The following is a 459,116-nucleotide window of genomic DNA, read 5'->3' as shown; positions in this document are numbered from 1 at the left end:
CTGGCCTGCGGACAGGGTGGAATCACGAATTCGGTCATGGTGTGATGGAATCGAGAGAGAAGCGTAGGGTTCGGCGGGGGCGTCGACAGCGGCGGGATCCGCGCGAAGCCAGGCCGATTGTACTGAGCAGGACTCGCGATATGAAACGAATGATTTTGGCGCTGAGCATCAAAAACTCCGATCGATGATTCGCCGGCGCGATCCGCCCAGACCAAAATAATTTTTTGGTTAATCGGTGCGGCAACCGCTTCTTCCGCGCGCCGCCCGTCTCCACACTTGCCGTCACGGCGCCCCGTGCCTCGATCCGTTCCCACGCGAGGCCCGAGGGCAGCGCCGACGACAACGAGATCCAGGAGACCCCATGACCACCAAGCCGATCCCCTCATTCCAGCGATGCCGCCGGAGCTGGCTGCGCGCCGGCCTGCTCGCCTTGTCCGCGCCGCTATGGGCCGCGCTCGCGCCCGCCGCCCTGGCCGCGTACCCGGACAAGCCGGTGCGCCTGGTGATTCCCTATCCCCCGGGCGGCGCCACCGACGTGATCGGCCGCATCGTCGCCGCCCGGCTCGGCGAGTCGCTGGGGCAGCAGGTCGTGGTCGAGAACCGCGGCGGCGCCGGCGGCAATATCGGGGCCGAGGCGGTCGCGAAGAGCGCGCCGGACGGCTACACGCTGCTGATGGGCGCGCTGACCTCGCATTCGACGATGGCGACGCTGGAGAAGGGGCGGCTGCGCTACGATCTGCTGAAGGACTTCGTGCCGGTGATGGTGGTCGGCTCGGTGCCGCTGGTCGTGGTGGTCAATCCGCAGTTGCCGGTCACCACGCTGCAGCAGCTGATCCAGTACGGCAAGGCCAATCCCGGCAAGCTGAACTATGCGAGTTCGGGTGCCGGCGCGCCGCAGCGGATGGCGGCCGAGATCTTCCGCAAGGAGGCCGGCATCGACATGGTGCACGTGCCGTACAAGGGCAGCGGCCCGGCGATGACCGACCTGGTCGCGGGGCAGGTCAACATGATGGTCGAGACCGTGCCCGCGGCGCAGCCCTTCATCAAGAGCGGCCAGTTGCGGCCGGTCGCGGTGGCGGCGTCGAAACGGATCTCGATGCTGCCCGATGTGCCCGCGGCCGGCGAGAGCGGCATGCCGGCGCTCGATGTCAGTTCGACCTTCGGCGTGCTGGCGCCGGCCGCCACGCCGGCGCCGGTGGTGCAGCGCCTGAACGCCGCGCTGGCGAAGATGCTGGAGATGCCCGCGGTCAAGGCGCAGTTGCTGCAGCAGGGCGTCTACGCGTTGCCCGCCACCACGCCGGACAAGGCCGCCGAGCGCCTGCGCGACGAGGTGAGCCGCTGGCAGAAGGTGATCACCGACGCCGGCATCGAGTCGGACAGCTGAACACACGGCCGACGAGCTTTCCACGGCCGTCCCCTCGTTCCCGCGAGCGCGGGGCCCGGCGTCCTGCAAACGCCGCTGGGTCCCCGCCTGCGCGCGGACGGCAAGCTTCGTCAGACCATTGAAGAACCCCATTTTCCGCGCTGACCATGAGCAACAATTCGAGCACACCGAACCCATCCGGCGACGACAACGAACGCGATCACCAAAGCGATACCCGGGCCGACACCGGCCTGCGCCAGGGCCTGACCAACTACGGCGACCAGGGCTTCTCGCTGTTCCTGCGCAAGGCCTTCATCAAGGGCTCGGGCTATACCGATGCCGCGCTCGAGCGGCCGGTGATCGGCATCGCCGATACCGGCAGCGCCTTCAACCCCTGCCACGGCAACATGCCGCAGCTGGTCGAGGCCGTCAAACGCGGCATCCTGCTGGCCGGCGGGCTGCCGATGCCGTTCCCGACGATCTCGATCCACGAGAGCTTCGCCGCGCCGACCAGCATGGTGCTGCGCAACCTGATGTCGATCGATACCGAGGAGATGATCCGCGCGCAGCCGATGGACGCGGTGGTGCTGATCGGCGGCTGCGACAAGACCGTGCCGGCGCAGCTGATGGGTGCCGCCTCGGCGGGCGTGCCGGCGATCCAGCTGGTGACCGGCGCGATGCTGACCGGCTCGCATCGCGGCGAGCGGGTCGGTGCCTGTACCGATTGCCGCCGCTACTGGGGCAAGTTCCGCGCGGGCGAGATCGACGCGCACGAGACCGCGCAGGTCAACGACCAGCTGGTCGCCAGCGTCGGCACCTGTTCGGTGATGGGCACCGCCAGCACGATGGCCTGCCTGACCGAGGCGATGGGCATGAGCCTGCCCGGCGCGGCGACGCCGCCGGCAGTCACCGCCGACCGCATCCGCATCGCCGAGCTGACCGGCACGCGCGCGGTGGCGATGGCGCGCGAGCGGCTGACCATCCACCAGGTGCTGACGCCGGCCGCGTTCGAGAATGCGATGCGCGTGCTGCTGGCCATCGGCGGCTCGACCAACGGCATCGTGCATCTGGCCGCGATCGCGGGCCGCATGGGGCTGGACATCGACATGCAGGCGCTGGACCGCATGGGCCGCGAGACGCCGGTACTGCTGGACCTGAAGCCCAGCGGCCAGCACTACATGGAAGACTTCCACAAGGCCGGCGGCATGGCCACGCTGCTGCGCGAGCTGCGGCCGCTGCTGCGGCTCGAGGCGCTGACCGTGACGGGACGCACGCTGGGCGAGGAGCTCGACGCGGCCGGAGCGGGCTTTGCGCAGGACGTCGTGCGGCCGATCGCCGATCCGATCTATCCGCAGGGCGGCATCGCCGTGCTCGGCGGCAATCTGGCGCCGGGCGGCGCGATCATCAAGCAGTCCGCCGCCGACGCCGCGCTGATGGAGCACGAGGGCCGCGCGGTGGTGTTCGAGAACGCGCAGGACCTGGTCGCGCGCATCGACAGCGACGACCTCGACGTCAACGCCGACGATGTGCTGGTGCTGAAGAACATCGGCCCCAAGGGCGCGCCCGGCATGCCCGAGGCCGGCTATATCCCGATCCCGCGCAAGCTGGCGCGCGCCGGCGTCAAGGACATGGTGCGGATCTCGGACGGGCGCATGAGCGGCACCGCGTTCGGCACCGTGGTGCTGCATGTCACGCCGGAAGCCGCGGTCGGCGGACCGCTTGCCCTGGTGCGCACCGGCGACCGGATTCGCCTGAGCGTCAGCCGGCGCGAGCTCAGCCTGCTGGTGGCGGACGACGAGCTCGAGCGGCGCCGTGCGGCCGACCCGGTGCGCGAGCCCAGCGCGCCGCGCGGCTACCTGAAGCTGTTCCTGCAGACGGTGACCCAGGCGGACCGGGGCGTCGACTTCGACTTCCTGCGCGCGCCGCAAACGCGCGGCAAGACGCCCGGCGCGCCCCGGTAAGCGGCCATCCCGACGGCGGGACAGCGCGGCAGCGCGGCCAGGGGCGGGCTACCGCTGCCCGGTCGCGCTCGCCGCATGCTCGAGCAGCGTGCGCGACAGCGCGCCATGCGCGGCGTGCGGCGACCACAGCAGGCCGACCTGCCGCACCGGCGCGCGGCCCGGCAGCGCAATGCGGGCGACGCGAATCCCTTCGGGCCAGGGCGGCGTCCAGTCCGGCACCAGCGACACGCCGATGCCCTGGTGCACCATCGTCGCGATCGCGTTCAGCGCATCGATCTCGAGCCGCTCGTGCGGCACGATATTGTGCTCGTGCAGATAGCGGTCGGCGACCATGCCGCCCCACATGCCGCGGTCGTAGCGGATGAAGGGCTCGGTGGCCAGCAGCTCGTGCGCGCCGCGCCCGGCCATCGATTCGGGCGCCAGCACGATGAACGGCTCGCGCACCAGCACGTGCCACTCGAATGCCTTCGGGATGGCGAACTGCGGCGCGACGATGATGCCGGCATCGAGATCGCCGCCGACGATGCGGCGATACAGGTGCGACGACGAACCGGGTTCGACGAAGATCTTCAACCGCGGATGCGCCGCATAGACGCGCTTGAGAATCGGCGGCAGCAAGCCCGTCAGCGCCGAGGTCGACACGCCCAGCCGCAGTTCGCCCAGCAGGCTGTCGTCGTGGGCGACCGCGTTCAGGTCCCGCACATCGCGCACCACCGCACGCGCCTTCGGCAGGATCCGCAGCCCGCCCTGGGTCGGCACCACGGTGCGGCCCGCGCGCTGCACCAGCGCCGTATCCAGCGATTCTTCCAGCGCCTTGACGCGCGCCGCGATGGCGGCCGGCGTCAGGCCCAGGCGTCGCGCCGCTTCGGCGAACGAGCCGTGCTCGACCACGGCGACGAAACTCTGCAGGTAGCGAATGTCCATGGCGGGGAGGGCTCCTTGTCTCTCGTTGTTGTCGTCGTGGTAGGGCCGCGGCGAATCTTAGCAAAGGCCGACCGCGGCCTCGATCCGGCGTGAACCCAAAAAACTTTATCGTCTGAAGCAGCCGTTCGATGCTGTTTCCATCGGTTGGCGGTTCCTAGAATGGGCTCCATTCGTTGACACCGTCCTTGATGCCACTGGTCGAGCCCAATCGATTGGGCCAGCCGGCCAGGCGCCCATCCCCGGAGACAGCCATGATCCAGTCCGCCCGCCCGCGCGGCGTCTTTTCCCCCGTGTTGACGCCGTTCACCGCCGGCTACGCGCCCGACGCGCAGCGGTTCGTGCGGCATTGCCGCTGGCTGATCGAGCAGGGCGTTGGACTGGCCGTATTCGGCACCAATTCCGAGGCCAATTCGTTGTCGCTGGACGAGAAGCGCGCGCTGCTGGATCGTCTGCTCGACGCCGGCATTCCGCCGGACCGCCTGATGCCCGGCACCGGCGCCTGCGCGCTGCCGGACGCCATCGCGCTGACGCGCCACGCGGTCGCCGCGGGCTGTGCCGGCGTGCTGATGCTGCCGCCGTTCTACTACAAGGGTGTCAGCGACGATGGCCTGTTCCGCGCGTTTGCGCAGGTCATCGAGGCGGTTGGCGAGGGGAGCGGCAACGAGCGGCTGCGCGTCTACCTGTATCACATCCCCGCGGTCAGCCAGGTGCCGCTCGGCCTGGACCTGATCGACCGGCTGCTGACTGCCTACCCGGGCATCGTCGCCGGCATCAAGGACAGCTCCGGCGACCTCGCCAACACGCGCGCGATGATCGAGCGCTTCGGCGCGCGCGGCTTCGATGTGTTCGCCGGTAGCGAGGCGATCCTGCTGGAGACGATGCGCGCGGGCGGGGCGGGTTGCATCACGGCGACCGGCAACGTCAATCCCGGGCCGATCGTCGACCTGTACGCGAACTGGCAGGCGCCCGATGCCGATGCGCGGCAGGCCGCGCTGAACCGCACGCGCGCGGCCTTCCAGCAGTTCCCGATGATCGCCGCGATGAAGGAGGCGATCGCGGTGCAGAGCGCGGACGGCGGCTGGCGCACCGTGCGGCCGCCTCTGACCGAGCTGCAGCAAGGCCAGCGCGCGCTGCTGGGCCGGGCGCTCGATGCGCTGGGCTTCGCGATGCCCGGCGCGGAGCGGCTCGCGGTCTGACGGCATCGCGGCCGCAACGCCGCTACCCGCACGACGAGATAGACGACAGCGAATACGACAACAAATACGACAACAAATACGACAACACCCAAGGAGACAACCATGACCTTCGCCATCCCACCAAGCCGGCGTCGCGCCGGCCTTCGCCTCGCGCTGTGCGTGTCCGTGGCCGTGGCCGGATTGACCATGGCGGCGTTGACGGCGGTCCCCGCGGCGGCCGCGACCGACGCCTTTCCCAGCAAGCCGATCCGCGTGGTGGTCGGCTTTGCGCCCGGCGGCGGCGCGGACATCGTCGCGCGCCAGCTCGGCGCGCAGCTGTCGAAACAGATGGGCCAATCGATCGTGGTCGAGAACCGGCCCGGCGCGACCGGCACCATCGCGGCATCGAACGTGGCGCAGTCGCCGGCGGACGGCTATTCGATGATGCTGGCCTCGCAATCGACCATGGTGATCGCGCCCAGCATGTACGCGAAGCTGCCATTCGATCCGCTGAAGGACTTCATGCCGGTGACGCAGGTGGTGTCGATGCCGCTGGTGATGGTGGTCAATCCGTCGGTGCCGGCCAGCACAATCAAGGAGGTCGCCGACCTGGTGCGTGCCGGCAAGCTGACGAGCTACGCGTCGTCCGGGCCCGGCGGTCCGCAGCACATCGCCGGCGAACTGTTCAACACGATGAGCGGCATCAAGCTGACGCACGTGCCGTACAAGGGCGAGTCCTCGGCGCTGACCGATGTGATCGCCGGCAATGTGCCGGTGATGTTCGCCAACGTGCCGGTCGCCGCGCCGTTCATCCAGTCCGGCAAGCTGAAGGCGGTCGCGGTTTCGAGCCTGACGCGCGCGCCGGGCCTGCCACAGGTGCCGACCGTCGCCGAGGCCGGCCTGAAGGACTTCGAGGTGCTGACCTGGTATGGCCTGTTCCTGCCCGCCAGCACGCCGCGCCCGATCGCCGCGCGCATCAGCGACGAGGTGGCCAAGGCGCTGAAGGAGCCGGGCCTGCGTGCCAAATTCGCCGAGCAGGGCCTGAACGTCCTCGGCACCAATCCCGAGCAGTTCGGCAAGTTCATGACCGGAGAAGTCCCGAAATGGGCCGCGGTCGTCAAGGCGTCGAATATCCGGCCGGAATAAGCGTATCCGAGCAGAACGCTGAGCCAACGTTGTCGTCCCCGCGCACGCGGGGACCCAGGGGTCTTTGAAGGACGCTGGATTCCCGCGTGCGCGCGAACGACAGGATGGTTGTTCTCGATCTGCGTTCCCCTCCACCAAACCAGCCAATCACCGCCGTATGGAAGTTCGCCCTCCCGTCAGCCACGACAAGACCCTGCTGGGCCCCTGCATCCGCCTGCATCCCGCCGACAATGTGCTGGTCGCGCGCATGGATGTCGGCATCGGCACGCAGGTGCCGGGCCAGCCCTGGACCACGCGCGGCCAGGTGCCGGCCGGCCACAAGATCGCCGCGCGCGCCATCCGCGCCGGCGAGCCGATCGTCAAGTACAACGTCTGCATCGGCTTCGCCGCGACCGACATCGCGGCGGGCAGCTACGTGCATTCGCACAACGTCAGCTTCCAGGAGTATGAGCGCGACTACGCCTACGGCCGCGACTATGTGCCGGTGCAGCGCGTGCCGGCGTCGCGCCAGGCGATGTTCGACGGCATCGTGCGCTCCGATGGCCGCGTGGGAACGCGCAACTATGTCGGCATCCTGTCGACTGTCAATTGCTCGGCGACCGTGGTGCGCAAGATCGCCGAGTGGTTCACGCCCGAGCGGCTGGCCGATTATCCGAACGTCGACGGCGTGGTGGCCTTCAGTCATTCGCTGGGCTGCGGCATGGAGATGACCGGCGAGCCGATGGACCTGCTGCGGCGGACCATGGCCGGCTACGCGCGGCACGCCAATCTGGGCGGCGCGCTGATCGTCGGGCTGGGCTGCGAGCGCAACCAGCTCAAGGGCCTGCTGCAGGCGCAGTCGCTGCGGGACGGTCCCATGCTGCGGACCTTCGTGATGCAGGACAGCGGCGGCACGCGCAAGACCATCGAGGCCGGCATCGCCGCGGTGATGGCGATGCTGCCCGAGGCCAACCGCGTCGAACGCCGGCCGGTGCCGGCCAGCCATCTGACGGTCGGCCTGCAGTGCGGCGGCTCGGACGGCTTTTCGTCGATCACCGCCAATCCGGCGCTCGGTGCCGCCGTCGATCTGCTGGTGCGCCACGGCGGCACTGCGATCCTGTCGGAGACGCCGGAGATCTATGGCGTCGAGCACACGCTGACGCGGCGCGCGGCCAGCCGCGAAGTCGGCGAGAAGCTGGTCGAGCGGATCCGCTGGTGGAAGGACGAGTATTCGGTCGGGCGCGACGTGCAGATCAACGGGCAGGTCAGCCCCGGCAACCAGATGGGCGGGCTGGCGAACATCTTCGAGAAGTCGCTGGGCTCGTCGATGAAGGGCGGCACCGGGCCGCTGATGGCGGTCTACCGCTATGCCGAGCCGGTGACCGAGCACGGCCTGGTCTTCATGGATACGCCGGGCTACGACCCGGTGTCGGCCACCGGCCAGATCGCCGGCGGCGCCAACCTGATCGCGTTCACCACCGGGCGCGGCTCGATGTTCGGCGCCAAGCCGGTGCCCAGCGTCAAGCTGGCGACCAACTCGCCGATGTACCGCCGGCTCGAGGAGGACATGGACCTGAACTGCGGCACCATCCTCGATGGCGACAAGACCATCGAGCAGGTGGGCGAGGAGATCTTCGCGCTGATGCTGCGCACCGCGTCGGGGCAGCGCTCGAAGAGCGAGCTGCTGGGGCTGGGCGACAACGAGTTCGTGCCCTGGCACATCGGCATCATGAGCTGATGCCGGCGGCCGGATGGCAGGGTACTGCCGCCGTCAGGCGTCGCGCGCGGCCAGCAGCGCGTCGACCATCTCGGCGAAGCCTTCGCCGCCGGCGGCCTCGGTCACATAGGCCGGCGGCACCGGCAGCAGCGGCAGGATCTCGCGCACATTGGCCACGCCGACCGACAGCGGGAAGTGGGCGAACATCGACGCATCGTTGGCCGAATCGCCGATGAACACCCATTCGTCGCGCTGGGCGTCGAGGTCCGCGCCGAGCAGCTCGGCCGCGCACAGGCGGCTGGTGCTCAGCTTGTCGTGCCGGCCGAACCAGCCGTTGACATGGATCGAACTGACGGTGGCCGCCATGCCGGCCTGCTGCATCAGCGCGACGATGCGGTCGACGGCCTGCGGCGGCAGCGGCGCGACATCCTCCGCGTGGTCGATCGCCAGGTCCGCCGCGTGCCAGTGCTGGTCGGACGCCAGCGCGCAGCCGGGCACCTCCCGCAGGATCCGCTGCGCCAGTTCGTCGATGCGCCGCAGGTTGCGCGCGCGCGTCTCGGCGTCGTCGATGAAGCGCGTCACCAGGCGCCCGTCGCGCAGATGCGAATAGAAGGCGCCGTTCTCGCCGATGATCGCGTCGACCGGCCACAGCCGCGTCAGGATCTCGGCCCAGGCGATGCAGCGCCCGGTCACCGGAATCACCTGCAGCCCCGCGTGCCGCAGGCGCTCGATGGCCAGGTAGGTGGTGGCCGGCAGGCGGCCGGCGGTCGTCAGCGTGCCGTCGATATCGGTCAGCACGCCGCGCACGCGGCGCAGCGCCGCCGCGGGCAGCGCGGCCGGAAAGACGGGGAGGGCGGGGAGCGCGGGGGGCATTTGCGGGGTCGGCATGGCGGCGCATTGTACCTCGCATATCGCGTCGCCTAAGCTATGTCACGGCGCTGTCATGTTGCCTCCGCCCCGGGCCGATCCGGCCCGAACCCGCGTGGACATTGGTAGAAACGCTCGGTTTCTCGGCGCGCGCTGCCGGAGTAACATCCGCTTGTCACAAAAAATGCATACATTCGGCCGGTTTCCGACTGGATGACGCAATAAACGAGGAGAGCCGTCGATGACCATCCCCCGCACCATCACCATCAAGCTTGCCGCCGCGGCTGCTGCCGTGGCCGCGCTGTCCACCACCGGCGCCGCGCATGCCGCCGTCGAAGTCCAGTGGTGGCATGCGATGCAGGGCGCGTTGAACGACAAGGTCAACGAGGTGGCCAGCAAGTTCAACGCCAGCCAGACCGAGTACAAGATCGTGCCCGTCAACAAGGGCAACTACGACGAGACGCTGGCGGCGGGCATCGCCGCCTTCCGCGCCGGCGGCGCCCCGGCGATCCTGCAGGTATTCGAGGTCGGCACCGCGACCATGATGAGCGCCAAGGGCGCGATCAAGCCGGTCTCGACCGTGATGAAGGAAGCCGGCGAAAAGTTCGACCAGAAGGTCTACATCCCCGCGGTGGCGGGCTACTACACGTCCGCCAAGGGCGAGATGCTGTCGTTCCCGTTCAACAGCTCGACCACGGTCTTCTACTACAACAAGGACGCCTTCAAGAAGGCCGGCCTCGATCCCGAGAAGCCGCCCAGGACCTGGCCGGAGGTGATGCAGTACTCGGCCAAGATCAAGGCCTCGGGTGGCAACTGCGCCTACACCACCGACTGGCAGGGCTGGGTCCACCTCGAGAGCTTCTCGGCCTGGCACAACACGCTGTATGCCACCAAGAACAACGGCTTCGGCGGCACCGATACGCGCCTGGTGTTCAACAGCCCGCTGCACGTCAAGCACATCTCGAACCTGCAGGACATGGTCAAGAAGGGCTACTTCAGCTACGGCGGCCGCAAGGCGGAGTCGGGCGCCAAGTTCTTCAACGGCGAATGCGCGATGTTCACCGGCTCGTCGGCGACGCTGGCCAACGTGCGCAAGAACGCCAAGTTCGCCTTCGGCGTGTCGCAGCTGCCGTACTACCCGGACGTGCCGGGCGCTCCGCAGAACACCATCATCGGCGGCGCCTCGCTGTGGGTGATGGCCGGCCGCAAGCCCGAGGAATACAAGGGCGTGGCCAAGTTCTTCACGTTCCTGTCGCGCCCGGAAGTCCAGGCCGACTGGCACCAGGCGACCGGCTATCTGCCGGTCACGATGGCGGCCTACGAGCTGACCAGGAAGTCCGGCTTCTACGAGAAGAATCCGGGCGCCGACGTGTCGGTGCAGCAGATGGTCGTCAAGACCACCGACAAGTCGCGCGGCGTGCGGCTGGGCAATATGGTCCAGGTGCGCACCGTGGTCGACGAGGAACTGGAAGCGGTGTGGGCCGGCAAGAAGGAGCCCAAGGAAGCGCTCGATACCGCGGTCAAGCGCGGCAACGAGCTGCTCGAACGCTTCCAGCGCACCGCCAAGGAATAAGGGCGGCCGGCGGCGGGCCGTGCCGGTCCGCCGCCTTCGACTGGTTCCGGCTTCCGCCGCCGCGCTCGAGGCGCGCACGGCGGGTCCAATTTCCCCCTGGGGCGCCGCGACGGCGCTCCTTTGCCATCGCCACGCATGGAAAAACGCGTCGTCTTCCGTTCGCCCTGGCTGCCGTATCTGCTGGTGCTGCCGCAGATCGCGATCACGCTGATCTTCTTCTTCTGGCCGGCGGGCCAGGCGCTGTACCAGTCGGTGCTGCAGCAGGACGCCTTCGGCATCAGCCTCGAATATGTCGGCGCCGCCAACTTCATGACGCTGTGGAACGACCCGAACTACGTCGAGTCGTTCCGCGTGACCGCGATCTTCGCGGTCGGGGTGGCGCTGCTCGGCATGTCGTTCGCGCTGCTGCTGGCCTATTTCGCCGATCGCGCGCTGCGCGGCGCGGTCGCCTACAAGACGCTGCTGATCTGGCCGTATGCGGTGGCGCCGGCGGTGGCCGGCGTGCTGTGGATGTTCCTGTTCAATCCGACGCTGGGCATCGTCTCGTACGTGCTGCGCCAGATGGGCGTGGACTGGAACTTCCTGCTCAACGGCGACCAGGCGATGCTGCTGGTGATCATCGCCGCGGCGTGGAAGCAGGTCAGCTACAACTTCCTGTTCTTCCTGGCCGGTCTGCAGAGCATCCCGCGCTCGCTGATCGAGGCCGCGGCGATCGATGGCGCCGGACCGTGGCGACGCTTCTGGTCGATCGTGTTCCCGCTGCTGTCGCCGACCACGTTCTTCCTGATGGTGATCAACGTGGTGTACGCGTTCTTCGACACCTTCGCCATCATCGACGCGGTCACGCATGGCGGGCCGTTCAATTCGACCAACACGCTGGTCTACAAGGTCTATCACGACGGCTTCCGCGGCATGGACATCGGCGGCTCGGCGGCGCAGTCGGTGGTGCTGATGGCGATCGTGATCGCGCTGACCGTGGTCCAGTTCCGCTACGTCGAGCGGCGCGTCCAGTATTGAACGGCGGCCGATGAACACCGCAATGAAGACCGCAGACAGGTATCCCTCATGGTAGAACGGCGACCCTTCCTCGATTTCCTGACCCACGTGGTGCTGATCGTCGGCATCCTGATCGTGGCCTTTCCGGTCTATGTGACCTTCGTCGCGTCGACGCTGACCGCGGAGGAGGTGCTGGACGCGCCGATGACGCTGATCCCCGGCCCGCATCTGCTGGAGAACTACCGCACGGTGCTGTTCGAGGGCGTCGGCGTGGCCGCGGCCCCGGTGTCGACCATGCTGATGAACAGCATGATCATGGCGCTGGGCATTTCGCTGGGCAAGATCGCGATCTCGATCATCTCGGCCTTCGCGGTGGTGTACTTCAAGTTCCCGCTGCGCAAGACCTTCTTCTGGATGATCTTCATCACGCTGATGCTGCCGGTGGAAGTGCGCATCCTGCCGACCTATGAAGTGGTGTCGGACCTGGGCATGCTCGACAGCTACGTCGGCCTGACGGTGCCGCTGATCGCGTCGGCCACCGCGACCTTCCTGTTCCGGCAGTTCTTCCTGACCGTGCCCGACGAGCTGGCCGAGGCCGCGCGCATCGACGGCGCCGGGCCGATGCGGTTCTTCCTCGACGTGCTGCTGCCGCTGTCCAAGACCAGCATCGCGGCACTGTTCGTGATCCAGTTCATCTACGGCTGGAACCAGTACCTGTGGCCGCTGTTGATCACCACGCAGAAGTCGATGACGCCGGTGGTCGTCGGCGTCACCCAGATGATTTCGCGCTCCGGCGATGCCGCCACCGAGTGGAACCTGGTGATGGCGACCGTGCTGCTGGCGATGATCCCGCCCGCGGTGGTGGTGATCCTGATGCAGAAGTGGTTCGTCAAGGGATTGGTGGAGACAGAGAAGTAGCGCTCGCGCGCGCGGCGGTTTTCTCCGCTCTCCCGCCTGCGGGAGAGGGGACCCAGACAACGCAGCCAGTCGGCGAAATCGATCGATATCGAACAGAACAACAGAAACACATGGCAAAACTGTCGCTCCGAAACGTACAGAAGACCTACGCCGGCAATGTCACGGCCGTGCATGGCATCGACATGGAGATCGACGATGGCGAGTTCATCGTGATCGTCGGCCCGTCGGGCTGCGGCAAGTCGACGCTGCTGCGGATGGTCGCGGGGCTCGAGACCATCACCGGCGGCGAGGTCCATATCGGCGATCGCGTCGTCAATCGGCTGGAGCCGGCCGAGCGCGATATCGCGATGGTGTTCCAGAACTACGCGCTGTATCCGCACATGACCGTCTACGACAACATGGCGTACGGCCTGAAGATCCGCGGCATGCCGAAGGCCGAGATCGAACAGCGCGTGCGCCATGCGGCCGGCATTCTCGAGCTGGCGCCGCTGCTCGAGCGCAAGCCGCGCCAGCTGTCGGGCGGCCAGCGCCAGCGGGTGGCGATGGGGCGGGCGATCGTGCGCGAGCCGGCGGTATTCCTGTTCGACGAGCCGCTGTCCAACCTGGACGCCAAGCTGCGCGTGCAGATGCGGCTGGAACTGAAGGAGCTGCATCGGCGGCTGCGCACCACCAGCCTCTATGTCACGCACGACCAGGTCGAGGCGATGACGCTGGCGGACCGGATGATGGTGCTCAACGGCGGGCGTGTCGAGCAGATCGGCACGCCGCTCGAGGTCTATGCGCGGCCCGCCAGCATCTTCGTCGCCGGCTTCATCGGTTCGCCGCCGATGAACCTGATTCCGGTGGCGCGCAACGAGGCGGGGCAGGGCGCGGTGCCTTCGGGTGTGCCATCGGACGCGCAGATGCGCGTGCTCGGCGCGGACGGCAAGCCGTCGGAGGCCACGCTGGGCCATCTGCCGATGGGGCTGCATCTGCCGCAGCAGGCGCTGCTGGGTCTGCGGCCCGAGCATCTGGAACCGTGCGCCGCCCACGACGCCATCGCGCAGATCGACGTGCGCGTGGTCGAGGCGCTGGGTGCGGACTCGTTCGCCTACGGCACGCTCGGCGGCCAGCAGGTGGTGGTCCGGCTCGACAGCCATATGCACGTGCGCGCGGGCGAGAAGCTGCCGGTGACGGCCTCGGCCGAGCACCTGCATTTCTTCGACCATGCCAGCGGCAAGCGGATCGAGGCCTGAGATGACGACCGCGCTGCCCCGCTGGCCCTATCCGCGCACGATCGCCCATCGCGGCGCCGGCAAGCTGGCGCCCGAGAACACGCTGGCGGCGTTTCGCCACGGCGCCTCGTTCGGCTATCGGATGTTCGAGTTCGACGTCAAGCTGTCGGCCGACGGCAAGCCGGTGCTGCTGCACGACGCGACGCTGGAGCGCACCACCAGCGGCCGCGGCCGCGCCGACGCGCTGACGCTGGGCGAACTGGCCCAGCTCGACGCCGGCAGCTGGCACAGCCCGGCCTATGCCGGCGAGCCGATCCCGACGCTGGCGGCGGTCGCCGCCTACACGCGGGCCAACGGCCTGCACGTCAATATCGAGATCAAACCGGTGCCCGGCACCGAGGCGCGCACCGGCGCCGCGGTGGCGCTCGACGCGTTGGCGCTGTGGGCCGGCGCGGCGGTGCCGCCGCTGCTGTCGTCGTTCTCCGAAGCGGCGCTGGAGGCCGCGCGCCGGGTCGCGCCGGACCTGCCGCGCGCGCTGCTGCTGGACAAGCTGCCGGCCGACTGGCTGGACTGGCTGGCGCGGCTGGGCTGCGTCGCGCTGGACGCCAACCATCGGGAACTCGACCGGAATGTGATCGAGGCAGCTCATCGCGCCGGATATCGCGTGGCCTGCTATACCGTCAACGATCCAGACCGTGCGGCGGCGCTGCTGGAGTGGGGCGTCGATGCGGTGATTACCGACGCGGTCGACCTGATTGCGCCGCAACATGGCGGTGAAAGCGGGGTGATCGGCAAATGAAAGCCGGCTGAAAGAAAGCGACGGCATTTCGCAACAGCCATTCCCTGTTCCGGACGCGGTTTTCGGCCGCGAAAACCGGCAGGGCGCGCAATACCGCGGGAAAACGTCGGATCGGTGTTGCACTACAGGAAAAGAGCGGTGGACGTTTGCGCAAACGTGCTATTCTTACGCGCAGTGAAGACTTAGGTCCTTCCCCGCACAACTTGCCCTTCCGGGCTTCTGCGCGCCGGCACCCCAGTGGTGCCGTTTGCTTAGGGGCCTTCAAGAGTTGTTTGCAATCCGCTAACCGGTCAAGCCGTGTCGCGGAAGGTTGATAAACCCGCTTAACTTCGGCATACCCGAAGAATAGTGAGCGCCCCATGATGCAGCAGTATCAGAGCAATTCGTACCTCTTCGGCGGCAACGCGCCGTACGTGGAAGAGCTGTACGAAGCCTACCTCCAGAATCCCGCCTCCGTCCCCGACAACTGGCGCGCGTACTTCGACGCGATGCAGAACGTGCCGGCCGCGAACGGCACCGCCTCCCGAGACATTCCCCACGCCCCGATCGTCGCCTCGTTCGCCGAGCGCGCCAAGCAAGGCCCGATTCGCACCATTGTCGCCTCGGCCGATGCCGACATGGGCCGCAAGCGCGTCGCCGCGACCCAGCTGATCGCCGCCTACCGCAACATCGGTTCGCACTGGGCCGACCTCGATCCGCTCAAGCGCCAGGAGCGTCCGCCCCTGCCGGATCTGGATCCCGCCTTCTACGGCTTCTCCGAGGCCGACCTCGACATCGTCTTCAATGCCAGCAATACCTATTTCGGCAAGGAGTCGATGAGCCTGCGCGAGCTGTTGCAGAACCTGCGCGAGACGTATTGCAGCAGCATCGGCGCCGAATTCATGTACATCAGCGACCAGGCGCAGAAGCGCTGGTGGCAGGAGCGCCTCGAATCGACGCGCGCCCGTCCGGTGTTCACGGCCGAGAAGAAGAAGCACATCCTCGAGCGCCTGACCGCCGCCGAAGGCCTGGAGCGCTTCCTGCATACCAAGTACGTCGGCCAGAAGCGCTTCTCGCTGGAAGGCGGCGAGAGCTTCATTGCCGCGATGGACGAGCTGATCCAGCGCGCCGGCAAGCAGGGCGTGCAGGAAATCGTCATCGGCATGGCCCACCGCGGCCGCCTGAACGTGCTGGTCAACACGCTGGGCAAGATGCCCGCCGACCTGTTCGCCGAATTCGAAGGCAAGCACGTCGACGATCTGCCGGCAGGCGACGTCAAGTACCACAAGGGCTTCTCCAGCGATGTGTCGACCGAAGGCGGCCCGGTCCACCTGTCGCTCGCGTTCAACCCGTCGCACCTGGAAATCGTCAACCCGGTGGTCGAGGGCTCGGCCAAGGCGCGCCAGGAGCGCCGCGGCGAAGCCGGCCATCGCGAGGTGCTGCCGGTGCAGGTGCACGGCGACGCGGCCTTCGCCGGCCAGGGCGTCGTGATGGAAACGCTGAACCTGGCCCAGACCCGCGGCTACGGTACCGGCGGCACGATGCACATCGTGATCAACAACCAGATCGGCTTCACCACCTCGGACCCGCGCGACGCCCGCTCGACGCTGTACTGTACCGACGTGGTCAAGATGATCGAAGCGCCGGTGCTGCACGTGAACGGCGACGATCCCGAGGCCGTCGTGTTCGCGATGCAGCTGGCGGTGGACTACCGCATGGAGTTCAAGAAGGATGTCGTCGTCGACATCATCTGCTTCCGCAAGCTGGGCCACAACGAGCAGGACACCCCGGCGGTCACGCAGCCGCTGATGTACAAGAAGATCTCGCAGCATCCGGGCACGCGCAAGGTCTACGCCGACAAGCTGGCCACGCAGAACGTGGTGCCGGCCGATTTCGGCGACGAGCTGGTCAAGGCCTACCGCGCCGCGATGGACGCGGGCAAGCACACGGTCGATCCGGTGCTGTCGAACTTCAAGAACAAGTTCGCCGTCGACTGGATGCCGTTCCTGAACCGCAAGTGGACCGACGCCGCCGACACCGCCGTGCCGGTGACCGAACTGAAGCGCCTGGCCGAACGGATCACCACGATCCCGGAACAGTTCAAGCTGCATCCGCTGGTCGAGAAGGTCATCAAGGACCGCGCCAACATGGGCCGCGGCGACCAGCCGCTGGACTGGGGCATGGGCGAGCATCTGGCCTTCGCCTCGCTGGTGGCCTCGGGCTATCCGGTGCGCATCACCGGCCAGGACGCCGGCCGCGGCACCTTCACGCACCGCCACGCCGTGCTGCATGACCAGAACCGCGAGCGCTGGGATGCCGGCACGTACGTGCCGCTGCAGAACGTGTCGGAAGGGCAGGCCCCGTTCACCGTGATCGACTCGGTGCTGTCCGAGGAAGCGGTGCTCGGCTTCGAATACGGCTACTCGACCGCCGAGCCGAACGCGCTGGTGATCTGGGAAGCCCAGTTCGGCGACTTCGTCAACGGCGCGCAGGTCGTGATCGACCAGTTCATCTCGTCGGGCGAAGTCAAGTGGGGCCGCGCCTCGGGCCTGACGCTGATGCTGCCGCACGGCTACGAAGGCCAGGGTCCGGAACACAGCTCGGCGCGCATCGAGCGCTTCCTGCAGCTGTGCGCGGACCACAACATGCAGGTCTGCCAGCCGACCACGCCGGCGCAGATCTTCCACCTGCTGCGCCGCCAGATGATCCGGCTGTTCCGCAAGCCGCTGGTCATCATGACGCCGAAGTCGCTGCTGCGTAACAAGGACGCGGTGTCGCCGCTGTCGGATCTGGCCAAGGGCCATTTCGAGACCGTGATCGGCGAGCAGGAAGAACTGAACGCCAGCAAGGTCAAGCGCGTGATCATGTGCTCGGGCAAGGTCTATTACGACCTGGTCGCGACGCGCAAGGAGCGGGGCGCCAGCGATGTCGCCGTCATCCGCCTCGAGCAGCTCTATCCGTTCCCGCACAAGGCGGTGGCCGCCGAACTGAAGAAGTATCCGAACGCCACCGAGATCGTGTGGTGCCAGGACGAGCCGCAGAACCAGGGCGCCTGGTTCTTCGTCCAGCACTACATCATGGAGAACATGACGGAAGGGCAGAAGCTCGGCTACGCCGGCCGTCCGGCGTCGGCTTCGCCGGCCGTGGGCTACTACGCCAAGCACAACGAGCAACAGAAGGCGCTGCTGGACGCGGCGTTCTCCAAGCTCAAGGGCTTCGTGCTGAGCAAGTAAGCGCCAGTGCGGGCAGGGCGCGCCGGTTGGCGGGCCCTGCCGCGCTGCGCTTGCCGCTGTGCTTGCACTTGCGCCCCTGCAATCCCCGACGCATCGCATCGAACGCATCGAATCGCGCGCCAGTCGCCCGCATCCGCCACGACTGCGCCGGTTCGCCCCGAATACCGCTGAATACACGCATCTAGCGAGGAAACTCCCACCATGGCCATTGTTGACGTCAAGGTCCCGCAACTGTCCGAATCCGTCGCCGAGGCGACCCTGCTGAACTGGAAGAAGAAGCCCGGTGAAGCGGTCGCGCAGGACGAAATCCTGATCGAAATCGAGACCGACAAGGTCGTGCTCGAAGTGCCGGCACCCTCCGCGGGCGTGCTGTCGCAGATCGTCAAGAACGACGGCGACACCGTGACGGCCGATGAAGTCATCGCCAAGATCGATACCGAGGCCACCGCCGGCGCCGCCGCTCCGGCCGCCGCCGCGCCGGCACCGGCACCGGCAGCGGCTGCGCCCGCACCGGCCGCGGCCGCACCGGCTGCCGCCGCGCCCGCCGCCGCCGGCGCCGTGGCGATGCCCTCGGCCGCCAAGCTGATGGCCGAGCAAGGCCTGTCGGCCGGCCAGGTTGCCGGCACCGGCAAGGATGGCCGCATCACCAAGGGCGACGTGCTCGCCGCCGGTTCGGCCCCCGCCGCCAAGGCGGCCCCGGCTCCGGCTGCCAAGCCGGCGCTGCAGCAGGTCTCCGCACCGGTCGACTTCGCCGCGCTGGGCGATCGTCCGGAAGAGCGCGTGCCGATGAGCCGCCTGCGCGCCCGTATCGCCGAGCGTCTGCTGCAATCGCAACAGACCAACGCGATCCTCACCACCTTCAACGAAGTCAACATGAAGCCGGTGATGGACCTGCGCAACAAGTACAAGGACCGCTTCGAGAAGGAACACGGCGTCAAGCTGGGCTTCATGTCCTTCTTCGTCAAGGCGGCCGTGCACGCGCTGAAGAAGTACCCGATCATCAACGCCTCGGTCGACGGCAACGACATCATCTACCACGGCTACTTCGACATCGGCATCGCGGTCGGTTCGCCGCGCGGCCTGGTGGTGCCGATCCTGCGCAACGCCGACCAGATGAGCCTGGCCGACATCGAGAAGAAGATCGCCGAGTTCGGCGCCAAGGCCCGTGACGGCAAGCTGTCGCTGGACGAGCTGTCGGGCGGTACCTTCTCGATCTCGAACGGCGGCGTGTTCGGCTCGATGCTGTCGACCCCGATCATCAACCCGCCGCAGTCGGCGATCCTGGGCGTGCACGCCACCAAGGACCGCGCCGTGGTCGAGGACGGCCAGATCGTGATCCGTCCGATGAACTACCTGGCGATGTCCTACGACCACCGCATCATCGACGGCCGCGAAGCCGTGCTGGGCCTGGTGGCGATGAAGGAAGCGCTGGAAGACCCGGCCCGCCTGCTGCTGGACCTGTAATCGCAGCATCCGCCGCGGTCTCCCGATCGGGGACCGCGCGCCGCCCGGGCGCAGGCCCGGCGGCCAACCGAATGCAACACCATGCCGCGCGCCGGCTCCGACCCTGGTCGGGCAAGGCGCGCCGACGCAACGAGGAATTCCCATGAGCAAACAATTCGACGTGCTGGTGATCGGCGCGGGCCCCGGCGGCTATATCGCCGCGATCCGCGCGGGCCAGCTTGGCCTGAACGTCGCCTGCTGCGAAGGCAATCCGTACGACGATCCGAAGGGCGAGGCCCGCCTGGGCGGCACCTGCCTGAACGTCGGCTGCATCCCGTCGAAGGCGATGCTGGCTTCGTCCGAGGAATACGAGAACGTGCAGCACCACCTGGCCGACCACGGCATCACCGTGGGCGACGTCAAGGTCGATATCGCCAAGATGCTCAAGCGCAAGGACGATATCGTCGGCAAGATGACCAAGGGCATCGAGTTCCTGTTCCGCAAGAACAAGGTCACGCTGTTCAAGGGCTTCGGCAAGTTCGTCGGCAAGAACGCCGACGGCTTCCAGGTCGAGATCGCCGGCAAGGCCGGCACCGAGACCATCACCGCGAAGCAGGTGATCATCGCCACCGGTTCGAAGGCCCGCCATCTGCCCGGCATCCCGGTCGACAACAAGCTGGTCAACGATAACGAGGGCGCGCTGAAGTTCGCCGAGGTGCCGAAGAAGCTGGGCGTGATCGGCGCCGGCGTGATCGGCCTGGAGCTGGGCTCGGTGTGGCGCCGTCTCGGTGCCGACGTGACCGTGCTCGAGGCGCTGCCGGCGTTCCTGGGCGCCGCCGACGAAGGCGTCGCCAAGGAAGCGCAGAAGCTGCTGACCAAGCAGGGCCTGAAGTTCAGCCTGGGCGTCAAGGTCAATGAGGTCAAGACCGGCGACAACAACGTCACCGTCAGCTACACCGACAAGGACGGCAACGCGCAGACGCTGGAAGTCGATCGCCTGATCGTGTCGGTCGGCCGCGTGCCGAACACCGACAACCTGGGTCTGGACGCCGTCGGTCTGGGTACCGACGAGCGCGGCTTCATTCCGGTCGACGACCACTGCGCGACCTCGGTGCCGGGCCTGTGGGCGATCGGCGACGTGGTGCGCGGCCCGATGCTGGCGCACAAGGCCGAGGACGAAGGCGTGGCCGTGGCCGAGCGCATCGCGGGCCAGAAGCCGCACATCGACTACAACTGCATTCCGTGGGTGATCTACACCTACCCGGAAATCGCCTGGGTCGGCAAGACCGAGCAGCAGCTCAAGGCCGAGGGCCGCGAGTACAAGTCGGGCCAGTTCCCGTTCGTGGCCAACGGCCGCGCGCTGGGCATGGGCGCCTCGGACGGCTTCGTCAAGATGCTGGCCGATGCGAAGACCGACGAGATCCTGGGCGTGCATGTGGTCGCGGCCAATGCTTCGGACCTGATCGCCGAAGCCGTGGTGGCGATGGAGTTCAAGGCCGCCAGCGAGGATATCGGCCGCGTGTGCCACCCGCACCCGTCGATGTCCGAGGTGATGCGCGAAGCCGCGCTCGCGGTGGACAAGCGTCAGCTCAATATGTAAGGCGCAGGCACGGCTTGCGACGCGCAGCCGTGCTCCCTCTCCCGCTTGCGGGAGAGGGTTGGGGAGAGGGCAGGGGCGCTTGCAAGGGCGCTGCCGGTCGATCGGCCGCTGCTTTCCCTCTCCCCCGGCCCCTCTCCCGCAAGCGGGAGAGGGGAGTATCGCGGTGCCATCCCGCTCGCCTGGGACCAGGGCGCTGCCGCACACTTTCCCTTCCCCCGATGAACGTCACCGAGTACTACCACCACGAACTGCAGCAGCGCGGCTATCGGTCCGACGAGGCGCAGTTGCGCGCGGTGGCGCGGCTGCAGCAGTGCTACGACGAATGGGTCGCCTACAAGCAGCGGCGCAACAATGCGCTGAAGAAGCTGCTGATCCGGCCCGAGGTGCCCAAGGGCGTCTATCTGTGGGGCGGAGTAGGGCGCGGCAAGTCGTTCCTGATGGACAGCTTCTACCACTGCGTGCCGGTGGTCAGGAAGACCCGCCTGCATTTCCACGAGTTCATGCGCGAGGTGCACCGCCAGCTCGAGGAACTGCGCGGCCGGCCCGATCCGCTGGACGAGCTGGCCAAACGGATCGCCCGCAAGTACCGGCTGATCTGTTTCGATGAATTCCATGTCAGCGATGTCGCCGACGCGATGATCCTGCATCGGCTGCTGGAGCAGATGTTCGAGAACGGCGTGCAGTTCGTGATGACGTCGAACTACCGCCCGGACCTGCTGTATCCGGACGGCCTGCATCGCGACCGCATCCTGCCGGCCATTGCGCTGCTCGAACGCAAGCTGGACGTGCTGAACGTCGATGCCGGCATCGACTACCGCAAGCGCACGCTGGAGCAGGTGCAGGCCTATTACACGCCGCTGGACGCCAAGGCCAGCGCGGCGCTGCGCGACGCCTTCGCGGCGCTGGCCGGCATCGCCGACGAATCGCCGATCCTGCATATCGAAAAGCGCGAGCTGCACGCGCTGCGCAAGGCCAATGGCGTCGTCTGGTTCGACTTCGCGACGCTGTGCGGCGGCCCGCGCTCGCAGAACGACTATCTGGAGCTGGCCGAGCGCTTTCACACGGTGATCCTGTCGGACGTGCCGAAGATGACGCCGCGGATGTCGTCGGAGGCGCGCCGCTTCACCTGGCTGGTCGATGTGTTCTACGACCACAAGGTCAAGCTGCTGATGTCGGCCGAGGTGCCGCCCGACGAGCTCTACGTCGAAGGCCAGATGGCCAACGAATTCCATCGCACGGTGTCGCGCATCATCGAGATGCAATCGCGCGAATATCTCGAGGCGCCGAGGCGCACCGGCGCCACCGAGCTGGCCTGAGCGGCCGCCTGCCCGGGGGCGGCCCTCCGGCGCGCAACGTGTCGCGGGCCAGGGGCGCCGTTTGCGTATGCCTTGACCGGGATCAAACCGCCGCCCGGCGGCGGTCCCTAGAATCGATCGGACATCCAGGACTACGATGCCGATCGCCTTCGCCCCTTCCTCCCACGCCGGACCAGCCGGCTCCGCCATGCCCGCGGACGCCGCCACGGACGCTGCCTCGGACGCCGCCTCGTGCTTCCACTGCGGGTTGCCGACGGGCGCCGCGCCCGATGTGCTGCGCGCGCAGGTCGGGGGGATGGCGCGCCGCTTCTGCTGCGCCGGCTGCCTGGCGCTGGCGCAGGCGCTGGACCAGGCCGGCTTCGCCCATCTCTATGGCGGCGAGTTCCGCTTCGGCCGTCCGCTCGACGGGGCGGCACGGGCTCGGCTCGAGCCGGTCTGGCAGGCCTACGACACCGAGGAGCTGCGCGCGCGCTTCGTGCGGCGGCTCGACGGCGCTGGGCAACGGGAAGGACCGCGCGAAGCGGCGCAGGACCGCTTCGAAATCACGCTGGCGCCCGAGAATATCCGCTGTGCTGCCTGCGCCTGGCTGATCGAGCAGAAGCTGGCGCAGCTGCCCGGCGTCGAGTCCGCGGTCGCCAATCTGGCCACGCGCCGTGTGCTGGTGCGCTGGCGCGGCGGCGCGCTGACCGTCGCGGGGCTGCTCGGCGCGCTTGCCGATATCGGTTACACCGCGTGGCCGTTCGAGTTCTCCGCGGCGGACCGCCGGGACAGCGCGGCCCGGCGCGGCCTGCTGATGCGGCTGGCGGTGGCCATGCTCGGCATGATGCAGGTGATGATGTACGCGTGGCCCGTCTATACGCACGAGGGCACGATCGCCGCGGCGCACCTGCGGCTGCTGCAATGGGCGAGCCTCGCGCTGACGCTGCCGGTGATCGTCTACAGCGCGGCGCCGATCTTCGCGGGTGCCTGGCGCAGCCTGCGCCAGCGCCATGTCGGCATGGACGTGCCGGTGGCGCTGGGGCTGGCGGCGGCCTTTGGCGCCAGCCTGCTTGCCACCGTGCGCGGCAGCGGCGAGGTCTACTACGACTCGGTGACGATGTTCGTCGCCTTGCTGCTGCTGGCGCGCTATCTCGAACTGCGCGTGCGGCAGGCCTCGCGCAGCGGCGCCGAGATGCTGGCGCGGCAGCTGCCGGCCACCTGCGAGCAGTGCTTTCCCGACGGCACGGTGCGGCGCGTGCCGGTCGCGCGGCTGGCGCCGGGAGACCGCGTGCGCGTGCGCGCCGGCGAGATCGTGCCGGCCGATGGCGAGATCGTCGAGGGCACCAGCGATCTGGACGAATCGATGCTCAGCGGCGAAAGCCGGCCGGTGCCGCGTGGGCCGGGGCAAGCGGTGCTGGCGGGCTGCTACAACGCCAGCAGTGCGCTGGTGATCGAAGTGCGCCGCGTCGGGGCCGGCACGCGGCTGGCCGAAATCGTCGCGCTGCTCGAACGCGCGCTGACCGACAAGCCGCGCCTCGCGGTGGTCGCCGATCGCGTGGCGGCATGGTTCGTGGCGGCGCTGCTGGCCATTGCGGTGGCCGTGGGCCTGCTGTGGTGGGCCATCGCCCCGGAGCGCGCGCTGATGGTGACCGTCGCCGTGCTGGTGGTCAGCTGCCCCTGCGCGCTGTCGCTGGCGACGCCCGCGGCCCTGGCGGCCGCCGGCGCGGCGTTGTCGCGGCGCGGCGTGCTGCTGACGCGCGGCCATGCGCTGGAAACGCTTGCCGGTGTCACCGATGTCGTGCTGGACAAGACCGGCACGCTGACCGAAGGGCGCTTCGCCGTTGCCAACGTCATTGCGCTGGGCGCCCTGGCGCAGTCCGACTGCCTTGCGCTGGCCGGTGCGCTGTGCCGCGGCGGCGAGCATCCGGTGGCGAGGGCGTTGGTGGCCGCGGCCGAACATGCGGCGAGCGCGAGCGATGTCGTTGGCCGCGCCACCGTGCAGACGAGCGGCGAACAACAACTGACGCCATCGCGCAATCGTCCGGGGCAGGGCGTGGAGGCGCGGCTCGACGGCCGCCTGATACGGATCGGCCGCCGCGACTTCGTCGACGCACTGTCGCGGTCCGCGGGTTCTCTGGATGACGCCGCCGGCGACGAGGCGGCCCTCGACGCGTTGCGCCGCCATCTGCACGACGGCGCCTCGCCGGTGTGGCTCGGCGACGAGGGCGGACTGCTTGCGGTGTTCGTGCTGTCGGACACCGAACGCCCGCAGGCCGCCGATCTGCGGGCACGCCTGCGGGCGTTGGGGCTGCGCTGCCATCTGGTTTCCGGAGACAGCCAGCCGACAGTGCGCTGGTGGGCCCGCCATTTCGGCATCGAGGCCGCGCACGGGCGCGTCAGTCCCGAAGGCAAGCGCGACTACGTGAGCGCCCTGCAGCGCGATGGCGCGGTGGTGCTGGCCATCGGCGACGGCATCAACGATGCGCCGGTGCTGGCGCAGGCGCAGGTGTCGATCGCGCTGGGCAGCGGCGCGCCGCTGGCGCAGGTCGGCGCCGACGCGGTGCTGACCCACGACGGCATCGCCGACGTCGCCACCGCGCTGGCGATCGCGCGCCGCACGCGGGCGGTGATCCGGCAGAACCTCGGCTGGGCCTTCGCCTACAACGTGGTGGCCATTCCGCTGGCCGCCAGCGGGCATGTCACCGCATGGATGGCGGGGCTCGGCATGTCGCTGTCCTCGCTGCTGGTGGTCGCCAATGCCTGGCGCCTGCTGCGCGTGCCCAGGGGGCGCTAGCGATGGACACGCGGTGATGGATACGCTGTTCCTGCTGGTGCCGATGAGCCTCGCGCTGGTCCTGCTGATCGCTGCCGCGTTGTGGTGGGCGCTGCGCGCCGGCCAATACGACGATCTCGAGCGGCCCGGGCAGGCGATCCTGCTCGACAACGATCGTCCTGATGCGCGGGCGGGCGCCGCGCCGCGGCCGCACCGCCGCGCTGGCCGTTGCGTGAATCCCCGCTGAGGTTCCCCGCGGCGCGGTGCATCTGCACGGCGCTTGATCCGGATCAAGGGCGCGCCGCACGAGCCGCTCTACATTGACCCCATCGATTTCAAATTCCATATCCATCCTTGGGGGTCTGAATGGACGTCACCGCCGCCGGCCTGACCGGCACGGCCACGCGCACGCGCGCCGCCGACACCTTCAACTATCACGTCGTGAGGCAATTCGCCGTCATGACCGTGGTATGGGGCATCGTCGGCATGGCGGTCGGCGTGCTGCTCGCCGCGCAACTGATCTGGCCCGAACTCAATTTCGACACGCCGTGGCTGTCGTTCGGACGGCTGCGCCCGCTGCATACCAATGCGGTGATCTTCGCCTTCGGCGGCAGCGCGCTGTTCGCCACGTCGTATTACGTGGTGCAGCGCACCTGCCAGACGCGGCTGTTTGCCGGGCCGCTGGCGGCCTTTACCTTCTGGGGGTGGCAGGTCGTGATCGTGGCCGCCGCGATCACGCTGCCGCTGGGCATCACGACGTCGAAGGAATACGCCGAGCTGGAATGGCCGATCGACCTGCTGATCGCGGCGGTATGGGTCGCCTACGCGATCGTGTTCTTCGGCACTATCGTCCGGCGCAAGACCCGCCACATCTACGTGGCCAACTGGTTCTTCGGCGCCTACATCCTGACGATCGCGATCCTGCATATCGTCAACAACATCGAGCTGCCGGCATCGCTGTGGAAGTCGTATTCCGCCTATGCCGGCGTGCAGGATGCGATGGTGCAGTGGTGGTACGGCCATAACGCGGTCGGCTTCTTCCTGACCACCAGCTTCCTCGGCATGATGTACTACTTCATTCCGAAGCAGGCCGAGCGCCCGATCTATTCGTACCGGCTGTCGATCGTCCATTTCTGGGCGCTGAACTTCACCTATATGTGGGCCGGTCCGCATCATCTGCAATACACCGCGCTGCCCGACTGGGCGCAGTCGCTCGGCATGGTGTTCTCGCTGATCCTGCTGGCGCCGTCGTGGGGCGGCATGATCAACGGGATCATGACGATGTCCGGGGCCTGGCACAAGCTGCGTACCGATCCGATCCTGAAGTTCCTGGTGGTGGCGCTGTCCTTCTACGGCATGGCGACCTTCGAGGGCTCGATGATGTCGATCAAGACGGTCAACGCGCTGTCGCACTACACCGACTGGACCATCGGCCACGTGCATTCGGGCGCGCTGGGCTGGGTCGCGATGATCACGATCGGCTCGCTGTACTACCTGGTGCCGCGCCTGTTCGGCCAGCAGAAGATGTACAGCACGCGCCTGATCGAATGGCACTTCTGGATCGCGACCATCGGCGTGGTGCTCTATATCGCCTCGATGTGGATCGCCGGCGTGATGGAAGGGCTGATGTGGCGTGCCACGCAGCCGGACGGCGCGCTGACCTATGCATTCGTCGAAGCGGTCAAGGCCAAGACGCCGTTCTACCTGATCCGTCTGCTGGGCGGCCTGTGCTTCCTCGCCGGCATGCTGCTGATGGCGTGGAACGTCGCGCGCACCATCGCCGGCCGCCGCGCCTTCGATGCGGTGATTCCGGCGAGCGCCAGTGCCGCGGCCGCCGTGACCGCGACCGCCCCCGCAGCCTGAACGTCATCCGGATTCCATCATGTCCCAACAACGACGCTTCCTTTCGCACGAGACGCTGGAGAAGAACATCGGCTGGCTGATCGTCTGCACCATCGTGGTGGTCAGCATCGCCGGCTTCGTGCAGATCCTGCCGCTGTTCTTCCAGCATTCGACTACGCAGCCCGATCCGGGCATCGTCCCTTACTCGCCGCTGCGCCTGATGGGGCGCGACATCTATATCCGCGAGGGCTGCGTCGGCTGCCATTCGCAGCAGGTGCGCACGCTGCAGGCCGAGGTCGAGCGCTACGGCCCTTACTCGACCGCCGGCGAGTCGGTCTACGACCATCCGTTCCTGTGGGGCTCCAAGCGGACTGGCCCCGACCTGGCGCGCGTCGGTGGGCGCTACTCGGACGACTGGCAGCGCATCCATCTGCGCAATCCGCGCGACGTCGTGCCCGAGTCGGTGATGCCTTCGTATCCGTGGCTGGCCAGGACCGCGCTGCCGACCGACGACATTGGCCAGCGCATGCGGACGCTGCGCACGCTCGGCGTGCCATACAGCGAGGCCGATATCGACGGCGCGCCCGACGCGCTGAAGGGCAAGACCGAGGAGGACGCGCTGGTGGCGTATCTGCAGGGCCTTGGCACCAATCGGCGCGCCGTCGGCATCGATGTCGCCGGCGCGGACCGCAAGACGGACGGCAGCGCGGCCCCCCGCATGGCAGCGGGCGCGCGCAGCGGGAGCCAGTGACCATGGCGACCTTGACCGCGTTTTCCACGCTGATCTTCCTCGTCGTCTTTGTCGGCATCGTCTGCTGGGCTTGGTCCGGCGGCCGGCGCCATGCCAATCGGGAAGCCGCCTGGCTGCCGTTCGCGCTGCCCGACGAGGGCGGCGGCGAGAACACCATCGGCGGCACCATCGGCGACAACATCGACGGCAGCAGGGCCGTGCCGCGCGACGCCGCGCGCGCGCACGCCATCGAGCAGGGACATTGATGTCATGAGCGACTTTATTTCCGATTTCTGGGGCTACTACATCGGCGCGATTGCGCTGGGCGGCATCGTCTGGTGCGTCTGGCTGCTGTTCTCGCAGACGCGCGTCGCCAAGGGCGCCACCACAACGAGCCCTGCTGCCGGTGCGCCGGCGCAGGATACCGGCCATGTCTGGGACGACGATCTGCGCGAACTGAACAACCCGCTGCCGCGCTGGTGGATGTGGATGTTCCTGCTGAGCTGCGTGTTCGCGCTCGGCTATCTGGTGCTCTATCCGGGCCTCGGCGCGTATCGCGGCGTGCTCGGCTTCACCAGCCAGGGCGAGCTGGCGGAACAGCGACAGGCCGCGCTGCGTGGCCAGCAGGCGGTGTACGGCAAGTACATGGACCTGAAGATCGAACAGGTGGCCGCCGATCCCGAGGCGCGCGAGATCGGCCAGCGGCTGTTCCTGAACTACTGCGCGCAGTGCCATGGGTCCGATGCACGCGGCAGCCGCGGCTTTCCCGACCTGACCGACCGCGACTGGCTCCATGGCGGCGATCCGGCCACGATCATGCAGAGCATCGCCAAGGGGCGCCATGGCGTGATGCCGTCGTTCGCCGCCGTCATCGACGAGAAGGGCGCCGGCGATGTCGCGCAATACGTGCGATCGCTGTCGGGGCTGGCGTTCAACCCGATCCGCGCGGCGCGCGGCGAACCGGTCTTCAAGTCGACCTGCGTCGCCTGCCACGGCGGCACGGGCAAGGGCAACCAGGCGCTCGGCGCGCCCGACCTGACCGACAAGGTGTGGCTGCACGGCAGCGCCGAGGCGAATATCGTCAAGGCGATCCTGCAGGGCCACGACAACCGGATGCCGGCGCACGAGGACATCCTGACGCCCGAGCGCATCCGCATGCTGACCGCGTATGTGTGGGGATTGTCGGCGGACAGCGGCACGATGGCGGCCGCGGGGCAGTGATGGACATCGCTCGCGGCAACCGGTTTCGCATGCGGACTGTGCAGGGGCAGCCATGAACGCGCCAGGCATCGACCCGACCGAGGCCTCGCTGTACGAGGTTCGGCGCAAGATCTATCCGCGCGCCGTGACCGGCGCGTTCGCCAGCTGGCGCATCGCCATGGTGCTGGCCACGCAGCTGGTGTTCTACGGTACGCCGTGGCTGCAATGGAACGGCCGCCAGGCGGTGCTGTTCGACCTGGGCGCACGCAAGTTCTATCTGTTCGGCCTGGTGCTGTGGCCGCAGGACGTGATCTATCTGGCCGTGCTGCTGGTGATCTCGGCGCTGTCGCTGTTCCTGTTCACCGCGATCGCCGGACGGCTGTTCTGCGGCTATGCCTGTCCGCAGACCGTCTACACCGAGATCTTCCTGTGGATCGAGCGCAAGGTCGAGGGCGACCGCATCGCCCGCATCCGGCTCGACGGCGAACGCTGGGGCCCGCGCAAGCTGCGCCTGAAGGCGACCAAGCATCTGCTGTGGATCGCGATCGCCCTGTGGACCGGCTTTACCTTCGTCGGCTATTTCTCGCCGATCGATGCGCTGGGCCGGGCGGTGCTGAACCTGTCCACCGGGCCGTGGGAAACGTTCTGGATCGGCTTCTACGCGTTCGCCACCTGGGGCAATGCCGGCTTCATGCGCGAGCAGGTCTGCAAGTACATGTGCCCGTATGCGCGGTTCCAGAGCGTGATGGTCGACAAGGACACCTATGTGGTCACCTACGACACGCGGCGCGGCGAGCCGCGCGGCTCGCGCTCGCGCAAGGCCGACCCGCGCGCGCTCGGCATCGGCGACTGCGTGGACTGCAGCATCTGCGTGCAGGTCTGCCCGACCGGCATCGACATCCGCGACGGGCTGCAGTACGAGTGCATCGGCTGCGGGGCCTGCATCGATGCCTGCAATCAGGTCATGGACAAGATGCGTTATCCGCGCGGGCTGATTCGCTACACCTCCGAGAACGCGATGCGGCGCGCGCTGTCCGCGGCCAATGCGCGCCGCCGCGTGGTCCGCCCGCGCATCGTGTTGTATGCGGTGCTGTGGCTGGCGCTGGCCGGCGGCTTCGTCTGGTCGGTGGCCGTGCGCACGCCGCTGAAGGTGGACATCATCCGCGACCGGCAGGCGCTGGCGCGCGAAGTCGACGGGCGCTGGATCGAAAACGTCTACCGGCTGCAGCTGATCAATACCACCGAGGGCGAGATGGATGTCGCCATCGCGGCGGAAAGCCCCGGTCTGCCGGGCCTGTCCGTCGAATACGAGCGCGGTGCCGGCCACCTCGCGCCCACATCGAACCGGCTGCTGCCGCTGCGGCTGCGCGTGCCGCTGGAGCAGGCCGCGTCGGGCACCCATGTGGTCGATATCGTGGTCAGCGGCTCGCCCGCAGAGTCCGGGGCCGGGCTTGCAGCCGACCGTGTGCAAGTGCGGCAGTCCACCCGCTTTTTCGTTCCCGACCAACCGTAACGAGGCATCGACATGTCCCAATGCAAACCATGGTGGAAGGAGCCGTGGCCGTGGCTGCTGATCAGTGGCCCGGCGCTGGCGATGATCGGCTGTGCGGTGACGATCTGGGTCGCGATGCAGCACGCGGACCGGCCGATCGTCGACGGCGTGGTGCGTCAGGGGCTGCTGGTCCGGCAGGCGGCGACGCCGGCGGCGGTGGCGGCTTCGGCTGCCACGCAGGACTCGCGCGACGCGGTCGATCCCCGATCGGTGGCACGGCCATGAAGGCGCGCTGGCTGATCTGGGTGCTGTGGCCCGCCTTCGTCGGCGCGGCCATGGCCTTCGTGCTGGTGTTCTCGCTGATCGATCCGCGCGATCTGCGGATCTTCGGCCGGCCACTCGAGCTGTCGCACGGCGCGGTCTATACGCTCGGCTTCGGCCTGGCGTGGGCGGTGTGCGCGCTGTCCAGCGCACTGACGGTGTGCATGCTGCCGGCGTCGATGCTGGCGCCGATGTCGTCGCCGATGTCGGCGGCCGACGAACTGGAGTAGCGCGGTGGCAATGCGGGGAACGGCTGCCGCGGGCGCCACCGCGGCCACCGCCGGGCCGGGATCAGCAGGCGGTCTTGCCCAGCAGCTGACGGATGCCGTCCATGTCGACCAGCTTCACATGGCGCTGGCGGATCTGGATCAGGCCCGCTTCGGCGAAGCGCGAGAACAGCCGGCTGACGGTCTCGAGCTTCAGGCCCAGATAGCTGCCGATTTCCTCGCGGCTCATCCGCAGCACGAACTCGGACGGCGAATAGCCGCGTGCCGACAGGCGTTCGGACAGGCTGATCAGAAAGCCGGCGAGCCGCTCCTCGGCGCGCATCGAGCCCAGCGTGATCAGCATCATCTGGTCCTGCGTGATTTCGCGGCTCATCAGCCGCATGAACTGGTGCTGCAGCGAAGGCAGCGAGGCCGACAGCGTCTGGATCTCGTTGTAGCGGACCACGCAGACCTCGGTGTCTTCGAGCGCGGTCGCGTCCGACGCATGCCGCATCTCGGTCAGTCCATCGAAACCGACCACTTCGCCGGGCAGGTGAAAGCCCGTGATCTGCGCGCGGCCGTCTTCCATCGTCACGTGCGTCTTCAGCGTGCCGAAGCGGATCGCATAGACCGCGTCCAGTGGATCGCCGAGGCGATACAGCGATTCGCCCTTGCGCACGCGCACGCGCTCCTGCACCAGCGTGTCCATCTTTTCGACGTCCTGCGCCGACATGCCGACCGGCAGGCACAGCTGTCCCAGCGAGCAGGTGGAGCAGCGGGTCGATTGGTCGTTCAGGGGAATGGCGTTCAGCAATTGGAATCCGCGCGAAGGGAGGGAGTTGCCATCGGCATGGCGATGGACGTGAAGCGTCCGGGCATTCTACCGTGCGGCATCCCGTCGAGGGGAGCGTGAGATGGCGATCGGCGTACTGGCAAGCGTGTTTCTGCTGGCACTGTTGGGCGGCGTCCACTGTGCGGCGATGTGCGGCGGCATTGCGCTGGTACTCGAGGGCAACGATGCGAGGCAAGCCGCGCCGGTGGCGCTGTACCGCAGCCGCGCGGCGTGGGTCCGCGAACTGCTGGTCCTGCATGCCGGCCGCCTGAGCGCCTATGCGGTGCTCGGCGCCTTGCTCGGCGCGGCCGGCGCGGCCGCGTGGAAGGTGCAGTATCTGCCGGTGCAGCGCGCGCTGTTCGCGGCCGGCAGCGCGAGCCTGCTGCTGGCCGGGCTGTGGGCGTTGGGCGGCGCGCGGCTGGCCGGACGCGTTCCCGGCGTCGAGGCCCTGGCACGGCGGCTTGCGGCAAGCTGGGCGCGCTGGGGCGGAAGAACCATCGCACGCAAGGAAGCCGGCGCGGCCCCGCGCGGCGCCCGGCGCCTGCTGCGCCGCTACGCCGCCGGACTGGCCTGGGGGCTGGTGCCGTGCGGCATGGTCTACGCCGCGCTCGCGCTGGCCTTGCTGGCGGGCAGCGCCGCGTCGGGCGCGCTGGTGATGCTGGCCTTCGGCCTGGGCACGCTGCCCAATCTGCTGATGCTGTCCAGCCTGTCGGCCGGCTTGCGCGTGCTGGCGCGCCGGCCGTGGGTCCGCCGCGGCATCGGCGCGGCGGTCGCACTGTTCGGTGCGGCCGGTCTCGCGCGGGCCGCGATGCTGCCCGAAACGCTGGCCGCGCACGGCTTCTGCCTGACCTTGTGACGGCGGGCCGCCGCGCGGCTGCCAAGCCCGCGGTTGCAGGCCGGCGCGGGAATGCCATACAATCGCGGGAAGCCACCGCGACCGGGCCGCTTTCGCGCAGGTGTCGTGGTCGCCCGGTCGCGCTTGATCCAGGCGTCTGTCAAGGCACTCATGGGTATCCATACCCATCTCCCTCCCCGCACTGTCCGGCTAGAACATCCGATGTCGACATCGGCCAAGAATACCGGCCAGCGGCGTGGCAGCGAGGGGCCCGACAGGCTGCACGCCAGGCCATGACCAAGTTGTCTCGCATTCCGGACGGTCGCGGCTGTCCGGGCGTGTCGGCCGCAACAGGGGAGACGGCGCGACACGCTGGTCCTTCCGCCGACCGATATCGGGAGACGGGCGGACGATCTTCTGCCGGAACGGACCGGCAATCGATGCACCGATGAGAAGCGCGCGGACCCGATGCGGCAAGCATCCCGGTCGGCTGCGCGATGAATGGCGGCAGGCGTCCCTGAAGCGGAACGCGCGCCGCTGAATCGACCAATCTCCAGCGCGTCCGGGTGTCACGGACGCAGATGCAAAGACAGGCCGCACACCACAACATGAATACCCAAGAGGCGAAAATCGTCCTCGAGACGGCGCTGATCTGCGCGCAGGAGCCGCTGCGCGTCGCCGATCTGCGCCGCTTGTTCGCCGACGACGTCGGCGCCGACACGATCCGTGTTCTGCTGGAGGAGCTGCGCAAGGACTGGGAGCCGCGCGGGGTCGAACTGGTGGCGCTGGCGAGCGGCTGGCGCTTCCAGAGCCGTCCGGCGATGCGCGAATACCTGGACCGGCTCAATCCCGAGAAGCCGCCCAAATATTCGCGCGCGGTGATGGAAACGCTGGCCATCATCGCCTATCGCCAGCCGGTCACACGCGGCGATATCGAGGAAATCCGCGGCGTCACGGTCAGCACCGAGGTCATCAAGAAGCTCGAGGATCGCAGCTGGATCGAGGTGATCGGCCATCGCGACGTGCCCGGCAAGCCGGCGCTGTACGCGACCACCAAGACGTTCCTCGACGACCTCGGGCTGCGTACGCTGGATGAATTGCCGCCGCTGGAGGATCCGCAGGCGCAGGTCCAGGAAGCGCTGCTGAATCAGGGCGCGATCGACTTCGACGAGGTCGCCACGGCGGCCGGCGCCGATGAGGAAACCTTCGCCGCGGCGCCGGAAGGGGTGGCACAGGCGGATGGCGTCGATGCTGCCGCGGCCGCTGCGGTAGATGAGGTCGATGTTGCGGAACAGGCAGACGAGATGCCGCCGCAGGCCGATACCGACGAACCGGCCGAACCGGAAATACCTGCCGAATCCGCGGAGATGCGCGCCGCGGCGGCCGCCGAAGATACCGGCGACGCTGCCGCGGAAGCCGCCGACGCTGCTGACGCTGCCGGCGAGACAGCCGACCAGGCCGACGCCGACGCGCCCCAACTCGATGAACGCGATGCCGACGAGCAAGGCGCACGCGTCCCGAACTAACACCAGATGCAACAAGCGAGTGTGAATACTTTGTCCGACTCTATCGATCAAGACGTGCGCGAGGCCGAGACGCCTGCCGAGGGCGCCGCGCCGCGCCGCAAGGGCCTGCGCCGCGGGCTGCGCAATCTGGTGGCCTCGCGCCGCCAGGCCGCGCAGGATCGCGATGCCGCCGACGCCGTGGCAGGCGAAGCCGGCGCGGCGGCGCCCGAGGGTGGCGCCACGGCTGCGCCCGCGCCCGGATCGCGGGGCGGACGCAGCCGCCGCGCCAAGCCCACTGAAGGCGAGGCGCCGCGCGAGAATGCCGGCAAGCGCCGCGGCCGCGGCAACGCCGCCCAGGGCGGCGGCCAGAATGCCGGTCAGCAAGCCGGCGCGAGGGCAGAAGGCGCGCGCCCGGAAGGCGAGGGCGGCAATAACGGCCAGCCCCGTCCGGCCGGCAAGCGCAAGGGCGGCAAGAGCGCGGCCCGGCCGGCCAAGGGCGCCGGCAAGCCGGCCGCGCCGGCGGCGGAAAAGGGCGGTGCCAGGCCGGCCGCGAAGGGCGACAAGAGCGCCGCGGCCGAGGACCTGTTCCGCTTCGTGATCTCGGGCCAGTACGACGCCGACGGCGGCGCCGCGGGCCCGGCGCGCAAGGCCAAGCCGGTGCGCGAGCTGTCCGCCGAGGACGACGCGCCGAAGCTGCACAAGGTGCTGGCCGAAGGCGGCCTTGGGTCGCGCCGCGAAATGGAAGAGCTGATCCTGCAGGGCCGGGTGTCGGTCAACGGCCTGCCCGCGCATATCGGGCAGCGCATCCTGCCGACCGACCAGGTCCGCGTCAACGGCAAGCTGATCCATCGCCGTGTGACCACCAAGCCCCCGCGCGTGCTGCTGTATCACAAGCCGGCCGGCGAGATCGTCAGCCAGTCGGATCCGGAAGGCCGTCCGACCGTGTTCGACAGCCTGCCGCGCCTGAAGACCGCCAAATGGGTCGCCGTGGGCCGGCTGGACTTCAATACCGAAGGGCTGCTGATCTTCACGACGTCCGGCGACATCGCCAACCGCTTCATGCATCCGCGTTACGGCGTCGAGCGCGAATACGCGGTGCGCACGCTGGGCGAACTGGCCGAAGCGGATCGTCAGCGTTTGCTGCACGGCATCCAGCTCGACGATGGCCAGGCCAACTTCCTGCGCATCGTCGACGGTGGCGGGGAGGGCGTCAACCACTGGTACCACGTGGCGCTGACCGAAGGCCGCAACCGCGAGGTGCGCCGCATGTTCGAGGCGGTCGGCCTGACCGTGTCGCGGCTGATCCGCACCCGCTATGGCCAGTTCCTGCTGCCGCGCGGCCTGAAACGCGGCCGCTGGCAGGAGCTCGAGCCCGAGGAGGTGCGCGCGATGATGGCCGCGATCGGCCTGAAGGCGCCGGCCAAGCAGGCCGGCGCGCCGAAGGGGGCGACCAAGGTCGGCGGCCGCAAGCAGCGCGAGCAGGCCGCGATCGAGGGCCGTCCGATGGCGACCGGCATGGACGGCCTGCCGCGCTTCAACAAGGAAGGCGGCCGCGGCGGCGCCAATCGCGGCCAGCCCGATCCGATGCAGACGTCGATGGGCTATATCACCGCGCCGACGCTGCTGACCTCGCACACCGGCAGGTTCGCGGCCGGCGTCAGCATGCCGCAGCAACCCGGCATGCGCGGCCCGGCCGGCAGCGGCCGCGGCGGTCCGCGTGGCGGCGCGCGCGGCGCGCAGGGACAGGGCGGCCAGGGCCAGGGACGGGCGCAGCGGCGCGGCGGCGAACCCAACGGCAATGTGATGCCCAAGGCTGGCAAGCCGAGCGGTCCCGGCCGCGGACGCCCGCGCGGCGGCAAACGCTGAGGCGCAGGCGCGCCCGGCCGCGAGGCGCAACGGGGCGAGGGCGGGCACATTCCGTGCCCACTTCGCTCGGCTTTGCCTTTTGTGGCCCTAGCGCGTATAATGCGAGTCTATTCAAAAAGTCATCCTCCAAGGGGATGGGCGAATGATGGGCGTTCCGCCCATTTTTTTTTGGTTCGTCCGATCGTCCGAACACGCGGAAAATCGCGATGTGGGGCTCCGCCGGAGATGACGGCAGGCAGCCGGCCATTCGCCGCGGCCTCGCCCGGTAGTTTGATGGCCATTTTTCGGAACGACAGTGCATCTGGCAGATTTGATCGAAACCACATTGACCGGCATGGGGTATGAGCTGGTCGAACTCGAACGCGCCCCAGGCGGGTTGCTGCGCGTCTATATCGATCAGCCTGACACCGGCATTGCCATCGAGGATTGCGAGAAGGTCAGCCGCCAGCTGACTCATGTGCTGACCGTCGAGAACGTCGATTACGAACGGCTCGAGGTCTCCTCTCCGGGACTGGACCGTCCGCTGAAAAAACTGGCCGACTATGTTCGCTTTGCCGGCGAGGAGGCGCGCGTGACGCTGCGCCTGCCGATCGACGGCCGCAAGAACTTCGTCGGCATCCTGCAGCCGCCCACCGGCGAGCCCGGCGCCGAGAAGATCGGCCTGGAATTCGAGGGCAAGGATGGCCCGGCGCTGCTGGAATTTACCGTATCCGATGTCGACAAGGCGCGCCTGGTGCCGGTAATCGACTTCAAAGGAAATCAGAGAAAAGGGAACAAGCAATGAGCCGCGAAGTTCTGTTGCTCGTCGATGCGCTTGCGCGCGAGAAGAACGTCGACAAGGATGTGGTATTCGGTGCGCTCGAAGCGGCTCTCGCTTCGGCCACCAAGAAGCGTTTCGAGGAAGACGTCGATATCCGTGTGCACATCGATCGGGAATCCGGCGAGCACGAGACTTTCCGCCGCTGGCTGGTGGTGCCCGACGAGCAGGGCCTGCAGGAGCCGGACAAGCAGATCTTGCTGTTCGAAGCCCGTGAGCAGGATGCCAATATCGAACTGGGCGAATTCGTCGAGGAGCAGATCGAATCGGTCGAATTCGGCCGCATCGGCGCGCAGGCCGCCAAGCAGGTGATCCTGCAGAAGATCCGCGACGCCGAGCGCGAGCAGATCCTCAACGATTACCTGGAGCGTGGCGAGAAGATCATGACCGGCACGGTCAAGCGCGCCGACAAGAAGGGCCTGATCGTCGAGTCCGGCCGTGTCGAGGCGTTGCTGGCGCGCGATCAGATCATTCCGAAGGAAAATCTGCGTACCGGCGATCGCGTTCGAGCGTATATCCTGAATGTGGACCGCACCGCGCGTGGCCCGCAGATCGAGCTGTCGCGCACCTCGCCGCAGTTCCTGATCAAGCTGTTCGAGAACGAAGTGCCCGAGATGGAGCAGGGCCTGCTGGAGATCAAGGCCGCCGCCCGCGACCCGGGCGTGCGCGCGAAGATCGCGGTGGTGGCGCACGACAAGCGCATCGATCCGATCGGCACCTGCGTCGGCGTGCGCGGCACCCGCGTCACCGCGGTGCGCAACGAGATCGGCGGCGAAGCGGTCGACATCGTGCTGTGGTCGGAAGATCCGGCGCAGTTCGTGATCGGCGCGCTGGCGCCGGCGCAAGTGCAGTCGATCGTCGTCGATGAAGAGAAGCACAGCATGGATGTCGTGGTCGACGAGGAAAACCTCGCCGTCGCGATCGGCCGCAGCGGACAGAACGTGCGCCTGGCGTCCGAGCTGACCGGCTGGCAGATCAACATCATGACGCAGGAAGAATCGGCGCAGAAGCAGGCCGAGGAAAGCGAAGTGGTGCGGCGCCTGTTCATGTCCAAGCTGGACGTGGACCAGGAAGTGGCCGACATCCTGATCGAGGAAGGCTTCTCCTCGCTCGAGGAAGTCGCCTACGTGCCGATCAGCGAGATGATGGAGATCGAGGCCTTCGACGAGGACACCGTCAACGAGCTGCGCAATCGCGCCCGCGATGCGCTGCTGACGATGGAGCTGGCCCGCGAAGAGAAGGTCGAGTCGGTGTCGCAGGATCTGCGCTCGCTGGACGGCCTGACGCCGGAGCTGATCGGCAAGCTCGCCGAGGGCGACATCCACACGCGTGACGACCTCGCCGAACTGGCGGTCGACGAACTGGTCGAGATGACCGGGGTCAGCGAAGAAGAAGCCAAGGCGCTGATCATGAAAGCACGGGAACACTGGTTCAACTGAGGGACACGTTCGCATAGAGCGCGCTTTCCGCACAAGACTGTCCCGACGTAGAAACCGAGCATTGAAAGGGTTTGAATGGCAAGCACAACAGTTGCCCAACTGGCCGCAGAACTGAGTCGCAGCGCAGCTGCCCTGCTGGAACAATTGCAGGCAGCTGGGGTGGGCAAGTCCAAGCCTGAGGACGTGGTCACCGAGACCGACAAGGCCAGGTTGCTGGACTACCTGAAGCGTTCGCACGGTCAGGCCGATGACGGCTCGCGCAAGAAGATCACGCTGACCAAGCGCGAAACCTCGGAGATCCGCCAGGCGGATGCGACCGGGAAGACGCGCACGGTGCAGGTCGAGGTGCGCAAGAAGCGCGTGCTGATCAAGCGCGACGAGACGCCCGCCGATGGCGCGGCCGACGGCCAGGAAGTGTCCGAGCCGGTGGTCGACCAGGCCGAGCTGGCGCGCCGCGCCGAAGAGGAACGCCGCCAGGCCGAATTGCTGGCGCGCCAGGAAGCCGAGCTGAAGGCCCGCCAGGAGGCGGCCGAACGCGAGGAAGCCGAGCGCCGCGCACGCCAGGAAGCGCTGGAGGCGGAAGAGCGCCGCCAGGCCGAGCTGGCCGCCCGCAAGGCCGAGGAAGAGGCCGCGGCGACGCGCGCCGCGAGCGAGGCCAACGAGGACGCGGACCGCAAGAAGGCCGAGGACGACAAGACGCGTCTGGCGGCCGAACGCGCCGCCGCGCAGAAGGCCGCCGACGATGCCAAGGCCGCCGCCGACAAGGTGCGCGCCGAGCAGGACGCGGCCCGCAAGCGCCGCGAGGCCGCCGAGGCCGAGGCCCGCGCGATCCAGCAGATGCTCAATGCGCCGGCGCGCGTGCTGAAGGCACCGTCCGAGCGCAAGGCCGAGGAAAAGAAGGCCGAGCAGAGCGGCACGCTGCACAAGCCGGTCAAGCCGGCCGGCACGGTCGAGGCCAAGAAGGACGACAAGAAGCCCGCGGTGGCTGCCACGACGGTCGACAAGAAGACCGGCAAGGTGGTCAAGGGCTCGTCGACCTGGCAGGACGAGGGTTCGCGCAAGAAGGGCGGTGGCCTGAAGACCCGCGGCGATTCGTCGGGCGGTGTCGGCGGCTGGCGCGGCGGCCCGCGCGGCCGTGGCGGCAAGCATCAGCAGGACGACCGCAGCGGCTTCCAGGCACCGGTCGAGCCGGTGGTGCGCGAGGTCCATGTGCCCGAGACCATCTCGGTTGCGGACCTGGCCCACAAGATGGCCGTCAAGGCCTCCGAGGTCATCAAGCAGATGATGAAGCTCGGCCAGATGGTCACCATCAACCAGGTGCTGGACCAGGAGACCGCGATGATCGTGGTCGAGGAAATGGGCCACAAGGCGCTGGCGGCCAAGCTGGACGATCCGGAAGCGCTGCTGATCGAAGGCGGCGAGGACCAGTCGGACGCCGAGCAGCTGCCGCGTCCGCCGGTCGTCACCGTGATGGGTCACGTCGACCACGGCAAGACCTCGCTGCTGGACTACATCCGCCGCACCAAGGTCGCGGCCGGCGAAGCGGGCGGCATTACGCAGCATATCGGTGCCTACCATGTGGAAACCGATCGCGGCGTGATCACCTTCCTCGATACGCCGGGCCACGAGGCCTTCACCGCGATGCGTGCGCGCGGCGCCAAGGCGACCGATATCGTGATCCTGGTGGTGGCCGCCGATGACGGCGTGATGCCGCAGACCAAGGAGGCGATCGCCCACGCCAAGGCGGCCGGTGTGCCGATCGTGGTGGCGATCAACAAGATCGACAAGCCCGAAGCCAACCCGGACCGCGTCAAGCAGGAACTGGTGGCCGAGCAGGTCGTGCCGGAAGAGTACGGCGGCGATTCGCCGTTCGTGCCGGTGTCGGCCAAGACCGGCGCGGGCGTCGAAGAACTGCTGGAGCAGGTGTCGCTGCAGGCTGAAATCCTGGAGCTGAAGGCGCCGGTCGACGCGCCGGCCAAGGGCCTGGTCGTCGAAGCGCAGCTGGACAAGGGCAAGGGCCCGGTGGCAACCGTGCTGGTCAACAGCGGGACGCTCAAGCGTGGCGACGTCGTGCTGGCAGGCAGCGCCTACGGCCGCGTCCGGGCGATGCTCGACGAGAACGGCAAGCCGACCAAGGAGGCCGGCCCGTCGATTCCGGTCGAGATCCAGGGCCTGTCCGAGGTGCCGGCGGCCGGCGAGGAAGTGCTGGTGCTGCCCGACGAGCGCAAGGCGCGCGAAATCGCGCTGTTCCGTCAGGGCAAGTTCCGCGACGTCAAGCTGGCCAAGCAGCAGGCGGCCAAGCTCGAGACCATGCTGGAGCAGATGACCGAGGGCGAAGTGCAGACGCTGCCGTTGATCGTCAAGGCCGACGTGCAGGGTTCGCAGGAAGCGCTGGTGCAGTCGCTGCAGAAACTGTCGACCGACGAAGTGCGCGTGCAGATCGTGCACGGCGCGGTGGGCGGCATCACCGAATCGGACGTCAACCTGGCGACGGCATCGAAGGCGGTCATCATCGGCTTCAACGTGCGTGCCGACGCCGGCGCGCGCAAGCTGGCCGAGAGCAACGGCATCGACATCCGCTACTACAACATCATTTACGATGCGGTAGACGAGATCAAGGCGGCGATGTCGGGCATGCTGGCGCCGGAGAAGCGCGAAGTGACGATCGGCCAGGTCGAGGTGCGCCAGGTGTTCCGCGTGCCGAAGATCGGTGCGGTGGCCGGCTGTATGGTCACCGACGGTCTGGTCAAGCGTGGCGCCTTCGTGCGCGTGCTGCGCAACAACGTCGTGGTGTTCTCGGGCGAGCTCGATTCGCTCAAGCGCTTCAAGGACGATGTCAAGGAAGTCAAGCAGGGCTTCGAGTGCGGTCTGTCGATCAAGAACTTCAACGACGTTCAGGAAGGCGACCAGCTCGAAGTGTATGAAATCACCGAGGTCGCGCGCACGCTGTAAGGCGGCGCGCCGCGGCGGCGGGCCTTCACCGGTCCGCCGCCGCCGGCCCATCCACGCCGTCGGTCCCATCGCCTTCGCCGGCGACGCCGCTGGCAAAGTCGTATCGCATGGCCAAGAAAGGCAATATTTCCTCCCGTAACCTGCGCCTGTCCGATCAGATCCAGAAGGATCTGGCCGAGATGATCCAGCGCGAACTGCGCGACCCGCGCCTGGGCCTGGTCACGCTGCAATCGGTGTCGCTGACGCCCGACTACGCGCACGCCAAGGTCCACTTCACGGTGCTGGGCGCCGAACCGGCCGACGCCGAGGCGATCCTCAACGAGAAGGCCGGCTACCTGCATTCGCTGCTGTTCAAGCGGCTGCATATCCATACCGTGCCGACGCTTCGCTTCGTCCACGATACCTCGGTCGAACACGCGATCGAGATGTCGAAGCTGATCGACCAGGCCAACGCCACGCGCGCCAAGGACGAGTAAGTCCGCGGCGCCGGCGCGTCCTGCGTCGTCGTCGTTCTCCCGAGCAAGGCACCGCTCCCCGCCGTTTCCTCTTCCATGACCGATTCCAACGCTCCACGTCCGCCCCGGCTGTCGCGCCGCGACGTGCATGGCGTGCTGCTGCTCGACAAGCCGCTCGGGTTGTCGTCGAACGATGCGCTGATCCGCGCCAAGCGGCTGCTGCGCGCCAACAAGGCGGGCCACACCGGCACGCTGGACCCGCTGGCGACCGGGCTGCTGCCGCTGTGTTTCGGCGAGGCGACCAAGTTCTCACAGGATCTGCTCGATGCCGACAAGACCTATGAGGCGACGGTGCGGTTGGGGCAGCGGACCTCGACCGGCGATGCGGAAGGCGAGGTGATCGCCGAACGCCCGGTCGGCAGCGATGCCGCGGCGCTGAACGAAGCGCTGGCGCGTTTCGTCGGTGCGATCGAGCAGGTGCCGCCGATGCATTCGGCGCTGAAGAAGGACGGCCGGCCGCTGTACGAGTACGCGCGCGCCGGGCAGACCGTCGAGCGCGCGGCGCGCCGCGTGACGATCCATGACATCGCATTGCTCGGCTGCGAGCTGCCCGCCGCGCCGGTGTTCGCGATGCGCGTGACGTGCAGCAAGGGTACCTATATCCGGACGCTTGCCGAGGACATCGGCGAGGCGCTCGGCTGCGGCGCGCATCTGACCGCGCTGCGGCGCACCGCGGTCGGCGATCTGACGCTGGACGGCGCGGTCACGCTGGAACAGCTGGGCGAGCACGACGACGCGGCACGGCCGGCCTTGCTGGCGCCGGTCGACGCGCTGCTGCAGCGCTGCGTGCCGGTGACGCTCGACGCCGCCGCGACGCAGCGTTTTCTGCAGGGACAACGGATCGCCGGGCGCGATCTGCCGGCACAGGCGTTCGAAGGTCTGGGATCGCAGCAAGACACGCTGGCGCGCGTCTATGGCGGCGAACCGCCGCGGCTGCTGGGCGTGGCCAGATGGCGCGAGGGCGCGCTGCGGCCGGAGCGGTTGGTCAGATTGGGCGCGGACTGATCCGGTCGGAGCCCGCTCTCCCCGGCCCCTGTCCCGCATGCGGGACAGGGGCCGGGGAGAGGGCAAGCGGCGTGCGCAGGACCGGGAGCCTCAATGCGCCCCCATCGCATCCGCCGACCCGCCTCCGCCACTCTTCGGCCTGGTCAGCCAGACGAACACGATCAACGCGAAGAACATCACCCCCGAGATCCAGAAGATATCGTTGGCGCCCAGCATCGACGCCTGTTGGGAGATGGTGCGCTCGATCATGCCGACCGCCTGCTGATGGCTCATGCCCTGCTGCATCAGGTGTTCGACCTGGGCGTTGTAGATCGGGTTGTACGGATTGGCCTGTTCGACCAGGTGCGCATGGTGCATCGCCGAGCGGTTCTCCCACACGGTGGTCGACACCGAGGCGCCGATCGCGCCGAACGTGATCCGCACGAAGTTCGACAGGCCCGAGGCCGCCGGAATCTTGTCGGGCGGCTGTCCCGACAGGATGATCGACGTCAGCGGGATGAAGAACATCGCCATCGCCGCGCCCTGGATCAGCGTCGGAATCATCAGCGTGGTGGTGTCCACGTCGATCGTGAACCGCGAACGCATCAGGCTGACGATGCCGAACGTGACGAAGGCCGCGGTGGCGACCCAGCGCGGGTCCATCTTCGGCAGATTGCGCCCGATCACCGGGGACAGCAGGATCGCGAAGATGCCCACCGGCGCCATCACGATGCCGGCATCGGTCGCGGTATAGCCGACGATGGTCTGCAGCCACAGCGGCAGGATCACCAGATTGCCGAAGAACAGCCCGTAGGCGACCGAGATCGCGACCACGCCCGCGCTGAAGTTGCGGCCGTTGAACAGGCTGATATCGACGATCGGATGCTTCTCGTAGCGCTCCCACGCGAGGAAGAACAGGAAGCCGACCACCGCCACCACCGTCAGCGTGACGATCTCGGTCGAATGGAACCAGTCGAGCTCCTTGCCCTTGTCCAGCATCAGCTGCATCGCGCCGACCCAGATCACCAGCAGCGCCAGCCCGATGGTATCGATCGGCAGCACGCGCTTGGGCGTCTCGCGGTCGCGATAGATGACCCAGGTCGCGTACGCCGCCAGGATGCCGACCGGGATATTGATGTAGAAGATCCACGGCCACGTCATGTTGTCCGAGATCCAGCCGCCCAGCAGCGGCCCCATGATCGGCGCGACGAGCGTGGTCATGCCCCATAGCGCCAGCGCCATCGTGCTCTTGTGCGGCGGATAGCTCGACAGCAGCAGCGATTGCGACAGCGGAATCATCGGCCCGGCGACCGCACCCTGCAGGATCCGCGCGGCCAGCAGCACTTCCAGGTTCGGCGCGACGCCGCACAGCCACGACGACAGCACGAACAGCAGGATCGACGTGACAAACAGCCGCACCGCGCCGAAGCGCGTGGTCAGCCAGCCGGTCAGCGGCACCGAGATCGCGTTGGCGACCGCGAACGACGTGATGACCCAGGTGCCCTGGTTCGGCGACACGCCGAGGTCGCCCGAGATCGCGGGAATCGACACGTTGGCGATCGACGAGTCGAGCACGTTCATGAACGTGGCCAGCGACAGCGCGATCGTGCCGACGATCAGCTTGCCGCCCGTCAGCGGTTCCTGGTGCGCGGGGCGGGCCGGGGCCGCGGGCCGCGGTGCCGGCGCGGGTTCGGCGCCCTCGCGGGCGGTCAGCGTATCGGCCATGATCAGGCGTGCGTGGTTGCTTTCACAGTCGCTTTCGCGGTGGCGGCGGGCTTGGCAGTCGATGCCCGGGCCGCGGATGCCGGCGCGGACACCGCCGGCTCGGCGCCCTGGCGGCCGCTGTTGGTCGCGATGATGCGCGCGATCAGCGCATCGGCATCGTGGCCGACCTTGTCATAGACATCGGTCTGCATCGGCTTGCTGGCGGTCGTCGTCGTCATCGCCGCGCCCTCGGTCTTGCGCACGTCGACGGTGACGTTCATCGACAGGCCGATGCGCAGCGGATGGTCCTTCAGCTGCTGCGGATCGAGCGCGATGCGCACCGGCAGCCGCTGCACCACCTTGATCCAGTTGCCGGTGGCGTTCTGCGCCGGCAGCAGCGAGAACGCCGAGCCGGTGCCGGCCGAGAAGCCGGCCACCTTGCCGTGGTATTCGACGTCGGAACCGTAGACGTCCGCATGCAGCGTGACCGGCTGGCCGATCCGCATATGCGTGATCTGGACCTCCTTGAAGTTCGCGTCGACCCAGACCTGATCGAGCGGCACCACCGCCATCAGCGGCGCGCCGGCGTTGACGCGCTGGCCCACCTGCACCGAGCGCTTGGCGACATAGCCGGTCACCGGTGCCGGCAGCTGCGAGCGCGCATAGCTCAGATAGGCGGCGCGCACGTTGGCGGCGGCGCGCTGCACGTTCGGATGCTTTTCGACGGTGGTCTGGTCGGTCAGCGCCTTGTTCGACGCGAGCTGTTCGCGCGCGGCCTGCAGCGCCGACTCGGCCGCCTGCAGCGTGGTGCGCGCATGTGCGAGTTCTTCCGACGAGACCGCGCCCGAGCCGGCGATCGCCTGGCGGCGCTTCAGGTCTTCGCGGGCGCGCGCGACATCGGCCTGGCGCAGCGCCACGTTGGCCGCCAGCGAGCCGTTGTTGACGTACAGCGTGCGCACCTCGCGCACCGCCTGTGCCAGCTGGGCCTCGGCCTGGGCCAGCGCGACCTCGCTGTCGGCGCGGTCGAGCTGGATCAGCGGCTGGCCGGCGTTGACCAGCTGCGTATCGTCGGCGCCGATCGCCACCACCGTGCCGGGCACCAGCGGGGTCACCTGGACCACGTTGCCCGCGACGTAGGCGTCGTCGGTGCTCTCGAAATGCCGCGCGTACAGGGCCCAGTAGCCGCCGTAGGCCAGCCCCGCGACCACCACGGCGGCGGTCAGCGAGAGCAGCAGGCGCTTGCGCTTGCCGTTGTTGTTGTCGGAGGGTTGCGTGCGGGTCGCCGCGTTCTGTTGTTGGTCGCTCATGATGTCGGTCGCTAAAAACGGTTCGGACGTTGTCGTTGTTCTTCGATGTCGGGTGGTTGGTGCTCGGGCGCCTCAGCCGTGCGCCGCGGCACGAGTCGCGGCGGAGGAGGGCGCCGGCGCCGCGGCCCCCCCGGCCTGTGCCGGCCCGGAATCGCCCGGCTCGCCGGCTTGCCGATAGCCGCCGCCGAGCGCCTTGACCAGCGCCATCTGCAGATCCAGTCGCCGCGCCTGCAGATCGGTGGCCAGGCGCCGCTGCTGCAGCACATTGCTTTCGGCGTTCAGCACGGTCAGCTGCGTGCCCAGGCCCGCCTTGTAGCGGGTGGTGGCCAGCGCATAGGCGTGCTCGGCCAGCTCCAGTGCCTCGCGCTGCGTCTGGATCTGCTGATCGACGCTGCGGATGCTGGTCACCGTATCGGCGGTCTCGCGCAGCGCATTGACCAGCGTCTGGTTGTAGTTGGCCACCGCCAGGTCGTATTGCGCATGCTTGCCCTTCAGGTTCGCGCGCAGCCGCCCGCCCTCGAAGATCGGCAGGCGCACCGCCGGCCCGAAGCCGAACTGGCGGCTGATGCCGAGCAGCAGGTTGGACGGATCGAGCGAGGCGAGGCCCGCGAAGGCGCTCAGCGTGACATTGGGCAGGAACTCGGCGCGCGCGACGTCGATGTCCTTGGACGAAGCCTCGACGCGCCAGCGCGCCGCCACCAGGTCGGGCCGGCGGCCGAGCAGGTCGATCGCCAGGTTGTCCGGCAGCGTTGGGGTCGCATGCGCCAGCAGCGTCGGCCGCTGGATGGCCAGGCCACGGTCCGGACCCTTGCCCAGCAGCGCGGCGATCTGGTTGCGGGCCAGCGCGATCTCTTCGTCGATCCGCTGCAGATCGGTGCGGGCCGAGGCCACCGTCGCGCGCGCCTGTGTGGTTTCGACCTGGGTGTCGAGACCGGCCGACAGGCGCTGGCGCGACAGCTCGGTCAGGTCGCCGCGCTGGGCGATCGCGCGCTCGGCCACATCGCGCTGCGCGAACAGCGCGGCCAGCCGCGCGTAGTTGCGCGCCACCGCGGTGGTCAGCAGCAGCCGCGAGGCCTGGCTTTCGGCTTCGGCGGCGCGGTCGTCGGACAGCGCCGCTTCCAGCGCCGAGCGGTTCCTGCCCCAGAAATCGAGGTCCCAGGACAGGCCGGCCTGCATCCGCGACAGGTTCTGCCACGAGCCGGCGCGCGGCGTGCCCTCATACAGATCGGTCTCCGAGAAGCGCTGACGCGTCAGCGACGCATCGAAGTCGATATGCGGATACAGCGAGCTGCGGGTGGCATCGGCCATCGCACGCGAGGCCTGCACGCGCGCCAGCGCCGCCTGCAGATTCGGACTGCTCTGCACGGCCTCGTCGACCAGTGCGCGCAGTTGCGGATCGCCGAACTGGTCGACCCAGTCCTGCGACGGCCATTGGCCATGCTGGCCGGGCAGCGTCTGCGCGGTGGCGAGCTGTGCGGGTTCGGTCATGACCTGGGTGGTGTGCGAGTTGCCGAAGGCGGCGCAGCCGGCCAGCGCGGCGGCGGCCAGCGCGCTCAGCGCGAAGGTGCCGAGGCGGCGGGCCGGTTGCCGTGCCACGGCGCGGCGGGAAGTCGAAAGTTGGTGGTTCATGGGTTGGCGACAACGAAAGACGGATGCCGCGGTCCGGTGCCGCAGGGCACGGGCCGCCGATGGATCGGGGACGATTGGAGTGCGGGGGCGCCGCTATCCGGAGTTGTTGGCGATCACCCGTTGCAGCATGTCGCGGAACTGGGCGATCTCCGCCTCCGAGAAGCCGCGAAAGCGCCGGTTCAGCACCCGGCAGAAGATCGTGGGCAACTGCTCGACCAGCGCCAGGCCGGCCGGCGTGACACGCAGATCGACGATGCGCCGGTCGGCGTCGCTGCGTTGGCGCTCGACCAGCCCGCGCTTCTCCATGCGGCTGATCAGGCGTGTGACCGAGCCGATATCGGTATTCAGTTCGCGGCCCAGGTCGGTCACCGTACGGGCGCGGTCGTGAGCCAGCATCACGAGGCACGAGGCCTGGGCGTGCGTGATATCGAGCGCGCCGACCTCCTGCTCGACGTCGCGCGACACCTCGCCCTTGGCCCGCGCCATCAGATAGCCGACGCTGTCGCAAATCCGATAGGAGGCGGGATCGAAGGGCAAGGTATCGCCGGTGCCGGTGCTGTTCATCATTTGCCTATGCAATCTTTGTCGTGGCAAATATATGCGGCGATTGAGAGAACAGCAAGAACGTCAATTCGTCATTTCTGATTTCGAAATAGTGCGCCGCAAGGCCTTGCAGCAAGGCGAAAGACAGTCCGAGCCGTGCTCCGCTGTTTTGCGTCGCAACATGCTAGAATGGCGGGTTGAATTTTTGATGCCCAGCTGCAAGCGAGAGCCGCAATGACCCGCGCAATCCGCAATATCGCCATCATCGCCCACGTCGATCATGGCAAGACCACCCTGGTGGACCAACTCCTGCGCCAGGCAGGCACCTTCCGTGAGAACCAGCAGGTTGCGGAGCGGGTGATGGACTCGAACGACCTGGAAAAGGAACGCGGGATCACCATCCTGGCGAAGAACTGTGCGGTCGAGTACAACGGCACCCATATCAATATCGTCGACACCCCGGGCCACGCCGACTTCGGCGGCGAGGTCGAGCGCGTGCTGTCGATGGTCGACGGCGTGCTGCTGCTGGTCGATGCTGTCGAAGGCCCGATGCCGCAGACCCGCTTCGTCACGCGCAAGGCGCTGGCGCTGGGCCTGAAGCCGATCGTCGTGATCAACAAGATCGACCGCCCGGGCGCCCGTCCGGACTGGGTGATCAACCAGACCTTCGACCTGTTCGACAAGCTGGGCGCGACCGATGAGCAGCTCGACTTCCCGGTGATCTACGCCTCGGGCCTGAACGGCTACGCCGGCCTGACCGAGGACGTGCGCGACGGCGACATGAAGCCGCTGTTCGAGACTGTGCTCGACAAGGTGCCGGTCCGTAACGACGACCCGGACGGTCCGCTGCAGCTGCAGATCATCTCGCTGGACTACTCGAGCTACGTCGGCAAGATCGGCGTCGGCCGTATTTCCCGCGGCCGCGCGCGTCCGCTGCAGGACGTGGTCGTCAAGTTCGGTCCCGAGGGCAACCCGATCAAGGGCCGCATCAACCAGGTGCTGAAGTTCCGCGGCCTGGAGCGCGAGATCGTGCCCGAGGCCGAGGCTGGCGACATCGTGCTGATCAACGGCATCGAGGAGCTCGGTATCGGCTGCACCGTCTGCGCGCCCGACGCGCAGGACGCGCTGCCGATGCTCAAGGTCGACGAGCCGACGCTGACGATGAACTTCTGCGTCAACACCTCGCCGTTGGCCGGTCGCGAAGGCAAGTTCGTCACCAGCCGCCAGCTGCGCGAGCGCCTGGACCGCGAACTGAAGTCCAACGTCGCGCTGCGCGTGGCCGAAACCGGCGATGACACGGTGTTCGAAGTGTCGGGCCGCGGCGAACTGCATCTGACGATCCTGCTGGAAAACATGCGCCGCGAAGGCTACGAGCTGGCCGTGTCGCGCCCGCGCGTGGTGTTCAAGGAAATCGACGGCGTCAAGCACGAGCCGTACGAGCTGCTGACCGTGGACGTCGAGGACGGCCACCAGGGCGCCGTGATGGAAGAGCTGGGCCGCCGCAAGGGCGAACTGCTCGACATGGCGTCGGACGGCAAGGGCCGCACCCGCCTGGAATACCGCATTCCGGCGCGCGGCCTGATCGGCTTCCAGGGCGAGTTCCTGACGCTGACGCGCGGCACCGGCCTGATCTCGCACATCTTTGACGACTACGCGCCGGTGCGCGAGGGCGGCCTGGGCGAGCGCCACAACGGTGTGCTGATCTCGCAGGACGACGGCGAGGCCGTGGCCTACGCGCTGTGGAAGCTGCAGGATCGCGGCCGCATGTTCGTCAAGCCGGGCGACCCGCTGTACGAGGGCATGATCATCGGCATCCACAGCCGCGACAACGACCTGGTCGTCAATCCGATCAAGGGCAAGCAGCTGACCAACGTACGCGCCTCCGGCACCGACGAAGCGGTACGCCTGGTACCGCCGATCCAGATGACGCTCGAATACGCGGTGGAATTCATCGCCGACGACGAACTGGTCGAAATCACGCCGAAGAGCATCCGCCTGCGCAAGCGCTTCCTGAAGGAACACGAGCGCAAGCGCGCGGCACGCGAAGGCGCGTAAGCGTCAGCGATACGCTGCCCCGGGAGGGGGAAGGGCCGAGTCCTGTGGTGAACGGGGCTCGGCCTTTTCATTGGTGGACGCCGGCGAGCGAAACATCGGCTCAATCGTGCACGCCGAGTCGTTCGTAGAGGGAGATCTGGTGGAGCCCGATGCCGAGATGCCGCGGATCTTCGGATATTCCCAATTGCGAAGGCGAACAAGGCTTGTGAATCTGGAAATCGATCACGAGCGCGTTTACCCGGCAAAACTGAATCGGCACCGTGAATTCGAAGATGTCGGCGTCCGACTTGGGCCCGCTGAACGCGAACGCCAGATTGCCGACCTCGATGCCATTGACGGAGACCGTGGCCTCGGTTTCGGGATGATGCGCGTGGACAAAGCCGTGCGCCTCGATGACGAGGAGCAGATCGTTGTCTGGGGGATCCGGCAGGGTCAGGCGCAGGGACGAATGCCAGCCATCGGTCCAATATCCCCACGGTTCGGGGCTCGAGAATCCCTGTAGAAGCGTAAGAGCCGGCGCGGCCGCAATCGTCAGTGATTGGGACGTGATCAAGGAATACCCATCGGGCCTCGTCCTGTCTTGGGGGCGAAGGCGGGAGAGAAAGGCGTCCTCCTTTTCCCGCGGCACCATGAAGTAATCCCAGTAGATACTGTCGACGGCAGCGTTCCAGGCCTGTCGCGAGGCAAGACGGTTCAGAAACATGTCGTACAGCACGTAGTCGTGTGCGCGGCAAAACTCGAACAGTGTCCACCTGGTGTTGCCATAGACGCTATAACCCTGCATGCCGTATTCGACGCTGATCAAGGGCCGGTACTTGTCGAGAACGGCCCGTGCGCCCTGCAGGCAATCGATTTCGGCGCCTTCAATGTCGATCTTGATGAAGCTCAACCCTTCCAGTTGGTCCGCGAAGGTATCGAGCCTTTCGACCGCAACGACGATCGTGCGTGGGCGTGCCGATTCCGGATCGTTGTAGATCCGCTGGCGCAGACCGCTTTCCTGCGGCGAGCCTTCCGCGTATGTGAATTCCGCCGTGCCCGAGCAGTTCGATAGCGCCATATTGTGCAGCTTGGCGTTATCGACATCGAATCGTTTGGCCAGGCTTGCGTATTGATCCGGCAGCGGCTCGAAGCCGAACACGCGGCCCGTATTGGCGACCGAAGTCAGGAAGTGCCGCAGGTGCCGGCCACTATGGGCCCCGATATCGACCACCACGTCGCCGGGACGCAGCCATTTCTTGTAGTGGGATTCCAGCAGCTTCTCGTAATCGATCGTCACGATGCCGGAAGCGATCAGCTGTCCCAGCGTGGAATACGGTAAGGCGTTGGGCACGGTTGACGTCTCCTTTCATATTGTTTCAATACAAAGGTCGGGCGTTGACGCGTGCACGGTTCTACCGCCGACTACCGCCCATAGATCTCCATCGAATCGACATTCAGTGCCAGTACACGCGTATCGCCGCTGATACCGAGCTCGGCCGGCGCGCGCGCGTCGGGGAACTCGAGTCTGACATCGAGGCATCCCCGTGCGGACGTCAGCAGCGAGGCCGGTACGCGGAACTCGCGTGTCTCGACCTGTTCCCTTGTGAGCCGCCAGCGCTGGATCTCTTTCCCGGCGACAACGACGATGACTTGTTGCTGTTCCTGCCCCGGCTTGATGAACGGAACAAAACGCAGGCGGACCGAGAGTTCCTGCGCGGATTCGCTCCCCAGCGGAATCGACAGCGCTGCTTCGTGCCCATCGGTCCAGCGGCCGCCTTCGCCGGCCGTCGTCGACCAGCCTCGCTTCAGATAGCGCTCGCTGGCGGTGTCCCTGAAATCGATACGGGCAATTTCGGAGCGGAACGCGCATGTCTGCGTACACCCGCGCCATGCGGGCGCCAGCACGCGAAACCCGTCCACATACCCCGCGAAGCCCTTGCCCCCAAGGTTGCCGCGCGCCTTGTCCCAGTGCGTTTCCTTGTTGAAGATATAGAGCGTGTCCTCCCTGAAATTGCCGGTCTCAATGGCGGCAAGCAGTTCGTCTTCCACCGCTTTCAGCTTGTCGAAGTCGACGCGGGCGAAATACCCGCCATTGATGCTCATTCGCGCATTGGAGGCCAGGAACGCAATGGGAGCGTATCGCTCGCCGCCGTCCAGCGGAAGCACGAATGCAATGCGTTTGTACTGCTTCGGGACATCGTTCCAGAACGCCGACTTCAGCGGATTGTCCCAACGCTGCGCCCATCGGGCCCGGAAAAAGGCGGACGCATTCAACAGGTCGGTGGCCTGGAAAAGCAGGATCACGGCGAGCGCCGGCACCAGCAGCCGTTTCGGCGACAGCCGCAGCAGGAGCACCAGCAAGAGTATCTCCACGGCATAGACGACCGGCCAGATGAATCTGCCAGTGGAGCGGAACGTCGATACGACCTTCTCGAAAATGGCCGGTACCTGAAACTGGATCAGTTCGTGTCCGCCAAACGCTATGCGATTGGAGAGCGCATAGACATAGAAGATCGCACAGACTGCGATAAGCGGGAACGCCGGGCGCCACGCGAACTCGACATGCCGCCATCGGAAAGCCAGCAGGGCCGCCACCAGCAGAGCAAGGACAAACATGCCCGCGCCCGGGTAGCTGAAGCCTTCGTAATTGCCGCCGACATATGGCGTTTGCCGCCAGATGGACCAGATGTCCAGCGGATGCAGGGGCGACGTGATGTTGAAGCGGTAGTACCCGTATCCCTCCGACCCGACCCCCCGCACCGCAAAATAGCCCACCGAAATCGCGGTGCCGGCCAGCAACAGGAACGCAAGACCGATTTCCATCGTCAGCGATGTCGCGGTCACTTCCCGCGCCTGCCAGGCGCGCCACCGATCCGCGGTCCAGAGGCCCAGGCTCATGGCCAGCAAATAGGGGTGGACCAGCGCCGCCACGCACAGCAGCACAATCCACTGGAAGGGCGTGGCAAGGCCTCGCAGATACAGGTAGAGACCCGCCAGCAGGATCCAGTGCCCGATCAGTGCCTCGTGCCCCAGCAGCCGCCACAGCATTGGCGGAGATAGTGTCAGCAGTGCGGCACCGATGGCGCGTACGAGCATGCCCTCGGAAAACAGTGACAGGATGCGCCAGGCAAAAAAGGCCTGAAGTGCGAAACACAGGGCGATCCAGATGCCGAAATATTGAAACTGCGGCGTCAGCAGGGCGCGGAGATACTTGAACGGGATCGCCAGCAACGGGATCGAGTCGGAAAATACGATGGAACTGCCGATGGTTTCGCCGTATTTGGTGTTCAACCCGATCGGGAATTGCAATAAATCGCCGTGACGGAAGAAATTCCAGCCGATGTAGTGCTGAATCGGGTCGCCGCCGCTTGCCATGATCCAGTCGACATTGGCCGGATTGACGATTTTTCCGCCGCTGAATGCGAAAAAGATCGTCAGGCCGATCAGTACGGCAATCCATGAATCTCCCGTTCTTGGTAGCTTAGCCATGTCTTTTTTCTTTGAACGTCCAGGCGGAGTTGACGGCGAAGGTAAACAACAGCGTCACGGCAGTGGCGATCAACTGGTTGACGATATAGAGCCAGCTTGTCAGATGCGTCAGTATCGCCATGACGACACCGTTGAGCACTACGCCCGCTCCTGCAATGAGGAGGAATTTGGGAAGCGTGGACCGGTGGCTGCTCGTGGCTTGAAAGGTGAACCTGTAATTGAGGAAGTAGTTGATGAGCGCGCCGACCACTGCGCCAACCGAAGAGGCCACGACGGGGCTGGCCAGCAGGCTGGATTCGATCAGCCCGATCAGAACGACATAGTGGGCGGCGGTGCCGGCAGCGCCGATGATCGTGTACTTGACCAGCCGTTGCAGCGTCGCACTACCGGGCATGCTTGACCTTTCTGCCGTACTGCGCCCGGATCAGGTACAGCGGGCGCCGTTTCGATTCCATGTAGATGCGCCCGATGTATTCGCCGAGGATGCCGATGCCGATCAGCTGTATGCCGCTGAAAAACAGGATCGAAACGAAGATCGAAGCGTAGCCGGGTACATCGATGCCATGCACGAGGGTGCGGACCACAAGGTATGCCGCATACAGGAAGGACAATGCCGAAACAAGCAGGCCGAAGTAGGTCCAGATACGCAACGGGAGACTGCTGAAGCTGGTGATGCCTTCCAGTGCGAAGTTCCATAGCTTCCAGCCCGAAAACTTGGTCGTGCCGGCCACCCTGCGGTCGCGCGAGTACGGGATCACCGCAGTCCGGAATCCGACCCACGCGAACAGGCCTTTCATGAAACGGCGCGATTCCGGAAGGGAATTGACCGCATCGGTGACCTCGCGCGTCATCAAGCGGAAATCGCCGACGTTGTCGGGGATCTTGACATCGGCAAGCTTGTTGTGAAGCCGATAGAAGTTCGAGGCCGAGAAACGCTTGAGGAAGGTATCGGTCGTACGGTCCACCAGTCGGGCCAGTACCACGTCATATCCCTCCCGCCATTTGGCCACCAGCTGGCCAATGACTTCCGGCGGATCCTGCAGGTCGGCGTCGAACGGTACGACGATGTCGCCTTGCGCTTCGGCCAGCCCGGCGGACATGGCCGCCTCCTTGCCGAAATTTCGCGACAAGTCGATGACCCGCACGCGCTCGTCGGTATCTGCGGCAGAAATCAGGCGCTCGAGCGTGCGATCGGTGCTTCCGTCATTGATGCACACAATTTCAAAGTCGATACTGTCGAGCGCTTCCAGGCACGGAATGACACGCCGAAAGAATTCGGGAATTGCTTCTTCCTCGTTAAAGAATGGCACTACCAAAGACAATAAAGGGATCGACATATTCCGAGAATTGACTATTGCGTTGTGCACACTCGCGAGTCGCGAGGCCATCTTGCTGCAGTGGATGCTTGCCGACGAACGGACACTGCTGTCCCTATGCCAGACGTTGTTCGCGCCACGGCAGGGATCTGAATTGTTTTTTGGCCAACCCGACTGCCAATTGGCATATCCGGCTTGTTTGCCCCTGTTTGTATCAGGCCGTGTCCGATCGGGCGGATTTTCTCGTGGTGTCCGGATCGTAGCAGAGGAAAAATGACCGTCGATTTACCGACTGGCAGAAAAAAGAGAATTGTGCTTCTTTGTTGGCACCGGTCAACCTACGGCGGTAGGCCATCGCTTTAATTGTGATGTACAAGACATTCAATGTGGCAGAGCACGCGAACGGAGTATCATGTCGTCTACTCAAGACCAGGCCCAGGCATGACCGGCATTGACCTCCAGAACGACGGACAAGGCAACAGCATTGAGCATCCTGACGACGCCATCCTTGATAACGTAAAAATCACATTCGTCGGCAATGGAAACACCGTTCGAATGGGGCGTTCCTGCCTGAGCAATGTCGTCATCGAGATCCACGGCGACGACAATGTGATCGAGTTCGACGAAGATTGCTGTGTAACGAACGCCATCATCAAGGCCTGGGTGGATCGCGCCGGCCGCAATGCGGTGAAGCTGACGCGAACGCGTATCGGACGGGGCGTTCAATACTCCCAGGGACAGATCATTCTCGGTGGCGACTGCGTCTCGGTGGAAATCGGCGAAGGGACAAACATCATTGAAGCGAAGCTGTTCGCCGTCGAACGACACAGTCGCATCGAAATCGGGCCGTAGTGCCTGTTCTCGTGGAACATCGAAATCCGCACCAGCGACTGGCATCCGATCTTCGATATCGAAAGCGGGCGGCGGATCAATATGCCGGCACCGGTCAGGCTTGCCGAAAAGGTGTGGGTCGGCTCCGACGTTCGTATTCTCAAAGGCGTGACCATTGGGGAAGGCAGCGTGATCGGCGTGGGTTCGATCGTCACGCGCGATATCCCCGCATCGTGCGTAGCGGTTGGCAACCCGGCACGCGTTGTCAGGACCGGCATCTCCTGGTCCGTCGATGCCTTGTCGCACCTGGACCAGGAACCCGTGATCGCGCCGTAGTCCCGTGGCGCGGGCCCTTACCTGGCGTCTGCGAACGTTGCCTGGAACGCCGTGGCCCGAGCCGTTTCCGCGTCGAGCGCACAGGTAAACGTGAAATTACGCCAGCCCTTGCGGCCGCGGGCCTGGCCCTTTCCTTCCAGCACGGTATTGCCTTTCAGCGTCAGGCTTTGCGGCGTGTCGTCGCCGAGGAAGACGCGGTCGATCCTGGCGTCGGTGCGCTTGAGTTCCTGCAGCGCCAGCGGGCGACACATCACCTCGGCGACTTTCTTGGCGTCGCTCCATTGGCTCGCGACGTTGCGGTCGGCGGGCGTGCGCAGGGTGCCGATGGCGCGGTCGAGTGCCTGACGTTGGGAGTCGGTCAGCGGGCTGTTGTCCTGCGCGATGGCGGCGCAGGCCGCGGTCGCGAACAGGGCGGCGAGCAGGGCGCGATGCGGTCGGATCAAGCGTGCCATACGAAGTCCCGTCGGGTTGGAATATCGGCGATTCTACGGCGACGCCGGCGGGGCGGCCTCGGTGCCGGAGCGCGGCACGTCCAGCACCAGCCGCATCGCGCAGCGCAGATGCACCGGCAAACCGAGTTCGCGTTCGTGCTGAAGTACCGCGGTAAGCCGTTCGTCCAGTGCATCGCCTTCTATCGCGTCGAATCCCAGCCGGCGGTAGAAGGGCTCGTTCCAGGGCAGGTCGCGGAAGGTTGTCAGCGTGACGGCGGACAGCCGTTGCCGCCGGGCATGTTCGATCGCCTGCGAGACCAGCGCGCGGCCGCAGCCCTGGCCCTGCCAATCGCGATGGACGGCGAGCTCCCAGATATGCAGCGCCTGGCCGAAGCGCTCGGCGCTGAGGAAGCCCCGCACCTTGCCGGTGTTGTCGACGGCGACCCAGGCCGTTCCCGCGGCAATGAAGCGCAGGTGGACTTCGGGGGCCAGCACGTCGTCGTCTGCGATCCACGCCAATGCCGGCACGCTGCGGAACAGCTCGGCGGCGGAGCGTTCGATGTCCGGCAGCGATGCGGCGTCGCTGCGGTCTGCGAGCCGGATCAGCGCCGCCATTGCCGGTACATGCCGGGAGCGCGCGAGCGCATCATGCGTCGGCGCCATCGTCCGGTGTCTGCGCGATCTCGCGAATCACACGCGCCGGATTGCCTGCCGCGACCACATTCGGCGGAATATCGCGCGTGACGACCGCGCCGGCACCGATCACGCTGTTCTCGCCGATCGTGACGCCCGCCAGCACGATGGCGCCGCCGCCGAGCCAGACGTTGTTGCCGATGACGATGGGCTTGGCGGCTTCGTATTTCTGCCGCCGCAGCTCCGGATCGATCGGATGAGTCGGCGTCAGCAATTGGACGTTGGGCCCGATCTGCACGTCTTCGCCGATCGTGATCGGCGCGACGTCGAGCGCCATCAATCCGTAGTTGACGAAGGTCCGCGCGCCGACCGTGATGTACTTGCCGTAGTCGACGTAAAGCGGTGGCTTGATATTGACGTCCGGTCCGACGGCGCCAAGCATTTGATGCAGGACCTGCTGCGCGCTGTCGAGATCGACGGCATAGCGCGTCTCGTATTCGCGAGACAGGCGATACGCGCGGCGCGATGCGGCCTGCAATTCGCGGTCTTCGGCGATATAGAGATCGCCGGCAAGCATTCTTTCCTTCTGGCTGCGATGGTCTATCTTATCGGAGTCGGCGTCGGTTTCGGTGTCGGTACTCGACATGGGGATGCTGATGGTTCGTTGTCGCGCGGCCGATCATATCAGGACGTCGGTTGCCGACTCTGCCGGCTTTGCCGAGCAGCAAGCGAGTCAATCGCCGCCGTCCCCACCGCCGCCGTCCCCACCGCCACCGTCCCCACCGCCACCATCACCGCTGCCGTCCCCCGCATCGCCATCATGGCCGTGGCCATCGCCACGGTCATGGCGCGTGCGCTGCTGGACCTGCCCATCCGGGCCGTGAATCACCAGTTCGACCTGGTCCTTGCTGGCCTTTTCGCGTCCGGCCGCGACGGCTTCTTCCTGTGAAGGGTAGTGCGAGGTGGCGCCGTCGGTGTCTTCGACGGTCACCGCCCAGCCGCGGTCGGAGGGCAGCACGTGGACGGTACGGTTCATGGTCGTCTTCCATTGCGGCAGCGGCCGGCGGCACAGCGCCGCCGTGCTGCCCGGGATCAGGCTGCGAGGCTTTCCTGTTCGGTCAGCCGGCGGATTTCGCCGTCGGCCTCCTGGACCAGCAGGCCGACGCCGCGCCGCCGGGCGGCGGCCATGGCGAGCTGCAGCGCGTCATCGCGGGCGTCGTAGCGCAGGATCGATTGTGCCTGGCCTTCGACGGTCAATTCCCATCCGGTATGGGTGGCTTTCAATACGAAGTTGCGCGGCATGGTCTTCGGTCGAGAGCGGAGGGAACCTGCATCGTAGTGCATCGGGATGTCGCCCTGTATGCGAGTTAGTCCTACGTCAGCCCTTCGATGCCGCGGGATCGTGGCCGAAGCTGTTGCGCATGCGGATCTGCCCATCGCGGCCGTGGACCAGCAATTCGACGCGGTCGCGCCGTGCCGCGTCGGTGGCGACCTCGATCGCTTCTTCCTGCGTGTCGTGATGCGAGCTGGCGACCGGTTCGCCTTCGCGGCTGACGTTCCAGCCATTGCCATGCGGCGTCACATGGATATTGCGTGCTGCCATGGTGGCACCTCTTGATCGGGACTTTCTTCCTTTCTAGAGCGGGGGCGGGGTGCGTGGTATCGGTGGCTGTCCGACAGTGGGCCGGACGATGGACGGCACAGCCAGGTCATGCAGCGTGGATGCTGCGCATGGCAGCACGCGTCAGCTCAGCCACCATCGCCACGCGAGCAGCGCCGCCGCCAGCCACAGGGCCACGACGATCGCGGCGCCCCAATAGCTGCGAGGCTTGCCGCGCCGCTGCTCGATCCAGCGATGAGCCTGCTCGCGGCACGACGCGGCCAGGGGCGCCGGCAGCGTGCGCAGCGCGCACCAGATCAGCGCAGGCAGCAGCACGATTTCGTCGAGATAGCCCAGTACCGGCACGAAATCGGGAATCAGATCGATCGGGCTGAACGCATAGGCGACGATCAACGCGCACAGGGCGCGCGTCAGCCACGGCGTCGCCGGATGCCGGCAGGCGAACCACAGCGTCAGCACGTCGCGCCGCAGTCGTGCGGCCCACGCGCGCAAGGCGTCGAACATGGCGGAAGGGTCCGGCGGGATGGCGGGAACAACAAGCGCTGGATCGGATAGCGCACGTTGGCAAGGCAGCGCGCATGCTAGCATGGCCCGATCCAGGTCACGGGAGAGAACATCATGGCCAAGCGCGAACGGCCCGCACGTGCGCTGCAGGACGAAGTCAGCCGGCGCATCCAGCGGCTGGACGAGATCGTGGACGAGGGTTTGAAGGTGCGGGTGCCGGTGCCGCAGCCGCATCCGCGCGATGCGCGCGGCCGCAATTGGGATATGCAGGGCTTCGGCCATGTTCGCGGCCATGAGCGCGCAATCCGCGCCGTGGTCGACAAGGTGCGCGACGAGTTCGACTTGTCCGACAATCCCGCGGCGCCGCAAGACCCGTTCGCACCGGCCTCCTGATCGGCGCGCCGGCTGCACACCGCCGGCGCACCCGCGGCGAGCCAGCGCGCGATCGCCGCCTCATGCCGGCTGGCGCTCCGGCATATCGTTGCAAGGCCCATTGCGGCATGGCCGCGCCGAACCCTCGCCCAGGATGGTGGGCGCCAGCGCCCGTCCGAGCTCGCCGAGCGCGCGATACCGCTCGAGCAGCGCCAGGTTCTGGCGGATATGCTGCTCGGAAAACATCGACGTGATCACGATGCCGTGCTCGCCGGCAAGGCTCAGCGCGAAATGCATCGCCAGTTCCTGCTCGCTCAGGCCGTCGAGCCCGAGCTTGTCGACGGCCTCGCGCACGGGCCGGCTGGCCGCGCCGGCTGCGAGGCTGTCCGGCCCGCCGCCGTAGGGCCGCGACAGAAAGCGCTGCCGTCCGGCGCCGATGCCAGGATGCAGGCGGTCGAGCACGTTCAGGTTTGCCTCGAACAGCCATGCCGGTGCCTGCTGGGCGAGCGGCGACGCCATGATCTCCGGCGCATCGATGGTCACGCCCCATTGCCCGATCTTGCCGTCGCGCTGTGCGCCGTCGAGGAAGCGCTGCAGTTCGTCGGTCAGCACCTCGGGCGAAGGCGGTTCGTGGATCAGGTAGTAGTCGATGCGCTCGCTGCGCAGTTGGCGCAGCGATTGTTCGAGGCAACTGCGCGCATAGGCGACCTCATAGTTGCGCTGCGACAGCGCGACACGCGAGGCCGCATGCACCATGCGCCGGCCACCGGGCATGCGCTTGATCCAGCCGCGCGCGAGGCTCTTGGCAAAACTGAGCGCGCGCGTATTGCGCGGCGGCACCACGCCGAACTTGCTGGTGACGGTCACGTGCTGGCGCTTGCCCGCCAGGAACTCGCCGAGCAGCGCCTCCGCCTCGCCGAAGCCGTAGGAGCGGGCGACGTCGAAATGGCGAATGCCGTTGTCATACGCGATCGCCAGCGCCCGCAGCGATTCCTTCCTGCCCACCCGGCCCAGCATGGGCGCACAACCAAAGCCCAATCGGCCCGACAGTTCCTGGGAATGCTCACTCACCTTGGCGCTCCTGCGGTGGCTACGGCAACGGGCTCGTCGATCGGTTCGACGGACGGGGGCATCCGGTCCGCCACGGGCGTGGCGTCGGTCGCCATGTCGTTAGTCATGCAGGCGTCGTTTCGGTTCGCGGCATCGCGTGCTGTATCGCTTGTTGCATCGTTGGCAAGCCGTGCCGCGATGTCGTCGGCAATGCGTGCCGACAGCGCGACGATGGTCAGCGTCGGGTTGGCCTGCCCCGAAGACGGGAATACCGCGCTGCTGGCGACATACAGATTGTCGGTGCCGAACACGCGGCAGCGCGGGTCGACCACGCCGTCGCGCCAGTGCGCCGCCATGCGCGCGGTGCCGATCTGGTGAAAGCCGTCGGCAGCCTGCGAGAGCACCGCATCGATGCGCTCGGCTTCCGGCATCCAGTATTCGAGCCGCCCGGCACCGGTCTTGCGCAGATGCCGGTCCAGCAACGCATGGCAGCGCACCACCGAATCGGCGTCCGCCTGCTGATAGCGCAGATCGATCCGCAGCCGCCGCATGCCGTGGCAGTCGGTGCTGTCGGCCAGCGTCACGCGGCTCTCGCGCGAGGGCAACTGCTCGGCATGGTAGTGCAGCGCGTAGACATTGTTCGGGCTGGGCAGAAAGAAGCCCGGCAGCCGCGGCCGCGCGAAATAGCGCCGATAGACGAACGGCGGCACGAACGTCGCGATCTTGATGAGGTCCTTGCAGACATTGCGGACATGGGCGCCGCGGTCCTTGCGCGCGCTGGCGTTGGCGACCAGCTTGGCGATCGCTGGCGGCGCCAGCAAGCGGCTGATCACCGGCGTGCACAGCGCCAGGTAGGCGAACGACAGGATGCCGTTGCCGTGCGCGGGATCGGCCGGCGGATGGTTGTCCAGCCACATCGCGGTATTGAGCAGCCGCTGCTCGCGCTGCACACGCGCCGGCACGGTGAAGCGCCGGCGCGCATAGAAGCCCTGCGCGTCGCGCTCGAAATGATAGATGGTGCGCGCCGCCTCGGAGTCGAACCGCACGCTGGCGATCTTGCCGGAGATGTGGCCCATGTAATGCCGGCCCAGCAGGCCGCTGCGGTTGCCCAGCCGGTCCCCGCGTCGCGCGTTGACGTTCAGCAGCAGCCGGGTCGCTTCCAGCCCGCCGCAGGCCAGCACGAAATGGTCGGCGACGATGCGCGTGCGCGCCGAGCCGCAGGCCACCACGATGCTGGCGACATGCTCGCGGCTCCCGTCGGGTTCGATATCGACGCAGGTCGCGCCCAGCAGCAGCTGCACGGTGGGATCGCGCTCGAACCAGTCGCGATAGCGGCGGGCGAAATTCGGTTCGCCGCTCCAGCGCTCCAGATCGGAGGCGATCACGTCGCCCGGCTGGAAACGCGCGGTGATGGGCCGGCTCGCCGATTCGGCGGCGAGGCGATCGAGCGTGAAGGCGGGCTCGCCGCAGTTGGCGTACTCGCAGGCGCGCGCATAGTAGGGCGACAGCTCTTCGTAGCGGATCGGCCAGGCGGTGCCGGGCGCGTAGTCGCGCGGCTCGAAGTCGATCGGATCGAAGGGGATGCAGCGCCCGCCCCAGAGCCACGACGTACCGCCGAACGCGCGCCGCACGGCGTCCTGCATCGTGGCATGGCGGCGCGCATCGGCGATCTCGGCGTCGCACATCGCCTGCGCCTGGTCCTCGAAGGTCTCACCGCCGCTTTCGACCAGCATCACGGCGATGCCGCGCCGCGCCAGCTCCCTTGCGCAGGTGATGCCGGCCGGCCCTGAGCCGACCACGCAGACGGTCGTACGCAAGCTCGCTGGGTGCGAGGGGGGACGCAGTACCATGGGGGTTCTCCGGCAGCCTGGCGATCGCGGGATGACGCGGGACGGCCTGCCGCGCGCCCGGGTGAGGCGCGAGAGGCATGGGCCGGTTCGACACGCCCAATCTATGGTTCGGGTTGTCGAACGTCCGTGCGTTGCCACACGCAGTGTTGCGCTGCGCAACAGGGCGTGCCAGCACGTCGAGGCGGTGTCCGCCATGCTGCTGGCCGATCGCCTCAGCCCGCGTGTTCGAGCATGCCGATCTCGCGCGTGGCGACCGACAGCATCGACAGCCCGGTGGCGCCGGCCGCGCGCTGGTCCGCCAGCATGCGGCCGAAGCGCTCCAGCGGCGCCTGCCGGGCCTCGCGCCAGCGCTCGATCAGGCCATCGGCGCCTTCGTCGCGCGCGGTGGAGCCGGTCTGCTCCAGCACGCTGACCGTCAGCGCGCGCTTGAGCCGGTCCAGGTCGTCGAGCGTGGTGGTGCGGGCCATCAGGTCCCAATGCGTGTCGGCCGGCAGCGCCTGAGCGCGTTCGCGCAGCCAGCCGAAGCTCAGATGCCGGTCCAGCGCGAAATAGACATCGGCGACCTGCGCCAGGCTGCGCTCGCAGCCCGAGGCCACCTCCGCGATATCGAGCGCGGCGACCGCGATATCGCCGGCCGCGACCTGCAGCGCCAGCGCGTCGTCGATGCCGAGCGCGGTCAGCGACTCGCGCCGCTGGGCCAGCGCGGCGGCCTCGTGCTCGGCCAGCAGCGTCGGCAGCCGCGGCGTCAGCCAGGCTGCCGCGGCGGCGTAGTCGGGGCGCATGCCGGCCGGCGCGCCGTTGGTCGGGCGTCGGCGCAGCAGCCATAGCGTGGCGCCCTCCAGCAGCCGGGCCAACCCGCCGAACATGCCGGCCTGCACCTCGTCGGCGACGCGGTTGTCGAGCGCGTCGATGGCGTGCCACAACCCGGGCAGTCCGAAGACGTCGCGCGCGGTCAGGCAGGCGCGCACGATATCGGCGGGCCGCGCATCGGTCTCCTCCATCATCCGGTGCACGAAGGTGGGGCCGACGCGGTTGACCAGCGTGTTGGTCAGATAGGTGGCAAGGATTTCGCGCCGCAGCGGGTGCCGCTGCATCGTCTCGGCGTAACGTGCGCGCAGCGGCTGCGGAAAGTAGTCGGCCAGCAGGCCGGCCACCGTCGCGTCTTCCGGCACGTCGGAGGCGAGCAGCGCGTCGTACAGCCACATCTTGCTGTACGCGAGCAGCACCGCGCGTTCGGGCGAGGTCAGCCCGAGCCCGGCGGCCTTGCGTTCGACGATCTCGTCGTCGGGCGGCAGGAATTCCAGCGCGCGATTGAGCCGTCCCGCGCGTTCGAGCGCGCGCATCAGCCGCGCCTCGACATCGAGCAGCTCGGCGGCGCGGCGGTTGGCGATCGACAGCGCCTGGGTCTGGTAGTAGTTGTCCTGCAGCACCAGCGCCGCGACTTCGTCGGTCATCTCGGCCAGCAGCTTGTTGCGCTGCTTGTCGGTCATCTCGCCGTCTGCGACCACCAGCCCGAGCAGGATCTTGATGTTGACCTCATGGTCGGAGCAGTCGACGCCGGCCGAATTGTCGATCGCGTCGGTATGGATGCGGCCGCCGGCGCGCGCGTATTCGATGCGGCCCAGCTGCGTGAAGCCGAGGTTGCCGCCTTCGCCGACCACCTTGCAGCGCAGCGCCGCGCCATTGACGCGCACGGCGTCGTTGGCCCGGTCGCCGACCTGCTGGTGGGTCTCGTCGCTGGCCTTGACGTAGGTGCCGATGCCGCCGTTGTACAGCAGGTCGACCGGCGCGGTCAGGATCGCCTGGATCAGCTCGGCCGGCGTCAGCGCGGTGGCTTCGATGCCGAGCGCGGCACGCACCTGCGGCGTCAGCGCGATGGTCTTGGCGCTGCGCGGATGCACGCCGCCTCCGGCCGAGATCTTGCCTGCATCGTAGTCGGCCCAGCTCGAGCGCGGCAGCGCGAACAGCCGCCGCCGTTCTTCCAGGCTGACGGCCGGATCCGGGTCCGGATCCAGGAAGATATGGCGGTGATCGAACGCGGCGAGCAGCCGGATATGGGGCGACAGCAACATGCCGTTGCCGAACACGTCGCCGGACATGTCGCCGATGCCCACGACGGTGAAGTCGGTCGACTGGATGTCGGTGCCGAGCTCGCGGAAATGCCGCTTGACCGATTCCCAGGCGCCGCGCGCGGTGATCGCCATCTTCTTGTGGTCGTAGCCGACCGAGCCGCCCGAGGCGAAGGCGTCGCCGAGCCAGAAGCCGTATTCCGCGGAGATTGCGTTGGCATAGTCGGAGAAGCTGGCAGTCCCCTTGTCGGCGGCGACCACGAGATAGGGGTCGTCGTCATCGTGGCGCACCACCTGCGGCGGCGGCACCACCGCGCCGGCGGCGAGGTTGTCGGTGACATCGAGCAGGCCGCGCAGGAAGGTCTGATAGCAGGCCACCCCTTCGGCCATCCAGGCATCGCGATCGGCGGGCGAGGGCGGCCGCTTGACGACGAAGCCGCCCTTGGAGCCGAGCGGCACGATCACGGTGTTCTTGACCATCTGCGCCTTCATCAGCCCCAGCACCTCGGTGCGGAAATCTTCGCGCCGGTCGGACCAGCGCAGGCCCCCGCGCGCGACGCGGCCGCCGCGCAGATGCACGCCCTCGACGCGCGGCGAATAGACCCAGATCTCGAACATCGGCCGCGGCTCGGGCAGGCCGGCGATGCGCGCCGGATCGAGCTTGAACGACAGGCAGGGACGCGGCGTGCCGTCCGCGCTCTGGCGGAAGCAGTTGGTACGCGTGGTGGCCTGAATCACGCCGAGGAACTGCCGCAGGATGCGGTCCTCGTCCAGATTGGGCACCTGGTCGAGCGCGGTGCCGATCGCCTCCAGCAGCTGCGCGCAGCGCGCCTCGCGCGCCGGAGTCGAGCCGGGATCGATCGCCGGATCGAAGCGCGCGGCGAACAGCGCCACCAGCAGCGCCGCGATGCGCGGATTGCCGGTCAGCGCGCGCTCGATATAGGCGTCGCTGAAGGTCGAGCCGACCTGCCGCAGGTACCTGGCGTAGGCGCGCAGGATCGTCACGTCGCGCGCCGGCATCTCGGCCAGCAATACCAGCCGGTTCAGGTCGTCGTTCTCGATCGCGCCATCCCAGGCGCGGGCGAAGGCGTCCTCGAACAGGTCCTTCGCGCGCGCCATGTCGAGTTCGGCGCCGCCGACCAGTTCGAGGCCGAAGTCATGGACCCACAGCGGTGCGCCCTCGTCGGGCTCGATCCGATAGGGGCGTTCCTCATGCACGCGCACGCCCAGATGCTCGAGCATCGGCAGGCTGTGCGACAGCGCGATCGGTTCGCCGGCGCGGTAGACCTTGAAGCGGAACGCGCGCGGCGGCGCCTCGATCGGCCGGTACAGATTCATCGACAGACCGTTGCGCCGGCGCGCCTGCTCCATCAGCTCGATATCGCGGACCGCGGTGCGCGCGGGATAGTCCTCGCGATAGCCGGCCGGAAAGGAGTCGCCGTAGCGGCGCAGCAGCCGGTTGCCCTGTTCCTCGCCGGCCTTGTCCAGCAGCGCCACCGCGAGGTCGTCCTGCCAGCGGCGCGTCGCCGCGACGATGCGTTCCTCCAGCGCACGCGTGTCGACCTCGGGCATAGTGCCGGGCTCGCCCCGCACGGTCAGGTGGATCCGTGCCAGCGGCGATTCGGACAGCTGCGGCGTGAACTCGCAACTGGTGCCGCCGAACGCCTGCATCAGCAGCTTCTGGATGCGCTGGCGCAGATCGGTGTTGTACTTGTCGCGCGGTACGAATACCAGGCAGGAGACGAAGCGGTCGAAACGGTCGCGCCGCACGAACAGCCGGATGCGCTGATGTTCCTGCAGCCGCAGGATGCCCAGCGCGATATCGAACAGCTCGTCCTCGCTGGCCTGGAACAGTTCGTCGCGCGGATACTGCTCGAGAATCGTGACCAGCGACTTGTACAGATGGCCGCGTTGCAGAAAGCCGGCGCGCGCCAGGATATGGGCGCACTTGCGGCGCACCAGCGGAATCTCGCTGGTCGACACCATATAGGTCGTCGAGGTATAGAGCCCGAGAAAGCGCCGCTCGCCGAACAGCTTGCCGTCGGCATCGACCAGCTTGATGCCGATGTAGTCCAGATAGCCGGGCCGGTGCACGGTCGAGCGCGAGTTGGCCTTGGTCAGGAAGATCGGCGATTCGCCCTGGATGATCGCGGTGGCCGCAGGGGGCAGCGGCGTCAGCTCGTCGGCAGTGGGCGCGCGCCGGCTCTCGCGCAAGATGCCTGCGCCCGAGCCCGCCACGCCGCGCAGGAAGAAGCGTCCGTCCTGCTCGACCAGCTGGTAGTCGCGATGGCCGAGGAAGCAGAAGTGGTCGTCGACCATCCACTGCAGCAGCGCGCAGGCTTCGGCCGTGTCGCCCTCGTTGCCGCCGGGCAGCCGCTGCAGATCGGCGATGCTGGCGCGCGCGATGTCCAGCATCTTCGGCCAGTCCTCGACCGCCGCGCGCACATCGCCGAGGATGCGCGTGATGCCGGCCCGCAGGGCTTCCAGTTGCGCCGGCTCGCTGCAGCGATCGACCTCGAAGTGGATGAACGATTCGAGCCGCGATTCGGGGTCGGGCGCCTTGTCGCCGCCCAGCGCGATGCGCGCGATGCCGCCGTCCGGACCGCGCCAGACGCGGAACACCGGATGAAAGGCCGAATGCAGCGTCAGCCCATGCCGGTTGATCTCCATCGTCACCGAGTCGACCAGGAACGGCATGTCGTCGTTGACCATCTCGATCACGGTGTGGTCGGAATGCCAGCCGTGCTGTTCGAGATTCGGGTTGTAGACGTGGATCCGGGCGCTGCCGGGCACGAAGCGCTGCGCGGTCTGCCAGTGCGCCATCGCCGCGCCGTACAGATCGGCGATATCGCGCTCGGCCAGGTCCTCGGCATCGGACACGTCGTAGTAGTGCCGCAGCAGCGGTTCTGCGGTGGCGAACGTGGCCTCGGGCAGGCGGGCCCGCGCGAACTCCACCAGATCGGCCAGTCGTTGTTCGACGCGTTCTTCGCTGTCCGCTTGCATGATCTCTCCTTGGGCAAAGCCGCCGCCCGTCGTATCGGTGCGATGCGCCGCGCCCGGTCGCAGGGCGAAGCGAGTGCCGGTGCCTGCTCTTAATGTAGAGCAAAAACACAGCGGTGGCGGGAAAGGAGGGGAGAGCGGGGGGAGAGCGGGAGGGGGCGGCGTGGCCGGCACTGGCGCCGCAAGAGGGCTGCAGGGCGGCAGCGTGGTCAGCCAGCGTGCGGCGCGTCTTGAGCAGCCTGACGAGGCCGCGTGAAGAGGCCGCGTGAAGGGGCTGCGTGAAGAGGCTGCGTGAAAGGGCTGCGTGAAGGGGCGGGCGGGAATAGTCCAACCGCTGGCGGAACGCCGCCGAGTGGGGCGGTCCGCCAGCACGTTCAGTACGGAATCACTCGAGCGTGATCTTCTGCTCCTGCGCGATCTTCTTGCGCAGTTCCAGTTCGCGCTTGATTTGCGCGGCGAACTGCTGCGGCGTGTTGCCGTCCGGATAGGCGCCGCTCTCGGTCAGCCGGCGCTTGGCGGCCGGATCCTGCAGGGCCTTGACCGCGGCCTCGTGCAGGCGCGCGACGATCGCCGGCGGCGTGCCGGCCGGCGCGACCAGCCCGTACCAGGCCATATTGTTGTTGTCCTTCATGCCTTCTTCGGCGAAGGTCGGCACATCGGGAAGGCCCGCGACGCGCTTGGGCGCCGCCACCGCCAGCGCGCGCAGCTTGCCGGCCTGGATATGCGGCATCGACGACGGCAGGTTGTCGAACTGGCCGCTGACCTGGCCGGCCAGCGTGTCGTTCAGCGCCGGGCCCGAGCCGCGGTACGGCACGTGGACCATGTCGGTCCTGGTGGTCAGCTTGAACAGCTCGCCGTCCAGATGGGAGATGCTGCCCTTGCCGGCCGACGCGTAGCTGTACTTGCCGGGCTCGGCGCGCAGCAGCGCGATGAACTCCTTCAGGTTCTTGGCCGGGACCTTCGGATTGACGGTCAGCACGTTCGGCACGTTGACCAGGTTGGTGATCGGCGCGAAGTCCTTCAGCGGATCGTATGGGTTCTTCGGATTGGTGGCGGGGTTGGTCGCCATCGTGCTGACCGTGGCGATGCCGATCGTGTAGCCGTCGGGAGCCGACTTGGCCAGCGCGTCGGCGCCGATCGCGCCACCGCCGCCACCCCGGTTCTCCACCACCACGACCTGGCCCAGCGCGCGGCCCAGCGCGTCGGACACGGCGCGGGCCACGATATCGGTGGTGCCGCCGGCGGCGAACGGGACGATCAGCCGCACCGGCTTGTTGGGATAGTTGCCCTGGGCATGCGCGGCGCCATGGGTCAGGCCGAATGCGGCCAGGCAGGCTGCCACGCTGGCGGTCAATGCGGATTTCAAGAATGCCTCCATCTGTTGCGTTGGCCGGCGCGCCGCGAAGGGCGGGGCGCCGGTCGGGGCGGGCATAGTTCCGTATTGCGGAACTTGGTTTCGTAATATGCCCGGACCGGCATTCAACCCGGAAAGGCGTGGCGGGGATATCCGTAACAACCCGTAACAAGGGCTGCGTACCAGGGAGGGACGACGGAAGGACGGAGGCAAACAAAAAGGCCGGGCTGCGATGCAGTCCGGCCTTGTCTGGAATTCGGTGGTGGGGCGTGAGTGACTCGAACACTCGACCTACGGATTAAGAGTCCGCTGCTCTACCAACTGAGCTAACGCCCCAACGAAGTCCGCTATTCTAGCGTGGACCTTTCGGGTTTGCAAGTGCCGAAGCGATGCCGGCAGCGCCTGGCGCGGGTCTCGGCGGCTCCGCGGCTACAATGCCCCGCTGTCCCGCGGCCCCCGCCGCGCCGCCGTATCCCGGAGACCTGGTCCGATGCATGCCCGCGTGTTGCGCTATCTCGATGAAGTGGTCCGCCGCGGTTCGATCCGCAAGGCGGCCGAAGCGCTGCACGTCGCGCCGACCGCGATCAACCGGCAGATTCTCGATCTGGAGGCGGAGCTGGGCGCGCCGCTGTTCGAGCGGATCCAGCGCCGGCTGAGGCTGACGCCGCTGGGCGAGATGGTGCTGGCCCACGTGCGGCAGACGTTGCGCGAGCATGACGCGCTGCGCGAGCGGATCGTGGCGTACAACGCGGGGCAGCAGGGCATCGTCACGGTGGCAACCACCGCCGGGCTGGCCGGCTCGCTGCTGCCTACGCTGATTCACGATTTCCGCCGCCGCCATCCCGGCATCGTGGTGCGCGTGCTCGACCTGCCGGTCGCCGAGATCGTTGCCGCGCTGGCCGAGGGCGACGCCGACCTCGGGCTGGGCTACGACCTGGCGCCGACGCCGGCGTTCGCGACACTGGCCGCGGGGGAATGGCCGATCGGCGCGGTGGTCGCGCCCGGGCATCCGCTGGCCGAGCAATCGTCGGCGTTGCTGGCCGAGTGCGTCGGCTATCCGCTGATCCTGCCGGTCGCGACGATGTCGATCCGCGGCCTGCTCGACGACGCCTTCGTCCGTGCCGCGATTCCCGTGCCGCCGGCCGTCGAGGCCGGTTCCACCGTACTGATGCGCCGGCTTGTGATGCTGGGCGCCGGCATCGCGCTGCTCAATCCGCTCGACGCGATCGAGGAGCTGGAGGCCGGCACGCTGGTGTTCGTGCCGTTGCGCGATCCGGCCTTGCCGTTGCAACGGCTCACGCTGTGCGCGCGGGCACGCGGCCCGCTGGAGTCGGCGGCGGCGCTGATGGCCGAGCGGATCGGGGCCGCGCTGAAGGCGCTGTCCGGCGGGGCACAGCGTTGACGTTGGCTTGCGGTCGGTGAAGGCATCGCCGGGGCCCGATCCTCGCCGGTGTGCGCGCAATGTGCACACCGTGGGCGCAAATCGGCGCTATCGCGGCCCGGCGGGTGGCCAGTAGACTGGCGCCCGCTGTCTGATTCGCCACGGAGACCCCCGCTATGACGCTGATCCTGATCCATGCCGACGTCCTGGTGACGATGGACGCAAACCGCCGCGAGATTGCCGACGGCGCGCTGGTCGCCGAAGGGCCGGCGATCCAGTGGGTCGGCGCGACCGCCGACCTGCCGGCCGACTGGCGCGCGCGCATCGACGATGGCAGCGCGCAGGTCCTCGACATGCGAGGCCATGTCGTGCTGCCCGGCCTGATCAACACGCACCACCACATGTACCAGAGCCTGACGCGCGCGGTGCCCGCCGCGCAGGATGCCGAACTGTTCGGCTGGCTCGGCGAGCTGTACATGCTGTGGGCCAACCTGACGCCGCGCATGATCGCCGCGTCGACCCGCACCGCGATGGCCGAGCTGATGCTGTCGGGCTGCACCACCACCAGCGACCACCTCTATCTGTATCCGAACGGCTCGCGGCTGGACGACGCGATCGAGGCGGCGGCGCAGATGGGCATGCGTTTCCATGCGGCGCGTGGCTCGATGAGCGTCGGCCGCAGCAAGGGCGGGCTGCCGCCCGATGCGGTGGTCGAGCAGGAGGAGGCGATCCTGCGCGACAGCCAGCGGCTGATCGAGCAGTACCACGATGCCTCGCGCCACGCGATGCTGCGCGTGGTGCTGGCCCCGTGCTCGCCGTTCTCGGTGTCGCGCGAGCTGATGCGCGAGTCGGCCACGATGGCGCGCCACTATGGCGTCTCCCTGCATACCCATCTGGCCGAGAACGACAATGACGTCGCCTATTCGCTGGAGCGCTTCGGCATGACGCCTGCCCAGTATGCCGAGGACCTGGGCTGGGTCGGACACGACGTCTGGCACGCGCACTGCGTCAAGCTCGACGCAGATGGCATTGCACTGTTCGCACGCACCGGCACTGGCGTCGCGCACTGCCCCTGTTCGAACATGCGTCTGGCTTCGGGCATTGCGCCGGTGCGTGCCATGCGCGACGCCGGCGTGCCGGTCGGGCTGGGCGTCGACGGCAGCGCATCGAACGATGGCGCCCACATGCTGGGCGAGGTGCGCCAGGCCATGCTGCTGCAACGGGTCGGCTATGGGCCCGCGGCGATGGGCGCGCGCGAGGCGCTGGAGATCGCCACGCTGGGCGGCGCGAAGGTGCTGAACCGCGACGATATCGGCGCGCTTGCGCCGGGCATGTCGGCCGACTTCGTCGCCTTCGACATGTCGGCGGTCGGCTATGCCGGCGCCGGGCACGATCCGGTCGCCGCGCTGGTGTTCTGCACGCCCGGCACGGTGTCGGCCAGCGTGATCAACGGCAGGATAGTGGTGCGCGACGGCGTGCTGCTGAGCGCCGATCTGCCGACGGTGCTGACCGAGCATCGGCGCCTGGCGCGGGAACTGGCCGCGGCGAGGCGTTGAATCGGCGTCGAATATCCAACGCTGGCTATCGCGCGGCTACTGTCTGAAGCCGATGCCAAGGGCTGCAAATCGCTGCACGATGCGAGCCTGTCAAGTCCTGACATAGGTTGACAGTTCTTTTGCGGTTGCCTGGTCTTATTGAGCCAAGGTGAGCAACGCCCGATGGACCTCATCGGGCGTTTTGTATTTCAAGGCCTGATGCGGACGCTCGCCGTTATAGATCTGTACTGACTCTCGGACCATACGGGCAGCTTGCAGCAGATCTCGCGGACGGTTCAAGAGGAACTCGCTCTTGAGGATGCCGTTAATGCGCTCGGCCATGGCGTTTTGATAGCAGTCGTAGCCATCGGTCATCGAGCAGGTCAGGCCGTGCCGCTGATGGATAGCCTGATAGTAAGTCGAGCAGTATTGAATGCCGCGATCCGAATGGTGTACCAAGGGCTGCCGGGTCTGGCGTGAGCGCAGCGCCATCTTCAGGGCCTGGCTCACTTGCTCGGTCTGCAGGCTATCGTGGACGTGGTAGCCCACGATCTTTCGTGAGTAGGCGTCGGTGACCAGGCTAAGGTAGACCGTCTGGTGCGTCGTGGGCAGGTACGTAATGTCAGCGACCCAGAGCTGTTCTGGTGCAGTGGGTACGACCTTTTGCGGTCCATCCTTGAGCAAGTTTGGATGGCGGCGAAAGCGGTGGTGGCTGTCGGTGGTCTTGTGATAGGCCCGATGCGGCTTCACCAGTAGCCTGGCCGCGCGCAGCACTTCGAACAGCCGGTCACGACCGAGCTGGATATCGGCCCTCTCCATCGGGGCCCGCAGTACTTGCTGCAGCTTGCGCGTACCTATGCGAGGCTGGCGCAGCCGCACCTGCTTGACCAGCGCACAGATCGCACTATCCCGAGCGGCCTGCCGCAGTTCGCTGTCGCGGCGCTTGTAGTAAGCCTGACGGCTGATGCCGAAGTAACGGCAGGCCTTGCTAACGCTTAGCCCTTGGACGAGCTCTTGCGTGAGGACCTGCCCAAAGGCTTTTTTACGATGCGCCCCCCGTGCTCCTTCTGGATCACGTCAATCACTGCCTCGAACAGGCGCGCTTTCTCCTGCGCTTCGCGCAACTGGACTTCCAACTCCTTGATCCGCTGTTCTGGCGTAACCGGTTTGGTCTTGTCTTGGTTTTCCATCCTGGCGTACTGGACGCCCCGGGGCAACGAGCCGCTCCAGTCCTGTAGTCCATGCTTGCGCAACCATACCAGTACTGTAGACCGGCCCTGGATGCCGTACTTGCGCTGCGCCTGTTTGTACGTCAGTTCGCCTTTTTCCACCGCCTCCACAACTGCCAACTTAAAAGCCAGCGTGTAGTCACGTTGCGTTCGCTTCCGTTCCCTCTCCACAGCACTCTCCCAATCTCGACAGGAAAAGTGTCAACCGTATTCAGGACGGGTCAGCCCAAACAAAAAGGCCGGCGCTGCGAAGCAGCCCGGCCTTTTCTACAATATTCGCTGGTGGGGCGTGAGTGACTCGAACACTCGACCTACGGATTAAGAGTCCGCTGCTCTACCAACTGAGCTAACGCCCCAACGAAGTCCGAGATTCTAGCATCATTTGCAAAGTTGTCAAATGCCGGCACGGAAGCTCGCTTCGTTGTCCGTGACGAAATTTGCGCGCGCCGACGGAACTCGGCATGAGCGCGGCAGTCTCGGCAGATGACCGATCTTCGCAAAGGACTTTTCTGCGGCGTCGGCGGGACCCATGTTAGGATGCCCACTCACTTGCAATGGAGGGCTGTACCGATGGAGATCAAATTCCAGGAGCAAGATCGTTATGACATCAATAACGAAGGCTTGCTGTTTCATGCCATTGTCGACGGCCAGAAGGTGACCTGCGTGGTCACGCGCGAGGCATTGTGGGAAGGGTTCAGCGCCGACCAGGTGCTGTCGCTCGAAGAGGCATTCCGCGCCGGTCGCGATACCATCGAACGCGCCGCAGTCGTGTTGATCGAACAGGGCGTGCCGCAGCCCATCGTGGTCAAGCGCGCGCACGTGGCGCCCGTCTGAGCAGGGGCGCCCGCACCGGGCCGCTACGGTCCGGGCAACAGGGCGCGCTGCGGCTGGACCCAGTCTGGCGCCGGTTTCATGCCGGCGTTTTTCATTTGCGCTTCACCGCTTCACCGCTTCACCGCTTCCACTGTCTTCCCGCTTCCACCGCGCCAGCCGCGGGCTCATGCGGACATTCCTCGAACACCCGCACCGTACATGTGGCGCAGATCTTCGGGTCGAGCGTCGGCACGATGCTGTGCAAGGCGTGCCGCTTGGTGGCGAAGATATGGTCCTCGCCGAGCTTGGCGATAAAGCCGGTCTGCGCCCAGGTCTGCAGCACCTGCGAGCGCGGGCGATGGAAATAGAGGTCGCCCCCCAGCGCGCGGCGCTCGGCCAGTTCCGTCTCCCACATTTCCGCGCCGGCCAGGTCGATGAAGTTCATGCTCTTGGTCATCGCCAGCAGCCGCGTCTGCGTCGGCATCTGCGCGCGCGCCTCGTGCAGCCGGTCGGTCACGTACTGCACCGCGCCGAAGAAGATCGCGCCTTCCATCCGGATCAGTTTCAGCTGCGGGCATTCCGGCTGCGGGCGGCGCAGTTCGTCCAGCGGCGTGAAGCGGCGGTCGGGATCGTCGGCGTCGGGCACCAGCGTGCGCACGGCCGGCCGCGAGGTGCGGTACAGATAGGCGACCAGCGACAGCACGGTGCCGAGCAGCACCGCCATTTCCAGCCGGATTACCAGCGTGGCGGCGAAGGTGCCGAGCGCGATCGCGAACTCGGTGCGCGAGAGCCGCGCGATGCGGCGCAGCCGGGCGAAATCGAACAGGCCCCAGGCCACCAGCAGCAGCATCGCGGCGATCGCCGCCAGCGGAATCTGCGCCAGCAGCGGCGCGCTGACCGCGACCAGCGCGACCAGCAGCACGGCGGAGAACACACTGGCGAGCGGCGTCTGCGCGCCGGCCTCGAAATTCGGCATCGAGCGGTTCAGCGAGCCGCAGGAGATATAGGCCGAGAAGAAGCCGCCGGCGATGTTCGACAGCCCCTGGCCGATGAATTCGCGATTGGCGTCGATGTGCTGGCCCGAGCGCAGCGCGACAGCCTTCGCGATCGAGATCGATTGGCCGAGCGCGACGATGGTCAGCGCCGACGCGATGCCCAGCAGATCGGACAGCCGGTCCCACGGGATATCGGGAATGCGCAAGGGCGGCACCGCGGCGGGAATCGGCCCGACCACGTCGACATGATGGGCGCCGCCCCAGCCGCTGCGATTCAGCAGCCAGGCGCACAGGAAGCCGGCCAGCAGCCCGAGCAGCATGAACGGCAGCCGGCGGGACACGCGCTTGACTGCCAGCGTGACGCCCAGCGTCACGGCGCCGACTGCCGCCGCGCTCCAGTTGATCGTGGCGGCCTGCTCGAACAGGTGGCGCACGACGCCGAAGGCGCTGGTGCCGGTCGGCACCTGCAGCCCGAACAGATCCTTCAGCGCATACAGCGCGATCAGCGACGCCGCGCCGCAGGTGAAGCCGAGCAGCACCGACGGCGAGATGAAGTTGGCCAGCGAGCCGAGCCGCAGCGTGCCGACCGCCAACTGCAGCACGCCGACCAGGATCGTGACGACCAGCGCCAGATTGATGTATTCGGGACTGCCGGCGAACGCGATCGGGCTGAGCATCGCAAACAGCGCCAGCGAATTGGCATTGGTCGGGCCGGACATCACGTGCCAGCTCGAGCCGAACAGCGCGGCAACGATGCAGGGCACCACCGCCGCGTAGATGCCGTACTGCGGCGGCAGCCCGGCCAGCGTGGCGAAGGCCACGCCCTGCGGCAGCACCAGCACCGCGCCGAGCAGCCCGGCCAGCATGTCGGCGCGCAGCGTCGCCGCGCTGACCCGATGGCGCCAGGCCGGCAGCAGCCGTTGCCAGCCGCGGACGGGGCGGCTTGCCGCTGGCGCGGTCACCGGATGGTCGCGGGAACGGCGTCCCGCGGCAGGTCAGTGGCGCCGGCGACGGTCGTCAGGCGGGCGGGAACAAAGGCGAAGGAAGGGAAGGGTTGCACGGCTTGCATGGCGGGCCCGAGGGGCTGCGCGCCGGCTCGTGGTCCGGCGCGTCGGTAGTGTCTCTGCCCCGCATGATAAGCGATGCCGCCGCCATTCGAAAAACATCGCCCGGGCGGGCGATGTGCTCGAAGCGATGAAGCTCAGCCGAGCCGCATCGTGGCGACGACCGGCGTATGGTCCGACGGCTGCTCCCATTTGCGCGGCGTGCGGTCGATCGTGCAGTCGGTGCAGCGCTCGCGCAGCGCCGGCGACAGCAGGATATGGTCGATCCGCAGGCCGGCATTGCGGCGGAACGCCAGCATCCGGTAGTCCCACCACGAGAAGCTCTTCTCCGGCTGTTCGAACAGCCGGAAGGCATCGGCGAAGCCCAGTTCCAGCAGCCGCTGGAAGGCGGCGCGCTCCGGCGGGGAGACCAGGTTCTGGCCTTCCCACTTGGCCGGGTCGTGCACATCGCGATCCTCGGGCGCGATATTGAAGTCGCCCAGCAGCGCCAGCTTCGGATAGCGCTGCAGTTCCTCGCGCAGCCACGCGGTCAGCGCCTCGAGCCAGCGCAGCTTGTAGGCGAACTTGTCGCTGTCGGGCGCCTGGCCGTTGGGGAAATAGGCGCAGACCAGGCGCACGTCGCCATAGGTGCCGGCGACCACGCGTTGCTGCTCGTCCTCGAAGCCCGGGATATTGCGCACCACGTCGGCGGCGGGCGGCATCGTGGTATTGCGCGCCAGGATCGCCACGCCGTTATAGGTCTTCTGGCCGACGAAGATGCTGTGGAATCCGGCACTCTCCAGCTCCGCCAGCGGGTACTTGTCCTCGGGCAGCTTCAGTTCCTGCAGGCACAGCGCGTCGATCGGCGTGTCGGCGTTTTCCTGCGCGATCAGCCAGTCGAGCACCTGCGGCAGCCGGATCTTCAGCGAGTTGACGTTCCACGAGGCGATCCGCAGCGTGGCCGGCGCGGTGGCGGGCAGCGGTGGCGGCAGCGTGCTGCCCGGGGCCGGCACCGCGCCGGCGCCGTCGATGCCGGCCAGCAGGTCGTCGGGCGCGCCGCTCATGCCGCCATCCCGCCGTGGCGCAGCAGCGCATCGATCTGCGGCGGCCGGCCGCGGAACGCGGTGAACGATTCCATCGCCGGGCGGCTGCCGCCGACCGACAGGATCTCGCGGTGATAACGCGCGCCGGTCTCGCTGTCGAGCACGCTGCCGGTCAGCTGCGCCGCTTCCTCGAAGGCGGCGTAGACATCGGCCGACAGCACCTCCGCCCACTTGTAGCTGTAGTAGCCCGCCGCATAGCCGCCGGCGAAGATATGGCTGAAGGTATTGGGCCAGCGCGACAGCGGGTACTGCGGCACCACGTGGATGCGGTCGTTGATCTCGCGCGACAGTTCGAGTACCGACTTGTCGCCGTCCGGATCGAAGTCCGTGTGCAAATGCATGTCGAACGCCGAGAACACGATCTGGCGCAGCGTCATCATGCCGTTCTGGAAATTCTTCGCGGCCAGCATCCGCTCGAACAGCGCGCGCGGCAGCGGCTCGCCGGTATCGACGTGGCGGGTCATGTCGGCCAGCACCTCGTATTCCCAGCAGAAGTTCTCCATGAACTGCGAGGGCAGCTCGACCGCATCCCATTCGACGCCGTTGATGCCGGACACGCCGAGCTCGCCGACCTGGGTCAGCATATGGTGCAGGCCGTGGCCGAACTCATGGAACAGCGTGATGACCTCGTCGTGCGTGAACAGCGCCGGCTTGTCGCCGACCGGCGCCGAGAAGTTGCAGGTCAGGTAGGCGACCGGTGTCTGCACGGTGCCGTCGCCGCGCTCGCGGCGGCCGCGCGCGTCGTCCATCCAGGCGCCGCCGCGCTTGCCTTCGCGCGCGTACAGGTCCAGGTAGAACTGCGCGAGCAGCGTGCCGTCCGGGCTCGTCACGCGATAGAAGCGCACGTCCTTGTGCCAGGTCTGCGCCTCGTCCGGTGCGATGCGCACCGAGAACAGCTTCTGCACGACGCCGAACAGGCCTTCGAGCACCTTGGGCTCGGGGAAGTATTGCTTGACCTCGTGTTCCGAGAAGGCATAGCGCTGCTGGCGCAGCTTCTCGGACGCATAGGCGACGTCCCACGGCGCGAGTTCGGCCAGACCGAGCTCCTTGGCGGCGAATTCGCGCAGCTCGGCCCAGTCGCGCTCGGCATAGGGGCGCGCCTTGGCGGCGAGTTCGTCGAGGAAGCGCAGCACTTCCGCCGGCGAGTCGGCCATCTTGGGCACCAGCGACACTTCGCCGTACGAGCCGTAGCCCAGCATGCGGGCCTCTTCGCGGCGCAGCGCCAGCTGCTCGCGCATATTGGCGGTGTTGTCCCAGTCGGCCTGTCCGGTGCCGTACTGCGGGCTCAGCTCGGACGCGCGCGTGACGTTGGCCTCGTACAGCGTCTGGCGCAGCGCGCGGTCGTCGGCGTACTGCAGCACCGGGAAATACGAGGGGAAATGCAGCGTGAACTTCCAGCCTTCCTTGCCATCCTTGGCCGCGGCCTCGCGCGCCGCTTCCAGCGTGTCGGGCGGCAGGCCGGCCAGGCGCGCCGGGTCATCGATCACCAGCGAATAGGCGTTGGTCGCGTCCAGCACGTGGTCCGAGAAGGCCTTGCCCAGCTGGGCCTGCTGCTCCTGGATCTCGGCAAAGCGCGGCTTCTGCTTCTCCGGCAGTTCGGCGCCGCCGAGGCGGAAGCCGCGCAGCTCGTTGTCGAGCAGCTGCTTGCGCGCGGGGCTCAGCGTCGCGTACTCGGGACTGGCAGCCAGCGCCTTGTACTTTTCGTAGAGCGCCAGATTCTGGCCCAGCGAGGACCAGAACTCGGTCATGCGCGGCAGGTTTTCGGCGTGGGCCTGACGCAGCGCCGGCGTGTCGGCGACCGAGCTCAGGTGGCCGACTACGCCCCAGGCGCGGCCCAGCGGCTCGGTGGCCTGCTCCAGCGTGTCGACGGTATCGGCCCACGTGGCGGGCCGGGCCGGATCCTCGACCAGCGCGACGGCGCGTTGCGCCGCTTCGAGCAGCACGTCCAGCGCCGGGCCGATATGTTCGGGGCGGATCTCGGCGAAGCGGGGCAGGTCGCTGAAGTCCAGCAACGGGTTGGCGGCGTTCTTGTCGGCTTGATCCATGGCTTTCTCGTTGGCGTGGCGTTGACGTTCGGATATTCCGCAGCTTGGGGCAGCCCGGCGATTTTCCAGCGGCTTTTCTGCGCCCTGTCGGCGTGGTCTGCGCAGAGTGTACCGGCGCTCGCCTCAGCCCGCCGCGCGCTCGGCCGCCTCCAGCGTATTGACCAGCAGCATGGTGATCGTCATCGGACCGACGCCGCCCGGCACCGGCGTGATATAGCCAGCCACTTCGCGTACGCCGGCGAAATCGACGTCGCCGCACAGCTTGCCGGCGTCATCGCGGTTCATGCCGACATCGATCACCACCGCACCGGGCTTGACCATGTCGGCCGTGATCAGGTTGCGGCGGCCCACCGCGGCGACGATCACGTCGGCCTGGCGCGTATGGGCGCCGAGATCGCGCGTCTTGCTGTTGCAGATCGTGACGGTCGCGCCGGCCTGCAGCAGCAGCATCGCCATCGGCTTGCCGACGATATTGGAGGCGCCGACCACCACCGCGTGCGCGCCGCGCAGCGGATACTGGATCGACTCGAGCATCTTCATGCAGCCATAGGGCGTGCAGGGACGAAACAGCGGGGCGCCGGTCATCAGCGCGCCCGCGTTGGCGACGTGGAAGCCGTCGACATCCTTCTCCGGGGCGATCGCCTCCAGCACCTTGTGGCTGTCGATGTGTTTCGGCAGCGGCAGCTGCACCAGGATGCCGTGGATCTTCGGATCGCGATTGAGTTCGTCGATGCGGGCCAGCAGGTCGGTCTCGGACAGATCGGTCGGGTAGCGGTCCAGCGACGAGAAGAAGCCGTTGTCCTCGCACGCCTTGACCTTGTTGCGGACATAGACCTGGCTGGCCGGGTCCTCGCCGACCAGGACCACGGCGAGCCCGGGCTGGTGACCGCGTTCGGTCAGGCGGGCGGCGCGCTGGGCGGCTTCGGAACGGATTTGCTTGGCAAGGGCGTTGCCGTCGATCAATTGGGCAGGCATGGGCGGGGACGCAGAGCGGCTGGGAGATGGAAATCGGGTGCGACGCCATCGGCCGACGCATCGGGGAAGGGCCGGCCGGGTCGCAGGGGTGACATTATAAGGTGTCGCGCCGCGGCGGCACCCGCGGACGGCGTCAAGGCGCGGTGCAAAACGAACTGGGCAGCGCCGGCGAGAAGCCGGCCGCTGGCCAGATGGGATCGGTTGCGAAGTAGATAGAGCAAACGCGGGAGGCGGCAGGCGCGAGCCGGCCTGTCCCGCGGATCAGCTGTTGCGCGACAGCGCGAGCCGCAGCAGGTCGGCCACGGTGTTGACGTTGAGCTTTTCCATGATGTTGGCGCGATGCGCCTCGACCGTCTTGATCGAGATGCCTAGGTCGTCGGCGATCTGCTTGTTCAGCCGTCCGGCGACGATGCGCTCGAGCACCTGCTGTTCGCGCGTGGTCAGCTTGCCCAGCAGGTCCTGCGCGGCGCGCTGCTCGCGCGCGGCCGAGTGGTCGGCCCGGGCCTTCTGCAGCATGCGCTCGACCAGCGCCCGCAGCTCGGATTCGTCGAACGGCTTCTCGATGAAGTCGATCGCGCCTTTCTTCATCGTCGATACCGCCATCGGCACGTCGCCATGGCCGGTGATGAAGACGATCGGGAGGTGAATGTTCTCCGCGATCATGCGCTCCTGCAGTTCCGGACCGCTCATGCCCGGCATCCGCACGTCCAGGATCAGGCAGGAGACCTGGTTGGCATCGTAGGCGGCCAGGAACTGCTCGGCGCTGGCGAAACTGCGAACCTGGTAGCCATTGCCCTCCAGCAGCCAGGTCAGCGAGTCGCGCATCGCTTCATCGTCATCGACGATGAAGACGGTCTCGCCGCGGTGGGGAGTGGGGTTTGGCGCTACGGTCATGAAGTCTCCTGATGCTGCGTCTGTGCGATTCGGCTAGTGTAACTCCGGCCGCCTGCGCCGCACACCCGCCACGGCGGGGGCAGCGGAGCGGTTGCCTGGCGATCGGCCCTCATCGGCGGGCCTCACTGATCGGCAACCTCCGGCTCCAGCGGCAGCATGATTTTAAACGTACAGCCGATGCCGTCCGCATTGTTTTCGACCCACAGCCGGCCCTGGTGCGACTCGATGATCGAGCGGCAGATATTCAGGCCCATGCCCATGCCGTCGGACTTGGTGCTGAAGAACGGCTCGAACAGCCGTTCCTTGGTGGCCTCGTCCACGCCCGGCCCCTGGTCGATCACGTCGATGCAGACGGTCTGGCCGAGCTCGCCCTGGTCGATGCGGGCGTGCAGCCTCACCACGCCGGCCGCGCGCATCGCCGGCAGGCCCGACATCGCCTCGACCGCGTTCTTCAGCAGATTGACCAGCACCTGCTCGATCAGTACCGGGTCGACATAGAGCATGACCGGCGGGGGCGGCAGCCGGGTCAGGATCGTCACGCGGCGGCGCGTCGCCTCGATATCGGCCAGGCCCACCGCGTCGGCGACGATATCGTGCAGCGCGGTCTCGCGCCGCTGCGGCTGGCTGCGTTTGACGAAGCCGCGGATGCGGCTGATGATCGTGCCGGCGCGCACGGCCTGGGCCGACGTCTTCTCCAGGATCGGCATCAGGTCCTCGGGCGTGCTGCGGCCCGAGCGCAGCCGCGCCACCGCGCCCATGCAGTAGTTGTTGATGGCCGCCAGCGGCTGGTTCAGCTCGTGCGCCAGCGACGAGGCCATCTCGCCCATCGTGGTCAGGCGGCTGGTGAACTGCAGGCGTTCCTCGTGCTGGCGGGCCATTTCCTCGGCCGCCTTGCGTACGGTGATGTCGGTGGCGATCTGCATCTGCGCCAGATGGCCGTCGACCCACTGGATATAGCGGCGCCGCACCTCGAACCACTTCTGCATGTCCGGCACGAAGATCTCGCGCGCGTCCGATGCGTACGGCATCAGCTCGGAGGCGGGCAGGCCGGCATAGGCGTCGACGAAATCGGTATGGTCGCTGGTCACCTGTTCCTGCTCGACCTCGCCGCCGGCCAGCTTCAGATGGCCCTCGGGTTCCCAGCCGAACAGCTGCCGGTAGTAGCGGTTGGCGAACAGCAGTTCCGGCTTGTCGGTGGCGAGCACCGACACCGCGGCGTCGAGACTCTCCAGCACGGTGGTGAAGCGGTCGTGCGCGGCGGCCAGTTCCTCGCGCGCGCGCTTGGGCTCGGTGATATCGGTCATCGAGCTCATCCAGCCGGTATGGCGGCCGCGGCTGTCGATCAGCGGCGACACGTACATGCGGGCGAAGAAGCTGGTGCCGTCGCGGCGCATCACGTGCATCTCGTAGCCGCCGGTGGGCGACTTGCCCTGCAGCGTCAGATCGATCTGGCGCTGCATTTCCTGCTGGTCGTTGGGCGGCCAGTAGGGGAAGGGCGGCACGCGGCCGACCAGATCGTGTTCCTGCCAGCCGGTCATGCGGCAGAAGGCCGGGTTCACATAGGTGATGCGGCCGTTTAGGTCCAGCGCGCGCAGTCCGATCAGCATCGAGTTTTCCATCGCGCGCCGGAACGAGGTCTCGGCCAGCAGCGCGCGCTGCGCCTCGGAGCGGCGGCTGGTATGCCGCCACATGCTCCACAGGCTCCACAGCAGGAAGCACGACAGCCCGACCACCAGCCACAGCAGCATGTTGTTCGGCAGATTCGATGCGGGCGGATAGGCGTCGGCGCGCAGCGACAGCGAGTGCCCCGGCGGGTCGAGCAACACCTCGTAGGACAGCGCGGTGGCGGGCACCGGCCGCAGCGAGGTGCTGGCGCGCAACTGGTTGTTCTTGTCGATCAGCGAGAAGCGGTAGCGCTCGGTCAGCTCGGGCGGCAGCAGATGGGTCAGGATGCCGTTGATCGAATAGAGCGCGCCCAGCGTGCCGAGGAACTCGTTGTCGCGCACGATCGGCACCTGCATCAGCATGAAGCTGTCGCCGCGCTCGTTGACCAGCGGACGCGAATAGACGACGCGCTGGGTCTCGCGCGCGGTGTCGAAGGTGTCGAGCACCTCCGGCTCGAGCGGCTGCTCCGGCGTCTCGCGCAGCCGCGCCGCGAACTCCGACGTGGACGGCAGCGACCAGCGCGCGCGGCGCGTGGCGTCGAGCCAGTTGATGAAGACGATTTCCGGGTTTTCGCGCAGCACCTCTTGCGCGGCGGTGCGATAGGCGCGCTGGTCCAGCTGCGCGGCGGCGATGTCGCGCGCCAGCGAAGCCAGTTGGTCCTGATTGCTCAGCAGCGACAGCCGCACGCGTTGCTGCGCCCAGGCGGCGTCGCGATACAGCGCGTCGCGCTGCTGCTGGCGCTCGGTCTCGTGCAGCGACCACAGGATCACGCCCATCGCGCCCGAGAACAGCACGATCGCGACCAGCGGAATGAACATGAACCAGCTGGTCGCGACCAGGTTGCGCCAGCGCAGCCACCACAGTCCGCGCGGCGGACCGGTGAAGGGGCGGCCGTCGGCGGCCTCGTCGGCGGGGCCGAGCCCCTCGAGCGCATCCAGCGGCGTCAGCGCGCTCAACTGGTCGATCGCGCCGTGGCTGCCGCCGCCGATGCCGGCGCCGCCGGCATCGCGGGAGGCATCGGCGGAGGGGGGGATCATCGGCAGGCGGAGGGCCGGCAGCAGCCGGCGGACGAGGCGGTGGATGGACAGCATGATGGGATTGACGACTGACCGGGCAGTGTAGCTCGATTGTTGCAGTGCGTCGCTTGGGGAAAGCGCCTATGCGGCACGCGCCGCCGGCCGTTTGCCCGCAGGCCGCATGGTGGCGCGGCTGGCGGGTTCGTGGTGCGTCGCCGCAATATTTCGCATCATGAGAAACGATACCGTAATTTGAAAATTTCGCTTGTGCTGGGAAATGGCCTTCCATAGAATCGGTGCCGACCGAACGATGCGGGAGGAAGGCGGTCGGACCTTGTCCGGGTGCCGGTGACAGGCCAGCCCATCCGCCCATCCACGCTTCGCTCCGCACCCCCGTCAGACAGCGCCAGGCCAGCCACCCACGAAAGCGGCCGTTGCTGGCGCACGCATTCCACAGGAGACGATCCATGTCAGCCGTACCAGAGCAGATCCTCGGCGCAGCCGGCGCCAACGACGCCGACCCGCAGGAAACCCAAGAATGGCTGGAGGCCCTGCAGGGCGTGATCGGCGCGGAAGGTAGCGAGCGCGCGGCCTTCCTGATCGACAAGCAGATAGAATATGCCCGCGTCAACGGCGTGACCCAGCCGTTTCACGCGGAAACCCCGTACATCAACACGATCCCGGTCGAGCAGCAGGCGCGCATCCCGGGCGACCAGGACATCGAGCACCGCATCCGTTCGTACTCGCGCTGGAACGCGATGGCGATGGTGCTGCGGGCCAACAAGCACACCAACGTCGGCGGCCACATTTCGTCCTACGCGTCGGCGGCCACGCTGTACGACGTCGGCTACAACCACTTCTGGCATGCCCCGTCGGACAAGCACGGCGGCGACCTGGTCTTCGTGCAGGGCCACTCGGCGCCGGGCGTCTATTCGCGCGCCTTCCTGCTGGGCCGGCTGACCACCGAGCAGCTCGACAACTTCCGCCAGGAAGTCGACGGCAAGGGCATCTCGTCGTACCCGCATCCGTGGCTGATGCCGGACTTCTGGCAGTTCCCGACCGTATCGATGGGCCTGGGCCCGATCATGGCGATCTACCAGGCCCGCTTCATGAAGTACCTGCAGAGCCGCGGCCTGGTCAATACCGAAGGCCGCAAGGTCTGGGCCTTCCTCGGCGACGGCGAGACCGACGAGCCGGAATCGCTGGGCGCGATCGGCATGGCCGGCCGCGAGCAGCTGGACAACCTGGTCTTCGTCATCAACTGCAACCTGCAGCGCCTGGACGGTCCGGTGCGCGGCAACGGCAAGATCATCCAGGAGCTGGAGTCGGAATTCCGCGGCGCCGGCTGGAACGTGATCAAGGTGATCTGGGGCAGCCGCTGGGATTCGCTGCTGGCGCGCGATACCAAGGGCCTGCTGATGAAGCGCATGATGGAATGCGTCGACGGCGAGTACCAGACCTTCAAGGCCAAGGACGGCGCCTATGTGCGCGAGCATTTCTTCAATACGCCCGAGCTCAAGGCGATGGTGGCCGACTGGTCCGATGACGACATCTGGCGCCTGAACCGCGGCGGCCACGATCCGCACAAGATCTACGCCGCCTACAAGGCCGCCACCGAGCACAAGGGCCAGCCGACGCTGATCCTGGCCAAGACCATCAAGGGCTACGGCATGGGCGATGCCGGCCAGGCGATGAACATTACCCACCAGCAGAAGAAGATGCCGGTCGAGGCGATCCGCCGCTTCCGCGACCAGTTCAATCTGCCGGTGCCGGACGACAAGCTGGAAGAGGTCCCGTACCTGACCTTCGAGGAAGGCTCGAAGGAACTCGAATACATGCGCGCCCGCCGCATGGAGCTCGGCGGCTATCTGCCGACGCGCCGCCAGAAGGCCGATCCGCTGCCGGTGCCCGACCTGTCGGCGTTCTCGGCGCTGCTCAAGGCCACCGGCGAGGGCCGCGAGGTCTCGACCACGATGGCCTTCGTGCGGATCCTGAACACGCTGCTCAAGGACAAGCAGATCGGCAAGCATGTGGTGCCCATCGTCCCGGACGAGTCGCGCACCTTCGGCATGGAAGGCCTGTTCCGCCAGATCGGCATCTGGAACCAGCAGGGCCAGAAGTACGTGCCGGAAGACCACGACCAGCTGATGTTCTACAAGGAATCGCAGACTGGCCAGGTGCTGCAGGAAGGCATCAACGAAGCCGGCGCGATGTGCGACTGGATCGCGGCCGCCACGTCGTACTCGACGCACGGCGTGCAGATGATCCCGTTCTACATCTACTACTCGATGTTCGGCATCCAGCGGATCGGCGATCTGTGCTGGGCCGCCGCCGACATGCGTTCGCGCGGCTTCCTGCTGGGCGGCACCTCGGGCCGCACCACGCTGAACGGCGAAGGCCTGCAGCACGAGGACGGCCACTCGCACGTGTTCCACGCGGTGATCCCGAACTGCATCTCGTACGACCCGACCTTCCAGTACGAGCTGGCGGTGATCATGCAGGACGGCCTGCGCCGCATGTACGCGGAGCAGGAGGACGTCTACTACTACCTGACGGTGATGAACGAGAACTACGAGCATCCGGAAATGCCGGCTGGCGTGGAGAAGGACATCGTCAAGGGCATGTACGCGTTCCGCAAGGGCGCCGAGAACAGCAACGCGCCGCGCGTGCAGCTGCTGGGCTCGGGCACGATCTTCCGCGAGGTGATCGCCGCCGCCGAACTGCTGAAGAAGGACTGGGGCGTCGAGTCGGATCTGTGGAGCTGCCCGAGCTTCACCGAGCTGGCCCGCGAAGGCCAGGCCGCCGAGCGCTGGAACCTGCTGCATCCGACCGAAACGCCGCGCGAATCGCACGTGACCCAGTGCCTGAAGTCGGTGCGCGGTCCGGTGATCGCGTCGACCGACTACGTGCGCGCGTTCGCCGAGCAGATCCGCCCGTTCGTGCCGCGCCGCTACGTGGTACTGGGCACCGACGGCTTCGGCCGCTCGGATACCCGCGAGAAGCTGCGCCACTTCTTCGAGGTGGACCGCCACTGGGTCACGCTGGCCGCGCTGAAGGCGCTCGCCGACGAAGGCGCCATTGCGCGCGACAAGGTCGCCGAGGCCATCAAGAAGTACAACCTCGATCCGAACAAGCCGAACCCGATGACGGTCTGATCCGGCTGTCACTCCCGCGAACCCCTGGGCATGGCAGTGCCGTGCCCGGGTCGCCCGGGCCTTGCCTGGGCGTTGTCCAGTAAATGGCCGGGGCGCCGCGGCGTGACAAGGCACGTGCGTCAAAGTAATCTCGACGCTTCGTTGTCACGCGCGCCGTCCTGTCCAGGAGACACTGAATGAGTCAAGCGATTGAAATCAAGGTGCCGGATATCGGCGACTACGACGCCGTTCCCGTCATCGAAGTCCACGTGAAGCCGGGCGACACGATCAACGCCGAAGATGCGCTGGTCACGCTGGAATCGGACAAGGCGACGATGGACGTGCCGTCGCCGCAGGGCGGTACCGTCAAGGAAGTCAAGGTCAAGGTCGGCGACAACGTGGCCGAAGGCTCGGTGCTGGTGATGCTCGAACCCGCGGGCGCCGCCGCTCCCGCACCGGCTCCGGCGGCGGCTGCCCCGGCCCCGGCGCCCGCCGCGGCACCGACCCCGGCACCGGCTCCGGCCGCCGCGCCGGCGCCTGCCCCGGCCGCTGCCGGCGGTGGCGGCACCGTCGAGGTCAAGGTGCCCGATATCGGCGACTATGAAGGCGTGCCGGTCATCGAGGTCCACGTCAAGCCCGGCGACAGCGTCAATGCCGAGGAATCGCTGATCACGCTCGAATCGGACAAGGCGACGATGGACGTGCCGTCGCCGTCGGCCGGCGTGGTCAAGGAAGTCAAGGTCAAGGTCGGCGACAACGTGTCCGAAGGCACGCTGATCGTGATCCTGGAGGGCGCCGGCGCTGCCCCGGCTGGCGCTGCCGCGCCTGCCGCGGCGCCGGCTCCCGCGCCGGCCGCCGCCGCGCCCGCTCCGGCACCGGCACCGGCAGCGGCTCCGGCTGCCGCGGCGGCCCCCGCGCAGGCTGCGGCGGCGCAGTCCGCGCCGGCCGGCGTCAGCGGCAAGGCCGCGCATGCCAGCCCGTCGGTGCGCAAGTACGCGCGCGACCTGGGCGTCGACGTGTCGCGCGTGCCGGGCTCCGGTCCCAAGGGCCGCATCACCCACGAAGACGTGCAGCGCTACGTCAAGGGCGTGATGACCGGGCAGGCCGCGGCACCCGCGCAGGCGGCCGCCGGCGGCGCCGGTGGCGGCGAGCTCGGCCTGCTGCCGTGGCCGAAGGTCGATTTCACCCGCTACGGCGAGATCGAAAGCAAGCCGCTGTCGCGCATCAAGAAGATTTCGGGCGCGAACCTGCATCGCAACTGGGTGATGATCCCCCACGTGACCAATCACGACGAGGCCGACATCACCGAGCTCGAAGCGTTCCGCGTGCAGCTGAACAAGGAATATGAGAAGCAGGGCGTCAAGGTCACGATGCTGGCCTTCATGATCAAGGCCACGGTCGCCGCGCTGAGGAAGTTCCCGAACTTCAATGCCTCGCTCGACGGCGACAACCTCGTCCTGAAGAAGTACTTCAACATCGGCTTCGCCGCCGATACGCCGAACGGCCTGGTCGTGCCGGTGATCAAGGACGCCGACAAGAAGGGCGTGATCGAGATCGCGCAGGAGATGGCGGAACTGGCCAAGCTGGCGCGCGAGGGCAAGCTCAAGCCCGACCAGATGCAGGGCGGCTGCTTCTCGATCTCGTCGCTCGGCGGCCTCGGCGGTACCTACTTCACGCCGATCATCAATGCGCCCGAAGTGGCCATCATGGGCGTCTGCAAGTCGTATCAGAAGCCGGTCTGGGACGGCAAGCAGTTCGTGCCGCGCCTGACGCTGCCGCTGTCGCTGTCGTGGGATCACCGCGTGATCGACGGCGCCGAGGCGGCCCGCTTCAATACCTACTTCGGTCAGCTGCTGGCCGATTTCCGCCGCATTCTGCTGTAAGCGGCCCGGCCACAGGAGCAAAGCATGAGTGTGATCGAAGTCAAGGTGCCGGACATCGGCGATTTCGACGCGGTAGAGGTGATCGAGGTGCTGGTCAAGCCGGGCGACACGATCGAGCAGGAACAGTCGCTGATCGTGCTGGAGTCGGACAAGGCCAGCATAGATGTACCGTCGTCGGCGGCCGGCAAGGTGGTCGAGGTCAAGGTCAAGGTCGGCGACAAGGTCGCCAAGGACACGGTGATCTGCACGGTCGAGGCGCAGGCCGCGGCGGCAGCGCCGGCGCCCGCGCCCGCGGCGGCTCCGGCTGCTTCGAGCCCGGCTGCGGCGCCCGCGCCCGCGCCGGCAGCATCGCCGGCCCCGGCTGCGGCGACGCATGCCGGCGGTGCCGACATCCAGTGCGAGATGCTGGTGCTGGGCGCCGGCCCCGGCGGCTACTCGGCCGCCTTCCGCAGCGCCGACCTCGGCATGAATACCGTGCTGGTCGAGCGCTATGCGAGCCTGGGCGGGGTTTGCCTGAACGTCGGCTGCATCCCGTCGAAGGCGTTGCTGCATAACGCGGCGATCATCGACGAGGCCAAGGCGCTGGCCGCGCACGGCATCGTGTTCGGCGACGCGAAGATCGACCTGGACGGCCTGCGCAAGTACAAGGAATCGGTGGTCGGCAAGCTGACCGGCGGCCTCGCCGGCATGGCCAAGGCGCGCAAGGTGCAGGTCGTGCGCGGCATCGGCACCTTCCTCGATCCGCATCATCTCGAGGTCCAGGAAACCGGCGGCGACGGCAAGGAGCCCACCGGCAAGAAGACGGTGATCCGCTTCGACAAGGCCATCATCGCGGCCGGCAGCCAGGCGGTGAAACTGCCGTTCATCCCGGAAGACCCGCGCATCGTCGATTCGACCGGCGCGCTGGAACTGCGCGAGATCCCCAAGCGCATGCTGGTGATCGGCGGCGGCATCATCGGGCTGGAAATGGCTACGGTCTACAGCACGCTGGGCGCCAGCATCGATGTCGTGGAAATGCTCGACGGCCTGATGCAGGGCGCGGACCGCGATCTCGTCAAGGTCTGGGAGAAGATGAACAAGCATCGCTTCGACAAGGTGATGCTCAAGACCAAGACCGTCGGGGTCGAAGCCAAGGCCGATGGCGTCTACGTCAAGTTCGAGGGCGAGCAGGCTCCGGCGGAGGCGCAGCGCTACGACCTGGTGCTGGTGTCGGTGGGCCGCGCGCCCAACGGCAAGCGGATCGGTGCGGAGAAGGCGGGCGTCGCGGTGACCGACCGCGGCTTCATCGAGGTCGACAGCCAGATGCGCACCAACGTGCCGCACATCTTTGCGATCGGCGACATCGTCGGCCAGCCGATGCTGGCGCACAAGGCCGTGCACGAGGCCCACGTGGCGGCGGAAGCCGCGCACGGCGAGAAGGCCTACTTCGACGCCAGGCAGATTCCGTCGGTGGCCTATACCGATCCGGAAGTCGCGTGGGCTGGCCTGACCGAGGAACAGTGCAAGGCGCAGGGCATCAAGTACGGCAAGGGCGTTTTCCCGTGGGCCGCTTCGGGCCGCGCGATCGCCAACGGCCGCGACGAGGGCTTCACCAAGCTGCTGTTCGACGAGGAAACGCACCGCATCATCGGCGGCGGCATCGTCGGCACGCATGCGGGCGACCTGATTGGCGAAGTCTGCCTGGCGATCGAGATGGGCGCCGACGCGGTCGATATCGGCAAGACGATCCATCCGCACCCGACGCTGGGCGAGTCGATCGGCATGGCGGCCGAGATCTACGAGGGCGTCTGCACGGACGTGCCGCCGCCGCGCAAGCGCTGAGCGGCCGGTTGTCGCAGTACAGGAGCAGGGCCCGCCAGGATGGCGGGCCTTGTTTTACTCGAGAATGCAATTAACCGCCACTATCTTCGAAATACAGATATAGCTGCGCTGGAGCTGACAAGTGCGGGGCGCGGTCAGGCTGTAACGAAAATTCCTGCGGCTGCCGACTGGCGAGCCGGCCGAACCACGATTTCCACGTGCTGATCGAGCGAGACGAGCGCCTGCATCAGGCGCTCCAGAGAGATGTTGTCGAGTTTGTAGCGCCGGATCTGCGACACCTTTGGCTGGCTCATGCCGACGATATGGGCGGCTTCGACCTGGCTGAGCCCTCGCTTGTCGATCACTTCGTTGACTTTGACCGCCAGCAGCGCTTTTGCCGACAGTTCTTCGGCATCGGCAAATCCGAGGTCGGCCAACACATTGTCCGTGCCTGTTCGAGTGCGATTGCATGGCATCACGATCTCCCGCTTTTTCCTTATCTGGCGAGCACCGCCTTCAGCCGCTTCTCGATCAAGGCGATATCCGGTTGCGGCGTGGCGATGCCCGACTTGGACTTTTTCTGAAACGCGTGCAGCACGTGGACTGCGTTGCCGACGCAGACCGTGTATACGGCCCGGAAGGTATCGCCGCAGTGATCGTCGACCAGTTCGTACACGCCCGAACCGAGGCCCTTCCACGGCTTTGCTGAAGGAGGCGTGCGCCCCAACTGCACGACGAACAGGGCTACCCCCATGTCTTTTTGAACCGGAATCGGGAATGCTTTGAAGTCCTTTTTCGAGGAGCCTTCCCAATACAACAGCTTGCGTTCGTCGGGTACGAATTATACCTGTTCGGATATAAATCGCAAGCGACGGATGCACCAGCCGCCCTGGCATCACCATGACAAACTGACTGCGAAGCGCAACCGGATCGCCTTGCGAAAGGCGGCGATGATAGTTGCGATGCGGCGTCCGAACGTTGTACGACTGTGACGATCCCGGGCTGAAGTTCGAATGCGCTAATTGCGGTGCCAGAGGCAATAAAAAAGGTTCATCGAGGAATACCGGGGAAGGCAGCGCGGATTTTGAGGAAGAAGTACTCCTCATCGCGATAGCCGTAAGCGCGCCGCTTGATGACCTTGATGGTGTTATTGATGCCTTCGACGACGCTGGTGTTCAGCGGGTGCCGGCACCGGGCCACAATGCCGTGCCAGTAGCCGCTCAAGCGATGGGCGAACTGCTGTAACGGACCAATACCGCTTTGCTGCGCTTGCTCAAACCAGTTGTGCCATGCCCGCTGCGCCCATCCCGGGCGGCGGTAGAACCACAGCCGCTTGAGTTCGTCGCGCAGGATGTAGACCGTCATCAACGGTCGGTTCGCAGCCAACACCTCGTTCAGATGAATGGCCTGACCCTCGCTCAGATTGGCCCGATTGCGCAGCAGCAGCCAACGCGTCGACTTCAGAACGCGTCGGGCCGGCCTGTCGTGGCGTAGCCGATTGGCTTGATCGACCCGAACCCGATCAATGACCTCGCGTCCATATTTGGCCACGATATGGAACAAGTCATAGACGACTTCGGCCTGCGGGCAATGCTCGCGGATCTCGAGTTCATATGCCGTCGTCATGTCGATGGCAACCGCTTCAATCCGCTCTGCCGCGCCCGCTGGCAGTTGCTCGAAGAAGGCGCGCGCCGTCTCGCGTGAACGGCCCTTGCCAATCCACAGCACCTGCCGGCCGATCGGGTCCACGACGACCGTGGCGTAGCGGTGGCCCTTATGCAGCGCAAATTCGTCCATCGCCAGATAGCGGATGTTGGCCCAGTCCGGCTCCGTCACCGCCTCGCGCAAGCGCGCCTTGTCGATGGACTTGATCGTGTGCCACCCAAGCTCATAGAACGCGGCGACAGCGCGCACCGAGCAGTCGCGCAACAGTCGACCACAAGCCTCGGCCAGGCGCGCTGTCACGCGCTGATAGCGCCCGAGCCAATCCAGCCGCTCCAGCCGCGGGCCGCCACATTGATCACACCAGACACGCCGGCGCGGCACGTGTAGAACGACGCGATAGTCGAAAATCGGCAGGTCTCGTACCCGCCGAACGGTGGTCTCGTGTACCTGCTTGCAGCGCGCACCGCATTCCTGGCAGTGCATGACCTTGCTGGTCGGCTTCAGATAAAGCGATAGCGTCCGACTGTCGCCTTCGGGCCAGACTACCCGCTCAAGACGGTATCCGGTCCAGCAACCCAGCGCCTGCAACGTCTTCCGATCCAGCATTCCCGCTCCTGACCCCTGAAATAACAGGCATCAAGCATACGAAAAACCGGAACCCTTCACGGAATTCTGCGAAGAACCATAAAAAAGCCCGGCATCGATGCCGGGCTTCGGAGGTCAGCGTCGACCGGGTGCCCCGGGAGCGGGGCACCGTTCAGCGCGATCAGGCCGCGGTGGTCTTCTTGCCAGCGGTGCGGGCGGTGGCGCTCGCTTGCTGGGCGGCCTTGGTGGCGGCGGTGGCGGCCGCCTGGAAATTGCTTTCGGCGATTTCGACGGCTTGCTTGGTGGCCTTCTGGACCGACTCGTAGGCGTTGTTGGCGGCCGAGATGGCCGACTTCACGATGGCCACGGTCGATTCCGAACCGGCCGGGGCGTTCTTGGCGAAGTTGTCGACCAGGCTTTGCACATTGCGCGAGCTTTCGGCCAGCTGAGCCTCGGCGACGCGCGTGAATTCCGACTGGGTGTCGGCCGCGATCTCGTAGACGTGGCGGCTGTAGGCGACGGCCTTTTCGGCGACCGGCTGGATCAGCGAAACCTGCAGCGCCAGCAGTTCCTGGGCGTCGCGGGCACCCAGCGTGCGCTTGGCGTGCTCGACGTTTTCGGCCAGCGTGGTCTTGACCACTTGCATGTTCAGCTCGACCAGCTTTTCCACGCCTTCGAAGGCCTTGGTGGTCAAACCGAACAGGGTTTCCAGATTGGCTTTGTGGGCGGCGGCAACTTGTTCGGGGGTAAAGGACATGCTGGTCTCCATCAGATGAAGTCGAGTTCAAGCGAACTCAAAAAATAGGTCGCCTAGATGTCAAGGCCGTGACGTTGCGGTGGCCAGCCCAGGCGCGTGAATGGTCTTGTGCGTCCGCCCCAGCGAGCCGATCGGCCGGTCCGGAAACCGTCTTTCGAATTCATGGTGCGTCGCAACAATTCCGTATTGTATGGACCATGATTGGTGTGTCAAGCGGTTTTGGTGCATTGCACAACGAGCCCCGTGTAAACCCCCGGTCGGCTCCGTCACATTGTCGCCCCTGGATCACTTGCGTCGCCCGAAACGCGGGACCTGCGGGCCGGTGCTACCATCGCGCATTCCCTTTATCGCATGGCGGGGGAGGGGCGAAGTGCCCAGCCGCCGCGCGGCACGCCTGTTTCGACTCCTTCTGCCGATGTCCCGCCAAGTCGCCTGCTCCAGTCTGCCCTGCATCGCAAACCTGTTGCCCACCGGCCTGTCCGCCCATGTCGCCTGCTGGCGGGGGCGTGCATGAGGCCCGCGGCAGAGGCCAGCAACCCCGGCCGCGCCGCCTCCGCGGGCGCCAACGTCTGGCTGGTGTCGATGCCCTGGCTGTTCGTGTTGATCTGGAGTACCGGCTTTATCGTCGCCAAGTACGGCATGCCCCATGCCGAGCCGATGACCTTCCTGTTCCTGCGTTTTGCCGGCGTGGTGGTGCTGATGGTGCCGTTCGTCGTGCTGGCGCGCGTGCCGCTGCCCCGGCACGGCGGCCGGATCGACTGGCCCATGATCGGCCGCATTGCGCTGGCGGGGCTGTTGCTGCAGACCGGTTATCTGGGCGGCGTCTGGGCCGCGGTCAAGCTGGGCATGCCGGCCGGCATGGCGGCGCTGATCGTCGGCATGCAGCCGCTGCTGACGGCGCTGATTTCGCTGCGTCTTGGTGAACGCCTGCGCGGCTGGCAGTGGCTCGGGTTGCTGCTCGGCATCGTCGGCGTCGGCCTGGTCGTGGCCGGCAAGCTGTCGGCCGGTGCGGCGACGCCATTCAGCGTGCTGCTGGCTGTCGGCGCCTTGCTGTCGATCACGGTCGGCACGCTGTATCAGAAGCATCGCTGCCCCGTGTTCGATCTGCGTATGGGGTCGCTGATCCAGTTCACCGCGGCGGCGCTGGCCTGCTTGCCGTGGATGTTCCTGTTCGAAACGCGCGAAGTCGACTGGAACCTCGAGATGATCGGCGCACTCGCATGGTCGATCGTGGCCTTGTCGATCGGCGCGATCTCGCTGCTGTTCGTGTTGATCCGGCGCGGCGCAGCCACCAGCGTATCGAGCCTGATGTACCTGACGCCGCCGACCACCGCCGTGATGGCCTGGCTGTTGTTCGACGAGCGCTTTCCGCCGATGGCCGCAGCCGGCATGGCGCTCGCGGCGGCCGGCGTCGCGCTGGTGATGCGCGGGGCCGCGGCGCCGTCGCGGCGCGCTTGACCGGCCCGTCCGCAATCTTCCTTCCGCCCACCGTTATTGCCCTTTCCCGCCATGAAGCCGCAAGCCCAGCCCCGCGACTGCTATCGCCACTTCCTGCCGATCACGACGCGCTGGATGGATAACGATGTTTATGGCCACGTCAACAACGTTGTCTACTACAGTTATTTCGACACCGTGGTGAATCGCTACCTGATCGAGCGCGGCGTGCTCGACATCGAGGCAGGTGACACCATCGGGCTGGTGATCGAGACGCAGTGCAACTACTTCGCCTCGCTGAGCTTTCCCGAAACGGTGATCGCGGGTCTGCGCGTCGCGCGGCTCGGCAACAGCAGTGTGCGCTACGAAGTGGGGCTGTTTCGCGAGGGCGACGACAGCGCCGCCGCGCAGGGGCACTTCGTGCATGTCTATGTCGACCGCCAGACGCGCCGCCCAGTCGCCTTGCCGGAACCGTTGCGCAAGGCGCTCGAGCCGCTGCTGGTGGCGGCCGTGGATCGGTAGGGAGCGTGACCGTGAACGCGCGCAGGTGCCGTACCGGCCTGTCCCTTGCGCCCGGTATCGGGGGCAGGGCAGTAGGCGCGCCGCGCGGCGAATGTTGCGCTGCGGGTGTGAACCGGAACCCGGTTTCGCGCGTTGCTGATCCAGATGACGCGGCCGACATTGCGCCGGCCACTCAATTTCTCGCCAGAACTGACGTTAGTGAGGCATGCGCGTGCGCAGGGCGGAAGATTGCCGGGCCGGGAGGCCGCGTCATGCAGATTTCCATGTGCTGCAAGCGTCTTGTTTTTCGCATTACGGAAATGTCTGTAATCGAAGCTTTAAGTCCGCTGTGTAAGTCATTAATCTTGCTAACAAATTCTTTTTTTTCTACACTGGCGCCATTCCCGATGCGCGCCCGAGAATCATGTCCCGGTTCGACCTCCCATTCCTGAGATTTCTCGGCACCCTGCCTCTGCCTTCGGTGGCAGCGACCATGCTGGTGTCGGCGGCGCTGATTGCCGCGCCCATGGCGGAGGCGGCGAGTAAATCGTCAAAATCCGCTAAAAAGACCGAAAAGGTCGTCAAAGTCCAAAAATCCTCGGCCAAGTCGTCCAAGTCCGCCAAGGCTGGCAACGCGTCGAAGCGCTCGACGGTCGCAAAGACGAGCAGCCGCAAGGTCATCGTTTCCAAGAATGGCAAGCGCAAGGTCATTCTGGTCCAGCGTCAGGCCGCCCCCGTGCGCGCGGCCTATACGCCGCCGTCGCGCCCGTCGCTGGGCGAGGCGCTTGGACTGCGCGATACCGACGATGCGCTGTCGCTGCGCTCCAGCGTCGCGCTGGTGATGGACCAGAACACCAACGAAGTGCTGTTCCAGAAGAACGCGGCCGCGGTGCTGCCGATCGCCTCGATCACCAAGCTGATGACCGCGCTGGTGGTGATGGACGCGCGCCTGCCGATGGACGAGGTGCTGACGATTACCGAGGAAGATCGCGACACCGAGAAGCACAGCAGCTCGCGTCTGCGCTTCGGCACCCAGCTGACCCGCCAGGAGCTGCTGCTGCTGGCGCTGATGTCGTCGGAAAACCGCGCCGCCTCGGCGCTCGGCCGCCACTACCCGGGCGGCCTGCCGGCCTTCGTGCAGGCGATGAACCGCAAGGCGCGCGAACTGGGCATGAACGACTCCCACTTCGTCGATTCGAGCGGGCTGTCGAGCAGCAACGTCTCGTCGGCGATGGATCTGGCCCGGCTGGTCAAGGCGGCCTATCGCAATCCGACCATCCGCGCGTTCTCGACGCAGACCGAGCATGAGGTCAATGTGCTTGGCCGCACCCAGCACTACGTCAGCACCAATCGCCTGGTGCGCGGCGGCAACTGGGATATCGGCCTGCAGAAGACCGGTTTCATCTCGGAAGCGGGGCGCTGCCTGGTGATGCAGGCGCGTGTCGGCGGCCGCGATGTGGTGATGGTGTTCCTGGACTCGTCCGGCAACCTGACCCGCTTTGCCGATGCCAATCGCGTGCGCGACTGGCTCGAGCATTCGCCGCCATCGGCGCCGAACCGCTTCCCGAGCACGCCGAATCTGACGCAGGGGCCCGCCAACTCGCCGCATTACGTGCTGACGTCGCAGCAGGCGCGCGGCATCTGAGCCGAGCTGAACGGCGGGACGGCAAGCCGTCCCGCAACGAAAGACGCGCCCCTCGAGGGCGCGTCGTCGTTTCACGGGCCGGCCACGCCGGCCAATTGATCGGCGAGGTTCAGCCGATCACAGCAGCTTGCCCGGATTCATGATGCCCGCCGGATCGAGCAGCCGCTTGATGCCGACCATCAGCCGCAGTTCGAGCGGATCCTTGTAGCGGTGGAAATACTCGCGCTTGAGCTGGCCGATGCCATGCTCGGCGCTGATGCTGCCGCCATGGCGCATCACCTCGTCCAGTACCTCGGCCGTGACCGCCTCGCCATGCGTGGTTGCCCAGTCTTTCGGCGCGCCAGCCGGGCGGGACAGGTTGTAGTGCAGGTTGCCGTCGCCGAAGTGGCCGAACACGAAGGGGCGGATCGCGCCGTCGAGCCGCTGCAGCCGCGCCTGCATCCGCTCCATGAACACCGGGATCGATTCGATCGGCAGCGAGATGTCGTGCTTCAGGTGCGGGCCGTCGGCGCGTTGCGCTTCCGAGATTTCTTCGCGCAACTTCCACATCGCCTGCAGCTGGCTCAGCGACGAGGACACGGCCGCGTCGAGGCACAGGCCCTGTTCGAGCGCGTCGCCGATCGTCGCTTCGAGCAGCGAGTTCAGGCCGGCCTCGTCGGTGGTGTCGGCCAGTTCGACCAGCACGTAGGCCGGATGGCGGTCGGCGAAGGGCGCCTGCACGCCTTCCGCATGCGTCAGCACCAGTTCCAGGCAGGGTCCGGTAAAGAATTCAAAGGCCTGCAGCCGCGCGCCGCAGCGCGAGTACAGCAGCGAGAACAGCTGCAGCGCCTGCCGAGGCGATTCCACCGCGGCCAGCACCACGGCGCGCTGATCGGTGCGCGGCAGCAGCCGCAGCGCCACCGCGGTGATCACGCCCAGCGTGCCTTCGGAGCCGATCAGCAACTGCTTCAGGTCGTAGCCGGTGTTGTCCTTGCGCAGCGTGCGCAGCCCATGGAAGACCTCGCCGTCGGGCAGCACCGCTTCCAGTCCCAGGACCAGCTCGCGGGCCATGCCGTAGCGCACCACGTTGACGCCGCCGGCATTGGTCGCGAGATTGCCGCCGATCTGGCACGAGTCCTCGGCGGCCAGCGACAGCGGCAGCTGGCGGTCCGCGTCATGGGCGGCGCGGCGCAGATTGCCGAGGATGCAGCCGGCCTCGGCCACCATCGTGTTGGCGATGGTGTCGACCGAGCGGATCGTGTTCATCCGGTCCAGGCTCAGCACCACGTTGGCGGGGCGATCGTCGGGCGTCGCGCCCCCGCACAGCCCGGTATTGCCGCCGCGCGGCACCACCGGCACGCGCCACTGCTGGCACAGCGCTAGGCAGCGCGCGACTTCGTCGGTATTGCGCGGCCGCACCACGGCCTGGGCATCGCCCCGGTAGATCCCGCGCCAGTCGCTGAGCCATGGCGCGATCGCCTGCGCGTCGGTGGTCACCACGTCGGAGCCGAGCGTCTCGAGCAGGCGCGGCAGAAAACCGGAGTCTTGCATCTCGTCGTGTGCTGTCTGTCGAAATCGGGAAGGGCGCAGCGCGTGCAATCGCGCTGCGCGGCGTGGCGTGGCGGGATGCCGTGCACCGCCACGCGCCGCTACACGTCGCTATCGGCGGTATAGCCCATGCCGCGCGAAATCTGCAACGCCGTTTCCTTCAGATTCTGCAGCCAGCTGTCCTGCAGCCGATCGGCCGGGGCGGACAGCGACAGGCCGGCGACCAGCCGGCGCGAGTCGTCGTAGATGCCCGCCGCGATGCAGCGCACGCCGAGTTCGAGCTCCTCGTTGTCGCGCGCATAGCCGTTGGTGCGGACCCAGTTCAGCTCGCGCTCCAGTTTCGACAGGTCGGTGATCGAGGTACGGGTATGGCCGGCCAGGCCGGTGCGGGTCGCGTAGTTGCGCACCCGTGCGACCTCGTCCGCGGCCAGGAACAGCTTGCCGACCGAGGTCAGATGCAGCGGGGCGCGGCCGCCGATGGCGCGCACCACCTGCATGCCGGAGCGCTCGCTGTAGGCGCGTTCGATATAGACAATCTCGTCGCCCTGGCGCACCGACAGGTTGACGGTCTGGCCGGTGACGCGGTGCAACGCGCGCATCGGCGCCAGCGCCGCCTCGCGCACCGAGAGCCGGGCCTTGACCAGATTGCCCAGTTCCAGCAGGCGCATGCCGAGCCGGTAGCTGCCTGGATCGGAGCGGTCGACGAAGCGGCACGCGACCATATCGTTGAGGATGCGGTGCGCCGTCGAGGGATGCAGCCCGGTAGCCTGGGAGAGTTCCTTCAGACTGACCGGATCGGCATGCCGCGCGAGCGCATCGAGCAGCGTCATCATCCGTTCGATCACCTGGATCGACGTCTTGCCGGGTTCCTTCTCTGCTTCAGCCATGGGGAAATTGTTGCCGTGCGGCAAATTAAGCGACTGCCTGATTCTATCTCACATCGTGAAAATTTCAATACGTGAAATGTCATAGTCGGGCATTCCGCACATTGATGAGCCCCAAAATGGGGCGGAAAATGGCCCCGGTGCGATGGCAGGGGCCAACAAAAGCGCCGGTGGCGGCGCGCCGCAGTGGCGGAACTGCGACGCAAAAGCGCATAATTGCGAGGTTTTGGGTCTGGAAAAAGGTAGGAATCCCCATGCGAGTCGGTCTGTTCGTCACCTGTCTGGTGGACCTGATGCGGCCGGAGATCGGCTTTTCGGTGCTCAAGCTGCTGGAGAAGGCCGGCTACGAGGTCATGGTCCCCGAGGCCCAGACCTGCTGCGGCCAGCCGGCCTACAACTCCGGCGAGCGCGCCGCCTCGCGCGACCTGGCGGAGAAATTCCTGCGCGAGTTCGAGATGTTCGACTACGTGGTGGTGCCGTCGGGCTCCTGCGGCGGCATGATCCTGCACCACTACGGCGACCTGCTGCGCAACGATCCCGAACTGAATGGCCGCTACGAGCGCCTGCGCACGCGGGTCTACGAGCTGACCGATTTCCTGGTCAACGTCGCGCGCATCGACACGCTCGACAGCAATTTCGCCGGCCACGTGACCTACCACGACTCGTGCTCCGGGCTGCGCGAACTCGGCGTCAAGCAGCAGCCGCGCGCCTTGCTGGGCAAGCTGCCCGGCGTGCAGCTGACCGAGATGAAGGATTGCGAGGCCTGCTGCGGTTTCGGCGGGACGTTCGCGCTCAAGTACGGCAATATCTCGACCGCCATCGTCGACGAGAAGTGCGCCAATATCGCGGCCAGCGGCGCCGACGCGGTGGTGCTCGGCGACCTCGGCTGCATCCTGAATATCGAAGGCCGCCTGCGCCGGACCGGCGATACGCGCACCCGCGTGCTGCATATCGCGCAGGTCCTGGCCGGCGACGCCTGACCGCCGCATCCCCGAATCCCGGCATTCCCGCATCGATCGCGCACCACGCAAGAGGCCACCACGCATGCAAGTGCACAGCATGGAATTCAAGGCGCGCGCCGGCCAGAAGCTGGCCGACCAGCGCCTGCAGCAGAACCTGAAGAAGCTGTCGACCAAGTTCGTCACCGCGCGCGCGGCCGCGATCGAGGACATCGACTTCGCCGCCACGCGCGAGGCGCTGAAGGAGCGCCGCGACCGTGCGCTGGCCAATCTGGACGTCTGGCTGGCGACCTTCGAGGAGAACGCCACGCGCCGCGGCGCCACGGTGCTGTTCGCCGAGACGACCGCCGATGCCGCACGCCTGGTCGGCGAGATCGCGCAGCGTCACGGCGTGCGCAAGGTCATCAAGAGCAAATCGATGGTGACCGAGGAGATGCGGCTGAACGAGGTGCTCGGCGAGCTCGGCGTGCAGAGCATCGAGACCGATCTCGGCGAATACATCCTGCAGATCAACGACGCGGAGCCGCCGTCGCACATCATTGCGCCGGTGGTGCACAAGGACAAGGACGAGATCGCCGACCTGTTCGCCAAGGTCCACCAGAAGCCGCGGCTGACCGAGATTCCCGACATGACGCGGGAAGCGCGCGAGGTGCTGCGTCCCGAATTCCTGTCGGCCGATATGGGCGTGACCGGCGGCAACTTCCTGATCGCGGAAACGGGCTCGGTCGCGGTGGTGACCAACGAGGGCAACGAGGGCATGTGTACGGTGATGCCGCGCGTGCATGTCGCCGTCACCGGCATCGAGAAGGTCCTGCCGACGCTGGAGGACCTGGCCACCGTGATGCGGCTGCTGCCGCGCTCGGCCACGGGCCAGGCGATCTCGAACTATTTCTCGCTGCTGACCGGCCCGCGCGCCCCGGGCGAGCAGGACGGTCCGGAGCATATGTACTTCGTGCTGGTCGATGGCGGCCGTACCGGCCTGATCGGCGGCGATTTTCAGGAGATGCTGCGCTGCATCCGCTGCGGCGCCTGCATGAACCACTGCCCGGTCTATCAGAAGATCGGCGGTCACGCCTATGGCTGGGTCTATCCCGGGCCGATGGGCAGCGTGCTGACGCCCAGCTATGTCGGCCTGGGCAACGCGATCGACCTGCCGCAGGCGGCCACGCTGTGCGGCGAGTGCAACCGCGTCTGCCCCGCCTCGATTCCGCTGTCGGACCTGCTGCGCAAGCTGCGCGAGAAACAGATGGAGCGCGGCATGCGGCCGTGGCAGGAGCGCTGGGCGCTGCGCGCCTGGGGCTATGTCGCCAGGCGGCCGGGCCTGTACGCGCTGGCCACGCGCCTGGGCGCCAGCGTGCTGGCCCGCATGGGCCGCCACGACGGCCGCATCGGCAAGCTGCCGCTGGGCGGCCGCGGCTGGACCGATACGCGCGACATGCCGGCACCCAGCGGCCGCACCTTCCGCGATCTCTACAAGGAAAGGAGGGCGAAGGCATGAGCGAACCCGCAAACCAGGCGCCCTTGAACACGATGCGCGACGCGCTGGACCGCCATCGTGCCGGTGCGTTGCCGGCCGACGCGCTGGTGCGCGCCTGGCGCGAGCAGGCGCCGGCATTGACGCTGCCGCCGGTGTTCGGCCAGGCGATGGAGGAGCTGCTGCGCCGGCTCGAAATGTCGTCCGTGTTCGCGCAGGACAGCTGCTCGTTTTCCAGCACCGCGGTGACGGAGCAGCTGGAGCGCTGGCTGGCGAAGGCGGCGACGGCCTGAGCTGCCGAGCCCCTGAGCCCCTGAGCCCCTGAGCCCCTGGGCACCACGCAGGCGGCAACAAAAAACCCCGGCCAGGGCCGGGGTTTCGTTTTTCCGATCCACATCGTCGCCGCCGCGCTGGCGCAGACCCGGTGACTCCGAAAGCCGCCGGATTCCCGCATGCGCGGGAATGACAGGATCGCACCGGAAGGGCGCAATCAGCCCAGCAGCAGCGCGTCGTCGTCCAGCTGCTCGTGCCGGCTGCGCTCGAACATGCGCAGCAGATCGGGCACGTCCAGGCCCTTGCGTTCGTCGCCCGAGACGTCGAGCACCACCTGGCCCTGGTGCAGCATCACCGTGCGCTGGCCGTAGTCCAGCGCCTGCCGCATGCTGTGGGTCACCATCATCGTCGTCAGCTTGTTTTCCTCGACGATGCGGGCGGTCAGCTCGAGCACGAAGGCCGCGGTCTTCGGGTCCAGCGCGGCGGTGTGCTCGTCCAGCAGCAGGATGCGCGAGGGCTGCAGCGACGCCATCAGCAGGCTGACCGCCTGGCGCTGGCCGCCGGACAGCAGGCCGATGCGGTCGGTCAGCCGGTTTTCCAGCCCGAGATTCAGCAGCCGCAGCTTGTCGCGGAACAGTTCGCGCGACGAGCGGTTCAGCGCCGGGCGGAAGCCCCGGCGCGAACCGCGCGCCATCGCCAGCGCCATGTTCTCCTCGATCGTCAGCGCCTCGCAGGTGCCCGCCATCGGGTCCTGGAACACGCGGGCGACCAGCGGCGCGCGGTCCCAGGCGGGCTTGCGCGTGACATCGTTGCCGTCGATCGTGATGGTGCCGGCGTCGACCATCTGGTCGCCGCTGATCGCGTTCAGGAAGGTCGACTTGCCGGCGCCGTTCGAGCCGATCACCGCGACGAACTGGCCCGACGGAATCTCCAGGCTCAGCCCGCGCAGCGCGCGCGTCTCGATCGGCGTGCCGGGGTTGAAGGTCAGCTTCAGGTCTTGTGCGCGCAGCATGTCAGCCTCCATTCGCCTTGCGGCCGAACAGCTTCTTGCGCGTGGCCGGCAGCACCAGCGCGACCGTCACCAGCAGCGCGGTGACCAGGTTCAGGTCCTGTGCCTTCAGGCCGATGAAATCGCTGTTCAGTGCCAGCGCGATGAAGAAGCGGTACAGGATCGCGCCAAGCACCACGGCCAGCGTGGTCAGCACCAGCCGGCGGGCCGGCAGGATCGTCTCGCCGATGATCACCGCGGCCAGGCCGATCACGATGGTGCCGATGCCCATCGAGATGTCCGAGCCGCCCTGCGTCTGCGCAAACAGCGCGCCGGCCAGCGCGACCAGCGCGTTCGACAGCGCCATGCCGGCCAGCGTGGCGCGGCCGGTGGCGATGCCCTGGGCGCGTGCCATGCGCGGATTGGCGCCGGTGGCCCGCATCGCCAGCCCGAGCTGCGACGAGAAGAACCAGTCCAGGCCGAGCTTGGCGACGATCACGATGACGACCAGCACCAGCGGGCGCAGCATGAAATCGGGCAGCCATTCCGGCTGCAGTACCGTGAACATCGTCGGCTCTGTGATCAGCGGCACGTTGGGCCGGCCCATGATCCGCAGATTGATCGAGTACAGCGCGATCATCATCAGGATCGACGCCAGCAGGTCCATGATCTTGAGCCGGACATTGAGCCAGCCGGTGATCAGGCCCGCGATCGCGCCGGCGACGATGGCCAGCGCCGTGGCGAGGAACGGGTCCTGGCCCATCGCGATCAGCGTGGCCGCGACGGCGCCGCCCAGCGGAAAGCTGCCATCGACGGTCAGATCGGGGAAATTGAGGATGCGGAAGGAGATCAGCACCCCGAGGGCGACGAGGCTGAAGATCAGGCCGATCTCCAGCGCGCCCAGAAGGGAGAAGAGAGACATGGTGAATCCTGTTGCGGTATGCGCGCCCGCCGGTGGCCGGGCGTGCTGACTGGCGCGGCTGCCGCCGGCGGATCAAGCGCCTGGGCGGGCCGCGGGCTGCAACCAGCGGCGTCGGCGCGTGGCCGGGTAGGGCGCGGCGCCGGCCAGCCGCCCGCTGCGCGGCGTGCCGGCAGCCGGGCGGCGGGTCGTCATGGCGTCATTACTTGATGACCTGCTTGGCTTCCTTGATCAGGTCCTGCGACAGCGTCACGCCCTGCTTCTCGGCGGCCGTCGTGTTGACGAACAGCTCCAGCTTGTCGCTGGTCTCGGACGGGATCGCGCCCGGCTTCTCGCCCTTCAGGATGCGCACGACGATCTTGCCGGTCTGCACGCCCAGGTCGCCGTAGTTGATGCCCAGCGCCGCGATCGCACCGCGCTTGACGCTGTCGGTATCGGCGGCCACCAGCGGCACCTTCGATTCGTTGGCAACCTTGACCAGTGCCTCGTAGGCCGACACCACGTTGTTGTCGGTATTCGTGTAGATCACGTCGACCTTGCCGACCAGGCTCTTGGCGGCCGGGCCGATATCGACGGTACGCGGCGCGGCCGCTTCCTTCAGCGTCAGGCCTTCCTTGGCCAGCAGCGTCTTCAGTTCCTTGACCACCACGACCGAGTTGGCCTCGCCCGGGTTGTAGACCATGCCGACGGTCTTCGCCTTGGGCACCACGCGCTTGATCAGCGCAACCTGCTTGTCCAGCGGCAGCTTGTCGGACACGCCGGTCACGTTGGTGCCGCTGGCCTGCCAGCCCTTGACCAGTTGCGCCGCGACGGGGTCGGTGACGCCCGAGTAGACGACCGGCACGGTCTTGGTCGAGGCGACCACGGCCTGCGCGGCCGGCGTCGCGATCGCGACGATCGCATTGGGCTGGTCGCCGACGAACTTGCGGGCGATCTGCGCGGCGGTGCCGGTATTGCCCTGCGCGCTCTGGTATTCCCACTTCAGGTTCTTGTCGGCGTCGTAGCCGGCCGACTTCAGTTCGGCGCGCACGCCGTCGCGGATCGCGTCCAGCGCGGGGTGATCGACGATCGAGAGCACCTTGACGGTCTGCGCGTTCACCGCGCCGCCGTGCAGCAGGGCCAGCGCGACGGCGCCGGTGAGCAGGGTCCTGGTCGAAGTTTTCAGCATGGTCATGGTCGAATCTCCCCTCGAATATTTGGTTGTGGGTTTCGTTCGGGTCGGCCGCCCTGTGCCTCGGTGGTTCCAGTGGATCGCCGGCCGGTGCGCGGGGTTCGCGCACCGCGCGGCGGGCGGCGTCAAGCCCGCGAGGATACCACTTCCCCGGCCCGCGGTGCCCTGTTGCGGCGCAGTGCGGAACCCCCACCGAGGTCGGGTTTCCGCGCTGTTTTTCCGGATGGCACTGGACGGCCCGTGGCCCGCCTTATTGCGCCGGATTATGGATTTCGGCGTGGATCCGTTCGATGCCGGCCAGCACGTCTGCCGGCAGCGGCACGCCCCAGGCGTCGATGTTCTCCTGCAACTGCGCCAGCGTGGTCGCGCCGATGATCGTGCTGTGCGCGAACCAGCGCGAGTAGCACCAGGCCAGCGCCAGCGTGGCCGGCGACAGGCCGTGCGCGCGCGCCAGCTCGACGTAGCGCGCGCTGGCCGCCAGCGTCTCGGGGCGCAGATAGCGCGGGCTCCAGTCGGCCGGGAAGCGCGTCAGCCGGCCCTGCGCCGAGGCGTCGAAGGTCGGCTGGGCGGTGTTGGCCTTCAGGTATTTGCCGGTCAGCTGGCCGAAGGCGAGCGGGCTGTAGATCAGCAGGCTGACACCGGTGCGGTAGCAGGCCTCGTCCAGGCCCTGCTCGAAGCTGCGATTGACCAGGTTGTAGGGGTTCTGCACGGTGGCGATGCGCGGCAGCCCATGCAGCTCCGCCTGCTTGACGAATTCGGCGATGCCCCACGGCGTTTCGTTGGACACACCGACGTAGCGGATCTTGCCGGCGCGCACCAGCTGCGCCATCGCGTCGAGTTGCGCGGCGATGCTGGTGCACGCGCGTTCGCGCGACGGGTCGAACTGCTTCTGGCCGAAGATCGGCGCGTTGCGGGCCGGCCAGTGGATCTGGTACAGGTCGATGTAGTCGGTCTGCAGGCGCTCGAGCGAGGCGTCGACCGCGGCGCGGATGCTCTGCGGCGTCAGGTCGCCGCCGTCGCGGATCCATGGCATGCGCGCCGGGCCGGCGACCTTGGTGGCGAGCACGATGCGGTCGCGCGGCTGGCGCTTGAGCCAGCTGCCGACGATCTGCTCGGTGCGGCCATAGGTCTCGGCGCGCGGCTTGACCGGATACATCTCGGCGGTATCGATGAAGTTGATGCCGCGCGAGAACGCATAGTCGAGCTGCTGGTGGCCTTCGGCCTCGGTGTTCTGTTCGCCGAAGGTCATCGTGCCGAGGCAGATGCGCGAGACCTGCAAATCGCTCTGGCCGAGTCGGATCGTTTCCATGCGGTGTTCCTCTGAATGGGGCGGGACGAAAAGGGAGGGCGCGGCGTATCCGGCCTGCATCAAGCGCGCAGCGCGGCGGCGCATTCCTTGACCAGCGCCGGGCCGCGGTAGATCAGCCCGGTGTAGAGCTGCACCAGCTGCGCGCCCGCGTCGATCTTGGCGCGCGCCTGCGCGCCGTCGAAGATGCCGCCGACGCCGACGATCGGCAGCGCGTCGCCGACCACCGCGCGCAGCGCGCGCACCACCGCGGTCGACGCATCGAACACAGGGCGGCCCGACAGGCCGCCGGCTTCGTCGGCGTGCGGCAGGCCCTTGACGGCCTCGCGCGAGATCGTCGTGTTGGTGGCGATCACGCCGTCGATGCGATGGCGCACCAGCGCGTCGCCGATATTGCCGATCTGGTCGGCGTCCAGATCCGGCGCGATCTTCAGCGCCAGCGGCACGTAGCGCCGGTGCCGGTCGGCCAGCCGCTGCTGCGCGGTCTTCAGCGCGGACAGCAGGCCGTCGAGTTCGCTGGCGCCCTGCAGCTGGCGCAGGTTCTTGGTATTCGGCGACGAGATGTTGACCGTGACGTAGCTCGCGTGCGGATAGACGCGTTCCAGGCAGTACAGGTAGTCGTCGACCGCGCGCTCGATCGGCGTGTCGGCGTTCTTGCCGATGTTCAGTCCGAGCACGCCGCCTTCGGCCTTCCAGCGCGACGCGTTGACGTTCGCGACGAAGGCGTCGACGCCGCCGTTGTTGAAGCCCATCCGGTTGATCAGCGCCTCGGCCTTCGGCAGCCGGAACATGCGCGGGCGCGGATTGCCGGGCTGCGGGCGTGGCGTCACCGTGCCGACCTCGATGAAGCCGAAGCCGAACGCGGCCAGGCCGTCGATATAGGCGCCGTCCTTGTCGAGGCCTGCCGCGAGTCCCACCGGATTCGGAAAGCGCACGCCCATCACGGTGCGCGGATCGTCGTCGATGCGGTTGCCGAGGCAGCCGGCCAGTCCGAGGCGCTGCGCGCGGCGCAGGTTGTCGAGGGTCAGATGGTGAGCGTCCTCGGCGTCCATCGAGAACAGGGCGGGACGAAACAGGGGATAGAGCGCGTTGAGCACGGCGGAAATCGGGGCAGGGAATCGAGGCAGAGAATCGGTACCGGGCGACCTGTCGGCGAGCGGCGGGCGGTACCGGAATGCGCCGCGGGCGGATCGCGGCGCGGTCAGGGCGATATTGTAACGGCAGCGGCGCTTGAGAGTCCGGGGACAGCCCGGCGCGCCGTCAGGCGGCGTCGGACTCGAATGGCCGCCACTGGTTGCCGACCAGCACCTGCAGCGGCTGGAAGCGCGCCTTGTAGGCCATCTTGCGGCTGTTGGCGATCCAGTAGCCGAGATACAGGTGCGGCAGGCCCAGTTCGCGGGTCTGCTCGATCTGCCACAGGATGTTGTAGGTGCCGTAGCTGGTCTTGGGCTGCAGCGGATCGTAGAACGTGTAGACCGACGACAGGCCGTCGTCGAGCACGTCGATCATGCTGACCATGCGCAGCTTGCCGGGCTCGGCCGCGTCGGGCGGATCGCGGAATTCGACCAGCCGCGAATTGACGCGGCTCTGCAGCAGGAACTGCTCGTATTGGTCGCGGCTGTCCTGGTCCATGCCACCGCCGGCATGCCGCATCGACTGGTAGCGCAGATACAGCGCGTAGTGTTCCTCGACGTAGGTCAGCGGCGCCACCAGCGCCTGCAGATGACGGTGGCGCTGCCACGCGCGGCGCTGGCTGCGGTCCGGCTCGAACTGGTCGACCGCCAGCCGGCATGGCGTGCAGGCATGGCAATCGTCGCAATAGGGGCGGTAGGTAAAGACGCCGCTGCGCCGGAAGCCCGCGCGTACCAGGCGGGAATAGACGTCGGCATTGATCAGGTGCGCGGGGGTGGCCACCTGCGAGCGGGCCATGCGGCCTTCGAGATAGCTGCAAGCGTAGGGCGCCGTTGCATAGAACTGCAGCGCGGAAAGGGGCAATTCCTTGAGCTTGCTCATGATCGGATGCTGCCGTCGGGTGCTGCCGCGGTCGGAGCGGGGGGCGCTAGCGTTCTGCGTCGCGCGCCCGCGTCCACCATTCGAGCACCGTCTTGTCGAACCGCCACGGCACGATCGGCGGCTGCGCGGTCGCCGTGCGCAGATGCGCGACGAACTCGCTGCGCGGGATCGGCCGCGCGCCCAGCGAGGCGAGGTGCTCGGTTTCCTGCTGGCAGTCTATCATCGTCACCCCATGGCCGGCGAGGAAGCCGCACAGCGCCGCCAGCGCGATCTTCGAGGCGTCGGTGCGGCGCGCGAACATCGACTCGCCATAAAACATGCGGCCAAGCGCCACGCCGTACAGGCCGCCGACGCGCTCGCCGCGATACCAGGTCTCGACCGAATGGGCCATGCCGCGCGCATGCAGCGCGCCGTAGGCCTCGACGATTTCCGGCGTGATCCAGGTGCCGTGCTGGCCCGCGCGCGGGGTCTCGGCGCAGGCGCGCATCACCGCTTCGAAGTCGTCGTCGACGCGGATCTGCCAGTCGTCCTCGCGCAGCACGCGCTTGAGCGTCTTGCGCAGGCTCAGCGAAACGCGCAACGCGGCGGGGTCGAGCACCATGCGCGGATCGGTGCTCCACCACAGCACCGGCTGGCCCTGCGCATACCAGGGAAAGATGCCGTGGCGGTAGGCCAGCAGCAGGCGCTGCGGAGTCAGGTCGCGGCTGGCCGCCAGCAGGCCCGGGGCTTCGGAGTCGGGGCCCAGCGCGGCATCGACCGGGGGAAACGGATCGTGCGGGTCGAGCCAGGCGATCATGCGCGGGCGGAGGCGGGGGCGAACGAGCGGTTGAACGGGGAAGGGGCGGCCTTGGCGGGCATGGCGGGCCGTGGCGGCGTACCCTGCGTTCAGGGCTCCACCGTTGCGCGCGCCGCCAGCGGGCGCATCGGCTTGTCGATATCGAGCGTATGCAGCCGGAAGCTGCCGTCGGCGATGCGGCCGGCGGCGCGGTCGGCAAAAAAGCAGCGCAGCGTGTGGATCACCGTGGGGAAGGCCAGCTCGTCCCAGGGCACGTCGGCCTCGTCGACCAGCTTGACCTCGAGGCTTTCCTCGCCGGGCGCGATATCGAGATCCTCAAGCCGGGCAAGATAGAACAGATGGACCTGATGCACGTGCGGCACGTTCAGCATCGAGAACAGCTCGCCGATCTGCACGCGGGCGCCGGCTTCCTCCAGCGTCTCCCGTGCGGCGGCCTGCGCGGTGGTCTCGCCGATCTCCATGAAGCCGGCCGGCAGCGTCCAGAAGCCGTAGCGCGGCTCGATCGCGCGCTTGCACAGCAGGATCTTGTCTTCCCAGACCGGAACCGTGCCGACCACATTGCGCGGATTGACGTAATGGATGGTGCCGCATTGATCGCAGAGATGGCGCGGCCGGTTGTCGCCATCGGGAATGCGCAGCACGACCGCATGGCCGCAGTTCGAGCAGAATTTCATGGATTCGGTCCGGGAGGAATGGGCGCAGTTTATCACCGGGCCCGTGGGCGGCACGACCGTGGCGCCGTGACGTCGGTGCGCGCTCGAACGAGCGGCAGGCAATCGACGGAAGACAGAATTGACGCAAACACCGCGCGAACAAAAAAGCCGCCCGGTGAATGGGGGCGGCTGCTTTTGCGGATTTCGATCGGTTGGTTGCGGGGGCAGGATTTGAACCTGCGACCTTCGGGTTATGAGCCCGACGAGCTGCCAGACTGCTCCACCCCGCGTCCGTCGAAGAAGTGATTATAGGGCAATCGCTTTCGCAATGCAACAGCAGCGTGCGACCAAAGTGAGCGGCGCCGCATGTCAAGCGGTCTCGGGGGCCGCATTGCCGTTCGGGCGTTCCCACATCGCCGCCTCGAACTCGAAATTCTCGCGTTGCAGCAGATCGTCCCGTTGCCAGATCACGCGGTCGGGCCGCACCGTCAGCATCCAGGTCGTGGTGACCAGCGGCGCGGGCGCGGAGAAGGCCAGCGGCGTCAGCACCGCGGCGCAATGACCCTGGCCGGGATCGCGCACCGAGCGGTAGCGGATCAGCCCGAGGCCGGCCTCGCGCGCGACGCGGGCGAACGCCTGGCAGCCGTCGTAGTGCACCGGGTCTTGCCATTGCGCGGCGTCGCGCACGAACGGCGCTTCGTCCAGCGCTACGCCTTCGGTCCGTACGCCGACCTGGAACAGCGTCTGCGCGCGCGCATCGATGCGCGGCAGCGCGGGACTGTCGCGCAGGAAGCGCCAGCGCCAATAGCCGAGCTCCGCGCAGGCGGTGCGGATCTCGTCCGCGCCATAGAAGACGCCCGGATCGTGCGCGGCCCGAAAGCGCGACCCCCACGGCGACGGCGGATAGCGGAACGGCGTGAACAGCAGATAGTGCAGATGGCGGGCGTAGGAGGGCACCGCCGGTTTGCCGGCATCGAGCACGGCTTCCAGCACGGCCTGCTCTTCGAGGCTGTCGACCAGCGGCATCGTGGAAACCACATGCTGGGCTTCCACCGCCCGCCACAACGTGAGCGCAAACGGCTTGCGCTCAGATGCGACCGCGGGTGGCGTCCAGGTAGTGAACGACACGAACCAGGCCTTCGGTAGTACGGATCAGTTCGAGCGGCTTGCCGCCCAGCGCGAGGTTGTCATTGGCCAGCCACAGCCGGGCCTGGTCGCCATGTCCGAGGATGGCGTCGAGCGAACGGAACAGACGGACGAACAGCACGCCGAATTCCCATTCCTTGCGGTGGTTGTCCAGTACGTAATGGCCCGAGGCCATGCGGGAGACAGAGGCCGTGCTGATGCCGAGCACGCTGGCGACCACGGCCTGGCTGATGCCGAGGAAGCCGGCCGCGCGCATCACGGCCTTGGTCAGGGTCGCTCCGGCATCCGGGGCGCCGGCGGGAAGCTGCTGCCGAAGTTGCTTGGTCTGCATCGCCATGCTCCTGTTTCCTTGGAAACATTATAGGCCATTTGTTTCGCAAGGGAAGCAGGAAAACCACTTTTGCGGGGTTCCTTGCGTACGCCGGTTCGACCGCCGGCGTTCGGGACCCGTTCCCGGACTGTTGGGAACACGCGGAACTGCCGTACCGATTCGGCCGGCGGGCGATGCAATATAGTGCGAACGCGCGCAGGGGGCGGCTTGCCCGCCGATCAGGCCCCCGCGTCCTGCAGCACCGTCTGCAGCGCATGCAGCGAGGCGTCCAGGCTCTGCCCGCTGGTGTCGACGATCGCGTCGGCACGCGAGTAGAGCGGCGTGCGGGCCTGCAGGATACGGCGCAGATCGGCCATCGCCTCGCTGTTGCCCTGCATCGGCCGCATATCGCCCTGGGCGACCACGCGCGCCATGTGTTCCTCGGGGGAGGTCTTGACCCACACCGTGTAGCAGTTGGCCAGCAGCAGATTGAAGGTGGCCGGCTCCGACACCAGGCTGCCCGGGGTCGCCAGCACCAGCCGCTCGTGTTCGCGCAGCACGCGCTCGAGCGCGCGCAACTCGTAGCGGCGGTAGGCAGCCTGGCCGTACAGCGAATGGATTTCCGACAGCGTGGCGCCGGCCTCCTGTTCGATGGCGCCGTTCAGCTCGACGAACGGCAGGTCGCGCGCCGCGGCCAGTGCCCGGCCCAGCGTCGATTTGCCGGCGCCGCGCAGGCCGATCAGCGCGATCCGCTGATGGCGGGCGTCGAAGGGCGCCGACGGCGCCAGCGCATTGCGGCAGGCTTCGCGCACGCGGGCCAGATCGGCCGGCGGCAGTTGCGCCAGCCATTGCAGCAGCTGGCCAAACTCGGCAGCGCGCGCGCCGTTGCCGCCATCGGCCTCGGCCAGCACCACTGGCAGCGGCACGTTCAGCGCCGCCGCCACCTGGCGCAGCAGCAGCACGGACGCGTTGCCCGTCCCGGTTTCCAGATTGGCCAGATAGCGCTCGGAGACGCCGGCACCGCGCGCCAGATCCTTGCGCGACATGCCGCGCGCGGCGCGCAGCGAACGGATTCGCTCGCCCAGCTGGGTCAGATACGGATCGCGCTCGCCGGGCTGGCGGGGCTCGGCGTCGGACAAGGGCGCAGTGGCTTCGGTGGCGCGGCGCATCTCGGACATGGGTTCGATGGAAGGGCAGCGACGGGCGCTGGGTGCGGCATTATAGGGCACACGAATCGCAAACTCCGGGTAGACCCCGAGCCTGTTTCGCTGCCATATAGTGCATTCCTGAGCTTGCATCTTAGTCGATGTGCAATAAAATGCATCAACAACGACAAGGTGCTGCAGCCAAGCCGCCACACAGCTGCCAGACCAGCGCCACATCAGCGACACATCAGCGCCACATCAGCGCTCCACAACCGCCGCCGGCGCACGCACCAACGGCCGACAAGAGGCCGCCTTTGGGCCGCCCAAGGAGTGAGACATGACGTCCCCGACCGCTTTGCCGGCGCGCTACAACGCCGCCGTCGATCTGCTGTCGCGCAATCTGGATGCCGGCCGGGGCGACAAGCTGGCCTACCGCGACGACACCGCCACGCTGACCTTCGCCGAGCTCGAGGCGCGCAGCCGCGGCTTCGCCGGCGCGCTGCTGGCGGCGGGCCTGCGGCCCGAGGAACGGCTGCTGCTGTGCGCGTTCGATACCATCGATTTTCCGGTGGCGTTCTTGGGGTCCCTGCTGGCCGGCGTGGTGCCGGTGGCCGTCAATACGCTGCTGACGGTGGACGACTACGCCTACATGCTTGAACACAGCGGCGCGCGCGCCGTGGTGGTGTCCGCACCGCTGTTGCCGGCCTTGCGCGAGGCGGCGCAGCGCGCCGGGGTCGAACCCCTGTGGATCGTCGCGGCGCCGCTGCCCGCCGATGGGCAGCTGCCGCAGGGCGAGGAGCCGGCGGCGGCGACCGTGGCGGGCCTGGCCGGCAGCGGTACGCCGCTCGCGCACGCTGCCGCGACGGGGCCCGACCACATGGCGTTCTGGCTCTATTCGTCCGGCTCCACAGGGCGGCCCAAGGGCACGGTCCATACGCACGGCAACCTGTTCCATACCGCCGACCTGTATGCCCGCCAGGTGCTCGGCCTGCGCGAGGACGACGTGGTGTTCTCCGCCGCCAAGCTGTTCTTCGCCTACGGGCTCGGCAACGCCTTGACCTTCCCGCTGTCGGTCGGCGCCACCACGGTATTGATGGCGGAGCGCCCGACGCCGCAAGCGGTGTTCCGCCGTCTGACCGAACAGCGGCCCACCGTGTTCTGCGGCGTGCCGACGCTGTTCGCCGGCATGCTGGCCGCGCCCGACCTGCCGGCGCGCGACAACGTCGCGCTGCGTATCTGTACCTCCGCCGGCGAGGCCTTGCCGCGCGACATCGGCGAACGGTTCCGCGCCCATTTCGGCTGCGACATCCTCGACGGCATCGGCTCGACGGAGATGCTGCACATCTTCCTGTCGAACCGTCCCGGCGACGTACGCTACGGCACCACCGGCAAGCCGGTGCCCGGCTACGAGCTGAAACTGCTGGACGACGCCGGCCAGCCCTGCGCCGCGGGCGAGATCGGCGATCTGTACATCAAGGGGCCATCGGCCGCGCTGATGTACTGGGGCAATCGCGACAAGACCCGCGATACCTTCGTCGGCGAATGGACCCGCAGCGGCGACAAGTATCTGTGCGATGCGGACGGCTACTACGTCTATGCCGGCCGCAGCGACGACATGCTGAAGGTCGGCGGCATCTATGTGTCGCCGTTCGAGGTGGAGGCGGCGCTGGCGCGCCATCCCGCGGTGCTGGAAGCCGCCGTGATCGGCGTCGAGGATGACGATCGCCTGGTCAAGCCCAAGGCCTACGTGGTGCTGCGTCCGGGCCACGCGTGGCACGACGGCATGGAGGCGCAGCTGCAGGACTTCGTCAAGCGCAGCCTGGCGCCGTACAAGTATCCGCGCCGGATCGAGTGCGTGGCCGAGCTGCCCAAGACCGCCACCGGCAAGATCCAGCGCTTCCGCCTGCGGCAGCGCGAACAGCAGGCGCGCGAGGCCGCGTCGGGCGCGGCCGGCGCCATCCGCTCGCCATCCGCGCCATGAGACAGGGTAAGCCGCGATATCCCCGGGGCCCACGCGTCATTACACTCGGGCGCGAGCCGCTTGCGCTGGTGGACGAAGCTGTCCCGGCGCCGGGTTCCACTGCATTGACGCCATCCATGGCGGGGTTTATAACGGCGAAAACTTCAAACCTAAAATAATTTGGCGCCGCACCGCCTCGGCAGCCGGCGCCGCCGCACCGTCGAGCGAGCGAACCGCTTGAACCACCAGGAGGAGACATCCATGCATCGCTTCATCTCGCGCCGCCTGGCGCCGACCTGTGTTGCCGCCGCCGCTCTGGCGCTGGCGGGCACAGCCGCGGCGCAGCCCGCGCCATCGGCGGCCGCCGGCAAGATCAAGGTCGGCTTCATGCTGCCCTACACCGGCACCTATGCGGCGCTCGGCACGGCGATCGAGAACGGCTTCCGCATGTACGTGCAGGAGCAGGGCGGCCGGCTGGGCGGGCGCGAGGTCGAATTCTTCAAGGTCGACGACGAATCGGATCCGGCCAAGGCGCCCGAGAACGCCAACAAGCTGGTCAAGCGCGACCAGGTCGACGTGGTGATCGGCACCGTGCATTCGGGCGTGCAGATGGGCATCGTCAAGGTGGCCAAGGAAAGCAACACGCTGCTGATCATTCCGAACGCGGGCGCCGACGAGGCTACCGGTCCGCTGTGCGGGCCCAATATCTTCCGCTCGTCGTTCTCGAACTGGCAGCCAGGCTATGCGATGGGGCAGGTGGTGGCCGAACGCGGCATGAAGCGGGTCGTCACGCTGACGTGGAAGTACGCGGCGGGCGAACAGTCGGTACGCGGCTTCAAGGAGGCCTTCGAGGCCAAGGGCGGCAAGATCGTCAAGGAACTGAGCCTGCCGTTCCCGAACGTCGAATTCCAGGCGCAGATCACCGAGATCGCGTCGCTCAAGCCCGATGCGGTATTCGTCTTCTTCGCCGGCGGCGGCGCCGTCAAGTTCGTCAAGGACTGGGCCGCGGCGGGCCTGAAGGACAAGATTCCGCTCTATGCATCGGGCTTCCTGACCGACGGCACGCTCGAGGCGCAGGGTACCGCGGCGCAGGGCCTGGAGACCACGCTGCACTACGCCGACGGCCTGCAGAATCCGCGCGACAAGCAGTTCCGGCTCAATTACGCGAAGGCTTACAAGCTGCAGCCGGATGTCTACGCGGTGCAGGGCTACGACGCGGCGCAGATGCTGGCCGCCGGCGCCGCCGCCGTCAAGGGCGACATGAGCCGCAAGGCGGACGTCTACAAGGCGATCGCCGCCGCGCGCATCGACAGCCCGCGCGGCACCTTCACGCTGTCGCGCGCCCACAACCCGGTGCAGGACTTCTATCTGCGCAAGGTCGAGGGCCGCGAGAACAAGGTCGCCGGCATCGCGGTCAAGGCGCTGGCCGATCCCGCGCGCGGCTGCCGCCTGTAACGCGAGGCCGCCAACGCCCATCGCCTGCGCCTTGCGCGCGTCACCGGCCGCGGCATGCCGGCGCTTGCCGGCCGCGGCCTCGTCAACGACCGATCGCCTCGCATGGACTTCGTCTCCTTCCTGATCCAGTGCCTGAACAGCGTGCAGTACGGTCTGCTGCTGTTTCTGGTCGCCAGCGGCCTGACGCTGATCTTCGGCATCATGGGCGTGATCAATCTCGCCCACGGCAGCTTCTACATGTTGGGCGCCTACCTGGCCTTCACGCTGGCGAGCATGACCGGCAGCCTGTTCATCGCGCTGCCGCTGGGCATCGTGCTGGCGGTCGCGTTCGGCTATCTGCTCGAGTGGGTGTTCTTCAGCTACCTGTACGAGCGCGATCACCTGCAGCAGGTGCTGATGACCTATGGGCTGATCCTGGTGTTCGAGGAGATGCGCAGCATCCTGGTCGGCGACGACGTGCACGGCGTGCCGGTGCCGCCGCTGCTCGACGGCGCGCTGCCGATCGGCAACGAGATGACCTATCCGGTCTACCGGCTGTTCATCTCGGCGGTGTGCCTGCTGGTGGCCGCGGCGATGTACTACGTGATCCGCCGCACGCGGCTGGGCATGACGATCCGTGCCGGCGCCAGCAATCGCGAGATGGTGCAGTCGCTGGGCGTCAATATCGGCCGGCTGTACCGGCTGGTGTTCGCGCTCGGCGTCGCGCTGGCGGTGCTGGCCGGCATGATCGCCGCGCCCGTGTCGTCGGTCTATCCCGGCATGGGCAGCCAGGTGCTGATCGTCTGTTTCGTCGTGGTGGTGATCGGCGGCATCGGCTCGGTCAAGGGCGCGATGGTCGCCGCGCTGCTGCTCGGCTTCGTCGATACCTTCGGCAAGGTGTTCTGGCAGGAGGCGGCGGGTGTGCTGGTCTATCTGCTGATGGCGATCATTCTGCTCTGGAAACCCCAGGGTCTGTTCAAGGCGGGCTAGCGCGATGGCATCGACACCTCCGACCAACCTCGGCGCCGACATCGGCGCGGCCTTCGACCTGCAGCGGCGCGCCAGCCTGCGCTGGACCACGCTGGCATGGGCGATCGCCTTCGCCGTGCTGGCGGCGCTGCCGCTGGCGCTCGGCGGCGAGGGCAACAAGTTCTACATCGACCTGCTCAGCAAGGTGATGATCATGGCGATCTTCGCGCTGTCGCTGCAGCTGCTGATCGGCTATACGGGGCTGGTCAGCCTGGGCCATGCCGCGTACTTCGCCACCGCCGCCTATGCGACCGCGATGCTGGCGCCGCAGTCTGAGCCCGGCAACGGCTGGTGGCTGCTGGTGGCGGCGGTCGCCGCGGCCGCGGTGCTGGCGCTGCTGGTCGGCATGCTGGTGCTGCGCACGCGCGGCATCTACTTCATCATGGTCACGCTGGCGTTCGCGCAGATGGTGTACTTCATCTTCCACGACACCAAGATCGCCGGCGGCAGCGACGGCACCTATATCTATTTCCGGCCCGAGTTCGGCGTGTTCGGCGCGCGGCCGCTGGGCATCGACGATCCCGTGCATTTCTACTGGCTGGTGCTGGGCGCGCTGATCTTCACGGTCGCGGCGCTGGCGATGGTGCTGCGCTCGCGCTTCGGGCACGCGCTGATCGGCATCCGCCACAACGAGCAGCGCATGCGGGCCGCGGGCTTCGCCACCTACCGCTACCAGCTCGGCGCCTTCGTCGCGGGCGGCGCGTTCGCCGGACTGGCCGGCTATCTGTATGCGATCCAGTTCGGCTTCGTCAATCCGGAGATCGCGTCGTGGCATCAGTCGGGCAACGCGATGCTGATGGTGATCCTGGGCGGCGTCGGCAGTCTGGCCGGTGCGGTGATCGGCGCGTTCTCGTTCGTGCTGCTGGCCGAGTGGTTCAGCACGCTGACCAAGCATTGGCAACTGCTGATGGGCGGCTTCATCATCGCCGCGGTGGCGCTGCTGCCGGGCGGGCTGGTTGGATTGGCGACAGTGTTGCGGCGCCGGCTCGGTGGCGGCGCAGGCCGCCGCGTGAGCGGCAAGGCAGCCGGCATACAGGGAGAGCGGCGATGAACGCGCGCCATGGCAATGAACCGGTGCTGCGGGCGGCCGCACTGACGCGCCGCTTCGGCGGGCTGACCGCGGTGTCCGGCGTCGATCTGGCGCTGGACCTGCATCAGATCCACGCCGTGATCGGCACCAACGGCGCCGGCAAATCGACGCTGATCAATCTGCTGTCGGGCGAACTTGCGCCGACCGCGGGCCAGCTGTTCCTGCACGGCACCGACGTCACCGGCTGGCCGCAGCCGCGGCTGGCCTGCGCCGGCGTCGGACGCAGCTATCAGCGCAACAACGTGTTCGCACCGCTGAGCGTGCGCGAGAACTGCCGGCTGGCGGCGCAGTCGCGCGCGCAGCGTGCCTGGCGCCTGTGGGAAAGCGCGCAATCGTGCCGCACCGCGCGCGCGCTTGGCGACGAGGCGATGGAAAGGGCCGGTCTGGCGGACTGCGCGGCGCTGCCGGCGATGGCGCTGTCGCACGGGCAGAAGCGCCAGCTGGAGGTGGCGATGTGCCTGGCCACACAGCCGGTCGCGCTACTGCTCGACGAGCCGCTGGCCGGCATGGGCGCCGAGGAATCGGCGCGGATGCTGTCGCTGCTGCGCGATCTGCGCGAGGGGCACGCGATCCTGCTGGTCGAGCACGACATGGACGCCGTGTTTGCGGTGGCCGACCGCATCACCGTGATGGTCAACGGCGTGGTGATCGCCTCGGGCGAGCCGGCCGCGATTCGCACCAACCGTGAGGTGCAACAAGCCTACCTGGGCGACGACGAAGGCGCGGGCGAGCTTGCCGATGTCGCGGCCGGCGCGCATCCCCACGGCACGGGCGCCGGCGCGGCCACGGGCACGCGCAAGGAGTGTGCAGCGTGAAGCCGATGATCGAAGCCACCGGCGTGCAGGCCTGGTATGGCACCAGCCATGTGCTGCGCGGCGTCGACTTCCGCGTCGATGCCGGTGAAACGGTCGGCCTGCTTGGGCGCAACGGCATGGGCAAGAGCACGCTGCTGCGGACCTTGCTCGGCCACGTGACGCAGCGCGCCGGCACCATCGTCGTTGCGGGCCGCGACGTGTCGCGCGCGCGGCCATACGATGTCGCGCGCCTCGGGGTTGCCTACGTGCCCGAAGGCCGCGGCATCTTCCCGAACCTGTCGGTGCGCGAAAACCTGCTGATGGCTGCGCGCAAGGGTTGCAACGGCCGTAACGACTGGGACGAGGCGAGGGTGCTCGAGCTGTTCCCGCGCCTGAAGGAGCGGCTCGACCATGGCGGCCAGCAGCTTTCGGGCGGCGAGCAGCAGATGCTGTCGATCGGCCGCGCGCTGATGACCAACCCGGACTGCCTGATCCTCGACGAGGCGACCGAAGGGCTGGCCCCGAAGATCGTCCGCGAAATCTGGGACGTGATCGCCGCGGTGCGGGCCACCGGCATTTCGACCGTGGTGGTGGACCGCAACTATCGCGCGGTGCTGGCGCAGGCCGACCGCGTGGTGGTGCTCGAGAAGGGACTGGTCGCGGCCAGCGGCGCCGCCGCCGAGCTGGCGGCCACGCCGGGCCTGCTCGAGCGGTATCTTGGCGTCTGACCGCCTCGAAGTTCGGTCGCATTCGGTGCCTTGATCCAGCGCGGTGATATCGGCGAACTCGTAGAAGACATAGCAGACATGGAACGGCGCGAATACCGCTTGTCGCGCCGTTTTTCTATGGCGGGCGCACCACACCCCAGGGGTTGACCGAGCGCCGCTTCGCTCGCATCCTTGCGTTCCTGGGTAGGGCGATCGCCGGCAAGCAAGGTCTTCGCGCCCGCTCCGCAGCGCGCCCCGGATATGGCCCCGGACACGGGCCGAACACGGTCCCAAGAAGATTCCTGATGACGCTGCCGGCCCGTTTCCACTAGAATGGCGCCCGATTGTGCATTGCAAAAAAATTCTCCAACGATGCGGCGGCCCGCGGCATAACGGGCCGCCCGCTCCGAATCCATGACACAACCCACCACGAGCCATTATTTCGTCGAGACCCCCAGCATGCGCATGCTGGTACTCGCGGCGATCGGTGTCGTCTTCGGCGATATCGGCACCAGTCCCCTGTATGCCCTGAAGGAGTGCTTCAGCGCCGAGCATGGCATTCCGTTCAGTCCCGAAGCCGTGATGGGCGTGATCTCGCTGCTGTTCTGGGCAATGATCCTGGTGGTGTCGATCAAGTACGTGGTGTTCGTGATGCGCGCGGACAACGACGGCGAGGGCGGCGTGCTGGCGCTGATGGCGCTGGCGCTGCGCAGCGCCGCACCGCGCTCGCGGCGGGCCAAGCTGCTGATGATGCTGGGCATCTTCGGCGCCTGCATGTTCTACGGCGATGCGGTGATCACGCCGGCCATCTCGGTGCTGTCGGCGGTCGAGGGCATCGAGATCGCGACGCCGGCACTGTCGCACTACGTGATCCCGATCACCCTGGCGATCCTGCTGGTGCTGTTCCTGCTGCAGCGGCGCGGCACCTCTTCGGTGGGCAAGCTGTTCGGTCCCATCATGGTGGCGTGGTTCCTGTCGCTCGGCGCGCTGGGCATCTACCACCTGATCGAGTCGCCATCGATTCTCGCCGCGATCAATCCTCTGTACGGCGTGCGCTTCCTGCTCGAGCATTCGCTGCAGGCCTTCATCGTGCTCGGTGCCGTGTTCCTGGTGCTGACCGGCGCCGAGGCGCTGTACATCGACATGGGCCATTTCGGTCCCGCGCCGATCCGCCGCTCATGGTTCGCGATCGTGATGCCCTGCCTGATCCTGAACTACTTCGGCCAGGGCGCGATGCTGCTGGGCAACCCGAGCGCGGTGCGCAATCCGTTCTACCTGATGGTGCCCGAGCTGCTGCTGATCCCGATGGTGTTGCTCGCTACCTGCGCCGCGGTGATCGCGTCGCAGGCGGTGATTTCGGGCGCGTTCTCGCTGACCAGCCAGGCGATCCAGCTCGGCTTCATTCCGCGCATGCGGATCCGCTACACGTCCGAAGCGGAGATCGGCCAGATCTACTTGCCGGTGATCAACTGGTCGTTGCTGGTGGCGGTCGTGATGGTGGTGCTGGCCTTCAAGAAATCGGAGAACCTGGCGGCCGCCTACGGCATCGCGGTGACCACAACGATGGTGATCACCACGCTGCTGTCGATCGTCGTGATGCGGCATGTGTGGAAATGGCCGCCGGCGGTGGTGGCCGCCGCTGGCGCGGCCTTCCTGGTGATCGATCTGTCGTTCTTCTCGGCCAACCTGCTGAAGGTCGCCGAAGGCGGCTGGTTCCCGCTGCTGCTGGGCAGCGCGGCCTTCTTCCTGCTGATGACCTGGTACGGCGGCCGCAAGCTGCTGCGCGCGCGCAGCCTGGAGGAGGGTATTCCGCTGGAGCCCTTCATGGCCGGCTTGCTGGCGCATCCGCCGCACCGCGTCGAGGGCACCGCGGTTTTCCTGACCGGCAATACGGAATTCGTGCCGGTGTCGCTGCTGCACAACCTGAAGCACAACCGCGTGCTGCATGAGCGCGTGGTGTTCCTGAGCTTCGTCACGCGCGACATTCCGTATGTCGACGACGATCGCCGGCTCAGCTGCAAGGACCTCGGCGGCGGCGTCTTCATCCTGAAGTCCGAATACGGCTTCAAGGAAACCCCTGACGTGCTGAAGGTGCTCGATCTTTCCAAACGCAAGCTGAACATGGAATTCGAGCTGATGGAGACCTCGTTCTTCATCGCCCGCGAATCGGTGATCCCGTCGCGCCTGCCCGGCATGCCGATGTGGCGCGAGACGCTGTTCGCGTGGATGCATCAGAACGGCGCCAAGCCATCGGACTTCTTCCGCATTCCGGCCAACCGGGTGGTGGAGCTGGGAACCAAGGTCGAGATCTGAGCGCGGCGGCAGGGAAGAGCCGGGCGGCGCGCCCTGACCGGCTGGCGGCCTTGGGGCCGCCCGCTTTTTTGCTTACCGCTTCAGCTTGGCGAACGCCGCCGCCATCGCGCCGGCCGGTTCGGCTTCGCGCCGGCCGCCGCCCTGGAAGCCGCGGCTCGGGCGGTTGCCGCCGCGCTCCTGGCGCTCGCCGCCGGCCGCGCGATTGCCGCTCTGGCCGGGCTCGTCGTCCAGGCGCATCGACAGGCCGATGCGGTTGCGCTTGACGTCGACCTCCATCACCTTGACCTTGACGATCTGGCCGGCCTTGACGACCTCGTGCGCGTCCTTGACGAACTTGTTCGACAGCGCCGAGATATGGACCAGGCCGTCCTGGTGCACGCCGATATCGACGAAGGCGCCGAAGGCGGCGACGTTGGTCACCACGCCCTCGAGCACCATGCCGGGCTGCAGGTCCTTGATGTCCTCGACGCCGTCCTGGAAGGTCGCGGTCTTGAATTCCGGACGCGGGTCGCGGCCCGGTTTTTCCAGTTCGCTGAGGATGTCCCGCACGGTCGGCAGGCCGAAGGTGTCGTCGGTGAACTGCGCCGGCGACAGGCCGCGCAGCGCGTCGCGATTGCCCATCACCTCGCGCAGGTCCTTCTTGATATGGTCGAGGATGCGCTTGACGACCGGATACGCCTCCGGGTGAACCGAGGAGCGGTCCAGCGGATTGTCGCCGTCATTGATGCGCAGGAAGCCCGCCGCCTGCTCGAAGGTCTTGTCGCCGAGCCGCGGCACCTTCTTCAGCGCATCGCGATTGGGGAAGGCGCCATTGGCATCGCGGAACTCGACGATATTGCGCGCCAGCACGCTGTTCAGGCCCGACACGCGCGCCAGCAGCGGCACCGACGCGGTATTGACGTCGACGCCCACGGCGTTCACGCAGTCCTCGACCACCGCATCGAGCGTGCGCGCCAGCTCGCGCTGGTTGACGTCATGCTGGTACTGGCCGACGCCGATCGATTTCGGATCGATCTTGACCAGTTCGGCCAGCGGGTCCTGCAGCCGGCGTGCGATCGACACCGCGCCGCGCAGCGACACGTCCAGATCGGGGAATTCCTTGGCCGCCAGTTCCGAGGCGGAATAGACCGAGGCGCCGGCTTCGCTGACGACGATCTTGGTCAGCTTCAGTTCGGGCGCCTGGCGCATCAGGTCCTGCACCAGCTTGTCGGTCTCGCGGCTGGCGGTGCCGTTGCCGATCGACACCAGCGAGACGCCATGCTGCCTGGCGAGCCGTGCCAGCGTGGCCAGCGAGCCGTTCCAGTCGCGGCGCGGCTCGTGCGGGTAGATCGTCGCGGTCTCCAGCAGCTTGCCGGTGGCGTCGACCACCGCGATCTTGCAGCCGGTGCGGATGCCCGGGTCGATGCCCATCACCGCCTTCGGGCCGGCCGGGGCGGCCAGCAGCAGTTCGTGCAGATTGCGGCCGAAGATCTTGATCGCCTCGCCTTCCGCGCTCTCGCGCAACTGCGTCAGCAGTTCGGTTTCGAGGTGCGGCTGCACCTTGACGCGCCAGCACCAGCGGCAGACGTCGCCCAGCCACTTGTCGGCGGGGCGGTTCAGGTTCTGGATGCCGACATGGCGCGCGATCATCGCCTCGCACGGGTGCGGCACCAGCGCGTCCTGTTCTTCGCCCAGGCCCAGCTTGATCATCAGCACGCCGGCATTGCGGCCGCGGAACAGCGCCAGCGCGCGGTGCGACGGGATCGTGCGGATGGTCTCGCTGTAGTTGTAGTAGTCGCGGAACTTCTCTTCCTCGGCGGTTTCCTTGCCTTCGACCACCGACGAGGTGACCACGCCGTTGGACCACAGATGCTCGCGCAGCTTGCCCAGCAGTTCGGCGGTCTCGCCGAACTGCTCCGACAGGATGTCGCGCGCGCCATCCAGCGCCGCCTTGACGTCGGGCACGCCGCCATCGGCGGTCGGCTTGCCGTTGACGTACCTGGCCGCCTCGGCCTGCGGATCCAGCGTCGGGTCCGCCAGCAGCGCCTGCGCCAGCGGTTCCAGCCCGCATTCGCGCGCGATCTGGGCACGGGTGCGGCGCTTGGGCTTGTAGGGCAGGTACAGGTCTTCCAGCGCCTGCTTGGTGACCGCCGCTTCGATCGCGGTGCGCAGTTCGGGGGTCAGCTTGCCCTGTTCCTCGATCGAGGCCAGGATCGCGGCGCGGCGTTCCTCCATGTCGCGCAGGTACAGCAGCCGTTCCTCCAGCGCGCGCAGCTGCGTGTCGTCGAGGTTGCCGGTGGCCTCCTTGCGGTAGCGCGCGATGAACGGCACGGTGGCGCCTTCGTCGAGCAGTTCGACGGCCGCCGCCACCTGGCGGGGTTGGACGGACAGCTCGGCCGCGATGAGCGACACGATCTTTTGCGTGACGGAAGCTGGCAGGTTGGACATCGAAAAAACACTCAGTCGAAAGCGGGGCATTTTGCCACAAGCGAACGGCGCTTCATCCGGCATGCGGTACGCCCGGGATCGATTCTGAACCGGCCTGGCGCACAGGCCGCACACGAGGCCGCGCGCGGGCGCGGCGGCATGCCCCGATGGTAGAATCCGCCCATGAACCTCAAGCCACAACGGGCCGCTTTGCCGGCAAGTTTTCCGGCCGCCGATCGTGCGGCAACGACGGTCGCCGCCGGGCCGGCCAGGGGGCCGATGCTGGCACTGACGCTGGCTCTGGCGTGCCTGACCGTGCCGCTGCCTGCTGCGCTGGCGCAGGGCGCGGCTTCCGCCCCGGCGGCGGCCACCTCGGGCTCCGCCGAATTGCAGCCGACGCGCGACTTCGACGCCGAGCGAAAGGCCGTGGCCGATTCGCGCGCCTGGACCAACTACCGCTTCGCCACCGCCGAGCGCGCCTGCTACGACAAGTTCTTCGTCACCAACTGCATCGAGCGCGCGAAGGAAACGCAGCGCACCGAGCTGGCCGTGCTGCGCGAACGCGAACTGGAGATCGGCGAGGCCGAGCGTGCGTTCAAGGCCGCCAGGCGCGATCGCGAGCAGGCGCTGCGCCAGGCCGAGTACGAGGCCAGCCAGCCGCAGCGCGCGGCCGAGGAACAGGCCAACCGCGCCGAGTTCGAGCGCAAGCAGCAGGAACAGAAGCTGCGCGACGCGCAGCGCCAGGCCGAGGCGCCCCAACGCGCCGCCAATGCCGCCGAATACCAGCAGAAGCAGGCCGACTACGACGCGCGGATGCGCGAGGCGCGCGAACGCGGCGCCGAGCAGGCCCGCCAGCGCGCCGAGAACGTCAAGGCGTACGAGGCCAAGCAGCAGCAGGCGATCCAGCGCCAGCGCGAGGTCGAGGAGCGCCGCGCCAAGGCCAAGGAAAAGCAGGGCAGCGGCGAGTCGCCGCGGCCGTTCGGCTTCTGATGATGGACGTCGCCGGTGGGGGAGGCCAATGGACGATGGACCGCGATCTGAACACCGTCGCACGCCAGATCATCGAGCTGCAGATCGAGCACCGCGATCTGGATTATCTGATCGACCGGCTGTCCGCCGAGGCCAGCCACGATGAACTGCAATTGCGCCGGCTCAAGAAGCGCCGGCTGAAGCTGAAGGACGCCATCACGCTGCTGCAGTTGCAGCTCGAACCCGACGTTCCCGCCTGATCTCCCGGTCCGCGATGCCGCGGGCCGCCACGCCAGCGCCGCCGGCCACCCCCGGTGGCGCACCGAATTCCTGCCAGCCTTGTCCGATTCCGATCTTTCCCATTCCGGCGACGATGCCGCCGGTCCCGCCATCCAGCCGGACGCCGCCGACGCGCGCGCCGCGGCGCTGGCGCGCATCTTCGCGCCGAGCGGCACGCTGGCGCAGGCCATCGACGGCTACCGGCCGCGCGATGCGCAGGCGAAGATGGCCGCCGCGGTGGCCGATGCGATCGAGGCGAACGACACGGTGATCGTCGAGGCGGGCACCGGTACCGGCAAGACCTTTGCCTATCTGGTACCGGCGATGCTGTGGGGCGGCAAGGTGATCCTGTCGACCGGCACCAAGAACCTGCAGGACCAGCTGTTTCTGCGCGACATCCCGACCGTGCGCCGCGCGCTCAATGTGCCGGTCTCGGTCGCGCTGCTCAAGGGCCGCGCCAACTACGTCTGCCACTACCACATGGAGCGCGCGCAGATGAACGGGCGGCTGGCGTCCAAGCAGGACGCGGCGTGGCTGCGCGAGATCGCCAACTTCGCCAAGACTACGTCGTCGGGCGACAAGGCCGAGCTCGCCAGCGTGCCCGAGAACGCGCCGGTATGGCAGCTGGTGACCTCGACCCGCGACAACTGCCTGGGAACCGAATGCCCGCACCACAAGGAATGCTTCGTGATGCGGGCGCGCAAGGAAGCGCAGCAGGCCGACCTGGTGGTGGTCAACCATCATCTGTTCTTTGCCGACGTGGTGCTGCGCGATACCGGCATGGCCGAGCTGCTGCCGGCGGCGAATACGGTGATCTTCGACGAGGCGCACCAGCTGCCGGAGACCGCGACGCTGTTCTTCGGCGACAGCCTGTCGACCAGCCAGTTGCTGGAGCTGGCGCGCGATACGGTGGCCGAGGGCCTGTCGCACGCGCGCGATGCGGCCGACTGGGTCGGCATCGTTGCGCCGTTCGAGCGGGCCACGCGCGACCTGCGGCTGGCCTTCGGCAAGGACAACGTCCGCCTGGCGCTGGGACAGATCGAGGCCGATGCGCGCATCGGCGAGCCGTTCTTCGACACGCTCGATGCGCTGGAGAAGGCGTTGAGCGACGTGGTCGCGCTGCTGCAGGGGCAGGCCGAGCGCGCCGAATCGCTGGAGCAGTGCCATCGGCGCGCGCAGGAACTGGCGCAGCGGCTCGCGGCCTGGCGCGACGACAGTGCGGCGCCGCAGCCGGCGGTCGATGCCGGCGGCGCCGGCGCCGAGGCAGCGCAGCCTGCGCTGGCGGCGTTGTCGGAGTCCGGCGAGGCGAGCGCCGAGTCGGCGGGCGCCGTGTCCGCCGACACCGCGCCCTCATTCCATCCGCCCGAAACGGTGCGCTGGGTCGAAGTGTTCTCGCATACCGTGCAGCTGCACCGCACGCCGCTGTCGATCGCGCCGATCTTCTCGCGCCAGCGTGCGGGACATCCGCGCGCGTGGATCTTCACGTCGGCGACGCTGTCGGTCAAAGGCAATTTTGCCCACTATGCCGCGCAGCTCGGGCTCGACAAGGACCGCTCGCTGTCCCTGCCCAGCCCCTTCGATTATGGCGAGCAGGGCCTGTTGTACGTGCCGCGCGACCTTCCGGCGCCGCAGTCGCCGCAGTTCACCGACGCGGTGGTGGCGGCGGCCTTGCCGCTGATCGAGGCGGCCGGCGGGCGCACCTTCCTGCTTTGCACCACGCTGCGCGCGGTGCAGCGCGCCTCCGACCTGCTGTACGAAGCCTTCGCCGAACGCGGGCTGCAGTTGCCGATCCTGGTGCAGGGCCAGGCCAGCCGTACCGAACTGCTCGATCGCTTCCGCGAGCTGGGCAATGCGGTGCTGGTCGGCAGCCAGAGCTTCTGGGAGGGCGTCGATGTACGTGGCGAAGCGTTGTCGCTGGTGGTGATCGACAAGCTGCCGTTCGCGCCGCCCGACGATCCGGTGCTGGCCGCGCGCATGGAGGCATTGCAGAAGAAGGGCCTGAGCCCGTTCGCCGTGCACCAGCTGCCGCATGCGGTGATCACGCTGAAGCAGGGCGCAGGCCGGCTGATCCGCTCCGAAACCGATCGGGGCGTGCTGGTGATCTGCGACACGCGGCTGGTCGAGAAGCCCTATGGACGGCAGATCTGGCAAAGCCTGCCGCCGTTCAAGCGCACGCGCGAGCGGGACACGGTGGTGGCGTTTCTGGAAGGGTTGAAGAAGGCGTAGCGCGACAGCGGCGACCGCGGTCCGGTGGGCCCGCGATTGCCGCAAAAACAAGCCGCCCCAAAAAGCCGCCCAAAAAAAGCCGCCAAAACAAAAAGCCCGGTTCGGCAGATCGAACCGGGCTTTTCTTATGCTTCCTATGCCTGTCGCAGCGGCATCAGAACAGCTTCCACCACGGCTTGTCCTTCTCGCGGCGTTCGCCGTACTTCATGAAGTCGCTGTTGGGGAAGTTCATCTCCATCACGCGCGCCGTGTCGTCGCGCAGATCCTTCATGCCGAGCGCCTCGTACGAACGGATCATGATGTACAGCGCCTCTTCGTTGGCCGGCGCGCCATCGTATTCCTTCAGTGCCTGCTGCGCGCGGTTGACCGCCGCCAGATAGGCGCCGCGGCGATAGTAGTAGCGCGCCGCGTGGACCTCGTGCTGGGCCAGCGAGTTGACGATGTACTGCATCCGCGCCGCCGCGTCCGGCGTGTAGCGGCTCTCCGGGAAGCGCGTGACCAGTGTGTGGAACGCGTCGTAGGCCGCGCGCGCGGCCTTCGGATCGCGCTCGCTCAGGTCCTGGCCCGAGAAGCGGCCGAGCCAGCCGAGGTTGTCGTTGAAGTTGATCAGCCCCTTCAGGTAATAGGCGTAATCGACCGACGGATGGTTCGGGTGCAGCTGGATGAAGCGGTCGACCGAGGCCAGCGCGGCGGCGGTCTCGCCGTCCTTGTAGTTCGCGTAGGCCGTATCGATCTGTGCCTGCTGCGCGAAGCGGCCGAAGGGGTAGCGCCCCTCGAGCTTTTCGTACAGCTTGACCGCGCGCGGATAGTCGCCGCTGTCGAGAGCGTCCTTGGCTTCCGAATATAATTTGTTGGCTGACCAACCCGCGGTTTCGTCGGGTTGTTCCGAGAGCAGGCCGCATGCCGACAGCATGACGCAGCCGCCCGCGAGCAGAATCGCTCCAAATCTTGCGCGCCAACTGGCGCGTCTCATGCTCATCGATTGCATGGGCAACCTATTCCGGATGAAAAAAAGCGTCAAGCATTATAGCCCAAGCCCCTCGGTCGCCAGCCCGCAAGCGGCCCTCGACAGCGAGGCCGCACGCGATGCGGCGGTCGAAACCGAGCTGGAGGATTTCGACGAGCTGCCCGCGGCCGCACTTGTCCAGGTGGAAAGCGGCGCCGACATGGTTCCGCTGGTGCTGGAAGTCGACAGCGCCGCACACGGAGAACGGCTCGATAAATTATTGGCGCGCCAGTTCAGCGAATTCTCGCGCAGCCGTATCCAGCAGTGGATCGACAGCGGCGCCGTGACCGTCGACGGCGCGGTGCGCCGGCCGCGCGACAGCGTGCAGATGGGACAGCGCATCGAGGTGCGGCCGCAGGCCGCGCCCGAAACGCTGGCCTTCACGCCCGAGCCGGTGCCGCTGGACGTCGTCTACGAAGACGCGGCGCTGCTGGTCATCGACAAGCCCGCCGGCCTGGTCGTGCATCCGGCCGCCGGCAACTGGAGCGGCACCGTGCTCAACGGGCTGCTGCATCGCGACCCCGCCGCTGCCGCGCTGCCGCGCGCCGGCATCGTCCACCGGCTCGACAAGGAGACGTCGGGCCTGATGGTGGTGGCGCGCACGCTGACCGCGCAGACCGATCTGGTGCGGCAGCTGCAGGCGCGCACGGTCAAGCGGACCTATCTGGCGCTGGTGTGGGGCGAGGCGCCCGACGAGGGCACCATCGATGCGCCGATCGGGCGCGATCCGCGCGAGCGCACCCGCATGGCGGTCGTTCATACCGCGAGCGGCAAGCCTTCGCGCACGCATTTCCGTACGCTGGGCGTCGCGCCGCTGGGACGCGGCTGCGTGTCGATGGTGATGTGCCAGCTCGAGACCGGCCGCACCCATCAGATCCGCGTGCATTTCGAATCGATCGGCCATCCGCTGCTGGGCGACCCGGTCTATCACCGCGCTACCCAGCGCGGCCAGCGTCCGGCCATCAAGGCGCCGTTGCCGGTGCCGTTCGAACGCCAGGCGCTGCATGCCTATCGGCTCGGTCTGGTGCATCCGGTCACCGGCAAGGCGATGTCGTGGCGCGCGCCGGCACCGGATGATCTGCAGGCGTTGATCGACGCGCTGGAGTTCACCACGCTGGAAGAGCGCGATCGCTACGACGATGAGGACGATGGCGACGGTGAGGCATGGGATGGCGCCATCCTTTACGAGGTCGATGACGACGATGACGATGACCAACGTTGATGCCGGCAGGCTCTCGCAGCTGGTACCCGACTGGCCCGCGCCGGCGCGGGTACGGGCGCTGTCGACGACGCGCATCGGCGGCGTCAGCCGCGGTCCGTATGGACTCGCCGACGGCAGCGCCGGCGGCCTCAATCTCGGTACCCACGTTGGCGACGATGCCGATGCGGTCGCGCAGAACCGGCGGCGCCTGCGGACCTGGCTGCCGGCAGCGCCCAGATGGCTGGATCAGGTGCATGGCTGCGCGGTGGTGACTGCCGATGGCGCCGACGGTGCCGATGGTGTCGACGGCGCGGAGAACGGCGCGCCGCCGCGCGCCGATGCGAGCATCAGCACCACACCGGGACAGGTCTGCGCGGTAATGACCGCGGACTGCCTGCCGGTGCTGCTGTGCGATCGTGCCGGCACGGTGGTCGGCGCCGCGCATGCGGGCTGGCGCGGCCTGTGCGCCGGCGTGATCGAGGCCACGCTGGCCCGCATGGACGCGCAATGCAAGGACGCGGGATCGCGGCCGCAGTGGCTCGCATGGCTGGGCCCGGCGATCGGCCCGGATGCGTTCGAGGTCGGCGCCGAAGTCCGTGCGGCGTTTCTCGAGCAGGCGTTGCCGTCAGAAGGCGAGGCGGTGGAGCAAGCGTTCCGGCCTGCCGCGGCCGGCAAATACCTCGCGGACCTCTATGCGCTGGCCCGCATCCGGCTTGCCCGCGCCGGCTGTGTCGACGTCCACGGCGGCGATGCCTGCACGGTCAGCGATCCGCAGCGCTTCTATTCGTACCGGCGCGATGGCGTGACCGGGCGGATGGCGAGCCTGGTCTGGCTCGAGCCGGCATCGAAGGAAAGTTGAGCGGCCCGGCCGCCTGCCGGGCAGCGGCGCGGTCCGCTGCTCTATTGTTCGGACGACCTGACATTTGGCTTCATGCAGCGCCGCCGTCCGGCGGCGTGGCTGCCTTGGCCTGCCGTGCCGCTTGTTTTTCCGCCTGTTCCGCAGCCCGCCGGCGCTTGCGGCGTCCGGGCGTGCCGAGAATGTAGAGCAGCAACGCGACCGGCCCGACGCCATACAGCAGGAAGGTGGCGATCGCGGCCACCACCGTGTGTTCGGTAATGGCCATCATCAGCGCGACGTAGAGCCAGCCGATCGCGACGATATACATCGGAATTTCATCCTCTTCGTGGACACTGCCGCGGGCAGGATCGGCGGCCGCGGAGCGCCTTTGCGCCAAGACGTTTCCCGCATTGACAGCGTCGTCGTTGCAAGGCAACAATGCCCCGGACGGCGAGTAACTGTGCGGCCCGCAGCGCCCCGCACCACGGTATGCCGTGGAAAGCGCGCTGGCCGTCATTCGGCAAGCATACCGCACGCGCTCCGTGGCCGGAGGAGCGCGCCGCGTGCCGGTTCTCCCGGAGCGAATCGCTGAACGCGTTCCGGGCCGGCTTACCATCAGACGGCAGAGAGACACGACATCATGGCGACCGGCAAAGGCGCGGCAGCTTCCGGACAGGAAGAAAAGACCACACCGTTTTCATCGACGCCGGGGCCATTCGATCCAGCGACATGGCTGGAGTGGTCCAGGCAGGCCCAGGCCAATGGCCGCGCGGCCGGCGGCATGCCCGGCGCGGATGCATTCGCGGCGCTCGGCGCGTTCCCGGGCGGCGCCTTTACCGGCGCCGGATTTCCCGGCACGGCATTTCCCGGTATCAAGATCGCCCCGGCCCAGCTGGCCGAAATCCAGCAGCGCTTCATGCAGGGGTTCACCGACCTGTGGCGCGCGATGGCGGCCGGCGACCAGCAGCAGGTGCAACTGACCGACCGGCGCTTCGCCGGCGATGCCTGGCGCAGCAACGCGCCGTATCGCTACGCCGCGGCCTTCTATCTGCTGACCGCGCGCGCGATGAGCGAGATGGCCGATGCCGTCGAGGCCGATGCGAAGACGCGGCAGCGCATCCGCTTCGCGGTGACGCAGTGGGTCGATGCGATGTCGCCGGCCAATTTCCTCGCAACCAATCCCGAGGCGCAGCGACGCCTGATCGAATCGAACGGCGAATCGCTGCGCGCGGGGCTGCGCAACATGCTCGAGGATCTGACGCGCGGCAAGATCTCGCAGACCGACGAGTCGGCTTTCGAGGTCGGCCGCAATGTCGCGGTCACCGAGGGCGCGGTGGTCTACGAGAACGAATACTTCCAGCTGCTGCAGTACAAGCCGCTGACCGCCAAGGTGCACGCGCGCCCGCTGTTGATGGTGCCGCCCTGCATCAACAAGTACTACATCCTCGACCTGCAGCCGGAGAGCTCGCTGGTTCGCCACATCGTCGAGCAGGGCCATACCGTGTTCCTGGTGTCGTGGCGCAATCCGGATGCGAGCATGGCGGCGCGCACCTGGGACGACTATATCGAGCACGGTGCGATCCGTGCGATCGAGGTGGCGCGCGCGATCAGCGGGCAGCCGCGCATCAATGTGCTGGGGTTCTGCGTGGGCGGCACCATCGTGTCGACCGCGCTGGCGGTGATGGCGGGCCGCGGCGAACGCCCCGCGCAGAGCCTGACGCTGCTGACCACGCTGCTCGATTTTTCCGACACCGGCGTGCTCGACGTGTTCGTCGACGAAGCGCACGTGCAGTTGCGCGAGGCCACGCTGGGCGGCGCGGCCGGCGCGCCGTGCGCGTTGCTGCGCGGCATCGAGCTGGCCAACACGTTCTCGTTCCTGCGGCCGAACGACCTGGTCTGGAACTACGTGGTCGACAACTATCTGAAGGGCAATACGCCGGTGCCGTTCGACCTGCTGTTCTGGAACGGCGACGCGACCAATCTGCCAGGACCCTGGTATTGCTGGTATCTGCGCCATACCTATCTGCAGGACGAGCTGAAGGTCCCCGGCAAGCTGACCGTCTGCGGCGTGCCGGTTGACCTCGGCAAGATCGACGTGCCGACCTATCTGTACGGCTCGCGCGAGGACCATATCGTGCCGTGGACGGCCGCCTATGCATCGACGCGGCTGTTGTCCAATGACCTGCGCTTCGTGCTGGGCGCGTCCGGGCATATCGCCGGCGTCATCAATCCGCCGGCGAAGAACAAGCGCAGCCACTGGCTCAACGAAGACCTGCCCGACAGTCCGAACGACTGGCTGGCCGGCGCGACGGAGGCGCCCGGCAGCTGGTGGCCGGACTGGTTTGCCTGGCTCGGCAAGCACGCCGGCGCGAAAAAGGCGGCACCGACGCAGTACGGCAGCCGCGACTATCCGGCCATCGAGCCGGCGCCTGGCCGCTACGTCAAGGCCAAGGCTTAGACAACCGGGGCAACGCGAGAGGGGGAGAGCGCCGGGCTGCCAACGAGCTCAACCGTTACCGAAGGCGAACCCTTCATGGGAGACCGACCCGGTCGCTGCCTCTTCCGCACCCTCGCATCGACATCCGCATCGACAACCTGAATCCGCAGTATCCGCATTCCATTGAGAGGACTGAACATGACTGACGTTGTGATCGTATCGGCCGCACGCACCGCGGTAGGCAAATTCGGCGGCTCGCTGGCCAAGGTGCCGGCCCCCGAGCTGGGCGCCATCGTCATCAAGGCCGCGCTCGAGCGCGCCGGCGTCAAGCCGGAGCAGGTCAGCGAAGTAATCATGGGCCAGGTGCTGACCGCCGGCTCGGGACAGAACCCGGCGCGCCAGGCGGCGATCAAGGCCGGACTGCCGCATATGGTTCCGGCGATGACGATCAACAAGGTGTGCGGTTCGGGCCTGAAGGCCGTGATGCTGGCCGCCAATGCGATCGCCTCCGGCGATGCCGAGATCGTCGTGGCTGGCGGCCAGGAGAACATGAGCGCGGCGCCGCACGTACTGCCCGGCTCGCGCGACGGCTTCCGCATGGGCGACGCCAAGCTGATCGACACGATGATCGTCGACGGCCTGTGGGACGTCTATAACCAGTACCACATGGGCATCACCGCCGAGAACGTGGCCAAGGAATACGGCATCTCGCGCGAGGCGCAGGACGAGTTCGCGGTCAGCTCGCAGAACAAGGCCGAGGCCGCGCAGAAGGCCGGGCGCTTCGACGAGGAAATCGTTCCGGTGATGATCCCGCAGCGCAAGGGCGAACCGGTGGCGTTCGCCACCGACGAGTTCGTTCGCCACGGCGCGACGCTCGAGAGCATCGCCGGCCTGAAGCCGGCCTTCGACAAGGCGGGCACCGTGACCGCCGCCAATGCCTCGGGCATCAACGATGGCGCCGCCGCCGTGGTGGTGATGTCGGCCGCCAAGGCGCGCGAGCTGGGCCTGACCCCGCTTGCCACGATCCGCGCCTTTGCCAACGCCGGCGTCGACCCGAAGGTCATGGGCATGGGCCCGGTGCCGGCCTCGCAGCGCTGCCTGTCGCGCGCCGGCTGGAGCGTGCAGGACCTGGACCTGATGGAGATCAACGAGGCGTTCGCCGCGCAGGCGCTGGCGGTGCACAAGCAGATGGGCTGGGACACCGACAAGGTCAACGTCAATGGCGGCGCGATCGCGATCGGCCATCCGATCGGCGCGTCGGGCTGCCGCATTCTGGTGACGCTGCTGCACGAAATGAAGCGGCGCGATGCGAAGAAGGGCCTGGCGTCGCTGTGCATCGGCGGCGGCATGGGGGTGGCGCTCGCCGTGGAACGGTGAGGAGGGGCGGGCCGGCACGCACGGTTTCAATGCGGACGGCATGGCGCCGTCCGACCGGCGCGCCGGCGTCGATAACAAGAATCTGATCAGGAGTGGATATGACTCAGCGCATTGCATACGTAACGGGCGGCATGGGCGGCATCGGCACCGCGATCTGCCAGCGCCTGGCCAAGGACGGCTTTCGCGTGATCGCGGGCTGCGGCCCCAACTCGCCGCGCCGCGAGCGCTGGCTGGAACAGCAGAAGGCGCTCGGCTTCGACTTCATTGCCTCCGAGGGCAACGTGGCCGACTGGGATTCGACCAAGGCGGCGTTCGACAAGGTCAAGGCGGAGGTCGGCGAGGTCGACGTGCTAATCAACAATGCTGGCATCACGCGCGACGTGGTGTTCCGCAAGATGACGCGCGCCGACTGGGACGCGGTGATCGACACCAACCTGACCTCGCTGTTCAACGTCACCAAGCAGGTGATCGACGGCATGGCGGATCGCGGCTGGGGCCGGATCATCAATATCTCGTCGGTCAACGGGCAGAAGGGGCAGTTCGGCCAGACCAACTACTCGACCGCGAAGGCCGGCCTGCACGGCTTCACGATGGCGCTGGCGCAGGAAGTCGCGACCAAGGGCGTGACGGTCAACACGGTGTCGCCGGGCTATATCGCCACCGACATGGTCAAGGCGATCCGTCAGGACGTGCTCGACAAGATCGTCGGCACGATCCCCGTCAAGCGCCTGGGCCAGCCGGAGGAAATCGCCTCGATCTGCGCCTGGCTCGCGTCGGAGGAATCCGGCTTCGCCACCGGTGCCGACTTCTCGCTGAACGGCGGCCTGCACATGGGCTGACCGAGCGGGCCGGCACTGCTCCGGCCCGCCGCCGCCCGACGCCGACATGGCGCGGGCGGTGCTGCGCTGCGTTGGACGCGCCGCAGCACCGTGCCGGCGCGTGCGCGCGGCGCGCGCCGATGCTTCGTTTTCTCCCGTTTTTGCCCGGCGATTTCTCGCGTTTGCTTGCGGGTTTTCCTTAGCGCCCGTGCCTTTTCACAGTGCCTTGTTAAGCATAGAATCAGGGCATCAACGCCGCCGGCACCAATTTGGGACATCGAGAAATACGACGCGGATCGCGCCCCTGGCCGGCGGGTCGGCCCCGCGCCGCAAGCGTTGCCGGATTGCGCACCGCACGGCATGCGGTGCAACAGCGAACCGATCGACCGTGCCGCACGAGCACGGGCCGCGGCGTCAGCGCACCGGCAGCGGATTACAAAAGGATAGAGCACCGATGGCCACCACCAAGAAAGGCGCAGAGCGACTGATCAAGAAATATCCCAATCGCCGGCTCTACGACACGCAGACCAGCACCTATATCACCCTGGCCGATGTCAAGCAGCTCGTGATGGACAACGAGGAGTTCAAGGTCGTCGATGCCAAGTCCGGTGACGAACTGACCCGCAGCATCCTGCTGCAGATCATCCTCGAGGAAGAAACCGGTGGCGTGCCGATGTTCTCCAGCGCGATGCTGTCGCAGATCATCCGTTTCTACGGCCACGCGATGCAGGGCATGATGGGCACCTACCTGGAGAAGAACATCCAGGCCTTCATCGACATCCAGAACAAGCTGGCGGAGAACTCGAAGGGCCTGTATTCGGGCGAAGCCTTCAGCCCCGACATGTGGTCGCAATTCATGAACATGCAGGCGCCGATGATGCAGGGCATGATGAGCAACTACATCGAGCAGAGCAAGAACCTGTTCGTGCAGATGCAGGAGCAGATGCAGAACCAGGCCAAGAACATGTTCGGCAATTTCCCGTTCAACCAGCCGGACAACAACAAGAAGACCGGCCAGGGCTGAACGCCGCCTGTCGTTGAACTGCAGTCGCGGCGGGGCAGAGCGCCCGCCTGCCGACGCGGTGGTCTCGGGGTAGAATCGCGGTCGTTCCGCCGCCACGGCCGTCTTCGGGATGGCAGGTCGCGGCCCAAGACCGCGCGCGCCACCACAAGGCGCGGCCCCCACACCGCGAAATCCATGTCGTCTCAGTCGTCCTCTCCGTCCTCGTCCTCTGCCGGCGCCGTCACTGGCGCGGCCGCCACCACGCCGAAGGTGGGCTTCGTATCACTCGGTTGCCCAAAGGCCCTCGTCGATTCCGAACAGATCATCACCCAGCTGCGTGCCGAGGGTTACGCCATCAGCGGCACCTATGACGGTGCCGATCTGGTGGTCGTCAATACCTGCGGCTTTATCGACGAGGCGGTGCAGGAGAGCCTGGACGCGATCGGCGAGGCGCTGACCGAGAACGGCAAGGTCATCGTCACCGGCTGCCTGGGCGCCAAGAAGGACGCCGGCGGCAACGATATCGTCACCAGCGTGCATCCGAAGGTGCTGGCCGTCACCGGCCCGCATGCGCTCGGCGAGGTCATGCAGGCGGTGCACACGCACCTGCCCAAGCCGCACGATCCCTTCATCGATCTGGTGCCGCCGGCCGGCATCAAGCTGACGCCCAAGCACTACGCCTATCTGAAGATTTCCGAGGGCTGCAATCACCGCTGCTCGTTCTGCATCATCCCGTCGATGCGCGGCGACCTGGTGTCCCGTCCGGTGGCCGAGGTGATGCTGGAGGCGGAGAACCTGTTCAAGTCCGGCGTCAAGGAGCTGCTGGTGATCTCGCAGGACACCAGCGCCTACGGCGTCGACGTCAAGTACCGCACCGGCTTCTGGAACGGCCGTCCGCTGAAGACGCGGACGACCGAACTGGTCGGCGCGCTGGGCGAGCTGGCGCGCGAGTACGGCGCCTGGGTGCGGCTGCACTACGTCTATCCGTATCCGCACGTCGACGAGATCATCCCGCTGATGAACGACGGCCATGTGCTGCCGTATCTGGACGTGCCGCTGCAGCACGCGCACCCCGATGTGCTCAAGCGGATGAAGCGCCCGGCCAACGCCGAGAAGACGATGGAGCGGATCCGCGCATGGCGCGAGATCTGTCCGGACCTGACCATCCGCAGCACCTTTATCGCCGGCTTCCCGGGCGAAACCGAGGCCGAGTTCCAGACGCTGCTCGACTTCATCGCCGAGGCCGAACTGGACCGCGTCGGCTGCTTCGCCTATTCGCCGGTCGACGGCGCGACGGCCAACGATCTGCCCGGCGCGCTGCCGGACGAGGTCCGCGAGGAGCGCCGCGCGCGCTTCATGGAAGTGGCGGAGGAGGTCTCGGCCCGCCGTCTGCAGCGCAAGGTCGGCCAGACGCTGCGCGTGCTGGTCGACGAGGTCAATCAGGACGGCGGCATAGGCCGCTCGGCCGCCGATGCGCCGGAGATCGACGGTCTGGTCTATATCGATCCGCCCGCGAAGCCGTATCAACGCTACAAGACCGGCGAATTCGTCTCGGTGCGGATCACCGGCGCCGACGGCCACGACCTGTGGGGCGAGGCGGTGGCGTAACGCTGCCGGCATGCCGGCCGGGGCCGGCCGCCGCACCGATCGCCACACCGGCATTAGGTAAAAGTACGATCGTTCGGAAAATGGACCGCAGGGCTATACTTTGCGGTGCAACATTACCCAATGGAGACAGACATGACCCGTGAAGTGGTGGTGGTCAGCGGCGTACGGACCCCGATCGGAACCTTCGGCGGCAGCCTCAAGGACCTATCGCCGACCGAGCTCGGCGCAATGGTGGTGCGCGAGGCGTTGGCCCGCGCCAGCGTGCAGGGCGACGAGGTCGGCCACGTGGTGTTCGGCAACGTGATTCAGACCGAGCCGCGCGACATGTATCTGGCGCGCGTCGCGGCGGTCGAGGGCGGCGTGTCGATCGACGCCCCGGCGCTGACGGTCAACCGGCTGTGCGGCTCGGGCCTGCAGGCCATCGTCAGCGCGGCGCAGACCGTGATGCTGGGCGATGCCGACGTCGCCATCGGCGGCGGCGCCGAGAGCATGAGCCGCGCGCCGTATCTGGCGCCCGTTGCCCGCTGGGGAGCGCGCATGGGCGACGCCAAGCTGCTCGACATGATGCTGGGCGCGCTGCACGACCCCTTCCATTCGATCCACATGGGCGTGACGGCCGAGAACGTCGCGCGCGAATACGACATCAGCCGCGCGCAGCAGGACGAGGCCGCGCTCGAATCGCATCGCCGTGCGTCGGCCGCGATCCGCGAAGGGCGCTTCAAGGATCAGATCCTCCCCGTCACGCTGAAGTCGCGCAAGGGCGACGTCGTGTTCGATACCGACGAGCATGTGCGCCACGACGCCAAGGCGGAGGACATGTCCAAGCTCAAGCCGGTCTTCGTCAAGGAGAACGGCACCGTGACGGCCGGCAACGCGTCGGGCCTGAACGACGGTGCCGCCGCGGTCGTGCTGATGGAGCGCGGCGTCGCCGAGCGGCGCGGCCTGAAGCCGCTGGCGCGGCTGGTGTCGTACGGCCATGCGGGCGTCGACCCGAAGACCATGGGCATCGGCCCGGTGCCGGCCACACGCAAGGCGCTCGAGCGCGCCGGCCTGTCGGTCGCCGATCTGGACGTGATCGAGGCCAACGAGGCCTTCGCCGCGCAGGCCTGTGCGGTCAACAAGGCCCTCGGCCTGGACCCGCTGAAGGTCAATCCGAACGGTTCGGGCATCTCGCTGGGGCATCCGATCGGCGCGACCGGCGCGCTGATCACGGTCAAGGCGCTGTACGAACTGCAGCGGGTGCAGGGCCGCTATGCGCTGGTGACGATGTGCATCGGCGGCGGCCAGGGCATCGCCGCCATTTTCGAGCGGATCTGACCATGGGCCGGCGGCGCGGGGCAGGCCTGGCTGCAGCGATCGGCGCGGCCGGGGTCTCGGCCGCCGCCATGCTGGCGTGGTCCGCGCCGGCGACGGCGGCCGGCGACACGGTGCTGTCGACCGTGTCGCCGCCGCGCGCCGGCAATGGCGCCGGCACCCCAGGCAGCAACGGCAAGGCGCCGGCGCAACGCCAGCGCGACGCCGCCCGCGGCATGCCGGCGGTGCCGGCTCTGCCGCCGCCCCAGCCGTATCCTTCCGGCCAGCAAATGCCCGTCTATGTCGGCCCCGACGGCGTGGTCGCGGTGCCCTCGATCGACATGACGCCGAACAGCGGCGTGGTCTACGGACCGCCGCCGCCGCGATCGGGGATCGTCGAAGACCGCAAGCGTTAAGCGTCAAGCGGTCAAGCGGCGCGTCAAGCAGGTCAAACGGGCCAAGCAGGCCAATCAGGTCAAGCAGGTCAAGCAGGTCAAGCAGGCCAAGCAGGTCAAGCAGGCCAAGCAGGTCAAGCAGGCCAATCAGGTCAAGCAGGCCAATCAGGTCAAGCAGGCCAATCAGGTCAAGCAGGTCAATCAGGTCAAGCAGGCCAAGCAGGCCAAGCAGGCCAAGCAGGTCATGCGGACCGAGGTCAAGCGGGGCGGGCCGCGCATTGGCCGTCCGCCCCATGGCGGCGGCGGCGCCATTGCTGGTAAGCTCGGAGACTCTATCCGCACTCGCCAGACAAGGAATCCGCCGTGTCCGACCGTCCGCTGACCGATACGAACGCCGCTTCCCCGAACGACAACGATCCCTCCGCAACGCCCGACTGCTACGTGCAGACGCTGGCGGTGCAGCCGCCGCTGCAGGTCCCTCCCGGTTTCGCCTCCTTCTCGCCGCCGACGCAGCGCGGCTCCACCGTGGTGTTCCGCAATCTCGCCGAGCTGCGCGCGCATGGCGACGGCGCGACCACCTATTGGCGCTACGGCATCCATGCAACCCCGACCAGCGAGGCGCTGTGCCAGCATCTGGCGATGCTCGAAGGCGCCAGTCACGCCTTGCTGCTGCCGTCCGGCCTCGGCGCGATCTCGCTGGTCTATTTCGCGCTGCTGAAGGCCGGCGACGACGTGCTGGTGCCGTACAACGTCTACGGTCCCAATCGCGAGCACGGCGAATGGCTGGCGCGCGATTTCGGCATCACGGTACGACCCTACGACCCGATGATCGGCGCCGGCATCGCCGAGCTGATCCGGCCCAATACGCGGCTGATCTGGATGGAGGCCCCGGGCTCCGTGACGATGGAGGTGCCGGACAGCGAGGCCATCGTCGCCGCCGCCAAGGCGCGCGGCGTGCTGACCGCGATCGACAACACCTGGTCGGCCGGCATCTATTTCCGTCCCTTCGACAAGGGCATCGACCTGTCCGTGCAGGCGCTGACGAAGTACCAGTCCGGCGGCAGCGATGTGCTGATGGGCGCGGTGCTGTGCCGCGACGACAAGCTCTACCAGCGCATCAAGCGCGTGCGCATGCTGATGGGCTGGGGCGTGTCGGCCGACGACTGCTACCTGGTGCTGCGCTCGCTGCCGAGCATGCCGGTGCGGCTCGCCGCGCACGACCGCGCCGCCCGCGAGGTCGCCGAGTGGCTGGCGCAGCGGCCCGAGGTTGCCCGGGTCCTGCATCCGGCGCTGCCGGACTGTCCCGGCCACGCTTTCTGGCGCCGCGATTTCTCCGGGGCGAGCGGCCTGTTCGCGGTAGTGCTGCGCGCGCGCTATCCGCGCGCCCAGGTCGATGCCTTCGTCGAGGCGCTGCGACTGTTCTCGATCGGCTGGTCCTGGGGCGGCGCGCACAGCCTGGCCGTGCCGTACCACGTGCCGACGATGCGCCCGGCGGGCAGCTGGCCGCCCGCCGGCTGGCAGGACGCTGGCGAACTGGTGCGGCTGTATATCGGGCTGGAGGATACGCGCGACCTGATTGCCGATCTGAAGGCGGCGATGGAAGCGAATCTGGTCGGTTGAGCGGGCCTCGTTCCGTTGCAGGGCCCGGAAGCCGGATCACGCCGTGGCGAAGCTGGCTCGCCCCATCCCGTCTGCAACCTAAAGTACGGCACATCTTTTCGTCAGCACGAGGTCCCGTGCAAAGGCATTCTTTGCGGCATCTCAACAACGCTGAACGAAGCAATGGCCAGGGACTACGACGCCGGCTACAAACTGTTGTTCGCCATGCCGGAAATGATGCGCGACCTCTTGCGCGAATTCATTCGCAGCGACTGGCTTCGCGCGCTGGACTACTCGACGCTGGAACGGGTTTCCGGCAACTACGTCGCCGACAACATGCGGCAGCGTGCCAGCGACATGGTGTGGCGTGTCGATGCCGGCGATCCATGGGGCCACCTGTACGTGCTGCTCGAATTCCAGAGCACCATCGATCGCTACATGGCGCCGCGCATGGCGGCCTATACGGCTTTGCTGCACCAGGAGCTTGTTCGCGCGGGCCAGGTGTTGCCGGATCGCAGGGTGCCGGCGGCGCTGTCGATCGTCCTGTATAACGGCGATACGCCATGGAGCGCATGTACGAACATCCGCGATGTCGTTGTGTCGCTGCCCAACGGCTTGGCAGCGTGTCAATTGCACCAGCAACATACGTTGCTGGACATCAACCGATTGAGCGAAGCGCAGTTGCCCGATGACAATCTAGCGGCGCTGCTGTTTCGCATTGAGCGGGCAGCCGATTACGATACTGTCGTGTCGCTGATGATCGAATGCAGGACGCGCTTGCGGCATGAGCCGAAACTCAAGCTGGCGTTCGCCAAGACCTTCGCGGCATTGCTGTGCGGCCAACGGGGCAGCGTCCTGACACCCGATCAGGTGTTTCAATTGATGGAGGTCGACATGCAAGTGGTAGGTGCCAATCTACAACGTTTCACCCACAAGCTCCGCGAGGAGGCTCGGCAAGAAGGCGAGGCCCGCATGCTGCAAAAGCAGTTGGCCGAGCGCTTTGGCCCGCTGCAAACGTCCGTTGTGCAGCGGATCGAGATCGCAACCTCTGAAGAACTCGAGCGCTGGGGCATTCAGCTTCTGCGCGCGGAAGTGATCGAGGACGTTTTCCGGGCCTGACGCGACCCTCGCCAAGGACCAGCGCGACAACACGGCGGACCCACCGGTCCGCCTTCCTCGTTTCTGCTTGCGTCTTGCTGCCGCGACGGCACCACGTCAGAAGCTGAACGTCGCGCTGGCCCGCACCGTACGCGGCGCACCCTGGGTCAGGATGAAGCCGTAGCTTGGCAGCCAGTACTTCTCGTTGGTCAGGTTGTCGACCACCAGCCGGAACACCGCCGGCGTCTTGCCCAGCTTGGTCGAATAGCGGATACCCGCATCGAAGGTGTGGTACGCCGGCACCCAGTTGCTGTTGTTCGCCTCCAGCGCCATCTTCGACACGTACTGGCCGCCGGCGGTCAGCACCAGGCCGGGCACGGGCGGTACCGCGTACTCGATGTAGGCGGTGGCCTTGAAGGTCGGCGCGCTGTAGGCCCGCTTGCCCAGCACGTCTGGCGAAGCTTCGACGTTCTCCGAATCGAGCAGCGTGACGCCGCCCATCAGCGTCCAGTCGCGCGCGAGCTTGCCGCGGGCCGACAGTTCGATGCCGCGATAGCGGGTCTCGCCATCCTGCGTGTAGACGTTGTCGTTGCGAAGGTAGTTCAGGCCGCGCTGGATCTGGAACAGCGCCGCATTGATGGTCCAGTCCTCCAGTTCGGCCTTGGCGCCGATCTCGTACTGGCGGCTCTTGAGCGGACCGAACACCTCGCCCGCGTTGCGCGCGGTCAGCGGTGCGGAGCCTCCGGCTTCGAGCGATTCGACATAGCTGCCGTACAGCGTCAGCGGCTGCACCGGCTTGTACATCAGCGCGACGGTCGGCGTCAGCGGCGACTTCCTGTAGGTGCTCGAGATCGCGCCCTCCGGCGTGTAGCCGGTCTGGTCGTAGCGCGTGTAGCGCAGGCCAGCCAGTACCGACCACTGCTCGTTGAACTTGATCGTGTCGCTGAAGAAGACGGACTTCTGCTCGATCTTCGACGCGCGGTACAGCACGTCCGACGACGGCACGCGCGACAGCGGCAGGCCGGTCGGCACGAACTGGCCGGGATCGTACAGATTGCCGTAGCCGATGATGCCGCCGCCGGCGAAGCTGCCCCAGTTCTGCACCAGGCTCTGCCACGACAGGCCCGCGGCGATGTCGTGCTCGATGCTGCCGGTGCGGACCTTGCCGGTCGCCATCGTCTGGGCGTGCTGATAGTGGTAGCGCGAGTACGAGCTGTACTGGTTCTCGGCGTAGTTGCCGGCGTTGTCCAGCAGCAGGATCGCGCTGTCGGCGTTGCCGCGGTTCTGCTGCGTGAAGCGGTACGAGGTGCGCAGGTTCCAGTCGTCGGCGAAGCCCCAGTTGAGCTCCGTGCCGATGCTCTTGATCTCGGTCTCGTAATAGGTGCCCTTGCTCGCCACGCGCTGGCTGCCGTCGAGCGTGCGGGGCGTGTGGACGAATTCGGTCACCGGCGCGCCGAAGTCCTGGCCGGGGATGATGCCGTAGTAGGCGCCCTTGACGTTGCGCTGCTGGTAGAGGCCGTCGAGCGACCAGCGCAGGTTGGGGCTCAGCCTTGCGTCGAGCGCCACCGAGGCGGAATCGCGCTTGATATGGCCGCCGTCGACGAAGGTGTCGCCTTCCTCGTGCACGAAGCCGGCGCGCGCGCCGAACATGTCGTTCGCGCCGAAGCGGCCGCCGACGTCGATCGACTCGCGCAGCACCCCGTCCGAGACATAGCCGAGCGTCGCGCTGCCGGCGAATTTCGAGGTGGGGCGCTTGGTGACGAAGTTGGCGATGCCGCCCGGTGCGCCGAAGCCGTACATGAAGCCGCCGAGGCCCTTGAGCAGCTCGACGCGTTCGAAGTGTTCGAGCGGCACGTCGCTGCCCCAGTTCGGGATGGCGAGGCCGTCGATCTTGTAGCCCTCGAGCAGATCGAGATGCAGGCCACGGATCGTCAAACCCGCCGACTCGCCGATATAGCCGTCGCCGATCGGCGCGACCGACGGATCGCCGCGGAACACGTCGCCCAGCGTGATGGCCTGGCGGTTCTCGATCAGCTCCTGCGGCACCACCGACACCGAGAACGGCGTGTCCTGCAGCGGCTTGTCGCCGAGGGCGCCGGTGCTGGCGTCGCGGGCGCGATAGGCGGGCTCGCTGCCGGCGGTGACGTGGACGGTCGGCAGTTCGGCCTGCGCGGTGGCGGTGGGTGTGGCAGCGGGGTAGGTGGAACGGCGGCGGTGCCCGTGGCGTTCTGCGCGAGCGCCGGCGTGGCGGCGCCGCCGACGGCGACGATCAGGGCAAGCTGGCGCGCCAGCGGTGTCAGCGCGGGGCGGCCGCGGCGAGGGTTGGACATGGCTCGATTTCCTCTTCGGTCGTGATGCGAATGCGTTATGCGAACGCGCACGGCTCCCCGGACGCCACGGGGGACCGCGTGCGCCTGGGAGCTGTGCAGATTGGGTGGGGGTGGTGTTGTGGGCCGCGGCGCCGGGAACCGCGCCGCTCGGCCCTGCCGCGCCTCGGTGGGTGCGGTGGGGGCACCGGGGAGGCCCGGTGCGGCCGGTGTTACGGCGTGTCGACCACCGGCGGCGCCGACGGGCCCGGATCGCCGCGGCTCGGGCGCGGCGCCCATACCGAGTCGGCGGGGCCGGTGCGGGCACGGCGCTGCGTGGCGCGTGCCAGCGCGACGAAGCCGACCGCGAACACCAGCGCGCCGATGTCGAAGCCGGCGACGGCCCATTCGCCTTGCCGCACGCTGCGCAGCAGATGGTCGCCGGTCAGGATCGCGTTGGCCACCGGTACCGCCAGATAGGCCAGCGCCGCCGCGTACAGCAGCTCGATCGCGGCGCGCACGGGCGGACGCAGCAGCGCCCAGGCCAGCGCGGCGAAGAACACCGGGAAGTAGACAAACGACGACGGACGCTCGGGCCACAGCAGCGCGCCGGTGAAGGCCACCGCCACGCCGACACAGCAGCCGATGCAGACGCCGACCGTGGCCTGCGCCAGCAGCCGGTGCACGCGCGGCTGCTCGGCCTGGCGTGCCTTGCGGCGCGACTCGATCCACAGCAGATTGCCCGAGTAGAACAGGAAGGCCCCCGCCAGCCCGGCGATCAGATAGACCAGCCGCAGCGCCAGGTCGCCGTAGGTGCCGAAATGCAGCGCGAACAGCGCGCTGTACAGGCCATGGTTGGCGTCCCGCCCGCTGGCGGTCTGATTGGCGATCACGCGCCCGCTGTCGGGCTGGCCGGCGGCGGCATGGATGCCGACCGAGCCGAAATTGCCGAGCGCGCGCTCGCTGTCGCCGCGCACTTCGATCAGCGCATTGGCGTCGCCCACACGCTGATAACGGACGGAATTCGGCTTGAAGCCGTCGCCGGCGGTGCGCTGCGCGATCTCGATCAGTTCGCGCGCCGGCATCAGCGGCGCCGGCTTGCCGGCCGCCTGCACCTCCGGCACCGACGACATTGCGGTAGGCAGGGCCGACATCAGCTTGCCGTCGAAGGTCAGCACGTTGAAGGCCATCGTCAGCGTCATCGACACGCAGAACAGCGCGCCGGTGATCGCGATGACCAGATGGAAGGGCAGGCTGAACAGGCCGATCACGTTGTGCGCGTCCATCCAGAAGCGCTTCAGGTTGCGGCCCGGGCGCACGGCAAACAGGTCCTTCTTCAGCCGCGGCAGATGCAGCAGCACGCCGGAAACCAGCGCCAGCCCGTACAGCACCGACACCACGCCCATGAAATGCATGCCGGCCTGCATCGGCAGGCCCAGCGTGTAGTGCAGGGCGTTCAGGAAGTTCGACAGCTCGCCGCGCACGCCGTCGAGCGAGGTGTCCTGCGGCGAGGTCCGGCCCGCGCCGAGCTTCTCCTCGTTGGTGGTCTGCCACTCGCCCTTGGCGTCCATCCAGTAGGCAGTGGTGTGCGGCTCGCCTTCGGTCGGCAGGCCGATATAGACGCTGGCCGCGGCCTCGGGATGGGCCTTGACCAGCGTGGCGACGAAGCGGTCCAGGTCCTCGGGCGACGGCTTGGCGGCGGTGTGGGTTTCGCCGCGGATACGCGCCGGCGACTGCCACTCGTGCAGCTCGTGGTGGAACACCGTGATCGCGCCGGCGAAGAACGCGATGAACAGGGCCCAGCCGGCCATCAGGCCGACCCAGGTATGCAGCGTCTGATAAACGCGCAGCGTTGCAGCCTTCATGGCCAACTCCTTACGCGGCCGCGCCGGGCACGGCCATCAGCCGCCATCCCCACAACGCACCGAAACAGATCAGATTGGCCGCGCCAAGCCAGAGCCAGGCGGCGCGGCTGCTGGAAAACAGCAGGCTGGTGCTGATGATCGCGACCCACAGCGGCAGGCTGGCGGTCACCGCGCCGATGATGCCGCTCTGCCAGCCGCCCGGCAGCCACAGGATCGCCAGCGTGCAGACCGCCAGCGACAGCGGAAAGCCGAGCAGGGTGCCGGCCAGCCATTTGGTACCGATGCCGCCGTTCATGCCGCCTCCTCGCCGCCGCGGCGCTTGTGCAGATAACAGCCAAGGAAGGGCCACAGCGACAGGCCGGTGCCGAGCGTGGCCAGCGTCGCGGCGATCGAAGAGGGCCAGCTGTGCTCGACCGACCAGCCGACCGCGCCGGCCGACGTCAGCACGATGCCGAGCCACACCATCATCCGGCGTTGGGGCGGCCGGCGCAGCAGCACCTGGTTGGGACCGGCCAGATACAGGCAGGCAGCGCCCGCCAGGCCGAGAAGAGCGGCAAAGAGTTGCATCGCCAATATTTTGTTACGGAATTCAAAACACAAATGGTAATGATTCGTATTTGACGATGCAAGTTATTGATATTGTTTGCAATGTATTGGAAGACGCGGTGACGGGTGCGGCTTGCCACTGCTCAAGCCCCTCTGCCGCAAGCGGGAGAGGGGGCCGGGTGGCGGAGGCGGGAAGCGTTACGGAGCGGGGATGGGGTCGCCGACACCGGCGGCGTTCTCCCTCTCCCGCTTGCGGGAGAGGGTTGGGGACAGGGCAATGCGGCGGCAGGAGACTACGGAGCCTGGTCGGCAGAGAGGTCCGCCGACAGAGGTCGACAAAGGCCGACAGAGGTCGACTGAGGTCGACTGAGGTCGACTGAGGTCAAGCCGCGAACAGATTCAACAACCCATCGAGCCCGACATGGTTGAACGCCACGCTGGCCTGCGCGCGTACCACCGGCTTGGCGCGGAACGCGACCGACAGGCCGGCGATCGCCATCATCTTCAGGTCGTTCGAGCCGTCGCCCATCACGATCGCCTGGCGCGGATCGGCGCCGATCGCTTCGCAGGTCTCGCGCACGGTGCGGGCCTTGACCTCGGCATTGACGATCTCGCCCTCGACGCGGCCGGTCAGCTTGCCGTCGACGATCTCGAGCGTATTGGCGCGGGCGTAATCGAGGCCCAGCCGGGCCTTCAGCTTCTCGGTGAAGTGCACGAAGCCGCCCGATACCAGCAGCGTACGCAGGCCCGCGGCGCGCGCGGCCTCGAGCATCCGCTCGGCGCCCGGCGACAGCCGCAGCCGTTCCTCGTAGACGCGGTCCAGCACGCTGGCATCGAGCCCCTTGAGCAGCGCGACGCGGCGCCGCAGGCTTTCGTTGAAGTCGGTGATCTCGCCGCGCATCGCCGCCTCGGTGATCGCCGAGACCTCGGCCTTCAGGCCGCAGAAATCGGCGATCTCGTCGATGCACTCGATCGTGATCAGCGTCGAATCCATGTCCATCGCGACCAGCCGGAAGTCGGACAGGGTCCGGTGCGTCGGCAGCACCGCCCAGTCGAGCCGGCGCGGCTCGCAGAACGTCTCCAGCGCATCGCGCAGCCGGTCGTCGAGCGGCGCGCAGGCCTCGGCCGTGGCGACGGTGTCGGCGCGCAGGCTCAGGCCGGGCGCGTCGGCAAGCGCGCGCAGCGTGTCGATATCCTGGGAGGCGATGGGTTGGAGGCTTTGGACAATCAGGGGCATGGACGGGTCGGATGCATGCGCCGCCCCGTACGGGGCAGGGGCGGCGGTGAAAGGACGCTATTGTAATCGTCCCGCGCCTGCCCCTGCGCCCGGCCCGCCCGGCCCCTTAGCGCTGGGCCATCGTCATGTAGTCGACCGTCAGGTTCGACAGCGCCCGCACGCCATGGATCAGCGCCGGCTCATCGACGTAGAACTCCGGCGAGTGGTTCGACGGCGCCTTGGTGACATCGGTGCCCTTCGGCGTCACGCCGAGATTGAAGAACAGGCCCGGCACCTTCTCCTGGTAGAACGAGAAGTCCTCCGACGCGGTGGCCTTGGGCGCCAGCATCCAGTTGCCGTCGCCGGCCACGCGCTTGAGCGTCGGCGCCATCTTCTCGGTCAGCGCGGGCTGGTTGACGGTCGCGTTGTAGAGCTCGACCACGCGGAAGGTCGCCTCGGCGCCGGAACTGGCCGCGATCGACTCGGTGGTGCGCTTCATCCGCGCATGGATGTCCTTCTTCATGCCCTCGTCATAGGTGCGGATGGTGCCCATCATCTCGACCTTCTCCGGCACGATGTTCATGCGGTTGCCGCCGTGGATCGTGCCGACGGTGATCACCGACGGCTCCAGCATTGCATTGACCTGCCGGCTCTGGATCGTCTGCAGACCGAGCACGATCTGCGACGACACCACGATCGGGTCGATGCCGCCCCACGGGCGCGCGCCATGGGTCTGGCGGCCCTTGACGTCGATCCAGAACTGGTCGGCGGCGGCCATCGCCGGCCCGCTGCGCCAGGCCAGCTTGCCCGACTCGATGCCGCTGCTGACATGCAGGCCGAAGATCGCATCGACCTTCGGGTTCTCCAGCACGCCCTCGGCCACCATCTGCTTCGCGCCCCAGATATTGGTGCCGTCCGGCTCGATGTCCGCCGGGCTTTCCTCGGCCGGCTGGAAGATGAACTTGACGGTGCCGGGCAGCTGGTCCTTCATCCCGGCCAGCACCTCGGCGGTCGCCATCAGGATCGCGACGTGGGTGTCGTGGCCGCAGGCATGCATCACGTCGACCTCCTTGCCGAGGTACTTGCCCTTGGCCTTCGAGGCGAACGGCACGTCGACGCGCTCCTTGACCGGCAGCGCGTCCATGTCGGCGCGCAGCGCCACCACCGGCCCGGGCTTGCCGCCCTTGAGCAGGCCCACCACGCCGGTCTTGGCGACGCCGGTCTTGACGTCCATGCCGAGCTTGCGCAGGTGGTCGGCGACCAGCTTCGCGGTGCGCGTCTCGTAGTTGCCGAGCTCCGGATGCTGGTGGATGTCGCGCCGCCAGGCGATCAGCCGGGCCTCGGCCGCCTTGGCGCGCGTCTCGATCTGCGCGTGCAGGGCAGGGTCGCCGCTGCTTGCCAGGCTCTGCGCCGCGGCAGGCGTGGCGGTCTGTGCCAGCGCCGGCGAAAGCAGCGCGGAGCCGCACAGCAGGCCGGCGGCCGCCGCCAGCGCGGACAAGGCGGCCGGCAGCGTCAGGAATCGTTGGCTGGGAGCGAAAGCGGGGGAGCGGCGTGCTGCCATGTGGAGTTCTCCTTTGGTGTCGTTGTGGTTGGTGTTGCGATAGGTTCTGCAACGGGGCCTCTGCGTGCCCCTTGAGATTCCGGCCGGACCATGCGCGGCCCGGCCGTTCAGGCCATCGGTGAGCAGGCGCGCCGCGCCCGCGGGGTTGGGTGTCGTGGCTGTCGTGGTGTCCCGACGGGAACCGTCAGGCCGCGAGGCGCAGGCTGTCGACAACCTTGTGCAGGAAGGCCTCGCATTGCGCGAGCTGCTCCAGCGCGACGAACTCGTCGGCCTTGTGGGCCTGCTGGATGTCGCCGGGGCCGCAGACCACGGCCGGGATGCCGGCGCGCTGGAACAGCCCGCCCTCGGTGGCGTAGGCGACCTTGCTGATCGCGTTGTCACCGGTCAGCGCGCGCACCAGCTGCGTGATCGCATCGCGCTCGGCGGCGTCGAGCGCCGGCGCCGCGGCGATGCGCGTGATGCTCAGGTCCGCGTCGGCATGCTCGGCGCGCATGCGCGGCAGCAGCACGTCGTTGGCATAGGCCTCGATGCGCGCGCGGATCGCCTCCGGATCGACGCCCGGCAGGTTGCGGTACTCGAACACGAACTCGCACAGCGCGGGAATCGTGTTCAGCGCGATGCCGCCCTGGATCGTGCCGGTCGATGCGGTGGTGAAGGGCACGTCGAACGCATCGTCGTAGGGCCCCTTGGCGCGGAACTCGTCGGCGAGGTCGCGGATGAAGCAGATCAGCCGCGCCGCGTATTCGATCGCATTGACGCCGCGCGGGGTCAGCGACGAATGCGCGGCCTGACCCTTGACGCAGCAGCGATAGGCGTTGATGCCCTTGTGGGCGACGATCACGCGCATGCTGGTCGGCTCGCCGACGATGCAGCCCGCGGGCTGGATGCCGCGCTCGCGCAGGTCGTCGATCAGATAGGGGGCGCCCATGCAGCCGACTTCTTCGTCGAACGACAGCGCGTAGTGCACCGGTTCGCGCAGCCGCGCCTGCAGCAGCGTGGGCAGCAGCGCGAGGCTGGTGCCGATGAAGCCCTTCATGTCGCAGGCGCCGCGGCCATACAGTTTGCCGTCGCGCAGCGCCGGCCGGAACGGATCGGTGCTCCAGTCCTGGCCGTCGACCGGCACCACGTCGGTATGCCCGGACAGCACGATGCCGCGCTGCTCGCTGCCGTCGGCCGCGGGCACGGTCACATGCAGATTGGCCTTGTTGCGCTGCGGGTTGTAGCTCAGGTGGGGCTTCAGGCCGCGGGCGGCGAAGTGGTCGCGCACCGTCTCGATCAGGCCCAGATTGGATTCGCGGCTGGTGGTGTCGAACTCGATCAGCCGGCGGGTCCAGTCGAGGGCGGCGTGTTCGGGAATGTCCGTGAAGGCGTCGGTGGGAGCAGGGGTATGGGCTGGCATGCGGCAGGATCACGCTGTTGGATGTCCGATCCTACACCTGGACATGTGCCGGGGTCCACTTTGCCGCGCCGTGTCCCCCGGCACATCGTCAAGCCAGCTGCCGCAGCATCTGCTTGATCGTCTGCGCGCGCACCGCCACGTCGGGCATCTTCGCCTCGATGCGCAGCTTGTCCTGGCCGGCCAGCTTGATATGCCGGTTCTTCTGCACCAGGTCGATGATGCGGATCGCGTCGATCGGCGGGTTGGGCACGAACTGCACGCTGATCGACGCCTCGCCCGCGTCGATCTTGCGCACGCCCAGCGGCACCGCGGCGATGCGCAGCCGGTGCGTTTCGATCAGCGCCTGCGCCTGCGCCGGCGGGCGCCCGAAGCGGTCGACCAGTTCCTCGTGGATGTCGTCGACCTGCTCCGGCCGCTCGCAGTTGGCCAGCCGCTTGTACAGCGACAGCCGCTCGTGCACGTCGGTGCAGTAGTCGTTCGGCAGCAGCGCCGGCGTGCCCAGGTTGATCTCGGTGGTCGCCGCCAGCGGCGCCATCAGGTCCGGCTCCTTGCCGGCCTTCAGCGCCTTGACCGCGGCGTTCAGCATGTCGGTGTACAGCTGGAAGCCGATCTCGTGGATCTCGCCCGACTGCTTGTCGCCCAGCACCTCGCCGGCGCCGCGGATCTCGAGGTCGTGCATCGCCAGATAGAAGCCCGAGCCGAGCTCCTCCATCTGCTGGATCGCCTCGAGCCGCCGCTGCGCCTGCTTGGTCAACCCTTCCGGATCGTGCACCAGCAGGTAGGCGTAGGCCTGGTGGTGCGAGCGGCCGACGCGCCCGCGCAGCTGGTGCAGCTGCGCCAGGCCGAACTTGTCGGCGCGGTGGATCAGGATCGTGTTGGCCGACGGCACGTCGATGCCGGTCTCGATGATGGTCGTGCACAGCAGGATATTGGCGCGCCGCGCGACGAAATCGCGCATCACGCGTTCGAGCTCGCGCTCGTGCATCTGTCCGTGCGCGACCGCGATGCGTGCCTCCGGCACCAGCTCGGCCAGCCGCGCGCGCTTGTTCTCGATGGTCTCGACCTCGTTGTGCAGGAAATAGACCTGGCCCCCACGCTTGAGCTCGCGCAGGATCGCCTCGCGCAGCACGCCGTCTTCCTCGCGCCGCACGAACGTCTTGATCGCCAGCCGCTTCTGCGGCGCGGTGGCGATCACCGAGAAGTCGCGCAATCCCTCGAGCGCCATGCCCAGCGTACGCGGGATCGGCGTCGCGGTCAGCGTCAGCACGTCGACCTCGGCGCGCAGCGTCTTCAGCGCTTCCTTCTGGCGCACGCCGAAGCGGTGCTCTTCGTCGATGATGACCAGGCCCAGCCGCTGGAAGCGCACGTCGTCGGACAGCAGCTTGTGCGTGCCGATCACGATATCGACGGTGCCGTCGTTGATCTGCTTGATCGCGGCCTCGACCTCCTTCTTCGTCTTGAAGCGCGACAGCTCGACGATGCGCACCGGCCAGTCGGCGAAGCGGTCCGACAGCGTCTGGAAATGCTGCTCGGCCAGCAGCGTGGTCGGCGCCAGCATCGCGACCTGCTTGCCGCCCATCACCGCGACGAAGGCCGCGCGCAGCGCCACCTCGGTCTTGCCGAAGCCGACGTCGCCGCAGACCAGGCGGTCCATCGGCTTGCCCGAGGTCATGTCGGCGATCACCGCGGCAATCGCCGCGGCCTGGTCCGGCGTCTCCTCGAAGCCGAAGCTCTCGGCGAAGGTCTCGTAGTCCTTCGGCGACAGCGCGAACGCATGGCCCTCGCGCAGCGCGCGGCGCGCGTACAGGTTCAGCAGCTCGGCGGCGGTATCGCGGATCTGCTGCGCGGCGCGACGCTTGGCGCGCTCCCACTGGCCCGAGCCGAGCGAATGCAGCGGCGCGGTCTCCGGGTCGGCGCCCGAATAGCGCGAGATCACATGCAGCTGGTGGACCGGCACATACAGCTTGCTGCCCTTGTCGTAGTCCAGATGCAGGAATTCCTCGTCGCCCTGGCCCATGTCCAGCGTGACCAGGCCCTGGTAGCGGCCGATGCCGTGTTCGCTGTGCACGACGGGGTCGCCGATCTTCAGCTCGGCCAGGTCGCGCACCATCGCGTCGACGCTGCTGGCCTGTTCCTGCTTGCGGCGGCCGGCGCGGCGCGCGGTATTCGCATAGAGCTCGGCCTCGGTGACGAAGGCGAGATCGGGATGGCCGTCGGCACCGGGCAGCACGAAGCCGCTCTGCAGCGGCGCCACCGCGATCGCGAACGTCGCGTCGCCGGCGAGGAAGGCGGCGCAGTCCTCGACCGGGTGCGGGCGCAGGCCGCTGTCGGCGAACAGCTGCAGCAGCGTCTCGCGGCGGCCCGCCGAATCGGCGCACATCAGCACGCGCGCCTGCTTGCGCAGCAGCAGCGCCTCGAGATTGACCAGCGGGTCTTCGGCGCGGCGATTGACCGAGACGTCGGGCAGCGCGGCCGACAGCGGCACGGCATCGGCGCCGGCCGGGCCCTGCTGCAGCACCAGCCGCGCCAGCGGCTTGGCGGCGCTGAAAAACTGCTCCTCGTTCAGGAACAGCTGCGCGGGCGGCAGCAGCGGCCGCTCGCGATCGTGCCGCATGAAGTCGTAGCGCTGCTGCGTATCGGTCCAGAAGCGCCGGATCGCCTCGTCGATCGCGCCGACATAGGCCAGATGCGTGCCGGCCGGCAGATAGTCGAACAGCGTCGCCGCCGACTCGAAGAACAGCGGCAGGTAGTACTCGATGCCGGCCGACGGGACGCCATTGCCGATGTCCTTGTAGATCGGCGACTTGCTGGGGTCGCCCTCGAACACCTCGCGCCAGCGGCCGCGAAACGCCGTGCGCGCGGCCTCGTCCAGCGGAAACTCGCGGCCGGGCAGCAGGCGCACTTCCTTGACCGGGTACAGGCTGCGCTGCGTGTCCGGATCGAACGCGCGGATCGTCTCGATCTCGTCGCCGAACAGGTCGATCCGGTACGGCAGCGCCGAGCCCATCGGGAACAGGTCGATCAGGCCGCCGCGCACGCTGTATTCGCCGGGCCGCATCACCGCGCTGACGTGCTCGTAGCCGGCCAGCGTGAACTGCGCCTTCAGCGCGGCCTCGTCGAGCCGTTCGCCCTGCTTGAAGAAGAAGGTGTAGGCGGCCAGGAAGGCGGGCGGCGCGAGCCGGTACAGCGCGGTCTGCGCGGGCACCAGCATCACGTCGCACTGGCCGGTCTGGATATCGTGCAGCGTCGCCAGGCGCTCCGATACCAGATCCTGGTGCGGCGAGAAGCTGTCGTAGGGCAGGGTTTCCCAGTCGGGCAGCACGCGTACGCGCAGCTCCGGGGCGAACCACGGGATCTCGTCGGCGAGCCGCTGCGCGTCGACCGCGTTGGCGCAGATCACCGCCAGCATCGGCATCTGGCCGTGCGTCTTGTCGTGATGCGCGCGGGCATAGGCAGCCAGAGCCAGCGCATCGGCCGAGCCGTGCAGGCCGGTGATCTGATGGCGCTGGCCGGCCTTGACCAGCGGCAGCTGAGTGGAAACGGGAAGCGCGGGAGGCGAGTTGGCGTCGGACATAAAGCGGTTCGGATCAAACGACGACGCCCCGCCGGCAACGCGGGCGGGGGTGTCGAGAAGAGGGTCGTATTATAGAATGCGCAGCGCCCGGCCATCGGCCGCCACATTCGGGCGCCGCCTGCCTTGCCGCCCGCCGATTCCCTTATCCGCCTGTCCGCCGCATGTCCGAACGACGTTTTGCCCTGATTCCCTGTGCCGGCAGTGGCAGCCGCGCGGGCGCGGGCCTGCCCAAGCAGTATCGCGAGCTGGCCGGCCATCCGATGATCTGGTATGCGCTCGCCGCGTTCTCGGCTTGCGAGTCGATCAGCGCGACCGCGCTGGTGCTGGCGCCGGACGATCTGCCGCTGGAGGCGCGCTTCGGCTCGGCGGCCTTCGCCGGGCTGCGCTTCGATACGGCCTTCGTCGGCGGCTCGTCACGCCATGAATCGGTGTTGAACGGCTTGCGGCATCTGGTCCAGCTCGGCGCCGAGGATCAGGACTGGGTGCTGGTCCACGACGCCGCCCGTCCCGGGTTGACGCCGCTGATGATCGATACGCTGATCCGCGCGGTCGAAGGGGACGATGGCGATGGGCCCGACGCGGCGATCGGCGGCATCCTGGCGGTGCCGGTACCCGATACGCTCAAGCGTGCCGATGCGGAACCGCTGCATCCCTCGCAGCCGTCCCGCATCGGCGGCACCGTGCCGCGCGAAGGGCTGTGGCAGGCGCAGACCCCGCAGATGTTCCGCGTCGGCGTCCTGCGTCAGGCGCTGGAGGACGCGCTCGCCAGCGGCGCGGTCGTGACCGACGAGGCCAGCGCGATCGAGCGGCTCGGCCTGAAGCCGCGGCTGGTCAACGGCTCGCTGCGCAATTTCAAGGTGACCTATCCCGAGGACTTCGCACTGGCCGAAGTCCTGCTCGGCGGCCAGCCCGCCGCCGCTTCTTCTGGTTCTTCTGGAGACCGACCGCGATGATGCCCTTCGATATCCGCGTGGGACAAGGCTACGACGTGCACGCGCTGGTGCCGGGCCGCAAGCTGGTGCTCGGCGGCGTGGAGATTCCCCACGACCGCGGCCTGCTCGGCCATTCCGATGCCGATGCCTTGCTGCATGCGATCACCGACGCCTTGTTCGGGGCCGCGGCGCTCGGCGATATCGGCCGGCATTTCCCCGACACCGATCCCGCCTTTGCCGGCGCCGACAGCCGCGCGCTGCTGCGCGAGGCGGTACGGCGTGTGCGCGAGGCCGGCTATGAAGTGGGCAATGTCGATGCGACGGTGATCGCGCAAGCGCCGAAGCTGGCGCCGCATATCGGCGCGATGGTGGCCAATCTGGCCGAGGATCTGGGCATCGCGGCCGGCCGCTGCAACGTCAAGGCCAAGACCAACGAGAAGCTGGGCTTCGAAGGGCGCCAGGAGGGCATCGTCGCGCAGGCGGTGGTGCTGCTGTGGCGCGGCGCCATCGTCGCGCCGCAGGACTGAGCGCTTGCGCGTCGAGCGCGCGGCGTCGCGCTTTCGGCGCGATGCGCGCCGCTACAGGCCCGGCTGCGGCGCGTCGGCTTCCTTCGGCTCGATCGCGTAGACGTAGTCGACCAGCCGTTCCAGCGGCCCCGAGCGCGCGCCCGCCTCGGTCCGCTTGACGAAGCCCATCTGCTGGCACAGCCGGTTGGCGGCACCCATTTCCGGCATGGTGCGCACCACCAGCGCCTGCGCGCCGATATCGCGCGCCCGCTCGATGCAGATCTGCATCAGCGTCCGTCCGAGCCCCAGGCCGCGCGCCTGCGGGCTGACCGACAGCAGCCGCGCCTCGGGCAGGGCCAGCGTCACCGTGCTGCCGTCCAGCGCCTGCAGCGTCGCGCCCGGGTGGCAGAACAGCACCGCGCCGCTGATGCCGTGATCGGTGTCGGCGACCCACCATTCCATGTCGGACGTATTGGTCGCGAGCACCGAACGCATGCCCTGCTGGAAGGACGCGCGGCAGTCCTCCATGATCTCGAGCTCGTACTGCGCATACGCTTCCTGCGTGACCGCGGCGATCTGGCCCCAGTCCGAAGCGGTGGCGAGACGATAGTGGAAATGCGGCGAGGAGGGCGAGGGCAGTTGGCTCATGGAGGGTCCGCGAAGCAGAATCTGCCTCGATTGTAGGCCGGACCGTGCACAAATGCAGTCGGAGAAATGCGGACGCGCGGCGCCGCCGGCGCGCCGGAAATGACGATGGCCGCCCAAGGCGGCCATCGGCGATGCGGGATGCCCGCGTGGGCGGGATCCGGTCAGGACAGGCGATGCAGCCTTACTCGGCTGCGATCACGTTGGCCGCGGCGGTGATCACGGCGGCGATGCGGCCGACATCGCGCAGTTGCTGCGAGGTCATGCCCTGTTCGTTCTTCAGCAGCTCGTAGTGCGAGCGGACGCAGAAGTGGCACTTGCCGACGATCGACGCGGCCAGCGCGTACATCTCGAAGCGGCGCTTGTCGACGCCGCCGTGAGTGGCATACGCGTTCATGCGCAGGCCCGCGGGCTGGCTCGCCAGATCGGGATCGGCGGCCATCTCGACATACGGGTACCAGACATTGTTCATGCCCATCAGCGCGGCCGCGGTCAGCGCGCCGTTCAGCTCTTCGGGCGACAGCACGCCGGCGTTGCGGATCGCGTCGACGATGATCTTGCTCTTGGCGGCGAAGGCCGCAGCCAATGCCACGCCCACCGCATCGTTACCCTCCAGCGAGGAGCGTGCGATGGTGCCGTCCAGGTTCAGGCGAATGTCCTTCGCATAGTCGGGGATGAGATTCTTGATCGTGTTGAGGAATTCCATCAAATTCTCCTATCGCTTTGGGCGGAAAAAACCCGCGTGAGCGGGTTTCGGTGCGCACTGGGGCGCGGTTGCCGGCGGCGAACCGCCGGCAACATCGACATCGCGCGAATTACAGCGTCGCGCCGCCGACAGCGCGGTTGCACGGGCACAGCTCGTCGGTCTGCAGGCCGTCCAGAATGCGCAGGATTTCGTCCGGGTTACGGCCGACGTTCAGGTTGTTCACCGACACGTGCTGGATCGTGTTGTCCGGGTCGACGATGAAGGTGGCGCGCAGCGCAACGCCGGCATCCTTCTCGCGCACGCCCAGCTGGTCGATCAGCGAGCCGGTGGTATCGGCGAACTGCCACGAGTTCAGCTTGTTCAGGTCCTTGTGTTCACGGCGCCATGCCAGCTTGACGAACTCGTTGTCGGTCGAGCCGCCCAGCACCACGGCGTCGCGGTCGGCGAAGTCCTGGTTCAGCTTGGCGAAGGCCACGATCTCGGTCGGGCACACGAAGGTGAAGTCCTTCGGGTAGAAGTAGATGATTTTCCACTTGCCTTCGAACGACTTCTCGGTGATGTCTTCAAAGGCCGACTGGCCGTTTTCTTCGTGGGCGTTGAAACCCGGCTTGACACCGACGACGTGGAACGGTTCGAGCTTGTCACCAACGGTCTTCATGGACTTCTCCTGGATACGGTTGAACAGACGCCAGCGGGGCATGACAGACGGCCATCGTCGAAGACGATTTTCTCGGGCCGTTGCGCACGCCACGCAACGAATGGGAAGTATGCAGCATCCTGCTCGGCACGGCTAATTGAAAATCTCAAAGAGTCCGATAGGGGCGGGACTGGCTGCTGCGTCGATGCTGTCGTCCTCGCGAACGCGGGGACCCAGCGTCTTCATGCGCCGGTCGAGCCGCGGGTCCCGGCTTGCGCGGGAACGACGGTCGAACTGGAGCATCGCGCCACCATACACCATTGGCGTGACGCCAGCGTGGCGATCGGCGGCGCTGCATCAAGCGCGCCGGAAACAGGCGCTGACCACGAGGCCGCTGCCCGGGGCCGGACGATTGGTCAGCACCAGGCGGCCGCCGTTGCGCTGCATGATCCGGTTGACGATCGACATGCCGAGCCCCGCGCCCTTGGCCTCGCTGCGCGCGGCGTCGAGCCGATAGAACGGCCGCGTCAGCAGCGGCAGCTGCGCGTCGGGCACGCCGTCGCCGCGATCGGCGACCACCAGCATCGCCTCCTTGTCGTGGTTGCGCGTGGTGATCTCGACCTCGGCGATGCCGCTGTCCGGATCCTTGGCATAACGGCGGGCGTTCTCGACCAGGTTGTCGAGGATGCGCTGCACCTCCATCCGGTTCGCCATCGCCATCACCGGCTCGGGCGCATGCACGCGGATGCGGATGTCGTCGTGCGCGGCATAGACGTTGACTGCATCGCGCACCAGCGACGACAGGTCGACCGGCTCGCTGCTCTCCTGCGCGGGGCGGGCGTAGTTCAGGAACTGGCCGATGATCGCGTCCATCTGCTCGATGTCGGCGATCATCGCCTCGCGCGTGCTGTCGTCGACCGGCGACATCTCGGTCTCCAGGCGCAGCCGCGTCAGCGGCGTGCGCAGGTCGTGCGAGATGCCGGCCAGCATCACCACGCGGTCGTCGTCGAGCTGGCGCAGGTCGCGCACCATCTGGTTGAAGCTGTGATTGGCCTGGGCAACCTCGCTGGCGCCGCGCTCGGGCAGCGGCGGGGGATCGCCGCCCGAACCGATCGCGCGCGCGGCATCGGCCAGCCGCTTGAGCGGCCGGTTGACCCGCGCGGTGATGAAGGCCGCGCCGAAGATCGACAGCAGCAGCGCGGCCACGGTCCACCACAGCCATTGCAGCCCCGGTACGCGCTCGAAGCGTTCCGGGCTGATCGCGACCCAATAGTCGTCGCCCTCGATCTCGAAGCTGACCCAGACGCCCGGAATGTCGTTGACCGTGGTCGCGATGACGGTATCGCCGCCGAGCCGGCCACGGATTTCCTGCTGCACCAGCTGGGTCAGGAAGGGATTCGCGGTGGGCGTGGTGAAGTCGTCGTCGCGCTCGCGCGGATAGACCTTGATGCCCTCGTTCTGTACCAGGTCGAGCAGCAGGAAGCGGCGCCGCGCCGGGTCGGAATAGAGCAGGGCCGCGCGCGTCAGCTTGACCACGCTGACCACCTGCATCGCGATCTGCTGCGCGCGCGGGGCGCGTTCGAACAGCCGGTAGCTCTGAAACCAGATGCCCAGCGAAATGGCCAGCAGCAGCGCGATCAGCATGAAGGTCCGCCAGAACAGCGAACCGAAGAAACGCGTGGCCGTGCGGCGGATCACAGTCGCCACGATAACGGCCGGGACTTATTTCACGCCATCGGGAATGAAGACGTAGCCCAGCCCCCAGACGGTCTGGATGAAGCGTGGATTGCCGGGATCGGGTTCGATCAGCTTGCGCAGGCGCGAGATCTGCACGTCCAGGCTGCGGTCGAACACTTCGTATTCGCGGCCGCGCGCCATTTCCATCAGCTTCTCGCGCGACAGCGGCTGGCGCGGATGGCGGGCGAACACCTTGAGCACCGAGAACTCGCCGGTGGTCAGCGTGATTTCCTCGTCGTTCTTGGTCAGCGTGCGCGTGGCCAGGTTCAGCACGAAGTCGCCGAAGGCGAAGGTCTCCGGCGTTTCCGACGGGGCGCCGGGCACTTCGGCCGGGCCCTTGCGGCGCAGCACCGCATGGATGCGCGCGATCAGTTCGCGCGGGTTGAACGGCTTGGGCAGATAGTCGTCGGCGCCCATTTCCAGGCCGACGATGCGGTCCACGTCCTCGCCCTTGGCCGTCAGCATGATGATCGGCGTCTGGTCGTTGGCGCCGCGCAGACGACGGCAGATCGACAGGCCGTCCTCGCCGGGCATCATCAGATCGAGCACGAGCAGGTCGAAACGCTCGCGCAGCCAGAGCTTGTTCATGGCGGTGGCGTTTTCCGCGACCAGCACGGTAAAGCCTTGCTCGCCGAGATAGCGGCGCAGCAGATCGCGGAGACGGGGGTCGTCGTCCACGACGAGAATCTTGTGGCTGGTATTTTCCATGGCGCTAATCTTAGCGAGTCTCGCTAGGGGTCAAAATGGCTTAACAAAAGGTTACATACTTTACCTTGCGGCTCGCCAAGTGCACAGCGGGCAGCGTTTACACTGCGCGCTGCCCGCAAAGGGCAAATCGGTCAGCCTCGATCCGGGAGCCTTGGCGTCGTCCAGCGCAAGCCCGAAGCGGGCAAGCCCCAGACCGCCATTATCAATGAAAGCGAAATCCACCCGGTCCGAACCGCGCCGCGCGTCCGGCGCCCGACGCCGTGTCGCCGGAGCCCTGCTTGCGCTGCTGCTGCCGTCGATGCTGCTGCATGCCGCCAGCGCGTCCGCGCAGTCGCCGGGACTCGGCGCGCTGCTGCAGGGCCACGCGCGCCATCCGGGCCGGGGCGCGGAGGGCTATCCGGGGCATCCGGGCCATGCCCGGCAGGACCGCGAGCGGCCATCGCCGCGCGAAAGCCGGGGCCGCGCCAACCGCCAGCGCGCCGAGCGCGAGGCCGGCGAGCGGCAGGGCCGCAGCGGCAAGCTGTCGGCCGACGAACGGCGCAAGCTGCGGCAGAGCCTGTACGACATCAGCAGGGAGATGTACCAAGGCAACTAGGGCCGGTCGCGACGCCAGTGTCCCGCGTTCCGCGCCGCTCCCGCGAGCGCGAGAGAGAAGTCATGGCGGGGATCGGTGGGACCTTTTTGCCCGCATCAGCCGCCCGCATCAGCCGCTCGCATTACCCGCCCGCACTCTCCGCCCGCATTACCCGCCCGCATTACCGCGGCCGGAAATGCCGCAGGAAATCGACGAACACCTCCGCCGCCAGCTGCGCGTCCTCGGCGGTGATGGTCTCCAGCGGGTTGTGGCTGATGCCGCCGTTGCCGCAGCGGACGAACAGCATCGCCACGTCGGTGATCCGCTGCATCATCATCGCGTCGTGCCCGGCACCGGACGGCAGCTCGAAGGCCTGCAGGCCGCGCTTGTTCAGCACCGCCGCGAACTGCTCGCGCAGCCACGGCGCGCACGGCGCGTTGTTGACCGGCGGCACCCGTTCCACCTCGGCACGCACGCCGCGGCGCGCGGCGATCGCCTCGATGCCGGCGACGATATCGGCGATCGCGGACTCGCGCACCGCGTCCTCGCCGGCGCGGATATCCATCGAGAAGTGGCACGCGGCAGGAATCACGTTGCTCGAGCCGTTCGGCACCTGCAGCTGGCCCACCGTGCCGACCAGCGTCGGCGCCTGCGCGCAGCGCGACTCGACCAGCAGCACCATCTCGGCGGCCGCGGCGGCCGCATCCTTGCGCATCGTCATCGGCGTGGTGCCGGCATGGCTGGCCAGCCCCTCCACCCGCACCTGAAAGCGGCTGCTGCCGGCGATCTGTGTGACGATGCCCAGCGGCAGGTCATGGTGCAGCAGCACTGGTCCCTGTTCGATATGGACCTCGACGAAGGCCAGCAGCGTCGCGGGGTCGACCGCGGCCGCGCGCAGCGCCTCGGGATCGCCGCCGCCCGGCAGGTCCGATTGCGCCAGCGCCTGCGCCAGCGTGATGCCGTCGGCGTCGGCGCGCGCCAGCAGCGCCGGGTCGAAGCGGCCGGCCAGCGCGCTGCTGGCCAGGAAGCTGGTCTTGAAGCGCAGCCCCTCCTCCTCGGCAAAGCCGACCACCTCGAAATGGTAGGGCAGCCGGATGCCGGCCTCGTTCAGCGCGCCGACCACCGCGATCGGCAGCAGGATGCCGAGCCGGCCGTCATAGCGCCCGCCATTGCGGACCGTGTCGAAGTGCGAGCCGGTCATCAGTACCTTCGCATCGGGGCCAGCGGACGGATCGGCCTCGTAGCGGCCGATCACGTTGCCGATCGCATCGACGCGCACCTGCATGCCTGCCGCGCGCATGCGTTCGGCCAGCATCGCGGCGGCGGCGCGATGGGCCGGCGTCAGATAGGCGCAGGTCAGGCCGCCCTCCATATCGGAGAAGCGCGCGAGCGCCTCGGCGGCATCGAGAATGGACTGGCCCAGGGAAGGAGAGGGGGAATGCATGTGCTGGCTCTTCGGTACGTCGATGGGAAGGGAAGTCATGCCGTCGCGGCGGACGGCACGCGTTCGCGTTGCAGCAGCGCCGCGGCCGCCGAGCCGCTGCGCGTCGCCGCTTCGATGGTGGCCGGGTAGGGCCCATAGGCGCCGTCGCGCCCGTCGGTATAGTCGCCCGCCAGCGCCAGGCGCGGCACGCCGATATCGTTGCCGGGACGCGCCAGGCCCGGTATGCAGCGGAACGTGGCCAGGCGTTCGGCGATCACGAATTCGCCGCGCGCGTCGGCAAGGTGCGCGGCACCGGCAATCCACGGTGCGAGTTGCGTGGCAAGCTGCGCGCGCACGCGCCGCGCCAGCTCTGCCTGCGGCAGCGCGGCGGCATCGTCGGCCGCGCTGATCACGACCGACCAGACGTTGTCGTGATCCGGCGCGGCCGACGCGCGGGGCTCGGTCGACAGCGCGGCGCGATCGAAGACGAACTGACCCGGCGCGGCGGCGCTGGCGTCGAGCGCGAGAAACGGACGCGGCAGGCGCAGCGCGCCGACGTTCAGATACAGCGTGACGATCGGCACATGGTCGAAGGCCTGCAGCTTCGCCGCGGCCGCCTGCAGCGCGGCCTGGTGCGGGCCATGCGGGACCTGCGCCAGCAGGCGCGCCGCCTGCCGCGGCGCGGTGGCGACGACCAGCTGCGCGACCTCCTGCCGGCCGGCGTGCGTCTGCAGCAGCCAGCCGTGCGGGCTTTGCGAAATCGCCTGCACCGCGGCGCCGGTCCGTACCGTGCCGCCCGCGGCAACGATCGCGTGCGCGGCGGCCTCGGGAAACAGCCGGCTCAGGTCCCGGCGCGGCACCAGCATGTCGCTGTCCCCGCGCGCCGCCAGCAGGCTGTCGCGCAGCACGCGGCGGAACACGCGGGCGTCGGCCTGTTCGGCCGGGGTGTTCAGCGCGGCCACGCACAGCGGGAACCACAGGCGTTCCCGCAGCGACGACGGTGCCTGCGCCAGCCACGCGGCGACGGTCTCGCCGCCGATGTTGGCACCCGCGCCATCGGTATCAGCAGCATCGTCGTCATCGCTGGCGGCGCGCAGCCGCGACAGCGCCTGCGCCAATGCCGCGCGCTCGCGCCAGCCCAGCCCGCGTGCGGTCAGGCCCATGCCGAGCAGATGCCAGGGCGCCGGCAGGCGCGGCGCCTGCAGCCGCCAGCCATCGGCATAGGCCATCTGCAGCGGCAGCCGCAGCAGCGCGGCATCGGGATCGACGCCGGCGCGGCGCATCAGCGCGAGGGTATGGCGATAGGCGCCGAGCAGCAGATGCTGGCCGTTGTCGAGTTCGCCTGCCACCTGCGGATGGCGCCGCGCGACGCGGCGCGCGCGGCCGCCGAGCACCGGCGCGGCTTCGAACACATGGACGACGCGCCCGGCCTGCGCCAGTTCGAGCGCGGCGGCCATGCCGGCCCAGCCGCCGCCGATGATGCCGACCGCGCCGGCTGCGCCCACCGCGTCGCCGGCTCGCGGCGACGTTGCGGCGGGCGTGGCGGCGGGCGTGGCGGCGCGTTCCGCCATCGCGGTGTTCAGCGGTTGCGTATCCACGTCTTCCATGCGATCCACAGCTTGCGCATGGGGGTCAGCGAGATGCGCTGGTTCAATACCTGGAAGCCGCTGGCCTCGATCTCGTCGAGCAGGGCGTGATAGATCGCGCCCATCAGCAGGCCGGCGCGCTGGGCGCGGCGGTCGCTATCGGGCAGCAGCGCCAGCGCCTCGCGGTAGAAGGTGCGCGCGCGTTCGGCGTGATATTGCATCAGCGCGACGAAGCGCGGCGAATGGCGGCCCTGCATGATGTCGGCGGCCGGCACTTCGAAGCGCTGCAGCACATTGACCGGCAGATAGAGCCGGCCGCGCCGCGCATCCTCGCCGACGTCGCGGATGATATTGACCAGCTGCAGCGAGCGCCCCAGTTTCTCGGCGAATTCGAGCGTGCGTGGATCGCGGTAGCCGAAGATGCGCGCGCTCATCGTGCCGACCACGCCGGCCACGCAATGGCAATAACGGTCCAGGCCCGCCTCGTCCAGATAGCGCGTCTGCATCAGGTCCATCTCCATGCCCTCCAGTACCTCGGCGAGCATCGGCTGCGTCAGGCCGCAGGAGGCCAGATGCGGCTGCAGCGCGAGCGTGGTCGGATGGGTCGGTTCGCCGGCGAACAGGCGCTTGAGCTCGCCGTGCCACCAGGCCAGCTGCTGCTGGGCGACGGTCAGGTCCTGGGTCTCGTCGACGACGTCGTCGACCTCGCGGCACCAGGCATAGAGCGCGGTGATGGCGCGCCGCCGTTCCGGGGGCAGGAACAGGAAGCTGTAGTAGAAGCTGGAGCCGCTCTGGGCGGCCTTGTCTTGGCAGTACTGGTCGGGCGTCAAAGCGGTCTCGCGCTCGCTAGGGGACACACTGGGGGGCTCAATCTGGGGGCTCGATCCCGGACTCGATCCGGATGCAAGCCCGGCTCGGTCCCGAACTCAATGAGCCGGCTTGCTCGGCGCGGTGCCGCTGCGGTAGCGCGCTGCCGCCCGCCATGCCAGCAGCAGCCAGTCGGCGGGCCCGAGCGTCGGACGGCGCCGGAAGACATCGTAGCCGACGGCCTCGATGCGTTCCAGCACGCGCAGGCCGCCTTGCACCACCAGCCGCAGCTCCCAGCCGATACGCCAGTCCACCGTGCGAGGCAGGTCCAGCGCGAGCGAAGCGCCGGATTGTAGCATCGCCTCCGTGCGGATCTTCAGCTCCTCCATCAGCGCCAGCCAGCGCACGTCGCAGCGGCCCTCGGCCAGCGCGTTTTCGTCGACGCCGTGGCGCGCCATCGCGTCGGCGGGCAGGTAGATGCGGCCGCGCGCGAAGTCGATCGCGACGTCCTGCCAGAAGTTGACCAGCTGCAGGCCGGTGCAGATCGCATCGGCACGCGCGAAGCGGTCCGGCGTGGCCGCGCCGTACAGATGCAGCATCAGCCGGCCCACCGGATTCGCGGAGCGGCGCGAATAGTCGAGCAGGCTGTCCCAGTCGGCATGACGGTGCACCGTCACGTCCTGCCGGAACGCATCGAGCAGATCGTGGAACAGCGGCAGCGGCAGCCGGTATTCGGCGATGACCTCGGCCAGCGCGCGCATCATCGGCGTACCGGGATCGGTGCCGGCGCCGATGCGTTCGAGCGCATCGGACAGGGCGCCGAGCGCGGCCAGCCGCTCGGCGGGCGCCGCATCGCCCTCGTCCGCCAGATCGTCGGCGGTGCGGGCGAAGCGGTAGATCACCGCCACTGGCCGGCGCAGCGGGCGGGGCAGCAGCACGCTGGCCACCGGAAAGTTCTCGTAGTGGTCCACGACATCGCCTTCCGCGGCCGCGGGGGCGTCCGGCATTGACGCCGGCATCGGGGACGGCGTTTGCGGGGTATCGGCGGAAGGCGCGTCGGGCTTGGACATGGCGGCAGCATTGTAACCACGCGGCCTGCATGCAAGGGCATGCCGGGACGCCCGGCACCCTACCCATTGGGGGGCCGTCGACACGCATCACGCGCCAATTGGCGCCTAAATCGACGGTTCCACCCCCCAAATGGGGTGGTTCGTCGCGTCGCGTTTGACGCACCCCGAAGGGGTCGATATATTGCTGACCGGCCGGTTATTTACTGCCGGACCCGCCGTCCTTCGGTCGGCGCCCTTGTCGTGTCGCGCGGCAGCCTTGCGGCTTGCCGCCAGTCCGGCCGTGCCGGCGCACGTCGCCTCTCGTCATGCCGTTGCACCCGTCTCATCGCCATCCATGCCAGTGCCTTGCCCTGGGCCGGAAGTCGCGGCCGTCAACGCTTTGAAGCCCCTGCCGTCGACCGTCGGCATGGTGTTGCCGTGCTTGCTTGCCCTGCTGGTGCTCGGCGGCTGTTCGCGCGAGCCCGAGCGCGCGCCGGACGTCCGGCCGGTGCGTCTGTTGCAGCTGCAGTCGGCGACAGGCCAGTCTGCCTATGAGTTCTCCGGCGACGTGCGGCCGCGCATCGAATCGCGGCTCGGCTTCCGCGTCGGCGGCAAGATCGCTGCGCGGCTGGTCGACGTCGGGGCGACTGTGCGGCGCGGCCAACCGCTGGCCCGGCTCGATCCGACCGACCTGAACCTGGCCGAGCAGGGCTCGCGCGCCCAGTACGAGGCGGCGCGCACCGACCGCGACCTGGCGGCGGCCGATCTGAAGCGCTACAACGACCTGTTTGCCAAGGGCTTTATCAGCGCGGCGGAGCAGAACCGTCGCCAGGCCAGCTACGAGGCCGCCGCCGCGCGGCTGCGCCAGGCCGAGGCCGCGCTGCGCGAGCAGAGCAACCAGACCGGATATACGGTGCTGGCCGCCGATGCCGACGGCGTGGTTACCGCAATCGACGCAGAAGTGGGGCAGGTGGTCAGCGCCGGACAGTCGGTGGTGCGGGTCGCGCAGACCGCCGAGAAGGAGGTCGCGATCGGTCTGCCCGAGGACCAGGTCGACTGGCTGCGCGACATCCGCGACGTCAGCGTGCGGACCTGGGCCGAGCCGGAGCGCAGGCTGCCGGGCCGCGTGCGCGAGATCGCGGCGGCCGCGGATCCGGTCACGCGCACCTACGCGGCACGCATCACCGTGCCCAATCCGCCCGCCGACCTGAAGTTCGGCATGACCGCGATGGTCACCTTCGTGCGGACCGGCGCCTCGCCGGCGGTGCGCGTGCCGTTGACCGCGTTGCTGCAGCAGCAGGGCAGCAACCAGGTCTGGGTCTACGACAGCGCGGCCGGCACGGTACAGCCCGTCGCGGTCACGCTGGGCCAGCCGATCGGCAACGAGGTCGAGGTCAGCAGCGGGCTGCGTCCGGGCCAGACCATCGTCACCGCCGGCGTGCATCTGCTCAAGCCGGGCCAGAAGGTGCGGCCGTTGCAGGCCGTCGCGCCCGCCTCGGCGCCTGTCCCCGCCGCGACGCCGGCAAACCCGCCGGCCAGCGCGCCGGCCGCCCGCAGCTAAGGGCGCCGCGATGGAGCACTCCCGATTCAATCTGTCGCGCTGGGCGCTCGAGCACCAGGCGCTGACCCGCTATCTGCTGGTGGTGTTGCTGCTGGCCGGGCTGATGTCGTACTTCCAGCTTGGCCAGGACGAGGACCCGCCGTTCACCTTCCGCGTGATGGTGGTGCAGGCCTTCTGGCCCGGTGCCACCGCCGAGCAGATCGCGGTGCAGGTCACCGACAAGCTCGAACGCCAGCTGCAGGAGGTGCCCTACGCGGACAAGATCCGCAGCTTCTCGAAACCGGGCGAGACCACCGTGATCTTCCAGCTGCGCGACGACGCGCCGGCGAAGGAGACGGCGCAGATCTGGTACACGGTGCGCAAGAAGATCGGCGATATCGCCGGCACGCTGCCCGCCGGCGTGCGCGGGCCATTCTTCAACGACGAGTTCGGCGATGTCTACGGCACCATCTATGCGCTGTCCGCCGACGGCTTCACCTACAAGGAGCTGCGCGAGTACGCCGACCTGGTGCGGCAGCAGCTGCTGCGCGTGCCGTCGGTGGCCAAGGTGTCGCTGATCGGCCTGCAGGACGAGAAGATCTATATCGAGTTCAACCAGACCCGCTTCGCGCAGCTCGGCCTGGACCTGAACGCGATCGCCGACCAGATCGCCGAGCAGAACAACCTGACCGCCAGCGGCGTGCTGGTGACCCCCAGCGACAACGTGCAGGTGCGCGTGTCGGGCCAGTTCGCCGATGTCGGCGATCTGCGCAACATGGTGCTGCGCGGGCCCAACGGCGCGGCCAACATCCGGCTCGGCGATATCGCCCGCGTCTATCGCGGCTATGTCGATCCGCCCGCGCCGCGCATGCGCTTCAACGGCAAGGACGTGATCGGCCTGGGCATCTCGATGGAGAAGGGCGGCGACATCATCGCGCTGGGCGAGGCACTGCGCGCCGAGGCCGACGCGCTGCGCAAGCAGCTGCCGGTCGGCATCGAGATGGAGCAGGTGCAGGACCAGCCCGAGGCGGTCAAGCGTTCGGTGGGCGAGTTCGTGCGCGTGCTGATCGAGGCTGTGGTGATCGTGCTGGCGGTCAGCTTCATCTCGCTGGGCCTGCATACGAAGCCGCTGCGGCTCGATGCGCGCCCCGGCCTGGTGGTGGCGCTGACCATCCCGCTGGTGCTGGCGGTCACCTTCCTGTTCATGAACGTGTTCGACATCGGCCTGCACAAGGTGTCGCTGGGCGCGCTGATCATCGCGCTGGGCCTGCTGGTCGACGATGCGATCATCGCGGTCGAGATGATGGTGCGCAAGCTCGAGGAAGGCTTCTCCAAGATGGAGGCGGCGACCTTCGCCTATACGTCGACCGCGATGCCGATGCTGACCGGCACCTTGATCACCGCCGCCGGCTTCCTGCCGGTCGGGCTCGCGCGTTCGACGGTCGGCGAATACACGTTCGCGATCTTCGCGGTGACGGCGCTCGCGCTGGTGCTGTCGTGGCTGGCAGCGGTCTATTTCACGCCGTACCTGGGCTACCTGCTGCTGAAGGTCAAGCCGAGCGAGGGCGGCCATCACGAGGTGTTCGACACGCCGTTCTATGCACGCTTCCGGCGCGCGGTGGACTGGTGCGTGGACTGGCGCAAGACCGTGATCGCGATCACGCTGGGAACCTTCGCGCTCGGCATCTTCGCCTTCCAGTTCGTCCAGAAGCAGTTCTTCCCCGATTCCAGCCGGCCGGAACTGATGGTCGAGATGTGGCTGCCCGAGGGCGCCAGCTTCGCGCAGAGCGAGGCCGAGGCCAGGCGCTTCGAGGCCGCGCTGCGCGGCGATGCCGATGTCGGCAGCATCACGACGTTCGTCGGCACCGGCGCGCCGCGCTTCTACCTGCCACTGGACCAGATCTTTCCGCAGAGCAATGTGGTGCAGCTGATCGTGCTGCCGGTCGACGTCGAGGTGCGCGAGCGGCTGCGCCAGCGCATCATCGCGCTGCTGGCGAGCGACTTCCCGCAATTGCGCGGACGCGTGAAGCTGCTGCCGAACGGGCCCCCCGTGGCCTATCCGGTGCAGTTCCGCGTGATCGGGCCGGAAGCCGCGACAGTACGCCGGATCGCCGACCAGGTCAAGGCGATCATGAGCGCGAACCCGAACACCGTCGGCGTCAACGACAACTGGAACGAGAACGTCAAGGTCTTGCGCCTGGATATCGACCAGGAAAAGGCCCGTGCGCTCGGCGTGACCACCAATGCGATCGCCCGCGTCACCCAGACCGTGCTGACCGGCGCGCCGGTCGGACAGTATCGCGACGGCGACAAGCTGATCGACATCGTGATGCGCTCGGCCAAGGACGAACGCGAGGCGCTGGCCGATCTGCACAACGTGCAGGTGCCGACGAGCAGCGGCCGCGCGGTGCCGCTGACGCAGGTCGCGCGCATCGGCATCCGCTCCGAGCCGGGCATCGTCTGGCGCGAGAATCGCGACTTCGGCGTGACCGTGCAGGCCGACGTGGTCGACGGCATCCAGGGGCCGACCGTGACGGCGCAGATCGATCCGCAGCTCGACAAGCTGCGCGCCGAGCTGCCGGCCGGCTACCTGATCACGGTGGCCGGGGCCGAAGAGGAGAGCGGCAAGGCCGGTGCGTCGATTGCCGCGCAACTGCCGCTGTGCGTGTTCCTGATCTTCACGCTGCTGATGCTGCAGCTGCATAGCTTCTCGCGTGCCGTGATGGTGTTCCTGACCGGCCCGCTGGGGCTGATCGGCGCCGCGGCGACGCTGTTGCTGCTGCGCTCGCCGATGGGCTTCGTCGCCCAGCTCGGCATTACCGCGCTGGTCGGCATGATCATCCGCAACTCGGTGATCCTGGTCGACCAGATCGAGCAGGACATCCGCGCCGGCGTGCCGGCCTGGACCGCGATCGTCGAGGCCGCGGTACGCCGCTTCCGGCCGATCATGCTGACCGCGGCGGCCGCCGTGCTGGCGATGATCCCGCTGTCGCGCTCGGTGTTCTGGGGGCCGATGGCGGTGGCGATCATGGGCGGACTGATCGTCGCCACGGTGCTGACGCTGCTGTTCCTGCCGGCGCTGTACGCGGCCTGGTTCCGCGTGCGGCGGCCGGAGCAGGGGAGCGGCGTGATGGCTTGATGGCGTGACGGCGCGTCGGCGTGTCGGCGTGTCGGCGAAGGGCCGCCCGGGGGGCTGGATTCGCGCGAAACCATGCGCTACAATCCGCGGTCTTTGCCGGGCAGCGGTGCAACGCCGCAGGCCGGTCGGAGAAGCAGGGGCGGCAAGCGGTTCCAGTCGCCTCTTTTGTTTTTTCGGCCCGATGTTCGGCAGACCGCGGTGCCTCCCGTCAGGGCGGCACCGCCTGGACCGCGAGGGTGGCGAAATTGGTAGACGCACCAGGTTTAGGTCCTGACGCCAGCAATGGTGTAGGGGTTCGAGTCCCCTCCCTCGCACCACACTTCTTCATCGCCACTTCCTGTCGGCGTGCGCCGGCCGGTGTGATCGGCGAAACATTTGCTTACCGACGTTTCACCTGATGGGTCGCCGGCGTTCCGCGCCGGCGCTAAGCTCTTCGAGAAGAAGAACTCTCCGTCGGCCCGTATCGGATCGGGACACCATCATGACTGCAACCGCAACATCCCTCTGTCTCGCCGCCTTGCTCGCGCTGCCGCTGGCCGCCCAGGCCGATCCCTGGAAGGACGAAAGCGGCCATGGCAAATGGCGCGGCCATCACCATGGCGGCGACTACAAGGAAGAATACTGGGACGGCAACTGCAAGGTCGAACGCAAGTTCAAGGGCAACGGCGACTACAAGGAAGAGCGCAAGTGCAAGGGGCCGCGCTACGGCTACTACGGCCCGGCGCCGGTCTATGTCGAACCCGCCCCGGTCTATGTGCCGCCGGGCGTCACCGTGCATGGCACCGTGACCTTCCCCCGCTGATGTCCCGCTGAATTGTTCTGGATGGACGGCGCGATCGCCGCCGCCCGTCTTGCCGCGTCGCGTTCCGCCGCCGCGTCCGCGCGTCATGTCCCCCGCGTCCTATAGTAGATACCCGCAGGCCAGCGTTGCACCGGCGCCCCCAGTGATGGCTGATGGACGGCGCGCCACGCGCCTCACGCCAGTGCGCGCCATCCCTGTATCTCGATGAGGGGACCCATCATGGCACTGGCAACCACCCTGGCGACTTGCCTGAGCAGCAAGAACAGCCATTTCGATATCATCCGCCACCCCTATGCGCTGGGCAGCATGGCCACCGCGCAGGCCGCCCATGTGCCGGGCGATCGCCTGGTCAAGACGGTATTGCTCGAGGACGAGGCGGGCTACGTGGCGGCGGTGATGCCGTCGACCCGCCTGCTCGATCTGTCCGAACTATGCGAGCGCACCGGGCGCCGGCTGACGATGGCCAGCGAGGACGAGGTGCGCGAAGTGTTCAAGGACTGCGTGCTCGGCGCGATTCCGCCGGTCGGCATGGCGTATGGCATGCGCACCTATATCGATGACAGCCTGCTCGGCCAGCCCGAGGTCTATTTCGAGGCGGGCGACCACGAGGAACTGATCCATATGACGACGGAAGCGTTCCTGGATCTGATGGCCGGCGCCGAGCGAGGGCAGTTCACCCGCCGCATGATGTAGCGGGGCGGGCGCAGCGCCGGCACGCAGCGCTGTCCCGCGCTCAGGGCTGTTCGCCTTCCAGCGTGAAGGCGGCGCCGGCGTCCTGGCCGAGCAGTTCGACCAGCGCCGGCAGCGCCGCCTCCAGCGCGGCGCGCAAGGTCCACGGCGGATTGGCGACGAACATGCCGCTGCCGTGCAGGCCGAGTCCGCCGGGCACCGGGTGCTTGACGGTCAGCGTCGCGTGCAGCCAGCTCTTGAACGGCAGCGCCTTCATCTGGACCGGCAATTGCACGGACTCGCGCCGCTGCACCTGCGGATACCAGACCGCATAGGTCCCCGTGGCAAAGCGCTGCAGCCCGTCGCGCAGGCATTGCAAGGTGCGCGCGTAGTCCTGCTTGTCCTCGTAAGACGGATCGATCAGCACCAGCGCGCGGCGCGGCGGGGGCGGCAGGATGGCCTTGATGCCGCCGAAACCATCACCGTCATACAGCATCACGCGACGGCCCGCGCCGCGGAAGTTCTCGCGCAGCACCTGGATCTCGGTGCTGTGCAATTCGAACAGCCGCAGCCGGTCCGCCTCGCGCAGCGTCTGCCAGGCCAGCCACGGCGAGCCGGGATAGTGCCGCAGGCGGCCGTCGGGATTGAGCGTGCGCACCTGGTCCAGGTATTGCTGCAGCAGCGGCGGCAGCGCACGGCCGTCCGCGGCGGCGCGCCACAGCGGCGCGATGCCGGTCTCGAACTCCGACTTCCTGGTCGCGTAGCCTTCGTCCAGCGCATAGAGGCCGGCGCCGGCATGCGTGTCGATATACCAGAACGGCTTGTCCTTCTGCGTCAGGTAATCGAGCAGGTGGGCGACGATGGCGTGCTTGAGAACGTCGGCGTGATTGCCGGCGTGAAAGGCGTGGCGATAGCTGAGCATGGCAGGGGCGGGCGGAGCAGGGCGCCATGCTACCATCCGGCCGACCTTCCGCGGCGCCCAGCGCCGTCATGCAGCATGCTGCGGCGGTTTTGCCGTGCCGCGAGACGCCTTTCCCCGCAGTCCTCCGCCCCGTTTTTGTTCTCCCGATGCCCCGCGCCCTCGATCCCGCCGAGCCGATCCTGTCCGACCAGGGGACGCCGTACTCGCCGCGCTATGACGACGTCTATCACAGCGTCGAGGGCGGACTGGCGCAGGCGCGGCACGTGTTTCTCGGCGGCAATGGCCTGCCGCAGGCGTGGCAGGGCCGGGAGCAGTTCGTCATCGTCGAGACGGGCTTTGGCCAGGGGCTCAATTTCCTGGCGACGTGGCAGGCCTGGCGCGACGATCCGCGCCGCTGCGCGCGCCTGCATTTCGTCTCGATCGAGAAGCATCCGTTCACACGCGAGGGGCTGGCCGAGCTGCACGCCGGCCTCGGCGAGCTCGCTCCGCTGGCGCGGCAGCTGCAGGCCGCGTGGCCGTTGGCATTGGCCGGGCTGCATCGGCTCGCCTTCGACGGCGGCGCGGTGATGCTGACGCTGGCGCTGGGCGACGTGCAGGCGCTGCTGCCGCGCCTGGCCGTGGGCGCCGACGCCTTCTATCTGGATGGCTTCGCCCCGGCGCGCAATGCCGACATGTGGGACCCGACGGTGATGAAGGGGCTGGCCAGGCTGGCCCGTCCCGGCGCCACGCTGGCGACCTATACGGCCGCCGGCTTCGTCAGGCGCGGCCTGCAGGCGGCAGGCTTCGCGGTCAGCAAGGTGCCCGGCTTCGGCAGCAAGCGCGACATGACGGTCGCGCGCCTGCCTGCCGAACGCCGCCGTCGCCATCTGCCGCCGATGCCCGGTGCCTGGACTCGGCGCCACGCGATCGTGATCGGCGCCGGGTTGGCCGGTTGCGCGGTGACCGAGCGGCTGGCCGCGCGGGGCTGGCGCGTGACGCTGATCGACGCGCACGACGGTCCGGCGCGGGAGACCTCGTCGCATCGCGCCGCGGCCATGCATCCGCATCTGTCGCCGGACGACAGCGTGCTGTCGCGGCTGTCGCGCGCCGGCAATCAGTACGCCTTGCGGGCATGGCGGGCGCTGGCCGAAGCGGGGCATCCGGTCGGCTGGAGGGGGTGCGGCGTGCTGCAGGTCGGCCAGGACGACGATGACTCGGCGCTCCAGCAGCGCGCGTTGGCCGAGCTTGGCTTGCCGCCGGAATACGTGCAATGGATGAGCGCGCAGCAGGCGGCCGCCGAGCATGGCGCGACGGTGGCGCGCGGCGGCCTGTGGTTTCCGCAGGGCGGATGGGTGGCGCCGCCCGACGTCTGCCGCGCGCAGCTGGCAATGGCCGGCGAGGCCGTGGAGACGCGGTTCGGCTGCCGTATCGCCTCGCTGCACCGGACCGAGGGCGGCTGGCAGGTATCCGACGAGGCGGGGCAGCCGGTGGCGGAGGCGCCGGTGCTGGTGCTGGCCAATGCGCACCACGCGAGCGGCCTGATGCCGCTGCGCCACCTGCCGATCCGCCGCGTGCGGGGACAGCTGACCACGCTCGAGGCCGGCGATGTGGCCCGGCTGGGCCGCTGGCCCGACTGCGTGGTGACGGGCAGCGGTTACCTGCTGCCGCGCGACGGGGGCGGCAGCGCCAGGATCGGTTCCAGCTACGAGCCCGACGAAGGGCCGCTGGTCGAGCGGGTCGAGACCCATGCCGACAATCTGCGCCGGCTATCGACGCTGTTGCCGGACCGCGGTGCGGCGCTGGACGGGCTGGATCCCGCCGCGCTGCACGGCTATGTCGGCGTGCGCAGCGTGTCGCACAATCGCCTGCCGTGGGTCGGCCAGGTCGCCGACGAGGCCGAATGCGAGCGCCGGGCCGCCTCGCTGCGCGGCGCGCATCTGCGCGATCTGCCGCGGCTGCCGGGCCTGTACGTGGCGCTGGCATTTGCCTCGCGCGGATTGACCTGGGCGGCGCTGGCCGGCGAACTGCTGGCCAGCCGGATCGAGGGGGAGCCGCTGCCCGTCGAAAGCGATCTGGCCGACGCGCTCGATCCGGCGCGGCTGCTGCTGCGCGCGTTGCGGCATGGGCAGCACGGTGGCGCCGGGCACGAGGCCGGGCACGAGGCCGGGCAGGGCGATGAGGGCCCCGATCAGGCCCGGTCAGGGTAAAAACTGCCGGAACCGATTCGAAACCGTGCGATAATCCGCGTTTTCCGTTTGCGCGGTGTGTTTGTTTGCGCGAGCTCGCGATCGGGGCTCAGGCGGCTTGCCCGCGTGCCTCATGCGTGGCTGGTGCGTGCGAACCGTTCGACGGCCTGAGGGAGAAAACCCCTGCACGCAGGCACGCAAGCGGAACGCGCTGACGAACACAACAACATTTCTGGATTGGATTGACGACCATGTCGAATGTGATTGAAAACCTCGGCAAACTCGACCGCAAGGTGACCCTGGCCATTCCGAAGGCCGAGGTCGAGAAGGAGAAGCAGGAACGCCTGGTTCGCCTGTCGAAGACGGTCAAGATGGCCGGCTTCCGCCCGGGCAAGGTGCCGATGAAGATGGTCGAGAAGCAGTACGGCCAGCAGGTCGAATTCGAAGTGCGCTTCGACAAGGCCGCCCGCAAGTTCTTCGACATCACCCAGCAGCAGGACGTCAAGGTCGCCGGCCAGCCCAAGTTCGAGATCAAGACCGAAGGTGTGGCGGACGACGAAGTGGCATTCGATGCCACCTTCGAGGTCTACCCGGAAGTCAAGATCGGTGACCTGTCGGCCGCCGAAGTGGTCCGCACGAAGACCGAGATCACCGACGCCGAGATCGACAAGACCATCGACATCCTGCGCAAGCAGCGCGTCCACTACCACGCCCGCGGCGAAGCCGGCGAGCATGGCGATGGCGGCGGCGATGTGGCGGCCAAGAACGGCGACCGCGTGACGGTCGACTTCGTCGGCAAGATCGACGGTGTCGAGTTCGCCGGCGGCAAGGCCGAGGACTTCGTCTTCGTGCTGGGCGAAGGCCGCATGCTGCCCGAGTTCGAGCAGGCCGCCCTCGGCCTGAAGGTCGGCGAAAGCAAGACGTTCCCGCTGGCGTTCCCCGAGGACTATCACGGCAAGGAAGTCGCCGGCAAGACCGCCGAATTCACCATCACGATGAAGCAGGTCGAGTGGGCCCACCTGCCCGAGGTCGACGACAACTTCGCCAAGTCGCTGGGCATCGCCGATGGCAGCGTCGAGAAGATGCGCGCCGACATCCGCGAGAACCTGGAGCGCGAGGTCAAGCGCCGCACGCACGCGATGCTGAAGGACCAGGTCATGGAAGCGCTGCTGAAGGCGAGCGAGCTGGACGTGCCCAAGGCCCTGATCGAACAGGACCAGGAGCGCCTGGTGCAGATGGCCCGCCGCGATCTGGAGCAGCGTGGCATGCCGAACGCCAAGGACATGCCGATTCCGCCGGAGATGTTCGCGCAGCAGGCCGAGCGCCGCGTCAAGCTGGGTCTGATCCTGGCCGAGATCGTCAAGGCCAACGGCCTGGAAGCGAAGGCCGACCAGATCAAGGCCGAGATCGAAGAGTTCGCCAAGAGCTACGAGGATCCGAAGGAAGTCATGCGCTGGTACTACGGCGACCAGCAGCGCCTGGCCGAGATGGAAGCCTACGTGCTCGAAAACAACGTGGTAAATTTCGTGTGCGAGAAGGCCAAGGTTACCGACAAGTCGGTGTCCTTCGAGGAGCTGACGGCCGAAGGCAACGGCGGCCAGCAAGCCTGATCGACAGCCGCCTCAGGGCAAAGCCGCCTTCGGGCGGCTTGTTTGCCTTTTGCCGAGGCCACTGGCCTGCCACCGAATTCCTGGAGAACTCTGCATGACCCGCAATGATTTGCTCGATCGTCTCGCCACCACGCAAGCCTCGGCGCTGGAGACCATGGGCCTCGGGCTGGTGCCGATGGTGGTCGAGCAGTCCGGTCGGGGCGAGCGCGCCTATGACATCTACTCGCGCCTGCTGAAGGAGCGCCTGGTGTTCATGGTGGGCGAAGTCAACGACCAGACCGCCAATCTGGTGATCGCGCAGCTGCTGTTTCTGGAGAGCGAGAATCCCGACAAGGATGTCTTTCTCTACATCAACTCGCCGGGCGGTTCGGTTTCGGCCGGTCTGGCGGTGTACGACACGATGCAGTTCATCAAGCCGGACGTGTCGACGCTGTGCATGGGCATGGCCGCCAGCATGGGCGCATTCCTGCTGGCTGCCGGCGCCAAGGGCAAGCGCCTGGCGCTGCCCAACTCGCGGATCATGATCCACCAGCCGCTGGGCGGCGCGCGTGGCCAGGCCTCGGACATCGAGATCCAGGCGCGCGAGATTCTGTATCTGCGTGAACGCCTGAATTCGATCCTGGCCGACGTGACCGGCCAGCCGGTCGAGAAAATTGCCCGCGACACCGACCGGGACAATTTCATGAGCGGCGACCAGGCAGTCGATTACGGCCTGATCGACAAGGTGATCGCCCGCCGCGGTTAAGCCGGACGCGGCGGCCCGGTTTTCGGGCGCGCCGGCTTTTCGAGTCCCGGCCCGGCCTCAAACGGCCAAGCCTACACCACAAAACGAGGCCCCGCGCCTCGTTTGTGGTGTTTGCCCCCACACCTTGGGGGTTCCGCCCGCTGCCCTAAAGGTTTTGGCGTATGATGCGTTTGACGCGTATCGCCAAGGTCCTTTCTGCGCCCTGGCGCGCCCCTGCTAATGTGACGATTCCTATGGCGGACAAAAAAGGTTCATCCAGCGAGAAGCTTCTGTATTGCTCCTTCTGCGGCAAAAGCCAGCACGAGGTCAAGAAGCTGATCGCCGGCCCGTCGGTGTTCATCTGCGACGAATGCATCGACCTGTGCAACGAGATCATTCGCGATGAAGCCGCCGGCGCCGACAAGGACGCCCCGGCCGCGGCCAAGTCGGATCTGCCGACGCCGCACGAGATCCGCGAAAGCCTGGACCAGTATGTGATTGGCCAGGAGCAGGCCAAGAAGATTCTGGCCGTGGCTGTCTACAACCACTACAAGCGGCTCAAGCATCTCGGCAAGAAGGACGATGTCGAGCTCTCCAAGAGCAATATCCTGCTGATCGGCCCGACCGGTTCGGGCAAGACACTGCTCGCGCAGACGCTGGCACGCCTGCTCAACGTTCCCTTCGTGATCGCCGACGCGACCACGCTGACCGAAGCCGGCTATGTCGGCGAGGACGTCGAGAACATCATCCAGAAGCTGCTGCAGAACTGCAATTACGAGGTCGAGAAGGCCCAGCGCGGTATCGTCTACATCGACGAGATCGACAAGATCTCGCGCAAGTCGGACAACCCGTCCATCACGCGCGACGTGTCGGGCGAGGGCGTGCAGCAGGCGCTGCTGAAACTGATCGAGGGCACCATGGCCTCGGTGCCGCCGCAAGGCGGGCGCAAGCATCCGAACCAGGACTTCCTGCAGGTCGATACCACCAACATCCTGTTCATCTGCGGCGGTGCCTTCGATGGACTGGAGAAGGTCATCATGCAGCGGTCGGACAAGACCGGCATCGGTTTCGGCGCCCAGGTCCAGAGCAAGGAAGAGCGCGATGTCAGCGAGGTGCTGCCGCAGACCGAGCCCGAGGATCTGATCAAGTTCGGCCTGATCCCCGAGCTGATCGGCCGCCTGCCGGTGGTCGCGACGCTGTCCAAGCTGGACGAGGCGGCCCTGGTGCAGATCCTGATCGAGCCGAAGAACGCGCTGGTCAAGCAATATCAGAAACTGCTGGCGATGGAAGGCGTCGAACTGGAGATCCGGCCGGCGGCCCTGTCCGCGATTGCCCGCAAGGCCATCAAGCGCAAGACGGGTGCGCGCGGCTTGCGTTCGATCCTCGAACAATCGCTGATGGATGTCATGTACGACCTGCCGAATTACAAGGGCGTGCAAAAAGTCGTGATCGATGAAAGCACGATCACCGGCGATGCGCCCCCCTTGCTGATGTACGAGGAGCAGCCCAAGGTGGCTGGCTCCAACTGACGCGAACGCCGGCGCAAGGGCGTATCCCCCGCCGGCAGCCAACCGACAGGCCGTTCGCGAGAAGCGAGCGGCTTTTTTTCTTCATTTCGCCAAACGAACGGGAGGAAACGCGGGTATGCTGTTTGCGCGGGATTCGCAAGTGTCGGGGCCGTCATTTGACTGATGCTGCGAACCGGTGATTGCTGTCTTGTAATCGGTTCGTGCGACCCAATTTACGCCTTAAATGACTGACTGGGGAAACTGATGTCTGGAACACAACTCCTCCCGGCTGAGCCGATTCGCCTCCCACTGTTGCCGCTGCGCGACGTGGTGGTGTTTCCGCACATGGTGATCCCGCTGTTCGTGGGTCGCCCGAAGTCCATCAAGGCGCTGGAAACTGCGATGGAGTCGGGCAAGAGCATCATGCTCGTGGCCCAGAAAACGGCGGCGAAGGATGAGCCCACCGCCGAAGACCTGTACGAGGTCGGCTGCATCGCCAATATCCTGCAGATGCTGAAGCTGCCGGACGGCACCGTGAAGGTGCTGGTCGAAGGCACGCAGCGCGCGAATATCCGCGAAGTGAGCGAGGACGACTCGCACTTCATGTGCGAGGCCGTGCCCGTGCCCCTGGGCCCGGGCGAGAGCGCCGAGACCGAGGCGCTGCGCCGCGCGATCGTGTCGCAGTTCGACCAGTACGTGAAGCTGAACAAGAAGATCCCGCCGGAGATCCTGACCTCGCTGTCGGGCATCGACGAGCCGGGTCGCCTTGCCGATACCATCGCCGCGCATCTGCCGATCAAGCTCGAGCAGAAGCAGAAGATCCTGGAGATGGTCAATGTGACCGAGCGCCTGGAGAGCCTGCTGTCGCAGCTCGAGGGCGAGATCGACATCCTGCAGGTCGAGAAGCGCATCCGCGGCCGCGTCAAGCGGCAGATGGAAAAGAGCCAGCGCGAGTACTACCTGAACGAGCAGGTCAAGGCCATCCAGAAGGAGCTGGGCGAAGGTGAAGAGGGCGCGGATCTCGAGGAACTCGACAAGCGCATCAAGGCCGCCCGCATGCCGAAGGAGGCCAAGAAGAAGGCCGAGGCCGAGTTCAAGAAGCTCAAGCTGATGTCGCCGATGTCCGCCGAGGCGACGGTCGTGCGCAACTACATCGACACGCTGGTCAACCTGCCGTGGCGCAAGAAGAGCAAGGTCAACAACGACCTGGCCAACGCCGAGCGCGTGCTGGACGAAGACCACTATGGTCTCGAGAAGGTCAAGGAACGGATCCTGGAATACCTCGCCGTGCAGCAGCGCGTCGACAAGGTCAAGGCGCCGATCCTGTGCCTGGTCGGGCCGCCCGGGGTCGGCAAGACCTCGCTGGGCCAGTCGGTGGCGCGTGCGACGAACCGCAAGTTCGTCCGCATGGCACTGGGCGGCGTGCGCGACGAGGCCGAGATCCGCGGTCACCGCCGTACCTACATCGGTTCGATGCCCGGCAAGATCCTGCAGAGCCTGACCAAGGTCGGCGTGCGCAATCCGCTCTTCCTGCTCGACGAGATCGACAAGATGGGCATGGACTTCCGCGGCGACCCGTCGTCGGCACTGCTCGAGGTGCTGGACCCGGAACAGAACCACACGTTCCAGGACCACTACATCGAGGTGGACTTCGATCTGTCGGACGTGATGTTCGTGGCGACTTCGAACTCGCTGAACATTCCGCCGCCGCTGCTCGACCGGATGGAAGTGATCCGGCTGTCCGGCTACACCGAGGAAGAGAAGGTCAATATCACCCAGCGCTATCTGCTGCCGAAGCAGATCCGCAACAACGGCCTGAAGCCGGGTGAGATCGAGGTCACCGAAGCGGCGATCCGCGACATCATCCGCTACTACACCCGGGAAGCCGGCGTGCGCTCGCTCGAACGCGAGGTGTCGAAGATCGCCCGCAAGGTCGTCAAGATGCTGCTGCTAAAGAAGGAGAGCGGCACGGTCAAGGTCGATTCGGAGAACCTGGACAAATTCCTCGGCGTACGCAAGTACGACTTCGGCCTGGCCGGCAAGGAAAACCAGGTGGGCCAGGTCACCGGTCTGGCGTGGACCGAGGTAGGCGGCGATCTGCTGACGATCGAAGCGGCGCTGATGCCGGGCAAGGGCAATATCACCCGCACCGGCTCGCTGGGCGACGTGATGAAGGAATCGGTCGAGGCGGCGCGTTCGGTGGTGCGTTCGCGCGCCCGCCGGCTTGGCATCACCGACGAGATGTTCGAGAAGCGGGACATCCACATCCACGTGCCCGAGGGCGCGACGCCGAAGGACGGTCCGTCCGCCGGTATCGCGATGACGACGGCGCTGGTGTCGGTGCTGACCGGGATCCCGGTGCGTGCCGACGTGGCGATGACCGGCGAGATCACGCTGCGCGGCGAGGTGCTGCCGATCGGCGGTCTGAAGGAGAAGCTGCTGGCCGCCCACCGCGGTGGCATCAAGCTGGCGCTGATTCCCGAGGAGAACGTCAAGGACCTCGCCGACATTCCGGACAACGTCAAGAACAACATCGAGATCGTTCCGGTGCGCTGGATCGACAAGGTGTTGGAGATGGCGCTCGAGCGCAAGCCCGAGCCGTTGCCGGAAGAGGTCGCCAGCCCTGCCGAAGTCAAGGACAAGGGCGCGGCAGCCACGCACGAGATGATCCACCACTGATCGTGCCGATCGCGCGCCGGCCGGGCGATCCGCCCGCCGGCACCGCAAAGACCGCAGGGTTCGCCCTGCGGTTTTTTTTCGCGCCGCGCGGTGTTCGGCTTGGCAAAGCCAAAGACGCTGTATTACACTTGCGGCCTCGCAGCGCAAACGGCAGTCGACGGCTGATACGTGCGCGGCGATACAGCCTGATTGGCGGCATTGCGGCCACTTGGTGGCAACATCCGGTGGCAACATCGCGGCAACATCGAGCGGGTGCTTAGCTCAGCTGGTAGAGCGGCGCCCTTACAAGGCGTAGGTCGGGGGTTCGATCCCCTCAGCACCCACCACTCTCTCGATGGCCCGATCGTCATGCCAGATGTCATCAGGCCGTGTCGCCGGGCAGCGAGACCGACATCGGAGTGGTAGTTCAGTCGGTTAGAATACCGGCCTGTCACGCCGGGGGTCGCGGGTTCGAGTCCCGTCCACTCCGCCACATTGCATCCGGGCACCGCCAGGTGGCCGGCCGAATCAGCCGCCTCCATGCGGCTGTTTTCATTTGTAGGCCCGGCCTGTAGCCCACCCTTAGCGGCCGCCGACGCCACATCCACCGGGCGGCCCCGCGCAGCCTGCTAGAATCGCGGAGTTTGACCTCCGTCCCAACTTGATCCCGAGTCAGCATGCTTGATTTCGTTCGCAACAACCGGCGCCTGATGCTTTTGCTGCTGCTGGTGCTGGTGTTTCCGTCGTTCGTGTTCTTCGGCGTGGAAAGCTATTCGCGCTTCATGGACAGCTCGCACGACGCCGCCAAGGTCGATGGCCGCGCCATCACCCAACAGGAAGTCGACAACGTGCTGCGCGAGCAGTCCGAGCGGATGCGGCAGGTACTGGGCGCTGCCTACGATCCGCGCCAGTTCGAAGGTCCGGAAGCGCGCAAGGCGGTGCTGGACCAGCTGATCCTGCAGCGCGTGGTTGCCAACGAGGTCAATCGCGAGCATCTGACCGTGTCGAACGAGCGGCTGTACGAGGCGATCGTCAGCATTCCCGCGATCGCGCAGCTGCCGAAGAAGGCGGACGGGCGGGTCGAGGACAAGGCCTATCTCGAACTGCTGGCGTCGCAGGGCATGACGCCCGAACAGTTCGACGCGCGCATGCGTTTCGACCTGGCGACGCAGCAGCTCGGCCAGTCGATCGGTGCGACCGCGTTCATGCCGAAGTCGTTGCTGGACCGCCTGATCGCCGTGCGCGACCAGCAGCGCGAGGTCCAGCCGCTGCTGCTGAAGGCCAGCGACTACGCCGCCAAGGTGTCGGCCGACGACGCCGCGCTGAAGGCGTACTACGACAAGCATCGCCAGGCCTTCAGTGTGCCCGAGCAGGCCAAGGTCGAATACCTGGTGCTGTCGGCCGATGCGCTGGCCGCGGGCATCAGCATCACGCCCGAGCAGCTGAAGTCCTACTACGACAGCAATATCGCGCGCTTCCGTACCGATGAGCAGCGCCGCGCCAGCCATATCCTGATCGCGGCGCCGAAGGACGCGCCCGCCGCCGAGCGCCAGGCCGCCAAGGACAAGGCCACCAGGCTGCTCGAAGAACTGCGCAAGCAGCCGGACACCTTCGCCGATGTCGCGCGCAAGCAGTCGCAGGATCCGGGCTCGGCGGAGAAGGGCGGCGATCTGGGTTTCATGGGTCGCGGCGCGCTGGTCAAGCCGTTCGAGGACGCGATGTACGCGCTGCAGCCGAACCAGCTCAGCGATGTGGTCGAGACCGACTACGGCTATCACATCATCAAGGTGACCGAGGTCAAGCCGTCGGAGACGCGTCCGCTCGAGGCAGTCAAGGCGGAGCTCGAGGCCGAACTGCGCAAGCAGCTCGCCGCCAAGCAGTTCACCGAGCAGGCTGATGCCTTCGGCAATACCGTCTACGAGCAGTCGGACAGCCTGAAGCCGGCCGCCGACAAGTTCAAGCTGACGATCCAGACTGCCGACAACGTGACCCGCGCGCCGAACCCGGCGCTGGGCGCGAACAATCCGCTGAACAACGAGAAGGTGCTGACCGCGCTGTTCAGCGACGACGCGATCAAGAACAAGCGCAATACCGAAGCAATCCAGGTCGGTCCGGAAACGCTGGTCGCCGGCCGTGTGGTTGAGTACCGCCCGGCGTCGGTGCGTCCGTTCGATGCAGTGCGCGATCAGGTCCGCGCGAAGTACGTGGCCGAACAGGCCGCCGAACTGGCGCGCAAGGACGGCGAAGCGCAGCTGGCCAAACTGAAGCAGAGCGGTTCGGCCGATGGGTTCGGCGCCGCCGTCACGGTATCGCGCCAGCAGCCGGCCGGTCTCGCGCCGAAGGCAGTCGAGGCCGTGATGCGCGCCGATGCGTCGAAGCTGCCGGCGATGGTCGGCGTCGATCTGGGCGCGCAGGGCTATGCGATCTATCGCATCGCCAAGGTCTCGCAACCGGCGCAGGCCAATCCGGCGCAACGCCAGGCCGACGCGCAGCAGCTGTCGCAACTGGCCGGCCAGAGCGAGCTCGAAGCGTTCTTCGAGAGCCTGAAGGCGCGTTCGGACGTCGAGGTGCTCAAGCCCGCGGCGCCGGCGGAATCGCAGCCGGCAGGCTGACCGCGATCGACGCGATGGACGGGACCGGCCGCACGGGTCCGTCCGGCAGCGATGAAGAAGGGGCCCCGCGGGGCCCCTTTTGCTTTGTCATGCGCCGGTGTCATGCGCCGGCGACCGATGCCGCCGGGCCGGCGTTCACCCGCGCCGTTGCTGCGCCTTGCCTTCCTCCGCGCTGCGCCGCTGGCGCTTGAGCAGCGGCTCGAGCTGCGGCCACACGGTGTCGAGCAGCGCCGGCTGGGCCTGCGCGGTCGGATGGATGCGATCGTCCTGGAACCAGTCCGGCCGCGTCACCACCTTGTCGAGCAGGAAAGGCACCAGCGGCAGCTGGTATTCCTTGGCCAGCTTCGGATACAGCGCGAAGAAGCGCTCGGTGTAGTCGGGCCCGTAGTTCGGCGGAATCCGCATGCCGATCAGCAGCACATTGGCCTTGGCGGCCTTGGCGCTGGTGACGATCTGGCGCAGATTGGCCTCGGTGCTCTGCAGCGGCAGGCCGCGCAGCGCGTCGTTGGCGCCGAGCTCGACGACCACGACGGCGGGCCGGTGCCGGGACAGCAGATCGGGCAGGCGGGTCTTGCCGCCGACCGTGGTCTCGCCGCTGATGCTTGCATTGACGACGCTATAATCGAACCTCTCCGCGCGCAGGCGGTCTTCCAATAACTTGACCCACCCCGCGCCGCGCGCGATGCCGTACTCCGCCGACAGGCTGTCGCCAAGCACCAGGATCGTCGGCGCGCGTTGCGCCAGCGCGGGCATCGCTGCCAGCGCCAGCAGCCCGCCCAGCACCAGGGCGCGCCAGCGTCCACCGATGTCCCGCCAGAAACCGTTCCGGAAACCCTTGCTCATGTCCTCATCCATTCTTGCTGTCGAATCCTTGGGAAAGACCGTGACGGACGCGACCGGTTCGCTGACGATTCTGCACGACGTGTCCTTTTCCGTCACGCCCGGCGAAACGCTGGCCATCGTCGGGGCCTCCGGGTCGGGCAAGTCGACGCTGCTCGGACTGATGGCCGGGCTCGACCTGCCCAGCCGTGGCACCGTGTCGCTGCACGGCCACGACCTGTTCGCGCTCGACGAGGATCAGCGCGCCGCGCTGCGCGGCCGTCATGTCGGCTTCGTGTTCCAGTCCTTCCAGCTGGTCGGGCATCTGACCGCGTTGGAGAACGTGATGTTGCCGCTGGAGCTGCGCGGCGAGACCGACGGCGTGCGCGAGCGCGCCAAGGCGATGCTGGAGCGGGTCGGCCTTGGCGCGCGGCTGTCGCACTATCCGCGCACGTTGTCGGGCGGCGAACAGCAGCGCGTCGCACTGGCCCGTGCCTTTGTCACGCGGCCCGACATCCTGTTCGCCGACGAGCCGACCGGCAGCCTCGATACGGCGACCGGCGAAGCGGTGATCGCGCTGATGTTCGAACTGAATCGCGACGCCGGCTCGACGCTGGTGCTGGTCACGCACGACCGCTCGGTGGCGGCCCGCTGCGGGCGCATCCTGACGATCGAGGCAGGCAAGGTCGCCAGCGACGAGTGGATGGGCGCGGAAGTCTGAGAACGCGAAATCGAGGGCAAGGGCAGGCCCTCAGCCTCCCCGGGCCAGCGCGCCTCGCGCGCGCGCAATCAGCGCGCTGGTGGACGGATCGTGCGGCCCCTCGGCGCGTCCGTTCAGCTCGGCCTCGATCGGCCGCGCCAGCAGCTTGCCCAGTTCGACGCCCCACTGGTCGAACGAGTTGATATTCCAGATCGCGCCCATCACGAAGGTGCGGTGCTCGTACAGCGCGATCAGCGCACCCAGCGCGCGCGGCGTGATGCCGTCGATCAACAGCATATTGCTCGGCCGATTGCCCGCGAAGCGCATATGCGCGATGCGTTCGGGCTCGACGATGCCGGCCGCGCGCAGTTCTTCCTCGGTCCGCCCGCGCATCAGCGCTTCGGCCTGCGCAAAGCAGTTGGCCAGCAGCTTGGCATGATGGCCCGGCAGCGTACGCGGCGCGGACAGCGGTGCGACGAAATCGACCGGCACGATCTGCGAGCCCTGGTGGATCAGCTGGAAATACGCGTGCTGGCCGTTGGTGCCGGCCGTCCCCCAGACCACCGGCGCGGTGTCCACGCGCACCGGCCACCCATCGCGCTGCACCGACTTGCCGTTGCTCTCCATCTCCAGCTGCTGCAGGAAGGCGGGGAACAGCTCCAGCGAGGTCGAATAGGGCGCCATGCAGCTGGTCGGCAGGCCGAACACATTGCGGTACCAGACCCCCAGCAGGCCGAGGATCACCGGCATGTTGCGCGCCAGCGGTGCGGTGCGGAAGTGCTCGTCCATCTCGCGGCCGCCGGCCAGCAGTTCCGCGAAGGCTTCGAAGCCGAGCGCCAGCGTGATCGACAGCCCGACCGAGGACCACAGCGAGAAGCGTCCGCCGATCCAGTCCCAGAACTCGAACATATTGGCCGGATCGATGCCGAAGGCGCGTACCGCCTCGAGATTGGTCGACACCGCGACGAAATGGCGCGCCAGTCCGCTCTCCGGCACGCCGCGCTCGATGAACCATTGGCGCGTGCTGTTGGCGTTCGCCATCGTCTCCAGCGTGGTGAAGGTCTTCGAGCAGACGATCACCAGCGTGCGTTCGGGATCGAGCCGCGCCAGCGTCTCGGCCAGTTCGGTGCCGTCGACATTGGAGACGAAATGCACGCGCGGCCCGGACGCGGCGCCGCCCCCGCCATCGCCCGCAAGGTGCGCGAGCGCCCTGCACACCATGCGCGGCCCGAGATCCGAGCCGCCGATGCCGAGGTTGACCACGTCGGTGATGGTCTTGCCGCCATGGCCCGTCCATTGGCCCCTGCGCACGCGCTGCGAGAAGTCCCGCATGCGCGAGAGCACATCGTGCACTGCCGGCATCACCGACTTGCCATCGACCTGAAACGGGGCGTCCGGCGCGGCGCGCAGCGCCATATGCAGCGCCGCGCGATCCTCGGTCGCGTTGATATGTGCGCCAGCGAACATGGCATCGCGCTGCGCGGGTACGCCGGCCTCTTCGGCCAATTGGACCAGCAGGTCCATCGTCTCCGGCACGATGCGGTTCTTCGAGTAGTCCAGGAACAGGCCGGCCGCTTCCAGCGAGAACCGGTCGACCCGCTCGCCGGCGTCGGGCGCGGCAAACCAGTCGCGCATCCGCTGGTCGCGGATCGCTTGGTAGTGCTGCTGCAGACGTTGCCAGGCGGGAAGGTCAGTGGGCATTGCGAAATACGGGCGGAAAAGAGTCGAGCGGATAGTACGAGCGCGAAGACGCGGAACGTGCCGAGTATAGCGTGCACATTCGGCGAAAACTGTCAGACAACGCCGCAATCAGCGCGTTCCGCCGAGGCTCCTCGCCACCAGCCGCAAGGCCGATTCGCCGCCCGCGACCCACAGGCCGCCGGCGCAGATCACCGCAATCCCCAGCGCCGTGGTCCAGTCCGGCAACTGGCCGAAGGCGAGGAAGCCGACCGTGGTGGCCGAGATGATCTGCAGATAGAGGAAGGGGCTCAGGAACGAGGCGTCGGCGTACTGGAAGGCGCGGATCACGAAGTAGTGGCCGAGCGACCCGGTGATGCCGGCCGACAGCAGCAGCGCGCATTGCAGCGGCGTCGGCATGGCGGCAAACCAGAAGAAGGGCACCAGCAGCGTCGTCAGCGCGGCGCCGGTGATGCCGCTCCAGATCAGCGTGGTCATCGGCGCATCGTGGGCCGCCATGCGCCGCGTCAGCATTTGCAGCAGCGCAAACAGCAATGCCGACGTGAGACCGAGCGCCACGCCGCCCGGCGTCAGCTCGCCGCCGGGGCGCACCACCACCAGCATGCCGGCAAAGCCGATCAGCACGCCGCTCCAGCGCATCAGGCGGGCGTTGCGCCCCGGCCGTTCGCCGAGCAGCCACGGCGACAGCGCGACCACGAACAGCGGCGCGCAGAAGTTCAGCGCGGTGGCGGTCGCCAGCGGCATCAGCTTGAGCACCGAAAAGAACACCAGCGTCGAGGCCAGCATCAGGGCGCCGCGTACCCATTGCAGCCGCGGCTGGCCGGTGCGGACCTGGGCCCGGAAGCGCGCCGGACCGAGCAGCAGAAAGATGGCGACCACATGGCCGACGTAGCGCACCCACGCGACCGCCATGATCGGCAGGCCCTGCTGGGTTAGCGTCTTGCCGGTCGCGTCGAGCAGCGTCAGGATCCATTGGCCGAGTACCAGCAACGCGATGCCGGTCAACAGCTGCCGACGGCTCGGCGCCGCGCTCGGTACCGGGATCGCGCCGCTCATCGCCTCGTGCCCGGGTTGTTCAGCCGGTTCAATGCATTGAGTTCATGCCGCGCGGCCCGGGGCAATTCGCCGGCCGTCAGCCCGGCCGGGCCTTCGCCGCCCGCCACCAGGCGATCGGCCGCGCGGCCATGCAGCCAGACCGCGGCCAGCGCCGCGGGCTCGGCCGCCATGCCCTGTGCCAGCAGCGCGCCGATCATGCCGGCCAGCACGTCGCCGGTGCCGGCGGTGGCCAGGCCCGCATTGCCGGTCGGATTGATGGCGATCGCGTTCTCGTCTCCACCCGCGATCACGGTACCCGAGCCCTTCAGCACAACCACCGCCTGCCACTGTGCAGCCAGCGCACGCGCCGCGCCGAGTCGATCGCGCTGGATCTCCGCCACGGTGCAGCCCATCAGCCGCGCCGCTTCGAGCGGGTGCGGCGTCAGTACGCGCGGCGCGGTGCCGGCCTTCGCCAGCGCCGCCAATGCCGCGTCGGCCGCCAGCAGATTCAGTGCATCGGCGTCGAGCACGGCTGGCGTATCCGCACGCAGCGCCGTCTCGAGCCATCGGCCGGCGTCCTCGCCGGTACCCATGCCCGGGCCGGCCACCAGCGCCGACATCTCGTGCAGCCGCAGCCGGTCGACCGGATGCAGCATCAATTCGGGATGGGCCGGATCGAACGGCGGCGCGGGGTCGGCCAGAAAGCCGATATGCACGCGCCCGGCGCCCAGATGCAGCGCGGCCCGGGCTCCGAGCAACGGCGCGCCGACCATGCCGATGCTGCCGCCGATCACCGCCAGCGTGCCGAAGCTGCCCTTGTGGCTCGCATGTCGTCGGCCTGGCAGCGCGGCGGCGAAGCGCGCCGGCGTATTGGCCCAGACGGCCCGGGCCGCCGCCCCTGCATCTTGCGGCGGATAGTCGAGGCCGAGCGGCGCGATATCGAGTTCGCCGGCACAGTCGCGGCCGTCCAGCGTCAGCAGGCCCGGCTTCGCGGCGATGAAGGTCAACGTCCGGGTTGCACGCACCGCGGGCGTACCGGCGCCGGTATCGGCCGACAGGCCGCTCGGCACATCGAGCGCGAACACCGGCACCCCGTCTTCGGCCAGTGCGCACAGCCGCGCGATCCATTCGGCGAGCGCGCCGCTGGCGGGACGGTTCAGCCCGATACCGAGCAGGCCGTCGACCACCGCGGCAAAACGCGGCGCCGCCGCGGGCCAGGGCGGGGCGGATTGCGGCGAGGCGGCATCGGGCACCAGCACCTGCAGCGGCACGCCGGCATCGTTTGCCTGCTGCCACGCGCGTGCGGCATCGGCGGGCAGGCGTGCGGGATCGGCCAGCAGCCATGCCTGCACCTCGCGGCCGGCCTGATGCAGGTGTGTCGCCGCGACCAGCGCGTCGCCGCCGTTATTGCCGGGGCCCGCCAGCAACAGCAGCGGTCCGGCCGGTGCATGGGCGCTCAGCCAGGCGGCAGCGGCAGCCCCGGCACGGGCCATCAGCGTGAACGGCGACAGGGTGGCGTAGGCCGCCTGTTCGAGCCGGCGGATCGCGGCGCTGTCGAACAACGGAATGGACGTGGCGCTGAGCGGATCGAAGCGCAACCAGTCCGCGGCCTCGGCGGCCGTCCCGGCAACGGCGGGAGAGGAGAAGGGCGTCATCGGCGCATTATCGCAGCGCCGCCGGCAAACGGCTCATCGCCGCGGGCCCAGGCCGTAGCGGTCCGGCGTCAGGCCTTCCAGGTCGATCTCGGCCGGCGCGCCGGACACCTGCGCCGCGAGCAGCTTGCCCGAGCCGCAGGCCATCGCCCAGCCGGTGGAACCATGGCCGAGATTGAGGAACAGCCCCGGCACGGCGGTGGCGCCGATCAGCGGCGGGCCGTCCGGCAGCATCGGCCGGGCACCGGTCCACAGCGACGCTTCGGCGTAGTTGGCCGCGCCCGGGAACCAGTCGCGGCCGACCTTCAGCAGCGTGCGCACCGCGGCCTGGCGCAGGTCCAGCTTGCGCGAGCCCAGCTCGGCGGTGCCGGCCAGCCGAATGCGATTGCCCATGCGGGTGATCGCGACCTTGTACGACTCGTCCATCAGCGCGGCCAGCGGGGCCTGCAGGGCATCGCGCACCGGCACCGTCGCCGAATAGCCCTTGACCGGATAGAGCGGCACGCGCAGGCCGAGCGGGCGCAGCAGCGCGGCACTGGCGACACCGGCGGCAACCACGACATGTGGCGCGCGCAGGATCGAGTCCCCTCCCTGGCACCGCACGGACACCGACAGCACGCCGTCGCCAGGCGCGCCGATGCCGTGAACGGTGGTGTCCATCTGAAACCGCACACCGGCCGCCTCAGCGAACTGCCGCAGCCGGCGCGTGAACATCGGGCAATTGCCCGATTCGTCCTCGGGCAGATGCAGCCCGCCGGCCAGCGCGGTGTCCGGAGCCAGCCCGGGCTCGAGCCGGCGGCATTCGGCCGCATCGACCAGCCGATGGGGTACGGCGTTCTCGCGCAGCAGCGCCAGCGCGGGCTGGGCCATCTCAAGGTCGCGCTCGGTCCTGAACAGCTGCAGATAGCCCTGCGACTGCTCGTAGTCGATCTGCAGCTGGTCGCGCAACTGGTGCAGGCACGCGCGGCTGTAGAAGGCCAGCCGCTGCATGCGCAGCTTGTTGATGCGGTAGCGCTCGAGCCGGCATTCGCCGAGCCAGCGCGCGATCCAGCGCCACATCGCCGGGTCCGCGCTGGGCCGGAACACCACCGGCGAGGTACTGGCGAACAGGGTGCGCAGCACCTTGGCCGGCATTCCGGGCGCGGCCCACGGTGTCACATAGCCGGGCGCGATGACGCCGGCGTTGCCGAAGCTGGTCTCCTGGGCCGGAGAGGCGCGCCGGTCCAGCACGGTGACCTCGAATCCGGCCTCGCGCAGATACCAGGCCGAGCACACGCCGATCACGCCGGCCCCGATCACGATGGCGCGCATGGGGACTTACATCTTCATCTGCGCGGGCAGATAGGTCACCAGGCCGGGGAAGGCCCAGATCAGCAGCACCGCCACCACCATCAGCACGAAGAAGGGGAAGGCGGCCCAGGCGATATAGCTGATATTGCGCCGGGTCATCCCTTGCAGCACGAACAGGTTGAAGCCGACCGGCGGCGTGATCTGCGCCATCTCGACCACCAGCACGACAAAGATGCCGAACCACAGCAGGTCGATGCCGACTGCCTGGATCGTCGGCAGCAGCACCGACATCGTCAGCACCACCATCGAGATGCCGTCGAGGAAGCAGCCGAGGATGATGAAGAACACCATCAGCGCGACGATCAGCAGGAACGGCGTCAGGTTCAGGCCGACGATCCATTCGGCAAGATGGCGCGGCAGGCCGATGAAGCCCATCGCCAGCGTCAGGAACGACGAGCCCGCCAGGATCAGCGCGATCATGCAGTACAGCCGGGTGGCCGACATCAGCGAATCGCGGAAGGTCTGCCAGGTCAAGGTGCGCTGCGCCAGCGCCAGCAGCAGCGCCCCGACGACGCCGAGCGCCGCCGCCTCGGTCGCGGTGGCGATGCCGGCGTAGATCGAGCCCAGCACTGCGCCGATCAGCAGCACCACCGGAATCAGGTGGCGCGATTCGGCCAGCTTGGCGTGCAGGTCCAGGCGATGCTCGGGCACCGGGATCGCGTCGCGATGGCGCCAGCCCCAGACCGCGACATAGCCCATGAACAGCAGCGCCAGCATCAGCCCCGGCAGCACCCCGCCGATGAACAGCTTGCCGATCGACACGTCGGCGGTGACGCCATAGACGATCATGATGATCGACGGCGGAATCAGCAGCCCGAGCGTGCCGGCGCCGGCCAGCGAGCCGATCGCCATCGAATCGGGATAGCCGCGCTTGGCCAGTTCCGGCAGCGAAATCTTGCCGATCGTCGCGCAGGTGGCGGCGCTCGAGCCCGACACCGCCGCGAAGATCGTGCAGCCGATCACGTTGACATGCAGCAGCCGGCCCGGCAGGCGCTGCAGCCAGGGTGCCAGCCCGCGGAACATGCCTTCGGACAGCTTGGTCTTGAGCAGGATCTCGCCCATCCAGATGAACAGGGGCAGCGCCGTCAGCGTCCAGCTTGACAGCGAGCCCCAGACCGTCAGCGCCATCGATTCGCCGCCGACCTTGTTGGTGAACAGCTCCATCGCTATCCATCCGACGCCGAGAATCGCGATGCCGATCCAGACGCCGGCGCCGAGCACGGCGAAGATCGCGACGATCAGGAAGAGGGTGATCCAGAGATCCATGTTGTTGCGTTCCTGTGGGGATGCCGTTCAGTCGAGATGGCCGGCTGGTGCGATACGGAGGCTACGTGTCGGTACGCGGCGTCATTCGGTGCGCGCCATCTCGCCGCTTTCCTCGCGCGGCAGACGGCGCGTGCGCAGCACGTAGACGAACTCCTCGGCGAAGGCGACGAACAGCCCGAACAGGCCCACCGCCATCGACAGCTGCGGAATCCACAGCGGCGTGGCGTCGGTGTTCTGCGAGATGTCGTGATAGATGTACGAGTCGTACGCGAGCTTGCCCGCGTAGTAGGTGAAGTACGCGGTCAGCAGCGTGGCCACCGCCAGGCAGAAGATCTCCACCCAGACGCGCGGCTTGCCGTGCAGGCGCTGCAGGATCAGCGTCACGCGGATATGGTCGCCCTGGCGCAGCGTCGCGGCCAGCGCAAGAAACGACCCCGCGGCCATGAAATAGCCGGCATAGGCATCGCCGCCGTCGATCTGGAAATGGGCAAAGCGCCCGACGATGATGGCCAGTTCGATCAGCAGCGTCAGGCAGATGAAGACGGCCGCCAGCGCGCCGAGCGCCTGGTAGAACCACTGGAAGCGGGAAGTCATGGTGCGTCCGGGAGGCTAGAGGAGAGGGAAGCGGGAAGCCGTGCCACTTCGGGGGATCGCTGTCGTCCCCGCGAAGGCGGGGACCCAGTGGCTTGCGTCAAGACGCTGGGCCCCCGCCTGCGCGGGGGCGGCGAGGTGGCGTGGCGAGCCTGGCCCGGCATCGTCACGCCGTTCGCCTTACTTGCGATACGCCGCGATGATTTCCTTGCCGTCGGGGCCGGCCTTCTTTTCCCACTCGGCCAGCAGTTCGTCGCCGATCTTCTTCATGTCGGCCTGCAGCTGCGGCGTGGGCTTGACGATGGTCATCTTGTTCTTGGCCAGCGTGTCCAGCGATTGCTGCGTGTATTCGCGCATCCGCTGCCAGCCGCGCGTCTCGGCCGCCTGCGCGGCCTTGATCAGCGCCTCCTGCGACGGCTTGTCGAGCTTGTCGAACTCGCGCTTGTTGACGATCACCATGTTCTTCGGCAGCCAGGCGTCGACCGTATGGAAGTGCGTCAGGCTCTCCCAGACCTTGCTGTCGACGCCGGTGGCGCCCGACGACATGAAGCTGTCGACCACGCCGGTGGCCAGCGCCTGCGACAGCTCGGCGGCCTGGATCGTCATCGGCTGGGCGCCGACCGCCTGTGCGATGCGCGTGGTGGCCGGATTGTAGGCGCGCCACTTCAGGCCCTTCATGTCGGCGCCCGAGCGGATCTCCTTCTTCGCATAGATGCCCTGCGGCGGCCACGCGACCGCGTACAGCAGCTTGATGCCCTGGCGGTCCAGCAGGCGATCGATCACGGGCCGCTGTGCCTGCCACAGCTTGTACGACGCATCGAAGCCGGTGGCGAGGAAGGGCACGGCATCGACGCCGAACAGCGCATTCTCGTTCTCCAGCAGCGACATCAGCACCTCGCCCGCCTGGGCCTGGTTGCTCTGCACCGCGCGCTTGATCTCGTTGGCCTTGAACAGCGAACCGTTCGGATGCAGCGTGATGGCGAGCTTGCCCTGCGTGGCCGCGCTGACCTCCTTGGCGAACTGGTCCAGGTTGACCGTGTGCGGGTTGTTGGCCGGATAGCCGGTCGGCAGATCCCATTTGACCTGGGCCTGCGCCAGCGGCGCCATCGCGAAGGCGCAGGCGAGCAGCCCGCACGCAGACATCGACTTCAGCAATCCCTTGCGCTGCATCATTTCTCTCCTGGTTGTGTCATTACCGCGTCGTTGCGCATCCGTGGTGCGCACGCGTGCGTGGATCTTGCGCCGCCAGCGGTGGCTCGTCCACTGGGTCGTCCACTAGGTGGTCCGCTAGTCGTCTAGTCGTCCGCTAGTCGTCCGCCCGCCGGCTCAGGCCTGCTGCGGCGTGGGCGCGAGCACGGCCTCCAATGCAAGCGCCGTGCCCAGCAGCGTCGCGTCGCGCATCGGGCCATGCGCGAGCATCAGTCCGACCGGCAGTTCGTCGGACTGGTGGCACGGCAGCGAGATCGCGCAGCCGTCGAGGAAGTTGATGGTGGAGGGATTGCGCAGCAGCAGCGCATTGGTGCGCGCAAACAGCGCGTCGTCGGCGACCAGTGGCGCGATCGGTGGGGCGATGACCGGCACGGTGGGGCAGGCCAGCGCGTCGAAGCCGTCCAGCCGCGCCATCACACGCTCGCTCCAGGCGGCGCGGGCGCGCACCAGATCGACATAGTCGGCCGCGCCGATCGCGGCGCCGCGGTCGATGCGCGCCGCCACGCGCGGGTCGTACAGCGTGCGCCGCGACGACAGCGTGCCGCGGTGGATCGCATAGGCCTCGGCCGCGGTCAGGCCGCCTTGCGCGTTCAGCGTCGACAGCTCCAGCAGCTCGGGCAGATCCACATGTTCGATCTGCACGCCGGCGGCGGACAGTCGTCCCAACGCGCGATCGAAGGCGCGCGACACGGTCTCGTCGAGATCGTCGAGCAGCAGCTGGCGCGGTACGGCCAGCCGCAGCGCGCCGGCGGCCTTGCGCACGGGCACCAACGCCTGATCCGCGATCACGCCGTCGACCAGCACGCAGTCGGCCACGGTGCGCGCCATCGCGCAGGCGGTATCGAGCGAGAACGACAGCGGAAAGGCACCGGCCAGCGGCACGCGCCGCGCGGTCGGCTTGAAACCGGTCAGCCCGCACAGCGCGGCCGGAATGCGGATCGACCCGCCGGTATCGCTGCCCAGCGCCGCTACGGCGAGGCCAAGCGCCACCGAAGCCGCCGCGCCCGACGACGAGCCGCCGCAGATGCGCTGCACCGCGGTGTCGTGCGGATTGACCGGCGTGCCGTAGTGCGGGTTGATGCCGACGCCGGAGAAGGCGAACTCGGTCATGTTGGTGCGGCCGACCAGCGCGGCGCCCACCGCTCGCAACCGCGCCACCACGGGCGCGTCGTCGGTCGCGGGCGCGGCATCGGCGCGCACCGTCGAGGCGGCGCGCGTGACGTCGCCGCCGATATCGAACAGGTCCTTGATCGATACCGGCAGCCCCGCCAGCGGATGCAGCGGCTTGCCGGCCAGCGCCGCGGCATCGGCGGCCCGCGCCGCGCTGGCCGCGGTATCGAAGCTGGTCTGCAGGAATACCGCTTGCGCCGCCGGCTCCTTCGCCCGGGCCTCGGCCTGCTGCAGCAGCGCAGCGCGCGACAGTCGGCCCTCGCGGGCCAGCCGGTTCAGCGTGTCGATATCGGGGAGCAGCGCGGCAGGCGTCGTCATCGGTACAAGGTCTGGCTCTGTGTCCGGGCAGTGGGCTCGGGCGTGGGTCGAAGTCGGGAACGGCGATGATGGGGACCGTACTGCTTGCCGCTTGCCCCGCGGCAGTGCGAACCCCGCCGGATGCCCAGAATTCGTGCGCGAATCGAGTCGGAAGCGGTCGTTTCGGTGCCGCGCAATCCCCATCGTTACCGGGTACTCATGCTCATAATTTGTCGATAAACTGTCAAGCTGAAATTGCCGCGGCGGCCCCCGGGAAATCCCTACACGTCCTTGTCTCCGCTTGCGTTCCGCGACGCACGACGCCGTTCGTTCTCCGCTGTCCTTCTGCAGGAGTGCCACCCATGGCCCGAAAGCCGAGCCGCCGCGACGATGTTGCCTCTCACGATATTGCCGCTGCCGATGTTGTCTCTGCCGGTACCGCGTCGGCCGCGGCCGCCGAAGCGGTCGTTCGTTCGAGCAGCGCCGGCATCGTGTCGTCCGCCCATCTGGTGTCGTCGCGCAGTCCCGAGCTGTCGGAATTCGAGTTCGGCCTGAACACCGCTTACAACGCCTATAGCCGCTGGGTCGTGCGCTGCATGGGCGCGGCGGGCGTGCGCGACCTGACCTTCCTCGACGTGCTGGTGCTCCATCACGTCAACCACCGCGGGCGCGCCAAGCGGCTGGCCGACATCTGCTTCGTGCTGAATGTCGAAGACACCCACCTGGTGACCTACTCGCTGAAGAAGCTGCAGGGCATGGGGCTGGTCGCCGGCGTGCGCGTGGGCAAGGAGGCGACCTACAGCACCACCGCGGCAGGCACCGAGGCGTGCGCGCGCTATCGCGAAATCCGCGAGCAATGCCTGACCAGCAATATGACCCCGGGCAGCGCCGAGAACGCCGAGATCGGCGAACTGGCACGGCTGCTGCGCGTGCTGACCGGACTGTACGAGCAGGCGGCGCGCTCGGCGACGTCGCTGTAGCGCGCCCCCATCACATCGCCTACGCGAAAGCGGGGGCCCAGCGTCTTGCAGGAGCACGCGAGCCACTGGGTCCCCGCCTGCGCGGGGGACGACAGACAACCATCCCTATCGCGAGGTAGTTCAGCGTGTCTTCTTTCGCATCGCAAGCCGCATCGCCAACGCCTTCGACCGGCCCGCGCTGGCAATTCTGGATCGATCGGGGCGGCACCTTCACCGATATCGTCGGGCTGCGTCCGGACGGCACTGTGGTCACGCACAAGCTGCTGTCGGAGAACCCCGAGCAATACGCCGATGCGGCGGTCGCCGGCATCCGTCATCTGCTTGGCCTTGCCGCCGGCGAGCCGATCACGCCGCGCCTGGTTTCCGCGGTGAAGATGGGCACCACGGTGGCCACCAACGCGCTGCTCGAGCGCAAGGGCGAGCCGACCGCGCTGTTCATCACGCGCGGCTATCGCGACGCGCTGCGGATCGCCTACCAGAACCGGCCGCGGCTGTTCGACCTGAACATCTTGCTGCCCGAGCTGCTGTATCGCGAGGTGGTCGAGGTCGACGAACGGATCGGCGCGCATGGCGACGTGGTGCAGCCGCTGGACGAGGTCGCGCTGCGCGAACAGATGACGCGGGTGCGGGCCGCCGGCATCCGCGCGGTCGCGATCGTGCTGATGCACGGCTACCGCCATTCCGATCACGAGGCGCGCGCGGCGCGGATCGCGCGCGAACTGGGCTTTGCGCAGGTATCGGTGTCGCACGAGGTATCGCCGCTGATGAAGCTGGTGCCGCGCGGCGACACCACGGTGGTCGACGCCTATCTGTCGCCGATCCTGCGCCGTTATGTCGAACAGATCGAGCGCGAGATGCCGGGCGTGAACCTGCAGTTCATGCAGAGCAGCGGGGGCTTGACCGACGCGCATCGCTTCCAGGGCAAGGACGCGATCCTGTCCGGTCCGGCCGGCGGCATCGTCGGCATGGTGCGCGCCTCGCAGCGCGCCGGCTTCGATCGCATCATCGGCTTCGACATGGGCGGCACCTCCACGGACGTGTCGCACTTCAGCGGCAAGCACCCGAATGACTTCGAGCGCGTGTTCGAGACCAGCGTCGCCGGCGTCCGCATGCGCGCGCCGATGATGAGCATCCATACGGTGGCGGCGGGCGGCGGCTCGGTGCTGCATTTCGACGGCAGCCGCTATCGCGTCGGCCCGGACTCCGCCGGTGCGAATCCGGGGCCGGCCAGCTATCGGCGCGGCGGCCCGCTGGCGGTGACCGACTGCAACGTGATGCTTGGCAAGATCCAGCCCGCGCATTTCCCCGCTGTATTCGGTCCGCGCGCGGATGCGCCGCTCGATCGCGATGCCGTGGGCGCGCGCTTCGAGGACCTGGCGGCGCAGATCGCCGAACATACCGGCGACCGGCGCACGCCCGAGCAGGTCGCCGAGGGCTTCATCGAGATCGCGGTCGGCAACATGGCCAACGCGATCAAGCAGATCTCGGTGCAACGCGGACACGACGTGACCGGCTACACGCTGACGACGTTCGGCGGTGCCGGCGGCCAGCATGCCTGCCTGGTGGCCGATGCGCTCGGCATGCAGACCGTGTTCGTCCATCCGCTGGCCGGCGTGCTGTCGGCCTACGGCATGGGCCTGGCCGACCGCACGGCGATGCGCGAGCTGTCGATCGAAGCGAAGCTGGACGAGGCCGCGGTGCCGATGCTGGCGCAGCGGCTCGACGCGCTCGCGCAGCAGGCGCGCGACGAGCTGCTGGAGCAGGGCGAGGACGCCGGCCGCATCGAGGTGCTGCGGCGGGTCCATCTGCGCTACGAGGGCACCGATTCGGCGCTGGTGGTGCCGTTCGGCGACGCCGGCGCGATGCGGGCGGGCTTCGAGGCCGCCTACCGGCAGCGCTATGCCTTCCTGATGCCGGACAAGGGCTTGATCGTCGAGGCGGTCTCGGTCGAGGCGGTCGGCGTCGCGCAGGCGCCGCAGGAGCGGCCGCCCGAACTGGCGCCGCGCGAAGGCCCGCCGCGGCCGGCGGAGACGGTGCGCATGTTCAGCGGCGGCGCCTGGCACGACACCGGCCTCTACCGCCGCGATACGCTGCGCCCGGGCGACCGGCTCGCCGGTCCGGCGATCATTGCCGAGCAGAACGCCACCACCGTGGTCGAACCGGGCTGGCAGGCGCTGCTGACCGAGCAGGACCATCTGGTGCTGACGCGCGCCGTGCCGCGGCCGCAGCGCCGCGCCATCGGCACCGAGGCCGATCCGGTGATGCTCGAGGTCTTCAACAACCTGTTCATGTCGATCGCCGAGCAGATGGGGCTGCGGCTGCAGAACACCGCCTACTCGGTCAACATCAAGGAGCGGCTCGACTTCTCCTGCGCGATCTTCGACGCCCAGGGCAACCTGATCGCCAACGCGCCGCATATGCCGGTGCATCTGGGCTCGATGGGCGAGAGCATCAAGACCGTGATCGCGCGCAATGCCGGGCGGATGAAGGACGGCGACGTCTATGTGCTGAACGACCCGTACAACGGCGGCACGCATCTGCCGGACGTAACGGTGATCACGCCGGTGTTCGATGCCGACGGCAGGGAGGTGCTGTTCTACGTCGGCTCGCGCGGCCACCACGCCGATATCGGCGGCATCACGCCGGGCTCGATGCCGCCGGACTCGACCGTGGTCGAGGAAGAGGGCGTGCTGATCGACAACTTTCTGCTGGTCGATGGCGGCGTGCTGGACGACGCCGGCATGCGCGCGCTGCTGGCCGGCGCGCGCTATCCGGCCCGCAACGCCGACCAGAACATGGCCGATCTGCGCGCCCAGGTCGCGGCCAACGCGAAGGGCGTCGAGGAACTACGCAAGATGGTCGCGCACTTCGGCCTGCCGGTGGTGCGCGCCTATATGGGTCACGTGCAGGACAACGCCGAGGAGGCGGTGCGACGCGTGATCACGGCGCTCAAGGACGGCAGCTACACCTATCCGCTGGACAATGGCGCGCAGATCCGCGTGCAGGTGACAGTCGATCGGCAGCGCAGGGAAGCGACCGTCGACTTCACCGGTACCTCGGACCAACTGCCGAATAACTTCAACGCGCCGCGCGCGGTCTGCATGGCCGCGGTGCTGTACGTGTTCCGCACGCTGGTCGACCAGGACATCCCGCTGAACGCCGGTTGCCTGAAGCCGCTGCATGTGGTGATTCCCGAGGGTTCGATGCTCAACCCGCGCTATCCGGCCTCGGTGGTGTCGGGCAATGTCGAGACGTCGTCGTGCATCACCAACGCGCTGTACGGCGCGCTCGGCGTCGTCGCCGCCAGCCAGGGCACGATGAACAATTTCACGTTCGGCAACGCGCGCTACCAGTACTACGAAACGATCTCGGGCGGCAGCGGCGCCGGCAACGGCTTCGACGGCTGCGACGTGGTGCAGACGCATATGACCAACTCGCGCCTGACCGATCCCGAGGTGCTGGAGTGGCGCTTCCCGGTACGGCTGGACAGCTACGAGATCCGGCATGGATCGGGCGGTGCGGGGCGCTGGCACGGCGGCAATGGCGGCGTGCGCAAGGTGCGTTTCCTCGAGCCGATGACGGCGTCGATCCTGTCGAACAATCGCGTGCATGCGCCGTTCGGCATGGCGGGAGGCGAGCCGGGCGCGACGGGCCGCAACCGCGTGATCCGCGCCGACGGCAGCGAGGAGACGCTGCCGCATGTGGCACGAACCGAGATGGGCGTCGGGGATGTGTTCGTGATCGAGACGCCCGGGGGTGGGGGATACGGGACCGCGTAGGCGGGGAGGGGCGCGGGTTGCCCCTCTCTACCGCTACCGCTCGATCGTTACCGCCGCCGTATCCCGCGGCACCGTCGCCTTCACCGTTCGCGCCACCACCGCGGCCGGCGCCTTGCCGCCGACCAGCCGGTTGACCTGCCTGAACTCGCAGGTCAGCGCGGCCGGCGTGACCGTCACCACCGCATAGTCCTGCGCGTCGGTATTGGCGTACTGCAGCCAGGGATTGCTGCGCAGCGCGGCCAGTTGCTGGCATAGCGGCACGATCTGCTGCACGAAGCCCGCATCGGCCTGCAGCGCGGCCAGCACCGCATCCGTGGTCGCATCGAGCTGTCCCTCCGCCACGCCGCGTGCGGCCAGCGCGCCGCGCAGCGAGTTCCGCAGCGATTCGGCCACGGTGGCGGCGGTGACCGCCGACGGCACCAGCGTATGGTCCAGCAGGTTGATATCGACCTGTACGGGTTCGCTGCCCAGCGCCGGCACCGGCAGGGACAGCGTGCGGTAGACCAGCGTCGACAGGCTCTCCGACAGCGCGCCGACCGCCGACTTCAGATACGAGAAGAACGAGTCCGAGCTGATGCCCGCCGTCACCAGATCGACCATCACCGGCGTGCCGCCGCCCTCTGCATCGTAATCGTCGTGCACGGTGCCGGCGTAGAACGCATGGATGTCGCCGGTCAGCGCCACCACATTGCGGATGCCGTTGTCCGCCAGATGCCGCATCAGCGCCTTGCGTTCGGCGTTGAAGCCGTCCCACTGGTCGGCGTTCAGCAGGAAGCGCTGGAAGAACGGAGCCAGCGCGGCCTTCTGCGCGGTCGGGATAAAGGCCGACTGCTCGCGCCTGGCGAGCACGTCAGGCTTCACATGGCCGAAGGCGATGGCCTGCGCGGCGGCGCCGATCTGCGCCGCAACGCCGCCGGCGGCAGCGCCCTTGGCCTGTTCGAAAGCCAGCACCGCGATCGCGGCCTGCGCGGTGGTCAGTCCGGCCGCGATGGCGCTGCCGGACTTGTCGCCCGCGGCGGCATCGGCCATCGCGATCGCCTGCGCCGCCGTGGCCGCGGTGGACTGCGCGGCGCCGGCCGACACAGCGGCGACCACCGCCGCGGCGACCGGCACATTGCCGCCGGTCGAGGTCAGCGCGCCCTGGATGCTGGCCGACAGCGTGCCGACCGCCTGCAGCGCGACCAGCGTCGCGATGGCGTTGCTGCCATCGATGCCCATGCGCAGCAGCGAGACCTCGTTGCCCCACAGCTTCCAGATTGCCGGCGAGCGCGCCATCGTGTCGCGCCACCAGTTGCGCTGGTCGTTGCCGAGGATCGACGTCAGCGCCAGCGGGTCGGCGGATCCGGCGGCGGCCATCTTGGCCGCCTCGGCGGCGGCCAGCGTCGCCGCCGGCACCATGTAGCGGGCGCCGATGCTGCCCAGCGGCGCGCCGGTCGCCGGATTGATCGCCGCTTCGGGCAGCACGTGGTCGGTGCGGTACAGCCGCTCGTCCGTCATCACCAGATGGGCGAGCTTGCCGAAACGCAGCTCGCGATAGATGCGGATCGCATGGATGCCATCCTGCTTCTCGTCGAACACGATGTCGGCCGGCATGAATTCGAACCAGGCACGGCTGGCGGCACGCCGGCGCGCGGGCTGGTGCTGCTCGATGCCGTTGCCTGCAGCGTTGTAGGTCTCCGCATCGCCCCAGCAGTCGTCGCTGAACTCGTGGTCGTCCCAGGTGGCGACCATGGCGAAGCGCTCGTGCACCGCCTGCAGGCGCGGGTCGCTGCGGTAGCGCTTGTACAGGTAGCGGTAGTCGTTCAGCGTGGTCGCGTACTTCGCGCCGCCGCTGCCGTTCTTGAAGGTGCCGTCCGGCAGCGCGAGCGGGGTGTGCAGGCTTTCGACCGCACCGGTCTGGAAGTCCTCGCCGACTGTTTCGTAGATGTAGTCGCCCAGATGGACGACGAAATCCAGGTCCTCGGCCGCCAGCGCCTCGAACGTGCCCCAGTGGTTGATGCTCCAGTCCTGGCAGCTGAGGAAACCGAGGCGCAATTGCGACACGTCGGCATCGGCCGCGGGCGCGGTGCGGAACCGCCCGACGCGCGAGCGGACCTCGCCGGCAGTGAACTGGTAGTAGTACGTCCGGCCGGCATCGAGACCGGTGATCTTGTGGCGCACCGTGCAGTCGTAGGCGCCGGCGACCGGGATGGCGGCATCGACGACCGCGGTGCCGGCGAGCGCGGCGGCGGTCCCGAGCGCGCCGGCGTTGTCGGCGGCCGTCACGCGCAGCTGGATCGAAAAGCTGGCGTCAAGGCTCGCCGCCGCGGCATCGTCGACGTTGGCGGGCACGACGCGGGTCCACAGCAGGATGCCGTCCGGCTTCGGATCGCCAGACGCCACGCTCTGCGGGAACTTCCAGTTTGCGCCGGAGGCCGGCGGCACGGCCGGCGTGCCGGTGTCGGGTTGGCCGTCCGGATGGTCGTCGCCGCCGCATGCCGCCAGCCCGCCCGCCGTGGCCGCCGACACCGTGATGAAGCCGCCCAGCTTCAGAAATCGCCTTCTGTCCATGTCTTTTCGTTCTCGTTGGAGTGGCTCGGGAGCGCGTCCCGAAGGGAACCTGCCGTCAACGGCCGTGCAAGGGCCGCAACGGCCGTCAGAAGCGGATTGGAGCAGGGCGTTGTGACAACGGCGTGATGTGGAGGGCGCACCGGGGCCGGCAGCACGGCGACTGATCGGGGCGCACCGCTGCCCGTGGAGGGCTCGGATCCGGGGGATGCTGCGCCGCAAGGATTGCCGCCCGGCAAGGTACAATAGCGGTTTTCGCCGGACTGCCCCGGCTGGCGCCACCCCCGCGCCAGCGGCCCGGCCGCCGTCTTACCCTCCATCGCCCTCCGACCGCTCAGATCATGGCGCATTTCTCGTGCTTCCCCGGCGCATTGGCCCTGTCGGCCTTCCGCCAGCAACGCCTGCTCACCGCCCTGCAACAGATCGACGCCGACATCGAGTCGGTGCACGGCCAGTTCCTGCACTTCGTCGACACCGACCAGCCGCTGGACAAGGGCGATACCGACCGCATCCGCGCGCTGCTGACCTATGGCGCGCCGTTCGCCGAGCAGGCCGAGGGCGACCGCTTCGTCGTGATCCCGCGTTTCGGCACGATTTCGCCGTGGGCCAGCAAGGCCACCGATATCGCGCACAACTGCGGCCTGTCGCATGTGCACCGGATCGAGCGCGGCATCGAATTCACGGTGATCTGCAAGAAGGGCCTGCTGCGCGGGCGCAAGACGCTGGATCCGCTGACGCGCGATGCCGTCGCCGCGCTGCTGTTCGACCGGATGACCGAGACCGTGGTCGCCACGCGGGACGCCGCGGCCGGACTGTTCGAGGAACTGCCGGCCAAGCCGCTGCGCTTCATCGACCTGGCGGGCGGCCGCGCCGCGCTGGCCGAGGCCAATGTCGCGATGGGCCTGGCGCTGTCCGACGACGAGATCGACTATCTGGTCGATGCCTACGCGAAGCTGGGCCGCAATCCGACCGACGTCGAACTGATGATGTTCGCGCAGGCCAACAGCGAGCACTGCCGCCACAAGATTTTCAACGCCACGTGGACGATCGACGGCGAGCAACAGGACAAGTCGCTGTTCGCGATGATCCGCAATACGCACCAGCTGAACCCGCAGGGTTCGATCGTCGCGTATTCGGACAACTCGGCGGTGATGGAGGGCGATGTCGCCGAACGCTGGTTCCCGCGCGGCGACGCCCACCAGTATGGCCGCCATCAGGCGCTGACCCATACGCTGATGAAGGTCGAGACGCATAACCACCCGACCGCGATCTCGCCGTTCCCCGGCGCGTCGACCGGCGCCGGCGGCGAAATCCGCGACGAGGGCGCGACCGGCCGCGGCGCCAAGCCCAAGGCCGGCCTGACCGGCTTCACGGTGTCCAACCTGATGCTGCCCGACGCGGTGGAGCCCTGGGAAAACGCGCGCGATGCCGCCCAGCCGCTGGCCTTCCGCAATCCCGACGAGCGTCCCGCGGTGACCGGCAAGCCGGAGCGCATCGCTTCGCCGCTGCAGATCATGATCGAAGGTCCGCTCGGCGGCGCCGCCTTCAACAACGAATTTGGCCGCGCCAACCTGGGCGGCTATTTCCGCGTCTACGAGCAGAACGTCGGCGGCACCGTGCGCGGCTACCACAAGCCGATCATGATCGCCGGCGGCATCGGCAATATCGACGCCTCGCATACGCACAAGGAGCCGCTGCCGGCCGGTTCGCTGCTGATCCAGCTGGGCGGCCCGGGCATGCGCATCGGCATGGGCGGCGGCGCGGCCAGCTCGATGGCGACCGGCGCCAATACGGCCGACCTCGATTTCGATTCGGTGCAGCGCGGCAACCCGGAAATGGAGCGGCGCGCGCAGGAAGTGATCAACGCCTGCTGGCAGCTCGGCGACGAGAACCCGATCCTGTCGATTCACGACGTCGGTGCGGGCGGCCTGTCCAATGCCTTCCCCGAAGTGGTCGATGGCGCCGGCCGTGGCGCGCGCTTCGAGCTGCGCCAGATCCATCTGGAAGAGTCCGGCCTGTCGCCGGCCGAGATCTGGTGCAACGAATCGCAGGAGCGCTATGTGCTGGCGATCGCGCCGGACAGCTTCCCGCGCTTCGCCGCGATGTGCGAACGCGAGCGCTCGCCGTTCGCGGTAGTCGGCGTGGCGACCGAGGAAAAGCAGCTGCAGCTGGTCGATGCCAGCGTCGACCAGGCGCTGAAGGAACACTACGCCGTCGACATGCCGATGGACGTGCTGCTCGGCAAGCCGCCGCGCATGCATCGCGACGTCAAGCGGGTCGAACAATCGCTGCCGGCGGTGGATGTCACCGGCATCGCGCTGGATCAGGCGGTGCGCGACGTGCTGCGCCACCCGACGGTGGCCAGCAAGTCCTTCCTGATCACGATCGGCGACCGCAGCGTCGGCGGCATGAACGCACGCGACCAGATGGTCGGCCCGTGGCAGGTGCCGGTGGCCGATGTCGCGGTCACCACGCTGGACTACCAGGGCAAGGCCGGCGAGGCGATGACGATGGGCGAGCGCACGCCGCTGGCCGTGATCGACGCGCCCGCATCGGGCCGCATGGCGATCGGCGAGGCGCTGACCAATCTGGCCGCCGCGCCGGTCAAGGACCTCGGCAAGGTCAAGCTGTCGGCCAACTGGATGGCCGCCTGCGGCGTCGAGGGCGAGGATGCGAAGCTGTATGACACGGTGCGTGCGGTCGGCATGGAGCTGTGCCCGGCGCTGGGCATCAGCATTCCGGTCGGCAAGGATTCGCTGTCGATGCGCACCAAGTGGGACGATGCGGGCGTGGCCAAGGAAGTGGTCGCGCCGGTGTCGCTGATCATCTCGGCGTTCGCCGCCGTCGACGACGTCGATCGCACGCTGACGCCGCAGCTGCGCACCGATCTGGGCGATTCCGTGCTGATCGCGATCGACCTGGGCCGCGGCAAGAACCGCCTGGGCGGCAGCATCCTCGCGCAGGTCACGCAACAGGTCGGCGACAGCGTTCCCGATGTCGACGACGCGGCGGATCTGCGCAACTTCTTCAACGCGATCCAGCGGCTGAACCGCGAGGGCAAGCTGCTGGCGTACCACGACCGTTCGGACGGCGGCCTGATGGCGACGCTGGCCGAGATGGCGTTTGCCGGCCATTGCGGCCTGTCGCTGAACGTCGACATGCTGACGCTCGATCCGACGCAGGAACAGGACTACGGCGACGCCAAGAACTGGGCCCAGCAGATCGCCGAGCGCCGCAACGACCAGACGCTGCGTGCACTGTTCTCCGAGGAGCTGGGCGCGGTGATCCAGGTCAAGCTGGAAGACCGCGACGCCGTGTTCGCCGCGCTGCGCGAGGCCGGCCTGTCCGCCTGCAGCCATGTGGTCGGCAAGCCCAATGGCAGCGACCAGATCGAGATCTACCGCGACGCGAAGAAGGTGTTCGGCGCGCCGCGCGCCGAGCTGCAACGTGTCTGGAGCGAGGTCAGCTGGCGCATCGCACGGCTGCGCGACAACCCCGCCTGCGCCGACAGCGAATACGAGCTGCTGCTCGACGCCGCCGATCCCGGCATCACGCCGAGCCTCACGTTCGATCCGGCCGAGGACATCGCCGCGCCGTTCATCGCCAGCGGCGCCCGGCCGCGCGTGGCGATCCTGCGCGAGCAGGGCGTCAACTCGCAGATCGAGATGGCCTACAGCATGGACCGCGCAGGCTTCGATACCTACGACGTCCATATGAGCGACCTGATCGCGGGCCGCGCGAAGCTGGACGACTTCGTCGGCTTCGTCGCCTGCGGCGGCTTCAGCTACGGCGACGTGCTGGGCGCCGGCGAAGGCTGGGCCAAGACCATCCTGTTCAACGGCGCGATGGCCGAGCAGTTCGCGGCCTTCTTCAACCGCACCGACACCTTCGCGCTGGGCGTCTGCAACGGCTGCCAGATGATGAGCAATCTGGCGCCGATCATCCCGGGCGCTGGCGCGTGGCCGAAGTTCACCCGCAACCAGAGCGAGCAGTACGAAGCGCGCTTCGTCACGGTCGAGGTCCAGCAGTCGCCGTCGATCTTCTTCGCCGGCATGGAAGGCAGCCGCATCCCGATCGTCGTCGCGCACGGCGAGGGCTATGCCGACTTCTCGCAGCAGGGCGACAAGAGCAAGGTCGACGTATCGCTGCGCTTCGTCGACAACCGCGGCGCGGTGACGCAGACCTACCCGCTGAACCCGAACGGCTCGCCGGACGGCATCACCTCGGTGACGACGGTCGACGGCCGCTTCACCGTGCTGATGCCCCACCCGGAGCGCGTGTTCCGCACCGCCACGATGAGCTGGGCCCCCGACGCCTGGAAGCAGATCCCCGACGGCGCCAGCCCGTGGATGCGCATGTTCCGCAATGCGCGGAAGTGGGTGGGGTAAGGTTTCCCGGTTGAGGTTGGTTTGAAGCAGAAAGGCCCGCGTGATGCGGGCCTTTTTGCGTTGTCGGGCCCCATGTTTGGCCGCCGAAGCGGCAGGCGCTAAACTACCCGCCATTCCATTTTCTGCGGGCTGACATGGCGACTCTTTCCTTCGACCGTTTGCTGCAACCTGTTTCGGGCGACGACCCTTGCGGCGAGGATCTGTTGTTCTCGGCCGAATTCGACCGCATTCAGGAGGCGCGCCGTTTCGACGATCCTTCGCTGGATCAAGGCGAGTGGGTGACCGAGTTGAAGGAGGCGGACTGGCGCCAGGTGGTCGACCTGTCGACGCGGCTGCTGTCCGAGCGGACCAAGGATCTGCGGCTGGCGGTGTGGCTGACCGAGGCGCTGGCCAAGACAAGAGGGTTTGCGGGTTTGCGCGACGGTTATACGGTGACGGCGCAGCTGTGCGAGTCGTTCTGGAGCGGCCTGCATCCGCGTGCCGACGAGGAAGACCTTGAATATCGCACCGGCAGCGTGGCGTGGCTAGCCACGCGCTCGCGCCAGCTGATCCGCGAGATTGCGCTGGTCGAAGAGGCCGCCGGCGGCTATGGCTATGTCGATTGGGAGGTCGCGACCGCGCTGACCGAGGCGATCCGCCGCGATCCGGACCACGCCGACGAACTGTCCGAGGGCAAGGTCACGCAGGAAGCGTTCGAGGCCGCGCGCAAGGCGACGCCGGCCGAATTCCATGTCGCGCTGCTGCAGGACGTCGTGTCGTGCCAGCAGGCGCTGGCAAGGCTCAGCGATGTGTTGGACGTCAAGGCCGGCGAGCATGCGCCGAGCTTCCGGCAGGCGCGCGAGGCGCTGGAAGCGGTGCGGGCGCTGGTCGAGCGCTTTGTCGGCAAGCCCGCCGCACCCGCCACTGTCGCCGGCGACGCGCAGCAGGCAGCTGCGCCGACGGCCGTCGGCCGTGTCGAAGCGCCGGCAGCGGTCGGGCAGGGTGCCGCCGCGGCCGGCGGTCCGATCCGCACGCGTCAGCAGGCCCTGGCGCAACTGCGCGAAGTCGCCGATTTCTTCCGCCGTACCGAGCCGCACAGCCCGGTCGCCTATCTCGCCGCGCGCGCCGCCAAGTGGGGCGAGATGCCGCTGCACGCGTGGCTGCGCACCGTCGTGAAGGACGATGCGACGTTGTCGCAGATCGAGGAGTTGCTGGGCGTGATGCCGGACGCGGAGAGCGATTCCAGCAGCTGAGTCAGCCCGCCGCGCAGCCAACAACCTGTCGTCCCCGCGCAGGCGGGGACCCAGCGACCTGCACGGCTGCCAGCAATGGATCAAGCCACTGGGTCCCCGCCTGCGTGGGGACGACAAGCAAATCGTCGATCAACGCCTTACTGGCTCGCCCTGAACTCGATGCGCCGATTGCGCGCCCGGTTCTCTTCCTTGTCGTTCGGTGCGATCGGCTGATCCGGTCCCACGCCGACCGCAGACAGCACCGACGGCTCGATGCCCTTGCCGGCCAGATAGCTCTTGACCGTCTCCGCGCGCGATTGCGACAGCGCCAGATTGAGCGCGCGGCTGCCCGAATTGTCGGTGTGGCCGACGATCTCGATCTTGCGTCCCGACAGCTTTGGCAGCACCGCCGCCATCTCGTCGAGAATGACGCGGCCCTTCGGCGTCAGCGTGGCGCTGCCGGTCTCGAATTCGATGATCCGGTTCGCCAGCGTACGGTCCAGCAGATCCTGGCCCGAGGCCGGCACGCGCAGACCGTTCTTGATCGTGTAGTTCTGCCCCAGTCCGCTGGACATCATCGTGGCAAGCTGTTGCCGTTGCCCCTCGTCGGCGACGTCGCCATAGAGCGCGATCTGCGTGCCGTCGATGCTCAGCTGGCCCCGCTTGACCTGCTTGATCTGCGGCGACAGCACCTTCTGCACGTTCGCGGTCCAGTTCGGCGGCGACACCACGCCGCCCACCTCGATCTGGTCGACCACATTGGCCGCGCCATACAGCTCGCGCAGCCGTGCGAGCACCTCGGCCTTGGTCGCCTCGTCCGGCACCGCGCCGCCGGCCACCACGCGGCCCGCCGCCGCCTCCGCGCCGGCAGACGTCTGGGCGGAGGCGGGCGCCGCCAGCAGCCAGGTCAGGGCCGTCGCCAGCGCAACAGCGCGGCAGGCCGGGAAAACCGAACGCATGATCATTCTCCGATGAAGACTTCGCGGAAGGTGTCGAGCGCCGCGCGCAGCGACAGCTGCGGCTGCTCGAGATAGCTGGCCAGCTTGGCCACGCCGTAGCGCGAGCCGGCATGCTGGTCCACCCACTGCGGGTCGTCGATGTCGATATTGACTTCGCCGTACGCCAGCGGCGACATGATGCCGTGCAGCGTGCGCGACGAGGCACCGTTGAAGCCGATCACCAGGCGTTCGCTGCGGCCGCCTTGTCTTGCACCCTCGTTACCCACGCGGCCCAGGAACAGCGACAGCTCGAAGTCCCCGCGCTTCAGGAAGCCCGACACCAGGTCGAGCCAGAAGCTGGCGACCAGGCTGCGATAGACCGGATCGGACGGCAACGGCAGCGTCAAGCCTTTGTCCAGCCGCGAGGTGCCGGCACTCATCACCGGTTCGAGCAGGATGCCGAGCGCGACCAGCGTGCGGCGCAGGCACAGCGTCTGCCCGTCGGCGCGCAGCATCTGCTCCAGGCCAGCTACCGTCTGGAATTCGATGAAGTCCTTGAAGCTGGCATCGTAGGCCTGCGCGCCCGCGCCGATCTCGACCGCGAACTGGGTCTGCGCCAGATTGCGCAGCCCTTCGGCCGGATCGGCGGCGGAAACCAGTTCCTGCATCTGCTGGCTGGCGCGCGTCCACAGCCGGGTCAGCGCCAGCGGGCTGCGCGCGATGAACGGCAGCGGCTGGTCGATCTCCAGCGCGGCGGCGGCGAGGAAGGGGAAGCGGCGCGACGACTGATCGTTGCTGGCCATCACCGTGCCGGCGATCGCCAGCCGGCTCTGCGAACCGAGGAAGGCGAACTGGACCGGCTGCCACGCGTCGTAGACGGTCTTCCAGCCCGGATCCTCGGCCAGCATCTCCATCGCCTGCGACAGCCAGCGATCGAGCGTATCGAGCAGCTGGGTCTGGTTCGGGCTCTTGACGAAATCCCCGCTCGACGGAAGCTTGCCGAAGTACGCGAGCTGCAATTGCGCTGCCTGGCTCATTGCGCACCTCCTGCACGCACGGTGGCGCCGGATTGCACGACGGGCGCGCCGGATTGCGCAACCGGTGCCGATGCGGCGGGCTGTGCCGCCTCGGTCGTGCTGACAGGCGCCGACGCGTCCGCAATCGCCGGCGGCAGCTTCAGGCCGCGCAGACCCTGTCCCTGCGGCGAGTCCGCGGCGGCCGTGGTGGTCTGCGGGCTGCTGACGATGCGCAGCGCCACCGCGACCGTGGTGCCGCCCTGCGTCCACGACAGTTCGAACGCCCCATCCGGACGACGCTTGCGCGAGGCTGTGGCGATCAGCCGTTCCAGGCCGAAGCGGCCAGGTTCGCTGAGCACCTCGACGGTACGGCCATCGAAGGTCGTCGCGGTAATGCGCGCGCCCGGCGTGCCCTGCGGATTGGGCCAGACGAAGTTGGTCCACTGCGGCGGCGTATTGCGATAGCGCAGCTGCTGGCCGTCGATCTCGATCGTGTACTCGGTGGTGCCGGCCGCCGGCGACGGCAGGATCTGGAACACCGTCTGCGGGGCCGCAGCGGCGGCACCGCCGGCCCCGGCCGCCGCGCCGCCGGTCAGCGGCGCGATCCAGCGTGTGAAGTTGGTGGTGAACTCCGGCGCGAAGGTCACGCCCAGGTCGCCCCAGGTCCGCGCGGCGATCATGTCGCCACGGCGCACCGACAGCGGGCCGATGGTGGTGCCGGCGAACTTGGCGATGGCGCCGTCCGGACCGAACACCTGGCCGATCTCAGCCGCGCTGGCCTCGATCTTGGCGTCCGACGCGAACGGGTACTTGGTCGCCAGCGTCTGCATGAACGGCTGGTAGACCTGCGCGTTCCACACCTTGTTGATTTCCACGCTGGCAGGGCGGATCGTCACCGCATACGACTGCAGCAGCGGCCGCACCAGCAGCGGACGCAGCGTCTGGCGCTGGCTGTCGGTCATGCCGGTCAGCATCTGCTCGTCGACATACTTGAGCGCATCGGCCAGCTCGGAGCCGTTGCCGTCCAGCGTCTGCTGCATCAGCTGGCGTGCGCCGGGGCCGGGATCGCCCTGGTTCTTGATGGTGTTGAAGCGCGTGCGGACCTTCGACAGCGTCTCCATATAGCCGCGCAGCAGCGAATTGTTGTCGCGCATCACGGCGATCTTGGCCAGGCCCGAGAACTCCTTGCCGACCGGCCCCATCGGGATGTTGCCGGCTTCGGACGAGGAGGCGAGGCTCGCGCTGTCGACATTGACGCTGACGCCCGACGGCGTGCCGCGCGAGACCCAGCGCTTGAACCATTCGATCACGCCGGTCTTGGCCTGCTTCAGGCCCGCGTTGACGATCGACGGGTTATCCCACGAGGTCTGCTCGTAGGCGGCGTCGAACAGCTTGCGGATCGGCGAATTGACCGGATCGCCGAGCAGGTTCATCGCGGTGACGGCCTGATCGAAGCTCTTGAATTCCTGTACCGCGACGCCCTGCATGAAGCGTTGCCACTCCTTCGCGTATTCGTTCTTGTACATCGACACCAGCGTCTTCTGGATCTGCTCGGGGCTTCCCTCAAGCGTCAGGTCGTCGCGGGCGGCGACGTTCAGCACCCAGTCCTTGCTTTGCAGCTCCTTGCTGGCCGCCTCGCGGATGGCCGGCTGCACGTATTGCAGCCAGGCTTCCCGCGTGAAGGTGCCGGGCACCGCGTAGCTGCCGGTGACCACCGTCGCGCCGGCGTCGCCGACGATGCGGGCCACGGTCATCGGCGCGAAGCGCGTCGCCGCGCGTGCCTTGATCTCGGCGTAGGCACGCTCGCGCGCCGGCATGCCGCGCACCACGCGGCGCAGGTTCTCGCGGGTCTGGTCGATCAGCGACAGATTGCTTTCGAGCAGCGGCCAGTTGTCGTCGTTGACGCGGGCCAGGTAGAACGAGATGTTGCGCTCGGCCGCGCGGATCAGCTGCTCGCGCGGCATGTTGTCGCGGTTCTCCTCGAGCCAGCCGCGCCAGAAGCGCGTGACCTGGTCGGTCAGATGCGCGACCTCGACATGGCGCTTGTCCGCCAGCATCAGATAGGTCTTCAGCGCGTTGTAGGCGTCCTCGACATTGGTCGGCGAGGCGTCGGCATAGCGCTTCGCGTTCGGCGACTCGGTATTGAGCGCGGCCGTCATGTCGGCCGCGGAAGGCGCCGCCGCAGCGGTGGCGGTGGCAGTGGGGGCGGCGGGATTGACGGCGGCCGCACTGGCGGCTGCGGTCGTACCGGCTTGCGCGGCAGCCGGCACCACGGCGCCATTGGCCGCCGGCGCCCGCACGTTCTGTGCGAGCTGGTCCGGATGCGCGTTGACTTCGGCGAGGAAGCGTTCGATCGACGTGCCGACCGGCTTCAGCATGACCTGGCGCAGGCCGTTGTAATACTCGTCGAGCAGCTTGTGCTGCAGCGTATCGCCCTGATAGAGGCCCAGCGACAGCGCGATCGGATGGTCGGCGCGGAAGCGCTCCAGCTGCTCGATGCGGTCCTGCAGGATATCCAGCGCCTCCAGCCGCGATTGCAGGTCGATGCGGTTCTGCTGCAGCTTGACGATCTTGTCGAGGTCGGCCTGCACATTGGCGGTCAGCTGGCGGTTGCCGATGAACGACCAGGTCCAGCCGCCCAGCAGCAGGCCCAGCGCCAGCACCAGCCCGAAGAACGTGACGAAGCGCATCCGCGTCTTGGCCGGGCTGGAGAACTGGCGGACCGTCTTGCGGTCGGCGAACACCACCTTGGAGAACAGGTCGCGCAGGAAGAAGCCGTTCTTGGAGAACACCTCGCGGCTATGGGCGGCGCTGTCGAGCTTCAGGCCAAAGCGGCGGGCAATCCGTTCGGCCGAGGCGCTGGTAGTGCTCGCCTCCTGCACCGCGCTGGTGAAATAGAAGCCGCGGAACACCGGCTTGTACTGGAACGGGTTCTCGTCGAACAGCGTCACCAGGAAGGCGCGCAGCGCCGGCTTGATCGACGCGAACTCGAGCGGGAAGCTCAGCAGCCCCGGCGACAGCTTGCCGTTGCGGTGCTGCGCGATCTGCGCCACGCTGATTTCCTTCAGCCCGTCGTACAGCTCGTCGAAACGCTCGTCGAACATCGCGGCGGCATCGCGCTTTTCGCCCGGCTCGAAGGGCAGGGTAGCGCCCCAGACGCGGTCGCGCTCGTGCTTGTCGCTGTCGCCAAAGAACTCGGTGAAGCCGGTGATCAGATCCGCCTTGGTGAACATCACGTAGACCGGCGCGAACACCTCCAGCCGCTCGGTCAGTTCCTGCACGCGCTGGCGCAGGTTCTTGGCCAGCTGGATCGCGAACTCGGGACGGTTCTGCGTCAGCTCCGGAATGCTGACGGTGACCACGATGCCGTTGATCGGCGCGCGCGGACGGTAGCGCTTGAGCAGGTCCAGGAAGCCCAGCCATTCCTTGCGGTCTTCCTCGTGCACCGAATAGCGGCCCGCGGTATCGAGCAGGATGCCCTCGGTGGTGAAGAACCAGTCGCAATTACGCGTGCCGCCGATGCCGTGGATGATCGCGTTGTTCTTGTCGGCGAACGGGAACTGCAGGCCCGAGTTCAGCACCGCGGTGCTCTTGCCCGCGGCGGGGTTGCCGATCACGATGTACCAGGGCAGCTCGTACAGCGCCTCGTTGCCCGACAGCTGGCCGAGCTTGGACGTCTTGATGGTCTTGACCGCATCGACCAGCCGCGTGCGCAGCGCCTCGACCTCGCCGCGCTTTTCCTGCGGCGCTTCCTGGGCCGCCGCATTGGCCTGCTGTTCCAGCAGTGCGCCGAGCTTGCCGCTGGCTTGCCGTGCGCGATAGTGACGCCATGCGAAGGCGATCAGCCACGCGACCACCAGCAGGCCGAGCACGATGCCGACCCAGGTCAGCCCCACCTCGAAGGTATCGGCCGCCAGCAGCAGGAAGAGCGTCAGCGCGACGACGCCTATCACGGACAGCGTGCGCGTGTTGGTTAGGAAACTGAGGAATCGATGCATGGTGGCCTGCGGTTTGCGAATGCGTGTGCTGGTTCTTGTGCTTGGGCTTGATGCGAGCTCGTGCGTGTTCTGGCTTGGGGCGGATGGCCGCTAGGTGGTGGCCGGCGGCAATACCGCGATCGCGCCGCGCTGCTGCGGATCGGCCGCGGTCAGTGCGAGTGCCGGGCCGCCGCGCTCGGCGCACTGCTGATGCGCCAGCACGATCGCCAGCAGCGCGCCGGCATTGCCGGTGTGTCCACAGGCGGTGCCGACCGCCAGCAGGTCCGCGCTGACGTCGAGTTCGCCAAAGCGTTCGGAGAACACCCGCGCCAGTTCGACGGTGCGGACCGGATGCGGGCTGATGTCTGCGGTGACCACAACCGGTTGGGGCGCCGGCGCAGGTTCGGCGGCCGGTTCTGCCTGGTCGTCGTCTTTCGTCTTCGCGTCGCCAGCCGGCTCGGCCAGCAGCGCCACGGTCTGCGCAATGGCCTGATCGAGCGCCGCGGTGCGCGGCTGGCCCTTGTCGGGCGTCGGCGCATCGAGCCGCGTCAGCGTGGCGCGACCGATCGACGCCGGCGGCGCGTCCTGCGCGAGCATCGCGGCCAGCGGTCCCTGCGGCGGATACAGCAGGATGCCCGCCGCCGCCTCGGAGGGCGCGACGCCGTGCTCGCATTGGGCGCTGAACAGCCGGTTGGTTGCGCGCAGCCGGTCGATCGCTTCGGCACCGATATGCGAATCCGCCGCGATCACGCCGCGCAGTTCGTGCGTCGGTTCGCGATGCAGCGCAAGGATTGCGCGATCGACCTGGACCATCGCATCGCCGTCGCCCTTGGCGGTCAGCGTCTCCATCGAGATCCGTTCGACCGGCCACAGCCCGGTCAGGCGGCCGCGCACATATTGGCCGGCGGCCGCCGCCATCGGCGCCTGCCAGCGCTCCGGCAGCAGCAGCGTCAGCACCAGCCGCGGGGGCTCTTCGGCCTGCGGCGCCGTGGTTGTCTCATCGGCGGCAGGGAAATACAGGCCGGGATATTGCTCCAGCACCTGCGCCACCAGCCGCTCGGCCACATCGCTGGCCAGCGCGACGGTGCGCACGGCCTCGTCATTCCACGGCAGCTCGGCGAAGGCCTGCTCCAGCGCCTCGCGCGTGCCATCGACATCGATGTCCTCGGCAGGCGCGGCGAAGATCGGCATGCCATCGCCCAGCACGTCGACGACGTCCGGCCGCTGCTGCTCGGCGGTGGCTGCGGCGGTGGCGGCCGTGTCGCCGCCCTTGGCGGTATGCAGGGCAGCGCCCAACACCAGCGCGCGCCAACCGCGGGTGGGGTCGTCGTCGGGCACGGCGCCGTCGGCCGAGTCCCCGCCGTCTTGCGCGGCGGCCGCCGGCGTGCTGACCGCGGCCGCGACATTGCGGCGAATGCCGTCCAGCGCGCGGCGGATGACCAGATAGCCGGCAACCATGCCGGCCGGCAGCAGGAGCAGATGGGTGACGATATCGGTCGTGGTCGGCATCCGATGGATCGATTGCCACCACAGGATCGTCGCGGTCCAGACCAGCGCGAAGACGGCGAACAGGATCAGGCCGGAACGGAACAGGCGTGCGAGCATGGTGTCGGGGAGGGTCGGCACAGGAAGCGCAGCAGCGGAAGGGCGCGCTCGGCTTACGCGCTGCCGGTGACTCCCTGGCTGGACAGCAGCGTCGCGCCGCATGCCGTCTTGTCGCCGTGGCGGGCAGCGGCGCGGCCATCGATGATCACGGTCGAATCGCCGGTGACGATGGTGGTTTCGCCATGACCGGACTTCGGGCAGGTCACGCGATCGCCGACGCAGGCGATGCCCTTGCCGTTGGTCGACGTGGTGCCCGAGGCGCTGATCACGACGCCGCCGTGGTCGGTCTTGTCACCCAATACGATAAATGGCCGTGTCATTGTTGTTCTCTCGACTGAGAAGGGCGATCCCGCCACCAGCTACCGATTCGCGGCCTGCTTTCGCTGGCCGCCGTTGCGTGCGCCATGCCCCCGCACATCGCACGCTAGCCGGGCTTCTTGCCGAGCACGCCGGGCCGGCGCAACTCGACGTGCCCAAGATCCATCATCTTCCAGCGCCCGCCCCAGGTCAGCCCCGCGGACTCGGCGATTTGCCCATACAACTCGTATCCGCGCATTGCCCACGGATCCTTTTCGCTGATCACCAGCTTGCCGTCGCGATAGAAGGCGCTGTCCGCGGCCAGGCCGAACTGATGGTAACTGTGATAGGCGCCCGCCTTTGTGACATGCATGCCCATCGCGGCCAGCCTGGCCTGGCGCTCCGGACTGCGATAGCCCTCCAGCAGCGCCATTTCATAGCCATGCTCGTCGCGCATGATCTTGTAGACCAGCAGCAGGCGCTGACGGAAATCGGCGTCGAGCAGATCCCAATTGCGGCTGGCTTCGCGAATGGTCGGGCGAATCCGTTCGACTTCCTGCGTGGTGAATACCTCGGGCGGCAATGGCGCCGGCGGAACCAGGCGTTCGCCATTCAATAAAGCGGAAATCTTCTGGTCCGGCTCGCGCAGCGCGTCATCGTACTCGAACAGCAGTTTCGGTCGCAAGGCGAGGGCAACGATCGGCGGGGTCGCGACAACGCCCGCCGCGCACAGCAGAAAGACCTTTCGGCGCGCAACGAAGGCGCGCAATGCTTCCATCGAATCGGCTGCCTGGGAAGCCGACGTTCGTAGGGTTCCGGCCGAGCGCTGGCTTGCCGCGCTGGCATGGATACTGAGCCGCTGCCATTGCGTGCGCGCGGCCAGCAGCACGCGCTCGCGCACGTCCGGCAGCAGCAGAATGGCCGCAATCGCGACCATCAGCGCGAAATACAGGAACAGCGTAATAAAGATCATCCGCTCAGTGCGCGTACCGCGCGCCGTCCAAACCGTCCATGGCAACGGCTTCAATAGTTACATTTTGTGACATTTTATTTGGCTCGATTCCAGGCTGACATTCGGCTGCAAAAAAATCGCCGTCTGCGAGTTGTGACGGCGCCGTTCACATATTTGCATTTTTGTTGCGGCCAGCTATAAAATCTGCGCGCTTCGTCCGCATCGGCAGCTCGCGCCACCTCGTCGAATTTCTGCTCGGGCCTTGTCTTCGAGTTATGTTGCCGATCGCTTAACTCAATTCCATCCCTGCGCTGCCCGACGCGCATTTTATTGCAATTCGAGAGCCAAAAGATGAGCCACGGCGACGACTTCAAAGGAAATGGACCACCGTCGCTGTTCGGCTCGGGCAATGCCGACAGCCAGGGACCCGATACGCGCATCCTGGCCAGCCTCGAAGGGCGGGTCGCCAGTCACGCTCCTGTCAAGAAGAAGACTCCTGATATCAAGCGCCACGGCGTGTTCGCCACGCTGGCGCTGTTGCTGGTCGGCGCGGGTGCGGTGGCCTTCTGGCTGGGCAAGGGCAACGACGTCGAGGCCCCAACGGTGGCCACCGTCATGCCGGCTGAAAGCACGAGTTCCGCCGCCAGCGCGGCCCCGGCCGCCGACATGCAGGCCGCCGCGGCAGGCGCGGCCGCTTCCGTCGAAGCGCCGGCCAGCTCCGCTACCATCGTCGATGTCAGCCCCGAGCGTGATGCTGATGACGATGCGCTCGACAATCTCGGCAAGATGCCATCCGGCGATCTGGCCGCTGCCGGCCTCGGTGCCGCGGCACTGGCCGGCGGTACCGCGCTGGCAGCAAATGCGGCGCCAGATCATGACAACAGCGCTGCGGACCGTCACGCCAAATCGACGACGGTCGCCGCCAAGGAATCGAATAAAAAAACGCTAAACCAAGAAGTAAATAAAACGAAGATCACTGCATCGAATCAGGCCGCGACAAAACGGCAACATTCGAATACGGCCACCAAGGTTGCTTCGCGTTCCAATTCGAACCCTACGACTGTAGGGAAGACGAAAACCGAGCGCTCGCGTATTGCCTCCAACAATACGCGCCGAGTTTCAAAAAAGACGGGCGCCAATAGCGGCAATGATCGCGATGCCGAATTGCTGGCGGCATTGCTGGCCCCCACGCCCGAAGAGAAAACCACGACCGCGTCGCGGACGCGCAAAAGCGGCACCGCCCAGCGTTCGCAGTAATGACGGCCGAGAGGCAAGGGTGCTGACAGAGCAGATGGCCGCGGCATCGACGCGGCCATTGCCGTTGTCGGGCAACTGATCGGCGAGCTTGCCGATCGCTGCGACATCCGCTGTGATATCCCCTGCGACACCCGCTGCGACACCGAACCGCCATGGACCACACCACCCTGATTCAGACTCTGTTTTCCCCGGCGCGGCGGCTGTTCCAGCTTGAAGGCGAGGGGGCCGTCGGCGAACTGGCCGTCGAGGCCTGGCTCGGCCGCGAGGCACTGTCGGAGTTGAGCGAAACGCGCATCGTCGCGGTCAGCGCCAATGCGCGATTGCCTCTGAAGTCCCTGCTCGGTGCGAAGGTCACGCTGTGGACCACGCTGGCCGATGGCGAGCGCATTCGCCGCAGCGGCCTGGTGCGCAAGGCCGAGAAGCTGGGCGCCGACGGCAGCCTGGCGCGCTATCGGCTGACCGTGGTGCCGTGGCTGTGGCTCGCCACGCAGCAGCGGCATAGCCAGGTATTCCAGAACCGCACGCTGGCCGATATCGCCGAACAGATCCTGTCGCCGTACGCGCCACATGCGGTGTGGCGCTATACGGCGGGCGCGCAGCAGCGCATCGACACGCTGGGTCCGCGCGAACACGTCAGCCAATACCGCGAGACCGATTACGCGTTCCTGTCGCGGCTGCTGGCCGAGGCAGGATTGGGCTTTGCCTTCGTCGACGACGAGCAGGCGCCGTCGGGGCATGCGATGACGATCTTCGCGGACAGCCCGCAATTGCCCGAGGGGCAATCGTCTTCGGTCCGCTATCACCGCGCGCACAGCCAGGAAGAAGCCGACGCCGTGCAGCAGCTCGCTTGCCATAGCCGCGTGACCGTGCCCGGCGTCGCGGTGGTGGCGTGGGATGGCAACGGCAAGCGCACGCTGCGCGGCCATGCGCCGGCCAAGCTCGGCGGCGGCGCGCAATGCCCGGAGCCCTATCTGTCGGTCAGTCGGTGGTCAGCGATGCCGCCGGCGCGCAGCGGCTGGCCGAGCAGTTGATGGAGAGCATCGAGGCACGCGCGCAGCTGTTCGCCGGGCAGGGGACCGTGCGCACCTTCGTCAGCGGCACCCGTGTGGCGGTCTCCGATTGTCCGCATCTGCCCAAACAGGAAGATGCCGAGGCCGCCTATCCGTTGCTGCTCGATATCGTCGAGCACTGCGGCCTGAACAACCTCGCGGCGGAGACGCGCGCCGCGTTGGGCCAGCGGCTGGGCCCGCTCGAGGCCGCGCTGTGCTTCGATACGCCGCCCAGCGCGCCGGAGAATGGGCCGATGACGATGGGCTTCCTGGCGCTTGGCGATGCGGTGGAGCGCAGCGTGCCAACCGCGTCGCTGCGCCAGTCGGCCGAGCAATACGGCTACGCCAATCTGTTCCGCGCCTGCGATGCGCGCCGTCCGTGGCGCCCGCGCGTGGTCGATGGCAATGGCGCAAGACTGTTCGCCGCCCCCACTGCGCTCGGCGTGCAGACCGCGACCGTGGTCGGACCGCAAGGCGAGACGCAGCCGAGCGGCGATGCCGAACACCACGTCAGCCCGCGCGGGGAGATTCGGGTTCGCTTCCCGTGGCAGAAGGGCGAGCGCGAGGATGACCGCAGCACGCGCTGGGTCCGCGTGGCGCAGCGCCAAGCCGGTGCCGGCATGGGCTGGCAATGGCTGCCGCGGATCGGCCAGGAGGTGCTGGTCAAGTTCGCCGACGACGATATCGATCAACCGATCGTGATCGGCGCGCTGTACAACGGGCAGGGCGAGGGCGGTATTGCACCGACGCCGGGCGGCAAGCAGGCCGCTGCCGCCGATGCCTCGGTGTATCAGCAAGGCAGCGACACCGCGCCAAGTGCGCAGGCCAATGTCGCCGGCGGCCATGCTCCCGCCTGGCACGGCATGAGCGCTGATCAGGAAGGACACCGCAACGCCGCCGCACTGAGCGGCTTCAAGAGCCGCGAGCACGGTGGCGACGGCGCCAACCAGCTGGTGTTCGACGACAGCGACAACCAACTGCGCACGCAACTGGCCACGACGGTCCAGCACAGCCAACTCAACCTCGGCCAGCCTGCTCGACGAGATCGTCGAGCAGAGCCGTGTCGCCAAGTCCGACGCCGAACACGCGCGTGCCAAGGACATCATCGGCGAGCTGGTCAAGGAAGTGCTGGACGGCACCGTGGTGGTGTCGGACAACCTGTCTGCGACGCTCGATGCCCGCGTGGCCGACCTGGACCGCCTGATCTCGGCGCAGTTGAGCGCCGTGATGCACGCGCCGGAATTCCAGAAGCTGGAAAGCACCTGGCGCGGCATGTCGTACCTGGTCAAGGAAACGCAGACCGGCACGATGATCAAGATCAAGGCGCTGAATGCAACCAAGCGCGACCTGGTGCGCGACTTCAAGACCGCGATCGATTTCGACCAGAGCGCGCTGTTCAAGAAGGTCTACGAAGAAGAGTTCGGCACCTTCGGCGGCGCACCGTTCGGCGCGCTGATCGGCGACTATGAAATCACGCGCCAGCCGGAAGACATCTCTATTTCATCGAACAGATGTCGCACGTCGCCTCGGCCGCGCACGCACCGTTCATCGCCTCGGCCTCGCCGGAGCTGTTCGGGCTGGAGTCGTTCGCCGACCTGGGCAAGCCGCGTGACCTGGCCAAGGTGTTCGACACGGTCGAATACGCCAAGTGGAAGTCGTTCCGCGAGTCCGAGGATTCGCGTTATGTCGGCCTGACGATGCCGCGCTTCCTCGGCCGTCTGCCGTACAACCCGAAGGACGGCACCACGGTCGAGGGCTTCAACTTCGTCGAGGACGTCGACGGCACCGACCACAGCAAGTACTTGTGGTGCAACGCCGCCTGGGCCTTCGGCGCGCGCCTGACCGCGGCGTTCGAGGACTTCGGCTGGTGCGCGGCGATCCGCGGCGTCGAGGGCGGCGGCCTGGTGGAAGACCTGCCGACCCACACCTTCAAGACCGACGACGGCGAGATCGCGCTCAAGTGCCCGACCGAGATCGCGATCACCGACCGCCGCGAGAAGGAGCTCAGCGACCTGGGCTTCATCCCGCTGGTCCATTGCAAGAATTCCGACTACGCGGCCTTCTTCGCCGCGCAATCGGTGCAGAAGCCGAAGAAGTACAACACCGACAGCGCCAATGCCAACGCGGTGCTGTCGGCCCAGCTGCAATACATCTTCTCGGTCTCGCGCGTCGCTCATTACCTGAAGGCGATGATGCGCGACAAGATCGGCAGCTTTGCTTCGGCCCAGAACGTTGAAAGCTTCCTGAACCGCTGGATCTCGCAATACGTTCTGCTGGACGACAACGCCAGCCAGGAGCAGAAGGCGCAGTTCCCGCTGCGCGAGGCGTCGATCCAGGTTTCCGAAATCCCGGGCAAGCCCGGCGCTTACCGTTCGGTAGCCTTCCTGCGTCCGCATTTCCAACTCGACGAGCTGTCGATTTCGCTGCGCCTGGTCGCCGACCTGCCGCAGGCCGCCAACTCGTAACCGGTTGCCGTCGGACACCGGCGCCATGCCGGCGTCCGACGGTCGAGGCAGCAGTACTTTCTAAGGCGAAACAAAGCCACTATCTCATCGAGGGTCTCATGAAGGATATCTACGTCAAGTTCGGTAATCCCGCCATCAAGGGTGAATCCCAGGACAAGGACCACAAGGACTGGATCGAAGTCCTCAGCTGGGAGCACAACATCAAGCAGCCGCGTTCGGCGACCGCTTCGACCGCTGGCGGTCACACCGCCGAGCGCTGCGAGCACGGCGAAATGATCTTTACCAAGGACATGGACGTGGTGAGCCCGCTGCTGTATCAGCACGCGTCGGGCGGCACGACCTTCGACGAGGTCACGATCGACTTCATGCGCGCTGACGGCGAAGGCAAGCGCGTCAAGTATCTGGAAATCAAGCTGAAGAACGCGATCCTGGGCGCGGTGGATGCGAAGGTCGCGGCCGAAGGCCTGCCGACCGACAAGTTCTCGCTGAAGTACGCCGCGGTGCAGTGGAAGTACACCCAGCAGAAGATCGGCGGTAACCAGGGCGGCAACTCGCAGGGCGCCTGGAGCCTGACCAAGAACGACAAGACCTACTCGGTCTGATGCCGTTCCTTGGGGGCGATGCTGGCCGATGATCGGTTGAAGCGGATGCCGGCATCCTGGCGATTCGGCGCGGCAACGCGCGGGTTGCCGGGGTGCCGGCGCTTGCCATGAAAGGTTTCGAACCGAGTCTGCTCGACAAGCTGTTCGACGACGAGCCCCACGCGCCGTTGCCCACCGCGATGCGGCAGCTGACGCTCGAGGAGCTGAAGTCGACGGTGGCGCGCGACATCGAGGCGTTGCTCAATACGCGCATCGTGATCGACGAAGCGCAGTTGAGCGGCCTGCCGGAGTGCAAGCGTTCGCTGCTGACGTACGGGCTCAACGATTTCGCCGGGCTCAGTCTGGCCAGCTACTACGACCGCAACTACATCTGCCAGTCGCTGACCAAGGCCATCGAGCGCCACGAGCCGCGGCTGCGCAATGTCACCGTGTCGCTGGATGTCAGCGAGCGCAACACCAATGCGTTGTGCTTCGGCATCACCGCCATGCTGCTGGTGGGGCCGGCGCGGGAGCCGGTGAGCTTCGATGCGTTGCTGCAGCCGTCGACGCTGCAGTACTCGGTGACGCGGGGGCGAACCTGACAAGGCAGGCGCATGGTCCTTGACCCATGAACGGGTCATTGTCCCGATCCATGCCCGAGCCAATCCGACCCGCCACCGCCACGCACCGACCGCCGAGCAGCCATGGAAGAGCTACTGCCTTACTACGAGCGTGAACTGGCCTACCTGCGCCGGTATTCGCGCGACTTCGCCGAGCGATATCCGAAGATCGCCGGGCGGCTCGCCATGTCGGCCGACGGTTGCGACGATCCGCACGTCGAGCGGATGGTCGAATCCTTCGCGTTCCTGACGGCGCGCATCAGCAAGAAACTCGACGACGACTACCCGGAGCTGACCGAAGCGCTGCTGGAGGTCATGTATCCGCATTACCTGCGGCCGTTTCCGTCCTGTTCGATCGCGCACTTCGATGTCCGTGGCGCGGCCGCGCAGTTGTCCGCGCCGATGACGGTGCCGCGCGGCACGATGCTGAGCACGCGGCCGGTCAACCGGGTCGAATGCCGCTTTCGCACCGCGTACGACGTGACGTTTGCCCCGGTCCGCATCGCCGAGGCCAGCTATCGGGGCGCGGCGGTGGCGCCGGCCGCCACCGTGCTGCCCAAGGGCGCGACCGGTGCGTTGACGGTCTCGCTCGAATACCAGGGCGAGCGGGGCGGTTTCGACACGCTGGCGCTCGATACGCTGCGGGTCTATCTGGACGGCGAACCATCCTTCGTCGCCGCGCTCGGCGACGCGCTGTTCCTGCATACCGCGGCGGCGTATCTGGAGGGACCGCGGCCTGGCGTCTGGCAGCGGCTGTCCGCCGTGCCGCTGCGCGAGGTGGGTTTTGCCGCCGACGAGGCGCTGATCGACACGCCGGCGCGCTCGCATCCCGCCTACCGGCTGCTGTCCGAACACTTCGCCTTCGCCGAGAAATTCAACTTCGTCGACATCGATCTGGCGGCGCTGCGGCGCGCGCTGGGGCCGGCCGGCGGCAACACCCGGCGCCTGCAGCTGCATCTGGTGATGACCGACATCCGCAGCGACTCGCACACCGCGCGCCTGCTGGAGAGCCTGCAGGCCGAACATCTGCGGCTGCATTGCACACCGGTGGTCAACCTGTTTGCGCAAAAGGCCGATCCGATCCGCATCGAACATACGGCCAGCGCCTATCCGGTGGTGGCAGACGGCCGCCGCGCGCACGGCTACGACATCTATTCGATCGATCGTGTCCATCTGGTGCGCGAGACCGCCAACGGCAACGACGTGACCGAGTTCCGGCCGTTCTATTCGCTGCATCACGCCGACGATCCGAACCGCGCTGGCCATTTCTGGCTGGCGCGGCGCGACGAGCTGGTGGCGCGCCGCAGTCCCGGCTACGAAACCGAGATCTCGATCGTCGACCTGGATTTCGATCCGGCGCAGCCGCAGACCGATACGCTGAGCATCGACGTCACCTGCACCAATCGCGATCTGCCGGCCAGCCTGTCGTTCGGGCATGCCGACGGCGATCTGACGATGGAAGGCACGTCGATCGCGCGGCAGATCACGTTCCTGCGCAAGCCGACGCCGTCGCTGCGGCTGCCGGGCGGCCGCGCGGCGCAATGGCGCCTGATCTCGCTGCTGGCGCTGAATCATCTGTCGCTGGTGCAGGACGGCCTGCCGGCGCTCAAGGAGATGCTGCGCCTGCATGACCTGGCCCGCAGCGGCATCTCGGCGCGGCAGATCGAAGGCATCGTCGGACTGGACTATCAGCCCACCACCCAGTGGCTGGCGGGCAAGCCGTTCGCGACGTTCGTCCGCGGCCTGCAGGTTCGCCTGACGCTGGACGAGGAAGCCTTCGTCGGGACCGGCCTGCATCGTTTCATCCGCGTGATGGACCACTTCTTCGGTCTGTACGTCCATCTGAACAGCTTTGTGCAGCTCGTCGCCGTCTCGCGCCGCACCGGCAAGGAATTGATCCAATGCGCTCCCCGAAGCGGCGAATCGATCCTGGTGTGATACGGCGGCTGCTGCGGCAGCCGTATCGCTTCCAGTTCTTCCAGGCGGTGCGGCTGCTGCAGATCCAGTTCGCACGCGAGGGCCGGGCGCAGGGCGATGCCAATGGCGGCGTGCATGGCGCGGCCAACGGCGTGGCAAATCGCACGGTGAACGGGGCAGTGAACGGCAATGCCATCGCGCGCGTCGCCGACACTCCCGAGCACCAGCTTGCCACGCGCGTGCGCTTTCCCAACGCGCTGTCGCTGTCATTCCCGGCCAGCGAAATCGTGCAGATCGAGGCGGGTAGCCTCGCCAAGGAGGCGCTCGACAACGATGCCGACTTCGCCGAGGCGCTGGCCGAACGCCCGCTCGACGACGTGGCCGTGACGCCGGCCTTCTTCGGCATGCTGGGCGCGCAGGGCGCGCTGCCGCTGCACTACACCGAGGTGGTGGCCGAGCGCGAGACGATGCGCCGCGACGGCGCGGCGCGCGCCTTCTTCGATATCTTCTCGAATCGCGCCGCCGCGCTGTTCTATCTGGCGTGGAAGAAGTACCGGCTGCCGTTCCAGCACGAGGTCGACCGCACGCGCCACTACCTGCCGCTGCTGCTGTCGCTGGCGGGCGTCGCCGATGCCGGCGTCCGCCGCGGCCTGCGCGAGACGCCGGGAACCATCCACGACGAGGCCGTCGCCGGCTATGCGACCGCGGTGCGGCATCGGCCGATGTCCGCGTCGTATCTGCAGCAGGTGCTGTCCGACTATTTCCGCGTGCCGTTCCGCGTGGAGCAATTTGTCGGCGGCTGGTATCGGGTGCCGCCATCGCAGTGGTCGCGGCTGGGCGGCGTCAATAATGTGCTCGGCGCGACCGCGCTGGCCGGCCAGCGCGTCTGGCAGCGCGACCTGCGCGTGCGCGTGTGGATCGGGCCGCTTGCGCGCGACCAGTATCGCGCCTTCCTGCCCGGAGCCCAGGGCGCGCTGGCGCTGCGCAAGATGCTGACGGTGCTCGGCGGCGCCACGCTCGAATACGAAGTCAAGCCGATCCTGCGCCGGCAGGACGTGACCGGCTCCCAGCTCGGCGCCGCCGGCAGCGGCCATGTCGGCTGGGACACCTTCCTCGTTTCGCGACCCGCCTCGCAGGATCGCAGCGACGCGCACTACACGCTGTCGCCCATTCATTGATAGACCGGAGCCGAGCCATCATGGCCACCCCCTTGAAGACGCTGATCGCCAAGCTCAATGCCACCAGCCGGCAGGCCGCCGAACGGGCCGCCTCGCTGTGCATGGCGCGCGGCCACTATGAGGTCGACCTGGAGCATCTGTTCCTGGCCCTGCTGGAAAATCCCCGCAGCGACGTGTCGGTCGCGGCCAAGGCGAGCGGTATCGATCCTGCCGCGCTGCAAAGGGATCTGGACAGGGAGCTGGGCCGCTTCCAGAGCGGCAATGGGCGCACGCCGGCGTTCTCGCCGTGGCTGCCGAAGCTGTTCGAGCATGCCTGGCTGATCGCCTCGCTCGATTCGCAGACCACGCGCATCCGCTCCGGTCATCTGCTGCTGGCGCTGCTGACCGAGCCGAGCCTGGCGCCGCTGGCCGAGCGCGGCTCCAGACGTTTCGGCCAGTTCCCGGTCGAGCGCCTCAAGCATGAACTGGCCGTCTTGACCAAGGGCTCGGAAGAGGCCGAGCAGGCCGTGGCATTCGCGGACGCGGGCGCCGCGGCGGCCGAGGAGCCCTCGGGGCAGGGCGCGCTGTCGAAGACCCCGGCGCTCGACCAGTACACCGTCGACCTGACCGCCGCCGCGCGCGACGGCCGCATCGATCCGGTGATCGGCCGCGATGCCGAGATCCGCCAGATGATCGACATCCTGATGCGCCGCCGGCAGAACAACCCGATCCTGACCGGCGAGGCCGGCGTCGGCAAGACCGCGGTGGTCGAAGGGCTGGCGTTGCGCATCGCCGCCGACGACGTGCCGCCGCCGCTGCGCGGCGTTGCACTGCGTACGCTGGACATGGGCTTGCTGCAGGCCGGCGCCAGCGTCAAGGGCGAATTCGAGAACCGGCTGCGCAACGTGATCGACGAGGTCAAGCGCAGCCCGCAGCCGATCATCCTGTTCATCGACGAGGCCCATACGATCATCGGCGCTGGCGGGCAGGCCGGCCAGAACGATGCGGCCAACCTGCTCAAGCCCGCGCTGGCGCGCGGCGAGCTGCGTACGATCGCCGCCACGACCTGGGCCGAATACAAGAAGTACTTCGAGAAGGATGCCGCGCTGGCGCGGCGCTTCCAGGTCGTCAAGGTCGAGGAACCGGACGAGGCGCTGGCCTCGGCGATGCTGCGCGGCATGGTCGGCCTGATGGAGCGGCACTTCGACGTGCGCGTGCTCGACGAGGCGATCACCGAGGCGGTGCGGTTGTCGCACCGCTATATCAGCGGCCGGCAATTGCCGGACAAGGCCGTCAGCGTGCTCGACACCGCCTGCGCCAAGGTGGCGCTGGCGCAGAGCGCCACGCCGGCCGAAATCGAGCAGGACCAGAAGGCGCTGGAGCGCCTGACCGTCGAGATCGGCGCGCTGCAGCGCGAGCTGTCGACCGGCGGACAGCATCAGGCACGGCTGGCCGAGTTGCAGAAGCAGGAGCAGGTGCTGCGCGAGCGCATTGCCGCGGGTAACGAGCGGCTCGCACGCGAACGCGAGCTGGTCGAACGGATTGTCGCGCTGCTGCGTTCGCGCGATGCGGGTGCCGGTGAGGCGACCGCCGATAGCGCTGCAGAGGAAGCCGAGCCGGTCGCTGCCAACAGCGATATCGCGCCCGCCGCTGGGCGCCGTCGCAAGGCCGCCGCGCCGGCGGCCCCGGCCGACGAACTGTCACGCCTGAAGGCCGAACTGCGCGAACTGCAGGGCGAAAAGCCGCTGGTGCCGATCCAGGTCGACGGCCAGGTCGTTTCCGAGATCGTCTCGGCCTGGACCGGCATTCCGCTGGGCCGCATGGTCAAGGACGAGCTGCACACGGTGATGAACCTGAAGCCGCTGCTCGAGGAGCGCGTGGTCGGCCAGCCGCACGCGCTCGAAGCGGTGGCGCAGCGCGTGCGTACCGCGGCGGCCAATCTGGAAGACCCGCACAAGCCGCGCGGCGTGTTCCTGTTCGTCGGCCCGTCCGGCGTCGGCAAGACCGAGACCGCGCTGGCGCTGGCCGACATCCTGTACGGCGGCGAGCGCAAGCTGATCACGATCAATATGAGCGAGTACCAGGAGGCCCACAGCGTGTCGGGGCTCAAGGGCTCGCCGCCGGGCTATGTCGGCTATGGCGAGGGCGGAGTGCTGACCGAGGCGGTGCGCCGCAACCCGTACAGCGTGGTGCTGCTCGACGAAGTCGAGAAGGCGCATCCGGACGTGCTGGAGATGTTCTTCCAGGTCTTCGACAAGGGCTGGATGGAAGACGCCGAGGGCCGGACCATCGACTTCCGCAACACCATCATCATCCTGACCTCGAACGCGGGCTCGGCCTCGATCATGCAGGCCTGCCTCAACAAGTCCGCCGAGGAACTGCCGGACGCCGACGCGCTGACCGAGGCGCTGCGCCCGACGCTGTACAAGACCTTCAAGCCGGCGTTTATCGGCCGGACCAAGGTGGTGCCGTACTACCCGATCAGCGACGACACGCTGGTCGAGATCATCGAGCTGAAGCTGCGCCGCATCGGCGAGCGCGTTCAGCAGAACCACCGCGCCGTCTTCGAATGGGATGACGCCGTGACCGAGGCGGTGCTGCAGCGCTGCACCGAGGTCGATACCGGCGCCCGCGCGGTCGACCATATCCTGAACGGCACGCTGCTGCCCGAGATCGCGCAGTCCGTGCTGGCGAAGATGGCGCAGGGCGAGGCGATCCAGAAGATCAAGGTCGGCGTCAACAAGAACGGCGGCTTCCGCTACAAGGTCAATTGAGTCAATTGATTCAATTGAGTCGATTGACACCGTAACTCACAGTCGAGGCAGCGATGGGCGTACTGACCGATATGGCGCATGAACTGGCGGCGCAACTGCGCGCGGCCTTCCGCCAGCACGACCGGCTGCTGCGGCTAGAGACGCCGCTGGGCGACGACGTGCTGCTGGCCGAGCGTCTGCTCGCGCGCGAACAGCTCGATGGCGGCGGTTTTCGTATCGAGCTGTCGGCGCTGTCGGACGACGCGAAGCTCGATCCGGCCGCCTTGCTCGGCCAGCCGGTGCGCATCGATCTGCTGACGCAGCTCAGCCGCGACAAGCCGCGCGCGTTGCACGGCCATGTGACGGTGTTCGAGCGCGTCGGCGCCAATGGCGGCCTGGCGCGCTACCGGCTCGTGATCGAGCCGTGGCTGGCCTTCCTGCGGCATCGGCGCGACAGCTTCCTGTTCCAGGACATGTCGGTGATCGAAGTCGTCGACAGCGTGCTGGGCGACTACCGCGGGCAGGGCAAGCTGGTGCCGGAATGGCGCTGGGCGGTGGCCGACGCCGCGATCTATCCGAAGCGCAGCGTGGTGACGCAGTACGACGAGTCCGACTTCGACTTCGTGACGCGGTTGCTGGCCGAGGAAGGGCTGTTCTACTACTTCGAGCACGAGGCTGCCGATGGCGACGCCCTCGGCCTGCATCGGATGGTGATCGCCGATCGCAACGACGTATTCAAGGACAACGCCCAGGCCAGCATCCGCTTCGGCCGCGCCGATGCGACCGCTTCGGAGGACGTGATCACCGAATGGCAGGGCGAGCGCCAGTGGCAGACCAATGCGGTCGAGCTGGCGACCTGGGACTACCGCACCGCCTCGCTGCGCAGCGCCACGCTGAGCACGCACCACGACAACGGCGAGCAGGCCAGCCCGCTGACCGACACGGACTACGTCGGCCAGTACGCGTTCGAGGACGCAGAGCAGGCGCAGCGCATCGCCCGCATCGCGATGGAATCGCTCGAGGTTCGCAACAAGGCCTTCCATGGCGGCGGCACGGTCCGCACGCTGGCGCCGGCCACTACGTTCTCTCTGCTCGATCACTACGAGCACGATGGCGACGAGGACGACGGCCGCCGCTTCGTGGTGCTGTCGGTCACGCACGAGGCTCGCAACAACTTCAACGAGGGCTTCGGCCAAGCCTTGATGGCAATGACGGGCCTGGCCCCGGCCGGCGACAACGAAACGCTGCCGCTGTACCGCAACCGCTTCACCGCCGTGCGCGCCAGCGTGCCATACCGGCCGGCGCTGCGCGGCGAGGACGGCCGACTGCTGCATCCGCGTCCCACCGTGCGCGGCAGCCAGACCGCACTGGTCGTCGGTGACGGCGGTCCTGTCCATACCGATCGGGACCATCGCATCAAGGTTCAATTCCATTGGCAGCGCGGCGGGCGTTCATCGAGCCGTCAGTCCCACCCGGCCGGCGACGACAACGCGCGCGCCGAGTCCGCACTGGGCTGCTGGCTGCGCGTCGCCACGCCGGTGGCCGGCGACAACTGGGGCGGCGTCGCGCTGCCGCGAGTCGGCCAGGAAGTGGTGGTCGAGTTCGTCAACGGCGATATCGACCGGCCGGTGGTCGTCGGCGCGGCCTACAACGGCGCCGGCGAGCCCGACGCGCAGATCAACAAGCAACAGGCCGGCGCCGCCAACGCGACCGGCAATGCGCCCGCCTGGTTCGCCGGCGACGGCAAGAACGACAAGGCGCACGCGCACAACGCCGTGCTGTCCGGCATCAAGACGCAGGCGCTGTCCGCCAGCCAGACCGGCAACGGGGGCTACAACCAGCTGGTGTTCGACGACACCGAGGGCCAGAGCCGCACGCTGCTGTCGACCACGCAGGCCGCGACGTCGCTGACGCTGGGCCACCACTTGTTCCAGCGCGACAACGCCCGCGAGGCGGACCTGGGTCATGGCGCGGCGCTGGCCACCGACGCTTCCGGCAGCGTCCGCGCCGGCTCCGGCCTGCTGATCGCCGCCGAAGATGGCAGCGTCACGCAACCGCTGCTGCAGAGCGAGCAGGCCGCGACGCAGGTCGAAGACAGCCTGGAGCTCGCCCGCACGCTGGCGCAGCAGGCGGCCAAGCAGAAGGCCGCTCTGCCAGGCGAGCCGGCTGCCGATGCGCTGCCGGCGCTCGAATCGCTGAAGGAGAGCGCCGAAGTGTTGCGCACCGAGGCGAAGGCCGAAGACGGCGGCTCGGCGATCGCCTACAGCAAGCCGCATCTCGTGGTGTCGGGCCCGAAGGGCGTGGCACTGTCGACGCCGGCCGATGCGGTGCTGGTCGCTGGGACCAATGCGACGCTGGTGGCGGGCGAGCATGTCAATCTGGCGGCAGGCGGCAATCTGGCCGTCGCGGTGGCCGATGGCTTGAGCCTGTTTACCGATGGGCAAGGCGGATCGGGTGCGGCCTCCGGAGCGGGTGGCCAAGGTACGCAGACCGCCCAGAAGGGCGGCGACGCCAAAGGCATGGCCCTTCACGCCGCCATCGGCAAGGTCGAAGTCGCCAGCCTGAGCGGCGCCAGCCGCTACGCCGCCGAGCGCACGGTGACAATCGCCTCGACGCAGGCCAACGTTACGGTCGAGGGCAAGCAGCACGTGCTGCTGAATGCCGCCGGCGCGCAGATCCGCGTGCTGGGCGGCAAGATTGAACTGCACGCGCCCGGGAAGGTGGAGTTCAAGGGGGCGGGGCATCGGTTTGTGGGGCCGGGCGGTGCCGAGGCGAACAATTCGCTGGCCAAGGGCGACCTGGGGCTGTGCGAATTCAAGACGCGCGGCGCCGAAGCCGCGGGCGACGCGCTGGTGCCGTTGGGCTGATGGCGATGTTCGATCTGCATCATCGCTTCCTGGACGACTTCACGCACGTCGTGCTGAGCCCGCTGCAGCTGGGGCGGCAGGCCGTGGCGGCGTATCCGGTGACGCCGCTCGTGCCTCGGGGCGTCGACGTTCAGCCGCATCTGATGCCGGCACTGCTTGCGTTGGCCGAGCTCGATCGCCAGCAGAAGATCGGCCTGATCGAAGCCGCGTCGCGCTGGCAGCAGGACTATCTGCGCCCGTATTTCAGCGCCTGCCTGGTCAGTGAGCACGCGACCGAACGGATTGCCCACCATCTCGGTACGGCGCAGCTGCTAAGCGCGCCCGCCAGCGGCCGCTTTCTGCTGCGCTTCAGCGATCCGCGCGTGATGACGCAATTGCTGGGCATCCTCGACGAGGCGCAACTCGACGCCCTGATGGGGCCTGTCGCGCAATGGCATTGGGTCGACTCCATCGGGCAGCATCGCCAGCACATTTCCAGCGGCGATCCCCATCTGCCGCTGCGGGTCCGGACCGGCCAGATCGGGCCGCTGCGGCGTGTGGGGCTGGTCAACGGTTGCCTGCAAACGCTGGTCAGAGGCGGTTGGCCCTGCGCCGACGCGGTCGCGCTGGGCCGGCAGCTGGACGAAGCGCTGGTCGAAGCCACGCAACGGCACAACTTGCGCGATGACGCAGACCGCCGGCTATACGCCGTCCAATGCGTAGCGATGCAAGGCCGCCCGGACGCCCATCCCGCGCTGAAGGCGGCGCTGCAGAAGGCCGTGGCCGGCGAACTGAGCTACGTCGGCGCCTGTGCCGAACTGACCGACGACCCGCTGGGCGTTCCGCCTGCAACCGGAACGGACCACAACGATCGACTACTGGAAAAAGCGACATGAACGCAGCCGCCATCGAGGAAGCGTCCAAATGCCCCTTCTGCGACAAGGAAGGGCTGCCCATCCTGCCCGTACGATACGCGATCGGCCGCACCGGAAAGAACAGGAGCGGACGGCAATTGGCCCCGGTACCGCCGGCGCTCGATCCGCAGTTCGGCGACAAGGTGACGGCCATCTCGTTGCCGGAGGACGTGGCCCGTTACACCCTGCGCCTGCTGCGCGGCGGCTACCTCTACGTCTTCAACGAGAAGCGCGGCCTGTGGTCCGCCTACGTCGTGACCGAGGCCGGCTACCTGTATGAATTCGACTTCAACGATCCGGCACCGCCGCTGCCGGAAGACATCGAATTCAGCTGCAGCAACAAGCAGGATGCGGTGATCGCGCGCTGCATCACGGTCAAGGATGCCCATGTCGCCGGTCCGGTCTGGATCGGCTTCTCTGACGTGATGTGGACCGAGGAGGTCAAGAAGCGGCACAAGCGCCAGGCCTGGCGCGAAAAGCATATGCGCCGGATCGATATCGACAAGTGGCGCGGTGGCGGTGCGGCCTTGCCTCACATGGCCCCGCTGACCGACGCCAGCAAGCTGGTGGCCGAGTTCCGTGCCGAGGGCGCGACGGTCGAGGATACGCCCCCGCAACCGATGCCGGAAAGCCATCCGGACGCGCATACGCTGCCGACCATCGTGATCAAGGCATACCCGGCTTTCAGCTTCTCGCCGCACGACTTCAATGCCTGCAAGGAGCAAGAGGCCGATCTTCTGAAGTGGGCCGAGACCGCCGCCGCCCCGTATCGGCCGGCCTTGGCGGCACTGTGGGACCCGGTCGGCATCGCGTCGGAACTCGATCCGCTGATGCGGGAGTGCTATGAGGACTTCCTGTACGAAGATCCCGACCGCGCCCGCAAGCTGGCCGTGTCGCAGGCGATCATGTCGATCCGCGAGTCGATCGGCAACCATGCCGAACTCGAAGTCATGCGTACGGCCGAGGAGAGCGCCCAGAACGTCGAGATCTACGGCACCGCGGATCCGCATGCGATGCCGATTCCGGGCGGCGCGGGCGCGGAGACCCTGGCGGCCGGCAAGATGCTGGCCGAATGGCTGCTCGGCGAACCCGAGAAGGCCCGCAATCGCAGTATTGCGGAGGCCTATCGCAATGTGCCCAAGGCCCGCCTTCACCAGGCGCGCAGCAGCTCGTGGACCAAGTACGAGACGCGCATGGTGACCGGCGCGAAGCGCTATGACGAGAAGGCCCGCGACGATTTCCAGAAGGCATTCGACCGCGCGCTCGACGGGTTCAACAAGAAGACGATCGATCCGCTGGCCAAGGCGCATCGTGCCTGGCTCGAGAGCGAGGCGATGGCCAACGTGTTCGCCTGCAACTACGACGAGACCAATATGCGCAGCGGCGAGGCCTATACCGGCGCTGTGATGCTGTGTATCGGCAATACGCAGGACAAGCCGATCTGCTTCGATCTGTACAAGAAGTGGCTCGACGGAAGTCCCGACGACCAGAAGAACCTGTTGCTGCGCGCGCTGGGCTTCAATCAGCAGGACGTGCTTGCGGCTGCCGCCAAGGCGTCATCGAGCGGCGTGGATCCGTGGAACCTGTCCTGGCCTTCGCTGATCAAGGTCTACGACTTCGCCTTCCAGCGCGTGTCGAACCCGGCCACGGCGTCGTGCCTGATTGCCAATTTCATTCTCGGCATCAACGGTCCTTTGGCATGGGCGCTGAGCAAGGCGACCACCGATGGGCCGATCAAGGGCATCGCCGTTCTGTTCGGCATGTTGTCCAGGAAGGCCATGGTGCCGCTGCAGGTCGAGGGCGACTACCGGACGTTCCGCCGCGAACTGATCCGCAAGATCCGCAATTTGAGTGCGGAGGCGGGGCAGGATGTGCCGTCGCGCCGAGCCCTGTACGACCCGGTCGAGCTGGAGCTGCGGCGCCTCGAGGTGCATGGACTGCCGATGGAGGGAACGACCAACAAGTCCTTCCTGGTGCTGGTCGATCCCGCTCATCTGAAAGGCATGCCCTCCGGCCTGACCAAGGCACAGCGTACCGCGTGGTTGGCCCGCTCGTTGCGGCTGCCAAACAACTATGCGCTGATGCGCCTGCCCGGTGCATGGAAAGGCGTCATCAATACCGATGTGCGCGTCGGCGCGGCGTCGTCCGTTCTCGATATCGTGCTGCTGATCAAGCTGTGGAGCGACAGCGACGACTCGATGAATCACAAGGTCGGCGATACATGGGGGCGCATTCTCGGCGGGGTGGTTGGCGTCGCGGGCGGGATCATCGAACTGGTGTCGAAGGTCGCCAAGGCCCGCGTCACATTCGGCCTGCAGTTCGGGCGCGCACTGGACGCGTCGCTAGCCAAGATGCTGGAGAGTGTGGGGCGCCGCGCGACCGCGGTCGGCGGTGTCATCATCGCGGTGCTCGATCTGAACCAGGCACGGCTCGAATTCTCGGAGGGCAACGTGATCGTCGGCGGGCTCTACGTGCTGTCGGCGGCGGTGGGGCTGCTGATGGTCTGGGCCGTGTACGTCGGCATGACGGGCTGGGGCATCGTGATTGCCATCGTGATGTTCGTAATCGCGGGGCTGATCGCCTGGCTTGCCGACGACAAGATCCAGGATTGGCTCGAGCGCTGCTATTGGGGCAGCCTCAGCGACGAGCGCTATGGGGACGTCGAAGAGGAGATGGAACAGCTGAAGCTGGCCACGAAGGACTGATATGGATTTCACGGGACTGGTGCGCAAGTACCGCGTCAACCGGCCAATCGACGACGACGAGCGCGCTCACCGCCTGCGTCAGGGGCAGCGTCTGCAGGTCGAGCCGCACGATCAGCTCTGCGTGATCAAGATCAATTCCAGCTATCTGGATTCGGTCGACCGCTACTACGACTCCCGGGGCGCGCTGACGCTGATGGCGCTGGTCGTGATCATGGTCTGTGTCGGCGGTTTCGTCGCCATGAGCCTGGCCGCGCAGCGGCCGCTGGCGCTGGGGCTGTACACGCCGGGCACCGTCGCCGTCTTCCTCGGCTTCGTGGCATTCGTGATGGCGCCCATCGTGGCGCTGTCGGTATGGATGGCACGCCGGGAGCTCGGGCGCTACACGCACTATCCGATCCGGCTGGATCGGCGCAACCGGATGCTGCATGTGTTCCGGCTGGATGGCAGCATCCTGAGCGTGCGCTGGGACGATGTGTTCTTCACGCTCGGCCGCTGTTCCGGATCGGTTCAGCCGGTGCGCGATATTCGCGGCCTGGTGCTGGATCGCGACGGCGTCACGGTACGCGAGCAGTTCGCGTTTTCGCTGTGGGAAGTCGACCCACAGCGCTTGAAGGCGCATTGGGAATTCCTGCGGCGGTATATGGAAGAGGGGCCGAAGGACCTGATCGACCGGATCCGGTACTGCGTGCCGATCGACGGGCGGCGCGAGCGCTTCCGCGTCGGCCTGGAACGTGTCTTCGCCAATGACGCCGGTTCCGCGCCGATCTATTGGCTGATGTGGCCATTCAACCTTCTGCTGGCGTGCACGCGCGCGCTGGTCATGAGAACTTGCCGGGTGCCGGTCTGGCCGAAGGACATCGAAGAGGCCGCGCCCGTCTCGAAGGACGATCCCTATGTCAAGGATGCAAGCAGCAATCCGCCGAATCTACGCTGAGCGCCGAATGACGCGCGATGCCGTATCGTTCCGGCGAGCCGGATGGCCTGGCTCGCTGACGGCCGCCGTGGCGCTGATGGTCGTTGCAGGCGCGGCCGTCGCCGCCGATGCCGGCAATGCAGAGGGCGCCACTGCGCTGGAACGCGCCGCAAAACGCGTCTCCGAAGCCGTCGCCACCGGCGAAGTGATCGCCGCCGCAAAAGGCACGCTGAAGCAGCAAGGCGACAAGGTTCCGCCGGCGCGCGCGGCCTGCCTGTCTGCCCTGGAGCCGCGCTCCGTCGCCAACCGGATCGGCTATCCGCTCGCCGAGGATTTCTCCAGGGACGAGTTCCTTGCCCTGACGCGCTTCCTCGATACCCCGGAAGGCAAGCGCATCCAGCAGGCGCGAGCCGAGCGGCTGGCGTCGGGCAATCTCGTTTTCCGGCTGACGCCCGAGGAATCTGCCGTGGTAGGCAAGGCTCTGCCCGCGCCGCTGGCAGCCAAGTGGTCGGCCGGCGCGGCCACGCAGCCGAACACGTTGCAGGCGATGCGCAAGGTGTTCGAGGAACAGCAGGCGATCTGCCGCAATGAAGAAACCTCACCGCGTCCCACGGCGCCTGCGCCGGTCAACTATCGGGAAGGGCTGCCGCCCAATGTCGGCTGCTCCCAGCCGCGGCTCAGCCTGGTCAGCGAACTGCCCGACAAGCCTGTATCGGTGACGGTACGGGTCTGGATTGGCGAGGATGGTTCCGTCGCCCGGACTGCGGTGGAGAAACCGTCGGGCTTTCAGCCGGTCGACAACGCGGCGCGCCGGGCAATGAACGGCATGCGTTGTTCAACTCGGGGTAACGGTGCCCTGGTGCCGTTCACGACGACACAGTCGTTTGTCGTTCGCGCCGGCGGCTAACGTCGGGTAGGGCTGGGTAGCGCGGATTGCGGGTAGTGCAGAGGCGGGGTATGCGCGTGTCGCACTGCCAATGACGACGCCAACCTACAACGTCGTCCTCTTCCCCTCCCGATCCACCTCATACACCTTGTGCTCGCCAAGCCGGCGCTTCAACCACAACCCGGCCTTGCCGAGCACATGCGCCTTCGCCCAGATCAGATCCACACCGACCAGCCAGTCGGTGTACGGATAAGCGGTCAGTGGCAGTTCCACCAGTTCGCCTGACGCCAATTCCGACAGGATCAGTTGCCGCGGCAGCGTGGTCCAGCCCAGGCCGGTGCGAGCCAGTTCGAGCAGCGCTGCATAGCTTTCCGCTTGCCAGCAGCGCGTCGCATCGAGGTATTCGCTGCTGGGCAGCTTGTGGTTGTGGCCGCTGAACACCAGCCGCCGGTGCGCACGCAGGTCGGCGAAATCGACGCGCTTGAGCTTCGAAAGAGGATGGTCCCGGTGCGCGACATGCGACAGGATCAGCTTGCCCATCTGGGCAAAGCCGAGATCGCGCGGGTAGGCCGGCTGCGAGAACGCGATGCCCAGGTCCGCTTCGCCGCGCGCGAGCAGTTCGGCCACATCGCCATGCAGCGGATGCCGGATCTGCAGGTCGACATGCGGAAAGCGCTCGGCGAAGTCGCGTAGCGGCGGCATCAGGGTGGAGTAGGGGACTTCGATCGCCAGCGTCAGCGCCGGCTCGACGCGTTCGCCGAGCTCGTTGGCATGCGCCTCCAGTTGCAGGCAGCGCTCCAGCACCAGCTCGGCTTCGTTGCGCAGCTTTTCTCCGGCCGGCGTCAGTGTCGATGCCTTGCCGCCGCGTTCGAACAGCACCAGGCCGAGGTCGGCCTCCAGATTGGCGATCGCGGTGCTGACCGCGGACTGCGTCTTGCGCAGTTGCCGGGCCGCGGCCGAGAACGAGCCGGTGCTGGCCACCAGGGTGAACATTTCCAGCTGATCGAGCGAATAGCGCATCGCCGCCTGACTCCTGCCCGTCAAAAAACTGCCTATCAAAAAAATCGATGGCTGCCGATTTGGCCCGCCGCGCAAACCCGCCGGATTATGGCGCACCGATCCGGCCGGCGCAAAAGCGCGGGACCACAGACCAGACGGAGGAGACCACGATGCATTCGCAGCAACAGGCGGGACCAGAACCGATGCCGCAGGAGCCGGCCGCTCACTCGGCTGCTCACTCGGCCTATCAATCGGCCTATCAATCGGCCGGCCACCCGGACGTCCGCCCGGCCGTCCACCCCGTCGACCAACGATTGCCGTTGCGGCAGCTGGCCAGCTTCGGCCTGCAGCACGTGCTGGTGATGTACGCGGGCGCCGTCGCGGTGCCGTTGATTCTTGGCAGCGCGCTGGGCTTGACCCAGCAGCAGATGGTCACGCTGATCAATGCCAATCTGCTGACCTCGGGCATTGCGACGCTGATCCAGACGCTGGGTTTCTGGCGTTTTGGCGCACGCCTGCCGCTGATCCAGGGTTGTTCGTTTATCGCGATCGCGCCGATGATCCTGATCGGCCAGCAATACGGGCTCAGCCATGTGTTCGGTGCCGTCATTGCCGCCGGCGCGCTGACCATCGCGATTGCACCGCTGTTCAGCCGGCTGCTGCGCTGGTTTCCGCCGGTGGTGATCGGCAGTCTGATCGTGATCATCGGCGTCACGCTGATGCCCGCAGCGGCGATCTGGCTGGGCGGCGGCAATCCCGCGGCACCGGACTTTGGCGCGACGCCGAACCTGCTGCTCGGCCTGGCGACGATCGCCATCACGCTGTTCGTCTATGCGCGCTTCTCCGGCTTTATCGGCAATCTGTCGGTGCTGATCGGCCTGCTGGCGGGCACCGCGATCGCGATGGCCTGCGGCATGACGAGCTTCGACGCGGTCGGGCGCGCCGCCTGGTTCGAGATCAGCCCGCCGTTCGCGTTCGGCGCCCCGTCCTTCGCACCGGTGCCGACGCTGGTGATGCTGCTGGCGATGCTGGTGATCATGGCCGAGACCACCGGCAATGTGCTGGCGATCGGCACCATCGTTGGCCGGCCGTCGACGCAGCGCACGCTCGGCGATGCCTTCCGCGCCGATGGACTGTCGACGATGCTCGGCGGCGTCTTCAACAGCTTTCCCTATAACGCGTTCACGCAGAACACCGGGCTGATCGCGCTTTCCAACGTCAAGAGCCGCTATGTCGTGGCATCGGCGGGCGCCATCATGGTCTTGATGGGCCTGTTCCCGAAACTTGGCGCGCTGATTGCTTCGGTACCGCGGCCGGTGCTGGGCGGCTGCGCGATCGTGATGTTCGGCATGACGACGGTCGCCGGTATCCAGGAGCTGTCGCGCGTGAAGTTCGACGGTACGCGCAACGCGATCATCGTCGCGGTGTCGGTGAGCGTCGGCGTGCTTCCGATGTCGCTGCCGGCGCTGTTCGAGCGCGTCGAAGGTCCGCTGAAGCTGGTGCTCGACAGCGGCATTTTCCTCGGGGCGATCACGGCCGTGCTGCTGAACCTGTTGCTCAATCGTGGAACATCGAAGGCCGCGGTGACCGACAGCGAGCATGCCGTCGCCTCGGGCCAGTCCTGACCTCAAGGGGCCATGCCGGCCGCAATCTATTTGGATCGAATCGAATCGCGCCATCACGCGCATCTTTGCCAGGAGAATCGTCCGATGCCAGCCATCGACACCCAGACCCGTACCACCACCTCCACGCTGTCCGAACTGGACCTGCGGCTGCTGCGCGAGTCAATCGCGCTGGCCGAGCAATCGAAGCAGAACGGCCGCCATCCCTTCGCGGCGATCGTGGCGGACGAGCACGGCAATATCGTCGCCTCGGCCGGCAACAACTCGATGCCGCCGCAGGGTGATCCGACCCAGCATGCGGAGCTGGCCGCAGCGGCGCTGGCCGCCAAGCGCCTGAGTCCGGAACAGTTGGCACGCTGCACGCTGTACACCAGCGCCGAACCCTGCTGTATGTGCGCCGGCGCGATCTACTGGTGCAATATCGGCCGCGTGGTCTATGCGCTGTCGGAGCACACCTTGCTCGGGCTGACCGGCGACCATCCGGAGAATCCGACTTTCTCGCTGCCTTGCCGCGAAGTCTTCGCGCGGGGACAGCGCCAGATCGAGGTGCACGGTCCGATGCTGGAAGACGAGGCGGCCCAGTCCCATACTGGGTTCTGGAAGTAAGGCGGGGCAGGGGCCTCGCGCTTGCGACGCGTTTCGTCGCCGATGTCAGCGGGAGGCACCATGCCGGAACAACTGACCAAGCATCCCGACGTCACCCTGCAGGTGCTCAAGAGCGCCGGCGCACGGTGTGGCACGGGAGAAACCCCACAGATCCTGAAGGCTTGCCCGGCCGAGCGCTTCTGTCAGTTGCCGGGCGGCGAGATCTGCGTGTTCGGGCTGCCCGATGCGGCCCGGATGACGCAGATCACGAAAGCCGATTGGCAGGCGCTGACCGCGACGATGGCCGGCGTGACGCCGACCGCCGCCCCCGGGTCGTCGACGGCGCCCGCTACGGCGCCACCGATGGCAGCGTCATGGCTGTGGATCGTGGTCGCCCTCGTGGTCGGCCTGATCCTGGGCGCGGTGCTGGCCCGCCGTCGCCGGCCGCCGCCCTGAGCAGCGGTGGCCGGCGACGGCGCACGGGCTCATCACGCCCCGGGCTTGTTCCGAAACACCAGCGCCAGCCCGAGCAGGATCGTCACCATGCCGGCCAACGCGAGCGGCGCCAGCCGGTTGCCGAGGATCAGATAGTCGAGCACCGCGGTGCCGGCGGGCACCAGGTAGAACAGGCTGGTCACATTGACCAGATTGCCGCCCTGGATCATCCGGTACAGCAGCAGTGTCGCGCCGATCGAGATCACCAGCGCCATCCAGCCGAGCGGCAGCAGCAGCGCGGGCGTCCACGAGACGTGGATCGGCTCGAACGGCAGCAGCGCCAGGCACATCAGCAGCGCGATGCCGTATTGCAGCGGCATCACGTCGATCGGCGCCTGGCGGATGCCTTTCTGCACGATGGTGCCGGCCGTCATCGTGGCCAGCGCGGTCAGCGCATAGAGCATGCCGGCCACCGGGGTGCCGGCAATGCCGATGCCCTGGTAGACGACCATCACGAGTCCCGCCAGCGCCAGCACCAGCCCGACCAGCCGCAACGCCGAGAAGCGGCGCTCCGTCAGCAGCAGCGTCAGGATCGGCTGGGCGCCGAGCAGCGTGGCCAGCATGCCGGGCGTGACGCCGCGGTCCAGCGCCAGCAGGTAGCAGATCGAATAGCAGCCGGTCAGCAGCAGCCCGACCATCGCGACCCGCGCGCGCTGTCCGGGCTCGGGCAGCCAGCGGCGGCGCCATGCGGCGATCGCCAGCAGCACGCCGAACGCCAGCACGAAGCGCAGCGTCAGGAAGGCAAAGGCGGAGGCATAGGCCAGGCCCCATTTGGCGACGATCGCGCCGCTGCTCCACAGCAGCACGAACAGCGCCGTGGAGCCGTGGGCGGCCCAGGTGTCCGGCAGCTTCACGCGCGAGCGCAGGGACGGTCGGGAGGAGGAGGGCCGGGACGAGGTCGGTCGGGACGAAAATGCCGACAACAGCGCCGACAACAGCGCGGACGAGAACGTCGACAAGGACAGCAAGGACAACGTCGATCGCGCCGCATGCGCGAATCTTTGGAGGTTCATCGGTTTCACCTGTCATTGGTGTGACGGGCTTCGGTCGACCGTGAGCGAACGCCGGCGGCGATTTCGAGCCGGCATCGGCGCGATGCGCGGCATCGAGCAGACGGCAATGGCGTTCGCGCACGCCGGGCGCGCACGGTCAGACGGAAGAGTGGGGGTCGGCTGGGGTCAGCCGAGGACGGCCGCGGGCGGCGGGGCGACCGCTGCGACGACGGCGCGCGGCGGTGCAACACCGGCCACGACAGCGCGCGGCGGTGCTACGCCTGCCACGACGGCGGCGACGTCAGCCGGGGGCGAGCAGACAGCGGCCGGCGGCGACCAGACAGGAGAAACGCGGGGAGGCGCCGACGCGCGCGCGCCACCGGTCGGCAGGACCGGATCGGCAATCGAAGAAGCGCGGCGTACAGGCGTCATGGAGCCCAAGTGGAACCGAAAGGGGTGGAAAACCGTCACACGACCGTCATGGGACGGTCGGTGCGTCGGCGGCGGGGCGATCTATCGGAATCAGACCGAAATCGGATGCTTTCCGCGGCACGACTCGCGCAAGCGTACACGCTCTATGATGTGCTGACAACCCCGTCCGCGGTGGCCCGGGCCGGGGCGCCGGTCCGGTACAATGCGCGCCCCGCGGGCGCATGCCCGCCCGTATGTCTGACATCTGGCATTGGAGGACCTCATGGAATCGCGAATCACCGAGCTGGAGGTCAAGCTGGCCTTCCAGGAAGACCTGCTGGAAACGCTGAACCTGACCGTCGCGAAGCAGCAGCGGCAGATCGAATTGCTGCAGGAGCAAATGCAGGCGCTGTACCAGCAATTGCCCGCCGCCACGGGTAACGCGGCCGACGGGTCGGTGCAGGAAATACCGCCGCACTACTGAGCCGCCGCTGCTACCAATTGCCGATGTTGGAACGCCGGGACGCCACCCGGGTCTGACCGAGGTGACCACTCCAGCATCGCGCATGTCTTCGATCCCTTCGCATGGCCGCCGCCGGGGCCTCCGGCGGCCCCTGGCGGCCACGGCCACCGCCGCGGCGCTTGGCCTCGGTGCCGGCCTTGCCGTGCTCTCGGGCGCCGCGATCGCCGGCTACAACATCTGGACCGGCGAATACACCTTCACCAAGCAGGAACTGCAGCGCGCCGTCGAAGGCCGCTTTCCGGCGACGCTGCGCTATGCGCAAGTGCTCGACGTCCGGCTGACGCGGCCGCGGCTGACGCTCGACGCGGTGGGCAACCGCATCACCACGCAGGTCGATGCGCAGCTGACCAACAGCCTGCTGCCGGCGCCGCCGATCAACGGCACGCTGGCGCTGAACAGCGGCCTGCGCTACGACCCGGTCAAGCGCGCGGTGCTGCTCGACAACCCGACCGTCGAGCAGGTCCAGGTCGACGGCGTGCCGGGCCAATACAGCGCACAGCTCAATGCGGTGGGCAATCTGGTGGCGCAGGAACTGCTGAAGGACTATCCGCTGCACACGTTCAAGCCCGAGGAACTGCAGGTCAACGGCAAGCAGGTCGAGCCCGGCGCGATCACCGTGACCGAGGATGGTATCGCGGTGAAGATCGACACGAAGTAGCGCGGGGCCGACCATCTCACGGCCCCGAATGGCTCGAATGGCTCGAATGGCCCGAATGGCCCGAATGGCCCGAATGGCCGCGAGACGCAAAGAAAAACCGGCGCGTAAAGCGCCGGTTTTCTCGTCGACGCCCGGTGTTGACCGGGCGCCAGGGGCAAGCCGCCTTACTGGATCTTGGCCTTGTCCCGCAGCGACTTCATCATCGACTGGAACTGCTCGCGCTGCCAGTTCTGGTCGCTCATCAGCATCTGCTGCAGCTGGGGCTTGGCTTCCTCGAAGGTCGGGATCTTGGTCTCGCGCTCGTCCTCGAGCAGGATCACGTGCCAGCCGAACTGGGTCTTGACCGGGGTCTCGGTCATCTGGCCCTTCTTCAGCCCGGCCATCGCGGCCGAGAACTCCGGCACATAGCTGTTGCTGCTGGCCCAGTCGAGATCGCCACCGTTGGCGGCCGAGCCCGGATCCTTCGACGAGGCCTTGGCCACGTCGGCGAACTTGGCGCCGCCCTTGATCTTGGCGATGATCGCGACCGCTTCCGATTCCTTCTCGACCAGGATATGGCGGGCGCGGTATTCCTTGCCGTTGCCGAACTGGGCCTTGATCTTGTCGTATTGCTTGCGCAGTTCGGCATCGCTGGTGCCGTGGGTGCGCACATAGTCTTCGAATACAGCGCCGGCCAGCACGTTCAGTCGCGCCTGTTCCAGCTGCTCCTGCACGTCCGGGTTCTGCGTGACGCCGCGCTTGGTGGCTTCCTGCACCAGCAGTTCGCGGTCGATCAGCATGTTGCGCGCGCGATCCCGCAGCTCCGGGGAATCCGGCTGGCCGGTGCCGGCGATCAGCTTGTCGAGCTTGGCCGACGGAATGCCCTTGCCATTGACGACGGCGGCATTCTGGGCGAGTGCGGGCAAGCTGCCAGCGGCAAGCACAGCCGCCAGGCTGAACGAGAGGACAGTGGTCTTCATGGAATCAGTGTTGGGAAGTCTGGGGAAGGCTGGACGATTATGCAGATACTTGCGCAGAGGCTTGTGCAGACACCGCGCGGATGATGGTCACTGCGCGGAATACTCTTGCTCGGTGAATGCGGACACTGCCAGGGCATGGATCCGCATGGGGAAGAGACTGCGCAGCGCATCATACACCATGCGATGCCGGGCAACCCGGCTCGCGCCGGCGAAGCGTTCGCTGACGATGGTGACATGATAGTGCCCGCCGCCCGAGGCCGCGCCCGGATGGCCCGCATGCAGCGCACTGTCGTCGCGCACGGTCAATTGGGACGGGGCCAGTTCGGCGCGCAGCAGGGCGTCGATCTGCGCGGCGGTGTCGCCGGCGGGACTGTTGGCGGCGCTGTCGGGACGCAACGAAGAAGAGACGTCGTTCATGGTGCGATGCCCGCGCTCAATCGCGGGCGCTTTCCTGCGCTTTTTCCGGCGCGTTTTCGTTCATATGGCGCGACAGCCAGAGGCTTTGCGCGACGATGAAGACCAGCATCAGGCCCATGCTGCCGAACAGCTTGAAATTGACCCAGATGTCGGTCGAGAACTGGTAGGCGACCCACAGGTTCAGCACGCCCATCGCGGCGAAGAAGCCGGCCCAGGCGGTATTGAGGCGGCCCCAGACCGGGTCGGGCAGCTTGACGGACTTTTCCATCATGGCGCGGATCAGGTTCTTGCGCCAGATCGCGGCGGAGGCCAGCAGCGCGACCGCGAACAGCCAGTACAGCACGGTCGGCTTCCACTTGATGAAGGTCTCGTTGTGCAGCAGCAGTGTGGCGCCGCCGAACACGACGATGATCAGCAGGCTGATCCATTGCATCGGTTCGACCTTGCGGTGGCGCAGCCAGACCCAGCCGATCTGCACGATGGTGGCCGCGATGGCGACCGCCGTGGCGGCAAAGATGCCCGCCAGCTTGAAGGTGACGAAAAACAGGATGACCGGGAACAGGTCGAACAGAAATTTCATGCGGGTCCGTCGGGGAAGGCGATGCCGGCGCGCGGCATCGCGGAATCGTTATCGTGGGGTCTGGCCGCGGCGGGTCAGCGTGCGTTGGTCAGCGTGCGTTGGTCAGCGCTGCGGCTCAGCCAGGCGTGCCGGACTTGCCGGCGTGGCCTGCATCCTCGCCGGAGCCCGGTTCGGGCTCGCGGTCGTCGAATTTTAGCGCAGCCGAATTGATGCAATAGCGCAGGCCGGTCGGCGCGGGGCCATCCTCGAACACGTGACCCAGATGGCTGCCGCATTCCTTGCAGCGCACCTCGATGCGGACCATGCCGTGGCTGCGGTCGACGTGTTCGTCGATCACCTCACCGTTGATGGGCCGGAAATAGCTGGGCCAGCCACAACCGGCGTCGAACTTGGTAGTGGACTCGAACAGCGGCGTGCCGCAGCCCACACAGCGGTAGATGCCGGGCTCCCAGTGGTCCCAGTAGCGGCCGGTGAAGGCGCGTTCGGTGGCGGCCTCGCGCGTGACCCGGTATTCGATGTCGGACAGTTGCGCGCGCCATTCGGCTTCGGTCTTGTTGACGGGCATGATGCGGATCCTTGTGGGGGCGATCGGTGTTGGGTTCGATAGATCGGTTCGAGATCGGGACCGATATCAGGACGAACAGCTTACCTCGATACCGGACGCCCAGTCGGGCGGCAGCGCGGCATACGACTCGGCCTCGGGCTGCTCGTCGAATGGCCGCGACAGCACCGCCAGCAGCCGCTGCACCTCGCTGAAGTCCTTCTCCTTGGCACGCTGGATCGCCACTTCGGCCAGATGGTTGCGCAGCACGTACTTCGGATTGACCGCCAGCATCGACACCGCGCGGGCCGCGTCGTCCGAGCTCTCGGCGCGCAGGCGGGCGCGGTAGCGCTCGGCCCACGCATCCCAGCCGGCCCGGTCCATGAACAGGTCGCGCACCGGCGCGTCGCGGCTGCCGTCCGCCGACGAGATGCGGGCGAGGTTGCGCCAGAACAAGGTGTAGTCGACCCGCTGCGAATGCAGCAGGCGGAAGAGGTCGGTCAGCAGCGCCTCGTCGGCCGCGTGGTCGATATCGGCGCTCGCCAGGCCCAGCTTGGCGCGGTACAGCTGGAAGAAGCGCTGCGCATAGCGGTCACGGAAGGGATCGAGGCCGGCGTGCGCGGCCTCGATCGCGGCCTCCTTGGCCGCTTCGGTCGGCGCCTGGCCGTCCTCCCGCTCGATCCACAGCGGCAGCAGCGCCTGCGCCAGGCAATGCAGGTTCCAGAAGCCGACCTGCGGCTGCTGGCTGTAGGCGTAGCGGCCCTGGGTGTCCGAGTGGTTGCAGATATGGTTGGCGTCGAAGGCGTCGAGAAAGCCGAACGGACCGTAGTCGATGGTCAGGCCGAGGATCGACATGTTGTCGGTGTTCATCACGCCGTGGCAGAAGCCCACGGCCTGCCACTGCGCCATCAGGTCGGCGGTGCGCAGCGATACCTCGCGCAGCAGCGCCTGGTAGGGGCTGATGATGTCGCCGCCGGCGCTATCGCGGCATTCAGGCATGAAGCGGTCGATGACGAAGTCGGCCAGCTGGCGCAGCGCGGCCACGTCGTCGTGCGCGGCGAAATGCTCGAAATGGCCGAAGCGGATGAAGGTGGGCGCCAGGCGCGTGACCACCGCGGCGGTCTCGATGGTCTCGCGGCGTACCGGCGCGTCGGAGCCGACGATGCACAGCGCGCGCGTGGTCGGAATGCCCAGTGCGGCCATGGCCTCGGAGCACAGGTATTCGCGGATCGACGAGCGCAGCACCGCGCGGCCGTCGCCCATGCGCGAATACGGCGTCTTGCCGGAGCCCTTGAGCTGGATTTCCCACGGACCGTTGGCGGTCTGCGCCTCGGCGAGCCGGATCGCGCGCCCGTCGCCGAGCTGGCCGGCCCAGACGCCGAACTGGTGGCCCGAGTAGACGGTGGCCAGCGGATCGGCCCAGTCCGGCACGCGGTTGCCGATGAAGATTTCGGCGAAGTCCCGCAGCGGGGGCGCCTTGTCGGGGCTGGCTGGCTCGCCCGAATGACCCGCCTGCCAGCCGAGCAGTTCCGCCGCGGCCGGGGCGACGGCAACCAGATAGGGCGCCGGCAATGGCGTAGGCTGCAGGCGGGTGAAGAAGCGCTCGCCGAGCGCGGCAAAACCGGGCGCCACGGAAAAGGGCGGTTCTGCGGCGATGGCGGACGACGACGGAGCCGAGGGAGCCGGTGCGGGGGAGACAGCTGAGGTCGGATCAGAGGACATGAGGTCGGGGCCTTGGCTTCACGCGCCGGGCGCGAATGGTCGCGGAGGGGGGCTGGGGACCGGCGCGGTGCAACAGCCTGCAATCGGTGGCCTGCCTGGAAGTGCGCTTGCAGGCTAGGGAAAACGACATGTTGAGGTGCAACATGGCTGGCAGTATTGTACTTGCACGCCGCATTTTCCCTGGTCTGACCGCGGCGCCGCGGCCGGTGTTCCCGCTTGTTTCCGCTTGTTCCCATCGCGGCGCGGCCATCACCGGCAGTCTTCCCGTCATGCCGCCCGTTTGCGCCTCTGCTGTGCACCGGCGCAGTGCACGTGGGCAGTGCAGGACGGGCAGAGTGAGCGTGTCTGCTGACGCCTTCCGCTGGAAGGTTTTTGTCGGCCTAAAAAAAGAACGATTGTTCGCTTCTCGGCGTTGCCGGGGCGAATATCGCAACCGATACAGGAGACCATTCCCATGGCATTGATGGGACAAATGATGGGCGCGCCGCTGCTCATTTCCTCCATCATCACCCACGCCGCCCGCCATTACGGCAGCACCGAAATCGTTTCGCGGCGCACCGAAGGGGATCTCCACCGCTATACCTACCGCGATTGCGAACTGCGCGCCCGCAAGCTGGCGCAGGCGCTGGGCAAGCTGGGCGTGCAGCCCGGCGAGCGGGTCGGCACGCTGGCGTGGAACGGCTACCGCCACCTCGAGATCTACTACGCGGTATCGGGCATGGGTTCGGTCTGCCACACGATCAACCCGCGGCTGTTCCCCGAGCAGCTGGCCTATATCGTCAATCACGCCGAAGACCGCTATGTGTTCTTCGACCTGACCTTCCTGCCGCTGGTCGAGGGCCTGGCGCCGCATTGCCCGCAGGTCAAGGGCTGGGTGCTGATGAGCGACCGCGCGCACCTGCCGGCCGAATCGAAGCTGCCGCTGCTGTGCTACGAGGATCTGATCGAGGGCCAGGACGGCAACTACCAGTGGCCGAGCTTCGACGAGAACACCGCGTCGAGCCTGTGCTACACCTCCGGCACCACCGGCAATCCGAAGGGCGCGCTCTATTCGCATCGCTCGACGGTGCTGCATTCGTATGCGTCCGCCTTGCCCGACGCGCTGGGCTGCTCGGCCAAGGACGTGATCCTGCCGGTCGTGCCGATGTTCCACGTCAATGCCTGGGGCCTGCCGTACTCGGTGCCGCTGGTCGGCGCCAAGCTGGTGTTCCCGGGCGCGAAGCTCGACGGCGCCTCGCTGTACGAGCTGTTCGAGCAGGAGCAGGTCACCTTTTCGGCGGGCGTGCCGACGGTCTGGCTCGGCCTGCTGCAGCATGTGCAGGCCAACCAGCTGCGCTTCTCCAGCTTCAAGCGCACGGTGATCGGCGGCTCGGCCGCGCCGCCGGCGATGATCAAGGCGCTGAACGCGCTCGATGTCGAGGTGATCCATGCCTGGGGCATGACCGAGATGTCGCCGCTGGGCACCACCTGCAAGCTGCTGAACAAGCATCTGTCGCTGCCGCCCGAGCAGCAGCAGGCGATTCTGGAGAAGCAGGGCCGGGTCATCTACGGCGTCGACATGAAGATCGTCGACGGCGAAGGGCGCGAGCTGCCGTGGGACGGCAAGGCCTTCGGCGACCTGATGGTGCGCGGCCCCTGGATCATCGACCGCTATTACCGCAGCGACAGCTCGCCGCTGGTCGACGGCTGGTTTCCGACCGGCGATGTGGCGACGATCGATGCCGACGGCTATATGCAGATCACCGACCGCAGCAAGGACGTGATCAAGTCCGGCGGCGAATGGATTTCGTCGATCGACGTCGAGAACGTCGCCGCGGCGCATCCGGCGGTGCATATGGCCGCCTGCATCTCGGTGCACCATCCCAAGTGGGACGAGCGGCCGTTGCTGGTGGTGATGAAGAAGCCTGGCTCCGAGCTGACCCGCGAAGAGCTGCTGAGCTTCTTCGAGGGCAAGGTCGCCAAATGGTGGATCCCCGACGATGTCGCCTTTGTCGACGAGATCCCGCTGACGGCCACCGGCAAGATGCAGAAGCTGAAGCTGCGCGAGCAGTTCAAGGACTATCGGCTGCCGACGGCCTGAACGGGGCCGCCGCAGGGCACGTGCAGCAGCCGGGGCGTCTTCGATGGCGCCGCCGTAGAAGCAAACGGGCCATCGGGCAAGCCGCGAGACAGCATAAAAGCGGCAGCCCCGAGCGCCCGCTCATCACGATAGCCAACGAGAGAAAGAGAGAAGGAGACAAACCATGATCAGATTGCGTCCGCTCGTCGCCGGCGTGGCATTGATGGCTGCGCTCGGTTCGGGAGCCGCCGCGGCCGATACGGTGAAGATCGCGTTCATCGATCCGCTGTCGGGCCTGATGGCGCCGGTCGGCCAGAACCAGCTCAAGAGTTGGCAGTACGTCGCCGAGCTGGCCAATCAGAAGAACTGGGCCGGCGGGCACAAGTTCGAGGTCGTGGGATTCGACAACAAGCTGTCGCCGCAGGAAAGCCTGACGATCCTGAAGCAGGCCGTCGACCAGGGCATCCGCTACGTCGTGCAGGGCAACGGCTCGTCGGTCGGCCTGGCGCTGCAGGATGCGGTGGCCAAGCACAACGAGCGCAACCCCGGCAAGGAGATCATCTATCTGAACTATGCCGCGGTCGATCCGGACATGACCAACTCGAAATGCAACTACTGGCATTTCCGTCTGGACGCCAACTCCGACATGAAGATGGAGGCGCTGACCACTTATCTGGCGCAGGACCAGAACGTCAAGAAGGTCTATCTGATCAACCAGAACTACTCGTTCGGCCACCAGGTCGCGCGCGCCGCCAAGGAATACCTGAAGCGCAAACGCCCGGACATCCAGGTCGTCGGCGAGGACCTGCACCCGCTGGCGCAGGTCAAGGACTTCTCGCCCTACGTAGCCAAGATCAAGGCGGCCGGGGCCGATACCGTGATCACCGGCAACTGGGGCAGCGACCTCGCGCTGCTGATCAAGGCGGCCAAGGACGCCGGGCTGACCGCCAATTTCTATACCTATTACGCGGCCACCACCGGGGTGCCGACCGCGATGGGCGCGGCCGGAGCCGAGCGCGTGCGCTATGTCGGCTACTACAACCCGAACAACAAGGGCTTCCGCGGCTCGGAAGTGATCGAGGGCTACGAGAAGAAGTACAACGACGACTTCTACGTGATGGCCTCGTATACCGGCATCGCGATGCTCAGCCAGGCCTTCAAGAACGCCAAGTCGACCGATCCGGTCAAGGTGGCCAAGGCGCTCGAGGGCATGAAGGTCGAGAGCATGAACGGCACCGTCGAGATGCGCGCGACCGACCACCAGGCCCAGCAGCCGCTGACCATCGCCACCTGGACCAAGGTCGACGGCAAGGAAGTCAAGTACGACCAGGAAAACACCGGCTACGGCTGGAAGACCAACGCGGTGCTGGACGCGCATGTCGCCGCCCAACCCACCTCCTGCCAGATGAAGCGTCCAGGCTGATCCCGGACGCGCCACACGCGGCGCGCCCGCGCGGCCTCTGACCGCCAGCGCCGGTGGTATGCTGCCGGCCCCTGGGGGCGCAGACACGGCCGCCGCGCCCGCCCTCGCTTCGCCTTCGCCGGCCGGCGGCACTTGCCGCCGGCCCGGCGCCAGATGGAAGGACTGGCTGTGGAATTCTTCATCATCTCGCTGTTGAACGGCATCAGCTATGGGCTGCTGCTGTTCATGCTGTCGTCGGGCCTGACGCTGATCTTCAGCATGATGGGCGTGCTGAACTTCGCGCATGCGAGCTTCTACATGCTCGGCGCCTATTTCGCGTATTCGATCTCGACCAAGATCGGCTTCTGGCCGGCGCTGATCGCCGCGCCGCTGCTGGTGGCGTTCGCCGGTGCGCTGGTCGAGCGCTTCGGCCTGCGAGCCGTGCACAAGTACGGCCACGTCGCCGAGCTGCTGTTCACCTTCGGCCTGGCCTACCTGATCGAGGAGGGCGTCAAGCTGGTCTGGGGTCTGGCGGCGGTGCCGTACCGGATTCCGGCCGAGCTCGACGGGCCGCTGTTTACCGTGTTCACCTCGGCCTTCCCCAAGTACCGCGCCTTCATGATGCTGGTGTCGCTGGCGATGCTGGTGGCGATCTACCTGGTGCTGACGCGCACCCGCATCGGGCTGGTGATTCAGGCCGCGCTGACGCATCCGGAGATGGTCGAGGCCCTGGGCCACAACGTGCCGCGCGTCTTCATGCTGGTGTTCGGCGGCGGTGCCGCGCTGGCGGGCCTGGCCGGCGTGATCGGCGGCAATGCCTTCGTCACCGAGCCGTCGATGGCCGCCGCGGTCGGCTCGATCGTGTTCGTGGTGGCGGTGGTCGGCGGCATGGGCTCGCTGGTCGGGGCGTTCATCGCGTCGATCCTGATCGGGCTGCTGCAGACCTTCGCGGTCACCATCGACGCGTCGCTGGCCGGCATGTTCAATTCGCTGGGGCTGAACGTGACCAGCGAAACGCCGTTCTATTCGCTGTGGCGGCTGACGGTGGCGCAGGTCGCCCCGGTGCTGCCGTATCTGCTGCTGGTCGTGATGCTGATCTTCCGCCCGCGCGGCCTGATGGGAACCCGGGAGAGCTGAAGCGATGGAATCGACGATGCAACGCACGCAAGACACCGCGCTGAACGGCCGCACGATGCGCTACCGGCCGCTGAACCTGGGCCGCTGGGTGCTGTGGGGCACCACGGCGCTGCTGATGCTGGTGCTGCCGCTGATCTTCACCGGCGGGTTTGCGATCACGCTGATGTCGCAGATGGGCATCATGATCGTGTTCGCGCTATCCTACAACATGCTGCTCGGCCAGACCGGCATGCTGTCGTTCGGCCACGCGGTCTACTCGGGCCTGGGCGCCTTCATCGCGGTCCATGTGCTGAACATGGCCGGCGCTGGCACCGTGTGGATGCCGGTGTCGCTGCTGCCGCTGGTCGGGGGACTCGCCGGTGCCTTCTTCGGCGTCATCTTCGGCTACGTGACGACCAAGAAGTCCGGCACCACCTTCGCGATGATCACGCTGGGGATCGGCGAAATGGTGTTTGCCAGCTCGCTGATGTTCCCGGAATTCTTCGGCGGCGAGGGCGGCATCTCGACCAACCGCGTGGTCGGCGAGCCGTTCCTGGGCATCACCTTCGGGCCGGGCCGGCAGGTCTACTACCTGATCGCGATCTGGTGCCTGCTGTCGATGGCGGCGATGTATGCGTGGACGCAGACGCCGCTCGGCCGCATCGCCAACGCGGTGCGGGACAACCCCGAGCGGGCCGAGTTCATCGGTTACAACACGCAGCGTGTGCGCTATCTGGTGCTGATCCTGTCGGCGTTCTTCGCCGGCATCTCGGGCGCGCTGGCGGCGATCAACTTCGAGATCGTGTCGGCGGAGAACGTCAGCGCGGTGCGCTCGGGCGGCGTGCTGCTGGCTGCCTTCATCGGCGGCGCCGGCTTCTTCTTCGGGCCGATCGTCGGCGCCGTGGTGTTCGTGCTGTTCGCGGTCGCGCTGTCGGACCTGACCAAGGCCTGGCTGCTGTACCTGGGCCTGTTCTTCGTGCTGATGGTGATGTTCGTGCCGGGCGGGCTGGCCAGCCTGCTGATGATGCAGCTGCCGCTGGTAGCGCGCGGCAAGTTCCGTCAGATGCTGCCGTCCTACGGGCTGTGCGCGCTGGCCGGGGTGGTGCTGCTGGCGGCGATCATCCTGACGGTCGAGCTGGTCTACAAGGTGCAGGTCGACAGCGCCAACGGCACCGCGATGACGCTGTTCGGCATCGCGTTCGATGCCGGCACGCTGGCGCCGTGGGGCGTGGCGGCGGCGCTGTGGCTGGTGGGACTGGCTGCATGGCGCTTCACGGTGGGGCACGCGCGGCTGCGGTGGGACAAGGTGCAGGCGGAAATCGCGGGAGGAGCGGCATGAGGCGGGATACCACGGCGGCGCTGGAGCTGACCGATGTGCGCAAGCGCTTCGGCCAGACCGAGATCATCCGCGGCGTGACGCTGAACATTGCGCGCGGCGAGCGCCATGCGCTGATCGGCCCCAACGGCGCGGGCAAGTCGACCACCTTCAACCTGATCTCCGGCCGGTTCGCGCCGACCTGGGGATCGGTGCGGCTCAATGGCGAGGAGATCGGCGGGCTGCAGCCGTTCGTGATCAATCGCAAGGGGCTGTCGCGCAGCTTCCAGATCACCAATATCTTCCATCGGCTGACGGTGTTCGAGAACTTGCGCTGCGCGGTGCTGTGGGCGCTCGGCTACAAGTATTCGTTCTGGCACCGGCTGTCCGAATTGCGCGACGCGCGCGAACGGGCCGAGGAAGTGCTGGAGCTGATCGGCCTGCAGCACCGGCGCCATACGCAGTCGGGCCTGCTGACCTACGCCGAGCAGCGCGCGCTGGAGATCGGCATCACGATCGCCGGCGGCGCCGACGTGATCCTGCTGGACGAGCCGACCGCGGGCATGAGCCGCTCGGAATCCGACCATGCGGTCGAGCTGATCCGCAAGGTCACCGTGGGCAAGACGCTGGTGATGGTCGAGCACGACATGAGCGTGGTGTTCGGGCTGGCCGACCGCATCTCGGTGCTGGTCTACGGCGAGGTGATCGCGACCGGCACGCCCGAGGCCATCCGCAACGATCGCCGCGTCAAGGAAGCCTATCTGGGCACGACGCTCGACGAGGGCGAGGGCGCGGTGAGCGCAAGCGAGGGGGCGCACTGATGGGCAAGCGCATGCTGGAGGTGCAGGGGCTGCACGCCTACTACGGCAAGAGCCATATCCTGCATGGCGTCGATCTGCATATCGACGAGGGCGAGATCGTCGCGCTGCTGGGGCGCAACGGCGTGGGGCGCTCGACCATGGCGAAGGCGATCCTCGGCATGGTCAAGGCCGAGGGCTCGGTACGCTTTCGCGGCGACGAGATCCTGGGGCGGCGCACCTTCGAGATCGCGCACCTCGGCGTCGGCTACGTGCCCGAGAATCGCGACATCTTTCCGACGCTGACGGTCCGCCAGAACCTGCTGCTTGGCGAGAAGCCGAATCCGCGCCAGAGCCGGCCGCGCTGGAGCACCGACGACATGTTCGCGCTGTTTCCGCGCCTGAAGGAGCGCGAGAACACGCCGGCCGGCGTGCTGTCCGGCGGCGAGCAGCAGATGCTGACGCTGTGCCGCACGCTGATGGGCGACCCCGACCTGGTGCTGATCGACGAGCCGACCGAGGGGCTCGCGCCGATGATCGTCGCCCAGGTTGCCGACTACCTGAAGGTGCTGAAGGAGCGCGGCGTGTCGGTGCTGCTGATCGAGCAGAAGCTGGCGATCGCGCTGGACATCTCGCAGCGCGTCTACGTGATGGGCCACGGGCACATCGTCTTCGAAGGCACGCCGGCCGAGCTGAAGGCCAATGCGCAGGTGCGCAAGGAGTGGTTGGAGGTTTGAGGGCCGGAACAGGCTGTTGAAGAGGCCGCTGAAGAGACTGCCAAAGAGGCTGTTAGGCAGGGTATTATCGACCGCTTCCGTTTCGACCATGCATGCCATGAAGGCGTGCCATGCAGCCCCCGCATGGCACGCTTTTTTTGTGCCTGCGGCGGCGAATTTCTCCTCCAAAATAGAAATTGAACGACCGTTCTATTTTGTGTATGCTTGTTTCGCTCGCCTCCCCGGACGGCCGGCTCGCGCCTACTATTCCCAGGGCGCACCGCGATACCGATGGCGCAGCCGAAGCAAAAACAATATTCGAGAATTCGAATCCCGAGACAACCAAGACACCAAAGGAACCAGCATGACAGCGCAGTATCAGGTTCAGGACGGCATCGCCGTCATCACGCTCGACAATCCCCCTGTCAACGGCCTGGGTCACAGCACCCGGCTTGGCATCGTCGAAGGCATGACCCGTGCGCTGGACGATGCCGCGGTCAAGGCGGTCGTCATCACCGGCGCCGGCAAGGCGTTCTCGGGCGGCGCCGATATCCGCGAGTTCAATACGCCGAAGGCGACGCAGGAGCCGACGCTGCATTCGGTGATCAAGGTGATCGAGAATTCGACCAAGCCGGTCGTCGCCGCGGTCCATTCGGTGGCGATGGGCGGGGGCCTGGAACTGGCGCTGGGTTGCAACTACCGCGTCGCTTCGAAGGGCGCGCAGATCGCGCTGCCCGAAGTCAAGCTGGGCATCCTGCCGGGCGCCGGCGGCACGCAGCGCCTGCCGCGCGTGATCGGCCTGGAGGCCGCGCTGAACATGATCGTCACCGGCAATCCGGTGCCGTCGGAGAAGTTTGCCGGCACCAAGCTGTTCGACGAAATCGTCGACGGCGACGTGCTGCCCGCTGCGATCGCCTTCGCCCGCAATGTCGGCGCAGCGTCGGGCCCGCACCCGAAGGTGCGCGACCTGAAGGTGCGCCATGAAAACGCCGAGGGCTTCCTCGCCTTCGCGAAGAACACCGTCGCCGCCGTGGCGAAGAACTTCCCCGCGCCGGGCAAGTGCGTCGAGGCGGTCGCCGCTTCGCTCAAGCCCTTCGACGAGGGCCTGCGCCTGGAGCGCGAAGGCTTCATGTTCCTGGTCAATACGCCGGAATCGCGCGCGCTGCGCCATGCCTTCTTCGGCGAGCGCGCCGCCAGCAAGATCCCCGACGTGCCGTCGGACACGCCGACCCGCAAGATCGAGAAGGTTGCCGTGATCGGCGCCGGCACCATGGGCGGCGGCATCTCGATGAACTTCCTGAACGCGGGCATCCCCGTCACCGTTCTGGAGACCAAGCAGGAAGCGCTGGACCGCGGCGTGGCCACGATCCGCCGCAACTACGAGAACAGCGCCAAGAAGGGCAAGCTGACGCAGGAGAAGGTCGAGCAGCGCATGGGCCTGCTGTCGACCACGCTGTCCTATGACGACATCAAGGACGCCGACCTGATCATCGAGGCGGTGTTCGAGGAAATGGGCGTCAAGGAAACCGTGTTCAAGAAGCTGGACGAGGTTGCCAAGCCCGGCGCGATCCTGGCCTCGAACACCTCGACGCTCGACGTCAACAAGATCGCCTCGTTCACCAGGCGTCCGCAGGACGTGGTCGGCATGCACTTCTTCAGCCCGGCCAACGTGATGAAGCTGCTGGAAGTGGTGCGCGGCGACAAGACCGGCAAGGACGTGCTGGCCACGGTCATGCAGGTCGCCAAGAAGATCAAGAAGACCGCGGTGGTGTCGGGCGTCTGCGACGGCTTCATCGGCAACCGGATGATCGAGCAGTACAGCCGCCAGGCCGGCTATCTGCTGGACGAGGGCGCGCTGCCCGAGCAGGTCGACAAGGCCATCGAGAAGTTCGGCTTCGCGATGGGCCCGTTCCGCATGGGCGACCTGGCCGGCAACGACATCGGCTGGGCGATCCGCAAGCGCCGCGCGGTCGAGAAGCCGGACATCCAGTATTCGAAGACCGCCGATCTGCTGTGCGAGATGGGACGCTTCGGCCAGAAGACCGGCGCGGGCTGGTACGACTACAAGCCGGGCGACCGCAAGCCGTATCCGAACCAGCAGGTCAACGAGATGATCGTCCAGCATTCCAAGGATCTGGGCATCACGCGCCGCAAGATCTCGGACGAGGAGATCGTCGAGCGTCTGGTATACGCGCTGGTCAATGAGGGCGCGAAGATTCTCGAGGAAGGCATTGCCTCGAAGGCCTCGGACATCGACATGGTGTACCTGACCGGCTACGGCTTCCCGCTGCATCGCGGCGGCCCGATGCTGTATGCGGACCAGGTCGGCCTGTACAACGTGCTGCTGTCGATGCAGCGCTATGCCAAGGGCTACCACGGCGAAGCGTGGGAGCCGGCGCCGCTGCTCAAGAAGCTGGCGGCCGAGGGCAAGGGCTTCAACGGCTGAGCGGCGAACGGCACGACACCGACGCAATGGACGCGACCATGCAACGACGCTTCGGCAACAGCGATTGCCTGCTGGTGATCGATGTGCAGAACGACTTCATGCCCGGCGGCGCGCTCGCCGTGCCTGACGGCGACCAGGTCGTGCCGGTGATCAACCGGCTGGCCGAGGCGTTCACGCATGTGGTGCTGACGCAGGACTGGCACCCGGCCGACCACGTGTCGTTCGCGGTCAACCATGCCGGCGCGGCGCCGTTCCAGACCACCACGCTGCCGTATGGCGAGCAGGTGCTCTGGCCCGCGCACTGCGTGCAAGGGCAACCGGGGGCCGAGCTGCATCCGCAACTGGCGGTGCCGCACGCGCGGCTGGTGATCCGCAAGGGCCATCAGCGCGAGGTCGACAGCTATTCCGCCTTTGTCGAGGCGGATCGCACAACCCCGACCGGGCTGGCCGGCTATCTGCGCGAGCATGGCGTGCGCCGCGTGATTTGCGTCGGCCTGGCGACCGACTACTGCGTGGCCTGGAGCGCGCTGGACGCGCGCGCGGCGGGCTTCGATGCGGTGGTGGTCGGGGACGCCTGCCGCGCGATCGACCTGAACGGATCGCTGGACGCCGCCTGGGCGAGCCTCGCCGAGGCGGGCGTCGGCAGGGTGCGTGCCGCCGAGCTGCTGAGCTGAGATGGCCCGTGCGACAGCGCATGGGCACCGAGACATCGAGACATCGATACACCAGACACCGAGAATACTGAGGAGCAACAAATGAACGAGGCAGTGATCGTATCGACCGCACGGACCGGTCTGGCCAAGAGCTGGAAGGGCGGCTTCAACATGACGCACGGCGCCACCCTCGGCGGCCATGTGGTCCAGCACGCGATCGCGCGCGCCAACATCGAGCCGGGCGAGGTCGAGGACGTGCTGATGGGCTGTGCCAATCCCGAAGGCGCGACCGGTGCCAACATCGCACGCCAGATCGCGCTGCGCGCCGGCTGCCCGGTGACGGTGCCGGGCGCCACGGTGAACCGTTTCTGCTCGTCGGGCCTGCAGACCATCGCGATGGCCGCGCAGCGCGTGATCGCGGACGAGGGCGACATCTTCGTCGCCGGCGGCGTCGAGAGCATCTCCTGCGTGCAGCAAGAGATGAACCGCCACATGATCCAGGAAGGCTGGCTGGCCAAGAACAAGCCCGAGATCTACTGGAGCATGCTGCAGACCGCGGAAAACGTCGCCAAGCGCTACAACATCCCGCGCGAGCGCCAGGACGAATACGGCGTGCAGAGCCAGATGCGCGCAGCGGCGGCCCAGGAGGCCGGCAAGTTCAACGACGAGATCGTACCGCTGACGGTGCTGGCCGGCGTGGCGGACAAGGCCACCGGGCAGCTGGTAACGCGCGAGGTCACCGTCTCGGCCGACGAGGGCATCCGTCCGGATACCACCTACGAGGGCGTGTCGAAGATCCGCACGGCGATGCCCGGCGGCGTGATCGCGGCCGGCAATGCGTCGCAATTCTCGGACGGCGCCTCGGCGGCGGTGGTGATGAGCGCCAAGCTGGCGGAGCAGCGCGGCCTGAAGCCGCTGGGCGCCTTCCGCGGCTTCGCGGTGGCCGGCTGCGAGCCCGATGAAATGGGCATCGGCCCGGTGTTCGCCGTGCCCAAGCTGCTGAAGAAGGCCGGCCTGAAGGTCGAGGACATCGGCCTGTGGGAGCTGAACGAGGCGTTTGCGGTGCAGGTGCTGTACTGCGCCGACACGCTGGGCATCCCGATGGACCGCCTGAACGTCAACGGCGGCGCGATCGCGGTGGGCCACCCGTACGGCGTGTCGGGCGCGCGCCTGGTCGGCCATGGGCTGATCGAAGGCAAGCGCCGCGGCGTCAAGTACGTGGTCGTCACCATGTGCATCGGCGGCGGCCAGGGCGCGGCCGGGCTGTTCGAGGTGCTGTAAGCGCAGGCCGCGGTGTCTTCCGCTTCGTCCACCACACCGTCCGCCGCACCGTCCGCCGGCTCCGCCGAGGAACGCGCGGAGCGCGGCCAGCCGCGTGATCTGGGTCAGCCGGGCGACCTGCTGGCCCACGGCCGCGCGATCCTCGCCGAGCAGCCGTTTTCGGTGCTGCTCGGCGCGGAGCTGACCGCGCTGACGCCGCAGCGCGCCGAGCTGCAACTGCCGCTGCGCCAGCCGTTGCAGCAGCAGCATGGCTTCGCTCACGGCGGCGTGGTCAGCTATCTGGCCGACAACGCGCTGACCTATGCCGGCGGCGCGGCGATGGCCGCGCCGGTGGTGACCTCGGAATACAAGATCAATTACGTTCGCCCGGCATTGGGCGAGCGCCTGATCGCGCGCGCCGAGTGCGTCAGCCGCGGGCGGCAGCAGGCCGTGGTCCGTTGCGATGTCTTCGCCGTCCGGGACGGCGAGGAAAAGCTGTGCGCGGTCGCGCAGGGCACCATCGCGCGGATGGGCGAGGCGGGCTGAGCGGTACTCTTGTTGGGAGAGGGCAACCCACGCCCCCATCCCGCTATCCATTCCCATCCCAAGGAGCGGCAATCGCCATGTCGTTGATCCTTTCCCGCCGCGACCTCGATTTTCTGCTCTACGAGTGGCTCGATGTCGAATCGCTGACGCGCATTCCGCGCTATGCCGACCACTCGCGCGAGACCTTCGACGCCGCGCTCGATACCTGCGAGAAGATCGCCACCGATCTGTTCGCGCCGCACAACAAGAAGAACGATCAGCAGGAACCGCATTTCGACGGCGACACCGTCACCATCATTCCCGAGGTCAAGACCGCGCTGAAGGCGTTCTGCGAGGCCGGCCTGATGGCGGCCGGGCAGGACTACGAACTGGGCGGCATGCAGCTGCCGGTGGTGGTCGAGAAGGCCGGCTTCGCGTATTTCAAGGGCGCCAACGTCGGCACCAGCTCCTATCCGTTCCTGACCATCGGCAACGCCAATCTGCTGCTGACGCACGGCACGCCGGCGCAGATCGAGACCTTCGTCAAGCCCGAACTGGAAGGGCGCTTCTTCGGCACCATGTGCCTGTCCGAGCCGCAGGCCGGCTCGTCGCTGTCGGACATCACCACGCGCGCCGAGTACGAGGGCGAATCGCCGCTGGGCGCGCAATACCGGCTGCGCGGCAACAAGATGTGGATCTCGGCCGGCGAGCACGAGCTGTCGGACAACATCGTGCATCTGGTGCTGGCCAAGATCCCCGGCCCGGACGGCAAGCTGATTCCCGGCGTCAAGGGCATCTCGCTGTTCATCGTGCCCAAGTTCCTGGTCAATGCCGACGGCTCGCTGGGCGAGCGCAACGATGTCGTGCTGGCCGGCCTGAACCACAAGATGGGCTATCGCGGCACCACCAACTGCCTGCTGAACTTCGGCGAGGGCACGCGCTACCGTCCCGGCGGCAAGGCGGGCGCGATCGGCTATCTGGTCGGGCAGCCGCACCAGGGCCTGGCGTGCATGTTCCACATGATGAACGAGGCGCGCATCGGCGTCGGCCTCGGCGCGGTGATGCTCGGCTATACCGGCTATCTGCACGCGCTGGACTACGCGCGCAACCGGCCGCAGGGCCGGCCGGTCGGCCCCGGCGGCAAGGACCCGTCCAGCCCGCAGGTCAGGCTGGTCGAGCATGCCGACGTGCGCCGCATGCTGCTGGCGCAGAAGAGCTACGTCGAGGGCGGGCTCGCGCTGAACCTGTACTGCGCGCGGCTGGTCGACGAGGAGCGCGCCGCCGCCACGGCCGGCGATACGGCGGAACATCAGCGCCTCGCGTTGCTGCTCGACATCCTGACCCCGATCGCCAAGAGCTGGCCGTCGCAATGGTGCCTGGAGGCCAACAGCCTGGCGATCCAGGTGCACGGCGGCTACGGCTATACGCGCGAGTACAACGTCGAGCAGTTCTATCGCGACAACCGGCTGAACCCGATCCACGAAGGCACGCACGGCATCCAGGGTCTGGACCTGCTCGGGCGCAAGGTCGTGATGAAGGACGGCGCCGCGTTCAAGGCGCTGGGACAGGTGGTGCAGGCCACCATCGAGCGCGCCATGGCCAGCGGCGACGATGGCCTGGCCACGCATGGCAAGGCACTGGCCGCGCGCGTCGCGCGGCTGGCCGACGTCACGTCCCAACTGTGGGCGGCCGGCGATCCGGCGGTGACGCTGGCCAATGCCTCGGTCTATCTGGAAGCGTTCGGCCACGTGGTGGTCGCCTGGATCTGGCTGGAGCAGGCGATGCTGGCGCACACCGCGCTGGCGGCGCTGCCGTCGGACCATGCGGACGCTGGCTTCTATCGCGGCAAGCTGGCGGCGGCGGATTACTTCTTCCGCTGGGAACTGCCGAAGGTCGGCCCGCAGCTGGATCTGCTGGCGTCGCTGGACCGCACCACGCTCGACATGCAGGACGCCTGGTTCTAGGACCGGCGCATCGGCGAGACGCCGGGACAAGACATCGGACACCGAGACAAGGAGGGGACACCATGAAAACGATCGCACAACTGTTCGACCTGACAGGGCGCACCGCGCTGATCACCGGCGGCTCGCGCGGGCTGGGCCTGCAGATCGCGGAGGCGCTGGGCGAGCAGGGCGCGCGGCTGGTACTGTCGGCGCGCAAGGCCGACGAGTTGAAGGCCGCGCAGGAACATCTGAAGGCGCGCGGCATCGAGGCTGACTGGATCGCCGCCGACGGTTCGCGCGACCACGAGATCGCGCGGCTGGCCGACGAGACGCTGGCGCGCCTGGGCCACGTCGACATCCTGGTCAACAATGCCGGCGCAACCTGGGGCGCGCCCGCCGAGGACCATCCGGTCGAGGCCTGGGACAAGGTGATGAACCTGAACGTGCGCGGCCTGTTCCTGCTGACGCAGCGCATCGGCAAGCAATCGATGATTCCGCGCCGCTATGGCCGCATCATCAACGTCGCGTCGATTGCCGGGCTGGCCGGCAATCCGCCGGGCACGATGGAGACGATCGCCTACAACACGTCCAAGGGCGCGGTGGTCAATTTCACGCGCACGCTGGCGGCCGAATGGGGCGAGCACAACATCACCGTCAATGCGCTGGCGCCGGGCTTCTTCCCGTCGAAGATGACGCAGGGCTCGCTGGCGCGGCTGGGCGTCGACAAGATGTGCGAGGGCGTGCCGCTGCATCGGCTGGGCGACGACGAGGACCTGAAGGGCGCCGCGCTGCTGTTCGCGACCGAGGCCGGCAAGCACATCACCGGACAGATCCTGGCGGTGGATGGGGGCGTCAGCGCGGTTTGAACCGCGGCGCGCCGGACCCCCCCCTCTGTCACCCTCTGCGCATGAGGGAGAGGGGGAACACTGGGGCCTTGCCCGAGTGCGCCACCGGATGGCTTCCCTTTCCCGCTTGCGGAAGAGGGAAGACCACCACCGAGGGACAGGGCAAGCAGCGTATCCCGACCGACCCCTTGGCCATCGCCACCCCCTGAGGACCATCACACCATGACCGAGCCCCGCAAAGGCTTCCCGATCCCGATCCCCTTCGTCGATAACCTCGGCCTGCGCTGCACGCACATGGGCGGCGGCGTCAGCGAACTCGAGCTGGAAGTCGAGCAACGCCATCACAACGGCTGGGAAATGGCGCACGGCGGCGTGCTGATGACGCTGCTCGATGTCGCGATGGCGGTGGCCTGCCGCTCGGCCGATACCGAGGACGGCCGCGGCGTGGTGACCATCGAGATGAAGACCAGCTTCATGGCGCCGGGCCGCGGCACGCTGATCGCGCGCGGCGACTGCGTGCATCGCACCACCTCGATGGCGTTCTGCGAGGCGGAGATCGTCGACGCGGACGGCAAGCTGGTGGCGCGCAGTTCCGGCACGTTCAAGTACGTGCGCCGCTCGCCGCCGCAGCGTGCCGACACCGCGGCGGATACTGGCGCCGACGGCTGACGCTGCCCGGGGCCGAGAGTATGGCGGTACCAACCTGATCCAAAGAGAAAAAACAAATGGAGACACCATGCAGGCCAATCGACGCGGGCGTACGCGCCTTCGCCATCGCGGTCGCCGTATCGCTTGCTCCGTGCTGTCCGTCGCGGCAGTGCTGCTGACCGCCATGACGACGCCCACGCAAGCACAGACGCCACCCGCGCGCACCTATGCCGACGCGGCCGCGACCGACCCCGTCACGCTGGGATGGATGCAGGGCTTTCCGCCGGCGCCGGACAAGGTCATCAGCTTCAGCGGCAAGAGCAACGGTTTCCCACGGCACCGCTGGACCTTCTCGCATGTGCGCGAGCTGGTGCCGACCGTTTCGGTCTGGCGCGGCCCGGGCCCGGTCTCGGCACTGCCGCGCGCCGAGCGCGATATCGGCGGCGTTCCGTTCGTCGATGCCGACGGCACGCGCCGCACCTTCGCCGACATGCTGGCGCTGACCTATACCGACGGCATCCTGGTGATGCACAAGGGCAAGGTCGTCTACGAGAAATACTTCGGCGCGCTGCAGCCGCAGCTGCCGCACGCGGCGTTCTCGATCACCAAGAGCTTCGTCGGCACGCTGGCGGCGATGCTGGCGGTCGAGGGCAAGCTGGATCCGAGCGCGCCGGTCACGCGCTACGTACCCGAGCTGGCCGACACCGCCTATGGCGACGCCACCGTGCGCCAGGTGATGGACATGACGATCGGCGTCAAATTCTCCGAGGACTACGCCGATCCGAAGGCGGAGGTCAACGACTATGCGCGCGCCGGCGGCATGATCCCGCGCGCGCCCGACTATGCGGGACCGCGCACCTTCTACGAGTTCCTGACCACGCTGCGCAAGGAGGGCGAGCACGACCGCGCCTTCGCCTACAAGACCGTCAATGCCGAGGTGCTGGCCTGGATCGTCCAGCGCGCGTGGGGCGTGCCGCTGCCGAAGCTGATGTCCGACAAGCTGTGGCAGCCGCTCGGCGCCGAGGAGGACGCCTACTTCACGGTCGACAGCATCGGCACGCCGGGCGGCGGCGGGGCGATCAGCACCACGCTGCGCGACCTGGCCCGCTTCGGCGAGGCCATGCGCAACGACGGCCGCTTCAACGGGCGCCAGGTGATCCCGAGCGCGGTGGTGGCCGAGATCCGCGGCGGCGGCGACCGCGCGAAGTTCGCCAAATCGGTCTATGCTCATCTGCCTGGCTGGAGCTATCGCGATATGTGGTGGGTCTCCCACGACGATCACGGCGTGTTCGAGGCGCGCGGCATCTTCGGCCAGCGCATCCATGTCGATCCGAAGGCCGAGATGACCATCGTGCGCTATGCCTCGCACCCGATCGCCGGCAATGCCGCGAATGACCCGATCACGCTGCGCGCCTATCGTGCGCTGGCGCTCGCGCTGATGCAGCGCTGAGCGGCAGGATCGACACCAGATCCGACGCCAACATCGAAGTCCAACGTCCCACGACTCCCTGACAAAGGAAAGCCCATGTCCGACACCTACAAGCGCATCGTCCTCGCCTCCCGTCCCAGCGGCGCCGTCTCGCCGGACAATTTCCGGCTCGAGCAGGTGCCGGTACCCGAGCTGGCCGACGGCCAGGTGCTGGTCCGCAACCACTATCTGTCGCTCGATCCGTACATGCGCGGCCGCATGAACGAAGGCAAGTCCTATGCGACACCACAGCCGCTGAACGAGGTGATGATCGGCGGCACCGTCGGCGAGGTGGTGGCCTCGCGCAATCCGAAGTACGCGGTCGGCGACAAGGTGCTGGGCATGTTCGGCTGGCAGGAGATGGGTGTCAGCGACGGCAGCGGCATGCAGAAGGTCGACACCAGCCGGATCCCGCTGTCTGCCTATCTGGGCGCGGTCGGCATGCCCGGCGTCACCGCCTGGTACGGCCTAAACCGCATCATCGCGCCGAAGGCAGGCGAGACCGTGGTGGTCAGCGCGGCCTCCGGCGCGGTGGGCAGCGTGGTCGGACAGCTCGCCAAGATGGCCGGCTGCCGCGCGGTCGGCATCGCCGGCGGCAAGGAGAAGTGCGACTACGTGGTCAACGAGCTGGGCTTCGATGCCTGCGTCGACTACAAGGCGGCGTCCGATCCCAAGGCGCTGTACACGATGCTCAAGGAAGCCACGCCGCAGGGCGTCGACGGCTACTTCGAGAACGTCGGCGGCGAGATCCTCGATGCCGTGCTGTCGCGGATGAACCCGTTCGGCCGCATCGCGGTGTGCGGCATGATCGCCGGCTATGACGGCGAGCCGCTGCCGATGAAGAATCCGCAGCTGATCCTGGTGTCGCGGCTGAAGATCGAGGGTTTCATCGTCTCCGAGCACATGGACGTGTGGCCGCAGGCGCTGTCCGAGCTCGGTGGCGCGGTGGCGCAGGGCAAGCTCAAGTTCCGCGAGAGCGTCGCGCAGGGGCTGGAGAGCGCGCCCGAGGCCTTCATGGGCCTGCTCAAGGGCAAGAACTTCGGCAAGCAGCTGGTCAAGCTGATCTGATCGGCCCTCGTTATCCGCTCATTAGCCGCAGGAGACCGCGATGAACGCTCCCATCCAGGCACCGCAACGTGCCGGCCGCGCCGACGAGATCGGTGCCGATCTGCCCGAGGAAATCAAGGCCAAGTACCGCGTGCTGCCGCGCCCGCCACGCTTCGAGACCCATGCCGAGGAGCGCCTGCACCGCAAGCAGCGGCTGGCGGCGGCCTTCCGGCTGTTCTCGAAGTTCGGCTTCGACGAAGGCGTGGCCGGCCATATCACCGCGCGCGACCCCGAGTTTCCCGATACCTTCTGGGTCAATCCGTTCGGCGTCCACTTCAGCCAGGTCAAGGTGTCGAACCTGATCCGCTGCGACCATCACGGCAACGTGGTCGAGGGCGATCACCCGGTCAACGCCGCCGCCTTCGCGATCCACTCGCGCGTGCACCAGACCCGCGAGGACGCGGTCGCCGCCGCGCATTCGCACAGCACCTATGGGCGCGCCTGGTCGACGCTGGGCCGGCCGCTCGATCCGCTGACGCAGGACGTCTGCGCCTTCTACCAGGACCATGCGGTCTACGACGACTTCGGCGGTGTGGTGGTCGAGCTGGACGAGGGCCAGCGCATCGCCAATGCGCTGGGGGCCAACAAGGCCGTGATCCTGCAGAACCACGGCCTGCTGACCGTGGGCCGCACGGTCGACGAGGCGGCCTGGTGGTTCATCACGATGGAGCGTTCGTGCCAGGTGCAGTTGCTGGCCGAGGCGGCCGCGGCGCGCACGGGCGGCGCGCCGAAGACGATCTCGGACGCGGCCGCGCGCCAGGCCTACTCGATCGTCGGCACCGCGCAGGCCGGCTGGTTCCAGTTCCAGCCGCTGTACGCGCGGATCGTCAAGGAACAGCCCGACCTGCTCGACTGACGCGCGAAGGAGACCGCCATGAAGCAGTTCCAGGAAAGGGTGGCCGTGATCACCGGCGGCGCGTCGGGATTCGGCAAGGAATTCGCGCGGCTCGGGGCGGCGCTCGGCATGCGGCTGGTGCTGGCCGACGTCCAGCAGGACGCGCTCGATGCGACCGTGGCCGAACTGCGCGCGCAGGGCGCCCGCGTGATCGGGCTGCGCGTCGACGTATCGAAGGCCGAGCAGGTGCAGGCGCTGGCCGATGCCGCGATCCAGGCCTTCGGCGAGGTCAACCTGCTGTTCAACAATGCCGGCGTCGGCGCCGGCGGGCTGGTCTGGGAGAACTCGCAGAAGGACTGGGACTGGGTGCTCGGCGTCAACCTGCACGGCGTGATCCACGGCGTGCGCATCTTCACGCCGCTGATGCTCGAGGCGGCCGCGCGCGATGCCTCGTACGAGGGCCATATCGTCAATACCGCATCGATGGCGGGGCTGCTGAACCCGCCGGCGATGGGCATCTACAACGTGTCCAAGCACGCGGTGGTGTCGTTGTCCGAGTCGCTGTACCAGGACCTGGCACTGGTGACCGAACAGGTGCATTGCTCGCTGCTGTGCCCGTATTTCGTGCCGACCGGCATCCATCAGTCGCACCGCAATCGCCCCGCGGACCTGAGCAACGAGGCGCCGCCGACGCGCTCGCAGCGCGTTGCGCAGGCGCTGTCGGACAAGGCCGTCACGTCGGGCAAGGTCAGCGCGGAGGACGTGGCCCGGATGACCTTCGACGCCATCCGCGAGCAGCGCTTCTACATCTATTCGCATCCGCACGCGCTGGCGCCGGTGCAGCAGCGTTTCGAGGACATCGTCGGCCAGCGCAATCCCGGCGATCCGTTCGCCGGCAAGCCGCAGGTGCGCGACGAGCTGGTGGCGGCGCTGCGGGGCTGAGGCGGGCGCTTCGCGCGCAGGCACGGAGCGTGCATCGGCACGGCCGGCGCCTCGCCCGCATGGGGCGGGCGGGACGACAACGGCAAACCACAGAGAGGAGACCATGAGCACTTCGGCCGTGATCCATCATCTGCAGTACGCCTCGCTGCCGAATGGCACGCGGCTGCACTATGCCAGCGCGGGCCAGCGCGGCAAGCCGTTGATGCTGTTCGTCCACGGCTTCCCCGAGTTCTGGTACGCGTGGGAAGCCCAGCTCGCCGAATTCGGCCGGACCCATTTCGCGGTTGCGCCCGATTTGCGCGGTTTCAATCTGTCGAGCAAGCCCGCCGCGGTCGAGGCCTACAAGCCGCGCCATCTGGTCGAAGATCTGGTGCAGTTCGTCGCGGCGCTCGGTTATGACCGCTGCGTGGTGGTCGCGCACGACTGGGGCGGGGCGGTGTGCTGGAACCTGGCGATCCAGTTTCCGGCGCTGGTGCAGCAGCTGGTCATCATCAACGCGCCGCACCCGTATCTGTTCGCCCGCGCGCTGGCCGAGGATCCGCGGCAGCAGGCGGCGTCGGCCTATATGAACTGGCTGCGCAAGCCGGGCTGCGAGGAGGTGCTGGCGGCCGACAACCATGCGAAGCTGGCCGCCTTGCTGTCGGGCGGCGACGCGCCGCCCGACTGGTTCAGCGGCGACACGCGCGACAAGTATCTGGCCGCGTGGTCGCAGCCGGGCGAGGGCGGTTCGCATCCGCTGACCGGCAGCGTCAACTACTATCGCGCCTCGCCGCTGCATCCGCCGGCGCCGGGCGAGCCGCCGCCCGATCTGTCGCGCCTCGATCCGGAGGCCTTCGTCGTGCGCGTGCCGACGCTGGTGATCTGGGGCGAGAACGATCGCGCGCTGCCGAAGTCGCTGGTCGACGGGCTCGACCGCTTCGTGCCACAGCTGCGGCTCGAACGGATTCCCGAAGGCACGCACTGGGTCGTGCACGAGCAGCCGGAGCGGATCAATCTGCTGATCCGGAGCGCGTTGAGCTAGGGAAAGGGACGGGGCAAGGGCGTCCCTTGACCCGCCGGAACATCAAAGCCCGCCAAACGCCCCGAGCCGCTCCCGGTACAGCCGGTAGTTCTCGTCGTCGAAGCAGACGAAGGTCACCTGTTCGATGGTGTCGGCGTCGGCCAGCGCCTCGCGCACCGCGGCGATCGCGATATCGGCGGCACGTTCGCGCGGAAAGCCGTAGACCCCGGTGCTGATATTGGGGAATGCCAGCGTGCGCAGCCGATGCTCGGCCGCGAGCTTGATGCTGCTGCGATAGGCGCTGGCCAGCAGCGCGTCTTCGTTGTCGCTGCCGCCGCGCCAGACCGGGCCGACCGCGTGGATCACATAGGGCGCCGGCAGCAGGCCGCCGGTCGTGATCACCGCCTCGCCGGTCGGGCAGCCGCCCTGGCGCTCGCGGATCTCGCGGCAGGCCGCCATGATGGCCGGGCCGCCGGCGCCGTGGATCGCGCCATCGACGCCGCCTCCGCCCAGCAGCCCGCTGTTGGCCGCGTTGACGATGGCATCGACCTCCATCCGCGTGATATCGCCGTGCACCACCTGCAAGTGTTCGCCAGCCATGCCTGCCTCCTTGCGCCCGATGCGCGAGGCATCGGATCGAGCCTTACACGATTGCGCCCTACACCGACTGCGTCTTACATCCACTGCGGCTTGCAGCGGTTGAGCCCTACATCGATGCCGCCAGCATACGCCGGTAGTCGTCGGCGCTGGCCTCCTTCGGATTGGTCTTGTGGCAATGGTCGGCCAGCGCGCCGGCCACGACCTTGTCGAACATCGCCTCGGTCACGCCCATCGCGGCCAGCCCGGTCGGCAGGCCCAGCCGTGCGGTCATGTCGTACACCGCCTGCGCAACATCGGCGTCGGCCGGCAGATGCATGGCGCGGCGCAGGCGGCCATAACGGTCCTCGCGCACGATGCTCGGCGCATCGGCATTGAAGCGCAGCACCGCGGGCATCACCACCGCGTTCAGCGTGCCGTGATGCAGGCCGGTGCGGCCGTCGATCTTCAGGCCGCCGAGCGGGTGCGACAGCGAATGCACGCAGCCCAGCCCCTTCTGGAACGCCATCGCACCCTGCATCGACGCGCTCATCATGTTCAGCCGGGCCTCGCGGTCACTGCCGTCGCGCGTGGCGCGTTCGATATGGGCCCAGGCGCGCTCCAGGCCGTCCAGCGCGATGCCGTCGGCGGGCGGGTTGAAGGCCGGGGCCAGGAACGTTTCGATGCAATGGGCGATCGCGTCCATGCCGGTGGCGGCCGTCAGCCCGGGCGGTAGGCCCAGCGTCAGCTCGGGATCGCAGATGGCCGACCTGGGCAGCAGGTGCCAGGAATGGAAGCCGAGCTTGCGCCCGTCCTCGAGGATGATGATCGCGCCGCGCGCGACCTCGCTGCCGGTGCCCGAGGTGGTCGGCACCGCGATCAGCGGCGCGGCGCGCTCGGTGATCCTGCCGCTGCCGCCCTCGATGGTGGCGTAGGTGGTCAGCTCGCCCTCGTGCGTGGCCAGGATCGCGATCCCCTTGGCCAGATCGATCGAGGAGCCGCCGCCCACCGCGATAAGCCCGTCGCAGCCCTCGCTGCGGTATTGCGCGGCGGCCTGGCGCACCATCGCCTCGGTGGGGTTCGACGGGGTGTCGTCGAACACGGCCACCGGCAGCGCGGAGAGCGCGTCGATGGCCCGCTGCGCGATGCCGGCGGCGACCACGCCCTTGTCTGTGACCAGCAGCGGCCGGCGGATGCCGATGCGCTCGCATTCGGACTTCAGCAGCGTGACCGCGCCGAAATCGAGATGGATATGGGTCAGGTAATAGATAAAGGCCATCGTGCTTGTCTCCGTGATTGTTATGTGGGCGAGGGCGCGCGGGTGGCGGCTGAGGGATGCGTGCCATGCCGGCGCGGCGGTCAGAGCCGGGCCCGGACGATTGTCGCAGCGTTTTCAATCGGGTGGGGAGGGGGCAAACGCGGTGTCGCATTGCCACATTTTCCACGCCGGTATGCCCACAAAGCGCTGGCATCATACTAAAATCGAACGCTCGTTCACAATTCGAACTTCACCGGAATTCCAGCGCGCAGGCCATGGCCGTACCGCGTGCACCGCATCGCTTCATGTCAGCCGTCCCTTCCGCGTTCCCCGCGCCCTCCGCGTCATCGCTGCCGCCCGGCATGCCGGCGCAGCCGCTCGATCCGCAGATCGCGCAGCTGCTCGACATGGTGGCGCGCGCCAAGCGGCCGCCGCTGCATCATCTGGAGCCGGCCGACGCGAAGATCGCCTACGAGAAGAGCGCGCTGATCCTGGACGTGGCGCCCGCGCCGGTGCACAGCGTCGAGGACATGACGGTGCCGGCGCGCGACGGCCATCCGATTCCGGTACGGCTCTATGCGCCGCGCGAGGCCAGCTGGGCCGACCCGCTGCCGCTGCTGCTGTACTTCCATGGCGGCGGCTTCACGGTGGGCAGCATCGCCACGCACGAGCCGCTGTGCCGGCTGCTGTGCGCGCGTGCCGATGCGATGGTGCTGTCGGTCGACTACCGGCTCGGACCGCAATGGAAATTCCCCACGGCCGTCGACGATGCGTTCGACGTGCTGCACTGGGTCTTCGAGCAGGCGCCGCGGCTGGGCGTGGATGCGAATCGCATTGCGCTGGGCGGTGATAGCGCCGGCGGCACGCTGGCGGCGGCCTGCGCAGTCGAGGCGCGCGACCGCGGCCTCGCGCCGGTGCTGCAGATGCTGCTGTATCCCGGCACCAGTGCGCGCCAGGACACGCCGTCGCAGCGGGCGCTGGCCGACGGCTATCTGCTGACCGCGTCGATGATCCAATGGTTCTTCGCGCAGTATCTGGACCGCGAGCAGAGCCGCGACGACTGGCGCTTTGCGCCGCTCGACGGCGGCGGCAGCGGTGCGGAGGTGGCCGGGTGCTGTCCGGCCTGGATCGCGGTGGCGGGCTACGATCCGCTGCACGACGAAGGCGTCGCGTATGCCGGCAAGCTGCGCGCCGCGGGCGTGCCGGCAGAAGTGGCGGACTACCCCGGCATGATCCATGATTTCTTCAAGCTGGGACGCTTCGTCCCGGCAGTGGCGCGCGCGCATGACGATGCCGTGCGCGCGTTGCGGACGGCCTTCGGCACCGCGCCGCCCATCTAGGGCCGCGCTCGATGCCAAGCCAAGGCGGTCGCAGAACCCCGGTTTTTTCAGGCAATCCACGAGTACCCGAGCAGTACCTTGTAGCAACAGGAGACGACTACAGATGCAACGCCGCCACTTCCTCGCCCGCGCGGGCGCCATCGCCGCCGCCGCGGTAACCGGCCTGGCCGCCACCCCCGCGGCCCACGCCCAGGCGGACAATTTCCCGCAGAAGCCGATCCGCCTCATCATCGGCTATACCGCGGGCGGTTCCACCGATATCCCGTTCCGCGTGCTCGCGGAGAACGCCTCGAAGATCCTGGGCCAGCCGGTGATCGTCGAGAACAAGCCCGGTGCCGGCGGCGTGCTGCCGGCGCAGATGATGCAGGCCACGCCGCCCGACGGCTATACGCTGGCGCAGATCCCGCTGCCGGTGTTCCGCCTGCCGTACACGACCAAGATCAACTGGGACCCGGTCAAGGACCTGACCTATGTGATCAACCTGGCCGGCTATGCGTTCGGCCTGGTCGTGCCGGCCGATTCGCCGATCAAGACGATGCAGGAGTACATCGCCTACGCCAAGGCCAACCCCGGCAAGCTGACCTACGGCACGCCCGGCTCGATGACGACGCTGCATCTGACGATGGAAGAACTGGCGATGAAGCAGAACGTCCAGTTCTCGCACATCCCGTTCAAGGGCAATTCCGAGTCGATGCAGGCGCTGCTGGGCGGCCACGTGATGTCTGTGGCCGACACGCCGGCCTGGGCGCCGTACGTCGAGCAGGGCCGCCTGCGCCTGCTGTCGGTGTGGGGCGACAAGCGTTCGCCGCGCTTCCCCAACGTGCCGACGCTCAAGGAGCTGGGCCTGGGCATCGTGCAGACCTCGCCGTTCGGCCTGGCCGCGCCCAAGGGCACCGACCCGAAGATCGTCAAGAAGCTGCATGACGCGTTCAAGCAGGCGATGGAGATGCCGAACTACCGCGAGTCGCTGGCGAAGTTCGACATGGAGCCGTTCTACATGAACAGCGAGCAGTACGCGAAGTTCGCGGCCGATACGGTCAGGAAGGAAAAGGCGATCATCGAGAAGCTGGGCCTGGCTCGGCCGCAGTAAGCCGCGGCAGCAATATGCGCGCTGGCCCTCGCCGAGGGCCGTTGATCCCGTCGTCCCCGCGCAGGCGGGGACCCAGTGGCTTGCCTCGCCACGCGGCAATGGGAAAAGCCGCTGGGCCCCCGCATTCGCGCGGGCGACGAATTCCCGGACGCTGTCTTACCCGAGGACCCCGCATGGCCAAGGAAGAATTTCGCCACAGCATGCCGCTGCGCGTGCGCTGGGCCGAGGTCGATCCGCAGTCGATCGTCTTCAACGCGCATTACCTGACCTATTGCGATATCTGCGTGACCGAGTACTGGCGCGCGGTCGGTATCCGCTATCCCGAGGACGTGCTGCACGCGCATGGCGTGGACATGTACGTCGTCAAGTCGACGCTGGAGTACCACGGCTCGGCGCGCTTCGACGACATGCTCGACATCCGCGGCCGCATCGCGCGCATCGGCCGCTCCAGCATGCTGTTCCGCGTCGAGATGTACCGCGGCGACGAGCATTTGATCACCGGCGAGATCGTCTACGTCTGCGCCGATCCGGCGACGCAGCGTTCGGCGCCGGTGCCGGCGGCCGTGCGCGAGGCGATCGTCGCGTACGAGACGGTGGCGCCGGAGCAGTAAGTCTGCCCATCTCGACAAGATGAAGGGCAGCGGCACGGGCCGCCCTCGCGTCCGCTGAAAGATCGGCGCGACGCGAGTATCATGCCGATCCTCGCCAACCGACGCGTCATCCTTTCATCATGACCCTCACCGTTCGCCTGCTGCCCTGGTCCGAAGCGCGCGAGACCGCGCGCGCGATCCGCTATGCCGTATTCGTCGAAGAGCAGGGCGTACCGGTCGAACTCGAATGGGACGAATGGGACGAGCCGAGCTGGCATGCGATTGCCTATGACGCGCAGGGCGTCGCGGTGGCAACGGGCCGGCTGCTGCCCGACGGCCATATCGGCCGCATGGCGGTGCTGGCCGGCGCGCGCGGCACCGGCGTCGGCGCCCGCGTGCTCGATGCGCTGATGGCCAAGGCCGAGGCACTCGGTTATCCCGAACTGGTGCTCAACGCGCAGTCGCATGCGGCGCCGTTCTACGCGCGCGTCGGCTTCCAGCAGGTCGGCGAGCCGTTCGAGGAAGCGGGCATTCCCCATATCGAGATGCGCAAGCGGCTGCGGGGCTAGCCTCCAAGGGCGCGAGACGCTCGAGCGACGCTCGCGCACCCGCGCGTCAGCCATCGGCCGACGGCCGCGGCTGCGGCGGTATGAGACCATGCATGGCCATACCGCGCCGTACCCACCGTTTCGCATGAACGACCTGTCCACCGATCTGCCGCGGCCGTCCGCTTCGTCGCAGCCGCATTCCCCCGCACCGGCCGATCCGCCGCCGCTGCGCACCGCGCCGGCCACCTGGGCCACGATGGCGCTGTTCTTCGTCAATGGCGCGACCTTCGCCACCTGGGGCGTCCATATTCCAACGATCAAGGCGCGCTTCGGCCTGTCCGATGCCGTGCTGTCGATGGCGATGCTGGCGGTGGCCTTCGGCGCCATCGTCGCGATGGGTCCGGTGGGCCGCTGGATCTCGCGGGTTGGCAGCACGCGCGCCTGCATGTCGGGCGGCGTGGCCTATGGCGTGGCCACCATCGCGATCCTGGCGATGCCGCATTTCTACGCGCTGGTGCCCGCGCTGATCGCGTTCGGCATGGCCAGCGCCGTGTTCGACGTCGCGATGAACGCGCAGGCCGCCACGGTCGAATCGCGGCGCCACAAACCGATCATGTCCGCGTTGCACGGCATGTTCAGCCTCGGCGGCATGGTCGGCGCGGCCGTTGGCGGGCTGTTGCTGTCGCTGCAGGTTCCACCGCTGGCGCACGCGATCGGCATGGCGCTGCTGACCGCCGGCGTGGGGCTGGCGTCGAAGCGCTGGCTGCTGCCCGACCATCCGACCGCGCCGCACGCCGACAAGGGGCACGACCATGCGGGCCGGGCACTGTGGCTGCTGGGCCTGATGGCGTTTCTCGGGCTGGTGGGCGAGGGGGCGATGTACGACTGGACCAGCCTCTACATGCGCGAGATCGCGCAGGCGCCGATCGCCTGGATCAGCTTCGGGTATGCGGCCTTCTCGGGCGGCATGGCGATCGGCCGCTTCACCGGCGATCTGGCGCGGGCGCGCTGGAGCGACGCCGGCACGCTGACGGCCAGCGCCTGGCTGGCTTTCGTCGGCATCAGCTTGGCGCTGCTGTGGCCCGCGCCCTGGGCGAGCCTGCTGGGCTTCGCGATGATGGGCCTGGGGGCGGCCAATATGGTGCCGATCTTCTTCGTCGCGGCGTCGCGGCTGCCCGGGGTGCCCCCGGCCGAGGGCATCTCGCGCGTGGCACGCTTTGGCTATATCGGGCTGATGCTGGGGCCGGTGATGATCGGCGGCGTCGCGCATGCGAGCGATCTGCGCTATGGGCTCGGCCTGGTGGCGCTGACGATGGGATGGATCGCGCTGGCCGGGGCGCGCACGGTGCGGCGGTATCTTGCCGCCTGACAGTCCATATCCTGTCGCCCCCGCGCAGGCGGGGGCCCAGTGTCTTTGCCAGCGGCGCCTGTCTAAGCCACTGGGTTCTCGCTTGCGCGGGAACGACAGCTGGACTTTAGCGCGGCGCTGGAATCGTGCCCGCGCTGCTGACCACGTTCATCTGGCCCTGGTACGAGACCTCGCCGATCGGCCCGGACGCGTCGAAGCTGCGCTCGCTCAGGTCGAAGCGGCCATCGTGGCGTACGCGCAGCACCGTGCTGGCGCGCGTGCCGTAAGACGGCGAACGGATAAAGGCCGACGACAGCAGCTTTTCCCATTCGGGCGCGACGCCGGTCTGCGGCAGCTCGAAATCGCAGGCCTGGCGGGTATCGGCCAGCAGCGCCAGATAGGGCTCGACGCTGGCGCCGGGTGCGCCGGTGTCGGCGGCCAGCGTCTCGGCCAGCGCGCCGACGCGGCTGCGCACCTTGGGCCACGGCGTGTCGAGCAGCGCATTGGACAGCCCGTACAGGCCGGGCTTGAGCCGCTGCGGGGCGCCGTCGGGCGAGCGGTTGCTGTACCACCACAGCGCGTCGAGATCGCCCGCGAGCAGGTTGAAGCCGTTGTAGGCGCCGGGGCTGCGGATGCCGGCGCCCCGCGCGAGATCGCCGACGTATTGCTCGGGCGACGCCTCGCCGCGCAGGAAGCCGGCCACCAGTTCGCCGCGTGAGCGGGCGTCGGTGCGCTTTTCGGAAGGCGCGCGGTAATTGGTCAGCGCGGCAAAGCGGCCGCCCGCGGTCACGCCCATCCAGGTGCCCGGCTCGCCGATCACGTCCGCCTGGTCGCGGCCGGCCAGCACCTCGGGCGCGTCGTCCCACCAGTGCGCCGGCGCCGCCGGGCGGACATAGAATTCATCGCGATTGGCCGCGACCACCAGCGCATAGTCGGGGTGGGCCTGCCAGGCGACGAGGATCAAACACATAAGCCATTCCTTGTTGCGGGCCGCCGCATCGCTGTGGGCGGCACCGCGCTACAACAGGTCCAGGTCGACGAAGCGTTCGACCTGGCGCTCGCCTTCGAGCCAGTGCTGCAAACCGCTTTGCCGCCACAGGCCGTCGAGCGTCGCATCGAAGGCCGGCGGCACGTCGGCGTAGGCCTCCATCCAGGTCTGCAGGCCGGCGCGGGTTTCGGGCCTGCGCATCAGCGTACCACCGATCCCGGTGGCTTCGGCCACCGTGGCCATCCAGCGGTGCCAGTGCGGCAGCGCCTCGGCGGCATCCTGCTCGCGCACGCGGAAGTAGACGAACAGGTGCTCGCTCATCGTGGCGTCTCCTTGCGGCGTCTTGCTGCGGGCCGTGGAAGGCCGGCCTCAGGCGGCCGGATCGGTGGCCAGCAGCGGCACCGGGTAGGGCAGCTCGCCCACGGTGATCGCCAGCCCTTCGGCATGGCCCAGATGCAGGCTCGCGCCGGCCGCATCGATCTTCAGCTCGGCCAGCGCGTCCCAGCCGGCGCCGTCCGGCTTGGGCGCCGCGTTGACGATCATGCCGCTCGGCTGTCCGGGATCGTCGGCACGATAGATCTCGGCGCCTTCGTCCGGCGTCTCGCCTTCGCCGCTGACCAGCCACATGCGGCGCTTGAGCGTGCCGCGGTACTGGCTGCGCGCGACGACTTCCTGGCCCGGGTAGCAGCCCTTGCGGAAATTGACGCCGCCGATCAGCTCGTAATTGATCATCTGCGGCACGAACTGTTCCTGCGTGGCGACGACGATGCGCGGGATGCCGGCGCGGATCTCGAGCCAGTCCCACAGTTCGGCATCGGCTTGCAGCAGCGTGGTGCCCAGCGTTTCGCGCAGGGCATCGGCCTGCGCGGCAGGGGCCACGACCTGCCAGCGCGGCACGCCGTCGGCGTCGGGCAGGCGGATCACGGTCGCCTCGCCGGCGCCGGCGGTGCTCCAGGGTTCTGCCGGCGCGGGCAGGCCGGCGGCCGCCAGCGCGCTGTCACCCTTGGCGCCGGCCACGCCGACGATGCCGGCCTCCGCGCCCAGGTCCGACAGTCTGGCCTTGGCGCGCAGCACGAACATCGACAGCCGCTTCTGGATTGCCGGCTGCAGGTCGGCCGACAGCTGCATGGCGATGCCCTGCGCGTCGCGCCAGATCAGCAGCGTCGCCAGCAGGCGGCCCTTGGGCGAGCAATAGCCGGCCAGCCGGGCCTGCCCTTGCGGCAGGTCCTCGACGGCGTTGGTCAGCTGGCTGTGCAGGAACGTGGCGGCATCATCGCCGGCCACGCGGATCAGGCCCAGATCGGCGGGGCGGCAAACGACGCCGTCCTGGCGCAGGGCGGCGAACTGGGCGGCGCGGGCGGGATTGGGGGCGTGCATGGATCGACTTCGATTCGGAGCCGGCGCGCGGGCCGGCACGGGTTGGCGGATGGCTTGTGCAGGGCCTGTCACAACTTGTGACTCGGTGAGCGGCGGCTCCTGACAAGGCTCCCGGTATTATATGGGTCTGCCGCCATTGCGGCCGGCGGCCGACTTCGGTCACCTGTCGAGCCTGCGGCGCGCCGCCTGCCCCGTCTTGCGGGTGTCCGGCAGCCGCGGCGGCCTCGATTCACGCAGACCCGCGGTTGCTCCCGACTTAAGCCCGCATTCACCCGCATTCAGACCCGCATTTACCCAAGCTTGTCGATGAAACGTTTTCTTTCCCGGCTGGTCCTGGCCGCCGTGGCATTCGCGCTGGCCGCCGCCGGCGCCTTCGCCTGGTGGGCCAACCAGCCGCTGACGCTGCGCAGCTCGCCGCTCGAGGTGATCATCAAACCCAACTCCAGCGTGCCGAGCGTCGCCCGCCAGGTAGCCCGCGGCGGCGTGCCGATCGATACCCGGCTGTTCATGCTGCTCGCCCGGGCGACCGGCAATCACGCCAGCCTGAAGGCGGGCGGCTACCAGTTCGAGAGCGGCGTCACGCCGCTGCAGGTGATCGGCCGCATCGCCCGGGGCGAGGTCAATCACCATGTGCTGACGGTGATCGAGGGCTGGGAATTCCGCCGCATGCGCGCGGCCATCGATGCCCATCCCGCCTTGCGTCACGACACCAGGGGGATGAGCGAGGCGGACCTGCTGAAGGCGATCGGCGCCGCCGAGACCTCGGCCGAGGGGCTGTTCTTCCCGGACACCTACCTGTTCGCGCGCGGCAGCAGCGATGTCGAGCTGTACAAGCACGCCTACCGGGCCATGCAGCGGCGGCTGAACGAGGCCTGGAACGCGCGCTCGCCCGACCTGCCGTACAAGACGCCCTACGAGGCGCTGATCATGGCCTCGATCGTCGAGAAGGAGACCGGCCAGGCGGCCGAGCGCCCGATGATCGCGGGGGTTTTCATCAACCGGCTGCGCAAGAACATGATGCTGCAGACCGATCCGACCGTGATCTACGGCATCGGCGAGATGTTCGACGGCAACCTGCGCAAGCGCGATCTGCAGGCGGACACTCCGTACAATACGTACACCCGCACCGGCCTGCCGCCCACGCCGATCGCCTTGCCTGGCGTCTCGTCGCTGGCGGCGGCGACCACGCCGGCGCCGACCGACGCGTTGTATTTCGTTGCCCGCGGCGATGGCACCAGCCACTTCTCCAACTCGCTTCCCGAACACAATCGCGCGGTCGATCAATACCAGCGCGGCAAATAATCTCGAACACGATCGCCATGCGCGGAACATTCATTACCTTCGAAGGCATCGACGGGGCCGGCAAGAGCACGCATCTGGCCTGGTTCGCCGAGCGGCTGCAGCAGCGGTTGGGGCAGGGCAGGCAAGTGGTGACGACGCGCGAGCCGGGCGGCACCGCGCTGGGCGAGGACCTGCGCCGGCTGCTGCTGCACCGGCCGATGCATCTGGAGACCGAGGCGCTGCTGATGTTCGCGGCGCGCCGCGAACATCTGGCCGAGGTCATCGAGCCGGCGCTCTCACGCGGCGACTGGGTCATTTCCGACCGTTTCACCGATGCCACCTTCGCTTACCAGGGGGGCGGCCGCGGCCTGGCCCGGGAGCGGCTGGAGACGCTGGAGCGCTGGGTGCAGGGCGACCTGCAGCCGGACCTGACGCTGCTGTTCGATGTGCCGCTGGAGGTCGCCAGCGCCCGCCTGGCCGGTGCGCGCGAGCCGGACAAGTTCGAGGCCGAGTCGGCCGCCTTCTTTGCGCGGACTCGGGCCGAATACCTGAGGCGGGCAGAAGAGGCACCGATGCGCTTCCGTCTGATCGACAGCACGCGGCCGATCGCAGATATTCAGAAGACGCTTGAGGAAATTCTCGCAAGTCTTTGAAGCACATACAGTATCAAGATCCGATGATAGGGAGCGGGTTATCGTCGTTGCCGAATCCGGAACAACGTTCCATGCTCTCAAACAACATCAAATTCTGCCGATAACTCGTTGATTTCCATGCTCTATCCTTGGCAAACCGAAGACTGGCGGCAACTGATGGCGCTGCGCGACCGGCTGCCGCACGCGTTGCTGCTGCATGGCCAGCAAGGCATCGGCAAGCGCGACCTGGCGTTGCACTTTGCCCAGGCGCTGCTGTGCGATACGCCGCTGGCCGACGGCCAGCCCTGCGGCACCTGCGCCGCCTGTCACTGGTTTGGCCAGGGCAATCACCCGGACTTCACCGTGGTCCGGCCCGAGGCGATGGAAGGCGGCGATGCAGATGCCGACGCCAAGGCGGACGATGGCGGCGGCAAGAAGAAGGCGCCCAGCAAGATCATCCGGATGGAGCAGGTGCGGGCGCTGATCGAGGCGGTCGGCATCGGCACGCACCGCTCCGGGCTGCGGCCGGTCGTGATCTACCCGCTCGATGCCTTGCAGCACGAGGGCGCCAACGCGCTGCTGAAGACACTGGAGGAGCCGCCGCCCGCGACGGTGTTCCTGCTGGTCACGGACCGCATCGACCGGATCCTGCCGACGATCCTGTCGCGCTGCCGCCAGGTCGCGCTGCGCCGGCCGGGCGAGCAGGCGGCGCTCGAATGGTTGCGCGCGCAAGGTGTCGCCGATGCGCCGGCCCAGCTGGCGCAGGCCGGCGGGGCGCCCTTGACCGCGCTGCATGCGGCCGAGGCCGAAGAACTGCCGCTGCAGCGCTGGCTGGTCGGACAGCTTGCCACGGGTCCCGCCCTGGACGCGCTGGCCGCCGCCGAGCAGCTGCAGAAGCTGCCGGTGCCGTCGGTGCTGGGCATCCTGCAGCGTTGGACCTACGATCTGCTGGCGCTGTGCCTCGGCGGCGAGGGCGGCGCGCGCTACTTCCCGGGCGAGATGGCGGCGCTGCGGCGCTGCGCGGGCGCAACCGACGCGCATCGGCTGCAGGCCTTCGCGGGACGGCTCATCCAGCACCGCCGCCACGAGCAGCATCCGCTCGCCGCGCGGCTGGTGACGGAGGCCGTGCTGATGGACTACCGGCATCTGTTCCAGCGGCATCCGGGCTGATCGTCGCCCGCACATCGGCGATGCTCACCTCAGAAAAAACCTGAAGTACCTGCCATAACGACTTGATTTAAAAGAAGAGAAACATGGAAGCAAGCGGTTTCACCGTGCGTGACGCACAGCGCCAGGACCTGCCGGGCATCGTCGCGATCTACAACGGCACGGTCGCGTCGCGGATGGTCACCGCCGACACCGAGCCGGTCAGCGTCGCCTCGCGCCAGCCGTGGTTCGACGCACACGGTCCCGAGCGCCGGCCGCTGTGGGTGGTCGAGGACGCCGGCGGCCAACTGGCCGGCTGGCTCAGCTATTCGGACTTCTATGGCCGGCCCGCCTATGGCGCCACCAGCGAGGTTTCCATTTACCTGGACGAGCGCTATCGCGGCCAGGGCCTGGGCCGCCTGCTGCTGGAACGGGCGATGGCCCATGCGCCGGCGATCGGCGTCAGCACCTTGCTAGGCTTCATCTTTGGCCATAACGCGCCGAGCCTGGCGCTGTTCGAACGGCTCGGCTTTGCCCGCTGGGGCGAGCTGCCGCGGGTCGCGGTGCTCGACGGCATCGAGCGCGACCTGATCATCGTGGGGCGGCGCGTCGAGCAGGACGCCCGCTCGGCCATCTCCGCTTAACCCGCCAGGCCCGTCCGCCTGGCCCGATTGCCCGATTGCCCGATCTGCCATGTTTGTCGACTCCCACTGCCACCTCGATTTCCCCGACCTGTCCGCGCGGCTGCCCGAGCTGCTGGCCCATATGCGCGAGAACCGGGTCACCCACGCGCTGTGCATCTCGGTGACGCTGGAGGATTTCCCGCGCGTGCTGGCGCTGGCCGAGCAGCATGCGAACCTGTATGCCTCGGTCGGCGTGCATCCGGACTACGAGGAGGGCGCCGAGGAGCCGACCGTCGAGCGGCTGGTCGCGCTGTCGAACCATCCGCGCGTGGTCGGCACCGGCGAGACCGGGCTGGACTATTACCGGCTCAACGGCCGCAGCATCGACGAGATGGAATGGCAGCGGGAGCGGTTCCGCACCCATATCCGCGCCGCGCGCCAGACCGGCAAGCCGCTGATCATCCATACCCGTTCGTCGGCCGAGGACACGCTGCGGCTGATGCGTGAAGAGAATGCCGGCGAAGTCGGCGGCGTGCTGCACTGCTTCACCGAGACCTGGGACGTCGCCCGGCAGGCGCTGGACATGGGCTTCCATATCTCGTTCTCGGGCATCGTGACCTTCAAGAACGCGGTCGATCTGCAGGAGACCGCGCGCAAGGTGCCGCTCGAGCGGATGCTGATCGAGACCGATTCGCCGTATCTGGCGCCGGTGCCGTATCGCGGCAAGACCAACGAGCCGGCCTGGGTGCGGCATGTCGGCGAGTTCATCGCCACGCTGCGCGGGCTGCCGGTGGAGCAGGTCGCGCAGCAGACGACGGACAACTTTTTCAATCTGTTCAATCACATAGAAAGGACTGCTAATGCTTGATATCAAGTCGCTGCGCAGCCCTTTGCTGGCGTCGATGCGGGCCACGGTGCTGGCCGCCGCGCTGGCTGGCGGTGCGCTGCCCGCGCTGGCTGCGCCGGCCGACGACCTCCGGCTGGCGGTCGAACTGGACAACGGCTATGAAGTGCGGAAGCTGCTGTCGCGCGGCGTCGATCCCAACCTGACCGACCGCCGTGGCGATCCGCTGCTGGTGGCGGCGCTGCGCGAGAAGTCGCTGAAGGCCGCCGAAGCATTGATCCAGGCGAAGAACCTCGATTTCGACAAGACCAATGCCGCCGGCGAAACCGCGCTGATGATGGCCGCGCTGCAAGGCCAGTTGGACATGGTCAAGCTGATGGTCGAGCAGCGCCAGGTCGAGATCAACAAGACGGGCTGGACCCCGCTGCACTACGCGGCCACCAACGGCCATCTGGAGATCGTCCGCTACCTGCTGGAAGAGTCGGCCTATGTCGACGCGGAAAGCCCGAACGGAACCACGCCGCTGATGATGGCCACGCGCGGCGGTCATATCGAGACGGTCAAGCTGCTGCTGGACGAGGGCGCCGATCTGCGGATCCGCAACCAGCAGGGCATGACGGCGATCGATTTCGCCGACCGCTACAACCAGCCCGAGATCGCCCAGGGGCTGCGCTCGCGCTGGCAGAAGCAGTTTCCGGACACGCCGATGGACGGCGGCAAGGGGAAGGGCAAGGCGGGGTGGTAAGACCTGGAAGATTCGCTCTCCCGCTGGCGGGGGCGTAAGGCGTTGCCGGCTTGTCTGCCCTCTCCCGCAAGCGGGAGAGGGGCCAACCCTCGCTACCGCCGGCGATCCGGCCGAGCGATCAAGCGGATCGCGGCAACGGCCGACTAGGCATCGTCCGCCAGCCGCACGCCGGTGAACTGCCAGCGCTGGTGCGGATAGAAGAAATTGCGGTAGGTCGCGCGGATATGGGATTCGGGTGTCACGCACGAGCCGCCGCGCAGCACCATCTGGTTGCTCATGAATTTGCCGTTGTACTCGCCGACCGCGCCGGGGCTGGGGCGGAAGCCCGGATAAGGCAGGAAGGCGCTGGCGGTCCATTCCCAGACGTCGCCGTACATCTGCCGCAGCGCGCCGGCGGTGTTCTGCCGGTCCGGCAGCGGCCGCAGCGCGCGTCCCTCGAGGAAATTGCCGGTGGCTGGCAGATTGCGCGCCGCGTGTTCCCACTCGGCCTCGGTCGGCAGCCGGCGCTCGGCCCAGCGGGCGAAGGCATCGGCCTCGTAGTAGCTGATATGCGTCACCGGGCTCTCCGGATCGACCGGGTGCATGCCGCGCAGCGTCATCTGCCACCAGGTGCCGTCGCGCTCCTCCCAATACAGCGGCGCCTCGATGCCTTGCTCGCCGACCCAGCGCCAGCCGTCCGACAGCCACAGCCCGGCGCTGCGATAGCCGCCATCCTCGATGAATTCGAACCACTGCCGGTTGGTCACCGGGTGCGAAGACAACTGGTAGGGGCGCAGCAGCACCTGGTGCCGCGGCCCCTCGCAATCGAACGCGAAGCCGGCGCGATCCTGGCCGAGCTCATGGCCGATCGACACCACGCCGCCGGAGAAGGTCAGCCATTCCGGCGCGGGCCGCGGATCGGCGATCACCGGTGCCACCAGTTCGGGCGCGAACGCGGGCTTGAGCGGATTCTGCGCGAACAGATGCAGGATGTCGGTCAGCAGCAGCTCCTGATGCTGCTGCTCGTGATTGAGGCCCAGCTCGATCAGCGCCGCTTCCTCGTCGGTCTGCGCGCGCATCAGCAGATCGAACATCGCCTCGTCGACCGCTTCCCGGTAGGCCAACACCTCGTCCAGCGTGGGCCGGGTCAGCAGGCCGCGGCGCGGGCGCGGATGGCGCGCGCCGACGGCCTCGTAATACGAATTGAACAGATAGCGGTAGCGCGCGTCGACCGGCTCGTAGTCCGGGATGCGCGCCGTCAGCACGAATTCCTCGAAGAACCAGGTGGTATGGGCCAGATGCCATTTGGCCGGGCTGGCATCGTCCATCGATTGCACCGTCGCGTCGGCGTCGCTGATATCGGCCACCATCGCTTCGGTGGCGGCGCGGATATGGCGATACCGGGACAGCAGCGCCGGCTCCTGCGGAGGGGGGACGACGCTGGCGGGCAACAGGGAAGAGGGCATGCGGGCTCCGGGGTCGATAGCGCGGCGATGCCTGCCTGGCACCGTCGCCGTGGCCGGTTCCGGCCAGCCCGCGCATCGCGCGGCAGCGCCTGCTCCCCCGAGTGGGCGTACGCCGAAACCGCAGGTACGAACCGCTCCATCATAGACGCGATCCCACCCCGGGGGGAGTCGGACAGCCTCTGACGGCGCTTGCCGCCAGCGGCATGTCCGCGGCGCCGCGATCAGGCCGCCAGGCGGCCATCCTCGTCGTTGAGCGCGGCCAGCTCGCGCTGGGCGGCGTCGAGGCCGGCAGTCCGGTACTCGGGACCCATCGCCAGGCCGTGGGCGCGGACATAGCTGATGTCCGTGATGCCCAGGAAGCGCAGCACCGTGTCGATCGTGACCTCGTGCAGGTCCAGGCCGTTCGGGTCCTGGCGCACGCCGCCGCGCGAGGACACCACGATCGTCTTCTTGCCGCCGGCCAGGCCCACCGGACCGTCCTCGGTGTAGCGGAAGGTGCGGCCGGCCTGGGCGATCCGGTCGATCCAGCCCTTGAGCTGGCTCGGGATGCCGAAGTTGTATTGCGGCACGCCAAGTACCAGCACGTCGGCCTCGAGGAATTCCTTCAGCCAGGCCTCGGTGCGCTCCAGTTCGGCCTGCTGCACCGGGTCCAGCCCTTCCTTCGGGCCGCCCAGCACCGGCAGCAGATGGCCGGACAGGTGAGGCGCCGCCTCCTTGTCCAGATCGCGCACGGTCACGGTGGCCTCCGGATGGCGGGCTCGCAGATCCGCCACCACTTGCGCCGTCAGGCTGCGCGACACCGAGTTGTCGCCCAGTACGCTCGAATCGATTTGCAGAATCTTCATCACGCTCTCCACATCGGAATTGGTTTGGATGGGAGGAAAGATAATGGCTGGCGATTGATGTCGGTAGTGATCCATAATGGAAATTATTGTTCTGCCTATAGAACGAGCTACCCCGGCCACGCCGACCGTTCAGCCCTTACGATGGCGACCATGCAAGACCTCAACGATCTCTATCTGTATGCCCAGGTGGTCCAGCACGGCAGCTTCTCCGCCGCCAGCCGCGCCACCGGTGTGCCAAAGTCGCGCCTGAGCCGGCGCATCGCCCAGCTGGAAAAGGAGCTCGGCGTGCAGCTGCTGCGCCGGACCACGCGGCAGGTCCGCGTGACGCCGCTGGGCGAGGCGTTCTACGAGCGTTGCAAGGCGATGCTGTCGGAGGCGCAGGCCGCGCGCGACGTCGTCGAGCAGGCGCGCGCCCAGCCCGGCGGACATCTGCGCGTCGCCTGCGCGGTCGGCATCGCGCAGAACCTGCTGGCGCCGTCGATCGGGCGCTTCATGCGCGAGAACCCCGGCGTGCGGGTCGAGATCGACGCCACCAATCGGCGCGTCGACGTGATCGGGGAGGGCTACGATCTGGCGCTGCGCGTGCGCGAGGTGCTCGACGACTCGTCCCTGGCGATCCGCACCTTCGGCTCCAGTCCGCTGACGCTGGTGGCGAGCCCCGGCCTGCTCGACGCGATCGGCCGGCCGCGCACGCCCAAGGCGCTGGCCGGCGTGCCGGGCGTCGGGCAGAAGCCGCACGATGGGCGCCATGTGTGGAACCTGTCGATCGGCGACGAGCCGCCCACGCAGATTCCCTACGATCCCCGGCTGGTCTGCGACGAGTTCGCGGTGCTGCTGTCGGCGGCGGTCGAAGGCATCGGCGTCGCGATGCTGCCGCGCATGTATTGCCGCGAGGCGATCGAGCGCGGCGAGCTGGAAGTGCTGCTGCCGCAATGGCGCATGCCGGTCGGGACCCTGCACGCGGTCTTCCCATCGAGGACCGGCATGCCCCCGGCGGTGCGGCGCTTCCTGGATTTCCTGACCGAGATCCTGCCCGAGAACGTGCGCCAGGCCGGCATGCAGCCGATCATGCCGCCCGGCATGAACCAGCCGCTGCCGCCGGCGGCCCCGGGCTGATCCGCCGTCGTGCGGACGGTTCGGCGCGGGGCGGCATGCCGCGGTGTTGCGATCCGCGCCACAACCCGCGCCCAGCAAGGACTCCGCAAGCATTTGCGGCTTTACCTTCACGCGAACCGGCGCTAAGGTACAGGGGCGCCTCGCGTGCAGCGCAAGGCGCCTACAACGTCCGCGCACGGATCGAACCGGGGACCCGTTTGCGTCAACCACCAAAGGAGTGACATCGATGGCTGCTACTCATGGTTCTCAGGATCTGGGCAAGGCGGTGCTGCGCATCGTGCTGGGAATACTGATCCTGCTGCACGGCATCGCCAAGGTCATCAACGGCCCCGGCCACATCGTGCAGATGGTCGACCAGGCGGGCCTGCCTTCCTTCCTCGCCTATGGCGTCTACATCGGCGAAGTGCTGGCGCCCGTGCTGCTGATCATCGGCCTGTGGACGCGCGCCGCGGCGCTGGTGATCGTCATCAACATGCTGTTCGCGGTCGGCCTGGTCCATATGCATCAGCTGGGCATGCTCAACAAGAGCGGTGGCTGGGAGCTGGAACTGCAGGGCATGTTCCTCGGCGCCGCGGTCGCGGTGATGCTGCTCGGTGCGGGCCGCTTCAGCGTCGGCGGAGCCGGCGGGCCGCTGAATTGATCCGCCGCGCGCGGCGTTTTTTGGCTGTGGCAGGGACGGCACCGGCGGCATAACCGCTACAATCGCTGCCCGTGGTTTTTTCGATGGCGTAGCGATATGGGTTTGGGCTGGTTCGGATTGTCGACCTTCTGGCTGTTGCCGCTGGCGTGGCGCATGGTCGCGCGCATGCTGGCAGGACAGCCGGTGTTTTCCGGGCCCGGCACGCTGCGCGTCTGGCTCGGCAGTGCGCTGACGCTGTGCGCGAGCGCGGCGCTCGAGGCGCTGACCGCGAGCGCGTCGGCCTCGTCCGACGTGGAGCCCAGCGCGTCCTCCGGCGGCGCCGCCGGGGCAGGGGTGGCCGGCATCGCGGCCGACCTGTTCGGCTGGACCGGCGCGCTGCTGCTGATGCTCGGTGTGCTGGCGCTGGCCGCGCCGATGGTGTTCGGCGAGACCTGGCCCAGCCTGTTCGCACGCAAGCCGCGGCGCCATGCCGCTGCCGGCGATGCCAGCGAAGAAGCGGTGCCTGCCGCGTCGCGTCCGCTGCGTGAAGCTTCCATGCCGGCTCCCGCGGCCACGCGATGGACGCCGGTCGGCGACGACAGCGTCCGGCGCCCGACGGCCCGCCACAAGGGCATCGAAGCGGTGTCGGCCCGACGATCGCCGGCGTGGCAACCGCCGCCGCGCACCCGCGTGTCGCCGCCACAGCCCGGCGAAATCTGGCTGCATCCGACGCAACCGACCCGAACCGTTCCACCGGCGAGCGCCGCGGCAACCGCGCCAGCGCAGAAATCCCCGCCCGCCAGGACGACCGCTTCGGCACCATTGCGGCCGGCAGCCGTTGCGCCGACGGCCGCTGTGGCATCGACCGCGTCCGCTGCCGCCGCCGCTTCTTCGCGCGGGCAACTGCGCGCGACCGTCGTCGCCAGTCCCTTCCATCAGCCGCAACTGGGTTTGCGCGGCGCAATCACGACGTTGCCCGCAGCGCAGCCGCAGGCGAGGGCGGCGAGCGCTGTGCCGGCCAATGGCGGCAATCTAACGGTGCCTTCGCCGATGGCCACGCCGGCCGAGGAGCAGGGCGCCACCGTGCCGACCGACGACGTGGCCACTGCTACAGCCACAGCCGTAGCGGAAGCGACGGCCGCGCCGGCCGAATCTCACCCGGCCGAAGCGGAGCCAGCGGACGCCGAGCAGACCGCCGCGTACGAGGCGATCCGCGCCGAGGCGCAGGCGCTGCTGGCCGAACTGCGCGCACTGGCTGGCGCCGAACAGGGCCAGCCGGGCAGCGAGCTCGCGGCTGACGGCGGGCCGGCCGCTCCGATCGAAGCTCAGCACATTCCGGTCGACGCGGTCCCCGAGGCCGCGCCGACGCAATCGGATGACGCGACGGCGATGGCGGCATTGCCGTCGACCTTCGAACCGGACTCGGAGCCTCAACCAGAGCCGGCGTCCGAGCCGAACATCGAGCCGACTCCAGAGCCGGCGCCCGCGGCGCTTCCCACGCCAGCCTGGGAACCGCCGTGGCACGAGCCGGACGATGTCGCCGCAGCGTCCGCCGGCACGATGGAACACACTTCGGAAGCCGCGCGCGAAGCCGCACCGGAAACAGCCGACCCCACGCCGGCCCCGGCGCAAAAGCCCCGCATCGTGCTGCCGGCCGTGGTCGGCCGCGCGGTGCCGCTCGACGCCGCAGCGCCGCCCGCGGTCGCCAATGCGACGGCAAGACCGGCCGCACCGGCTCAGCCGATCGTCCCGCCACCGCCGCCCCGCATCGTCGACTACCGCCTGCCGGGCATCGATCTGCTGGAGCCGGCCGTCGAACACGCCGAGCAGGTCTCCGAACAGCATCTGGCCGAGACCGGCGAGCTGATCGCGCAGCGGTTGGCCGAGTTCAAGGTGCCGGTGTCCGTGGTCGGCGCGTCGGCCGGTCCGGTCATCACGCGCTTCGAGGTCGAGCCCGCGATGGGCGTGCGCGGCGCGCAGGTGGTCGGGCTGATGAAGGATCTGGCGCGCGCGCTCGGCGTCAGCTCGATCCGCGTGGTCGAGACGATTCCCGGCAAGACCTGCATGGGCCTCGAGTTGCCCAATGCCCGCCGCGAGATGATCCGCCTGTCGGAGATCGTCGCGGCCTCATCGTTCCAGGCCCATGCCTCGCGGCTGGTGCTGGCGATGGGCAAGGACATCACCGGCAATCCGGTGGTCACCGATCTGGCGCGCGCGCCCCACCTGCTGGTGGCCGGCACCACCGGCTCGGGCAAGTCGGTGGCGATCAACGCGATGATCCTGTCGATGCTGTACAAGGCCACGCCGGACGATGTGCGGATGATCATGATCGACCCGAAGATGCTGGAGCTGTCGGTCTACGAGGGCATCCCGCATCTGCTGGCGCCGGTGGTCACCGACATGAAGCAGGCCGCGCACGCGCTGAACTGGTGCGTCGGCGAGATGGAGAAGCGCTACCGCCTGATGTCGGCGCTCGGCGTGCGCAACCTGGCCGGCTACAACCAGAAGATCCGCGCCGCCGAGGCCGCCGGCGACAAGGTCCGCAATCCGTTCTCGCTGACGCCGGACGCGCCCGAGCCGCTGTCGACGCTGCCGCTGATCGTGGTGGTGATCGACGAGCTGGCCGACCTGATGATGGTGGCCGGCAAGAAGATCGAGGAGCTGATCGCGCGGCTCGCGCAGAAGGCCCGCGCCGCCGGCATCCATCTGATCCTGGCCACGCAGCGGCCGTCGGTGGACGTGATCACCGGGCTGATCAAGGCCAATATCCCGACGCGCGTGGCCTTCCAGGTCTCGTCGAAGATCGACTCGCGCACGATCCTGGACCAGATGGGCGCCGAAAGCCTGCTGGGGCAGGGCGACATGCTGTTCCTGCCGCCGGGCACCGGCTATCCGCAACGCGTGCACGGCGCCTTTGCCGGCGACGACGAAGTCCATCGCGTGGTCGAGCACTGGAAGCAGTTCGGCGAACCCGATTACGACGACGCGATCCTGGCGCCCGATCCGGCCGAGGCCGGCGGCGGCGATCTGTTCGGCGACGGGCCCGGCGGCGATGCCGAGGCCGATCCGCTGTACGACGAGGCCGCGGCCTTCGTGCTGACCTCGCGCCGCGCCTCGATCTCCGCGGTCCAGCGCCATCTGCGCATCGGCTACAACCGTGCGGCGCGGCTGATCGAACAGATGGAGGTGGCGGGACTGGTTTCGCCGATGGGGCGCAATGGGGCGCGGGATGTGCTCGCGCCTGGGGGGCAGGAGTAGGGCGCTGTAGCAGGGGCCGGGATGGCCATGGCGGGAGAGCGTCCTCCCGCCCCGATCCGCGCTTACGCCTGCGCCAACACCGGCTCCCCGAGATTGAGCATCAACCGGTTCGCCCACGCAAAGATCGCGATCGCGTGAATGCCGTCGAGGATCTCGGCATCGCTCAATCCGGCTTCGCGCAGCGCCGCCAGCGAGGCCGCGCCGATGCGGTCCGGGTGCTCGGTCAGCGCGACCGAGAAGCGCGCGATGGCCTGCTCACGCGCGCTGGTGCCCGCCGTGCGCGGATTGTCGAAGACCTGCGCGATCGCGTCGTTGCGCTTGGCCAGCTGTTCGAAGCGTTGCGCATGGACCGACGCGCAGTAAACACAGCCATTGATGCACGACACCACGGTGCTCGCCAGTTCCCGCTCGGCACGAGCCATGCCGCCGGGCGCGTACATGATCGCGTTGAAGGCGGCCGAGCGCTGCCGCAGGATTTCCGGCTGGTGCACCAGGAACAGGTAGTAGTCCGACACCTTGGCCTTCGGATGGCTTTCCTCCAGCACGGCAATCTGCTCGGGCGTCGCCCGCTCGACCGGCACCACATCCAGCCACGCCTTCCAGTCCAGCACTTCGTTGGTGAAGCCGTTGATGCGGATCGTGTCGCCCGGCTTGGTTGTGGCCGCCGCAGCGGGCGCCAGGTCGCTCGGCAGCGCCTCGCCTTGCGACGCACCGCTCAACGCGCGCAGGCCGGCGACCAGCCGGGCCTGATACGACAGGAAGGCGATCAGCTGCGCCAGCGTCACGACCTCGGGCGTCGACAGCCCGGCGGCCGGCAAGCTCAGCAGCGCGGCGCGGTCTCCCTCGACCGGCTTTTCGATCAGCTTGCGCGTGAAGGCCAGCATCGCGCGCAGCCGCGCATCGGCAACGGCGTCGCCACGGGCGCCGTCGACCGCTGCCACCGTCTCGGCATCGGCGCCGGCCGCTTGCAGCCGGTCGAGATAGTGCGCGGCCAGCTCGGCGGAGGGCGTCAGCCGCGACGCATACAGCGCGACCGCGAGGCGTTCGGTCAGCGTCAGGCCGGGCAGGGCCGGATCGAACATCGTGCGATAGCTGCCCTCGGTGGCGACGGCGACCTTGTCGCGCTGATGGCGCAGCGCATGCGTGGCGCTGCCGGCGGCAAGGCCCGCGAGGCGGTCGATCAGGTCGAGTTCGGACGTGGCGTTGGCTTGAGTGGACGAAGCAGTCATGGTGTCGGGGTGAAAAAGTCAGCGGTCAGCGGAGCGAGGCGGCACGGATTGGCCCATTCATCGGGCATTGATCGGCCCATTCATTGGCCGGGGTGCGAAGGCGGCGGCGCCGGCGTCCATTCGTCGCCGTACAGCTCCGGCTCGGCATAGGCCTGCAGCACGGCGAAGTGGGTCTCGACGTCTTCCTGGTACAGCAGCGCGGCGATGCCTTGGCCCAGCCGGCGCGCGCCGTCGCTGATGGCCGGGATATCGCCCGAAATCGTGCCGTGCGACAGCGCGGCGGGATAGCAGAAGCAATGCACGCGCGACAGGCCGGGGCAGGCGCCGGGCGTCTTCTCCTGGAATTCGAACACCGGGCCGAGGTCCGGCGAATCGCGCAGTTCCGGGTCTTCCTGGCCGGCGGGCGGCTGGAAGCGGTCGCCCCACAGCCGAATCTGCGGTGCGATGACCGAGAACTCCGGCCGCGCACCGAAATCGACGCGAAAGCCCGTCGACAGCAACAGGAAGTCCAGCTCGAACACGCCCTTGGCGGTGTGCACGCGCAACGTATCGCCAGTGCCCGCACCGCGGACCTCGATCCGCTCGATCGGGCAGCCGACATGGAAGCGCGCATTGTCGTGGCGCGACACGCGCAGCGTACTGCCGCGCGGCGGCGGCACCTGTTCGCTGTTGATGTAATGGCGCAGCCGCCATTTCCACTGGTCGGGCAGGCCGTAGTGGCCGTGCGTCAGCCCGGGGTTGCCGGAGCCCTTGCTCTTGTTGATGCGCGGGATCTCGGCGCGGCGGATCAACAGGTCGACGCTCGCGGCGCCGGCCTCCAGCGCCGTCGCGGCGCTGTCCATCGCCGATGCGCCGGCGCCCACCACGCCGACGCGCTTGCCGCGCAGCACGCGGTAATCCATCGGGTCGGACGAGTGCGCCCACAGATGGGCCGGCAGATCCTGCGCGAAGGCCGGCAGCAGCGGACCGCCGAGGCCATCGCGCCCAGTGGCCAGCACCACGCGCCGCGCCATCACGCGCTGCGGACCGGCGGGTGTCGTCATCCGCAGTTCGACCAGCCCGTCGGCGCGTGGCAGCACGGTATCGACGGTGTGTTCGTTGGCAACGTCGAGGTCCAATACCCGCCGATACCAGCGCAGATAGTCCATCCATTGCAGGCGCGGAATCTTGTCGAGCGCGTCCCATGCCGCCGTGCCGAACTGCGCTTCGTACCAGGCGCGGAACGTCAGCGCGGGCAGGCCCAGCGCCGGGCCGGTCAGCTGCTTGGGCGAGCGCAGGGTTTCCATGCGGGCGGTCGTTGCCCAGGGTCCTTCGAATCCCGCCGGCGCACGGTCGAAGATGCGCGCAGCGATACCGAGGTGCTTCAGCGTCGCGCTGGCGGCCAAGCCGGCCATGCCGCCGCCGATGATGGCGACGTCGAGCACCGGCGCGCCGTCGAACTGGCGCGGCGGCACCCACGGCTTGGCGGGCAGGTCCAGCCAGGCGAGGTCCTGGCGCAGGCGGGCTTCCAGCGCGGGCAGGCCGGCGGGAGCGGGAGAGAGGGTGGATTCGGTCGTGGACATCGAGAGCGCTTCAGGCTGACATCAATCGTTCTGTCGGGATAGGGCAGGACGGGCCGGCGCCCGTAAGGTGCGGGTGCCGGCATCGCTGTCCGCTTCGTATGCCGGCGCAAGGCTGCCGCCATCGCGCCGAACGAAGCCGGGCAGCAGCCGCGCCGCGGCCAGCGCCAATTGCTCGGCCAGGGTCTGCACCGCCGGCGTCGGCGGCCGTCCCTGCGGCGTGATCACGCAGAAATGGAAGGGGATCGGCACGTCGATCGGCCGCACCGCCACGCCGTCGACCGGGAGGCCATAGGCCGTCACCGGCTCGAGCACCGCCAGCCCCAGCCCGGCGCGCACCAGCGCCAGCGCGTTCAGCGAGGTATTGGTATCGATGCGGCGCGGCACCGCGATGCCGGCGCTCTCCAGCGCCCGGTCCACCAGCTGGCGCAGCCGGTAGGGGTTCTGCATCGTGACCAGCGCGCGGTCGGCGCAGGCGGACAGCGGCACGGTATCGGCTGCCGCCAGCGGATCGTCGGCGGCCACCGCCGCCACGCATTGCACTTCGCCGATCCAGTGCACCGCCACGCCGCGATGCTCGAGCGGCAGGCTGGTGACGCCGACCTCCGCGGCGCCGGTCAGCACCGCGTGCACCACCTTCTCGGGCGAGGCGCTGTGCAGATGGATCTGCGCCGGCAGCGCCGGATCGGCGGCCAGGGCGGCGGGCACCAGGCCCGCGGCCAGCGCCGGCGTCGCCACCACATTGAGCGAGCGGCTGCCTTCGCGGCCGATCACCGCCGCGCTGGCACGGATCTGCTGCATGCCGAGCAGCACCGGCTCGACTTCCTCGTACAGCAGGAAGCCGCGCTCGGTCGGGCTGACCCGCGGCCCGCTGCGGGCAAACAGCGCGAAGCCCAGCTCGCTCTCCAGCTCCTGGATCGAGCGCGTGATCGCCGGCTGCGAGCGGCCCAGCAGGCGGCCGGCGGCGGTGACGCTGCCGGTCGACATCACTGCGGCGAAGGCTTCGAGCTGGCGGATTTCCATGGCGGTTGACTATGCGTATATCGCATTCTTGCGCGCTTATGATGCCAAAGGCAAATACTATTTCGGCATACGCTTCTGCCGCGGGGCGCCAGTGGCGGTCGTGCCTGCCGGCGCGGCCGGGCGGCGGGTCGCTATCATGGGCCGATCGTTCGCGTGGAGAAATGCGATGAGGCAATCATGCGGCCGGCGTTTCGGTTCGCGAGGGGGAGCGCGGTCGGCGCCGCTTTCAGGGCTGCTGGCGGCGCTGTCGATGGCGGTGCTGCTGCTTGGGGCGGGCATGCCGTTGCCCAGCCAGGCGCAGGGCGATCCGCCCGCCGCCATCGCGCCGCTGAAGATCGGCTCCAAACGATTTACCGAGTCCTACATCCTCGGCGAAATCCTGACCCAGACCGCCGCAACCGCCGGACCGGCCCGCCATCTGGCCGGGCTCGGCAACACCGCGATCGTGTTCGCCGCGCTGCGCGCCGGCAGCATCGACCTGTACCCCGACTACACCGGCACCGTGGCGGCCGAGCTGCTGAAGCTGCCGCCCACCGCGACACTGGCGCAGATACAGGCCGCACTGGTCCCGCTGGGCCTGGGCGCGGCGGTGCCGTTCGGCTTCCAGAACACCTATGCGATCGCCGTGCGCGGTCAGAGCGCCACGGGCGGCAAGGGCGGCAAGGGAGGGGACGGCGCCCAGGCTGCGGCGGCGCCCGACAGCCTGCGCACGCTGTCGGACCTGGCGCACGCACCGGGACTGCGGCTTGGCTTGTCACACGAATTCCTTGGCCGCGCCGACGGCTGGCCCACGCTGGCCAGCCGCTACCGGCTGCCGCAGCAGCCGATCGGCCTGGACCACGGCATCGCCTACGAAGCGCTGGCGGCCGGACAGGTCGATGCGATCGACATCTATTCGACCGACGCCAAGATCCGCGCCTATCGGTTGCGGGTGCTCGAGGACGACCGCCAGGTGTTTCCGCGCTATGACGCGATCGTGCTGTACCGGCTGGATGTGCCGCAGCGCCATCCGGCGGCATGGCGCGCGATCGCCGCGCTCGAAGGCCGCATCGACGGCGAACGGATGATCGCGATGAACGCGCAGGCCGAACTGGACGGCGCCAGCTTCGCCGCGGTGGCGCGGCGCTTTCTGGCGGGCGATGGCGCCGCAGCCGGCAAATCGACCGGCAACGCAGCCGGCATGGCAGCCGACAACGCGGCGGACAACGCGGCGGACAAGCGGGCCGGGCTGCTCGGCACCTTGCTGGGCCCGGACACCTGGCGGTTGACCCGCCAGCATCTGGCGCTGGTCGTGGGCGCGGTCGGCGCCGCGGTGGTGGCCGGCGTGCCGCTGGGCGTGGTTGCCGCGCGCCGACGCCGGCTGGGACAGGTGGTGCTGGCCATCGCCGGCATGCTGCAGACGATACCTTCGCTCGCGCTGCTGGCCGGGCTGATTCCGCTGCTCGGCCGCATCGGCCTGTGGCCGGCGCTGGTCGCGCTGTTTCTGTACGCCTTGCTGCCGATCGTGCGCAATACCTGCACCGGGCTGCAGCAGGTGCCGGCCGGCCTGTCGGACGCCGGCCGCGCGCTGGGACTGACCGCCCGCCAGCGCCTGCGTCATGTCGAATTGCCGCTGGCGCTGCCGGTGATCCTCGCCGGCATCAAGACCGCGGTCGTGATCAGCGTCGGCACCGCCACCGTGGCCGCCTTCGTCGGTGCCGGCGGCTATGGCGAACGCATCGCCACTGGCCTCGCGCTCAACGACGACACGCTGCTGCTGGCCGGCGCGATTCCCTCGGCGTTGCTGGCCCTGCTGGCGCAGGGCCTCTTCGAGGTCGTCGAACGCTGGCTGCTGTTCCGCGGCCAGCGCAGCGCCAGGAGCGCTCAGGGCGCTCAGAAGTGATGGCGCATGCCGACCATCACGCCGATGTGCGTGGTGCTGTCGATATCGAGCGCCGGCGTGCCGGCCCAGTACTCGGTCTCGCGCCCGACCGCGCCACCGCGCGCTCGCGCGGCATCGGCCTCGACGTAGACGTGGGTGCGCTTGGACAGCGCGTAGTCGGCCACCACGGCAATGCTGTCGGCATTGCCGCTGCCGAGCGGCACCGGCACGTCCTGGAACTGCGTGGCGACGTTGCCGTTCTGCCAATAGCGGTAGTAGGCCCCCGACAGATGCAGCGCCGGCGTCAACTGGTAGCCGAGCCCCGCGAAGGCGATCGCGTAGCGCGCATCGTTGGCCGATTCGCGCCGGCCCATATGGCCGACGAACGCCTTGGCCTTGCCGAACGCATACGAGCCGCCGACCGTGTAGTTGCGCACCGTGCCGCTGCCATCGTCGTTCTTGCGCTGGTCGTAGGCGACGCCGAACGCGACCGGTCCCTGCTGGTACAGCGCGCCGCCGCCGAGCGTGGTGCCGCGGACCATGCTGCCGGGCTGCTCGCCGGCGCCGTAGTCCAGCTGCACGGTCAGCGGACCCATCGTGTGCTGGTAGACCACGCTGTTGTTGATGCGGTAGTCCTGGATAAAGATGTCGCCGCCGAGATACAGCGGATCCGACCAGAAGTTGCCCCAGCCCTGGTCCAGCGGATTGAAGGCCCAGCCGATATTGTTCAGCGCGTTGTACTGGCGTCCGAAGGTCAGGCTGCCCCAGCCGCCCTTGAGGCCGACATAGGCCTGCCGGCCGAAGAACGCGTTGTAGCCGAGGCGGCCGTCGTCGCTGCCGACGCCGGCTTCCAGCTGGAAGATCGCGTGATTGCCGCCGCCGAGGTCTTCGTCGCCTTTCAGGCCGAAGCGGCTGCCGACCATGCCGCCGGAGACAAGCCCGATCTGGTCGTTGTGATGGCCGTCGAGATTCGAGGTGTAGCGCACCGCCGAGCTGACGATGCCGTACAGCGTGACGCCGGGCTCGGCTTGCGCGGCGCCGGGGAGAGCGGCGACGGGCAATAGCCCGGCCGCCAGCAGCCAGGGGCTGGCTGTCTTCTTCATGGATTGTCCTCCGAGGTCGGACCCGTCCGGTGCGCGGGGCGCCGGCGGACCCGTCAGGCCGATGGCCTGCGGTACCAGTCCCGCGCGGGCACGCGGGTCGTCATCGGGACGTGCGCGGTGGCGCGTGTCCCGGGCGAAGGTCGAGATGGGCGACGTTGCCTTGCTGGCGGCGAATGCCGGCAGGGGAGCCGGGCAAGCCTGTGCGATGCCGGACGGTCCGGCGCCGCGGGAGTGGACCCGAGGGCCCTGTGGCTGGGTTCGCCGGCGCCCACCTCGCGCGTCGTTCCGGCTATCGCAGGGCGGACGGTGAAGGCATGTTCCGGGTCGTCCCCGGTACGGCGAACGGGCGGTAGTTTACCTGCTTTGCCGAGCGCGCCCGAAAACGCGGTTTTGACGGCACGATGACACGCGCCATCGACCGGCCGAAACCCGCTCGACCGAATACCCCGCAGGGCGACTGAAATGTGATGTTTAAATAATTTTTATAAAAATGGGCTATATTTAATCGGTAAACAGGTGCGTTTAAACGCCGAGGAGAGCCAGTGACTGCCCAATCATTAGGTTACAAGTGGCTATCGGATCACTATAGGGTGGTGCCGGTCCAGGATTTCCAAATTACCAGCGCTCTTGGCCCGGCTCGGCGCACAGTCGTCGTGGATGGTCGGGTGCAGGAAATCTATCCGGCAACGGCGGCTCAGCCACTGACCCTTCGTGGACAGCTTTCGTACGCGCTCCGGCATGAAGGGGTTCATCTTGAATTCCTTTCCCGGCTCTTCGAGGTTTTGTCCGTCGAGGAACTGTCTGCGTGGTTGGCGCAGGAACGCACCGGCCAGTATGCACGACGGGCTGGATTTCTCTACGAATGGCTGACCGGGCGAAAGCTTCCGGATGCGTGCGTAGCAACCGCAGGCAACTACGTCGACGCCATCAGTTCGGACGACTACTTCGCCGCCGTCCGTCCGGTCAACAACCCACGCTGGCGCGTTCGCGATAACCTGCCCGGCACTCCCGAGTTTTGCCCGCTCGTACGGCGAACCGGCGCCATCCAGGCTGCCGAGAAATACGACTGTGCCGCCGCGCTGGAGGAATTGAATGCCGAATTCGGCCACGACGTGCTGATGCGCAGCGCGGTCTGGCTGACGATCAAGGAAAGTCGTGCCAGCTTCGCCATTGAGCACGAACAGGATCAGCGTGATCGCATTCGTCGTTTCGCAGCGGTCATGGAGCGCCGCATCGGCCAATACCCTCGGTTGCTGAGTCCGGCAACGCTTGCTGAACTGCAACAGGAGATCGTCAGCGACCGGAGCACGCTTTCGCGCTTTGGCTTGCGCAGCTCGCCAGTATTCGTCGGCGAAACGCACCAGTATGAACAGATCGTTCATTACATTGCGCCGCATTGGGAACGCGTGCCGGGCATGCTGACGGGCGTGGAAGCGTTTCTGGAAAGAACGGTTGGCAAGTCTTCCGTTGTCCGAGCGGGTGCAGCAGCATTTGGCTTCGTGTTCATCCACCCATTGGCCGATGGCAACGGCCGTATCCATCGCTTCCTGGTCAATGATGTGCTGCGGCGCGACGGTGCCGTGCCAAAGCCGTTCGTCCTGCCAATTTCAGCTGTCATTACCGAGAAGCCACAGAACGTGGTCCGGTATGACGAAGTCCTGGAGCAATTTTCGGCGCCATTGATGGCGCGCTACAGCGACCGCTATGCCTTCAAGGATGTTCGTCGGAAGTACCAGGACGGCATCGAATCGAATTTCGAATTCCATGCATATGACGATGCGCTACATGCCTGGCGCTTTCCGGACCTCACCGCGCAAGCGGAATACATGGCCTGGGTAATTGACCGGACGATCCATCGGGAGATGCGCAGGGAAGCCGATGTGTTGCGCGAATGGACCATTGCGCGGCGCATGGTCAAGGACATCATCGACGGGCCCGACGCCGATATCGATCGAATCATCCGCTCGGTACGTGACAACGGTGGCGTGCTGTCAAACAAGCTCCGCAAGGAATTCCCGGTATTGCAGGACCCGCAGATAGTCGAAGATCTTGCGATGGCGTTGAGAAACGCCTTCAAGGACTTTGGTGGTACGGGTGCACTTCAACGCAGTGCAGACGCAGCCGAAGAGTAGAGCCTCGAACCAGCTTCCGCCTCTCGGTACCCACATGCGAAGAAAACTCAGCTTCCGCCATATCGAAACGGTCCACGCGATCATCCTGACCGGTTCGGTGACGGGCGCGGCGACCCGCCTGCATGTCACGCAGCCGGCGATCAGCAACGTGCTGCGCGACGCCGAGGAGCGCCTTGGCTTCCTGCTGTTCGATCGCCGTGGCGGGCGACTGGTGCCGACACCGGGCGCCGACATGCTGTTCGAGGAAATCGAGAAGTCCTTCATCGGCCTCGATGCCATCAATGCGTTCTGCGAGCGCATCGAGCAAGACCAGCGCCAGCGCATTTCGATCGCGTGCACGCCTGCCTTCGGCGCGACCGTGCTGCCTCGCCTCGCCGCAACCTATGCGCGGCAGCATCCCGACATCTTTTTCTCGGTGCACTCGCGCGTCGCGCACCATGTCGCCGCCTTGATCGGCTCGCGCAAGGCGGACATCGGCTTCGCGCTGGAGGTGCCGGATATCCCGGGTGTCGACAGCGAGCTGCTGGCCGAATTGCCGATGGTCTGTTATCTGCCGCCCGGCCACAGACTCGCGGGGCAGGCCGTGGTGGAGCCGCGCCAGTTGCTCGACGAGCCGATGATTTCGTTGTCCCGGATCGAAGGCATCGAAGACGTAGTCGAACGTCTATTCGAACCGTGCGGCGCGATGCCCGTGCCGGTCGCCGAATGTCCCGCGGCCATCTCGGCGTGCGGCATGGTGGCCGAGGGTCTCGGCTTCATGCTGTTCGATGGCCTGCCGGCGCAACTGTTCGGGCCTTCGCGCCTGACCGTGTTGCCGCTGTCGACGCCCCGCCGGCTGTCGTATCGCGCCTACTGGCTGAAGTCGCGGACCCAGGAACTGCAGCCTCGTGCGCTGATCGACCTGGCGCGCGACATCCTGCTGCAGATGGGATCTCAGGAGGAAGGCGAGAAACCCGAAAAGCGCGAGAGCCGGTAAGGCGTCGGATCGAGCCCGCATGGAACGCCGGCAACGCGCGCCGCCATCAGCCGGCCGGTTATCGGCGCGCCGGTCAAGCCGGTGTGGCCGTGACCGCAGGCGACATACAGCCCGGGATGCGCCTGCAGCTCGTCGATGATCGGCACGCTGTCCGGCGTGGACGGTCGCAAGCCGAGCCAAACGCTGGCGCCGCGCGTGTCGACGCGCGGAAACAGCTTGCGTGCGGTGGCCAGGATCGCGTCGGTGCGGCGCTCGTCTGGCGGATGGCGCAGTCCTGCGATCTCGACTGTGCCGGCGAAGCGCAGGCCACCTTCCATCGGCGTGACGGCCACCGCCTGATCCCGGTAGATGAACGGCACCGGTACCGTCACGCCGGGCTCCGGCAATTGCACGTGATAGCCCCGTTCGGCCTCCAGCGGCAGGCGGACGCCCAGCGGAGCGAGCAATTCTCCGGAGAAGGCGCCGGCCGCCACCACCACGCGATCCGCGCGCTCGTCGCCGTGGTGCGTCCATAGCCGGAAACCACCGTCGTCGCACGGCTGGAGCCGCTGGACGCGGCGCAGCCGAATCTTTCCGCCTTCCTGTTCGAACTGGCTTGCCAAGGCCTGCGTCAGCCGCTGCGGATCGATCGCGTGGGCATGCCGCGGAAAGCGGATGCCGCCGCGCACGTGATCGGCCAGGTCCGGGATCAAGGCCCTCAACTGGGCCTGCGTCAACGGCTCGGTCGCCACCTGTTGCTCCTCTCGCAATCGCGCGACCAGGCGGTCGGCTCGCGATGACGACCCCTGGCCCGACCACAAGTGCAGATGCCCTCGGGCCTGGATCACCGCGCCGGACGCGGCTTCGCCGAGCAGCTCGCGATATCCGTCGAGCGCCGGCCCATGCAAGGCCCGCAGTGCATGCGAGGCGCGCTCAACCTGCTGCGGACGGCTGGCACGCACCCATGCGCGCAGCCATGGCGCGGCGGCCAGCAGCCTCGGCGGATGGATCGCGAGCGGACCATCCCGGTCGAGCAGCCATTTTGGCAGCTGCCATACCATACCGGGCAGCGCGATCGGAATGCAGCTGTCGACGCTGATCAGGCCGGCATTGCCGAACGACGCGCCGCCTCCGGGCGGCAACGCGTCATAGAGAACTACGTCGCGGCCCAGGCGCCGCAACGACAGTGCGATGCACAGTCCGACGATGCCGGCGCCGACGACCGCGATGTCGGCGCAAACGTTCGGCCGGCCGGGCGCGGTATACGGCCTTGCCGGCTTGGACGGAGTCACGTGGGTCGGGGGGCTGCAGGGTAATGAGTCGGACATGGATCGTGGCGATGGATTGGTCGGAATGGGCATCGTCATGATGCGGCACTGCCTCGCCGTCCTGCCATTTCGGATTCGTGATGGCGTATTCAGAACCATGATTCGACATTGCCGCCGGGCTTGACCATGATGACTTTGCGTCGCCGCTGTAGCGCGCGTTGTTGGAGAACACGACAAGGGGGAGATCGGGCATGTCGAGCAATGCAGCACGAGCAGGGCGCCGTCGCGCCATTGCTACCATTTCCGCACTGGGGGCGGGCTGGGCCCTTGGTTTGGCCAATCCGCCGCGGGTCCGCGCCGAGACACCGGCCCGTTTTATCGTTCCATTTCCCGCCGGCGGCGCGGCCGACTCGATGGCGCGCGTGCTGGTGGACCGGCTGAAGGACCAGCTGAAACAGCCCGTCATCGTGGAGAACCGTCCCGGCGCCAGTACCCGTGTCGCGGCCGAATGGTTGAAGCAGGCGCCGCCCGATGGCAATACGGTGCTGATGACGCTGTTCGACACGATGGTTATCGCGCCGCTGGTCTACCGCAACCTGCGGTACGACCCCGACAAGGACTTCGCGCCGATCACCGAGGTGGCATCGCTCGACTATGGCATCGCGGTCAGCGGGAGTTCGCCTTACCGAACGCTGAACGACTACGTCAGGGCCACGCATGCGAATCCCGCCGCCGCCACGCTGGGCGTTTCGGGACTCGGATCGGTGTTGCACTTCCTGGCCTTCGATTTTGCCCGGCAAAGCCGGGTCGACATGTCGATCGTGCCGTTCCAGGGCGGGCCGGCGATGGTCACCAATCTGGTGGGCAATCAGATCGGCTCCGCGATCGACGGGCTCGGCGTCTTCGTCGAGCAGCACCGTGCCGGAAAGATCCGTGTGCTGGCCGTATCGGGCAAGCAGCGCAGCAGCCAGCTACCCGATGTTCCGACGTTTGGCGAACAGGGTTACCCGTCGCTGTTGGCCAGTTCCGGCTATGCGCTGTATGCGCCAGCCGGTACGCCGCCGGCGCAGATCGCGCGCTGGAACACGGCCATGCGTACCGTGCTCGCGCAGCCCGACGTGCAGGCACGCATTCGCGCGATCGGCTACGAGCCGCAGCCCGGTTCGACGCCGGCACAGGTGGTCGAACGCAGGAAGCGCCTGAGCGAACATTGGACGCCCATCGTCCGTACCTCCGGCTACAAGGGCGACTGAGGGGATCGAGTGCAATCGATGGTGGGTGGTGACGCCGTCCGCATGCAGGTCATCGGGCGGATGTCATCGACCCATCGCCGCCAGTCCCTGCTCGAGATCCGCAATCAGGTCGCGCGGATCCTCGAGGCCGATATGCAGCCGGACGATCGGCCCGCGCGCCGACCAGTCGTCGACGCTGCGGGCGCGCCGCAGGTCGGACAGCGTGGCCAGGCTCTCGTAGCCGCCCCAGGACGCGCCGATGCCGAACAGCGTCAGTGCGTCGATGAAACGCTCCGCCGCGGCCACGCCGTGCCCGCGCAGTTCGAAGGAAAGCAGGCCGTTGGTACCCGTGCAATCGCGTTGCCACAGCGCATGGCCTGGATCGCCGGGCAGTGCGGGGCAGAAGACCGTGGCGACCTCCGCGCGCTGCGTCAGCCAGTCGGCCACCGCTAGCGCATTGGCCTCGTGCATCGCCAGCCGCGGCGCCAGGCTGCGGATGCCGCGCAGCACCAGATAGGCGTCGTCGGGGCTGACCGCGATGCCGAAGCTGTCGGCCAGTGTGGACAGCGGCTGCCAGGCGTCCTTGGTAGTCGTCACCGTGCCCATCATCACGTCGGAATGGCCCGACAGGTATTTGGTCGCGGCCATGATGGAGACATCGGCGCCGAGCGCCAGCGGCCGGTATTGCAGGCCGGAGCCCCAGGTGTTGTCGGCCACCAGCAGCAGCCCGCGCCGGCGCGCCAGCGCCGACAGTTGGCGCAGGTCGCACATCTCGTAGACCAGCGAACCCGGACATTCGGCGTACAGCATCCGCGTGGCCGGTTCGATGCGCGCCTCGATATCGCTGCCGTCGGCGGCGTAGAAATCGACGCGGATGCCGTGGTCGCGCAGGAAGGTGTTGGCCAGATTGCGCACCGGTTCGTAGACGCAGTCGGCCATCAGCACATGATCGCCCGGGCGCAGATAGGCCAGCAGCGTCATGCCGATCGCGGCGAGCCCGGTCGGATACAGCCGCGTCCGGTAGCCCCCTTCAAGCGCGCAGACGGCATCCTCGAGCGCGAAGCTGGTCGGCGTGCCGCGCGCACCGTAGGTGAACAGGCGTTCCTCGCCGCGCCGGGCGCGCGCTTCGCGCTGCTGCGCGACGGTGTCGAACAGCACGGTACTGCTGCGCACCACCGGCGGATTGACCGGGCGGCCGCCTGGGTAGTCGAGCGCCTTGCCGGCGTGGATCAGCGTGGTCAGCGGCGAATGTCTGGTGGGATCGGGCATGGCGTCAGAGCGGCATCAAGGCGGCCATCACGGCGGAGCGTCGGCGCGGAATGGATGCGGAATGGTGTGAGACGGAAGCGGCGGAGGCGGGTGGCCCAGGCGCGGTGCCGGCCGCGAACGGACCCGGCACCGCGCAACGGCATCGGCATCGGCAATCAGTCGATCTTCGCGCCCGACAGCTTGACGATGCGCGACCACTTCGCGATATCGCTCTTGAGCTGCGCGGCAAAGGCGTCGGGCGTGCTGGCGACGACCTCGCTGCCGCCGTCGTGGATCAGCTTGACGACCTCGGGCGACTGCAGCACCTGCGCGATCGAGGCGCGCAGGTAGGCGACGCGCTCGGGCGAGGTGCCGGCCGGCGCGAAGATGCCGTACCAGTCCTCGAAGCTGGCGTTCTTGTAGCCGAGCTCGTCGAGCGTCGGCACCCTGGCGAACACGCCGAGGCGCTTCGGGCTCGTCACCGCCAGCACGCGCATCTTGCCGCTCTGCACGAAGCCCGCGACCGACGAGGTCGACGTGATCAGCGTCGCCACCTGGCCGCCGAGCAGATCGGTGATGGCCGGGCCGGCGCCCTTGTACGGCACATGCGTCAGCGCAATCTTGTGGTCCTTGTCGAGGACGACGCCGACCAGATGCGACAGCGTGCCGTTGCCCGGCGTCGCGTAGGTCAGCTTGCCCGGCTCGGCCCTGGCCTGCGTCACCAGGTCGGCGAAGGTCTTCAGCGGCGAATCGGCGGCGACGACGATGGCCAGCGGCGCGGCGTTCAGCTGCGTGATCGGCGTGAAGCTCTTGATCGGATCGAAGCCCGCCGACGAGTACAGCGTCGGATTGACGGCCATCAGCGAGACCTGCGAGGTCAGCAGCGTATAGCCGTCCGGCCTGGTCTCGGCGACCAGCTTCGCGCCGATATTGCCGCCCGCGCCGCCGCGGTTGTCGACCACCGCGGGCTGGCCCGTGACGGCCGCCAGCTTGTTGGTGACGATGCGCGTGATCGCGTCGTTGCCGCCGCCGGCGGGGAACGGCGACACGAAGCGGATCGGCTGGCTCGGATAGCCGCCGACCGGCGCCAGCGGCTGCGCGCTGGCACTGGCGATGGGAGCCGCGCTCAGTTGCACCGCGGTCAGCAGGCCAAGCATCGACAGGGATATGGTTCTTTTCATGGGGACTCCTCCAGGCGTGGTGGTACTACGGCAGGCGGTAGCTGCCCAGCTCCGCGTCATCGAGCTGGGAGATCAGATTGGTTTCCCACGCCAGGTACTGGCGGGCGGCGGCCTTGTTGCCGTCGTGGCGGTCGTGCACGAAGAACAGGTAGTCGATGCAGTCGGGGTCGGCGGGCTCGGTCGGCGAGGCGGCCAGCGGCAGGCCGGCGGCCTTCCACGCCGCCATGCCGCCGTCGAGCACGCGCGCCAGCGCGCGTTGCGGCGCGGGCAAGGACAGCGCGGCGGCCGCGGCGATGTCCGGCTGATCGGCGATCAGCACCAGCGGGCGCAGTTCGCCGGCCAAGTCGTGTGCCAGCCGGGGCCGGATCGACCACCGCGCACCGGGGACATGCGCCTTGCGGTAATCCATGCTGGCGCGCAGCTCGATCGCGACGACCTCGCCGCTGTCGAGCTCGCGCGCCAGACGTGCCGCATCGATGGCGGCCAGTGCCGGCAGTGCGGCCGCGGGAGCGGGCGAAAGCGCCAGGCCGCTGCGCAAGCCGTCCGCCAGCACATGAGCGTCGTGTCCCAGCTGCCGCAGCCAGCTCGCGACCACCGGCGCGCGCACCCCGTCGTCGTCGAACAGCACCAGCCGCGCGCCGCGCACGCCGACGTACTGATCGGTGGCCTGGATCAGCTGGCCGCCCGGCGTGTGCTGCGCGCCGGGCAGCGTGCCGCGCGCGAATTCTTCCGGCGTGCGGACGTCGCACAGGAACAGCGTGCGCGTGGTGTCGCGGGCCCAGCCCTGCACGGTCGCAACGTCGACGGTCGACACACCGTGGCGTTCGGCCAGCCGTGCCGCCGCCGCGCGCATCGGCTCGAGTTCGGCGGTGTTCGCCTCGGTCTTGTCGGGGTAGTGCCGATCGTTGCCATGCTCGAGCTGGTAATCGGCCAGATACCAGCCCTGCGTGCCGTTCTCCAGAGCGTAGACCGGATTGGGCACGCCCAGATTGATCAGCGTCTGCGCGCCGATGATGCTGCGCGTGCGTCCCGCGCAATTGATCACGATCGGCGTGTCGTCGTCCGGCACCAGGTCGCGCAGCCGGTAGGCCAGCTCGCCGTTGGGGCAGCAGATCGCGCCGGGGATATTCATCTTGCGGTATTCGGACAGCGGCCGGCCGTCGAGCACCACCAGCTTGTCGCCGCGCGCCTGCATCGCATGCAGCTGTTGGGCGCCGATGCGCGGCGTATGCAGCCTGTGTTCGACCAGCTCGCCGAACGTCTTCGATGGCACGTTGACGCCGGCGAACAGCGCATAGCCGGCCGCGGCCCAGGCCGCGGTGCCGCCGCGCAGCACGTGCACGTCGGTGTAGCCGGCGGCGCGCAGTGCGGCGGCCGCCGGCACGGCGACGCTTTCATCGTGGTCGTAGACCACCACGCGCACGGCGCGGCGCGGCACCAGGCGGCCGACCTCGAGCTCGAGGCGGCTGTAGGGCAGCGGCACCGCGAGGAACAGGTGCGATTCGCCGTACTGGCCGTGTTCGCGCACATCGAGCAGCGCTATCTCGGCGCCGTCATGCAGCCAGGCCTTCAGGGTCGGGGCGTCTACGTATTGGGTCATTGCGGGGTCATTGCGGGGCATTGCAGGTTCATGGGCCAGCGGTTGCGACACTGGTGGCCGGTGGAATTCGGGCAAAACGCTCCCCTGGCCGAGGACAGCCATAGGTGGCAAGGGGAGGGGAATCGTTCGGAGGCGGCGGTGGTCGCCGATGCGCTGGCGCGGATCGACGGGCCGCGCGGAAATCAGCGGCGCGTCTGCACGCCGACCGACATCACCTGGTAGCGGCCGGTCTCGAGGTCGAACGCGATGCGTTCCTTCAGCGTTTCCAGCGCGCGGCCATACATGTGCAGATGGCGGATGATCTGTTCGCCCTGGATCTCGACCGAGTGGATGTCGTCGGGCATCAGCGCGATGCCTTCGCCCGGGCCGACGCGCACGGTATCGGTCTGCTCGAGCTGCCCGATGCCCGGCTGCGAACCGTCGTCGACGCGGCGATAGACGTAGTTCTGTTCTTCGCCTTCGACCGCGGCGATGCAGGCCCAGGTCGTGTGGTTATGCGGCGGAATCCGCTTGCCCGGGCGCATCACGTTCAGATAGAGCGCATAGCGCTGGTCCGGGTCCTCGGTGATCAGATAGCGCGCCTGACGCTCGCCGGCCTCGGGCGGCGCGAAATCGGCCTCGCCCCACCATTCGCGGTGCGCCGCCAGGTCCTTGACCACGGTCAGCACCCGGTCCAGCGCCTCGCGCGTCAGCGCCTTGTTTTCAACAATATCCTTAATGCTTTGAATGGCGCCCTGGACGGCTGCGGTGCGGGATTCGGCGCGCGCGGGAGCGAGGCTCATCGAACAACTCCTGAAAGATGCGGAATAGGTGCGGGTCTGGTGCCACACTGTACTGAACGCGTCAGGGCCGAACAACTTAGAATATTGCGCAATCATATAAGCATCCCTTATATATCCTTCATGCGCCATCTCGACCTCGAACTGCTGCGGACGCTGGTCGCCATCGCCGAGCACACGACCTTTGCGGCCGCCGCCGACGCGACGCACAAGACCCAGTCCGCGGTGACCCAGCAGATGCAGCGGCTGGAGGAGCAGGTCGGGCTGCCGCTGTTCGACAAGCAGGGCCGCAGCAAGCGGCTGTCGCCGCATGGCCAGAAGCTGCTCGAATACGCCAAGCACATGCTGGCGATCAACGACGAGGCGCTGCGCGCGCTGCGCGAGGGCAATCTGGAAGGGGCGCTGCGCATCGGCGCGCCGCACGATATTGCCGACACGATGCTGCCGCCGCTGCTGGCGCATATCGCGCGCAGCTCGCCGAAGCTGCAGCTGGAAATTCATGTGGGACGCAGCCCCTTCCTGATGGAATCGCTGCGCCGGGGCGAGATCGATCTGACGCTGTCGACGCGCAGCGATCCGACGCTGGAAGGCGTGGTGTTGCGGACTTCACCGACGGTGTGGATCTGCGCGGCCGACTACGTGCATGACATTTCGCGGCCGGTGCCGCTGATCCTGGCCGACGAGCCCAGCCTGTTCCGCCGGCTCGCGCTGGAGGCGCTGGAACTGGCCCAGGTGCCGTGGCGGCCGGGCTATCTGGCGCCGAACCTGATCGGCATCAAGGCCGCGATCCGCGCCGGCCTGGGCGTGACCGCACGCAGCATCGAGCTGCTCGGACCCGACATGCGCGTGCTCGGCGAGAACGACGGCATGCCGCGCCTGCCGGACGTCGCGTACTACCTGTGGATGCGTCCCGACGTGATCAATCCGGCCACGCGGCAGGTCTACGAGATGCTCAAGTCCACGCTGGGCCTGAACGCGACCGCGGCTGGATCCTTGCCGGCCTGATTCCTTCACGCGTTTCCTTCGCACCCATCCACCTCACGCTTGCGCCAGGCCTTGGTGGCCCGCAGCAGCGGGCAACACAGCCGATACCGCTGGTTTCGGCCGGCCGCTTGCATGGCTGCCGGCCTTCGCATAGACTAACCAAAACGTTTTGGTTCGGCAGTTTTCTAACATTCAGCGGCGAAATACGCACAGACGGGCGCATAGACGCATGGACACGCCGGCGCGGCTCACCGACCGCGCCACCGACGCATTCACCAATAGACGCCGCTGTCATCCAAGGAGGAGACCCCATGTCCCAACCCGCAATCGCGGCCGTCGACGAGGTATTGCCATGGCGGCGGCTGTTCGCCTTCGGCATGCAGCATGTGCTGGTGATGGCCGCCTCGCCCATCGCCTCGGTATTCCTGATGAGCAAGGCGCTCAACTTCCCGCCCGCGCTGGCGATGCAGCTGCTCAGCGCGACCTTCGTGATCTGCGGCCTGGGCACCTTGCTGCAGTCGTTCGGGCCCAAGGGCATCGGCGCGCGGCTGCCGTTCATCATGCTGCCTGGCGGGGCGCCGATCGTGCTGTTCATCCTGATCGCGCAGCAGACCGATGTGCAGACCGCCGCCGGCGCGGTGATCCTGACAGGCGTGTTCTATTTCCTCGTGCTGCCGGTGTTTCGCCGCTGCCTGCGCTATTTCCCCGCGGCGGTGGTCGGCACCATGCTGTTGCTGGTGGCGATCAATCTCGCGCAGGTATCGGGCAAGCTGATCGCGGGGCAACCGGGCACGCCCGGCTTCGGCGCGCCGATCAACCTGCTGCTGGCATTCGCGACGATCGCCTTCACCGTGCTGTTCTCGCGCGTGCTGACCGGCATGCTGGGGCAGCTGGCGATCCTGCTGGGGCTGCTCGGCGGGGCGCTGGTGGCGGTGGGAATCGGCGCCTTCCACAGCGAGCATCTGTCGCTGTGGCCGGTGCTGGCGTTGCCCTCCGCATTGCCGTTCGGCATGCCGAAGTTCGACCTGATCGCCGCGATACCGCTGATGGTGTTCTCGATCGTGTCGATGGTGGAGGCCACCGGTCAGACCATCGCGATCGGCGATGCGGTCGGCAAGCCGATCGACGAACAGCGCGACGTGCCCCGCACGATTCGCGGCGATGCCTTGACCTCGCTGCTGGGCGGGCTGTTCGGCACCTCGCTGATCATCACCAGCGGCGAGAACATCGGCATCGTGCGGGCGACCGGCGTGCGCTCGCGCTTCGTCACCGCGGTTTCGGGCGGCATCCTGGTGGTATTCGGCCTGCTGGCGCCGGTGTCGTCGCTGATCGCCGCGATTCCGGAAGCGGTGGTCGGCGGCACCGGGCTGATCGTGTTCTGCATCGTCGGCACCATGGGCATCGACATGCTGCGCAAGGTCGATCTGCGCGACCACGCCAACATGTACATCGTCGCGGTGGCGCTCGCCGTCGGCCTGCTGCCGATCCTGGTGCCCGGCATCTATGCCAGCGTGCCGGCCAACATCCGCATCCTGGTGGGCAACGGCGTGGCGATGGGCGCGATTACCGCGGCGCTGATGAACTTCCTGTTCTTCCATACCGGGCTGCGCCGCGGTGTGGGGAAGGTGCCGGTCGCGCATTGAGTTCGCGTTTGATCGTCGCGCCGGTTTTTTTCCCTCTCCCGCTTGCGGCAGAGGTGGGGGAGAAGGAAAGGGCCTTCGTCATGGCTGCGGCTGGCTGAACAACCGCCGGTTTCCCTCTCCCCGATCCTTTCCCGCAAGCGGGAGAGGGTGCGATTCATCCAGGCGCATGCCGCTGCATGCATGCGCCGCAACCCGTAGAACGTATGTCGCTTTTTCCTTCCGCTTTGCCCGATCCCAATTCCAATCCCGAGCACGCCGCACTGCGTCCCGCGTCCTTCGACCGCCCGCAGGTCCTGCTGCCCGAATGGACGCTGCTGCGCGACGGCATCGTGCGCGACCACGCGATCGTGGTGCAGGACGGCCGCTTTGCCGCGGTCGGCCCGGGCGCGCAGATCGCCGCGCAATTTCCGCATCTGCCCACGCTGGCGCTGCCGCGCATGCTGCTGATGCCCGGGATGATCGACACCCATCATCATCTGACGCAATCGTTCGGCAAGTCGCTGGTATTCGGCGAGCCGTCGGAGATTTTCCGGCGCGTCTGGGTACCGCTGGAGGGCAGCCTGACCGAGACGCATCTGTACCTGTCGTCCAAGCTCGCCGCGCTCGAGGCGCTGCGCGGCGGCTTCACCACGGTCTGCGATGCCGGCACGCGTGCCGATGCGGGACTGGAGGCGATCGCGCAGGCGGTCGGGGAGGCCGGCGTGCGCTGCGTGCTGGGCCTGATCTGCAACGATCGTCCCGGCGGCCAGACTCTGGACGCCGCGCCGATCCTGCGCCGTGCCGAACGCCATCTGGCGATGTACGACGATCACCCGCTGGTGGTGCCGTCGCTGGCGATCTCGATTCCCGAGGTGGCCAGCGATGCGATGCTGCATGACGTCTATCGGCTGTGCGAGGAAGCGGGCCGCGTCTTCCAGACGCACGCCAACGAGCATCTGGTCGCCGTGGAGCGTTCGCTCAATGCACGCCGCCAGCGGCCGATCGAACATCTTGACGCGGTCGGCGCGCTTGGGCCGGCCGCGCTGCTGGCGCACGCGACGCTGGTGACGCCGCACGAAATCCGCCTGCTGGCCGAGCGGGGCGCGGCGGTCGCCTACAACCCCGTCGCCAGCGCCTGGAAGGGCAATGCGGTAGCGCCTGCTGAAACCATGGCGACCTTCGGCGTACGCCTGGGCCTGGGCACCGATGGCACCCGCAGCGACGGCTTCCGCCTGCTCGACCATGCCGAGGCCGCGCAGCGCTTTGCCTTCGGCATCGGCGTCGGCGATTCATCCTGCGGCGCAGGCTGGCGCTGGCTCGACATGGCGACGCACGATGGCGCCGATGCGGCGGGCCTGGGCAAGCTCACCGGCGAGATCGCGGCCGGCAAGCAGGCGGACTTCCTGCTGCTCGATTGCGATGTACCGGAGCTGACGCCGTCGTGGGACCTGAGCTGGGAGCTGGTGCGGCTGGCCAATCGAGACCAGATCCGCGGCGTCTTCGTCGACGGGCGGCTGCGCCTGTGGGACGGCTGGCCGCTGGACTGGGACGCGCGTGCGCTGATGGCGGAGATCCGCCAGATGGCCGAGCAGACCATCGCCAACGCGCCGATCACCAAGCTGCACGATCCGGCGGACGTCCATCGCGCCGCCTGCGCGGCTTCGCTGCGGACCGCAAAGGGCGGGGCGCAGGCATGATGCTCGATACGACGATGCTGAGCGTCTGGCTCGCCGTGTTCGCCGGCGCGCTGGTCCAGGGCACCACCGGCATGGGCTTCGCACTGATCGTGGTGCCGGTGCTGGCGCTGGCCGCGCCCGCGATGCTGCCCGGTTCGCTGCTGATCGCGATGCTGCCGCTGAACGCCTATGTCGCCTGGCGCGAGCGGCATGCGATCGATCTGCGCGGCGCAGGCTGGATCAGCGCCGGACGGCTGGCCGGCACCTTCGGCGGCCTGTGGGTGCTGGTGGCGGTGCCGATGGCCTGGCTCAATGCGCTGGTGGGCGGCAGCACGATCCTGGCGGCAGTGGTGTCGCTGCTTGCGCCGGCCTTCACGCCGGGCAGGGTGACGTTCGCCTCGACCGGGCTGATTACCGGCGTGACGGAGACCGCCACCGGCGTCGGCGGGCCGCCGCTGGCGCTGGCCTACCAGCACGCACCGGTGGCGACGCTGCGCGCGACCGTGGCGCTGTGCTTCCTGGTGGGCGAGGTCATCTCGCTGATCGTGCTGGCGGTGAGCGAGCGCCTCGGCGCGCCGCAGTGGCACTACGCACTGGGCATGCTGCCGGTGCTGGGCGCCGGCATGCTGGCCAGCCATCTGGTGCACCGGCGCATCAACCAGCGCATGCTGCGCCTCGGCGTGCTGGTGTTCGCGCTGGTATCGGGACTGGTGGTGCTGGTGCGCGGCTGACGCCGCCTAGGCTGCCGATGTCGCCGACGTCGCGGGGGGAGTGGATGTAGCGGACGCAGCCGACGACTCGCGCGGCACCAGCTCGGGCAGCGGCGCCGCGACGGAAGCGCGTTCGTGCCGGCCCGAGACATGTTCAAACAGCAGCTCGACGGCCTGCGACGCGACCCGTTCCAGATGCAGATTGACCGCCGTGATCGGCGGCTGATGGCTGCGCGCGCGAATGCCGTCGTAGCGGGTCACCACCATCAGGTCCTGGGGCACGCGCCTGCCGAGCGCTTGCGCATGCGCGATCGCGCCGACCGCGAACGCATCGACCGGCGCGCACAGCGCATCGATGTCCGGCTGCTCGCGCAGCAGCGCCGCGCAAGCGGCCGCGCCGCCCGCTTCGCCTTCGCTCTCCTGCGCGGTGACGATATGGCAGGGCAGCCCGGCCTCGGCGACGAAGGCGCGATAGGCGCGCTCGGTCTCGACATAGGATTGGCGGGGCGTGGCGCCGATCAGCAGGCCGATGCGGCGCCGGCCCTGCGCGTGCAGATGCTCGAGCAGCAGCCGCGCGGTGTATTCGGATTGCAGATCGACGAAGGGCACCGGATCGTCGGTGCCGGGCTCGCGGCCGATCGACACGATGCTGACGCCGCGCCGGCGCAGCAGCGCGATATGCGCGTCGTTGGCGACCGGCTCGATGACGATCGCGCCATCGATGTCCAGGCTGTCCAGCAGGCCGCCCGCACCCTCCAGCGGCGGCACCAGCACCACGCCAATGCCGCGGCCCAGCGCCGCTTCGGCGGCGATTGCCGCCACTTCCATCATGAAGCCCAGGCGCGAGGTGCCGCCTGCTACCGCGAACGGCATCGACGACACCAGCGCGATGCTGTTGGCGCGTCCCGAACGCAGCCGCTGCGCGCGGACACTGGGCCGATAGCCGAGTTGCTGGGCAATCTGCTTGACCCGCGCCCGCGTGGCCGGATCGACCACGCCGCGATCGTTCAGCGCATGCGATACCGTCGTCAACGAGACGCCGGCCTCCCGGGCCACGTCATGGATGGTGATGCGTCGGGGCGGGACGGATGCGCTCGGTCTCGGGTCTTTCATGCGGTGCGGTCAACGGAGCAAGGTGATGGGGCAGGGCGATGTGGCAGCGCGGCACGACAGGCGCCGTGGCAAGCATACACCAGCGATCGCGCTGCTCCGTCATGCCACTCGCATCGTCAAGCGGTCACCGCAACGACATGCGCCGATATCCGGCCCTCGATCGGTCCCTCGCCGAACTGGCTGCGCAGCGCGGCCTCGCAATAGTCGGTGGCCCGTTGCATCGCGTCGCCGCCGCGCGCCTCGAGCTCGGCGCGCATCGGCGTTGCCTGGCAGAAGCCGAGCGCCGGCACGCGCGCCGATTCGGCACGGCTGCGCCTGGCGACCGTGTCGAAATCGGGCGCCGTGGCGAAGCCGCCGGCGCGCAGGTCGCCTTCGATCCGGTCGCGCTGGTGGTAGCCATGCGGGGTGCGGGCCATGAAGTCGGGCGGCGAGTCCGGAAAGCATTCGGCCAGCGCGCGCGACACCGCGTGCGCAAACTCGTTCTCCTCGATGCGATCCCAGACATTGAACAGCAAGGTGCCGCCGGGCTGCAGTACCCGGCGTGCCTCGGCAAATGCCCTGGCTTTGTCCGGAAAGAACATCACGCCGAACTGGCACACCACCAGATCGAAGCTGCCATCGTCGAACGGCAATTGCATCGCATCGGCCTGGCGCCATTCGGCCACGCGGCCGCTCAGGCCGATCGCCTCGGCGCGCGCCAGCATCGGCGCATTCAGGTCGGTGACGACGAGTTCCGCCTCGTCGGGCAGCACCTTCGCCATCGCGCGTGTGACAGCACCAGTGCCGGCGGCGATCTCCAGCACGCGGGCAGGGCGCCGCGCGCCGACACGGCCAGCGATGTCGTCGGCATAGGGCTGGAAGATCATCGGCACCAGGTATTGCTCGTACAGCTCGGGGATCGGGCCCGTGAACAGCTTGTCGGTGTTCGGTGTGGTCATGGTGAGTCTCCTGGCAGGCTGCGGAGCAGGGCGCTCGCCGCTTGTTTGGCCTGCCAGTTCATCGTAGACGGCGGTGGCCCGCACCGCGACGCGAGTTCGCTGCGGCCCGACGCGTTGCTGACGCCAACCGTTCGGCTACCCAACGGGGCGCGAACGAACCGCGTACTTGTGCTTTTGCGTTTGCCTTGTACGTAATTGGGCGGCATGCAGGACGAACCACTTCGCCGGTATCGGCGCGACACCTACGATCCGCGCATCGCCGTTCCGTGTAGTCGGTCGGCGATCGGCGCCCCGCGCCTCCCACCATTTCCGAATCACCAGATGACAGGAGTCCGATCATGCAAACAAACCGTACCCCGTTGCTTCCGACCCATCTCGCAATCGACATGGCGGCGATCGATGTGAATCGCCCCTGGGAGGATGGTTACGGGCTGCTGCAGGAATCCCGCATTCGGGTCGATGCCGATGCCCGCCAGCAAGGCCTCTGTAGCCGCTTCTGGTCCGATTACCCGCGGGTGGCAGCCGGGGCGGTTGCCGGTGTCGCGTTCGGCCTGGTAGCAGGGGCGAGCGGCGCCACCTTCGCCGCCACCCATGACTGGGCCGCCGCCGCCTCGGTGTTCGGGCTGGGCAATGTGCTGATCGGCTGCGTCGCGGGATGCCTGCTGAACCTGGCGGAGCGGCCAATCCGATGATCCACCGGTCGCCACGACGAAGCCGCACTGGTCGTCAAGCGGCCGTCGGGTGATATCCGGGCTCGGCCACGGCAAAGGCCGTGCCGCGATGCGCCTGCGGCGGACAGATCCACTGCTGGTTGATCTGCCGCTTCAGCGCGTTCGCTGCCGCACAGGCCAGCCGGACCTCGCGCTGCCAGCCTCGGTCAGCACCGCTCCCCACGGACCGAGGTCCAGGCACGTGACATGGCGCGGCTGCACAGACTCGGCCCATGCGGGAAAATCGATCGGCGCTGCGCGGCCGCCTGGCGGAATGGGGCGGCGGGATTCGGCGGCTCTGGACAGCGCAATCCGGGCCGCAGCCATCGTAGTGCGACATGGAGAGCGGCCGCATTTTGGCCTAGAGTGGCGACAGTCACCGCGGCAACGCAGCGTTCGCGCCGGTCCGCCTGCCGCGGCTCGCCGTTCGGAGGACATCGCCATGGATCGCTTGTTCATGCGTCGGCCCGCGCGCCCGTTGTGGCCTTCGCATCGATTGCCGCCGCTGCAGCGGCCCAATCCCGCCGGCGGCGGCTGCTGGCCATTGCCGGGGGCGCGATGCTGCTGCCGGCCGCATGGCCCGGACCGGCCGCGGCACAATCGCCATCGCCATCGCCATCGCCACAGCAGGCCGTGCCCAGGCCATCGGGCAGCAAGCCGATGCAGATCGGCGTGATCGGCAGCGGCCGCATCGGCGGCACGGTGGGCGGGCTATGGGTCAAGGCCGGTTATCCGGTCCTGTTCTCGTCGCGGCATCCGGAGCAACTGAAGCCGCTGGTCGACGGGCTCGGCCCGCTTGCACGCGCCGGCACCGTGGCCGAGGCGGTCGCCTTCGGCGACGTGCTGTTCATCGCCGTGCCCTACGGCGCGTTGCCCGAGGTCGGCAAGGAGCATGGCCGAGGGATGGCCGGCAAGGTGGTGCTCGACGCCACCAACGCCTATCGCCATCGCGATGGCGCGGCAGGCGAGGACGCACTGGCCAACGGGATCGGTCCGACCACGGCGAAGTATCTGCCCGGTGCGCGCATCGTGCGGGCCTTCAATTTCACCAGCGCCAGCGATTTCGCGACCCGGCACCACCAGGAACCGCGGATTGCAATCCCGATCGCTGGCGACGATCGGGCCGCGCTCGACACCGCCTCCGAACTGGTACGCGCCGCCGGCTTCGAGCCGGTCGTCGTCGGCCCGTTGAAGATCGCCGACAGCTTCGCGCCCGGCGGGCCGCTGTTCCGCCAGGTCGGCAACGCCGAGGAACTGCGGCAGAAAGCGAGGGCGGCAGTTCCTGCGCCGCCCTCCGGACGCTAGCGGCCGGCCGTCAAAGCGGATGCAGCGCCGCCGGCGAATTCGCCGGCGAACTCATCAGATTGCGCACCGTGATCTTGGCCAGCAGGTTCGTCCGCGCCGCATCGCTCAGTTGACCGCTGTGGATCAGTGCCATTGCGTTGTCCTGGATACCGGCCGGCGGCTGCGGCCACGACAACCATTCGGCCAGCCAGGCGGCCTGCAGATCTGCCGGCATGGCGGCAAGCCCTTGCTCCATGGCTGAGACCAGCGAAGGGCAGGCCCCTGGGCGCGCCGCGAGGTGCGCGGCTTGCTCCAACAGGCGCGCAGCCGCGGTCGTCGTGCCGGCCGCCTGCGGACGCTCGCGTTCGGCGAGGACCCGGGCCAGGCGCGCCCTGAGCGTTCCCTCCAGCGAAGGATTCGGCTCCGCGAGGACCCGCGCCAAACGCGCGGTCGGCGTGTCTGCCGGCGTGGTGCCGCACGGCGGGTTGGCATGGCCGGCGGCCTGCAGCACGTCGTGCACCAGGCAGTGGCTCAGCCGAAGGTTGTGGCTCTCCAGCAGGGCGCCAAGCAGATCGCGCGGGTGTGCATCGGCATGCCGCTGCCTTTCCTGCTCCAGCGCCTCGAATACCGCATTCAGCGACAGGCGGTCGTGGCGCGCTTCGAGCGCGACGTGCGCTTCGCCGGCGCCGAATGCCGTGTGAGGTAATTCTCGTGCCGCCGCGGGGCTGGCGTCGGACTCGAGAAGGCGTGAAAGAGAAATGGCTTGCTGGGGCGCGGCGGCGCCCGTCGAAGTGGTGTGCATGGGTGAAGGAAGGAGGGTAGGCGTTGAGGGGAAACCGCGCCGCGCCGGCAGGCGTGCCGCTGCGCCGCCGCGGTCCGGCTCGTGTCCGCGACGCGGACCGCGCGATTCTGACGAGCCCCGCCGCCGCGCGCTTCCGATTTGCGGCGGCAACGGACGGAAGCAGGCCTTGCTGCCCAACGCCATATGGCGAGCGGCCTTCCGGGCGGCGGTAGAATGCGCACGCGCCGGACGATGCCCGTCTGCAAGCCCATATTTGCGGCGACACCGACCAGGGAGGATGACGATGAGCGCCCCAGTTGCCCAACACACCGACGAGCGCCGCATCGGCGCCTGCGTTTACCTGCTGCACATGCTGCTGCAGCGCGCGGAACAGCTGCAGCCCGGCTTGCTCGACGCACTGATCCGTGGGGTCGCGGCGGACCGGGACAGCGCACAAGCCCAAGGGCTGACCGATCTGCGCGATACCGGCGTCTTCGACGAAGCGCTGCGCATGCTCGAACTGGCGAACGACCAGCTCAAGCCGCAGCCCTGACCATAGCCGTCAGCGGGTTGCCGGCGCCAGCGCCGAATCGAGGGCTCGGCAGTGTAAACTGCGGGGTTTTTCACTCAGGCGCTATGTTGCAAGTGCCCCCGAGCGCAGGCCCCGGCGGACAGACGCTGATCCGGCTGCTTGCGCACCTGACCGAAGCCCAGGCCCCCGAATCGGCCCCGTCGCTGTCCGGCCAGCTGAGCCAATGGCTGGGCTGGACGGACGCGATCGCGTTGTCGTCGGCGCTCAATGGCAATCCGCCGGCCGTGCCGGCTGCCGGCGCGCGTGCCATCGCCAGCAACGAAGCGGCCGACAGCGAGCGGGTTCGGGCGATGCTGGCCGACGCGATCCGCGACGATCGCGCTTCGGCCCGGGGGCGGCGCAGTCCGGTCCGGCCGTTGCCGGCGGAGGCGCTCGACGCGTCGGCCGACTTTGCGATCTACCGCCAGCGCTATCTGACGCTGCAGCAGCGGATGGAAACTGCCATCGGCGATCTGCGCGGCCGGCTGCGGGCGGCGCTGGCCCGTCGGCCCGGCCAGGGCAGGCTGGCGATGCTCGATGCGGTGATGGAACGCGTGATGGGCGCGCGCGAGCAGGCCTTGCTGGCCAACGTGCCGGCCGTGCTGGAGGCGCACTATCAGCGCTTGCGGCAGGCCGAGGAGAACGCGCTGGCCCAGATCGCGGCCGCCGATGCAACCGAAGCCGCCGATGCCGCGCAAGCGCCCGATACCCACAATGCCGCCAATGCCGCCGAAAGGCCCGAGCCTGCTGGCGTGGCGGCGGCGATCACGCCTGGCGCATGGCGCCGGGTGTTCCGCCGCGACATGGAAGACCTGCTGCTGGCCGAGCTGGACCTGCGTTTCCAACCCGTCGAGGGACTGGTCGCAGCCTTGGGCCGCAACCGATCCGGCAGCTAATCAGAACATCATGACCCGATTCCCTATTCAACTTGTTGTGTTCCTCGCCGGCTTGCTGGCCGTCTGCTGGATCGGTGCCGGCTACGCGGGCTCGAATGCGCTGGCGTTCGCCGTGACGCTGCTGATCGGCGGCTTCTATGTCGGGGGCGCCTTCGAGCTGCAACGCTATCGTCGCGCGACGGCGAGCCTGACGCAGGCGGTCAACGGCCTGTCGGAGACGCCGGCGAGCCTCGGCGCCTGGCTCGATCGCATCGATCCGGGCCTGCGCCAGGCGGTGCGGCTGCGTGTCGAAGGCGAACGCGTGTCCTTGCCCGGGCCCGCGCTGACCTCGTATTTCGTCGGCCTGCTGGTGCTGCTCGGCATGCTCGGCACCTTTCTGGGCATGGTCGCCACGCTGAAGGGGACCGGCCTCGCGCTGGAAACCGCGACCGATCTGCAGGCGATCCGCGCCTCGCTGGCCGCGCCGGTCAAGGGCCTGGGTTTTGCGTTCGGTACTTCGGTCGCCGGCGTGGCGACCTCGGCCATGCTGGGGCTGCTGTCGGCGCTGTGCCGGCGTGAGCGTATCGACGCCGCGCAGGCGCTGGACGCCCAGATCGCGACGACCTTGCGGGTCCATTCGCGCGCCCATCAGCGCGAGGAGGCGTTCCGCCTGATGCAGAGCCAGGCGGAGGCGATGCCGGTGCTGGTGGACCGGTTGAACGCGATGATGGCCGCGATGGAGCAGCAGAGCCAGGCGCTGACCGAACGGCTCGCCGCCAGTCAGGACGCGTTCCACGGCAAGACCGAAGCGGTCTACACCCGCCTGGCCGCGTCGGTGGAGCAATCGCTGAAGGACGGCGTCGCCGAGAGCGCGCGTGCCGCCAGCGCGGCGATCCAGCCAGCGGTGGTGGCCACCATGAGCGGCCTGGCCCGTGAAGCGGCCGGGCTGCGCGACACCGTCACGCAGTCGATGCGGCAGCAACTGGAAGGCCTCGCATCCCGTTTCGATGCCACCACGACCCAGGCGGCCGGCCTGTGGAACGAGGCGCTGGCCGACCACCGGCGTACCAGCGCGGCGCTGGCCGACGGTCTGCGCGGCACGCTCGATGGCTTTGCCGCCAGCTTCGAGCAGCGCTCGGCCGGCCTGCTCGAGCAGGTTGCTCAGCGCATGGACACCGCGGCAGAGGCCGTGTCGGCCCGCTGGAACGAGGCCATGTCCGGCCAGGAACGCACCATCGGCGCGATTGCGGCCGAGAACCAGCAGGCGCTCGCCAACGCCGCGAGCGCGTTCGAGCGGAGCGCCAGCGCGCTGCTCGGCACGGTGGCACAGGCCCAGGCCGAACTGCGGGCGCAACTGGCCGCGCAGGACGAACAGCGGCTCGCCAACTGGAGCGCGACGCTGTCCAGCCACGAGCGCGCCATCGGCGCGATCGCGACGGAGAACCAGCAGGCGCTGGCCGCCGCCGCGGGTGCCTTCGAACAGAACGCCAGCGCGCTGCTGGCCACGGTGGCGCGGGCACAGACCGAACTGCGCGCGCAACTGGCCGCGCAGGACGAACAGCGGCTCGCCAACTGGAGCGCGACGCTGTCCGGCCATGAGCGGGCCATTGGCGCTATCGCGGCCGAGAACCAGCAGGCACTGGCGGCCGCCACGGGCGCGTTCGAACAGAATGCGAGCACGCTGCTGACCACGGTGGCACAGGCGCAGGCCGAGCTGCGCGCGCAACTGGCGGCGCACGACGAGCAGCGCCTTGCCAACTGGAGCGCGACGCTGGACGGCATCGCCGCCGCACTGCGCCAGCAATGGGAACAGACCGGTGCGCAGACCGCGAGCCGGCAGCAGCAGATCTGCGAGACGCTGGAGCGCACCGCGCACGAGATCACCGCGCAGACACAGGCGCAGGCTGCCTCGACCATCGCCGAAGTCGCCCGTCTGGCCCAGGTCGCCGGCGAAGCGCCGCGCGTCGCGGCCGATGCGATTGCCGAACTGCGGCGCAAGCTGTCCGATGAAATGGCGCGCGACAACGCGATGCTCGAGGAACGCACGCGCCTGATGGAGAGCCTGTCCACGCTGCTGGAACAGGTCGGCCGGACCTCGACCGCGCAACGCGAGGCAGTCGACACGCTGGTCGCCACCAGTGCGGAACTGCTCGAGCGCATCGGCTCGCGCTTCACCGACAAGGTCGAAGCCGAGACCGGCAAGCTGACCGACGTGGCGGCGCAGGTCACCGGCAGCGCGGCCGAGGTGGCCAGCCTGGGCGAAGCATTCGGCGTGGCGGTGCAGCTGTTCAGCGAATCGAACGACAAGCTGGTCGCGCATCTGCAGCGCATCGAGGCCGCGCTCGACAAGTCGATGGCCCGCAGCGACGAGCAGCTGGCCTACTACGTGGCACAGGCGCGCGAAGTGGTGGACCTGAGCATGCGATCGCAGAAGCAGATCCTTGAAGACCTGCAGCAGGTCGCCGGCCAACGCGCACCGGACGCAGAGGCGGCATGAGAGAGGAGATCGACGCCGGCGTCGAGCCGACCGTGCCGGCCTGGGCCGTCTTCGGCGACCTGATGTCGGTAGTGCTCGGCGCCTTCGTGCTGATTCTGCTGGGCGTGATCGGCATCCAGCTCGAGCTCGCCTCGCGGCTGGACAACGAAGTCAAGCAGCGCCAGCAGGAGATGCACCGGCGCGAGAGCCTGGAGCAGGCGCTGGCCGGGCCGCTGGCGGCAGGGCGCGTGACGCTGGTGAACGGACGCATCGGCATCAGCGGCAACGTGCTGTTCGCGCTGAATTCCGCCGAGCTGCAACCCGAAGGACAGGAGGTGCTCAAGAGCCTGGCCGCGCCGTTGAAGGCCTATCTGCGCAATCGGGACGAGATCCTGATGGTCAGCGGCTTCACTGACGACCGGCAGGTGCGCGACGGCAACCGCCAGTTCGCCGACAACTGGGAGCTGTCGGCCCAGCGCGCGCTGACGGTGACCCGCGCGCTGATCGATGCGGGCGTGCCGGCCGCGTCGGTGTTCTCGGCCGCCTTCGGCTCGCAACAGCCGGTGGCATCGAACAAGGACGCGCAGGGCCGCGCCCGCAACCGCCGCGTCGAGATCGCGCCGATTCCGCGCGTGTCGATGGGAACAGGGAAGTCCGGTGGCTAGCCTGGGCGCCGACGACATGCGCGCGCGCATCGAGGCATGGCGCGACAGCGGCGCCGATCGCGTCGACCCGGTCCGCTTTCGCCTGCTGGAGGCGCTGGCGCGCCGGATGGACGCCCACCGCGACGAAGCCCGGCGGCGCCTGGAAGACCGGCTCGCGCGGCTGGTGCAAGCCTATGAGGACCGGCTCCAGCGCGCAGCAGGCGAGTCCGGCGAGTCCCGTCAGCGCGAGTCCAACCCGCAGCGAAGCACCCGCCCGCCCGGGCCGCTTGCGGCGCTGGCCCGCGAACTCCGCGGTGATATGGACGCGCAGGGCGAGGTCACCGGAGCCGCGGCGATCGCGCCGAGGCATCCGCCGCAGCCCGATCCCGCCCTGGTCGACTATGTGCGCCGCACATGGACCCGTCTGAGCGCCGATCGCGCCTGGCGCCAATCGCTGGAACGCGTCCCCGAGAACGCCGGACCGCTGAACTCCAACCATCTGATCCACCGTGCACTGTCCGCGATGCGCGAGCTGTCGCCGGGCTATCTGCAGCAGTTGCTGTCCTATGTCGATACGCTGTCGCGGCTCGAGCGGATGAGCGCGGACGGCGCGGCCGACAGCAAGGGCACGCCGCCCGCCGCGAGTCCGTCCAAGGCCGCGCGCGGCAAAGCGCGCCAGTCGCGCGCCAGGCCCGCGGGGCCCTCGAAAGCCTGAGACCCGCCGGCATCACCGCATCACCGCATCACTGCATCACCGCATCACTGCATCGGGGATCACCACATCACGACCTCACGGCGCCACCGGCGTCAGTCCCGCCGCGGTAAAGATCTGCTGCAGTTCGCCGCTGCCGCGCAGCGCATCGAGCGCGCGCTGCACCGCATCGGCCAGTTCCTTGTTGTCGGCCTTGACCGCCATGCCGACCGCCCAGCCGCGCGGCGGCAGCAGCGGCGACGAGACTTCCGCGGCCGCGTACTGCGAAGCGGCGCGACCCTCGTCCTTCAGCGCGCTCTCGTACTGCGAACGCGTGACCATCGCCGCCGCGATCTCGCCGGCGAACAGCGCCCGCAAGCTGTCGCGCGGCGACGAATAGATGCGGACCTTGTCTCGCAGCGCGCCGCCGGCGCCGGCCAGCAGGGCATTGGCACCGGCCGAGCCGGCTTCGGCGCCGAGCGGCAGGCCCGCCAGATCGCCGAGGTCGCGGATCCGCGGCAGCCGCGCGGTGTCGTGCACCAGCACGAACTGCTCGCGATAGTACGGCGCGAAGATCGTCGCCTTGTCGTTCTCCCGCATGAAGGCGCGGTCGACCGGCACGTGCAGCATCACGTCGGCCGGCCCATAGCCGAGATAGTGGCCGCGCCAGACCATGTTGCGCAGGTCGTCCGCCATGTTCTCGTCGGCGTCGAACGGCAGCAGCGTCAGCGACAGATTCAGCTGGCGGCTCAGCGCTTCCGCGATGGCGACATCGACGCCGGTGGGCTTGCCATCGACGAGCTCGGAGAAGGGGGCAAAGGCCTTGTAGACGGCGACCTTCAGCCGGCCACTCTCGCGGATCCTGGCCAGATCGGCCCAGGCGCCGGCTGACCAGGCGAGTCCGGCCGACAGCAACAGCAGCGCGATGGCGCGGCGGCGGCGCGGTGCCGCCTTCGGTGCGAGCGCTGCCCGCATCGAAGGCGCGTGGGACATCGGGGGCATCGTTGTCTCCTGAAGGGGGCGAACGGAAAAGAAGGGGAGCGGCCGCGGCGCACCGAGCCGCGCCGAAGCGCGACAGGCATCGCGGCACGCTCTCACTGCGGCCGGCGCGACTCCAGATAGGTCTTCAGCGCCCACACGGCTTCCTGCGTCAGCGTTTCGTCGAACGGCGGCATGTAGACGCGGCCGTCGCGCGTGCGGCCGCGGCGCACGGTGGTGGCGAAGTACTGGTCGATCTCGCTGTAGCAGCCTTGCTTCTTCTTCGGGTCGGCCAGCGCCGAACAGTCCGAATCGAGACTGCGCAGGTCCGGCGCAATGCCTCCGGAGATCGCGTCCAGCCCGTGGCAGCGCGCGCAGTTCTGGTTATAGGCGGAGCTGCCGATGCGCAGCGCCTCGTCGTGAGCCGGGCCTGTGCGGTAAGGGTTTTCCTGCTTCCACTCCTTGCCAAGCTGCGGCAACGTGCTGGTGTCGACCGCTTGGGGCGTGACGTCGCCGTGGGCGTACGCGGCGCCCGGGATCGCGGTGGCAGCCAGGCCAGCACCGAGGACAAGGGCGCGGAGCAGGGGGCGGAAAAGCGGGCGGAAAGTCGCCATCGTGGTCTCCTGATGTTGTCGGGATCGTTTGCCCCGAACGTCCGCAAGAGCTGTGCCACTCGCGCCAGGCCCCGGAAACCGCGGGAATTGCCATGTGGCGGCGTCGCCCGCGTTGCAGCATGGCCGCCGGGGCGCCCTCGAATTCAACACCCTGGCAAGCATTTTGCTCCACAATGCAACAGTGCCCGGGCGGAACGCTCCGAGCGGGCGCCCCGATCGCCGAAGATCCGGCACCAAGATGCCGGGCAGCCGAACAGGAGACATCCCATGACCCCGCACGAGCCGGAGCCGCACGGCGGCACGCACGCCGACACCATCGCCCAGGCCCACCAGCGATCGCAGTCCTATGGCTTGCGCCCCTACGAGACACCGGACTTCGGCCCCGTCGCCCCGGTCGACCTGCGCAGCCAGATCGAGAAGAGCCAGTCGCTGTTCACGCACGCGCTGCCGGTGATGGAGATGCTGTACGACCAGATCGTCAACACGCACAGCATGGTGATCCTGACCGATACGGCCGGACTGATCCTGCATTCGCTGGGCGATGACGACTTCCTCGAGAAGGCCGACAAGGTCGCGCTGCGTCCCGGCGCGGTGTGGTCCGAGGAGAGCAAGGGCACGAACGCGATCGGCACCGCGCTGACCGAGGGGCTGCCGACGCTGGTCCATGGCGAAGAACACTTCCTGCGTGCCAATCATTTCCTGACCTGCTCGTGCTCGCCGATTCTCGATCCCTACGGCAAGACGGTCGGCGCGCTCGACGTCACGGGCGACCATCGCGGCTTCCACAAGCACACGATGGCGCTGGTGCGCATGTCCGCGCAGATGATCGAGAACCATCTGTTCGAAAACGCGTTCCAGGACATGGTGCGCGTCCATTTCCACGCGCGCCAGGAGTTCATCGGCACCATTGCGGAAGGGCTGGCTTCGTTCACGCCCGGCGGCCGCTTCCTGTCGGCCAATCGCAGCGGGCAGTTCCAGCTCGGCCTGTCGGTCGGCGCCTTGCGCGCGCATACGTTTTCGTCGCTGTTCGGGCTGTCGATGGGGCAGCTGTTCGACGCGCTGCGCAGCGCCCCCGGCGGCGTGATGCCGCTGCAGCTGTCGAGCGGGGTCAAGGTCTGGGCCCGCGTCGAGATCACGCGCTCGACGGTGGTCCCGTCCGGCGGACTGATGCCCGAGGCCCGCGAGACGGCCGTGCCGCGCCGCAGCCGGCTGCCGAACGCCGCCCAGCCCGGCGGCCTGGACGAGCTCGATACCGGCGATCCGCAGATGGCGGCGGTGATCGGCAAGCTGCGCAAGGTCGTCGGCCGCGATATCCCGGTGATGATCTGCGGCGAGACCGGTACCGGCAAGGAACTGCTGGCGCGTGCGATCCACGCCGAGAGCCAGCGCCAGCAGGGCCCGTTCGTCGCGGTCAACTGCGCCTCGATTCCCGAGACGCTGTTCGAGTCCGAGCTGTTCGGCTACGAGGAAGGCGCGTTCACCGGGGCGCGCAAGAAGGGCGGCATCGGCAAGATGCTGCTGGCCAACGGCGGCACGCTGTTCCTCGATGAAATCGGCGACATGCCGCTGCATTTGCAGGTGCGGCTGCTGCGGGCGCTGCAGGAACGCTCGGTGACGCCGCTGGGCAGCAACAAGGTCATCGAGGTGGACTTCGTGCTGATCTGCGCGACCAACCGAAATCTGCGCGAGGAAGTCGCGGCCGGGCGCTTCCGCGAGGACCTGTACTACCGGCTCAATGGCCTGGTGGTGCGGCTGCCCGCGCTGCGCGACCGCAGCGATCTGGACGTGGTCGCGGCCAAGGTGCTGGCGCGGCATGGCGGCGCGTCGCCGCCGCTGCGCATCGCGGAGCCGGTAATGCGGATGTTCGCGTCCTACCACTGGCCGGGCAATATCCGCCAGCTGGCCAACCTGCTGAACACGGCGCGCTTGATGGCGGAGGGCGAGGACGAGATCGACGTGTCGCACCTGCCCGACGACTTCCTTGACGACTGGCGCGAACGCAACGAAGCGGGCCTGGGGGCGTCGGCTGCGGTGTCGGCCGCCCCGCCCGGCGGGATGCCCAACTTCGCGCCGGCGGGCTCGCCGTCGCAGCCGCTGCGGCCGACGCGGCTCGCCGATGTCGAGGCGCTGACGATCGTGGCGGCCGTCAAGGCGCATCACGGCAATATTTCGGCGGCAGCCAAGGCGCTCGGCATCTCGCGCAATACGGTCTACCGCAAGCTCGGCGAGGCGGACCGCCTGCTGCAGACCGACGGGGAGGCCGGCCCGGACGCCCCGTACTGAGCCTGCCCCGCGTTGGCCGAGTGGTCGGCCGGGTCGTTGGCCCATTGCTGGGCCCATGCCTCACGATGGCCCGGCCGGCGCGCTCCGCATCCACTGATCCTCCAGCTCCAGCCACGCGCGCTGTACGTTCAGCGCGTGCCGCGGCACGAAGCCGCGCCAGTGCCGGAAGGCGTCGCCGGGCACCGCGCGCGATGCATCGGCAGCGTCCACGCCGCGAGCGAGCCCTTGCCGGATCGCGTCTTCCAGACCGTCGAAGTAGGCCAGCGTCGGCGCCAGGCTCCGCTGCGGCGGCCCGACGGCGTCGCCGATCACCGCGGTCGCGGGCAGGGCCGCGAGCGCGCGCAGCGCGGCGCGCCAGCCCGTCAGCGAGCCGTCACGCAGATCCGGCACCTGGTCGCCCGTGACCAAGCCACCGCCGTACAGCAGCTGCAGCGACGGCGCATACAACGCGGTGTCCGAGGTGCTGTGCGCGTTGGCGAAGAGCCGCACCTGCCAGCGGAGTCCGGCCGCCTCGAGCGGGATGCCGTCCCGCAGCGCAGGCTGCGGCAGCACGATGCCCGTGCCCGCCATCGCGGCGGGCCCCAGTTCGGCCACGAGAAGACGGCGGCAGGCGCCGCAACGCGATCGCATCGCGTCGGCAGTCGCCGTCGACGCCAGGAAGGCAGGGCGCGGGCGCAATTCCGCGAAGGCGGCGTTGGCTAACACCTGCCAGGGGTGTGGATGCGAATTGACGACCCAACGCACCGGCAGCGCGGTCCGTCGCCGGATCGCCGCGATCAGGCGGCGGCCGTGGTTCAGGTTCGGGCCGGGATCGACGACCAGCACGCCGTCCTGGCCGATCGCGACGAGGCATGGCGAGAGCGGCAGGTCGTCGCGCTCCACCGCGCCGGTGTAGATGCCGGGTGCCACCGGCGACAGTATCAGCGGCTTCCCCGCGGCTGCCGCCGCGGCAACGCGGCGCGCACACAGCGCGGCGAGTCCCAGGCCGGCGGCACGCCGCAGGAACACGCGGCGGCCGCCCGTCACGCGGACAGCTCCCGGATCGCCGCGCGCAATGCCTCTGCCATCGGCCCCGTGGCCAGATGTCCAGCCCGCGGCAACACGCGCAGGACGGCATGCGGCATTGCCGCCAGCAGCCGGGCCGAATTGCCGGGCCGGCAGACGCGATCGCGGGCACCATGCAGCAGGATCGCCGGAATCCGGTGCCGCGCGATGCTGGCGGCGCAACGCAGCAGCGCGGGCTTGCCCAATCCGCAGCGGCGCTGCAGGTAGTGCGCCTGGATCCGGTACTTGCGCCGCAAGCCTTCGTCCTCGCGCGGGGCGGAACGGCGCCGCCGATGCCCGCCGGTCCGCTCGCCAAGCAGCGCCGCCTCGACCCCGCGCCACCGCCTGGCGGTGTCCCGTTGTTGAACACCTGTTCCATTCTGCAGCAGCCGTACGGCGCAACGCCGTTGTGCGTCGGCCCCATTGCCGCGTGCTTGCGGTGCAGCAACGGCGGTGCGCAAGGGGGAGGGCACCGACATGCCGCGGGCGCGCGCGGCGAACAGCCGCAGGATATCGTCGCGGCCCGTCAGGAAGCTGCCGCGCAGCACCAGGCCGGCGACGCGCTGCGGCCATCGCGCGGCGTAGGCCAGCGCCAGCGCCGCGCCCCATGAGCCCGCGGCGACATGCCAGCGCTCGACGCCCAGCGCGGCGCGCAGCCGCTCGATATCGGCCAGCAATGCACCGGTTGTGTTGCGCCGGAGCGTGCCGGCCGGCCGCGACCGGCCCGCGCCGCGCTGATCGGCGAGGATCGCGAGGTGGCGCGTCGGATCGAACCAGTCCGCCATCGACGGCGAACAGCCGCTGCCCGGACCGCCATGCAGCACCAGCCAAGGGACGCCGTCGGCGCGGCCATGGAGGCGGACGTGCAGGCTGTGCATGTCCGCCGTGCGCAGCCGGAATACGCGGTCTGTGAAACCGCCGGGAAGGCGTTGCCGCTGTGCGGTGTCGGGCATGGATGTTGCCTCATCGTCGATGCGGAAAGGCGGGGCACTGCGCCGCCGCCCGTTCCGACTCGGCAATCACAGTCCGTGCCAAGCAACCACATCGAAGGAGACCTCATGAACTGGACCACGCCCGCCTATACCGATCTTCGCCTCGGCTTCGAGATCACGATGTATATCGCCAACCGCTGACGTCGAGCGGATCAGCCGATGGTCCCCGCGTCCGCGGGGACTGCAACACAAACGCAAGGCGCGTACGGCGCGTGGCACCGCGATGACGACGTTAAAGGTTCTGGGCTCCGCGGCGGGCGGGGGCTTTCCGCAGTGGAACTGCAACTGCACCAATTGCGACGGCGTGCGTCGCGGCGCGGTTTCGGCGATGCCGCGCACGCAGTCGTCGATCGCGCTGACGGAGAACGGGCTGGACTGGCTGCTGGTCAATGCATCCCCCGACATCCTGGCGCAGATCCGCGCCACGCCGGCATTGCAGCCGGCACGCGAGCGGCGCGACACGGGCATCGCGGCCGTGCTGCTGATGGACGCGCAGATCGACCATGTCACCGGGCTGCTGATGTTGCGCGAGAACAGTCGTCGACTGCCGCTATATGCGACCGCGCCGGTGCTCGCCGACCTGTCCGACGCCTTGCCGCTGTCCCGCGTGCTGTCGCACTACTGCGGTCTGGAGCCGCATCCGCTGCCGCTCGATGGCAAGCCGTTGCGCATTGCGCCGCTGCAGCGCGCCACCATCACGCCCGTGCCGCTCGACAGCAAGGCACCACCGTATTCGCCGAACCGGCACGCGCCCCGGCGTGGCGACAATATCGGCCTGCGGATCGAGACTGCCGCCGGCAGACGCGTGTTCTATGCGCCGGGCCTCGGGCAGGTGACGGCCGAGCTGATGGAAGAACTGCGCGGTGCCGATATCGTGCTGGTCGACGGCACGTTCTGGACCGACGACGAGATGCTGCGGCACGGGCTGTCGAACAAGACCGCGGCCGAGATGGGTCATCTGGCGCTGTCAGGCGCAGGCGGCATGATTGAGGTGCTCGACGCGCTGCCGGCCTCCCGCAAGATCCTGATCCATATCAACAACACCAATCCGATTCTCGACGATCGGTCGCCGCAGCGCCGCCATCTGCGCGCGCACGGCATCGAGGTCGCCTGGGATGGCATGGAGATCGCGCTATGACGCAGGCCACCGCGTGGAGCCCTGTCGAATTCGAATCGCGACTGCGCGCGAAGCAGTCGGGCTACCACATTCATCACCCATTCCATCGCCGCATGGCGGCGGGACACTGCACGCCGGAACAGATCCGCGGCTGGGTGGCCAACCGGTTTTACTACCAGGTCCGTATCCCGCAGAAAGACGCCGCCATTCTCGCCAACTGCCCGGACCGCGAGACACGCCGGCTGTGGGTGCAGCGCATCGTCGACCATGACGGCACGGACAGCGACCCCGGCGGCATCGAAGCCTGGGTCCGGCTCGGGGAGGCGGTGGGCCTGCCGCGCCAGGCGCTGTGGTCGCAGGAGCTGGTGCTGCCCGGCGTGCGCTTCGCCGTCGACGCCTACGTCAATTTCGCGCGCAGCGCGCCGTGGCAGGAGGCGGTCTGTTCTTCGCTGACCGAAATGTTCGCCCCGGAGATCCACCAGCAGCGGCTGGAAGGCTGGCCCGAGCACTACCCTTGGATCGAGCGCGGCGGACTGGACTATTTCCGCTCGCGCATTCCGCTGGCGCAGCGCGACGTCGACCACGGCCTGCGCGTGACACTCGAACATTTCCGTACGCCGGCCGAGCAGCGGCGCGCGCTCGAGATCCTGCAGTTCAAGCTCGACGTGCTGTGGTCGATGCTCGATGCCATCGAGAGGGCCTATCCATGACCGCGCCATCCCCGCACACCGGCATGCCGACGCTGCATCGGACGCTGCGCCTGCAATGGGAAGAGGCCCAACAGGCCTGGGTGCTGCTGTATCCCGAGGGCATGGTCACGCTGAACGACAGCGCGGCGGCCATCCTGCGGCGCTGCGACGGCTCACGCACGCTCGACATGCTGATCGACGAACTGCAGGGCGCCTACGACGTACAGGGAATCGCCGCGGAGGTCCATGCCTTTGTCAAACATGCATTCGAACGCGGCTGGCTCGCCTGAGGCGGCAGCGCGTCCCGGCCCGCCGCTGTGGCTGCTGGCCGAGCTGACCTATCGTTGCCCGCTGCACTGCGCGTTCTGCTCGAATCCGGTCGACTATGCGCGGCACGGCGCGGAGCTCGATACCGCGCGGTGGCTGGACGTGTTGACGCAGGCCAGAGCGCTGGGCGCGGTGCAGCTGGGACTGTCCGGCGGCGAGCCGCTGATGCGCAAGGATCTCGAAGCGCTCGTCGCGCATGCGCGCAAGCTCGGTTTCTACATCAACCTGATCACCTCCGGAGTCGGCCTGACCGACGATCGGCTGGGGGCGCTGCGCGAGGCGGGGCTCGACCATATCCAGCTGTCCTTCCAGGATTCGACGCGCGAGCTGAACGACTTCCTGTCCAGCACCCGCACCTTCGACCTGAAGCGGCGCGTGGCCCGGATGATCAAGGCGCACGGCTATCCGATGGTGATGAACTGCGTGCTGCACCGGCATAACCTGCCGCATGTCGGCACCATCATCGAAATGGCGCTGGAGATGGGCGCCGAGTATCTGGAGCTGGCCAACACCCAGTACTACGGCTGGGCCTGGCGCAACCGCCTCGCGCTGATGCCCGATGCCGCGCAATTGCGCGAGGCCGAGGCCGTGGTGGAGCGCTATCGGCGGCGCATCGGCTCGCGTTGCCGCATTCTGTTCGTGGTACCGGACTATTTCGAAACGCGGCCGAAGAAGTGCATGAACGGCTGGGGCACGACGTTCCTGGGCGTCGCGCCCGACGGCACGGCGCTGCCTTGCCACGCCGCCCGCATGCTGCCGGGCCTCGCGCTGCCAAACGTCAACGACATGCCACTGCGCGAGATCTGGTTCGACAGCGAGGCATTCAATCGCTATCGCGGCACCGCGTGGATGAAGGGGGCATGCCGTTCCTGCGAGGACAAGGAGGCCGACGCGGGCGGCTGCCGCTGCCAGGCATGGCAGCTGACCGGCGACGCCGACGCGACGGATCCGGTCTGCGACCGGTCCGGCGATCACGATCGCGTGCGTGCCATCGTGGCGCAGGGCCGGCTTGCCGCCGTGCTGGCCCAGGGACGCGTGGAGCGGGGCAGGGAGGCGCCGCTGCTGTTCCGCACCGATGCCAATTCGCTGCGGTTGAGCGAGGGGTAGAGCGCGAAGGCGCGAAAACGCGGCAGCGGAAGAGCGGAGGAGAGAACGGCAGCGTGGCGAGCGGTCGCGCTGCCGGCATCAAGCTCGCTCTCCCGCTTGCGGGAGAGGGGTGCGGAGGGGGCGATGGACGGCGATGGAGGGCGATGGAACATCGCGCCTCGCAAGGGCCGCCGTTCAGCCCGCCTCCAGCACCCACGCCGCCAGCTGCTTCGCTTCCTCGTCCTTCAGCGAAGGATGCGGCGGCATCGGAATCCGCCCCCATACCCCCTTGCCGCCTTCCTGGATCTTGCGCGCCAGCTTGCCTGCGGCTTCGCCGTCCCCCTTGTATTTGGCGGCGACCTCGGCGAAGCCGGGCCCGACCAGCTTGCCCTGCATGCCGTGGCAGGAGAAGCAGCCGTTCTTGTGGGCCAGCGCCTTGATATCGGGCGCCGCGTGCGCCGAACCGGCGAGCACCAGGCCCATGGCCAGCGCGGCCGCGCCGGGCGGCGCGATACGTCGAATCTGTTCTTTCAGCATGAGTCCCCCATTCGAATGCGGCCGGCGCCGTCATCGCATGCGGCAATCGCATGCGTTGGCGCCGGCCTGTACGGCAAACGCTCAGACCTTGCTCAGCTTGAACACCCAGACCGAGCCGCCTTGCTCGAGGAAGTTGACGCGCTTGGCGACGTCGCCGCCCCACAGCGGCACGGCGCCGCCCCAGCCCGACACCACGGCGATGAACTGCTCGCCGTTCTCTTCCCAGGTGACCGGCGGCGCCACCACGCCGCTGCCGGTCTGGAACTGCCACAGCTCCTTGCCGGTCTTCGCATCGGCCGCCTTCAGATAGCCCTCGGGCGTGCCCCAGAACACGAGGCCGCCGGCGGTCGTCATCACGCCGCCCCACAGCGGCGCATTGTTCTTGACCTCCCAGACGATCTTGCCGGTCTTCGGATCGATCGCGCGCAGCGCGCCGATATAGTCCTCGTTCAGCGGCTTGATGGTGAAACCCGCGCCAAGGAAGGCCGCGCCTTTCTTGTAGGTGATCGGCTCGTTCCAGATGTCCATGCCCCACTCGTTGGCCGGGACGTAGAACATGCGGGTCTGCGGGCTGTATGCCATCGGCTGCTGGTTCTTGCCGCCGAGGAAGCCCGGCGCCGCGAACACCGACTGTCCCTTCTTCTGATCGGCGGGATCGCCGGGACGGCTTTCCGCGACGAAGTTGGGCCGGCCGGTCTTCAGATCGATGTCCTTTGCCCAGGTCACCTTGCGGACAAATGGGAAGGCGTTCAGCACCTTGCCGTCGCGCGCGTCGTTGACATAGAAGAAGCCGTTGCGGTCGGCCTTGCCGCCGACGCGCCTGCCGTCCAGATCGAAGGTCACGAACTCGTTGACGCCGTCGAAATCCCAGCCGTCGTTCGGCGTGTTCTGGTAATGCCAGACGATCTTTCCGGTGGCCGGATCGATGGCGACCGTCGACGACGAGTACAGGTTGTCGCCCTTGCGCAGGTGGCTGTTCCACGGCCCCGGGTTGCCGGTGCCGAAATAGGCCAGCCCTGTCTTCGGATCGTAGGTGCCGCCGAGCCAGGTCGCCGCGCCGCCGGTCTTCCAGGTCTCGCCGGGCCAGCTGGCGTTCAGGTTGCCGGTGATGCCGTTCTCGATCTTGTTGCCCTCGGCGTCGAACCGATAGCCCATGTGACCCTCGACGGTCGGGCGGACCCAGACCATCCGGCCGGTCTTCGCGTCGCGCGCCTCGACGCGGCCTACCACGCCGAACTCGCCGCCGGACACGCCGGTCAGCACCAGGCCCTTGACGATCATCGGCGCCGCCGTGTACGAATAGCCGGCCGCGTAATCGTCGATCTTGTCCTTCCACACGACCTTGCCGGTGTCCTGGTTGAGCGCCACCAGTTGCGCATCGAGCGTGCCGAAGATGACCAGGTTGTCGTAAAGTGCCGCGCCGCGGTTGACCACGTCGCAGCAGGGCATGATGCCTTCGGGCAGCCGATGCTCGTACTTCCACAGCTTGGCGCCGGTCCTGGCATCGAGCGCGAAGATCCGGGAATACGAAGCGGTAACGAACATCTTGCCGTTATGGATCAGCGGCTGCGATTCCTGGCCGCGCTGCTTCTCGCCGCCGAACGAGAACGACCACGCCGGCACCAGGCGCGCGACGTTCTTCGTGTTGATCCTTGCCAGCGGCGAGAAGCGCTGGCCCTCCGGTCCGATTCCCCACGACAGCACATCACCGGGACTCTTCGCGTCGTTTTCGATCATCGCGTCCGTTACCGCGGCACGCGCGGCGAAGCTGGCCACGCAGGCGGTTGCCAGCACCAGCACCTTCAACTTGCTCATCGTTTGCTCCTCTCTCTTTTTGTCGATCATCGGTTTTCGATCATCTTTGCTGCGGATTTCCCGGTGGTCCTTCCATAGGCGCGGCACGAGCCGATCGGCGATGCCGCGCCGCTGCGCCAAGCCGCAAATCGCGTGCCACGCCAGCCGTGAAAAATTCCCGTTGTTGGCGGGCCATTTCGCGCCGCGATCGACTGCGCAGATGCGCCGTACCGGGCCGTATCGCGCTAACGCGCAACAATCGCTGTCGCGGAATGGAGCACCTCTTGCCCGAGCCCCGGCACAGGCGCTCATGGCGCCAATGCCTCGCGTTCGTACGCGGGATACAGGTGCGTGACGTTGCGCAGGTATTCGGCCGGCATCGCGGCCCATTCCGAGTAGGGCGCCGGCACCGGCATCGCGATGACCTCGGCGAGATCGCGGCCCTCTCTGGCGGCCTGGCGCAGGCGCGTGTCGAGCCAACGCAGGTAATTCCGCGTCTGTGCGATCGCATCGGCGCGATCGAGCGCCGGGCCATGGCTTGGCACCAGCAGACGCAAGCCGTCCTCGCGCATCCGGCGTTCCAGCACGTCCAGGCTGGCCAGCCAGCGTGGGATGTCGGCGTGCGGCGTGGTCGGGACGCGCGAGCGGAAGACGAGGCCGCCGGCGAACATCACGCGCGCCGTATGGTCGATCAGCACCAGGTCGTCGCCGGTATGGCCTTGCAGGTGCAGCAGCTCGAAGCGATGGCGGCCGATCGTGCGCTGTCCCGGCTCGATCGTCATGGCGGGCGGCGCCGGTTCGGTGCCGGCCATCCAGTCTCCGCACAGCCGATACAGGTTGTCGGCATACGAGCCGGCCTCGCGCGCAGCACCGGCGACGGTGCCGGCGAGCGCCGCCGGGGTCGCGTCGGCGTAGGCCTGGTTGCCGAAGAAGTAGTCGGGATGCAGGTTCAGGTTCAGCACCAGACGGACCGGGGCCTTCGTCACGCTGGCGATCGCCACGCGTTGCTGCTCGCCGTAGCGCCGCGACGGTCCTGTATTGACGACGACCACGCCGTCGCCGGTATCGATGAAGGCCGTATTGATGATGTTGCAGCCGTTGCCGACCGCGAAGTCGGCGTTCGCGCCCTCGAGCAGCCAGACGCCGTCGCCGATGCCGCGCGGCGCGAGGCGGTAGTCGGGCGGCTGCAGCGGCCTTCCCACGAGCCCGTCGCCGAATGCCGATGCGGGCAACAGCAGGGCAATATGCAGGGCAATCGTGGCCAGCCTGTTGCTCATGGCAGCACCCTGGCGTCGATACGGTTGCCGTTGTTGTCGCGGCCGGTCACCGCCAGCGGTTGGGCAGCCGGCTCGCGCAGGTCGAACGAGAAGATCGGGTTCTCCGACACGGGCTCGTGCAGCTCCAGCGTGCCGAGCGGTTCGCGGCGGCCGTCGACGAGGGCCAGCTGCTCGATATGGAAGGCAGGGATGCCCGCCACGAGGCCGGTATCCATTGGATGCATCACGCGGATCCGGACCCGGCCACCGCCGCCATCGAGCGCGGCGAAGCGCCGGGCCTCGACCCGGTTCAGCGTCGCGCTCCACGAGCCATCCTTGCGCGTCACGCCGGGCACCGTGCAGCCGCCGCCGGCGGCGTCGACCAGCAGTCCGCCGACATGCCAGACCCCGTCGCGCGTGCGCGCCGCCACCCGTACCGGCGATCCCTGTTCGAGCTTGAAGCGGAAGGACAGGGCGGGCTTGAGCCTGCCAGGCGTGAAGGTCAGCACCTGGCGGATCGGATTGCGGTCGACGCCCACGACGATCCTGTCGACCTCGCCCAGCGCGGAGGCATCGAACGCGATGGGCACGTTCAGCGCATCCTCGGCGAAAGCGGGGCCGACGACCTTGACGCGCGGATCGAACACCGCCGGCGCATTGCCCAGCATCTCGGCGCGCAACGCGGGCCATTGCGGCGAGGCGAAGGGATCGGCATCGGCCGCCGCATGCCCCCGTGCCGCGGCCAGTACCGCCGCCAGGGCCAGCAGCGTGCCGAGCCACCCGCGGCCGCGCCCGCCATGGCGGCGGGGCCAGGCAGGCCGCCTCATGCCCGCTTCCCCAGCGGCCTTGCCATGCCGCGCTGCGGGTCGTAGCCGAACAATGCGACGCCGAAGAACAGGCAGGCACACGCGGCCACCACGGCGAGGCTGCCCCATGCCGCCTGGCCATACAGCGCAAAACGGATGGCCTCGACCGCATGCGTAAACGGGTTGATCCGCGCGAGCTGGTGGATCGGCTCGGCTCCCGATTCCTCGAGTTTCCACAGCGGATACAGCGCGGTGCTGATGAAGAACATCGGAAAGATCACGAAGTTCATCATGCCGGCGAAGTTTTCCAGCTGCCGCACATGCACCGACAGCGCCAGGCCCAGCGCACCCAGCATCAGCGCGGCCAGCGTCATCGCCGCCAGCAGCATCGCCAGCGCGGCATAGTCGACCGGCACGTCGAACAGCACCGCGACCAGCAGGAAGGCCGCCATCTGCAGCAGCGACAGCAGCGCACCGGCCGCGAGCTTGCACGCCAGCAACCATGGCCGCGGCAGCGGCGCCGTCAGCAGCAGCCGCATCACGCCCATTTCGCGGTCGTAGACCATCGCCAGCGAGGACTGCATGCCGTTGAACAGCGCGATCATCGCCAGCAGGCCGGGGGTCAGATAGACCTTGTATTCGACATAGGTGTCGTAGGGCGGAATGATGGCGACGCCGAACACGTTCTGAAAGCCCGCGCCGAACACCAGGAACCACAGCAACGGCCGCACCAGCGACGAGATCAGGCGGCCGGGCTGGCGCAGGAACTTGCGCAGCTCGCGGCCGGCAACGGCGCGCAGCGCGCGCCAGCGGTGGAGCAAGGGAGAGGTCGGCATGGAGATGGCGGGCATGGGTATCAGCGGCGGCACGCGCTCTCGGGCGCATCCGCGCCCAGCGTGTCGAGGTTGTTCTTCGGATGCAGGAAACCGTCGAGCGGGGCCACCGCCGCCACGCCGTCGGGATGCGCGAGCAACACCGGCTGGCGCAGCTGCCCGTCCCAGGGCCGGAAACTCAGGCGCGGGCCCTTGAAACCGTCGATGGCAATGTCGCCGGATCGCAGCGCCTTCGCCTGCTCGGCAAACGGCGCCTTCGGCGCGCGCGTCACCGCTTCGACCACCGCCTTGACCGCCACCCAGCCAGCCCAATCGTGGCCGCTCATCGGCCGCCCGGCCGCCTTGACGAAGCGCCGGTTCAATTGCGGGCCGCCGTGGCGCTCCCACGCGCGGTGCCACGCCATCGCGGTCAGCCCGTTGGCGCCGGCAACCGGGCGCGGCAGCTGCGTGGCGTACGGCACGGTGCGGGCGAACTCGCCATCGGCGTCGGCGACGATCACGACGTCATGGTCGGGCCCGCCGGTCAGCAGGCGGACGTTGGCGAGCTCCCGTTCGCGCGGATCGTTCGACAGACGGAAATCGCGCTGTGCGGCCCAGGCGACCCCGAACCGCCGGGCCGCCTGCTGATAGAGCGCCTGCCACGCGCGATCCTCCGGGGCGGGGCCGGTCAGCAGCAATGCCTTGCGCCATTTGCGGGCGGCCAGCGCCTGCATCAGCGCGTCGGCCTGCATGCGCCGGCTCGGCAGCGTGTGCAGCAGATTGGGGGCGCAGCCTTCCCCGCGTAACGCGTCGTCGTCGGCTGAAACATTGAGCAGCAGTGCGTCGGCCGGTTTGACCGTACGGGCCGCCGCGCGGACGGCATCGGCGGGCAGGTCCAGCACGATATAGCGGACACCCTGGCGCGCCAGCGCGGCGGCGGCCTGGGCCGCGGCCTGCGCATCGCGGGCTTCGGCCGCTTCGAGCTTCAGCGTCAGCCCCGCGGCCTCGAGCGCAAGGCGGGATTCGGCCGCGGCGACGCGCATGCCGTCGAAAGGCCGGCCCTCGGGGTGGCCCGGATAGCGCTGCTCCAGCCGTCTGGGCTCGTAGCGCGGATCGTCGGCCAGGCTGATGACACCGATGCGAAGTTCGGACGCAGCGGCGGGCTGCGCAGCCGTTGCCGTAGCCGTTGCAATGCCGGCCAGCAACACGCACATGGCAAGCGGCCGCAGGCAGGGCAGGCTAGTCATCGATCGCTACCGAATGCGGCACGCGGCCCGCCTTCAGCGTCGCCACCGCCTTGGCGCGCGCGGTGTCGACCACGCTGACGTCGTCCGACAGGCCGTTGGTCACGTACAGCAGCGCATCGTCGCGGGTCAGCGCCAGGCCCCAGGCGCGCCTGCCGACCAGCACGTAGTCGAGCACGCGCCGGCTTGCGACATCGACGACCGCCACATGGTTGGCCCGTCCGAGCGCCACATAGGCGCGCCTGCCATCGCGCGACAGCGCCATACCCACCGGCGTCACGTCGTCGGCACGAAAGCCCTTCGGCGCGAACGTCAGCACGTGCGCGACCTGCAGCGTGTCGGTACGGATGATCGACACGCTGGCGCCGAGCTCGTTGCTGACCCACAGCTCCTTGCCGTCGGGCGACAGCGCGAAGCGGCGCGGCCGGTTGCCGACGCGGATATGGCGAATGATCTTGCGGCTGTCCACGTCGATCACATGGACCAGATTGGCCACTTCGGAGGCGACGTAGACGCGCTTGCCGTCGGCGCTGACCTTGACCCCCTCCGGCTCGTCGCCGACGGCCACCGAAAAGCGCTTCTGCCCGGTCGCCGTATCGACTGCGGTCAGCAGGGCCTCTTCCTCGTTGGAGACATAGAGCGTGCTGCCGTCCGGACTCAAGTCGAACATTTCCGGATCGTCGCCGACGCGCAGCGCCGCCAGCGTCTTGCGCGTGCGAACGTCGACCACATCGATGCGATCGTCGTCGCTGCAGGCGACATAGAGGCGCGTGCGGTCGGGCGACAGCTGCAGATGGCGCGGCCTGCGGCACTGCGGCAGCACCGCGGCGATCTGCCGGCTGGCGGCGTCGTAGAACGTCAGGCTGCCGTCCTTCTCGCTGGAGACGATGACCTGGCCGCGTGTGGCGCCACGCTCAGCCGGATATGCCGCCTCGGACCAACCGGCCAGCACCAGCACGGCGGTCGCGGCCAGGGTTGCGCCGACGACCCAGCGGATGCGCGGCACCGGTGGCAGGTGGCTCATGTCGATGCCTCCGAGGCGGTGAGGGCCAGGAAGGCCCGTTCGAGATCGTGCTGCGTGGTGGCGGCGCGCAGCATCGCCGGGGTGCCGTCGAAGCGGACCGTGCCTCGATGCAGCACGACGACGCGGTCGCAGGCGGCGACCTCCTGCACCAGATGGGTGGCCCACAGCACCGCGGTGGACTGCTCGGCGGCAAGGCGGCGCGCTTCGTCGACGATCTGGGCGCGCGAGGCCGGATCGAGCCCGACCGTGGCCTCGTCCATCAGCAGCAGCGCCGGTTCGTGCAGCAGCGCCCGCGCCAGTTCGACCTTGCGGCGGTTGCCGCCCGACAGCGCACGCACCGGCGAGCGGTCGCGCTCGGCCAGGCCGAAGCGCGCGAGCAGGGCGGCGATCCGCGGCAGCGACTGGCGCCGGGCAAGGCCATGCAGGTCGGCATGGAACAGCAGGTTGTCGCGCACCGACAGGTCCAGGTCGATCGCCGGCTGCTGGAAGACGATGCCGAGCCGGGCCAGCGCGCGGGCCGGATGCTCTCGCATGTCGGCGCCCATCACCTCGGCGCGCCCCGCGTCCGCCACGAACAGCCCGCTGAGGATCTGGAACAGCGTGGTCTTGCCGGCGCCGTTCGGCCCCAGCAACGCAACGAATTCGCCGGGGCGCACCGAAAGCGAAACGCCATCGAGCGCGGGCTGCCTGCCGAAACGCTTGACCAGTCCGTCGCAGCGCAGCGCCGGCGCGGTATCGCACGGTGCTTCGCGCGATGCGCCGTCCGTCCGCATCGCGGCGGCCAGGGTGGGACTCATCACGCTGGCTCCTTGCCGGCGGCCAGGCCGAGCCGTTGCGCGAAGTCGCGCTCGCGCGCCCACACCTCGCGCAGATAGGCCTCGTACCGCGCGGTATCGAGATAGGTCAGTTCCTGGTCGTACCTGGCCAGTTCGGCCAGATGCCGCGGGTGGCGCATCGCGCGGGCAAAGGCATCGTGCAGCCGCCGCACGATACGCGGATCGGTGCCGCGCGGCGCGCCGATGCCGTAGGGCGAGTTGTGGACCGCGTCGGGATAGCCGAGCTCCTTCATGGTCGGCACCTCGGGCCAGCGCGGCGACCGGTGTTCGCTGAACAGCGCCAGCAGCCGCAGGCGTCCGCTGTCGACATAGGGTGCGAAACCGGTCGCGCCGACACCGGCCATCAGCGCGCCGCCGGATACCGCGAGCATCTGGTCGGCGATGCCGCGGTAAGGTACATGCACATAGCGGATATGGTGGCGCCCGAGCACGTCGTCGATCGCCAGATGCGGCGTGGTGCCGATGCCGGACGAGCCGACCGTCAACGCGTCCGGATGCGCCTGGCCCCAGGCGACCAGGTCGCCGAAGGTGCGGAACGGGCTGTCGGCCGGCACCACCACGCCAAAGGTATAGCCGGAGATCATCACCACCGGCTGGATATCGCGCAGCGGCTGCCAGGTCGTCTTCTGCTGGTGCGGCAGCCGGTAGACCGTGACCGGCAACTGGCCGATCGTGTAACCGTCCGGCTTCGCCACGGCGAGCAGGGCGCCGACCAGCGCACCGCCCGCTCCCGCGCGGTTCTCGACCACCACCGGCTGGCCGAGCTCGTGTGCGACCAGTTCGGCCAATACCCGCATCGACAGATCGGTGGCGCCGCCCGCGGGCCAGGGCACGATCAGCGTCAGCGGATGCGACGGGTAATCCGCGGCCGCAGTGCTGCCGGCATCGGCCGAGGCCGCGACAGCGGGAAACGCCGCGCTCGCGGCCAGCGAACCAAGGACGATCGCGAGGGCGCGGCGCCTTGGCATCGGCAGGGTCTGCGCGGGCGCCATCACGCGGCGAGGTCGGGATAGTCGACCGTCGCCCGCTCTGGCGGCGCCGCGGCGAGCCGCTCGGCTTCCTCGTCGCCGAACAGCCGCGAGCGCGTCAGAAAGCGCATGCCGGTGGCACGTTCGATCGAAAACATGCCGCCGTTGCCCGGCACCACGTCGATGATCAGCTGGGTGTGCCGCCAGTATTCGAACTGCGATTCGCTCATGTAGAACGGTGCGCCGCCGATCTCGCCGAGCTTGATGTCGCTGCCGCCGACCAGGAATTCGCCGCGGGGGAAACACATCGGCGCGCTGCCGTCGCAGCAGCCGCCGGACTGGTGGAACAGGATGGGGCCGTGGTCGGCGCTCAGCCGGGCGATCAGCGCGAGCGCGGCGTCGGTGGCGATGACGCGTGGGGGCAAGGGGGTATTCATCGTCGGATTCCGCGAAGATGCCCCCGCCCGAGCGAAGGCCCGGGCGCCCGGCGTGCTTGCCGCTTGCGGCAGAACAAGGCGCCAGGATTCGGGTTCGCGCGGGCGAGGGCCGTTGCCAGGCCCGTCGGTCAGAAGAAGCCGAGCGCGTTCGGGCTGTAGCTGACCAGCAGGTTCTTGGTCTGCTGATAGTGGTCGAGCATCATCTTGTGGTTCTCGCGCCCGATGCCCGATTGCTTGTAGCCGCCGAACGCCGCGTGCGCGGGGTAGGCGTGATAGCAGTTGGTCCACACGCGGCCGGCCTGGATTGCGCGGCCGAAACGGTAGGCCCGCGTGCCGTCGCGCGTCCAGACCCCGGCGCCAAGGCCATACAGCGTGTCGTTGGCGATCTCGAGCGCTTCTTCCTCGGTCTTGAAGGTCGTCACCGATACCACCGGCCCGAAGATCTCCTCTTGGAAGATGCGCATCTTGTTGTGGCCGCGGAACACGGTCGGCTTGACGTAGTAGCCGTTCTCCAGCCCGTTGCCCAGCTGGGCGCGTTCGCCGCCCGTCAGCAGTTGCGCGCCTTCCTGCTTGCCCAGGTCGATGTACGACAGGATCTTCTCGAGCTGCTCCTGCGAGGCCTGCGCGCCGATCATCGTGCTGCGGTCGAGCGGATGGCCTTGCTTGATCGCCTCGACGCGCTTGATGGCCCGCTCCATGAAGCGGTCGTAGACCGACTCCTGGATCAGCGCCCGCGACGGGCAGGTACAGACCTCGCCCTGGTTCAGCGCGAACATCGCGAAGCCTTCCAGCGCCTTGTCGAAGAACGCGTCGTCCTTGTCGAGCACGTCGGCGAAGAAGATGTTCGGACTCTTGCCGCCGAGCTCCAGCGTGACCGGAATCAGGTTCTGGCTGGCGTACTGCATGATCAGCCGGCCGGTAGTGGTCTCGCCGGTGAAGGCGATCTTGGCGATGCGCTTGTTCGACGCGAGCGGCTTGCCCGCTTCCAGGCCGAAGCCGTTGACGACGTTGAGCACGCCGGGCGGCAGCAGATCGCCGATGATTTCGAGCAGCACCATGATCGAGGCCGGGGTCTGCTCGGCGGGCTTGAGCACCACGCAGTTGCCGGCGGCCAGCGCGGGGGCCAGCTTCCACGTCGCCATCAGCAGCGGGAAATTCCACGGGATGATCTGGCCGACCACGCCCAGCGGCTCATGGAAGTGGTAGGCGATGGTGTCGTGGTCGATCTCCGAGATGCCGCCTTCCTGCGCGCGCACCGCGCCGGCGAAATAGCGGAAATGATCGATCGCCAGCGGCAGGTCGGCGGCCATGGTCTCGCGCAGCGGCTTGCCGTTGTCGATCGTCTCGGCGACCGCCAGGCGCTGCAGGTTGGCCTCCATGCGGTCGGCAATGCGGTTCAGCACATTGGCGCGCTCGGCGGGCGACGTGCGGGCCCAGGCGGCCTTGGCGGCGTGGGCCGCGTCGAGCGCCAGCTCGATATCGTCGGCGTTGGAACGCGCGATCTTGCAGAAGGCTTGTCCCGTGACCGGCGACACGTTGTCGAAGTACTGGCCCGACTGCGGCGGTACCCACTTGCCGCCGATGAAGTTGTCGTAGGACGCCTTGTACGGGAATTCGATATCGAGGAACTTCAGTTCCGCATGGTTCATGGTGGTGTCTCCTGACGAATCGTTCGTGTTGCGCTTGCGCTGCTGTCTTGACGACCGGTTGTCCGGCCAGTCCACACCCATCAGCGCAAGGAGCGTGCCACTGGCCGTTCGCCGCGTTCCGGCATCGGTTTCGCGGCCAGGCGCGCCGCCACTGTTGCGTCGCTCACCGACACGCTGCGCACGGTGTCCTGAAATGGAGCAATCGTGTTGCGGCGGTCGTCCGCCAGGCTTCAGTCCAGTCCGTGCTCGCGCGCATAGCGGTACATCTCGACGACATTGGCCAGACCCAGCTTCTTGCGGATCAGCGTCTGGTAGTTGGCGATCGTCTTGGTGCTCAGGTAGAGCTGCGCGGCGATGTCCTCGAGCGCGATGCCTCGCACCAGCAGGCGGAACAGATCGAATTCGCGCGGCGACAGGCGCATGTGCGGCAGCGCCCTCGGGTCGCCCTCGCCGGCGACAGCGGCGATGTCGTCGGACAGCGGCCGCTCGCCGGCCGCGACGCGATGCACCGCGTCGACCAGCAGGTCCGGGGCGCTGCTCTTGGTCAGATAGCCGTCCGCGCCCGCGCGCAGCGCCTGCGCAACGATGGCGGGGCTGTCGTGCATGCTGAAGACCAGCACGCGCAGCGCCGGCACGCGCGCCTTCAGGCAGCGCAGCACTTCCAGCCCGCCGCGGCCCGGCATCGACAGGTCCAGCACCAGCACGTCGGCAGGGTGGCGGCTGAGCCAGAGGTAGGCGGCGTCGCCATCGGCGAACTCGGCGACCACCTGCAGGCCGTCGTCCAGCTCCAGCAGGCGACGGTAGCCGGTGCGGACCACCGCATGGTCGTCGGCGAGCACCACACGCAGCGGCATCATCAGGCCAGCTCCGGCACGCGGCCGTGGCTTGGGCCGCCGGCCCGGGCGCGGGTGTCCGGCGCATGGTCCGCCGCAACGGCCGCACCCGGCGAAATCGCCGCGACCGCAGCAGGCCGCGCCGCGAGCACGCCAGGGAAACGGGCCAGCAGCTTCAGCCCGGGCCGCGATTCGCCGGACCGAGAGGCGCTCAGCTCCAGTTGCCCCCCATGTGCCCACACCCGTTCGCGCAGGCCGCCCAATCCGCAGCCGGCCTCGAACGCGGCGCCGGGATCGCCGATGCCCACGCCGTCGTCCTCGACGCACCAGACGATGTCGCCGGTGGCGTTGGCGGCCACGCGGGCCTGGACCGTCGCGGCGCCCGCATGCCGCACCGCGTTGGTCAGGGCCTCCTGCGTCATGCGGTAGAGCGCCAGCGCCAGCGCCGGAGGCACCGCCACCGCGCCGAGCTCGATCTCCAGGCGAAAGTCCGTGCGCGAATCCGGCTGCGCGCGCCACCCTTGCAGCAGGTCCTGCAGCATGCGCGCCAGCGGGACCGGCCCGTTGCCCGGCTGCGTGCCATGCGGCCGCAGCCGATGCAGCAGCGAGCGGACATCCTGCTGGATGCGCGCGCCATGCTGCGACAACCCGTCGGCCACGCTGCGCAGCGCGGCGTCGTGCGTCAGCCGGCGCGACAGGTAGGCCGCATCGGCCCGCATCGCGGTCAGGCTCTGGCCCAGTTCGTCGTGCAGGTCCCGCGCGATGCGGGCGCGCTCGTGCTCCTGCGCTTCGAGCAGGCGCAGGCTCAGTGCGCGCCTCGAGGCCTGCGCGTGCGCCAGTGCCGCGGCGAGCTGCTGCAGTGCCCGTCGGATCGCGTCGAGTTCGGCGATCCGTGTCGGCGGCAGCTCGGCATCGTATTCGGCGTGCTCGTAGCGGCGGATTGCCACCAGCATTCCGCGCAGCGGCGCCAGCGCTTTCCGGGCCGACCAGGCGATGCCGGCAAACAGCAGCACGCTGTACAGCATCAACGTGGCGAGCTGGCCGGCGAAGGTGTTCAGCGCCTCGCTTTCTTCGCTGCGGGGGTTCCAGTCCAATGCCACACGGTAGCCTGCCCCGTCCGCCACCGGGATGTTCCAGGAGGCGGCCGGCTCAGCCGGCGCCCGGCTATCGGCGGTGCCGGGCGGCGGCACAAGGACCGTGCCGCTGTCGTCGCGCAGCGTCAGGCGCAAATGGCGCAGCGCACCGGAGGCGGCGATCTCGCGCAGCGCGCGCAAGTGGCCGTCGCGCGCTTGCGCATGGTCGGCCTGCAATCCCGCGAGATGACGGAACATCCTGGCGGTGGCATCGGCGCCGCGCCGTTCGCTGCGGATATCGCCTGCGGCCGTGGCCAGCGCGAACAGCGTGGCGATGACCAGGCTCAGCAATGCGATCGGCGCGGCCCGAAGCAGCAGATGGCGGGACAGGGGCATGGCAGGGGTCTCCTCGTTTCCATCGAGGCGGCCCGCGCTCTGGTGGCGTGGCTGCGCGGCGCATCGATCCCGGCCTGGCGAGCCGGTTCCCGTCCCGGTCGGGAGTTTTTCCCGGCCGTCGGGGTATGGAACCTGCTCGACGGGATCGTGCGGCCCGACAGAGGTCCGCTCGATACCAGGAGGAGATGCAAGATGTCAGCCAACCGGACCGCTGCCGCCGCCGGCAGGCCCCGCGCGCCCGCCGCGACGCGCCGTACCGGGTCCCCCATTCCCCGTGCCATCGCCATGGCCTGCGCGATCGCGCTGTTCGGCGCCGGCCACGCTGTTGCACAACAGGGCAGCACTGTGTCACAACAGGACAGTTCGCTGCCGACGGTCACCATCGTCGCCGCCGCGCCGCTGCCCGGCCTCGGCGTCGAGCGCGATACGCTGCCATACACCGTACAGGGCGCGCAGCGCGACACTGCGTCCGGTCCGCGCGCCGGCAATCTTGTCGAGTACCTGAGCCGCAATCTGGCCGGCGTCAATGTCAACGAGATCCAGGGCAGCCCATTCCAGGCCGACGTGACCTACCGCGGCTTCCGCGCCTCGTCGATTCTTGGCGTGCCGCAGGGCCTGTCGGTCTATCTCGACGGCGTGCGCGTCAACGAGCCGTTCGGCGACGTGGTCAACTGGGACATGATTCCCGAAGCCGCGCTCGACCATATCGCGCTGGTGTCGGGTTCGAACCCGGTGTACGGCCTGAACACGCTGGGCGGCGCGCTGGCGCTGACGACCAGATCGGGGCTGACTTCGCAGGGCTTCGGTGCCGACATCTCGTACGGCAGCGGTGCCCGCAAGCGCGCCGACCTGTCGTTCGGCGCGCGCAGCGAGGACGGCTGGCACGGCTTCGTCGCCGGCACGCTGTTCAAGGAGAATGGCTGGCGCGACCATTCCGACGGCCGGCTCGGCAACCTGTTCGTGAAGGCTGGCCGCAGCAGCGGGGCGACCGAGTGGGACCTGTCGCTGTTGCATGGCAGCAGCCGGCTCGTCGGCAACGGTCTGGTGCCGGACTATCGGCTCGATGGCAATGCCGTGCTGCCCGACCTGTATGCGGGGAACCGGCGCGCGGTGTTCACCTACCCCGACCAGACCCGCAACCGCGTCACGCAGGCCACGCTGAACGGCAGCCACTGGCTCGACGACACGACCCGCATCTCCGCCATGGCATACGTCCGCCACAGCCGGCGCGACACCGTCAACGGCGACGTCAGCGAGGACTACGCCGAATATGCCGAGGCCTGCGAGGATGGCTTCAACGCGGATGGCTCGCCGGCCGACGACGACTGTGGCTATACGCGCGAGCAGGGCGCCGGGCTGCATCCGGCCGTGTTGAACACGACCCACACCCGCCAGCGGGGCCAGGGCGCCGCACTGAGCCTGGCCAAGGAACTGGGCGCACACCGCATCAACATGGGCGTGACCTTCGACGCCAACCGGGTGCGCTACGCCCAGTACGAACAGGAGGCGCTGCTGAGCGCGGACCGCGGCGTGTCGGCCGCGCCCGGCTCCGAGGTCGAGCTGTTCTCGGGCGCCCACGGCAAGTCGCGCGCGATTGGCGTTTATCTGGCCGATCTGTGGGCGCTGACGCCGACGACCCATCTGAATCTGTCGGCCCGCTGGAACCGGTTGAAGGTGACCAGCACGCTGATCGACAGCGACGGCAGCGACAAGCCGACCGAGCGCTTCACCTACAGCAAGCTCAATCCAGCGATTGGCCTGACCCAGCAGGTCGGCGCCGGTCTGACGCTGTTCGCCAGCGCCGCGCAGAGCAACCGCGTGCCGACGGTGATCGAGCTCGGCTGCGCCGATCCCGCGCAGCCATGCCGCCTGCCGGCGGGCCTGCAGGCCGATCCGTACCTGAAGCAGGTGGTCTCGCGCACCTACGAGGTCGGGGCGCGCTGGCGGCCGTTGCGCGACCTGGAACTGTCTGGCACCGCCTACCGCACCGACAATCGTGACGACATCCTGTTCCTGCGCGCACCGAACAGCCAGCAAGGCTACTTCTCGAATTTCGATCGCACCCGCCACCAGGGCGTGGACCTGCTGGCGAACTGGCGCCTCGATGCGGTGACGCTGCGGCTTGGCTACAGCTATCTGCAGGCTACCTACCAGGCTCACGGACGCATCCTGGCCGGCGAGCGCACGATCGATGTCCGTCCCGGCATGCGGCTGGCCGGGCTGCCCCGGCACACGCTGAAGCTCGGCGCCGACTGGCGCGTGACGCCGTCGTTCGCGGTCGGCGCCGACGTGCTGGCCGTGTCGTCCAGCGTGATCAGCGGCAACGAAGACGGTCTGGCCAGCGACCCGCGGCCGGGCAGGGCGCCGGATGCGCGCCGCTGGGATACCGCCGGCTATGCCACCGTCAATCTGCGCGCCAGCTATCGCGTCAGCAAGCAGCTCGAGCTGTATGCCCGCGTCGACAACCTGTTCGATCGCCACTATGCGAGCTATGGCCAGCTGGCGGAGAACATCCTGCCGGACGGACGGCTGGTGCAGCCGCACGTGGCGCCGCAGGATGCGGCGACGTCGCGCTTCATCGCCCCCGGGGCGCCGCGCAGCATGTTCGTGGGGGTGCGGTACCGGATGTAATGCGGGCAGCCAGGGCGGGGCGGCGTGGAACCAGTGTGCTAGGCTCCCGCACTTTGCACTCCACGCCAATCGCCATGCAACCGTCGCTCGCCGCCTTTCGTGCCGCGCTTGCCAGTCTTGTCAGTTCGCGCGCCCTGAAGCTCGCCGTCGGCCCGATCGTGGTGTTGCTGATCGCCGGCGCGGTCTTTCTCGGCCTGCCACTGGTCATGCTGATGACCGGCGTGGTGCCGCCCTGGGTTCAGGCGCTGTACGGGGGTGCCGGTGGCATTGCGCAGACGCTGCTGGTGGTGCTGTACCAGCTTGCGCTGATCCTGCTGGTGGCGTTGTGGTCGATGCCGGGTGCCGTTGCCCAGATCGCGGCGGACTACCCCGCGGCGGGGCCGGCGAGCGACGCCGTATCCGGCCAGCGCGGCGCGATGGCGCACTACATCGGAACCTATATCGTGCTGTGCGCGCTGATCCAGTTCCTCGGCACGGTACCACTGCTGTACGGCGTGGCCAATCTCGCGGCCCAGGGCTGGCTGGCGATGCGGCTGATGCCGTATCTGGCGTTGCGCAAGCGCGCATCGGCCGGCGAACTTGCCGCACTGACCAAAGGGTGGCGGCTGTCGTTCGCCGGCGTGGCAATGGCGGGCGTCGTGCTCAGCGGTCTGATCGCCGCGGCGATCTCGGCGGCGATCGCCCTGTTGATGCCGGGGCCGGCGGCCTTTGCCGGCGTGACGATCGGGCGCGTGCTCGGCATGCTGTTCCTGGTCTACTGGTTCGCCCATCTGTCGCTGCGCACGCTGGCTACGATGCGCGGCGCGGCGGCCGGCGCGGGCCCGGCGCTGCCATAAGGCGCGGTCCATCGCCGAAGCGCCTCGCGCTCGTGCCTATGGACGGTTGTTCCGGATCATCGCCCCCGGCGGCCCGCTCGACCCGCCGAACCACGGCTCGACCCGCGCCTGGTTCTGTTCGACCAGAATCGAGTAATTGTCCTTGAAGCTGTTCGGGAAAAAGATCATGCCGGGACTGGCGACCCGATTGCCCCGAACCAGAATGCCGGACAGCGTCGCCCCCGGCATGCCTTGCACCGCCAGCCCGCGCGTGACGTTGCGCGCCGCCGTGCGCATCACGAAGACCGGGTCGCCATCCTCGGCAACGGTGTTATCGAGGCAATCGATATTGAAGGTCGGCAGATAGGTGTTGTCGCCATACGGCCCATAAGCCGCGATGGCGATGCCGTCGCCGGCGTTCATGTTGTAGTTGTGGTCGATCACGCTGTCGAACACGCCACCGAAGAACAGGATTGAGTTCAGCGCACGGCCATGCATGTTGCGGAACTCGTTATGGCTGACGGTGATGCGCAGATAGCCCGTGGTGATGTTGATCACCGAGGACGAATCGGGCACCACATCCCATGGCGCCGCCAATTCCATCATGCGGCCCTTGATCGATTTCAAATGCCGGTACTGGCCGACACCGGTGCCGGCAACAATCGACATCACGACGTTTTCCGGATTGCTGGTGCCGACCATGTCCCAGTTCGGATCGCGCGCCAGCGTCACCGAACTGGCCGAGCTGGCGGCGAGCCTGCCCAGATACGCGCCGCCGCCGCCGTCCGTCGTGAAGAACTGGTTGGTCGGCGTGTAGGTCATGTTGCGGAACAGGTTGTAGCCGAGATAGAAGTTGCGCGTGGCGTTGGCCGTGGTGCCGCTGATCATCGGGCGGCTCGCGCCGATCACCACGCCCTCGTTGATCTCGTCCTGGGCGCCGAACAGGTTCTTGGTCACGACGACGTTCTGGCTGTTGGCGATGCCGTAATCGCCCTTGGTGGCGCGGTTGCCCGCGATCAATACGCCGTCTCCGTAGTCGATCGACATCGTCTTGCGCGAGCTCAGCGTCGAATTGACGATGCGCAGGTCCGGGCCGGCAATCTTGATCAGCTGCGCGCTTCCCGCGCCGTTGGTGTAGTCGGCCGACACGACGAAATTGACGCGCTGGATCAGGATATGGCCGTTCGCGCGCGGATCGCTGCCGAGATTGGCGGCCCGCAGCATCGTTTCGCGATGCGGCGCGCGCAGCGTCAGCGAGGCGATGCCGAAATGGCTCTCGCCCGTGATCCATGACGCGGGAGTGGCCGCGGCGCTGTTCGCCTTGCCGAGCAGCGTCGTCGCGTCCTCGGATTCGCCGACCAGATACTGATGGCGGCGCAGCGCAATCGTTCGTGAAATGGCGAATTGCCCGGCCGGCAGCTTGAAGACGGTGCGCACGCCATTGCTGCGGTTCTTGTCGAGACAGCTTTGCAGCACGGCGGCGTTGTCGGTGACACCATCGCCCGTCAGTCCGGGGCACGACACCACGGCAGGCGGCTTTGGCGCGGGTTGGATGCGGATCGGCACCGGCAGCGCGGCGGTCAGGTCCTTGTGCTGTGAGCCGATCCAGACGTGATACGAACCGGGCGCCATGCCGGCGGGCACGCCGGCCACCATCGCCGTATCGTCGGCGTGCTCGACCGCCAACGGATAGAGCCGGTTGTCGGCCGATTGCAGATAGGCCTCCTTGCTGCCGTTGAAATTCTTGCCGAACAGCCACAGCTTGCCCCCGGCCTCGGCGCCGCAATTGACCAGTTCATGCGCCGGCGCCTCCAGGCTGGAATCGGTATCCGGCGTGCCGAGGATCCACTGGATTTCCGGCCGATTGACGATGCCTTCCAGCTCCGGCACCGCGCGATCCTGGTCCTCGATGCGGTAGGCGTAGGGGCCGTATTTGAGGTTCGCCGGGATGGTGAAGGTCAACCCCGTCGAGCTCAGATTGACGGCAGGCACCGTGATCGCGCTGGCACGGACCGCGCTGCGCCAGTCCGTCATCCCGGACGTGAGGGCCAGCAGACGCACGGTCTTGCGGTTCGCCGTAAAGGCGCCGCTCATCAACACGCTCTGGCCGGGCCGGTTCTCGCGCGAGGTCCAGAAAATGGCGTTCTTCTCGTAGACCGGCTCGCTGTCCGGCCGCATCTGCGTGACGTCGACAAAGACCGCCCGCTTGCCGCTGCCGGTATCGCCGTTCCGGCCGATCATCGGGTTGGTGCAACCGCTCAGCGTGCCGGTTTCCGTGATCGGCGAGACCGTCGTGCCCGGCGCCACGGCGGGCGCCGAAGCCGCCCGAGGCTCCGCGCTGCCCGCCACCGCATGCCAGCACCCGAGCAGCGCCAAGGCGGCTGTCCACACGTGGTTTCGGATCCGAAACGCTGGCTTCATGGCTATCCCTCGGTTGTGTCGGCGAGCCGACGGCCAGGGCGATCCTGCGCGCCCAGGGCCTATGTCGGACAGGCCATTAGTGTCGAAAATCGACTTCGGTAACAGTACGAAACGACACACACAAGCGAGCCAGAAGATGCTTCGACATCGTTCCTTCCCGAGTGGAGATCAGATGGATTACAATTTGGGATCAATTGATCCAATAGGTGCCGATATGCTGGTCGTTCCCCCGGAGCAAATCAGCGCGGCCATGGCTCTTTCGCCACCCCGCGTATCCCTCGCTGATCTCGATGCAGCCGTACGCGAAGGACTGCCGAAGTCCGCGCTGCGAGAAATCGTCGAGCATGTCGTCCGTACTTCAGACGAGCGACGGGCGTTGATGTCACGGATCGTGCCTGAGGCGACTTTCAAGCGTCGGAAGGACCGCCTGACCCCGGACGAATCGGAAAAGACCGAGCGGCTGGCTCGAATCTTCGCCACAGCCAATTTTGTATGGGATGACGAAGAAGATGCCCGCGAGTTTCTGCATACGCAGCATCCACTTCTGGCCGGCAACACGCCGCTCGATGTGTCGATGACGGAACTTGGAGCCAAGCGGGTAGAAGAAATCCTGTGGAGGCTCTTCTATGGCATGACTGCGTAATGCAGATCTACCGGATCGCAGACCGCCGCCATGAGGTATGGAATGGCACCGGCGCCATGCTCGTAGGTGGGCGTTTCAACAGCCCGGGGCGTCCCGTCATCTACGGCGCCCTCAGCTTCGCAGGGGCCATGCTCGAGGTCCTGGTTCACTCACGCATCGGCAAGGTGCCTCGCCAGCATGTCGTGGTGGTTGCCAACGTACCTGAAGACATCGCGCTCGAGCGCGCAGGGCCGGACGACTTGCCCGCAGGCTGGGACGCTCTGGACGATCCTCGCACGGCGCGCAGCTTTGGCGACCACTGGCTCGCCGACCGCAGATCCGCCGTGCTGATCGTGCCGTCGGTTGTTGCTCGCCTTGAGTGGAACGTGCTAGTCAATCCAATGCACCCGGATGCAGCCAGGCTCGTCGTCTCGGCCCCGGAGCCGGTGCGTTGGGACGAGAGGCTGTTCCGGACGTCGTAATTTCCACCGGCGGACGCGCTCATCGGCCATCGCGGAAGAGGGACGACAGCCTCAGGGCCCGTGCCAGGGCTGTACGCCCCTTACTCCGCCGAAATCTTCGCGCGCTTCACCACCTCGCCATAGCGCTGCAGGCGGTCGGCCATCATCCGTTCGAAGGCAGCAGGCGCCATGTCTTCCGGCGGGACCACACCGCGCGAGCGCAGTGCGGCCTGCATGGCGGGATCGCTGGCCGCCTTGCGCACGGCCTGGTAGATCTTCTGCACCACCGGGTGCGGCGTGCCGGCCGGGGCTGCGATGCCGGTCCACGAGCTCAGGTTCAGCTCCGGATAGCCCAGTTCAGCCAACGTCGGCACGTCGGGCAGCTGCTCGAGCCGCTGCTCGGAGGCGACCGCCAGCGCGCGGACTTTGCCGTCCTTGACGTGCGGCAGCATGATCACGAGGTTATCCAGGATGAACTGCACCTCGTTGCTCAGCACCGCCGTGATCAGTTGCGAGCCGCCGCGGTACGGGATATGGGTGGCCACCGCACCGGTGCTGGCCTTGAACATCTCGACATTCAGCTGGCCCATGCTGCCGACGCCGCCGCTGCCGTAGTCGAGCTTGCCGGGATTCTTCTTCGAATAGGCGATGAATTCGGCGAACGTGCGCACCGGCAGGCTCGAATGCACGACCAGCGCATTGGGCTGGCGGCCCAGGATGGCGATGTTCTCGAAATCCTTGATCGGGTCGTAGCCGATGCGCGGCTGCGTCAGCGGATTGGCCAGGTGGCTGCTCTGCGACGACACCACCAAGGTATAGCCGTCCGGCTTGCTGCGCGCGACGACCTGGGTCGCGACCGAGCCACCCGCGCCGGGGCGGTTGTCGACGACGACCGGCACGCCAAGAATCCGCGACAGCGGCTCGGAATACTGGCGCGCCATGATGTCGACCGATCCGCCGGGCGGGAAGGGGACCACCAGCGTGATGGGACGCGACGGCCAGGTTTCCTGCGCCACGGCGCCAAGCGGCGCGGCGGCGGCAATGGCGGCGGCGCTCAGACCGAGACCAACGAAGCGGCGGCGGGAGAAGGGCAGGTTCTGCATGATCAGAAAGGCAGGATGGTTTTGTGAATTGGCTCGAAGGCGGGCCTGCCGCTCATCGGAGTCCGAGAACGGCAAGCGCCAGGGCCTGGGCCCGTGGCACGAAGGTGGAGAGTTCGCAGTATTCGCGCTCGGTGTGCGGATGGCCGCCGACCGGGCCGGTGCCGCACAGCGTCGGCGTGCCGGCCGAGCTGGTCAGGCCGCTGTCGGCCGCGCCGCCGGTGAACTCGCCATCGACGGTGAAGCCGACGCGTTCGGCGCTGCGCTGATACAGCGACAGCAGGAACGCGGGCGTCGTCGCCATCGGCATCGTGCGGCGCATGTCGGTGATGCGGCCGCGCGTACGGGGAATCGATTCGGCTTCGACGATCTTGCGGATGCGGCCGTACAGCGCGTCCATATCGGTTTCCGCGGTGAAGCGCACATCGAGCTGCCCCTTGGCATGCGGCGCGACCATGTTCGGCACGATGCCGCCCTGCACGCAGCCGACATTGGTGGTGACGCCGGAGGCCGGGTCGGTCAGCGCATGCAGTTCGAGAATCTTGCGCGCCAATGCGTCGATCGCGCTGGCGCCATGGGCGTGGTTGATGCCGGAGTGCGCGGCCACGCCCTCGACCTCGAACTCGACCACCATCGAACCCTTGCGTCCTGTCACCAGGTTGCCGCTGACGCGGCCCGGCTCGGCGTTGAACACGGCGCGAACTTCGCGGGCAACCGCCATGATCCGCTCGCGGGTGGCCGGCGACCCGATCTCCTCGTCGCACGAGAAGAACAGCCGCACCGGCGGCGCCTGGCGGCCCAGCCGCGCCAGCGCCTCGGCAACGAACACGTTGAGCACCAGGCCGGATTTCATGTCGGCGACGCCGGGACCGTAGGCGCGTCCGTCCTCGACCCGGAAGGGCCGCCTGGCCGCGGTGCCTTCGGGATAGACCGTATCCATATGCCCCATCAGCAGGACCGGCAGGCCCTCGCCGGAGCCGGGCACCTGCGCATCGAGGCAGACGCCGTATCCGGGCACCGCATGGAAACGCACGGCAATGCCGGCCGCTTCCAGATGCGCGCGCAGCGCCTCGGCCACGGCCTTCACGCCGGCTTCATGGCGGCTGCCGCTGTCGATATCGACGATCTTCTGCAGCAGGTGCTGCATCGCCTGTTGCTGGCCTTGCAGCCAGTCCAGCAGGGCCTGTTCGCCCTGGGCAACTTCTCTATCCTGCATGGGGTTCCTGTTCGCGGCCGGAGGAGGGTCCGCGATGAAAGGCATGATCAAACGTGTTGTCGAGCGTGCGGGAATCGGCCGTGGATTGGCCGCAAGATGGCCAATGAAACGATCGTTGCAATGGTGCTATCATCATGCAATACACGTTGCAGAGTGTCAATATGACGAATCCCCGCAAGGAAGCCGCCGATCATGGCGTCACGCTGCTGGACCGGCTGGCGCGCGAGGCGGCCACGCTGACCGCGCGCGAGCGCGAACTGGCCGATGCGCTGACGCGCGGCTATCCGCATGTGTTGCTGGAATCGGCGACCGCGCTGGCGGCGCAGCACGGCACCAGCGCGTCGACGGTCGTGCGGCTGTTCGCCAAGCTCGGCTATGCCAGCTATGCCGACGCCCAGCGCGAAGCGCGGGCGAGCGTGACTGCCGCGCTGCCGACCGCGGGTCAGCGCGCACCGGCGCTGATCGGCGGCAAGCGAACCTTGCGGGCGTGCCTCGACGATGCGTTGATGCATGACCAGCACAACCTGACGGCCACACACGAATCGCTCGACATCGCCGCGTTCGAAGCGATCGCGCGGCTGCTGGCCGGAGGAAAAGGGCGCCTGTTCATCCTGGCGCAGAAGAACAGCGCACCGGTCAGCGCCTGGCTGGCGCTGCATCTGAACATGTGCCGGCCCAATGTGCAGGAGCTCGGGGCCGGCGCGGTGACGGCCACCGACGCCATGCTGTGGGTCCAGCCCGAAGACGTGCTGCTGACCTTCAGCGTCCGGCGCTATTCGAGCGCGCCGGTCAGCATCGCCCGTGCTTTCCGCGAACGGGGCGCCCGCGTCGTCGCGATCTGCGACAGCCCGGCCGCGCCGCTGGTGCCGCTGTCCGATCACCATCTGCTGGTACGCACCGCCAACGCATCGCCATTCGATTCGTACACCGCGGCGTTTTTCTTGTGCAATGCACTGGTATCCGCCGTCGCGCAGTTGCGCCAGCCTGCCGTGATCGAGGCGCTGCAGCGGCGCGATGCGCTGTGGCAGGCGTTCGAGACCGACCCGGTGGAAGGATTGCGAAAGGGGTAGGGCGCGAAGGCGCAACGGCTACCGTCTGCCGACGCGCCATGCCGGCATCGGCCGATCTCGCCCAATGTGGACACTTTGGCGTGGCTTGGCGTCGGGATTCCGTCCGCCTAAGCTAGTGGTCTGGCTCAAGCCAAGGAGGAGACCACGACGATGAACCGGTGGAACCGGCTGAACCCGCTGAACCTACGTCTCGCAGCATGGATCGCGCTCGGTATCGCGGCCGTCGCGCTGGGCGCCGGCGCGGCGTGGCTGCTGTCCTTGCCGCCCGCCACGGCTGCCGCCGAACCGCCAGCGATCGGCGAACCGGAGAGGGCCGCCACGCTGGCCGCGCTGAAACCGCCCAAACGCCCGCGCCCGGTGATTGCCATCGTCGGCATCAATGACGCGACCGAGACCACCGACTATCTGATGCCCTACGGCATCCTGCGCCGCGCCGACATCGGGGAGGTGAAGGCCTTGGCGACGCAGCCGGGGCCGGTCAAGCTCTATCCCGTGCTGCAGGTCGAGCCGGACGCGACGATCGCGCAGTTCGACGCACAGCATCCCCAGGGCGCCGACTACGTGCTGGTGCCGGCGATGAGCCGCGACGACGATCCGACTGTGCTGCAATGGATCCGCAGCCAGGCGGCCAAAGGCGCAACGGTCATCGGCATCTGCGCCGGCGCCAAGGTCGTGGCCGCGGCGGGGCTGCTCGACGGCAAGCGCGCCACCACCCATTGGTACTACCTGGAAGACTTGCTCGACAAGCATCCGACCGTGCGCTACGTTGCCGACCGGCGCATCGTCGTCGATGGCCGTGTCGCCACGACCACCGGCATTTCCGCGTCGATGCCAATGACGTTGACGCTGATCGAAGCCGTGGCGGGCCGCGACAGGGCACAGGCCGTGGCCCGCGACCTGGGCCTGCCGCATTGGGATGCGCGCCACGACAGCGATGCCTTCACCTTTACGCGCTCATTTGCCTTGACGGCGATCGGCAATACGATGGCGTTCTGGAATCGTGAGCGGCTGGGCATCGCGCTACGGCCTGGCGTCGACGAGGTGTCGCTGGCGCTGGTGGCCGACGCGTGGTCGCGGACATACCGTTCGCAGGCCGTATCGTTCGCCCAGCGGGCGGGGCCGATCCAGACGAGAAACGGCATTCGCCTGGTGCCCGAGCACGTCGGCACGGACTGGGATCGAGGCCGGACCATAGCGCTCGCCGCGGAATCGCAGCCGGCGCGGGCGCTGGACGAGGCGCTGAACGGAATCGGCCAGCGCTATGGCGCGCGAACCGAATCCCTGGTCGCGATGCAGCTCGAATATCCCCGCGAGAATCCAGGCGGACATCAGCAACCCGAGGCGCGCACGCGCCCCCTGCAGTAAAACCAACGGAGGAGACACGATGGCAAAGATGATTTTCCTGAACCTGCCGGTCCGCGATCTCGCCGCGGCGACGCGGTTCTACGAGGCGATCGGCTGCGTCAAGAACGAGCAGTTCAGCGACCACCAGACGTCGTCGATGGTGTGGTCGGACACCATCACGTTCCATCTGATGACGCACGCCTATTACGGGACCTTCACCAGCAAGCCGATCGCCGATGGGCGCGAAACCAGCGCCATGCTGATCGCGCTGACGATCGACAATCGCGAGGATGTGGACGCCATCGTCGAGGCCGCGAAATCGGCTGGCGGCCGCGCGGACATTCGTGAACCGCAGGACATGGGGTTCATGTATCTGCGTACGTTCGAAGACCCGGACGGCCATCTGTTCGAGCCGGTATGGATGAATCCGGACGCGATGATGGGCGAGCAGGGCGCGCAATAGGGCAGTAGCGCAACAGCGCAATAGCCCATTGGCGCAATGCGGCGGCCGCTCGCAGCGATTCCCGCCGTAGCGGCCTTGCACGCTACCGTCAGTGCTCGCCTATCACACCGTCATAACATCCAGTCGATCGGCAACCACGACAGCCCGCGGATCCAGACGCGCTCCAGCCAGCTGGTGTTGGGCTCGGTATCGTGGCGAATCGTGTCGTTGCCGCGCCGTTCCAGCCAGTACAGGCTGCCGTTGTCGGACAGCCGGACCTCGTAGGCGTTCTGCGGGACGCTGGTGCCAAACGCCGATTCAATGCGGCCCGCCAGCGTGGGGCTCTCGATCACGAAGCCCAGTTCGGTATTCAGATTCGCCGAGCGGGGATCGAAGTTCAGCGAGCCGACAAAGACGCGCTGCGCGTCCACGGCGAACGTCTTCGCGTGCAGGCTCGCGCCGGAGCTGCCGAACGGTCCGGCGCGCTCCTCTGGCCTGGTCGGCGGCGTGGTATCGGCCTTGTCGGCCGGCGCCGCGATCTCGCGCTTCAACTCGAACAACTGCACGCCGGATTCCAGCAACGCACGGCGCCATTTCACATAGCCGGAGTGCACTACCTTGACGTCCGTCGCCTCGGCCGCATTGGTCAGCACGCGCACATTGACACCCTTGGCGGCTAGGTCGGCGAAGGCGTTGGCGCCGGACTTGGTCGGAACGAAGTAGGGGGATACCAGATCGAGTTCCCGCGCCGGCACGCCGATGGTCTCCATCAGCTGGTGCCCGATCAGCGCATGGCGCGGCGCCTTGCCCAGGACCTTGGCGGGATCGTCGCTGACAATCCGCGTCTTTGCCCACTCGAACGCCAAGGTGCCATCGAGGATGCGGCGGTATGCCGGCATCGCCTTCAGGGCGTTCATGTAGGCCTCGGCGGCCGGGTCGCGCCGCGCGACGGCCGCCTCCCGGGTCAGCTGCTCGAGCCTGTCCGGTGCGACAGGTGGCACGATCGCATTGACCGGATAGGCACTGGCGCTGGCCCAGTAGCGATCGAACTCCCGTTCGACATCGGCCGCAATCGGCCCAACGGCCAGCACATCCAGGTCGGAAAACAGCACGCCATCAGTGGCGCCGAAATATTCGTCGCCAACGTTGCGACCGCCAACGATGGTGGCCTGCGCATCCACGGTGAACGATTTATTGTGCATGCGCCGGTTCAGGCGGCGAAAGTCGGTCAGATAGCCGATGAATTTCGGCGACCGTACGACGAACGGATTGAAGAGGCGGACCTCGATATTGGGATGGGCATCCAGCGCGGACAGGATCTCGTCCAGCCCGGAAATACCGTTGTCGTCCAGCAGCAGACGCACCCGCACGCCGCGCTGGGCCGCTTCATGCAGCGCATCGAGCAGCAGCGTGCCCGTGGTGTCGCGGCGCCAGATGTAGTACTGCACGTCCAGCGTGCGCTCGGCCATCCGGGCGCCATGGACCCGCGCGGCGAAGGCCTCGCGCGGATCGGCCAGTGCGTGAATGCCCGATAGACCCGGGCGCTGGGACAGGGCCGGCGCCAAGGCACGCCCGAGTGCGGTAGCGCGGGACTGCTCTGGTGTCGGTGCGTGGGAAGGCGTCCGGTCCTCGAGCGGTGGCAGGGCGCATCCGCCGAGCAGCAGCGTTGCCATGGCGGGAACGGCGATGAAGCACAAAGGCGCAAGGATACGATCGAACAGGGGAGCCATGAGGGACGCGATTCCGACGGACTGAGACTAGGCGATACGGTCGATAGTGCCACGCGCATGGTTCCCGCCAGCTTCGACTCCATGGCCGCCGCAACGGAAGAACGCTCGAACGATATCGACATCGACCGGCTCACGGCTGCGAATATCAAATCGTGCGCCCGCGTTCAGCGTCAGGGCCAGATGCGAGTAAGGTCCGCCACGGTCCGCGCAGATATCCGACTCCCACGTATCGATGGCCGACAATTCGCCAACTCGCCATCGGAAACTCCAGACTTTGCTGCTGAAGCCCTGCCAATCGCCTGCGGTCCAGAGCACGATTTGCTTCATGTCATCAAGTGGATCGACGCGCGGCAATATCGAGTCGGTATCGACGCCGTCATAGTCCACCGAACTGACCTCGAAACCGAGCGGTAACCACACGTCCGGGGCGCATTCCTGCCAGTGCGGCCAACGCCCGCGGATTCTCGCAAGATAGTCCGCGTCTGTCAGGTTCAGCCAACCGTGGCCGAGTACGTCGAAGTGCAAGCTGATGTGGATCCGGTCGTTCCGCCAATCCATGAACATGTGCGAATCTGGACGAATTTCCGGCGCAACGCCTTCCGCTACGCGCATCCCCTTTACCACCGGAACCAACGCCGCCTTGTCTGTCAACCCGTTGATGCCTGAGAACCGGAAAGAAGCCCTGCGCGGCGGGAAATTTGCGAACGGTTCATCGTGGCGATGCAGATCCAGCTCGGCTATGGTCAGGGGGCCGGCCTGCAGCAGGCCCGCGCTGCCTGCATCGACCCACGCCGCCAGCGCATCCGCAATTTGCGAGCCATCGAGTATCGGGGCCGGGTCGAGCTTCAACATCGGCAAGCGAGTCCACAGCACCCGCTTGCAAGTACGCGACGCCTGTAGAACCGCTTCGATTTGCGCGAGTTCGATGCCGAAGCGCCGCTGGAGCGACGCATAGAACGGGTCCGACGCGCTGCGTGGCGGCGCAAACTGTTGCTCGCAGCCTTGCATCAGTTGAAAACTCATTCGCCGCAACGGGATCTCGCTGCAGGAATGGGCGTCGGCATACCGCGTCAATTCGATGGCGACGACCTCGCTCCATGGCACGCAGACCTGTCCGTCGTACGCGGCAAACACTAGTGCGTCGTCGCGCAATTCGTACTGCTGTTCGCCAGCATCATCGTCCGGCGGCTTCTCGAAATCCGCCACGTCGCGATCGGTGGCAAACCATCGTGGCGGCGAGGGCAATCGCGTCAGATCGGGCGCGCTGATGTCCAGCGACTGCCAGCGACCGGCACGATAGGTTCCCCGCGAGGCGTCGATGCTCAACCGCCGGGCGGACCAGCCTGCAAAGTCGGGAGAGGACAACGGATGGAGAAAGCGTACCTGTACCGTCTGGTATCGCCCGCCGTCGCCACCCTTGCGCACTGGCACAGTAAAGCGGCATCGCCATCCGAAGTCATGCTCGCCGACACGCAGCGAGCAAAGCTCGACGGGATTGCCAAAGCGCGCCAGGTCGAAGGTGAAATGGTCGTAGGTAGTGATTTGCACGATCCGATGCTCGCCAACAGGGTGTGCCTTGCCGGAAAAAAAGCGGCGCAAGCAAGGCAAACCCAACCGCGGTAGGCCTTTCCTACCGCGCCAGGGCACTATGATGCCGCATCGTCAAGGCAATACCACGACTCAGAACCGGTGATTGACCGTCAATTCGACCCGCCGTCCTGCCCCCTGCAGCCACTGCGTGGGGTTGTAGTAAGCCGTCGCGACATAGTGCCGGTCGAACACATTGAAGCCGCGCAGCGACAGCGTGGTGTTCTTGCGGGGCCGCCATTGCAGCAGCAGATCCGTGGTGGTGTAGGCCGGCATTTGCAGCGTATTGGCTCGGTCGGCAAAACGGCGGCCGACATAGCGGATGCCGGCGCCTGCTGTCCATTCCGGCAAGAAGCGCCAGGTCAGCCAGGCATTGGCCAGCCGCTCGGGCACGTCGGTCGGCACGTTGCCATTGCGCGAGACCGCCGTGCCGTTCACCGATTCCGTGAATTGGTCGTAGCGTGCCTGCAGCAGCGCGGCATTGGCATCGAGGCGCCAGCCGGGCAGGAATTCGACGCCGACGCTGGCCTCGATTCCACGCGACGATTGTTCGCCGACCTGTACGCTTTGCGCGGGATTGGCTGCGTCGCGGGTGACCAGGTTCTTTTTGACGATGTGATAAGCCGCGACCGTCCATTCCCCTTTGCCGTTCCAGAAGTCCTGCTTGACGCCGGCTTCGATCTGGCGGCCGGTGGACAAGTCGAAATTGCTGTTGGAGGACGACAGCATCAGCAGCGCGCTGACGGGATCGGCGGCTTCCGAGTATTGCGCGTAGAGCGCGAGATTCGGCGTCAGGTTGTAGACCGTTCCGGCGCGCCAGCCGACGTGCGAAAAGGTCCTGTCGAACGCCTCGCGATGGGCCATTAGATCGTGGCGTTCGATCCTCGCATGGTCATAGCGCAAACCGCCCAACACCGACCAGCGCGGCGTGATTTCGAGCCGATTCTCGGCAAACAAGGCGTACTGGACCGCCTCGTTGCTGTAGCGCGGCGCTGTGCCGGCCACGTTGATGAACTGGCCGCGCTCGAACGTGTAGGGATCGACGACGGTGCTGCCGGAGTAGGGGGAATTGTTGGTATGGCGAAACGATGCCCGATTGATGTCGAAGCCGACCGACAGGCTGTTGTTCATGCCGAACAGCGCATGGCGATAGACCACGTCGGTCGTATTGCCGACCTGCCACTGGTCATGAAGGATCTCGACATAGGAAGAACGCTGGATCAGGCCGCTCGCCGGCAGATAGTCGTAATACTCGGCATTGCGCCAATGGCGCTTGCTGTCGATGTAGTAGGCCCGCGAGCGAACCGTCAGGTTGGCGCTGGGCGTCCACCGCGCCGACAGCTCGGTCCACTGGTCGTCGTACTGGATGCGGCTGTCGCTGACGTTGTAGTTTCGCGTTCGCAAGGACGGATCCTGGCGGCCATTGACCAGCGGCACGCCGAAATAGCGTGCCGGCTGCTGCCAGCCCTTGGCATAGCTGAGCTTGATGGCGAGCTCGGGCGTCGGATCCCATTGCAGCGCGCCCGATACCGAGAGATTGCGCGAATCGCCGAAATCCACCGACCCATCGGTGCGATTGCCACTGACATCGAAGCGGTATGACCACCGTTCATCGATGGCGCCGCCGCTGCCAAAGGCGAGCCGCTGGGTGTTCTCCGTGCCGATCGTCGCCTGGATTTCGTTCTCGATCGGACCGCGCGTCGGCTTCTTCGGCACCACGTTGACGACGCCGCCGATCGCGCCCTCGCCATAGATCACCGAGGCAGGACCGCGCAGCACCTCGATGCGTTCCACCGACCAGGTGTCGAACGGATAGGTGACACCGATCCCGCCGTATTGGCGCACGCCATCGTAGAGCCGCATGACCGAAGCCGCATCGGTAAAGCCGCGCGCGGATAGCGAAGCGCCGCCATTGCCAGGATGGCCAAGCCCGGACAGCCCCGGGGCGCGGGTGATGGCATCGACCAGCGATACATCGCCGCGGATCTCGAGCTGATCGCGGGCAATGACGTCCACGCTGGCCGGCGTCTGCATCGGCGTCAGGCCGAGATTCGAGCCGGTGGAAGCCGGTTCGTCCAGCGTGGTCTGGCCGGCGGCATGGACGGTGACCGGTGCCAGTTCGTGGACCTCGGGCGATGGGTCGGCGGCTTGCGCGGACAGGCAAACGGCGGCAGCGGCTAGCGCCACCTCGCGTGGAAGAATGCGGGCCATGGGCAAATGGATGTGTCGGCGGAAAAGGCGCGCGACCAAGAGAGGCGGTTGTTTTTTTGCTGCCCGATTCTATTTGCCACGCCTTTAGCGGTACATGCGACACCATGCCGCAGGACCCGCGCAGGTTTTCGTCGCAAAGTACGCACTCGCGCCGAAATCGCGCCGCAATGGCGCAATCCGCAAGAGATTCATGCCATCACCGCGCTCCGATGCCCGTATCGATTTCGCAAACCCGTACCGGAACCTCTGCCGCCCACCGCACGCTTTGGCGCTGGCATTTTTATGCCGGCCTGTTCGTGATGCCGTTTCTGATCGTGCTGGCAATCACCGGCACGATCTATTGCTTCCAACCGCAAATCGAGCCATGGCTGTATCCGCAGTTATTGCGCGTAACGCCGCAGGGCGAACCGCTTCCGGCGCAAACGCTGCTGGAGCGGGCGAGAGCGGCCGCGCCGGCTGGGGCAGTCGCCACGACTTACACGCTGCGCAATGACCCTCGCGCCAGCGCCGAATTCATCTTCCGGCTCCCCTCGGGCAACAGCGAAAGCCTCTATCTGAACCCTTACTCCGGCGCGGTGCTGGGCAGCCTCAGCGTCGAGGACCGCTTGATGAAGCAGGTTCGCATGCTGCATCGCGCATTGCTCGCGGGCAAGCCCGGCGAAGTGCTGATGGAACTGGCCGGATGCTGGACGCTGGTGATGATCGCCACCGGCCTCGCCATGTGGTGGCCGCGGCTGCGCGAATCGGGGGTTCACGCGTTTCTGATGCGGCCGGCAAGCGGCAGGCGAGGGCGGTGGAAGGAAATCCATCTACTGCTCGGCGTGTCGCTCGCGATCGGCGCGCTGCTGTTCGTGCTGTCCGGTCTGCCGTGGACCGCTCTCTGGGGCAAGCAATTCAAGGCCATCACCACCGCGGCGAATCTGGGACGGCCGGCCGATGGCGGAGCGGGGCACATGCATGCACCGGCCCGCGATCGAAGCAATGGGGGCGATGCCGGCCAGGAAGACCATCGGGGCCACACGAAGACCATGGAGTCGCTGCCGCTTGGCGATGTGCCATGGGCAACGGGATTGACCGCCGTGCCAGCCAGTTCCGTCGCCTCCACCGGCCATGCAGCCATCGGGCTGGATCGGGTACTGGCCATCGTCCGCGCGCGCGGTGCCGGTCCGGGATGCCAGGTCGCGCTGCCGGCAGGCACCGGCTCGGTCTACGCGGTTTCCTGCTTCCCCAACGATCCCAGGGGAGAACGAACGCTGCATATCGATCCGCACGGCGGAAACATCGTCCGCGATATCCGCTACGACGACTACGGCCCCATCGCCAAGGCCGTGTCGTACGGCACCTCGCTCCATATGGGCCGGTATTTCGGTCTCGCCAATCAGATCGCATGCGCGGTGATTTCGCTGGGCCTGATGGCGTTGGCGATCACGGGCTTCATCATGTGGATCAAGCGGAAACCGGCCAAAGCGCTGGGGGCGCCGTCCCGCCCGGCAAGCCCGCCACCGATGCGTGCGTGGGTAGCCGGGCTGGCGGTATTGGGCGTGATATTCCCGCTGATGGGGATCACGATGCTGGTGGTGTGGATCATCGACCGGTCCGTCGCCAGAACGGCCGGCGCGCCGCCGGAACCGGTACGTCGATGATCGGATCGGATGCTCTCGGACGCCGACCGGCAATCAACCCGTGCCGGCCCCAGACGCAGGCTGCAGCACAATAATGGCCATGCCGGCCAACGCGACAGCCGCACCCAGGACGTCCCAACGTGTCAACGGCAGCCCATCCACGATGCGAAGCCACAGCAGCGCGACCGCAATATAGACGCCGCCATAGGCTGCATACGTGCGCCCCGCGGCCGTGGGATGCAAGGTCAGCAACCAGGCAAACGCCGCCAATGCCAGCGCCGCGGGAATCAGCAGCAGCGGACTCTTTTCCTGCTTTAATACCAGGTAGGGCAAATAGCAGCCGACGATTTCGGCCAACGCGGTCAGCACGAACAGCGCCGTATAGGCAAGAAAGGTCACGGTCGAAGCGGGCAGGGTGGCGGTGGTCCGCATTGTCACACGGCAATGCCGTGCCTCGGCAGCCCGAACACCGCGCTCGGCGCGCTGCGAGTTTGAAGAGAATCCGATATGAAGAACAACGAATTACCGCAAGACCCACCCGCATCGGCGCTGATCGATGCACGCATCGACGAGCTGGGCGACTGGCGAGGCGAATTGCTTGCCAGACTCCGCGCCTTGATCAAGGAAGCCGACCCCGACGTCATCGAGGAATGGAAATGGCGCGGCGTTCCGGTGTGGTCGCACAACGGCATCATCTGCACCGGCGAGACCTACAAGAGCGTCGTGAAAATGACCTTCGCCAAAGGGGCGGCGTTGCCGGATCCCGCCGGGCTGTTCAATGCAAGCCTGGACGGCAATACCAGGCGTGCGATCGATTTTCAGCAAGGCGACAAGATCAAGGAAGCCGCGTTGAAGGACCTGATCCGTGCGGCGGTGGCTCACAACACCGCCGCGAAAAAGAAGTAAGGAATTCAGCGTCCTTGTTGTCGCATCCGCCCGGAACCGTTTACTCAGGCAGCCACCTGGCTCGCACACGACCGAAATCGCCGCTAGCGGTGCTCAGATGCAGCCACTGATCGACGAAGTGCTTGAACACCTCGTCGCCCTGCGGCAGCAAGTACGCCATCTCGGCGTATTGCAACGGCTTCTGCGGATTGACCGCGCATAGCTCGGGATGCGCCTTGCTTTGCACGATCGCTTCCGCGGCTTCTGTGACAAAGACGTCGGCATTCTTCTTGATGACCTCGTCGAAGATCGTCAGGTTGTCCGAATGGATCTTCAATTGGGCGCGATCGAAATGCGTCCGCGCAAAGCGCTCGTTGCTTCCGCCCGGATTGGCGATGACCCGCACCGCCGGCTGATTGATCGATTCGATCGTGTGGAACCTGGCGGCGTTCTCGCAGCGGGTCAACGGCGTCTTGCCATTGATCATGTACGGCGCACTGAAATAAGCCTGGCGCTGGCGTTCCAGCGTGACGGAAATACCGCCGACGGCGATATCGCACTTGCCGGCGACGAAATCCGGCATCAGGTTCGCCCAGCTCGTCTTGACGTATTGCGGCCTGGCTTGCAGGGCCGTGGCCAGCGTCTGCATCAGATCGACATCGAGACCTTCGAACGTGCCGGGCGCCTTCTCGAAACTGAACGGCTTGTAATCGCCAGGCGTGCAGATCCGCAGCGTGCCGCTGTCCTTGATGCGGTTCAAGGTCGAATTGGCCGGCTGGGCCAAGGCAGAGCAGGGCAGGCAGACCAGGGCAAGGACGGCCAGGGCGTTTTGGGTTCTCTTCATCGTGGAATCTCCTCGGCGGCGGCTTTTGCGGTATTCGAAGCGCGATTGTGCACGAAACGGAACACGCCACGGCGGCCATCGCCACACTTTCATAGCGATCCTTATTGGCTGGCTGGCGAAGTGGAATCGGCGAGGCAGAGATCGAAGCCGACCCGGCCGGATCGAGGCGACGCGACGTGCTAACCTTTTTTGACCTGCATCGCCCCCATGGGCGCGAAACGGCGGTCCGCCGCGCATGCGGCAGCGGGATTCAAAAGGAACGTGATGGATCAATTCAGCCTGTTCGGCGAGGGCCCGATCGAGGCCTCGATTCCGGGTCTGATTTACCAGCCCGATTTCCTTTCGCCCGATGAAGAAGCGTCCCTGATCGAGATCATTCAATCCTTGCCGTTGCAGGCCGCGCGGTACAAGGGCTATCTGGCCCGGCGGCGGGTGGTCAGCTTCGGGGGCAGCTACGACTTCGACAGCAACGAACTGCTGCCCGCGCAGCCCCTTGACGCACGGCTGCTGCCGCTGCGCGAACGCGTCGCGCAATGGGCCGGAATGTCGCCCGAACGTTTGGCCCATGCCCTGGTGGCGGAATACGCGCCGGACACTCCCTTGGGCTGGCACCGTGACGTGCCCGATTTCGAGCGCATCTTCGGCGTATCGCTCGGTGGTGTCGCGCGACTGCGCTTCCGTCCTTATCCATACAGCACGTCGCTACGACGCCAAATTGTGGCGCTCGACGTGGAGCCCAGATCGATCTACCGGATAGAAGGCGACGCACGCTGGCAGTGGCAACACAGCGTCGAGCCAACCAAGGAATTGCGCTGGTCGATCACGTTCCGGGAACGGCGCGGCGTGGTACGTGGGCGCTGAGGATCGCGGGGAAGATCCGGCGTGCATTTGGCTGAGGCGGGCCAGGGAGTTCGGACATGACATCTCTAATCATCCGGAAGCGGACATTTCTATTCATGCCTACCGTCTGTTGTCCCGCCGGTTTTCAAAGGTCTGACCGCTGGCTACTTTCAAATGTCAGTCCGATCGTGCTTTTTTCTTTCGGGGTCAGACGTAACGCAGTCAAGTTGGCCGGTCTCGGCGCCGTCTCAACAGGGTGGGGCGGTCGACCCCGCGATCGCCCTGTCCAGATCCAGCCGATTGATCTGCCGCTTGCGCTTGGCCCCCCGGCGTGGGCTTCATCGCCGTGGCCGCGCCCCCATTGAGCGTCCTGGACGGGCCCGCCGTCTGCCGATCCTCCCGCAACGCCTGCACCCGCGCCGCAATCTCCAGCACGTGCCCCAGTCGCTTGTGCTCCACGATGTCCGCCTGTCGGATCGTCTCGCGCGGATCGAACACGCTGTAGGGAAGGGCAGCCCCATCGGCCCATAACTCGATCCGCCCATCCGGGTATTCGGCCACCTCGATGGTCCGGCCAATCAGCTTGCGATGCGCCGCGCAGTCCTGCAGCAGATACACGACCTTGTCGTACTGCAACGTCAGGTTCTGCGATACCTTGCGCCACTCGCGCCAGGTAAAGATCGGCCTCAGATCCTCGTCGGCACGCACCGGCCGGTGCGCATCAAACTCGCTGCGCGGCACCTTGGCAAAGCGCGCGTTGAAGTCGGCGATAAAGGCGGGCGCATAGGCATTGGCGGCTGCAGGCGTATCGATCCCGCGCAGGCGCAGCTCCTTGACCAGCCGGTCCTGCAGCACGCCATGCATCCGTTCGACGCGCCCCTTGGCCTGGCTCGAATTGGCGCACAGGATGTCGATGTTCAGCTCGAACAGCGCCCGCCCGAACTGCGTATAGCCGCGCCCATCCGGCCCATCCTTGGCATTGACCCGGAACACGCCAGCCTTGTCGCTGTAGAACGCCACCGGCTTGCCGTGGCGCTCCACATAGGCGCGCGTGGCCGCGAAGTACGCGAAGGTCGATTCGGTCGGCACGAACAGCAGTTGCATCAGCTGCCCGGTCGCATCGTCGACGTAGACCAGCAGCGTGCAGGCCGGCCCCCGGTCCTCGAACCACCGGTGGTCGCTGCCATCGATCTGGATCAGCTCGCCCAGGCAGGCGCGCCGGTGCCGCGGCTGGTGAACCTTGGGGGGGCGCAGCTTGCGCGGGACCCAGAAGCCGGCGTCGATCATGATTCGGCGTACGCACGACGCAGAGACCTCAATGCCATGGCGCTCGCGTAGCTTCTCGCAAGCCAAGGTTGGACCAAAGTCGGCGTAGCTATCGCGGACCAAGCCGCGTATGCGCGATTCCAGGCCGGGCGGCAATTGATGATGACCTGGCTGGCCAAACCGCCGGGATACGACGCCACCGGGACCGTCCTGCCGATATCGCTGCACCAACCGCTCAACTTGGCGTCTCGATAGGCCCAGCTTCTCAGCAGCGCGCCACACCATCAGGCCATCTTCGACAACCGCCTGGACTACCTTGCACCGATCCAATTCCCGCATGGTCATGGTGATCGTGTCGGCTCGGCCCATATGAATCCCCAGCTTGGCTGTAACGCCGCCAGGGTGGCAGGATCAGGCAGATGCGACATTTGAATTTATCCCATCTACGACATTAGAAAAAACGGCCAACATCTGTGTCGCCGATAATGTTTGTTATGTTAAATGAAGAATATTGGTCTGGCACATCCAGGCCTGGGTCCGTTAATTTGCATAAATTTGTTACCCGTTTTTGCATAAATTTGTTACCCGCCCCTAGGCGCTCACCTTTCGGAGGCTGGCAGTTTCGATGACGGCACAGCCGGCGACTATGCCGGGAGCGCCGTGTGCTCTCTCTACCGTTTGCACGTGCTCGCGCCCCCCGCCTGCGAGATACCCCTGTCCGAGTTGTCGGCCTCTTTGCTAGTCGTGTAAAGTGACGCAAAGTTACTTTAGGACACTGCCGTGGCGTGGCAGACAATACCGAGGGCGGACATGGAATCTTCGGCGGTGCCCTGGTCACAGGGCGTGCAATTACTGTCTTGGCTGGCGCGCGAGCCATGTGTGCAAAATCCGGATGCGGTAGCGCGCGCGTGGGAGGTGATGGCCCCTGCCGCACCGACGCTGGCCGATTGCGGGCGGATGTATGCAGCCTATGGCCGGAGCTTTTCGGTCGCCCAACTGCGCTACATCGCGCAGCATTCGGCAGCGCTGTTGCTGGCGCGCTGGGCGGCCTCCGGTTGGCCTTATCTGCGGTTCAATGAGGACCTGGGCTTTACCGCCGGGCCCACTTACGTCGAGCTCCGACCAGGTCAGGTGACGCCTAGCTTCTGGGCATTTTGCTTCGGCACCGTGACCATATTCAGCCTGGCCGTCGCGGCATTCACCTATGGCAAGACTTCCGGCGGCGTGGGCGGTTTGGTGCTGGCGGCCATCTGCTTGGCCTTTCTGATGCTCGAGTTCGTCGATCTGCGCAGCCGTCACCATGCACGGCGCGCGATCGCCCTGTGCGCGGCGGGGCCGCACGCCGACAGCATGACGATCGCCATGATGCCAACCAGGGGATTCGGCTTGAAGGACTCCGTGTTTTGAGCCAGAACCGCTCGGCAACTAAGGGCAAGATTGCGCCCCCCTTGTTCGTCCGTACAGCCCGCTGTGGCGCCCTTGCGGTGTCATTTAAGCCCCAAATGCCTCTCCGATCTGCCGAGCCCGTTTGACTTCATCGCTATGCAGGTAGACCGAAGTCGTCGACACCGACGCATGCCGCAGATTGTCCCGGACGATGGTCAACTCGGCGCCCCGATCCAGAGCGTGCGTGGCGTGCGTATGCCGCATCCAGTGCGGACTGGCACGGCGCAGCTTGTCCGCAGCCGCAGGATGGTCCGAACCAATGATGTCAGCGGCCAGCTTGAAGAACCGCCTCACGACCTGCCAAAGGCGCGTGCTCGTGATTCCTGAGCCGGACTCGTCGCTCAGGTCACCGACCAGGCGAATCTCCGGACGCCACAAGCGCCGGCTGATGGGCAAACCGCGTTCGGACAGATAGCGCTCCAAGGCCCGCCGGGCCAACGGCGGCAAGGCCACCTTGCCGATGCGCCCTCCCTTCCCGGTCAGCTCGAGCCATTCATCGCCTTCTGCGTCGACCCGAAGATCCCCGAGCGTGACGCCTACCAGCTCGCTGGGCCGGAGCCCCGTCGCATAGGCAAAATCCAGCACGAAGCGCAGGCGCTGCGCCGCGGCGGCCTCCCAGCCGTGGGACCATTCAAGCCCGTCGGCAATGGTCCGCACCAACTTCCATTCACCGTCGGTAAAGGCGCGCGAATTGTCCAGCGCCGCGGTGCGGCCGCCGCCGCGCACCTTGATGCCGGCGAAGGGATTGGCCAGCACGTAGCGTTGCTCGACCAGCCAGCGGAACATCGCCCCCACGATGGTCAGGGCATGGGCGACCGAGCGTGCGGCCAGCGCACCGGTGAACGGCCGCCAGTCCGGCGACGAGCGCGGGCGTGGCGGCCCGACCCACCGCTCTCGTGGCGTGGGCCGGCGCAGGAAGGCGCGGTAGGCGACGGCGTCCTCGGTAGTCAACGACGACAGCGGCCGCTGACGCTCGACGATGGCCCACAGAATCAGCCGTTCCGCTTCCTTGCGGTAGGTGCGATGAGTGGCGGGCGACTCGTGCAGGGCCAGCCAGGCCTGCACCGCCTCGTAGTCGTTGTCCGCGGTCAAGGTGCAGCTCTCGCGCGGTGCGCGAAACCGCCCTTGCGAGCCGTCGACTTCATGAGGCAGGCGCAACTGCTCCCATGGCACGACGACGCTGCGTCGCTCCTGCACGATCAACGCGCGCGCCCGTTCGGTCAGCTCGGGATGCGCGGCGAAGAACGCCTCGATCTGCCTGGCGCTGGCAGCGCCCAGCCTCGGGATGGCCGCCCACCAGCGGCGGCGCCTGGGCACGCGCACGGTCAACGCCGCCAGCGTCTCGATGCCGTGGGCGCGCAAGGCGGCGACGGCGCGGGCCGGTAGCCAGCGGCCGATGTCGTCGGTGATCGCAGGCCGTGGCGTCGGCAGCGTGCGCAGGACCTCGATAGCACGGTCGGCCGCCCTGCCCTGCGCCACCCGCTCCGACGCCGGCATCTCGAACAACGCGGTCAGATCGTCGCGGCCGCGCTCGCGTGCCAGTGCGGCAAGCCGGCGGCGAATGCCGCCCAGCACGGCGCGCGAGGATTGGCCGCGCGCCCTCTCCTCCCCCAGGTATTGCGCCACGGCTTGCCGGGAGCTCAGGCCGGCATGCCAGGCACGCAGCGCGGCCAGGGACGCGGCATCGGGGAGTGCCGTGGAGGCATCGGTCGGGGCCGTATCCATACCCGTGCTGGCGGATGATGTGGAGTTAGGTAGGGTCAGGCGTGATTTCATGGGGGCCAGTTTAGCGCAGCGAACTGGCTATTACGATAAGGATACTTATCGTAATAAAACCACAACAACGCAGGACACCTAACTCGACACGGCAACCGCAACGTCATGAAAGCCTTCAATGACGGTTGCCGACGTCCACCGGCGCCGGAATGTCGACCGACTTGTTCGCGAGCCTGGCAGAAGCGTCGGGTGTTGGCACTCATTGGGCACGCCGACATGTTGGACAAGAAGGTGGTTGTGTTAGTGTCGATTCCTTCAACTAAGGAATGACAGCAATGGAACCCGCTTTTGAAGCCGGAACGTACTCCATACGCCTTGCAAACGGTGCAGGGAACTTAGTGACCATCCAGGGAAACACGCTGAAGTTTTTCGACTATGGCGGCCCCTTGCTTGGCACGCTCCGTGTCGCTTCCAGCAGACTGGACACCAGTCGTGACGATGAGACCGAGCATGTCCTGCAAGGAAATGTCTTGCTTATCAGAGCGCAAGACGGGTCCATAGAGCGACACGAGCTCATTCTTGAGCATGAGGCGTAGCCCATTGCAGACCTAGGCCTCTCTAGTGTGAATCAGAGACAGCTCGTCACATGTGCTGCCTGCCTAAGAGATTCACACACGACAACGTATGCGGCGCAACCTCGTTTTCGACGTGCTTCGAGCCGTCCAGTCGTGGCGACGGCAACATATGTACTTCTTTGACGAAGAAATGCACGCCATCACAAAAAAATTTACGCGTTTCTACTCGACAAAGCGGCGGACGAACTTTCGTGAGACCCACCCGTCCGCTTCAACGTCATCCTGGCTAAACTGAACGTACAGCCAGTTTCGGTCAGTATCATCCAACACGATAAGTACCGCGCCTTTAGGTAGTCTCGCTACGACTTGAGAACGCACCGCCGGCCGTAGGTACAGCGGCACGCCAGCACGATCGACATAGCGCATGCTCCTAAGTGTTTCGCGCGGAATCTCGCAAATCAAGCCCTTGGTGAATTTGCGAATGTTCTGGCGCGCCTCCAGTGTCAGCAAGCGGGCCTGTAAGTCGCAGGCACCCGCCTGGAAGGCAGGCCATTGAGCGACCGCTTGATAAACCATCCAAAGGCACATGATCAGCCGAGCGAGATAGAGTAGCGCGCCTGCTGATAGGGGCTTGGATGACGGGCCCGCGGACAGCGCAAGACGCAGCTCCTCAGCCACCTCCGATGCGTCCCCCTTTGTAAATGCGCCCCGCCCAGTTGCTACACTCGCAGCCTCATGAAACCGCGGCAGGTTGGTTTCCGCTTGACTGAATAGCGCCTCCAATCGCTGTTTGTCTGCCGTTGCGATCGTTCGGAATAGATCATTGTCGACCAGGGTCCGAGCGATGCTGTCCCATTGCACGCCTTGGCCCGCCTGTGTCGGCATGCCGCTGAATGCCTTGAAAACGGGCGAGTCCTTGAGCGTACGCATCATCGCCAGCGCGGGCGAGTCCTCTAGCGCCGCCATCGCCTTAAAGAGCGGTGAACCTTGAAGAGTTTCCAGCGCATTTAGCGCGGGCGACTCCTTTATAGCCGTCATCGCCGCGAAGAAGGGAGAGTCTTCCGATCTGTGCGTCGCCGCAAAGGCAGATGAAGCCTGCCACTTCGCCACCGTCTTCAAGAACGGCGAGCTCTCGACCGTCCGCATCGCTGCCATCAGGGAGGAGTCTTGCCACTTTGCCAGCGCCTTGAAGAGAGCGGAGTCCTCCAGGTTCCGAATCGCCGCCAACATGGATGAGTCCTGCCACTTCGCTATTGCACTGATGGCCGTGGAATCTTCAAACGCCCTAACCGCTGCCATTGCATGAGAGTTCTGCAGCGCTCCTATCGCGCTCAAGCGAAGCGAATCTTCTATAGCTCGATTCATCTTGAACAGGTTTGAGTCTTGCAGTGCCGACAGCTGTTTGAGATACGGCAGATCCCCGAGCGCCCGAGTCACCGCTAGCGCTGTCGAACCAGGCAATGCTGCCCTCGCCTTCTGCGGAGGTGCTGCCGCAAGTTGTGGCGCAGGCACAGGGTAGCTTGGCAACGCCTCCATGTCGCGCGGGTTCGGCGAACTGGCAGACGGAAGGCTGGCGGTGTCCGGTGTCGATTGCGTTGTGCTGGGTTTCATGTGTGTAGTTTATCCCAGCAACAATTTCGAAGGCCCCACGCCAGGCACTTCCGCGGCCAGTGAGGCGCCATCGGGAAACCCGGAGGATTGGCGGCGGCAGTCACGTCGGTGCGGGGGCTTTTATCGCGGCTCTTGAAGCGTCATGCGAGGCGGAACAAGTAGCCCTCGTGCGCTGAGAGCCGTGATCGCGAAGGACGTTCGTCGAATATCTACCAGGCCCCATACCACCCTCGTGCCGCGCACCGCCTTCCAGTTCAACGAGGTTGTGCAGAAATTCCGGATAAAGGACAGGTGGAAGATCTCCATAACCACCAGCGCATTGACTGACAGCGTACGTGCCAGTTCCAGCGATCGGCCGCGGCCGAGTGCGCAAGAGTGGATACCGTAGACGCCGCGCAGCATCCTTGCTGGCCCATGCCAAGCCCATGGCGGTCATCTGGGCCATGGGCAGGCGGCGTTGGATCCCGTCGCGAAGATTCCGGAGCTCAAGGGATGCGCGGGTAAGGTCAGCCTGGCACAGTCCTTTCCGCCTGTCCGTCGTAAGCCGAAGTCGTCGACACAGACGCGTCCCTCAAATCGGAAAACGCTACGACCACGTTACCAAGCGCCTTGGGCAGTGTGACAGTCGGACATGCGGAACCATCCGTCCCCGCATATCCGACACTCAGCTATCGCAGAGCAAGCCCCTTCTTGCCGGACGAGACGCGAACGCGCCGATGGATTTACACCGATATCACCGAAACCGCCGAATCTCCGTGAGAGGCTATGTATTGCCGGCACGCATTCAGCTACGCCTCCTTCCCCGCTCCAAAAGCTCGAATAGCCCCATTCCGACGAGCATGGCGACCACGAATACCACCGCCTTGTAGTCGCGCATGCCCAAGGTGACCAGGGCAGGTCCCGGGCAGAAACCTGCGAGGCCCCAGCCGATGCCAAACAGGAGGCTGCCTCCCACGAGACGTCGGTCGACGACGGTGGCCGTCGGCATTCGCATTGGCAGTCCGAGCAGCGTGGCGCTGCGCCGGCGAGCCACGGCGAAGGCGACAATGCCGACCAGGATGGCACCGGCCATGACAAAAGCAAGCGATGGGTCCCAGTTACCGGCCAGGTCCAGGAATGCCAGGACCTTGGCTGGATTCGCCATACCCGAAATAATCAGGCCGATGCCGAAAACAACGCCAGCCAGAAGTGCAAAGAACCCAGGCATCGTTTCCTCTCAAGCGTCAAGCAGATGGCGGGCGACGAAGACGGTGACGAATCCGGACGCCATGAAGGTGAGAGTGGCCACCAGCGAGCGCGCCGAGAGGCGCGAGATGCCGCACACGCCGTGCCCGCTCGTGCATCCCGCCCCGTAACGCGCGCCGACCCCCACGAGCAGTCCTGCCACGGTCAGTGTGCCGAAGCCGGCGTCGATTCGCGGGATCGGCAGCTGCGCGAATACTCCGTACATGAGTGGAGCGCCCATGAGTCCTGCAATGAATGCCACGCGCCAGGCGACATCGCCGCGCACCGGCGTGAGCAGTCCGCCAAGCACGCCGCTGATGCCGGCGATCCGGCCATTTAGCAGAGCGAACATGGAGGCGGCGATGCCGATAATTATGCCGCCCGCCAGCGGAGCCAATGGAGTGAAGGCACTCCAGTCGATCGTCATGGGGCTATTCCTTAGGACAGTACAGCGGAAACTGGATCGGGCTCCGACACAGCGGGGCTCGTGAGCAGCGGCTCAATTATTCAGCCGAGTGCCGGGAAGCGAGGGACAGCTGGGGCTGGCGGCGCGGATGCCTCCGCTCCAAGGGCATAACCCGACCGCATCCGGTGAAGACCCGGTCGGGCCCTCTCATTCCTCTTGGCCATCAGAGCCATTCCGGCGTACGCCCCTAGTGTGCGTCGTTCGAAGTTGATACCGTGGCCGGCTCCGATTTGTCAGCACGCTGAGCCGGATGGCGAACCAGCAGGACCGGACGCGTCGAGCGATGGACCACACCCTGCGCCACGCTGCCCATCAGCAATCGCTGCATCCCCCTTCGACCATGCGTGCCCATGACAATCAGGTCCGCATTCCACTCTTGCGCCTCGAGCTCGATCGTCGCCGCCACCCTTCCGGGCGCCACCGAGGTTTTTCGCAGCTTCGTACAATGCTCTACACCGGCTCCCGCCAGCGACGCCGCGGCGTCCTGCAGAACCGCTTCCCCGTAAGTAAGCAACGCCTCGGTGACGCCGCCCGGGTCGTATGGGCCTATGCCGTAGTAGATATCGGTACTGTCCACAACATACAAGGCCTGGACTATCGCGCCGCAGCTCTGCGCAAGACGGGCTGCCTGCATTACTGCCAATCGGGACAATTCGCTGCCATCCACCGCTACCAGAATTCGTTTGTACATGATCATGCCCCTCCGCCGCTTGCAATTGCGCGTGAGACAAGCATATGAGCGCGCACCGTCCAGCTATTGATTTGCATCAAGCTCCCTGGCTTCTCCTGCCGCTATTGTCTGACCGGACCTGGCAGCGCCAATGCTGCCGGAGCCGGCCGCCTGTGTCCGTGGCAGCCACACGACCCCAAGGAGACATCCATGCAGACAACCCTTGTACCGCAGCGACTTCGAACCCGTGGCAGCACTGGACCATCGAACCGTCGCGTGTACGACCATGAGGATATGTGCCGAGTGGAAACGCTCCAGGCGGCAGGGGAGCGTTTGCGAATCGTCATTGACCGCCCTTCCCTGCCGAGAGCGCTCGTCGTGATGCTGTACGCAGGCAAAGCCTCATCGCGCATCGCATCGGCAAACTACTTCTGCCGCAAGCTGTGGAAACTGGGCTACGCAACTGCCTTGATCGACATTGCGCCTCGTCGTCACCGGCACTCGGCCGACACTTTCCACAGACATACGGATCTCGTGCACCGCGTCGCCCGCGTCGCGGAATGGCTTGAGTCCGAGGCGCCGTGCGGTCCGATACCTCTGGTATGTGTAGCAGCAGGCGAGTTGGCGTCAGAGGCGACGATGGCGGTGGCCGGTCATGCTACGTTCTGCGCCTTGGTGACCCTGCGCGGTCCGCGAGACCTGGCCAGGAGCGCGAATCAGGATGCCTGCCCTATTCCTGCGTTGGCTATTGTCGGAGGCAACAGCTCGGACACCACCGCGCCAAACCGTGGCGACGGGTCGGCTGACTGTCAGTGCAGCCGGTCGTCGCTGGTGCGAACCCTGTGGGGAACCTTTGACCAGCCGGCTGAACTGTCCCAAGCTGTCTCACTCTGCACCGACTGGCTTGAGACTACTATCCCACGCCAAGCGCCGTCGTCTCGGTAACCGCCGGGTAATGGGCCCTCGTTGCCGCACAGGCTTCACAGCGTGGCATCGTCGCAAAACAAGCCATGTCGAATTGCATACCGAACCAACGCCGCCTCGTTTGGCAAGCCGAGCTTCTCCATCAGACGCATCTTGTACGTGCTGATCGTCTTCGCACTGACACACAGGCCGGCGGCGATCGCCGAGACCGTTTCTCCCAGAACCAGTCTTCGGAACACCTCCATCTCGCGATCCGATAGAGAGAGATGGGGCAATTGCTCCGTCCCGCCCTGAAGCCCGGTGGCAAGCTTTTCCCCGATCGCCTGGCTGACGTAGGTGCCACCGGATGCGACCTTGCCGGTTGCGGCGACCAATTCCGTGGCGGCGCTTTCCTTGGTGAGATAGCCAGACGCGCCGGCTCGGAAAGCCCTGCGCACGTACTCTTCCTCGGCATGCATCGTCAGCACCAGTATCCGCAGCCCAGGAAACTCCGTCCGAATCTGCTTGATCAGCTCCAGCCCACTGCGCCCTGGCATGGACAGATCGAGCACGATCACATCACTGCGGTGTTGCCGCAGCTGGCTGCACACCTGCGTCCCATCTTCGGCTTCCGCCACGACCTCGAAACCACCGGCCCGTTCAAGAATGTGTCGGACGCCGTCTCGTACGACGGCATGGTCGTCCGCGATGAAGACCTTGATCATTGTTTCCCCCCGCTCGGGATCACGTCCGACTGCGGGAAACGAACAGCCAGTCGGAAGCCGTCGCCCGGTCGATACTCCATTGTTGCAGCGCCGCCTAGCAGGCGCGCGCGCTCGCGCACCCCCACGAGCCCCATCGATCTTCCTTCGGCAGATGGCGCCGTGCGGCCGTCCCAGCCGATACCGTTGTCCTGCACCACCAGCTCGTATTGCCCGTCGACGAGTTCAAAGCGGATCTCCACATCCGATGCGCGCGAATGCCGTACCACGTTGTTCAGTGCCTCCTGGACAATGCGAAAGACGGCGACCGCTGCCTGCTCGGCGAGATCGATATCCTCACTGGCGGTCACGCTGACCGAAATACCGTAGCGTTCGGCCGTGTTCTTACCCAGCCAATTCAGCGCCGCTGCCGGACCGAGCTCGTCGAGCAGCGCTGGGCGCAAGTCTGAGGCGATCCGCCGTACCGAAGCCACCGTCTCGTCGATGACTTGATGCATGGCGCCGACCTGCCTCAATGCCGCCTGCGGGGCACCGCCCTCCTCCAGATCGGCGCCCAGCATAGCCAGGTCCATCTTCAATGCGCTCAATCTCTGGCCGAGGTCATCGTGCAGCTCGCGTGCAATGCGCCGCTTCTCCTCTTCACGCGCGGTCAGCACACTGTCGGACAGCTGCTGCAATTCCTCCCGAGACTGACGCAAAGCCTGTTCGGCTCTGACACGCTCGGTGATATCGCGCAGCATCACCGTGTACAACTTGCCGGCGCGGTCGACCGTCTGCGAGATCGAAGCCTCGATGGGAAATTCGGTGCCATCGCTGCGCAGCGCATAGAGGGCACGTTGTCGCCCCATCTGTCGTTCGGAAACGCCAGTGATACCGAAACGACGGACGTGTTCCTCATGTGCATCGCGGTACCGCGGCGGAATGAAATCGCCAAGGGGACGGCCGATGGCATTGCCCGCGTTGCAACGAAACAGCGATTCGGCCATCGGGTTGAACAGGACAATACGCTGATCGCTGTCGACGGTAATAATGGCTTCCATCGACGATCGAATGATGCCGGCGAGCCGCTCTTCGCTCTCCCGGATGCGCGCCAGATTTGCGGTGGATATGTCCCGCAATCGGCGAAGTCGCACCCAGTAAACCGCCAACACTGCCCCTGCCAACAAACCAAAGACGGGAACAAGCGGCATGATGATTCGTGAGCCGTTGGCGGCAAGCACAAGCAAGAATGCCGCGGCAACGGTCAGGGCGACTGCCACCCCGCCTACCCACTCCGAGCGATCTGCATGCCGTGCGATCGAATGCTGGCTGGGTGGAGGGGAAGCATCGGAAGACTGTTCGCCGCGCATATCTGCCCCATCTGTTGTCGTCTAGCCGGGCTCCCGATCGTGGCAACCGACTGGCCACTGCCGTCTTCTGGCGGCCACACCGCCTGAAGGCGTCGCTTCGGGAATCTTAGTCCAATCGCGCCGAACAGGGCACAAACACAGGCCCGGAGAGGCGACCTCGTCCACCGGAATGGCGGAAGTCCCCTGTCAGCATTCCCTGACAAGTCCGGACGTCGTGCTGACGTCAATCTCAGCGAACCCTGCTTTCTACCGCTTAAGGGGCCTTCCATACTGAAGCTCATGAACACGGCCCCGTTTCCACGTCCGCTGACCATCTACCTGGTCCATGAAGGCCAATGGGTCGCAGCACGCCTGCTTAGGTTGTTCCGGCGTATCCCCAACGTCGCTTGCATCGGCGTCGGCCGCTATTCGTCCCGGACGATCGCGGCCGTCGAAGCGGTGCGGCCGGACATCGTTGTCCTGGACATTGGCGCGGGCCACCGCGATGCCTTGCATCGGCTGCAGAGCCTCCGTGAAGCAGCACGGACGGCCATCGTACTGTTACTGGCGCATGGCTGTGCATGGCAGAGCCGGCAACGGTACTTGGAGGCCGGCGCAGATTACTGCTTGGACATGACGCTGCAGTTCGCGGAGTTGATGAATTGCCTGCAACGGCTGGGAAAAGCGAGCCGCTCGGATGACGAGGTGCGTCAAACACCTTTGATAGCGACACCGCCCATTGCGTAGCGTCCGCTGCGACACCGAAGCAAGTAGATCGAGATTGAGGCTATCCAACCAAGGAGATTCACGTGTTCAAAGCGATAGCAACGAGGGAATCGACGACCGACATCCCTCGGCATCCGGAATTGCCCATACGTGATGACCGCCCTTCAGGGTCGATGGCTACCGCACTGGCCGGCGAACGCGCGATGGCCCAGTGCACGCACTGTCCTCAAAGGCACCACGCTTGTGTCGCCTCATGCGTCGACGATCATTCGCTACCGAGGTTGACCACCGTCGTGCAGACCTGGCGAAGCGTCCGCCGGGGCGAATACCTCTTTCGGGCCGGAGACGCCTTCCAGAACGTCTATGCCGTCCGGTCCGGATCTTTCAAGACAGTCGTGATGCAATGGAACGGCCGTGATCACGTCACGGGGTTTCATCATGCGGGAGAGACCATTGGCCTGGACGGAATCTGTACCAACCATCATCCGTCCGACGCCGTCGCGCTGGAAGACAGCACGGTGTGCGTCATTCCTTTCCATGCCCTGGAGGCATTGTGTCGGGAAGTCAGGTCCCTGCAACAATATGTTCATCGGCTCTTCAGCGCGGAAATCGTGCGGGAATCCGGCATGATGGTAATGCTGGCGGACATGAGCGCGGAGCAGCGGCTAGCCTCGTTCCTGCTCAACTTTGCTTCGCGTATGCAATCCCATGGGTACTCCGGTACCGACCTGCGGCTGCGCATGACGCGGGCGGAGATCGGCAGCTATCTTGGCATGACGCTCGAAACGGTGAGCCGGACATTCTCGCGCTTGCAGCAAGACCGCCTGATCTCCGTCAAGGGAAAGCAGGTGACACTGACTGACAAGGACCGCCTTGATCGCCTGTAGATTGCCTGTAGAACTTTGTGCGGCACTACGGCGGCACGTCGCTACTTCGGTCGATCATGCTTCGCGCGGCGAAAGCCATGCTGGCCGGTTAGGCGCGCCCTGACCTCGCTGCTCGGTGTTCCAGTCGGCCACGAAGCCTTCCAGCGCCCCGGCTGCCGCTCCGCTCTGCACGTCGCGCTGCCGTAAGGTCAACATGGGACGCGGAGCGCGTCCGACTATGCGCCCAATCTCCTCGCCGGCACTCAGGCCGCCGCGCGAGGCCATCACGATAACAGCCGATACGCCATTGGCCAGCGTCCCACGGTCGCACAGGAAGGCTCGCATCGGCGCAGCAAGCCGGCCAAGCCAAACCGGAGCCATGACGACGAGATGTTCAGTGCCGGCAAAGCCCGGCCCCCGATAGCCGTAGGCCGGACGCCGCCGCAGCAGGACATCAAGCATGCACCTCAGGTCGCCGACCCAGCCGGCACGGCCCGACTCGTCGACCACCTCGGCAAGTGGCCACCCGGTCATTGCAGCGAGCTGTTGGGCCGCCTGGCGGGTAGTGCCAGTACGGGAGTAGTAGACAATCAGGACTTCTTCCATGGCTGCTCTCCTTCAATGATGGCCGCGCTTCGCTGCGCGATGCGTGCTATCCCAGGTCATACGATTCCCGATACTCCGGCATCGTCACGTGCCATCGCAACCGCCGCTCGATTTGCTGACGCAAGGCATCTGCAGCCGGCGGTTCGCCATGGACAATAAACGTGTTTCGCGGTGGCGCGGCGAATGTTCCCAGCCATCCCAGCAACTCTTCTGCGTCGGCGTGCGCGGACAGATTCTCGATCTCGATGACTTCGGCTTCAATTGCCACGTCGCGGCCGTGAATCCGCAGCGAGCGTGCGCCTTCGGCCAAAGTAGCGCCTCTTGTGCCGGCAGCTTGAAAGCCACACAACAGGATCGAATTGCGCGCGTCGCCTCCGAAGTGCTCGATATGGTGCACCACGCGCCCGCCGGTCGCCATGCCGCTGCCCGCGATGATGATCTTCGGCGCCCGACTCTTGTTCAGCGCGATCGACTCATCGGTGCTCTTTACGAGGATCGGCAGCTCGCAGGCGGAAGCGATCTGATCTCTGTCCAGCCGGAGATCCTCGGGATGCAATGCGAATATCTTGGTCGCATTGATGGCCAGCGGGCTATTCAGGTACACCGGCACGAATGGCAATCGGCCCTGATCACGCAGCCACTTCAGGCAATACAATATCGTCTGCGTGCGTCCGACCGCGAACGCGGGGACTATAACCGTGCCGCCACGTTCGACCGTCCGCGTGACAGCCGCTCCGAATGTGTCGCGAGGATCGTCCGAGGGATGTGCCCTGTTCCCGTACGTCGATTCGACGAGGAGGACATCGGCATGTTCGATCGGTTCAGGCGGTCGCATCACCAGATCCTGCTGTCTGCCAAGGTCCCCCGAGAACACGATTTGACGACCGTTGACATGGAGCGTGACGACAGCCGAGCCGATGATATGGCCGGCGCGTGAAAACTCGACATCGATGTCATCGGTCACGCGGCGCCGTTGATGAAAGGAGACCAATTCGAGCCGGCGAAGCGCCCGCGCGACATCGGCCGTCTGATACAACGGCAACGCCGGTTGGTGCCGCGAGAAGTGCTTGCGATTTGCATAAGCGGCGTCCTCCTCGGCCAGATGTGCACTGTCCGGCCACAGGATGCCGCACAATTGCGCCGTCCCAGCGGTGCAGTAGACGCGCCCCCGAAAGCCGTTCTTGACCAGTAGCGGCACGTAGCCGCTGTGGTCCAGATGCGCGTGCGTCAGTACAACGGCGTCGAGGCTCGACGGCTCCACCGGCAACCGGTCCCAGTTACGCAGACGCAGCGCCTTGTAGCCTTGAAACAATCCGCAATCGACCATCACGCGCGACCGTCCTGTATCGAGTACGAATCGCGACCCGGTGACCGTATCCGTCGCTCCCAAGAATTGCAAACGCATGTCCTGAATCCTCTGTGCCCGCCCCTCTGAGAAGCGGGTCGAAATCGATCTGCGTGCAGATGCTCATTGCCGGTCAGTGGGACATCAGCACCGGTACGGTCATCGCCGCGAGCATGGTCCGCGTGACGCCACCGAGCACCATCTCGCGCAGTCTGCCGCGCCCATATGCGCCCATCACGATCATGTCGGCTCCGCAGTCCGCCGTTCGCGACAGCAGGAATTCCGCCACCGCCATATCGTCGTCACAAAGGGCAGACTCGGCGCGCGCCTGAATGCCATGGTCGCCCAGCGCTGTCAGGGCCTGTTCGACCGGGCTGGCGTCCACGTGCGGTGGTCTGAGTTCTTCCTCGACACTGATCACCGTCACGGCACCCCCGGCCAGCAATGGCACGGCGTCGTGCAGGGCACGGGCCGATTGCCCGCTGCCGTTCCATGCCAGCACCGCTCTGCGCCCGACCGTCTCGAACGTCCCCGCGTAAGGAACGACAAGCACGGGGCGCCCAGACTCCAGTACGAGCGACTCGACGAACTGCGGTGCTACATAGCTGCCCGGGTCCTCCGAATCGTACTGACCTGCGACAATCAAGTCGGCCTCGCGCGTTTCGCGCACTACTGCAGACGGCAGCACCCCTTCCACGACCCGCCATTGCGCACGCTCCAGTCCAAAAGCGTGCATGCACGCCTCGAACTGGCGCCGCACCACCTCTCTGATTTCCTGCCTGCGCCTGCGGTCGGCTTCCAGCACGATTCCGGCGCCCTCCATCAAATAGAACCAGGCCGGATCCGGCATGAAGCCTGCATACAGACCGATCAGCCTGGCACCGTGATCCCTGGCAAGGCCTGCGGCCAGCTCCAGTCGATGCATCGCACGCCGGCCGGCGTCCAGGTGGACCATGATGTTGCTGTAAGGCATGGCGATTCTCCTGACGTTACATGCCTTCACTGTATGGAAAGGATCCTCGTCCGTATTGATGCACATCAAGGCGTCACGGCGTCTTCTCGCATTTGCTGCAATGGCACGTCGATCGTTTCATTGATGGACGTCAAGGAAATTTCTGCCGCGCCACGTACAGTCGACAGTGCGGGTACCGGCACCGCGATGCCTTGCCAAAAGCGGACGCCGACGCCGACGCGAAGCAATCCCACTTGGAGCCATGGCGATGCAACAATTCGTCCCCTCTGCGCTCGCTTATGCGCCGGGTCCCAATGGCCAAGATCCATAGTCCACCAGCCATGAACACCGCGACTCGCACCACTATGCATGCCATGGTCTTCGATGGCCATTCGCCCGAGCTCGAGCTGCGCGAAGTACCCATTCCCGAGCCAGGTCCTGGCGAGGTCCGGGTCGCGATATCGGCCTGCGGCGTCTGCCGGACCGATCTGCATATCGTCGATGGCGAGCTGCCGCTGCCGAAGCCCGCTTTGATTCCTGGCCATGAGATCGTCGGCCGCGTAGACATCTGTGGCCCAGGTGTGACCAGTCTCCGACCCGGAGACAGGATCGGCGTTCCTTGGCTCGGGCGCACCTGCATGCACTGCGACTACTGCCTCAACAACCAGGAGAATCTGTGTGACGCCCCGCAGTTCACGGGCTATCTCCGCGATGGCGGCTACGCCCACTACGCCGTCGCCGATGCCGCGTACTGCTTTCCGATTCCGCAGGCTTACGACGATCTGCAGGCCGCCCCGCTTTTGTGCGCGGGCCTGATCGGGCTACGCACCCTCAATATGGCTGGCCCTGCGCGCAGAATCGGCATCTATGGCTTCGGCGCAGCCGCGCATCTGGTGGCCCAGATTGCGCTCGCGCGAGGCGCGGAGATCTATGCCTTCACGCGTCCGGGCGACACCGCTGCCCAGGCGCTGGCACAGGCAAGCGGCGCCTTGTGGACTGGCGGCAGCAATGAGGTGGCGCCGGTGGCGCTCGATGCCGCGCTGATCTTCGCTCCGGTCGGGGCGCTGGTGCCGTTGGCGCTCGCCGCCGTACGCAAAGGGGGAACGGTCGTCTGCGGTGGGATCCATATGTCGGACATCCCTGGTTTTCCCTACAGCCTGCTCTGGCAGGAGCGTCGCCTGGTTTCGGTGGCGAATCTGACCCGCGCGGACGGGCACGCGATGATGCGCATTGCCGACGAAGTGTCCCTGCACATGCAAGTCACGCCGTATGCGCTGACCGATGCCAATCGGGCGCTGTCGGACCTGCGCGCTGGCCGCCTTGCCGGCGCGGCGGTCCTCAGGATCGGACCTTGATCGACGCAAAGTTGATTAAGGTCAACGGCGTTCGCGATCAAATGGCTAAGCTCGATACATCGGGATCCCGGGCGCCAGCCCAACTACGGAGGAGTGCAATCATGTACAGGAAGATCGTCCTGGCGGTGGACGGCAGCAGTTCGTCCGACCTCGCCCTGACCCAGGCCATCACGCTGGCAAAAGCGTGCGGAGCCGAAGTCGAGGCCCTGTTCATTGCCGAGAATGTCGACGTCTACTTCGATGCGGGCTACTACAACCCCGACATGCTGATGAAGGCAATCCTCGCCAACGGGCAACATGCGCTGAACGAGGCCGGGCAACGTCTGTCGCAAGCCGGCATCGAACACCAGCTGAAGCTGATCGAGCGGCCGGTGTCGCCCGGCAAGATCGCGGATACCATCGTCGCTGAAGCCGATGCGAGGAACGCCGACCTGATCGTGTTGGGCACCCATGGGCGGCGCGGCGTGCGTCGACTGGTGATGGGCAGCGTCGCGGAAGGCGTGATTCGGCAGTCCAACAAGCCGGTCCTTCTGATCCGCAGCGAGAAGGAGGATTGAGAAGATGCGGCCCGACTCTGCCCACCTGCCCCGGCGCCCGCGGCAATGAGCACGCGCAATCTGGAGCATCTGTTCCGGCCCGAGTCGATCGCCGTGATCGGGGCATCGCGCCGGCCCGGCAGCATCGGCGCCGCGATCCTCGCCAACCTGATGGAGAGTGGATTCGCCGGGCCCGTGTATCCGGTCAATCCCAAGTACGACACACTGGCAGGACGGCCCTGCTACCGCAACGTCGCTGCGCTGCCACAGGCGCCGGAACTGAGCGTCATTTGCACGCCGGCAGAGTCCGTACCGAAGCTGGTCGAGGAATTAGGCCGGAAGGGCACACGCGCGGTGGTGGTGGTAACGGCGGGCCCACCCGCGGAGGGCGGTCAGCGGGCTGCATGGCGGCAAGCCATCCTCGACGCCAGCCGGCCTTACCTGCTGCGCGTGCTGGGGCCGAATTGCGTCGGCCTGATGGTGCCGCGGATCGGCCGGCACGCCAGCTTCGCCACCGGCCCGCTCAAGAGTGGGCCGCTTGCCTTTGCCACCCAATCCGGCGCGCTTGCCACCGCGGTGCTGGATTGGTCCCGCTCGCGCGACATTGGCTTTTCGCACTTTGTCTCGCTCGGCGACAGCGCGGATATCGACGTCGCCGACGTGCTGGACTATTTGGCGACGGATGCCTCCACGCGCGCCATCCTTCTCTATGTGGAGGCCGTTCGGGACGGCCGCAAGTTTCTCAGCGCGGCCCGCGCCGCAGCAAGAAGCAAGCCGGTGGTGATCGTCAAGGCAGGGCGCGTGCCCGACGGGGCGCGTGCCGCCGCCTCGCATACCGGCGCGTTGGCCGGCGCAGACGATGTGTGGGATGCCGTCATCCGGCGCGCAGGCTTGCTGCGCGTCACCTCCACCGAGCAGCTGTTCGACGCCGTCGAGACGCTGGCTCGGGGGCGTCCGCTGGCGGGCGAGCGGCTCTGTATCATCACCAACGGTGGTGGCGCAGGCGTGCTGGCGACCGATGCCCTGGTGCTGAGCGGTGGCACCCTGGCGACTTTCGGTGTCGACACCATTGCGGCGCTGGACCGTTGCCTGCCGGCGGGATGGTCACGCGGCAACCCCGTCGACATCGTTGGCGACGCCGACGCTGGCCGGTATGCGAATGCACTGGCCGTGGTCTCGCATGCCAGCGACGTCGACGCCGTGCTCACGATCCATGCACCGACCGCACTGGTGCTCACTCGGGCCGTGGCGCAAACCATCATCGACGGCGCGGCCGGCGCGACGCACCCCTTGCTAGCGTGCTGGCTCGGTGGCGACGATGCGCGCGACGCGCGGCTGCTCTGCCAGCGAGCCGGCATCCCGGCTTACGCCATGCCGGAGCAGGCGATTCGCGGCTTTCTGCAGCTGGTCGAGTTCCAGCGCAATCAACGCATGCTGCTGCATGTGCCGAGCGCCGCCGAGGCGGACGACACGGAATGCGTCGACAGCAACACCGCGCGGGCCGTGATCGAGGCCGCCTTGCGCGAAGGGACCACGATGCTGGACGAGGCGCGATCCAAGCGCCTGCTGAAGGCCTATGGCATACCGGTGGTCGAAACCGAGATCGCGCGCGACCCCGTCGACGCCGCCGAGGTGGCGTCGCGCATCGGCTTCCCGGTCGCGCTGAAGATACGCTCCCCAGACCTCACTCACAAATCCTCGGTCGGCGGCGTGGCACTGGATCTGGCGTCGTCGCAGCAAGTGCGCGCCGTTGCGACACGGATGCTCGAGCACATCGGTGCCATCCATCCCGGCGCGCGCCTCGACGGATTCACGGTCCAGCGTATGGCCGGCCGCCCGGGTGCACGAGAATTGATCGTCGGCATTGCCACCGATCCGGTTTTCGGCCCCGTGGTGCTGTTCGGCCAGGGCGGCACCGCGGTGGAGCGCATCGGCGACCGCTCGATCGGTCTGCCGCCTCTGAACGAGGCGCTGGCCAGCCAGATGGTTGACAGCACCAGAGTAGCGCGCGTGCTCGGCGCCTACGCCGCGGTGCCCGCCGCGGATCGCCGCGGCATCTTGCGCGTGCTGATCCGTATCGCGCGCATGGCGTGCGAGCTGCCAGAGGTGACGGAACTCGATATCAATCCTCTGATCGCCGACGAGAGCGGCGTGCTGGCGCTGGATGCCCGCGTCGGCATACGCCCTGCCAGCGGGCGACCGACCGATCGGCTATCCATCCTGCCCTACCCCACCGAACTGGTGCAGACGATCGACTGGAACGGTCACACGTTGTTGCTGCGCCCGATTCGACCCGACGACGCCGTGCGCTATGCCGCCTTCGTCGATGCGCTGAGCGAGATCGATGCGCATCGGCGATTCTTCTGCGCCGTCCATCGCCCTGCCGATCCCACTCACTTCCTGCGCTGGACCCAATTGGACTATGCGCGCGACATGACATTCGTCGCGGTACTGTCGCCCGATGCTGCCCACGGGCGCGGCAACAGCGCGGGCAAGCCGGCTGTCGACGAAGGACAGATCATTGGCGAAGCTAGATTAGCGGCCGATCCGGATGGTTCGAGCGCGGAATTTGCCATCGCCGTGCGCTCGGACCTGCAGCATCGTGGGCTGGGCACCTTGCTGCTGAAAATGGCCATCGCCTATGCCCGGACGCGGGGGCTTGCCCGCCTGGTCGGCACGACGTTGCCCGACAACGCCGCCATGGTGGCCCTGGCCACCGCGTGCGGTTTCACCGTCGCGCGTGCCGCTCCCGCGGCAAACGGTTGGCACCTGCGGCTGGATCTGGACTGACGATGCGGCGGCGTGCCGGCCGTCGCGCCGCCCGCCGCTCAATGCGACAGCAGCACCAGCACACGGGAGGCCCGGATCAGACTGCGAGTCGCCCCGCCCATCATCAGTTCGCGCATGCGCGAATGGCCATAGCCGCCGGCGACGATCAGATCCGCGCCCAGCGCCGTCGCCACCGCCAGCAAGGCGGGACCCGGCTGCGGCGTATCTGGTTCGTTGATGCCGCTTGCGTCCACGCCGTGGCGGCGCAGGTAGGCCAGCAAGTCCTCCAGCGGGGCGCCTTCCTCCTGCCGCTCCGGCGTCGTCATCGCGACCGCCGTGACACGGTCGGCGCGCCTGAGGAACGGCATGGCGTCGGCGACCGCCCGCGCGGCCTCTCGCCCGCCATCCCAGGCAATCATCACGTGGATGGCCGGGCACGATCGCACCCCTTCCGGCACGACGAGCAACGGCCGCCCGGCATTCAGCAGCGCATACTCAACCGGTTCGGAGGCCAATGGCGGCGTCGAAGGCGGCCACAGGGGCTGGCGCACGACGACGATGTCCGCCGCCCGTCCCGTGGTCGCCAGCGCCCACCCGGCTTCTTCCTCAACCAAGCGGTGCGAGTGGGGGACGCCTGGCGCCGCCTCCGTCAGCACACGGGTGAACTGTTCCGACGCGAGTTGCGCGCGTCGGCGCAGAGTCTGCTGCGCAGCCTCGGCATAGCGGCGGGCCTCTTCGCCGACCGAGCGGAACGGCTCCAGGCGAAAACCGGTCGGGGTCAGGCCCAGCACGTGCGACGAATAACGCCGCGCCAGATCCCCGGCCACCCGGATCCGATCAGCGCAAGCAGCATCGTCGTCCAGTTCGACCAGGATCGTTTGAAATTCCATGATGGTCTCCGAGCGTAACTCAATGTGACATCAGTACCGGCACCACGGCACGCGCCAGCACCATCCTGGTGACGCCGCCGAGCACGAATTGGCGTACCGTGCCATGCCCGTAAGCGCCCATTACCAACAGACTGGCTCCCGTATCGGCGACCGCCTCCAGCAGGCGTCGAGTTACGTCGCTGTCGCTTCGCACCGTCTCCACCCTCACATCGCGGTATACGCCGTGTTCGGCGAGAACGGCGATGGCATGATGCAGGCCGCCGCCGCCGCGCGTTGCGTCGCCCGGCTTGGCGGCATGGAAAATCGTCGCCGATCCGCCGGCGAGCAGCGGCATGGCGTCATGCAGCGCCCTGCTCGCCTCCCGGCTTCCGTCCCACGCAATGACCGCGTGAGGCGCATGCAGCGAGCATCGCCCCTGTGGTGGAATCAGCAGTACGGGCCGGCCGCTGGCCATCACCATCGTTTCGACAAATCCTGGCGCGACAAAGGCATGCTGATCGACTTCGTCACGCCGGCCAAGTAGAAGCAGGCCTGCCTGCCGTGACGTTCGAACACAAAAGTCCAGCGGATCGGCTTCGCTCGCCAGCCACCGCGTGCCGCGCGGCAGTTCCGGCATCAACGCAGCCCATTGCCGTCGCATCTGCTCGCGAGTCCGCTGGTGCCATTGCTCAATCTCGCCGAGGTAGCGATCGCCGTCGTCCGTCCTGCGCAGCCATGCCGGATCCGGTTGGAACGTCGAATACAGACATGTCAGCGGCACATCGAGCTGCAGTGCGAGACCGGCACCGAGCTCTAGCCTGTACAACGAACGGCTCCCCGCGTCCAGATGCACCATGACGCTGGCGAAGTCATGTGAAACGTTCATGGTGTGCCTCCCCGCTGGCGACGCTCGCCCGCGTAGCGAACCTGGGCGCGCGGCGCGCCGTCGGGCCGCTTGTCCCACCACTTTTCCAGCTCCATGACGATCAGCAGCGTGGCCGCAATGGCCAACAGCAGCGCCCAGCTCGCTGGCGACACTGGTGCGATATGCAGCGTGTCGCTGACGCCGGGCAGCCACATGGCGGCGATATGCAGCCCCTGCGTCAGCAGCACGCTGGCCACCAGCAGTGGATTGCCTTGCAGCGATTGCCGGAAGATCGAATGATGCTCCGATCGGCTGAGCAACACCTGCACGTTCTCGAACAGCACAAACAGCAGCAACAGCAGATTGCGTGCCGATTCGACGCTCTCGCCGCGCCGCAGCGCCACGTAGAAGACCACAAAGCCCCCGAGCCCCATCCAAATGGCCGAATGCACAACGCGCCGGATCATTACGCGATCGAAGATCGGCTCGCCAGGCGAGCGCGGCGGATAGCGGAGCTCGTCGCCTTCGGCACGCTCCGCGGCCAGCGCCACGTCCTGAATGCCGTTCGTCACCAGATTGAGCCAGAGCAGTTGCACCGCCAGCAACGGCATCGGCAGGCCCAGCGGGATGGCGAGCGCAAACAGCAGAAGCTCCGCCGCGCCGGTCGAGCACAGCATGAAGATGACCTTGCGGATGTTGGCGTAGGCCACCCTGCCCTCGCGGATGCCGTTGACGATGGAGGCGAAGTTGTCATCGGTCAGCACGACGTCGGCACTCTCTCGTGCCACGTCGGTGCCGCCGCGGCCCATGGCGACGCCCACATGGGCCTGCCGCAATGCCGGCGCGTCGTTGATGCCGTCGCCCGTCACCGCGACCACGTTGCGTTGGCGCGCGAGCGACAGGACGATGGCGAGCTTCTGCTGAGGTTCGACGCGCGCGTAAACCACGGCGCGTTCGGTCAGCCGGTCGAGCGCCGATTCACCGGCTACTTCGGCCGCGCTCACCTCGGTTCCTGTGCAGATCTGGTCGTCGGTGAACATCAGCCCGGCTTCGCTTGCAATCGCCGCTGCGGTGCGAGGGTCGTCTCCGGTAATCATCACGACGCCGATACCGGCGCGGATGCAATCTGCGATCGCCGCCGGCACCTCCGCCCGCACTGGATCCTGCATTCCGGCCATGCCGAGGAAGGTCAGGTCGACCAGGTGACCATGGCCATACTGACCCGACGTGTCCCGCTCTATGGTGCCGCTAGCGAATGCCAGCACCCGCAAGCCGCGTGACGCCATCTCGTCCTTCTGCCGCATCAACAAGGCGCGATCGATCGGCACCGCGTCGCCCCCCTGGTCCATGCTGTCCGCCATCTCGATCAGCGTTTCGGGTGCGCCCTTGACGTAAACATGGACGCCGTCCGCTCCATGGTGAAACGACGCGGCATAGCGCAGGTCAGGCTCGTAGGGAATCCGCTGCAGCAACGGCGACGCCGCATGCAGGGCGTCTCGTGCAACGCGCGCTTTCTCGGCCAGCAATAGCAAGGCAACATCGACGGTGTCGCCGGTCCCGCGCCAAGCGCCACCATCGAGCAATAATTCGCCTTCATTGGGCATGACCGCTGCGTACAGCAGCCGTTTCAGATCGGCCTGTGTGCTGTCGGCTGACGTTGGCACAGAATGGACGGCGCGAATCGAACAGGCGTGCGGGTCGGCCCCCGTATCGCAACGGTAGTGCGCGCCTGACGCCAGGGTCAGGTCGGTCACAGTCAGTTGATTCAATGTCAGGGTACCGGTCTTGTCCGTGGCGATCAGCGTGCACGATCCGAGCGCCTCGATGGCCGGCATCCGGCGCACGATGACATTAACCCGCGCCATCTTCCGCATTGCCACGGCCAGTGCCACCGAAATGGCCACGGGCAGCCCCTCCGGGATGGCGCTGACGGCAAGACCGACCGACATCATGAACATCTCATGCCACTGCGTCCCTCTCGCCCATCCGACCACAATGAGGACTGCCAGGGCCACCGCGACGACCAGCCCGATGATGCGAGAGAAGCGATCGAGCCTGGTGATCAGGGGAGCCACGTGGCCTTCGCCACCGAGCACATGCCCGGCGATCTTGCCGAGTTCAGTCGATGCGCCGGTGGCCGTCACGACGCCCCGCCCTCGCCCGCGCGTCACCATGCTGGCGGCAAACACCATGTTGGCCGGACGCTCGCCGGCGGCCTGGTCGGTGTGGGCCGACTTTGCCACCGGACGCGATTCGCCTGTCAGCAGTGATTCGTCGCACCGCAGGTCATCCGCCTCGAGCAGCCGCAAGTCCGCGGGTGCCCGGTTGCCCGGCTGCAGCAGCACCAGGTCGCCCGGCACCACGGCGAGCGCATCGATTTCCCGCTGCTTGCCATCACGGACGACGAGCGCCTTTGGCTGCTGCAGATCACGCAAGGCATGGGCAGCCCGGTCTGCCGAGTATTCCTGGGCCGTGCCGACGGCGCCGTTGATCAACAGCACCAGTCCGATGAAGACCGCATCCCGCAGATCGCCCAACGCCAGCGATACCAGCGCGGCGATCAGCAACACATAGATCAGCGGGCTGCGGAACTGCCTGACAAAGACTGCCGCCACCGTCGGCAGCGCCGGTTGCGGCAGGGCGTTCGGCCCGTATCGCTCAAGCGCGTCGCGTGCCTGCTGCTCTGTCAGGCCGACGTCCACAGGGGTGGGTAGTGGCTCCCGCCTGGCAAGCGGCGTGGTCATATGTCGCGCCCTCCGGCATCGATCAGGGCCGGATGATCATCTTGAGCGCCTTGGTACTGGCTGCCTTGCCGAACGTATCGTAAGCAGCGAGCATCTGGTCAAGACGAAACCGATGGGTGATCAATCGGGCTGGATCGAGCTTGCCTGCTCCTACCGCCTTGAGCAGCATCGGTGTGCTCACCGTGTCCACCAGGCGCGTCGTGATCGTGATGTTCCGGTCCCAAAGACGCTCCAGGTGCAGATCCGCCTTGACCCCATGAACGCCGACGTTGGCGATCGTCCCGCCCGGCGCCACGAGCTCCTCGCACAGTTCAAAGGTCGCCGGAATACCCACGGCTTCGATAACGCAGTCGGCGCCCAGGCCATCGGTCAGCCGCCTGACTTCCTCGACCGGGTCGGCCTCGCTGTTCCGGATACATGCCGTGGCGCCGAACGCGCGGGCCACCTCCAGCCGGTTGGCATCCGGATCGATGACGATGCATTGGGACGGCGAGTAGAACTGCGCCGTCAACAGCGCCGCCAGGCCAATCGGCCCCGCGCCGACGATCGCGACAGTGCTGCCCGGTTCCACCTTGCCGTTGAGCACGCCGCATTCGAAGCCCGTCGGCAGAATGTCGGACAGCATGACCAGCGCTTCCTCGTCCATGCCGCCAGGAATCCGATGCAGGCTTGTTTCGGCGTGCGGTATGCGAACGAACTCGGCCTGGGTACCGTCGATACGATGTCCGAGGACCCATCCGCCGCTCTGGCAATGTGAGTACATGCCGCGGCGGCAATATGAACACCTGCCGCACGAGGTAATGCAAGAGATCAAGACAGGATCGCCGGGCTTGAGCGTAGCGATGGCAGTGCCGACCTCCTCGACCACTCCAACGCCTTCATGGCCCAGGATTCGGCCCGGCTCGCACGTTGGCACGTCTCCCTTGAGGATATGCAGATCCGTACCGCAGATTGTGGTCGCCGTCACGCGTACGACCGCATCGGTCGGGGACTGCACCGTGGGACGGGGCCTGTCTTCCAGGCTCAGCCGACCCGGCCCCTGGTAAATCAGCGCTTTCATCTGTTGCTCCTCGCGATGGTGGCGTCTTTCCAGAGTAGACGCGGACCAGGAGCGGGACATTGACGCAGCGCAAGCTACGATAGCGGCTCTGGTTCGAACCTGAACCTGTCCCACGTCAAAGGTCTTGGCGATGGTTCGGCAGCCGGAACACTGCGCAGCGATCCGGCTGAAACCGATCGGGAACCAGCGTCGCAACGGTCTTGTTCATGGACTCTGCTCATGAAATAGGCTTGACAAGGACCACGGGACATGGCGCGTGTGCGAGGACGCGGCCCGCGACCGAGCCGACAATGGCATCAAGGAACGCGCCCCGCCCGTGCGACCCCATGACGATTGCCTCGGCCCCAACCGATTTCGCATAGGCGATGATCCGCTCGGGGGCAAAACCGACGAGCCCTTGCGTCACCGTTCGGACACCTGCCTCCCGAAGGATGTCGACAACGGACTGCATAGCGTTGGCGCTTTCGGTGGTATGCCAACGATCGATTTGCGCCCTGCCGATAAAGGACTTGACCTCTCCCGACAGGTCCGGAACACAATGGACGACGTGCACACGGATCTCGTCCCGCTTGAACAGCTTCGGGTTCGCGGCGCACCACGCCGCCGCATCGCTGTTGGCCGATCCGTCGGTCGGCAAGACAATACTTCTCCACTGCTTCAAGCATGACCTCGGTTGGCGCCACAAGCAGGGGGCCGCCTCAGCGCTCGGTCCCGATGGGCCCCGGTATGCCTTCACCGTACATCGTGCTAGCAGGAGCAAATTGATTCGCGTCAAGGAATGAGAGTGCGCATGAACACATGACGGTCACTTCGATCGAGCGGTGATGTTTCGGAGAACGGCGCTTTGCCTGATGAAGGGTCCACGGGAAGGCGAAACGTCAGGTCGAGCGCCTCCGTGTCCACGACGATATCGCGCGCCTTGACCCATCCGTCGTAACCGATTGCCAGCCAATAGGCGCCGGCAGGTAGCCTCAGATAGAACATGGGCCCCGTCGCAACGACCATCAGCAACGGATGACCGTCGGCTCCGGTCACCAGGACGGAGGTATGCTTCAGCGGTTCTCCACGCGCAACGTCGACCATGGTCAGGCGGACGTTGTAACTGTCTGCCATTGTCAGCATGGCTTTCATGCTGTCTTCACTGTTCCCACCGCTCAAATACAGGACGTCGGCCGGGACGGCTGGCGGCGTATCGACCGGCACCTGGACAGCTGCGGCGCAAGCGAACGACGCGACGGCGATCAGCAATGAACCGAGCAGAACTCTTGTTTTCCGGAAAGGCATGTGCGTACTCATATCGCAATCGGTCATCGTTGCGAACGGTGCCGTCGCAACGCCGCGTCGACCCGCTCAAACGATGAAACCGCGACAGCCCCTCAGTGGGACATCAGTACCGGAACGGTCATCGAAGTCAGTATGGTTTGCGTCACACCACCAAGCAGCGATTCACGTATGCGGCCGTGGCCGAACGCCCCCATGACGATCAAATCGACTTCCCTGTTTGCCGCCTCCGAAAGCATCCGTTCTCCGATGTCGTCCTCATTGTCGACCGCGACGGACTGAGAATGCGAGGAAACACCGTGGCTTGCCAGCCAGTCCACGGCATACTTCGCCGGCGACGCCGCCGCGTTCCCTTGGGCACCGGGCCGGACAAATGTCAGCACATCGATCCTACCGGCACGGCGCAGCAGTGGCATTGCTTCGCTCGTGGCCCGGACAGCTTCGCGCGTTCCGTTCCAGGCCACCAACACACGTGCTCCGGCGCCGGCAAACCATCCAGTATGCGGGACGACAAGTACCGGTCTCCCGCACTCCAGCAGGATTGATTCGATGAAGGATCGCTCGCCACAGGCAGCGTCGTCAGATGGATCTCGCTGGCCGAGGATGACGAGATCCGCTAGATGGGCCTCGGCCTGCACGGTGGCGGCCGTGGCGTCTCCGGGCGCCTTCCACTGCGTGGGTATCAACTCCTCGTCCGTTGCGCCAAGGAAGGCATGATGGGCGCGCTGTGCCACCGCTCGCTGCCATTCCTGGTGAGCCGTCACGTAGTGGTCGCTTCCACGCAGAATGCGTCTGGAATCAGGCCCTGCCTCGCCAATGGCAAGTAGTCCGATCAGCGTCGCCTGGAAATCCCGGGCGAGCTGCGTTGCGAGATGCAGCCGTTGATAAACGCGGCGCCCACCATCCAGATGTACGAGGATTGTCGCGTACTCCATGATCCTTCTCCTGCACGGTGTCTCCCGCACGGAAACATCCAAGTCATTTGCCCGCCCTATCAAGCAGCGGCAGCTGCGAGGCTACGCAGCGAAGCGAAAATGGCCGCTGTGAAGCACGATGTTCCGCGCTCCAGTCATCTCGAAGAAGGTTCGCGCAACCCGCTCGATCTCAACACGGTGGTCGGCGAATGCCGACACCAGGTCCTCCTTGCGGTAAGAGCCTGCGGCAAAGTGCTCCTCCAGTGCTTCCGCCGTGACGGCATAGGTGCAGAGCGCCCCGTCCACGCTGGCGGCACACTGCAGACCGGGCTGAGCCGACCAGTACTGCGGTGCGTCCTCGGCAAAATCGATCTTTCGCATGATCCAGGCTCGCTTCTGAACCGGCAAACGGTGGGCGGACGCCGGAATGGCAGCCGCGGAGAATTACCGCGTCCGCATTGGCCATTCCAGCTTAGTGCCGCGCAGTCTCATGCGTTTTGATTCGCGTCAAGAATGGCTCGCGCGTCGGGATGCACGACCGCAGCGGAATTAGGGACGATGGTTGGTATGCGTACGCCCGTGCCTTGTTCTGGTTTCTGCAGGCCGTACCTGCCTGCAACGCGGGCGTTGCGCTCCTGTCCACCGATTTTGGTACCCTGGTCGCGGATTGACTGATCCGTATCACAGTGTGAGTCCTACTTCTTTGCCAGCTGTTGGCAGCCATGCCCGTCATTGTGTTGCACTGAATGAACACTAAGACGCTCTGGAGCGCGTGACAGGATCTCGCTGGCACTCTCGCCAGGGAGACGAAGCAGCAACGAAGGACCGCGGCCATCGGCGCGTACCTGCACGCTCCTGCAATCGATGGCGCCGCCGGATCGCACTAAAGCACGGTAATCTCCCTGTGGCAGCTGGAGGTACAGAAGCGGACCCTCGCTCAATACAAGCAGCACGATCTCTCGCCGTGCGTTGAACAAGGTCACCGTCACGTCCGCCAAGCTGGAACCGTCTACCTCGTTGACGAACTGCATGTGGACATTGAAGCGTCCCGCGATGGCGCGCATGGCGGACATTTCTTCCACCCCAATTCCTCCTGACACATAGTCGATGCCGTTCACATGGCGGATTGCTGGAACACCTCTGGGCGCAATCGATTCCGGCGGCGCGGCCATCGTCGACGCAGATGCAAGAATACCCGCGCAAATCAGGCACGCAAGAAGTGGGGGCACACGCATGGAAAACTCCCGTATCTGTCTGCCATCCATCTGGCAGAACCGGCTACCAGGTCAAGCGTAGCGGCATCAGGAAGGCGCCATGTTGGGCTAGATCAAGCAATTGTCATGGCGCATCTGTGAACGCCATTTGTGAGATTCTGGCCAGACACCCGGCAAGGAGGGATGGCCATTGTGCGTATGGAATACGCCCTCCTGGCGTAGCAATTGCGCCCGCCGATTATCGATCAACGTTGTCACGGTATGCTAACCATGACTGTTGTAACCAAGGCTCGTGTCATGCCAATGGCTTCTACAGCTCCATGCTTGTCTTCGATCTTGTAATGGATGGTGGCCGCCGGTCCCTTTCGATATGATTTTTCGTGGCTTACCGGGGAGTCCGATAACACTGAGCTGGTGGCAAGCGCAAAGCGTCAATTCGTCCAGTTCTACCGGCTATATCTCGACTCATTCGGCTTCATGGCTGAACTCGACGTGCAGCCCGTCGACAAGAGCGACGGATGAAGAATGAAACCCGCAGCCCAGCACGCCGGTCTTTGTCACCATGACTCGAGAACGGTCAGCTGCTGATCGACCACAACTGCCCCGGGCGGATTCCCGGTTCGGGCTCGGCCGCGTCCAAGAGCAGGCGATCGAGGCACGCTTGTCCGCCTTGCAACTATCCGTTGCACAGGCCGCGTATCTTGCCAACGCCTGCGGCCCGACTCAAGCAGTGGCGCACCAGGGAGAATGCAACCGACCGATTTCGTGTTCGACGGCGGAGCGTGCAAGCAGATCTTGCCGCTCGAGCCAGATGATCGCATTGCGTGTCCGCATGCGGCGCGACCGAGGGCAAAATAAGAATGCCGACTGGCCCTTTGGCGCACTTGTCGACTGGGTCTTTGGCCAAGCCCGTGGGCTCACGGACTGCAGCGCCCACCAGGATTGCTGACGGCTCCATTCGATGGCAGAATTCCCCCGCCCGCACCCCAATGCGGACATTGGCGCGACGCTCCCAGAAAGCTCGCGCTTTTTTTTGCGCCAGCTCAAGGCCGTCATGACGGGGCTTGGCGATCGGCCTGCTCCTGGTCGTCGCGTTCGTATGGCAATCCGTCAGGGGAAAAACTGGCGAACTTCTGCACGACACCGGCAAGCGAGCGCCGTGCAGGTCGGATCCGCAATTCGTCGCCGATGCGCTCGATCTCCAGTTCGATATCCGTATCCTCGTATGCAAGCGCGGCCGGAATACAAACCGCGAACGCGTCGCCATACTTGAAGGCTCTCGTGATGGCCATTTTTCCTCCGACGGTCGTCACGTTGCAAGCGACCGGGCTTAGCGCTGCGCACAAACAGGGCGCGGCCGTGCACGGCTTGGCTGGCATAAAGCCAGGAACCCGGCGGTGCACGCCATTATGCCCGCCGACAGTTGACGAGGCCGGCAGCCTGGAGGCAAGTCTCCGAGGAACTGTGACTTATTTGTATCTAACAATCACGGTTGGCGGCCGCGGCAAAAAATGCCTGGAAAAAGACGCCCGCCGAAGCGGGCGCTACGCCGGGTTGGGAATCCGGCGAAATCGATCGTCCGGTGAACACGGCGCGCTAGCGCCGGTCCGAAAAGGGGCCTGAGTGTGCTGTCAGGTGCTGCAGCAGCACGGCGTCCTCCAACGGCGCCGGCGCTGGCTCCAGGTGCAACACCGGGGCGTCGGGAAACATCGCCGCGATCAGATCGGTCGGCATCGGTTCGGTCGGCAACGGTCCCAGTTGCATGACCCGGCTGCCTTGTACTTCCGCCACCATCCAGCCTTCTGGTACACGGTAGAGGGCGGCAATCAACGGGTCGTCGGCTCGGTCGGTCATCGCACACCTGAAAGTGGGCACGGCAGCGATTGTAGAGCCCAGCCGCCATAAAGTGCCACAGACGGTACATAATCCGCGTTGGAAAAACCACACTGTCCCGCGCGATGAATCGGGCCCGACTTGAGGCAACTCTGCTCCTGCTGCATACGCAGGCGGCCGCACAACGCCGTCGTCTATTCAGGCAACGCTGGCGCCCTGGCCGCATTTGTGTGGCGCGTGCGAACAGCGTGCTGTGGTGCTTGCATGCTCGCATCGCCCTGCTCGAGCGCTACCTAGCCAGCGCGGGCGGTCAACGTCCTGGCTGGCTACCGTTGGTTTGCGGGCCATCGGCGCGGTGCAGCAAATCGGCAACTGGCCCGCGACTCCCATGACAGCCCCCCCAACCGCAGATGCCCAGACTGCTTCCTTGCCGCCGCAGCCGATCACGGCTGCCCGCTTTTCTCCGGCCGCGTTGATGGTCCCGCTTGCCTTGATGCTGGTGGCCGCGATCACGGCGCTGACAGCCACCGCCCTGCTGCAGATGCGCCGGGACGCGCTCGCCAGCGCCCGGGAGGCATCGGCCAACCTCGCGCTGACTCTGGAGCGCGGCATCGCGCGCAACCTCCAGCTGCACGAGGCGTCGATGCGTCATGCCCTCGATGCCATGCGCAATCCCGCCGTCATGGCGTTGTCGCCACCGCTGCGCCAGCGTGTGCTGTTCGGCGCGTTCAACGAGACAGAGGACATCGGTGCGTTGCTGGTGGCCGACGCGCAGGGGCGCCTGATCCTGGATTCCCGGCACTGGCCGCCGCGCGCGGTGAACCTGGCCGATCGCGACTACTTCACAGCGCAACGCGACTTGGCTCGATCCGCGGTCTACTTGAGCCGGCCGTTCCAGCCCCGCTTGGTGCCGGACAGCCCGACCTCAATCGCACTGAGTCTGCGCGTGCCCGGCCCCGATGGCCAGTTCGCGGGCATCGTGGCCAGCACGCTGCGGCTGGAGTACTTCCGCAAGCTGTTCGCTGGCGTGGCCCTGGGCGAAGGCGGCGCGCTGGCGTTGATGCGCCATGACGGCACCATCCTCATGCGCCGGCCCCTGGATGCCAGCCTGATCGGGCGCACGGTACCGACCACGCCGGCGTTTGCGCCGATGCTTCGTGAACCGCATGGCAACTTGATTGCGGCGGGCGCCGTCGACGGCATACGCCGCCTGTACAGCTTCCGGCAGGTGGACGGCTTTCCGCTGACGATTGTGGTCGGGCGCGCCATGGACGACGTGCTGGCCGTCTGGCGCACGCGAGCCTGGTGGTTTGCCGGGCTGGTGATGGCGATGAACCTGGCCATCATGACACTGGCCCTCTCGCTGGCCCGGCAATGGCGGCGACGCCTCGCGGTCGAAGCGCACCTGCGCTGGCTGGCGGACACCGACGGCTTGACCGGGCTGGGCAGCCGCCGCGCCCTGGATGAAATTGCCGACCGCGAATGGCGCCGCAGCCGGCGCGAGCTGCAGCCACTGTCGCTGTTGATGATCGACGTGGACTATTTCAAGCAGTTCAACGACCGCTACGGCCATGTGGCTGGCGATGATGCGCTCGCCGCCGTGGGCAAATGCGTTCGCCAGCAGTTGCGCCGTGCGGGCGACTACGCGGGCCGCTATGGCGGGGAAGAGTTTGCCGTGTTGCTGCCCGGCACCGACGCGGCGCGCGCTGCGGCCATCGCCGAAGCCGTGCGGGCGTCGGTCCTTGCGCTCGGCGTAGAGAACGCAGGAAGCCCCTTTGGCCGAATCAGCGTCAGCGTCGGCGTGGTGACCGAAGGCAACGGGGGCGCATCGCCCGTCTATCCGGACCTGCGGGCGTTCTTTCGTGCAGCCGACGAGGCGTTGTACCGGGCCAAGCGCGCCGGCCGCAACCGCGTGTTGAGCCTGCGCGCGGTCGATTCACCAGCATGATGGGCGGCCGCACACAAGGATTCGCACCATTTCAACGGCGCCTGCAGCTCGCGACAAATTCTGGCGCTGAGCCGGCGCCTGGTTTCGCCAGATGGCACCTGGATAGGTCGTCAACACGAACCCCGCATGCCGCATTGCGGCGCCCCGAGAGTCGCCGACCGCTTCGGCAGACGGGCACGGATACCGACGCCAGGCCCAGTGGCGTACCCCCTTGCCGAGTCCACTTCGTGGCTCGTGCGCTATAGCGCGAGGCCGGGATCGCCGCTGACGGCCACAGCGCCTTGTCCGGTTTCACAACGGCGGCCACGGTATAGTATCGACGGGCTGGCAATGTCGGGAGCGCATCGGATGCGAACAAAAATACGGAAGTCGGGCAAGGGCGCCTCGCTCCGGCGCCCGGCCGAGATCGCGGAAGCGGCCAGGGATGCGTATGACGTAGAGGCTCTGATCGCTGGCATCACACCTGAAAACCGCCACGGTGAAGTGGATTTCGGCCCGGCCGTGGGCCAGGAACGGCAGACCTCTGGCCATCAAACGGCGTCTGCCCAGCCCCATTCACCGAGCAGACGCCGGCCATGATGGCTGCGGGCACAGCGGCTCCTCTTCCAGGCTGCTATACAATCGATGCATGAAACCCGTGGATGGCTCGCGCATACGCTATGGCGACCAAGTGCGCCTTGCGTTGATTGATGGCCATCACTATTCGATGGCTGAGGCGACGCGCGCTTGTGGTTTGTATGGTGGGCTGATTGAAACAGGGCACCGCCTCGCCAGCCCGGCCTCACGCGTAGCGGTGCAGATCGCGCGCCGCGACCGCGCTGCCGCCAGTGCCCTCCAGCTGGAACGGCGCGGCAAGGCACCCCCGCGTCCACCGTTTTAGCCCGCCTGCCGTCACAGGTGGGCTTTTTGTCGCCCACCGTATCGCCAGCCGATCGGTGCGCTTCATCCCTGGCCGCACCAGCCTACTCGCTATGGCCGGCTGTCCCAGATCATCCGCGGAACGCGACCACGACGCCCAACTGATAGCTGCCGGCCCGGCCGGTGCCCTGATTTCGGGCTGGGATTTGACCGTAGACTGTTGGCGGCCGCCGGCGGTCCCTCGTGCGCCCGGCCCGCCAGCGCCGGCCCTCACCCTCGAGCCCGGTGGTCGGCCGACCGCCAATGCAGAAGCGACGCTCCCTGCTCATCACTGCGCAAGCGCACACAGTAGAGGGGATCCTGTCGGTGGGAAGGGGGGCTGCCGGCTTCAATATCGTCCAACCAGCGCGTGATGGCGCGATGCTCGCTGTCGATCTCCCAACGCGCGGCAGTCCGGAACAGTTCAAGCAAAGGAGAGTCCCAAATCCATTCGCAGCAGGGCCATACCCGTTGCATGAGGTAAAGATAACCGTCCGGGGACACCTGCGCTCCCTCCTTATAGGAGAGCAGGCCAGCATCGCGCATCGCGTGCGATTCCTTCAAAAAGCGATACATCTCTTGCTGCGCGAGCCGCGACGGCAGCGCCCTGCCCCGGCTTCCCCAGTCCAGCTCCAGGTCCTGCAGTGCCACTTCAAACGGACACTGCCGTGATGCTTCGCCCAACTCATCAGGAGGGATCTGGATCCAACAGACCTCGCCGAACCCGGCTTTGACGCGCGCCCACCGACACCCGCAGGTGCCATGGCGCTGCCGGATCTGCTGCTGAACGGCCTGGCAGTACCACGCTGGCGAGCCTTCGGACGTATCGCCGCTGTCCTTGTAGAACGCAAACAAAGAGTCAAACCGCAAGCCACGCTCGCCAAGACGCGCCAGCTCGCGACTGACTGCGCGCGGAAAGCGCGCCTGATGGACGACCCACGCGCCACCGCGGTCGGCAAGCAGTGGCTCGAGCTCGGTGGGCAGGGGGGCAAGCGTATGCAGCTGGCCAAGGGCCTGCGTCATCGTGACTGCGCCACGATGCGTCCCTGCCTCGGACCGCCACAGCTCGCCTGCCTGCATCCGCTTGGAAGCGTCGCACGCGTCGTGCACCCACGCTGCCAAGGTCAGCAGCGCCCCGGGCTCGCGCGTCGGAAATCCGTTCGGGGCGAAGTGCGGCCAAGCGGCGCAATGCCCCTGCATCAGGCGCTTGAACGCCCCCAGGCGGCGCTCGCCTATGTTCCCAGTCCGGTTGGCCGGTACGGTGGTCAGCGCCGTCAGATGGATGGGGCACTTGGTTAGCCAGGGCACCTCATGCAGGTAACTGTGATAGCCCTGTTGCGCACAGGCTGCGCAATACCGGACGCTCGGCCCCTGACTGTAAGCCGCAGGGGGCGCATAGGTGCCGCACTGACGAAAATCGAGCGCGTGCTGGAGGACATCGGCCAACCGAGCCGGGTCCTCGCGCACGAGCGAAGACACCCGCGCGACGTCATCATCGGAGGCGGACCCCAGATGGCGCGGCTCGACGCCCAAGAACGCGGTGCCGGCCCGCACGGGGACGCCATTGAGCGCACAAAACCTGGCGACGAACGACAGCGCCGACTCGTAGGGGCGCAGATTGTGTGGCCACCAGTTGACCGAGGGATAGCCCGCCACTTCTAACTGCCCGCGGCGATGATTCTCATGTGGTCAGAGAAGTTGGTCTTGGCCAATTCTCTGAGCCAATTCTCGTAGCAGGTCGCCTCGTCCCAGTCCATGCCGCGGGCCAGTTGGAACAGCACGCTCTCGGTCGCCTTGGCAACGTGTTGCATCGGAAACTCATGCCGCCGTCGCGCCTGCTGCGGTGACAACTCGACCAGGGCGTTCCAGAGAAGCTTGGCGCTGCCGGCCAGCCGGCGCCCGCGGGCAAAGTCCTCTGGCGCAAAATACGCCAGAAACGGCACCCCGCTGTCGACTGGCCATTCGGAGTCGACGTCATAGCCGTTCAGCACATACTCGACCTCCTGCACCGAGCGCAGACCGTGAAAGCGCGCATGGGCTGCCATGAAGCGGGCGGCCACGTGCGCGTTGCCGGTGCTGGCCATGTATTCATGGCGATAGTTCAACTGATGCGTGCCGACCGAGAAGACGCTGAGCAGGTAACCGTCGTAATCGAGATCGTTCTGCAGGCCCACCAGCCACTTCCACTCGCGCAGCGTCAAATCCTGCGCTTCGTCAATCAACAAGACGACATAGTTGCGACACGCATTGTTGGCGATGGCAATGAAGCGTTGCCGACAGAGATAGGCCGCCTCGACCCGCTTGGGCACCTTGGCCGGGTTGACGAACTCGAAGTGCGACGCCATCAGAATCTGATGCCAGAACGCCGCTTCGTTGGAATGACTGTCGGGGCGTCGGCTCCATACCACCAGAGGCACGACGGCGCTAAATCGCTCCTCCAGCACCTTGCCGACATACCACTGCACGCAACGCGACTTGCCGAGCCGCGACGCACCATAGATATAGCCGCCCGGGCGCTGCTGATCGATCCATTCGCCCATCTGCTCGATCATGGCATGCATCGGCGGCGTGTAGACCGCATACTGCTTGGTCACAATGCAGTGACGCGGATCGATGCGCTCAGGCAGCGAGAACGACACGTTCTACTCCGTTCGCGCCATGCGCCGCGGGGGAAGCTCACCCTTCCGATCCGTGCCCGGGTCACCGGTTGTGTCAGCCCGTGTCACGGCCGGCGCGACCTCGGTCGCCTGCCCACCTCGGGATGACCCGCCGCGACCGCGCTCCAGCGCGGCATCGAGCATCACGGCACCAATGGAAAGCTGGGAGGCCGCCGCCAGGACGCGCCTGGCTTCCAGGTACGCCGGATGAACCGGGAGCTTCTTGTGCGGCTGCATCTCGACGTACTGGATGAAGGCTTCGATCGCATCGCCGCCGGGGGAAATCGCAAACTGGCCTCTGGCACAAGCGCGGCAGATGGCCGCGCGTACCGCCAGGCTATGCGGCGATAAGTGCCATGGCGGCGCTGCGCGCAGCACCCCCAACGGGACACCATCGAGCGTTGAGGCCAGCGCAACGCGGCAATCGTCCTCTTCATGGCAAATCACCCAGATCTCGGTGCCCACCAGATCCTGCCGGTTGTGCAGTACCTCGTTGCTGTAGCGGCCATAATGGAAGTTCACGTACGGTGCCCGCCCCACCGCCGCGCCGCCCCTGACTACACAGCGCCTTCTCACGCTAAACAAGCCTTGCATGGCGGCGGCATCCACCCGGCGCCACGTCTCGCCGCCATGCCGATGCAGGAAGGCCGCATACTGCAAGGGCGTCCGGTTGCCAATGCCGCGGTGAGGGGTAGCGTTATAGTTGGCGATCAGCACGCCCAACAGCTCTTCGGCATATTCGTATTGGAAGCGGCTGGCCAGCGCCACGCCGTCTGGCTCACGGCCCTGCCGATCTTGCGGCTTCGCCCCGGTCGTGTTGGTCAAGCGCTGAAAGCCACGTCCGGCGAGGTTGCGGAAAAACGACTCAATGAACGGGCGATCGTCTTTGCTTCGTCGTGCCGCGAACGAATTGCGCGGCTCCAGCAGGGTCGAACCCACGGCCTGTTGGAGCGCAGCGCGAACGTGCTGGCAGGTTTCCGCCAGCGCACCGTCGACGCTGGTCTCATCCCAACACAGTCCCACGAACTCCTCGCCGAGCGAGCCAAGCAGCCCTGCGCCAGGCAAGTAAGCAGTGTCGGAAAAGGTCACGGGACGCAGCTTCGGCCGGCTCAGTCCGGTCTTGATCGTCCGCAGGACATCGTCTTTGGAGACTTCTCGCCCGGTGCTGAAGTAGTAGCCAACCACCGCGCGCGAGACCACCTCGAGAATCACAATCACCCAGAGCCGGTGCACGATCTTCTCCGTGAAGCCCCCGCCGGCGAGCGGCAGCGACACGCAGAAACGACCGTCCAGTTTGTGCGCGTCCATTTCGACCCGCTGCATGAACCGCAGGGCGGGCCGGCCGGACCCATCGCCGGCCTTGAGCTTGCGCACCAGATCGGCTCCCCCGATGCTGGCCGCGAGCGATTTCGGATCTGAGGACAGCACCTGTTCAACGAAGCGACAGATCGTAAAGTAAGCGCGAGTCGATGTATTGAACGGCCAGTCGCCGCGCGCCTCATAGCCGCGCTCGCGCAGTTGGTCAAGAAACCACAGCCAATGCCGTCGGGGCGATCGCCTGGCCTCGGATAGCCGTTTGGACGATGGGCTGGAGCGGATTCGAGATTCGAACGACAGGCGCAGTTCCGGGTGCGCATCCAGCGTGGCTTGCAGTGCTCCGGCTGCCCCGCCGCCGAACCGATCGACACGGATTTTCGTGCGGCGGCGGTATGGCCGTACTCTTAGCCACGGCACCAAGCCACGCCACCCATACGGCCGGCCATCGGGATGCGCCTGAAGACAACGCTCGGAAATCAAACGATAAACTTGCTTGTCGCTGAACGAGGTCAGACGCTTGATGGTGTGGGCGTCGGCGCCGGAAAGATAAAGCTGGACCGCGTGTTTTCTGGAAAAGTACAAGGCGCGCCGCGGATCGTCGAGCGCGCCCTCGTCTGGCGTTGGCCAACCCGACGTGTCGACGCGTTGGCCACGAACGACTCGCCCGCCGCCGTAATGTTCATCGTTGCCTGGATCCATGAACCGGTCCTCGACTTGGCAGGACGGGCGACATTGCCTAGGAAAACGTTTGAACGATAGAAGGCTTGCACGAGAATGCAAGCGACGCATGGGGCCAGGGCTGACACGCAGTCAGGCTCGGCGCGTCTCGCAGGAGAAGTCCGTAGTGAACTTGCTACAGCCTTTCCCGCCCCGTCTGCCGACCGTCGCTGCGGTCCTCTTCCCGACAGTCGCGCGAGGCTGGCAAACTTCCCCAGGACACCAGCAAGCGAGCGTCGTGCCGGGCGGATACGCACAGTTCATCGCCTACCCGCTCGATCTCTGCACAGATTTGTTACGATTTTTAACTCGATGAACCAGCCCTCTTTTCATTGTGAGCGGCAATGGGAAACCCCGACGAACTAAGCAGAGAAGAGCTGTTGCTCCGCCTCATCGAGCGCTACGTCATGATTGGTGGCCGTTACTACCGTGACATACCGGCGGAGCAACAGGCGCAATACCTACCCGACGTCTGCGAGAGCGAATCGTATCGATGTGAACGGTTGCGACAGCTGCTATATGAGCACGGCGCATTTCGAGGAGTGCCTTTCCGAAAGGGACCGATCGAGGTGATGGACGCCTTTATTGCCCAAGGTCCGCAGCGGCTTGCGGCAGAGCGCGAGAGACAGCGCGCCAGTGCCGAAGAAGACGAGCAAATGCGGAACCGACTTCTTGCACGGCAAAGAGAGCGGGAACCTGAGATTGACAGGACCGCAGACAAGCACCGCCGGCTGAGCTGGCTACCTTATGAGTCGGGGCCCGAAGGCCAGATTCTCGACCTCGTCAGTGCAAGCGTCAAGAAGTTGCACGCGGTCCAAATCGCCAAGCTGCTCGAGATGGAAGTAGCCGATGTTCTGGAAGGACTGGCGTCGCTGATCAGGTCAGAACGCATTATTGCGAGGGGCGACGGCACGTTTAAACTGGCAGACGAATAACCTGCCGGGGAGACAGGCCCCTTCGCACGCTACCTGACAGACTGAAGACGTAACATGGCCGCCGTACATCCAAAGAACACTTTAAGTTGAACCGTTCAACGGAGTAACAATTTTCTGCAAAGTTTGTTCAACTAAATTTGTTACTAGGCAAGCGACAAGCAGCGTCACGCCGTCAGTGCGTGAGTAACAAAATTACGCAAAACAACGGGGTCGCTTCAGGCGGTCATTCTGTCCTCGCCTTCGTGATCATGGCGGCGGCCCATGCCGCCATCACGCTGCCGGCGCCACGGTGCTGATGCGGGAGCGTTATCGGCGCTCCGTGCATGCCGTCCGGCATGCACCGGGCGACACGCCCACAGTTCGCTTGAATGCGCGACTGAACGCGGCCAGCGATCCGTATCCCAACTGACTTGCCACCTCTTCCACTGACTGCCCTTCGCGACCGAGCTTGCGAACGGCAAGACGCATCCTCAGCTCGGTCAGGTAGCGCAACGGCGATACGCCGGTGGCCAGCAGGAACCTGCGGGCAAAGACCGAGCGCGAACTGCTCGCTTCCTTCGCCAACTGCGCGACCGTCCAGTCTCGATCCGGTTGCCGGTGCATGGCCACGATTGCCATGCTGAGTCGAGGATCACGCAGCGCGCCTATCCAGCCGGATGCACCGCCGCACCCGCTTGCGACCCAGCCGCGAACGATCAGGGCGGCCACGACCTCTGCCAGGCGCGCCATGATGACGGCGTGGCCCGCTCGCTCCACCATGGACTCCCGCTCCATTGCGGCGAGCATTGGCTCGATTTCCGGAGCGCATTGCAGGAGCGTATCGACTCGCATCACTTCCGGCATCGCCGCAATCAGCGGTTGCATGCCGCCGAGGTCCAAATCCATACAGCCGCTGAAGATCACGGCGCCGGACGATGGCCACACCTCGTCTGCCCGGTTTCCCCGGTGCGCACCTGCTGGGTCTGAAAGAGCCGGGTCGAATGTCGCGACGTCCTGGGGCGCCGTGTCCGACGCGGACAGCATGGCATGGTGCCCTCCCCGCGGAATCAGCAAGGCGTCGCCCGTACCGAGCGCGTGCATTTGTCCATCCGGACTACGTAGCCATGCCGGGCCTCGGCCGACGAAGTGAAACTGCCCTCGCCCGACCGGGTTGGCAAAGCCGACGCCCTTGGACGGTCCCACGACGATCCTGCGGAACTGGACGCTGGACAGGCGCATTCCGAGCAGCAGTTCATCGATCAGGTCGCCGCTTACGGCAATAGGCGCGGACATAAAAAAACAGGACGAATGATCAATATATTGAAACCATCGATCATAGATCATCCCGAATCCCCTAACTAGACTGGCGTCCCTACCCTCTTTGGAGCGAACTTGTGAGGCGCTTTTCTTTTTTTTGTGTCATGCGCTGGCCATTGCTGGCCGTCGCGCTGGCAAGCGTGTCCTGGGCAGCAGTCGCTACCGAACGGCATTTCACCGTGACCGCACCGGACGGTGTCCAACTGGCGGTGCAGGAATCGGGCAATCCAGACGGGCCCGCAATCGTCTTTATCCATGGGCTGCTGGGCAGCCGGATCAACTGGGAAAAGCAGACCAGCAGTCCGGACCTCCAGCGTTTCCGCATGATTACCTACGACCTGCGCGGCCATGGACTCTCCGGGAAACCCGAGGACGCAGCGGCCTACCACGACGGGCGCCGCTATGCCGATGATCTGGCCGCGGTGCTGGAGGCAAGCGGAGTCAAACGCCCAGTACTGGTGGGATGGTCTTTGGGCGGGGTCGTCATCTCGAATTACCTTGCCGCTTATGGAGACGCGGCCATTGCTGGTGCGGTGTATGTGGATGGCGTGATCGAACTGAACGCGCAGCAGATTACGCCACATCCCGACGTGTATGCCGGCCTCGCCTCCAACGATCTGCGAACGCATCAGGACGCTGTGCGCACCTTCCTGCGGCTGTGCTTTCACACGCAACCGGATGCGCCAACGATGGAGCGATTGCTGGCCAATGCGGCAATGGCTTCGTGGACCATGACACGGGCAACGCCGTCGATGACGGTGGCCGCCGCCGAAGGGCTGCCGAAGGCGCGGGTGCCGACACTGCTGTTGTACGGGGCCAGGGACGCTCTGGTCATGCCCAACCGACCATTGCACGCGCCCGGGCGCTCAACCCGCGTGTTCGAGTGAGCCTGTACGACAATTCCGGCCATGCGCCCTTCCTCGAAGAGCCGCAGCGATTCAACCGCGATCTGGAGAACTTCGTCTCCTCGGCCAATCGCTAGACTCCGCCGGTGGGGGAAGTCCGGAATTTAAGCGAAGCAACGAACGTGGCGATCCAATCCTTGGTGATGCAGCAGAATACGGCTTTTGCACGAAGCACTACCGATGAAGATCCGACGCGGCCTCGAATGCGAGGCGCCCTTGCTGACTGAAATCGCCAACAAAGCCAAGGCGCATTGGCCATATACCCAGGCCCAGCTTCAAGCATGGCGCGAGGACCTGACAATCACGGGCTCCTATGTCGCGCAATCGTTGACCTACGTTGCGGAAATCGACGGATCGATCGCCGGATTCCATTCGGTGCTTCCGACGGACGCCGTGACATGGGCGCTCGAGCATCTTTGGGTCGCACCGGATTACATGCGGCGTGGTGTTGGGCGAGCCCTGCTGCGGCATGCGGCGGCGCTGGCTGCCGGTCACGGCGTCAACCATCTGTCCATCGATGCGGAGCCGTATGCCGAACCGTTCTATCTCGCCTGCGGGGCGCAACGGATCGGTACCGTCGCGGCTCCACTGGACGGAGAACCGTTGCGCCAGCGGCCCCAGATGCTGCTGGCGACGTCGCGTGACCTGGCTCGCCAATAGAGACAATCAAGTCAAACCGTGACGTCCCTGCCCTGCACGCCGTCATGCATGCGGACGGATTGTCCCGATGCCGCCCCTTGAATACATGACACCCATCATCTAATATGCTGTCCATCGACTCAGCATAGAGAAGCATCATGCCGCGATCCTCCCGCGAAAAAGCCGGCCAGAACCGTGAAGCCATCGAGCAGGCGTCGTCGCGCCTGTTCCGCGAGCGCGGTTTGACGGGCATCAGCGTGGCCGATGTGATGGGAGCCGCCGGCTTGACCCACGGCGGTTTCTACAGCCATTTCGCGTCCAAGGACGCGCTGGCCGCCACGGCCTGCGATCGCGCGTTTGCCGAGGCGCTGGAGCGATGGCGGCAACGCATCGACGCCCATCCCGGGGACGCCGATGCGGCGCGCGCCGCGGTGGTCGTGCCCTATCTGTCGGAGCGGCATCGCGATGCGCCTGGGGCGGGATGCGCCGGCGTGGCGCTTGCGGCCGACGTCGCGCGCGAAAACGCGGACAAGCCGGTTCGCCAGTCCTATATCGACGGCCTCGAAGGGTTGATCGCGCAGTGGGAGCGCACGCTGCCGGGCCCGGACGATACGCGGCGTGACAGGGCGCTGGCCGAGATGGCGATGATGATGGGGGCCGTGATGCTGGCCCGCGCCACGCAGGGCGCGCCGCTGTCCGAGCAAATTCTTTCCGCGACGCTTGCCGCGCTGACCCGGCCCGTCGCGGGGGAAAACCGACCGCCCTCCCGCAACGCCGCTGACACCGCCAAGACCACGACCCGAGGCAAGAAGCGAACCTCCCGCCCGGCGGCACCCGAAGACTGACCGGTCGCCGCTCGCTGTCGCGCGTGGGGCCTCATTCGATTTGCCATGTCCTTTCGTTCCCCATTGTCGGGAACGCGGGCCCCTTTTTGCCTGTTTTGTCCGAGCAGCGCGTATCCACCGTCGAATCCACCCTCCCTTCTCCGACCTCGAACATGTTTGCTGAACTGCTTGCGCGCCGCCTCGAACGGCGCGGCATCCACTACGCCTGGATCGTTGCCGCACTGGGCTTCCTTGTCATGCTGACCACCGCGGCGGCGCTCGGACTGCCGGGGGCATTGCTGGTGCCGCTGTCGAACGAACACGGCTGGAACACTGACAGGATTTCGACCGTGCTGGCCATTCGCTTTGCGCTGTTCGGACTGATGGCGCCCTTCGCCGCCATGCTGATCGACCGCTATGGCGTGCGCCGCATCGTATTTATGGCCCTGGCCTTGATCGCCGGCGGCATGGGGTTCGGCATGGTGGCCACCACGCTGTGGCAGCTGTTCATCGCATGGGGCCTGATGCTGGGCGCCGGCTCTGGCATGACGGCGCTGGTGCTGGGCGCGGTCATTGCCAATCGCTGGTTCAGCCAGCGGCGAGGGCTTGTGATCGGCATCCTGACCGCGAGCGCGGCGACCGGCCAACTCGCCTTCCTGCCGTTGGCCGCCTGGCTGATCGAGCATGTCAGCTGGCGCACCGCTATGTTGCCGGTATTGCTCGCGTGCGCGCTGCTGGCGGTGCTGGTGGCCGCGCTGATGCGCAATCGCCCGTCCGACGTCGGGCTGCTGCCGTTCGGCGAGGCGCCCGGCACCTCGGTCGCGGCAGCGCCCGCCGCACCAATGCGTTGGTCCGGCCCGTTCCTGGTATTGCGGGAAGCGATCCGCGATCGCACGTTCTGGGTCCTGGCCGGAACGTTCTTCATCTGCGGCCTGAGCACCAATGGCCTGATCCAGACGCATTTCATCGCCCTGTGCGGCGACTTTGGCATGGCGCCGGTGCCCGCCGCTTCCGCGCTCGCGATGATGGGCGCGTTCGACTTCGTCGGCACGATCCTGTCCGGCTGGCTGTCGGACCGTTATGACAACCGCAAGCTGCTGTTCTGGTACTACGCGCTGCGCGGGCTGTCGCTGTTCTGGCTGCCCCACTCCACCTTCACGCTGGTCGGCCTGTCCGTGTTCGCGATGTTCTACGGCCTGGACTGGATCGCGACGGTGCCGCCCACCGTCAAGCTGGCGGGCAGCGCGTTCGGCAAGGAGCGTGCGGCGATGGTGTTTGGCTGGGTGTTTGCCGCCCACCAGGTGGGTGCGGCCGTTGCCGCCTATGGCGCGGGCATGACGCGCACGCTGCTGCTGACCTATACGCCGGCGCTGTATGCCGCGGGCGCGATGTGCCTGGTCGCGGCGGTGATGGCGATGATGGCCCGCGGTCCGCGGCCGGCGGTGGTGCCGGCTCCTGCGCAAGCCTGATGGACAGCATCCTGCCGCCGCTTCGGGGGCGTTGACCGGAGCAAGCGTGTCTTGCTACCCCAAGCCCGGCGGCCGGCGATGCCGCGTCGCCGCCTCGTAATCGCGCGCGATGCCGAGCAGCAGGCGGTCGTCGCCGGCACGGCCCAGCAGCGACAGCCCGGCCGGAACGCCGGCCTCGGTCCAGCCCATTGGCACACTGATCTCGGGAAAGCCAGCCGCGCTGGCCATGTGCATTGCCGCCAGCGGATTGGAGGCGCGGCAGCGGTAGGTCGGATCGTCGCGATCGAAGCGCGGCGAGGCCGGGCAGGCCAATGTGGGAAACACCAGCGCGGCGCAGCCATTGGACTGCATCAGGCCAGCAAGCGCGGCGCCGAACGCGCGGGCCGCGGACAGGCCGCGGCGTGGCGGTTCGTTGCGCGTTGCCAGGGCATGGCGCAGCGCGGCGATCGTCACCGGGTTCGGTGAGCGTCGCGACGCATCGGCGAATCGCCCGCCGGCCCTCGACGTATCGCCACCTTGCGCATCGCCACCTTGCGCATCGCCACCTTGTGCATCGCCCTCCAGCGCATCGATCCGCGCCAGCAGCGCCGCCGTATCGCGCGGACAAGGCGATGGCATCGCCCCCAGATAGCGGTCGAGCTGCACCGCCCATTCGCTTCGCGCGATATCGCCCAGCACACGCTCGTACAGGTGCCGTGCATCGGCCGGCAGCGCGACCGGCACGATGGACGCGCCGGCGGCCACGAGATCCACGCATGCTTGCGAAAACAGCGCGTCGATCTCGTCGTTGGTGCCGTTGAAGTCCATCACGATACCGAGCCGCCGGCCGGCAAGCCGGTCGTCCGTGCGGCCAAATCCCGCCTGCGGGGCCAACGCCGCCAGCACCAGCGCCGCGTCGTCGACGCTGCGGGTCAGCGGTCCCACCGTATCGAAGGACTGCGCCAGAGGAAGCACGCCGTCCGACTCCAGCAGCCCATGAGTCGGACGGAAACCGACCAGCGCATGCACACAGGCCGGCCCGCGTACCGACCCGAACGAATCGGTGCCCAGTCCAAACACCGCGAAGCCGGCCGCGACCGCGGCGCCCGTGCCGCTGCTGGAGCCGCTGGCGTTGCGGGACAGCCGGTATGGATTCAAGGTCAGGCCGTTGGCCGAGCTGTAGCCGAAGCGTCCATTGGAGGCGGCAAGCTCCGACATATTGGCCTTGCCGAGCACGATCGCGCCGGCGGCGCGCAACCGGGCCACCACCGGCGCGTCGCTTGCGGGCAGCGCGTCGTGCAATGCCGCGCAGCCGGCCGTGGTGGGCAATCCCGTGGTGTCGATGTTGTCCTTGACCACCATCGGAATGCCATGCAGCGGACTCCTCGCCCCGTGCCGCTGGCGTTCGCGGTCCAGCCGGGCCGCCTCGCGCAGCGCGTCGGGATGCAGGCGGCTGATCGCATTGATCGACGGGCCGGCGCGGTCGAACGCCTCGATGCGTGCAAGGTGGCCCGCCATCAGCTGTTCGGCGGTCAGCGTGCCGGCGTCCATGCGGCGTGCCAGTTCCGCGATCGGCAATTCGAAGACATCGGATACCGGCGCCATCTCGCTGACGGCCGCCGGATCGGCGGTTGCGGCCCTTTCATCCGCAGAACGATCGGACATCGTGTTGGTTTCCTTCACGGAATACATGAACGACAATGGCGCAGCCCCGGCTTGCCGCCATGGCACCGAAAGCCGCCGCCCGCCCCGAGGATGTCGCGATGAAAAGCACCACCAGCCGCAATCTGCCCGCCCTTGCCAATCTGGTCGCCCTGGAAGCCACCGCGCGCAAGGGAAGCGTGACCGAGGCCGCCGACGAGCTGTGCCTGACGCAGAGCGCGGTCAGCAAGCAGCTGACGGAGCTGGAGAACTTCCTTGGCGTGCGGCTGCTCGACCGGCGCAAGGGTGGCGTCGTCGCGACCGCGACCGGCGCCGAATACCTGAAGCGCGTCACGCAGGTACTGAATCTGCTCGAGGAAGCCACGCTGGAAGTGCTCACCGGCCGCGGGTCCGGCGGGCGGCTCGATCTGTCAGTGCCGGTCTCGCTGGGCAACATCTGGCTGCTGCCGCGCATGCTGCAGTTTGCCAAGCAGCATCCGCAGATCCAGCTGAACATCACGACCAAGGTCGGGCCCGTCGACCTGCCCCACAGCGGTCTGGACGCCGCCATCATGTACTGCGGCGGGCCGCCGCCCGGCCATTTCGGCGTCGAAGTCATGCCGCTGGAGCTGTTCCCGGTGTGCGCGCCTGAGCGGCGGCCACGCGGTGGCTCGCTGGCGCAGGCGCTGCGGCAGCTGCCCCTGCTCCATCAACATACCGCGCTGGACGCGTGGCCGGCGTATCTCGCACAGATCGGCGCCAAGGTGGCCAGGCCGGGAGACGGTCCGCGCTATGGCCTGCTGACCATGGGCCTGCAGGCCGCGGTCAGCGGCATGGGCATCGCGCTGCTGCCGGAATTCGTCGCGGGCGACGACCTGCGGGCCGGCCGCCTGATCCGGCTGTCGGACACCAGCTATCTGTCGCCGAAGTCGTACTACTTTGTCTGCCTCGACGAGAAGCGCGCCAACCCTACCCTCGTCACCTTTCTCGACTGGCTGCTGCAGACGGCCAAGGCTGACGCGCACCGCCCCCCGGCATCGGCTCACGCCGGCGCGCCCGACCTGACCAGGGTCGACGTCACGAAGCGTCCGGGCCGGTTGGCGGTAGGCACGCCATCGCGCAGCGTCGCCTGCCCCGCAACGAACACGTCCCGGATGCCGACCGACGGCTGCGTTGGCGCATCGAAGGTCGCGCAATCGCGGATCGTCGCCGGGTCGAACACCGCAATGTCGGCCACCTTGCCGACCGCAAGGTGGCCGCGCCCCTCCAGCCCGAAGCGCTGTGCGGGCAGACCGGTCATCTTGTGAACCGCGCGCTCGAGCGGAAACAGGCCGAGATCCCGCGAGTACAGTCCAAGCACGCGCGGGAAGGTGCCCCACAGCCGGGGATGCGGCGTTTCGTCGGACGGAATGCCGTCCGAGCCGATCATCGTGTCCGGGTAGCTTAGGATGTCCCGCACATCGCCCTCGTCCATGATGAAGTACACCGCGCCGCCCGGCAGCAAGGCCTCGGCCACCTCGCGCCGCGAGCGCCGCCATTGCTGGGCCAGATCCTCCAGATAGCGGCCGGCGGCTTCCGGATGCGAGGCCGACCAGGTGATCAGGATGCGGTCGCACTGGTCGACCCGTTCCGGACGCAGCATGGTCGACGAGGCCGCGTACGGATAGCAGTCCAGGCAAAGCGGCATCGTGCTCGCCAGTTCCCGCACCTGCGCCAGCGTCTCGCGGCTGCGGCCGTGATTGCGCTTGCCGACCAGCTTGTGGTGCGAAATCACGGTCGGCACATCGAGCGCCCGGCCCAGCCGCGCGGTCTCGTCGATTGCCTCGGCGACGTTGTCGCTTTCGTCGCGCATATGCGAGACCAGCACGCCGCCCAGCCGCCGCATCGGCTCGCACATCCGCAGGATCTCCTGCTCGGGCGCCGCCGCCGACGGCGGATAAAAGGTGCCGGTGGAAACGCCGATCGCCCCCTCCAGCAGGGCTTGCTCGACGTCGCGCCGCATGTGTTCGATCTCCCCGTCGGTCGCAGCACGTCCCAGCTCGGCGACGCGGCGCGCGCGCAGCGTCGATTGGCCCACAAGCACCGAGACGTTGACGGTGGCCGGCCGGGCGGCGAACGCCTCGCGGTAGGCCCGCACCGATTCGAATACGAAGCCGCCGCGCATGATGTCGAGCGGCGCCGGCGGGATGCTGTCGGTGACCAGCGGAAAGAGGCTGATGCCGCAGTTGCCTGCAATGATCGTGGTGACGCCCTGGGTCACCTTGGGCAGCATCTGCGGGGACTCGAACACCATCCAGTCGTCGTGCGTATGGGTGTCGATGAATCCCGGCGCGACCACCATGCCGGTGGCATCGACGACCTCGTCGGCGGTGGCGTCGAGGCCGGCACCGATGGCGGCAACGATGCCGTCGCGCACTGCCACGTCGGCCGAGCGCCGCGGCGCGCCGCTGCCGTCGATCAGGTCGCCGTTGCGGATGATCAGATCGAAATGTGATGACATGCCGTGCACCTTCAATCGACCTTGGCGCCGCTCTTGCGCACCAGCTCGCCGAACTTCACGGTCTCCGATGTCACCAGCGCCTGGAAGTCGCGCGGCGATCCGCCCAGCGGCTCGAACGAGAGCCGGTCCAGCTGCGCACGGAAACCGGGATCTCGAATCACCGCATTGACCTCGCGATTGAGCCGGTCCACCACCTCGGCCGGCATGCCGGGCGCGCCGACCAGCCCCGCCCATGCGGTCAATTCGTAGCCCTTGATGCCGGCTTCGTCCATCGTCGGCACCTGCGGGAAATGCGGTGAGCGCCTGGTCGATGTCACGGCGAGCGCGCGCACCTTGTTGCTGCTGACATAGGGCCCGATCGAAGGCACGTTGTCGAACATCAGATGCACGTTGTTGCCGACCAGGTCCTGCAGCGCCGGGGTGCTGCCCTTGTATGGCACGTGCTCGATATCGAGATGGGCCAGCGTCTTGAACAACTCGCCGCCCAGATGGCTGGTCGTGCCGTTGCCGGCGGAACCCATCGACAGCTTGCCGGGATTGGCTTTCGCATAGGCGATCAGCTCGCGCACCGACTTCACCGGCAGTGCGTTGTTGACGGCCAGGATATTGAATGTCGTCACGAGCCCGACGATGGGCACCAGCTTGTCCGGATCGTACGGCAGCTTGCTATAGAGAAACCGGTTGGTCGCCAGCGTGGCGTTGTTGCCGTAGGCAATGGTGTAACCATCGGCGGGCGCCTGCAGCAGGGCCTGCATGCCGATATTGCCGCCGGCACCGGGCCGGTTTTCGACGACGATGGCCTGGCCCAGCCGCTTGGACAGCGCATCGCCGAACAGGCGGGCAACGATGTCGGGGGCACCGCCGGCCGCGGTCGGTACGATCAGCTTGATCGGCTTCTCGGGCCACGCCGCCTGTGCCGACGGCATCGACATGCCGAGTGCGGCCGCCGTCAAGATCCATGCGCATGCAATTTTCACGGTGCTCCTCCACGATCGCTGCGTTTGATGATGCAGCGAGTATGGAGTAGCGCGCGGCGCCCCGCGTGAAGTTTTGTCGGCGATGTATTCCGCCACGGAATACATCGGCAGGCGCCACCGGACCGGTACCGGACCGGCGTCGCGCCCGGCCCCGCGCCGGTGAGGTCCGCCGGCCGGCGGACCTCAGGCCGTTCAGTCCAGCTTGATGCCGACGGTCTTCACGACCTTGGCCCACTTCTGCGTGTCGCGGTTGACCAGCTGCGTGAACTCGACCGGACCGAGCGCGCTCGGCTCCATGCCCTGCTTGGCGATCGCGTCGCGGATGGACGGCTGGGCGATCACCGCGGCGATTTCCTGTGCAAGGCGGTTGACCGTCGGCATCGGCGTGCCGCCGGTGGTGAACACGCCGTACCAAGACACGACCTCATAGCCCGGCACGCCCGATTCGGCGATCGTCGGTACGTTCGGCATCGTGTCGACGCGCTTGGTGCTGGTGACCGCCAGAATGCGGACCTTGCCGGAATCCGCGCCGGCCTTCGCCGACGGCAGGCTGGCGAACGTCATCTGGGCCTGGCCGGCCATCACGTCCTGCATTGCCGGTGCGTCGCCACGGTAAGGAATATGCGTGATCGAGACGCCCGCCATGCTCTTGAACAGCTCGGCCGACAGGTTCGAGATGGTGCCGTTGCCCGGCGACGTCACGTTCAGCTTGCCGGGATTGGCCTTGGCATAGGCCACCAGCTCCTGCACGGTCTTGACCGGCAGATCGTTGTTGACCACCAGCGCGTTGGCGGACTTGGCGACCAGCGAAACCGGCTGTACGCCCTTGACCGGATCGTAGGGCAGCTTGCTGTAGATCGACGGCGCAATCGCCTGCCCGCCGACCGAACCGAGCAGCAGCACCGAGCCATCGGGCTTGCCGCGCGTCATCTCGGCGGTCGCGATCGTGCTGCCGCCACCGGGCTTGTTCTCCACCACGACGGTGGTCTTGGTATTCAACTGAAACTGCGTCGAAACCAGGCGGGCAATCACATCGTTGCCGCCGCCGGGTGCAAAGCCGACCAGCATCCGGATGGGGCCCGCCGGCAAGTCCTGCGCGATGCCATGGGTGGCGGCCAGTGCGAGGGCGAGAGCCGGGACAATCTTGGAAAACGCCATGGTTGAACCTCGATAGGTAGTGTTGGGGAGTGCTCTCAGGTTTCGTCGCTGTGCTGGTGCAATCGGCAAGACTCGGCATTCCCTCGGGGCGATCCGGCCTTGCTCGCTTATTGTGGTGTTGCTGTGTTCAGGCCGGCCCGCGGCGCGGGCCGGTGGTCTGCATCGCCGTGTCGCGCTTCACTTCTTGAAGCGCACCACGGCCTCGCGCGATGCCTGCGTCTGCGGCAGCGTCGCGATCTCGCCGAGCGTCACCGGCTTGGTCGGAAAACGCAGCCGGTAGTACCCCACGTCGCGCGGATGGCGCTGCTGCTCGTCGGCGATCAGCTCAGTGACGGTCAGCCCGCAGAAGCGCCCCTGGCAAGGACCCATGCCGCAGCGCAGGAATGCCTTCAGCTGGTTGGGACCCTGGCAGCCGATGCGCGCGGCGTGGCGCACCTGTTCCGCGGTCGCTTCCTCGCAGCGGCAGACGATCGTGTCGCCGACCGGGCGCCGGAACTGGGCCAGCGGGCGGTACAGGATTTCGAAGAACTCGCGCCCGCGCGTCGCCTTGGCAAGCGCCGCAACATGCGTCGCGACCTCCCTGTCGCGCGCGGCGATGCCGATCCGGCCGAGGTCCGCCGCGGCATGCAGCGCCGCGATCCGCCCGCGATGCTCGGCGGCCACCGCGCCCGCGATGCCGGCGCCATCGCCGGCGATGGTCAGGTGCGGCACCGAGGTCGCGCCCCAGGCGTCCACCACGGGTTCCCAGCAGTCCTGCCGCTCGTTCCATGCATGCTCGGCACCGGCCGCGCGCGACAGGTTGGTATTGGGCACGACGCCCTGGTGCAGCAGCACCTGGTCGACCGCGATCGTGCGGTCCTGCCCACCGGCCTGATAGCGCAATTGAGCGACCTTGCCGTCGGCGCCGGCCAGCGCTTCAAGCGCCGTCACGCCGCTGACGATCGGCACGGCCTTGCGGACCGCGCGCAGCAGCTTCAGCCCCTTGCCGAGATAAGGCGAACGCAGGAAGCCCCAGGCATGCGGCAGCGCCTTGCGCCATTGGCCGGCGTCCGTGGTTTCGAGAATGGCTTCGAGTTTGACGCCCGCATTCAGGTACTGCCACGCCAGCAGATAGAGCAGCGGACCGCCGCCGGCCAGCACCGTGCGCCCCTCCGGGACGACGCCGGACGTCTTCAGCAGGATCTGCGCCGCGCCGGCGGTGATGACGCCCGGCAATGTCCAGCCGGGAATCGGGAACGGCCGTTCCTGCGCGCCGGTCGCCAGCACGATATGGCGGCAATGCAGCAGCCCGGCCTGCGGATCCTGGCCGGGCCGCGCGACGGAATAGGCGACCTCGAAGCCCGCGCGACGGTCCTCGCCCTGCCCTTCGGCGCCGGCAGCGGCTTGCCCTTCGCGGGCATTGATCGACCACACGGTGGCGCCGGACAGATGCCGCGCCCCGCTTCTGACGAACGGCTCGAGCAGGCTCTCGCCGTGCCAGTAGTCCTCGCCGAGGATCGCCCGATTGCGCACCGGCGTATTGCCGATGGCGCGATAGATCTGTCCGCCTGGCGCCGGCTGCTCGTCGATCAGCACCGTCGACAGACCGAGCCCGGCGGCACGGGTCGCGGCAGCCAGGCCGGCGGGGCCTGCGCCGACCACGAGCAGGTCGCAGGTCAAGATGTCCACGGTCATGCGGCCACCTCGCGCGCGCCAAGCTGGCGCTCCACCGTCATGCCCTCGCGCACCGGGGTCATGCAGGCCTGCTGGTTGGGCCGGCCGTCGATGCGCACCAGGCAGTCGTAGCAGACGCCCATCATGCAGAACGGTCCGCGCGCGGCGCCGGACACCGCGGTATCCCGGCACGCGAGCACGCCGGCGGCAAACAGCGCCGCGGCGACGCTGTCGCCCTCCCGGCATTCCAGCGAGGCACCATCGACCGTGACCCGCACCTTGCGGTCCGCCTCTTGCAAGACGGCCGCGTCAATTCTTCGGAACATGAAACCTCCGGGTCGAGAAAGTGGCCAGCTCGGGCGGCAGTTCGCCGGCGGCGATCATCGGGGCCAGATGCAGCGCGTGCGTTGCCGCCAGCGTCACGCCGCTGTGGCAGGTCACGACGAACGCGCCAGGATGCGTGCCCGATTGCTCGTAGACCGGGAAGCCGTCCTTGGCGCGCACGCGCAGCGCGGACCAGGCGCGCACCGCGCGCACGTCGCGCAGCGCGGGCAGCGTGCGCACCGCGCGGTCGGCCAGTGTGGCAAGCACGGGCAGCGTGGTGACGTGGTCGTTGTAGCCGGCGTCTTCCTGCGAGTCGCCGACCAGCCAGCTGCCCTCGTCGTTCTGCCGCAGCGTGACCATCGGCGTATCGAGCAGCCGGCGCGTCCGTTCGAGGACCAGGATCTGGCCACGTTGCGGGGCCATCGGCAGATCGATGCCGACCATGCGGCCCAGATCGCCATTGCGCAGCCCGCCGGCCAGCACGACCTTGCGCGCGCGCACGACCCCGTTGGCGGTGGTCAGCACGAACTCGCCGCCGGCCTGCTGCACGATGCCGGTCACGCCGTGGTGCGGCAGGTATTGCACCCCGCTGGTGCTGAAGGCGGTATGGAACGCACGCAGCAGCTTCAGCGGATTGACGATGCCGTCGTGCGGGGTCCAGATCGCGCCGGTCACATCCGGTCCGAGGCCCGGCACCAGCGACGCGGCCTGATGGTGGTCCAGCAGTTTCCACTCATAGGGCTCGACGTCCGGCTGCGACATCAGCGTGTTGACCCACGCCAGCCGCGCCTCGATCTCGTAGTCACCCATCAGCGGCGTCAGGCCGCCCTTCTGCTCGAGCGCGACGTCGATGCCGGTCTCCTGCAGCAGGTCCGCGGCCAGCGTCGGCCACAGCCGCGTGGACTTGAGTGTCCAGCGGCTGTAGGCGCCCATGCCATAGCCCTTGCTCTGCAGCCAGACCAGGCCAAAATTGCCGCGGGACGCCCGCAGCGCAATATCGCCCTCGTCGAGCACGGCGATCGAGCCGGCATGCTGGCGCAGCCCATAGGCCAACGCCGAGCCGACCAAGCCGCCGCCAACCACGGCGACGTCGAACAACGGATATCGGGAAGGTGAGGCTGCCGTCATCAGGCGCGCCTCCGCAGCGAACGATGCGGGCCTTGGGCCCTGGTGAATCTCATGTGGGTCTCGCAGGAATCGTGATGCCACCGGTCGGATCGCCTGTCCGGATTCGACCAGGCCCGGTGTGTCGGTTCGAGCGAGTATGCGGCGCGCGCACCGCAGCGGCAAATACGAGTCCGTCAGGCTCCCATGCAATAACCTGATAGGCCCGGCGGCAGCGATGCCATTTCGGCGTCGATCACCTCGATCATCCGCTCGGTGAACCGGTCCACCAGCACGTTGACGGGCCGATTACGGGCGAGCAGCAGATAGCTGACGAACGGAATCTGCGGCTGAAACGGCCGAACCACCACTTCGCCGGCATGCTCGCGCGCGACCAGCGGGTTGACGATGCCCACGCCGAGCCCGAGACCCACCAGCTTGCAGATGGTGGCGCCGTAGGGCGTCTCGAAATGCATCACGCGCTGGTCATCGCCGGCAAAGGCGGCGTCGACGGCGGCGCGCAGGCCATCGCCGTGGCTCATCGAGATGAACGATTCGCCGGCCAGGTCCGCGGGCGTGATGACTTCCCGTTCGGCGAGCCGGTGCCCGGGCGGCACCACGCAGCATCCGGCGAGCTGCGCGATGGGCTGGGACTCGGTCACGGCGGCCGGCGGCAGGAAGGACACCAGTCCCAAGTCGCAGTAGCGGCTGCCGACGCGGTCGGCGACCAGCTGCGTGCTGCCGGTCTCCATCGCGACGTTGACGTCGGGAAATTCGGCATGAAAACGCTGCAGCACCAGCGGCAGCACCGTCATCGCCAGCGATGGCACCGCGGCAATGCGCAGCCGGCCCTTGCCGAACTGGCGAATATTGCGGGCGGCGTCCTTCAACGCCTCGAGGCCGACGAACGCGCGCTCCACCTCGCGCAGGAACGCCAATCCCTCCTCGGTCGGCGTCAGCCGGCCGGCATTGCGCGCGAACAGCGTCAGCCCGGTGGAGTGCTCGAGCTGCGCAATCATCCGGCTGATATTGGGCTGGGAGGTATAGAGTTCGGCCGCTGCCGCGGTCATCGAGCCGGAGCGCATCACGGCCTGGAACGCACTGATTTCCTTGAACTTCATGCCAGGTACGGACTTCGATCGGGGGACGCAGAACGGAAAGACATGCCGCGCTCGTGGCGCGCGGCCGCCCCGATGGTATAACAAATCCGTATATCCGGTTCCAATAGCCGAGCCTTCCGGTATGGCGCCCCGAGCCGGCCGGTTCGCTTGCGTTCCCTGTGCCGAGCGGAGCCGGCACCGACTGTCTGCCGGCTCAGTGATGCAGCAGCGGATAGGCCACCAGACCGATCACGGCGGCACCGAAGACGACCACCGGTTCGGTCAGCCTTTTGAATTTGAGCAGCAAGGCGATGGTGATCAGCGCCACCAGGGCGGTGGGCACATCGACGATCGAACGCTTGGCCAGCACGATCACCGCCCCCGAAATGGCGCCGATCGCCGCCGCGGTCACGCCGTCGACGAAGGCGAGGATACCGGGCAACTTGCCGTATTTCTTGAAGTACGGCGCCGGCACGATGGTGAACAGGTAGCACGGCAGGAAGGTGGCGACCGCGGCCACGCACGCGCCGGGCAGTCCGGCAATCAGATAGCCGATAAAGCCGACCGTGATGACGACGGGGCCCGGCGTGATCATCGCCACGGCCACCGCGTCGACGAACTGCCTCTCGTTGAGCCACTGGTGTTCGGTCACCACGCCGCCGTACAGGAACGGCACGATGGCCAGCCCCGAGCCGAACACAAAGGCGCCGGCCTTCGCAAAGAACAGCCCGATCTGCGTCAGCAGCGGCCAATCGATCGCGCTCAGCAAGCCGCCCGAGGCAGCAATCGGCGCCGCGGCTGCCGCGTTCAGCCGGTTGGGAAGCCATCGGGGCGGCGCGCGCCAGAACCACACCAGAATGCCTGCGGCCAGGAACAACCACGCCATCTCCGACTCGGTGATCACCGTCACCGCCGCCAGCACCAGGTAGACGGCCCACAGCAACCTGTCCTTGCCGACGCTCTTGCTGGTGAGCTTGTACGCACTGATGGCAATGATGCCGATCACGGCCGCGCTGACGCCGTAGAACACGGACTGCATCCACGTCAGGCCGCCGAAGCGGACGTAGGCCCAGCCCAACGCCACCACCATCAGGAACGACGGCAGCACGAAGGCGATGCCGATCAGCGTCGCCCCCACGATGCGGTAGTGCACGTAGCCGAGATAGATCGCCAATTGCGCGGCCAGCGGCCCCGGCGCCAGTTGTGCCAGCGCCAAGCCCTCCTTGTAGTCGGCCTCGCCAATCCATTGCCTGGATTCGACCAGATCGCGGTGCATATAGCCGGCCAGCGCTACCGGTCCTCCGAAGCCCAGCGTGCCAAGGCGCAGGAAATACAGCACCAGTTGCCGCAGGGTGTAGCCGGGCCGGCTGGCGCCCGGTGTGGCATCGATCGATGCGGGCGGGGTCTTCGGCGGTTGCTGATGCGAGGTCATGGTTGGCGATCGGCCCCGGAGGTGGCATACCGCGAGCATATGCAGGCCGATCGATCGCGGCAACACCGTAGAAACCGCCATGGCGGCCCTCGCCGGGGCATGCGGGCGGATCGGGCCGCTCAGGCTGATCCTCCTTCCCTGCGCTATACTCGCTCCCCATGGATACGAAGCCCAATAGAAGCCCAATATGAAGGCCTGCGCGAGGCACAACACGCCTTCCCGGCAATATTGGTGGCGCGCCTGACCCAGGCGGCCCGTTTCCACACGTACCTCGAAAACGCGATGCCGCCAGCCTGCTGGCGGCATTTTCGTATCTGCGCACAGTGGCTGGTGGTGTCGACAACCGGAACACCATCGAATGACCACGACTTCCCGACCTGTCATCCTGACCGGCGACCGCACCACCGGTCCGCTTCACCTCGGCCACTACATCGGCTCGTTGCGCTCGCGCGTGCAGCTCCAGCACGAAGCGAAGCAGTTCCTGCTGCTCGCCGATACGCAGGCGATGACCGACAACGTCGGCCGCCACCAGAAGGTCACCGAGAACGTCGTCGAGGTCGCGCTCGACTATCTCGCCGTCGGCATCGATCCCGACAAGTCCACCATCGTGATCCAGTCGCAGGTGCCCGAGCTGGCCGAACTGACGCAATACCTGCTGAACCTGGTGACGGTCTCCCGCCTCGAGCGCAATCCGACCATCAAGGAAGAAATCCGGCTGCGCGGCTTCGAGCGCGACATCCCTGCCGGCTTTCTGACCTATCCAGTGAGCCAGGCCGCCGATATCACCGCCTTCAAGGCGACCCTCGTGCCGGTCGGGGACGACCAGCAGCCGATGATCGAGCAGACCAACGAGCTGGTACGCCGCTTCAACCAGACGGTCGGACGCGACGTGCTGGTCGAATGCCGGGCGGTGCTGTCGCAGGTGCCGCGGCTGCCCGGCATCGACGGCAAGGCGAAGATGAGCAAGTCGCTCGGCAACGCCATCACGCTCGGTGCCACGCCTGACGAGATTTCCAAGGCGGTCCACGCGATGTACACCGACCCGAATCATCTGCGGGTCAGCGATCCGGGCCAGGTCGAGGGCAATGTCGTGTTCCTGTTCCTCGACGCGTTCGATCCGGATACCGTCGCCGTCGAAGAGATGAAGGCCCACTATCGCCGTGGCGGCCTCGGCGACAGCGTCGTCAAACGCCGGCTCGACGAGCGCCTGCAGGCGCTGATCGCGCCGATCCGCGAGCGGCGCCGCGAGTTCGAGCGCGACCGCGCGGGCGTGCTGGACATCCTGCGGCAAGGCACCATGCGCGCGCGGGAAACCGCCGGCGCGACGCTCGCCGAGGTCAAGGGCGCGTTGGGGCTGAACTACTTCGGCAGTTGAACCCCCTGCTCGGCGGCGCGCCGATGCTCACCTCGACCGGGCCGTTGCCTCGCGCTGCAACCACTCGCGGAACGCCACCAGCCGCGGCAGGTTCGCGGATTCGGTGCGATAGACGACGTAGTACGCCAGCGCCGACGGAAACGTCGTCTTCGGGAACAGCCGTACCAGGCGTCCGGCCGCGACATCGTCATGCGCCATCACGCTGCGGGCCAGCGCCACGCCCTGCCCGTCGATCGCTGCCTGCAGCACGGCAGCGGAGTTGTTGATCTTCAAGCCGCGCGTGGTTGGCACGTCGGTCACGCCTGCCTTGCGCAGCCACACCTCCCACGATGGAAATCCCGCGTGGCCGTCCATCGACAGATCGTGGATCAGGGTCTGCCGCGCCAGATCGCCGGGCTCGCGCGGAGCCCGGCGCCGACGCAGCAGTTCAGGGGAGCAGACCGGATAGACCTCCTCATCCATCAGCTTGTCAGCCACCAGTCCTGGCCAGCTGCCGCCGCCATAGCGCACGCCGATATCGATGCGCTGCGCGACGAAATCGACCGGCTTCAGACTGGTCTCCAGCCGCACATCGGTGTCCGGGCAGGCGGCCTGGAAGCGATCGAGCCGTGGCAGCAGCCACTTGGCGGCAAAGGCCGGGCTGACGGTCACGGTCAGCACCCCGCTGATCGCGCCCTCCTTCAGCCGCTCCAGACCTAACGCCAGCCGGTCCAGCCCCGCGCGGATGTCCGGCAATGCCCGCTCGGCCGCATCGGTGGGCATCAGGCGAGCGCGCCCGCTGCTGCCGCGCAGGAACAGAGGCGTTCCCAGCCACTCCTCCAGCGTGCGCACCAGTTGGCCCACCGCGGCGGGCGTGACGTGCAGTTCCTCCGCCGCAGCCGAGAAGCTGCGATGGCGGGCGCTGGCCTCGAAGGCGCGCAACGCGTTCAGATGAACGAGTGACTTCATGTCGGCAAAGTTTTTCTTTCGATGCCGCACACTTTATCTCGTTTGCCGCTCGCGCGAAATCGGCCAAGAATTCGCTTCAGCTCAGCCCGGCGGCAGGCGCCCCCGCGGGGGCTGCGAGCCAGCCGGCTCGATAGCTTTTCTTGGAGATCCCAGAATGGACAAGCAATTCAACGGCAGGAAGCTGCTGGTGGTCGGCGGCACCAGCGGCATGGGCCTGCAGACGGCTCGCATGGTCCTCGCCGGCGGCGGCAGCGCAGTCATCGTCGGCCACCGGCCCGAGAAGACCGAAGACGCGCGCAAGGAACTGGCGGCGCTCGGCCCCGTGTCCGCGCTGACGGCGGACCTGACCAGCGACGAAGGCCTCGCCACGCTGCTGCGGGCGATCGACGAGCAGCACGCCGATGTCGATCTGCTGGTCAATGCGGCCGGCGTATTCTTCCCCAAGCCCTTCCTCGAACATCGGGAAGCGGACTACGACCAGTACATGAAGCTGAACAAGGCGTTCTTCTTCATCACGCAGAAGGTCACGGCCAATCTGGTTGCCGCCGAACGTCCCGGCGCCATCGTCAATATCGGCTCGATGTGGGCAAAGCAGGCGATCGCCGCCACGCCGTCGTCGGCGTACTCGATGGCCAAGGCCGGCCTGCACTCGCTGACGCAGCACCTGGCCATGGAGCTGGCGCCCAACGGCATTCGCGTCAATGCGGTGTCGCCCGCGGTGGTGCAGACGCCGATCTACGAAGGTTTCATCCCGAAGGCCGAGGTCCACAGCGCGCTGCAGGGCTTCAACGGCTTCCACCCGATCGGCCGCGTCGGCACGCCGCAGGATGTCGCCGAGGTGATCGCCTTCCTGCTGTCGGACAAGGCCGGCTGGGTCACCGGCGCAATCTGGGACGTCGACGGCGGCGTGATGGCCGGGCGCAACTGATCCACGACAGCACGCCGACCCGCGCCTCTGCCGGGACCGCTGCAGCCTACTTGACCACGAACCGCACGGTCACCGTCTTGCCGTCGGCGAAGGTGACCTTTGCCACGGCCTTGGCACCGCGCGCGAGCGCAATCTTGTCGGCGGCCACCAGCACGTTGTCCTGCGCCGGCTGGAGCGTGGTTTCGCTCTTGCTCGCGCCATCGAGCACCGTCAGCTTGCCGCTCGCCCCGGCCACGGCCTTCTTGCGGCCGTGATCGTCGACATGAAGGCTGACCCTGCCGTCCTTTTCCACCAGTTCGAACTGCAGGTCACTGGCCGTCTGGACGATGCCGCCATACTGGGCCGGTGTCGCGCCGTGGGCGATCACGGCACCGGACAGCGTGCCGAGCGAGATGCCGATGGCGGCCAGTGCCGCGCCAATGCGTGGGTTCATGCCGTTCTCCTGAAAAAGAATGACCGGCGACGCGCGCGCGCCGTCGTGTCGTGTCAAAACGCTTCCGTTCCCGCCTGGGCAACCAGACGATCGATCGGTTCCCGCCCGAACAACCAGACCGCCAGCGGCGTCAACACCGTGTCGAGCAGCGTCGAGCTGATCAGGCCGCCAAAAATCACCACCGCCACCGGATGCAGGATCTCCTTGCCCGGCGCATCGTCCGCAAGCAGCAGCGGCGTCAGCGCGAACGCGGCGACCAGCGCGGTCATCAGCACTGGCGTCAGCCGTTCCAGCGAGCCGCGGACGATCATCGGCATGCCGAACGGCTCGCCTTCGAGGCGGCACAGATTGATGTAGTGGCTGACCTTCAGGATGCCGTTTCGGCTCGCGATGCCGGTCAGCGTGATGAAGCCGACCATCGAGGCCACCGATAGCGCGAGCCCGGTCGCCCATATCGCGACGACGCTGCCGATCAGCGCGAACGGGATATTGGCCATCACGATCAGCGACAGCCGGTGCGAGCGGTAACGCGAATACAGCACCAGATAGATCAGCGCCAGCGACATCGCGGCCAGCAGCGCGATCAGCCGGGTTGCCTGCTCTTGCGCCTGGAACTGTCCCTCGATGCCGACGAAGTACCCGCCGGGCAGGCTCGCGCCCGTGACGGCACCCCGCACGCCCTCGATCACGCGGCCCATGTCGGTGCCGTCGGTGTTTGCATAGACGACGATGCGCCGCCGGCCGTTCTCGCGGCCGATCTGATTGGGACCATCGCCCTGCTCCACCGATGCGATGGCAGCAAGCGGTATCGGTCCGCGCGGCGACTGCAGCATGACACGGGCCAGGTCCTGTGGCGTGCGCCCGGTATCGGGCAGGCGCACGACCACATCGTGGCGCCTGACGCCATCGATCAGCTGGCCGACGCGCGTGCCCTCGGACAGCGTCTGCATCGCGGCGAGCGCGTCGCCGGGCGTGATCCCATACTGGGCCGCCTTGCGATGGTCGAGCCGGACATTGACCTGCGGAATCAATACCTGCCGCTCGACCGTGATGTCGACCAGACCGGGCACCCGCGACAGGCGGGCTCGAATCGACTCCGCGACGCCGCGCAACGTATCGACGTCGTCACCATGGATCTTCAGCGCGATCTGCGCGCGCACGCCCGACAGCAGATGGTCCAGCCGGTGCGAGATCGGCTGGCCGATCGCGACCGACGCCGGCAGCGAGGCGAGCTGCGTCCGAATGGCCGCCATCACCTGCTCGCGGCCCCGCGCGGACGGCTTCAGGTCGACATCGATCTCGGACGAGTGCACCCCCTCGGCATGCTCGTCCAGTTCGGCGCGCCCGGTCCGACGGCCCACCTGCGCGACCTCCGGCACCTGCCGGATCAGCGCTTCCGCCAGTGCTCCCATGCGGTTCGCCTCGGCCAGCGAGGTGCCCGGATGGAACATCAGCGACAGCACCAGCGAGCGCTCGTTGAACGGCGGCAGGAACGCACGCGGCATCCACGGCACCGACGCCGCCGCGATCACGGCGACGATGCCGGCCGCCGCCAGCACGGCGCGCGCGCGGGGCAACGACCACTCGAGCACGCGCGAGTCCAGCGCCTTGAGCCAGCGCACCAGCGGACTGTCCGGCCGCTCCAGCCGCTTGATGCCGGGCAGCAGGTAATACGACAGCACCGGCGTGACGGTCATCGACACCAGCATCGAGGCCAGGATCGACACGATATAGGCGACGCCCAGCGGCGCGAACAGCCGGCCCTCGATGCCCGGCAATGCGAACAGCGGCACGAACACCAGCACCACGATCAGCGTCGCGTAGACGATGCCGGATCGCACCTCCACCGAGGCGCGCCAGATCACCTCCAGCACCGAGGGCGGATCGTTCGCCCGCTCGCGCTGCCGAAGCCGGCGCAGGATGTTCTCGACGTCGACCACCGCATCGTCCACCAGTTCGCCGATGGCGATGGCCAGTCCGCCCAGCGTCATCACATTGATCGACTGGCCCAGCAGATGGAACGCCAGGGCGGTCACCGCCAGCGACAGCGGAATCGCGATCAGCGAAATGGCCGTCGTGCGTGCGCTCAACAGAAAGGCGAACAGCACGATGGCGACCATGATCGCGCCATCGCGCAGCGCCTCCACCACGTTGCCGATCGATGCCTCGATGAAGTCGGCCTGACGGAACAGCACGCGCGGCGCCTCCAACCCCTTCGGCATGCCGGGCCTGAGCTCGGACAACGCCGCTTCCAGTTGGCGCGTCAGCTTGACGGTGTCGGCGGCCGGTTGCTTCTGCACGCTGACGATCACCGCGGGCTTGCCGTTGAAACCCGCGTCGCCGCGCTTGACCGCCGCCGCGTACCGAACCGTGGCAACCTGCTGCAGCAGCACCGGCGCACCGTCCCGGTAGGCCACCGCGAGGCCGGCCACATCGTCCACGCGCGTGGTACGGCCCAGATTGCGGATCAGGTATTCCTGGCCATTCAAGTCGAGGAAACCGCCGCTGCTGTTGGCGGCGAAGTCGCGCAAGGCGTCGGTCAGCTGGCGAAGCGATACCTCGAACTGCGCCATCCTGGCGGTGTCCGGCTCGACGCGCAGCTGCCGTACCTCGCCGCCGATCGGAATCACCTGCGACACGCCGGGGACCGACAGCAGGCGCGGCCGCAACACGAAATCGGCGTACTCGCGCGCCGCCATCGGGCTGACCGCCGCCGCATCGATCGGCAGCGCGATCAGCATGATCTCGCCCATGATCGACGAGACCGGTCCCATGATCGGCGTCAATCCGCCCGGCAATTGCTCGCGCACCAGCGCAAGCCGCTCCGATACGATCTGCCGGTTCCGGTACACGTCGCTGCCCCAATCGAACTCGGCATAGACGATTGACAGGCCAACGCCGGAAACCGAGCGCACCCGCGTCACACCGGGCATGCCGTTGAGCGCCGTTTCGATCGGGAACGACACCAGCAGCTCCACCTCCTGCGGCGCCATGCCGCCCGCTTCGGTGATGACGGTGACCAGCGGCTTGTCCAGGTCCGGGAACACATCGACCGGCGTACGCCCAGCCGTCACGGCGCCGCAGGCCATCAGGATTGCCGCCAGCGCCAATACGAGCAGGCGGTTGCCCAGGCTCGCCCGAACGATCCAGTCGAACATGTCCGCTCCTACCGGATCTGGTTGATCCAGGCCGCGCCTTGCACCACCACGCGGTTCTCCGGCGACAGGCCCTGGACCACCACGACTCGGCGGGCATCGAGGACGCGAACCTGTACCGGCTGCGCGATGAAGCGCTGCGTCCCGGACTTGACCCAGACGATCGTCTCGTTGTTCGTGCCGCGCACGACGGTCTCGCTCGGCAACGCGATGCCCTTGATGGTGTCGGTCAGATGGGCCACCACGGTGACGGGCTGGCCAACCGCCAGCGGCACGGCCGACCCGCCGGCGAGCCGGAACGTCAGCGGCACCGCGCCATTGCGCAGGCTGCGCCCCGCTCCGACGAACTGCAGGGCCCCGACGTCGACGTTGGCCAGCGCACCGTCCCGGATCCGCATGGCCAGCGATGCGTCGGCGCTTTGCGCCTCGATCAGCAGCCGCGCCGGATCGACGATCTCGTAGAGCACGTCCGATCCCTCGACGTACCGGCCGGCGATCACGTTGGCCGACGCGACGATGCCGGCGACCGGAGCGCGCAGCACATCGGTCCGATGCAGGCTGGCGGCCACCGCGGCGCGTTGGCCCGACAGGCTCTGGACCTCGGCCCGCGCGGCTTCGATGTCCTTGCGCGGAATGCTGTCGCGCAGCGATTCCAGGCGTTGCAGCCGTTGCCGCGCCAGCTTCAGGTTGGCCTCCAGGTTGGCGAACTGGGCCTGCTGATTGCCGATATCGAACGGCTCATGCTTGTGCCGCAACACCGCGAGCACCTGGCCCTTGCCGACGCGCTGGCCCAGCACCGGAAAGCCGCCCGCCGGCGCCTCGATCCAGCCGGGGTGGCCCGCCTGCAGGCGACCGCCGGCGTTCGGGTCGATCGCCACCGTGCCGTTGAGCTCGACGGCAAGCGGGTGATCGCCGGCCTGCGGCATCAGCGTACGGATGCCCATGCGCCGCTGCGCCAGCTTGGACACCTGCACGCTGCCATCCGGCAGCCGTGCCAGCCCTGCCGCCGACGGGCCGGCGACCGGTCCGTCGAGATGCTGGCCATCGGGCCCATGGGCGCCCGGCGCGGCAGAGGCCGGGCCAATGGCACCGATCAGCGCAACCAGCGCAACCAGTGCTACCCGTGCAATGCGCGCGAAGGCCACCGGCGTCCGGAACGAAGTCTTGTTCATCATCGGGTCGTCCTTGTCGCTTCACGCCGACGGATGGCGCGGGATCGGATGGTTCCGGCGGTTCCGTTGGAACCGCCGGATCGCCATGACGAGCGCGGCCGCGCCTGCCACGGCCAGCGCGGCCCAGCCGGCAACGGTCCAATCCATGTGATCGTGGTCGTCGCCCGTTGCGGCCACGGCAAGGCGACCCTCGATCAGGTCCGAATCGGTCCCCGTCATCAGCGTGAAGACCAGGGGATGCTCGCCGGGGCGGCGCAGGGCCGCGAGCAGCGCCGGATCGGTGAACGAAAAGTCGCCAAGGTCCGCGTGCAGTTTCGCCGTCGCCTTGACGTCGCCGGCTTCGACCTCCAGCGTGCCCTCCGTGACGGGCTCGTTGGTCGCGTAGCGATCGACCAGCACAGACAGCTCGTCGTCGAGCAGCGTACCGACCAGCTCGAACGTCTCGGTACTGGCCTCGACAGTGGGCGCAACGGCCACGTTTGCCTGGCCGGCCGGCGCATCCAGGTGTTGTCCGTCCGGACCATGCGCGCCGGGACCGGCCTGCGCGACGCCGCAGACCCATGCCAGCAGAACTAGAACGAGACAGCGGTTCATGGCAACACTCCAAGGGACTGGTTCAGTCGCGCGATGGCAAGGCCCCGACGCGCACGCTGGCGTGCGGCTTCGGCCTCGGCTTCCAGCGCCTGGTTTTGCGCGCGCAGCACTTCGGGCAGCCCGATCTCGCCGGCGTCGAAGGTCTTGCGCAGCAGCTGCGCCCGCTCGGCCAGCATCGCGCTGCGCTGCTCGGCCAGGGACAGCTGCTCGTCGGCCAGCGTCAGCGCCTGCCGCGCGGCATCCGTCTCGGACCGCACCACGCGTTCGGTTCGGTCGCGTTCGGCGATCGCCGTCGCGACGTCGGTGTGCGCCGCGGTTTCGCGCGGCAAATTGCGCGCGTCGGTCGCGAACGGGATGCGGACAAACACGCCGACGGTGTGGTCGGACGGCAAGCCGCCGCCGGCCGCATCGCGCCGGTAGGAGACGCCCACCTCCGGTGCGTCGCGCCGGGATTTCCGCAGGTAGCCCAGCTGCCGCTGCGCCCGCCGCAGCGCAGTGTCCGCCGCCGCCATTGCGGGATGGGTCATCGCGGCCTGCGGCGAAGCGGGCCGCTCTTCGTATCGCGAAGGCAGCGCCGCTACGCCGGTCAGCTGGAACAACTGCGTCGCCAGCTGGTTCAGCCGCGACTGTCCCTCGGTCACCAGCGCACGCGTGGCGAGCAGATCCTGGTCCGCCAGCAACAGATCCGTGCGGGCCAGGTCGCCGGCATCGACCCGGCGCGCCACATCGTCGCGCAGCGATGTCGCGACCGCCACGCGGCGGCGCAACACCTGCTGCTCGGCGGTGGCGGCCGCCAGTTCCCAGACACGCTCACGCAGGTCGCCGGCCAGCGCCAGTTGCGCCAGGCTTGCGCGGGCGTCGGCCTCTGCCATCTGCGCATCGGCCAGTTCGCCGCGCGCGGCACGCTGGCCCGGCATCCAGATCGGCACGCCAAGGGAGACCTCGCTCTCGCGCACGCCCCGGCGATCGGCCAGGCGATCACCGCGATGCCTCAGTTCGGCCACCGGCGGGCCGGCAATCCAGGCGTCGGCCTGCACGCGGCTGGCGGCCGCCTCCCCCCGCCGACCTTCGGCGGCCTGCAGCGCGACCGAATGCGCCCACGCGGCTTCGAACAGCGCGTGCAGGTCGGCGGGCGCGGCCTGGCCTGCCGGCGCCTGCGCACAGGCAATGCGCGTCAGCACGACGGCTGTCGCAATGAACAGCAATATCTTCTGCATGAAACACCCCAACGCAACGAAAGCGGAACGACGATGCGACGGGGTGCCGCGCCAGTGCCGGCGCGGCGCAGACATGGAACGAACGCTTCCCCGCCGTCAGGCGGCGGCGTGAGGCGGACGTAAAGGCGGACTGCTGAAGGGACTGGGAATGGGCCCAGGAAGGAATGACGGCGTCAGGTAGCGCGGCGGCACCAGCGGTACCGAAAACGCGAGGCCGACGGTGCCGTACAGGCCGGACGCGAAATCGAAGTCCAGCTGATGCGATGCCGAGGCCGTCGAGTCGTCCTCGTGCATCGCACCGTCCTCGTCGTGATGGTGCGGCACATGCTCGGCATGCGCGACCATGTGTTCGAGCATGGCCTCGGAGGCGTGCGCGAACTGCCGGTCCACCGCGGCCATGGCCTGCAGCGGCAGCAACAGCATCAGGAGGATGGCAACGACGCGCGACATGGCCGGGATTCTACCGGAATCGTGGCCGGCACCCTGGAATCGCGCCGGCGGCGCTGGCGGGATCACGGTGGCGAATCGTCGGCGGAAACGACGGAAAGCAGCCGCACCGCTGTCTCCTCGTCGAGATCGAGCCGGTACTTTGTCGCCAGGTAGCGCGCCAGATTGGCAATGCGGGACGGCGTCCGTCCCGCGGCCTGCAACTGCGCCCGGTAGGCCTCGACCTCGCAGGCCTGGCGATAGGCCTTCGACAGCAGATATCGCGGCCCGTGCGTGAACGGCCGGCGCCAGAACTGGCGCACATGAACCAGCTCATGCGCGATCAGCCCGGCCGACACGTCGGGGCGAAGCAGCACGATCGGGCCGAGACTGATGCCGTCGAAATGCCGGGGGACAAGCCAGCGGCTTTCAACCAGCAGGCACCTGGGGTCGCGCAACGCCTTCATCGGGACGATCTGCCTTGCATCAGCCTTGCATCAGCCTTGCGGGCCCGCCCCCGAATCGCGATCCAGCGCATCGCGGATCAGGGCGCGCCCCTTCGGCGGCGCTGCGAGGTACGCCAGGTACATGGAAGCGGCCAGCGCGAGCCCGGCCACGGCAAAGGCAATGAACGTCGTGCCGGCGATGCCGAGTTTTCCATCGGACATGTTGATCTCCAGTGAGTGAGCCAAAGCGGTCGTACAGCAGGGTAATCCATTGACGCCAAGCAAGCCTTGCGCCACCACTGGAATGCAGCGGCTGCCGTTGTACAGGCCGACGCGGGCGGTAAAGATTGCCCGCCCGCCGCAAAAACGGCGCTCGATTGTCGCCTGCGGCGGTGCCTCGCAGACAGCGCGATAATAGCCCCGCCATGCTGCCGAACACGCCCATCATTCCCTCCTTCGAATCCCCGATCGAACTGCTGACCGCCTGCCACGACAAGGTCCGCCGTTTTGCATCGCTGTGCGGCCGCCTTGCCGAACACACCGCCCGGCATGGTGCGGACGACCAGGCGCGCACCGCGGCAGCCGGCATCGTGCGGTACTTCACGATTGCCGCGCCCTTGCATCACGCCGATGAAGAAACGGATCTGTTCCCTGCCCTGCGCGCGCTCGGCGACGACGCGCTGACGGCCGCGATGCGGGCGCTGGAGGACGACCACGACGCGCTGGACGCGTTGTGGCATCAGGCCCGGCCGTGGCTGGAGGCAGTGCAGCAGGGCTCGGCCGGCGCCGCGCCGGAAGCCCTCGCGGAGTTCGCCGCGCGCTATCTGCGGCACGTCGAGCGAGAAGAGCGCGAGGTCTTTCCCTTTGCGACCCGCCTGCCCGAGCCGACGTTGCGGGCCATCGGCCAACGGATGGCGCAGCGCCGCGGCGCCTGAGGTGGCGTGGCGCCGCCACCCTCGACCGGGACAGGAACGGGTGGTGCGCACGTCGTCCGAGCGCCTTGCTTGCATGGTTTCCATGTTTCGAATATATTCGAAACATGGAAACCAATACCGCCCTCGAGGCCCTCTCCGCCCTCGCCCATTCCGTTCGGCTGGCCGTCTTCCGCATGCTGGTCCAGGCCGGTCCGGAAGGCCTGCCTGCCGGCCGGATCGCCGAGCTGATGGAAATGCCCGCCTCGTCGCTGTCCTTTCACCTGAAGGAACTGCATCGGGCCGGCCTGCTGCGCAGCCGGCAGGACGGCCGCTCGATCATCTACATGGCCCGCTACGAGACGATGAATGCGCTGCTCGGCTACCTGACGGAGAACTGCTGCGGCGGCAATCCGTGTTCCCCGGTGTCCGGTTGTTCCACCGTATCGGTGTCGTCGCCGCGCGTCGTGGAGCCGAAGGCATGACGGCGGCGGAACGAGCGGCGGAACAGACGGCGACGATATCGCCGGCCGGCGGCATCGGCTTTTTCGAGCGCTATCTGACGATCTGGGTCGCGCTGTGCATCGTGGCCGGGGTCCTGCTCGGCCAGTGGTTTCCCGGCGTGTTCCAGGCCATCGGTGCGATGGAAGTCGCGCAGGTCAACCTGCCGGTCGGGCTGCTGATCTGGGTGATGATCATCCCGATGCTGATCAAGATCGATTTCGGAGCAATGGGTCAGGTGGCGGGCCACTGGCGCGGCATCGGCGTGACGCTGTTCGTCAACTGGCTGGTCAAGCCGTTCTCGATGGCGCTGCTCGCGTGGATCTTCGTGCGGCATCTGTTTGCGCCGTGGCTTCCGGCCGAACAGCTGGACAGCTATGTGGCCGGCCTGATCCTGCTGGCGGCGGCGCCCTGCACCGCGATGGTCTTTGTCTGGTCGCAGCTGTGCAAGGGCGATCCGTATTTCACGCTGTCGCAGGTCGCCGTCAACGACGCCATCATGGTGGTGGCGTTCGCGCCGGTGGTCGCGCTGCTGCTCGGGCTGTCGTCGATCACGGTGCCGTGGGACACGCTGATCGTCTCGGTGGTGCTGTACATCGTGATCCCGGTGCTGATCGCGCAGGCGATCCGCAAGCTGCTGCTGGCGCGCGGCGAATCGACGTATCGGCGCGTGACCGGCGCGCTCGGCCCGTATTCGATCGCCGCGCTGCTGGCGACGCTGGTCTTGCTGTTCGGCTTCCAGGGCAAAGCGATCGTCGAACAGCCGTTGATCATCCTGCTGCTGGCCGTGCCGATCCTGATCCAGGTCGTGCTCAATTCCGGCCTGGCCTATTTCCTGAACCGCAAGCTGGGCGTGGCGCATTGCGTGGCCGGTCCGTCCGCCCTGATCGGCGCCAGCAACTTTTTCGAGCTGGCCGTCGCGACCGCGATCAGCCTGTTCGGCTTCGAATCCGGGGCGGCGCTGGCCACCGTGGTCGGCGTGCTGATCGAGGTGCCGATCATGCTGCTGGTCGTCGGCGTGGTCAATCGCTCGCAACGCTGGTACGAAGCCTCCTGAGAAACGCCCCGGATAAAAAACGTCATGTCCGCTGTCACGATCTATCACAACCCCGCCTGCGGTACGTCCCGCAACACGCTGGCAATGATTCGCAATGCCGGCATCGAACCCACGGTCATCGAGTACCTGAAGACGCCGCCCACGCGCGGCGAACTCGAAGGCATGATCCGGCAGGCCGGCCTGAGCGTGCGCGAAGCCATTCGCGAAAAGGGCACACCCTATGCCGAGCTCGGCCTCGACGATCCGTCGCTGACCGATGACCAGTTGCTCGACGCGATGCTGGCGAACCCGATCCTGATCAATCGGCCGTTCGTGGTCACCGAACTTGGCGTTCGGCTGTGCCGGCCGTCGGAACTGGTGCTAGACATCCTGCCCTCGCCGCAGCAAGGTCCGTTTGCCAAGGAGGACGGTGAGCTGGTCATCGACGCCCAGGGCCGGAGGGTCGGCCGATGAGCGCCGACCTGCCCAACGTCGTGCCGTCGCTGCTCGACATTCCCGACCCGCGCAAGCTGGAGCCGGCGAAGACCAGCACCCACCCGCCGCGCATCCTGCTGCTCTACGGCTCGCTGCGCGCCACTTCGTACAGCCGGCTGCTTACGCTGGAGGCCGAACGCATCCTCAAGCGCCTCGGCGCGGAAACGCGTGTGTTCGATCCGCACGCGCTGCCGATCGCGGACAGCGTGCCGGCGGACCACCCCAAGGTCGCCGAGCTGCGCAAGCTGTCCGAATGGTCGGAGGGCCAGGTCTGGTGCAGCCCCGAACGCCATGGCACGCTGACCGCTGTCTTCAAGAACCAAATCGACTGGCTGCCGCTGGAGAGCGGCGGCATTCGGCCGACCCAGGGCCGCACACTGGCGGTGATGCAGGTCTGCGGCGGCTCGCAGTCCTTCAACGCCGTCAATGCGCTGCGCGTGCTGGGCCGCTGGATGCGGATGGTCACGATTCCGAACCAGTCGTCGGTACCGAAGGCGTATCAGGAATTCGATGCGAGCGGCCGCATGAAGCCGTCGTCGTATTACGACCGCGTGGTCGACGTCATGGAAGAACTGATCAAGTTCACCTTGCTGACGCGCGACCGCTCCGACTATCTGACCGACCGCTACAGCGAGCGCAAGGAGGCCGCGCCGGCGGTCGCCACGACACTGACCGCCGCGGCGATGCGCCACGAGCAGGACGCCAAGGTCGGCGACACCGACGACGGCGAGGTGGAATAAGGCAGCCTTCTGCCGGAGCGAACACGCCGGCACGAGCGCCGACGGTAGATCCGGCCGCCTCAGTCCGGCCAGCGCGAGCCGAGGATGATGCTGCAGAGGTTGCCGCGCTGGAACTTCGGATCCTTGAACGCCAGTACATCGTCGTTGAAGGTGCCGAAGGTGGTATCGGGCCGGTGCTTCATGCCGTCATAAAACGCGTCGATGATGCCGTGCTTGAAGCCATGTCCGCGCGGGTGGGCCGCGATCACCGCTTCGCGCTCGTCGTCGCCGACATCTTCATACCCGCGCCCCGCCACATCCATTCCCGCCCCGGCCTGGATCAGCGCGATCTCGGGATGCCGTGGCTGCGCAGGAAGTCGCGCGCGGAATTGGCACCGTCGACTTCGAAACGCAGCTGGCTGTCCCGATAGCGCGAAGTCAGGCCGATATCGTGGAACATCGCCGCGACGTAGAGCAATTCCGGATCGAAACGGAGCTTCCGCCTTCGCCCCAGCAGGCTGCCCCAGAAATAGACCCGAGCGGAGTGGTGAAACAGCAGGTCGCTCTCGGTATCGCGAATCAGCTCGGCGGCTTCGCGGGCGAGCCTGCTGTCCGGAATCGCGATGCCTGCAATCTCGTCGGTGGCCACGGCGGTACTCCCAGAGATGGATCGGAAACGGCGGAACGAACCGGCTACTGCGCCAGCGCGGCCTGCGGCGTATTGCGGAAGCTGATCGCCATGCGGTTGTACAGGTTCATCACGCCGATCGCGATGGTCAGGTCGACCAGTTCGCGTTCGTCGAATACCGCGCGCGCGGCCTGGTAGTCCGCGTCCGGCACGCCGGTCTGCGCGACGCGCGTCACCGACTCCGCCCACGCCAGCGCGGCGCGCTCGCGCTCGTCGAACAGATCGCCGGCCTCGGCCCAGGCCTGCACCAGCGCGAGCTTTTCGACCTTGACGCCCTTCTTCAGCAGGTCGCGGGTATGCATGTCGAGACAGTAGGCGCAATTGTTGATCTGCGACACGCGCAGGTAGACCAGGTCGACCAGCACCGGCGACAGATCGGACTGCATCACATAGCCGTAGGCACCGCCCAGGGCCTTCATGCCGGCCGGGGCGATCTGGTTGTAGTCGAGACGCTTGCTCATTGCTTTGACTCCTTGGTGACAGAGGAATGGATCGGGGTAGTCAGCACCTTGTCCTCGGTGTCGACGACGAACACGGCCAGCAGCTTCGCCGGCTGCGTCGCACTGGCATTGCGGCTGACCGGATGGCGCGAGCCGGGCGACTCGCTGAAGCTCTGGCCCGCCCGGTAGACGCGCCTCGGGCCGTCGTTGACCTGCGACTCGATCGCGCCCGAGACGACGTAGGCGTAGATGAACGCCGAATCCGCATGCAGATGCGCGGGCGACGCGGCGCCGGGGGCGTAGTCCACCACCACCGCAACCAGCGACTTGCCGGGAATGTTGGAAATCGGCTGATTGAAGTTCTCGGTGACGGTTTCTCCGGCGCCATGGGCAAAGGCGGACACGCTCCAGACCACGGCGGCGGCGGCATACGTCGCGGCACAGGCGTGGCCAATCAAGGATCGGATATTCACGGGACACTCTCCAGATAAGTGTTCCCATTCTGGCCACGCGCTGGTACAAATAAAAGAACCAAGAATCATCTATTTCTATGTACTACGGCGATGTACCAGGGCGATGTGTTGCGTCCCGTACTTCGCGAAGTTGCCTGACCATGAGCCATCGATGACCCAGCCCCTGCATCTCGCCCTCGACCGGTCCGCCAGGACGCCGCTGGTCGATCAGATCCGCGACGGCATCGGCACCGCCATCGAAAACGGCGTGCTGGCGCCCGGCGCGCGGCTGCCGTCCTGGCAGGATCTGGCGACCCAGCTCGGCGTCGCACGCGGCACCGTCAAGGCCGCCTACGAGAAGCTGGCGGACGCGCAGCTCGTCGTTGCCTCTCGCGCCAACGGCACCCGGGTCGCCGACCGGCCCGCGCGGCGCGCCGGCGATGCCGACGAGCGGCCCGATCCCGGCTCGTTCATCGACAAGTATCTGGAGTTCATGGCGGGGCCGGCGATTTTCCAGATGGGCGTGCCAGCCCAGCAGAGCCTTCCGGCCAAGCTGTTCTCGCGGGTGCGTGCCCATGCCGCACGCGCCGAACTCGGCGCCGCCGCGCTCTACCCGGATCCGCGCGGCGAAGCGGCGTTGCGCCGCGAAATCGCCGCCTACCTGGCCATCGCGCGCGGCATTCAGTGTTCGCCGTCGCAGGTGCTGATCACCGGCGGATTCGCCGGCGGCCTCGGCCTGGCCTTGCGCGTGCTGGGCCTGGACGGGCGCAAGGTCTGGACCGAGGACCCTGGCTTTCCGTATACGCGCCGCGGCCTCGAACTGGCCGGCCTGTCGCCGGTACCGGTCCCGGTGGACGCCGACGGCATCGATGTCCACTACGGCGTCCAGCATGCGGCCGATGCGGCGGCGGCGGTGCTGACGCCCGGACAGCAGGCCCCGCTCGGCGGCACGCTGTCGCTGCCGCGGCGACTGCAGTTGCTCGATTGGGCCGCGGCGCAAGGCGCCTGGATCATCGAAGACGACTACCTCAGCGAGCTGCGGCTCGAGGGCCGTGCCGCGCCAGCACTGGCCTCGCTGGATCGTGCCGGACGGGTGATCCACATCGGCTCGTTCAGCAAGACCATCAGTCCAACCCTGCGACTGGGCTTTGTCGTCGCGCCGCCGTCGCTGGTGTCCCGCTTCACCGAGATCGCGGCCTGTCTCGCGCCGGCTCCGGCATCGTCGATCCAGCTTGCCACCGCCGAGTTCCTGCAGGACGGCCATTACCTGCGGCATCTGCGGCGCACCAAGCGGCTCTACGCATCGCAGCGCGACGGGCTGCTGGCCCATCTGCGACCGCGCGTCGGCGACGCGGCGGCCCCGACCGGACTGGCCGTGCTGCTGCGGCTGCCGGATGGCAGCGCCGATGTCGCGATCGCGAAGGAAACGGCGGCGTTCGGCATCGCGCCGTCGCCGCTGTCGGTCTGGTATGCGTCCCCGGCTCGCTCCCGGTCCGGTCTGCTGCTGGGCATCGCGACCGCGCCGCCGAAGCAGGTCGCGGCTGCCTGCGACCGTCTGCTGGCGGTGGTGGAGCGCTTCCGGCGCTAGTGCGATGGCACCGGCCCGCTGGCATCGACACCTACCATCGAGCAAGATAGAGGATAATTAGCCACTTTTGCAGTCGCGTTCGACGACGTATGTATAATTCCGGGCTTTCCGGTGCCGGCGGCGTCCATTCGCGTTGGCTGCGACGCCCTCATGGCCTTGCCCACTTCCCGCGGCATGGCGCGACGTCCGGCACGCATCGGATGACCCCACGGCAACGTCCGGCGCCCGCAGGCGCCGGCTCAAAGGTGCTCCCTACATGCGTCGACTTCCCGGAATGGCGCTCAGCCTGCTGCTGATCGTCTTTTTGCATTGCTTACCCGCCGCGGCGCCCGCGGCGTTTGGCGCGGACGAGCCGTCCCAGACCGAAGACAAGCCCGCCGCCCCGTTCTCCGCCGCCGCGGCCAGCGCGGAGCTCAAGCGGCTGCAGACCGAACAGGACCGCATCAAGCAGCAAGCGTCCAAGGACACCAGCGGCAACCAGTTGACAGAGCTCGACGACGCGGTGCACCGGTTGCTGGCCGACGTCGATACGCTGAGCGGCACGCTGGTGGCCGAGCGCGCCAAGGTACAGGCGCAGATCGATCTGCTGGGCCCGCCCCCGGCCGATGGCAGCGCATCGGAGGCGCCCGCGGTGGCCCGGCAGCGCGCCGAGCTGAACGGGCGCGCCAAGGCGCTCGACGATCAGTTGAAGAAGGCCGAAGAGGACAAGGAAAGCCTGGGCAATCTGGCCGAGCAGATCGCCAAGCTGCAGCGCGGCCATCTGAAGGACCAGGTCGCACTGCGCTCCAACAGCATCCTCAGCGGCGACTTCTGGATGCCGGCATTCGACCCGAGCCGCCAGGACCGGCAGCGCTTCGAGTCGCTGCGCTCGCTGGTCACGCCGATGGCGAAACAGGCCTGGGACGCCGAACACCGGACCGGTACGGTGATGCTGCTGGCGCTGGCCTTCGCGGTCTGGTCGCTGGGCCGCCGGCTGATCGAGCGCGGCATGGCATGGGTTTGCCTGCACAGGCTGCCGGAGCACCGGCTGCGGCGCAGCGCGCTGGCGCTGTCGACGGCGCTGGCCACGGTGCTGACGACCGCGCTGGCGGTGCGCGTCGTGCTGTTCGCCTTCACCCGCGACTACGAGCTGTCCGAGCCGATGCGCGACCTGGCCGACGAGCTGATCAAGCTGACCATGACCAGCGCGCTGATCGCCGGCCTGGGCCGCGCGCTGCTGTGCACGCGCCATCCGACCTGGCGCCTGCCGTCGCTGCACGACGACATCGCCCGCGCGCTGCGGCCCTTCCCCATCGTGCTGGCGGGCTTGCTGTTGCTGGCGGGCACCATCGAGCAGTTGAACCGAACCATCGATACCAGCGTCCAGGTCACGCTGTTCGGGCGCGGCCTGGTCTCGCTGGTGGTGACGCTGACGATCGGCGCCGCGCTGCTGCGGGCCAACCGCGTGCGCGCCGCGCTGGTCGCCGCCGGCGAGCGGCCGGGCAGCGGCTCGACGCTGACCGGCATCGTGCTGGCCGGGCTGACGGTCACCATCGTCGTGACGCTGGCCGCGCTGCTGACCGGCTATATCACCTTCGCGCGCTTCCTGACCTACGAGATCGTCTGGTTCGACATCGTGCTGTGCAGCCTGTATCTGCTGACCAAGCTGACGCGCGATGCCTGCGAGAGCCTGTTCTCGGTCAACTATTCGAGCGGCCGCATCATCAAGCAGCTGTTCGGGCTCGGCGACAGCCATCTGGACCAGGTGTCGACCGTGCTGTCGGGGCTCGGCTCGAGCCTGCTGTTGCTGCTGGCGGTGATCGCGCTGCTGACCGGCGGCTTTGGCACGACGCCCAAGGACCTGCTCGACAGCCTGCTGATGGTGCTGGGCGGCGAGAAGCTGCGGGCGATGAACATCATGCCCGAGCGCATCCTGAACGCGGTGATCGCCACCGGCGTCGGCGTCTATATCCTGCGTTCGGTGCGCCGCTGGCTCGATGCGGACCTGCTGCCCAAGACCGGCATGGAGCCGGGCATGCGGGCCTCGCTGGTGACGCTGTTCAGCAATATCGGCTACGTGCTGCTGGTGCTGATGACGCTGTCGCTGCTCGGCGTGCGCTGGGACAACCTGGCCTGGATCGTCAGCGCGCTGTCGGTCGGCATCGGCTTCGGCCTGCAGGAGATCGTCAAGAACTTCATCTCGGGGCTGATCCTGCTGACCGAGCGGCCGGTCAAGGTCGGCGACATGGTCAATATCGGGGGCGTCGAGGGCGATATCCGCCGCATCAGCGTGCGCGCCACCGAGATCCAGCTGGGCGACCGCTCGACCATGATCGTGCCGAACTCGCAGCTGATCTCGCAGAGCGTGCGCAACGTGACGATGAACAACAGCACGCTGGGCGTGGCCTCGCTGACGCTGACCTTCCCGCTGAACATCGATCCCGAGGAGGTCCGCGACATGCTGCTCGCCGCCTACGCCGACAACGAGACGATCCTCGACCATCCGGCGCCGTCGGTGACCTTCAGCCAGCTGGCGCCGAACGGCATCACGCTGACCGTGACCGGCTTCGTCTCCAGCCCGCGCATCGCCGGCGGCACCAAGAGCGATCTGCTGTTCGACATCCTGAAGCGGCTGCGCGCGGCGGAGATTCCGCTGACGCATCCGCAGACGCTGCGGCTGGTCAATTCGGAGGTGCTGGCGGCCTGATCGATGTCGGCTGCGCACCGGCGGCACTGCGGCGCAGGCCCCGTCCTCCAGCCGTTGTTTCCTGCCAGTTAGCCTTGTGTTGCCTGGCAGGCGCCCAATCGCGTACCGCCGACGCACTAGAATGGCGCGATTCCCGTTCGGAGATCGCGCCGTGGACCTTTCCCTCTTTCCGCAATTCCGCAGCATCGACGTCGAGACCGACAGCGAGGTCACAATCCATGCCGTCGTCGGCGGCGACGGGCCGCCGCTGTTGCTGCTGCATGGCCATCCGCAGACGCATGCGATCTGGCACAAGGTCGCGCCGGCGCTGGCGCAGCGATTCACCGTGGTGGCGTGCGATCTGCGCGGCTATGGCGACTCGTCGAAGCCTGCCGGCACGGCCGACCATGGCAACTACAGCAAGCGCACGATGGCCCGCGACGCGCTGCGCGTGATGCAGTCGCTTGGATTCGAGCGCTTTCGCGTGCTGGCGCACGACCGCGGCGCACGGGTAGCCCATCGGCTCGGCATGGACCACCCCGACGCGGTCGAGCGCATGGTGCTGCTCGATATCGCGCCCACGCTGGCGATGTACGAGCAGACCACCGAGGCATTTGCCCGCGCGTATTGGCACTGGTTCTTCCTGATCCAGCCGGCGCCGTTGCCCGAGCGGCTGATCGAGGCCGATCCGTCGCGCTATATCCGCGACCTGATGGGCGGCCGCAGCGCCGGGCTGGGCCCGTTCGATCCGCGTGCGCTGCGCGAATACGAGCGCTGCGCCGCGCTGCCCGGCGCCGCGCATGGCGTCTGCGAGGACTATCGCGCGGCCGCCGGCATCGATCTCGAGCACGACCGCGCCGATCGCGAGGCTGGCAAGCGTCTGACGATGCCGCTGCTGGTGTTGTGGGGCGAACAGGGCGTGGTCCATCGCTGCTTCCAGCCGCTGCAGGAATGGCAGCGCGTGGCATCCGCCGTCGACGGCGGCCCGCTGCCGTGCGGGCACTATATCGCGGAGGAAGCGCCCGACGTGCTGCTGGCGCGCGCGCTGCCCTTCCTCGAGAAGTAAGGCCGGCCGTGATACGCGCGTCAAGCCGCCGATAAGCGGCGCTTATGCCCGTAGTCGCAGATTGAATTTCTCGCCGTGGTTCTCCTTCGGTAAAGTCGCTCGCGCATCGCAACCGAGGCGCGCGTCCGAGGTGCGCGTCAACAAGGAGGAGACATCATGCAAGGCATTCGTCAGGCCCTGGCCTGCGTCGTATCGGCGGTGGCGTGGATCGGCACCACGCCGGCCGGCGCCGCGGCCCCGACCGATCACTGGCCCAGCAAGCCGATTCAGATGATCGTGCCGCAAGCACCGGGCGGAACGAACGACATCGTGGCCCGGCTGGTGGCCGCCGATCTGTCGCAGCGCCTCGGCCAGCAGGTCATCGTCGAGAACCGTCCCGGCGCCGGCGGCAATATCGGCACGCAGTTCGCGGCCCGCGCGACGCCGAACGGCTATACGCTGTTGATGACGATCAGCAGCACGCAGGCGATCAATCCGTCGCTGTACCGCCAGGTTCCATTCGATCCAATCAAGGACTTCGAGCCGATCGCGCTGGTCGCGACCGTGCCCAACGTGCTGGTGGTCAATCCCGCCTTCCCGGCGAAGTCGCTGCCCGAACTGATCGCGATGGCGAAGGCGAAACCGGGCCAGTATCGCTTTGCGTCGGCCGGCAACGGCACGCTGAACCATCTGCTAGGCGAGATGCTGAACAGCATGGCCGGTATCCAGTTGGAGCATGTGCCCTACAAGGGCGTGGCACCGGCACTGAACGATGTACTGGGCAACCAGGTGCCGATGGCGTTCGCCAGCCTGCCTTCGGTGTTGCCGCACATCAAGGCCGGCAAGGTCCGCGCGCTGGGCGTCAGCTCGGCCCGGCGTTCGCCGTTCGCGCCCGATATCCCGACCATCGGCGAGACGGTGCCCGGCTATAGCGGCGACCTGTGGGTCGGCCTGTTCGCGGTCAAGGGGACGCCGAAGGAGATCACGCAGAAGCTGGCGCAGACCATGCAGGCCGCGCTGGCCGACCCCGCGCTGCGCGAAAAGCTCGGTGCGCAAGGGGCCGAAGCCCTGTCCGCCACGCCTCAGCAGTTCGCGACGCAGCTCAAGGGCGATATCGACAAGTGGGCGCGCATCGTCAAGGCTTCGGGCGCGCAGGTCGACTGAGAGCAGACCGAAAACAGACTGGCCCGTCCGCGTGTTGCGCTGGACGGGCCAGTGTTGGCGCCTCGGGGCGCCTATGCTATCTGCCGCCTGGTGGGCAGCCGCTTGGTGAGAAGCCGCTTAGCGGGCAGCGGAGCCTGCGGTCGCCTGTTCGGCCTGGGCCTGCATGAAGTCCCGCGCCGCGGACACCGCCTGCATTGCCTCCTGAGTGCCGCCCTTGTCGGGATGGGCCTTCAGCGAGGCCGCCCGGAACGCTTTGCCGATCTTCGCGACATCGGTCTCGCCGGCGTTCAGCCCAAGGATCTCGTGCGGCAGACGGTCATAGCTCCATCCGTCGGGCGCGTGGGGATTGACGGCAGTGGTGGGTCGTTGCGGGGGCGGCGCGCTGTACGATGGTTCGGGCCGCTGCGGGGGCGGTGCGCTGTGCGACGGTTCGGCCCGCTGCGGCTGCGACGTGCTGTGCGACGGTTCGGGCCGATGACGCTGCTGTCTGGCGCGCTCGCTTTGCCGATCGTCGCGCTGCTTCGGTTCCGGCTCGGGATTCCGCGCCGGCCACAGCACCACGATGGCCGCCGACAGCTTGCCGGCATTGTCGACCAGCACGACCGCATTGATCTGGATCGGCGCCGCTGCCCGGGGCGCAAATGCATTGGCGGTCAGGTTGGCGATCAGCAGGTTCATCAGCAGCACGTTGACGGCATCCTGCGGCGACATCGCGTAACGCCGAACGGGGGACTTCGCCTGGGGCAGGACCGGCGGCATGTCGAAAGGCCGCTGGGCGTGGATGGCAATGGGGGACATTGATAACTCTCCTTGAGGACATGGGGGCTGCCATCTTTGCGCCATGTCCGCAAGGCCGCTACCGCGGAAACCAACTGCCTTTCGCTTTTCCCTCCTGCCGCATGGCGTGCCCATCGCGCCCGGCCGCCCCCTTGGTGCGCTCGCGCACATACCGCTAGCACCGCCATCGCTGCAATATCGCCTTTCCGCATCGACAGGGGCGACGATGAAGCGCGTGTTCCGTATTGCGGGTTGGACGATCGCCGGACTGGCGGTCGTTGCGGGCCTGGTGCTGGCGACCGGCATTCTGCTGGCCGAACGCAAGGCCCAACGGCGCGTGCATGTGCCAGCGGTTCCCGTCGCTTATCGCGATGACGCGCAAGCCCTGGCGCGCGGCAAATATCTCTATGAATCGCGCGGTTGCATGGAATGCCACGGTGCCGACGGCCGTGGCCGCGTGATGATCAACGACCCGGGCGGCATGTTCGTGCGCACGCCCAACGTGACCGCCGGCAATCCGGATGTCGCGCGTTATCGCGAACGGGATTGGGTGCTGGCGATCCGCCACGGCGTCGCGCCCTCCGGCCGGCCGCTGATGATCATGCCGAGCGAGGACTACAACCAGCTCAGCGACGAAGACCTGTCGGCGCTGGTCGCCTATATGCGCAGCCTGCCGCCGCTGCTCAGCGGCATGACCGAGATCCGCCTGCCGATGATGGCGCGCGTGCTCTACGGCTTCGGCATGATCGAGGACGCCGCCGCGAAGATCGACCACAGCCGGCCGCCCTCGCCTGCGCTGGAACCCGCGCCCACCGCGGCGTATGGCGCCTATGTCGCCAACGCCTGCATCGGCTGCCACGGGACCGACCTCGCTGGCGGCAAGATTGCGGGTGCGCCGCCCGACTGGCCCGCTGCCGCCGACCTGCGGCCGGGTGCCGTGATGCTGCGCTACCGCACGCCGGATCGCTTTATCGAGATGATGCGCACCGGCGTGCGGCCGGACGGCACCGAGGTCAGCAAGGTGATGCCGTTCGAAAGCCTGAGCAAGATGAGCGACACCGATCTGACCGCGCTCTATCTCCATCTGAAGGCCTTGCCGGTGACGCAGGCGGCGCGCTGAAGCGACTCGGCCCCGACTGAGCGCGAGCGTTGCCTGCTTGCGACATCGCGCCCGGCACAGAGTCAAAGGCGAAAGTTTTACACGATTGCCGAATTTCACCGAGCCGCAACTACGATAGGGCCTCCACCCTGCCCTGATCTCGCGCCGGCCGCTCCGGCGGCCGGTGCCCACGACGGCGATTCTCCGCGCCGGTCCCCGCTGCGGGCATGGGCATTGCAGCGCAACCCACGCCCATGCGGCGTGAAGTACCGCTTGAGTCCCTGTTTGATGTCCGTTGACCGAGATCGGAGGATCCCCATGTTCATTCACAACAAACGATTGCAGTACACCGTACGCGTAGCGCGGCCCGATCCGGGTCTGGCCAATCTGTTGCTCGAGCAGTTCGGCGGTCCGCAGGGCGAATTGGCGGCCGCCATTCGGTATTTCACGCAGGCTTTGGCCGAGGACGACCCGGGCCGCAAGGACATGCTGCTGGATATCGCGACCGAGGAACTGAGCCATCTGGAGGTCATCGGATCGATCGTCGCGATGCTGAACAAGGGAGCCAAGGGCCAGCTGGCCGAGGGCGTCGAGCAGGAAGCCGAACTTTATCGTTCGCTGTCCGGGCCCGGCAACGACAGCCACGTGACCCAGCTGCTGTATGGCGGCGGCCCACCGCTGACCAACTCCGCCGGCGTGCCGTGGACCGCGGCCTATATCGACACGATCGGCGAGCCGACCGCGGACCTGCGCTCGAATATCGCGGCCGAGGCCCGCGCCAAGATCATCTACGAGCGGCTGATCAACGTCACCGACGACCCTGGCGTGCAGGAAGCCCTGGGCTTCCTGATGACGCGCGAGGTGTCGCACCAGAAGTCGTTCGAAAAGGCCCTGTACTCGATCCAGCCCAGCTTCCCGCCGGGCAAGGCGCCGCCGATGCCCGAGTTCGCCAGCGTCTACTACAAGATGTCGCAGGGCGACGCGCTGCGCGGCCCGTGGAATGCCGATTCGACGTTCGAGTTCGTCGAGAATCCCCCGCCGGCGGTCGATGGCGGCAGCGGCATGCCGGAAGTCCAGCTCGAGCCGACCCAGGCCAGCGCCGTGGAAGCGGCGGCGATGCGCACCGAGTCGGACGTCAACAGCGATCCGGTGACCGGCGCCGACCTGGGCAGCGTCGACGAGTCCGAGCTGCCGACCGACACCGGCGCGCCGGACGCAGGCGGTGCAGGTGGCGCGGCATCGCGTTCGCCAAAGACTCCCCCGGGGCAGGCCTGAACGGCTGCGCTCGTGAGTTGTTGGGCGATGAAGAACCAGGCGGCCGCATCGGCCGCCTTTTTTCCTTTGGATGTCGGCAACGCCCATCGGTGTTGGCCGGCCTTGGCGATGGCGATCGCTACGGCAATACGGTCGTCGCCAGCAGCGTCACGTTCATGCCGATGATCAGCGTCACCGCGATCACTGCCAGCACCGTGACCCACGGCTTGTTGACGTGGGCCCCCATCACGGAGCGGCGGCTGGTCAGCCAGATCAGCGGCACCACCGCGAACGGCAATTGCAGGCTCAGGATGACCTGGCTCAGGACGAGCAAATGGCCGATGCCCGCTTCGCCGTAGGCGAGCGCAACGAACATCGCCGGCACCACCGCGATGCCGCGCGTCAGCAGCCGGCGCGCCCAGGCGGGCAGCCGCAGCTTGACGAATCCCTCCATCACGATCTGCCCCGCCAGCGTCGCCGTGACCGCCGAGCTTTGCCCCGACGCCAGCAACGCGATGCCGAACAGCACGCTGGCGATGGCGGTGCCGGTCAGCGGCCCGAGCAGCTGGTAGGCGGCGCGCAGGTCGTTGACCTCGTGCATGCCGCCGGCATGGAACACCGCACCCGCGGTCACCAGGATGGCGGCGTTGATGAAGAAGGCGATCACCAGCGCCAGCATGATGTCGACCGTGTAATACGCGAGCGTGGTGCCGATGCTTTCGTGGCCGCGCCGGATCCGCTGCGGCCCGACCATCGACGAATGCAGGTAGAGGTTGTGCGGCATCACGGTCGCGCCGACGATGCCGATCGCGATGTACAGCATGTTGGTGTCGGTCAGCACGCGCGTGCTCGGCACGAAGCCCCGCGCGACCTCGCCCCATTGCGGCTGGACCAGCACCAGATTGATTGCGAAGCAGAGGAACACCACGGCCAGCAGCGCGATGACCACTGCCTCGAGCTGCCGGTAGCCGCGCTGCTGCAGCGCGAGGATCAGCAGCACGTCGAGCACGGTCGCGGCGACGCCCCAGGTCAGCGGAATGCCGAACAGCAGATTCAGCGCGATGGCGGTGCCGATCACCTCAGCCAGATCGGTCGCGCAAATCGCCAGTTCGCACAGCAGCCATTGCGCCAGCGCCGAGCGTTTGCCCGAATGCTGCCGGCAGGCCTGCGCCAGGTCCATGCCGGACACCACGCCCAAGCGCGCCGCCAATGTCTGCAACAGCATCGCGATCAGGCTGGACATCAGCACGATCCACAGCAGCGCGTAGCCGTAACCCGAACCGGCCGCGAGGTCGGTGGCCCAGTTGCCGGGGTCCATATAGCCGACCGCCACCAGGTAGCCGGGCCCGAGGAAGGCGAGCAGACGGCGCCAATGCAGCTTGCCGCCGGGCGGGCGGCGCCAGGCGCCGAGCGGCCCCGCGGCCTGCGCGCCGGCATCCGGCGGGGGGGTCGTGTCAGGCGGCATCGCGATTTCCCCGCGGACCGTGCGACGGCGGGCGCTCACACATCGGCAAGCAGCCGGGCCAGCAGCACCGCCATGCCGCCGCCGTTGATCGCCAGGCCGAGCAGCAGCCGGACGGGATGGTCACGCCAGTCGCGCCGGAATCGTTCCATGGCTTTGCGTCTCCTCGTTTTTTCGCGCGCGAACGGTTCGGCTCGACTCGGCCCGCGGCCGCCATATCAAGCACGAGCCATGCCTGCACGTTCGAACACTATAGGTGTCCGCACGGTGTCCGCACGGCCCCTGATTGCGCTTTCCTTGCAGACGGGAGCATGTCGGCTGCGTCCATCCGTTCTGCCGCACCCCAGCCGACCACGGCACTTTGTTACAACGGTCCGGCCTGCCTTGCCATCGGCAACCATCCGCCGCAGAATCGGCATGCCCGTGCGCCAGTGCACGCTCTGCCAGCCGCGGTCCGCGCGGCCTCGCCGACCACGACCGATGCCTGATCCGATCGCCGCACCGTCCGAAACCCCTGCCGTACCTCCCGGAAACGTCGCCCCCGCGGCTTCGGAAGCCACGGTCGGCGCCATCTATCGCGCCGAATCGCGCCGCGTGCTGGCCACGCTGATCCGCCTGCTGGGCGATTTCGACCTGGCCGAGGAGGCACTGCACGACGCCTTCAAGGCCGCGCTGGAGCAATGGCCGCGTGACGGCGTACCCGCCAATCCCTGCGCCTGGCTGATATCGGCCGGCCGCTTCAAGGCGATCGACGGCATCCGCCGCCAGGCCCGCTTCCGCCCGCTGGACGACGTCACCGAACAGGTCGAAGCGATCGTCGACGAGAGCGCGACGCGCGCCTTCGACGAACTGTTCGACGATGCCTGTCTGGAAGACGACCGGCTGCGCCTGATCTTTACCTGCTGCCACCCCGCGCTGGCACCCGACGCTCAGGTCGCGCTGACGCTGCGCGAGGTCTGCGGCCTGACCACCGAGGACATCGCGCATGCCTTCCTGACCGCGCCGTCGACGCTGGCCCAGCGCATCGTGCGCGCCAAGGCCAAGATCCGCGACGCACGCATTCCTTATCAGGTGCCCGATCGCCAGGACTTGCCGGAGCGGCTCGACAGCGTGCTGCGCGTGGTCTACCTGGTCTTCAACGAGGGCTATTCGGCCAGCTCGGGCGACCAGCTGACCCGCCACGATCTTTCCGGCGAGGCGATCCGGCTGGCGCGGCTGCTGCTCGAATTGCTGCCCGAACCCGAGGTCATGGGACTGCTGGCGCTGATGCTGTTGCACGAGTCGCGCCGGGCCGCGCGCACCTCGTCCGACGGCGAACTGGTGCTGCTGGACGAGCAGGACCGCAGCCGCTGGGACCGCGCGCTGATCGCCGAGGGCACCGCGCTGGTCGAGCGGGCGCTGACGTCGCGCCGCTTCGGGCCGTATTCGCTGCAGGCCGCGATTTCCGCGGTGCACGCGGAAGCGGACAGCGCCGCCTCGACCGACTGGCCGCAAATCGTCGCGCTGTACGACGTGTTGCTGGCGCTGCAGCCCTCCCCCGTGGTGGAACTGAACCGGGCCGTCGCCGTTGCGATGCGGGACGGACCCGAGGCGGGCTTGCAGCTGGTCGACGCGATCCTGGCCCGCGGTGACCTGATCGACTACCACCTTGCCCACGCCGCCCGTGCCGACCTGTGCCGGCGACTTGGCCGCTACGCCGACGCGCGTGCCGCCTATCGGACGGTGCTCGAACTGGTCCGCCAAGGGCCGGAGCGGCGCTTTATCGAACGGCGGCTTGCCGCACTGCCGCAATAACGGGGTGCGAGGGCGGCTGCTGCGGACTCGTCTGCGGTCGATCGCCTCTGTCGATGCCCTGCGTCCATCCGCTTTTCGATCCCTCTGTCGATCCGGCTGTCGATTTGGCCCCGTCCCGAACGACTATCCACTGACAGGGCCATGGCCCTGCCGGCGTCATGGCGTCGTCGCTGGCGCCGTCTATGCTGATTTTCCGTGCCGTTTCGTTGCCGCGTCGCTTGCCGACCGCCAACGCCACCATTACCGAGGAGCCTCAGATGAAATATCTCTGCCTGATCTATTACCAGGAGAAGCAGGTCTACAGCATGCCGCCTGACGAATGGGATTCGCTGGTCGGCGAATGCCTGCGCTTCGGCGACAAGGTGCGCAGCAGCGGCCACTACATCGGCGGCGAGGCGCTGCAGCCGGTCGAGACCGCCAAGACCCTGCGCGTGCGCGACGGCAAGGTGACCGTCACCGACGGGCCGTTCGCCGAGACCAAGGAGCAGCTGGCCGGCTTCTATCTGATGGAGGCAGCCGACCTGAACGAGGCGATCCAGGTCGCCTCCAGGATTCCGCCCGCCCGGCATGGCAGCGTCGAGATCCGGCCGATCCGGGAATTGCCGGGCGCCGGCGCGTCGTAAGCACCGGGTCGCAAATTTTTTTGCGGGGCGTTGTCGATCGGCGCGTTCTCCGTACGACTAGGTAACAGGAAGTCCGAACAGCCACCGAAATCCGAGGAGCGGCGACGATGAAATACCTGTGCCTGATCTATACCGACGAGCGTGTCCTGCAAGCGATGCCCGAGCCGGAATGGCGCAGCCTGGTGGAACAGTGCCTGCGCTTCAGCGCCGCGCTGGAGCGCGACGGCATGTACCTGGCCGGCGAAGCGCTCGAAAGCGCGACGACGGCCACCACGCTGCGGGTGCGTGCCGGCAGGGTGTCGTTCACCGACGGGCCGTTCGCGGAGACCAAGGAACAGCTGGCGGGCTTCTATCTGATCGAGGCCAAGGGCCTGCACGAGGCGCTGCACGCGGCGGCGGGTATTCCCGCCGCACGGCTGGGCAGCATCGAAGTGCGGCCGGTGATGTCGCTGGCGGTTGGCAGTACGCCGCCCGCCCAGTGACGGCCGGTCCGGCCCCCGGACTTCGCATCTTTCCTCTCGCTATCCGTCGTTTTCTTTCAGGAGACTCAAGATGAGCAACGCCACGCAATCCCAGACCGCCGCCCACGACGAAATCCGCACCATGCTCGAAGCGTGGCGCCAGGCCGCGATCGCCCGGGACGTGCCACGCATCATGTCGTACTACACCCCCGACATCGTTGCCTTCGACGCCGTGATGCAACTGCAATTCAAGGGGGTCGACGCCTACGGCAAGCACTGGGCGGCCTGCATGGAAATGTGCACCGGCCCGATGGTGTTCGAGATGCACGACCTGCAACTGTTCGTCGACCAGCAGTTCGGCTATGGCCATTACCTGCTGCGTTGCGGCCACCAGGATGAGAACGGCAAGGAGAGCGGATCGTGGATGCGCGTTACCGTCGGCCTGCGCAAGACCCCCGAGGGCTGGAAGATCGCGCACGATCATTTTTCCGCACCGTTCGACATGGAAAGCGGCAAGGCGCTGTTCGATCTGCAACCCTGAACTGCGATTGGCATCGCCTAGACTGATCTACCGACAGGAGATACCGCAATGCGCTTCATGATTCTGGTTCGGGCCACGCAAAAGACAGAAAGCGGCGTGATGCCGGAGGACGGGCTGATTGCCGAAATGGCGGCCTACCACGAAGAGCTATCGAAGGCCGGCGTACTGGTCGATGCGTCGGGCCTGCAACCCAGCGCCAAGGGCTGGCGCATCCGCTATCAAGGCCAGCAGCGGACCGTCACCGACGGACCGTTCGCCGAGACCAAGGAGTTGATCGCGGGCTACACGATCATCCAGGTGAAGTCCCGTGAGGAAGCACTGGAATGGACGCGGCGCTTTCCCAATCCGGCCACCGATGACGACAACTGCGAAATCGAGGTACGCCAGCTGTACGACCTTGAGGATTTTCCACCGAGCGACGGTATCGAGCGCTTCCGCGAGCTGGAACAAATACAGCAGCGACAGCAATCGCCACAACAATCGCAATAACGACGCGATCACGCGCAGGACAGACGGTCCAGGACCGTTCAAACAGCACGATCAGACAGGAGAACCAAGATGGCACAAACGCAAGTCAAGCCGATCCCCGAAGGCATGCCCACGCTGACCCCGCATATCGTCTGCAAGAATGCGCTGGAAGCAATCGAGTTCTACAAGCGCGCATTCGGCGCGGCGGAGGAATTCAAGCTGCTTACGCCGCAGGGCCAGCTGATGCACGCGATGCTGCGCATCGGCAACTCGCCGGTGATGATGGCGGAGGAAATGCCAGAATGGCAGAGCCTGGGGCCGAAGACATTGAAGGGAACGCCGGTGGTGCTGCATCTGTACGTCGACGATGTGGACGCCGCGGTGGCGCGCGCGGTCGACGCCGGCGCCAAGGTCACGATGCCGGTCCAGGACATGTTCTGGGGCGACCGTTACGGCCAGCTCGAAGACCCGTACGGGCATCGCTGGTCGGTGGCCACGCACGTGCGTGACGTACCGCCGGAAGAGCTGGCCAAGGCCGCGGAACACGGCTGCGGTGCTTGATCGGTAGTGGGATAGTAAAAAGCGGCCCGTGCGGCCGCTTTTTTTATGCTCTTGCGTCGGCGCGGACAGTGATTTTCACTGGCTGCACCGCAAAGCAAAACGCCCCAGACCTTGAGGATCTGGGGCGTTTTCAAAGGAGAGCCTGGCGATGACCTACTTTCACACGGGTAGTCCGCACTATCATCGGCGCGAAGTCGTTTCACGGTCCTGTTCGGGATGGGAAGGGGTGGTTCCGACTTGCTATGGTCACCAGGCATAAAGGGTTGCCGGACTGGCTGGGCCAATCGGGCGTATTGGGATGTAGCGTCGGGTTGTGCTGTATGGCACGTATGCGGATACCAGCGGTGCGCGTCGAACGCGCTAAACGCACTGGTTATAGGATCAAGCCTTACGGGCAATTAGTACTGGTTAGCTTAACGCATTACTGCGCTTCCACACCCAGCCTATCAACGTCCTGGTCTTGAACGACCCTTCAAGGAGCTCGAGGCTCCAGGGAATCCTCATCTTCAGGCGAGTTTCCCGCTTAGATGCTTTCAGCGGTTATCTCTTCCGTACATAGCTACCCTGCGATGCCTCTGGCGAGACAACAGGTACACCAGCGGTACGTCCACTCCGGTCCTCTCGTACTAGGAGCAGCCCCCGTCAAGATTCCAACGCCCACGGCAGATAGGGACCAAACTGTCTCACGACGTTTTAAACCCAGCTCACGTACCTCTTTAAATGGCGAACAGCCATACCCTTGGGACCGGCTACAGCCCCAGGATGAGATGAGCCGACATCGAGGTGCCAAACACCGCCGTCGATATGAACTCTTGGGCGGTATCAGCCTGTTATCCCCAGAGTACCTTTTATCCGTTGAGCGATGGCCCTTCCATTCAGAACCACCGGATCACTATGTCCTGCTTTCGCACCTGCTCGACTTGTCGGTCTCGCAGTTAAGCACGCTTTTGCCATTGCACTTTAGGTACGATGTCCGACCGTACCAAGCGTACCTTCGAACTCCTCCGTTACACTTTGGGAGGAGACCGCCCCAGTCAAACTGCCTACCATGCACTGTCCCCGACCCGGATTCACGGGCCTAGGTTAGAACCTCAAACAAACCAGGGTGGTATTTCAAGGACGGCTCCACGAGAACTGGCGTCCTCGCTTCAAAGCCTCCCACCTATCCTACACAGATCGGTTCAAAGTCCAATGCAAAGCTGCAGTAAAGGTTCATGGGGTCTTTCCGTCTAGCCGCGGGGAGATTGCATCATCACAAACACTTCAACTTCGCTGAGTCTCGGGAGGAGACAGTGTGGCCATCGTTACGCCATTCGTGCAGGTCGGAACTTACCCGACAAGGAATTTCGCTACCTTAGGACCGTTATAGTTACGGCCGCCGTTTACCGGGACTTCAATCAAGAGCTTGCACCCCATCATTTAATCTTCCGGCACCGGGCAGGCGTCACACCCTATACGTCCACTTTCGTGTTTGCAGAGTGCTGTGTTTTTATTAAACAGTCGCAGCCACCATTTTATTGCAACCCCTTCACCCTTCTGGCGCAGGCCAGTCAAGCTACCAGGGCGTACCTTATCCCGAAGTTACGGTACCAATTTGCCGAGTTCCTTCTCCCGAGTTCTCTCAAGCGCCTTAGAATACTCATCTCGCCCACCTGTGTCGGTTTGCGGTACGGTCTCGTATGACTGAAGCTTAGAGGCTTTTCTTGGGACCCCTTCCGATTGCTTCGCAGCACTAGGCCGCTCGCCCCACATCCTTGAATTACGCGCCCGGATTTGCCTAAGCGCCTTCTCCAATGCAGGGACCGGGACTTCCAACACCCGGACAACCTTCCGCGATCCGTCCCCCCATCGCATCATACGACGGTGCAGGAATATTAACCTGCTTCCCATCAGCTACGCATCTCTGCCTCGCCTTAGGGGCCGACTCACCCTACGCCGATGAACGTTGCGTAGGAAACCTTGGGCTTACGGCGAGGGGGCCTTTCACCCCCTTTATCGCTACTCATGTCAGCATTCGCACTTCCGATACCTCCAGCATCCTTTACAAGACACCTTCACAGGCTTACGGAACGCTCTCCTACCGCGCACACAAGGTGCGCCCGCAGCTTCGGTGACTGGCTTAGCCCCGTTACATCTTCCGCGCAGGACGACTCGATCAGTGAGCTATTACGCTTTCTTTAAAGGGTGGCTGCTTCTAAGCCAACCTCCTGACTGTTTTAGCCTTCCCACTTCGTTTCCCACTTAGCCAATCTTGGGGACCTTAGCTGGCGGTCTGGGTTGTTTCCCTCTTGACACCGGACGTTAGCACCCGATGTCTGTCTCCCGTGATTGCACTCTTCGGTATTCGGAGTTTGCTATGGCGGGGTAATCAGCAATAGACCCCCCAACCATGACAGTGCTCTACCCCCGAAGGTGAGACACGAGGCACTACCTAAATAGTT

General features: G+C 67.3%; 379 protein-coding genes, 6 tRNA genes, 2 rRNA genes and 6 pseudogenes (2 of these 393 only partly in view). 203 read left to right on the top strand and 190 right to left on the bottom strand.

Going from position 1 to position 459,116, the window contains the following annotated elements:
- Nucleotides 1–38 carry the 5' portion of a fumarylacetoacetate hydrolase family protein gene (locus tag FOB47_RS18810; protein WP_174781812.1) on the bottom strand. The gene continues 664 nt to the left of window position 1, outside the view, so the window shows 38 of its 702 coding nt (coding positions 1–38); the start codon lies at nt 36–38; its stop codon lies beyond the left edge, outside the window.
- A gap of 323 nt (nt 39–361) precedes the next feature.
- Between FOB47_RS18810 and FOB47_RS18805 the strand changes: the two genes are divergently transcribed.
- A complete protein-coding gene (locus tag FOB47_RS18805; RefSeq protein WP_174781811.1) occupies nt 362–1,384 on the top strand; it encodes a Bug family tripartite tricarboxylate transporter substrate binding protein in 1,023 nt (340 codons plus the stop codon).
- Nucleotides 1,385–1,530: 146 nt separating this feature from the next.
- Complete coding sequence (locus tag FOB47_RS18800; protein ID WP_244959333.1) at nt 1,531–3,324, top strand: IlvD/Edd family dehydratase; 1,794 nt, start codon at nt 1,531–1,533, stop codon at nt 3,322–3,324.
- Between the two features lie 48 nt (nt 3,325–3,372).
- Here FOB47_RS18800 and FOB47_RS18795 read toward each other — a convergent pair whose 3' ends face one another.
- Nucleotides 3,373–4,248, bottom strand: a complete 876-nt coding sequence (locus FOB47_RS18795) for a LysR family transcriptional regulator (RefSeq protein ID WP_053822036.1) — start codon at nt 4,246–4,248, stop codon at nt 3,373–3,375.
- A 251-nt stretch (nt 4,249–4,499) separates the two neighbouring features.
- Here FOB47_RS18795 and FOB47_RS18790 point away from each other — a divergent pair, with 251 nt between their 5' ends.
- The 3 genes from FOB47_RS18790 (at nt 4,500) to FOB47_RS18780 (ending at nt 8,286) form a co-directional block, all read left to right on the top strand.
- Complete coding sequence (locus FOB47_RS18790) at nt 4,500–5,444, top strand: dihydrodipicolinate synthase family protein (protein ID WP_174781810.1); 945 nt, start codon at nt 4,500–4,502, stop codon at nt 5,442–5,444.
- A gap of 102 nt (nt 5,445–5,546) precedes the next feature.
- Nucleotides 5,547–6,569, top strand: coding sequence for a Bug family tripartite tricarboxylate transporter substrate binding protein (locus FOB47_RS18785; RefSeq protein ID WP_174781809.1), 1,023 nt, complete (start codon nt 5,547–5,549; stop codon nt 6,567–6,569).
- Between the two features lie 157 nt (nt 6,570–6,726).
- Nucleotides 6,727–8,286: a UxaA family hydrolase gene (locus tag FOB47_RS18780; RefSeq protein ID WP_053822033.1), complete on the top strand. Its 1,560-nt coding sequence runs from the start codon at nt 6,727–6,729 to the stop codon at nt 8,284–8,286.
- A 33-nt stretch (nt 8,287–8,319) separates the two neighbouring features.
- On the opposite strand, the gene FOB47_RS18775 is transcribed toward FOB47_RS18780, so the two are convergent.
- Nucleotides 8,320–9,138, bottom strand: a complete 819-nt coding sequence (locus FOB47_RS18775) for an HAD-IIB family hydrolase (protein ID WP_244959332.1) — start codon at nt 9,136–9,138, stop codon at nt 8,320–8,322.
- A gap of 235 nt (nt 9,139–9,373) precedes the next feature.
- Here FOB47_RS18775 and ugpB point away from each other — a divergent pair, with 235 nt between their 5' ends.
- The 18 genes from ugpB (at nt 9,374) to FOB47_RS18685 (ending at nt 30,770) form a co-directional block, all read left to right on the top strand.
- Nucleotides 9,374–10,705 carry a sn-glycerol-3-phosphate ABC transporter substrate-binding protein UgpB gene (gene ugpB / locus FOB47_RS18770; protein ID WP_174781807.1) on the top strand — a complete coding sequence of 444 codons (1,332 nt, stop codon included), beginning with the start codon at nt 9,374–9,376 and terminating at the stop codon, nt 10,703–10,705.
- A 135-nt stretch (nt 10,706–10,840) separates the two neighbouring features.
- The gene (ugpA, locus tag FOB47_RS18765) at nt 10,841–11,722 is read left to right on the top strand and encodes a sn-glycerol-3-phosphate ABC transporter permease UgpA (protein ID WP_174781806.1); all 882 of its coding nucleotides are present in this window, start codon (nt 10,841–10,843) and stop codon (nt 11,720–11,722) included.
- Nucleotides 11,723–11,770: 48 nt separating this feature from the next.
- Nucleotides 11,771–12,619, top strand: coding sequence for a sn-glycerol-3-phosphate ABC transporter permease UgpE (gene ugpE, locus FOB47_RS18760; protein WP_053822030.1), 849 nt, complete (start codon nt 11,771–11,773; stop codon nt 12,617–12,619).
- Between the two features lie 110 nt (nt 12,620–12,729).
- The gene (locus FOB47_RS18755) at nt 12,730–13,854 is read left to right on the top strand and encodes a sn-glycerol-3-phosphate import ATP-binding protein UgpC (RefSeq protein ID WP_053822029.1); all 1,125 of its coding nucleotides are present in this window, start codon (nt 12,730–12,732) and stop codon (nt 13,852–13,854) included.
- Nucleotide 13,855: 1 nt separating this feature from the next.
- Entirely contained in the window at nt 13,856–14,632 is a 777-nt protein-coding gene (gene ugpQ, locus FOB47_RS18750; protein WP_174781805.1) for a glycerophosphodiester phosphodiesterase, read from the top strand.
- Between the two features lie 359 nt (nt 14,633–14,991).
- Nucleotides 14,992–17,844, top strand: coding sequence for a 2-oxoglutarate dehydrogenase E1 component (locus FOB47_RS18745; protein WP_053822027.1), 2,853 nt, complete (start codon nt 14,992–14,994; stop codon nt 17,842–17,844).
- Between the two features lie 201 nt (nt 17,845–18,045).
- The gene (gene odhB, locus FOB47_RS18740; RefSeq protein WP_174781804.1) at nt 18,046–19,308 is read left to right on the top strand and encodes a 2-oxoglutarate dehydrogenase complex dihydrolipoyllysine-residue succinyltransferase; all 1,263 of its coding nucleotides are present in this window, start codon (nt 18,046–18,048) and stop codon (nt 19,306–19,308) included.
- Nucleotides 19,309–19,450: 142 nt separating this feature from the next.
- Nucleotides 19,451–20,887 carry a dihydrolipoyl dehydrogenase gene (gene lpdA / locus FOB47_RS18735; RefSeq protein WP_174781803.1) on the top strand — a complete coding sequence of 479 codons (1,437 nt, stop codon included), beginning with the start codon at nt 19,451–19,453 and terminating at the stop codon, nt 20,885–20,887.
- Between the two features lie 218 nt (nt 20,888–21,105).
- Nucleotides 21,106–22,203 (top strand): cell division protein ZapE, encoded by a 1,098-nt coding sequence (zapE, locus tag FOB47_RS18730; RefSeq protein WP_053822025.1) that lies wholly within the window; start codon nt 21,106–21,108, stop codon nt 22,201–22,203.
- 136 nt (nt 22,204–22,339) lie between these two features.
- Nucleotides 22,340–24,976 (top strand): heavy metal translocating P-type ATPase, encoded by a 2,637-nt coding sequence (locus FOB47_RS18725; RefSeq protein WP_174781802.1) that lies wholly within the window; start codon nt 22,340–22,342, stop codon nt 24,974–24,976.
- 16 nt (nt 24,977–24,992) lie between these two features.
- Nucleotides 24,993–25,202 (top strand): cbb3-type cytochrome oxidase assembly protein CcoS, encoded by a 210-nt coding sequence (gene ccoS / locus FOB47_RS18720; RefSeq protein ID WP_174781801.1) that lies wholly within the window; start codon nt 24,993–24,995, stop codon nt 25,200–25,202.
- Between the two features lie 119 nt (nt 25,203–25,321).
- The gene (ccoN, locus tag FOB47_RS18715; protein ID WP_174781800.1) at nt 25,322–26,818 is read left to right on the top strand and encodes a cytochrome-c oxidase, cbb3-type subunit I; all 1,497 of its coding nucleotides are present in this window, start codon (nt 25,322–25,324) and stop codon (nt 26,816–26,818) included.
- 19 nt (nt 26,819–26,837) lie between these two features.
- Nucleotides 26,838–27,548, top strand: a complete 711-nt coding sequence (ccoO, locus tag FOB47_RS18710; RefSeq protein ID WP_244959330.1) for a cytochrome-c oxidase, cbb3-type subunit II — start codon at nt 26,838–26,840, stop codon at nt 27,546–27,548.
- A 2-nt stretch (nt 27,549–27,550) separates the two neighbouring features.
- Nucleotides 27,551–27,793: a cbb3-type cytochrome oxidase subunit 3 gene (locus FOB47_RS26395; RefSeq protein WP_174781799.1), complete on the top strand. Its 243-nt coding sequence runs from the start codon at nt 27,551–27,553 to the stop codon at nt 27,791–27,793.
- Nucleotides 27,794–27,797: 4 nt separating this feature from the next.
- A complete protein-coding gene (gene ccoP, locus FOB47_RS18700; RefSeq protein ID WP_151023533.1) occupies nt 27,798–28,748 on the top strand; it encodes a cytochrome-c oxidase, cbb3-type subunit III in 951 nt (316 codons plus the stop codon).
- A 52-nt stretch (nt 28,749–28,800) separates the two neighbouring features.
- Nucleotides 28,801–30,240 (top strand): cytochrome c oxidase accessory protein CcoG, encoded by a 1,440-nt coding sequence (gene ccoG, locus FOB47_RS18695; RefSeq protein WP_144425892.1) that lies wholly within the window; start codon nt 28,801–28,803, stop codon nt 30,238–30,240.
- A 12-nt stretch (nt 30,241–30,252) separates the two neighbouring features.
- Nucleotides 30,253–30,504, top strand: a complete 252-nt coding sequence (locus FOB47_RS18690) for a FixH family protein (protein ID WP_174781798.1) — start codon at nt 30,253–30,255, stop codon at nt 30,502–30,504.
- Entirely contained in the window at nt 30,501–30,770 is a 270-nt protein-coding gene (locus FOB47_RS18685) for a hypothetical protein (RefSeq protein WP_053822019.1), read from the top strand. Before FOB47_RS18690 ends, FOB47_RS18685 begins: the two co-directional genes overlap by 4 nt.
- 61 nt (nt 30,771–30,831) lie before the next feature.
- On the opposite strand, the gene fnr is transcribed toward FOB47_RS18685, so the two are convergent.
- Entirely contained in the window at nt 30,832–31,479 is a 648-nt protein-coding gene (fnr, locus tag FOB47_RS18680; protein ID WP_420070604.1) for a fumarate/nitrate reduction transcriptional regulator Fnr, read from the bottom strand.
- Nucleotides 31,480–31,660: 181 nt separating this feature from the next.
- Here fnr and FOB47_RS18675 point away from each other — a divergent pair, with 181 nt between their 5' ends.
- The 8 genes from FOB47_RS18675 to truB all read left to right on the top strand — a co-directional run bounded on the left by FOB47_RS18675 (nt 31,661) and on the right by truB (nt 42,512).
- Nucleotides 31,661–32,434: a sulfite exporter TauE/SafE family protein gene (locus FOB47_RS18675; protein ID WP_053822017.1), complete on the top strand. Its 774-nt coding sequence runs from the start codon at nt 31,661–31,663 to the stop codon at nt 32,432–32,434.
- A 587-nt stretch (nt 32,435–33,021) separates the two neighbouring features.
- Complete coding sequence (scpB, locus tag FOB47_RS18670) at nt 33,022–33,939, top strand: SMC-Scp complex subunit ScpB (RefSeq protein ID WP_174781796.1); 918 nt, start codon at nt 33,022–33,024, stop codon at nt 33,937–33,939.
- 6 nt (nt 33,940–33,945) lie between these two features.
- Nucleotides 33,946–35,784, top strand: a complete 1,839-nt coding sequence (gene rluB / locus FOB47_RS18665) for a 23S rRNA pseudouridine(2605) synthase RluB (RefSeq protein ID WP_174781795.1) — start codon at nt 33,946–33,948, stop codon at nt 35,782–35,784.
- A 295-nt stretch (nt 35,785–36,079) separates the two neighbouring features.
- The gene (gene rimP, locus FOB47_RS18660) at nt 36,080–36,568 is read left to right on the top strand and encodes a ribosome maturation factor RimP (RefSeq protein ID WP_053822015.1); all 489 of its coding nucleotides are present in this window, start codon (nt 36,080–36,082) and stop codon (nt 36,566–36,568) included.
- Complete coding sequence (gene nusA, locus FOB47_RS18655; RefSeq protein ID WP_053822014.1) at nt 36,565–38,040, top strand: transcription termination factor NusA; 1,476 nt, start codon at nt 36,565–36,567, stop codon at nt 38,038–38,040. Before rimP ends, nusA begins: the two co-directional genes overlap by 4 nt.
- A gap of 75 nt (nt 38,041–38,115) precedes the next feature.
- Nucleotides 38,116–40,992 (top strand): translation initiation factor IF-2, encoded by a 2,877-nt coding sequence (infB, locus tag FOB47_RS18650; protein WP_053822013.1) that lies wholly within the window; start codon nt 38,116–38,118, stop codon nt 40,990–40,992.
- 107 nt (nt 40,993–41,099) lie between these two features.
- The gene (gene rbfA, locus FOB47_RS18645) at nt 41,100–41,468 is read left to right on the top strand and encodes a 30S ribosome-binding factor RbfA (protein WP_053822012.1); all 369 of its coding nucleotides are present in this window, start codon (nt 41,100–41,102) and stop codon (nt 41,466–41,468) included.
- A gap of 75 nt (nt 41,469–41,543) precedes the next feature.
- On the top strand, nt 41,544–42,512 hold the full coding sequence (gene truB / locus FOB47_RS18640) for a tRNA pseudouridine(55) synthase TruB (RefSeq protein ID WP_174781794.1): 969 nt from the start codon (nt 41,544–41,546) through the stop codon (nt 42,510–42,512).
- Between the two features lie 90 nt (nt 42,513–42,602).
- Here the strand turns inward: truB and FOB47_RS18635 are convergent, their stop codons facing one another.
- The 4 genes from FOB47_RS18635 to FOB47_RS18620 form a co-directional block, all read right to left on the bottom strand.
- Nucleotides 42,603–44,216 (bottom strand): DHA2 family efflux MFS transporter permease subunit, encoded by a 1,614-nt coding sequence (locus FOB47_RS18635; RefSeq protein ID WP_151023373.1) that lies wholly within the window; start codon nt 44,214–44,216, stop codon nt 42,603–42,605.
- A 2-nt stretch (nt 44,217–44,218) separates the two neighbouring features.
- The gene (locus FOB47_RS18630; protein ID WP_053822009.1) at nt 44,219–45,502 is read right to left on the bottom strand and encodes an HlyD/EmrA/EmrK family protein; all 1,284 of its coding nucleotides are present in this window, start codon (nt 45,500–45,502) and stop codon (nt 44,219–44,221) included.
- Nucleotides 45,503–45,574: 72 nt separating this feature from the next.
- Nucleotides 45,575–47,131, bottom strand: coding sequence for an AdeC/AdeK/OprM family multidrug efflux complex outer membrane factor (locus FOB47_RS18625; RefSeq protein WP_174781793.1), 1,557 nt, complete (start codon nt 47,129–47,131; stop codon nt 45,575–45,577).
- Nucleotides 47,132–47,224: 93 nt separating this feature from the next.
- Nucleotides 47,225–47,698 carry a MarR family winged helix-turn-helix transcriptional regulator gene (locus FOB47_RS18620; RefSeq protein ID WP_174781792.1) on the bottom strand — a complete coding sequence of 158 codons (474 nt, stop codon included), beginning with the start codon at nt 47,696–47,698 and terminating at the stop codon, nt 47,225–47,227.
- Between the two features lie 210 nt (nt 47,699–47,908).
- Here FOB47_RS18620 and typA point away from each other — a divergent pair, with 210 nt between their 5' ends.
- Entirely contained in the window at nt 47,909–49,729 is a 1,821-nt protein-coding gene (typA, locus tag FOB47_RS18615) for a translational GTPase TypA (RefSeq protein ID WP_053822007.1), read from the top strand.
- A 100-nt stretch (nt 49,730–49,829) separates the two neighbouring features.
- On the opposite strand, the gene FOB47_RS18610 is transcribed toward typA, so the two are convergent.
- The 4 genes from FOB47_RS18610 to FOB47_RS18595 all read right to left on the bottom strand — a co-directional run bounded on the left by FOB47_RS18610 (nt 49,830) and on the right by FOB47_RS18595 (nt 54,534).
- The gene (locus FOB47_RS18610) at nt 49,830–51,059 is read right to left on the bottom strand and encodes an FkbM family methyltransferase (RefSeq protein ID WP_174781791.1); all 1,230 of its coding nucleotides are present in this window, start codon (nt 51,057–51,059) and stop codon (nt 49,830–49,832) included.
- Between the two features lie 71 nt (nt 51,060–51,130).
- Nucleotides 51,131–53,197 carry a DUF6311 domain-containing protein gene (locus tag FOB47_RS18605; protein WP_174781790.1) on the bottom strand — a complete coding sequence of 689 codons (2,067 nt, stop codon included), beginning with the start codon at nt 53,195–53,197 and terminating at the stop codon, nt 51,131–51,133.
- A complete protein-coding gene (locus FOB47_RS18600) occupies nt 53,190–53,591 on the bottom strand; it encodes a GtrA family protein (RefSeq protein ID WP_174781789.1) in 402 nt (133 codons plus the stop codon). The genes FOB47_RS18605 and FOB47_RS18600 overlap by 8 nt, the downstream gene beginning before the upstream one ends.
- Nucleotides 53,581–54,534: a glycosyltransferase family 2 protein gene (locus tag FOB47_RS18595; protein ID WP_174781788.1), complete on the bottom strand. Its 954-nt coding sequence runs from the start codon at nt 54,532–54,534 to the stop codon at nt 53,581–53,583. Before FOB47_RS18595 ends, FOB47_RS18600 begins: the two co-directional genes overlap by 11 nt.
- 420 nt (nt 54,535–54,954) lie before the next feature.
- On the opposite strand from FOB47_RS18595, the gene FOB47_RS18590 reads away from it, so the two are divergent.
- Nucleotides 54,955–55,365: a hypothetical protein gene (locus tag FOB47_RS18590; RefSeq protein ID WP_174781787.1), complete on the top strand. Its 411-nt coding sequence runs from the start codon at nt 54,955–54,957 to the stop codon at nt 55,363–55,365.
- 81 nt (nt 55,366–55,446) lie between these two features.
- Nucleotides 55,447–55,680 carry an LbetaH domain-containing protein gene (locus FOB47_RS18585; RefSeq protein ID WP_174781786.1) on the top strand — a complete coding sequence of 78 codons (234 nt, stop codon included), beginning with the start codon at nt 55,447–55,449 and terminating at the stop codon, nt 55,678–55,680.
- A 17-nt stretch (nt 55,681–55,697) separates the two neighbouring features.
- On the opposite strand, the gene FOB47_RS18580 is transcribed toward FOB47_RS18585, so the two are convergent.
- From FOB47_RS18580 to FOB47_RS18550, 7 genes are all read right to left on the bottom strand, one after another.
- Nucleotides 55,698–56,132 carry a DUF930 domain-containing protein gene (locus tag FOB47_RS18580; protein WP_174781785.1) on the bottom strand — a complete coding sequence of 145 codons (435 nt, stop codon included), beginning with the start codon at nt 56,130–56,132 and terminating at the stop codon, nt 55,698–55,700.
- A 33-nt stretch (nt 56,133–56,165) separates the two neighbouring features.
- A complete protein-coding gene (locus FOB47_RS18575) occupies nt 56,166–56,774 on the bottom strand; it encodes a GNAT family N-acetyltransferase (RefSeq protein WP_217488925.1) in 609 nt (202 codons plus the stop codon).
- On the bottom strand, nt 56,758–57,321 hold the full coding sequence (locus FOB47_RS26295) for a sugar O-acetyltransferase (protein WP_261660701.1): 564 nt from the start codon (nt 57,319–57,321) through the stop codon (nt 56,758–56,760). The genes FOB47_RS18575 and FOB47_RS26295 overlap by 17 nt, the downstream gene beginning before the upstream one ends.
- Before the next feature lie 156 nt (nt 57,322–57,477).
- Nucleotides 57,478–57,780 carry a DUF2188 domain-containing protein gene (locus FOB47_RS18565; protein WP_174781784.1) on the bottom strand — a complete coding sequence of 101 codons (303 nt, stop codon included), beginning with the start codon at nt 57,778–57,780 and terminating at the stop codon, nt 57,478–57,480.
- Between the two features lie 56 nt (nt 57,781–57,836).
- On the bottom strand, nt 57,837–58,046 hold the full coding sequence (locus FOB47_RS18560; protein ID WP_006576036.1) for a DUF2188 domain-containing protein: 210 nt from the start codon (nt 58,044–58,046) through the stop codon (nt 57,837–57,839).
- 76 nt (nt 58,047–58,122) lie between these two features.
- On the bottom strand, nt 58,123–58,347 hold the full coding sequence (locus tag FOB47_RS18555) for a DUF2188 domain-containing protein (RefSeq protein ID WP_151023358.1): 225 nt from the start codon (nt 58,345–58,347) through the stop codon (nt 58,123–58,125).
- Nucleotides 58,348–58,488: 141 nt separating this feature from the next.
- Nucleotides 58,489–58,869: a YkvA family protein gene (locus FOB47_RS18550; protein WP_151023356.1), complete on the bottom strand. Its 381-nt coding sequence runs from the start codon at nt 58,867–58,869 to the stop codon at nt 58,489–58,491.
- A 114-nt stretch (nt 58,870–58,983) separates the two neighbouring features.
- Between FOB47_RS18550 and FOB47_RS18545 the strand changes: the two genes are divergently transcribed.
- Nucleotides 58,984–59,262, top strand: coding sequence for a hypothetical protein (locus FOB47_RS18545; RefSeq protein WP_006576038.1), 279 nt, complete (start codon nt 58,984–58,986; stop codon nt 59,260–59,262).
- 60 nt (nt 59,263–59,322) lie between these two features.
- On the opposite strand, the gene FOB47_RS18540 is transcribed toward FOB47_RS18545, so the two are convergent.
- The 5 genes from FOB47_RS18540 to FOB47_RS18520 all read right to left on the bottom strand — a co-directional run bounded on the left by FOB47_RS18540 (nt 59,323) and on the right by FOB47_RS18520 (nt 68,900).
- On the bottom strand, nt 59,323–60,312 hold the full coding sequence (locus tag FOB47_RS18540; RefSeq protein WP_144425813.1) for an aldo/keto reductase: 990 nt from the start codon (nt 60,310–60,312) through the stop codon (nt 59,323–59,325).
- The gene (locus FOB47_RS18535) at nt 60,309–62,141 is read right to left on the bottom strand and encodes an FAD-dependent oxidoreductase (RefSeq protein ID WP_174781783.1); all 1,833 of its coding nucleotides are present in this window, start codon (nt 62,139–62,141) and stop codon (nt 60,309–60,311) included. Before FOB47_RS18535 ends, FOB47_RS18540 begins: the two co-directional genes overlap by 4 nt.
- Before the next feature lie 212 nt (nt 62,142–62,353).
- Nucleotides 62,354–67,213 carry an NAD-glutamate dehydrogenase gene (locus FOB47_RS18530; RefSeq protein WP_174781782.1) on the bottom strand — a complete coding sequence of 1,620 codons (4,860 nt, stop codon included), beginning with the start codon at nt 67,211–67,213 and terminating at the stop codon, nt 62,354–62,356.
- Nucleotides 67,214–67,595: 382 nt separating this feature from the next.
- Nucleotides 67,596–68,588 carry a tripartite tricarboxylate transporter substrate binding protein BugE gene (locus FOB47_RS18525; RefSeq protein ID WP_390884849.1) on the bottom strand — a complete coding sequence of 331 codons (993 nt, stop codon included), beginning with the start codon at nt 68,586–68,588 and terminating at the stop codon, nt 67,596–67,598.
- 236 nt (nt 68,589–68,824) lie between these two features.
- A tRNA-Lys gene (locus FOB47_RS18520) sits at nt 68,825–68,900 on the bottom strand.
- A gap of 154 nt (nt 68,901–69,054) precedes the next feature.
- Here FOB47_RS18520 and FOB47_RS18515 point away from each other — a divergent pair.
- Nucleotides 69,055–69,966, top strand: coding sequence for a LysR family transcriptional regulator (locus tag FOB47_RS18515; RefSeq protein ID WP_174781780.1), 912 nt, complete (start codon nt 69,055–69,057; stop codon nt 69,964–69,966).
- A gap of 155 nt (nt 69,967–70,121) precedes the next feature.
- On the top strand, nt 70,122–71,501 hold the full coding sequence (locus FOB47_RS18510) for an 8-oxoguanine deaminase (RefSeq protein ID WP_174781779.1): 1,380 nt from the start codon (nt 70,122–70,124) through the stop codon (nt 71,499–71,501).
- Between the two features lie 135 nt (nt 71,502–71,636).
- On the opposite strand, the gene FOB47_RS18505 is transcribed toward FOB47_RS18510, so the two are convergent.
- Both FOB47_RS18505 and FOB47_RS18500 read right to left on the bottom strand, forming a co-directional pair.
- Nucleotides 71,637–72,880, bottom strand: a protein-coding gene (locus tag FOB47_RS18505; RefSeq protein WP_420070542.1) for an IS3 family transposase whose coding sequence is annotated in 2 segments (ribosomal slippage) — nt 71,637–72,526 and nt 72,526–72,880 — 1,245 coding nt in all. Because the reading frame shifts where the segments join, the coding sequence is not laid out codon by codon here.
- Between the two features lie 109 nt (nt 72,881–72,989).
- Nucleotides 72,990–73,065: transfer RNA gene (locus FOB47_RS18500), tRNA-Lys, on the bottom strand.
- Between the two features lie 214 nt (nt 73,066–73,279).
- Between FOB47_RS18500 and FOB47_RS18495 the strand changes: the two genes are divergently transcribed.
- Nucleotides 73,280–73,543 carry a DUF1488 family protein gene (locus tag FOB47_RS18495; RefSeq protein WP_006579010.1) on the top strand — a complete coding sequence of 88 codons (264 nt, stop codon included), beginning with the start codon at nt 73,280–73,282 and terminating at the stop codon, nt 73,541–73,543.
- Between the two features lie 118 nt (nt 73,544–73,661).
- On the opposite strand, the gene FOB47_RS18490 is transcribed toward FOB47_RS18495, so the two are convergent.
- From FOB47_RS18490 to FOB47_RS18465, 6 genes are all read right to left on the bottom strand, one after another.
- A complete protein-coding gene (locus FOB47_RS18490) occupies nt 73,662–75,383 on the bottom strand; it encodes a SulP family inorganic anion transporter (RefSeq protein ID WP_174782498.1) in 1,722 nt (573 codons plus the stop codon).
- A gap of 335 nt (nt 75,384–75,718) precedes the next feature.
- Nucleotides 75,719–76,516, bottom strand: coding sequence for an exodeoxyribonuclease III (gene xth, locus FOB47_RS18485; protein WP_053823120.1), 798 nt, complete (start codon nt 76,514–76,516; stop codon nt 75,719–75,721).
- A gap of 104 nt (nt 76,517–76,620) precedes the next feature.
- Nucleotides 76,621–78,708 (bottom strand): M3 family metallopeptidase, encoded by a 2,088-nt coding sequence (locus tag FOB47_RS18480; RefSeq protein WP_174781778.1) that lies wholly within the window; start codon nt 78,706–78,708, stop codon nt 76,621–76,623.
- A 123-nt stretch (nt 78,709–78,831) separates the two neighbouring features.
- Nucleotides 78,832–79,683, bottom strand: a complete 852-nt coding sequence (gene folD / locus FOB47_RS18475; protein WP_174781777.1) for a bifunctional methylenetetrahydrofolate dehydrogenase/methenyltetrahydrofolate cyclohydrolase FolD — start codon at nt 79,681–79,683, stop codon at nt 78,832–78,834.
- Nucleotides 79,684–79,944: 261 nt separating this feature from the next.
- Nucleotides 79,945–80,577: a response regulator transcription factor gene (locus FOB47_RS18470; protein ID WP_006578226.1), complete on the bottom strand. Its 633-nt coding sequence runs from the start codon at nt 80,575–80,577 to the stop codon at nt 79,945–79,947.
- A gap of 122 nt (nt 80,578–80,699) precedes the next feature.
- Nucleotides 80,700–83,279 (bottom strand): PAS domain S-box protein, encoded by a 2,580-nt coding sequence (locus tag FOB47_RS18465; protein ID WP_390884889.1) that lies wholly within the window; start codon nt 83,277–83,279, stop codon nt 80,700–80,702.
- Nucleotides 83,280–83,725: 446 nt separating this feature from the next.
- Here FOB47_RS18465 and aceE point away from each other — a divergent pair, with 446 nt between their 5' ends.
- From aceE to lpdA (FOB47_RS18450), 3 genes are all read left to right on the top strand, one after another.
- Nucleotides 83,726–86,413: a pyruvate dehydrogenase (acetyl-transferring), homodimeric type gene (gene aceE, locus FOB47_RS18460; protein WP_053821994.1), complete on the top strand. Its 2,688-nt coding sequence runs from the start codon at nt 83,726–83,728 to the stop codon at nt 86,411–86,413.
- A gap of 176 nt (nt 86,414–86,589) precedes the next feature.
- Nucleotides 86,590–88,275: a dihydrolipoyllysine-residue acetyltransferase gene (gene aceF, locus FOB47_RS18455; RefSeq protein WP_174781775.1), complete on the top strand. Its 1,686-nt coding sequence runs from the start codon at nt 86,590–86,592 to the stop codon at nt 88,273–88,275.
- Nucleotides 88,276–88,299: 24 nt separating this feature from the next.
- Complete coding sequence (lpdA, locus tag FOB47_RS18450; RefSeq protein WP_174781774.1) at nt 88,300–90,096, top strand: dihydrolipoyl dehydrogenase; 1,797 nt, start codon at nt 88,300–88,302, stop codon at nt 90,094–90,096.
- A gap of 134 nt (nt 90,097–90,230) precedes the next feature.
- Here the strand turns inward: lpdA (FOB47_RS18450) and FOB47_RS18445 are convergent, their stop codons facing one another.
- The 4 genes from FOB47_RS18445 to FOB47_RS18430 form a co-directional block, all read right to left on the bottom strand.
- The gene (locus tag FOB47_RS18445) at nt 90,231–90,551 is read right to left on the bottom strand and encodes a helix-turn-helix domain-containing protein (RefSeq protein ID WP_053821992.1); all 321 of its coding nucleotides are present in this window, start codon (nt 90,549–90,551) and stop codon (nt 90,231–90,233) included.
- A 20-nt stretch (nt 90,552–90,571) separates the two neighbouring features.
- Nucleotides 90,572–90,892 (bottom strand): type II toxin-antitoxin system RelE/ParE family toxin, encoded by a 321-nt coding sequence (locus FOB47_RS18440; protein ID WP_244959329.1) that lies wholly within the window; start codon nt 90,890–90,892, stop codon nt 90,572–90,574.
- 233 nt (nt 90,893–91,125) lie between these two features.
- Nucleotides 91,126–92,346 carry an ISL3 family transposase gene (locus FOB47_RS18435; RefSeq protein WP_174781215.1) on the bottom strand — a complete coding sequence of 407 codons (1,221 nt, stop codon included), beginning with the start codon at nt 92,344–92,346 and terminating at the stop codon, nt 91,126–91,128.
- 160 nt (nt 92,347–92,506) lie between these two features.
- The gene (locus FOB47_RS18430; protein WP_053823119.1) at nt 92,507–93,082 is read right to left on the bottom strand and encodes a phasin family protein; all 576 of its coding nucleotides are present in this window, start codon (nt 93,080–93,082) and stop codon (nt 92,507–92,509) included.
- Between the two features lie 510 nt (nt 93,083–93,592).
- Between FOB47_RS18430 and FOB47_RS18425 the strand changes: the two genes are divergently transcribed.
- The 3 genes from FOB47_RS18425 (at nt 93,593) to pbpG (ending at nt 96,662) form a co-directional block, all read left to right on the top strand.
- Complete coding sequence (locus tag FOB47_RS18425) at nt 93,593–94,540, top strand: DMT family transporter (RefSeq protein ID WP_151022313.1); 948 nt, start codon at nt 93,593–93,595, stop codon at nt 94,538–94,540.
- A gap of 51 nt (nt 94,541–94,591) precedes the next feature.
- Nucleotides 94,592–95,038 (top strand): acyl-CoA thioesterase, encoded by a 447-nt coding sequence (locus FOB47_RS18420; RefSeq protein ID WP_053821991.1) that lies wholly within the window; start codon nt 94,592–94,594, stop codon nt 95,036–95,038.
- Nucleotides 95,039–95,441: 403 nt separating this feature from the next.
- On the top strand, nt 95,442–96,662 hold the full coding sequence (gene pbpG, locus FOB47_RS18415; RefSeq protein WP_174781773.1) for a D-alanyl-D-alanine endopeptidase: 1,221 nt from the start codon (nt 95,442–95,444) through the stop codon (nt 96,660–96,662).
- A 117-nt stretch (nt 96,663–96,779) separates the two neighbouring features.
- Here pbpG and FOB47_RS18410 read toward each other — a convergent pair whose 3' ends face one another.
- Both FOB47_RS18410 and FOB47_RS18405 read right to left on the bottom strand, forming a co-directional pair.
- A complete protein-coding gene (locus tag FOB47_RS18410; protein WP_174781772.1) occupies nt 96,780–98,192 on the bottom strand; it encodes an FAD-binding oxidoreductase in 1,413 nt (470 codons plus the stop codon).
- A gap of 98 nt (nt 98,193–98,290) precedes the next feature.
- Nucleotides 98,291–99,076: an IclR family transcriptional regulator gene (locus FOB47_RS18405; RefSeq protein ID WP_006578410.1), complete on the bottom strand. Its 786-nt coding sequence runs from the start codon at nt 99,074–99,076 to the stop codon at nt 98,291–98,293.
- Between the two features lie 251 nt (nt 99,077–99,327).
- On the opposite strand from FOB47_RS18405, the gene FOB47_RS18400 reads away from it, so the two are divergent.
- The 3 genes from FOB47_RS18400 to FOB47_RS18390 all read left to right on the top strand — a co-directional run bounded on the left by FOB47_RS18400 (nt 99,328) and on the right by FOB47_RS18390 (nt 101,799).
- Nucleotides 99,328–100,053: a (Fe-S)-binding protein gene (locus FOB47_RS18400; RefSeq protein ID WP_053821989.1), complete on the top strand. Its 726-nt coding sequence runs from the start codon at nt 99,328–99,330 to the stop codon at nt 100,051–100,053.
- Nucleotides 100,054–100,117: 64 nt separating this feature from the next.
- Entirely contained in the window at nt 100,118–101,530 is a 1,413-nt protein-coding gene (locus tag FOB47_RS18395) for a LutB/LldF family L-lactate oxidation iron-sulfur protein (RefSeq protein WP_053821988.1), read from the top strand.
- Nucleotides 101,527–101,799, top strand: coding sequence for a hypothetical protein (locus FOB47_RS18390; protein WP_174781771.1), 273 nt, complete (start codon nt 101,527–101,529; stop codon nt 101,797–101,799). The genes FOB47_RS18395 and FOB47_RS18390 overlap by 4 nt, the downstream gene beginning before the upstream one ends.
- Nucleotides 101,800–101,996: 197 nt before the next feature.
- Here FOB47_RS18390 and FOB47_RS18385 read toward each other — a convergent pair whose 3' ends face one another.
- The 12 genes from FOB47_RS18385 to FOB47_RS18330 all read right to left on the bottom strand — a co-directional run bounded on the left by FOB47_RS18385 (nt 101,997) and on the right by FOB47_RS18330 (nt 112,250).
- The gene (locus FOB47_RS18385) at nt 101,997–102,791 is read right to left on the bottom strand and encodes an ABC transporter ATP-binding protein (protein WP_006578408.1); all 795 of its coding nucleotides are present in this window, start codon (nt 102,789–102,791) and stop codon (nt 101,997–101,999) included.
- Nucleotide 102,792: 1 nt separating this feature from the next.
- A complete protein-coding gene (locus FOB47_RS18380; RefSeq protein WP_053821985.1) occupies nt 102,793–103,689 on the bottom strand; it encodes an ABC transporter permease in 897 nt (298 codons plus the stop codon).
- Nucleotides 103,690–103,888: 199 nt separating this feature from the next.
- Nucleotides 103,889–104,860: an ABC transporter substrate-binding protein gene (locus tag FOB47_RS18375; protein ID WP_174781770.1), complete on the bottom strand. Its 972-nt coding sequence runs from the start codon at nt 104,858–104,860 to the stop codon at nt 103,889–103,891.
- 247 nt (nt 104,861–105,107) lie between these two features.
- The gene (locus tag FOB47_RS18370) at nt 105,108–106,166 is read right to left on the bottom strand and encodes an aldo/keto reductase (RefSeq protein WP_053821983.1); all 1,059 of its coding nucleotides are present in this window, start codon (nt 106,164–106,166) and stop codon (nt 105,108–105,110) included.
- Nucleotides 106,167–106,225: 59 nt separating this feature from the next.
- Nucleotides 106,226–107,260 (bottom strand): quinone-dependent dihydroorotate dehydrogenase, encoded by a 1,035-nt coding sequence (locus FOB47_RS18365; RefSeq protein ID WP_151022315.1) that lies wholly within the window; start codon nt 107,258–107,260, stop codon nt 106,226–106,228.
- 163 nt (nt 107,261–107,423) lie between these two features.
- The gene (locus FOB47_RS18360; RefSeq protein ID WP_174781769.1) at nt 107,424–108,176 is read right to left on the bottom strand and encodes an arginyltransferase; all 753 of its coding nucleotides are present in this window, start codon (nt 108,174–108,176) and stop codon (nt 107,424–107,426) included.
- A 46-nt stretch (nt 108,177–108,222) separates the two neighbouring features.
- Nucleotides 108,223–108,972 carry a leucyl/phenylalanyl-tRNA--protein transferase gene (aat, locus tag FOB47_RS18355; protein WP_174781768.1) on the bottom strand — a complete coding sequence of 250 codons (750 nt, stop codon included), beginning with the start codon at nt 108,970–108,972 and terminating at the stop codon, nt 108,223–108,225.
- 89 nt (nt 108,973–109,061) lie between these two features.
- Nucleotides 109,062–109,646, bottom strand: coding sequence for an NUDIX hydrolase (locus FOB47_RS18350; protein ID WP_053821981.1), 585 nt, complete (start codon nt 109,644–109,646; stop codon nt 109,062–109,064).
- A 192-nt stretch (nt 109,647–109,838) separates the two neighbouring features.
- A tRNA-Met gene (locus FOB47_RS18345) sits at nt 109,839–109,915 on the bottom strand.
- Nucleotides 109,916–109,994: 79 nt separating this feature from the next.
- On the bottom strand, nt 109,995–110,753 hold the full coding sequence (locus FOB47_RS18340) for an RES family NAD+ phosphorylase (protein WP_082371489.1): 759 nt from the start codon (nt 110,751–110,753) through the stop codon (nt 109,995–109,997).
- Nucleotides 110,713–111,108 (bottom strand): antitoxin Xre/MbcA/ParS toxin-binding domain-containing protein, encoded by a 396-nt coding sequence (locus FOB47_RS18335; RefSeq protein ID WP_370639503.1) that lies wholly within the window; start codon nt 111,106–111,108, stop codon nt 110,713–110,715. The genes FOB47_RS18340 and FOB47_RS18335 overlap by 41 nt, the downstream gene beginning before the upstream one ends.
- A gap of 212 nt (nt 111,109–111,320) precedes the next feature.
- Complete coding sequence (locus FOB47_RS18330; RefSeq protein WP_174782496.1) at nt 111,321–112,250, bottom strand: helix-turn-helix transcriptional regulator; 930 nt, start codon at nt 112,248–112,250, stop codon at nt 111,321–111,323.
- Nucleotides 112,251–112,563: 313 nt separating this feature from the next.
- On the opposite strand from FOB47_RS18330, the gene FOB47_RS18325 reads away from it, so the two are divergent.
- From FOB47_RS18325 to FOB47_RS18295, 7 genes are all read left to right on the top strand, one after another.
- The gene (locus FOB47_RS18325; RefSeq protein WP_174781767.1) at nt 112,564–114,207 is read left to right on the top strand and encodes a benzoate-CoA ligase family protein; all 1,644 of its coding nucleotides are present in this window, start codon (nt 112,564–112,566) and stop codon (nt 114,205–114,207) included.
- Nucleotides 114,208–114,447: 240 nt separating this feature from the next.
- The gene (locus FOB47_RS18320; protein ID WP_174781766.1) at nt 114,448–115,641 is read left to right on the top strand and encodes an ABC transporter substrate-binding protein; all 1,194 of its coding nucleotides are present in this window, start codon (nt 114,448–114,450) and stop codon (nt 115,639–115,641) included.
- Between the two features lie 102 nt (nt 115,642–115,743).
- Entirely contained in the window at nt 115,744–116,610 is an 867-nt protein-coding gene (locus FOB47_RS18315) for a branched-chain amino acid ABC transporter permease (protein ID WP_064573315.1), read from the top strand.
- 4 nt (nt 116,611–116,614) lie between these two features.
- Nucleotides 116,615–117,700 carry a branched-chain amino acid ABC transporter permease gene (locus tag FOB47_RS18310; RefSeq protein WP_053821977.1) on the top strand — a complete coding sequence of 362 codons (1,086 nt, stop codon included), beginning with the start codon at nt 116,615–116,617 and terminating at the stop codon, nt 117,698–117,700.
- Complete coding sequence (locus FOB47_RS18305; RefSeq protein ID WP_174781765.1) at nt 117,697–118,554, top strand: ABC transporter ATP-binding protein; 858 nt, start codon at nt 117,697–117,699, stop codon at nt 118,552–118,554. The genes FOB47_RS18310 and FOB47_RS18305 overlap by 4 nt, the downstream gene beginning before the upstream one ends.
- 5 nt (nt 118,555–118,559) lie before the next feature.
- Nucleotides 118,560–119,261: an ABC transporter ATP-binding protein gene (locus FOB47_RS18300; RefSeq protein ID WP_053823115.1), complete on the top strand. Its 702-nt coding sequence runs from the start codon at nt 118,560–118,562 to the stop codon at nt 119,259–119,261.
- Between the two features lie 393 nt (nt 119,262–119,654).
- Nucleotides 119,655–121,553 (top strand): potassium transporter Kup, encoded by a 1,899-nt coding sequence (locus tag FOB47_RS18295; RefSeq protein WP_174781764.1) that lies wholly within the window; start codon nt 119,655–119,657, stop codon nt 121,551–121,553.
- 72 nt (nt 121,554–121,625) lie between these two features.
- On the opposite strand, the gene FOB47_RS18290 is transcribed toward FOB47_RS18295, so the two are convergent.
- Nucleotides 121,626–123,980, bottom strand: coding sequence for a Tex family protein (locus FOB47_RS18290; protein WP_174781763.1), 2,355 nt, complete (start codon nt 123,978–123,980; stop codon nt 121,626–121,628).
- Between the two features lie 162 nt (nt 123,981–124,142).
- On the opposite strand from FOB47_RS18290, the gene FOB47_RS18285 reads away from it, so the two are divergent.
- From FOB47_RS18285 to FOB47_RS18275, 3 genes are all read left to right on the top strand, one after another.
- The gene (locus FOB47_RS18285; protein WP_174781762.1) at nt 124,143–124,949 is read left to right on the top strand and encodes a hypothetical protein; all 807 of its coding nucleotides are present in this window, start codon (nt 124,143–124,145) and stop codon (nt 124,947–124,949) included.
- A gap of 35 nt (nt 124,950–124,984) precedes the next feature.
- Complete coding sequence (locus FOB47_RS18280; RefSeq protein ID WP_006580152.1) at nt 124,985–125,188, top strand: DUF465 domain-containing protein; 204 nt, start codon at nt 124,985–124,987, stop codon at nt 125,186–125,188.
- A 70-nt stretch (nt 125,189–125,258) separates the two neighbouring features.
- Nucleotides 125,259–127,433 carry a DNA repair helicase YoaA gene (locus FOB47_RS18275; RefSeq protein WP_174782495.1) on the top strand — a complete coding sequence of 725 codons (2,175 nt, stop codon included), beginning with the start codon at nt 125,259–125,261 and terminating at the stop codon, nt 127,431–127,433.
- A gap of 154 nt (nt 127,434–127,587) precedes the next feature.
- On the opposite strand, the gene FOB47_RS18270 is transcribed toward FOB47_RS18275, so the two are convergent.
- Nucleotides 127,588–128,421, bottom strand: coding sequence for an outer membrane protein assembly factor BamD (locus FOB47_RS18270; protein WP_023263940.1), 834 nt, complete (start codon nt 128,419–128,421; stop codon nt 127,588–127,590).
- A 16-nt stretch (nt 128,422–128,437) separates the two neighbouring features.
- On the opposite strand from FOB47_RS18270, the gene FOB47_RS18265 reads away from it, so the two are divergent.
- Nucleotides 128,438–129,661, top strand: coding sequence for an RluA family pseudouridine synthase (locus FOB47_RS18265; protein ID WP_174781761.1), 1,224 nt, complete (start codon nt 128,438–128,440; stop codon nt 129,659–129,661).
- The gene (pgeF, locus tag FOB47_RS18260; protein ID WP_244959328.1) at nt 129,648–130,499 is read left to right on the top strand and encodes a peptidoglycan editing factor PgeF; all 852 of its coding nucleotides are present in this window, start codon (nt 129,648–129,650) and stop codon (nt 130,497–130,499) included. Before FOB47_RS18265 ends, pgeF begins: the two co-directional genes overlap by 14 nt.
- Before the next feature lie 70 nt (nt 130,500–130,569).
- Here pgeF and FOB47_RS18255 read toward each other — a convergent pair whose 3' ends face one another.
- A complete protein-coding gene (locus FOB47_RS18255; RefSeq protein WP_174781759.1) occupies nt 130,570–130,806 on the bottom strand; it encodes a hypothetical protein in 237 nt (78 codons plus the stop codon).
- Nucleotides 130,807–131,118: 312 nt separating this feature from the next.
- On the opposite strand from FOB47_RS18255, the gene phaC reads away from it, so the two are divergent.
- From phaC to FOB47_RS18205, 9 genes are all read left to right on the top strand, one after another.
- Nucleotides 131,119–132,936: a class I poly(R)-hydroxyalkanoic acid synthase gene (gene phaC / locus FOB47_RS18250; protein WP_174781758.1), complete on the top strand. Its 1,818-nt coding sequence runs from the start codon at nt 131,119–131,121 to the stop codon at nt 132,934–132,936.
- A 177-nt stretch (nt 132,937–133,113) separates the two neighbouring features.
- Entirely contained in the window at nt 133,114–134,292 is a 1,179-nt protein-coding gene (locus FOB47_RS18245; protein WP_174781757.1) for an acetyl-CoA C-acetyltransferase, read from the top strand.
- Between the two features lie 98 nt (nt 134,293–134,390).
- The gene (locus tag FOB47_RS18240; protein WP_006577377.1) at nt 134,391–135,131 is read left to right on the top strand and encodes a 3-ketoacyl-ACP reductase; all 741 of its coding nucleotides are present in this window, start codon (nt 134,391–134,393) and stop codon (nt 135,129–135,131) included.
- A gap of 433 nt (nt 135,132–135,564) precedes the next feature.
- On the top strand, nt 135,565–136,134 hold the full coding sequence (phaR, locus tag FOB47_RS18235) for a polyhydroxyalkanoate synthesis repressor PhaR (protein ID WP_023264416.1): 570 nt from the start codon (nt 135,565–135,567) through the stop codon (nt 136,132–136,134).
- Nucleotides 136,135–136,308: 174 nt separating this feature from the next.
- Nucleotides 136,309–137,721 carry a 30S ribosomal protein S12 methylthiotransferase RimO gene (rimO, locus tag FOB47_RS18230; protein WP_174781756.1) on the top strand — a complete coding sequence of 471 codons (1,413 nt, stop codon included), beginning with the start codon at nt 136,309–136,311 and terminating at the stop codon, nt 137,719–137,721.
- 132 nt (nt 137,722–137,853) lie between these two features.
- Nucleotides 137,854–139,038, top strand: coding sequence for a beta-ketothiolase BktB (bktB, locus tag FOB47_RS18225; RefSeq protein ID WP_174781755.1), 1,185 nt, complete (start codon nt 137,854–137,856; stop codon nt 139,036–139,038).
- A 2-nt stretch (nt 139,039–139,040) separates the two neighbouring features.
- Nucleotides 139,041–139,430 (top strand): hypothetical protein, encoded by a 390-nt coding sequence (locus FOB47_RS18220; protein WP_174781754.1) that lies wholly within the window; start codon nt 139,041–139,043, stop codon nt 139,428–139,430.
- Between the two features lie 429 nt (nt 139,431–139,859).
- On the top strand, nt 139,860–141,029 hold the full coding sequence (locus FOB47_RS18210) for a cystathionine beta-lyase (RefSeq protein ID WP_244959480.1): 1,170 nt from the start codon (nt 139,860–139,862) through the stop codon (nt 141,027–141,029).
- A gap of 162 nt (nt 141,030–141,191) precedes the next feature.
- The gene (locus FOB47_RS18205) at nt 141,192–142,127 is read left to right on the top strand and encodes an Rpn family recombination-promoting nuclease/putative transposase (RefSeq protein WP_174780993.1); all 936 of its coding nucleotides are present in this window, start codon (nt 141,192–141,194) and stop codon (nt 142,125–142,127) included.
- 96 nt (nt 142,128–142,223) lie between these two features.
- Here FOB47_RS18205 and FOB47_RS18200 read toward each other — a convergent pair whose 3' ends face one another.
- The 8 genes from FOB47_RS18200 to mfd form a co-directional block, all read right to left on the bottom strand.
- The gene (locus FOB47_RS18200) at nt 142,224–144,161 is read right to left on the bottom strand and encodes a TonB-dependent siderophore receptor (protein WP_174781753.1); all 1,938 of its coding nucleotides are present in this window, start codon (nt 144,159–144,161) and stop codon (nt 142,224–142,226) included.
- A gap of 484 nt (nt 144,162–144,645) precedes the next feature.
- On the bottom strand, nt 144,646–146,277 hold the full coding sequence (locus FOB47_RS18195) for a PepSY-associated TM helix domain-containing protein (protein WP_174780991.1): 1,632 nt from the start codon (nt 146,275–146,277) through the stop codon (nt 144,646–144,648).
- 10 nt (nt 146,278–146,287) lie between these two features.
- On the bottom strand, nt 146,288–146,572 hold the full coding sequence (locus FOB47_RS18190) for a hypothetical protein (RefSeq protein ID WP_006576342.1): 285 nt from the start codon (nt 146,570–146,572) through the stop codon (nt 146,288–146,290).
- The gene (locus tag FOB47_RS18185; protein WP_053821960.1) at nt 146,569–146,844 is read right to left on the bottom strand and encodes a hypothetical protein; all 276 of its coding nucleotides are present in this window, start codon (nt 146,842–146,844) and stop codon (nt 146,569–146,571) included. Before FOB47_RS18185 ends, FOB47_RS18190 begins: the two co-directional genes overlap by 4 nt.
- Nucleotides 146,845–147,205: 361 nt before the next feature.
- Nucleotides 147,206–148,060 (bottom strand): phosphoserine phosphatase SerB, encoded by an 855-nt coding sequence (gene serB / locus FOB47_RS18180; protein ID WP_174780990.1) that lies wholly within the window; start codon nt 148,058–148,060, stop codon nt 147,206–147,208.
- A gap of 106 nt (nt 148,061–148,166) precedes the next feature.
- On the bottom strand, nt 148,167–149,600 hold the full coding sequence (locus FOB47_RS18175; RefSeq protein ID WP_174780989.1) for an amidohydrolase: 1,434 nt from the start codon (nt 149,598–149,600) through the stop codon (nt 148,167–148,169).
- A gap of 184 nt (nt 149,601–149,784) precedes the next feature.
- The gene (argE, locus tag FOB47_RS18170; RefSeq protein ID WP_174780988.1) at nt 149,785–150,999 is read right to left on the bottom strand and encodes an acetylornithine deacetylase; all 1,215 of its coding nucleotides are present in this window, start codon (nt 150,997–150,999) and stop codon (nt 149,785–149,787) included.
- Between the two features lie 88 nt (nt 151,000–151,087).
- Complete coding sequence (gene mfd / locus FOB47_RS18165; protein ID WP_174780987.1) at nt 151,088–154,573, bottom strand: transcription-repair coupling factor; 3,486 nt, start codon at nt 154,571–154,573, stop codon at nt 151,088–151,090.
- A 161-nt stretch (nt 154,574–154,734) separates the two neighbouring features.
- Here mfd and ispD point away from each other — a divergent pair, with 161 nt between their 5' ends.
- Both ispD and ispF read left to right on the top strand, forming a co-directional pair.
- Nucleotides 154,735–155,526 carry a 2-C-methyl-D-erythritol 4-phosphate cytidylyltransferase gene (ispD, locus tag FOB47_RS18160; RefSeq protein WP_174780986.1) on the top strand — a complete coding sequence of 264 codons (792 nt, stop codon included), beginning with the start codon at nt 154,735–154,737 and terminating at the stop codon, nt 155,524–155,526.
- Nucleotides 155,523–156,032, top strand: coding sequence for a 2-C-methyl-D-erythritol 2,4-cyclodiphosphate synthase (gene ispF / locus FOB47_RS18155; protein ID WP_174780985.1), 510 nt, complete (start codon nt 155,523–155,525; stop codon nt 156,030–156,032). The genes ispD and ispF overlap by 4 nt, the downstream gene beginning before the upstream one ends.
- 51 nt (nt 156,033–156,083) lie before the next feature.
- Here the strand turns inward: ispF and FOB47_RS18150 are convergent, their stop codons facing one another.
- The 5 genes from FOB47_RS18150 to ompR form a co-directional block, all read right to left on the bottom strand.
- A complete protein-coding gene (locus tag FOB47_RS18150; protein WP_174780984.1) occupies nt 156,084–156,659 on the bottom strand; it encodes a GNAT family N-acetyltransferase in 576 nt (191 codons plus the stop codon).
- A 181-nt stretch (nt 156,660–156,840) separates the two neighbouring features.
- Complete coding sequence (locus tag FOB47_RS18145) at nt 156,841–157,362, bottom strand: carboxymuconolactone decarboxylase family protein (RefSeq protein ID WP_053821939.1); 522 nt, start codon at nt 157,360–157,362, stop codon at nt 156,841–156,843.
- Between the two features lie 109 nt (nt 157,363–157,471).
- Entirely contained in the window at nt 157,472–158,020 is a 549-nt protein-coding gene (locus tag FOB47_RS18140) for a peroxiredoxin (RefSeq protein ID WP_053823112.1), read from the bottom strand.
- A 336-nt stretch (nt 158,021–158,356) separates the two neighbouring features.
- Nucleotides 158,357–159,706: an ATP-binding protein gene (locus tag FOB47_RS18135; protein ID WP_151022413.1), complete on the bottom strand. Its 1,350-nt coding sequence runs from the start codon at nt 159,704–159,706 to the stop codon at nt 158,357–158,359.
- Between the two features lie 15 nt (nt 159,707–159,721).
- Nucleotides 159,722–160,444, bottom strand: coding sequence for an osmolarity response regulator transcription factor OmpR (ompR, locus tag FOB47_RS18130; RefSeq protein ID WP_006576352.1), 723 nt, complete (start codon nt 160,442–160,444; stop codon nt 159,722–159,724).
- 205 nt (nt 160,445–160,649) lie between these two features.
- Here ompR and FOB47_RS18125 point away from each other — a divergent pair, with 205 nt between their 5' ends.
- A complete protein-coding gene (locus FOB47_RS18125) occupies nt 160,650–161,039 on the top strand; it encodes a hypothetical protein (RefSeq protein WP_174780983.1) in 390 nt (129 codons plus the stop codon).
- 160 nt (nt 161,040–161,199) lie between these two features.
- On the opposite strand, the gene FOB47_RS18120 is transcribed toward FOB47_RS18125, so the two are convergent.
- The 4 genes from FOB47_RS18120 to hpnC form a co-directional block, all read right to left on the bottom strand.
- Nucleotides 161,200–162,462, bottom strand: coding sequence for a Zn-dependent hydrolase (locus FOB47_RS18120; RefSeq protein WP_174780996.1), 1,263 nt, complete (start codon nt 162,460–162,462; stop codon nt 161,200–161,202).
- Between the two features lie 35 nt (nt 162,463–162,497).
- Nucleotides 162,498–164,048 carry a hydroxysqualene dehydroxylase HpnE gene (gene hpnE, locus FOB47_RS18115; protein ID WP_244959326.1) on the bottom strand — a complete coding sequence of 517 codons (1,551 nt, stop codon included), beginning with the start codon at nt 164,046–164,048 and terminating at the stop codon, nt 162,498–162,500.
- Entirely contained in the window at nt 164,021–164,857 is an 837-nt protein-coding gene (gene hpnD, locus FOB47_RS18110; RefSeq protein WP_053821935.1) for a presqualene diphosphate synthase HpnD, read from the bottom strand. Before hpnD ends, hpnE begins: the two co-directional genes overlap by 28 nt.
- Before the next feature lie 96 nt (nt 164,858–164,953).
- Complete coding sequence (hpnC, locus tag FOB47_RS18105; protein WP_053821934.1) at nt 164,954–165,841, bottom strand: squalene synthase HpnC; 888 nt, start codon at nt 165,839–165,841, stop codon at nt 164,954–164,956.
- Between the two features lie 397 nt (nt 165,842–166,238).
- Here hpnC and FOB47_RS18100 point away from each other — a divergent pair, with 397 nt between their 5' ends.
- The 5 genes from FOB47_RS18100 to FOB47_RS18080 all read left to right on the top strand — a co-directional run bounded on the left by FOB47_RS18100 (nt 166,239) and on the right by FOB47_RS18080 (nt 172,057).
- Nucleotides 166,239–167,444 carry an efflux RND transporter periplasmic adaptor subunit gene (locus FOB47_RS18100; RefSeq protein WP_174780982.1) on the top strand — a complete coding sequence of 402 codons (1,206 nt, stop codon included), beginning with the start codon at nt 166,239–166,241 and terminating at the stop codon, nt 167,442–167,444.
- Nucleotides 167,445–167,454: 10 nt separating this feature from the next.
- Complete coding sequence (locus FOB47_RS18095; protein ID WP_174781752.1) at nt 167,455–170,562, top strand: efflux RND transporter permease subunit; 3,108 nt, start codon at nt 167,455–167,457, stop codon at nt 170,560–170,562.
- Nucleotides 170,563–170,792: 230 nt separating this feature from the next.
- A tRNA-Leu gene (locus tag FOB47_RS18090) sits at nt 170,793–170,879 on the top strand.
- A 164-nt stretch (nt 170,880–171,043) separates the two neighbouring features.
- Nucleotides 171,044–171,364: a PXPV repeat protein gene (locus FOB47_RS18085; RefSeq protein WP_053821931.1), complete on the top strand. Its 321-nt coding sequence runs from the start codon at nt 171,044–171,046 to the stop codon at nt 171,362–171,364.
- 219 nt (nt 171,365–171,583) lie between these two features.
- Nucleotides 171,584–172,057 carry an aminoacyl-tRNA deacylase gene (locus tag FOB47_RS18080; protein WP_053821930.1) on the top strand — a complete coding sequence of 158 codons (474 nt, stop codon included), beginning with the start codon at nt 171,584–171,586 and terminating at the stop codon, nt 172,055–172,057.
- A gap of 40 nt (nt 172,058–172,097) precedes the next feature.
- On the opposite strand, the gene FOB47_RS18075 is transcribed toward FOB47_RS18080, so the two are convergent.
- Complete coding sequence (locus FOB47_RS18075; RefSeq protein ID WP_174780994.1) at nt 172,098–172,955, bottom strand: 23S rRNA (adenine(2030)-N(6))-methyltransferase RlmJ; 858 nt, start codon at nt 172,953–172,955, stop codon at nt 172,098–172,100.
- Between the two features lie 146 nt (nt 172,956–173,101).
- On the opposite strand from FOB47_RS18075, the gene mnmC reads away from it, so the two are divergent.
- The 8 genes from mnmC (at nt 173,102) to FOB47_RS18035 (ending at nt 184,232) form a co-directional block, all read left to right on the top strand.
- Nucleotides 173,102–175,141 carry a bifunctional tRNA (5-methylaminomethyl-2-thiouridine)(34)-methyltransferase MnmC2/FAD-dependent 5-carboxymethylaminomethyl-2-thiouridine(34) oxidoreductase MnmC1 gene (gene mnmC, locus FOB47_RS18070; protein WP_174781751.1) on the top strand — a complete coding sequence of 680 codons (2,040 nt, stop codon included), beginning with the start codon at nt 173,102–173,104 and terminating at the stop codon, nt 175,139–175,141.
- Between the two features lie 230 nt (nt 175,142–175,371).
- Nucleotides 175,372–176,730, top strand: coding sequence for a trigger factor (tig, locus tag FOB47_RS18065; RefSeq protein WP_053821928.1), 1,359 nt, complete (start codon nt 175,372–175,374; stop codon nt 176,728–176,730).
- A gap of 94 nt (nt 176,731–176,824) precedes the next feature.
- Entirely contained in the window at nt 176,825–177,475 is a 651-nt protein-coding gene (gene clpP, locus FOB47_RS18060) for an ATP-dependent Clp endopeptidase proteolytic subunit ClpP (RefSeq protein WP_053821927.1), read from the top strand.
- 233 nt (nt 177,476–177,708) lie between these two features.
- Nucleotides 177,709–178,983 carry an ATP-dependent Clp protease ATP-binding subunit ClpX gene (gene clpX, locus FOB47_RS18055; protein WP_006575958.1) on the top strand — a complete coding sequence of 425 codons (1,275 nt, stop codon included), beginning with the start codon at nt 177,709–177,711 and terminating at the stop codon, nt 178,981–178,983.
- Nucleotides 178,984–179,226: 243 nt separating this feature from the next.
- Nucleotides 179,227–181,641, top strand: coding sequence for an endopeptidase La (gene lon / locus FOB47_RS18050; RefSeq protein WP_053821926.1), 2,415 nt, complete (start codon nt 179,227–179,229; stop codon nt 181,639–181,641).
- A 250-nt stretch (nt 181,642–181,891) separates the two neighbouring features.
- Nucleotides 181,892–181,967 (top strand) — tRNA-Val (locus tag FOB47_RS18045).
- 69 nt (nt 181,968–182,036) lie between these two features.
- Nucleotides 182,037–182,113 (top strand) — tRNA-Asp (locus FOB47_RS18040).
- A 184-nt stretch (nt 182,114–182,297) separates the two neighbouring features.
- On the top strand, nt 182,298–184,232 hold the full coding sequence (locus FOB47_RS18035; RefSeq protein ID WP_174781750.1) for a SurA N-terminal domain-containing protein: 1,935 nt from the start codon (nt 182,298–182,300) through the stop codon (nt 184,230–184,232).
- A gap of 135 nt (nt 184,233–184,367) precedes the next feature.
- Here FOB47_RS18035 and FOB47_RS18030 read toward each other — a convergent pair whose 3' ends face one another.
- Complete coding sequence (locus FOB47_RS18030; protein WP_023263541.1) at nt 184,368–185,075, bottom strand: arylesterase; 708 nt, start codon at nt 185,073–185,075, stop codon at nt 184,368–184,370.
- Between FOB47_RS18030 and FOB47_RS18025 the strand changes: the two genes are divergently transcribed.
- Nucleotides 185,074–185,772, top strand: coding sequence for an ABC transporter ATP-binding protein (locus FOB47_RS18025; RefSeq protein WP_053823111.1), 699 nt, complete (start codon nt 185,074–185,076; stop codon nt 185,770–185,772). The genes FOB47_RS18030 and FOB47_RS18025 overlap by 2 nt on opposite strands.
- A gap of 30 nt (nt 185,773–185,802) precedes the next feature.
- Here the strand turns inward: FOB47_RS18025 and pgi are convergent, their stop codons facing one another.
- The 8 genes from pgi to FOB47_RS17985 form a co-directional block, all read right to left on the bottom strand.
- Nucleotides 185,803–187,452: a glucose-6-phosphate isomerase gene (pgi, locus tag FOB47_RS18020; RefSeq protein WP_174781749.1), complete on the bottom strand. Its 1,650-nt coding sequence runs from the start codon at nt 187,450–187,452 to the stop codon at nt 185,803–185,805.
- 108 nt (nt 187,453–187,560) lie between these two features.
- Nucleotides 187,561–188,505 carry a DMT family transporter gene (locus FOB47_RS18015; protein ID WP_174781748.1) on the bottom strand — a complete coding sequence of 315 codons (945 nt, stop codon included), beginning with the start codon at nt 188,503–188,505 and terminating at the stop codon, nt 187,561–187,563.
- Nucleotides 188,502–190,139, bottom strand: a complete 1,638-nt coding sequence (locus tag FOB47_RS18010; protein ID WP_174781747.1) for an NAD(P)H-hydrate dehydratase — start codon at nt 190,137–190,139, stop codon at nt 188,502–188,504. The genes FOB47_RS18015 and FOB47_RS18010 overlap by 4 nt, the downstream gene beginning before the upstream one ends.
- A 33-nt stretch (nt 190,140–190,172) precedes the next feature.
- Nucleotides 190,173–191,447 carry a D-amino acid dehydrogenase gene (locus FOB47_RS18005; protein WP_174781746.1) on the bottom strand — a complete coding sequence of 425 codons (1,275 nt, stop codon included), beginning with the start codon at nt 191,445–191,447 and terminating at the stop codon, nt 190,173–190,175.
- A 6-nt stretch (nt 191,448–191,453) separates the two neighbouring features.
- The gene (locus FOB47_RS18000; RefSeq protein ID WP_053821919.1) at nt 191,454–192,752 is read right to left on the bottom strand and encodes a TRAP transporter large permease; all 1,299 of its coding nucleotides are present in this window, start codon (nt 192,750–192,752) and stop codon (nt 191,454–191,456) included.
- 81 nt (nt 192,753–192,833) lie between these two features.
- Complete coding sequence (locus tag FOB47_RS17995) at nt 192,834–193,346, bottom strand: TRAP transporter small permease (protein ID WP_053821918.1); 513 nt, start codon at nt 193,344–193,346, stop codon at nt 192,834–192,836.
- Nucleotides 193,347–193,523: 177 nt separating this feature from the next.
- Nucleotides 193,524–194,513 carry a TRAP transporter substrate-binding protein gene (locus FOB47_RS17990; protein WP_053823110.1) on the bottom strand — a complete coding sequence of 330 codons (990 nt, stop codon included), beginning with the start codon at nt 194,511–194,513 and terminating at the stop codon, nt 193,524–193,526.
- Between the two features lie 156 nt (nt 194,514–194,669).
- A complete protein-coding gene (locus FOB47_RS17985; protein WP_174781745.1) occupies nt 194,670–196,040 on the bottom strand; it encodes an amidase in 1,371 nt (456 codons plus the stop codon).
- 341 nt (nt 196,041–196,381) lie between these two features.
- On the opposite strand from FOB47_RS17985, the gene FOB47_RS17980 reads away from it, so the two are divergent.
- Nucleotides 196,382–196,999, top strand: a complete 618-nt coding sequence (locus tag FOB47_RS17980) for a winged helix DNA-binding protein (RefSeq protein WP_053821917.1) — start codon at nt 196,382–196,384, stop codon at nt 196,997–196,999.
- A gap of 125 nt (nt 197,000–197,124) precedes the next feature.
- A complete protein-coding gene (locus FOB47_RS17975) occupies nt 197,125–200,778 on the top strand; it encodes a hydantoinase B/oxoprolinase family protein (protein WP_174781744.1) in 3,654 nt (1,217 codons plus the stop codon).
- A gap of 33 nt (nt 200,779–200,811) precedes the next feature.
- On the opposite strand, the gene FOB47_RS17970 is transcribed toward FOB47_RS17975, so the two are convergent.
- Entirely contained in the window at nt 200,812–203,328 is a 2,517-nt protein-coding gene (locus FOB47_RS17970) for an alkaline phosphatase D family protein (RefSeq protein ID WP_174781743.1), read from the bottom strand.
- A gap of 338 nt (nt 203,329–203,666) precedes the next feature.
- Between FOB47_RS17970 and purL the strand changes: the two genes are divergently transcribed.
- Together purL and tssA are read left to right on the top strand one after the other, a co-directional pair.
- Nucleotides 203,667–207,713, top strand: a complete 4,047-nt coding sequence (purL, locus tag FOB47_RS17965; protein WP_174781742.1) for a phosphoribosylformylglycinamidine synthase — start codon at nt 203,667–203,669, stop codon at nt 207,711–207,713.
- A gap of 134 nt (nt 207,714–207,847) precedes the next feature.
- Nucleotides 207,848–208,945: a type VI secretion system protein TssA gene (gene tssA, locus FOB47_RS17960; RefSeq protein ID WP_174781741.1), complete on the top strand. Its 1,098-nt coding sequence runs from the start codon at nt 207,848–207,850 to the stop codon at nt 208,943–208,945.
- 137 nt (nt 208,946–209,082) lie between these two features.
- On the opposite strand, the gene FOB47_RS17955 is transcribed toward tssA, so the two are convergent.
- The 6 genes from FOB47_RS17955 to FOB47_RS17930 form a co-directional block, all read right to left on the bottom strand.
- A complete protein-coding gene (locus FOB47_RS17955) occupies nt 209,083–209,883 on the bottom strand; it encodes an OmpA family protein (protein ID WP_315904307.1) in 801 nt (266 codons plus the stop codon).
- A 2-nt stretch (nt 209,884–209,885) separates the two neighbouring features.
- Nucleotides 209,886–210,899 (bottom strand): type VI secretion system-associated protein TagF, encoded by a 1,014-nt coding sequence (gene tagF, locus FOB47_RS17950; RefSeq protein ID WP_174781739.1) that lies wholly within the window; start codon nt 210,897–210,899, stop codon nt 209,886–209,888.
- Entirely contained in the window at nt 210,896–214,876 is a 3,981-nt protein-coding gene (gene tssM, locus FOB47_RS17945; protein WP_174781738.1) for a type VI secretion system membrane subunit TssM, read from the bottom strand. Before tssM ends, tagF begins: the two co-directional genes overlap by 4 nt.
- A gap of 90 nt (nt 214,877–214,966) precedes the next feature.
- On the bottom strand, nt 214,967–216,460 hold the full coding sequence (locus tag FOB47_RS17940; protein WP_174781737.1) for a hypothetical protein: 1,494 nt from the start codon (nt 216,458–216,460) through the stop codon (nt 214,967–214,969).
- A gap of 53 nt (nt 216,461–216,513) precedes the next feature.
- On the bottom strand, nt 216,514–216,780 hold the full coding sequence (locus FOB47_RS17935; protein WP_006575567.1) for a PAAR domain-containing protein: 267 nt from the start codon (nt 216,778–216,780) through the stop codon (nt 216,514–216,516).
- 104 nt (nt 216,781–216,884) lie between these two features.
- Nucleotides 216,885–217,730 (bottom strand): M15 family metallopeptidase, encoded by an 846-nt coding sequence (locus tag FOB47_RS17930; protein ID WP_174781736.1) that lies wholly within the window; start codon nt 217,728–217,730, stop codon nt 216,885–216,887.
- Nucleotides 217,731–218,060: 330 nt separating this feature from the next.
- Here FOB47_RS17930 and FOB47_RS17925 point away from each other — a divergent pair, with 330 nt between their 5' ends.
- From FOB47_RS17925 to FOB47_RS17865, 13 genes and pseudogenes are all read left to right on the top strand, one after another.
- Nucleotides 218,061–218,966, top strand: coding sequence for a hypothetical protein (locus FOB47_RS17925; RefSeq protein ID WP_174781735.1), 906 nt, complete (start codon nt 218,061–218,063; stop codon nt 218,964–218,966).
- Nucleotides 218,967–219,118: 152 nt separating this feature from the next.
- Nucleotides 219,119–221,043 (top strand): annotated as a pseudogene (locus tag FOB47_RS17920) (type VI secretion system Vgr family protein); the annotation flags it as partial.
- A gap of 4 nt (nt 221,044–221,047) precedes the next feature.
- Nucleotides 221,048–222,480: pseudogene (gene tssC / locus FOB47_RS17915) on the top strand (type VI secretion system contractile sheath large subunit).
- 98 nt (nt 222,481–222,578) lie between these two features.
- Complete coding sequence (locus FOB47_RS17910; protein ID WP_006577978.1) at nt 222,579–223,082, top strand: Hcp family type VI secretion system effector; 504 nt, start codon at nt 222,579–222,581, stop codon at nt 223,080–223,082.
- 107 nt (nt 223,083–223,189) lie between these two features.
- Entirely contained in the window at nt 223,190–223,663 is a 474-nt protein-coding gene (tssE, locus tag FOB47_RS17905) for a type VI secretion system baseplate subunit TssE (protein ID WP_023263644.1), read from the top strand.
- A 102-nt stretch (nt 223,664–223,765) separates the two neighbouring features.
- Nucleotides 223,766–225,619, top strand: coding sequence for a type VI secretion system baseplate subunit TssF (gene tssF / locus FOB47_RS17900; RefSeq protein ID WP_174781734.1), 1,854 nt, complete (start codon nt 223,766–223,768; stop codon nt 225,617–225,619).
- Complete coding sequence (gene tssG / locus FOB47_RS17895; RefSeq protein ID WP_174781733.1) at nt 225,583–226,776, top strand: type VI secretion system baseplate subunit TssG; 1,194 nt, start codon at nt 225,583–225,585, stop codon at nt 226,774–226,776. The genes tssF and tssG overlap by 37 nt, the downstream gene beginning before the upstream one ends.
- A gap of 20 nt (nt 226,777–226,796) precedes the next feature.
- Nucleotides 226,797–229,529 (top strand): type VI secretion system ATPase TssH, encoded by a 2,733-nt coding sequence (tssH, locus tag FOB47_RS17890; RefSeq protein WP_174781732.1) that lies wholly within the window; start codon nt 226,797–226,799, stop codon nt 229,527–229,529.
- Nucleotides 229,530–229,582: 53 nt separating this feature from the next.
- Entirely contained in the window at nt 229,583–232,375 is a 2,793-nt protein-coding gene (locus FOB47_RS17885) for a type VI secretion system Vgr family protein (protein WP_174781731.1), read from the top strand.
- Nucleotides 232,375–233,250 carry a DUF4123 domain-containing protein gene (locus FOB47_RS17880; protein ID WP_174781730.1) on the top strand — a complete coding sequence of 292 codons (876 nt, stop codon included), beginning with the start codon at nt 232,375–232,377 and terminating at the stop codon, nt 233,248–233,250. The genes FOB47_RS17885 and FOB47_RS17880 overlap by 1 nt, the downstream gene beginning before the upstream one ends.
- Nucleotides 233,247–235,973: a T6SS effector BTH_I2691 family protein gene (locus FOB47_RS17875; protein ID WP_174781729.1), complete on the top strand. Its 2,727-nt coding sequence runs from the start codon at nt 233,247–233,249 to the stop codon at nt 235,971–235,973. Before FOB47_RS17880 ends, FOB47_RS17875 begins: the two co-directional genes overlap by 4 nt.
- Before the next feature lies 1 nt (nt 235,974).
- Nucleotides 235,975–236,907 (top strand): DUF6708 domain-containing protein, encoded by a 933-nt coding sequence (locus tag FOB47_RS17870; protein ID WP_174781728.1) that lies wholly within the window; start codon nt 235,975–235,977, stop codon nt 236,905–236,907.
- A 7-nt stretch (nt 236,908–236,914) separates the two neighbouring features.
- Nucleotides 236,915–237,793, top strand: a complete 879-nt coding sequence (locus tag FOB47_RS17865) for an energy transducer TonB (RefSeq protein WP_174781727.1) — start codon at nt 236,915–236,917, stop codon at nt 237,791–237,793.
- Between the two features lie 84 nt (nt 237,794–237,877).
- On the opposite strand, the gene FOB47_RS17860 is transcribed toward FOB47_RS17865, so the two are convergent.
- Nucleotides 237,878–238,792 (bottom strand): LysR family transcriptional regulator, encoded by a 915-nt coding sequence (locus tag FOB47_RS17860; RefSeq protein WP_053821903.1) that lies wholly within the window; start codon nt 238,790–238,792, stop codon nt 237,878–237,880.
- Nucleotides 238,793–238,941: 149 nt separating this feature from the next.
- Between FOB47_RS17860 and FOB47_RS17855 the strand changes: the two genes are divergently transcribed.
- The 3 genes from FOB47_RS17855 (at nt 238,942) to FOB47_RS17845 (ending at nt 241,434) form a co-directional block, all read left to right on the top strand.
- A complete protein-coding gene (locus FOB47_RS17855) occupies nt 238,942–240,396 on the top strand; it encodes a nucleobase:cation symporter-2 family protein (RefSeq protein ID WP_244959462.1) in 1,455 nt (484 codons plus the stop codon).
- Nucleotides 240,397–240,480: 84 nt separating this feature from the next.
- Complete coding sequence (locus FOB47_RS17850; protein ID WP_043437575.1) at nt 240,481–240,999, top strand: nucleoside deaminase; 519 nt, start codon at nt 240,481–240,483, stop codon at nt 240,997–240,999.
- Between the two features lie 60 nt (nt 241,000–241,059).
- Nucleotides 241,060–241,434, top strand: a complete 375-nt coding sequence (locus tag FOB47_RS17845; RefSeq protein WP_053821902.1) for a Clp protease/crotonase-like domain-containing protein — start codon at nt 241,060–241,062, stop codon at nt 241,432–241,434.
- 32 nt (nt 241,435–241,466) lie between these two features.
- Here FOB47_RS17845 and FOB47_RS17840 read toward each other — a convergent pair whose 3' ends face one another.
- Entirely contained in the window at nt 241,467–242,486 is a 1,020-nt protein-coding gene (locus FOB47_RS17840) for a DMT family transporter (protein ID WP_244959461.1), read from the bottom strand.
- Nucleotides 242,487–243,159: 673 nt separating this feature from the next.
- On the opposite strand from FOB47_RS17840, the gene FOB47_RS17835 reads away from it, so the two are divergent.
- Both FOB47_RS17835 and FOB47_RS17830 read left to right on the top strand, forming a co-directional pair.
- Entirely contained in the window at nt 243,160–243,360 is a 201-nt protein-coding gene (locus FOB47_RS17835; RefSeq protein ID WP_053821900.1) for a SlyX family protein, read from the top strand.
- A gap of 82 nt (nt 243,361–243,442) precedes the next feature.
- Complete coding sequence (locus tag FOB47_RS17830; protein ID WP_174781726.1) at nt 243,443–244,057, top strand: DUF1439 domain-containing protein; 615 nt, start codon at nt 243,443–243,445, stop codon at nt 244,055–244,057.
- A 164-nt stretch (nt 244,058–244,221) separates the two neighbouring features.
- On the opposite strand, the gene FOB47_RS17825 is transcribed toward FOB47_RS17830, so the two are convergent.
- The 5 genes from FOB47_RS17825 to FOB47_RS17805 form a co-directional block, all read right to left on the bottom strand.
- Nucleotides 244,222–245,016 carry a peptidylprolyl isomerase gene (locus FOB47_RS17825; protein ID WP_053821898.1) on the bottom strand — a complete coding sequence of 265 codons (795 nt, stop codon included), beginning with the start codon at nt 245,014–245,016 and terminating at the stop codon, nt 244,222–244,224.
- 87 nt (nt 245,017–245,103) lie between these two features.
- Entirely contained in the window at nt 245,104–245,433 is a 330-nt protein-coding gene (locus FOB47_RS17820) for a BolA family protein (protein WP_244959460.1), read from the bottom strand.
- 16 nt (nt 245,434–245,449) lie between these two features.
- Nucleotides 245,450–246,013, bottom strand: coding sequence for a septation protein A (locus FOB47_RS17815; RefSeq protein ID WP_053821896.1), 564 nt, complete (start codon nt 246,011–246,013; stop codon nt 245,450–245,452).
- A 115-nt stretch (nt 246,014–246,128) separates the two neighbouring features.
- Nucleotides 246,129–246,578, bottom strand: coding sequence for a peptide-methionine (R)-S-oxide reductase MsrB (msrB, locus tag FOB47_RS17810; protein WP_053821895.1), 450 nt, complete (start codon nt 246,576–246,578; stop codon nt 246,129–246,131).
- 66 nt (nt 246,579–246,644) lie between these two features.
- Entirely contained in the window at nt 246,645–248,276 is a 1,632-nt protein-coding gene (locus tag FOB47_RS17805; protein WP_174781725.1) for a protein adenylyltransferase SelO, read from the bottom strand.
- A gap of 454 nt (nt 248,277–248,730) precedes the next feature.
- On the opposite strand from FOB47_RS17805, the gene FOB47_RS17800 reads away from it, so the two are divergent.
- The 18 genes from FOB47_RS17800 (at nt 248,731) to FOB47_RS17715 (ending at nt 269,374) form a co-directional block, all read left to right on the top strand.
- Nucleotides 248,731–250,356, top strand: a complete 1,626-nt coding sequence (locus tag FOB47_RS17800; RefSeq protein WP_174781724.1) for a 3-(methylthio)propionyl-CoA ligase — start codon at nt 248,731–248,733, stop codon at nt 250,354–250,356.
- A gap of 163 nt (nt 250,357–250,519) precedes the next feature.
- Nucleotides 250,520–251,758: a branched-chain amino acid ABC transporter substrate-binding protein gene (locus tag FOB47_RS17795; RefSeq protein ID WP_006576140.1), complete on the top strand. Its 1,239-nt coding sequence runs from the start codon at nt 250,520–250,522 to the stop codon at nt 251,756–251,758.
- A 168-nt stretch (nt 251,759–251,926) separates the two neighbouring features.
- Entirely contained in the window at nt 251,927–252,874 is a 948-nt protein-coding gene (locus FOB47_RS17790) for a branched-chain amino acid ABC transporter permease (RefSeq protein WP_151022477.1), read from the top strand.
- A gap of 4 nt (nt 252,875–252,878) precedes the next feature.
- Entirely contained in the window at nt 252,879–254,192 is a 1,314-nt protein-coding gene (locus FOB47_RS17785; RefSeq protein WP_174781723.1) for a branched-chain amino acid ABC transporter permease, read from the top strand.
- Entirely contained in the window at nt 254,189–254,989 is an 801-nt protein-coding gene (locus FOB47_RS17780) for an ABC transporter ATP-binding protein (RefSeq protein ID WP_174781722.1), read from the top strand. Before FOB47_RS17785 ends, FOB47_RS17780 begins: the two co-directional genes overlap by 4 nt.
- Nucleotides 254,989–255,702 (top strand): ABC transporter ATP-binding protein, encoded by a 714-nt coding sequence (locus tag FOB47_RS17775; protein WP_053821890.1) that lies wholly within the window; start codon nt 254,989–254,991, stop codon nt 255,700–255,702. The genes FOB47_RS17780 and FOB47_RS17775 overlap by 1 nt, the downstream gene beginning before the upstream one ends.
- 343 nt (nt 255,703–256,045) lie before the next feature.
- The gene (locus tag FOB47_RS17770) at nt 256,046–258,127 is read left to right on the top strand and encodes a 3-hydroxyacyl-CoA dehydrogenase NAD-binding domain-containing protein (protein ID WP_174781721.1); all 2,082 of its coding nucleotides are present in this window, start codon (nt 256,046–256,048) and stop codon (nt 258,125–258,127) included.
- Between the two features lie 38 nt (nt 258,128–258,165).
- Complete coding sequence (pncA, locus tag FOB47_RS17765; RefSeq protein ID WP_174781720.1) at nt 258,166–258,801, top strand: bifunctional nicotinamidase/pyrazinamidase; 636 nt, start codon at nt 258,166–258,168, stop codon at nt 258,799–258,801.
- A gap of 81 nt (nt 258,802–258,882) precedes the next feature.
- Entirely contained in the window at nt 258,883–260,061 is a 1,179-nt protein-coding gene (locus FOB47_RS17760; RefSeq protein WP_174781719.1) for an acetyl-CoA C-acyltransferase, read from the top strand.
- A 99-nt stretch (nt 260,062–260,160) separates the two neighbouring features.
- Nucleotides 260,161–260,586, top strand: coding sequence for a PaaI family thioesterase (locus FOB47_RS17755; protein WP_053823106.1), 426 nt, complete (start codon nt 260,161–260,163; stop codon nt 260,584–260,586).
- Nucleotides 260,587–260,663: 77 nt separating this feature from the next.
- Nucleotides 260,664–262,529, top strand: coding sequence for an acyl-CoA dehydrogenase (locus tag FOB47_RS17750; RefSeq protein ID WP_053821887.1), 1,866 nt, complete (start codon nt 260,664–260,666; stop codon nt 262,527–262,529).
- A gap of 62 nt (nt 262,530–262,591) precedes the next feature.
- Nucleotides 262,592–263,374: an SDR family oxidoreductase gene (locus FOB47_RS17745; protein WP_174781718.1), complete on the top strand. Its 783-nt coding sequence runs from the start codon at nt 262,592–262,594 to the stop codon at nt 263,372–263,374.
- 201 nt (nt 263,375–263,575) lie between these two features.
- Nucleotides 263,576–264,022: a PaaI family thioesterase gene (locus FOB47_RS17740; protein ID WP_174781717.1), complete on the top strand. Its 447-nt coding sequence runs from the start codon at nt 263,576–263,578 to the stop codon at nt 264,020–264,022.
- Nucleotides 264,023–264,185: 163 nt separating this feature from the next.
- The gene (locus FOB47_RS17735; RefSeq protein ID WP_244959459.1) at nt 264,186–265,451 is read left to right on the top strand and encodes a serine hydrolase domain-containing protein; all 1,266 of its coding nucleotides are present in this window, start codon (nt 264,186–264,188) and stop codon (nt 265,449–265,451) included.
- A 75-nt stretch (nt 265,452–265,526) separates the two neighbouring features.
- Nucleotides 265,527–266,537, top strand: coding sequence for an NADP-dependent oxidoreductase (locus tag FOB47_RS17730; protein ID WP_053821883.1), 1,011 nt, complete (start codon nt 265,527–265,529; stop codon nt 266,535–266,537).
- A 40-nt stretch (nt 266,538–266,577) separates the two neighbouring features.
- Nucleotides 266,578–267,432, top strand: coding sequence for a class II aldolase/adducin family protein (locus FOB47_RS17725; protein ID WP_174781716.1), 855 nt, complete (start codon nt 266,578–266,580; stop codon nt 267,430–267,432).
- A gap of 18 nt (nt 267,433–267,450) precedes the next feature.
- Nucleotides 267,451–268,353, top strand: a complete 903-nt coding sequence (locus FOB47_RS17720) for an SDR family oxidoreductase (RefSeq protein WP_174781715.1) — start codon at nt 267,451–267,453, stop codon at nt 268,351–268,353.
- A 103-nt stretch (nt 268,354–268,456) separates the two neighbouring features.
- Nucleotides 268,457–269,374 carry an alpha/beta fold hydrolase gene (locus tag FOB47_RS17715; RefSeq protein ID WP_174781714.1) on the top strand — a complete coding sequence of 306 codons (918 nt, stop codon included), beginning with the start codon at nt 268,457–268,459 and terminating at the stop codon, nt 269,372–269,374.
- A gap of 42 nt (nt 269,375–269,416) precedes the next feature.
- Here FOB47_RS17715 and FOB47_RS17710 read toward each other — a convergent pair whose 3' ends face one another.
- Complete coding sequence (locus FOB47_RS17710) at nt 269,417–269,953, bottom strand: O-acetyl-ADP-ribose deacetylase (protein WP_174781713.1); 537 nt, start codon at nt 269,951–269,953, stop codon at nt 269,417–269,419.
- A gap of 106 nt (nt 269,954–270,059) precedes the next feature.
- The gene (locus FOB47_RS17705) at nt 270,060–271,208 is read right to left on the bottom strand and encodes an iron-containing alcohol dehydrogenase (protein WP_174781712.1); all 1,149 of its coding nucleotides are present in this window, start codon (nt 271,206–271,208) and stop codon (nt 270,060–270,062) included.
- A gap of 341 nt (nt 271,209–271,549) precedes the next feature.
- Between FOB47_RS17705 and FOB47_RS17700 the strand changes: the two genes are divergently transcribed.
- The 5 genes from FOB47_RS17700 to FOB47_RS17680 all read left to right on the top strand — a co-directional run bounded on the left by FOB47_RS17700 (nt 271,550) and on the right by FOB47_RS17680 (nt 276,124).
- A complete protein-coding gene (locus tag FOB47_RS17700; RefSeq protein WP_420839251.1) occupies nt 271,550–272,527 on the top strand; it encodes an alpha/beta hydrolase in 978 nt (325 codons plus the stop codon).
- Between the two features lie 103 nt (nt 272,528–272,630).
- Nucleotides 272,631–273,617, top strand: coding sequence for a tripartite tricarboxylate transporter substrate binding protein (locus FOB47_RS17695; protein ID WP_053821877.1), 987 nt, complete (start codon nt 272,631–272,633; stop codon nt 273,615–273,617).
- A gap of 173 nt (nt 273,618–273,790) precedes the next feature.
- The gene (locus tag FOB47_RS17690; RefSeq protein WP_174781710.1) at nt 273,791–274,228 is read left to right on the top strand and encodes a YbgC/FadM family acyl-CoA thioesterase; all 438 of its coding nucleotides are present in this window, start codon (nt 273,791–273,793) and stop codon (nt 274,226–274,228) included.
- A 119-nt stretch (nt 274,229–274,347) separates the two neighbouring features.
- Nucleotides 274,348–274,776: a GNAT family N-acetyltransferase gene (locus FOB47_RS17685; RefSeq protein ID WP_053821875.1), complete on the top strand. Its 429-nt coding sequence runs from the start codon at nt 274,348–274,350 to the stop codon at nt 274,774–274,776.
- Between the two features lie 124 nt (nt 274,777–274,900).
- The gene (locus FOB47_RS17680) at nt 274,901–276,124 is read left to right on the top strand and encodes an MFS transporter (protein ID WP_390884835.1); all 1,224 of its coding nucleotides are present in this window, start codon (nt 274,901–274,903) and stop codon (nt 276,122–276,124) included.
- A 106-nt stretch (nt 276,125–276,230) separates the two neighbouring features.
- Here FOB47_RS17680 and FOB47_RS17675 read toward each other — a convergent pair whose 3' ends face one another.
- From FOB47_RS17675 to ygfZ, 3 genes are read right to left on the bottom strand one after another with little or no spacing between them, the layout of a single operon-like run.
- Nucleotides 276,231–277,073 (bottom strand): NRDE family protein, encoded by an 843-nt coding sequence (locus tag FOB47_RS17675; RefSeq protein WP_006579546.1) that lies wholly within the window; start codon nt 277,071–277,073, stop codon nt 276,231–276,233.
- A gap of 48 nt (nt 277,074–277,121) precedes the next feature.
- Entirely contained in the window at nt 277,122–277,412 is a 291-nt protein-coding gene (locus FOB47_RS17670) for a DUF4936 family protein (protein ID WP_053821873.1), read from the bottom strand.
- A gap of 48 nt (nt 277,413–277,460) precedes the next feature.
- On the bottom strand, nt 277,461–278,468 hold the full coding sequence (ygfZ, locus tag FOB47_RS17665; protein ID WP_174781709.1) for a CAF17-like 4Fe-4S cluster assembly/insertion protein YgfZ: 1,008 nt from the start codon (nt 278,466–278,468) through the stop codon (nt 277,461–277,463).
- 306 nt (nt 278,469–278,774) lie between these two features.
- Here ygfZ and mltG point away from each other — a divergent pair, with 306 nt between their 5' ends.
- From mltG to FOB47_RS17635, 6 genes are all read left to right on the top strand, one after another.
- Complete coding sequence (mltG, locus tag FOB47_RS17660) at nt 278,775–279,770, top strand: endolytic transglycosylase MltG (RefSeq protein ID WP_174781708.1); 996 nt, start codon at nt 278,775–278,777, stop codon at nt 279,768–279,770.
- Nucleotides 279,771–279,787: 17 nt separating this feature from the next.
- Nucleotides 279,788–280,402 (top strand): dTMP kinase, encoded by a 615-nt coding sequence (tmk, locus tag FOB47_RS17655; RefSeq protein ID WP_174781707.1) that lies wholly within the window; start codon nt 279,788–279,790, stop codon nt 280,400–280,402.
- 117 nt (nt 280,403–280,519) lie between these two features.
- The gene (locus FOB47_RS17650; protein ID WP_174781706.1) at nt 280,520–281,551 is read left to right on the top strand and encodes a DNA polymerase III subunit delta'; all 1,032 of its coding nucleotides are present in this window, start codon (nt 280,520–280,522) and stop codon (nt 281,549–281,551) included.
- An 83-nt stretch (nt 281,552–281,634) separates the two neighbouring features.
- Nucleotides 281,635–282,171, top strand: a complete 537-nt coding sequence (locus FOB47_RS17645) for a GNAT family N-acetyltransferase (protein ID WP_053821869.1) — start codon at nt 281,635–281,637, stop codon at nt 282,169–282,171.
- Between the two features lie 49 nt (nt 282,172–282,220).
- Entirely contained in the window at nt 282,221–283,018 is a 798-nt protein-coding gene (locus FOB47_RS17640; RefSeq protein ID WP_174781705.1) for a TatD family hydrolase, read from the top strand.
- The gene (locus tag FOB47_RS17635; RefSeq protein ID WP_390884836.1) at nt 283,011–283,739 is read left to right on the top strand and encodes an ankyrin repeat domain-containing protein; all 729 of its coding nucleotides are present in this window, start codon (nt 283,011–283,013) and stop codon (nt 283,737–283,739) included. The genes FOB47_RS17640 and FOB47_RS17635 overlap by 8 nt, the downstream gene beginning before the upstream one ends.
- A 143-nt stretch (nt 283,740–283,882) precedes the next feature.
- Here FOB47_RS17635 and egtB read toward each other — a convergent pair whose 3' ends face one another.
- Nucleotides 283,883–285,184 (bottom strand): ergothioneine biosynthesis protein EgtB, encoded by a 1,302-nt coding sequence (egtB, locus tag FOB47_RS17630; RefSeq protein ID WP_023263599.1) that lies wholly within the window; start codon nt 285,182–285,184, stop codon nt 283,883–283,885.
- A 221-nt stretch (nt 285,185–285,405) separates the two neighbouring features.
- Entirely contained in the window at nt 285,406–286,029 is a 624-nt protein-coding gene (locus FOB47_RS17625; protein ID WP_174781704.1) for an FMN-dependent NADH-azoreductase, read from the bottom strand.
- A gap of 150 nt (nt 286,030–286,179) precedes the next feature.
- Here FOB47_RS17625 and FOB47_RS17620 point away from each other — a divergent pair, with 150 nt between their 5' ends.
- The 3 genes from FOB47_RS17620 to FOB47_RS17610 all read left to right on the top strand — a co-directional run bounded on the left by FOB47_RS17620 (nt 286,180) and on the right by FOB47_RS17610 (nt 291,022).
- Nucleotides 286,180–287,145 carry a LysR substrate-binding domain-containing protein gene (locus FOB47_RS17620; RefSeq protein ID WP_064573831.1) on the top strand — a complete coding sequence of 322 codons (966 nt, stop codon included), beginning with the start codon at nt 286,180–286,182 and terminating at the stop codon, nt 287,143–287,145.
- A gap of 226 nt (nt 287,146–287,371) precedes the next feature.
- Nucleotides 287,372–287,785: a DoxX family protein gene (locus FOB47_RS17615; RefSeq protein ID WP_064573534.1), complete on the top strand. Its 414-nt coding sequence runs from the start codon at nt 287,372–287,374 to the stop codon at nt 287,783–287,785.
- Between the two features lie 96 nt (nt 287,786–287,881).
- Nucleotides 287,882–291,022: a DNA translocase FtsK gene (locus tag FOB47_RS17610; protein WP_174781703.1), complete on the top strand. Its 3,141-nt coding sequence runs from the start codon at nt 287,882–287,884 to the stop codon at nt 291,020–291,022.
- 62 nt (nt 291,023–291,084) lie between these two features.
- On the opposite strand, the gene FOB47_RS17605 is transcribed toward FOB47_RS17610, so the two are convergent.
- The 3 genes from FOB47_RS17605 to FOB47_RS17595 all read right to left on the bottom strand — a co-directional run bounded on the left by FOB47_RS17605 (nt 291,085) and on the right by FOB47_RS17595 (nt 294,833).
- Nucleotides 291,085–292,251, bottom strand: coding sequence for a CMD domain protein (locus FOB47_RS17605; RefSeq protein ID WP_174781702.1), 1,167 nt, complete (start codon nt 292,249–292,251; stop codon nt 291,085–291,087).
- A gap of 80 nt (nt 292,252–292,331) precedes the next feature.
- On the bottom strand, nt 292,332–293,813 hold the full coding sequence (locus FOB47_RS17600) for a SidA/IucD/PvdA family monooxygenase (protein ID WP_174781701.1): 1,482 nt from the start codon (nt 293,811–293,813) through the stop codon (nt 292,332–292,334).
- A 21-nt stretch (nt 293,814–293,834) separates the two neighbouring features.
- Nucleotides 293,835–294,833 (bottom strand): LysR family transcriptional regulator, encoded by a 999-nt coding sequence (locus FOB47_RS17595; RefSeq protein ID WP_174781700.1) that lies wholly within the window; start codon nt 294,831–294,833, stop codon nt 293,835–293,837.
- Between the two features lie 250 nt (nt 294,834–295,083).
- On the opposite strand from FOB47_RS17595, the gene FOB47_RS17590 reads away from it, so the two are divergent.
- The gene (locus FOB47_RS17590; protein WP_390884837.1) at nt 295,084–296,715 is read left to right on the top strand and encodes a glycine betaine ABC transporter substrate-binding protein; all 1,632 of its coding nucleotides are present in this window, start codon (nt 295,084–295,086) and stop codon (nt 296,713–296,715) included.
- Here FOB47_RS17590 and FOB47_RS17585 read toward each other — a convergent pair.
- Nucleotides 296,706–297,797, bottom strand: a complete 1,092-nt coding sequence (locus tag FOB47_RS17585) for a porin (RefSeq protein WP_174781699.1) — start codon at nt 297,795–297,797, stop codon at nt 296,706–296,708. The genes FOB47_RS17590 and FOB47_RS17585 overlap by 10 nt on opposite strands.
- A 542-nt stretch (nt 297,798–298,339) precedes the next feature.
- Here FOB47_RS17585 and FOB47_RS17580 point away from each other — a divergent pair.
- Nucleotides 298,340–299,929 (top strand): Fic family protein, encoded by a 1,590-nt coding sequence (locus tag FOB47_RS17580; RefSeq protein ID WP_174781698.1) that lies wholly within the window; start codon nt 298,340–298,342, stop codon nt 299,927–299,929.
- Nucleotides 299,930–299,963: 34 nt separating this feature from the next.
- A complete protein-coding gene (locus FOB47_RS17575) occupies nt 299,964–300,905 on the top strand; it encodes a LysR substrate-binding domain-containing protein (protein WP_174781697.1) in 942 nt (313 codons plus the stop codon).
- On the opposite strand, the gene FOB47_RS17570 is transcribed toward FOB47_RS17575, so the two are convergent.
- The gene (locus FOB47_RS17570) at nt 300,863–302,176 is read right to left on the bottom strand and encodes an NAD(P)/FAD-dependent oxidoreductase (protein ID WP_174781696.1); all 1,314 of its coding nucleotides are present in this window, start codon (nt 302,174–302,176) and stop codon (nt 300,863–300,865) included. The two genes, FOB47_RS17575 and FOB47_RS17570, sit on opposite strands and share 43 nt — an antisense overlap.
- A 308-nt stretch (nt 302,177–302,484) precedes the next feature.
- Between FOB47_RS17570 and FOB47_RS17565 the strand changes: the two genes are divergently transcribed.
- A complete protein-coding gene (locus FOB47_RS17565) occupies nt 302,485–303,405 on the top strand; it encodes a Bug family tripartite tricarboxylate transporter substrate binding protein (protein ID WP_174781695.1) in 921 nt (306 codons plus the stop codon).
- 63 nt (nt 303,406–303,468) lie between these two features.
- On the opposite strand, the gene metC is transcribed toward FOB47_RS17565, so the two are convergent.
- The 4 genes from metC to FOB47_RS17545 all read right to left on the bottom strand — a co-directional run bounded on the left by metC (nt 303,469) and on the right by FOB47_RS17545 (nt 308,195).
- On the bottom strand, nt 303,469–304,653 hold the full coding sequence (gene metC, locus FOB47_RS17560; protein WP_174781694.1) for a cystathionine beta-lyase: 1,185 nt from the start codon (nt 304,651–304,653) through the stop codon (nt 303,469–303,471).
- Between the two features lie 155 nt (nt 304,654–304,808).
- Nucleotides 304,809–305,789 carry a Bug family tripartite tricarboxylate transporter substrate binding protein gene (locus FOB47_RS17555; RefSeq protein WP_174782486.1) on the bottom strand — a complete coding sequence of 327 codons (981 nt, stop codon included), beginning with the start codon at nt 305,787–305,789 and terminating at the stop codon, nt 304,809–304,811.
- Between the two features lie 49 nt (nt 305,790–305,838).
- On the bottom strand, nt 305,839–307,413 hold the full coding sequence (locus FOB47_RS17550) for a rhodanese-like domain-containing protein (protein WP_053821859.1): 1,575 nt from the start codon (nt 307,411–307,413) through the stop codon (nt 305,839–305,841).
- A gap of 182 nt (nt 307,414–307,595) precedes the next feature.
- Nucleotides 307,596–308,195: a cysteine dioxygenase family protein gene (locus tag FOB47_RS17545; RefSeq protein WP_053821858.1), complete on the bottom strand. Its 600-nt coding sequence runs from the start codon at nt 308,193–308,195 to the stop codon at nt 307,596–307,598.
- Nucleotides 308,196–308,315: 120 nt separating this feature from the next.
- On the opposite strand from FOB47_RS17545, the gene FOB47_RS17540 reads away from it, so the two are divergent.
- The 4 genes from FOB47_RS17540 to FOB47_RS17525 all read left to right on the top strand — a co-directional run bounded on the left by FOB47_RS17540 (nt 308,316) and on the right by FOB47_RS17525 (nt 313,205).
- Complete coding sequence (locus tag FOB47_RS17540) at nt 308,316–309,197, top strand: LysR substrate-binding domain-containing protein (RefSeq protein ID WP_053821857.1); 882 nt, start codon at nt 308,316–308,318, stop codon at nt 309,195–309,197.
- 290 nt (nt 309,198–309,487) lie between these two features.
- On the top strand, nt 309,488–310,819 hold the full coding sequence (locus FOB47_RS17535) for a uracil-xanthine permease family protein (RefSeq protein ID WP_053821856.1): 1,332 nt from the start codon (nt 309,488–309,490) through the stop codon (nt 310,817–310,819).
- 203 nt (nt 310,820–311,022) lie between these two features.
- A complete protein-coding gene (locus FOB47_RS17530; protein WP_151022453.1) occupies nt 311,023–312,495 on the top strand; it encodes an amidohydrolase family protein in 1,473 nt (490 codons plus the stop codon).
- On the top strand, nt 312,495–313,205 hold the full coding sequence (locus tag FOB47_RS17525) for a sulfite exporter TauE/SafE family protein (protein WP_390884838.1): 711 nt from the start codon (nt 312,495–312,497) through the stop codon (nt 313,203–313,205). Before FOB47_RS17530 ends, FOB47_RS17525 begins: the two co-directional genes overlap by 1 nt.
- 6 nt (nt 313,206–313,211) lie before the next feature.
- Here FOB47_RS17525 and FOB47_RS17520 read toward each other — a convergent pair whose 3' ends face one another.
- Entirely contained in the window at nt 313,212–314,297 is a 1,086-nt protein-coding gene (locus FOB47_RS17520; protein WP_174781693.1) for a LacI family DNA-binding transcriptional regulator, read from the bottom strand.
- 116 nt (nt 314,298–314,413) lie between these two features.
- A complete protein-coding gene (locus FOB47_RS17515; protein WP_174781692.1) occupies nt 314,414–315,235 on the bottom strand; it encodes a class I SAM-dependent methyltransferase in 822 nt (273 codons plus the stop codon).
- A 386-nt stretch (nt 315,236–315,621) separates the two neighbouring features.
- On the opposite strand from FOB47_RS17515, the gene FOB47_RS17510 reads away from it, so the two are divergent.
- Complete coding sequence (locus FOB47_RS17510; protein ID WP_053821852.1) at nt 315,622–315,927, top strand: hypothetical protein; 306 nt, start codon at nt 315,622–315,624, stop codon at nt 315,925–315,927.
- A gap of 34 nt (nt 315,928–315,961) precedes the next feature.
- Here the strand turns inward: FOB47_RS17510 and FOB47_RS17505 are convergent, their stop codons facing one another.
- Nucleotides 315,962–316,129, bottom strand: coding sequence for a hypothetical protein (locus FOB47_RS17505; protein ID WP_217488940.1), 168 nt, complete (start codon nt 316,127–316,129; stop codon nt 315,962–315,964).
- 374 nt (nt 316,130–316,503) lie between these two features.
- Between FOB47_RS17505 and FOB47_RS17500 the strand changes: the two genes are divergently transcribed.
- Entirely contained in the window at nt 316,504–317,250 is a 747-nt protein-coding gene (locus FOB47_RS17500; RefSeq protein ID WP_390884839.1) for an NADPH-dependent F420 reductase, read from the top strand.
- A gap of 10 nt (nt 317,251–317,260) precedes the next feature.
- On the opposite strand, the gene FOB47_RS17495 is transcribed toward FOB47_RS17500, so the two are convergent.
- Nucleotides 317,261–318,031 carry a hypothetical protein gene (locus tag FOB47_RS17495; protein WP_174781691.1) on the bottom strand — a complete coding sequence of 257 codons (771 nt, stop codon included), beginning with the start codon at nt 318,029–318,031 and terminating at the stop codon, nt 317,261–317,263.
- Between the two features lie 283 nt (nt 318,032–318,314).
- Between FOB47_RS17495 and FOB47_RS17490 the strand changes: the two genes are divergently transcribed.
- The 5 genes from FOB47_RS17490 to FOB47_RS17470 all read left to right on the top strand — a co-directional run bounded on the left by FOB47_RS17490 (nt 318,315) and on the right by FOB47_RS17470 (nt 323,291).
- Complete coding sequence (locus tag FOB47_RS17490; protein WP_053823099.1) at nt 318,315–318,563, top strand: hypothetical protein; 249 nt, start codon at nt 318,315–318,317, stop codon at nt 318,561–318,563.
- A gap of 83 nt (nt 318,564–318,646) precedes the next feature.
- On the top strand, nt 318,647–319,477 hold the full coding sequence (locus FOB47_RS17485; protein WP_174781690.1) for a DUF3348 domain-containing protein: 831 nt from the start codon (nt 318,647–318,649) through the stop codon (nt 319,475–319,477).
- Between the two features lie 10 nt (nt 319,478–319,487).
- Nucleotides 319,488–321,953: a DUF802 domain-containing protein gene (locus FOB47_RS17480; protein WP_174781689.1), complete on the top strand. Its 2,466-nt coding sequence runs from the start codon at nt 319,488–319,490 to the stop codon at nt 321,951–321,953.
- A complete protein-coding gene (locus FOB47_RS17475; RefSeq protein WP_174781688.1) occupies nt 321,950–322,597 on the top strand; it encodes an OmpA family protein in 648 nt (215 codons plus the stop codon). Before FOB47_RS17480 ends, FOB47_RS17475 begins: the two co-directional genes overlap by 4 nt.
- A 16-nt stretch (nt 322,598–322,613) precedes the next feature.
- The gene (locus tag FOB47_RS17470; RefSeq protein WP_244959457.1) at nt 322,614–323,291 is read left to right on the top strand and encodes a DUF2894 domain-containing protein; all 678 of its coding nucleotides are present in this window, start codon (nt 322,614–322,616) and stop codon (nt 323,289–323,291) included.
- 75 nt (nt 323,292–323,366) lie between these two features.
- Here the strand turns inward: FOB47_RS17470 and FOB47_RS17465 are convergent, their stop codons facing one another.
- Both FOB47_RS17465 and pedF read right to left on the bottom strand, forming a co-directional pair.
- Nucleotides 323,367–324,260 carry a substrate-binding periplasmic protein gene (locus tag FOB47_RS17465; protein ID WP_390884840.1) on the bottom strand — a complete coding sequence of 298 codons (894 nt, stop codon included), beginning with the start codon at nt 324,258–324,260 and terminating at the stop codon, nt 323,367–323,369.
- 101 nt (nt 324,261–324,361) lie between these two features.
- Nucleotides 324,362–324,859 carry a cytochrome c-550 PedF gene (gene pedF / locus FOB47_RS17460; RefSeq protein ID WP_244959456.1) on the bottom strand — a complete coding sequence of 166 codons (498 nt, stop codon included), beginning with the start codon at nt 324,857–324,859 and terminating at the stop codon, nt 324,362–324,364.
- Nucleotides 324,860–325,126: 267 nt separating this feature from the next.
- Between pedF and FOB47_RS17455 the strand changes: the two genes are divergently transcribed.
- The gene (locus FOB47_RS17455) at nt 325,127–327,142 is read left to right on the top strand and encodes a sigma-54-dependent Fis family transcriptional regulator (RefSeq protein WP_174781687.1); all 2,016 of its coding nucleotides are present in this window, start codon (nt 325,127–325,129) and stop codon (nt 327,140–327,142) included.
- A 60-nt stretch (nt 327,143–327,202) separates the two neighbouring features.
- Here FOB47_RS17455 and FOB47_RS17450 read toward each other — a convergent pair whose 3' ends face one another.
- Together FOB47_RS17450 and FOB47_RS17445 are read right to left on the bottom strand one after the other, a co-directional pair.
- Nucleotides 327,203–328,168 (bottom strand): MBL fold metallo-hydrolase, encoded by a 966-nt coding sequence (locus FOB47_RS17450; RefSeq protein ID WP_244959455.1) that lies wholly within the window; start codon nt 328,166–328,168, stop codon nt 327,203–327,205.
- The gene (locus tag FOB47_RS17445) at nt 328,165–329,139 is read right to left on the bottom strand and encodes an alpha/beta fold hydrolase (protein WP_174781686.1); all 975 of its coding nucleotides are present in this window, start codon (nt 329,137–329,139) and stop codon (nt 328,165–328,167) included. The genes FOB47_RS17450 and FOB47_RS17445 overlap by 4 nt, the downstream gene beginning before the upstream one ends.
- A gap of 105 nt (nt 329,140–329,244) precedes the next feature.
- On the opposite strand from FOB47_RS17445, the gene pqqA reads away from it, so the two are divergent.
- The 5 genes from pqqA to pqqE all read left to right on the top strand — a co-directional run bounded on the left by pqqA (nt 329,245) and on the right by pqqE (nt 332,418).
- On the top strand, nt 329,245–329,319 hold the full coding sequence (gene pqqA / locus FOB47_RS17440; protein WP_006578070.1) for a pyrroloquinoline quinone precursor peptide PqqA: 75 nt from the start codon (nt 329,245–329,247) through the stop codon (nt 329,317–329,319).
- An 82-nt stretch (nt 329,320–329,401) separates the two neighbouring features.
- On the top strand, nt 329,402–330,316 hold the full coding sequence (gene pqqB / locus FOB47_RS17435) for a pyrroloquinoline quinone biosynthesis protein PqqB (protein WP_053821843.1): 915 nt from the start codon (nt 329,402–329,404) through the stop codon (nt 330,314–330,316).
- Nucleotides 330,313–331,005, top strand: a complete 693-nt coding sequence (gene pqqC / locus FOB47_RS17430) for a pyrroloquinoline-quinone synthase PqqC (RefSeq protein WP_174781685.1) — start codon at nt 330,313–330,315, stop codon at nt 331,003–331,005. Before pqqB ends, pqqC begins: the two co-directional genes overlap by 4 nt.
- Complete coding sequence (gene pqqD, locus FOB47_RS17425; RefSeq protein ID WP_053821841.1) at nt 331,002–331,274, top strand: pyrroloquinoline quinone biosynthesis peptide chaperone PqqD; 273 nt, start codon at nt 331,002–331,004, stop codon at nt 331,272–331,274. The genes pqqC and pqqD overlap by 4 nt, the downstream gene beginning before the upstream one ends.
- Nucleotides 331,246–332,418 carry a pyrroloquinoline quinone biosynthesis protein PqqE gene (gene pqqE, locus FOB47_RS17420; RefSeq protein WP_174782480.1) on the top strand — a complete coding sequence of 391 codons (1,173 nt, stop codon included), beginning with the start codon at nt 331,246–331,248 and terminating at the stop codon, nt 332,416–332,418. Before pqqD ends, pqqE begins: the two co-directional genes overlap by 29 nt.
- A 174-nt stretch (nt 332,419–332,592) precedes the next feature.
- Here the strand turns inward: pqqE and FOB47_RS17415 are convergent, their stop codons facing one another.
- The 13 genes from FOB47_RS17415 to FOB47_RS17355 form a co-directional block, all read right to left on the bottom strand.
- On the bottom strand, nt 332,593–332,934 hold the full coding sequence (locus FOB47_RS17415; RefSeq protein ID WP_174781684.1) for a c-type cytochrome: 342 nt from the start codon (nt 332,932–332,934) through the stop codon (nt 332,593–332,595).
- A gap of 81 nt (nt 332,935–333,015) precedes the next feature.
- Entirely contained in the window at nt 333,016–334,749 is a 1,734-nt protein-coding gene (locus FOB47_RS17410; protein ID WP_174781683.1) for a PQQ-dependent methanol/ethanol family dehydrogenase, read from the bottom strand.
- A gap of 287 nt (nt 334,750–335,036) precedes the next feature.
- A complete protein-coding gene (locus FOB47_RS17405) occupies nt 335,037–336,005 on the bottom strand; it encodes a quinoprotein relay system zinc metallohydrolase 1 (protein ID WP_174781682.1) in 969 nt (322 codons plus the stop codon).
- Nucleotides 336,002–336,811 (bottom strand): quinoprotein dehydrogenase-associated SoxYZ-like carrier, encoded by an 810-nt coding sequence (locus FOB47_RS17400; RefSeq protein WP_174781681.1) that lies wholly within the window; start codon nt 336,809–336,811, stop codon nt 336,002–336,004. Before FOB47_RS17400 ends, FOB47_RS17405 begins: the two co-directional genes overlap by 4 nt.
- Nucleotides 336,808–337,641 (bottom strand): ABC transporter permease, encoded by an 834-nt coding sequence (locus FOB47_RS17395; protein WP_244959454.1) that lies wholly within the window; start codon nt 337,639–337,641, stop codon nt 336,808–336,810. Before FOB47_RS17395 ends, FOB47_RS17400 begins: the two co-directional genes overlap by 4 nt.
- A 5-nt stretch (nt 337,642–337,646) precedes the next feature.
- Nucleotides 337,647–338,849: an ABC transporter substrate-binding protein gene (locus FOB47_RS17390; protein ID WP_315904310.1), complete on the bottom strand. Its 1,203-nt coding sequence runs from the start codon at nt 338,847–338,849 to the stop codon at nt 337,647–337,649.
- Nucleotides 338,842–339,870: a PQQ-dependent catabolism-associated beta-propeller protein gene (locus FOB47_RS17385; protein ID WP_174781680.1), complete on the bottom strand. Its 1,029-nt coding sequence runs from the start codon at nt 339,868–339,870 to the stop codon at nt 338,842–338,844. The genes FOB47_RS17390 and FOB47_RS17385 overlap by 8 nt, the downstream gene beginning before the upstream one ends.
- Nucleotides 339,867–340,643, bottom strand: a complete 777-nt coding sequence (locus FOB47_RS17380; protein ID WP_174782477.1) for an ABC transporter ATP-binding protein — start codon at nt 340,641–340,643, stop codon at nt 339,867–339,869. The genes FOB47_RS17385 and FOB47_RS17380 overlap by 4 nt, the downstream gene beginning before the upstream one ends.
- Nucleotides 340,644–340,666: 23 nt before the next feature.
- Nucleotides 340,667–341,674, bottom strand: coding sequence for a tripartite tricarboxylate transporter substrate binding protein (locus FOB47_RS17375; RefSeq protein WP_174781679.1), 1,008 nt, complete (start codon nt 341,672–341,674; stop codon nt 340,667–340,669).
- 23 nt (nt 341,675–341,697) lie between these two features.
- Nucleotides 341,698–342,111 carry a DUF779 domain-containing protein gene (locus tag FOB47_RS17370; protein ID WP_174781678.1) on the bottom strand — a complete coding sequence of 138 codons (414 nt, stop codon included), beginning with the start codon at nt 342,109–342,111 and terminating at the stop codon, nt 341,698–341,700.
- Between the two features lie 128 nt (nt 342,112–342,239).
- Complete coding sequence (gene adh, locus FOB47_RS17365) at nt 342,240–343,760, bottom strand: aldehyde dehydrogenase (protein ID WP_174781677.1); 1,521 nt, start codon at nt 343,758–343,760, stop codon at nt 342,240–342,242.
- 230 nt (nt 343,761–343,990) lie between these two features.
- A complete protein-coding gene (locus tag FOB47_RS17360) occupies nt 343,991–344,617 on the bottom strand; it encodes a response regulator transcription factor (RefSeq protein ID WP_053821833.1) in 627 nt (208 codons plus the stop codon).
- Complete coding sequence (locus FOB47_RS17355) at nt 344,617–346,062, bottom strand: sensor histidine kinase (RefSeq protein ID WP_174781676.1); 1,446 nt, start codon at nt 346,060–346,062, stop codon at nt 344,617–344,619. The genes FOB47_RS17360 and FOB47_RS17355 overlap by 1 nt, the downstream gene beginning before the upstream one ends.
- A gap of 192 nt (nt 346,063–346,254) precedes the next feature.
- On the opposite strand from FOB47_RS17355, the gene FOB47_RS17350 reads away from it, so the two are divergent.
- Complete coding sequence (locus FOB47_RS17350) at nt 346,255–348,693, top strand: TonB-dependent receptor (protein ID WP_315904311.1); 2,439 nt, start codon at nt 346,255–346,257, stop codon at nt 348,691–348,693.
- Nucleotides 348,694–348,767: 74 nt separating this feature from the next.
- A complete protein-coding gene (locus FOB47_RS17345; protein WP_053821829.1) occupies nt 348,768–349,529 on the top strand; it encodes a hypothetical protein in 762 nt (253 codons plus the stop codon).
- Nucleotides 349,530–349,565: 36 nt separating this feature from the next.
- Here the strand turns inward: FOB47_RS17345 and FOB47_RS17340 are convergent, their stop codons facing one another.
- Nucleotides 349,566–352,049: a glycosyl hydrolase family 28-related protein gene (locus tag FOB47_RS17340; protein ID WP_174781675.1), complete on the bottom strand. Its 2,484-nt coding sequence runs from the start codon at nt 352,047–352,049 to the stop codon at nt 349,566–349,568.
- A 94-nt stretch (nt 352,050–352,143) separates the two neighbouring features.
- On the opposite strand from FOB47_RS17340, the gene FOB47_RS17335 reads away from it, so the two are divergent.
- Together FOB47_RS17335 and FOB47_RS17330 are read left to right on the top strand one after the other, a co-directional pair.
- A complete protein-coding gene (locus tag FOB47_RS17335; protein ID WP_151022483.1) occupies nt 352,144–352,572 on the top strand; it encodes an antitoxin Xre/MbcA/ParS toxin-binding domain-containing protein in 429 nt (142 codons plus the stop codon).
- Nucleotides 352,572–353,033: an RES family NAD+ phosphorylase gene (locus FOB47_RS17330; RefSeq protein ID WP_174781674.1), complete on the top strand. Its 462-nt coding sequence runs from the start codon at nt 352,572–352,574 to the stop codon at nt 353,031–353,033. The genes FOB47_RS17335 and FOB47_RS17330 overlap by 1 nt, the downstream gene beginning before the upstream one ends.
- A gap of 80 nt (nt 353,034–353,113) precedes the next feature.
- Here the strand turns inward: FOB47_RS17330 and FOB47_RS17325 are convergent, their stop codons facing one another.
- Nucleotides 353,114–354,115, bottom strand: a complete 1,002-nt coding sequence (locus FOB47_RS17325) for a Bug family tripartite tricarboxylate transporter substrate binding protein (protein WP_174781673.1) — start codon at nt 354,113–354,115, stop codon at nt 353,114–353,116.
- Nucleotides 354,116–354,167: 52 nt separating this feature from the next.
- The gene (locus FOB47_RS17320) at nt 354,168–355,328 is read right to left on the bottom strand and encodes a M20 family metallopeptidase (RefSeq protein ID WP_174781672.1); all 1,161 of its coding nucleotides are present in this window, start codon (nt 355,326–355,328) and stop codon (nt 354,168–354,170) included.
- 161 nt (nt 355,329–355,489) lie between these two features.
- Between FOB47_RS17320 and FOB47_RS17315 the strand changes: the two genes are divergently transcribed.
- From FOB47_RS17315 to FOB47_RS17305, 3 genes are all read left to right on the top strand, one after another.
- Complete coding sequence (locus tag FOB47_RS17315) at nt 355,490–356,398, top strand: MurR/RpiR family transcriptional regulator (protein ID WP_174781671.1); 909 nt, start codon at nt 355,490–355,492, stop codon at nt 356,396–356,398.
- Between the two features lie 150 nt (nt 356,399–356,548).
- Nucleotides 356,549–357,763 (top strand): DJ-1/PfpI family protein, encoded by a 1,215-nt coding sequence (locus tag FOB47_RS17310; protein WP_174781670.1) that lies wholly within the window; start codon nt 356,549–356,551, stop codon nt 357,761–357,763.
- A gap of 19 nt (nt 357,764–357,782) precedes the next feature.
- Entirely contained in the window at nt 357,783–358,205 is a 423-nt protein-coding gene (locus FOB47_RS17305; protein ID WP_064573579.1) for a VOC family protein, read from the top strand.
- Nucleotides 358,206–358,315: 110 nt separating this feature from the next.
- On the opposite strand, the gene FOB47_RS17300 is transcribed toward FOB47_RS17305, so the two are convergent.
- From FOB47_RS17300 to FOB47_RS17290, 3 genes are all read right to left on the bottom strand, one after another.
- Nucleotides 358,316–359,857 carry a phospholipase D family protein gene (locus FOB47_RS17300; protein WP_174781669.1) on the bottom strand — a complete coding sequence of 514 codons (1,542 nt, stop codon included), beginning with the start codon at nt 359,855–359,857 and terminating at the stop codon, nt 358,316–358,318.
- A gap of 84 nt (nt 359,858–359,941) precedes the next feature.
- Nucleotides 359,942–361,462 (bottom strand): hypothetical protein, encoded by a 1,521-nt coding sequence (locus tag FOB47_RS17295; RefSeq protein WP_174781668.1) that lies wholly within the window; start codon nt 361,460–361,462, stop codon nt 359,942–359,944.
- 132 nt (nt 361,463–361,594) lie between these two features.
- A complete protein-coding gene (locus FOB47_RS17290; RefSeq protein ID WP_244959453.1) occupies nt 361,595–363,712 on the bottom strand; it encodes a TonB-dependent receptor in 2,118 nt (705 codons plus the stop codon).
- A 209-nt stretch (nt 363,713–363,921) separates the two neighbouring features.
- Between FOB47_RS17290 and FOB47_RS17285 the strand changes: the two genes are divergently transcribed.
- Nucleotides 363,922–365,355, top strand: coding sequence for a PepSY-associated TM helix domain-containing protein (locus FOB47_RS17285; protein ID WP_174781667.1), 1,434 nt, complete (start codon nt 363,922–363,924; stop codon nt 365,353–365,355).
- Between the two features lie 33 nt (nt 365,356–365,388).
- Here the strand turns inward: FOB47_RS17285 and FOB47_RS17280 are convergent, their stop codons facing one another.
- On the bottom strand, nt 365,389–365,766 hold the full coding sequence (locus FOB47_RS17280) for a YnfA family protein (RefSeq protein WP_174781666.1): 378 nt from the start codon (nt 365,764–365,766) through the stop codon (nt 365,389–365,391).
- Nucleotides 365,767–365,841: 75 nt separating this feature from the next.
- Between FOB47_RS17280 and FOB47_RS17275 the strand changes: the two genes are divergently transcribed.
- Nucleotides 365,842–366,240, top strand: a complete 399-nt coding sequence (locus FOB47_RS17275) for a DUF1801 domain-containing protein (RefSeq protein WP_174781665.1) — start codon at nt 365,842–365,844, stop codon at nt 366,238–366,240.
- Nucleotides 366,241–366,280: 40 nt separating this feature from the next.
- On the opposite strand, the gene FOB47_RS17270 is transcribed toward FOB47_RS17275, so the two are convergent.
- A complete protein-coding gene (locus FOB47_RS17270) occupies nt 366,281–367,063 on the bottom strand; it encodes a transporter substrate-binding domain-containing protein (RefSeq protein ID WP_174106897.1) in 783 nt (260 codons plus the stop codon).
- 264 nt (nt 367,064–367,327) lie between these two features.
- Between FOB47_RS17270 and FOB47_RS17265 the strand changes: the two genes are divergently transcribed.
- Nucleotides 367,328–367,924, top strand: coding sequence for an alpha-ketoglutarate-dependent dioxygenase AlkB (locus tag FOB47_RS17265; protein WP_174781664.1), 597 nt, complete (start codon nt 367,328–367,330; stop codon nt 367,922–367,924).
- A gap of 227 nt (nt 367,925–368,151) precedes the next feature.
- On the opposite strand, the pseudogene FOB47_RS17260 reads toward FOB47_RS17265, so the two are convergent.
- Nucleotides 368,152–369,538: pseudogene (locus tag FOB47_RS17260) on the bottom strand (ISNCY family transposase).
- Between the two features lie 441 nt (nt 369,539–369,979).
- On the opposite strand from FOB47_RS17260, the gene FOB47_RS17255 reads away from it, so the two are divergent.
- Nucleotides 369,980–370,576: a hypothetical protein gene (locus FOB47_RS17255; RefSeq protein WP_174781663.1), complete on the top strand. Its 597-nt coding sequence runs from the start codon at nt 369,980–369,982 to the stop codon at nt 370,574–370,576.
- 84 nt (nt 370,577–370,660) lie between these two features.
- Here the strand turns inward: FOB47_RS17255 and FOB47_RS17250 are convergent, their stop codons facing one another.
- Complete coding sequence (locus FOB47_RS17250; RefSeq protein ID WP_174781662.1) at nt 370,661–372,391, bottom strand: phage integrase family protein; 1,731 nt, start codon at nt 372,389–372,391, stop codon at nt 370,661–370,663.
- A gap of 275 nt (nt 372,392–372,666) precedes the next feature.
- Between FOB47_RS17250 and FOB47_RS17245 the strand changes: the two genes are divergently transcribed.
- Entirely contained in the window at nt 372,667–372,927 is a 261-nt protein-coding gene (locus FOB47_RS17245) for a hypothetical protein (RefSeq protein WP_174781661.1), read from the top strand.
- A 201-nt stretch (nt 372,928–373,128) separates the two neighbouring features.
- Here the strand turns inward: FOB47_RS17245 and FOB47_RS17240 are convergent, their stop codons facing one another.
- The 6 genes from FOB47_RS17240 to FOB47_RS17215 form a co-directional block, all read right to left on the bottom strand.
- Entirely contained in the window at nt 373,129–374,517 is a 1,389-nt protein-coding gene (locus FOB47_RS17240; protein ID WP_174781660.1) for an SH3 domain-containing protein, read from the bottom strand.
- A gap of 784 nt (nt 374,518–375,301) precedes the next feature.
- Nucleotides 375,302–375,724, bottom strand: coding sequence for a DUF6691 family protein (locus tag FOB47_RS17235; protein ID WP_174781659.1), 423 nt, complete (start codon nt 375,722–375,724; stop codon nt 375,302–375,304).
- 9 nt (nt 375,725–375,733) lie between these two features.
- Nucleotides 375,734–376,168 carry a YeeE/YedE family protein gene (locus tag FOB47_RS17230; protein ID WP_174781658.1) on the bottom strand — a complete coding sequence of 145 codons (435 nt, stop codon included), beginning with the start codon at nt 376,166–376,168 and terminating at the stop codon, nt 375,734–375,736.
- A gap of 226 nt (nt 376,169–376,394) precedes the next feature.
- Nucleotides 376,395–376,898, bottom strand: coding sequence for a universal stress protein (locus FOB47_RS17225; protein ID WP_174781657.1), 504 nt, complete (start codon nt 376,896–376,898; stop codon nt 376,395–376,397).
- Nucleotides 376,899–377,857: 959 nt separating this feature from the next.
- Nucleotides 377,858–378,505 carry a response regulator gene (locus FOB47_RS17220; protein WP_174781656.1) on the bottom strand — a complete coding sequence of 216 codons (648 nt, stop codon included), beginning with the start codon at nt 378,503–378,505 and terminating at the stop codon, nt 377,858–377,860.
- A complete protein-coding gene (locus FOB47_RS17215) occupies nt 378,502–379,761 on the bottom strand; it encodes a PAS domain-containing sensor histidine kinase (protein WP_244959451.1) in 1,260 nt (419 codons plus the stop codon). The genes FOB47_RS17220 and FOB47_RS17215 overlap by 4 nt, the downstream gene beginning before the upstream one ends.
- Before the next feature lie 369 nt (nt 379,762–380,130).
- On the opposite strand from FOB47_RS17215, the gene FOB47_RS17210 reads away from it, so the two are divergent.
- Both FOB47_RS17210 and FOB47_RS17205 read left to right on the top strand, forming a co-directional pair.
- A complete protein-coding gene (locus FOB47_RS17210) occupies nt 380,131–380,577 on the top strand; it encodes a hypothetical protein (RefSeq protein WP_174781654.1) in 447 nt (148 codons plus the stop codon).
- Nucleotides 380,578–380,837: 260 nt separating this feature from the next.
- Nucleotides 380,838–381,443, top strand: a complete 606-nt coding sequence (locus FOB47_RS17205) for a helix-turn-helix domain-containing protein (protein WP_232205216.1) — start codon at nt 380,838–380,840, stop codon at nt 381,441–381,443.
- A 54-nt stretch (nt 381,444–381,497) separates the two neighbouring features.
- Here FOB47_RS17205 and FOB47_RS17200 read toward each other — a convergent pair whose 3' ends face one another.
- The 3 genes from FOB47_RS17200 to FOB47_RS17190 form a co-directional block, all read right to left on the bottom strand.
- Nucleotides 381,498–382,028 (bottom strand): flavodoxin family protein, encoded by a 531-nt coding sequence (locus FOB47_RS17200; protein WP_174781652.1) that lies wholly within the window; start codon nt 382,026–382,028, stop codon nt 381,498–381,500.
- A gap of 46 nt (nt 382,029–382,074) precedes the next feature.
- Nucleotides 382,075–383,433, bottom strand: coding sequence for an MBL fold metallo-hydrolase RNA specificity domain-containing protein (locus tag FOB47_RS17195; RefSeq protein WP_174781651.1), 1,359 nt, complete (start codon nt 383,431–383,433; stop codon nt 382,075–382,077).
- Nucleotides 383,434–383,506: 73 nt separating this feature from the next.
- The gene (locus FOB47_RS17190; protein ID WP_174781650.1) at nt 383,507–384,346 is read right to left on the bottom strand and encodes a universal stress protein; all 840 of its coding nucleotides are present in this window, start codon (nt 384,344–384,346) and stop codon (nt 383,507–383,509) included.
- Nucleotides 384,347–384,666: 320 nt separating this feature from the next.
- On the opposite strand from FOB47_RS17190, the gene FOB47_RS17185 reads away from it, so the two are divergent.
- The 3 genes from FOB47_RS17185 (at nt 384,667) to FOB47_RS17175 (ending at nt 389,006) form a co-directional block, all read left to right on the top strand.
- Nucleotides 384,667–385,680: a zinc-dependent alcohol dehydrogenase family protein gene (locus tag FOB47_RS17185; RefSeq protein WP_390884885.1), complete on the top strand. Its 1,014-nt coding sequence runs from the start codon at nt 384,667–384,669 to the stop codon at nt 385,678–385,680.
- 101 nt (nt 385,681–385,781) lie between these two features.
- A complete protein-coding gene (locus FOB47_RS17180; RefSeq protein ID WP_174781649.1) occupies nt 385,782–386,237 on the top strand; it encodes a universal stress protein in 456 nt (151 codons plus the stop codon).
- Nucleotides 386,238–386,282: 45 nt separating this feature from the next.
- Nucleotides 386,283–389,006 (top strand): bifunctional acetate--CoA ligase family protein/GNAT family N-acetyltransferase, encoded by a 2,724-nt coding sequence (locus FOB47_RS17175; protein ID WP_174781648.1) that lies wholly within the window; start codon nt 386,283–386,285, stop codon nt 389,004–389,006.
- A gap of 38 nt (nt 389,007–389,044) precedes the next feature.
- Here the strand turns inward: FOB47_RS17175 and FOB47_RS17170 are convergent, their stop codons facing one another.
- The 11 genes from FOB47_RS17170 to FOB47_RS17120 all read right to left on the bottom strand — a co-directional run bounded on the left by FOB47_RS17170 (nt 389,045) and on the right by FOB47_RS17120 (nt 399,786).
- A complete protein-coding gene (locus tag FOB47_RS17170) occupies nt 389,045–389,875 on the bottom strand; it encodes a universal stress protein (RefSeq protein ID WP_174781647.1) in 831 nt (276 codons plus the stop codon).
- A gap of 19 nt (nt 389,876–389,894) precedes the next feature.
- The gene (locus FOB47_RS17165) at nt 389,895–390,740 is read right to left on the bottom strand and encodes a universal stress protein (protein ID WP_174781646.1); all 846 of its coding nucleotides are present in this window, start codon (nt 390,738–390,740) and stop codon (nt 389,895–389,897) included.
- Complete coding sequence (locus FOB47_RS17160) at nt 390,737–393,463, bottom strand: cation-translocating P-type ATPase (RefSeq protein ID WP_174781645.1); 2,727 nt, start codon at nt 393,461–393,463, stop codon at nt 390,737–390,739. Before FOB47_RS17160 ends, FOB47_RS17165 begins: the two co-directional genes overlap by 4 nt.
- 22 nt (nt 393,464–393,485) lie before the next feature.
- The gene (locus FOB47_RS17155; protein WP_174781644.1) at nt 393,486–394,523 is read right to left on the bottom strand and encodes a zinc-dependent alcohol dehydrogenase family protein; all 1,038 of its coding nucleotides are present in this window, start codon (nt 394,521–394,523) and stop codon (nt 393,486–393,488) included.
- A gap of 217 nt (nt 394,524–394,740) precedes the next feature.
- Nucleotides 394,741–395,166, bottom strand: a complete 426-nt coding sequence (locus FOB47_RS17150; protein ID WP_244959479.1) for a universal stress protein — start codon at nt 395,164–395,166, stop codon at nt 394,741–394,743.
- 128 nt (nt 395,167–395,294) lie between these two features.
- Complete coding sequence (locus tag FOB47_RS17145; RefSeq protein WP_174781642.1) at nt 395,295–395,819, bottom strand: carboxypeptidase regulatory-like domain-containing protein; 525 nt, start codon at nt 395,817–395,819, stop codon at nt 395,295–395,297.
- Nucleotides 395,820–395,899: 80 nt separating this feature from the next.
- On the bottom strand, nt 395,900–396,739 hold the full coding sequence (locus tag FOB47_RS17140) for a universal stress protein (protein ID WP_174781641.1): 840 nt from the start codon (nt 396,737–396,739) through the stop codon (nt 395,900–395,902).
- Between the two features lie 81 nt (nt 396,740–396,820).
- On the bottom strand, nt 396,821–397,099 hold the full coding sequence (locus FOB47_RS17135) for a DUF1488 family protein (protein WP_174781640.1): 279 nt from the start codon (nt 397,097–397,099) through the stop codon (nt 396,821–396,823).
- Nucleotides 397,100–397,413: 314 nt separating this feature from the next.
- Nucleotides 397,414–397,953 carry a hypothetical protein gene (locus tag FOB47_RS17130; RefSeq protein ID WP_174781639.1) on the bottom strand — a complete coding sequence of 180 codons (540 nt, stop codon included), beginning with the start codon at nt 397,951–397,953 and terminating at the stop codon, nt 397,414–397,416.
- Nucleotides 397,954–398,984: 1,031 nt separating this feature from the next.
- Complete coding sequence (locus tag FOB47_RS17125) at nt 398,985–399,224, bottom strand: AbrB/MazE/SpoVT family DNA-binding domain-containing protein (RefSeq protein ID WP_116359809.1); 240 nt, start codon at nt 399,222–399,224, stop codon at nt 398,985–398,987.
- A gap of 304 nt (nt 399,225–399,528) precedes the next feature.
- The gene (locus tag FOB47_RS17120; RefSeq protein ID WP_149320281.1) at nt 399,529–399,786 is read right to left on the bottom strand and encodes a hypothetical protein; all 258 of its coding nucleotides are present in this window, start codon (nt 399,784–399,786) and stop codon (nt 399,529–399,531) included.
- Between the two features lie 367 nt (nt 399,787–400,153).
- On the opposite strand from FOB47_RS17120, the gene FOB47_RS17115 reads away from it, so the two are divergent.
- The gene (locus FOB47_RS17115; RefSeq protein ID WP_244959450.1) at nt 400,154–401,713 is read left to right on the top strand and encodes a sensor domain-containing diguanylate cyclase; all 1,560 of its coding nucleotides are present in this window, start codon (nt 400,154–400,156) and stop codon (nt 401,711–401,713) included.
- A 1,128-nt stretch (nt 401,714–402,841) separates the two neighbouring features.
- Here FOB47_RS17115 and FOB47_RS17110 read toward each other — a convergent pair.
- The 3 genes from FOB47_RS17110 to FOB47_RS17100 are packed head-to-tail and all read right to left on the bottom strand — an operon-like array spanning nt 402,842 to nt 407,283.
- On the bottom strand, nt 402,842–404,266 hold the full coding sequence (locus tag FOB47_RS17110; RefSeq protein WP_174781638.1) for a TniQ family protein: 1,425 nt from the start codon (nt 404,264–404,266) through the stop codon (nt 402,842–402,844).
- Nucleotides 404,267–404,268: 2 nt separating this feature from the next.
- Complete coding sequence (locus FOB47_RS17105; protein WP_174781637.1) at nt 404,269–405,249, bottom strand: ATP-binding protein; 981 nt, start codon at nt 405,247–405,249, stop codon at nt 404,269–404,271.
- A gap of 3 nt (nt 405,250–405,252) precedes the next feature.
- Nucleotides 405,253–407,283, bottom strand: a complete 2,031-nt coding sequence (locus FOB47_RS17100; RefSeq protein ID WP_174781636.1) for a hypothetical protein — start codon at nt 407,281–407,283, stop codon at nt 405,253–405,255.
- 362 nt (nt 407,284–407,645) lie between these two features.
- Between FOB47_RS17100 and FOB47_RS17095 the strand changes: the two genes are divergently transcribed.
- A complete protein-coding gene (locus FOB47_RS17095) occupies nt 407,646–408,236 on the top strand; it encodes a hypothetical protein (RefSeq protein WP_174781635.1) in 591 nt (196 codons plus the stop codon).
- A 306-nt stretch (nt 408,237–408,542) separates the two neighbouring features.
- On the opposite strand, the gene FOB47_RS17090 is transcribed toward FOB47_RS17095, so the two are convergent.
- Nucleotides 408,543–409,508 (bottom strand): AraC family transcriptional regulator, encoded by a 966-nt coding sequence (locus tag FOB47_RS17090; protein ID WP_174782472.1) that lies wholly within the window; start codon nt 409,506–409,508, stop codon nt 408,543–408,545.
- 128 nt (nt 409,509–409,636) lie between these two features.
- On the opposite strand from FOB47_RS17090, the pseudogene FOB47_RS17085 reads away from it, so the two are divergent.
- The 4 genes and pseudogenes from FOB47_RS17085 to FOB47_RS17070 all read left to right on the top strand — a co-directional run bounded on the left by FOB47_RS17085 (nt 409,637) and on the right by FOB47_RS17070 (nt 413,369).
- Nucleotides 409,637–410,514, top strand: a pseudogene (locus FOB47_RS17085) (alpha/beta fold hydrolase).
- A 103-nt stretch (nt 410,515–410,617) separates the two neighbouring features.
- Nucleotides 410,618–411,097, top strand: coding sequence for a GNAT family N-acetyltransferase (locus FOB47_RS17080; protein WP_174781634.1), 480 nt, complete (start codon nt 410,618–410,620; stop codon nt 411,095–411,097).
- Nucleotides 411,098–411,234: 137 nt separating this feature from the next.
- Nucleotides 411,235–411,921, top strand: a complete 687-nt coding sequence (locus FOB47_RS17075; RefSeq protein ID WP_174781633.1) for a TetR/AcrR family transcriptional regulator — start codon at nt 411,235–411,237, stop codon at nt 411,919–411,921.
- A 152-nt stretch (nt 411,922–412,073) separates the two neighbouring features.
- Nucleotides 412,074–413,369, top strand: coding sequence for an MFS transporter (locus FOB47_RS17070; protein WP_174781632.1), 1,296 nt, complete (start codon nt 412,074–412,076; stop codon nt 413,367–413,369).
- A 54-nt stretch (nt 413,370–413,423) separates the two neighbouring features.
- Here the strand turns inward: FOB47_RS17070 and FOB47_RS17065 are convergent, their stop codons facing one another.
- Nucleotides 413,424–415,013, bottom strand: a complete 1,590-nt coding sequence (locus tag FOB47_RS17065) for an amidase (RefSeq protein ID WP_244959449.1) — start codon at nt 415,011–415,013, stop codon at nt 413,424–413,426.
- 35 nt (nt 415,014–415,048) lie between these two features.
- Here FOB47_RS17065 and FOB47_RS17060 point away from each other — a divergent pair.
- Nucleotides 415,049–415,939 (top strand): annotated as a pseudogene (locus tag FOB47_RS17060) (LysR substrate-binding domain-containing protein); the annotation flags it as partial.
- 92 nt (nt 415,940–416,031) lie between these two features.
- Here FOB47_RS17060 and FOB47_RS17055 read toward each other — a convergent pair.
- The 8 genes from FOB47_RS17055 to FOB47_RS17020 form a co-directional block, all read right to left on the bottom strand.
- On the bottom strand, nt 416,032–417,489 hold the full coding sequence (locus FOB47_RS17055; protein WP_174781630.1) for an N-acyl-D-amino-acid deacylase family protein: 1,458 nt from the start codon (nt 417,487–417,489) through the stop codon (nt 416,032–416,034).
- A gap of 11 nt (nt 417,490–417,500) precedes the next feature.
- Nucleotides 417,501–418,442 (bottom strand): Bug family tripartite tricarboxylate transporter substrate binding protein, encoded by a 942-nt coding sequence (locus FOB47_RS17050; protein WP_244959448.1) that lies wholly within the window; start codon nt 418,440–418,442, stop codon nt 417,501–417,503.
- 216 nt (nt 418,443–418,658) lie between these two features.
- The gene (locus tag FOB47_RS17045; protein ID WP_244959447.1) at nt 418,659–419,624 is read right to left on the bottom strand and encodes a Bug family tripartite tricarboxylate transporter substrate binding protein; all 966 of its coding nucleotides are present in this window, start codon (nt 419,622–419,624) and stop codon (nt 418,659–418,661) included.
- A 177-nt stretch (nt 419,625–419,801) separates the two neighbouring features.
- A complete protein-coding gene (locus FOB47_RS17040; RefSeq protein WP_217488938.1) occupies nt 419,802–421,298 on the bottom strand; it encodes an FAD/NAD(P)-dependent oxidoreductase in 1,497 nt (498 codons plus the stop codon).
- Nucleotides 421,295–421,603 (bottom strand): (2Fe-2S)-binding protein, encoded by a 309-nt coding sequence (locus FOB47_RS17035; RefSeq protein ID WP_053821733.1) that lies wholly within the window; start codon nt 421,601–421,603, stop codon nt 421,295–421,297. Before FOB47_RS17035 ends, FOB47_RS17040 begins: the two co-directional genes overlap by 4 nt.
- On the bottom strand, nt 421,587–422,729 hold the full coding sequence (locus FOB47_RS17030) for an NAD(P)/FAD-dependent oxidoreductase (protein ID WP_174781629.1): 1,143 nt from the start codon (nt 422,727–422,729) through the stop codon (nt 421,587–421,589). The genes FOB47_RS17035 and FOB47_RS17030 overlap by 17 nt, the downstream gene beginning before the upstream one ends.
- A gap of 173 nt (nt 422,730–422,902) precedes the next feature.
- On the bottom strand, nt 422,903–423,826 hold the full coding sequence (locus FOB47_RS17025) for a LysR substrate-binding domain-containing protein (RefSeq protein WP_174781628.1): 924 nt from the start codon (nt 423,824–423,826) through the stop codon (nt 422,903–422,905).
- Between the two features lie 193 nt (nt 423,827–424,019).
- Nucleotides 424,020–425,237, bottom strand: a complete 1,218-nt coding sequence (locus FOB47_RS17020; RefSeq protein ID WP_174781627.1) for a chromate transporter — start codon at nt 425,235–425,237, stop codon at nt 424,020–424,022.
- Between the two features lie 358 nt (nt 425,238–425,595).
- Here FOB47_RS17020 and trpS point away from each other — a divergent pair, with 358 nt between their 5' ends.
- Nucleotides 425,596–426,612, top strand: coding sequence for a tryptophan--tRNA ligase (gene trpS / locus FOB47_RS17015; RefSeq protein WP_174781626.1), 1,017 nt, complete (start codon nt 425,596–425,598; stop codon nt 426,610–426,612).
- A 27-nt stretch (nt 426,613–426,639) separates the two neighbouring features.
- Here trpS and gcvA read toward each other — a convergent pair whose 3' ends face one another.
- The gene (gcvA, locus tag FOB47_RS17010) at nt 426,640–427,560 is read right to left on the bottom strand and encodes a transcriptional regulator GcvA (protein WP_174781625.1); all 921 of its coding nucleotides are present in this window, start codon (nt 427,558–427,560) and stop codon (nt 426,640–426,642) included.
- 154 nt (nt 427,561–427,714) lie between these two features.
- Here gcvA and FOB47_RS17005 point away from each other — a divergent pair, with 154 nt between their 5' ends.
- Nucleotides 427,715–428,488: an SDR family NAD(P)-dependent oxidoreductase gene (locus FOB47_RS17005; RefSeq protein WP_174781624.1), complete on the top strand. Its 774-nt coding sequence runs from the start codon at nt 427,715–427,717 to the stop codon at nt 428,486–428,488.
- A 46-nt stretch (nt 428,489–428,534) separates the two neighbouring features.
- Here FOB47_RS17005 and FOB47_RS17000 read toward each other — a convergent pair whose 3' ends face one another.
- The 8 genes from FOB47_RS17000 to FOB47_RS16965 all read right to left on the bottom strand — a co-directional run bounded on the left by FOB47_RS17000 (nt 428,535) and on the right by FOB47_RS16965 (nt 436,153).
- Nucleotides 428,535–428,921: a hypothetical protein gene (locus tag FOB47_RS17000; protein WP_174781623.1), complete on the bottom strand. Its 387-nt coding sequence runs from the start codon at nt 428,919–428,921 to the stop codon at nt 428,535–428,537.
- Between the two features lie 53 nt (nt 428,922–428,974).
- Nucleotides 428,975–432,079 (bottom strand): efflux RND transporter permease subunit, encoded by a 3,105-nt coding sequence (locus tag FOB47_RS16995; protein ID WP_174781622.1) that lies wholly within the window; start codon nt 432,077–432,079, stop codon nt 428,975–428,977.
- 8 nt (nt 432,080–432,087) lie between these two features.
- Nucleotides 432,088–433,251 (bottom strand): efflux RND transporter periplasmic adaptor subunit, encoded by a 1,164-nt coding sequence (locus FOB47_RS16990; RefSeq protein WP_174781621.1) that lies wholly within the window; start codon nt 433,249–433,251, stop codon nt 432,088–432,090.
- An 18-nt stretch (nt 433,252–433,269) separates the two neighbouring features.
- On the bottom strand, nt 433,270–433,842 hold the full coding sequence (locus FOB47_RS16985; protein ID WP_174781620.1) for a hypothetical protein: 573 nt from the start codon (nt 433,840–433,842) through the stop codon (nt 433,270–433,272).
- Nucleotides 433,839–435,059 carry a TolC family protein gene (locus FOB47_RS16980; protein WP_174781619.1) on the bottom strand — a complete coding sequence of 407 codons (1,221 nt, stop codon included), beginning with the start codon at nt 435,057–435,059 and terminating at the stop codon, nt 433,839–433,841. Before FOB47_RS16980 ends, FOB47_RS16985 begins: the two co-directional genes overlap by 4 nt.
- Before the next feature lie 96 nt (nt 435,060–435,155).
- Nucleotides 435,156–435,509 (bottom strand): hypothetical protein, encoded by a 354-nt coding sequence (locus FOB47_RS16975; RefSeq protein WP_006578616.1) that lies wholly within the window; start codon nt 435,507–435,509, stop codon nt 435,156–435,158.
- Between the two features lie 62 nt (nt 435,510–435,571).
- A complete protein-coding gene (locus FOB47_RS16970; RefSeq protein WP_174781618.1) occupies nt 435,572–435,952 on the bottom strand; it encodes a hypothetical protein in 381 nt (126 codons plus the stop codon).
- 30 nt (nt 435,953–435,982) lie between these two features.
- Nucleotides 435,983–436,153, bottom strand: a complete 171-nt coding sequence (locus FOB47_RS16965) for a hypothetical protein (protein ID WP_158507257.1) — start codon at nt 436,151–436,153, stop codon at nt 435,983–435,985.
- 125 nt (nt 436,154–436,278) lie between these two features.
- Between FOB47_RS16965 and FOB47_RS16960 the strand changes: the two genes are divergently transcribed.
- The 5 genes from FOB47_RS16960 (at nt 436,279) to arsH (ending at nt 439,614) form a co-directional block, all read left to right on the top strand.
- A complete protein-coding gene (locus FOB47_RS16960; protein WP_244959446.1) occupies nt 436,279–436,866 on the top strand; it encodes a hemerythrin domain-containing protein in 588 nt (195 codons plus the stop codon).
- A 104-nt stretch (nt 436,867–436,970) separates the two neighbouring features.
- Entirely contained in the window at nt 436,971–437,327 is a 357-nt protein-coding gene (locus tag FOB47_RS16955) for an ArsR/SmtB family transcription factor (protein WP_053821726.1), read from the top strand.
- Nucleotides 437,324–438,400 (top strand): ACR3 family arsenite efflux transporter, encoded by a 1,077-nt coding sequence (gene arsB, locus FOB47_RS16950; protein WP_174781617.1) that lies wholly within the window; start codon nt 437,324–437,326, stop codon nt 438,398–438,400. Before FOB47_RS16955 ends, arsB begins: the two co-directional genes overlap by 4 nt.
- Nucleotides 438,401–438,424: 24 nt before the next feature.
- Entirely contained in the window at nt 438,425–438,853 is a 429-nt protein-coding gene (gene arsC, locus FOB47_RS16945) for an arsenate reductase (glutaredoxin) (protein ID WP_053821724.1), read from the top strand.
- The gene (gene arsH / locus FOB47_RS16940; RefSeq protein ID WP_174781616.1) at nt 438,850–439,614 is read left to right on the top strand and encodes an arsenical resistance protein ArsH; all 765 of its coding nucleotides are present in this window, start codon (nt 438,850–438,852) and stop codon (nt 439,612–439,614) included. The genes arsC and arsH overlap by 4 nt, the downstream gene beginning before the upstream one ends.
- 59 nt (nt 439,615–439,673) lie before the next feature.
- On the opposite strand, the pseudogene FOB47_RS16935 reads toward arsH, so the two are convergent.
- The 3 genes and pseudogenes from FOB47_RS16935 to FOB47_RS16925 all read right to left on the bottom strand — a co-directional run bounded on the left by FOB47_RS16935 (nt 439,674) and on the right by FOB47_RS16925 (nt 441,194).
- A pseudogene (locus FOB47_RS16935) lies at nt 439,674–440,242 on the bottom strand (HD domain-containing protein).
- 44 nt (nt 440,243–440,286) lie between these two features.
- Complete coding sequence (locus tag FOB47_RS16930; RefSeq protein WP_174781615.1) at nt 440,287–440,742, bottom strand: carboxymuconolactone decarboxylase family protein; 456 nt, start codon at nt 440,740–440,742, stop codon at nt 440,287–440,289.
- A complete protein-coding gene (locus tag FOB47_RS16925; protein ID WP_174781614.1) occupies nt 440,739–441,194 on the bottom strand; it encodes a cupin domain-containing protein in 456 nt (151 codons plus the stop codon). The genes FOB47_RS16930 and FOB47_RS16925 overlap by 4 nt, the downstream gene beginning before the upstream one ends.
- A gap of 151 nt (nt 441,195–441,345) precedes the next feature.
- Here FOB47_RS16925 and pdxR point away from each other — a divergent pair, with 151 nt between their 5' ends.
- The 4 genes from pdxR (at nt 441,346) to FOB47_RS16905 (ending at nt 447,635) form a co-directional block, all read left to right on the top strand.
- A complete protein-coding gene (gene pdxR / locus FOB47_RS16920; protein ID WP_174781613.1) occupies nt 441,346–442,761 on the top strand; it encodes a MocR-like pyridoxine biosynthesis transcription factor PdxR in 1,416 nt (471 codons plus the stop codon).
- A gap of 256 nt (nt 442,762–443,017) precedes the next feature.
- Nucleotides 443,018–445,447, top strand: coding sequence for a DUF3772 domain-containing protein (locus FOB47_RS16915; RefSeq protein ID WP_174781612.1), 2,430 nt, complete (start codon nt 443,018–443,020; stop codon nt 445,445–445,447).
- 121 nt (nt 445,448–445,568) lie between these two features.
- Nucleotides 445,569–446,492, top strand: a complete 924-nt coding sequence (locus tag FOB47_RS16910) for an alpha/beta fold hydrolase (RefSeq protein ID WP_244959445.1) — start codon at nt 445,569–445,571, stop codon at nt 446,490–446,492.
- Between the two features lie 156 nt (nt 446,493–446,648).
- Nucleotides 446,649–447,635, top strand: a complete 987-nt coding sequence (locus FOB47_RS16905) for a Bug family tripartite tricarboxylate transporter substrate binding protein (protein ID WP_174781610.1) — start codon at nt 446,649–446,651, stop codon at nt 447,633–447,635.
- Between the two features lie 117 nt (nt 447,636–447,752).
- Here FOB47_RS16905 and FOB47_RS16900 read toward each other — a convergent pair whose 3' ends face one another.
- Nucleotides 447,753–448,433 carry a J domain-containing protein gene (locus tag FOB47_RS16900; RefSeq protein WP_174781609.1) on the bottom strand — a complete coding sequence of 227 codons (681 nt, stop codon included), beginning with the start codon at nt 448,431–448,433 and terminating at the stop codon, nt 447,753–447,755.
- 205 nt (nt 448,434–448,638) lie between these two features.
- Here FOB47_RS16900 and FOB47_RS16895 point away from each other — a divergent pair, with 205 nt between their 5' ends.
- Both FOB47_RS16895 and FOB47_RS16890 read left to right on the top strand, forming a co-directional pair.
- Entirely contained in the window at nt 448,639–449,532 is an 894-nt protein-coding gene (locus tag FOB47_RS16895) for a c-type cytochrome (RefSeq protein ID WP_053821716.1), read from the top strand.
- A gap of 297 nt (nt 449,533–449,829) precedes the next feature.
- Nucleotides 449,830–450,786 (top strand): manganese catalase family protein, encoded by a 957-nt coding sequence (locus FOB47_RS16890; protein ID WP_174781608.1) that lies wholly within the window; start codon nt 449,830–449,832, stop codon nt 450,784–450,786.
- Between the two features lie 118 nt (nt 450,787–450,904).
- Here the strand turns inward: FOB47_RS16890 and FOB47_RS16885 are convergent, their stop codons facing one another.
- Nucleotides 450,905–452,230, bottom strand: a complete 1,326-nt coding sequence (locus FOB47_RS16885) for an Nramp family divalent metal transporter (protein ID WP_174781607.1) — start codon at nt 452,228–452,230, stop codon at nt 450,905–450,907.
- A 477-nt stretch (nt 452,231–452,707) separates the two neighbouring features.
- Here FOB47_RS16885 and FOB47_RS16880 point away from each other — a divergent pair, with 477 nt between their 5' ends.
- The 6 genes from FOB47_RS16880 to FOB47_RS16855 all read left to right on the top strand — a co-directional run bounded on the left by FOB47_RS16880 (nt 452,708) and on the right by FOB47_RS16855 (nt 456,675).
- On the top strand, nt 452,708–454,021 hold the full coding sequence (locus tag FOB47_RS16880) for an RNA polymerase sigma factor (protein ID WP_217488937.1): 1,314 nt from the start codon (nt 452,708–452,710) through the stop codon (nt 454,019–454,021).
- A 257-nt stretch (nt 454,022–454,278) separates the two neighbouring features.
- Entirely contained in the window at nt 454,279–454,644 is a 366-nt protein-coding gene (locus FOB47_RS16875) for a YciI family protein (RefSeq protein WP_053823077.1), read from the top strand.
- Nucleotides 454,645–454,751: 107 nt separating this feature from the next.
- Nucleotides 454,752–455,126: a YciI family protein gene (locus tag FOB47_RS16870; RefSeq protein WP_174781606.1), complete on the top strand. Its 375-nt coding sequence runs from the start codon at nt 454,752–454,754 to the stop codon at nt 455,124–455,126.
- 70 nt (nt 455,127–455,196) lie between these two features.
- A complete protein-coding gene (locus FOB47_RS16865; RefSeq protein ID WP_174781605.1) occupies nt 455,197–455,646 on the top strand; it encodes a YybH family protein in 450 nt (149 codons plus the stop codon).
- 48 nt (nt 455,647–455,694) lie between these two features.
- Complete coding sequence (locus FOB47_RS16860) at nt 455,695–456,135, top strand: YciI family protein (RefSeq protein WP_053821712.1); 441 nt, start codon at nt 455,695–455,697, stop codon at nt 456,133–456,135.
- 69 nt (nt 456,136–456,204) lie between these two features.
- A complete protein-coding gene (locus FOB47_RS16855; RefSeq protein WP_053821711.1) occupies nt 456,205–456,675 on the top strand; it encodes a VOC family protein in 471 nt (156 codons plus the stop codon).
- Between the two features lie 140 nt (nt 456,676–456,815).
- On the opposite strand, the gene rrf is transcribed toward FOB47_RS16855, so the two are convergent.
- Both rrf and FOB47_RS16845 read right to left on the bottom strand, forming a co-directional pair.
- A 5S ribosomal RNA gene (gene rrf / locus FOB47_RS16850) occupies nt 456,816–456,929 on the bottom strand.
- Between the two features lie 123 nt (nt 456,930–457,052).
- Nucleotides 457,053–459,116, bottom strand: a 23S ribosomal RNA gene (locus FOB47_RS16845) (it continues 817 nt past the right edge of the window).

The sequence above is a fragment of the Cupriavidus gilardii genome (assembly GCF_013347325.1).
Classification (GTDB): domain Bacteria; phylum Pseudomonadota; class Gammaproteobacteria; order Burkholderiales; family Burkholderiaceae; genus Cupriavidus; species Cupriavidus gilardii.
The sequence above is the reverse complement of the archived record's forward strand: the minus strand, read 5'-3'. Positions and strand labels throughout refer to the sequence as shown.

Bases quoted from the DNA above. Each gene is read 5' to 3' on its own strand.
- FOB47_RS17675 (WP_006579546.1), bottom strand. From the start codon at position 277,073: ATGTGTTTGATCCTCGTCGCCTGGCAGGCCCACCCCGACTATGCGCTG.
- FOB47_RS16985 (WP_174781620.1), bottom strand. From the start codon at position 433,842: ATGAACCGCTGTCTCGTTCTAGTTCTGCTGGCATGGGTCTGCGGCGTC.
- FOB47_RS17090 (WP_174782472.1), bottom strand. From the start codon at position 409,508: ATGTCCGCGCCTATTGCCGTAAGCGGCGACCTGATCGATGAACTGCTG.
- FOB47_RS17245 (WP_174781661.1), top strand. From the start codon at position 372,667: ATGGAACCCGCTTTTGAAGCCGGAACGTACTCCATACGCCTTGCAAAC.
- FOB47_RS17745 (WP_174781718.1), top strand. From the start codon at position 262,592: ATGAAAACGATCGCACAACTGTTCGACCTGACAGGGCGCACCGCGCTG.
- FOB47_RS17805 (WP_174781725.1), bottom strand. From the start codon at position 248,276: ATGTCCTCTGATCCGACCTCAGCTGTCTCCCCCGCACCGGCTCCCTCG.
- FOB47_RS17005 (WP_174781624.1), top strand. From the start codon at position 427,715: ATGGACAAGCAATTCAACGGCAGGAAGCTGCTGGTGGTCGGCGGCACC.
- FOB47_RS18290 (WP_174781763.1), bottom strand. From the start codon at position 123,980: ATGTCCAACCTGCCAGCTTCCGTCACGCAAAAGATCGTGTCGCTCATC.
- FOB47_RS17240 (WP_174781660.1), bottom strand. From the start codon at position 374,517: ATGAAACCCAGCACAACGCAATCGACACCGGACACCGCCAGCCTTCCG.
- FOB47_RS18400 (WP_053821989.1), top strand. From the start codon at position 99,328: ATGCGAGTCGGTCTGTTCGTCACCTGTCTGGTGGACCTGATGCGGCCG.
- serB (WP_174780990.1), bottom strand. From the start codon at position 148,060: ATGCCCCTGATTGTCCAAAGCCTCCAACCCATCGCCTCCCAGGATATC.
- FOB47_RS17625 (WP_174781704.1), bottom strand. From the start codon at position 286,029: ATGAAGATTCTGCAAATCGATTCGAGCGTACTGGGCGACAACTCGGTG.
- gcvA (WP_174781625.1), bottom strand. From the start codon at position 427,560: ATGAAGTCACTCGTTCATCTGAACGCGTTGCGCGCCTTCGAGGCCAGC.
- FOB47_RS17830 (WP_174781726.1), top strand. From the start codon at position 243,443: ATGTCTTCGATCCCTTCGCATGGCCGCCGCCGGGGCCTCCGGCGGCCC.
- FOB47_RS17860 (WP_053821903.1), bottom strand. From the start codon at position 238,792: ATGCGCTATTCGCTCGATCAGCTGGAAATGTTCACCCTGGTGGCCAGC.
- ccoN (WP_174781800.1), top strand. From the start codon at position 25,322: ATGGACGTCACCGCCGCCGGCCTGACCGGCACGGCCACGCGCACGCGC.
- ugpQ (WP_174781805.1), top strand. From the start codon at position 13,856: ATGACGACCGCGCTGCCCCGCTGGCCCTATCCGCGCACGATCGCCCAT.
- FOB47_RS18350 (WP_053821981.1), bottom strand. From the start codon at position 109,646: ATGAAATTCTGCTCGAACTGCGGCCATGCGGTCGTGCTGCGCATTCCC.
- FOB47_RS18190 (WP_006576342.1), bottom strand. From the start codon at position 146,572: ATGAACGGCGGCATCGGTACCAAATGGCTGGCCGGCACCCTGCTCGGC.
- ugpE (WP_053822030.1), top strand. From the start codon at position 11,771: ATGGTAGAACGGCGACCCTTCCTCGATTTCCTGACCCACGTGGTGCTG.
- FOB47_RS17795 (WP_006576140.1), top strand. From the start codon at position 250,520: ATGATCAGATTGCGTCCGCTCGTCGCCGGCGTGGCATTGATGGCTGCG.
- FOB47_RS17750 (WP_053821887.1), top strand. From the start codon at position 260,664: ATGTCGTTGATCCTTTCCCGCCGCGACCTCGATTTTCTGCTCTACGAG.
- FOB47_RS18555 (WP_151023358.1), bottom strand. From the start codon at position 58,347: ATGGCAGCACGCAATATCCATGTGACGCCGCATGGCAATGGCTGGAAC.
- FOB47_RS17510 (WP_053821852.1), top strand. From the start codon at position 315,622: ATGGCGGCGATCGATGTGAATCGCCCCTGGGAGGATGGTTACGGGCTG.
- FOB47_RS17800 (WP_174781724.1), top strand. From the start codon at position 248,731: ATGGCATTGATGGGACAAATGATGGGCGCGCCGCTGCTCATTTCCTCC.
- FOB47_RS17620 (WP_064573831.1), top strand. From the start codon at position 286,180: ATGCAAGACCTCAACGATCTCTATCTGTATGCCCAGGTGGTCCAGCAC.
- FOB47_RS26395 (WP_174781799.1), top strand. From the start codon at position 27,551: ATGGCGACCTTGACCGCGTTTTCCACGCTGATCTTCCTCGTCGTCTTT.
- FOB47_RS18360 (WP_174781769.1), bottom strand. From the start codon at position 108,176: ATGAGCAAGCTCAAGGAATTGCCCCTTTCCGCGCTGCAGTTCTATGCA.
- FOB47_RS17825 (WP_053821898.1), bottom strand. From the start codon at position 245,016: ATGAAGACCACTGTCCTCTCGTTCAGCCTGGCGGCTGTGCTTGCCGCT.
- FOB47_RS17350 (WP_315904311.1), top strand. From the start codon at position 346,255: ATGTCAGCCAACCGGACCGCTGCCGCCGCCGGCAGGCCCCGCGCGCCC.
- FOB47_RS18280 (WP_006580152.1), top strand. From the start codon at position 124,985: ATGGACCGCGATCTGAACACCGTCGCACGCCAGATCATCGAGCTGCAG.
- FOB47_RS17370 (WP_174781678.1), bottom strand. From the start codon at position 342,111: ATGAATACCCCCTTGCCCCCACGCGTCATCGCCACCGACGCCGCGCTC.
- mnmC (WP_174781751.1), top strand. From the start codon at position 173,102: ATGCCCCGCGCCCTCGATCCCGCCGAGCCGATCCTGTCCGACCAGGGG.
- FOB47_RS18325 (WP_174781767.1), top strand. From the start codon at position 112,564: ATGACGTCCCCGACCGCTTTGCCGGCGCGCTACAACGCCGCCGTCGAT.
- FOB47_RS16870 (WP_174781606.1), top strand. From the start codon at position 454,752: ATGAAATACCTGTGCCTGATCTATACCGACGAGCGTGTCCTGCAAGCG.
- FOB47_RS16970 (WP_174781618.1), bottom strand. From the start codon at position 435,952: ATGAAGGCGTTGCGCGACCCCAGGTGCCTGCTGGTTGAAAGCCGCTGG.
- FOB47_RS17155 (WP_174781644.1), bottom strand. From the start codon at position 394,523: ATGAAAGCGCTGATTTACCAGGGGCCGGGTCGGCTGAGCCTGGAAGAC.
- FOB47_RS18015 (WP_174781748.1), bottom strand. From the start codon at position 188,505: ATGAGCGGCGCGATCCCGGTACCGAGCGCGGCGCCGAGCCGTCGGCAG.
- pgeF (WP_244959328.1), top strand. From the start codon at position 129,648: ATGACCAACGTTGATGCCGGCAGGCTCTCGCAGCTGGTACCCGACTGG.
- FOB47_RS17740 (WP_174781717.1), top strand. From the start codon at position 263,576: ATGACCGAGCCCCGCAAAGGCTTCCCGATCCCGATCCCCTTCGTCGAT.
- rluB (WP_174781795.1), top strand. From the start codon at position 33,946: ATGCAACAAGCGAGTGTGAATACTTTGTCCGACTCTATCGATCAAGAC.
- FOB47_RS18585 (WP_174781786.1), top strand. From the start codon at position 55,447: ATGCCGGCACCGGTCAGGCTTGCCGAAAAGGTGTGGGTCGGCTCCGAC.
- FOB47_RS18330 (WP_174782496.1), bottom strand. From the start codon at position 112,250: ATGCGCCGCGCCACCGAAGCCACTGCGCCCTTGTCCGACGCCGAGCCC.
- FOB47_RS17400 (WP_174781681.1), bottom strand. From the start codon at position 336,811: ATGAGGCGGCCTGCCTGGCCCCGCCGCCATGGCGGGCGCGGCCGCGGG.
- FOB47_RS17680 (WP_390884835.1), top strand. From the start codon at position 274,901: ATGAACGACCTGTCCACCGATCTGCCGCGGCCGTCCGCTTCGTCGCAG.
- FOB47_RS18195 (WP_174780991.1), bottom strand. From the start codon at position 146,277: ATGAAGGCTGCAACGCTGCGCGTTTATCAGACGCTGCATACCTGGGTC.
- FOB47_RS16880 (WP_217488937.1), top strand. From the start codon at position 452,708: ATGCCTGATCCGATCGCCGCACCGTCCGAAACCCCTGCCGTACCTCCC.
- FOB47_RS17190 (WP_174781650.1), bottom strand. From the start codon at position 384,346: ATGCCTTACAGCAACATCATGGTCCACCTGGACGCCGGCCGGCGTGCG.
- FOB47_RS18175 (WP_174780989.1), bottom strand. From the start codon at position 149,600: ATGGCAGCACGCCGCTCCCCCGCTTTCGCTCCCAGCCAACGATTCCTG.
- FOB47_RS17595 (WP_174781700.1), bottom strand. From the start codon at position 294,833: ATGGAAATCCGCCAGCTCGAAGCCTTCGCCGCAGTGATGTCGACCGGC.
- FOB47_RS17990 (WP_053823110.1), bottom strand. From the start codon at position 194,513: ATGCAGCGCAAGGGATTGCTGAAGTCGATGTCTGCGTGCGGGCTGCTC.
- FOB47_RS18795 (WP_053822036.1), bottom strand. From the start codon at position 4,248: ATGGACATTCGCTACCTGCAGAGTTTCGTCGCCGTGGTCGAGCACGGC.
- hpnE (WP_244959326.1), bottom strand. From the start codon at position 164,048: ATGGAAGACGTGGATACGCAACCGCTGAACACCGCGATGGCGGAACGC.
- FOB47_RS17310 (WP_174781670.1), top strand. From the start codon at position 356,549: ATGAACCGGTGGAACCGGCTGAACCCGCTGAACCTACGTCTCGCAGCA.
- FOB47_RS17715 (WP_174781714.1), top strand. From the start codon at position 268,457: ATGAGCACTTCGGCCGTGATCCATCATCTGCAGTACGCCTCGCTGCCG.
- FOB47_RS18295 (WP_174781764.1), top strand. From the start codon at position 119,655: ATGACACAACCCACCACGAGCCATTATTTCGTCGAGACCCCCAGCATG.
- FOB47_RS18480 (WP_174781778.1), bottom strand. From the start codon at position 78,708: ATGGATCAAGCCGACAAGAACGCCGCCAACCCGTTGCTGGACTTCAGC.
- FOB47_RS17710 (WP_174781713.1), bottom strand. From the start codon at position 269,953: ATGGCTGGCGAACACTTGCAGGTGGTGCACGGCGATATCACGCGGATG.
- FOB47_RS17925 (WP_174781735.1), top strand. From the start codon at position 218,061: ATGAGCCACGGCGACGACTTCAAAGGAAATGGACCACCGTCGCTGTTC.
- FOB47_RS17615 (WP_064573534.1), top strand. From the start codon at position 287,372: ATGGCTGCTACTCATGGTTCTCAGGATCTGGGCAAGGCGGTGCTGCGC.
- FOB47_RS18495 (WP_006579010.1), top strand. From the start codon at position 73,280: ATGGAGATCAAATTCCAGGAGCAAGATCGTTATGACATCAATAACGAA.
- FOB47_RS17725 (WP_174781716.1), top strand. From the start codon at position 266,578: ATGAACGCTCCCATCCAGGCACCGCAACGTGCCGGCCGCGCCGACGAG.
- FOB47_RS17970 (WP_174781743.1), bottom strand. From the start codon at position 203,328: ATGGACAGAAGGCGATTTCTGAAGCTGGGCGGCTTCATCACGGTGTCG.
- FOB47_RS18240 (WP_006577377.1), top strand. From the start codon at position 134,391: ATGACTCAGCGCATTGCATACGTAACGGGCGGCATGGGCGGCATCGGC.
- FOB47_RS18150 (WP_174780984.1), bottom strand. From the start codon at position 156,659: ATGAGCCAACTGCCCTCGCCCTCCTCGCCGCATTTCCACTATCGTCTC.
- FOB47_RS17850 (WP_043437575.1), top strand. From the start codon at position 240,481: ATGCCAGCCATCGACACCCAGACCCGTACCACCACCTCCACGCTGTCC.
- FOB47_RS18085 (WP_053821931.1), top strand. From the start codon at position 171,044: ATGACTGCAACCGCAACATCCCTCTGTCTCGCCGCCTTGCTCGCGCTG.
- FOB47_RS16930 (WP_174781615.1), bottom strand. From the start codon at position 440,742: ATGAGCAAGCGTCTCGACTACAACCAGATCGCCCCGGCCGGCATGAAG.
- purL (WP_174781742.1), top strand. From the start codon at position 203,667: ATGGCGCATTTCTCGTGCTTCCCCGGCGCATTGGCCCTGTCGGCCTTC.
- FOB47_RS18600 (WP_174781789.1), bottom strand. From the start codon at position 53,591: ATGCCCGGTAGTGCGACGCTGCAACGGCTGGTCAAGTACACGATCATC.
- FOB47_RS17600 (WP_174781701.1), bottom strand. From the start codon at position 293,813: ATGTCCACGACCGAATCCACCCTCTCTCCCGCTCCCGCCGGCCTGCCC.
- FOB47_RS17120 (WP_149320281.1), bottom strand. From the start codon at position 399,786: ATGACCGACCGAGCCGACGACCCGTTGATTGCCGCCCTCTACCGTGTA.
- FOB47_RS17705 (WP_174781712.1), bottom strand. From the start codon at position 271,208: ATGGCCTTTATCTATTACCTGACCCATATCCATCTCGATTTCGGCGCG.
- FOB47_RS17575 (WP_174781697.1), top strand. From the start codon at position 299,964: ATGCGAAGAAAACTCAGCTTCCGCCATATCGAAACGGTCCACGCGATC.
- FOB47_RS17515 (WP_174781692.1), bottom strand. From the start codon at position 315,235: ATGACCACACCGAACACCGACAAGCTGTTCACGGGCCCGATCCCCGAG.
- FOB47_RS17265 (WP_174781664.1), top strand. From the start codon at position 367,328: ATGGATCAATTCAGCCTGTTCGGCGAGGGCCCGATCGAGGCCTCGATT.
- FOB47_RS18430 (WP_053823119.1), bottom strand. From the start codon at position 93,082: ATGTCCTTTACCCCCGAACAAGTTGCCGCCGCCCACAAAGCCAATCTG.
- FOB47_RS18395 (WP_053821988.1), top strand. From the start codon at position 100,118: ATGCAAGTGCACAGCATGGAATTCAAGGCGCGCGCCGGCCAGAAGCTG.
- FOB47_RS17520 (WP_174781693.1), bottom strand. From the start codon at position 314,297: ATGAAAGACCCGAGACCGAGCGCATCCGTCCCGCCCCGACGCATCACC.
- FOB47_RS17785 (WP_174781723.1), top strand. From the start codon at position 252,879: ATGGAATCGACGATGCAACGCACGCAAGACACCGCGCTGAACGGCCGC.
- FOB47_RS17545 (WP_053821858.1), bottom strand. From the start codon at position 308,195: ATGAGCCTCGCTCCCGCGCGCGCCGAATCCCGCACCGCAGCCGTCCAG.
- FOB47_RS17230 (WP_174781658.1), bottom strand. From the start codon at position 376,168: ATGACGATCGACTGGAGTGCCTTCACTCCATTGGCTCCGCTGGCGGGC.
- FOB47_RS16995 (WP_174781622.1), bottom strand. From the start codon at position 432,079: ATGTTCGACTGGATCGTTCGGGCGAGCCTGGGCAACCGCCTGCTCGTA.
- FOB47_RS17395 (WP_244959454.1), bottom strand. From the start codon at position 337,641: ATGCCCGCCATCTCCATGCCGACCTCTCCCTTGCTCCACCGCTGGCGC.
- FOB47_RS16855 (WP_053821711.1), top strand. From the start codon at position 456,205: ATGGCACAAACGCAAGTCAAGCCGATCCCCGAAGGCATGCCCACGCTG.
- nusA (WP_053822014.1), top strand. From the start codon at position 36,565: ATGAGCCGCGAAGTTCTGTTGCTCGTCGATGCGCTTGCGCGCGAGAAG.
- FOB47_RS16900 (WP_174781609.1), bottom strand. From the start codon at position 448,433: ATGTCCCCCATTGCCATCCACGCCCAGCGGCCTTTCGACATGCCGCCG.
- FOB47_RS18565 (WP_174781784.1), bottom strand. From the start codon at position 57,780: ATGAACCGTACCGTCCACGTGCTGCCCTCCGACCGCGGCTGGGCGGTG.
- FOB47_RS17835 (WP_053821900.1), top strand. From the start codon at position 243,160: ATGGAATCGCGAATCACCGAGCTGGAGGTCAAGCTGGCCTTCCAGGAA.
- pncA (WP_174781720.1), top strand. From the start codon at position 258,166: ATGCAACGACGCTTCGGCAACAGCGATTGCCTGCTGGTGATCGATGTG.
- infB (WP_053822013.1), top strand. From the start codon at position 38,116: ATGGCAAGCACAACAGTTGCCCAACTGGCCGCAGAACTGAGTCGCAGC.
- FOB47_RS17025 (WP_174781628.1), bottom strand. From the start codon at position 423,826: ATGAAGTTCAAGGAAATCAGTGCGTTCCAGGCCGTGATGCGCTCCGGC.
- FOB47_RS17695 (WP_053821877.1), top strand. From the start codon at position 272,631: ATGCAACGCCGCCACTTCCTCGCCCGCGCGGGCGCCATCGCCGCCGCC.
- scpB (WP_174781796.1), top strand. From the start codon at position 33,022: ATGAATACCCAAGAGGCGAAAATCGTCCTCGAGACGGCGCTGATCTGC.
- ugpA (WP_174781806.1), top strand. From the start codon at position 10,841: ATGGAAAAACGCGTCGTCTTCCGTTCGCCCTGGCTGCCGTATCTGCTG.
- FOB47_RS18270 (WP_023263940.1), bottom strand. From the start codon at position 128,421: ATGCAATCGATGAGCATGAGACGCGCCAGTTGGCGCGCAAGATTTGGA.
- FOB47_RS16980 (WP_174781619.1), bottom strand. From the start codon at position 435,059: ATGCAGAAGATATTGCTGTTCATTGCGACAGCCGTCGTGCTGACGCGC.
- mltG (WP_174781708.1), top strand. From the start codon at position 278,775: ATGAAACGTTTTCTTTCCCGGCTGGTCCTGGCCGCCGTGGCATTCGCG.
- FOB47_RS17775 (WP_053821890.1), top strand. From the start codon at position 254,989: ATGGGCAAGCGCATGCTGGAGGTGCAGGGGCTGCACGCCTACTACGGC.
- FOB47_RS18005 (WP_174781746.1), bottom strand. From the start codon at position 191,447: ATGCGCGCCATCGTGATCGGGGCCGGCGTGATCGGCGTGTGCTCGGCC.
- FOB47_RS17495 (WP_174781691.1), bottom strand. From the start codon at position 318,031: ATGCACACCACTTCGACGGGCGCCGCCGCGCCCCAGCAAGCCATTTCT.
- FOB47_RS18620 (WP_174781792.1), bottom strand. From the start codon at position 47,698: ATGATGAACAGCACCGGCACCGGCGATACCTTGCCCTTCGATCCCGCC.
- FOB47_RS17525 (WP_390884838.1), top strand. From the start codon at position 312,495: ATGCTCGATACGACGATGCTGAGCGTCTGGCTCGCCGTGTTCGCCGGC.
- FOB47_RS16860 (WP_053821712.1), top strand. From the start codon at position 455,695: ATGCGCTTCATGATTCTGGTTCGGGCCACGCAAAAGACAGAAAGCGGC.
- pqqE (WP_174782480.1), top strand. From the start codon at position 331,246: ATGCATTCGAACGCGGCTGGCTCGCCTGAGGCGGCAGCGCGTCCCGGC.
- FOB47_RS18370 (WP_053821983.1), bottom strand. From the start codon at position 106,166: ATGGAAACGATCCGACTCGGCCAGAGCGATTTGCAGGTCTCGCGCATC.
- FOB47_RS18390 (WP_174781771.1), top strand. From the start codon at position 101,527: ATGAGCGAACCCGCAAACCAGGCGCCCTTGAACACGATGCGCGACGCG.
- FOB47_RS18120 (WP_174780996.1), bottom strand. From the start codon at position 162,462: ATGCATTCCCCCTCTCCTTCCCTGGGCCAGTCCATTCTCGATGCCGCC.
- FOB47_RS17815 (WP_053821896.1), bottom strand. From the start codon at position 246,013: ATGAAATTTCTGTTCGACCTGTTCCCGGTCATCCTGTTTTTCGTCACC.
- FOB47_RS17845 (WP_053821902.1), top strand. From the start codon at position 241,060: ATGCCGGAACAACTGACCAAGCATCCCGACGTCACCCTGCAGGTGCTC.
- FOB47_RS17700 (WP_420839251.1), top strand. From the start codon at position 271,550: ATGCCGGCGCAGCCGCTCGATCCGCAGATCGCGCAGCTGCTCGACATG.
- tssH (WP_174781732.1), top strand. From the start codon at position 226,797: ATGGCCACCCCCTTGAAGACGCTGATCGCCAAGCTCAATGCCACCAGC.
- FOB47_RS16990 (WP_174781621.1), bottom strand. From the start codon at position 433,251: ATGATGAACAAGACTTCGTTCCGGACGCCGGTGGCCTTCGCGCGCATT.
- metC (WP_174781694.1), bottom strand. From the start codon at position 304,653: ATGCCCGATCCCACCAGACATTCGCCGCTGACCACGCTGATCCACGCC.
- FOB47_RS18140 (WP_053823112.1), bottom strand. From the start codon at position 158,020: ATGAAGACCGTTGGTGACAAGCTCGAACCGTTCCACGTCGTCGGTGTC.
- arsC (WP_053821724.1), top strand. From the start codon at position 438,425: ATGTCCGCTGTCACGATCTATCACAACCCCGCCTGCGGTACGTCCCGC.
- FOB47_RS17125 (WP_116359809.1), bottom strand. From the start codon at position 399,224: ATGGCCATCACGAGAGCCTTCAAGTATGGCGACGCGTTCGCGGTTTGT.
- FOB47_RS18300 (WP_053823115.1), top strand. From the start codon at position 118,560: ATGATCGAAGCCACCGGCGTGCAGGCCTGGTATGGCACCAGCCATGTG.
- FOB47_RS17605 (WP_174781702.1), bottom strand. From the start codon at position 292,251: ATGACTGCTTCGTCCACTCAAGCCAACGCCACGTCCGAACTCGACCTG.
- FOB47_RS17380 (WP_174782477.1), bottom strand. From the start codon at position 340,643: ATGCGGACGGACGGCGCATCGCGCGAAGCACCGTGCGATACCGCGCCG.
- lpdA (WP_174781774.1), top strand. From the start codon at position 88,300: ATGAGTGTGATCGAAGTCAAGGTGCCGGACATCGGCGATTTCGACGCG.
- FOB47_RS17650 (WP_174781706.1), top strand. From the start codon at position 280,520: ATGCTCTATCCTTGGCAAACCGAAGACTGGCGGCAACTGATGGCGCTG.
- FOB47_RS16955 (WP_053821726.1), top strand. From the start codon at position 436,971: ATGGAAACCAATACCGCCCTCGAGGCCCTCTCCGCCCTCGCCCATTCC.
- FOB47_RS17385 (WP_174781680.1), bottom strand. From the start codon at position 339,870: ATGAGCCACCTGCCACCGGTGCCGCGCATCCGCTGGGTCGTCGGCGCA.
- FOB47_RS18025 (WP_053823111.1), top strand. From the start codon at position 185,074: ATGTCCTCATCCATTCTTGCTGTCGAATCCTTGGGAAAGACCGTGACG.
- FOB47_RS18320 (WP_174781766.1), top strand. From the start codon at position 114,448: ATGCATCGCTTCATCTCGCGCCGCCTGGCGCCGACCTGTGTTGCCGCC.
- pqqD (WP_053821841.1), top strand. From the start codon at position 331,002: ATGACCGCGCCATCCCCGCACACCGGCATGCCGACGCTGCATCGGACG.
- FOB47_RS18605 (WP_174781790.1), bottom strand. From the start codon at position 53,197: ATGGCTAAGCTACCAAGAACGGGAGATTCATGGATTGCCGTACTGATC.
- arsH (WP_174781616.1), top strand. From the start codon at position 438,850: ATGAGCGCCGACCTGCCCAACGTCGTGCCGTCGCTGCTCGACATTCCC.
- mfd (WP_174780987.1), bottom strand. From the start codon at position 154,573: ATGTCCGACGCCAACTCGCCTCCCGCGCTTCCCGTTTCCACTCAGCTG.
- FOB47_RS17065 (WP_244959449.1), bottom strand. From the start codon at position 415,013: ATGTCCGATCGTTCTGCGGATGAAAGGGCCGCAACCGCCGATCCGGCG.
- pgi (WP_174781749.1), bottom strand. From the start codon at position 187,452: ATGCCCACTGACCTTCCCGCCTGGCAACGTCTGCAGCAGCACTACCAA.
- aceF (WP_174781775.1), top strand. From the start codon at position 86,590: ATGAGTCAAGCGATTGAAATCAAGGTGCCGGATATCGGCGACTACGAC.
- FOB47_RS17320 (WP_174781672.1), bottom strand. From the start codon at position 355,328: ATGCAGGATAGAGAAGTTGCCCAGGGCGAACAGGCCCTGCTGGACTGG.
- FOB47_RS17375 (WP_174781679.1), bottom strand. From the start codon at position 341,674: ATGCCAAGGCGCCGCGCCCTCGCGATCGTCCTTGGTTCGCTGGCCGCG.
- FOB47_RS17275 (WP_174781665.1), top strand. From the start codon at position 365,842: ATGAAGAACAACGAATTACCGCAAGACCCACCCGCATCGGCGCTGATC.
- FOB47_RS18745 (WP_053822027.1), top strand. From the start codon at position 14,992: ATGATGCAGCAGTATCAGAGCAATTCGTACCTCTTCGGCGGCAACGCG.
- FOB47_RS17880 (WP_174781730.1), top strand. From the start codon at position 232,375: ATGGCGATGTTCGATCTGCATCATCGCTTCCTGGACGACTTCACGCAC.
- FOB47_RS17780 (WP_174781722.1), top strand. From the start codon at position 254,189: ATGAGGCGGGATACCACGGCGGCGCTGGAGCTGACCGATGTGCGCAAG.
- FOB47_RS17075 (WP_174781633.1), top strand. From the start codon at position 411,235: ATGCCGCGATCCTCCCGCGAAAAAGCCGGCCAGAACCGTGAAGCCATC.
- FOB47_RS17530 (WP_151022453.1), top strand. From the start codon at position 311,023: ATGTCGCTTTTTCCTTCCGCTTTGCCCGATCCCAATTCCAATCCCGAG.
- FOB47_RS18145 (WP_053821939.1), bottom strand. From the start codon at position 157,362: ATGGAATTCCTCAACACGATCAAGAATCTCATCCCCGACTATGCGAAG.
- FOB47_RS17730 (WP_053821883.1), top strand. From the start codon at position 265,527: ATGTCCGACACCTACAAGCGCATCGTCCTCGCCTCCCGTCCCAGCGGC.
- FOB47_RS16875 (WP_053823077.1), top strand. From the start codon at position 454,279: ATGAAATATCTCTGCCTGATCTATTACCAGGAGAAGCAGGTCTACAGC.
- pdxR (WP_174781613.1), top strand. From the start codon at position 441,346: ATGACCCAGCCCCTGCATCTCGCCCTCGACCGGTCCGCCAGGACGCCG.
- FOB47_RS18510 (WP_174781779.1), top strand. From the start codon at position 70,122: ATGACGCTGATCCTGATCCATGCCGACGTCCTGGTGACGATGGACGCA.
- FOB47_RS17145 (WP_174781642.1), bottom strand. From the start codon at position 395,819: ATGAGTACGCACATGCCTTTCCGGAAAACAAGAGTTCTGCTCGGTTCA.
- FOB47_RS18445 (WP_053821992.1), bottom strand. From the start codon at position 90,551: ATGCCATGCAATCGCACTCGAACAGGCACGGACAATGTGTTGGCCGAC.
- ccoO (WP_244959330.1), top strand. From the start codon at position 26,838: ATGTCCCAACAACGACGCTTCCTTTCGCACGAGACGCTGGAGAAGAAC.
- FOB47_RS17670 (WP_053821873.1), bottom strand. From the start codon at position 277,412: ATGAGCGAGCACCTGTTCGTCTACTTCCGCGTGCGCGAGCAGGATGCC.
- FOB47_RS18255 (WP_174781759.1), bottom strand. From the start codon at position 130,806: ATGTATATCGTCGCGATCGGCTGGCTCTACGTCGCGCTGATGATGGCC.
- FOB47_RS18635 (WP_151023373.1), bottom strand. From the start codon at position 44,216: ATGGCCGATACGCTGACCGCCCGCGAGGGCGCCGAACCCGCGCCGGCA.
- FOB47_RS18545 (WP_006576038.1), top strand. From the start codon at position 58,984: ATGGCCAAGCGCGAACGGCCCGCACGTGCGCTGCAGGACGAAGTCAGC.
- tssF (WP_174781734.1), top strand. From the start codon at position 223,766: ATGGAAGAGCTACTGCCTTACTACGAGCGTGAACTGGCCTACCTGCGC.
- FOB47_RS18725 (WP_174781802.1), top strand. From the start codon at position 22,340: ATGCCGATCGCCTTCGCCCCTTCCTCCCACGCCGGACCAGCCGGCTCC.
- FOB47_RS17935 (WP_006575567.1), bottom strand. From the start codon at position 216,780: ATGACACGGCCATTTATCGTATTGGGTGACAAGACCGACCACGGCGGC.
- FOB47_RS18315 (WP_064573315.1), top strand. From the start codon at position 115,744: ATGGACTTCGTCTCCTTCCTGATCCAGTGCCTGAACAGCGTGCAGTAC.
- arsB (WP_174781617.1), top strand. From the start codon at position 437,324: ATGACGGCGGCGGAACGAGCGGCGGAACAGACGGCGACGATATCGCCG.
- FOB47_RS17645 (WP_053821869.1), top strand. From the start codon at position 281,635: ATGGAAGCAAGCGGTTTCACCGTGCGTGACGCACAGCGCCAGGACCTG.
- FOB47_RS18220 (WP_174781754.1), top strand. From the start codon at position 139,041: ATGGGCCGGCGGCGCGGGGCAGGCCTGGCTGCAGCGATCGGCGCGGCC.
- FOB47_RS18375 (WP_174781770.1), bottom strand. From the start codon at position 104,860: ATGACCATGCTGAAAACTTCGACCAGGACCCTGCTCACCGGCGCCGTC.
- FOB47_RS17490 (WP_053823099.1), top strand. From the start codon at position 318,315: ATGAGCGCCCCAGTTGCCCAACACACCGACGAGCGCCGCATCGGCGCC.
- FOB47_RS17255 (WP_174781663.1), top strand. From the start codon at position 369,980: ATGGAATCTTCGGCGGTGCCCTGGTCACAGGGCGTGCAATTACTGTCT.
- FOB47_RS18285 (WP_174781762.1), top strand. From the start codon at position 124,143: ATGAACCTCAAGCCACAACGGGCCGCTTTGCCGGCAAGTTTTCCGGCC.
- FOB47_RS17485 (WP_174781690.1), top strand. From the start codon at position 318,647: ATGTTGCAAGTGCCCCCGAGCGCAGGCCCCGGCGGACAGACGCTGATC.
- FOB47_RS18305 (WP_174781765.1), top strand. From the start codon at position 117,697: ATGAACGCGCGCCATGGCAATGAACCGGTGCTGCGGGCGGCCGCACTG.
- aat (WP_174781768.1), bottom strand. From the start codon at position 108,972: ATGATCGCCTGGCTCGACCCGCACGATCCGTTTCCCCCGGTCGATGCC.
- tssM (WP_174781738.1), bottom strand. From the start codon at position 214,876: ATGCATCGATTCCTCAGTTTCCTAACCAACACGCGCACGCTGTCCGTG.
- FOB47_RS17390 (WP_315904310.1), bottom strand. From the start codon at position 338,849: ATGACTAGCCTGCCCTGCCTGCGGCCGCTTGCCATGTGCGTGTTGCTG.
- FOB47_RS18080 (WP_053821930.1), top strand. From the start codon at position 171,584: ATGGCACTGGCAACCACCCTGGCGACTTGCCTGAGCAGCAAGAACAGC.
- FOB47_RS18000 (WP_053821919.1), bottom strand. From the start codon at position 192,752: ATGGATCTCTGGATCACCCTCTTCCTGATCGTCGCGATCTTCGCCGTG.
- FOB47_RS18780 (WP_053822033.1), top strand. From the start codon at position 6,727: ATGGAAGTTCGCCCTCCCGTCAGCCACGACAAGACCCTGCTGGGCCCC.
- tmk (WP_174781707.1), top strand. From the start codon at position 279,788: ATGCGCGGAACATTCATTACCTTCGAAGGCATCGACGGGGCCGGCAAG.
- FOB47_RS17540 (WP_053821857.1), top strand. From the start codon at position 308,316: ATGCGCCATCTCGACCTCGAACTGCTGCGGACGCTGGTCGCCATCGCC.
- FOB47_RS17305 (WP_064573579.1), top strand. From the start codon at position 357,783: ATGGCAAAGATGATTTTCCTGAACCTGCCGGTCCGCGATCTCGCCGCG.
- zapE (WP_053822025.1), top strand. From the start codon at position 21,106: ATGAACGTCACCGAGTACTACCACCACGAACTGCAGCAGCGCGGCTAT.
- FOB47_RS16895 (WP_053821716.1), top strand. From the start codon at position 448,639: ATGAAGCGCGTGTTCCGTATTGCGGGTTGGACGATCGCCGGACTGGCG.
- FOB47_RS18410 (WP_174781772.1), bottom strand. From the start codon at position 98,192: ATGCAAGACTCCGGTTTTCTGCCGCGCCTGCTCGAGACGCTCGGCTCC.
- ccoP (WP_151023533.1), top strand. From the start codon at position 27,798: ATGAGCGACTTTATTTCCGATTTCTGGGGCTACTACATCGGCGCGATT.
- FOB47_RS17000 (WP_174781623.1), bottom strand. From the start codon at position 428,921: ATGAACCCACGCATTGGCGCGGCACTGGCCGCCATCGGCATCTCGCTC.
- FOB47_RS18490 (WP_174782498.1), bottom strand. From the start codon at position 75,383: ATGCTGGCCGGGCTGCTCGGCGCGGTGCTGGTGCTGCCGCAGGGCGTG.
- FOB47_RS17910 (WP_006577978.1), top strand. From the start codon at position 222,579: ATGAAGGATATCTACGTCAAGTTCGGTAATCCCGCCATCAAGGGTGAA.
- FOB47_RS17955 (WP_315904307.1), bottom strand. From the start codon at position 209,883: ATGCGTTCGGTTTTCCCGGCCTGCCGCGCTGTTGCGCTGGCGACGGCC.
- tssE (WP_023263644.1), top strand. From the start codon at position 223,190: ATGAAAGGTTTCGAACCGAGTCTGCTCGACAAGCTGTTCGACGACGAG.
- FOB47_RS17330 (WP_174781674.1), top strand. From the start codon at position 352,572: ATGCAGATCTACCGGATCGCAGACCGCCGCCATGAGGTATGGAATGGC.
- FOB47_RS16915 (WP_174781612.1), top strand. From the start codon at position 443,018: ATGCGTCGACTTCCCGGAATGGCGCTCAGCCTGCTGCTGATCGTCTTT.
- bktB (WP_174781755.1), top strand. From the start codon at position 137,854: ATGACCCGTGAAGTGGTGGTGGTCAGCGGCGTACGGACCCCGATCGGA.
- FOB47_RS17865 (WP_174781727.1), top strand. From the start codon at position 236,915: ATGACGCGCGATGCCGTATCGTTCCGGCGAGCCGGATGGCCTGGCTCG.
- argE (WP_174780988.1), bottom strand. From the start codon at position 150,999: ATGCCAGCCCATACCCCTGCTCCCACCGACGCCTTCACGGACATTCCC.
- fnr (WP_420070604.1), bottom strand. From the start codon at position 31,479: ATGTCGGCGCAGGACGTCGAAAAGATGGACACGCTGGTGCAGGAGCGC.
- FOB47_RS18590 (WP_174781787.1), top strand. From the start codon at position 54,955: ATGACCGGCATTGACCTCCAGAACGACGGACAAGGCAACAGCATTGAG.
- typA (WP_053822007.1), top strand. From the start codon at position 47,909: ATGACCCGCGCAATCCGCAATATCGCCATCATCGCCCACGTCGATCAT.
- FOB47_RS18335 (WP_370639503.1), bottom strand. From the start codon at position 111,108: ATGGCGATGCAGACCAAGCAACTTCGGCAGCAGCTTCCCGCCGGCGCC.
- clpP (WP_053821927.1), top strand. From the start codon at position 176,825: ATGACCCGCAATGATTTGCTCGATCGTCTCGCCACCACGCAAGCCTCG.
- FOB47_RS17175 (WP_174781648.1), top strand. From the start codon at position 386,283: ATGAGCACGCGCAATCTGGAGCATCTGTTCCGGCCCGAGTCGATCGCC.
- FOB47_RS17470 (WP_244959457.1), top strand. From the start codon at position 322,614: ATGCGCGCGCGCATCGAGGCATGGCGCGACAGCGGCGCCGATCGCGTC.
- FOB47_RS17160 (WP_174781645.1), bottom strand. From the start codon at position 393,463: ATGACCACGCCGCTTGCCAGGCGGGAGCCACTACCCACCCCTGTGGAC.
- FOB47_RS17500 (WP_390884839.1), top strand. From the start codon at position 316,504: ATGCTGCTGCCGGCCGCATGGCCCGGACCGGCCGCGGCACAATCGCCA.
- FOB47_RS17335 (WP_151022483.1), top strand. From the start codon at position 352,144: ATGCTGGTCGTTCCCCCGGAGCAAATCAGCGCGGCCATGGCTCTTTCG.
- FOB47_RS18010 (WP_174781747.1), bottom strand. From the start codon at position 190,139: ATGACGCCCTTCTCCTCTCCCGCCGTTGCCGGGACGGCCGCCGAGGCC.
- FOB47_RS17535 (WP_053821856.1), top strand. From the start codon at position 309,488: ATGTCCCAACCCGCAATCGCGGCCGTCGACGAGGTATTGCCATGGCGG.
- FOB47_RS18245 (WP_174781757.1), top strand. From the start codon at position 133,114: ATGACTGACGTTGTGATCGTATCGGCCGCACGCACCGCGGTAGGCAAA.
- FOB47_RS17930 (WP_174781736.1), bottom strand. From the start codon at position 217,730: ATGATCTTTATTACGCTGTTCCTGTATTTCGCGCTGATGGTCGCGATT.
- FOB47_RS17210 (WP_174781654.1), top strand. From the start codon at position 380,131: ATGAACACGGCCCCGTTTCCACGTCCGCTGACCATCTACCTGGTCCAT.
- FOB47_RS17225 (WP_174781657.1), bottom strand. From the start codon at position 376,898: ATGTACAAACGAATTCTGGTAGCGGTGGATGGCAGCGAATTGTCCCGA.
- FOB47_RS17985 (WP_174781745.1), bottom strand. From the start codon at position 196,040: ATGACGACGCCTGCCGCGCTGCTCCCCGATATCGACACGCTGAACCGG.
- tssG (WP_174781733.1), top strand. From the start codon at position 225,583: ATGCGCTCCCCGAAGCGGCGAATCGATCCTGGTGTGATACGGCGGCTG.
- FOB47_RS17355 (WP_174781676.1), bottom strand. From the start codon at position 346,062: ATGCCCCTGTCCCGCCATCTGCTGCTTCGGGCCGCGCCGATCGCATTG.
- FOB47_RS18425 (WP_151022313.1), top strand. From the start codon at position 93,593: ATGAGGCCCGCGGCAGAGGCCAGCAACCCCGGCCGCGCCGCCTCCGCG.
- FOB47_RS18385 (WP_006578408.1), bottom strand. From the start codon at position 102,791: ATGCTGCGCGCACAAGACCTGAAGCTGACCTTCAACCCCGGCACGCCG.
- tagF (WP_174781739.1), bottom strand. From the start codon at position 210,899: ATGAGCCAGGCAGCGCAATTGCAGCTCGCGTACTTCGGCAAGCTTCCG.
- FOB47_RS17995 (WP_053821918.1), bottom strand. From the start codon at position 193,346: ATGACTTCCCGCTTCCAGTGGTTCTACCAGGCGCTCGGCGCGCTGGCG.
- pqqC (WP_174781685.1), top strand. From the start codon at position 330,313: ATGACGCAGGCCACCGCGTGGAGCCCTGTCGAATTCGAATCGCGACTG.
- FOB47_RS17080 (WP_174781634.1), top strand. From the start codon at position 410,618: ATGAAGATCCGACGCGGCCTCGAATGCGAGGCGCCCTTGCTGACTGAA.
- FOB47_RS18515 (WP_174781780.1), top strand. From the start codon at position 69,055: ATGCATGCCCGCGTGTTGCGCTATCTCGATGAAGTGGTCCGCCGCGGT.
- FOB47_RS17610 (WP_174781703.1), top strand. From the start codon at position 287,882: ATGGGTTTGGGCTGGTTCGGATTGTCGACCTTCTGGCTGTTGCCGCTG.
- FOB47_RS17360 (WP_053821833.1), bottom strand. From the start codon at position 344,617: ATGATGCCGCTGCGTGTGGTGCTCGCCGACGACCATGCGGTGGTCCGC.
- FOB47_RS17685 (WP_053821875.1), top strand. From the start codon at position 274,348: ATGACCCTCACCGTTCGCCTGCTGCCCTGGTCCGAAGCGCGCGAGACC.
- FOB47_RS18755 (WP_053822029.1), top strand. From the start codon at position 12,730: ATGGCAAAACTGTCGCTCCGAAACGTACAGAAGACCTACGCCGGCAAT.
- FOB47_RS17220 (WP_174781656.1), bottom strand. From the start codon at position 378,505: ATGATCAAGGTCTTCATCGCGGACGACCATGCCGTCGTACGAGACGGC.
- trpS (WP_174781626.1), top strand. From the start codon at position 425,596: ATGACCACGACTTCCCGACCTGTCATCCTGACCGGCGACCGCACCACC.
- FOB47_RS18550 (WP_151023356.1), bottom strand. From the start codon at position 58,869: ATGTTCGACGCCTTGCGCGCGTGGGCCGCACGACTGCGGCGCGACGTG.
- FOB47_RS17875 (WP_174781729.1), top strand. From the start codon at position 233,247: ATGAACGCAGCCGCCATCGAGGAAGCGTCCAAATGCCCCTTCTGCGAC.
- FOB47_RS17280 (WP_174781666.1), bottom strand. From the start codon at position 365,766: ATGCGGACCACCGCCACCCTGCCCGCTTCGACCGTGACCTTTCTTGCC.
- FOB47_RS17555 (WP_174782486.1), bottom strand. From the start codon at position 305,789: ATGCTTGGCCTGCTGACCGCGGTGCAACTGAGCGCGGCTCCCATCGCC.
- pedF (WP_244959456.1), bottom strand. From the start codon at position 324,859: ATGGCGACTTTCCGCCCGCTTTTCCGCCCCCTGCTCCGCGCCCTTGTC.
- FOB47_RS18470 (WP_006578226.1), bottom strand. From the start codon at position 80,577: ATGACCGTAGCGCCAAACCCCACTCCCCACCGCGGCGAGACCGTCTTC.
- aceE (WP_053821994.1), top strand. From the start codon at position 83,726: ATGTCAGCCGTACCAGAGCAGATCCTCGGCGCAGCCGGCGCCAACGAC.
- FOB47_RS16865 (WP_174781605.1), top strand. From the start codon at position 455,197: ATGAGCAACGCCACGCAATCCCAGACCGCCGCCCACGACGAAATCCGC.
- FOB47_RS18075 (WP_174780994.1), bottom strand. From the start codon at position 172,955: ATGCTCAGCTATCGCCACGCCTTTCACGCCGGCAATCACGCCGACGTT.
- FOB47_RS17940 (WP_174781737.1), bottom strand. From the start codon at position 216,460: ATGCTCGCACGCCTGTTCCGTTCCGGCCTGATCCTGTTCGCCGTCTTC.
- FOB47_RS26295 (WP_261660701.1), bottom strand. From the start codon at position 57,321: ATGCTTGCCGGCGATCTCTATATCGCCGAAGACCGCGAATTGCAGGCC.
- odhB (WP_174781804.1), top strand. From the start codon at position 18,046: ATGGCCATTGTTGACGTCAAGGTCCCGCAACTGTCCGAATCCGTCGCC.
- FOB47_RS17550 (WP_053821859.1), bottom strand. From the start codon at position 307,413: ATGACCCAATACGTAGACGCCCCGACCCTGAAGGCCTGGCTGCATGAC.
- FOB47_RS18095 (WP_174781752.1), top strand. From the start codon at position 167,455: ATGGAGCACTCCCGATTCAATCTGTCGCGCTGGGCGCTCGAGCACCAG.
- FOB47_RS17180 (WP_174781649.1), top strand. From the start codon at position 385,782: ATGTACAGGAAGATCGTCCTGGCGGTGGACGGCAGCAGTTCGTCCGAC.
- hpnC (WP_053821934.1), bottom strand. From the start codon at position 165,841: ATGCCGGACGCCCCCGCGGCCGCGGAAGGCGATGTCGTGGACCACTAC.
- pqqB (WP_053821843.1), top strand. From the start codon at position 329,402: ATGACGACGTTAAAGGTTCTGGGCTCCGCGGCGGGCGGGGGCTTTCCG.
- FOB47_RS17415 (WP_174781684.1), bottom strand. From the start codon at position 332,934: ATGCTGAAAGAACAGATTCGACGTATCGCGCCGCCCGGCGCGGCCGCG.
- FOB47_RS18595 (WP_174781788.1), bottom strand. From the start codon at position 54,534: ATGTCGATCCCTTTATTGTCTTTGGTAGTGCCATTCTTTAACGAGGAA.
- tssA (WP_174781741.1), top strand. From the start codon at position 207,848: ATGGCGACTCTTTCCTTCGACCGTTTGCTGCAACCTGTTTCGGGCGAC.
- FOB47_RS17095 (WP_174781635.1), top strand. From the start codon at position 407,646: ATGGGAAACCCCGACGAACTAAGCAGAGAAGAGCTGTTGCTCCGCCTC.
- FOB47_RS17855 (WP_244959462.1), top strand. From the start codon at position 238,942: ATGCATTCGCAGCAACAGGCGGGACCAGAACCGATGCCGCAGGAGCCG.
- FOB47_RS17285 (WP_174781667.1), top strand. From the start codon at position 363,922: ATGCCCGTATCGATTTCGCAAACCCGTACCGGAACCTCTGCCGCCCAC.
- FOB47_RS17640 (WP_174781705.1), top strand. From the start codon at position 282,221: ATGTTTGTCGACTCCCACTGCCACCTCGATTTCCCCGACCTGTCCGCG.
- FOB47_RS17130 (WP_174781639.1), bottom strand. From the start codon at position 397,953: ATGCGTGTGCCCCCACTTCTTGCGTGCCTGATTTGCGCGGGTATTCTT.
- FOB47_RS18465 (WP_390884889.1), bottom strand. From the start codon at position 83,279: ATGATCCCCCCCTCCGCCGATGCCTCCCGCGATGCCGGCGGCGCCGGC.
- FOB47_RS17200 (WP_174781652.1), bottom strand. From the start codon at position 382,028: ATGGAAGAAGTCCTGATTGTCTACTACTCCCGTACTGGCACTACCCGC.
- FOB47_RS18685 (WP_053822019.1), top strand. From the start codon at position 30,501: ATGAAGGCGCGCTGGCTGATCTGGGTGCTGTGGCCCGCCTTCGTCGGC.
- FOB47_RS17690 (WP_174781710.1), top strand. From the start codon at position 273,791: ATGGCCAAGGAAGAATTTCGCCACAGCATGCCGCTGCGCGTGCGCTGG.
- FOB47_RS17585 (WP_174781699.1), bottom strand. From the start codon at position 297,797: ATGAAGAAGACAGCCAGCCCCTGGCTGCTGGCGGCCGGGCTATTGCCC.
- egtB (WP_023263599.1), bottom strand. From the start codon at position 285,184: ATGCCCTCTTCCCTGTTGCCCGCCAGCGTCGTCCCCCCTCCGCAGGAG.
- ccoG (WP_144425892.1), top strand. From the start codon at position 28,801: ATGAACGCGCCAGGCATCGACCCGACCGAGGCCTCGCTGTACGAGGTT.
- FOB47_RS18525 (WP_390884849.1), bottom strand. From the start codon at position 68,588: ATGGAGGCATTCTTGAAATCCGCATTGACCGCCAGCGTGGCAGCCTGC.
- clpX (WP_006575958.1), top strand. From the start codon at position 177,709: ATGGCGGACAAAAAAGGTTCATCCAGCGAGAAGCTTCTGTATTGCTCC.
- FOB47_RS16885 (WP_174781607.1), bottom strand. From the start codon at position 452,230: ATGCCGCCTGACACGACCCCCCCGCCGGATGCCGGCGCGCAGGCCGCG.
- tig (WP_053821928.1), top strand. From the start codon at position 175,372: ATGTCGAATGTGATTGAAAACCTCGGCAAACTCGACCGCAAGGTGACC.
- FOB47_RS17445 (WP_174781686.1), bottom strand. From the start codon at position 329,139: ATGCCCGACACCGCACAGCGGCAACGCCTTCCCGGCGGTTTCACAGAC.
- FOB47_RS16965 (WP_158507257.1), bottom strand. From the start codon at position 436,153: ATGTCCGATGGAAAACTCGGCATCGCCGGCACGACGTTCATTGCCTTT.
- FOB47_RS17290 (WP_244959453.1), bottom strand. From the start codon at position 363,712: ATGGCCCGCATTCTTCCACGCGAGGTGGCGCTAGCCGCTGCCGCCGTT.
- FOB47_RS16890 (WP_174781608.1), top strand. From the start codon at position 449,830: ATGTTCATTCACAACAAACGATTGCAGTACACCGTACGCGTAGCGCGG.
- FOB47_RS18535 (WP_174781783.1), bottom strand. From the start codon at position 62,141: ATGGTACTGCGTCCCCCCTCGCACCCAGCGAGCTTGCGTACGACCGTC.
- rbfA (WP_053822012.1), top strand. From the start codon at position 41,100: ATGGCCAAGAAAGGCAATATTTCCTCCCGTAACCTGCGCCTGTCCGAT.
- FOB47_RS17840 (WP_244959461.1), bottom strand. From the start codon at position 242,486: ATGAACCTCCAAAGATTCGCGCATGCGGCGCGATCGACGTTGTCCTTG.
- FOB47_RS17455 (WP_174781687.1), top strand. From the start codon at position 325,127: ATGACCCCGCACGAGCCGGAGCCGCACGGCGGCACGCACGCCGACACC.
- FOB47_RS17720 (WP_174781715.1), top strand. From the start codon at position 267,451: ATGAAGCAGTTCCAGGAAAGGGTGGCCGTGATCACCGGCGGCGCGTCG.
- ompR (WP_006576352.1), bottom strand. From the start codon at position 160,444: ATGGAAAATACCAGCCACAAGATTCTCGTCGTGGACGACGACCCCCGT.
- FOB47_RS17115 (WP_244959450.1), top strand. From the start codon at position 400,154: ATGACAGCCCCCCCAACCGCAGATGCCCAGACTGCTTCCTTGCCGCCG.
- FOB47_RS18530 (WP_174781782.1), bottom strand. From the start codon at position 67,213: ATGCAAGCGGACAGCGAAGAACGCGTCGAACAACGACTGGCCGATCTG.
- FOB47_RS18690 (WP_174781798.1), top strand. From the start codon at position 30,253: ATGTCCCAATGCAAACCATGGTGGAAGGAGCCGTGGCCGTGGCTGCTG.
- phaC (WP_174781758.1), top strand. From the start codon at position 131,119: ATGGCGACCGGCAAAGGCGCGGCAGCTTCCGGACAGGAAGAAAAGACC.
- FOB47_RS17195 (WP_174781651.1), bottom strand. From the start codon at position 383,433: ATGCGTTTGCAATTCTTGGGAGCGACGGATACGGTCACCGGGTCGCGA.
- FOB47_RS18805 (WP_174781811.1), top strand. From the start codon at position 362: ATGACCACCAAGCCGATCCCCTCATTCCAGCGATGCCGCCGGAGCTGG.
- FOB47_RS17270 (WP_174106897.1), bottom strand. From the start codon at position 367,063: ATGAAGAGAACCCAAAACGCCCTGGCCGTCCTTGCCCTGGTCTGCCTG.
- FOB47_RS17885 (WP_174781731.1), top strand. From the start codon at position 229,583: ATGGGCGTACTGACCGATATGGCGCATGAACTGGCGGCGCAACTGCGC.
- FOB47_RS16910 (WP_244959445.1), top strand. From the start codon at position 445,569: ATGGCGCGATTCCCGTTCGGAGATCGCGCCGTGGACCTTTCCCTCTTT.
- FOB47_RS17475 (WP_174781688.1), top strand. From the start codon at position 321,950: ATGAGAGAGGAGATCGACGCCGGCGTCGAGCCGACCGTGCCGGCCTGG.
- FOB47_RS17235 (WP_174781659.1), bottom strand. From the start codon at position 375,724: ATGCCTGGGTTCTTTGCACTTCTGGCTGGCGTTGTTTTCGGCATCGGC.
- FOB47_RS17465 (WP_390884840.1), bottom strand. From the start codon at position 324,260: ATGTCCCACGCGCCTTCGATGCGGGCAGCGCTCGCACCGAAGGCGGCA.
- ygfZ (WP_174781709.1), bottom strand. From the start codon at position 278,468: ATGCACGCCCCCAATCCCGCCCGCGCCGCCCAGTTCGCCGCCCTGCGC.
- FOB47_RS17325 (WP_174781673.1), bottom strand. From the start codon at position 354,115: ATGCAGAACCTGCCCTTCTCCCGCCGCCGCTTCGTTGGTCTCGGTCTG.
- FOB47_RS16905 (WP_174781610.1), top strand. From the start codon at position 446,649: ATGCAAGGCATTCGTCAGGCCCTGGCCTGCGTCGTATCGGCGGTGGCG.
- FOB47_RS18405 (WP_006578410.1), bottom strand. From the start codon at position 99,076: ATGGCTGAAGCAGAGAAGGAACCCGGCAAGACGTCGATCCAGGTGATC.
- FOB47_RS18790 (WP_174781810.1), top strand. From the start codon at position 4,500: ATGATCCAGTCCGCCCGCCCGCGCGGCGTCTTTTCCCCCGTGTTGACG.
- lon (WP_053821926.1), top strand. From the start codon at position 179,227: ATGTCTGGAACACAACTCCTCCCGGCTGAGCCGATTCGCCTCCCACTG.
- FOB47_RS17590 (WP_390884837.1), top strand. From the start codon at position 295,084: ATGGCGGTGCTGCTGCTTGGGGCGGGCATGCCGTTGCCCAGCCAGGCG.
- FOB47_RS17135 (WP_174781640.1), bottom strand. From the start codon at position 397,099: ATGCGAAAGATCGATTTTGCCGAGGACGCACCGCAGTACTGGTCGGCT.
- FOB47_RS16975 (WP_006578616.1), bottom strand. From the start codon at position 435,509: ATGTCGCGCGTCGTTGCCATCCTCCTGATGCTGTTGCTGCCGCTGCAG.
- FOB47_RS17980 (WP_053821917.1), top strand. From the start codon at position 196,382: ATGGCCCGAAAGCCGAGCCGCCGCGACGATGTTGCCTCTCACGATATT.
- FOB47_RS18310 (WP_053821977.1), top strand. From the start codon at position 116,615: ATGGCATCGACACCTCCGACCAACCTCGGCGCCGACATCGGCGCGGCC.
- msrB (WP_053821895.1), bottom strand. From the start codon at position 246,578: ATGCCCGTCAACAAGACCGAAGCCGAATGGCGCGCGCAACTGTCCGAC.
- FOB47_RS17820 (WP_244959460.1), bottom strand. From the start codon at position 245,433: ATGAACGACGTCTCTTCTTCGTTGCGTCCCGACAGCGCCGCCAACAGT.
- FOB47_RS18560 (WP_006576036.1), bottom strand. From the start codon at position 58,046: ATGCCGCGCAACTTCGTATTGAAAGCCACCCATACCGGATGGGAATTG.
- FOB47_RS18800 (WP_244959333.1), top strand. From the start codon at position 1,531: ATGAGCAACAATTCGAGCACACCGAACCCATCCGGCGACGACAACGAA.
- FOB47_RS17070 (WP_174781632.1), top strand. From the start codon at position 412,074: ATGTTTGCTGAACTGCTTGCGCGCCGCCTCGAACGGCGCGGCATCCAC.
- FOB47_RS17250 (WP_174781662.1), bottom strand. From the start codon at position 372,391: ATGAAATCACGCCTGACCCTACCTAACTCCACATCATCCGCCAGCACG.
- phaR (WP_023264416.1), top strand. From the start codon at position 135,565: ATGGCCACCACCAAGAAAGGCGCAGAGCGACTGATCAAGAAATATCCC.
- FOB47_RS18775 (WP_244959332.1), bottom strand. From the start codon at position 9,138: ATGCCCCCCGCGCTCCCCGCCCTCCCCGTCTTTCCGGCCGCGCTGCCC.
- FOB47_RS18580 (WP_174781785.1), bottom strand. From the start codon at position 56,132: ATGGCACGCTTGATCCGACCGCATCGCGCCCTGCTCGCCGCCCTGTTC.
- FOB47_RS17030 (WP_174781629.1), bottom strand. From the start codon at position 422,729: ATGACGGCAGCCTCACCTTCCCGATATCCGTTGTTCGACGTCGCCGTG.
- FOB47_RS18100 (WP_174780982.1), top strand. From the start codon at position 166,239: ATGCCAGTGCCTTGCCCTGGGCCGGAAGTCGCGGCCGTCAACGCTTTG.
- FOB47_RS18185 (WP_053821960.1), bottom strand. From the start codon at position 146,844: ATGCAACTCTTTGCCGCTCTTCTCGGCCTGGCGGGCGCTGCCTGCCTG.
- FOB47_RS18675 (WP_053822017.1), top strand. From the start codon at position 31,661: ATGGCGATCGGCGTACTGGCAAGCGTGTTTCTGCTGGCACTGTTGGGC.
- FOB47_RS17735 (WP_244959459.1), top strand. From the start codon at position 264,186: ATGACGACGCCCACGCAAGCACAGACGCCACCCGCGCGCACCTATGCC.
- FOB47_RS17035 (WP_053821733.1), bottom strand. From the start codon at position 421,603: ATGTTCCGAAGAATTGACGCGGCCGTCTTGCAAGAGGCGGACCGCAAG.
- FOB47_RS17870 (WP_174781728.1), top strand. From the start codon at position 235,975: ATGGATTTCACGGGACTGGTGCGCAAGTACCGCGTCAACCGGCCAATC.
- adh (WP_174781677.1), bottom strand. From the start codon at position 343,760: ATGAACCATGCGGAACTGAAGTTCCTCGATATCGAATTCCCGTACAAG.
- FOB47_RS17165 (WP_174781646.1), bottom strand. From the start codon at position 390,740: ATGAACGTTTCACATGACTTCGCCAGCGTCATGGTGCATCTGGACGCG.
- FOB47_RS17405 (WP_174781682.1), bottom strand. From the start codon at position 336,005: ATGAGCAACAGGCTGGCCACGATTGCCCTGCATATTGCCCTGCTGTTG.
- FOB47_RS17170 (WP_174781647.1), bottom strand. From the start codon at position 389,875: ATGGAATTTCAAACGATCCTGGTCGAACTGGACGACGATGCTGCTTGC.
- FOB47_RS17055 (WP_174781630.1), bottom strand. From the start codon at position 417,489: ATGTCATCACATTTCGATCTGATCATCCGCAACGGCGACCTGATCGAC.
- FOB47_RS18265 (WP_174781761.1), top strand. From the start codon at position 128,438: ATGAAAAAAAGCGTCAAGCATTATAGCCCAAGCCCCTCGGTCGCCAGC.
- FOB47_RS18380 (WP_053821985.1), bottom strand. From the start codon at position 103,689: ATGTCTCTCTTCTCCCTTCTGGGCGCGCTGGAGATCGGCCTGATCTTC.
- truB (WP_174781794.1), top strand. From the start codon at position 41,544: ATGACCGATTCCAACGCTCCACGTCCGCCCCGGCTGTCGCGCCGCGAC.
- FOB47_RS18035 (WP_174781750.1), top strand. From the start codon at position 182,298: ATGCTTGATTTCGTTCGCAACAACCGGCGCCTGATGCTTTTGCTGCTG.
- pbpG (WP_174781773.1), top strand. From the start codon at position 95,442: ATGTCCCGGTTCGACCTCCCATTCCTGAGATTTCTCGGCACCCTGCCT.
- FOB47_RS18630 (WP_053822009.1), bottom strand. From the start codon at position 45,502: ATGAGCGACCAACAACAGAACGCGGCGACCCGCACGCAACCCTCCGAC.
- ispD (WP_174780986.1), top strand. From the start codon at position 154,735: ATGTCCGAACGACGTTTTGCCCTGATTCCCTGTGCCGGCAGTGGCAGC.
- FOB47_RS17100 (WP_174781636.1), bottom strand. From the start codon at position 407,283: ATGGATCCAGGCAACGATGAACATTACGGCGGCGGGCGAGTCGTTCGT.
- FOB47_RS18435 (WP_174781215.1), bottom strand. From the start codon at position 92,346: ATGCTGGATCGGAAGACGTTGCAGGCGCTGGGTTGCTGGACCGGATAC.
- FOB47_RS18785 (WP_174781809.1), top strand. From the start codon at position 5,547: ATGACCTTCGCCATCCCACCAAGCCGGCGTCGCGCCGGCCTTCGCCTC.
- FOB47_RS17770 (WP_174781721.1), top strand. From the start codon at position 256,046: ATGACAGCGCAGTATCAGGTTCAGGACGGCATCGCCGTCATCACGCTC.
- FOB47_RS17760 (WP_174781719.1), top strand. From the start codon at position 258,883: ATGAACGAGGCAGTGATCGTATCGACCGCACGGACCGGTCTGGCCAAG.
- ugpB (WP_174781807.1), top strand. From the start codon at position 9,374: ATGACCATCCCCCGCACCATCACCATCAAGCTTGCCGCCGCGGCTGCT.
- FOB47_RS17140 (WP_174781641.1), bottom strand. From the start codon at position 396,739: ATGGAGTACGCGACAATCCTCGTACATCTGGATGGTGGGCGCCGCGTT.
- FOB47_RS17020 (WP_174781627.1), bottom strand. From the start codon at position 425,237: ATGACCTCGCATCAGCAACCGCCGAAGACCCCGCCCGCATCGATCGAT.
- FOB47_RS17040 (WP_217488938.1), bottom strand. From the start codon at position 421,298: ATGACCGTGGACATCTTGACCTGCGACCTGCTCGTGGTCGGCGCAGGC.
- FOB47_RS17300 (WP_174781669.1), bottom strand. From the start codon at position 359,857: ATGGCAACGCTGCTGCTCGGCGGATGCGCCCTGCCACCGCTCGAGGAC.
- FOB47_RS17315 (WP_174781671.1), top strand. From the start codon at position 355,490: ATGACGAATCCCCGCAAGGAAGCCGCCGATCATGGCGTCACGCTGCTG.
- FOB47_RS18420 (WP_053821991.1), top strand. From the start codon at position 94,592: ATGAAGCCGCAAGCCCAGCCCCGCGACTGCTATCGCCACTTCCTGCCG.
- FOB47_RS18125 (WP_174780983.1), top strand. From the start codon at position 160,650: ATGAAAGCGAAATCCACCCGGTCCGAACCGCGCCGCGCGTCCGGCGCC.
- FOB47_RS18205 (WP_174780993.1), top strand. From the start codon at position 141,192: ATGGCCAGGGACTACGACGCCGGCTACAAACTGTTGTTCGCCATGCCG.
- rimO (WP_174781756.1), top strand. From the start codon at position 136,309: ATGTCGTCTCAGTCGTCCTCTCCGTCCTCGTCCTCTGCCGGCGCCGTC.
- FOB47_RS17185 (WP_390884885.1), top strand. From the start codon at position 384,667: ATGAACACCGCGACTCGCACCACTATGCATGCCATGGTCTTCGATGGC.
- folD (WP_174781777.1), bottom strand. From the start codon at position 79,683: ATGCCTGCCCAATTGATCGACGGCAACGCCCTTGCCAAGCAAATCCGT.
- FOB47_RS18030 (WP_023263541.1), bottom strand. From the start codon at position 185,075: ATGAGCAAGGGTTTCCGGAACGGTTTCTGGCGGGACATCGGTGGACGC.
- FOB47_RS17635 (WP_390884836.1), top strand. From the start codon at position 283,011: ATGCTTGATATCAAGTCGCTGCGCAGCCCTTTGCTGGCGTCGATGCGG.
- FOB47_RS18625 (WP_174781793.1), bottom strand. From the start codon at position 47,131: ATGAACCACCAACTTTCGACTTCCCGCCGCGCCGTGGCACGGCAACCG.
- FOB47_RS17410 (WP_174781683.1), bottom strand. From the start codon at position 334,749: ATGAGCAAGTTGAAGGTGCTGGTGCTGGCAACCGCCTGCGTGGCCAGC.
- ispF (WP_174780985.1), top strand. From the start codon at position 155,523: ATGATGCCCTTCGATATCCGCGTGGGACAAGGCTACGACGTGCACGCG.
- FOB47_RS17045 (WP_244959447.1), bottom strand. From the start codon at position 419,624: ATGGCGTTTTCCAAGATTGTCCCGGCTCTCGCCCTCGCACTGGCCGCC.
- lpdA (WP_174781803.1), top strand. From the start codon at position 19,451: ATGAGCAAACAATTCGACGTGCTGGTGATCGGCGCGGGCCCCGGCGGC.
- ccoS (WP_174781801.1), top strand. From the start codon at position 24,993: ATGGATACGCTGTTCCTGCTGGTGCCGATGAGCCTCGCGCTGGTCCTG.
- FOB47_RS17345 (WP_053821829.1), top strand. From the start codon at position 348,768: ATGCAACCGTCGCTCGCCGCCTTTCGTGCCGCGCTTGCCAGTCTTGTC.
- FOB47_RS18575 (WP_217488925.1), bottom strand. From the start codon at position 56,774: ATGGCGCCGACGCATGATGCGCTCGCGCGCTCCCGGCATGTACCGGCA.
- FOB47_RS17480 (WP_174781689.1), top strand. From the start codon at position 319,488: ATGACCCGATTCCCTATTCAACTTGTTGTGTTCCTCGCCGGCTTGCTG.